This is a genomic window from Nitrobacter sp. CN101, assembly GCF_055390255.1.
The window spans coordinates 790,001-1,241,700 of sequence record NZ_AP038833.1; the positions used below are offsets into that span (position 1 = coordinate 790,001).

Here is a 451,700-nt window from a genome sequence, read left to right on the forward strand (position 1 = left end):
GCTCGCCGGCTTTGACCCGGCCACGAAGAAATACATTGGTGCCGAGGCAGTGCTGAAACAGCAGATTGCCACAGTGCAGGCCAACACCAAGATGCCGGCCAAGGAGAAGAAGCAGACGCTTGCTGACATGAATGCGGCGTTGAAGGCGCCGGCGCCAGTGATCGAGAACAAGGGGAACATCGATCTCGTTGGCAAGTACTATGACAAGCTCATCGGGGCATTGTCCGAGGATGAGGACGATTGAGTCCGGACGTCCTGAGTTCGCTGCAAGGTGTGACGCACATTCGTATGGCGTCGGCGGATAAGTCCACAACGATTCTGGAGTATGATCCAGATCCGCGGAGCGGCCCCCCAAAGTGACAAGCCGTTTTCATGCGGCTCGATCGAAAAGTTAACCTGGAATTTGGGTGCCGCCGCGAATTCCAGCCGGCTGGGTACGGTGATCGACCGACCCGTCATGTGCGAGCATTCCGGCGTGGAACCTTTCCCTTTTCATTCCCTCTAAAAGAGGGTGAACTTGCCGGACTACCGCCGGTGTGAAACCGTGCGGCGGGAGAACGCGATTGTGTCTCGCGCATCCGGCGCCGCGCAACCATGGAGGGTCAGTCGATGGCCGAGGAGCAGGCTCAACCGAGTGGACCAGACCTGACGCAGGGTGTTGATCCCGGCGATTTCAGGGATGGAAAGCTGGTCGGCCATGTCGGTGACCAGGAGATTCTGCTGGTCCGCGAAGGTGCCGAGATTTTCGCGATCGATGCCCACTGCAGCCATTACCACGGACCGCTCGCTGAAGGACTCGTTGTCGACGGCACTGTCCGGTGTCCATGGCATCATGCCTGCTTCGACCTGCGCACTGGTGAGGCGACCTGCGCTCCCGCTTTCAATGCGCTCGACGTCTGGGAGGTCGAGCAGCGCGACAGCCGGGTTTTTGTTGGCAAGAAACGCGAGCGGCCGGCGGTCAAGGTCGCGAAGCCGGATCACCCAAAGAAAATCGTGATTGTCGGCGGCGGGGCTGCGGGTTTTGCGGCCGCCGAGATGCTGCGCCGCCAGGATTACAAGGGCGGCATCGTCATGCTGAGCAGCGACGATGCGCCACCGGTCGACCGGCCGAATCTGTCGAAAGACTATCTCGCCGGATCCGCACCGGAGGACTGGCTGCCGCTGCGCCCCGATGATTTTTATCAGCAGGCCGACATCGATCTGCGGCTAGGTACGACCGTTACCGCCATCGATCCGGCTGCGCGCCAGCTTTTGATCGACGGCGACGTCATTAGTTACGATCGGCTGTTGCTGGCAACCGGCGCCGAGCCGGTCAGGCTACCGATTGCGGGGGCAAACCTGCCGCACGTCCATACGTTGCGGTCACTCAAAGATTGCCGTGCCATCATCGATGCGGCGAAATCGGCGAGCCGGGTAGTTGTCATTGGGGCGAGTTTCATCGGTCTTGAGGTCGCGGCCTCGTTGCGTGCCCGCGGGATCGAGGTGCATGTCGTCGCGCCTGAATCTCGTCCGATGGAGCGCATTCTCGGTGCGGAGATGGGCGATTTCGTCCGTTCGCTGCATGAAGAGCACGGCGTCATCTTCCATCTGGAGGATACGGTCACGGCGATTGGCGAGAAGAAAGTGACGCTCAGGAGTGGTGACGCACTGGAGGCCGATTTCGTCGTCTTCGGTGTTGGCGTGAAGCCGCGCCTGGAGCTTGCGGAGAAGGCGGGACTGAAGATCGACCGCGGCGTACTCGTCAACGAGTTTCTGGAAACGAGCGCGCCCGGCATCTACGCGGCCGGCGACATCGCGCGCTGGCCCGATTCGCGTTTCGGGGAGAACATCCGCGTCGAGCACTGGGTGGTAGCACAACGTCAGGGCCAGGTTGCCGCGCGCAATATGCTGGGACACAACGAAAAGTATGACGCTGTGCCGTTTTTCTGGAGCCAGCATTATGATGTGCCAATCAATTATCTCGGACATGCGTTAAAGTGGGATCAGATCGAGGTCGACGGAAACGTCGCTGATCGGGACTGCCTGCTGCGCTACAAGCATCAGGGGCGCGTGCTGGCGGTATCCTCGATCTATCGGGACATTGAGCACCTCAAGGAGGAAGTGGCGATGGAGCGCGTCGTCGTCTCCTGAAGTTCGGCTCCGCGGGTATAGGAGCTGAACACTATTCCATTGCGGGGGCGGGAGTCGGCGTGATCGTGAGTTTTTGTGAGACGTAGTCCCTTAACTCATGAATACGCCAGTTTGCGACGGAGCGATCCGTGAGTGAACAGCTAGATGATCGTAAATTCGCGCTGTTCGATACCGCGATTGGAATTTGCGGTATCGTTTGGACGATGCGTGGCGTCGAAGCCGTGCAACTGCCGCTGCCGGATAAGGACAAAACCCGGATGCGCATTCTCCAGCGTTTCGGGAGCGTTACAGAGGCGGTTCCGCCGGACGCTGTACAGGCTGCGATTGATGGCATGTACGCGTTGCTTGAAGGTAAGCCGACCGATTTATCCAATGTGGTGCTCGATCTCGACGGCGTAGGCGAATTTGATCGCCGCGTTTATGACATCGCACGCACCATTCCTCCGGGCAGGACGATGACCTATGGCGACGTCGCCAAACGTCTCGGCGGCGTTGAACTGTCGCGCGATGTCGGTCAGGCGCTCGGCCGTAACCCGTGTCCGATCGTGGTGCCGTGCCATCGCGTGCTTGCAGCCGGCGACAAACCGGGAGGCTTCTCGGCGAACGGCGGCGTTGCGACCAAGCTGAAAATGCTTGCCATCGAGGGCGCGATCATCAATCACACGCCAAGCTTGTTCGATTGACCTGTTTCCCGCAACTACCGCTCCTTTTGTTGCGGAAAGCCTGGACCGGTTTGGCCTGACTGGACCGACCGGCGCATCACGCCGTCAGGCTGGGCCCGAGCGGTTAAGTCGTTTCCGATGCCTCATTGCCGCCGCCGTGGTAAGGTGCTGTTTATCTCGTTTCGAGTGGCGATGCGCGGGTTTGACCCGGATCAGGCGCCGCGCCGTCTGAAGAAACACAGATCAAAATCACGTCACGCTTCTCATTCTGTCGGAAGCGGAAAGGCTCCAAGGCCGGAATGGCTCCAGTAGCCCGGAGACACAGTTGAGCGGTGTTCCCTTCGATCCATCCAGTCAGGACGGCGACCAGCGCGAGTTGGCGGGACTTGAACTGACGCGAGCTCTGCAGCGCGCAAGGTGGGTGATCGCATGGGAAAGGGCATGGCCGCATGTTGCGCGGCTGCTTTGCGTCGGCGGGCTTTTTCTGGCGGTTTCCTGGGCTGGCGTTTGGCTTGTTCTACCAGTGATGGGACGCGCCGTTGCCCTTGCTGCATTCGTTCTGCTCGCCATTGCGGCGATGGCGCCTGCCATCAGGTTCCGCTGGCCCAGCCGCGAGGAAGGATTGGGCCGGCTCGACCGCAGTGCTGGTCTTCGCCATCGTCCCGTCACCGCGCTCGCCGACACGCTGGCGACCCGGGATCCGGTCGCGCATGCTTTGTGGCAGGCACAGCGCGCGCGCACGTTGACGGCGATCAAGCGTCTTCGCGCCGGGTTGCCGTCGCCGAGGCTACCGCTGCACGACCGCTGGGCGCTGCGATCGCTGGTGATGGTGCTGATGGTCGCGACCTATATCGCGGCGGACGGTGAACGGACCGAGCGCGTGGCTGCTGCGTTCGACTGGAATGGAATGCTGACATCGACCAATGTCAGGGTCGATGCGTGGGTGGCTCCGCCGCCTTATACCGGCAAGCCCCCGATCATCCTGTCCAAGACCAACACGGATCCAGCGTCCTTCGACGGCGGGGCGGTTCCGGTGCCTGCGGGCAGCACGCTGACCGTGCGTTCGAGCGGAGGCAGCTTCGACGTCGCGCTCGGCGGCGGCGTGACTGAAAAGGTTCCTGCCGACAAGCCCCCGGAAGGTACGAACGAGCGGCATTTCACCATTGCCGCGGATGGTACGGCTCGTGTGCGAGACCCGGCGGGGCTACCGCAATGGGCATTTAGCGCAATTGCCGATCGTGCCCCGGCCATATCGCTGGCCAAGCGGCCGGAGCGCCAGGCGCGCGGATCGTTGCTGATGTCCTATCGCCTGGAGGACGATTACGGTGTGACCGAAGCCCATGCGGAATTTTCGACCCGGCCCGGACCCGCTGCAAAGGACGGTGCGGTCGCGCGCCCATTGTTCGATCCGCCGCAATTCGCGCTGGTATTGCCGAATGCCCGACCCCGCAGCGGAATCGGGCAGACGGTCAAGGATCTGAGCGAAAGTCCCTACGCTGGCGCCGAAGTGACCTTGACGTTGACCGCACGCGACGATGCCGGAAACGAGGGGCGCAGCGAACCGCTCGACCTGCGCCTGCCGGAACGCGTGTTCACCAAACCGCTTGCGCGCGCGCTGATCGAGCAGCGTCGCATCCTGGCGCTGGATGCTAATCAGAACAGTCAGGTCCACACAGCACTCGATGCTCTCCTGATTGCGCCCGAGGTGTTCACTCCCAAGGTGGGGGAGTATCTCGGTCTTTACAACGTAACGAAGCAGCTCGAGGAAGCGCGCATCGATGCCCAGTTACGTGAGGTCGTCGCCAGCCTCTGGGGGCTCGCCGTAAGCATCGAGGACGGCAATATCACCGATGTCGAGAAAGCGCTGCGTGCCGCGCAGGATGCACTGAAGGAAGCATTGGAGCGCGGCGCGAGCGATGAGGAGATCAAGAAGCTCACCGAGAATCTGCGCGCGGCGCTGGATAATTACCTGCGCCAGTTGGCCGAACAGATGCGCGACAATCCGGAGCAACTGGCGCGTCCGCTCGATCCCAACAGCAAGGTCATGCGCCCGCAGGACCTCGACAACATGATCGAGCGCATGGAGCGTCTGTCCCGCTCGGGCGACAAGGACGCCGCCAGGCAATTGCTCGATCAGTTGCAGCAGATGCTCGAGAATCTGCAAATGGCGCAGCCGGGACAGGGTGAGGGAGGAGATCTGCAACAGTCGCTGAATGAGCTCGGTGACATGATCCGAAAGCAGCAGCAGTTGCGCGATAAGACCTACAGGCAGGGTTTGGATTCGCGTCGCGATCACAGCCAAGAGCGCAACGACCAGAATGCCATGAGCGGCCTGCAGCGGGATCAGCAGGCCCTGCGTGACAGGCTTCAGACATTGCAGCAGGAACTTGCCAAACGTGGAATGGGGCCGAGCCAGCACGGCATGCAAGGGCAGTCGGCCGGGCCGGGTGACGATCTCGGCCAGGCCGATTCCGCAATGGGCCAAGCCGACGGCCGGCTTGGCGAAGGCCGTGCCGATAGCGCCGTCGACGCGCAAGGTCGGGCCCTCGATGCGCTGCGCAAGGGCGCTCGAAGCCTTGCCGAAGCGTTGCAGCAGGGTGAAGATGGGCCGGATAGCCGAGTGGGCCGGCAGAACGGCGGTCAGACCGACCCGTTGGGGCGCCCGCTGCACGGCCGCGAGTTCGGCAACGATACGACAGTCAAAATTCCTGGCGAAATCGACGTGCAGCGAGTGCGCCGCATTCTTGAAGAGTTGCGCCGCCGCATCGCCGATCCCTCACGGCCGAAAATCGAACTCGACTACATCGAACGATTGCTCAAGGATTACTGACCGTTCCGTCAATCCGCGCCCTCAACGCGCCGTCGACGGCAGAGCGGATATCGGCCACCGAGAACGGCTTCGTAACGACGTCGTGCACAATAGCGTTGAGACCCGAGGCGCGCTCGCGCTGATCGGCGAAACCTGTCATCAGCAGGATGGTCAGGTCAGGGAAATCGCGTGCGACGGCAAGGGCCAGCGCGATGCCGTCCATGATCGGCATCTTGATGTCAGTGAGCAGAAGGTCGAAAGCGCGCGCGTCATCTGTGAGAATATCCAGCGCTTCGGCGCCGTCGGCCGCGGTCACTGTCTCGTGGCCGTCCATGGCGATGGCGCGGGCGACCAGATACCGCATCGAGTCCTCGTCGTCGGCGATTAGAACCCGCGCCATGACTCAGGCTCCGTTCCCGGCTGCAAGGTCCTGCCGGTTGAAGAAACGAACACCGATCCTGCGGCCTTCAGGTGGCGGGGCCGCCAGCCGTGTCCGGAACCAGACGTTTTCGCCGGGCTTGAGCGCTGCCTGCTCGAGCACTGCGTTCCACGCGTAGATTTCGGTTTCATGCGCGTCACGGACACTGAAGCGCAGGCGCGGCAATTCGACCGGCTTGCGGCTTTGCGCGACGATCATGCCTTCGATCACCAGCACCGGCTTGCCGTCGACGGTTTCGGTCGACGTCTTGACGTCCTTGAAGGCCAACCCGCGCAGGTTTACCTCCAGTCCGGCCAGCCGATAGAACGTTGCGGTTTGCGGCAGCAGGCGCACGATCTCGACGCGCCAGATGACAAGAGCCAGCACCATCGCCGCCATCGCGACGCAGTAGGTGTTCAGAGTGATCGCTGGTGGGCGAAGCGCGAATAAGGGCTTGAGCCGGTCGCGGAACCGCGAAGCAATGGAGAGCGGACGCTTGTCATCGCGCGCCGTATTGTTGTGGGGCGTATTGTCTTGTCGGGCCGGCGAAGTCCAGACACCGGCGAGATCCTGTGGCGGCCCCCCGAGTTCGGGGGATTTCGGCAAATCGCTAGCGATCGACGGACTGTCGACGGACGGCATGTCGCCGGTCTTCGGAGGATCGGTCCATCCCGCCATCTCGTCCGCTCCCGCCATCGTGGGGATGCGAACGTTGGCGATATTGTCAGGCGCCGCCCGCCATGTTTTCTTGCAGCGCGAACAGCGGACGGTGCGGCCCGTTCCGCCGAAACTTGCGAGATCGACCGCATAGGATGTCGTGCAGTGTGGGCATACGATGTGCATGGACGAATCGCCAGGAGTGACTGCTGGAAGTCTACGCGCTGACCGTTAACGAATCGGAAACCATAACCGACGCACAAGGGGACGAGGGTGAGCTTTGTTCCTGAGGTTACAGATGTGGTTGGGGCCGCGCCCGGCGTCAGCCTCCCTCGACCGAACGTTCGAGTGGTGATGATCCATTTTCTTCATTCAGCGAGGTGATCAAGGGACCTTTCGGTCCAACCACACCAGGATCATTGGGTTGTTGCATGGAGGGCGAACTTCGGAAACCGGCACACTAGTGTCCTTTCGAATCCCAGGTTCGCGAAAGGAAACGCTGGAATATTGCGAACTTGGAAATCGGGACACAAGGCTTGATCCGGTTCGAAAATGTCGGCTTGCGTTACGGGCTCGGCCCGGAGATTTTGCGCGACCTCAGCTTTAATCTTCCCGCCCGTTCCTTTCAGTTCCTCACCGGCCCGTCGGGCGCGGGTAAATCCTCCCTGCTGCGGCTGCTTTTTCTTTCGCTGCGGCCGACGAGGGGTCTTGTCAACCTGTTCGGTCAGGACGTCTCGCTGCTGAGCAAGGATGCGATCGCCGACTTGCGCAAGCGTATCGGGATCGTGTGGCAAGACTTTCGCCTGCTCGACCACATGACAACTTACGAAAACGTCGCATTGCCATTCCGGGTTATGGGCCGCGATGAGTCGACCTACCGCCGCGAAGTCATCGATCTTCTGAAGTGGGTGGGTCTAGGCGAGCGCATGGATGCGCTGCCGCCGGTCCTGTCCGGAGGGGAGAAGCAGCGCGCGGCGATCGCTCGCGCGGTGATAGCGCGACCGCAGCTTCTGCTGGCAGACGAGCCGACCGGGAACGTCGATCCGACACTTGGGCAACGTTTGCTGCGGCTGTTCATCGAGCTGAACAAGTCCGGCACGGCGGTCATCATTGCCACCCACGATATCGCTCTGATGGATCAGTACGACGCGCGGCGGCTGGTGCTGCATCAGGGACGGCTGCACATCTATGAGTAAGGCAGGGGACGGACAGGATGTGCTGATGGACCTCGGGCGCGAACGCCCGCAGGTGCCGGTCCGCGCACGCAATATGTCGCCGATCGTACCGCGTGCATCGATCGCAGGCCGTGCTCTGGTGGCCGTTGTTGCCATCATGACGTTTCTGGCGTCGATCACGACTGGGGCGGTGCTTCTGATCAACGCTTCGGCTGCCGAATGGCAGTCGGAGGTCGCGAGCGAAATCACCATTCAGGTGCGTCCCGTCGCCGGCCGCGACCTCGAGCGCGATGTAACCGCGGTCGCCGCCGCGGCTCGGGAGCATCCGGGAATCCTCGATGTCCGGCCATACACCAAGGAGGAGTCGGGCAAGCTGCTGGAGCCTTGGCTCGGCAGCGGTCTGTCGCTCGACGATCTGCCGATACCGCGCATGATTGTGGCGCGCGCCGCGCCGGGGACCAGGCTCGATCTGGAAGGGCTTCGTAGCCGCGTGACGCAACTGGCGCCATCGACCAGCGTGGACGACCATCGCGCCTGGATCGACCGGATGCGATCGATGACCAACGCGACCGTGTTCGCCGGAATCGGTGTTCTTGCGCTGGTCATTATTGCGACCATTATCTCGGTATCGTTCGCGACCCGGGGGGCCATGGCGGCCAATCGTCCGATCGTCGAGGTGCTGCATTTCGTCGGGGCCAGCGACCGTTACATCGCCAATCACTTCCTGCGTCATTTCCTGCGGCTCGGGCTGAGGGGCGGCGTGATCGGTTGCGTCGCCGCGATGCTGATGTTCGGGTTCTCCGAATCGATCGCCAATTGGTTTTCCGGAACGCCGGTGGGAGATCAGTTTGCTGCGCTGCTGGGCACGTTCTCGCTGCGCCCGTCCGGCTATCTCGTGCTGGCTGGCCAGACGGTCCTGATTGCGGCGGTCACCGCCTGGGCTTCCCGCCGCACATTGTTCGCGACGCTTGATGAGATCGATTGAGCAGTCGCTCAGGGCCAGCGCGACATTCCGGCGCGGCCGAATTCCACTTCGCCCCAAAACGCACTAAAGTCGAGGGGACCAGGACATCGAACGGATGAGTGAACAAACCCGCCATGACAAACCGGAAGCCTCGGGTCGGGTGCCGGCGCGGCGGCGCCACACGTTGCTCGCGGCCGCGGTTGCCGCCGTCGGGATTGCCTTTGTCGGGGCAGGGGTGGGCTTCGTCGGATTTCTGTCGCAACTGCGAGGGGTGGAGACAAAGCCCGCCGGTAACGCGGACGGCATTGTCGTGCTCACCGGCGGCTCGTCGCGGATTTCCGATGCTGTCGAGTTGCTGGCCGGCGGCTACGGCAAGCGGCTGCTGATTTCGGGTGTTCATCCGACCAACGGGGTCAGCGATATTTCGCGCTCGTTGCCGGACAACCAGCGACTGCTGACATGCTGCGTCGATCTCGATCGCTCCGCGGTTAATACCCGGAGCAACGCAAGCGAGACGCGGCGCTGGGTCGACGAGCAGGGCTTCCGTTCGCTAATTGTGGTGACGTCGAATTATCATATGCCTCGCGCCATCGTCGAACTGTCGCACGCGATGCCGAACGTTACCTTGATTCCGTTCGCGGTCATCGGCGACAAGTGGCGCGAAGAGCCATGGTGGACCAGCGCCGCTACCCTGCGGCTCTTGTTATCGGAGTATGTCAAATACATCGCTGCGGAGGCGCGGGTTCGTCTGGCCCATCTTGGCCTCGAACTTCCCCCCGAAAACGGCGATTAGCCGACCGGGGCGTTCGACCACGTCGTCCGGCTTCGGGCTTTTGCAAGTGGACTACGCGCCAACTAACACCACGGAATTGGATGCTTGATGATTTCGATCTTTGTGCGCTCGCTGGTCTTTAACGTTCTGCTCTATTTGACGATGGCAGTCTGGATCGTTGCCGCGCTCCCGACATTCGTGATGCCGCGCGCGGTGCTTGTCAGGATGGCGAAGGCTTGGGGACGCTGGAATATCTGGCTGATGCGCGTCATCTGCGGCACGCGCGTCAAAATTCTCGGTACCGGGAGGATTCCAAAAGGTCCCTTGATCTTCGCCTCGAAACATCAGTCGATGTGGGAGACCTTCGCCCTCTTTAGTCTCATTGATCAGCCGGTCGTCATCCTCAAGCGCGAGCTGACATGGATTCCGTTCTTTGGCTGGTATCTGATGAAGACGGGCATGATCGGCATCGACCGCAAAGCTGGCATACGCTCGCTCAAGATGCTGATCCGGACGACGCGGGAGGAGATTCGTCTCGGGCGTCAGCTCGTCATCTTCCCGGAAGGCACGCGACGTCCGATCGGAGCCCCGCCAGCCTACAAGAGCGGCGTCGCCATGATCTATGCCGAAGGCGACGTGCCGTGTATTCCGGTGGCCCTCAACTCCGGTCTGTGCTGGCCACGCCGGACGTTCCTGCGTTATCCGGGAACGATTACGGTTGAATTCCTTGATCCGCTGCCACCGGGATTGCGGCGCGATGAATTCATGTCGCGGTTGATGGCGTCGATCGAAGGGTCGACCGCTTCCCTGGTCGAGTTGGGACTGCGTGAGCAGGGGCGGTTGTTGGGTCGGGCGGCGGAGGATTAGAGCATGATCTCGAAACGCCAAGAGTCCTATTCAGAACTGCTTGCATCGCACCTACCTGGGCAACCGCGCATCATTGTGCAGCAGCTCCGCCAGCTGATGAAGTTTAGGGTCGCGAAAGCCCTGTGACTCGATCGACTTCACGGTCGACAATACATAGTCCCGATTGTGTCCGGATCGGCCGTGCCCCTGGCGGACATAATGGACCTGTTCCGCCAGCGTCAGCCGTCCGGCATACTGGACATGTCCGCGATCGACCACGTAAGCGAGCGCGCTGACCCGCCGGCGCGCGTCGTCCTCGAGCCAGACGGAGCGCGTCACCTCCCGATAGACGTGGGTGGTCTGCTCGCGCTCCCGCAAATACGCAATTGTGGTCTCGCGCCGGTTGGCGACAACGCGGAATGCGATGCCCCGGCAAGCTCCCCCCCGGTCGAGCCCGAGAACCAGCCCCGGTCTCTCCGGCGTCCCGCGATGGTCGAAAGAGTAGACGCAGAGCGCCCGGTGCTCGCCGATCAGCCGCGCCGGAATCTGCTCGGCAAAATCGAATCCCGGTCGCCACATCAGCGAACCATAGGCAAATACCCAGAGATCGCTGTCGGACCTACCAATAGCCGGGTCAACTAGTTCCTGCACACTCATCCACGCTCCAACCAGAGCGTATCCCGCAAAGTGGATACCGAATACGCACAAGCTATTATAATTGAGAGCATTTTCTTAGGGCTAGCCGAGATTTGCCTGGCCGACAGATGCTTTAACAGAGCCGCACCGCCAGGCGAAGCGGAACGAAAGGGGCTGGTTTTGCCGAGGTTGCGCGACTATGGTCGGAGGCCCCCGCCACCTGACAAATTCACGAGCCAGCCCCCCGCATGAACGCTGCCAACGCCTCTCGCAAGCACCGTCTTTGGCCCGTCTTCGTCATGCCCGTGCTGGTGGTCATCGCCGCCGCGGCTTGGAGCGCGTTCTGGTTTTATGCCGCCTCCCAGGTCGACCAGACGGTCGATGCCTGGCGCGCGCGCGAGGCCGCGTCCGGGCGTAACTATGATTGCGCCAAGCGGACTGTCGCCGGATTCCCCTTCCGTCTCGAGGTTCACTGCAAGGATGCGACCGTCGAGCTAAAGTCGCAAACGGCCGATCAGGCGGCGATAGCGCCACTGACCGCGCGCCTCGGGGATATCCTGGTGGTCGCGCAGATCTATAATCCGAAACTGCTGATCGCAGAGTTCAAGGCCCCGGCAACGCTATCCCAACATGGAGAGCCGGTGATGGTCGTCAACTGGAGCATCGCGCGCAGCAGCATTGTCGGATTGCCAGGCACTCCGCAGAGCGCGGATATCGTTTTCCAAGATCCAGCGATCGACCGTGTCGCAGCCTCGGTGCAGACCCCGGTTGCGCGCGCCAAGCAAGCAGAGCTTCACGGCCGCATCGCGGAGAACTCCAGACCAGATCGCCCCGCGATCGAGAGCGTCCTTGAATTGACCGGGGCGACCATTCAGGATGTTCATCCGGTGCTGACTGCGCCATTCGATGCCGATATCCGTGCGATCGTACACGGGCTGAAGGACTTCACGCCGAAACCCTGGCCGGTGCGGTTTCGCGAATTGCAGGCGGCGGACGGCCGCATCGAGATCAAGCAGTCGCGTATCCAGCAGGGTGATCTGATCGCGATAGCCGCAGGGTCGCTAGGGCTTACCGCCGATGGGCACCTCGACGGCGAGTTGCACATGACAGCAACCGGTTTTGAGAAGGTGATCCCGGCGCTCGGAATCGAGAAAATGCTGGAGCAGGGCGTGCCGCAGGATACTCTCGATAAGGTCGCGCCTGGCGTGAAGACAAAGGATATCGACAATCTATTCGGTGCGCTGGACCGGGCGATTCCGGGGTTGGGCAAGGCCGTGCGCGAGAACGCCAATGTCGGTGTTGTGGCAGGCCTCGCCGCGATCGGTCAGGAGGCAACGCTGGAAGGCAAAAAGGCGCGCTCTTTTCCGTTGCGGTTCGTTAACGGCGCAGTCTTCGTCGGGCAGCTGAAGGTCGCGCAGACGCCGCCGCTGTTCTGAATGCGCCGCTCAGGACAGCTTACTCAGGGTTTTTCTGTGCGCCCGTTTGCAGTCGTCCGAAATCGGGAGCCGCGGAATCCTGGCCGATCTCGACGATGCCGCGGCGGATCGCGCGGGTGCGGGTGAAGTGCTCAAAAAGCGCTTCGCCATCGCCGCGGCGCATGGCGCGCGTCAGCTTGGACAGATCTTCGTTGAAGGTGCCGAGCATTTCCAGCACCGCATCCTTGTTGGCCAGAAATACGTCGCGCCACATCGTGGGATCGGAGGCGGCGATGCGTGTGAAGTCGCGAAAGCCGCCGGCGGAAAATTTCATCACTTCGGAGGATGTGACCTCGCCGAGTTCGTCCGCAGTGCCAACAATGGTGTAAGCGATCAGGTGCGGCAGATGGCTGGTGATCGCGAGCACCAGATCATGATGCTGAGGGGTCATGATCTCGACCCTGGCGCCGATCGCGGTCCAGAACGCGCGCAACTTGTCGACGGCCGCGATATCCGTTTTGTCCGGCGGCGTCAGTATGCACCAGCGATTGATAAACAGTTCGGCGAAGCCGGAATCCGGGCCCGAGTGCTCAGTGCCGGCCACCGGATGTGCTGGCACGAAATGCACGCTGGTGGGCAGATATGGGGCCATCTCGCGGACGACGGCGCCTTTCACCGATCCGACGTCGGAGACAATGGCGTCCGGCCGGAGGTGAGATGCGATCTCTTGCGCCACCGCGCCGCACGCTCCGACCGGAATACAGAGGATCACGAGGTCGGCGTCGCTTGCGGCCTCTGCGTTGGTGTCTACCACGCGATCGACGATGCCGAGTTCCGTCACCCGCGCACGCGTCTTAGTGGAGCGTGCGGTGACGACGATTTCGCCAGCGAGGCCTTGTGCGCGCGCGGCGCGCGCGATCGAACCGCCAATCAAGCCGAATCCGATCAGCGCGATCCGCCGGAATAAGGGCGGTGCGGTCATGCCTGCGCCATGAAGTCGCGCAAGCCATCCGCCACCAGGCGATTGGCTTCCTCGGTGCCGATGGTCATGCGCAAGGCATTCGGCAGGCCGTAGTTGTCGAGCGCACGAAGCACGAGGCCGCGTTTGGTCAGAAACGCGTCGGCCTCAGACGCCGTCTTGCCCTTGGTGTCCGGGAAGTGGATCAGGATGAAGTTCGTCACGCTGGGCGTGACCTTGAGGCCGAGCTTTGTCACTTCGTCCGTTAGCCAGTTGCGCCACTCTTCCGTGTGAACCTTCGACATCTGGACGTGCGCGGTGTCCTCGATCGCGGCCACGGCCGCAAGCATTGCCGGCGTCGAGACGTTGAAGGGGCCGCGGATCCGGTTCACGGCATCGACGATATGCGCTGGGCCGAACATCCAGCCGATCCGCAGCGAGGCCAAGCCGTGGATCTTGGAGAAGGTATGGGTCAGCACGGTATTTTCCGTCGTCGCCACCAGTTCGATACCGAATTCGTAGTCGTTGCGCGACACATAATCCGAATAGGCGCCGTCGAGCACCAGCAATACGTGGGATGGCAAGCCCGCGCGCAACCGCCTGATCTCGTCGAACGGCAGGTAGGTGCCGGTCGGATTGTTTGGATTAGCGAGCCAGACCATCTTGGTCTTCGGCGTGACCCGCTTGAGGATCGCGTCGATGTCGGCGGTGTAGTCGGTCTCCGGTGCGACGACGTTTGTCGCGCCGTTTGCCAAGGTCGCAATCGGGTACACCAGAAAGCCGTGCGTGGTCGAAATCGCTTCGTCGCCGTGGCCGAGAAAGGTATGCGCCAGCAGGTTGAGGATCTCGTCGGATCCCGCGCCGCAGATAATGCGGTCTGGGTCGAGCCCGTAGGCGCGCCCGATGGCTGCGCGCAACACGCGCGAGGTGCCTTCCGGATAGCCTTCGAGGTGAGCCACGGCATCGCGATAAGCGTCCATCGCCTTCGGCGAAGGGCCGAACGGCGTTTCATTGGCCGACAGCTTGAATACTTTGCGGCCCGCCTCCGGTACCGGACTCTTGCCGGGCGTATAGGGCGCAATATCGAGAATGCCGGGATTCGGCACCGGTCGAGACATCATTTGCTCCGGACTAGAGCCGTTCGCTTCTGACGGAATCAGAAGCGGGCTCTAAGATTTTGATTTGACGCGTTTTCTTCACGCGAACCGGTATCCGCTTCGCTCGAAAACGCTGTAGCGGGACGTTACGGACGAGCCGCCCTGCTGGAAGGCATCGTATAGCGCGTTGCGTGACTGCCGACGAGAGCCATTGAACGGACCGACGCGCCGGTTTCGATTAGCGCCGATTTGATGGTGTCGAGGCTGGTGCCGCCCGTGATGGACACCAGCAGCGCGGCGCCGTCGAAGGCGCCATCGGGCACTGCAACGATCTCGGCGAGCGGCGACAGTGTGCGGGCGGTATTGGCATTCCAGCCGGAGACGCGCACGCTCCAGGTCTCCACTTCCGTGACCCGCGCATCGTCGGCGACTCGTGAGATCACGAACACCGGCAGCGCGGCCGGATGATCGGCGCGCTCGATGAAGGGCAGGCGGGCGATGATCTTTGGCGCGCCGTCGGCTTCCAGTGCAAGCCACCATGGCGAGCGGCTCGAGGTCGCCGAGACGAGTGCGAGGTCGCCTTTCGCATTCGCCACGGTTTCCACAGCGGCTTGCGCATTGAAGTGCGGCACGAAAGGTATGGTGAAGCCGAAATGGAAGCGCGCGGAATCCCGCATCGCGGATTCGCCGAGCGACAGATCGGCGTGCAGCGAGAAGGGCGCCTGAACGTAGGTGAAGGTTGCGATGATGACGCGCCAGATGCTTTCGACGGTGTCGAGCGGCAGGATGCCGCGATGGCGCTGCGCCAGACGCCGCATCATGTCAGCCTCGCGCGCCGGCCGGAATGCGGAGCCGACCTCCTGGGTCTGCTTCACCGATATCAGGCGGTCAATGATGTCGCCGCGCTGCATCAGCAGGTTGTGAACTTGCTCGTCGATGGCGTCGATCTCTTTGCGCAATACTTGCAGAGATGGAGGCGCGGGAGAGATTTTCGTCATGGATGCAACCTGTCGGCCGCAAGGGAAGAGCGTCGGCCGCGGTCCGCTTTTAACATTCGCATCCCGTTTCAGCGAGCCTTCTTGCGAATGTGGGAAGCGACCATAGCCACGCTTCTTACAGAAACAGAAGCTTGGCTCTATGGTTTGGATCTCACGCGTTTTCTTTACGCGAACCGGTATTCACTTCGCCCGAAAACGCTCTCGCCTCGGTCGTGATCGTGGGCCGGCAGCAGCCGATCTGCTTGCCTTGACGAAAAGCATGCAGCGGACTATTTTTCGTCCGTTCCGTGGTCATTTGAGCCGGCCGGCTTGCAGCCACGTTAAACAACTCGCTAAACAGGCCGGGGACAGCGAAATCCTGATCCCGGCCGAACCCAAGTTCGGGCCGGGTTTTTTATGGCCTGCGGTCCGGTGGTTTCCCGAAGCCCCGGCGGGGGCAGTGCAGGATGGTAAACGTGCAATCGATACCGGGTCCGGCTCAAGCCGAGTATCGAGCCCAGGAAGCAGATCATCCCACGTCGCAGGTCGCGATCTTCGGAAGCGATCAACCGCTTCCGCTCGATTGCGGCATCGATCTCGCGCCGTTCCAGATTGCCTATCAGACCTATGGTGAACTCAATACTGCAAAATCCAATGCCATCCTGATTTGCCATGCCCTCACAGGGGACCAGCATGTGGCCAACCTTCATCCGCTCACCGGAAAACCAGGCTGGTGGGTGACCCTGGTGGGACCCGGCAAACCGCTCGACACCGAGAAGTATTTCATTATCTGCTCCAACGTGATCGGGGGCTGTATGGGCTCGACGGGTCCCGCTTCGATCAATCCCGCGACCGGCAAGGTGTGGGGCCTGGACTTCCCGGTCATCACTATCCCTGACATGGCGCGCGCGCAGGCCATGCTGATCGACCGCCTCGAAATCGACACGCTGTTTTCGGTGGTCGGTGGCTCCATGGGCGGCATGCAGGTGCTGCAGTGGTGCGCGGCCTATCCGAAGCGCGTGTTCTCAGCGCTGCCGATCGCCTGCAGCACGCGTCACTCCGCGCAGAACATCGCGTTTCACGAACTGGGACGGCAAGCGGTGATGGCCGATCCCGACTGGCGCGAAGGCCGCTATGTCGAGCAGGGCACCCATCCCCACCGCGGCCTGGGCGTGGCACGGATGGCCGCACACATTACTTATCTGTCGGACGCGGCGCTGCATCGCAAGTTCGGACGGCGGATGCAAGATCGCGAGTTGCCGACATTTTCGTTCGACGCGGATTTCCAGGTCGAAAGCTATCTGCGCCACCAGGGATCGTCATTCGTCGAGCGCTTTGATGCCAACAGCTATCTCTATCTCACGCGGGCGATGGACTATTTCGATGTGGCGGCCGATCATGACGGCGTGTTGGCCGCCGCGTTTCGCGATACCCACACCCGGTTCTGCGTGGTCTCGTTCACCAGCGACTGGTTGTTTCCGACCTCCGAATCGCGGGCGACCGTGCATGCCCTCAATGCCGGCGGTGCGCGGGTCTCGTTCGCGGAGATCGAGACCGATCGCGGCCATGATGCCTTCCTGCTCGACGTTCCCGAGTTCTTCGATATCGCGCGTGCGTTCCTGGAATCTGCGGGAAAGACCCGAGGCCTGGCCGATGCGGGGCAATGAGATGAGTGTGGAGCAGGCGGCCCTGCCGTTGGATGAGGTCGCTCCGTGGGCGGGCGACCGTTATCGCAGCGATCATCTCCTGTTGGCGGAGATGATCAAGCCAGGTTCAAAGGTTCTGGACGTCGGTTGTGGCGACGGCGACCTTTTGCAGCTGCTCGAGACGCGGGGCATCGATGGCCGCGGCATCGAGCTGTCGCGGGAGGGCGTCAATCGTTGCGTGGCCAAGGGTCTTGCAGTGGTGCAGGGCGACGCCGATACCGACCTTATCAACTATCCCGACGACGCCTTCGACTACGTCATCCTGTCGCAGACCTTGCAGGCCACACGGCAACCGAAAACAGTGCTGGAAAATCTGCTACGGATCGGCCGGCATGCCGTCGTTTCGTTTCCGAATTTCGGCTATTGGAAGATGCGTGTTCAGCTTCTGATCGGCGGCCACATGCCGCGCACGGACAACCTGCCGGCGACATGGTACGACACCCCGAATATCCATTTCTGTACCATCAAGGATTTCGTCCAGCTCTGCGACGAGATCAACGTCAAGATCGAGCGTGCGGTCGCGCTCAATCTTTACGGCCGGCCGCTGCGGTTCAACGCGCCCTGGTGGTTTTGGAATATGTTCGGGGAGCAGGGAGTGTTTCTGCTTAGCCGGCTGGAGAAGATCGCTCAGGCTTCGACAAAGGACGAGTAAAGGTATTTTTCGTCCACTCCGCTCAAAATTTGGGTCGATCGCGTTCGTGATTATGGATCGATCGAGCTTCCTGAATGGATCGAGTTCCACGCTCCAGGGCTCGAGGAACCGGTTTGCGGCGCAACGTGGCCAGTACCCGGGCGTCTTATAAATGGGCTTGGTAACTTACGCCTATCGCAAAATACCTTTTTAAAACATCAATTTGGAAAAACACCGCACTCTACCAAAGGCGTGTTGCACCGCAGATATGCGCTACGCGCAATGCAGGTATGACTTCAAAAAGGCTGGCCCCCGTGATTTTAAGGCCCGCGTTTTCTCGGCACGACATAAGAGCGGAGTTCACCGTGACGCGTGTGGGGAAGTGGGAGGTGTCACAGGGGAGCAAGTATGTTCCAGTTAGTTGCGTTGCGCTCGTTGCCGCGTATTTTGGCACTGGCGGTGTGTTTCTTGGCCGTGGTCGCTTTTGCGATACCCGCCTCGGCTAGACCTTATCATCGTGCGGGACATTACGCGCACGTTCACTATAAACACCATCATTACGTTCACCGGCATTATCGTCATCACAGATACCGCTACACGCGGCGATCTCACGAGTGGAGGGACGCCAACGCCGCCTTGACTCCGGGAACGGGATTTTCAGGCGGAGGCTTGGTCTCGAATGTTGTTGCGGAAGCCCGGCGCTACATCGGAGGTAACCCCACCGGTCGTAGTCGGCTCTGGTGCGCGCGATTCATGAACATGGTTCTGAAGCGCGCTGGACACCAGGGGACGGGCTCCGACATGGCGCGTTCATTCGCGCATTACGGGCGGCGAGTCTCCGGCCCACAGGTCGGTGCCATCGCCGTCATGGGCCGACGCGGCGGTGGCCATGTCGGCGTCGTCAGCGGTATCGATCGGCGTGGTAATCCCATCATCGTCTCGGGCAATCACGGCCATCGCGTCGCGGAGTCGGTCTATCCGCGCGGCCGCATCTACGCCTACGTCGTACCGAACTGAGGCATATGATGCCGTTTCGCCCTCTCCTGCAAAGGAGAGGGTTTCGCAGTGAACGAGGACGGGCGGGGGCACGTTTCGACGGGCTCCCGCGCTCCGCACGGACGTCGTCCCTGCGGCGGAGCAGGAGTGGAAGGAAGAACCGCGGTCTCTCGTTTACGCGAGCGATTCCGGAAGCGTTTCGACTTTATCGTCGATCCTGATCGTGCCGCCGGTGACGACTTCCGCATAAACCCCACAATCGCAATGCCCCAGCGTTCGCATCAACGTGCGCGGAATGTCGAGATCGCGTGCCGCGGTTTCCGGGTCGACGTTGGTGGCGGTGCATCGGACGATGCGCTTGACCACCTTGAGCCGGATGTCGCCGATCGCGAGTGTGCGCTCCAGCAAGTCGAGCTCGCTCCAGGCCGGCCAGCCTCGGACGTACAGGTTGGCGCGGAAGCGTAGCGGGTGAACCGGCTGCTCCACCATTTTTTCGATCGCGGCGACACTCTCGAGATTGATGATCGAAACCACTTTCCTTGCGACGTCCGAAAAGCTGTGTCCGTTGCCAACGAGAACCTGAGGCGGTCCCCTCAGTTCCTGCGAGAAGTTGGCGGCGAAGAACCGTTCGACCGCGGCGCGGCCCTCGGCTGTTCCGAGGTCGGCGCGCACCACCTCCTCGCCGCCAGTCCGGATTGTCAAAACTCGGCTGGTGTCGTCATAACGGCTGTGGAGTGTAGCGAGCCGCTCGTCGCGCATCAGCATCAGAAACCTGGATTTTGGGAAATACCGAGGCACGGCGGGGTCGAATCCGGTCGGACCGTTCTCGATCGCATAGCTGCGGTCGCCAGAAACGGTCTCGCCGGGGGTAAGCATCGCGTGTTGCAAAGGTTCGGCGGACAGACCTTTGACGGGATAGCGGTAAAGGGCGGTAACGGCTGCATTGGAAATTTCGGACATGGTGTTCTTTAAGAGATTCCTGCGAGCCTTGCCATCGCTTCGAATCTCCGAACCATGCCCCTTCATTTCCTGGGAGCGTATTCCTACATTTGTCACCGCCGGAACGATCCGGCGTCGACCGCTGCCGGTTGAGGAACGTCAATGCGGTGGCGGAACCCCAATGAGGATGCTGCTTTCGTGCCTTCGGGGCGAAGGCGGTAGGCCGAGGGAGATTTCCATGAACGTTGAAAAATATACCGAGCGGGTGCGCGGGTTCATCCAGTCGGCCCAGTCGTTGGCGATGCGCGAAGGCCACCAGCAGTTTACGCCGCTGCACATTTTGAAGGTGCTGCTCGACGACACCGAAGGCTTGGCGGGAAGCCTGATCGATCGCGCCGGCGGAAATTCGCGCGCGATCCTGAAAGCCACCGAAGCCGAGCTCAACAGAATGCCGAAGGTGTCGGGCGCCGGAGCGGGCCAGATCTATCTGGCGCCGGCCACGGCGCGCGCGCTCGATGCCGCGGAACAGGCGGCCGAGAAGGCCGGCGATAGCTTTGTCACGGTGGAACGGCTGTTGCAGGCGCTGTCGCTCGACAAGGACAGCGACACGTTCAAATTGCTGAAGGACGGCGGCGTCACGCCGCAGAACCTCAACGCGGTGATCAATGCGCTGCGCAAGGGGCGGACTGCGGATAGCGCCACGGCGGAAAATGCCTATGACGCCCTGAAGAAATACGCCCGCGACCTGACCCAGGCGGCGCGCGATGGCAAGCTCGATCCGGTGATCGGCCGTGACGAGGAAATCCGCCGCACCATCCAGGTGTTGTCACGGCGCACCAAGAACAATCCGGTGCTGATCGGCGAGCCGGGCGTCGGCAAGACCGCGATTGCGGAAGGCCTGGCGCTGCGCATCGTCAACGGCGACGTGCCGGAAAGCCTCAAGGACAAGAAGCTGCTCGCGCTCGACCTCGGATCGCTGATCGCGGGCGCGAAATACCGCGGCGAGTTCGAGGAACGGCTCAAGGCGGTGTTGCAGGAAGTCACGTCGGCGGACGGCGGTATCGTTTTGTTCATCGACGAAATGCACACGCTGATCGGCGCCGGCAAGGCCGATGGCGCCATGGATGCGTCGAACCTGTTGAAACCCGCACTGGCGCGCGGCGAATTGCATTGCGTCGGTGCGACCACGCTGGACGAGTACCGCAAGCATGTCGAAAAGGATGCGGCGCTGGCGCGGCGTTTTCAGCCGATCTTCGTGTCCGAGCCGACGGTCGAGGACACCGTCTCGATCCTGCGCGGACTCAAGGACAAGTATGAGCAGCATCACGGCGTCCGTATCGCCGACAGCGCGCTCGTTGCTGCCGCCACGCTGTCCAACCGTTATATCACCGACCGCTTCCTGCCCGACAAGGCGATCGACCTCGTCGACGAAGCGGCAGCGCGGCTGAAGATGCAGGTCGACTCGAAGCCGGAAGAACTCGATTCGCTCGACCGCGAGATCGTGCGGCGGAAAATCGAGCAGGAAGCGTTGAAGAAGGAGAACGATCTCGGCTCCAGGACGCGCCTCGCGAATCTCGAGAAAGAGCTGGTTGGTTTGGAAAAGCAATCGGTGGATCTGACCTCGCGTTGGAACACCGAGAAGAACAAGCTGTCTGACGCCGCGAAGCTCAAGAGCGAACTCGATCAGGCGCGAATTGAACTCGCCAACGCGCAACGACGCGGCGAATACCAGAAAGCCGGCGAACTGGCCTATGGGCGGATTCCGGAGCTCGAAAAACGTCTCACGACCATCGAGGCCGGCGAAGACAGTACGATGATGAACGAGACGGTGACGCCGGACAGTATCGCTCAGGTGGTGTCGCGCTGGACCGGCGTTCCCGTCGACAAGATGCTCGAGGGCGAGAAGGAAAAGCTGCTGCGCATGGAAGAAAGTCTTGCGGCGCGGGTCGTCGGGCAGTCCGAGGCCGTGCACGCGGTCGCAACTGCGGTTCGTCGTGCTCGCGCGGGCCTGCAGGATCCCCACCGGCCGATGGGCTCGTTCATGTTCTTGGGGCCCACCGGCGTCGGCAAGACCGAACTGACCAAGGCGCTTGCCGCATACCTGTTCGACAACGAGACCGCGATGGTTCGCATCGACATGTCCGAATACATGGAGAAGCACTCGGTGGCGCGGTTGATCGGTGCGCCTCCCGGCTATGTGGGTTATGACGAGGGCGGCGCGCTCACTGAAGCGGTGCGGCGGCGTCCATATCAGGTCGTGCTGTTCGACGAAATCGAGAAGGCGCACCCGGACGTATTCAACGTGCTGCTGCAGGTGCTCGACGACGGTCGCCTGACCGACGGACAGGGCCGCACGGTGGATTTCCGCAACACGCTGATCATCATGACATCGAACCTTGGTTCGGAATTCCTGGTCAATCAGCCGGAAGGCGAAGACTCCGGTGCGGTGCGCGAGCAGGTGATGGAGATGGTGCGCGCGCATTTCCGTCCTGAATTCCTCAATCGCGTCGACGAGATCATTCTGTTCCATCGATTGCAGAAGAGCGAGATGGGCCGGATCGTCGAAATTCAGTTCTCAAGGTTGCAAAAGCTGCTGGAAGATCGCAAGATCGTGCTCGATCTCGACGCCGCGGCACGCGACCGACTGGCCGAGAAAGGCTGGGATCCTGCCTACGGCGCGCGGCCGCTCAAGCGCGTGATCCAGCGCAGCGTGCAAGATCCGCTGGCTGAAATGATCCTGGCGGGCACCATACACGACGGTGACCATGTCGCGATTTCGGTCAATGACGGTGTACTTACCTTCAATGGCGAGGCGCCGCTGGCTGCCAATATCGAGCAGTTCGCGCGGCCGATGCCCAGGCGCAAGCTGCACTGAGACACGTGTCAATCCTCCCTGCATCGCAGGGAGGATTGGACATTGCTGTCGGCCGGTGACGCTAACGCGAGCGGGATCGACCCGGTCCTGCATCGGTTTTCATTCCGGCGAAGATCGCTCACGCTGACGCTGGTAATGCACGCTTCCGGAGTACTCGCCCGAGTTATCGCTCGAAACGCCTTGCACGTGTAGGACCGGCTAGGACCGGTGTGATCCACATGATGCCGGTGCGAATCCCATAAATGCTCCCCCATGCAATGCTAAAAAAGGCCGAGGGGATGAAATAATCGTTTCGCTGCCGCCGCTCGCCGAAGGGTATTATTCTTTTTTTCAATAACGCATTGTTTTCTCTGTCAAACTAACCCTATTCAAGGGTCCGAATTGTCGAAACTGACGCGAAAATGTATCCGTTTCGCGCAGCGTCTCGATCCGACCTGTGAAGCCTCAATTGCGGCGGCCGGCAGTTCGCTCCCGAGGTTAGCTTGCGATGACAAAATTGGAATTTCCAGGTTCAGCACTCACGACGGATCAGTGGACGCAGGTCAACCAGCTCGCGACGTCTCTCAGTCATGAACAGGCGATCTGGATCAGCGGCTATTTTGCGGGCCTCAGCCATCGGGCGCGAACTGGCGATGCGGCAGCGGAAGTCGCGGAGCTTGCACCTCCGTCGCAGAGCGGCCCCACCGCCACCTTCGCGACGCGGCTCCTGACGGTCCTGTTCGCAAGCGAGACTGGAAACTGCAAGACGCTCGCCAAAGCGCTCGTCGACAAGGCCACGGCCAAAGGAATCCAGGCGCGTCTTGCCGACATGGCGGATTACAAGACACGCGGTCTCAAGGACGAACAGGATCTGCTCGTCATCACCAGTACTCACGGCGAGGGCGATGCGCCGCAGACCGCCGTCGGTTTCTTCGAATTTCTGGAAAGCCGCAAGGCGCCGAAGTTGCCGCAGCTGCGCTATGCGGTGCTGGCGCTGGGCGATTCGACCTACGAAAAATACTGCGAGGCAGGCAAACGGGTCGACCGGCGGCTCGAGGAGCTGGGTGCGCAGCGCCTGGCCGATCGCGTCGATTGCGATGTCGATTACGAGGATGCTGCAGACGCCTGGATTGCATCGGCCGTCGCCAATCTCGCACCGGCAGCGCAAGCGCCAGTCTCTGCGTCGGCGGCTACGACGCGGAGCGATGCGCCGTCGTCAGCGGCATTCGACAAGAAGCATCCGTTTCAGGCCGCCGTTATCGACAACATCGTGCTGACCGGGCGCGGATCGTCCAAGGAGACCCGCCATATCGAATTGTCGCTTGCGGACTCCGGTTTGACCTATCAGCCGGGCGATGCGCTGGGTGTCGTGCCGCGTAACGATCCGGCGCTCGTAGAGGCCACACTTGAGAAATTATCGCTGTCTGCCGATACCCCTGTCACGGTGAAGCAAGGCACGATAAGCCTCGGCGAGGCGCTGAGCGGAACGTTCGAGATCACGGCGCTCACTCCGCGCTTTCTCGATCATTGGGCCGACCTCACGGGCTCCGATGAACTGCAGGCATTGCGCGCGCCCGATCAAAAGGAGGCGCGCGCCGCCTTCCAGCACAACCATCACATTTTCGATGTCGTTAACCGGTTTCCGGCGCCAGGCATCGATGCCGCACAATTTGTCGCAGGCCTTCGGCCGTTGCAGCCGCGCCTCTACTCGATCGCCTCGAGCCTTGCCGCCGCTCCGGACGAGGCGCATCTTACCGTCAGCGCGGTGCGATACATGCTGCACGACGTTCCGCGCACTGGCGTTGCATCCGGTTATCTCGCCGCGCGCACCGAGGCGGATGCCACGGTTCCAGTCTATATTCAGTCCAACGATCACTTCCATCTGCCGGATGACGATGTGCCGATCCTGATGATCGGTGCCGGCACCGGCGTCGCGCCGTACCGGGCCTTCATGCAGGAGCGTGAAGCCCGCGGCGCGTCCGGCCGCTCATGGCTGTTTTTCGGCGAGCGCAATTTCCGCAGCGACTTCCTCTATCAGGTCGAGTGGCAGGACCTGATCAAGAACGGCGTGCTCAGTCGTCTCGATCTGGCGTTCTCGCGGGACGCCGCGCCAAAAACCTATGTGCAGGATCGTCTGCGCCGCCAGGGCCGTGATGTTTACGCGTGGCTCGAGGAAGGCGCATACCTCTACGTCTGCGGCGATAGCGCCCACATGGCGCCTGATGTCCATGCGGCGCTGACCGATATCGTTGCCGAGCATGGCGGCCTCGATCGTGACGAGGCGGGCGCCTATCTCTCGGCGCTGCAACGTGATCGCCGTTATCGGCTCGACGTTTATTGAGGCCAATTTGGTGGACGCAAAAACACAACCCGATCGCAGCCGCGATGTCTCGCAGCCGCTCGACAAGCTTGGGCCGGATGAAACGCTGAAAGCCAATAGCGATTATCTGCGGGGCACGATCAAGCAGAGTCTCGCCGACGAGATCACCTCGGCGGTGACGGCGAACGACGCCAAGCTGATGAAGTTCTTCGGCATCTATCAGCAGGATGACCGCGACATTCGTGACGAGCGCCGGCGTCAGAAATTGGAATCGGCGTTCTCGTTCATGGCGCGTGTGCGTCTGCCGGGCGGGGTCTGCACGCCAGGTCAATGGCTGAAGCTCGACGATCTTGCGCGCAACTACGCCGGCGACACGCTACGGCTGACCACGCGCCAGACGTTCCAGTTTCATCGTGTGATGAAACACGACCTGCGCACCCTTATGCAGGGACTACGTGACGTCCTTCTCGACACCAAGGCGGCCTGCGGAGACGATACCCGCGGCGTCATGAGCACGGTCAATCCTGATCTCTCGAAACTACACGCCGAAATTTATGCGCTTGCCAAGCAGGCCAGCGACCATGCGGTTCACAGGACGGGTGCCTACAAGGAAATCTGGTACGGTGCCGAGCGCGAGGAAACGGACGCTCCCGAGGAGCCGTTCTACGGGCGCACCTACATGCCCCGGAAGTTCAAGATCGGATTTGCGATCCCGCCCAGCAACGATATCGACGTCTACGGCCAGGACCTTGGCTTCATCGCCATCGCGCACCGCGGCAAGCTGAAGGGCTTCAACGTCGCCATCGGAGGTGGCCTTGGCCGGACCGATCAATCGCCAAAGACCTATCCGCGCCTTGCCAGCGTGATCGGCTATATCGACGCGGACAAGCTGTTTCCCACGATCGATGCGGTGATGTCGGTCCAGCGCGATTACGGTGACCGTCTCGACCGCTTGCATGCTCGTTTCAAATATACCATCGACGAAAAGGGCCTCGACTGGATCAAGGCGGAAGCCGAGCGTCGTCTCGGCTTCGCCTTCAAGCCTGAGCAGCCCTACACCTTTACCTCGAACGGTGATCCGCTCGGCTGGGTCAAAGGCGAGGACGGTCGCGAGCATTGCGTCCTCTACATCCAGAACGGCCGCGTCATCAACACGCCGAACTATCCGATGATGGATGGCTTGCGCGCTATTGCGCAGGTCCACAAGGGTATGTTTCGCGTCACGCCGAACCAGAATCTCATCATTGCCGATATCGCTCCTGAGGATCGGGCCGAGATCGAAGCGCTGATGAAGGAATATGGTCTCGATCAGTTCGAGACCCGTAGCGGCTTGCGCCTCAACTCGATGGCCTGCGTCGCGCTGCCGACATGCGGTCTGGCGATGGCCGAAAGCGAGCGTTACCTGCCGGATCTCGTGACCAAGATCGAGGCTATCCTTGGCGCTTATGGGCTCAAGGACGATCCGATCACCATCCGAATGACCGGGTGCCCGAATGGCTGCGCACGCCCCTATATCGCCGAGATCGGCCTCACCGGACGCGCGCCAGGCAAGTACAATCTCTATCTCGGCGGCGGCTTCCATGGCGAGCGGCTCAACAAGATGTATCTGGAGAATGTCGGCGAACCCGCGATCCTCGAAGCGCTCGACAAGACGCTCGGTCACTATTCCCGCGACCGCAAACCCGGCGAACACTTCGGCGACTTCGCCATTCGCGCCGGCTATGTCGTAGAGGTGAAGGAAGGGCGTTTTTTCAACGATTAGGCCGATTGCGCCTGAGTTTTTGTTCAAAGCGAGAACAGAACGCGTCGCGTTCCATGCGGCGCAAGCTCCTTGTGACCGCGCAACGCGAATTGCGTTGGCCTCCCAGGATCGTTGTGTTTCGAAGGAAGTCCCTTAAATTTGCAAACGGCTGACCGGCGCGATATCCCGGATGGGATCGTGCCGGCCCTCGCATTTTTATTGAAAGTTCACGAACGTCATGTCCGAATCTATGAATCCGAGAACGGTCGCGGCTGCAAACGGCATCGCGGCGGAAGATACTTTCGGAGCGGTGACGCCGCCGATCTGTCTGTCGAGCACTTTCACTTGGCCCGGATTTGGGCGCAAAGGTACGCACGATTACACCCGTACCAGTAACCCCACCCGGACGCTGCTGGCCGACACTCTTGCCAAACTCGAGGGCGGCGCGGGAGCGGTGGTGGTGTCGTCGGGCATGGCCGCGATCGATCTGGTGCTGTCGCAACTCTCACGCGACGACATTGTGGTTGTGCCGCATGATTGTTACGGCGGTACGCATCGCCTGCTTCTGAACCGCCGCGACCGCGGCCATTTCAAGGTGGCCTTTGTTGATCAGAACGACCAGGCGGCGCTGACATCTGCTTTGAAGGACAAACCCAAGCTCATCTTGATCGAGACCCCGAGCAACCCCTTGATGCGCATCGTCGACATCCGGGCGATCGTCGCGCAGGCAAGGACGGTCGGTGCCAAGGTGGCTGTTGACAATACCTTCCTGTCGCCGGCGCTGCAGCGACCGATCGCGCTGGGCGCCGATTTCGCCGTTCACTCGACGACGAAATATCTCAATGGCCACTCGGACATGGTCGGCGGCGCAGTGATCGCAGCCGATCCCGGCGATGCCGAAGCCTTGACGACCTGGGCCAATATCGTTGGCACGACGGGGGCGCCGTTTGATTCTTATCTGGCGCTTCGCGGGGTCCGTACGCTGTTTCCGCGCGTGGAGTGTCAGCAACGCAACGCGCAAGCGGTTGCTGAGTTTCTTGTCTCACACCCCCTTGTCGCGGCATGCCACTATCCGGGATTACCCTCGCATCCGGGTCATGCTGTCGCTAAAGCGCAGCAATCCGGCTTTGGCGCGATGCTCAGCTTCGAGTTGAGAGGAGACGAGGTGGAGGTTGGCCGCTTCGTCGAGGCCGTGCGGCTTTTCAGCTTTGCGGAGTCGCTCGGTGGCACCGAGAGCCTGGTGGCTCATCCAGCCACGATGACCCATGCCGGAATGTCGGAGGAAGCGCGCGAGGCCGCCGGCATCACCAGCGGTCTCATACGGCTTTCGATCGGCCTGGAGGATGCCGCCGACTTGATCGCCGATCTGGACCGGGCTCTTGCTGCGACCGATCGACCGGTTCGATCGAGTGCGAACGTCTGAGCCACGACGCCAGAGTTATCCGCACGGCAAAACGCGGAGCCAACTGGCTCCGCGGCAAATGATTTGAAAACGCTAGCGTCGTGCCGATCGAATCCCGGCCGTTACGGACAGGGATGACGGTATCCATCGGTGCCAAGATATGTTCCGGATGCCGGATCGTAGGAACGGAAGCGCTGCGCGCAATAGGCCACATTCTGTTGCGCAGCCGCGGCCGCATTGGCCTGACCGGCAGCAATCGCGCCGCCGACAATGGCGCCAGCCGCCAGGCCGCCGATCAACGCTGCTCCATTGCCGTAGCCGTAGCCGTAGCCAGGACCATAATATCCGCGACGATAATAATACTGAACGGTCTCGATTGAGGACGGGGCAGCCTTGCTCATGTTGGACTGAGCCATGAGCGGTGCTGAGGTCGCCGGAACGGAAAATGTGAGTGCAAAGGAACCAGCAAACAGCGCCGTCAACAGGATTTTCGATCGCATCATTTAAGCTCCTCAACGGTAGGAATATTGGCCAAAGACATTTGTTCTATTTATTTCAAAGTGTCAGACATTTAAGGCGTCACAAATCAGCGCGGCATCAGATTGCCGCGAGCGGCCGTAATTCATGTGACGATCATCGTACGTTAGTGCTCGATGGCCGCTTCATGGTTCATTTTTTAGTTCGATGACGAATATAATCGCAAGCTGGCCTGTTTGTGTGGATTTGCTCATATCAAGGTAAATCTCATTGGTGACGCTTCGCGGTGAAGCTATCCTGCTTCGTGTCCCGGATTTGATCGTTACACCACGACGCTCAGCCGCTTTGCAGCGCGGGTGATGCCCGTGTAGAGCCATCGCGCGCGGCTGTCCTGAAATGCGAAGCTCTCGTCAAACAGGACCACGTCGTCCCACTGCGAACCCTGCGACTTATGCACCGTCAGGACATAGCCATAGTCGAACTCGTCGTAAGGTTTACGCTGTTCCCACGGAATATCCTCGACGCCTCCGGCGAAACAGTCCTGTCGCACCGAGACTTTTGTCACCTTGTGTGCAAATTCCTCGTCGGGTGACAGACGCATCGTGATGATCTTTGACTTTGAGGTGGCGCGCGATTTCACACGCCACAGTCCGCCGTTAAAGAGCGCCTTCTTGCGGTTGTTGCGCAGGCAGACCAGCTTGTCGCCCGCCACTGGCAGCGGATCCTCGATGTTCTGCCGTTGCCGAAATCGCATGTTGTAGGAACGGCGGGTGTTGTTGCGCCCGACCAGCACCTGGCCGGCAGCCATCACGCGTGCCGGATCGAGATCGCCGCGCGACACCACCTCGCTTTCGCCGTAGCGGCCGATGTCGAGTTCGCGACCCTCGCGCACGTCCATCGACATCCGTACGATCGGGTCGTCCTGGGCCTGACGATGAACCTCGGTCAGCATCGCATCCGGCGCGGCATTGGTGAAGAAGCCGGCGCCCTGAATCGGCGGCAATTGCGCGGGATCGCCCAGCACCAGCAGCGGACAGTCGAACGACATTAGATCGCGGCCGAGTTCCGCGTCGACCATGGAGCATTCATCGATCACGATGAGCTTGGCCTTGGAGGCGGGCGCATCGTCCCATAGCTCGAAGCTCGGCTGCTCCTCGCCGGATTCGCGGGCGCGGTAGATCAGCGAATGAATCGTTGATGCGCCGTCGCAGCCCTTATTGCGCATCACCAGCGCGGCCTTGCCGGTGAAGGCCGCGAACTTGACCTCTCCATCGACGCCGTCAGCGATGTGACGCGCCAGCGTGGTCTTGCCGGTTCCGGCAAAGCCGAACAGGCGAAATACCGGAGGCGTTCCGTTCTTGCCGGGTTTGGCTTTGAGCCAATCGGCGACGGCTTTCAGCGCTGTATCCTGATGCGGTGTGAAGGAGGCCATGATTTCGAAGACAAAGGAAGCCGGCGAACGATGCCGCGATTCGATCTTCGAAAGCTAACCATTCGCGGGGCGAGCGCAAGACGCATTACCCTCGCGGTGAATCGGGTTGTCAGGCCGTTGCGACGAATGCGCGATGATCGCCGTTGCCGGGGGGCGTGATTGCGACGCCATCGTCGGCGTATTCATTCAGCTTGTTGCGCAGGGTGCGGATCGAGATGCCAAGGATGTTGGCGGCATGGGTCCGGTTGCCGAGGCAGTGCTTCAGCGTTTCAAGGATCAGGTCGCGCTCGACGTTGGCCACGGTACGACCGACCAGCGCGCGTGTCACCTGCTCGGCGGCGAGTGTGGCATGGGCCACGGCCGGCGCCGTCTTGGCGAGATCAAGACGGTCGCCTTCCGGCGTCAGGATCGCGTCGGCGCCGATTTCGTCGCCACTGGCCATCAGCACCGCGCGGTGGATGGTGTTTTCCAGCTCGCGGACATTGCCCTGCCAACGGTTGGCGGTCAGCACGCGCTGCGCGTCCGCCGAAATCGGACGTACCGGCACGCCGTTGGCCGCAGCATATTTTTTGGCGAAGTGCTGCGCCAGTTCGAGAATGTCGGCGGGACGCTCGCGCAGGGACGGTATCTTCAGGTTTACGACATTGAGGCGGAACAGCAGATCCTCGCGGAAGGTGCCCTGCCGCACCGAGTCCGCCAGGTTGCGGTTGGAGGTGGCGATGATGCGGATATCCACCGGCACCGGCCGGGTGCCGCCGACCCGGTCAATCACGCGTTCCTGGATGGCGCGCAGCAGCTTGGACTGCAGCCGGACGTCCATTTCGGATATTTCGTCGAGCAACAGCGTGCCGCCGCTGGCCTCCTCAAATTTGCCGATCCGGCGCGCGATAGCCCCGGTGAACGCGCCTTTCTCATGGCCGAACAGCTCGGATTCCAGAAGGTGCTCCGGAATCGCTGCGCAGTTGATCGAGATGAATGGCCGTTTGGCTCGGTTCGAGCGCGCGTGCACATAACGCGCCAATACCTCTTTGCCGGTCCCGGACTCGCCGGTGATCATGACCGAGGCGTCGGAGCCTGCGATCTGCTGCGCCAGCTTGATGATCCTGGCCATCGCCTCGTCGCGGTAGACGAGATCGCGGGAATCGTTTGCCACCGCGGCGATTACCGCCGCGATGAGTTCCGGGTCCGGCGGCAGCGGGATGTATTCCTTGGCCCCGGCGTGGATCGCCGCGACCGCCGCGCGAGCGTCGCTGATGATGCCGCAGGCCACGATCGGGACGTGAATGTGTTCCGCCTCGAGTCGAATCACGAGGTCGCGGATATCGAGACCGACATCCATCAGCAGGAGATCGGCGCCCTTGCCGCCGCGAAGCACGGCCATTGCCTGTTCGTTGCCGGCCGCGTGGGTGACGGAGGCGCCATTATCCATGGCGATCTTGGTGGCGGTTGTGAGCTGGCCCTTCAATGTGCCAACAATGAGAAGCCGCATGGATCTGCTCCTGTTATGTATCCAGCGCTCGCAGCGCTGGCGGTCAGGCTTTCTCGGCCTTGATGATTTCGGTCATGGTCACGCCGAGCTTGTCCTCCACGAGAACCACCTCGCCCCGCGCCACGAGCCGGTTATTGACGTAGATATCGATGGCCTCACCGACACGACGATCGAGTTCCAGAACGCTGCCGGGCCCGAGCTTGAGCAGCGCGCCGACGTCCATCTTGGAGCGGCCGAGCACGGCGGACACCTGCACCGGAACGTCGAACACAGCCTCGAGGTCGGAGGCGACCCGCGAGACCTGCTCGTCCTCGCTGTATCCAACGTCGTCGATTGTCGGCGCATCGGCGGCGTTGAGGTCGGGAAGCGGAACCTGGGTGTCGTTATCGCTCATTGTTCGCTACCATCTCAGGGAGTGCCGTTCGATTTACGTGTCGTCATGTAGCCGCGCACCAGTTCGTCGATCTTGGCGTCGATGGCCGCCCGTTCCAGCACGATCCCTCCGTCGGCCCATTCGATCTTGCAGTCGCCGGTTGCGACATCGGGCTCGGCGAGAATGACGAGTTGTCCGGCGAACCCGCTCTGTTTTGCCATACACTCGATCTGACTGCGTACTGCGTCGTAGAGTTGATCGTTGATCCGGACCACGAGATGCGGCGTGGCCACCAGGTGCCGGAAACAGTCGCGGACTAGCGCGATGATTTCCGCCGGTCGCTCGGCCGCGATCAATTCGCTGCACAATTTGCGCGCGACCGCGATGGCGACATCGACCGCTTCGGTCTCCATTCGCATTTCGACGCCCGCGAAACGTTGGGCGATTTCCTTGATACCCGCGGCGCTGCCCTCGATCGCCAGCGCCACGCGGTGATCGCACTGCACCTTGGCTTCACGCTGCGCGGCCTCGAAGCCCTTTTTATAGGCCGTGGCTTCCGCGGCCGCGATCTGCTGTGCGATTTCCAAAGCCGTAGGCGCCCGCTCCCGGGATTTATGCGGAGCCGAGAAGTCCGTATCGAACAGAAATTTTGCCGGACCGTTCATCAGTACACCAGCTCGTCGTCGGCGCGGTTTTTCGACAGCATGATTTCGCCCTTGGCTGCGAGGTCCTTGGCGAGATTGACCAGCAGCGCCTGCGCTTCGTCGACGTCGCGCAGCCGGACCGGCCCAAGCGCCGCCATGTCGTCCATCAGCATCTTCGCGGCACGGGATGACATGTTGCCCATGAAGAAGGCGCGCACCTCTTCGTTGGCGCTCTTCAGCGCAATACCGAGCTTGTCCTTGTCGACGTGGCGCATCAGGGTCTGTGCCGAACCCGCATCGAGCTTCACGAGATCGTCGAACGTGAACATCAGCGCCTTGATGCGTTCGGCGGACTCGCGGTTCTCCTCTTCCAGCGAGGTGATAAAGCGGGTCTCTGTCTGACGGTCGAAATTGTTAAAGATTTCCGCCATCACCTCGTGGGCGTCGCGGCGGTGGGTCTGCGACAGGTTGGACATGAATTCGCTGCGGAGCGTTTGCTCGACGCGCTCGATCACTTCCTTCTGCACCGCTTCCATCTTGAGCATGCGGCCGACCACATCGAACGCCATGTCCTCGGGGAGGATGGCCAGCACCCGCGCGGCATGTTCGGGCTTCAGCTTCGACAGCACCACTGCGATGGTTTGCGGATATTCGTTCTTGAGATAGTTCGCGAGAACTTCCTCCTGAACGTTTGACAGTTTTTCCCACATGTTGCGACCGGCAGGGCCCCGGATTTCATCCATGATTCCGGTCACGCGTTCGACGGGGAGATATTGAGTCAGAAGCCGCTCGGTTGCATCGAAATTGCCCATCAGCGCGCCCGACGCCGACATCCGCGAGACGAATTCGAGTAGCAGATCTTCAACCACATCGGCCTCGACCGTGCCGAGGGTCGACATTGCCAGCGACAGGTCACGCACCTCGTCATCGTCCAGCATGGCCCAGACCTTGCCGCCGTACTGTTCGCCCAGCGCCAACATCATCACCGCCGCCCGTTTTGGCCCACTCATCGGCTTGGACTTGGGACGGGCGCTTTGCCGGCTCGCAAGCGTGGCAACGACGCTGTTGATGTCGTTGGCGTTTGGGTTGGTGGTGGTTTGCGGTACGGACATGTCAGATTATGCTGGTTCGGCAAGCCATTGACGGATGATGGATGCAGTCTCGGCCGGGTTGCGCTCGGCCAGTTCGCCGACCCGGTGCACCGACTGGGCGTGGACTTGTCCCTGCACCTGGGCAACGTCGATCAATTGTGCGGTGGCGTTGCTGCCGGGAATGAGATTCTGTCCTGGTTCTGCTGGGTGAGCGCTGGCGTCGGCCGGGACCGGGAGCGCGGCCGGTTGCGCGCTGGCCGGGGCCGGCTCCGAGGCCAGGATTCGCTTGACCAGCGGGCGGATCACCATGAACACCACCACGAGACCAAGCAGCGCCATGACAGCAAGTTCGACGACGTACATCACGTCGTCCTTCGTCAATGCGATCATTCCGAGCAATCCTGCCGGCTCACTGAGCGGCACGACAGCGGGCGGCTCGGCGAATTTGAGGTTGACGACCTCGACCTGATCGCCGCGCTTCTGGTCGAAACCGATAGCCGAGCGCACCAACGTGGCGATGCGGTCTAGCTGCTCCTTGCTGCGTTCCGCGTAGACCGTCTGACCCTGCTCATTCTTGGCATAGGTGCCGTCGACAAGGACAGCGACCGAAATGCGGTTAACGCGGCCCACCTCGGTCACCTCGGTCTTGGTGGTGCGGGAAATCTCGTAATTGTTGGTTTCTTCGCTCTTCTTGCTCTGGTCGCGCGCCGGGTTCGGATTGTCCGATGGCTGATTGCCGGGCAGTTCGTTGTTGACCGTGACCTGGCCGTTGTTCTCCGCGGTGGTGGAGGACTCCTCGCGGGTCTGGCTGGATCGCAGCACCCGGCCTTCCGGGTCGAACTTGTCCGAGGTCTGGGTGATCTTGTTGAAATCGAAGTCGGCGGAGAGCTCGACGCGGGCACGGCCACTTCCAACCACTGACGATACGATTGCCTCGACCTGATGGCGCATCCGGTTTTCGAATGCGTTGCGTCGCTCGTCTCCGGTCACGCCGTCGGCATCGGTCGCCGATCCGTCGGCAAGTAACTGGCCGGATTCGTCCACGATGGAGACCCGCTGCGGCTTCAGTCCGTTGACGGCCGAAGCGACAAGATGGCGGATAGCACGTATCTGTTGCGGTTCGAGGCCGCCGCGGACACGCACCACGATCGAAGCCGAGGGCTGAGGCGCTTCGCGCGTAAAGAGCGGCCGCTCGGGCAGCACCAGATGGACGCGGGCGTCCTGAATGCGGTCGATGGCGCGGATGGTGCGTGCGAGTTCGCCTTCCAGTGCGCGCAGACGATTGATGTTCTGGACGAAGCTGGTCGTCCCGAGCGCATCCGATTTGTCGAAAATCTCATAGCCGACGCCGCCACCCTTGGGCAGCCCCGCCTCGGCGAGCTTCATTCGCAGCCGCGTGACCTTGTCCTTCGGCACCATGATCACGGCGCCGTCGTTACGAAGCTCGTAGGGAATCGCCTGACGTTCGAGATCCTTGATGATGCCGGAGGAGTCCTCAACGCTGAGATCGGTGAAGAGGGTCGTCATCTGCGGCGTCGTGACGCGTACGATGACGAACCCGAAGAAACCGATCAGCACGGCGGTGACCGCGACCATCGCCATCAGCCGGGATGCTCCCAGGCCTTTCAGAAATGCCAGCAGACCTTGCAACGAACCAGCCCCTCGGACTCGGCCTGGAAGGCCGACTCGGCAAATATTGCCTATGGTATGGTTTCGATATGGTTAATGGCGGTTAAGACCCGTGACGAAATTGCAAACAGTAAAAAACCGGCATCCGAATGAATGCCGGTTTGGGTTCGAACTATCCTGAAAGAAGCTCTTTTATTGGCGATATTGTTGAATACGAGTGGTGCGCAACCCGGCCAAGCCGTGCTGGTCGATCGAAAACTGCCACGACAGGAATTCATCGACAGTCAGCGTGTAGCGGCTGCAAGCTTCCTCAAGCGAGAGAAGTCCGCCACGTACCGCGGCGACGACTTCGGCCTTTCGGCGAATGACCCAGCGCTTGGTTCCTGGTGCCGGCAAATCCGCAATCGTTAGTGGACTGCCGTCGGGTCCTATGACGTATTTCACCCTCGGGCGGTGCGGTTCTGTCATGGCGTACTCACAAACTCTAAACCATTGAACTCACCGACAAACCTACGCCCTGCGGCTTAAAATTTGCCTAAGCTCTAGGCTTCAATACGATTCTCCTTTGAAATGGCGTTCCGGATAGGGCTTGGCCGAGCGTTGGGTCGCTTGGTGTGGCGGAAGAATTCCTGCTACCGGCCAACCGCCGTCAGTTCAGGATGCGCTTGATCTGGCTGATGGTGTAGGTCTGGCCGCCGATCGATAGCAAAGGGGGTGACTGGGTCAGATCGACAGAATTGACCTGCCCCTGAATCTGCGTCGAGACCGCGACCGGATTCCCGGATGCATCGGCAGCTGTCGCGGTCAGCGTATATTTGCCGTCTGGCCATTGCGTGCCGTCATTACCGAGGCCGTTCCAGGAGAAGACCTGATTGTCGCCGCCATTGACGCCGTAAGAGCCGGAGAAGACATTCTGGCCAGTGCTGTTTGCGATGTTGACGGTGAGGGTGGAGGCCGTCGGAATACCGAGCTGCCACGTCGCCGCATTGTTGGTCATGGTGGCGGTGCTGCCGTCAACCACGGCGTTCTTGCCGACGAAGTCCAGAGCCTGCGTTGCCTGCGTGGTCTGCTGCATGGAGACGAGGTTCGAAAGCTGGTCGTTGGTTCTCAATTGCTGCTCGACGCCCGCGAACTGGACGAGCTGTTGGGTGAACTGGTTTGTATCCAGCGGATCGAGCGGATTCTGGTTCTGCAATTGCGTCGTCAGCAGCGTGAGAAAGGTCTGGAAGTTGCCGGCCAGCGTAGCGTTGTTGGGTGTTGCTTGCGAACCCGGAGAGGAGGCAGGCAGCGCCGTCGTGCCCGATACCACCTGCTGAACCGCAGAACCCACTGACGTCGTCATTTTCGTCTCCTTCAAACCCTGATGTCGAGACCGCGATTCGATTCGAAAACCCGGCTATAATTTCGTCCGGCCGTTGCTACCGGAAGATCCTCCTCCGTCACGATCAGGCGCTGGTTGTGACGGCCGCCGGTGCCATCGCGCGCGTTCTGTTCCTGGGAGGATTGATCCCGCAGGCTGAATTGGAGACCGCCATCGCCGGTCTTCAGGCCGGCATCTTGTAGCGCGCGCTGGAGCTGCGGCGCATCTTGTCGAAGCATTGCAAGCGTTTCCGGCTTCTCGACCGTCAGATGCGACGTAACCCGGCCCTGGCGATCGACGTCGAGACGGACATCAATGCGGCCAAGATCGGCGGGGTCGAGCCGGATTTCGAAGCGACTCTTGCCGCTAAGGGCCGTGACTGCGATCTGGACCGCAAGCCCGTTCAGTGGCACGGCCGCGTCGGTAACCACCGCGACATTGTACTGTGGCGTCGCCGGGGTTGCAGTGTTGGATTGGATCTGCGGCTGCGCATTGGCGTTATTGATGCTCTGACCTTCGACCTGACCGGCTTGCGGAGCGACGGGGGTGGCGTCGGCCGCCTGGGCGGGATGCTGCGGCATTGCTGCTCCCGGTTGCGTTTCGGGCGTTCCGGTGTCGGATGAGGCGGTCTTCGCACCGGCGGTGGCGGCGGCATCATGCTTGTGATCGGGGAGCTTGGCCTCGGACGACGAGGGATTGCCGCTTGCTGCCGACGGCGTTGTTAAGTCCGACGCTTCCGGTCCGGGCTGGATCCCAGTGGAGAGCGATGCTGCGGTTCTGTCCGACCGCGCATTGTCGAGCGTCCTTACAGTCGCCTTCGTGGCGCCAGGTGCTGTCTTGGCCACTGCCGCCGCTAAGGCACTCCCGGTCTGCATCGCAGCTGTCTGCGCAGCCTGTTCAGTGTTCGGTGTCTGTTGAAGGATGGGGGCTGTGACCGCGACTGTATCGGTTGCGAGGGCCGGATTGAAACCCGCATTCGCAGGCGATGTCATTGCACCAGTTTGCTGCGCCAACGGTAGTTCCGTGGCGCTGCGAACCGGCTGGGTTGTTAATTCAGCGGGGGCTCCCACGAGAGGCACCGTAACCGGGATGGCTGCGGCAGGCGGCGTTGCGACAGGATCCGGTGAGGCGCCGGGGATGGTCGTGTCCGAAAACGCCTGCACGGTTTCAGAAGCGTTTCCGGTCGACGCGATTTCGGGATCATCGTGTTGGGTCCCGTGGCGGTGTGCGACGCTCGATACTTTTGCGCCAGGGGGGGATTGCCCAATATCTCTGTCGGCCCCCACCGAATCGGCCTGTGGTGACCGGGCGGACGTTGCCCGAGAGTCGCCCGATTCCGGCTTAACGCGGTCCGGATGGGGAATATTGGGACGTATATTGAACGGATCACGCGAATTCGACGCCTGCGCGACCGCGGTATGCGAGCCTTGCGCGCTGGCATCGACCAGGGTTTCGAAAGCATCCTCGGACGATCGGCCGCTGCGCTGAGAACTCGGCTGCGCGCTTTGGAAAGACACATTGGCGGCGGTTTCCGTCGGTACGCTAAGCACAGGCAACCTCTTGCGGATAGAGTCGTTGAGGTAAGCAGCAAGGACCGGGCCATCGTCCAGGCCGGAAAATGATGATGATAGCCAATGAGTTATAGAAGTGCTTGGTGGCGGAACCCGCCGATTCGGGCCGCTCTTTTTTGCCCAGCGGCAAGATTTGCCGTCCGTTGTCGTCGTCCGGCCGTGATTGCTTCGCGGGAATACGGACTATATTAAAGGCTGGTCTTTTGGTTGGCTCAACGGGCGGAATGCCGCTCGTGAACACCGAGAAAGTTTCCGATTCGCAAGGCGGATGTGATCTTGCACGGTCTCATGAATTGACGGGATCAATGCTCAACAGTCTGGATTTGGAAGGCCGTCCTCAGGACACCCGGGTCGTGGTCGCCATGTCGGGCGGCGTCGACTCGTCGGTGACGGCCGCGCTGTTGAAGTCCGAGGGATACGATGTCGTCGGAATAACCCTGCAGCTTTACGATCATGGCGCTGCGACCCATCGCAAGGGCGCCTGCTGCGCCGGTCAGGACATTCATGACGCGCGAAACGTTGCGGAGCGGCTCGGCGTTCCGCATTACGTGCTGGACTATGAGAGCCGCTTCCGCGAAACCGTGATTGAGAATTTTGCTGACAGCTATGCGTCGGGCGAGACGCCGGTGCCTTGCATCGAGTGCAACCGCTTAGTCAAATTCCGTGATCTGTTGACGACTGCGCGCGAGCTTGGCGCTGCGGCACTGGCGACAGGCCATTACGTCGCCTCGCGCCGTTTGCCCGGTGGATCGCGCGCGCTGCTCTGTGCGGCGGACGCGGACCGCGACCAAAGCTACTTCCTGTTCGCCACCACGAGGGAGCAGCTCGATTTTCTACGTTTTCCGCTGGGTGATATGACAAAGTCGCAGACCCGCGAATTGGCGCGGCGCTTTGGTCTATCGGTTGCCGACAAACATGACAGCCAGGATATCTGTTTCGTGCCGACGGGCCGCTACACTGATATCATCAGTCAGTTGAAGCCGAACGCGATGGAGCCCGGTGATATCGTCGATCTCGGCGGGCATGTCATCGGCCATCATGAGGGTATCGTGCATTTCACGGTGGGCCAGCGCCGCGGCCTTGGCATCGCCTCCGGCGCGCCGCTTTACGTCCTGAGTCTTGATGCAGCGAACCGGCGCGTGGTGGTGGGACCGCGCGAGGCGCTGAAAATGCATCGCATCGTGCTGCGCGACGTCAACTGGATCGGCGATGGCGCGCTCGACCGCGCCATCGGTGGCGGACTTGAACTCTTCGTGCGGGTGCGCTCGACGCGTAAACCTCAGCCGGCGTGGCTGCGCGTTGTCGATGGTTGCTATGAGGTCGAACTCGTCGCCGGCGAGGAGGGCGTGTCGCCTGGTCAGGCCTGTGTGTTTTACGACGGGCCGGAAGGGCAGGCGCGCGTGCTCGGCGGGGGATTCATCGCACGGGCCATGGCGCAGCGTGCAAACGAAGTCGCCGCGCAGAACAGTGCGCCAGCACAACCCTTTGCCGCCGAATTGCGCGGGTAGAGTCCGGGACGCGCGGGAAGCATGGGCAACGACATCGACCGCGCGGGCGTCGCCAGGGCCTATGGCCTCTGGGCACCGGTTTATGATCTGGTGTTCGGCAAGGTGTTCGATCCCGGCCGTCAATCCACGATCGAAATTGCCAACGCAATCGGTGGACGTATTCTTGATGTCGGCGTCGGCACCGGACTGTCGCTGTCGGATTATGCATCCACGACGAAACTGTATGGCGTGGACCTTTCTGAACCGATGCTGCGCAAGGCGCAGCAGCGGGTGCGGTCTCTTAACCTCACCAACGTCGAAACGCTGGCGGTGATGGACGCTAAGAACCTCGCTTTTTCCGATTCGTTTTTTGACGCGGTGGTGGCGCAGTTTGTCATCACGGCGGTGCCGGACCCCGAAGCGACGCTCGATGATTTTGTTCGGGTGCTTAAGCCAGGCGGCGAACTGATTCTGGTCAACCATATTGGTGCGGAGCGCGGGCCGCGCCGCTTGTTCGAACTGGGCTTTTCGCCCTTGGCCCGGCGGCTCGGCTGGCGCCCCGAGTTCCCGTGGGCGCGCCTCGTTAATTGGGCCGCCAAGCATGGCGGCGTGACGCTCTTCGAGCGTCGCCCGATGCGGCCGATGGGACATTTTTCGCTGATCCGCTATCGAAAATCCTGATCGTGCCGCGGAACATCCGCTGCGGCCGTTCGTTGCCGTTTCATGCGAATGAAGATCGCCTCCCTGTTGATCGCCCTTTTTGCATTCGCCGATATTGCCGCTGCGCAGGCGCCACCGACGGCATCCTCCCCGCCCACTCCGACGGCAACGCCGCCCCCGTCTCCCAATTCCCCCACTTGCTCCCCTCACGACATACCCGCGCAGAACGGAACGGCGACAGGCGAGCAAAAGCAGCCACTGGGCGAGAAGCTTGCGAAATCCGATGGCGTGCTATGTCCGCCTGCGGGGGTCGATCCAGAAATTCGCGCGCCGACCCCGGAAGGCGGCAATACGCCGGTGATTCCGCCGCCCGGCGGCCCTGGCGGCGATCCGACCTTGCGGCCCAAATAAGCACCATTCATCGATAAGTCGGGGCGCCTGTTGCGGCTTTGCTTGACAGGCCCTCGACCGGCTTTTTATATGCCGCGCGTTCACGGCATCGTTGATGGACACTGCGGCGAGGTAGCTCAGCTGGTTAGAGCACGGGAATCATAATCCTGGGGTCGGGGGTTCGAGTCCCTCCCTCGCTACCACTCTCTTTCACATATATCCCGGATCAAGCGATCAAGCGTTCCCCGTTGTAAAACGAAAAGCTGATCTGATGCCGAGTTGCGAGCGGGCAAGCGGATGTCGGCAAAGTCTCTCCCGGATTGCGCGAGGGGCGAGCGCGTCGAGCATCGACGGAGTCGGCGGCAACTGCCCACCTTGCTTGAGCGTTTGAAATATGTGACCGGCTGAGGGGAATGCACGAACTTATTGGCGACATCACGCTTTGCATCTTGTTTGCCTGGGGTCTTGGGTTGGCCGCTCATTTTTCCCGGCAACCGTTGATTCTGGCTTATCTGCTGGCCGGATTCTTCATTGGTCCATTCGGGATGGAATGGGTCAAATCGCAGGAGTCGATCCGGACCATTTCCGAACTCGGCCTGATCTTCATGCTTTTCATGATCGGCCTGGAAATCGATCTGAAGAAGATCATGCGCGCCGGGCCGGTGATCCTGATCGCCGGCGGCGGACAGCTCCTCGGCGGCTGCATTCTGGGCGTATTGTTTTTCATGGCAATCGGTCTGCCCATCAATGTCGGCGGGTTCGATGCGCTTTATCTCTGTGTCGCATGCGCGCTCTCGAGTACAGTCATCATCGTCAAAGTGCTCTACGAAAAACACGAGCTCGACACACTGCCGGGCCGCATCACGCTTGGTGTGCTGGTGCTTCAGGACGTCTTCGCGATCCTGTTCCTGGCGGTCCAGCCTAGTCTCGACGATCTTCACATTACCATCGTGCTGCTGTCGATCGCACGGGCCGGCACATTGGTCGCGACTGCGCTGATCCTTAGCCGCTATGTATTGCCTTACCTGTTTCATCAGATCGCGCGCCGCCCCGAGCTGGTGCTGCTCGGCGCGCTCGCGTGGTGCTTTCTGATCGGCGAAATCGCTGAACGACTGCATCTTTCGCGCGAGATGGGCTCGCTGGTGGCCGGGGTCTCGCTCTCAACTTTTCCCTACGCGCTCGACGTCACCGCAAAGGTGACGACGTTGCGTGATTTCTTCATCACGCTGTTCTTCGTCGCGCTGGGCATGACCATTCCGATTCCGAACGGATCCGTGATTGGGCTCGCGCTGGTGATCGCGGCCTTCACCGTGGTAAGTCGTCTCAGCACGACTTTCCTGCCACTGTATCTGATGAAGCAGGGATTGCGAGCCAGCCTTCTGCCGGCCATCAATCTGGCGCAGATCAGCGAGTTCTCGCTCGTCGTAATTCAAACCGGGCTGATTGCGGGACATATCCAAAGCGAGACCGCGAGCGCAGCGTCGTTCGCGTTCGTGGTGCTGGCGGTGTTGAGTACGTTCGCTATCGGTCGAAGCGACCAGCTCTCTCGGCACGGCATCATGTTCCTGAAACGGATCGGCCTTCGCGATCTCGACCGCCTCCAGGCGGGGGAGGGTGGGCATGGCGCAGGACACGGTGAGCCGCGGCGCATTGTCATTCTCGGATTCTTCCGTGCCGCCAGCGCGCTGCTGAGCGAGATCGAATGCCGGGACGAGTCGATGCTGGACCAGATCGGAGTGGTCGACTTTAATCCGGTGGTGTTCAGTACCCTCTCGGCTCGTGGCCTGCACGTCACTTATGGTGACATCAGCAACGTGGATACGCTCGTCCATGCCGGGGTCGGCAGCGCCGAGATCATCATTCTGAGCGTGCCGGATTCGCTGCTCAAGGGTGCCAATAATGAAAAGCTTGTCCGCCACGTTCGTTCGCTGAACCCGACCGCAAAGATCATCTCGACGGCGGACCGGTTGTCGGACGTCGAGGATCAATATGCCGCCGGCGCGGATTACGTGACGGTGACTCGTCTGACCGACGCGCGAGAGTTGTTTGCGGCGATTGAAGCTGCCGAAAACGGGTTGCTGGCCGACAAGCGCGCCGAGACCGACGCGATTCTGGAAGGGCGTCGGGAGGTGCTGCCGTAGTTGATCCGGTACCGAACTCACCATGCCGGATCATATATGATGGCATGATCGTGTGAGCGCTTTTCCGGACGCCGTCGGTTGCACCGTCGCCCGCTCTGCGTCATACGAACTTCCGTCAAACGGGAACGCGCAGACCATGCCCCATCGGATACCGGAAGTCCTCCAGGCTTTTGCCAATGGCGAAATCGTCGTCGTCACTGACGATGAGGACCGTGAGGGGGAGGGCGATCTGATCGTCGCAGCCTCGCTCTGCACCGCGGAGAAAATGGCGTTTATTATACGGCACACGTCCGGCATCGTTTGCGCGCCGATCACCACGGAGGATGCGCAACGGCTGCGGCTCGATCCGATGGTCGCGCATAACGAGTCCAATCATACAACGGCTTTTACCGTCTCGATTGATTACAAGCCGGACGGCGGCACCGGCATTTCGGCCGAGGCGCGCGCCTCCTGTTGCCGGGCGCTTGCCAATCCGAACGCTGGCGCCAGCGACTTTGCCCGGCCCGGCCACGTCTTCCCTCTGATCGCACGCAACGGCGGCGTCCTGCTGCGCGCCGGCCATACCGAGGCGGCGGTCGATCTTTGCAAGTTGGCGGGCCTGCCCCCGGTCGGGGTCATCAGCGAACTGATGAACGACGACGGCACGGTGATGAAAGGCGAGCAGGTGGCGCAGTTTGCTGCTGCGAACGGCCTCAGGCATGTGACCATCGCCGATATCATCGCGTATCGTCAGGCGCGAGAGAAACTGATTGAGCGGGTTTCGGAATTTGCGATCGACAGCCCGATCGGGCTGCTGCAAGGCTACGCTTACCGCTCGCCGTTCGATACGATAGCCCATGTCGCGTTTGTCTATAACGGCGTCGGCGACGGCCAGAACGTCCTGACCCGTTTCCACAAATCCAATATTGTACGCGACATTTTCGCTGGGCCGAAACGCATGGAGGCGGTGCTCGAACACTTCAGGAAGGCCGGCCGCGGCGTGCTAGTCTATCTGCGAGACGGCGCCGCGGGGGTGCCGGTGGCGCCGCTCCCTGAAGACAGGTCAGCGGAAGCTGATCGCAACAGACAGTGGCGAGAGGTCGGCGTCGGCGCACAGATTCTGCGCGATCTCGGCGTGACGTCGATCCGGCATCTGACCTCGTCGGCCTATGACTATAAGGGGCTCTCCGGTTTCGGCATCGAGATCGTTTCGAACGAGCATCTGGAAAGCTGACTGTGGTTGCAGCGTCGAATTAGGATATACTCATGATCGCGGCTTTGCCGGCAGCGGTATCCGGAACGACGTGAAAGGATTGTCATGAGTGTTCGTCCGCAAGGCAAGGACAAACCCGTGCCGGTCAGTTTCCAGTGGGACGATCCGTTCAGGCTGGACGATCAGTTGACCGAAGACGAACGCATGATCCGCGACACCGCGCGCGCCTATGCGCAGGACAAGCTGCAGCCGCGTATCGTCAAGGCCTATCAGGAGGAGAAGACCGACCGCGAGATCTTCAATGAGATGGGCGAGCTTGGCCTGAACGGGATCACACTTCCGCAAGAGTATGGTTGTGCCAATGCCAGCTACGTCGCCTATGGCCTCGTCGCGCGGGAGATCGAGCGTGTGGACTCGGGTTACCGCTCGATGAACTCGGTGCAGTCATCATTGGTGATGTATCCGATCTATGCTTATGGCGACGAGAATCAGCGCAAGAAATATTTGCCGAAGCTTGCGACCGGCGAATGGGTCGGTTGTTTCGGCCTGACCGAACCGGATGCCGGTTCCGATCCCGGCGGCATGAAAACCCGCGCCGAGAAAGTGTCGGACGGCTATCGGCTGACCGGTTCGAAGACGTGGATTTCCAACGCACCGATCGCGGACTTGTTCGTTGTTTGGGCCAAGTCGTCGGCGCATGACAACCAGGTCCGCGGCTTCGTGCTCGAAAAGGGCGCGAAGGGCCTATCCGCCCCGAAGATCGACGGCAAGCTCAGTTTGCGGGCGTCGGCTACCGGCGAGATCGTGATGGATGGCGTGGTCGTGCCGGAAGAGAACCTGTTGCCGAATGTGTCCGGACTGAAAGGTCCATTCGGCTGCCTGAACCGCGCGCGCTACGGCATATCATGGGGCGTTATGGGCGCGGCGGAAGACTGTATGGATCGCGCGCGAAAATACGTGCTTGAGCGAAAGCAGTTCGGCCGTCCGCTGGCGGCTGCACAATTGGTGCAGAAGAAGCTCGCGGATATGCAGACCGACATTGCGCTCGGGCTTCAGGGCAGCCTGCGCGTCGGCCGTTTGATGGACGAGGGCAAGATGGCGCCGGAGATGATCTCTATCGTCAAACGCAACAATTGCGGCAAGGCCCTCGATATCGCGCGGATGGCGCGCGATATGCACGGCGCCAACGGAGTTCAGATCGAATATCACGTGATGCGCCACGCCGCCAACCTTGAAACCGTCAATACTTATGAAGGCACCCACGACGTCCATGCGCTGGTCCTTGGCCGCGCCATCACCGGAATCCCGGCGTTTTCTTAGGGTCGTATCGTCGCGCAACTCCGAATCCCTCATGCCTGGGCAAAAGCGCGAAGCGCGTCTCCGCGCAGGTGGCCCGGGTATCCATCTTTGAAGAAGGTTGGATTGCCGGATTCATAGCGTTTTCGGAGCGGAGAGGGTTCGCGTGAAGAAACGTGTCAAAACAACAATCTAGAGCTTCGCTTCTGATGCCATCAGGGGAAAGGCTCCAGTCCGGCAATGACGGCTTGGGTTAGTTCATGTCAGACACCGAAGACATTCCCTTCAACCGTGACTTTCCGCTGAAGCCGGGCGTCGCCGAGGAAGTTGTGCCCGGGGTCCGTCGCTTGCTGTGCAATAATCCGAGTCCTTTCACCTTCACAGGAACGGTGAGCTACATCGTCGGCCGCGGCAAGGTTGCGATCATCGATCCCGGACCGGATAGCGAGGCTCATGCGAAAGCGTTGCTCGACGCGGTGAGAGGCGAGACTGTGACGCACATCTTCGTCACCCACACTCACAAGGATCATTCATCGAATGCCGCCCGCGTCAGGGCGGCTACCGGCGCGGCAGTTTATGCGGAGGGACCGCATCGTGCTTCGCGGCCACGGTTTGAAAACGAAAAACACAATCCGGAGTTCGGCGCCGATCGCGACTTTAGTCCGGACGTTCGGCTTCGCGATGGCGATGCCGCGACCAGCGATGAATGGGCGCTGGAAGCGGTGAGCGCGCCCGGACACACCGCGAACCATATGGCGTTTGCGTGGAAGGAACGCGGAATCCTTTTCGTTGGTGACCATGTCATGGGCTGGTCCACCTCGATCGTCGCGCCGCCGGACGGGTCGATGATCGACTATATGGCCTCGCTCGAGAAGTTCTCGCAGCGCGACGAGCAATTGTATTTCTCCGGTCATGGCCCCGAGATTCGGGATGGGCCGCGTTTCGTGCGGCATCTGGCGCGGCATCGCCGGGCGCGCGAAGCTTCGATCCTGCATCGGCTGGCGAAAGGCGAGGCCGATATTCCGACCCTGGTCCGCGCCATCTATATCGGCCTTGATTCCAGGCTGTCCGGCGCCGCCGGCTATTCGGTGCTGGCGCATCTGGAAGATCTGGTGGCGCGGGGCCTTGTTCTCACGGATGGTGATCCCGTCATCGATGGACGCTACCGGCTGGCGTGAGCCTTATCGCTTGACCGCTCCCTTTGCGGGAGGCTTGACCGGCACGGGCGGCTCCTTCACCGGCTTCTCGATAATGTTTTCGGCAGCGGTGTTGATGTCGTCGATCAGACTGCTGACACGCGCGGCGTTGCTGCCGAGATCGTGCTCGAAATAACGCGACGAGGATCGGATATCGACGCGCGATCCGTCCTCGGTCGGCATGATGCGGATCACCACGTCTTCGCGGAACCCCATGACTGGCGTTTTTGCCACCGCCTCGATATGGCCGGGCTGCCGCGGCAGCTGCGGCGGGCGTTCATCGATCACCAGCCATTTGCGCCGCGCGACGAGCCGCCGGACGATGTCGAAGGCATGCTGGGCCGTCAGATCCAGCTCCACCGGCTCGATCGCGGGATAGGCCACGCGCTGCTGCTCGGCAGAATAAAGACCGGTGTAGACTGCGGAGTTGGCGCCGTCGGTGCCGCGCAGCCGCGCCAGCGCGTCGAAGTGAGGCGGGTTGATCGGATCGGTGGTGATATCGTGGATTGGCGGCAGGTTGCGGTATTTCACGGCGAGGTATGCCGGATAGGCAAGAATGAGCACGTTCAGTAGCAGCGCTGTCAGGATACGGCCTATGCCGCGTGAGCCATCCCGCCACAGCGCCACAAGGCCTGCGAACGCCACCAGGATCGACAGCCCGGCGCAGGCCAGAGCGCCTAACAATGTCGCGAGTGCGGGCTTGCTCTCGAGGATACCGACCCTCACAGCCACAATGGACACTATCGTCGCGACCGCTGAGAACACCGCAAGTCGCCGCGCCCAGGTAGCCAGCGCGGAGAACGGTTCGGATTGATAGCGTGCGGAAAACCTGCGGGCCATCGGAGCGTCCGGTTTCGGCGGGGACGGGTTGCGTGGATCACCTACCTTATTTGCTTCCTTGAAGAAACGCTGCTGTTCGCTTCCGTCAAAGCGGCGAACTCTGCGGCTAGAAAGTCCAGCAGCGCTCGTACCGAGGGCAACAATCCGCGTCGCGACGAGAACACCGCATGGACGATGCCGGCGCGCGGGCGCCATTGCGGCAGCACGTCGACCAGCGTGCCATTGTCGAGGTCGGCTTCCACAACCATGGCCGGAAATTGTCCGACGCCGATGCCGCGCAGGGCCGCGAAACGCAGTGCCACCATGTCCTCGGTGATGAGGCGTGGTGTGTAGGGGATCAGCGCAGTGGCTTCGTCAGGGCCGTCGAGGCACCATTCATGATGCTGGTGAGGCGGCCCCCAGCCGATGCTTGGAAGCTTGACAAGATCGGCGGGAACTAGCGGGTGGCTCAGCCCCTTTAACAGTATCGGCGCTGCCACCAGCCGCTGCGTGCTCTCGGCCAATACCCGCATCACCAAATCGTTGTTTTCGAGTGGCGGAAAACGCACCCGCAGTGCGATGTCGATGCCATCGGCGATCACGTCGACCCGGCGCGGCGTGCTTTCGAGATGCACCGCAACGTCCGGACACTCGGCCATGAAGCGGGCGATCATCTCGCCGACCTGGAAATACAGAAGCGGCGGCGGACAACTCACGCGAACGATACCTTGCGGTTTGCTGCGCGAGCGCTCGATCAGTTCCTGCGCCGCATCGGCTTCCACCAGCATAGCGACGCAATGCCGGTAGTAGTCCTGTCCGATCTCGGTCACGCTGAAGCGCCGGGTCGAACGCTGGATCAACCGCACCCCGAGCCTGTCCTCCAGCATTGCGATGCGGCGGCTCAACCGCGAACGCGGCATCCCCAGCGCGCGGGCGGCGGCGGCAAAACCGCCATGATCGACCACCTGAACGAAGAAATACAGATCGTTGAGATCCTGCATCATCGTCTCATTAATAGGACAGTGATGGACGATATTGCCAGCTACCGGGGTATTTGTCCCACCTATATCCTTCGTTGCAACAGCGGTCGAACAAGGCCGCCTCACGGAGGTTCATCATGCGAAAGGTACTTGGTGTCTTTAGCGGTCCCCGGCAGCATTGGGTGGGCGACGGTTTTCCGGTTCGCTCGCTATTCTCGCACGCCAGCCACGGCGACCATGTCAGCCCGTTCCTGCTGCTCGACTATGCCGGGCCGGCCGACTTTACCCCGGTGGAGCAGCCGCGCGGTGTGGGCGTGCATCCGCATCGCGGCTTCGAGACCGTCACCATTGTCTATCAGGGTGAGGTCGAGCACCGCGATTCCACGGGCAACGGCGGCTTGATCGGGCCGGGCGACGTGCAGTGGATGACGGCAGCCTCAGGCATCCTGCATGAGGAGTTCCACTCCCGCGCCTTCACCAAGAAGGGTGGCACGCTGGAGATGGTGCAACTCTGGGTCAATCTGCCGGCCAAGGCGAAGAACGCCGATCCCGGATACCAGACCTTGCTCGACGCCGACATTCCGGCGGTGGATCTACCGGACGGCGCCGGCAAGCTGCGGGTGATCGCCGGTGGGTTCGAGGGCCGAAAAGGGCCGGCGAAGACCTTTACGCCGATCGACATCTACGACGTGAAGCTCAACCGCAACGGCGTTGCCACGTTCAAGCCGGCGGAAGGGCACACCGTCGCGGTGGTGGTGCTAAAGGGCACGGTGCTTGTCAACGGCAGCGAGATCGCCCGCGAGGCGCAGTTCGCATTGCTCGACCGCAACGGCGGAGAGATGACTATCGAGGCAAATGGTGAGGCTTCAGTACTGATCCTCTCCGGTGAGCCAATCGACGAGCCGGTGGTGATGCATGGCCCGTTCGTCATGAACACGGAAGGCGAAATCCGCCAGGCCATGATCGATTTCCAGAGCGGCCGCTTCGGCACTCTGGAGCCGGTCGCGGCCAGCGGCTGACGACGGTTGAGATGGACGCGATTCGGTTAGCCGGATCGCGCCTCATCCTTCAACATTCAGCGGCGGTGCACTCGTCCCGCCGTTGGTGCACCCGCGTCAATGTCAGCGAGCCCTTCAATGAAAGGAAATGACCCGTGGTCAGCGAAGCAATCCGTGATCCGGCAAAGGATGATCTTCTGACGCCGCAAAATTCCGCGTTCATCATCATCGACTATCAACCGGTGCAGGTGAACTCCATTGCATCGATGGATCGGCAGATCCTCGAACAGGCCGGCGCAAAGCTCATCAGTGTGCCGCAGCTCTTCTGCGAACTGCAACGTGACTGGAAGCGTGCCGAGACCGTTCCGGCCTTCATTAATTTGTTCATCGAGACGGGTGGAACGGCCGGTATTCAGTTCTCTTATGACAAACAGGGTTGAACCATCGCGATGCCTCAGTCCGTTGCTTGAAAATGCTTGGCCTCACGGCCCAGGCATTTCGTTGGTTCAGCGCCGAGATGTCACGTCGCGGCGTTAGGAAAGCTGTACCCCCTGAACTGTTCGCGCAGCGCCGTTTTCAGAATCTTTCCGGTGGCGGTGTGGGGAATGCTGTCGACGAATGCGACGTCGTCGGGCATCCACCACTTGGCTATCTTGCCATCCATGAAGCCGAGAATCTCTTCGCGCGTCGCGCTCTCGCCTTCCCTGACTTGGAGAATTAAAAGCGGGCGTTCGCCCCATTTGGGGTGGTGTATCCCGATTACGGCGGCTTCCGCTACCTTGGGATGTTCAACGGCGAGATTTTCCAGATCGATCGACGAGATCCATTCGCCCCCTGATTTGATCACGTCCTTTGATCGGTCCGTGATCCGGACGTAGCCGTACTCGTCGATGGTGGCAACGTCGCCGGTATCGAAGAAGCCCTCTCCGTCGAGGATATTGTCATTGACGCGGTAGTAGGCGCCGGAGATCGCGGGGCCTCGCACCTTGAGCCGGCCGGGGGTCGTGCCATCCCACGGCAGTTCGTTGCTGGCGTCGTCGGTGATCTTCATCTCGACCATGAATGGCGCGTATCCCTGCATCTGCAGCCGATCGAGCTTGGCGTCTCCCTTGAGGTGGCTGAACCTGCCTTGCAATGCACCGGCAGTGCCGCGTGACGACATCTCCGTCATGCCCCAGGAGTGGCGAACCTCGATGCCCATGTCGTCGAAAGCCTTGATCACCGAGCGTGGCGCCGCCGAGCCGCCGCAGATCACCACCTTGAGGTCCGGCAGCCTGAGGTTGTTTGTTTCCATATGCTGCAGCAGCATCAGCCACACGGTCGGGACGCCCGCTGTGAAGGTGACTTTCTCGCTCGACAGCAGTTCGTAAACCGATGCGCCGTCGAGCTTGGCGCCGGGCATCACGAGCTTTGTGCCCATGGATGGCGCAGAGAACGCTATTCCCCAACTATTGGCATGGAACAGCGGGACCATCGGCAGCATTGTATCCTTCGATGCCGCACCCAGCGCGTCAGCGCTGTTGACAATCATCGAATGCAACACATTGGAACGATGCGAGTACACCACGCCTTTCGGATTGCCCGTGGTTCCCGACGTGTAGCACATCGCCGCTGCGGTGTTCTCGTCAAAGGTTTTCCAGGTGAAGTCGCCGTCGGCTTCCGCGATCCAGTCTTCGTATGGGACCGCATTTTTCAGCGCGGTCTGCGGCATATGCACCTTATCGGTGAGGATGATGTAGCGTTCCACGCTTGGCAGCCTGTCGGCGATCTTCTCCAGAATCGGGATGAAGGTGATATCGGTCATCACGATGCGATCTTTCGCATGGTTGATGATCCAGGCGATCTGATCCGGAAACAGGCGAGGGTTTACGGTATGGCAGACCGCGCCGATGCCCATGATGCCATACCAGGCCTCGAGATGACGCCAGGTGTTCCAGGCGATGGTAGCGATGCGGTCTCCCAGCTTGATGCCTTGGCGATCGAGCCGCTGCGTCAGTTTCAGCGCGCGGCCGCGAATTTCGCCGTAGTTGGTTCGATGAATCGGACCTTCGACCGATCGCGTGACCACCTCGCGCCCGCTATGAACCTTCGCCGCGTGATCGATGATCCGATGACACAGCAGAGGCCAGTCTTGCATCAAGCCGAGCATTCGAACCTTCCTGTTGATCCTTGCTCTCTTTATCGGTCTCCTGGCGGGGATTTGCCATGAAGAAGTCTGGCGCGGGGATTTCAGGCGGCCAACTGCTGTGCGGTGCTTTAGCCCGCGACCCATGGGCCATGGTAGCGCTCGCAGTCCTTTTAATGCCGGGAACGGCATTGGCTGGGAGCAGGACGCCGTTGCCACAACCTCGTCCGGCCGCCGCGCCGGCGCCCGATGGCAAGGGTAGCACGCAGATGGCGGAGGATCGCCCCACGACGCCCGAGATTGCGCCGGAGCCTTCTCCCTGCCGCCTGGCGTTGACCGATTCGGTCGCCATCGCCCCGAGCATTCCTGCGATCGCGGGGCCGGGCGAGTGCGGCGGTGACGATCTGGTCCGGCTTGAAGCCGTGGTGCTGCCCGACGGTGGCCGGGCAGCGGTCAAGCCTGCTGCCACCCTCCGTTGCAAAATGGCGTCCGCGATTGCGGACTGGATTCGAAGCGACATGGCGCCGCTGGCTGAGGGGCTCGGTAGCCGGGTCAGCGAACTCGACAATCTCGACTCGTTTGAATGCCGAGGGCGCAACCGGGTCGCCGGATCAAAGCTGTCCGAACACGGGCGCGCCAATGCGCTCGACGTGGGTGCCCTCAAGCTCGCAAACGGGCGGACAATCGATTTGACGGATCGGGCGGTGGAGCGGGATTTGCGGGAAAAGGTGCTGGGCTCGGTTTGCGCGCGCTTCACCACGGTGCTGGGGCCTGGATCGGATGGCTATCACGAGAACCATATTCACCTCGACCTGATTCAGCGCCGCAACGGCTACCGGATCTGTCACTGGGAAATCTATGACCCTGTGCCGGCGGTCGCGCCGTTGCTGCCAACCGAACGTCCGGCGGAAGCGCCGCAGCGCGAAATGGCGGACGAAAAAGGCAAGGCGTCTGAAACGGTGCCGGAGCGCCGCGTGGTATCTCGCGCTGCCCCGCAAGCTGGATCTGCAGCGGCTATCTCGGCGGAAGTGGTGCCCGTGCCCCGGAAGCGGCCTACGACCGCCGACGCTGCGGGTAAGGTTGCAAAGTGGCCGCCGCCATCGGCTTCAAAATCGCCAACGCGGCGCTCAGCCGCTAACTCTGTGAAACGCAAAGGGAGGCTCCACAGCAATCTCCCGCCATTCCTCCGACCGCTATTCGACTGATTGACGGCTATAGGCGAAGCATATTCGCGAGTTTGCCCCGAGATGCGCACCAGTTCGCATGAAGAAGCGCCCCAAAACAAAGCTGAAGCGGCTTTGGTTCCATCAATGCTGGTATGGCCCGACACGCCGGGGGAAACAGACGGCAATAAAAAAAGCGCCGGAAAACCGGCGCTTTGCAGATTGAGAAATCGTTCGATCAGTTAAAGTTGCCGCCGCCATTCCACGAGGCCATCTTCGCGCCGTGCTTCGGCTCAAGCACAACCACTACCGTTCCCACCTTGACGCGATCATAAAGATCGATGGCGTCCTCATTGGTCATGCGAATGCAGCCCGAGGAAATCGAGGCACCGATATATTCCGGTTGGTTGGTTCCGTGGATCCGGAACAACGTATCCTTGTTGCCCTGATAAAGATACAGAGCTCGCGCGCCGAGGGGGTTATCCGGTCCGCCCGCCACGCGGGACGGCAGTCCCTCGATGCGCTTGTGAATATCGGCGGTCGGAATCCAGTCCGGCCACTCGCGCATGTTGCCGACCCTCGCCACGCCGGAGAACGCCAGCGCTTCCTCACCGACGGTGACGCCATAGCGGATCGCCTTGCCGTTATCGAGCACGTAATAGAGATAGTGGTTGTCGGAATCGACCATAATCGAGCCCGGCGCTTCCTTACGGTGATAATCGACGATCGCGCGGCGGAACGGCGCAGCCACCGGCGTTCGCGTGTAGGAGACCTTGGACAGCAACTCCTTGTCGCGCGGCTTGAAGTTGTTGGCGTTGGTGGCTTCGTAATGCGTGGCCTGCATGCAGCCCGACAGCATTAGCCCCGCGGCCAGAATCCCAAGTTTAATCCGAAGAGACGACATCGTTGTTTTCCAAATGCCCACTGAAATCCTGGCGACTTGCACCCCAGAGGCCAAGAATCTTCTAAACTCATTATTGTCGGAATTCCCTCGAATTCCAGCACTTAGAAGCCTCTGTCGCTACGCAAACTCGCGCCTGTGGTATTTTTGCCGCAAATGCCGATCCGCAAATCAGCGGCGCAGTATTTTAAGACGGTAGCAAGAAGCGTGTAATTGCTGGTTCCCAGCGTATCGGAATAACTGCATCCGCTGCAGCGGCGGCTGCCTTGCCTGCTTTTCAATGCTGCGATTGGTTCCTATTCCAATATTTGCATTCCGTTGCGGGCGGAGCCCTTGCAAAGGTCGGGATCAATCGGCCACTAGACTTTCAAGTTCGTTTGTCGGTTCGCAACAAAGTAGCTGGCGAATGTCAAATTCACTCCAGTAGCGTACTTCAGATTGTCCGTGCCCACGCCTTGAGTCCGTGCCGGCATCCTCGGAGGAGCCATGCTCTCGATCTTCGCGCCGGATGGCATGGCGCTACGAAAGACAGATTCGGTCGATCCCGCCGCGCTGCCCGACAGCGCCGTGTGGATCGATCTCGAGAATCCGACGCCGGGCGAGGATCGCGCTGTGGAGGGGCTCGCAGGGGTCGCGGTGCCGACCCGGGAGGACATGCAGGAGATCGAGATTTCCAGCCGCCTTTATGTCGAGAACGGCGCGCGCTACATGACTGCCAGTCTGATGTGCGGCAGCGAAACCGACCGCCCGCGCATCACCCCTGTCACGTTCATCCTGTCCGGCCATCGTCTCGTCACCGTGCGCTACGACGCGCTAAAGCCGTTTGCGCTGGTGGAGAACAAGCTTGCGCGCGCGGCTGCACAGGGTTTGTCCGGCGAGGGGGTGTTGCTCGAATTGCTCGACGCCGTGATCGATCGCTGCGCCGACATTCTGGAGCGCGCCGGTGCCGACGTCGATCAAGTCAGCCACGACATTTTCGAGCCGAATGAGTCCGCGCGCGCCGGCCGCGCCAAACGCTATTCCGAAATCCTCATCGTAATCGGCCGCAAGGGCGATCTCACCTCGAAAGTTCGCGAGAGCCTGGTCTCGATAGGTCGTCTCGTCACCTTCGTCGCGACCGAATCCAACAGCACCAAATGGTCTAAGGACATGCGCGCTCAGCTCAAGACGATGCAGCGTGACGTCGCTTCGCTCTCCGATCACGCCTCTTATTTGTCGAACAAGATCACCTTCGTGCTCGATGCAATGCTTGGAGTTGTTAATCTCGAGCAGAACAACATCATTAAACTGTTTTCGGTCATGGCTGTGGTGCTGATGCCGCCGACGCTGATCGCCTCGATCTACGGTATGAATTTCAAGATGATGCCAGAGCTGGACTGGTCGCACGGCTATCCATTCGCGCTCACCATGATGGTGATTGCTGCGGTGCTGCCCTACATGATCTTTAAATGGAAGAAGTGGTTGTAGGACCAACTCTCGAGCACCGGCCTTGCGACAGGGCTTGCCACAATTTTCCCCGTAAAATTTGAATGTTCGCCTGAACGCTTTTCAAGAAAAATTGCTGCCATAACCCGTGCATGACATCGCGGGAGTTACAATGGTTGAGAAAGTCGTAACAAGGGATCGCAACGTCCTCGATTTTCGCAGCTATCAACGGTTGCGCAGATTCAGTGCGGACAATGCTGCGGTCGCTCCCATACGCACATGCCGGCATTGCGGTGCAGCGTTGCTCGACGGTGAGAATGACGACGATTGTTCCAGCGCGGGTCTCGCTGCGCCGATATTGCGCGCGCCGTCACGAAGATCTTGCGCGGATTGAATTTAGCGTCCTCATCCCGGATACGCGATTTCACGTGAGCTCGGATTTCCATGGCGGGAGCTATGGAGTCCGACGGCGACTGCGGTTCCGGAAATGATACGTGCCAATGGTGCTTGTCCGCGTCCGGTCTATACGTGTTGGCCGCCGTTGATGTGGATCTCCGCGCCGTTGACATATGAACTCGTCTCCGTGCAGAGCACGTAGACGATTTTTGAGACTTCGTCCGGGGTGCCGAGGCGACGCAGCGGAATCTGGCGCTGGACGATCTTCTCGGTTCCAGGCGATAGGATCGAAGTGTCGATCTCGCCCGGCGCGATTGCATTAACGCGTACGCCGAGGCGGCCGAAGTCCGCCGCCATCTCGCGGGTCAGTGAGGCCAGCGCCGCTTTTGAAGTTGAATAGGCCGCGCCCGCGAACGGATGTACGCGCGAGCCGGCGATCGATGTGACGTTCACAACAGAGCCTTTCGCAGCCTTCAGTTCGCCGATCAGTCCGCGCGCCAGCATGATCGGCGCCATGAAGTTGACGCGGAATACCTTCTCCCAGGTCTCCATGTCGGTGTTCAGTGAGCCAAGCCGCGCGCCGCCCTCGCCCTTCGGCGAGATCGCGGCATTGTTGACCAGCGCGTGCAGCTTACCGCCTTCGAGCCGCGATCGGATCTCCTGGATGGCCAGCATCGTGTTTTCGGGGTCGGACAGGTCGACCTGAATGTGGTCTTCGGGGCCGGCATCCCAGGGGCACTGTTCCGGAAACGGATGCCGCGAGCAGGTGATGACCCGCCATCCCGCGCTGGAAAACCGGATTACGGTCGCGTGGCCGATGCCGCGGCTCGCGCCGGTCAGCAGCAATGTGCGGCGCGGGGCGTTGGGGTCGACCGCCGTTGCCATCTCGGTTCGAGGATTTGCCTTGTCGGGGGTCATGGGTACAGCCTTGTCTTGGTCCACGGCGCATCAGGCGCCGTGCGGCGGAATTCGATGCGGTCGTGCAGCCGGAATGGGCGGTCGTGCCAGAATTCGAATTGCGTCGGTGCGATCCGCCAGCCGCTCCAGCCCGCCGGTCGCGGCACACCGCCGATGATGTATTTTGCGGCTTCCTTCTCGATCGCCTGCTCGAACGCGAAACGGCTTTCCAGCGGCTGCGACTGCTTGCTGGCCGAGGCGCCGATCTGCGCCTGCTTCGGGCGCGTGGCGAAATAGGCATCGGCCTCCGCATCGGTGACGGGCGTCACGGGGCCGCGCACACGGACCTGCCGGCGTAGCGACTTCCAGTGAAACAACAATGCCGCTTTGGGATTTGCGGCGAGTTCGCGGCCCTTGGCGCTGGCGATGTGGCTGTAGAACACGAAGCCCCCGGCATCGAAGCCCTTCATCAGCACCATGCGCACATCAGGCAGGCCGTCGGCGTCTGTGGTAGCGAGCGCCATGGCATCGGGGTCGTTTGGTTCTGACACGACGGCTTCCGCGAGCCACGCCGCGAAGAGGGCAAAAGGATCCTGAGCTTCCGTGAAATCACCGGACGTTAACTGGCTTGTGTTCTTGATGTCCGTGGTGTCGTTCATACGGGGTCCACAGGTTGCGCCGGTCTATCGTCGAAAGTCCGTTGCGGTCCTTATACAGGGCAAACCTGTATAGGGCACGTCTGCGCGTTGGCCTATCCGCGATCGGACCTTTCGCCGCTATCGTGGCGGCGATTATGATCGGGGCGACGACCGGAGGCTGCAGTATGGCACGGAATCAAGCGGCGTTCGCGCAGATGGGAGACGATGAGGCTACCGGATCGATCGCAGCGCTCTCCCATGCGCGTCCGACGGACACCGATCTTGCTTTCGCGCGCACAGCCGCCTCCGACGTGCTGACTAAAGGGAATAAGGATGCGAGCCAGCCATGGGAAAATCCCTCGACCGGCGCGCGGGGCTCGGTGACGCCGCTGGCACAGGCCTATAGCGCCGAGGGGCGCACTTGCCGTGATTTTTTGGCGAGTTACGTTAACGGAAAGTCCGAAAGTTGGTTGCAGGGGGCGGCGTGCAGAGCCCGCGGCGGTCAGTGGGAAATCCAATCCCTCAAACCCTGGCGAAGCTGATGCAGAACGGCAGCTGCGAATAGCTGAACCACCTCGTTGCAAAAATGCCACGGATACCCCAAATGATAGGCACGGTGGGTCCGGGGGCTCATTGTCCAGATTCCTGAAGGAGACGGTACGGATGCGCGACCCCTATGAGGTCTTGGGGGTGCAGCGGGGCGCCAGCGCCGCGGCGATTAAGAGTGCCTTTCGCAAGCTCGCGAAGAAGCACCACCCCGACGCCAACACGAACGATCCCAAGGCCGCCGAACGGTTCGCGGAGGTGAATTCCGCCAACGAGATCCTAGGCGACGAGGTCAGACGCAAGCAGTTTGACCGGGGCGAGATCGACGCAGACGGCAAGCCGCGCTTTCAGGGTTTCCCAGGCGGTGGAGGTCGCGCTGGCGCGCGGCCGGGCGGCGGTTTCGAGCAGTACGGCTTCCGCGGTGGCGGTGGCCCCGGGGGTGATGGTGGCGGGTTTGAGGACATTATCAACAGCATGTTCGGCGGCGCGCGGGGTGGACGCCGGCCGGGCGCGCAGGCGTTTGACTTTGAGTCCAGCACGTTTGGTTCGCCTGATCTCGATCTCAATATCGCCATGACAGTCACGCTCGAGGAGTCGGTCAAAGGTGGCGAGAAACGCATTCGCCTGCCCAGCGGCAAGGAACTCAATGTCAGAATTCCGGCCGCCGTAACGTCGGGCCAGCAGATTCGGCTGAGAGGGCAGGGCGAAACCGTGCCCGGACATCGCCCCGGTGATCTCCTGATCACGGTAACGGTCGCCCCGCATCCGTTCTTCAAGATCGACGGGGGCGATTTGCGCGCCGAGCTGCCTATCACGCTCTATGAGGCGGTGCTGGGCAGCAAGGTGCGGGTGCCGACGCTCGGCGGCGCAGTTGAACTGTCTATCCCGAAGAACACTTCGGGCGGCCGCACCTTTCGCCTCAAGGGCAAGGGCATCCCGAAGGGGGGGGCCTCCGGCGATCTGTTCGTTACGACACGAATCGTCCTGCCCGACGGCAATGACGCCGAGCTTGAGGCGCTCATGGAGAAGTGGCGCGACGCGCGCTCCTACAGCCCCCGTCGCGATCTCGGTTAGCGCGTGTGCGGCGGGGAACCTGATCACGCGATGCGTTGGCCGGGATGTCCATCCCGGCTGTCGCGCTAGGCTCTATTGCAGTTGTCGACGAGCCCCCGTTCGCCTTTCTGAACGCTTAATCTCGTTTGAACCGATCGCGGCCTGCATCTCCTCATAGAGTTCAAGTTTCGCCATTTCCAGGAGGAGTTTCACCAAGCCGAGATCGAGTTGGCAGGACATTTCCCAAGCGTCATCGATCAACTGCTCAACCGCTGCATATCTTTCGAGACGTAACATTGTCGTGCCGCTCCAACGGGTATGGCCATGAAAAGATGATTGCTAGTGATCGAATCCGCCGAACATCCGGCACCGAAACGGGCCTGAGTTTTTTTGGCTAAGCACGAAGCCGCTGATCCGCTTCAGGTTGGGCAACAATGGCTTGGGCGACATTGCCCCTCATTTCCTGAAGTTTCTGCAGCGTGCGTCGATCGAACGCCGCGGTAACGGCGATAATTGAATCTTTCCCGATCTGCTGCGGCAATCCGAGGGGGGTTACGCGAAAGTTCAATTGCACCAAGCGAAGAAGCCATAACGGATTCATCTCGATGATGATCTTTCCGACGCCGCTCGCTAGGCCCCATTCGACGATAGACGACAAAAGCAGGTTTCCGGCCGGGCTCAAAATGCGTCCGCGATCGCGATGTTCTCGCGTCACGCAATAGCGCGTCCATTCCCAAATATGTGGTCCTACAGGGAAGTCGCCTTCGCACAAGTGCGGAAGCACCTCCGTGAGGAGGTGTGGGCGCATCGATGGCAGCATCCGTTGATATCCAAGGACGCGATCGTCTTCGATGTAGAGCATGTGGAGTGCGCGCCCATCGTCGAACTGGTCGATCTCTCGGCCGTCAGGCTTGCGCAGATCTTCCCACCCCATTTCGTCGACAAAGACATTGTGACGCAACCGATAGGCCTGTTCCATCTCGCACTGATAGGCACCGATATTCTCAGCCGTTACGATGTGAATCATTGAAGTTCTCCGCCATGTCTACGCCGAGTTAGGGCGAAGGAAGGGCGGCGAACAAGTACGGGAATCCGTACCTTGACCTATCGGATAAGGTTATGTCTGAGCGCGGTCGCGACGGTCTGGGTGCGGTTCGTGGCGTTCAGTTTGGCGCGAAGCTGACGTGCGATCTTGTCGACGAGGTGTTCTGAGACCTTCAGAATAACACCGATCTCCCAATCACTTTTTCCTTCCGCCATCCACTGTAGGATGTCCATTTCTCGCGGAGTCAGATTCACTGGGGCTGAGTTATATTTTTGCGCGAGGGCTCGCGCGAAAGCGTGCATGGCGATGAGTTGTAGCTGTCGCCGCACCTTGGGAGGGACTTCAGCACGCTCACTTGCCAGGGAGAAACCGGCCGTTTGACCATCGAGGGTGATCATCGGAACAGTGAATCCGCACCCGAGATTGAACTCGCGCGCTTCCCCCATGATGCGCGTCGGCGCTGGTGTGTTGCGATACGTTGGTTCAAGCTCGGACCATAGAAATGGTTCCGTGGAGGTGTTGACCCTATGGATGGTGGGATCGTCGAAAAGATAACCTTGCGTGAAATAGCGCTCGCTCCACGCTTGCGGCCATTGATGCAAAACGACATTTGAGATTTGCTGCTCTGCAGTCATCCCTGGAACGGGAATGATGCCTGCGAGCACATGCGAAAAGCCGAACGGGCGCGCGACGTCAACAACGACGTCGGCTATCTGTGCCAGGGTCGAAGCCTTATCAAGTCTCGCAATGCAAGTTAGGGTATCGTCCAGCGTCTGTCGCGACATTCCGGCCCCCGAACTGCCTATATAGGCGGCTGAGTACACTATCGAGCGACATTTGGATTAATTGCAACTGTTGTATGATGCGGCGTGTCGCTACGGCCGCTACAGCTAGGGCTTGGCTGCCCGGGTAACTTGGCGATTTCCTCAAAGTTCCCTAGATTCATCAGCTTCGCGATCCGTTCGCCTTGATCGTTGTCCAAATCTAGCGGTTCTGATTCGCTGCGCAGGTCAACCGTGTTGTCCGACCTTAGTTGAATTTGGAAGCGATGTTTTGAGCCAGTCGACGACGGTTTGCAGTTCCTCGATTCGGTAGGGACAATATTGGAGCATTTTTCGAAACTCACGGAATTTATTTTAGTACGGGGAGTTACGAATGGGTAGTGCTATCGCGGTGGGCCGATGACCTGAAAACGCCCCCTGCGGTCCGGGATGCGATATTGGCAAGCTAGCGGCTTCATAGCCCCTGTATTTCCGCTGAACCAATAGTGTATATGCGGTCATCAACCATCACCGCCTGTCCGACCTCGGGTCGGGCGTCAACGGCCCTCACGGCCTTGCAAGTGAAAACGTGGAATGACTTCGTTGATTCTAATCGGTCGTCAGTCCAGCCGCCCTTGATATGCCCACCATCTATTACATCCGTCACGGCAAGACCGAATGGAATGCCCTCGGCCGTTTCCAGGGCCTCCAGGACATTCCGCTCAATGATCTCGGCCGCGCCGAGGCGACGAAAGCGGGGGACATTCTGCGCAAGCTACTTGCGCGTGAGGATCGCGATCCCGTCGGATTGGGTTTCGTCACCAGCCCGCTTGTCCGCGCGCGCGCTACCATGGAACTGACGCGCGGCGTATTGAACCTGCCGCTTCATGACTATTCCGTCGACGATCGGTTGCGCGAGGTCGGTTACGGGCATTGGGAAGGTCTGACCCTGGCGGAGATGAGGGTCGCCAATCCCGATGTCTATGCCGCCCGTGAGGCTGATAAATGGGGCGTGGCGCCGCCGGGAGGCGAAAGCTACGCCTCAGCCACCTCGCGGTTGCGCGACTGGTATCATTCGCTGAGGTCCGCCACCGTCGCGGTCGCGCATAGCGGCACGGCGCGGGCGCTGATGGTCGTGATGGGGCTTCAGACTGCGAAAGCAGCTGCCAGTCTGCGCATCGAGCAGGGTGCGGTGTATGTGCTCGGCGAGGATGGGCTGGCCAAGCATAGTTAAGCAAGAAACCGCGCTCCCCCGGCGGTTCCTGAGGTGACAGAGCGGCCGAACCGCAAGCCGGAAAGTTGCGATTTGCGCAACATGCCGCTACGAGAAGTAGCGGTTTCGCGCTTTGGATTGTCGATGTCTCACAATACCTTCGGTCATCTGTTCCGGGTCACGACCTTTGGCGAGAGCCACGGGGTAGCAATCGGCTGCGTGGTCGACGGTTGCCCGCCGCAGATCGCCCTAACGGTCGAGGAGATCCAGCGCGATCTCGACCGCCGCCGTCCTGGCCAGTCGCGTTTTACGACGCAGCGGCAGGAGCCGGATGCGGTGAAGATTCTGTCGGGTGTTATGGCGGATCCCGAGACCGGCGAGCAGGTGACGACGGGTACGCCGATCGGACTTTTGATCGAGAACGCCGACCAGCGCTCGAAAGATTATTCCGACATCAAGGACAAGTTTCGCCCCGGCCATGCCGACTTCACCTATGAGGCAAAGTACGGTCTGCGCGACTATCGAGGGGGCGGGCGCTCCTCGGCGCGCGAGACCGCGATGCGGGTCGCGGCCGGAGCGATCGCGCGCAAGATCGTCCCCAATATGATCGTGCGCGGCGCGCTGGTACAGATGGGTCCGCACAAGATCGATCGTGAGAAATGGGATTGGGACGAGATCGCGCGGAATCCGTTCTTCTGTCCCGATAAGGACAAGGCCGCTTTCTTCGAGAGCTATCTCGATGGTATCCGCAAGAGTGGTTCATCCATCGGCGCCGTGGTTGAGGTGGTGGCCGAAGGGGTGCCGGCAGGACTCGGCGCGCCGATCTATGCCAAGCTCGACGGCGACCTTGCCGCGGCGCTGATGAGCATCAACGCGGTCAAGGGCGTCGAGATCGGCGCTGGCTTTGGTGCCGCCGCGCTGACCGGTGAAGAGAATGCCGACGAGATGCGCAGTTCTTCGTCCAATATGGGCAACTACGGTCCGGTGTTCACCTCGAACCATGCCGGCGGCATTCTCGGCGGCATATCCACCGGCCAACCCGTTGTGGCGCGGTTCGCGGTGAAGCCGACCTCGTCCATCCTGTCGCCGCGCAAGACCATCGATCGCAACGGCACCGATACCGATATCCTTACCAAGGGCCGCCATGATCCTTGCGTCGGCATCCGCGCCGTACCGGTGGGAGAGGCCATGGTGGCCTGCGTTCTGGCGGATCATTTCCTGCGTCACCGAGGGCAGGTCGGCGCGCGCTAGAGCTTTTCCGTTTCTGATTGAATCAGAAGCGAAGCTCCAGATTGTTGTTCTGACGCGTTTTCTTCACGCGAACCGGTATCCACTTCGCTCAAAATCGCTACAGGACGTGGCCCGCAGGACGAGAGCCGATCTATCGGCTCAGACTCGCGCCTCCAGCACCAGGTTAAACGGTGTTTCCGCCGCGCGGCGTAACTGAGAGAAGCCGGCAGCCTTGGCGACCTCGCGGAGCCTGGCCTCGCCGGCTTGTGCGCCAAGCGCGAGGCCGACCTCTTGGGCGATCGACGCTGGCGTGCAGACCATGGTGGACGCCGCGTAGAACAGCCGGCCAACCGGATTGAGGTTGTCTTCCAGTTTGTCCTGGGCGAACGGCTCGACCAGCATGCAGGTGCCATTCTTCGCCAGCGTCGCCCGGACGTGACTGAGCGCGCCGACAGGGTCGCCCATGTCGTGCAGGCAATCGAAGAAGCATACCAGATCGTAGTCGTTGGCCGGATACGCCTTGGCGGGCGCGACTGCGAAGGTGACACGCTGGTTCAAGCCCTCGCTGGTTGCGGCGGCTTGCGCGGCGGCGATCGAGCCCGGATGGGCATCGAAGCCGAAGAAATGCGAATTTGGATAGGCTTTGGCCATCAGCAGCGTCGAGATGCCGTGGCCGCAGCCGATATCAGCCACCTTGGCGCCGCGTTCGAGTCTGGCCACGACGCCGTCGAGCGCGGGCAACCATTCCTGCACCAGATGGTGCTTGTAGGTCGTACGGAAGAAGCGCGCGGTGCCGCAGAACAGGCATTCGGCGCGGTCGTTCCAGCCGACACCTTTGCCGCTCTTGAAGGCTTCCGAGACCTTCGGCTCATCGAGCATGATCGCGGCCATCATGTCGCCGATCGCGCCCATGAATACCGGGCTGTCGTCGTCGGCGAACACCATCGCCTGTTCCGGCAGCATCGAGAATTTCTTCGTCGTTGCGTCATACTCGACGTAACCCGATGCAGCCTGCGCCGACAGCCATTCGCGCACGTAACGCTCAGTAGTGCCGGTGGCTTGCGCCAGTTCGGCGGGCGTCATCGGGCCTTTACTTGCCAGCGCCTTGTAGAGCCCGAGGCGGTCGCCGGTGCGGATCAGGGCTGCATTGGCGGCCGCGCCGATATCGGTGACCATCTTGCCCATGAATTGATTCAGACGATCCATATTCATGTCCATGGAAGCCTCCTGTGAAGGGTCATCCCGGGTCCGATCGACCTGCTGTGATACGCGTGAGCCATGGCGTTGGAGGAAGCGATACCTCCGGATGATAAACGGAGCCCCTCGGTCGTGGGTCATTGTACGCCGCGAACGGTTCACCGCCGGCGTGAAAATTTCGCGACCAGTTCGATGTGCGGCGAATGCCGGAATTGATCGACAGGCGTTACAGTCTCCAGGTTGTAGCCCCCATCGATGAGGATGCGCGCGTCACGTGCAAATGTCGCTGTGTTGCACGACACCGCGACAACGACGGGAATCCTGCTGGCTGCGAGTTGTTTGCTTTGCGCCTCTGCGCCCTTCCGGGGTGGATCGAAGACCGCCGCATCGAGGTCACGCAGTTCCTGGGCCATCAACGGGCGGCGGAATAGATCGCGAATCTCGGCCTTGATCGGTTTCAGCCCGGGGACTGCTGTCGCCTTCTGTAACGCCGCCACTGCGGCTGCGTCGCTGTCGAAGGCCGCGATCCGCGCTCGGGCCGCCAGACGCAGCGCGAATGGGCCGACGCCGCAGAACAGATCGGCGATATGCCTGGCCTTGCCGCAATGTGCGGCGACCCGGGCCGCCAGCGTTTCTTCGCCGGCGACCGTCGCCTGTAGGAATGAGCCTGGCGGAAGGACAAGTCGGGACGCGCCGATCTCGATCACAGGCTGCGCGCGCATGAGTACCAGTTCGCCGTGACGGGTCAGCCGCGCCAGCCGGTGTGCCTCTGCGATACGCGATAGTGTTGCGACCAACGCGGCGGGCAGTTGTCCGGAGCCGCGGACGTCGACATCGAGACCATTGCAGGTCGCGGTCACCTGGATATCGAGCGGCTTGTTCGCAGGCTTCAGCGCTTCAGCTAGCTCGCGCGCTGCATCAATCGCGCCGTGGAGGGCAGGGTCGAGCACCGGGCACGCATCGATCGGCACGATGGCATGGCTGTTCGGCGCGGCGAAGCCCACGCGCAGCTTGCCGTCGTCGCTCCGGGCATGGAGGGTGATCCGCCGCCGGCCGGCGCCATGCGCGTCGATGAGTTCGTCCACCGCACAGTCGATGCGGGCCTGTGCCAGCGTGTCGATCACGATCTGCCGCTTCCAGGCGCGGTAGGCCTCCGGCCGCCAGTGCTGGATCGCACAGCCCCCGCATGCGCCAAAGTGAGTACAGAACGGGGCGATCCGGTCCGGGCTCGCTGTTGCGATGCGGAGGAGGCGTGCGCGGTCGGCACGGCCAGTGAGCGGTTCGATCTCGACGGCTTCTCCGCCCAGTGTGTAAGGGACATAGACGTTGCCGCCATCGGTCTGGGCGACGCCGTCGCCGCGATGACCGACGTGATCGATGGTCAGGTGCGTGTTGTCGATTTGAGGTTCCTGCCTAACCACGGCGGGCACCCAGGAAGAATTCGATGTTGCCGTCGCCCCCTGGAATCGAAGACGGGAAAATCTCTACCTCGATGCATCCCAGCGTTGCCGCGAAGTTAGCGATATCGTTGCACACCGCCCGATGCACCGCTGCGTCGCGGACGATGCCTTTTTTGATCGCGACACGCGGCGCCTCGAACTGTGGCTTGATCAACGCGAGCAGATGCATCGGAGCTGCCGCCAGCGACAATGCGACCGGAAGGATGGCTTTCAACGAGATAAAGCTCGCATCCATCACCACCACGTCCGGCCGTTGCGGTAGCCGCGTGCCCTCCAGCGAGCGGATGTCAGTGGACTCCATTGACACCACCCGGGGATGACCGCGCAGGCTCGGATGCAGTTGATCGCGGCCGACATCGACGGCGAACACCAGCGACGCACCCTCGCTCAGCAGCACTTCGGTGAAGCCGCCGGTCGAGGCGCCGACATCAAGACAGATATGGTTCTCGATTTCGATCGGATACTTCGCGAGTGCGCCGGCAAGCTTCACGCCGCCGCGCGATACGTAAGGGTGCGCGGGTCGCGCCTCGATCGCGGCATTGACGTCAATCGTCTCGGAAACTTTTGTCACCGCCTTTCCGTTGGCGGTAACGAACCCGGCCTCGATCGCGGCTTGAGCCCGCGCCCTGCTTTCGAACAAGCCGCGCTCGACCAGCAGAACGTCGGCTCGCTTGCGAGCGTGAGGTCCGGTATTGTCGCGCTTCGCCATGGTGAGCTCAAAGCCTTGAGACCGGCCGGAAACCGATCCGATGCGCGCGACGACTATACTGTCTTCATTGCGAAGAGCACTTGCGACGAAGCAAAAGCAATCGAGTCTTCGCCTGCAACGCTGGATTGCTTGACCCAGCGCAAAATTGGCAAGGGCCAATTTTGTCGCGTGCGTGCAATAACGGCGCGCGCATCATGTGATGCTCAGGCCAGCTTGACGGTCTCGGCGCTGACGTCTTTGCCGAGTGCCTCGAATACCTTGGTGACGATGCCTTTGGCATCAAGCCCGGCGTGAGCGTACATCGCGGTCGGGGTATCGTGGTCAAGAAACTCGTCCGGCAGGATCATCGAGCGTACCCGCACCAAGCCGTTGTCCAACGCGCCGTTATCCGTCAGCGTCTGCAACACGTGGGAGCCGAAGCCTCCAACCGAGCCTTCCTCGATCGTGACAAGCACATCGTGGTCCCGCGCGAGTTTCAGCACCAGGTCAACGTCGAGCGGCTTCATGAAACGGGCGTCGGCGATGGTGGTGGACAGGCCATGCGCGGCAAGTTCGTCGGCCGCCTTTTCGCATTCGGCAAGACGGGTGCCGAAAGACAACAGCGCGACCTTGCTGCCGTAGCGGACGATGCGGCCCTTGCCGATCGGAAGCGGAACGCCGACCTCCGGCATTTCGACGCCGCGGCCTTCGCCGCGCGGATAGCGTACCGCGCTGGGGCGGTCGTTGATCGCGACCTGCGTCGCCACCATATGCACCAGCTCGGCCTCATCGGACGCCGCCATGATGACCATGTTCGGCAGGCAGCCGAGAAAAGCGTTGTCGAACGAGCCGGCGTGTGTCGCGCCGTCAGCGCCGACGAGGCCGGCGCGGTCGATGGCGAAGCGCACCGGGAGCGACTGGATCGCCACGTCGTGCACCACCTGATCGTATCCGCGTTGCAGGAATGTCGAATAGATAGCACAGAACGGCTTGAAACCCTCGGTAGCGAGACCGGCGGCGAACGTCACAGCATGCTGCTCGGCAATGCCGACATCGAAGGTGCGTTTCGGGAAAGCCTTGTTGAAGATGTCGACGCCGGTGCCGGACGGCATCGCCGCGGTGATGGCGACGATCTTGTCGTCCTTCTCGGCTTCCTTGACGAGACTCTGGCCGAATACATTCTGATAGGCGGGTGCGTTCGGTTTCGATTTGGACTGCGCGCCGGTGGAGATGTCGAACTTGACCACGGCGTGATACTTGTCGGCGGCGGCCTCCGCTGGCGGATAGCCCTTGCCCTTCTGGGTCACGACGTGAACCAGGATCGGGCCGTTCTCCATGTCGCGGACGTTCTTCAGCACCGGCAACAGGTGATCGAGGTTGTGACCGTCGATCGGGCCGACATAGTAGAAGCCGAGTTCCTCGAACAGCGTGCCGCTGTTGGTCATGAAGCCGCGCGAATATTCCTCGACGCGCTCGGCGCGGTCGGCGATCATTTTAGGCAGGTGCTTGCCGAGCTGCTTGGCCGCCTCGCGCAGCGAGCGATAGGTCTTGCCGGAGTATAGCCGTGACAGATAAGCGGACATTGCGCCAACCGGCGGCGCGATCGACATGTCGTTGTCGTTGAGAATGACAATTAGCCGCGAGTTCATTGCGCCGGCATTGTTCATCGCCTCATACGCCATGCCTGCAGACATCGCGCCGTCGCCGATCACGGCGATGACGTTGTTCTTGCCGCCCGAAAGGTCGCGCGCCACCGCCATGCCGAGGCTGGCCGAGATTGAGGTCGAGGAATGCGCGGCGCCGAACGGGTCGTAGTCGCTTTCGGTGCGCTTGGTGAATCCAGATAGGCCGCCACCGGTGCGTAGCGTGCGAATGCGGTCGCGACGGCCGGTCAGGATCTTGTGCGGATAGGCCTGATGGCCGACATCCCAAATGAGCCGGTCGCGCGGGGTATCGAAGACGTAGTGGATGGCCGTGGTGAGCTCGACCACGCCGAGACCGGCACCGAAATGCCCCCCCGTCACAGAAACCGCGTCGATCGTCTCCAGACGCAACTCGTCCGCAATCTGCTGGACCTGCTCTACCTTGAGCTTGCGCAGGTCGGCGGGGGTGCGGATGGTGTCGAGAAGCGGGGTCTTATTGAAAGCGGTCACTGCGACATTTCCAATCTTGCATGTCCGGGAGCGGCAAACGGACGCTGGCGTGGTCACGCAAAAAGCGTCCAAGAGCCACGAAACCTCCCGCGCTGAGAAACGTGAGTCCGAAGTTTACCTGATGCTCCGGCCGGGAATTATGATAGGCGTCACTATGTGTCGGATCGCGTAGTCCAATCATTTTTGCAAGCTGCTTGAAGCACTTACTCCACTTGAGCGCCAGCGGCGGAGCCGGTTCGCATCGTTCCAGAAGCATTTACACCAAACCCGCCGTTAAAGCCAACGGTCCCCCCTTTCACTCGAGTAGAGGTGACTCTGCCGCAGGTTCAAGAGTTCCTGAACCGGGCTACTGAAATGTTAACGTGGTCGAGGAGCGTAGGTTGCAGCCTTGGAAGCCCTCGCGGGACCACAATAAAATGACAATTCATTCAAGGGTTTTTAATACCTCTTAATAACGTTGACCTTTTGACAGACCATATGAAGAGCACGCCATAGCGATCCGCCCACCTTTCCGCAACGCGCGGTGCTTCACTGTACGTCGAGCGGCTCGGTGCCTGTGACCTGGCCGGAAGCATCCGTGGTAATTTTCTCCACCCTTGCTTCTGCCCGGCGCAACAACTCCTCGCAGCGCCGTTTCAGCGCTTCTCCGCGCTCATAGATCGCAACCGATTCCTCGAGCGCGACCTTGCCGTCCTCCAGGCGCTTGACGATCGATTCGAGTTCCTCGATGGCATGCTCGAAGGAAAGCGTCTTCACGTCAGCAGGGGCATTTTCGGCCATCTGGGTTTTTCCGACTCGATTGTTTGGGCGGATTATGACGTTTTTCGGGAATATCGCGGCACATTGTCACGCACCCATGAGTGCGGCGACATGCGCGGCCACCGAATCCTGCAATCCTTTTAGATCATAGCCGCCCTCGAGCACCGAAACAATTCGGCCGCCTGCCGTTGCGTCAGCGATATCCATCAATTTGCGGGTCACCCATCCGAAATCGCTCGCGGACAGATTGAGATTAGCCAATGGATCGCGACTGTGCGCGTCAAAGCCCGCGGAGATTACCAAGAGTTCCGGCGCGAATTTCTCCAGCCGAGGAAGGATCAGGTTGTCGAACGCGGAACGAAATTTGGCCCCACCGTCGCCGGACGCCAACGGCGCATTGACGATGGTGTCGTGATCGCCGCGTTCGCTGATGGCGCCGCTGCCCGGGAACAGCGGCATCTGGTGCGTCGAGCAGTACGTGACCGATCGGTCGGCCCAGAAAATATCCTGCGTGCCGTTACCGTGATGCACGTCGAAGTCGACCACCGCCACGCGGTCGATCCCGTGCTTGCGCTGGGCATGCCTCGCCGCGATGGCTGCCTGGTCGAATAAGCAGAAGCCCATCGCTCTACCGGTCTCGGCATGATGTCCGGGAGGACGCGTGGCGACGAACGCATTGCTCGCATCGCCGGCGATGACGGCTTCTGTCGCCGCGATCGCGCCGCCGACGCCGCGCATCGCCGCCTCCCATGTCCCCGGCGACATTGAGGTGTCGCTGTCGAGATAAACCAGACCATCTGTCGGCGAGAGATGCCGGAGCTCTCCGATATAATGCTCGTTGTGGCAGAGAGCGACTGAATCCAGCGATCCTTCGGGGGCCTCGCCGCGCGTCAGATTCCTGAAGCGATCGCCGGTCAGCACCTCCTCGATGGCACGAATCCGATCCGGCCGCTCCGGGTGACCGGGCGGCGTCAGATGACCGAAACTGGCAGCATGCGTGAGAACCAGCGTTGTCATGCAGTATCCTGGCAGCCACGTCGGCATCGCGGGGCAGCGAAAGTCAATGGTATCGGGTTGGGCGAGGTTCCGAAAGTGCGCGTTGGCGCCTCATGGTACCATGGCTGGCGCGGCAAGAGCGAGGGCGAACCGCGGCTTGCGCTTTGGTCCTCCATGCAGGCGGGAGCCTCGTGGATCTCGCTATCGCTCGTCATCGCTTCTTGCGGGCGAAGAACGCCTGGAATGCAGCGATCGCTTCCTCCGAGCGCAACCGCTCCCCAAAAAGACGGCTTTCCAGGTCGATCCGGCGCGTCAACTCCTCCGGCGGCGGTTTCAGAAGCTTGCGCGAAAGCGCGACGGCTTCCGCCGGCAGTGCGCAGATTTCGCGGGCGATCTTTTCTGCCTCGGCCGCGGCTTCACCCGGCGCGACCACGGTATTGATGAATCCCGCCTCGCGAGCCTCATTCGCGTTGAGTGTGCGCCCCATCACCAGCATGGCGAAGGCGCGCTGATGACCGATCGACTGTGGCGCGAGCAGGCTGGACGCGCCTTCCGGAACCAGACCGAGATGGATGAAAGGAGTCGAGAACGTCGCCGAGCTTCCGGCGAGAACGTAGTCGCAATGGAACAGCATGGTGGTGCCGATGCCGACGGCGATACCTTCCACCGCTGCGATCAGCGGCTTGGTATTCTGCACCAGCGAGTAGAGGAATTTCACCGCATCGGAAGCGCGTTCATCGCCGCCGCCAGAAGTGCCGTCCTTCAGGAAATCGTCGAGGTCGTTGCCTGCCGTGAACACGCCGGAGTTGCCGGTGATGACGATGCAGCGGATCACCGGATCGTTCTGCGCGCTGTCGATGGCACCGCTCATCGCGCGATACATGTCCCGGGTGATCGCGTTCTTCTTCTCGGGGCGTTGCAGAGTGATGACGCGGATGGCGTCATTGTCGCTGACCAGGAGATGTCCCATGGGTTCGAGCCTGTCGGTGTCGCAGGAATTCAGTCCAGCAAGACTGCCTCGGCGCTGTTGATGGCTTCCGCACCGTCGATCACCGTGCGCTCCAGCGCTGGAGCCTGCACAGCGACATTCTCGGCGAAGAAGCGCGCCAGTGTAACGTAACGCAAAGGGTCGCCGAACCCCTCGCTGGAATCGAGCGCTGCGAGAGCTTCTTCCGCGAGTTTGCATCCGCCGAGCGTCGAGCCGAACAGCCGCAGATACGGCGTCGCGCCGGCCAGCGCATCGTTTGACGAGGAGGCCAGCCGTTCCAGAATCCAATTGCTCGCGCGTTCGAGCGACCCAAGCGCATCGCGCAGTCTCGCACCGGTCGTGCCGAACGCGGGATCGTTCGAGGCTTCGACGCGCGCGACGATCTTGGACAGTTCGTCGAGAAGAGCGCGCACCGCAGCGCCGCCGTCCGCTCCCAGCTTGCGTGTCACCAGATCGATCGCCTGGATGCCGTTGGTGCCTTCGTAGATCGAGGTGATGCGCGCGTCGCGATAATGCTGCGCTGCGCCGGTCTCCTCGATGAACCCCATGCCGCCGTGAACTTGAATGCCGAGCGATGCCACCTCGTTGCCGATGTCCGTCGAAAAGGCCTTTGCGATCGGCGTCAAAAGTGCGCCGCGGGCGACGGCGGCCGCGTGCACCTCGGGATCGGTCGCGCGCGCCGCGACATCCAGTGCGACGGCGGTGGCGTAGCAGATGGAGCGGGCGGCGGCGGTGAGGGCGCGCATCTGCATCAGCATACGTCTGACGTCGGGATGTACGATAATGGTGTCCATGCCGTCGCCGGATACGCCGACGGCGCGTCCCTGTCTGCGCTCCCGCGCATAAGCGAGCGCCTGCTGGTAAGCACGTTCCGCAATGCCGACGCCCTCGAGTCCGACGGCGAGCCGGGCCTGATTCATCATCGTGAACATGCACCGCATGCCGCGATTTTCCTCGCCGATCAGATAGCCGACGGCGCCGCCGTCATCGCCCATGGTCATGGTGCAGGTCGGTGAGGCGTGGATACCGAGCTTGTGCTCGAGGCCGCTAACGTGGATGTCGTTTCGCGCGCCGAGCGAGCCGTCGGCGTTGACGAGGAATTTCGGAATCAGGAACAGCGAGATTCCCTTGGTCCCGGCGGGCGCATCGGGCAGTCGCGCAAGCACGAAATGCACGATGTTCTCGGTCATGTCGTGGTCGCCATAGGTGATGAAGATCTTGGTGCCGAAGATGCGGTAGCTATCGTCGGGGGCGCGTTCGGCACGGCTGCGCAGGGCGCCGACATCCGAGCCCGCCTGCGGCTCGGTCAGTTGCATCGTGCCGGTCCAGTCGCCGGACACTAGTTTTTCGAGATAGATCGCCTTCAGCGCGTCGCTGCCATGGGTGTGGAGCGCTTCGATCGCGCTGAGTGTCAGCAGCGGACACAGGCCGAAGGCGATATTCGCCGCGCTCCAAATTTCGGTGCAGGCGGCGTTGATGGCAAGCGGGAGCCCCTGTCCGCCGAAATCCTCCGGCCCCGAGACGGCGTTCCAGCCCGCCGCCGTCCAGCGCCGGTAGGCGTCGGCCCAGCCGGGCGCGGTTGTCACGTGCCCATCGTTCAGCCTCGCGCCATGCTGGTCTCCGGCGCGGTTGAGCGGCGCCAAAACCTCGCTCGCGAACCGGCCCGCTTCCTCCAGTATCGCGGCTGTGATCTCAATATCGAAGTTTCCGTAGTAACCAGCCCCGACCGCGTCCTTCAGCCCGGCGCCGTGGTTGAGGGCAAGGAGCATGTCGCTGATCGGAGCGCGATAGGTCATGACGGTGCCTCGGGAGCTAGGGCCTGACAGGGGACGGCCTCCTGTCATATTATGAGTCGAGAGCAGTCTTTCCACCAAAACGCGCGGCTCTCAACCTTTCCAGGAAGGCGGGATGCGGTCCCGCATTGACGGGAAGGGGTTTGAAATGGGTCCAGCCTTTTCAGGCGTCGCCGGCCGGTTGAAAAGACAGGGCACTGTCTGTAGACCGGCGGGGCTCGAGAAAGTCTGCGAGACTATGTTCCGTGCATTTTCGGGCCGTTGGGGCGTAGCCAAGCGGTAAGGCAGGGGATTTTGATTCCCCCATTCGGAGGTTCGATCCCTCCCGCCCCAGCCATCCAGTCTGATATTTTCTAGAATCTCCAAAGGATTAGCGAAAAGCCCCGCCAATGGCGGGATTTGTGCGTTCAGCTTTCGCCTCCGTGCGCCCCCTTTCATGGTCGGAGGCGCTTGAAATGCCAAAAGTCTCCGGCTGTCGCCCCGAATATTCCCGTTTTTGGGAATCCAAGACTGGAGACATAGTTCGATCCGGACTGCCGCCCGACGGTAGCGGTCCATTCTTTCGCGTTTGAAGCCAAACATAATCAGCGAAAGCTTCCCCGACCGTCTCGCTTCACTATAGCGACACGTCCAAGCACCGCATTCTGATCTAAAGAGTAAAGCATCCCTGCATGCTGCGTTCGCAATCCAAGCATGGATTTGATCTCCGCTGCTAAGGCAAGTTTGCTGTGATCTGGTGATAATTGCGCAGCCTCAATTCGGCATTTTTTTGTTTTAAGAACATCCGCTAGATGTGGGTGGATTCCATCCCAATATTCACGTGCATCTGTTGTTCGGCGCGTACCGGCCAGTAGATCTTCGACTGGCTGTAAGTGGCCAGATGATTCCGCAATGTACTGAAAATGCACGGCGAGGCCGAGTAGCGCGCAGGTTCGAATGTCGTCGGGATGTGTCGCCGCGCCGCTCCATTCGCACCGCTTGGCCTCAACGGGCATACAGAATTTTCCGTAAGAGGACCGCACACCTTCTTCTTCCAAGAATACCGCATTTGATACACTGCTCGTGACCAGGTGTTCGGGCAGTACACGCTTGCTGCTGACCGAAGAAGCTGCGAGCTCACCGGGGAGCACGCGCTTGCCCGTGACAGCGCAGGGCTGAAGAACATCCGGAGCGACCATCTTGCCGGTCTTTGCGCAGCGCTCGGCTTCACGGGCGGCCAGCATACGCTTTGTTTCCTGGCACCGTACGAATTCCTGGGTGTGCCCGCGCGTGCCGGAGACTGCGGAGCTAGCCTCCTGGTCCAGCCGGTAGGGTTTGCCTGAAACCTCACTTTCCCTAAGCTGCTCCTTGAGCACATCTGTTTTCGTAAAGGCGCACTGGCCAAAGTATGTGGGTTCTCCTTTTCGTCCGCTGACGGCGCATGTTCTCAGCAGCGTTCGGTCAACCACCGCGTTCGTGATATCGGACATGCTCGCTTCGTCAACCAGCAGGAATTTTCCGGAAAGGGCGCAGTGGAGAAGATGTTCCGGCAGGGCGTATCGGCCGCTCACCTCCGAACGTGCGAGCCGGTGTTTCATGGCGCGGGTGCCTGATAATGCGCAGGTGGCAATACAGTCGGTTGGCACCGTCAGATCCGTAAGCGCGCATCGTTCCAGCGCAGGCGCGGTCTCAATGCGACCATCGGACGGTGCAATGGCGAGATCGCTCTCATAGGATGCTCCATCGAGCTGGTAGCGTACCTTGAGGTTCACGCGCCGGCTCATTTGTCCATCCAGAGCCACGAGTGTCGCATCGATCTGTGGCGTGAAGTCGTCTTCAAGTTTCTTGCGTTTGCGAGCGTCGTTTCCTGCCGCGCGCAATTCGTTCTCACGCCGTTCAAGATAAAAGCGATTGAATTCCACCACATTCGGATCGCGATGCGCCTCCTCCAGAATGCGGGCCGTATTGATGCCGGTTGCTTCGGGCTTCTGCAACAGATCCGGCAAGGCATCGAGGGCAGTGGTTGCTTGAACATGATCGGAAGGTTTGCAGGCGATGGTTACGAGGCGCTCGTAACTGTCATGACCAGTTGTCGCGCGTACGCGTGCGACGGCGTTACCTTCGAAGCGCCGTTGCACGCGCAGTACCGCGATGTCGCTGGGGGTCCCGCCGAAGTCAGATATCCAGCCCTGTGCGAGTTCCTCCACCATCTGCTGTGGGTCGTCGTCGGTATCGTGTACCTGATGGAGGCCTGAGGTGGTTACCCGATCAACGAGACGGAGGAATGCCGCGCTGCCAGGGCGATAAAGAGGTATCTTGGCATGATCGTCTGCAGGGTTATCGTTCAGCCGTGCATATTCGGGCGCACCCTTAATCGTGATGCGGAGGATCCCCGGTGCTACGTCCGTGATCGTGCCGCCAAGGCTGACAAAGGCCGCGCGGACGAACGGCTCGAATTCCATGGTGGGATGGACCTTTTCGAGCGTCGGCGTTTGCGGGCCCACATATTCGTAGCCATCCATGGCTCCAAGGGTAGTGTCGATATTCGCCTTTTCCTCTTCAAGGGTTTTCTTGGCAGCATCGATACTACGCGTAATCTTTTCGGCCGCCGCCGCCATGTCGCGTCCAGCAAGAGCCGCGACGACGAGTTCACGAATCTTTTCGTCGAAACCGGCACCTTCCTCGCCATCGCCGACACCCGATGCCTCAAGGAGCGATTCAATGTCGCCAATGGCGTCGGTCGCCATTTGCAGTTTGGTTATGAGTCGGCCGACGATGTATTCCTCAAACGTGCCGGCAAGCATCACATTGTAGATGACGACGTTCTTGTGCTGGGAGCCCAGGCGTTGAACGCGGCCGATGCGTTGCTCGACGATCATCGGATTCCACGGCAAATCGAAATTGATAAGTACGTTGGCAATCTGGAGATTGACGCCCTCTGATCCGGCTTCGGTCGAGACGATAGCCCGTATTTCAGGAGGATTAGCGCGAAAGCGCGCGATTGTATCCTGGTTGCGTTGCCCGGACGAACCGTTGATGATGCCGACCTTGAGGCCGAGCTCTTCGAGGAAGGCTTGGATGGTTGTCTGCGTTTCGCGCCGCCCGGTGAAGACGACCATGCGCCAGCCGGTGGGGTTTTGGTGCTGGAGCATGTCGACGAGCTGCCGAAGTCCCTCTAGCTTTGCGCTAGCACGCATCGGCGTAACGATGGCCTGGACGGTTGCGGCCAACTCCATCGGCACCGTTCCGTTCCGTGCCATGGTCTGCAGCTGTACCATAAGAGCGTGCGGGCTGCTGGTCAGAGCCTGGAGAATGCTTATTTGCGCAAGGCGATTGAGCTTCTGAATCGGTTTGGCAATGGCCTTGATAAGGACAAGCTCCTCCGATGAGGGCGCTACCTTATGCAGTTGGATCTTGCGCTCAGGAAAATCTAAGTTGGCGTCGCCGCGCCGCACGCGTGACATATAACCATAGACAATTTTGCGGAAATCCTCTCGTGCATCGGGTTTTAAGATGCGTGCCGTCTCGCGCTTGTCGGCGATAAAGCGGCGCGCGAACATGCCTTCGCTTCCGAAGGGGTTTTCATGGCCGCGTGCGGCGGTGAGCAGATCGATTAGGGAATAGAGGTCCCATAACCGATTCTGTATGGGTGTTGCTGTCAGCATCAGCACGTAGCGAAAGCGGCGCTGTTGCAGCGTCCGGTGAAAAACCTTTGCCACCTGCGGCGTCGGATCGACGCCGTAGAGATTTCGGAGCTTGTGCGCTTCATCTAGAACCAGCATATCGAAGCGGTCATCTGGTATTTTGTCGAGATGAGCGCGGGCCGAATGGTAGGTCGTGATGACAGCGCCGACCTCGTCGGGCTCGGCCGAAGCGAGTTTGCTGCCGGTGACGACCTCGCCCGGGATATCGAACTTGGCCTGCAACTCATCTTTCCATTGGGGACCGAGCAGCTTGGGCGCCACAATGAGAATCTTGGCAACGCGATTACGCGCAATCAATTCGCTTGCGACGAGCCCTGCGGAAATGGTCTTGCCGAGGCCCACATCGTCCGCAAGCAGGGTTACGGGCAAGCGGCGGCAGAATGTGATGAGGTTTTGAACCTGATGGTGAAAGGGCTCTAGCCGGTCCTTCCAGCGGAATTCGGATTTGAAATCGTCCCGGCTATCAATCACGATAGGATCGGTGAGACCCCATTCCAGCGCCGCGCGATAAACCATATATTCGCCGGGTGCCTTGGCTCGACGAAGAATCTTTGTCTGTAACTTTTGTCCTAACCCCATGGCACGCAGATCCTGCCTTTGGGAACAAGAGTGCCGCCAGGGACGGACCTCCGCAAGTCCAACTTTCGCTAGCCACGGAAGGGACGAAGACGTTTGCGCGGACACCCGCCGGGCGCGGATGTGGCTTTATCCTTCCCTGATAATCGGCTTAGCTGGGCTTTACCGGGGCCTTGTCGCTGCTTCGAGTTGATTCTGATGTGACGCAGATGGGTTGCGGAGGGCGGTATGGGAGAGCTGCCATGTCTGTTTGGAATCGTAGTCACATTGTCCGTCCGAAACCGCCCCAAGAAAGTCTGGAGAATCCGGACGCGTCTGCAGGTGTCAGGCTTAGCCAGAGATTTCGCGCCCTTTAATCGTGCGATCGATAGTAAGTTGCGGGGCTGCGATCTGACATCGCGCACTCGGCATAGTACGTGACCGCGGCGTCATCATCCAAATGAAGACCGATAGACCGGTTCAATCCGAGCTCTTTGTGGGTGTAAACGACTCGAGGGATGAGTGGGGGCTGGCATTTCTATCAACGTCGCTCCGGCGTTAGCACAGAATATTGCCTCCTTCAGGGTGCGAAGCTGTACTCGACAGCATCGGTTCACTGGAGATACGTTTGAACAAGCACGGAACGAGCGAATACGAACGGCCATGACGCAGTTGGGGGGAATTGCCGGTACAGGGCAAAAGGCAAACGTATCCGGCTCGGGCGAGGGGATCGTGACCCCGCTGCGTAACCGACGTCTCACCGGCGAACTTTACGAACGCGATCCAAAAATAGTGGCGCTCATCGGCAAATTGGAGGTTCTGCCACGTGATAAGTTGATTGCCAGGGCGGAAATCACCAAGCGCTCCGACCCGGGCTACATCCCTAGCGAATGTCTTGTCTATTTCATTCGCGCGAGCCGTCGCGACAACAACGAGGCGTGGTTCGAACGCCTCTATCGGATCCTGATCGGACGGGTGCTCCGTAGCTTGCCCAAGGCGGAAAGCTCTGATGGCAAGACGGAATCGCTGACGCGCGGGGTCGTGCGCGACAAGGTGTTCGGCCGGTTCATCGAGCTCCTTTCGGCGGATCGTGCCGACTATGTCGACAAGCTCGACTATTTCGAGGTGCGCTTCGATGGCGCGCTGGCAAGCCTGCGGCGCGATGCGCAGGAAAAGGCCTGGCGCGACGAAAACCGTTCCCAGCCCCTCCAATATGACGAGGAGAGTGGTGAACTGGCACCAGAGGTCGAGCCGGCCGCGGGGGCCCACGATCCCTTCGCCGCGTCGGATTTCGACGATCCGGCTTACCGGTCGCGGCTGGATGCGGCGATTGAGGCTCTACCGATGGAACAAAGCAGGATCGTTCACATGCTCAGACAAGGCTTCCCTATCGATTCCAAGGAACCGGACGTCATGACCATCGCCAAAGCCTTGGCTCGCTCCGAAAAGACCGTCCGAACCTACCGCGACAAGGCCTTCGCCGTCCTGCGAGCAGCCATGGCCGACGGAGACGAGCAGTGAGCCCCGGCGGCGAACGTCCATCCCGCGAGGCCGTGCTCGACGCGTTCGCGGTCGAGAGCGAGCCCGGCCGGTCGACTTTGCAACGCTATCTGTGGCTTTACCCAGAATATGCTGGGGAGCTCATCGACCTCTCGCGCGAACTCAGCCGCGAGACTTATGAAGATGCCGCGCCCCTCTCTGCTGCCGATCGGGCGCTGATCGATGCGGCCTGGTCGCAACACGCGAAGGCCGTGCCGGCGACAGCAGCCGACCCTTTCGCGGCACTGACGGTCGATGACTGGCGTGCCGTCGCTCAGCGTCTGGACGTGCCCCGGCAGGTCGTGACCGCGCTGCGCGAACGGCGGGTCTCTCTCGTCAGTATCCCGCGACGCTTCCTGGCGATGTTGGCTGAGGCGATGCGCAGCTCTATCGCGCAGTTGGAGTCGTCTTGGGGCTCGACCCAGTTGGCTGGGGCGCGCAGCTATAAGGCCGACAGCAAGCCGGTGGCCGGCGAACAGGTCACCTTCGAGCAAGTGCTGATCGATGCTGGCGTCCCGGCCGAGAGGCGCGCCCGGCTGTTGGCGGAGGCGGACTGATATGGACGGCGTGGAGCTCGCCAGGCAAATCGCCGCCGAGCTTCACGCTCGCCTCGTCGCATCCGGCGCTGATCCCTGGTCGCCCTATGAGTTTGCTGTCTCCGAGGCCAAGCGGCGATGGATCGACGTCGAGCCGACGGCGGCGGGGGCAGCTGTGCTCAACGGCGGCCGTGCGACCTTTGTCGCCGCCGACGATCTGATCCTCCATGAGAATATCGGATCTCGGTTTGAACAAGCCTTCCTCGTGGCGCACGAGATCGGCCATATCGAGCTTGGCGACGATCCTGATGGCGAACCGGCGCCGACGATTGATCCGGCCCGCGCGGCCGAGCCCTCGCCGGTCGGGATCGATCGGGTGATCGACTATGGGCGCAAGCAACGTCGCGAAGTTCAGATGGATCTGTTCGCGCGCGAGCTGCTGCTTCCACGCAACGTCGCGCGGGCGCTCCATGTTGACGACGGGCTCGCCGCGTCCACCATCGCCGCGAAGCTCGGCGCGCCGTTCGAGGTCGTTGCACAGCAGTTGTTCGATGCTTTGCTGCTGCCGCCGGTGCCTCCTGCCGCGACCGCGGCGCATGTCGAACGGCCGCTCAATCCGCTGCAAGCGGCGGCGGCGGCGCATCGCGGCGAAGCCTATCTGCTCGAAGCGGGTCCTGGCACCGGCAAGACACAGACACTGATCGCGCGTGTCGAAGGCCTTCTGGAGGAGGACGTCGATCCGAGGCGTATCTTGCTGTTGACCTTCTCGAACAAGGCGGCGGGCGAGATGGCAGAGCGGATCGCGCGCAAGCGGCCCGAGGCGGCGGCCGCGATGTGGATCGGCACGTTCCATGCCTTCGGCCTCGATATCATCCGTCGCTTCCACGCGGAGCTTGGCCTGCCAAAAGACCCGCGGATGATGGACCGGACCGAAGCGGTCGAACTTCTCGAGGAGGAGTTCCCGCGGCTGAGGCTCGCGCACTACCGTAATCTTTACGATCCGACCCAGATCATCGACGACATGTTGGCCGCTGTCTCGCGGGCAAAGGATGAGGTGGTCGACGCCGAAACCTACGCCGCGCTCGCCGGCGCCATGCTGGCGAAAGCACAGGATCCTGATGCGCGCGAAGCGGCAGAGCGTGCCGGCGAAGTGGTCCGCGTCTACGCGGTCTATGAACAGCTCAAGCGCAACGCGCATTGCATCGACTTCGGTGACCTTGTCGCTTTGCCGGTGCAATTGCTCGAAAAGGACGCGGCCATCTGTGCGGCATTCCAGGCGCAATATGATCATGTCCTGGTCGATGAGTATCAGGACGTGAACCGCAGCAGCGTCCGTTTGTTGAGCGCGCTACGGCCTGACGGCCGGAATCTCTGGATGGTCGGTGACGCCAAGCAGTCGATCTATCGGTTTCGCGGCGCCTCATCCTTCAACATGACCCGGTTCGGCAAGGAGGACTTCGCCGGCGGCAAGCGCGGTCGATTGAAGCGCAACTACCGCTCGGTGCCGGAGATCGTAGCGAGCTTCTCCGGCTTCGCGATCACGATGCGCGCGGGCGACCCAGACAGCGGGCTCGAAGCGGAGCGCAACGGCAATGGTCTAAAGCCCGAGCTCCGCACGGTGCAGCGTGCCGAGCAGCAGCAAGTGGCGCTGGCCGAGGCGATCGAAGCGCTTCGCCGTGATGGCTACGCCTATCGTGACCAGGCGGTCCTCTGCACCGGAAATGAGAAGCTGTCGACCATCGGGCAGGACCTGGAACGGCTCGGCGTGCCGGTCCTGTTTCTGGGCAGCCTGTTCGAGCGGGCCGAGGTCAAGGATCTGCTGGCCTTGCTCTCCGTCCTTGTCGATCGGCGCGCAATGGGTCTGGTGCGGATCGCCTGCTGGTCCGACTTCACCATGTCCTTCGCGGACGTGGCGGCGGTCTTCGAGCATCTGCGGGCGACCGAGCACAGCCCGGGCAGTTGGCTTCCGCACGCCGATACGATTCCGGGTGTCAGCGATGCCGGTCGCGAGGCGCTCGCCAGTCTCGCGGTCGTGCTCGACGGCTTCGACCAAACGGCCTCGCCTTGGACCGTCCTTGCGACGCTACTGCTCGATCGCACCCGCAGCGCCGCGCGCCTGGGCGCGTCCGAAGATCTCGCCGATCGCACGCGCGGAATCGCGATCTGGCAGTTCCTCAACTTCCTGCGGGTCCAGCCAGCGGGCCGCGGACTGCCGATCACGCGCGTGCTCGATCGCGTGCGCAGGCTTGTCCGGCTCGGCGACGACCGCGACTTGCGTCAGTTGCCGGCGGCGGCCCAGCATCTCGACGCCGTGCGGCTGATGACCATTCATGGCGCCAAGGGCCTGGAGTTCGGCGGCGTCCATATTCCAGGGCTCAACAGCGACACCATCCCGCGCACGCCACCGGCGCCACCCTGTCCGGCGCCCGATGGCATGATCGCAGGCGCCGAAGGCAGCGCGCTAGAGGCGTTCCGCGCGGGTCAGGCCGAGGAGCAAGAGTGTCTATTCTACGTGGCGCAGTCGCGCGCCCGCGACCGCCTGTTCCTTTATGCGCCGACCGAGAAGAGCAACGGCCACAATCGACCGTTATCGCCATTCCTCGACCGTCTCGGAGCCACCTTGACGCGCCGCTCAGTCTTGCCGGCGCAGCCGCTTCCCGTGGCCGCGGAAGCTCGGGATATCGATTTGGTCGTCGATGGGCGGTTGCGGTTCGATGCCCCGCAGATCGCTCTTTATGAATCTTGCCCGCGCCGCTTCTTCTACACGCACATCCTGCAGGTCGGTGGCCGGCGGACCGCGACCGCCTTCATGCATCTGCACGAGGCGGTTCGCGTGGTGGTCGAGGTGGTGATCGCGGCGGACCAGCCCGTGACAAAGCAGGACCTGGAGGATCGCACCGACGCGGCGCTGGACGGCCAGAGGCTCGGCGAGCACGGCTATCGCGCGGAATTCCGCGATCTGGCGCTGGCGATGCTGCGCTTCTTCCTGACGAACCGCGCCGAAGCAGTCGCCGAAGCGCCGATTGCGCTCAGCCTCAATTTCGGCGGCGAGGAGATCATCGTTCGGCCGGACGAGGTGCTGGTGCGGCCGGACGGTGTCCGCACTGTGCGCCGGATCCGCACGGGTCACATGCGGTCTGCCGAGAGCAAGGATGTCGGCGCGGCGGCGCTGATGCTGGCGGTCAAGCAGGCCTTTCCCGGCGCGGTCGCAGAGCTCGTCCATCTTTCCGACGGCGAGACGCATGCGCTTGCCTTGTCCGATCGGGAGCTGAAGGGGCGCAAGGACAAGCTCGGAAAATTTCTCGGCGACATCCGCGCTGGACGGTTTCCGGCCGAGGTTTCGTCGCGCACCTGTCCGAACTGCCCGGCCTTCTTCATTTGCGGGCAGACCCCCGACGGGCCTTTGCAAAAAAAGTTCGCCTGACCTTACCGGTCGGCGGATCTCGCTCCGATTGGACCCTTAGAGCCGCGGCCCTGCCTCGGCCGAACCTAAGGACCCAATCTTATGAACACCGAAGAACTTCCTGATTACGACGATCTCGGCGACGCCCTGCGCGAAGGCCGGGCGTTGCGTCCGGCGCGGGGGTATCGCTTTCTCCTCGCGCAGGGCGATCTCAACTTCCAGTCCCGCGTAGTGAGCGATCCGGTGCCGCTCGGCCGCCAGTTGCTTGAGGCCACGGCACTCGACCCGCGGGACGGTTACAGCCTCGTCGCGATCCTGCCCTCGGGCGATTTCGAGGAGGTGAGGCTCAACGAGCCTTTCGACCTGCGAGAGCGCGGCGCCGAGCGGTTCATCGCCTTCCTGACCGACCGCGACTTCAAGCTGACCCTCAACGACCACGAACTGCTCTGGGGCAAGCCGGTCATCAGCGGCACGATCCTCTACGGCCTCGCCAAGCCGGCAGATGGCGAAGGGGTTTTCCTTGAAGTCCCCGGCGGTGAAGACCGGCTGGTCGAGCCTGGCGAACTGATTGATCTGACCCAGCCCGGCATCGAGCGGTTCATCACGGCGCGGCTGACCTTCGAGATCATCGTCAATTCGCGGCCGCGCACGGTGAACGCCCGCACGGTCACGTTCGAACAGATCGTCCAGATCGCCTTCCCGGGCCAGCACGAGCCCAACGTCGTCTTCTCGATGACCTATCGGCACGCGGCGTCGACGCCGCACGCCGGTGAACTCGGGGCTGGCGGCTCTGTCGATGTCAAGACGAAGGGCACGGTGTTTAATGTCACGCGCACTGTTCAGTCGTAATCCGGACCTCAAGCGGCTATTGGAAGAGGGCTACTTCGTCCAGCAGCGGGGCGGGTATCTCATCATGCGCGAGGTGCCGTATGTCGATGCGCGCCGGGAGGTGCGCATCGGTACCCTGATCTCCAGCCTTACGTTGGCTGGAGATCAGACGCGCACGCCCGACACCCATGTCGTCCACTGGGACGGCGACTTCCCGTGTCACGCCGATGGTTCGCGCATCAACGGCATCTCGCACGCGGCCGGCGCCTTCGATCTCGGCCACGGCCTGAAGGCGACGCACAGCTTCTCCAGCAAGCCGGATGGAGGGTACACCGACTACCATCACAAGATGACGAGCTACGCGAACATCATCGCGGGTCCAGCCGCGGTGTTGAAGCCCGGCACGACGGCGCGCACTTTCCGTGAGCCGGAACAGGAGGAAGAAAGCGTCTTCAACTACGTCGAGACCGCCTCCGATCGTGTCGGGATTGGCGTTCTAACCGAGCGGCTCATCAACGAGCGGGTCGCCATCATCGGCGGCGGCGGCACCGGCGGCTACATTCTGGACTTTGTCGCCAAGACGCCAGTTCGCGAAATCCGGCTCTTCGACAGCGACGAGTTCTTGACTCACAATGCGTTTCGCGCGCCGGGGGCCCCGAGTCTGGAGGAGCTGCGAGAAGCGCCGAAGAAGGTCGACAATCTGAAGCGTATCTACAGCCGGATGCATCGGAACATCGTGGCGCACGACGTCGCGCTCGGCGTCGACAACATCCACCTCCTTGACGGCGTCACCTTCGCCTTCCTGTCCCTCGATGCGGGTCACGCAAAGCGGTTGATCGTGGAGAAGCTCGAGGAGATCGGTGCCACGTTCGTTGATGTCGGCATGGGGCTCGAGCTCGACGAAGGGTCGCTCGGTGGTATCCTGCGGGTGACCGCCAGCACGCCGGAGAAACGGTATCACGTCCGGCAGCGCGTCTCCTTCGTCGGCGGTGGCGCGAAGGACATCTACGCCTCCAATATTCAGATCGCGGAGCTCAACGCCCTGAATGCCGTCCTCGCAGTAGTGAAGTGGAAGAAGATCCGCGGGTTCTACCGCGATCTCGAGAGCGAGCATCACTGCACCTACACCACCGATGGCAATATGCTGATCAACGGAGACCTGGCGTGATGCGACACGAGCGACTCGGTCATCGTTTCGTCGAACACATTCCCGAGCGCCTGGAGCCAGGCGTTCTCTATGTCTCGATGGAATATGCGACATCGGCCCACAGCTGCTGCTGCGGTTGCGGTGAGGAGGTCGTGACACCTTTCACGCCAACAGACTGGAAGATGACGTTCGATGGCCAGACTATTTCGATTCGCCCGTCGATCGGCAATTGGACGCTGAGGTGCCGGTCACACTATGTGATCGACCGCGGCAAGGTGGTCGAAGCCGGTCCTTGGAGTGACGAGCGGGTCGAAGCCGAGCGACGTCGGCATCGCGCCGCTAGGGCGCGTTTCTACGATCACTCCACGGATTGAACCCTCCGTTTAGCCGCGTGGTCGAGGTCGATCAGGTAGGCCGTGGCATACGCGAAGAAGGCGTATCCATTGTGGGCGTCGGTCCATTGCGCGGCCGGGTCCGACGGCGTGATGAACTTCGGGTCTGTCTCGCTCGCGGCGCCTAAGGTGGCATCGCCGAGCGTGGTCAGATATTCGCGTGATGATCGTCAGGGACATGATCTTCGAGGCAGAAGTCGTAGACAACTGCCGCGTGCCACGACCTGCCTGCCCATCATTAACTCAGTCTTTCTCTCCCCGAAGAACTGAATCGGCCCAGCACCGCCCTCACAAGCACGCATTTTTACCAACACAATCGGTGCAAAGAAGACGTCGATCCCAGGCTCACAGATACTTTTCTGTCGCTTCCCGCTGCTTGGACCACGAGAGCGGCAAGGTTTTAGGGATCGCCACCAAAGTTGGCGTGTTTCCCGCTCCTCCTGTAATTGCCGCTTCTGTGATTGTCGGCGCCAGGAACGCGAGCCGAATCTGCTGGCGAATTATTTTAGGATGAAGTTTGACGTCTTCAGCGAGCGCCTCGATTGAGTCGTAGCGCCCTGAGGTGAGATCGTTGAGCCAAGCGTGGGCGCGGACAATAGCCTGGAGAAGCTTTGGGTCGGATTTACTCTGGTCCGTGGTCTCGATGACTGTGACTGAATTGGCTTTCGCTGCTTTCCAGGGGATCTCGATGGGCCGTTCGGCGTAAGCCGGCTTCATTGTGATCCGGATGTGTTTGGCGTTGATGACGGCGCGGTCGACGCCGTCAAAGATGTCAGATGGTGCGGCATGGGCGAGGTTGAGCTGCTTCCGAATGGCCTGCTCGATCAGTTGCTCGATCTCGGTGGCCGTCACCCGCTTGACCGATCCGGCAAGGTGCTGTCGCCCCCGCAGCGCCGTGCTGACGTAGAAGCGGTATCGGACGCCGTTCTTCCGGGTGAAGCTCGGGCCCATCCGGTTGCCGCGATCGTCGAACAGTTTACCGGTTAGGGGAGCATCGTTGGCTGACTGACCTTTTGGTCGGTCGATGGTGTTGGATTTGAGCTGGTCCTGGACGCGATTGAAGGTGCTTTGATCCAGGATCGGCGGATGCTCGCCCTTGAACCATTTGCCACCATGATGGATTTCGCCGAGGTAGATGCGGTTCTTCAGAAGGTAGGCGAGAGGACCATAGGTGAAGGGGATACCGCCCTGGTATTTCTTGATCTCGGTGTTGCGGCGCTTGGTGACAATCTTTCGCTTGTCGAGTTCGGGGATCAGTTTGTTGAGTGACGCAGTCTGCAGATAAAGCTTGAAGATAGTCCGGACGGTTTGTGCCTCCGCCCTATTAATGGCGAGCTTCCTGTCCTTGAGCTCATAACCAAGCGGCACCGTGCCGCCGGTCCATTTGCCCTTCTTGCGGGAGGCGGCGATCTTGTCCTTGACTCGTTCGGATGCGAGCTCCCGTTCGAATTGGGCAAAAGACAACAGCACATTCAGGGTCAGGCGGCCCATCGAGGTGGTGGTATTGAACTGCTGGGTGACCGCGACAAACGAGATCGAACGGGCGTCAAAAGTTTCGACGAGCTTGGCAAAATCAGCCAGCGACCGGGTCAGGCGGTCGATCTTGTAGACCACGATCACGTCGACCTTGCCGGCCTCGATATCGGCAAGGAGGCGTTTCAGGGCAGGACGATCGAGATTGCCTCCGGAATAGGCAGGATCGTCATAGCGAGCGGGAAGGGCTCGCCAGCCCTGCGAGGCCTGACTCTTTATATATGACTCGCAGGCTTCCCGCTGGGCATCGAGCGAGTTGAACTCCTGCTCAAGCCCATGCTCGGTGGATTTGCGGGTGTAGATGGCGCAACGCAAAATGCCCCGGCGTTCACTCGGCACTCGGCTCATCCTCCGAACCCGATGGCGCCATCGACGACCGCAATCCAAAGAAGCGCGGTCCATTCCATCTGGTGCCCGCAATCTTCGTGGCGATCTCGGACAGGCTGGCGTAGGTCTCGCCTTCAAAAGCAAAGCCATCCGCCACGACTTTTACCCGGTAGGTGGTGCCCCGCCATGTCCGCACCAGCTCCGAGCCGGCCTTGATCCGGCGGGGCAGCTCCAGCTTGCCGTTCGGTTTGCCCTTCACCGCCCTTATCAACTGCCGCAACAATCGAGCAGTCTCTGGGGACAATCCGCCATAGGCACGCTCTTGAATCCGCTGCGCGATGCTGCGACGGAGCAGGTCCGGACCGAAGGCTTTGGGCGGATCGGCCCGGAACAGCTCGCGATACCGCATTCTCAAGTTCGCAATCGGCATCACTGGGAGTTTAGCCAGTTCGGCTTCGACAATCCGATCGCTACCGACAGGGCGTACCGGGCGGATCATGACGACGTGCGACCCTTGATGCGATAGGTCCGATCACGGCCGTCCTTCCGTGACTCGACCCTGAGTTTGAGCTTCTTCTTGACAACGCCGGACAGAAAGCCGCGCACCGAGTGCGGCTGCCAACCGGTGGCCTCGGTGATCTCAGAAAGCGTGGTGCCGTTGGGACGCTTGAGCAAGGCCAGCACCGCGTCCTGCTTTGATGAAAACGGGGAGGAGCGATTTCGGCTGGCGGTCACAGACGTTTTTACCGATTTGGACTTCGAGCTCCCTTTTCGCTTTCCCAGATTGGCGCGGCTCGAACGAGCCTTGGTCGCGTTCATCACTTTCGGCTTGCGTTTACGAGCGGACATTTGATCCCCCTGTGTCATCGCACCATCAGGTGGTGCCACTGACCCAAGCCCCGCAATGTGCGAGGCCCAGAGGAAACGATTGCGGAGCCAAACTAGCTTTGCTCTCGGCTCAGGCGGTTCAAAAGTGATGCAGCATCCTGAAGTCGTCCGGCCTCGTAGATCAGCTGCTCGATATCCATGGAGACCTCGATGCCTTCAGCGATTGCACCGTTTTGGACACAGGCCTCCGCGGCCTTGGCAATGCGTGTCGCTTCGCTCAGGCGGGTATGAATCTCGGCAATGATGAGTTTGATCGCCGGTTCGATGCTGGCGCGCTCCATCGGGCTCTCCGTCAAAGTTCGACCCACTACCGCTCTGCCGCCGCACGAAGTCGAGCGGAACCTGGATAATCTTGTGACGAAGATCGGGGGCGCCGGATCACGATGTGATCGCAGGCGCCTGAATGTGGGGGAGGGTGAGCTATTTCGCCGATGCGCGCCGAGGCTTGGCCGGCGGCTTGCCGGCCATCAGATCCCGCAGCAGTTTGACGGGATCGGCTCCAATAGCACGTATGATCGCAACGAACTCGATGACGTCGATTCGGCGCTCGCCGCCCTCGTATTTGGCGACAAAGGATTGGGGACGCTTGAGGCGGCGTGCCAGCTCATGCTGGGTCAAGCCGGCCTGCTTGCGGGCGGCCACCATCAGGGCGCAGAAGGTGGCCTGGTCTGAGGAGTGGACGGTCTTGCCGATCCCGCGGGCGGAAATGGTCATCGCCCGGGCAAGCTGATCCCGAGACGGGATTATCCCAAAAAAGGATAATATTAACTCTGACCTGCTGTTCTGGGTCGGGACGCCCCTGATCTGCTGGCTATCTGAGCGTCACAGAGCGATGGCTTTGACAAGATCAACCATCGGAAAGGTACACAGAAGATGGCTCACCAGCAGAAAACGCCCTCTGATCGGGAAGAGGGGCGGTATGCGTCGCACTCAGGACCGGCTGCCGAAATAGCCGAAGGCGGAGCTGACAAGCGCCGTAAAAGAGAGAAGGCTGACGCGGCCGAACTACATGCATTGCTGTCGCGTCGCTTGACGGGCTATTCCGTCGAATGCGGACAAAATCTCCTCTATAAGATCGAGATTAACGTCGCCGGAAAACCGACGCATGAGGCAGAAAGCCTGCCGATGCGCGGCCAGCTTGCATTCCAGACCGATATTTTGGTCACGAAGGGGCCGACGCCGCTTGTGGCGATCGAATTGAAGTCGGGATCATTTTCGACCCACGACGTCATCACCTATTCGGCAAAGGCCCAGCGCCATAAACGGATCTATCCTTACCTGCGCTATGGTTTCATCGTGACGAGGTCGGCAGGGCTCGGTCGGCGCTTTGTCACGCATAATGAAGACTTCGACTTTGCGATGGCTTTGCGGGACGATGACCTCGATGAGGCTGCGCTTCTGGCTGTCATTCAACGACAGATTGAAAGCGCGGAACGTCTGATTTCCCTGACAAGCTCGCGTCGACTGAACCTTTGGTCTTATGAACAGGTGGTCGCCGTTGACCTCAAAGGAAGTTAAAGGACCCACTCGAGGCTCGCGTCATAGCCAAAGGCTTTGAATGCAAGCGCTTGGGTCATGCTGTCGACCTGATCGTCGTGCTTGCCTTGCGGAAACGAAAGAAGTTCTGCCTCGAGGTCAAGTAGAAATGGTGCATTTCGAGGAAAGTAGACGTTCCCCGCCTCGAATTTGGCCGCTTGAACGTAAAGCCGGGTGACTTTGTCGCGTTCGACCTGAATCGAATTCACCCGATATCGGCCGAGTTGTCGAAGCTCCTGTCCAAGCGCAATACCAGCTGACGTATCTTCGATGAGGATGGTCGTCGGATCGTATCGTTCGGCAAGGGCAAGTGCTGTCTGACGGAGCTTCGGGTATTCGAACCGGCCTCGTGTCACGTCCAGAAGATAATAGTCTCGTTTATCGACGACAAGCCACGTCGTGCAAACAGACCAGCTGTTTGCCGCGCCCTCCTTGCCGGCACAATCCCAGCTTTGGATTATCCGCATTCGGCTCGTTCGTTCAGGCGGCGTATCGTAGTAGCGCAGCCATTGCCGGCGAATCATAGCTCCTCCGCTGGGTACGGGGGCTTGCTGATACTGCGCCTGAAACAGCTCTGAGCCCATCTCTCGACGAAGCCTATTGAGAGTTCTGAGAGACTCATATTCGGGATGGAGCGCTTCGCCGACTTTACGAATATGGAATTTGTCGTTTCCGATCTGAATACGCTCGTCGGTCTCTGCAATGGCAGGAAGGCTGAGAACGGTCCAGTCGTCGGAATTCTCAAGAACATAGCCGGTGAGATCATTCAGATGGACGCGTTGCATGACGACAATGATCGCTCCACGTTCTTTATTGTCCAACCGGGACAACAAGCTGTTGGAAAACCATTGGTTGGCCTGATCGCGGAGTGCTTGTGACTGCGCATCTGTTGCCTTCTGGGGATCGTCGATGATGATGAGATCGCCGCCCAATCCTGTCAGCGTGCCACCAACAGAAGTGGTCTTGCGGAATCCGCGGAGCGTCGTGTGGATATCTGAATCGGAAACGCGCGAAATCTGAGTTCCAGAAAAGGCCCAACGATACCAATTCGATTGCATCACCGCCCGGCAATCGCCGGCATGCTTTGCAGCCAACTCCGCACCATAGCTGAGGCAAATAATGCGTCGCCTCGGATCCTGCCCCAACAGAAAAGCGGAGAACGCAACCGATGCCATGATCGATTTGAGATACCGAGGCGGAAGATTGATGATAAGGCGATTGATCTCGCCGCGCCTGATGCGCTCTAACTGGTAAACAATTGCATCAATATGCCAGTTCGGCACAAATTGGGCCCCAGGATTCACCACCAACACACAGCGATGCAAAAAGCTCTTGAGATCACTGCGGAGCAGGGCGTTGAAAATATCCCGCTCGTTCATGACGGCTCGCCCTCCTCATCCGACTTCTTGGGCATGAATTGCTTGAGAAAGCTGGTCAGGACAATCTGGTCGTCTTCATGCAGATCCTTATCTGCCGGTGAGTGTTGTGAGCTGAGCGCAGATTGCCGATTGAACAAAAGCGTTGCCGCTTTGTAATCGCCTTTGAGCGAATTTTCAGCGAGGCGATGATAAATCGCTTCTCTGACCGTGATTGTGCGCCGAAGACCGTTCTGCCGAGCGGGTATTTTGCGCGACATGATTTCATTTAGGATGGTTGCATCATTTTTACTGCCTTTGGGGCGTCCCTTGGGATTCCCGCTTTGGCCGGGCTGGAATTGATGGCTTCGGGGAGGTTTGCCAAACCCGACATCGTTAGAAGGAGACGAATTCAGCCTGACGCGCTTGATTTTTCGTGATTCATCCGACATCGTTTTGTTCTCCTCTAGCGACCATCGATACGATCGACGGCGACTTCACCGAATGTCTGTCCGGTGCCATCGAGGATCGCGTCTTGCCCTGTAAAATCCTGCCAACGACGAATGGTAACGTCGACGTAGGTGGGATCAATCTCAAGGCCAAAGCCCCGTCGGCCCACGCGCTCAGCCGCGAGGATCGTCGTGCCGGAACCCATAAAGGGATCAAGAATAATGTCGCCACGTCGTGAGCAGTCGCGCATCGCATCGGCCACCAGTGCAACAGGTTTGACCGTCGGATGAAGTAAGGATTCATTGCGACGGCCCGTCCCAAAAGTATTGACGCTTGGATAAGTCCAAACATTTGACCGGTTACGGCCGTGGCGCCCGAGTTCGATATTGTTCTGGTGAGCTGCGTCTCCATTGATGAAAGGAAAGATCAATTCGTGCTGCGAGCGATAAAAGCTGCCTTGGCCGGCGTTGGTCTTCGCCCAGACAATGAGATTCTTGAGCTGATGGTAGGCCGCTTTGCCGGCGGCATTTACTTCTTCCATGTGACGCCAATCCATGCATATGAAGTGTACCGAGCCATTGGTTGAGAACCGAGCACAATGATGCATCCAGCGCTTTAGGAAGGTTTCGAACTGTTCTGAAGACATCTCTCCTGACGCGAAGGAGAACTCACGGTATTTGGTTTTGCCGCGTCCCACCGTCTCACCAATTCGAACGTTATACGGCGGATCGGTGAAGACCATTGCTGCGTATGACGACGGTAGAAGTCTCCGGTAGCTCGCCTTGATGCGGGCATCAGCGCACATTATTCGATGCTCGCCTAAGCGCCACAAGTCGTTCAACCTACTTGTGGCCTTCGGAAGCGGGGGCGGACAGGCATCAGCGGGATCACTCTCCTGATCGATGAAATCATTAAAAAGCGCATCGATCACTGGCGTTGAGAAGCCGGTGATCTCAAGATCGAGATTCATTTCGGGGAGAAGACCCGAAAGTTCGCTCATTTCATGAGCAAGGGCCTTCCGGTCCCAACCGGCGTTCTCTGCAATTTTATTCTCAGCCAACATCAACACGCGCTTCTGAACTTCGTTGAGTCCGCTAAGGACAATGACAGGAATTTTCTTCAGCCCAAGTTCTTGGGCTGCAAGGCAACGACCGTGTCCTGCAAGGAGAACAAAGTTTTCGTCGACCAGTACTGGAGAGGTCCAACCGTGCAGCGAAATGCTGCGTGCGATCTGTTTAACTTGTTTTTTCGAATGCGTACGCGCGTTGCGCGGGTTCGGCTTCACAGCGCAAACCCTAACCCATTGAATCTCAGGCATGGCTTCTCTCCCATCGGCGCTCTGCGACAGACACAGAAAATCGCCGGCGTTAGCCGTTAGAAATTTCAGAGAGAATGGCTCCCAGAGCCTGTCCAGCTATTCAGCTAAGGCCATTATTCCATGAATGGCCAACCTCGCTGCTCTACCGACGCTATTCCTGCGCGGCCAGGAATCGCCCAGCTAGGTCCGGCGATTCTAGTGAGAGCATATGCAAGATTAGTCTTGAGCCGTAGGGTCGTCAACTTGGTAAAAGCAGATGATCGAGTGTCCGATATTCATCGATCGAAGCATAAGCGGCGGTATCGGCGATTCCTTGGAAAGGCGACGACAAGCCGACATCTGAATTTTTCTCAGTGCGGACATTTAGCTTTGCTGCTGCATACTTAGTTCGCAAATTAGGCGTTATGGAATGCGCGCCGTCATCGCGGTTGAACTTGAGGTTTCGACGATCTGGTTTTCGAGGTTTTGCCCAAATTTTCCCAAGGGCAAAGCGGAGGTGGTGCGTTTGGTTGTAGCTCATTCGCGGCGTGGTGATTAGGCATATCGCCAATGGCAAGCACCCGCGATTGACTTACGCGGCTCAACGTCGTCATCGGCCGGTCCTGCCGCTTTATCGTTACGAAAGGCGTCTCAAAATCGGCTGTTCCGAGCTTCGAGGGTTTTGACGGAGTTTTCAAACGCTCTTTTCAGAATGTGCCTGCCGATCGTCCCGAGGACAAAACCGAGTACCCATCCCCTTAAATTCTTGCCCTCGCGAACAACGGCTAAGTCGATGTCAGTCTTGCCATCAGTCCGGCGTGTGAAGGTATAGGTATGGCCCGACGCACCGCCCCATACATTGGAATCGGTCGTCGTGAGAACGACACGGCTGGGATCGGACCAATCGTAGTGCAGGCGTTCCCAGATGCCGCCCGAGCCTTCCGTGACATCTGCATGGGATCCGCTCCTGTGATGAACCTTGAGATACTCGTCGGCGCTGTTACCAAACAGCTTCGAGCGGCCCGGTCCGAAGTCAATGAGACCGCTAACGTACTGTTCGGGTGTTAAGGTGGTTGTCTGATGGAGATAGATCGTGGACATGCTGAACTCCTGGATAACCTGCCGTTCAAAGCCGGCAGCGGGATTGAACTTTCATGATGTCGAAGGCTCTCAGCTTCGTCCCTCAACGCAGTGGCGGACTGTCGATGGTACGGACTGCGGTTGGATCGATGGGCTCAATTTAGCAACCATTGGATTGCTCCTTTTGGTTGGCGGTTGTGCGATGATTCTTGGCGCTCAGTGAGCCCCGCCCACTGCCGTACTTTTCGGCTTGCCGGTCAGGAGCAGGGCAACGCCGGCGATCACCAGCACGATTCCGATCACGGCGAACGTATCGCTGAAGCCCATCACGAGCGCCTGTTGTTTGACGGTTCTGTCCAGAGCGACGATGGCTTGGTGGCGAGCGCCAGCCGGATCGGTCATGCCATGTGCCATGAAGTAGTCCGTTATCGCTGAAATCCGCTCGCGCACTTCTTCGCGACCGAGGTGGACGCTCTGGCCTATGATATTGGAATGGAATTGCTCGCGCTTGGTCACGATGGTAGCCAGTACGGCCGTCCCGACGGCACCACCGAGATTGCGCATCATGTTGGAGATGCCGGAGGCAGCCGGTGCATCCTGCGGGGCCACGCTTCCGAGTGAAATCGAGCTCAGCGGCGTCAGCAACAAAGCCTGGCCGATAGCGCGGACGATGTTGGGGATCAGGAACTGGTCGCCGGAATAATTCAGCGACATCGTTGTGTTCATGAAGGAACTCGCGGCAAAGAGGGCTGTTCCGGCGAAAGCGATCAGCCGGATGTCGAGGCGCTGCATGAGTTTTGGCACCAGTGGAATGAGCAACAGCTGCGGCAGCCCTGTCCAGGCTAGCACGGTGCCGATCTGCTCGGCGTTGTAATGCTGCACTTGGCCGAGATAGGCCGGCAGCAGATAGATCGAGCCGAACAACGCAAAGCCGATACAGACGCCTGCGATGGTGCCAAGGCCGAAGCTGCGCTGGGTCAGGAGGCGCAGGCGCAGCAACGGCTTTTCGATCAGCAACTCGTTCGCCACGAAGAGTGTCAGGCTGGCGGCAGCAATGATCGACAGCTTCATGATGAAAGGGGAGCCGAACCAGTCGTTCTTGTTGCCTTCCTCCAACACTGCCTGCAGGGCGGATAGACCGACTGCCATGGTCGCGATTCCGAACCAGTCGCCTTCACGAAGAAGGCCGAGGTTCAGCGGCTGCCGTTCAAGAGTGAAATAGAGCGCAGTAACCATCATCGCTGTCGGCACGACGTTGACAAAAAAGATGGTCTGCCAGCCGTAGTTCTCGGTGAGATAGCCACCGATGGTAGGGCCGATCGCGGGTGCGAACGTCACTGCCAGCGAGAACATCGCAAGGCCGATCGGTTGCTTTGTTTTCGGCAGTTTGGTGAACACCAGCGTGAACGCCATCGGGATCAACACACCCCCGAAAAACCCCTGAAAGGCGCGGAATGTAATCATTGTCGGCAGGTTGGTGGCGAAGGCACAGGCAACCGAGAACACAGCGAACAGGCTCGCGAAGCTCAGCATGATGTTGCGAAAGGAAAATACCCGGCTGAGATAATCGGTGAGCGGGATCACCACGATCTCGCCGATCAAGTAGGAGGTCGATATCCAGGAGCCGTTATCGACGCCGGTACCAATGCCGCCCTCGATATTGAGCAGCGAGGCATTGGTGATCTGGATGTTGAGGATGGCCATGAATGCGCCGATCATGGCGGCGAGGATGGTGATCCATATAGCCGGGCTGACGTGGTCGTGGAGAGCAGTTGTCAGGACCGGTGTGGCCGCGTTGCGGGATGAGAACGTGGGGTTGGTGAGGACGAGGTTTGACATGGCATCACTCTGTTCACCTTTGCGACGCGAGCACGGAGCGAGCTTGGTGAGAAGCTTCCGCGGTGACGACTCTGGTTTGAATGCGCGGAATGACTGACATTCCTGGCCGTAGGTCTGTGGCTTCGCTGTCGAGGACAATTCTCACAGGGATGCGCTGCACGATCTTGGTGAAGTTGCCAGTGGCGTTGTCCGGCGGCAGCAGTGCAAATTCCTGACCGCTGGCCGGCGCGATACTGTCAACATGGCCGTGCACGACCCGGCCGGGAAACATGTCGACCTCGATTTCGACCGGCTGGCCGGCGCGCACCTGGCCGAGCTGGGTCTCCTTGAAGTTCGCAATGACATAGGCGCCTTTTGACGGTACCAGCGCCATCAACTGTGTTCCGGCCTGGACAAATTGGCCGACACGCAGAGTGCGATTGCCGATAACGCCATCAATCGGCGCGATGATGGTCGTATAGGAGAGATTGAGCTCGGCCTGACGCTGCAGCGCCTTGGCCCGCGCGTTGGCTGCGACGGCTTGCGCCAGCTCGGCGTTCAGCAGTTCGACCTGCTTTTGCGCGGATGCAAGGTTCGCCTTGTCGCGCTCGATCAGCGCAAGAGCTGTGTTGTCTCGCGCCTGTGCGTTCTGCGCATTCTGTACACTGCCAGAACCCGTAGCGGCGAGATCGGTGTAGCGTTTATTTTCCTGAGCGCTGAAAACGCGCGCCGCGATGTCGACACGAAGAGTTGCCTGAGCAGCATCGATGATAGCTTGCTGCACGTCGAGCTGCGCGTGTTTGCTGGCAACCGCGGCATCGGCCGCGGCGACATCGGCTTTGGCCTGGTCGAGCGCGACTCTGAAGTCCCGATCATCGATGTGCGCCAGCACCTGGCCGACCTTCACCTGCTGGTTGTCTCCGACGAGGACCTGGCTGAGATAACCCGAGACTTTCGGGGCGATCGCGGTGTTGTCGGCCTTCACATATGCGTCATCGGTTGAGACCTGGAAGCGGCTAACTGTCCAATAGTCCCAGCCATACCAGGAGGCAGCTGCCAGCAAAGCAACGGCGGCGCCGGCCAGAAGAGAGCGTTTCAAGCCGCCCTTTTGCAGCAGGCTGGGTGCCGGCTCTATGGCGTCGTTCGCCGGAGCGCGGAAAAGCACCCGGGACTCTCCGGCTTCAGCCGGAAGCTTGGGCTGGAGTAAGGGGACTTCTGCCGTTGCTGCCTGAGTGCCCATGGCGGGTCTCCATATTTTGGAAACTTGATATTTTCCAAAATAGACCACATACTCGGACAGTCAATAGAATGACAGACATTTTTCGAAAGCACGGCTGGTCGATGGTCATCACGAAAGCGAGAGCACCTACATCGAAAGCATTACGTGGTCGTGGGCGACCGCCGATACGGTCGGAGGAAGAGACGCGCGCAATCATTTTGCACGCGGCGCGGCGCGAATTCGCCCTAACTGGCTATTCAGCGACTGCTATGGAAAGTGTGGCGCGCAGCGCGGGGATATCCACGAAGACGCTGTATCGGCTAATCCCAAACAAGGCGGCGCTGTTCGAGGCCACGATCGCTGATCGCCTCGACCGGTTTGCCTCTATCGTGCGACTGAAGGCCTGCGAAGGCAATGACATTGAGGCTGCGTTGCGCGAGGCACTCGTGGTATGCGGCGAACTGATTCTGGACAAGGACGTGATCGCGCTTCAGCGCATGATCCTCGGCGAAAGCGAGAAATTCCCCGAGCTTGCGGAGACGTTCTACCGCGAAGCGATCAGGCGCACCGAGAGCACGCTGGCGAACTGGCTAAGGACGCAGGCAAATCGTGGCCTTATTGCAATCGATGATGCTGATATTGCCTCTGGAATGCTGCTTGGCATGCTCGCGTTCCAACCACAGCGGGCTGCACTGTTCGGTCGCGCCGAAGTGCCGGGCCGCAAGGAATTAGAGCGGCGTGCGCGCCTTTCTGCCGAATTGTTCGTGAAGGGCATTAGGCAAGGCCGTCAATAGTTTCCACTGCTGCTCGATCTACTTACAAGCGACAGCGGAATGCGGTTCAGGCCGCCACGGGTCTGGATAGCGTCTGTCAGTAGTGGAATCACCGTCGTTCTCCCAGCCGTGCTCAAGGCCGCGATACCGCGGCCTGAGTTGCCGAACTTCGCTCCAGCGAACGGCCGATTGCTCCGCACCGGCCTGTTCATGTCGCTTGTTTTAGCAAGGTGCTGTCGATTGGCATCTTGCGCAGCCGTTTGCCGGTTGCCGCAAAGACGGCGTTGGCGATAGCCGGAACGATTGCGGATGTTCCGTTCTCACCAAGCCCGCCCGGTGGTTCGGTACTCTTCACGAGATGCACCTCGATCACGGGCGCCTCATTCATGCGCATGATTTGATAGGTATCGAAGTTCGTCTGCTCAATGCGCCCATTTTTGAGCGTGATCTCGCCGTAGAGCGCGGCGGTCGCACCGAAGATGATCCCACCTTGGATCTGCGCTTGCGCGGTATCAGGATTGATGACGGTGCCGATATCGGCTGCACAGACCACGCGCCGGACGCGGATAGCTCCGGCGTTCGAGACTTCGACTTCAGCGATCTGCGCCATGCAACTGCCGAATACGTTTTGCAGAGAGACGCCACGCCCGACACGTTCCGGCAGCTTCTGTCCCCAGCCGGCCTTCTCAGCCGCCAGGTCGAGAACCGCTTTGGCGCGGGGCGATTTGTCGAGCAATGCCCGGCGAAATTCAACGGCGTCCTGCTTAGCGGCGACAGCCATTTCATCGATGAAACTTTCGGTGACGAACACGTTGTGCGACGGGCCGACGCTGCGCCAGAACGCGGTTGGTATACCCGGAGGCTCGATCCGCACAAATTCGACGTGGAAGTTGGGGAAGTCATAGACCAGATCGATCGCGCCTTCGGTCGAGTCGGGATCGAGACCGTCTTTGAAGGCCGGCGGCAACCATCGTGCGATCACCGAAGACCCGGCGAAGCGGTTGTTCCAGGCGATCGGCTTGCCATTGGCATCCAGCCCGGCGGAGAGGCGGTCAAACCAATAGGGCCGATACATATCGTGCTGGATATCTTCCTCGCGCGTCCACACGACCTTCACCGGACCATCGACATGCTTTGCGATCTCGACAGCGCGGACGGCGCCGTCTGCTTCCAGTCGCCGGCCGAAGCCGCCGCCAATCAGATGGTTGTGGACGATCACCTTCTCAGGTGGCAAGCCTGCAACTTGCGCAGCCATCGCTTGGACGCGCGCCACCGCCTGGCTGCCGATCCAGATCTCGCATGCGTCCTTGCGCAGGTGCACTGTGCAGTTCATCGGCTCCATTGTGGCGTGGGCGAGGAACGGGACCTGATAGGTCGCCTCGACCTTGGTGACGGCATCGGCCATCGCCTTCTCGGCGTTGCCAAGGTTTTGCGCCACGGCTCCTGAATGAAGCGTCGCCTGCTTCAGTTCGTGGGCGACGTCCTGTGTAGAGAGCCGCGCATGGGGGCCTTCATCCCATTCGATCTTGAGGGCTGCGAGTCCCTTTTTGGCCGCTCCCATGTGATCGGCGACGACGGCGACGGTATCGTCGAGTTTGACGATCTGGCGCACGCCTTTGACTGCTTTGGCGGCCGTATCGTCGAGGCTTTTCACGCGACCGCCGAAGACGGGCGATTGCGCAAGGGCTGCGATCTTGACCCCCGGCGGGCGAGCATCGATGCCGTAGAGCGCGGTCCCATTGACCTTGCCGGGAGCATCAAGCCGTTTGGCCGACGTCCCAATCAGCTTGAAATCGGCTGGCGCCTTGAGTGTTATGCTTTGCGGGACAGGAATCTCCGCCGCTTCTGCGGCAAGCTCTCCGTATTTTAGATGTCGGCCGGTGGACGGGTGGCTCACCACGCCATCTTGTGTGTCGCAAGACTCGGGATCGACGCCCCAGCGCTTGGCTGCCGCCGCGACCAGCATCGCTCTTGCGGTTGCTCCGGCCTCCCGCAGCGGCTTCCACGCGCCGCGCATCGCATTCGAGTTACCGGTCGCTTGCACACCCAACAGCGGGTTGGCATAGAGCTTTTCGTTCGGGGGCGCGTGCTCAAGGTGCACCTGCTTCAAGCTCACCTCGAGCTCTTCGGCAATCAGCATCGGAACCGAGGTGTAGGTGCCTTGACCCATTTCGACATACGGCATCGTCAGGACGATCCGATCGTCGCTCCCAATGCGGATGAAGGCGTTCGGTGCAAAACTGTTCGAATTCGCGGCGTTGCTGCGATCCATCGGCAGAGTAAGACTCAATATTAGTCCACCGCCGAGGGCAGCGCCGGCAGTCAAGAAAGTGCGTCGCGTCAGGTCGGTGTTGTCAGAGCGAGAAACGTTGCGATCGAGAATCATGATGGGCTCCCCCTCACTTGTTGCCCTGTGCGGCAAGCTTGATTGCTTCGCGAATCCGGACATACGTCCCGCAACGGCAAATGTTGCCGCTCATCGCCTCATCGATGTCGGCGTCGGTTGGATGAGGTTTTCTGGCGAGCAACGCCGAGGCCGACATGATCTGTCCGGACTGGCAATAGCCGCACTGCACGACCTCACGGTCGAGCCATGCCTTTTGGATCTTCGCGCCGGCCGCTGTCGCGCCGATTGCCTCGATGGTCGTCACCTCCGACTTGCCGATGCTCTCGATTGCTGTCTGGCACGAACGCGTGGCGACGCCGTCGATATGCACCGTGCACGCGCCGCAGAGCGCCATGCCGCAACCGAATTTTGTGCCGGTCATACCGAGTACGTCGCGCAGAACCCAGAGCAACGGCGTATCACCGTCGACATCGAGATTGTGGGTCTTTCCATTGACTTTAATGGTAAAGGCCATGATGCCTCCTCCCTTGGTTTAGCCCCGCACGACGGGCAGCCGCGCGTGAGAAATTTGGTCGTCAGGTTGGTGCGACGAGCTGGCGCCGGCCATCAAGGCCGATGTCGCCTGGATGAATTTGCATGCCTCCGGCGGCTGGAAGTTGTAGCAATCGCTTCAGCGACGATCCTCCTTCGGCGCGAGCTGGTACTTGGGTGCTCTGGCCAATTTTCTGCTGTGCCGCCCGCTGGCGAAGCTGTGAAGCGGCGACCGCACCAATCCCATAGCACGCGCCGTGCCAGCAAACACGACGCGCCGTACTGGCGACCGCTGCTGCTGTTTTTCATGGTCCACTCAATTTAGCGTCGCTGTCCCCGCCTGCAAGCGTTACCGCCGCGCTCATCGCTTGCCATAGTCTGTGAAGACGGAATCCTTCGCCGCGACGATCGTGTGCCACGCATGGCCGCAATCGGTGCCGGTGAAGCCCGGCCTGAATGTGTCGGAAGCGGTGTCTTGGTCGGTCGCCGCACGGGCTGCCACCGCCACCGCAGAACGATCATTTGTCAGCATAGGTCGGGGTCGTTTACGGAGCAACAGCACGCAAACGCATGTTTCTCGGCCGTCGGGCCAACGAAGTGTAACAACGTCTAATGGGCATTTTCGGGAGCTTTGAGGAAGTATTGCTACGCCCCAACGCTAAATGGTGTACCCGTTTGTCATGGGCCATAACGATTCAAGCTCAGAAGGTGATCCCGGCCATGAAGTTTGACGCGGTCACTATCCCCATTCCGATGTCTATCGTGCCAAGGAGCAAAATGGCGGCCAATTGTCGTCGTAGGTTCGCTGCAACTTCATTCCCCTCGGGACCGTTTGACGCCGCCGCGTTGCAACTATGTACTGGTGACCGTGATGAGCAATCGCATTCTCGTCTTTTACGGGTCCTATCGGTCCGATCGGATGGGCATCCGACTCGCGCATTTTGTGGTTGAGCGGCTGCGGCTTCGGGGCGACGATGTTGAATTGATCGATGCAAAAGCAGTCGATCTTCCGATGCTCGACAGGATGTACAAGGAATACCCAAAGGGCAAAGCGCCTAAGCGCCTCGAGCAGTTGGCCGACAAGATCCGTGATGCCGACGGGTTCGTATTCGTCACCGGCGAATATAACTGGGGCATTCAACCTGGGCTAAAAAATCTCACGGATCATTTTCTGGAGGAGTGGTTTTGGCGGCCTGCTGCCATCGTGAGTTACTCGGCCGGCCGCTTATCCGGTGCGCGCGCTGCCACTGCCTGGCATGGTACGCTTTCCGAGATGGGGATGGTGGTAATCTCCAGCACGATCGCTGTTGGTTCCATTGGACAAGCTTTGTCAGCAGAAGGTGGTCCGATCGGTGAGAGCGGCAAGGCGCTCGAGCACGTGTTTCCGCGTTTTGCCGACGATCTCTTGTGGTGGATCGAGGCCGCCAAGATGCAGAGACAGCGTAAGGCGCCGCCTTATTGATAGGAATCGAACATTTTGTTCGTGCGCCGCAATCGTTCTGAAGCGCACGGACCGTCAGTAGATGATGATGGCGCCACTGCATTCTTCCGCTAGCAGGAAGAATGTCTGCCGACGAACGCGCATTCAATCTCTCCCAAATATCGCTAATCGTTGAGGGCATTCGAGTTGATTGATCAACTCACCATCTCTGAGCGCTGTCGCGCCAAGATCGTAGGGAGCTAAGACAATGGGAACGAATTCCAAGGGCACGGCCCTCATCACCGGCGCATCCGCTGGCATCGGCGCTATCTATGCCGACCGCCTGGCCCGCCGGGGGTACGATTTGGTTCTGGTTGCCCGCAACCAGTCGCGTCTGTCCGGTTTGGCCAGGCGGCTGGAAAGCTCGACTGGTCGATCCGTCGACACTGTCGCGGCCGACCTCAACGACAAGACGGATCTGGCGAAGGTCGAAGCCATTCTGCGCCAGAATGCTGATGTCACGCTGCTGGTCAACAATGCGGGTGTTGGGGCTACGGCGCTGCTGCTCAACGCCGACGTCGAGAAGATGGACGACATGATCCAACTCAATGTCGGCGCCCTGACCCGACTGACCTATGCGGCAGCTCCAGGCTTCGTCGCGCGCGGCGCGGGCACAATCATCAACATCTCGTCGATCGCTGCGATCTCTCCCGAAACGCTCAATGGTGTCTATGGCGGAAGCAAAGCGTTCGTGCTGGCTTTCTCGCTCTCGCTGCATTACGAACTCGCCGAAAAGGGCGTGCGCATCCAGGCCGTCCTGCCCGGCGCAACCGCGACGGACTTCTGGGACGTCGCCGGCCTGCCGGTCCACCATCTGCCGGCTGCGATCGTGATGTCCGCTGACGATATGGTCGACGCTGCGTTGTCTGGTCTCGACCAGGGCGAAGTCGTCACGATCCCGTCGCTCGCCGACAAGGCCGACTGGGATCGGTACGAATCCGCGCGCCGCGCCATGTCCAGCAAACTTTCCAGCGCTATTCCAGCTTCCCGGTACAACATCTCGACGTCAAGGGTTGCGGCAATGTCAACGTAACGGACCGCCTGCATTAAGGCTTGTTCGGAGCAAGCCGGCGACAGGACGTCAAGGCGGCGCATTGGACCCCATCCAATGCGCCGACAATCAAGGGTCGGAAGAGCTGTGCAGTTTGTTTCCGAGAAATGGCAGCGCTCGAGCGGTGCAGACTTATTCTGGCGGCTGACTTGCCGCTTGGAGGCAAAAGCCATGAACGAGTTGCTGACGAAGGTCCTTGCTGCTCATGGTAGTCTGGAGCGCTGGCGCTCATACAATAAGGTTGAGGCCACCATTGTCAGTGGCGGCGGTTTCTTTGGCCTGAAGGGCGTCCTACAGGACGCAAATCCGCGCCGCATGGCCGTGTGGCTGCACGAGCAGCGATCCTCCGTCACGCCCTATGGCGCCTCAGATCAGTGCACTATGTTCACTCCGGACCGGATTGCCATCGAGAAGCTCGACGGCACTGTCGTCGCGGAGCGACTTGCGCCCAGGGATTCGTTTGCCGGGCACCAGATGCATACACCCTGGGACCCTCTGCACCGCGCCTATTTCAATGGCGAAGCTCTGTGGACCTATCTCACGACGCCTTTCGCTTTTGCAATGGACGGCTTCCACATCGAGGAGACCGCGCCATGGCAGGAAGGAAAAGAAACTTGGCGGGTGTTGCGTGTATATTTCCCCGGTTCGATCGAGACACATTGCCAGATTCAGGATTTCTTCTTCGACGAGCGGTTCGAGCTCCGCCGCCATGACTACAGCGTCAATATCGCTGGTGGTTTCCTCGCGGCGCAACTGATGCTGGAGTATACCGAGGCAAACGGCATCCGCTTGCCAGGCAAGCGGCGGGCTTATGCGCGCGGTCCAGACCGGCGTCCGATCATGGACATGCTCATGGTATCGATCGACATCAGCGACGTTGCATTCACTTAGACGACGGGGTGGGGAGACCGGGCTCAGGGGCATGACTAGCCCGGGTTTACCAATCGTCGATGTCGCCACGAGCAGCGGCCTTTTCTAAGGTCACCGAAAGTCTCTAGTCTGAGTTTGTCATGTGCGGATTGCACTTGACAGGCTGTTGAAATCGCAGAGGTTGGACGCGATGAGGGCTGTGGGTGCTGTTTGGAATGGATCGCATCGACGCGATGAAAGTGTTTATCGCTGCCTTGGACGAGGGAAGCCTCGCCGGGGCTGGGCGTCAACTCGGCCGTTCGCCTGCCGCCGTCAGCCGGGCGATTGCGTTTCTTGAACAACAGGTCGGTGCAGCATTGCTGCATCGGACGACCCGCACGATCAAACTAAGCGAGATCGGCGAGCGTTATGCCGTGGCGTGCCGTCGTGTTCTGGTCGATTTGCAGGAAGCGGAGGCGGTCGCGGCCGGCGAGCATACCGCCCCGCGCGGCACCCTGACGATTACGGCGCCGCCCGTCAGCGGCGAGGAGATTTTGCGCCCGATCGTCGATGCGTATATCGGGGCTTTCCCGGCCGTTTCAGTCAATCTTGTTCTGCTTGTGCGCAGCGCAAACCTGATCGAAGAGGGAATCGACATCGGCTTACGGATCGCTGAACTTCCGGATTCCTCGATGACGGTCGTTCGGATCGGCGGCGACGTGAAGCCGGTTATCGTTGCCTCTCCACGCTATCTCGCCCGGCACCCTCGCATCGACGAACCTGGTGATCTCACGAAGCATAGTATCGTCGCCTGCACCGATTTTGGCAGCGACGCTTGGGTCTTCCCTCCGGCAAGAAACGGCTCCGTGCCGCGCTCCGTTCAGTTTAAACCGCGACTGGTCGTCAACAGTGTACGTGCCGCGCTCGGTGCCGCTGTCGGCGGGCTGGGCGTCACGCGTCTGCTGACGTATCACGTGGCCGAACGTGTCCAGGATGGTTCGCTGCAACTCCTGCTGAGAGACGCGGAGCCTCCTGCGAGGCCGGTTAATCTGGTGCTGCCGCAGGGGCGTAACGCAGTCCCGAAGGTCAGGGCATTCCTGGACTTCGCCGTGCCGCGGCTGCGTGCTGATTTCGCGCGTCTGTCTGCCGAAGCAGTCGCGATGCACATCTGACGGCTGTCATTCTTCCGGCGAAGGGAAGAATGTCTGCCGGACAACGGGCATTCAGACATTTCGCGAAATCCTCAAAATGATCCTCACCGAGCCAGACGGGCCGGACAGCAGCAATCCCGCTCGCTGGCAGGATCTGAGGGGCATCATGAGCAACGAACGTAAGGTCGCAATTGTCACTGGCGCGTCGCAGGGTATCGGCGCCGGGCTTGTCAAGGGATTTCGTGATCGCAATTATCGCGTCGTAGCGACGTCGCGCTCGATCAAGCAGACCAGCGACCGGGACATTTTGGCGATTCCCGGTGACATCGCTGATCCGAAGACGGCCGAGGTTGTGACCCGCGAGGCATTGGCTCGATTCGGTCGCGTCGACACGCTGGTCAACAATGCCGGTATCTTCATCGCCAAGCCTTTCACCGACTACACCGCCGAGGATTTTGCGGCCATGATCGCCACCAATCTTGCCGGATTCTTCCATATTACCCAACAGGTCGTGGCCGCAATGGTGAAGCAGGGCTCGGGCCACATCGTCAGCATCACCACCAGCCTCACTGACCATGCGGTCAGCAGCGTGCCTACCGTTCTCGCCAACCTGACCAAAGGCGGCATCAACTCGGCGACAAAGGCACTGGCCATCGAATATGCCACCAAGGGCATCCGTGTGAACGCGGTCTCGCCGGGCATCATCAAGACGCCTTTGCATGCACCGCAGACCCATGAGTTCCTGGCTGACCTGCATCCGGTAAAGAGCATGGGTGAGATTCACGACATCGTCGAAGCCATACTGTTCCTCGAGAGTGCAGGTTTCGTCACTGGCGAGATCCTGCATGTCGATGGCGGACAGAGTGCAGGTCACTGATCGAAGCTGAACAGAGGAGGCGTGTCATGCCGTTCGTTACCGTTCAAACGACTCGCGAGGGGACCGAACCAGGGATCGATCATGTCACCGCCGAACAGAAGGCCGCAATCTACAAGGGTATCAGCCAGGTTCTGTTCGACGTGCTTGGAAAACCACCAGAGTGGACTTGGGTCGTGGTCCAGGAAGTGGAGATGGAGGATTGGGGTTGGGGAGGCTTGCCCGTTGCCGAGTATCGGAAGCGATTGGCTGCCAAACCAGCGTGAGACTTCAAGACTCCAGAGCAGACGGGCGATGATGCTGTCTGAAATGATCTTTCCGGTTGGTCCTTTGCCACCACCGAGCCGATTGTCGCGGGACGTGTTGTCGATCGAAGTTGGCTTGGCTCCGCGCTTCGGCTGGCCTTCATGCTCGAAATCGTTGCGGTTGGTATTCCTGCTTTCAGTCTCGGGCACACATGGCTGATTGCGTCGAGTCTTGTGGTCGGTGCGTTCGTCACAGTCACTGTTTCGTTGGTGCTTGCGCGCATCGGCGAGCTCTTGCCGCTTTATCCGGCTAAGCAGAAGGTTTCCTAGAGTGTAGCGACCGCCTTCTTCGCTTTGTTTCAAGCCGCATCCGCTATGCGCTATCCTTTGTCTTTTTCTCAGAGCGGTGAAGATTACCGGATCCTGTTCCCGATTGGTGCGACGACCGTGGTCGTGGCGCTAGTAATTGATTTCGCCGCAGCCGTCACGGATCACGCGCCGGCTGGTATTCGCAGTAGGCACGAAACGTCGCCGAGGCGCGGCCCATGGGAACGATGATCGATGGACGCAAAACGGAGTGCAGATGGTCAGAACAGTGGCTTTGCTGCTGGTCGATCTCGTGATCGAGGAGGGGAGACCGGCAGAGCCTATGTCTTCTGCTATCGTCCTTCAGGTGGCGATGCATGAGCGAAGACGACTTCGACTGTCTGAACGCACCTTTATCATTCATACCACAAGGCAGAAGACCAACATGTCGCAGACTGAACTCCCCAAGCCCCTTTTCCTGGACGAACTCAGTGTCGGCCAGAAATTCACCAGCGCGAGTTATGATGTTCCCGAAGCGGAAATCAAGGAGTTCGCCTCTCGATTCGATCCGCAACCCTTCCATCTTGATGACGAGGCCGCCAAGTCGACTCTGTTCAGAGGAATCGCTGCGAGCGGCTGGCACACGGCCGCGATTACCATGCGGCTTCTCGTTCAGGGCGGCGCACCGCTCGCTGGCGGCATCGTTGGCGCGGGCAGCGAAATCGAATGGCCGTATCCCACGCGACCAGGGGATGTTCTTCACGTTGAGAGTGAGGTGGTAGAGATCATCCCGTCCCGTTCGAAGCCCAATCAGGGAATTGTCCGGATGCGCAGCGAGACGAAGAATCAAAACGGAAAAGTCGTTCAGGTGTTGACTGCTAAACTTATCGTCCCTCGCCGGTCGTAGGCACGATAGTTGATATATCATCTGAACCGAAGATCGGGCGTAACCGTGCCTTCAACGGCACTTGAACCATCCTTCACATAACGGATCATGAGGGTTAGCCGATGGCGAAGAGCATTCTTATCTTTGCGGACGGGACTGGCAACGAAGGCGGCTTGCTCCCTGACGAAAGCAGAACCAACGTCTACAAACTCTACTGCGCGACACGGACCGGGCCCGACAGCATCATCGACCCGAACAAGCAGTTGGCCTTTTACGTCCCTGGGATCGGGACGCCCACGCCGCGCCATAACTCATTGTGGGCTCGGACCAAAGAATATGTCCAGCAGGCGTTTGGGTTTGGCATCACAAAGAAAGTCATCGATTGCTACGTCGCCATTCTCGGCTCATGGGAGCCGGGCGATCGCATTTACCTGTTCGGCTTCAGTCGAGGGGCTTATACCGCCCGATGCGTTGCGCACGTCCTTGAAGTTTGTGGCGTTCCGACCCAGCAGCCTGATGGGTCCGCTCTCAACCTTGACCCCAAGTCGCTGCGCGCCATCGCCAAGGAGGCGGCGTCCCGCCTCTACATCGGCGGCATGCCGCGGAGCATCAACAGCGCCAACAGCCACATTGATGAGTTCCGCAAGAAATACTTGCCCGCGCTTGGCCTCGCGAAGGGCGCGTCAACTTATCTGATCGGCATCTGGGACACCGTTGCCGCCATAGGCTGGCAACGGGTGTTTCCCGACTGGACCTATGACCGGCATTTTTGCCGCGATATTCAGTATGCGCGGCATCTTCAGTCGATCGACGAATGTCGCAAAGACTTCAAACGGGTCGCCTGGGGCGGAAGCGGCACGGTCACCTGGCCCGACCGCAAGGATGAACCCGAGCAATTCGACCAGATCTGGTTTGCGGGAAACCATGCCGACATTGGCGGCAGCTACCCCGAGAATGAGTCTCGCCTGTCGGACATTACGCTCGCTTGGATGGTGAAGTTCATCAGCGAGGACATCCGGGAGGATGGCCGCGTTCTGGTGGATCGATCACAGCTGAACTTGTATCCTGCCTGCGATGGCATGATGCATGACGAGTGCATGGTCGGCATCGGCGGCACCCGCCTTCACTGGGACAAGGCACCTCGGGTGGTTCCGGATACGGCGACGCTGCACCAATCCGTATACGACCGTCTGGCGCTGCCTCGGGTACGAAACTTCACAAGCTTCGGACCATACCGTCCGATTGCGCTCCAAAATCACAAGAAGGCCAAGGCATTTTTCGAGGAGCGGGTCATTGAAAAATTTGGCGAGCTTGCTCCGAGTGTGGCCTCTCCAAACAGTTGAGGGAAACCTAGACGGTGCTATCTGACGATCGGCACAGTCAGCCGTTCCTCCCTAATCGAGGTCGACATTGTCGAACTCAGTGGACCGCACTAGACGCTCACCGCTTTTTACCCGTGGGCAAGTACGGGATGTGATGGAACATCAGGGCGCGACGGCAGCGGCGATACGTGCATACCTCAAACCCGGAGCGGCAGGAGGAGAAGGGATCGGGTTGCGCGCCCCCAGGAGCCACCTGCCGACGCGGACGCTCTGGCAAGCCGATGTTGCTACGCTTCCGGTCGGACTGGGTCGAGATCGACCATCTCGTAATGTGCCTCGTCGTAATCGAAGACCACTTCGAACATCCCGCCATGGTGACAGGCACGCGATTGCGTGTGGGCGAAACAAGATCGCCCGTCCGCCCGCTATAGAGCCGCACCTCGGCGCCGGGTTCGCGACGAATGGGCAGTGTGCTCAGCGGCAGGATCTGTAGGTCAGCGCTGTCGTCCGCGTCTCGGTCGGGAGCGCGATCCAGATTTGCAGAATGCGCGCCCAGCCGGTCGCGGTGAGATTCTCGCTATGGATGACGCCACGGCCGGCGGTCATCCACTCCACGTCGCCGGGCTCAAGTACACCGAACACTGGATCGTTAAGCGACCCCTCCAGCATCAGTGTCACCGTCTCGATACCTGCCTCAGCGCGCTTGAGTCAGATTGAAGGGAAGATACGGGCTCGAAGATGATGCAGAAATCCGGGCCGGACAAAGTGCCGGCAGACCAGTTTGAAGGACATCCGCCGACAGCCCCGTGGACACTACTCAACCGAAGAAAAGATCCACAAAAGCCAAAGGGAGGACAGAGGGCAGCCCCGGTGCACGTATTCTCCGGGCGGCTGCACGGCGAGTTTTGAAAACCTGCGGGTGTTGATCTCTGCCCACTGGTCACGGATGGAGGGTTTAAGTCGCGGTGCCGGTTCGATCTTCCACGATCGCGCAACCCTCATCGATCGCAAGTATGAAAATGTTTTTCAAACCAACGTCACGCATTATCTCGGCGGCGGCGTTGAACGACGACACCGATTTCCACTCCAGGTTTTCGCCCGGTGGCGGCAACTTTTCCGGTCCGAAGGCATATGCGGCGCGTTTCGACTTTTCGCCGGTCACACTCTGCTCAATAAACTTTTGTAGCCGACTCATTTGGTGACTCTAGATATGCGTGAAGCCCCCGCTAGACTTCAATGGGTGCGGCATTGGCGAGCGGAACTTCCTCGCGGCATTTGTTGCTAGCCGAAAGGTCGTTTACCCATGGTTTGTGACGGGCATAATACGGGAGGAACCGCCATGAGACAGACCGATGTCTCTTGCACTAAGTGCGGAGCCGGTTTTCGACGACTGGAGCTTGTGTCGTTGCTGCCCAATCAAGGCGGCGAATTCCGCTGCCCGATCTGTGGTGAGGTCTTAGAAGTTTTCAATGGTGACGAAGGGTTCGTCGGCTATCGTCTCACGGTCCCGCCCCGAAAGAAAAGGCCCGGCGCAATTACAGCGCCGGGCAAGTAGGAGCGGCTGGCCCAAAGGGGTTGGAGGACCTAGCGCCAAGCGATGATCTATTGATGATTCGTGACGGCCAGATTTCACGCAGGGGTTGTTGCCTTACAACTGTCTTTCCGGCCCGACCGGGACGGGGCCCGAGTTCTCCCGTGCCGAAGCCCGCCAGTGGCCTTCTGGCGGCGGCTTCGCAGTTTCAGACTTCGTTGTCCGGAAAGCCCTCACCCGCTCGAGGGCGGGATCGCGCAGGGATGATCGGGCAGCTTTTCTAAGAGTCAGTAATTCCACTGGACCTGGAATCTCACGACATCAGCTCTGAATTGGTTGTAAGGGGCATTCAGGACGTCGGTACGATTCATCATGTGATACTCAGCTGTAAGCTCAATTGCTTTGGTGACTTGCCATTCGACGCCAAACTCCCAATCATTGACGAGGTTTCTCGGGGCGTTGCGCTCGAATTTCTGACCGCCCTCGTAGTATTGCCATTTGACGAACGGGAACAGGATTCCCCAAGGTCCACTATCGTATTTGTATGTGGCCTGGACATACCCACCGTTCAGCGGGGAGTCCGTAATCAACCTCTGGGGTCGTTTAACTGAGGTCCCCGTCCCCAATTCCATTCTGCCTGCAATCCGAAGGGCTGCGGATAAAGGACAGCATGCACCGCGACACGCTCATCTACAAATCCTTTCGCGGGCGCGACCATGACCGGGGTAATACCGTTCACAGGACCGTTTGATGTAACGAAGCGTCCGTGTAAGGCCTCTACGCCTGCTTCAAAAATTTGACCGTTGTTGAATCGATAGGGGTAGGTGACGCGGGCCACCATATGCATGTCATTATTTAATTCGACGCGGTTGGCGCCCTGTCCATTGTAGACGCCGAAGGCGAACACGCCGTAATCGCCCGATCCTTTCAGATTGTTCGCCACCAGCTCTCTGAACCGCTCGCGTATTTCTGCTGGAGCCCAGTAGAAGAATGCGCCGATGTCACGCTCATCCCGACAGCACGTGTTGATTCCGTCAGCACGGTCAAGTGCAAGACGGTTTTGGCTGGATTGCATGTTTTCAAAACTGAACGGGATTTTTGATTGCCCGAGCCTGACACGGAATTCTTTCTTGTCGTCGAAGGAGATGTCGGCGTAGGCATCTCTTAACTGCCCGAAATTGCCTGTGGTGGAGCCAGACGGCGTACTGGCAAAATCAGGCTGGAAATACAGATAGAGATTATCAGTGATATCACCGTACAAAATCAGATGTGCCCGCCTGATCAAGGATGAGGTATCTTCGCCGACCGATCTATCAGGCCAATAAACAACCGCATCCTTGTCGCCACTCACAGTGGTACTATTGCGAAATTGCGTATACCCTCGAATGTGCATTCTGTCGTACCAGTGCTCTTCCTGGGGTTCACAGGCAGTGGTTCGTGTACGAAGCTTGGCCCTGGTTCGTTCTGGGCCTGCTGACTTGAATCTTTCCGTGCCTGCTGAACCGAATCTTTTTGTGCCTGCTGATCTGATTTTTTCTGTGCCTGGCGATCGGAGCTTTTCTTGTCCTGCCGATTGGCACCTTTTTGTACCTGCTGAAAAGAAGCTGCAGGGCGGCCTCGGCAATCTCAACGACATGCGTGTGCATCTGGAGCAGGCACGCGACTTCGCGCGGGCCAGCACAGCAGCACAAAAGGCGTTTGCGATCGGCTGTCTGATCGGCTGCGAGGAGAGTTCCGCAACCGACATATTCGCCGAGACGATTGCGGCGGGGAAGCGCTTGCGGAAGGCTGCCTAACTTCCTCTCTGCACGTACCGACTGCTTTCTCGATCCGGAAACCTTCGAGTAGGTACATCATACATCCGTCAGTGGTTGGTTGTAAAAATGACCTACCCGCGCACTCACCTTCTCGCTCGGGCGTCGGTCCGTGCACCGAAGCCGGTGATGAACCAGGCCTTCATGGCTTTGTCGTTTCGCTTCAATTGGCCGGCGCCGGCAGGACGCGCGACCAGAGATCGTTGAACTCGATGGCGTCGAAGAAGGCCGACGCGCGGATGACCCGCCCACCACGCATGCCGAAGAACCAGGCGTATGTGTTGACATAGGGTCTGTCGTCGAGCGCCATGGCGCGGGCGTCGAAGAAGATGACGACGGTGTCGCCGTCGGCACAGAGCGCGCGGACGGTCGGCTTGAGCGAGGACTTCATCCGCGCATTGAACGGCCAGATGACCTCGCGCATGAGCGCTTCTTTGGTCGGATAGGTTTTCGAGGCGACCGAATTGCCCTCGATCGTCCAGCGCGCATCGTCGGCGAGCAGATCGAACGGGCTGCCCGCTCCTGCGCGCCAGGCATCGAAGCTGGCGCTGACGGCAGCTCTGTTTTGATCCTCGACTTCGGAGGGCGTGCGGGCGCTGGTAGCCGGCCGCAGTTCCAGGAGAGCCGCCGCCGTCGCACTGACACCGAGCGCGGCCTTGTAGATATCGGTGACGCTGGATTGGAGATAGATCGACATTGGAAACTCCTATCGGGTGAGAGGAGGCGACGTTAGTTTAAGCGCGCCACCTTTCCGCGCGTGAGGTCAGATCCTGTTTTCCCAGGCTTGGAGCTGATGTTGCTTGAGCATGTCCTCGATCCCCTTCGGCACGACGTTGCGGAACTTTCCCTCGTCGGCCGGCACGACCTCGATCATGCGATCAATCATTTCCTTGGGGTCCATCTTGCCCTCGGGCGTCGCGAAGAAATTGTCGAAGCCCTTGCGCAGATCGGCGCGCTTGGTGAAGTTCACCTCGTCGTCGAGCCAGCGGAACGGATTGTCTGCCATCGTCTCGTTGTAGCCGGTGTAATAGGCGCCCGGATTGATCGTCTGGACCTTGATTCCGTAGGAGGCCAGTTCCTGCTGCATCGCCTCGGCGAAAGCCTCCAGCGCATGCTTGGTCGAAACGTAGGTGCCCCAGTTGGCCGGCGTGAACAGGCCACCCATGGAGGAGGTAAAGACCACCTTCTTGCCCTGAGCTTTGCCTTCACGCACCCAGCGCTGAACGACGCCCTGTGTCAGTTGCAGCGGCAGGAAGACATTGATCTCGTAGTTCTTGCGGACAAGATCGACGGGAATTTCCCAGACCGGTCCGGCTTCGCCCATGCCGGCGTTATTCCAGAGAACGTCGAAATCCCACTTTCGAGCCTGGCGGAGGTCGTAGGGGTCGGAGAGGTCGAGACGCTCGATGCGGATCTTGTTCGAGAGGCCAAGCGTCGCGACTTCCTCGCGCAGCGGCGTTACTTGCGAGGAGACATGCACGGTCGCGATGATGTTGTGACCGTTCTTGGCCATGCCGATGGCCGCGCCCTTGCCAAAGCCAGAACCTGCGCCAGTGATGAGGATCGTCTTGGTGGTCATGATCATGTCCTTCCGTTGTGCGTGAGCCGAGATGTGAGAGTGGGGGCGGCTGGTCAGTTGCCGAGGGCCGCGGCGGCGGCTTCGGCGATTTCGAGGTCCTGGGCGACCGCGCTGCCGGACACGCCGACCGCGCCGATCAATGCGCCGTTGGTATCCAGGATCGGCAGCCCGCCGCCGAATACGACGAGGCCGCCATTGGTCTGCTCCAGGCCGGGCGAGGTGCCACCCGGCTTGGAGAAGTCGCCGATGGATTCGGTGCGCATGCCGAATAGGGCGGCGGTGCGGGCCTTGCCGATGGCGATGTCGATGGAGCCGAGAAGGGCCTTGTCCATCCGGCTGAACGCCTTCAGGTGAACGCCCGCGTCGAGGACCGCGATGTTCACGGGAACGCCGATCCGAGCGGCCCTGTCCTCGCCGGCGGCGATGATCTTGCGGGCCTGGTCTATGGTTATCATGCCGTGTCTCCTGTCTCCGGGACCGCGCGGGAGCAGCAGTTCCGTCGCGATGAAGCAGGTTTAGACGGCGGGCGTTCGGGGGTATTTCCACATCCTGCGCGGTGATGCGCAAATCTTGCGGTCGTTGCGGATAGGGCCGGGCGGACTCAGGGAACGGGCATCAGCGCAGATGCAGATCGCGGTACTGACCGGGCGTCAGGCCGGTGGCCTTGCGGAAAACGCGGATGAAATTGGCTTGCGAGCCAAAGCCGGTGTCGAGCGCGATTTCGACCAATGAGGAATGGTTGATCGCTAGCTTGTCGCGCGCCGCCTGGATGCGGCGGTCGGTGACGTAGCGATGCGGCGTCTGCCCAATAGCGTCACGGAAGAGACGGGAGAAATGAAATGGGCTGAGGCAGGCTTCCGTCGCCAGTTCGTCCAGCGAAAGATCGGATGCCAACCGGGCTTCGATGAAATCGAGCACGCGCTTGAGTCTTTTTTGATCGAGCGACGGGCCTTTGGCACGCGGCTGCCACCGGTCGATCGTAAAATGGCCGAACAGGTGCGCGGCGAACGCGGTCTGCATGCCGTCGATGAACAGCCTGTCGGTCGGCTGCATGGGCCGGTTCAGCATGCCACGGAACGCCGTGCCAATCTGGAGAAGCATCGGGTCGGTGAAGCCGCCCGCATAGGCAAGCTCGGCTTTGGCCGGGTCGATATCGTAATCGGCCAGCGCGCTCCGTTCGATCAGCGTCGATGGCAGATAGATATGGAGGCACTCCATTGCCGCGCCGAGCTCGATCCGGCGTTCCTGCGTGCCGACTGGAACGACAAATCCCATACCTGGTTGAGCCAGCATTTCCTGAGCCTGCCCGTTGCCCGCGCGGTTGACGATGCCGCGGCCGGCGAGCATCAAAACGACCTCGGTGCACTCGTGCGTCACCGCGTTCTGCGGTCCCGCTTCGTGCAGGCGGTGTTCGACATGCAACATCGGCCATTCGGCGGCTGCGCCAAGCCGTCGGCTCAGACTATATTTGCGATCTCCATGCACCGGCAATGACATGCCGCTATAATCCATGGTGGGGATAAGATTCTCAACCAATTCGCTCTCACGTATTCAGAAGCGAAACTAATCGGCATCATCTGCCATGATGGAAGAGCTGAAAGAACTCGATCGACAGAAATGTCAGAGTTCTTGTTGGTCGCAATGCATGCACCGATCCTCTAGCTGCAGCCTTCTCCTCCCTCACGCCACCAAGGCCACCCGTCAAAGTTGATTTCACCGAAAGGCGCTGTGATAAATCGCAGGGCGCATACCGTTGTGCGTAGCGAGCAGAATTTAGTGAGCCGCGTCGGTCAATTCGGACGGGAGCAACTTCCTATCTCGACAGCCAAGGCATCGATCAGCATGCGGACCTTGGCAGGTACATAGGCGCCTGGCGGGCGAAGCGCATAGATGCCGTATTCGGGCTGCTCGAAATCGGGCAGTACCTCCTCCAGCAGGCCCGCCGCCAAAGCCTCCTCCGCAAGGAAGTTCGGCACATTGCCGATGCCCAGTCCCATGGTGGCCCAGTGTAGGATGGCCTTGCCGCTGTCTGTGCGCAGTCGCCCGGAGGGATGCACCGCAACCCAGCGGCGCCCCTGCCGGAACCGCCAATCGCCGCCGTCGGCATAGACAAGACACTCGTGGTCGCCCAGGTTCGCAAGGGTTGCAGGTCGGCCGTTGAGATCGAGATAAGCCGGCGACGCCACGAGCATCGCCCGGACGGGTGCTATCTTGCGCGCGATAAGGCTTGCCTCACGCGGCTCGCCGATGCGGACGGCCAAGTCGAAGCCCTCGCCCACCATGTCCACGACCCGGTCGCTGAATGCCACGTCTATTTGCAGGCGGGGATATTCGCGCGCCAGGTGGGCCAGCAACGGCATGACATATCGTTCACCTAGCGCCTGCGGCGCGGCCACCCGCAACCGTCCGCTAAAGTCGCCGCCCTTGCCGGAAACCACCTCTCGTGCCTCCGCCACCTCCGCCAGGATGAGGTCGCAACGACGGCGGAATTCAAGCCCGGCCTCGGTCGGAACGATGCCACGGGTGGTGCGGGTAAGTAGCTGCACGCCCAGATCTTCTTCGATCGCAGCGATACGACGGCTGACGATCGACTTCGACAGGCCAAGCCGCAATGCCGCGCGATTCAACCCACCCGTATCGATGACTTCGACAAGGCAGCGCATGTCGTCCAATCCGGTCGTCAAGTGTTCTTCCAGATGCAACAGTGTGGTCGATTTTTGCAATCTAGTGATGCAAATTACGAAACGATAGTTGGAGAGGGCAAAATAACCCTGCCTCCAAGGAGTTCCTACCATGACAACGGTACTCGCGATCCGCAGCAGCATATTGGGTGAGGCTTCAGCCTCGAACCAACTCGTCTACAGCGCCCTGTCGAACTTGCAGGTGGCCAATCCCGCGATCCGTATCGTCGAACGCGATCTCGGCACGGACCCTGTTCCTCATCTCGATGCCGACGCAGCTATCGCCTTGAAGTCTGACCCCATCAATTCGGTGCAGGAAAAAGCGCGTGCACTGTCAGATCGGCTGATTGACGAGGTCAAAAATGCCGACATCCTTCTGCTCGGGGCGCCGATGTACAATTTCGGCATCCCGTCGGGGCTGAAGAGCTGGTTCGACTACATCCTGCGCGCCGGCATTACGTTTCGCTACAGTGAGGCCGGTCCCGAAGGGCTGCTTTCCGACAAACGCGCGATCGTCGTCCTAACGCGTGGCGGGTTCTACAGCGAAGGTCCGGCCAGCGTCATGGATGCGCAGGAGCCGCATCTTCGCGCGCTTCTAAATTTCATCGGCATCTCCGACGTGACGTTTGTGCGCGCTGAGAAACTGGCCTTCGGCCCCGCGCACCGTGAAGCCGCAATGGCAAAGGCGCTGGCCGAGATCGTCGCGGAGCTTCCTGCCGCATTGGCTACGGCTGCCTGATCCCACTCCAAACAGGGTCCAGGAGATCAATACCGTGGAGCCTCCCGCGCCAAGACCGGAGAGCGTTACGAGGCTTTCGTTACGGCCCTTGGCCGCTTGGTCAAGGGACCGAAACTTCGACATGAAATTTCCGAGGATGTAAACGGCAACAATGATCAGCGCAGCAGTTAGCCGACGCTGCCTTGCGCCAGCGCCACGGCATCAGGACCGGCAGGAAAGCGAAGCTGTCCGGAAGCGTCGTTGGCCGCTCGCCAGACGGCCTCGGCGACATCCGCCTCAGTCGTCACCAATGCGGGCTGCGCGAATGCCGCGAAGATCGGCGCGGCGAATTCGGCATAGGCTTCGGGAATCAAATCTTCGACGCGCACCTTGGTGTTTGCAGTGAACCGCGTGGTCGGAGCGTAGCCCGGCTCCACCAGCTTGGCGCGTATGTTGAAGGCGCCCAGTTCATGCGCCAGCGAGCTGGTGAACCCCTCGATCGCCATCTTGCTGGCGGTATAGGCAGCCGCGAGCGGCATCGGTGTGAGCGTCACGCTGGATGTGACATTGACGATAACGCCGGACCTGCGAGCGCGGAATTGCGGGATGGCCGCCTGGGTCATCGCCATCACGCCGAATGTGTTGGTCTCGAATACCTTGCGGACATGCGACATGGGCGTGGCCTCGAAAGCGCCAACCACGCCGATCCCGGCATTATTGACCAGGGCGTCGATCGGGCCGGCGGCTTGAAGGCAGGCGGCGATACTGTCGGGCCGGGTGACGTCAAGCGCCAGAACGCGCAGGCGGTCGGACTTCGGCAGAATGTCCTCGCGCGGGGTCCGCATGGTGGCGATGACGGTCCAGCCCTCGTCGTGGAAATGGCGGGCGGTTTCCAGGCCGTAGCCTGACGAACTGCCAGTGATAAGCACGGTGGTCATGGGAATGCTCCTCTTTCGTGTTGACGAAAGAGGGATAGCGGGCAATATCAGTACTATCATCAATCTTAGATCCATATTTAGTTTGCGATAGTCCGAATGTCCGATCCGCTCACTCAGGTCATCGAACTGCTGCGCCCGCGCGCGATCTTCTCGAAAGGTATCAGCGGTGCAGGCCCATGGGCTGTGCGCTACCCCGCGTTCGGCCACCCCGGCTTTTGCGCGGTCCTGGAAGGACGGTGCCAGCTGATGGTCGATGGCGAGCAGCCCGCCACCTTGGAACAGGGTGATTTCGTGCTGCTGCCGGCGACGCCCGCCTTCACCATGTCGGGGTTTGAGCAGGCGACCCCGACGCATATCGATCCGAACAGCGTGTCATCGACGGCGGGGGAAACCCGGCACGGCCGCGCCGATGGCCCAGCCGACGTCAGATTGCTCGGCGGTTACTTCGCATTCGACACGCCGGACGCGGCGCTGCTAGTGTCCCTACTGCCGGGCATGATCCATATCCGCGGCGTCGAGCGGCTGACGACGCTGGTGCGGTTGGTAGCCGAGGAAGCGCAAGCGGAGAGCGTTGGTCGTGAACTCGTGCTGATGCGCCTGGCGGAGATCCTGCTGATCGAGGCGCTGCGAACGTCGGGGAGTAAAGACACGCCGCCTGGCCTGTTGCATGGCCTTTCGGACGCGCGTGTAGCGAAGGCCCTGCGCGGCATGCACAGAGATCCACAACGCACATGGACCGTGATCGAACTCGCGGATGCTGCTGGCATGTCTCGCTCGGCATTCTTCGACCGTTTCACCCGCGCGGTGGGCCTGCGTCCGATGGAATATCTGATGGCCTGGCGGATGGCCGTAGCCAAGGACATACTCCGGCACGACGATTTGCCTCTTGACGAGGTCGCAAGGCGCGTCGGCTACGGTTCGGCGAGCACGTTCAGCACGGCCTTCAGCCGCTATGTCGGACAGCCGCCAGGCCGCTACGCGAGAACGCGGCCCAACTAACGATCCATGAGTGTGCGAAGTCGCCGTATTCCGGTGTGCGGTGCTGCGCACCGGCAGGCCTGCCTGACCTCACAGCGTCCCCATGCCGCCATCGATCATGATTTCGCTACCGACAGTATAGGCCGCCTCGTCGGAGGCTAGGAAAACCACGGCCTTAGCGATCTCGGACGGCTCGCCGAAACGACCGGCAGGGACTTGACCTTTGATGCTCTCGGCAACGCTTTTCAGATCGGTCTCGCTGAAACCCAGCTTGCCGTAGAGCGGCGTTGCAATAGGCCCAGGGCTGACCGCATTGAGGCGGATGCCGCGGCCGATCAGTTCGCCAGACAACGTGCGGATGAACGATTGCAGAGCAGCCTTTGAGGCAGCGTAGACGCTCGAGTTCGGCATTCCGATATGGGCGTTGACCGAAGTGTTCAGCACGATCGAAGCCGGATTGGCCAGGATCGGCAATAGCGCCTGCAACAGGAAGTATGGGCCTTTGACGTTGATATCGAAGACACGGTTGAAGGCGGTCTCATCCCATTGTTCGACGGGTTTGAGCAGGGCAACGCCCGCATTGACGAAGACGATATCGAGGCCGCCGAAAGCTTGCTTGATGGCGTCCGCCACCGCTTTCTGGCCAGCGACGTCCGCTGCGTCGGCCTGGATGACCAGAACCTCCGGGCCGAGCGCCTTGCGTGCTGTTTCCAGCGTCTCGGGATTGGTGCCGGTCACCGCGACGCGGGCGCCTTCGTCAATGAATTGACGCGCCGTCTCCAGCCCGATGCCGCTGGTTCCGCCGGTGATGAGCGCACGCTTGCCTGTCAGCCTGTCCATGACCTCGGTTCCTTTTCTTCGGTGTTGGTCTTCGCTGCGGCTTTATGGAACTAACCATTTAATCCTCCTCTTAGTCCGACTTCGATGCGGTTAGGCAACGCGAAGTACGATCTTGCCATGTGACATGCGTCTTGCCGGTCCCTGTTCGCTGGGCGGAATTCCATGAACCCTTGGCAGGATCCCGACGATTTCCTCCCAGGTGTGGGCCACGTCTTCGAGCGCGTATACCGTAGCGACGTCCGCTTTTATCGTCCTCTCTTCTAGCAATCGCCCGATCCTGCCGAGCATCTCTCCTGACGGGGCTACCCTCATCATCATGCCGGACACACCCTACGCTGCGTCAGCGATTTTAGGTCTTTGAGGTGCTTGCTGTATCTCTCGTAAGCAATCTTGATCAGTCGCTTGTAGAGCTTGGTTTGGTTAGCGTTTTCCTTGTCCTCGCTACCCGAGCACAATGGCGAACTGCCGAGGGTTGAAGACGAAAGCAAAGCGCCAAACTCCATCGAGCCTGTACAGCGATGCCAAGATGACGACCGCGTTGCAAAAGCGATCAGCCTGTAGTGATCGTCCAGATGTGCTTGGGTTGCAAAGGCGGCTTTGCCTCCGTCAACTTCTGTTCCAGGACACTCGCCGGGTGGAATCTAGTTGATCTTGCAGGGCCATACTCCTCGGCTCAGTTACAGAGCAACAAACATGTCCAAATGACGTATTAGATCGGCTCTCCAGCGAAGGCGGCCCTCGCCTCTGGTCTGGCGGCAAGAGACCGGTTGCTTTTTGACCCACAAGAGCCCGCGCCTGAAGGCCACGGATGTCCGTCCCTCGGCAAATGTGAATATCGCGTGTTCGCGCGATGTGCTATGGTCCTATTCACTAGGCAGCCCGCGACCGCGGAGAGGGCGCGTGCCGATTGTTCTTACACTGCGCGAAATGATAACCGAGCGCGGTGGAGCACGGCAGTGTTTCCAATGTTCCGCGTGCGGCGTACTGAACAAACCACGACGATCGGATCGCTCGGTGGTACATCACTTGCACCACTTGCAAAACCGATTGTAGGGGTAACGCGAAGGTTGAGGACGATCGGTTCATACCGGAGGAGCCTCATGAGTCAGCTTGAGCCTGTCACACAAGCCTTCATCGACGGCCTTTTCGGCGCTGCACCCATCTACACGCTCTCGCCTGGGGTAGCTCGCGACGTGCTCGCCGGTGTCCAGAAGTCGGCGTCGGTAAAGCTCGCGCCCGCGCGCAGCGAGGACCGTATCCTCAATGTCGGCCCCAAGGGTCGCACCGACATCCGGATCTATCGGCCGGAGAGTGCCAAAGGTCGGCTGCCGGTGGTGATCTATACCCACGGCGGCGGCTGGGTACTGGGCGACCGCGAGACACATGATCGGCTGATCCGCGAACTGACCATTGGAGCGAACGCCGTTGTGGTGTTCGTCGACTATGATCGCTCGCCCGAGAGTCGCTATCCCGTCGCGGTCGAAGAAAGTTATGCCGTGCTCAAGTATGTGGCGGAGCATCCCGACGAGTTCGGCGCGGATGCCAGCCGTATTGGGATCGCAGGCGATAGTGTTGGCGGTAACATGACAACCGTGGTCGCGCTGCTCGCTAAAGAGCGTAAGGGTCCTGACGTCAAGGCACAGGTTCTTTTCTATCCGGTCACTGACGCCTCGATGTCAACCGACTCCTACAAAGAGTTTGCCGAGGGTCCGTGGCTGACCCAAAAAGGGATGGAGTGGTTCTGGGATCAATATCTGCCCGATCACTCGAAGCGCGCCGATATTCATGTCTCGCCGATCAACGCCAGTTCGGAGCAGCTCAAGGGCTTGCCGCAAACGCTTCTCTTGGTCGACGAGAACGACGTGCTGCGGGATGAGGGTGAGGCCTATGGCCGCAAGCTCGCGGCAGCCGGCGTTCCGGTCAGGTCGGTCCGCTACAATGGCACGATCCACGACTTCATGCTGCTCAATCCGATTGCGAACACGCCCGCGGTGCGTGGTGCCATCGATCAGGCGTCGGAATATCTGCGTGAGGTCTTCGCGGACTGATGGCTGCGAGGCCCCAACCAGTCGTGCCGCATGCTCCTGAGCGGTTGGCACTTTCAGAGGAGACAATTCCATGGACCTACGGTCGTCGACAAGGGAGGGGAAACCATGAAGATCGTCGTCATCGGCGGCACCGGCTTGATCGGCTCGAAGACCGTTGCCATTCTGCGTCAGGGCGGCCACGATGTCCTCGCTGCCTCACCCAACAGCGGCGTCAACACCGTCACCGGCGACGGACTCAAGGAGGCCCTGGCCGGCGCGCAGGTGGTGATCGACCTCGCCAATTCGCCGTCATTCGAAGACAAGGCGGCGCTGGAATTTTTCGAGACCTCTGGCCGCAACCTTCTCGCGGCGGAGGCCGCAGAGAACGTCCGACACCATGTCGCATTATCAATCGTGGCAATCGACCGGACAGATAATGGCTATTTCCGCGCCAAGGTTGCCCAAGAGAAACTGATCACGACTTCCGGCATCCCGTACACCATCGTCCGCTCGACCCAGTTCCTAGAATTTCTCCGCGGTATCGCCGATTCAAGCGCGGATGGAAACATAGTCAGGCTCCCGCCCGTCTTGTTTCAGCCCATCGCGGCGGATGACGTCGCTGCCAACGTTGCCGATGTGGCGCTCGCGCCTCCACGCAATGGCATCGTCGAGATCGCCGGCCCGGAACGAGCACCGTTCAACGAAATCGTCGCGCGCTATTTGAAGGCAGTCGGCGGCCCGCGTGAGGTCGTGAGCGACCCCGAGGCCCGGTACTACGGCGGCCGGGTCGAGGAGTACTCGCTCGTGCCGTTGGGCGAGGCGCGCCTCGGCCGCATCGGTTTCGACGAATGGCTCCGCCGCTCACAGGCAGCAGCCTGATCCCGCATCGGAGGTACGCCCAGTTTATCACGAGCGAGTCCCGGGTAACGAACGAAAGGGGCGACTATGACGATCAAACTCGTTGCGTTGGTTTCCATGCTGTGCCTCATGATCGGCACGGCGGCGGCTCAGGAGCCTAAGGTCACGTCACTCATGTCTAAGGATCTTCCAGAGAATCCTGACAGGGAAGCTCTGATGATCACAGTCGAGCACGCGCCTGGCGGGTCGAGCACTATCCACCGACACAATGCACATTCGTTTGTTTACGTGCTGGAGGGCTCCGTCGTGATGCAGCTGAAGGGTGGACAACAGGTGACACTGACACCAGGACAGACCTTCTATGAAGGCCCTGATGATGTTCACGTCGTCGACCGGAACGCAAGCGCCACCCAGCCGGCGAAATTCCTGGTGCTCTTGATAAAGGACAAGGGTGCCCCGGCGCTCGTGCCCGCACAGTAACTGTTACGCAATCCAAGTAGAAAAGGAACGATCAGCAGGAGGCAGACATGAGCTTGGACAACACCTCACACCCGGAGGAGGCGACTCCGCGTCCGGGTCCGTCTCTTGCGGGAGCTGGCGGCGAACCGCGGGTCGCTGGTGGCCTCACCTGTCGTTTCCGTCCGTGTGCCATGTGGCGGTCGCCTGGCGGTCGCCGGCGACGTCTTTCGTTGGGTACCGGGTCCCTGGGAGTACTGACCGCTTTTTCGGTTAGGGCCAAACAGACGACCTCATGCGTTTGAATAACTGATCAACAACGGGGACCTTCCATGATCCTAGGGATGTCGGCGGACGTCTTCACAATCTTGCACGTCATTATCACCCTTGTCGCAATCGGAAGCGGACTGATCGTTGTAGGCGGGATGTTTGCCTCGAACACATTGCCGGTCACAACTGCACTTTTTCTCTTCACGACGGCACTCACCAGCTTGACTGGATTTCTTTTTCCCATCAACGGCTTCACGCCGGCTTTGGGTGTCGGAATTGTGGCTTGTGTGATCCTAGCCGTCGCGCTGTTTGCTTTGTACAAAGAGCACTTGGCAGGCGCATGGCGCTGGATCTATGCAATCACCGCTGTTGTATCGCTTTATCTTAACGTCTTCGTTTTGGTCGTGCAGAGCTTCGTGAAGGTTTCGGCTCTCAATGCGTTGGCTCCGATGCAGACCGAACCACCTTTCGCGGTCACGCAGGCCGCTGTGCTGGCCATCTTCATTCTGATTGCTGTGATCGTCGTCATTAAATTCCGTCCCCCTCTTCAAGCGCAGATGTAGCAGTTTGCGATATCCGTTGTTTTTTGCGGATATTGTTGATTTAGTCGCCGACTTGCATCGGACTTGTCACTTCGCGGGGTCTCTATTTTCCGACCCGAAGTTTCGGAGCTGCCCTGCGCATGGAAGCATCGATCTCGGAGAGCATGCGCATTGTCATACTCCCACAGGACCGAGGACCGGCATTGGTCGAAGCTTTGCGAGCTTTCTCAGGTTCTGAGCGCTGGCAGTGAGAAGGAATTCATCTCGTGTGCCGCAGGGGCCGCGCAATCTCAGGCGGCTGAGCCTGAGGATAAGCTTGAGATGAGCGAGCAGCATCTCAAGCTTCTTGCGCCGATGCCGCGAACGTTCGTAAGCTGGAGTATTCACCAATGCTCGGGCTACATCGCGGGCATCTTCATCAATACAGCGCGGCACTTTGCGCTGCGGCGTGCTCGGACAGCGCCGTTTCTTGGATGTGCAGCCCTGGCAATCGGACTTGCTCGCGCGGTTAGAGTCGCATCCCGTCCCGTCCTTGGTGATGCCTGAGCGCGGTGTTGCGTAGGTCCGTCTGAACTGTACCAGCAACTTGCCCTGCGGGCAGGTGTAATGGTTGCGACCCGCGACGAAGTCAGATCGCGAAAATGTGCCGTCGGTCCGGTCAACTTGTCGAACATCGGATTGCGACTCGATCGATCTGCTGCTCCTTGACTAGCCAGGCGGGGTTCGCTGCCGAGCCATAAGCACTGTCGGCGGCAAGATGCCGGGGCTTGAAGATATCAATTTCGTTGCGCGGTCCAGTAGCCCGAGCATCGCTCATTCCCCTCGTGGCCGTTCCATGTCCCGCGGCCAGAAACACTGGAGAGTCGGCCGGAGCCGGAGGCGTATTTATCCTGAACGGTCACCGAAGCGCGAACCGCGCCAGATTTCGTGACATATCCTCTGAACCTTACGAGATTAGGATGCGTCACAACTCCGTTAGAAATATTGACGGTGAAGTTGTAGGTAGGATCGCACGCGCCTCGTTGCGTCACGAAGACGAGGTCCCAAGAACCATCGTAAGCCGATCGCGCGTTTGCGGTATGCGATAGGACAACAAAACAGATTATTGCCATCGCGCAGAGCGAAAGCATCTTCATAATGATTTCTCCCAACGTTAGCGTACTTCTTTAATGAAACTAGGTTCCTTGAACGGTTTTCAAAAGGCCTGAATGGCGATGCAGCCGCGGGAAGTTAGAGCAGGGTTATTCGTCGAAATTGCTTTGATCGCCCGGCTGAACCGCCCCGAAGGCGACAACGTAGGTCATGTTTGCCATGCTGTTCGCTGCGCCGCTGATAGCCATGTCGCCATGCGAGTGTCCGACCAAGACGACAGGTGTGGTGATGGTGGCGAGAAGGTTGCGCACGCTGTTGGCGTCGCGCTTGACACTTCGCGGCGGGTTGGCGGCTGCGACGACGGGGTAACGGTCCCCTTCCAGAACTTCGATGACGCCGTTCCAACTCGAGGAATCGGCGAAGGCTCCGGAAAGGCGGGTGACAGCGAGATCAGCTCATTGCGTCCGGCTCCCCTTTAATGTCAGCTTCCGCAAGATTTTCTGCCCCGCAATGCGCCCGGATTCCCAAGCCCCGGTCATTTGACTGGGGCACTTCTTCAGGCTTTGCACGAACGCTTCGCCTGCGAACACCAAATTGCCGACGACCAGCGGGTTACGGCGTTTGAAGCCGGGCAACATGGCCGAATAGGCGCCAAGGAAATTCGGATTGGTTGTCCAGTCGGTGATATGGATGCGGCCTTCCAGATTGTCGCGCGCACCGCTAAGATCCGGTTCGCCGACGCGATCGAGCAAATCGAGCATCTGGCTTTCCATGCCGGCATAGCGCGCCCCTTCCACCAGGTCCGACATTGCGCCCGAGGCAAAAATCGTGACAATCGGTTTGCCATCTGTGTGTAGATGCAAGAGCCAGGCATGGAGCTGATCGTAGATCGTGACGAATGTGTCCTGTGCGATCTTGCGCTCGGCAAAGAACTCAGGCCGTAGCGGCACAAAGATCTTGGTCAATCTGGCTGCCGTTATGCCCGCAAGAACCGGATCCAGCTGCGAGTGCACGTTCTTGTCGAATCGCACGGTGTTTGATTTCAGCACTCCAACAGAAAGTGTACTGAGGATGTAGTCAGCCTCTATCGCTTCCTGCTCGGTCACGATTTCAAAGTGCTTTCGAGTTTTCTTGACAGCTTGCACAACACGGCGGCGCCTTATGTCGGCCTTATAGAACTTAGCTTCGTTGGTCATGGCGGCGATGAGCTTTTCAATGCCATCCTGCAACTGCATGCCACCGGAGCCCGCATCATCGCCCCAAAATTCATCGCTCGAAACCTTCGCGGCGCTGTCGACCGCCATCCAGTTGTTGGCGCGTTCCTCGGCCACGGCGACGATCACGCGTGACCTAGACATTTCGGCCAATCGCCGTAGAGAAATATCTTCATCAGGATGCTGCGCCTTCCAGATCACGTACATCTCATAGAGCCGGTCCATCGCCCATTCGCGCTGCTCCGGCGCCATCCCACCATCGACAGAAGCACTGAAGCGGCGCGTAGCCGTATCGATGCTGATCGGCCCCAGATCGTAGTGCCGATCGCATGCCCACTTGTAGAACGGGTTTTTGGCACCGCCATGAAACCAGTGGGGACCGGCATCGACCGCCACGCCTGAGGACAATACATCAGTACGCGCCCGTCCGCCGATCCAGTCCGTGGCTTCAAGAATGGTCATCCGAGGTCGTGCGATTTTCTTGCCGGTCGCAATGAGTTTGTCGACACCTTCCCCGATAGTGATCGCGGCGGTGAGGCCGGAAATGCCGGCGCCGATGATAACGACATGTGCACGCATGGGCGGGAAGCTTGGAGTAAAGGAAGCCTTCCCTCAAGCTCCATCGCGTGGAACTGGCTTGCGGGAATTGGATTGTGAGTGCGGGCGTCCGGGGTGTGGCGCGTGTGATCGTCGCAAAGACGGTGCGGTTAGCTACTCTCACCGATGCCGTACTGGTAGCGATCGACGTGTCCCAGGAGGTGCTGATAGAGCGGCCTGAAGGCGGGCGTCGCCGACGGCTGACCGTGATGGCGACAAAGCCGGCTGAGACCATTGCGCCTGAGAATGCGATAGACCCCGACATCGCCAGTCAGTGTGCTGAAGCACCCGCAGCTTGTGGTCCACATCTCGCCGAAACTTGTGCATCCCAATCATCCTTCCTGCCTATAAGGCTCAAGAGAAAGGATGACTCGCAAGTCTGTACGTTCCTACAGGGGATCAAATCTATGGCGCGGTGGTCACGCGTTGATTGCGCGCCATGGGCATCCGGGACAAGCCCACCGCACCAGCTTCACCTTGGCAAATGGCTTTGCCGAACGGCTGATCGGATCGATCCGCAGGAATGCATTGATCATATCGTCATATTTGGTGAACGCCATCTGCGCCACGTGCTGCGCTCGCACATGAGCTACTACAACAGCACGCGCACTCACTTATCATTGATAAAGGACGCGCCGGTGTCACGTGCCGTCGAGACAGCCGGACGCATTCTCTGTCGACCGATTCTGGGCGGACTGCACCATCAATATGCTCGGATTTGATTTGCGGTAGATCCGGCTTCGAAACTGATTGTGATAGCGATTCGAAGGATGGCCTTATTTAACTGCACGCGTTCGGCACAATCGCCGCTCCGCCATAGCTTACGCGCCATTGTAACAATGCTGTCGTATAGCAACACTAAACGGGAACAATGGCCAAAGACCGAACTGCTGCTGAGGTGCGCCGCAAATTAAACCAAATTTTAACCAAGGGCGAGCACGCTTAGGCAGAAGACGTCTACTTCGAAGATGCGGCCGCACCGGGTCGGTGCGATCAAAGAACCAGGGCTGCCAGGTTCACTTTCAAACCGGAGTGGAGACGTTTGATGGGAAAAAGACAGTTCGCCGCTTTGCCGTTTCAACTGGATAACTCCGAACTCCGGGTGATGCTGATCACCACAAGGCGCAAGCGAAGGTGGAGTGTCCCGAAAGGATCACCGATGCGCAAGAAGAAGCCGCATTGTACGGCGGCCGCGGAGGCTTATGAGGAGGCAGGCCTGGTCGGCATCATAGAAAACCGCCCGGTTGGCAACTTCAAGCATCGTAAAGGAAAGGGTGAGCGCAAGCGGACCATAAATGTTGACGTCTTCCCCATGAAGGTACATGGGCAGGAGCGCTGGTGGCCAGAAAAGGGTGAGCGGGAAGCGATCTGGGTTTCGGCGAAAACGGCAGCGCGTCTGGTGCGCAAGGCGCAGCTCCGACGTCTGATCACTCGCTTCGCGGCCACGAGGGGAAATGCGTCCTCTGCCGTTGGTGAGGGAAGCCGGTCCTAAGAACCCCAGTCCAGCACCCCGGCGGATTGCGTCGCCCGCGTTCGCTTCGCAACCAGCTTCGCTCGCCGCGCGATTAGACCGCTCGGATTAGTTCTCGGCCTTAGGACGGCTCAGCCTTTGGAGGTCGCTGTCCTGAAGACGTCTTCCCGCATTACCTCTTCGGCCGCGTTGAATGAGGGCACCGCTCTCCACTCCAGATTTTCGCCATTGTCCCTACCGCAAACCATATCCGGCTGGTAGTCGATTGAGAATCGGGTGATGCTGTTGCGTGATGTTGGACCTGTGCAGACTGATCTGGCGGATGTTCACGGATCTTTTCCGGTCAAGAGCTACGCTTGAGGCCGAGATTTGGTATTGAGGCAACAATCAATGTGCTTCGACGAGGGGCGCCTCGCAAGCTTGCTTTCAACCTAATTGACCGACTGATTTTTATTGGTCTTTACCGGTTGTTCCCTCAGACCTGTAGTGCGCTTGCGATCGTTAAACCGGACACTGTTATAAGATGGCACCGCGCGGGCTTCCGATCGTATTGGCGCTGGAAATCGCGACGCCGCTGCGGCCGACCAACGGTGCCGTTGAAAATTCGTCCGCTGATCGGCGAGATGAGCCTTGCCTACCCGTTGTGGGGAGCGCCGAGAATCCATGGAGAGTCGCTCAAGCTTGGTATCGAGATCGGCCAGATCAGTGTCGCCAAGTATATGGCGCGGAGGAGGGCCCCTCCGTCACAAGGATGGAAGACGTTCCTTCGTAACCATGCAGATGGGATCGCGGCGATGGACCTGTTCGTGGTGCCGACAATCTCGTTCCGACTGCTCTATGGGTTGCTGATCATGGGCCACGGCCGACGGCAGATCCTGTGGTTTGGGGTGATCGCATCCATCGGCATTCGAGATCGTCCGACGTCTCCTCGCTCACCGTGGCAAAATGCGTATGCTGAACGGCTGATCGGATCGATCCGCAGGGAATGCGTTGATCATATCGTGGTATTCGGCGAACGCCATCTGCGCCACGTGCTGCTCTCGTACATGAGCTACTACAACGGCACACGCACCCATCTGTCATTTTGCGGTAGGCACAGGTGCCACAGCGGAGGAGAGCGGGTGTTCCGCCACCGGCGCTGCCACGGGCGCCGTGCTGATCGGGCCGGGCAACTTCCAGAACGGTTTGGCGCTCTCGAAGCGAGAATACGCCCTACGCGCGCGATCGAGCGCATTGCTGAGCTGCGCTTGTTGATCACCAATGATAAGTCCCGCAGCAAATGCGCAGTGGCGGCTTTTCTCCTCCGTCAAACCTCTTATTCGGCCGGCGATGATATCTTCGAAAAGCGCCTTGTGCGTGACGATGTCATTGGCCTTGCCCAGGCAATTCTGTAATTGCGTCAACGATACCCTGATTTTCTTGTGTTGCTTCGCGGGTTTCTTGCGATGGTACAGGCCGGCAAAGAACTCGATTGCATATCGGACTTTCTTGACCTGAATCCGCAGCCTGTGCAATTGCTCCGCATTGAGCTCGTCGATTCTTGCGCCTCGTCGCTTGATCCGTTTGCAACGGCGCGAAAGTTGTTCGGCGGCATAAAGCTCGATTGGCATGTCGCGCCGCGTGCGCATCGCCGCGTCTTCCGAAGTGCTCCATAAACCAGCCTCCACCCACTCCATGGTATTGAGAACGAGTGTACGGAATCGAGCGGACTGGACCGCCTCGTGCGCCTGCCGATAGCTCTTCAGGCGCTTGCGCGCGAACATGTTGCCGATGCTGGCAAGGCCGGGCTCATTGGCATGGCGCTTCCGTAGCGGCTTAATGACTTCGAAGAGAAGCGTATCCAACTCGCGTGCGGGGCCTAGTTCCTGTGCCAGCCATCTTAATTCGGTCCTTATCGCGCCGGCGCGGTCGTCGCCCACCAGCACGGAAAACAGCGAAATGGCGGCGCGCAGCCGGCGCAGTGCGACGCGCATCTGATGCAGCGCAGTCACGTCTCGGCCCAGCATGGCGGGTACATTCGCGACCAAGTGGCGTAAGCAGGCCCGTCCAATCAGGGTGAATGCGCGGCCCGTACTCGTTCCCGCGCTTAACTCTGGACTGCTTGCCGTCTCGGCCGCGACCGCCGTCGTCTCGACGAGTTCATAACCGCGGTCAGGTTTGCTCTTAAATTCGAGATGGGCTGGTACAATATCGACAATGTCACGCGCGACCTTGAAAAGGTCCGCAGTCTTGCCGTGCTTGAGCTCTAGTTCAATCTCTGAAACCGGGCGCGAGGAGCCGGTTGCGAGAATCTGGCCCTCGTCGATCGCCATGACGATATCGGCCCCATTTCCGTTCAGATGATAGGTCGTGCGCTCAACCCGGGTCTCAAAGATCGGTTTCAAGGGTTGGTGCGCTTCATCGACGAGAATTCGGCCAAGAGCCGTGTCGTTCACTCGGGAGAGGTCTGGTTGATCACCCTCGATCGTCTGTTCCCACGCGGATCGCTCGAAAAAGCCGGCGCCGCGATCGGTTGACTTTATGGTCTGGAGGTACTTGTCGCCGACACGGCACACCCGCAAGATCAATCCATGGTCACGCAGAAACAGATCGTCGGAATCAAAATAGGTCGAATCCAGCATTTCATGGGTCGGACTATCAAGAGAACCTATAAAACGAGGGTGGTTGCGAAGCGCGATGATATCTTCGGGTGTGACCCAAAGCTTTAGTTCGACTTCGGTTGGATTGCCGACCATGACCATTTGCCGATCGAGAGGGATACGAGCCGTCAACGAATCTGAGGGCAGGCATAGAACTATCACATGACAGCCGGCTGCGGCATGTGACTTTGCTGTCCCATTCAAATTCTGTTCGCGGGTTTGATTTGGCGGCGGAACTTGGGGCGACTGTTTTGCACCTTGGAGGTGAGTAATTATACTGTCGCTCGCGATTCCATAGAGCGAGCATCTTCGCTGCGATCTAAGCTTTGTGGGCATCGCGGTGGCTGGTATGGCGTTTGACCTTCTGGCATAGGCTTGATTGAAATTTTGCAGTGCATGTCCACAAAGCAACCGACTTGGCGTGCACTCTTCGGTCGCAATCGGGGTAAGCCGAGATGTTGCGGACAGCTCAATTCGCCAGAGAATGACCCCAACTCGACCTATCAGCCGTTCTAGAAACAGCTACCGTCCGTGTGAAGTGTCATAAAAATCATAAGAACGGCGCTTAAATCATTGGGGCTTTTCGCCGGCCTGTTCCGGGCATTGTGACAATTTCCACCTTAAAACGTTGCGGCTGGAATGCTGTAGATTGTCCATGAAAATATCAGGTCTCACCTGCACCTGCTCATCGGCTTACGAAGTCGCGGAATTAAGCTTGCTGGTTGGACGGTCGGGTGGGCTGGTTATGCGCTCTGCGGCCAACTTCTCGAGTCCTGGCAGGATGACAAGTTGCGAACCTACCGACTAGTTTTGTTGCCAGAACACAAGTAACGATCCGTCACTCCGCCGCCATCTCCGCGCAACGACCGCTTGACCTGACGACCGTCAGCGCAACGCGCTGTGTTATCGGCTGCAAGTACGGCGGACGGCATTATTCGATACGCCAACAGCTTGTCCGACCGCCTCCGGGGGCACCGATGGACTATTTCCGCCGCTTCACCTTCCTGTTCGCTGCCCCCGTCTTCGATACCGATGATCTCGAGGGTCTCCGTTTTAACCAAATCGTCGCGGAGATCGAGCGCTCCGGATTCGAGGTCGTAAGGGCACGAAAGCTCGAGGATGCGGAGATCGCTGTGCAGACCGATGCAGCGATCGGCTGCATGGTGGTCGACTGGGGCAAGAAGGGGCTGGAGGGCAAGACCGCTGCGCTGATCAATCTGATGCGGCGGCGGGGCCTCGACTTTCCGATCATCCTTCTGATCCGCCGCAAGCGGTTCGAGGATTTGCCGGTCGAGGTGCTCGACTTCATCGATGGCTACGTGTTCCTGTCGGAGGAGACGCCGCCGTTCATTGCAAAGAACCTGATCAGCCGCCTTAAGCAACATGCCGAGACGCTGAAGACGCCTTTCTTCGGCGCACTTGTCGACTATGCCGAGGAGGGCAACCAATTGTGGACCTGCCCGGGCCATAATGGCGGGGTGTTCTACAGCCGCAGCCCGATCGGGCGGGTGTTTGTGGAACATCTGGGCGAAGCGGTGTTCCGCGACGACCTCGACAATTCCGTGCTCGACCTTGGTGACCTCCTGACCCATGAAGGCCCGGCGCTCAAAGCGCAGAAAGAAGCGGCGCAGATCTTTGGCGCCGAAAAGACCTATTTCGTACTCAACGGCACCTCGACGTCCAACAAGGTGGCGCTCGGCGCGCTCGTCACCGACGGCGACCTCGTGCTGTTCGACCGCAACAACCACAAGGCCGCCCATCACGGCGCGCTGATGATCGCCGGCGGCATTCCAGTCTATATCCCGACGGTGCGCAACGCCTGGGGATTGATCGGCCCGATGCGCTGGGACGCGCTCGACGAGACCGCGTTGCGCGAGCGCATCCGCAGCCATCCACTGGTCAAGGACGCGGATGCCTGGCGCAAGCCGCGCCCGTTCCGCGTCGCCATGGTCGAAGCGTGCACCTATGACGGCATCATCCACAGCGCCGAGATGATCCTCGAGCGGATCGGCCATCTCTGCGACTACATCCTGTTCGACGAGGCCTGGGCCGGCTTCATGAAATTCCACCCGCTTTATGCCGGCCGCTTCGCCATGGGCCTTTCGGGCCTCGATGGCGAGGCGCCGGGCATCATTGCGACCCAATCGACCCACAAACAGCTCGCGAGCTTTTCGCAGGCCTCTCAGATCCACTTCAAGGACCGACACATCAAGGGGCAGAAGCGGCGGATCGAGCACCGCCGCTTCAATGAAAGCTTTATGCAGCACGCCTCAACGTCGCCATTCTATCCACTGTTTGCATCGCTCGACGTGGGCGCGCAGATGATGAAGGGCCGTTCCGGTGAGGTGTTGTGGGACGATACCATCCGGCTCGGCATCGAACTGCGCAAGAAGATGCGCGCGGTACGGCGCGAATTCGAAGAGAAGGAGCTGCGTCCGGAACGGCGCTGGTTCTTCGAGCCGTTCGTGCCGGACCGCGTGGCGATCCCCGATGTCTCCCGCGAGGGCGCGGTGCATAACGTCGCATGGGAGACCATCAGCACCGACCTGCTCGCCACCAACCCGTCCTATTGGCAGCTGCGGCCAGGCGCTGCCTGGCACGGATTCCCGGAGCTGGCGACGGGCCTTGCGATGACCGATCCCAACAAGCTCACGATCCTGACCCCGGGCTTCGACCACGCGACCGGGGACTACACCGACCATGGCATCCCCGCTCCGATCGTCGCGCAATATCTTCGCGAGAACCGCATCGTGGCGGAAAAGAATGATCTCAACTCGCTACTGTTTCTGCTCTCGCCCGGCGTCGAGGCCAGTAAGGCCGGCACCTTGATCAGCGGCCTCGTCGCGTTCAAGAAATTGCATGACGACAACGCGTTGCTGGAAGAGGTGATTCCCGAGTTCCATCGGCGCCGATCGGCTCGCTATGCCGGCGTGCGCCTGCGCGATCTCTGCCTCGAGATGCACGGCTTCTTCCGTGGCGCCAATGTCAGCGCGCTCCAGGGGAAACAATTCCTTCCCGAGCATCTGCCCGAGATCGCGATGTCGCCACGTGATGCGACGCGCTATCTCGTTCGCAATGATGTCGAATATTTACCGATCGATGCCATCGGTGGCCGCATCGCCACCACCCCGTTCGTGGTCTATCCGCCGGGCATCGCCACCATCGTGCCGGGCGAACGGCTCACCGAACGGGCGCAACCGATGATCGACTATCTCAAGATGTTCGAGACCTGCTTCAATATGTTTCCGGGCTTCGAGGTCGAGATTCAAGGCGTCTACAAGGAAGTCGATGCATCCGGTCGCACCCGGTTGCATACTTACGTGGCCTCGGAATGAATCGGCCGATGCAAACCAGGAACCCGGGCATGACGAACGAACTGCCGGTACTGGTCCGCCCTTCGCGCGACGGCGATGTCGACGCGATGCTTTCGATCTACCGCCGCCATATCCGCCGCGGGATCGAGGACAGTATCGACGACAGCATGCCGGAGCCGGAGGATTTGCACGACCGGCGCAAAAACCTGCGCAATCACCGCCTGCCGAGTCTGGTCGCGATCTCAGGCGGTGAAGTCGTGGGCTACGCCTATGCGGTACCGTTCCGCAAGCGGCCGGCGTACCGCTTCACCGTCAAGCATTCGATCTACGTCCGTCACGAGCATCAGGGTCGCGGCGTCGGGCAGCTATTGCTACAGCAACTGATCGACACCTGCGCGGCCTCTGGTTTTCGGCAGATGATTGGCTATATCGACGCCGACAATACGGCGTCGCTCGCCCTTCACGTGAAGTTCGGCTTTAGTGAGGCTGGCCTGCTGCCTGGCGTCGCCTATCGCTACGGCCGCTGGGCCGACACCATCATGGTGCAGCGGTCGCTGGGGGTCGGTGTAACCGAGCCGCCACTCCTTTCCAACTTCGGTCGCTGAATTTCTGCTGGTGGCGCTGGTTATGTCGCGCGCCACCCTGGTCTAGAAATACGTTGCAGATCCAGAAATTGCAGGATGAATTTACTATAATACGTGTCCCAAGCCTCCCAAACCTACCTGCGGTAGTCGAGCGCTCGTAATACCAAGGCTCGCTAATCAAAACCGGTGCGCCAATCACGCATTTCGACGATCGATTAGCCTGTTCCAAGCGTAGCAGCAGCAGTGGTTGACGATATCTTCGTAGGACTTGAACACGCGGTTCGACAACCAGTTGTCGCGCATGAACTGCCAGACGTTTTTCTGCGGATTAAGTTCCTGGCACTTCGCTGGCAGCGGCAGGATCGTGATGTTGGGTGGAACCATCACGAGGGCGGCGCCCTTGCCGTCCTTCGGGCAGATCGCACCAAAGATGTAAAGTGGAGGCGGTTCGCTGGTCGCGCGAGGGGTGGCATGGCGAACTCCCTCGTTCGCCATGTGGAATCAGCCCGCCGCTGATTTGAAAAGCTCCACAGAGTCACGCTCTCCGAGATTTAGTATAAATCCGATCTCGAGCGGGCGCGAGCCAAGCTTGAGATCGCCACGGCCGACGTAGAGCGGGGGACCCCGCTGATCAGCCCTCATAGCCGGGCGTATTTCCGATCGGCGCCTCGACGCCGGAAATCTGATCACGGGCGGCCAGAACGGGGCGACCTTGCTGACCGTGATTGTTTCCATCGATCCCATTCACCTCATATTCGACGGTAATGAGTCTGCACTACCTGTGTCTCGCCGCAGCTGGAGGGCGACGATCGTCGCGCGACGTGCCGAACCCGGTTTCCGTTCGACTCGCGGACGAGATCGATTTCAAGCGCATGGGCCGAGCGGCGAGCGAGTGCTGGCAATCAAACTTGGACGCTGACTGAAAGAGCCGCCATGGAAGTGGGCGCGCTCAAGCACAGGCTGCGCCTTAGTGTCGTTCATTGCACGTCGGGAGCCCTGTCCTCTTCCTTCATAGCAACCCGACAACGCAGACGAATGGCAGCTGGTTATGACAGGGCTCGCTGAGCGGCACCGGTGCATTGCGCCGGCTTCTGCACGAGAAATGATCTCGAGGTTAGGTGGATGCCCGATTCGTCTGCATATCCGATCGGCAGGGAGGCTACCGCAGCAATTACACTTGGCTGGTCGAGCGGGACGGGGCCAAAACGAACGCCACGATGCTTACAGCGCCTTGGTCCGCCGGAGCAGCCACCAAGTCAGTGCTCCCGCGGCGATCACCAGCAGCAGCGCGTACCAGGTGCCCCCGTCGCCGGTCTGGAACGGCATGTCCTTGGTGTTCATGCCGAAGAAACCGGTGACTAGCGTGGAGGGCAGCATGCAGGCGGTCAGGACCGACAGCGTGAACAGGCGCCGGTTGGTGATCTCCGTCATGCGGCCGGCGATTTCGTCCTGCAGCAGTCGCGCGCGCTCGTAGACCGCGCTCAACTCGTAGTCAAGCGCGTCGAACTTCTGCGCAAGCTTGCGCATCGCCGACAGCAGGACTTCGGATTCGACGTCGTCGCGGGTCTCCATGCGATGAAACAGCGCACGGACCTGCGAAAGCTGTCGTCGCGTGCGGATCGCCTTCAGGCGCACGCGGCCGAGCCGCAATCGCTCATCGTCGATCTCGTCGTGCAGCACGTGATTCTCCGCGACATCGAGTTCGTCACCTAGGCTCGCCGAATAGCGTCCGATCACGTCGGCGAACTGGTCGATGATCGCATCGAACAGTGACACTGGAGTGGGAAACTTGCGGCCGCCGTCGATCGCACGCCGCGTCAGCTCGATCGCGCGCAGCGGTTTGCGCCGGGCGGTTATTATTAGCTTCGACGAGATCGCAAAGTGCACCCGTAGGAGCTCGTCGCCCTCCTGCAAGAACTCCTGATGCAGGTCAGGCAAGACGCCAGCGATCTCCTCGTCGAAGATATCAAGGCGGATATGCTCGTCGGTATCGAGCAGGGTTTCGCGCGCAACATCGGACAGCTGCGCGCTCCTAGCGAACCAGTCGTAGCAGCGACGGTTGGACAGATTGAAATGTAGCCACAGCCAGCCGTGCGGATCAGCGAGTTCCGCATCGAGGTTGGCGATGTCGAGCTTCGTCGCGGAGCCGTCTCGCGCGAAGCGATAGGCCGAGATGATGCCGATTTCGGCGAGGGCCTGGTCCATCCGCCAACCCGTTGCTTGTGCGAGGCAGGCAATACGTCAATGCAGTGACGGTTAATGACAACTATCTAAACCCCATCGAGCGTCTTTGCCAACTTAAACGCTTCTAGCCGCCTGTCCCTACCGCAAACCATATCCGGCTGGTAGTTGATTGAGAATCGGGTGATGCCGTCGCGTGATGTTGGACCTGTGCAGACTGATCTGGCTGATGTTCACGGATCTTTTCCGGTCGCGAGCTACGCTTGAGGCCGAGATTTTGGTATTGAGGCAACAAATCAATGTGCTTCGGCGAGGGGCGCCTCGCAAGCTTGCTTTCAACCTAATTGACCGATTGATTTTCATTGGTCTTTACCGGTTGTTCCCTCAGACCTGTCGTGCGCTTGCGATCGTTAAGCCGGACACTGTTATAAGATGGTACCGCGCGGGCTCGTACATGAGCTACTACAACAGAACGCGCACTCACTTATGATTGAAAAAGAACGCGCCAATGTCACGTGCCGCCGAGACAGCCGGACGCATTCTCTGTCGACCGATTCTGGGCGGACTGCACCATCAATATGTCCGGATTTAAATCGCGATAAGCCAGGTAGGAGCGTGTCAGCGAGGCGTATTGCAAGAGCGAGGCGCGTTTAGATGTTGGTCTGCTCGGGCGGCACGCCTTTGGGGAGCTGCGCGGCTCCGTTTGCTTCTTCGCACGCCACCTCCTTCATGCCCACGCCGTAACAGGTCATCGACAACGATCCCATGGCATACCCGCGGAGCAGAGCCTGGGCATCCCTGTCCGCCGCGGCCAATCCCGCTGTATAGAGAAGAGGGATAAAATGGTCAGGTGTGGGGACAGCCATGTGAAAGTCGGGATGCTCGACCGCTGTCAGAATATCGGCAGGGGCTTCGGTCATCTGGCGAGCCACCATGTCATCGAAGCGGTGTGCCCAGTCGAAGCCGATGTCCGGGCGGCTCCGCTCAATGAGGCGAAGATTATGCACGACGTTGCCGCTGGAGATGATCAACACGTCTTGCTTGCGCAAAGCACTCAGCTTGACGGCGAGGTCAAGGTGATAGTCCAGCGGCTTTAGAGCGTTGATCGATAACTGGACGACAGGGACATCGGCTTTCGGAAAGAGATGGGCGAGCACGCTCCAGGTGCCATGATCGAGGCCCCATTGATCGCGGTCGGCACCAACCCAGTGCGGCTTGACAACCTCCGCCACCTCGCCAGCTAATTCCGGCAGGCCTGGTGCGGGATAATCGAAAGCAAACAGTTCATTGGGGAAGCCGTAGAAGTCGTGAATGGTGCGCGGGTGGGACATGGCGGTCACCGCGGTCGCCCCGATGAACCAATGCGCCGACACGACCAGCACTGCGCGCGGTCGTGGCAGCGTTTGTCCGAGCTTCCGCCACGCCTGTGTGTAGCCGTTATCCTCCAGGGTGTTCATCGGACTACCGTGACCGATGAAGAGGGCGGGCATGATGGCCACTTCAAAACTCCCGTTCAAATACTCTACAGGTTCAAAAGCGCCCGCGATGCCAGCATCGCCGTTCTAATTCAGGCGTCCCGGGGAAGGACCGACAGCACGCGCGCAATGAAGGCCGCGTACTCTTCCATGAAGCTACGCAGGAATTGCTCGGTTGATGGGGCGGTGACCTCCCCATCATCGGTAATGAGGTCGGGCGTGAATTGAATGTACGCTTCCGGGGCATTCATCTGCGGAGAATTGCAGAAACTCAGAACGCTGCGGAGACTTTGCTGGGCGACCGCGGTGCCGATCGCACCGGGGGAGGTCCCGATGACGGCCGAGGGTTTGCGCGTAAAGGAGTTCTTGCCGTAGGGCCGACTTGCCCAGTCGATAGCGTTCTTCAGGCCGCCGGGGATCGATCGGTTGTATTCGGGAGTGACGAACAGAACAGCATCAACAGCGGCGATGGCGTCCTTGAAGGCGCGCGCGGCCGGCGGAAAATCCGCATCGTAGTCGTAGCTGTAAAGCGGTAGTTCGTTGAAGGAGATCTCCGTCATTTCGAGGTGCGACGGCGCCAGCTTGACTAGAGCCAGAGCGAGTTTTCGATTGATGGAGTTCTTAGCAAGGCTACCGATCAGATATCCAACAGGATGCTTTTGCATGCTAACTCCTCGCTGTTCTGACGAGCCCGCTCGGCGCCTCTCGCGACTTCGTGGCCATGGCCGAAAGTGAAGCCCGTCGCGATGGGAGTCCAGCCGCTACAGCTTGGGACCGACTCCAGACTGCTTCAATATATTGGCAATTTCTTAATGGTTCCCGGGGTCCGTCGTCGGATAACCCGACTCCCCAATTTCCGGGCGGAGCATTACATTTCCCGCATGGCAAGTGGAGTATCGCGATGTCCAGTATGTGTTTCGTGTGTGGACGTCCCGTGGAATGCAAGAGTTTTTTCTTCGGGCTCGCGCATGTGGTCAAGCTCTTTCGTGTGTCCGGCCTCATGAAGCGGCTGTTCACACACCGCGGGCCTGTATGGAGATGCGCGGATCGGGTCCAAATCGGCGTGGCGCGCTCGAAGCGCTCCGAAACACACTGGTTTTCCCGACCCCGTCTCATTGACCGTTTGCCCTTACCCTTGATCGACCTGCTCACATTCTCGACGACCCCCAAACGCGATCAACGCCTCGCGCGCGGATCGCGTCCGAAGCTCTGTAAACCTTGCCCTTCGTCATCAAGGCCCAAGCGATCCGCGCTGTGCGGTTCGCGAGCGCCGCCGCAACGACCAAGCGAGGCTTTTTCTTCATCATGCGCCCGAGCCAGGATCCCTCGAGCGCTCCCTTGCGCGAAGCCCATCGAACGACCGTCATCGCGCCCCTGACAAGGAGCCGGCGCAGATCGCGCTGGCCCATTTTCGAGGTTCCGCCCAAGCGAGTCTTGCCGCCAGAAAAGTTTTGCCGTGGCGTGAGACCGAGCCAGGCCGCGAAGTCGCGCCCCCTTGCAAAGCTTTCCAGCGGCGGCGCAAGGGCCTCCATAGCGGTTGCGCAGATGACACCGATGCCTGGGATCGTCATCAATCGCTTGGCGGTTTCGTCTCGGCGTGCCCGCTCGCGAAGCTCGTTTTCGAGCAGCCCGATCTGTTCGGAGCCCAAACAAGCGTGCAAGAATGCAACGCTTACCAACTGTGCAAGTTCGCTCCCTGCTTCGAGGTTTCCTTTCCCTGTTCTTCGAACTAATTTCCCTGATAAGATTTGCAGGGAATTCTTCTAGAAGTGACTGCATCACGGACGTTTCTCGCATTGATTTTCGTCTCTGGCGCGCGAAACGGCCGAAATTCCCTGTAAAATTCCCTGTTAGCAGCGAATTTCAATGGAGATTTGGTTGCGCGTCACTGCGTCGCCAGCCATCCAGTCTGATATTTTCTAGAATCTCCAAAGGATTAGCGAAAAGCCCCGCCAATGGCGGGTTTTGTGCGTTCAGCTTTCGCCTCCGTGCGCCCCCTTTCATGGTCGGAGGCGCTTGAAATGCCAAAAGTCTCCGGCTGTCGCCCCGAATATTCCCGTTTTTGGGAATCCAAGACTGGAGACATAGTTCGATCCAGACTGCCGCCCGACGGAGGCAGTCCATTCCGATTAGTGATAATGGAATTCGGTTTGTTTGGGGCGTGGATTTCATCAATTCACAGCCACAGCCGGGGGGCGCAACTGGACGAATGAGCGACGCACTTGTCGTGACGTCGGTGCCCGACGGCATTGCTTGAGTTGGGCTAAAGAACCACTCGATCGGGGGCGCTGTAAAGAAAAGAGCTGAAAGGATATCGGATCGCTGCGATTGTGGGGTCTAATCCGGAGAGGTCACTCTCGAGTAGTACTCGTGGCGTCGTCGCGTCGATGAAAAGCTGGCTAAGTAATTTGCTGGAGGAAAACGTCAGTTATTAACCCCATAGCGGACGTTCTAGCCGAGCCTGCGCTTGAAGAACGAATGCTGGCTTGGATCGCAGCTGATGGCCATCGCGGCGAATTTGAATTCCTGTATCTATAGACGTCACGGGCGATCTTCACGCGCCCACGCTTCAGTTATCCACGAAAGAACTCAAAAAAATAAGAAAATAGTTCGCGCGAGACCGCTCTAGCGCAATCCATGGTAGAATGTGGCTTTCATTCTCAATGGATCCCATGGCATTCACAGCAGCAACGAAAAATCCAGTAAACGCGCCGAAGGGTATGCCAACTTCTCAAAAGGTGATTGCGGAAAGTGTCGCTAACGAACTCATTTTTGGAATCGTCGGTCACGTCGGATCCGGAAACACGACCGTCGCAGAGACGCTAAAGAAAACGCTCGAGGGAGTTGTCTCCGGTGGGAGCAATTACAAAGTCGCCGTCATTAAGGCGCGGACTGTCATTGAAGAAGGCATGAAAAGATTGGGGCGAACGATCGCCACGACCAAAGACAAAAAGTTCATTGCCGATGTGATCAAATACCAAGACGCGGGAGATGAGCTTCGGCAGAAAGATCATGCGGCCGTTGCTAGAGGAGCAGTCGCGCTTATCCGACGCGAACGCGCTATAATGCAAGGGTCGCAAGCTGAGCCAGAGAAGCCCGTCGTTCCTGACGGAAAGCCGCGCGCGTTCATTATCGACTCCGTCAGACATCCCGCTGAGGTCGGGCTGCTAAGGCGCATTTACGGTGACGCCTTTGTTTTGATTGGCGTTGTGTCTGAATACGAGGAGCGGCTCAAAAGGATCTCCAGCAAGTATGAAGATGCGGGCGAGGCGGCCGCGAAGAAGTTCATGCAACGGGATGCTAAAGCGCCGGAAAAGCATGGGCAGCGAGTTTCGGACGCATTTCATTTGTCTGATTTCTTCGTCGATAACACCGAGAAGCGAATTCTCCGGGATGGGAAAGGGAACCCAAAGTGGGAGGTAAGCCAGGATTTGGAGCGCTTGACCATGCTGGTCTCGCATGCCTCAGTTGCTCGTCCAACAACCGCAGAAACCGCAATGCACGCTGCAGCGGGTGCTGCAATGAGAAGCGCTTGTATGTCGCGGCAGGTTGGTGCGGCTCTTATCGACCGGGTTGGCAACTTGGTGGCAACAGGAACGAACGAGGCGCCAAAGGCGGGTGGAGGTGTTTACGGATCGGGCTTTGTACACGGAACGGAAGATCATCGTTGCGCCTATACGAACAAATACTGCAGCAATACCTCTAACCAAAAGGCAATCGCAGAAGAATTGCTCCAGGAGGTGCTTGGGGATGACGCGCGCCTGAAGGACGCGAGTTTTCGCGATGCTGCTTTGAAGCGAATTCGCGGGGGAAGGATCGGTGATCTCTTAGAGTTCAGTCGGGCTGTTCACGCCGAAATGGACGCGCTGCTAAGTGCCGGTAGAATGGGAGTAACTACCGTCGGTACCCGGTTGTTTGTCACAACTTTCCCATGTCATTATTGCGCCCGGCATATTGTTTCAGCGGGAATCGATGAGGTTCAGTTCATTGAGCCTTATCCCAAGAGTCAGGCGCTCACGCTACATAAAGACTCTATTCAGTTCGAAATGGGTCGGGAAGGCTGGAAGCCTCCAAGCGAACAGGTGGATGGTAATAAAGAGACTATCGAGCGCCGCGTTTTGTTTCGGCCGTTTACTGGCGTTGCGCCTAGAATGTATCGCCGCGCATTCGAGAAAGACCGCGAGCTGAAAAACTCCTTCACGGGGCAACTAGATATTCAAGATCCTGACTGGGAACTCCCTATGACTTATCGACGAAGAGTTATGCCGAGTTAGAGACCGCGCTCACAAAGGATATCTTGTTATGAGCGAGGGTCGTTCACGGCCTCACTTGCGCATTGTCAGAGTGCATGACGGCGTTAATCACTCACAGCCCCAATCCGCGACGATGCCCACGAGACAGCCGATGCTGTTTTCGGAATCGTCATCCTACACGCTAGGCTTCATAAAAGCAGGTGAGCTCGACGCAGAGCGCTTGGTGAGTTTGATCCAAGATGCAAAGCCGCGGATTATTTTTGATTTGAGGCCAGCTCCAAGTTTTGCTCGCGGCACAATACAACGGCGCACTCTATTCTCCCTATTTGCGAAAAACAGAGTCGATTATTATGACGTTGCGGGGGTCCTGGGAGTAACTGCTGCGCGAGACGGGCTTCTTAATCCCTCGCTTCTAATAGACGCTATCCAAGTCAATATTCTTCGCAAGAAAAAAGGTCTTTTTGGACCGATTTTCTTTTTTATCGACCACGATCTCTTCAGTGAAAATTATTTTACGGCAATCGCAAATCGCTTGCCGCACCAAGATGGAAGAGGTTGGGATATTGCATGCTGGCCTAACCAGGGAAGCCCGGATGAACATGCCGAGCGTGATCTCGTTTTTATAAGTCACGCAAATCCGGAAGACAATGATATGGCGACGTGGCTTTCTTCGCGTATTGCCGCGCACGGATATCAGGTCTGGTCGGACGTCACTCGCATTGTGGGCGGCGAGCTCATTTGGGACACTATCGAACACGCCATTCGCCAGCGCGCAGCGAAGGTAATCGTCCTGCTATCGAAGCGGGGGCATCAGAAGCCTGGGGTGCTTGATGAGGTTAATGTTGCTATCGCCACCGAACGCGCTGAGGCGCTTGAGCGTTTCGTTGTCCCAGTTCGTATTGATGATCTTCCTTTCACCGCGGTGCGCGCCAATCTCGCTCGAAAGAATATCATTGATGGCTCACTCAACTTGGCGGACGCGCTTCATAAACTTTTGAAGGTTCTTGATCAGGACCGGGTGCCCCGCACGAAAGGAACGGTAGATCTTGGTGATTGGACGCGCAATCCTTCGTCATCTTCAAGCGACCCTCAATGGGATTGGCTGTTCGAGAATAAAATCGCAATAACATGCTGGCCTACCGTCATCAGGAGGTTCAAAAGTAGTGTTGCCGCCTCTGAGCTGCCCTTTATTAATCATTCTATTCAGGGCGGAAATGTCACCTTTGAAACTTATGCAAACGCAGCTCAATCGTTCGGGGGGCAGATTCAGAAATCCGGTGAAACGGTGCTGTCAGTTAACGAGTGGCCCGGTTCGAATGATTTGGTGTTCTCAGATCGCGGAGAAATGTCGCGGAGTCTATCCAGCCTCGCCCGACAGTCCTGGGATCGCTATTGTGCTTCGATTGGGATGTCGAGCCATCAACTTGCCAATCGCTCAATTTGCTGGTTTGTAAAGCACACTGACAGGAATGGAAATCGCGTTCGGTTTAAGGATCATCAAGGCGTCGAGCGCACAAAAGCGATCGTCGGCCAAAGCCCGAGGCGTGGTGTTTATTGGCACTTCGCAGTCGAAGCGAGGCCAAGCATCGTTGATGGCTCCATAAGAGTTATCCCACATGTGCTTTTCTCTAGCGATGGTATCAGCCCCATACCAGACGCTGATAAGCAGCATTCTTTGAGGCGTGGCTTCTGCCGGAGCTGGTGGAATGCGAGATGGCGCGATCTGCTTGTTGCAATTCTTACCTACATTGCAAAAGGTCAGGATACCATACAGCTTCCAGTCTCAGACACGGAATACATTCGTATTTCGGCTCGGCTATCTGTTCACAATATATCGATTAATAGCGCTGTTGAACGACACGGGCTCCAGGTCCAGGGACCTCGTTTGCTCACGCTATCCGAGCCAGCAGTAGCGGTGGGCTACGGTCAAACGACGGATTATCCGAAGGAAGGGTTGATGCAGTTTGGCCCTGTCGAGTTTTCTCGGAATCCGACGGCGATTAGAGTGGGTGTCGTTGGAACGCGGGAGGGGGTCGAGCTCTTTCAACGTTGGAGCAACCAGTTTAATTCATTTAGGCGAGCACCTTCTGATGTAAGAAATTCGCCACCATTTCCGGGATTTGAAGCGGTGTTTGGTGCAGCGTGGCCACTTAGCCCGGCTCGAACGATTGTGCTTTCAAGAACCGATGTGATCAACTCGATCTTGCTTAAAGATCGTCATCAGGCGCTCTATCGCACAACGGGACTTTTTTCTGATGCGATCGAAAGTGCACTGAAGAATGACGACGTGAATGTAGATATTTGGTACGTCATAATCCCGGATGAAGTCTACATATATGGCCGACCAGAGTCGCGCGTTCCTCGTGCTATTGCTATAGCAACGCCAGGTGCACTAGGACGTCAAGCGGCGAAGAGATTTACAGAAGAGTCTGGCCTGCCCCTATGAGGTGGTCCGGTTTCAGTCTTAATGCATAATCGGCTTTTCGGCCATTGCTTGCGCTGCTGGCGGAAGCGATCCGGCTGGCTTTGAAGGCCAGGCGATGGCCTCTGGCGCCGGCGGTTTATATCCGAGCGATGAGTGTGGTCGCTCGGTGTTGTAGTAGCGCCGCCATGCCTCGATGATGACCTTGGCCTCGGCGAGGCTGTAGAAGATCTCACTGTTGAGCAGTTCGTCGCGAAGCTTCGAGTTGAAGCTCTCGCAGTAGCCGTTCTCCCAAGGGCTTCCGGGCTCGATGAACGCGGTCTTGGCGCCGACAGCTGCAATCCACTCTCGCACTGCCTTGGCGATGAACTCCGGCCCGTTATCAGAACGAACGTGGCCGGGCACGCCGCGTAGGATGAACAGGTCCGACAAGACGTCGATGACGTCGGTCGAGTTGAGCTTGCGATCAATCCGGATCGCCAGACATTCTCTGGTGAACTCGTCGATGATGTTGAGCATGCGGAACTTCCTGCCATTGTGGGTCCGGCCCTCGACGAAGTCATAGGACCAAACATGGTTTGGATGCTCGGGCCGAAGCCGGACGCACGATCCGTCATTCAGCCAGAGTCTGCCTCTCTTCGGTTGTTTCTGAGGAACCTTCAGCCCCTCCCGCCGCCAGATACGCTCGACACGCTTGGCATTCACCGTCCAACCCTCGGACCGCAGCATCGCCGTGATCCTGCGATAGCCATAGCGGCCGTAGCGTAAGGCCAGACTGATGATGTCGGTCGTCAATGCCTCTTCATCCGGTCGGCTTTGCGGCTTCTTGCGCTGGGTCGAGCGATGCTGGCCCAGAACCTTGCAGGCAAAGCGCTCCGAGACGGAGAACTTCACCATGACATGGTCGACGCAGCGGCGACGGCGGGAAGGGCTCAGAAGTTTCCCGAGGCAGCCTCTTTCAGGATCAGCTTCTCGAGCGTCAGGTCCGACACTGCCTTGCGCAGCCGGTCGTTCTCTTTCTCAAGCTCTTTCAAGCGCTTTACCTGATCGCCCTTCAGGCCACCAAACTCCTTGCGCCACCGGTAATACGTGAACTGCGTCACGCCGATCGAACGAACCGCTTCGCCAACCGATCTGCCTTGTGAAAGCAAAACATCGACCTGGCGCAGCTTCGCGACGATCTCTTCCGCCTTGTGCTTCTTCTGGGGCATTCCAATGTCCTCTCTAACGGCTAATAGCCTAATTCAGGGAGGACCACTTTTCAGGGGGCAGACCACTGAGCCGCAGGAGGATGAAGGCTCCAAGCCGCCGGAGCCACAACCACAGATCTCCGCGCCGCAACAACCTGCTCCTCCTCAGGTGCGCCGTGTGCAGGACACCGACGAACAGCAGAAGGCGCAGATTCTTAAAGCCGAGCGGGATCTCGAGGCGGATCGCCTACGCAAATACGTCAAGCGCCTGACCAAGAAGGTCCAGGCCCATCTGGTATACCCAGATGAAGGCCGCGGAGTCGGTCTGCATGGCAATGCGAGAGTGTCCTTCACGCTCGCTCCTAGCGGGCAGATCAAGCCCGGCACGCTGGCGATCGCGGAAAGCAGCGGCCAGTCGAAACTCGATGCCAGCGCGCTCGCGACCGTCCGCGCCAGCGCACCCTTCGAACCGCCGCCAAGTGAGATGAATGTTGCCTTCGTCGTCGGTTATGGGAAGAAGAATTAAGACAGGCTGTCAGCGCTCGATCGCATGACCAAAGAGGAGATACTTCCTTATTTCGAGGCGCTCCATGCTTCGCTCGCGATTCCGGTGCTTTATGTTAGCCATGACCTCTCCGAAATTGAGCGGCTGGCTGACCGCATGGTATTCTTGCAGTCCGGACGGGTTGTCGCCGCCGGCCCACTCAATGAACTGCTGACCGATAGCCACTTACCGCTCATGCGCGGCTCCGAGGCTTCGTCGGTTCTCGAAACACACGTTAGCGCCAATAATCCGGGAGATGGCTTGTCGGCGCTGGTCATTGATGGCGCGACGCTGCTGGTGCGGAGCCGAGTCGGAAAGGCGGCAACCTTGCAGCGTGTTCGGATCGCCGCGAACGACATCAGCCTTGCTGTCGAGGCTCCTTCGCCGACAACAATCTTGAACGTCGTGCCGGTGCGGGTGCAGGACCTGTACCCGCTCGACGACGCGCAGATCAATGTCATGCTCACGATCGGTCATCGTGAAAACGGCCCCAAGCTGCTCGCCCGTATCACGCGACGGTCGCAGCATGCGCTTGGCTTCATGCGCGGTCAGGATGTCTATGCGCAAATCAAGGCCATTACGATGGTTGGCCCGGTGCCCGCCACCACGATCAAAGCCGATCAATAAGTATGTATGGCAGTCGTCCCGGCGGAAGATACTCGCCTCACTGCCACATCGTGGCTGATGAGAGTCGAATCCGCAGCGTGTTCGCGACCACTATTCGCCGAGCCTCACTGCCGTCGGATTGTCCTGTTTTCGTGTTGGCGAAATCGTGGAGATCGGCGCTGCGACCTCGCCAGTCGTTTCATCGTTTCATTTCAAGGCGGCGAGCCCTTCTCGAGAAATACGCTCGCCGTATCTCCGAGCCTCACGAGAAAATCGCGATCGCCCCACCATTGGCCGACCAATAACATAAAGCTATGACCCACCTCGCGGCGAACCGAAGGGTTGGCGTCGAGGTACAGCGCAAGCTTTTCCTTCGGCGAGCACTTCTCGTCTGATTGACAAGCTACACCGCCCGCCTGAGACCGGACTACAGATTGGTGCCGGCCCACAGCGGTATCTGCTGTTGGGCCGGCATGATCTTTAGACGAAGAAACTTGTTTTAGAAGAAGAAGCTGGTCTGGAGATAGCCGTAGAAGGTGTCGGCTGTGGCAGGCGCGTTGGGGGCGGTTTGCAGAAATCTGCCTTTGATCAGGTAGGTGACCCCGGTATCCATCAGCCAGGCGTCCGGGATGAGCCAGTACCGCAGGCGAGTCTCGATCTGCTGGCCGGCGAAGTTGCCGGATCGGCCGGTACGGTCCCGTACCCCTGTGGTGGCGAAGGAGTCGGTCGCGTCCGCCAGGAAGAGCGGGCGGTAGGTGACGAAGGCATCCCAGATCGGGCTCGGCGTGACCTCCAAGCGTATGCCCGGCGAGATCAGGTTGGACCGCTGCACCGCGCCGTAAAGGCTGGTCGGACCGTATTCCCAGCGCCGGGCGCCGAACAACGTGTCGAAACGGGTGAAGGTGGCAGGGTTGGCGCTGTCGCCGCTGGCTTGATCGTATTGAAACGAGACCCGCGGCAGCCACGCCGTATTGAAGGTGTAGCCCGCCCACGCATGGAAGAAGTAGGCCGAGACATGGAGGTCGCGCCTGTCGGTGATGGCGGCCGTCTCCCGGGCGCGACCCGTCTGGTAAGTCGTTTCGACCTCCCAGTCGAACTGCGCAGGCTTCGGCGCCTTCCATAGCCGGAAACCGGGGGTGAACAGGCGGCGGTTGCGGGTCTGCAACGATCGCAGGCCTGACCCGGTATCATCCTCGTACAGGCCGTAGCCATAGAGCTCGAGGGTTCCGCCGAATACGTTCGCGAAGGTATAGGAACCGCCGTAAAATTGCAGATCCAGGTTCTCCTCATCCAACACGATCGCATTGTCGAGGATGCCCGGCACGTCGTTGGGCAACCGGTTGTGCGGCATGGTCCAGAACACGGTCATCTGATCCTTGTTCGCGCCCTGCCAGTCGAAGGACGCGCCGGTGAAGGCATTGATGGTGTTTCGGTAGTCGTTACGCGCCATGAGGCGGCGTGAGCCGACGTCCTTCGTGAACCGGCCGGTGGTGAGGCTGCTATTCGAACCATTGCCCGTTTGCTCGGAAAGATCGAACTTGAGATAGGCCTGGGTGAGCTCGAGGGCGTTCACCTCCGTGGTGGAGGCTGACGAGTTCGGTTTCTGCAAGTAGCCGCGGCTGTCGAACACTTCGCCGCCGATCTTGATCTTGTGGCCGGTATCGTACTCGGCATAAATGTTGGTGCGGAGTGCGAGTAACACGTCGTCCTGCGGAGCAGGTGACGGACGGAACTGGTTGTTGATCCCTTCGATGCGGGAGCGGAAACTGCCCCCGATCTTGAGATTCTCGGGTCGTCCCAGTGCGTCGTAGAGCGTGAACACCGGCTTCGTCGTGTTCGCCTTGAAGTAAGGAAACGTCAGCGCCTGGACCTGGGCTTCCGACCAACCCTGAGCATAGGTATCCGCCCAGCTCGGGGCGGCGAGTGGGGCATAGTCCTGCCTTCCCTGCGCCTGCCGCTCGGCCTGCGTTTTTGAACATACGTCAGGTTCGCTGCATCCGCCTTCATCGTGTAGTGAACGCGCCTGCGCAGGATTCGATGGGATGGCGACAAGCAGGACGGTGGACAGGAATGCCAGCCCCGCTGTCGAGCCGAGGAAAGAACTCTTCAAACTATTCATATCACCCCCCCCCCATGCTGCTCTGTCATGCGGGCTCGGATCCCCGCTGAGCTGCAACATTCGAAAAACGTTTCGCGCAGTCGTTGGCTGACCGCAGCCGTCCGCGCATGCCGGGGCGCTCCTCATTAACGAGGAACGCGCGCGACCACCCAGAACAGCGATCATCTAAAAACAGAACGACTCGGGATGCTCCCCGGCCGATAGCCTATCGATATAGTTTTCACTATACAGCCTATCGATATAGTTTTCGCTATACACCGAATCTCGTGTTGTCAACGACCAAGCAGCTATTTCAGGTGAATGAAAGGTCCGGGTGGGACTGAAAGGCAACACCAACGCCGGATCATGCAACCGATGATTGCCGTTCTGCGATCAACCATACTGCTTTTATTTGCGCATATATCTTTTGACCAGCCGCGAAATCCAACATGTTGACCGCTCCGCGCGTGATGCGAGCAAGCAGCTTCGGTCCTTCATCTCCGTGTCTGATCGTCACGACAACATTTGTCTACTGGTTATCCGGTCCAGTGCGGAAAGCGGCTTCATCAGCAACAGGCGCAGCTATGACAACAAGGCGCGGCCAAGAATCACGCGCTGCCGCTCACCGCCCGATATGGCGCCGTAGACCGATCAAGAAACGCGGCAATGCCCAGCAGCTCGATGACTTGATCCTGCCGGATTTTCTCTTTCGCACCGGACTTCAATGCGCATCGTGGCCCATAACTCGCCGACGGTGTGAGCAAAGCCCAAGCGTCACGGGTCATAAATCCTGGTCGCGCCAAGCTATGGTCGTGGGACCTCGCTTTTTGAGGTGCTTGGCGAGGCTGATTATACGCGTGCCTTTGCGTGCGTCCGATACGGAAGCGCGGACTTGCGCCGCCTGATTCTGCCACGCTGCTCGCGGACGGCTAATTGATGCAGTCAAAGGGGAGGGCTGAGACTATCTCGCCGGCGCCGCTAGCCTTTACGCCCGCAAATAGTCGTTGTATGATATTAACAGTAACGTGTGAGTATCCGTTGATTTTCTTCACGGTCGAGCGCGCACTCCCCGGAGGTTAGCTCAAATACGGACAGAACCGTTTGACATAGGCAAGAAAGCGTTCCGCCATAGATGGTACGCGGTCATTGCCTGGAAGGTGTCCGTAATGATTGTCGTATGCGGAGTTCATTAAAACTCTCCGAATGATGTAGAGTTTTCAGTGGGCGCTTGTATCTCTCAGATGCCAGTAGAATGTCCAAGGCGTCACGGTGCGTTTGGCAAGTTTCTATTTTGGCTTCGATATCTCGCTACAGACGACCAGTGCTTCCATCCGAGCGGCCTTAACAGCGATGTCGGTCAGTTCCTTTCGGCAATAAACCCCATTTGCTGCTGGCCTGCCCCTATGAGGTGGTCCGGTTTCAGTCTTAATGCATAATCGGCTTTTCGGCCATTGCTTGCGCTGCTGGCGGAAGCGATCCGGCTGGCTTTGAAGGCCAGGCGATGGCCTCTGGCGCCGGCGGTTTATATCCGAGCGATGAGTGTGGTCGCTCGGTGTTGTAGTAGCGCCGCCATGCCTCGATGATGACCTTGGCCTCGGCGAGGCTGTAGAAGATCTCACTGTTGAGCAGTTCGTCGCGAAGCTTCGAGTTGAAGCTCTCGCAGTAGCCGTTCTCCCAAGGGCTTCCGGGCTCGATGAACGCGGTCTTGGCGCCGACAGCTGCAATCCACTCTCGCACTGCCTTGGCGATGAACTCCGGCCCGTTATCAGAACGAACGTGGCCGGGCACGCCGCGTAGGATGAACAGGTCCGACAAGACGTCGATGACGTCGGTCGAGTTGAGCTTGCGATCAATCCGGATCGCCAGACATTCTCTGGTGAACTCGTCGATGATGTTGAGCATGCGGAACTTCCTGCCATTGTGGGTCCGGCCCTCGACGAAGTCATAGGACCAAACATGGTTTGGATGCTCGGGCCGAAGCCGGACGCACGATCCGTCATTCAGCCAGAGTCTGCCTCTCTTCGGTTGTTTCTGAGGAACCTTCAGCCCCTCCCGCCGCCAGATACGCGCGACACGCTTGGCATTCACCGTCCAACCCTCGGACCGCAGCATCGCCGTGATCCTGCGATAGCCATAGCGGCCGTAGCGTGAGGCCAGACTGATGATGTCGGTCGTCAATGCCTCTTCATCCGGTCGGCTTTGCGGTTTCTTGCGCTGGGTCGAGCGATGCTGGCCCAGAACCTTGCAGGCAAAGCGCTCCGAGACGGAGAACTTCACCATGACATGGTCGACGCAGCGGCGACGGCGGGAAGGGCTCAGAAGTTTCCCGAGGCAGCCTCTTTCAGGATCAGCTTCTCGAGCGTCAGGTCCGACACTGCCTTGCGCAGCCGGTCGTTCTCTTTCTCAAGCTCTTTCAAGCGCTTTACCTGATCGCCCTTCAGGCCACCAAACTCCTTGCGCCACCGGTAATACGTGAACTGCGTCACGCCGATCGAACGAACCGCTTCGCCAACCGATCTGCCTTGTGAAAGCAAAACATCGACCTGGCGCAGCTTCGCGACGATCTCTTCCGCCTTGTGCTTCTTCTGGGGCATTCCAATGTCCTCTCTAACGGCTAATAGCCTAATTCAGGGAGGACCACTTTTCAGGGGGCAGACCAGTTTGGGCTGGGGCAGGAGGAAGATCCGCTGGATCAGCTTCCGGATCGATCAGTTCGCCCAAGAGCATGTCGATCTCGGGTGCGGAGAAACCCGTGATTTCGATGTCGAGATCGATTTCGGGGAGCAGAGTGGAAAGCTCACCAAGCTCTCGAGCCAGAATCTGTCGATCCCAACCTGCATTGGCAGCAATTTTGTTGTCAGCTAGGATTAAAGCACGTTTTTCGATATCGCTTAGATGGCTGAGCAGCATCACAGGGACTTTCGTCAGTCCCATTTTCTGCGCCGCGAGCCAGCGACCAACACCACAAAGGATGTTTCCGCACTCATCGATCAGGATGGGATAAGTCCATCCAAATCGCTTAACGCTCGTTATAATCTGCTCGATCTGCCTTTTTGAGTGAATGCGTATATTGTTTTTGCCAGCGCGCAATTTGCCAACCGGCATTTCGAAGATTTGATGCAAGTCCATGATAGCCCCATTCGCTTGGGAATGAAGCCAGCTACATCCAACATTTTCTCGTGCCTTGCACCAATCTCGATTTCACTGGAATCATGTCAGGAAAGTGTCCTCAATCTCGAGTCGACTGATTGGTTCGAATGCCTATCTTTCGCAGCGTATCCGATATTTTTGCCAGCGAAGGCGTCGCTCCAAAACGCTTCAAAATCTGGTATTCGATCGCTTTTAATAATGGAATTGTGATTTTCTGGTCAGTGGCTAAAGCCCTAAATGCGGAGAAATCAACGAACCTATGATCAGGCACCATCTCCTGATACTCAAGGGGTATTCCTTGACGTAAAGATCGGTATATCCGGTCCTTTCCGCCAACCATTTTGATAAACGTATCAATGATACGACAGTCTTGCTCGCTCAAATTCGAAGGTAAGTTTACGGGTTGAGTTTCAACTGCGCGGAGGAAGGAACCATCAGCCAGTTGCACTTCGCCATCCGCGTTCACGGCAGCAGCGTGTAGATCGCAGACATTGATCATTCTCCGGTCTAATTCACCGTCGCGTATAGCTTGTACGGTTGCGCAGCTGGGCAACATGACCGCGAAATGCTTGTCGTAAAAGTTGCTTTCATAGATTAAGGCAAACGACCAAGCCGGTTTCGATCTTGGAGAAATCCGGACAACCGAAATCCTGGCCGTGTCAAGCTCCGAAAACCCAACTTCGACGCGAAGTAGCTCTAGGGCGTGCGCAATCGTTCTCGGCCTTCCAGCAGCAGGTACAGGGATAAAGCGAAGTCCGATCGTCATCATTCCCTCCATGTATGGGTCGATGACTATACCCCGGATCTAGAATTGAAGATGGGGCGCGCAGATCTTTTTCGCGCAATAGTCGTTATGGAATGCGGCCGAGCAGCGACGTGGCGAAGAGGCCGAGCGTATTGCGCGGTTCGACAAAATACTTGGCCGCTGCCAACGCCGTCGGGCGCCCGGTCGAGGTCCAGGCTTATGCCGACCGCATCGTGATCCGTCAGGATGGACGGATCGTCGCCGAACATCTGAGATCCTTCGGACGCGGCGTGATCCAGCGCTTCATTTGAAATCGACGCGCGTCAGGACGCCGTCCGAAGCTCGCGCTGGTCGTCCTTCGTGGCCGCGAGAGTGGCGTGTAGCGCTGCGACGACCTGTGCGCCTTCGCCAACGGCAGCGGCGACTCGTTTTACCGAGCCCGATCGAACATCACCGATCGCATAGACGCCGCGGCGATTGGTTTCGAGGGCGTGTCGGTTGGTACCATCCGCTGCGCCAGTCAGCACGAAGCCCTTTGCATCCAGCGCAATTCCGGTGCCGGCGAGCCAACCCGTATTCGGATCGGCGCCGATGAACAGGAATATGTGCTGGAGCGGCTGCCGCGTTTCGTTCTCCGTTCCCCGTCGACGCCAGCGGACCGCTTCCAAAACGCCGTCGTGTCCTTCGAGACCTGTTACATTGGTGTGCGCAAGCACTTCGATATTCGGCAGACCGGTGATCCGATCTACGAGGTAGCGTGACATGCTGTCGGCGAGATTCGCGCCGCGCACGAGCATCCAGACCTTTCTGACGCTGCTTGCCAGATAGACTGCGGCTTGGCCCGCAGAATTGCCCGCACCGACCAGCGCGACTTCCTCGCCCGTGCACAGCTTAGCCTCAAGCGGCGAGGCCCAATAGTGTACGCTTGTACCTTCGAAGGACTCGAGGTCTTCCACCGCGAGCCGCCGATAGCGGGCGCCGGTCGCCAGCATGATCGACCGGGTCCTGGCGTATTCGTTGTTGGCCAGTTTGAGCGTCAGCGGCCCGTGGCCGGAATCGCATCCGTCCAAGCGGACGGCCTCGTCCGGAATCGCCATCTCGACGCCGAACTTCTGCGCCTGGTTGTAGGCCCGGGCCATCAGCGCCATGCCGCTGATGCCGGTCGGAAAGCCGAGATAATTTTCGATCCGGGCCGAAGCGCCGGCTTGTCCACCAAAGGCCCGGCAGTCGATCACCAGCGTCGAAAGACCTTCCGAGCCGGCATAGACCGCCGCCGCGAGACCGGCCGGTCCGGCGCCTACGATGACGACATCGTAGAGCCGGTCGGGGTCGATCGGGTTCAGCAGGCCGATGCAGCGGGCAAGCTCCGCCTCGGTCGGATTATGCAGCATCTGTCCGCCCGGACACAGCACAATCGGCAGTTGGCTGGCGTCCACCTGAAAGCGATCGATCAGCGCCTTGGCGCACGGATCGCTCTCGGGATCGAGCTGCTGTTGCGGATGGCCGTTGCGCCGGAGAAACCCCTGAAGCCGGAGTACGTCGCCATTCCCGGCGCGCCCGATGATGATCGGTCCACCGGCCCCCGTTTCCAGCAGGCCGACACGACGCAGGATGAGCGCGCGCATGATACGCTCGCCCAGCTCCGCCTCGGCGATCAGCAAGGCGCGAAGCTGGTCGGACGGGATGATCAGCGCCTCGACTGCGTCCTCCGCGCGAGCATCGACGAGAGACGGGCGGCCGGTAAGCTGCGCTAGTTCGCCCATGAACGAGCCGGGCTCGTGGGTCACAATCGGTCGGCCATGCTCCGATTGGTCGTGCTGGGTGACATTCACCTGGCCGGTCAGGATGATGGTGAAGCCCGGAGCGACCTTGCCGACGTCCAGCAGGGCTTCGCCCGCCCGATAATGGCGTATTTTGCCAAAGCGGCGCATCCGCTCGATCTCTGCCGGCTCCAAAACCGGAAACATCTGGTGTCGGCGCGTTTCGATGACTGATTGCGGTGCTGGGGGCATGGCAAACAATCATAGCACATTCGGCCAGACCCTGCATGCGGCAACCGGGCTGCGCTTTCACGACAGGCGCGGGTTGAATGGGCTTCATTCTTTACTAAACTTTACTTTTCGTGCTCCGGTCGCGTAATGCGTTGGCAGGTAGCAGCACACTAATGCGGAAGCCGCGACTACTGCATTCGTCATCGAGATTCAGGAACATGCGTGGCTGCGACATCGCCTGCTCAGAACAGGGTGCTCGTGCTGCAACTTTCGATGCGGACGAGATGTTCGGCGACAATTACTACCTCGTGCAGGGTTGCAATCCAGCCGGCGAATGGACGATTGCAGGCGGGATCGGTGAGGTCGGTTTCGCATCCTGTTCGACGTGGTGACGGAGCTCCAGACTAACGAGCTGCTAATCGCCGACTTCGGGCAGCTCTACAACCAGGCGCGAACAAAGGACGAGGCCACGCTCAAGCGGGTGTCGAACTTCGTAACGAACAACCGCATCCGCGTTGAGGCCCATACGGCCATGACGCCGATGCGCGGGCGCCTCTACCAGCAGCATCGCCCTGACTTTATCCTGAGGGACGACCTTGAAAACGCCGTCACGGCGGACAGTCCAGCTATTACCGAGAAGATCATCAGGCTTCTCGACGAAGCAAAAGGCGGCATGGCCGGGCACGGCGTGTCGCTTACTCTCGGAAATTTCATACTCGAAGCGGGAGTCATGGGCTACGTGCGCAAAGCCGTGGACGGATCGGGAGGACGGGCGCGCTTCATCCCCGTCGTGAACCGGCAGGGAGAGCCGGCCTGGCCCGACAAATACGTCAAAACCGACGCTGACGCTGCAGTTTTCAATAACGATATCGCGGACCCGGGCAAACGCAAGATATCGCTTGAAAGCAAGCGGCGCGAGCTCAACGCCGGAGGCCGGCGCGTCTACGAGGTGGAGATGCTCCTCGATCCAGTCGCGGCCGGTTCCCCGTTCTTCGACCGCGCGGCGATTGAGCGCCTTATCGCGCAGTGCAAGGAGACGGCGGGCGAGAAAGCGGGCCTTCTCCTTTGGCAGGAACACAACCCCGCGCATCGCTACGCGATCGGGGCTGATACAGGCAAAGGCAACGGCAACGACCATAGCGCGTCGGTCCTCATAGACTTCTCGACGCTGCCCGCGCGGCAGGCCGCCTCCTACGCGAACAACCGCATCCTCGCGGACCAGTTCGCCTACGAGCTCAAACGGCAGGCCGACTTGTTCGGTTCCTGCCTCATCGCTCCCGAGAAGAACAGCGGGAGCGGCGGCTCGTGCCTCACGACGCTGAAGATGATATATGACGCGAACCTCATATACCGCCAGGTGCCGCTCGACCGGCTCAGCGACCAGCCTTTGGGAAGCGGCGAACTCGGCTGGGAGACAAACGGCGCGACGAAATACTCCATCCTCAACGACCTGCGCACGGCGGTGGAAGACGGTCACCTGCTCATCCAGGACGAGCGCATCCTGCTTGAGATGAAGAGCTTCACCTTCACGGACGCCACTCGCGCGTCGGCCACTTCACCAACCATTTCGATCTGCTCATGGCGACGGCTAGGGTCGGACCCATAAAATGATTTCGGCGCTGAGTCGCGATTGCTTTTGGCTAACGAAGGATCAGTTCGCCTTGCTCAAGCCGCTTCTGCCCAACGGTACGCGCGGCAAGCCACGGGTCGATGATCGGCGGGTCATCAGCGGCATCATCCAGGTGCTGAAGCTGGAAGAATTGTTTCTTGCCCGTCCTCTATCAAAGCCGTAACGCCATCGAGCGCATGTTCTGTCGTCTGAAGGACTTCCGTCGCATCACCACGATATGATCGCAACCAATTTTCCTGCAGCCGTCGTCTGCATCGCCGCGTAAACGAACTGTGACGAAGGAACCACTGTTCCGTCGGAACGTGCTCCAAGCGCGCTGGTTGTCCTAACCCCTCCCAGCGAAATGGAGATGAACATGAGTGATAGCCCCAACATGAGTGGGAGCCACACCGAGTTCCCCCCTGCGGGAGAACCGAAGGACGACCCAATGAAGACGCTCGGCAAGACTATGCAAGAGCTGACCGACGAGGCGGAAAGAGAGCTTGAGGAGAAGAAAAGGAAGGGTGGTGGATCCATCAGGTATGCCTAGACTGGAGCGAATGACATTAGTTGGTGACGTGTGAGATTGCGCTGTTTTGTCCCAGATCAAGACCATAAAAGCGTTGGCGTGATCGGTGTGTTGTGATTCACGTCCTCCGAAGGGATCGGGATAAATCGCGGTCAGTTCTTGGGGGGCTGAAGGACATGCAGTTTGAACTCCACCTGCCGACCACCATCAAGCAAGTGCTGAAGTCGCGGCCGCTGGGTCGATGCATCCGTCCAACCACGGGTCGAGGAATACACTCTGCAATCAATCAAAGGGTGTATGGACCAACGTTTTCCACGCGCTGACGCTCATGTCGCCCGCTCGCCTTTATGCTCACTGGCGGAAAGGCGCAGATTGCTCCACGGGCGCAGTACTGCTCGAAAGTCTTCTGATTCTGCTGGATTGCAACCCGATCCACCACACCGACTGCGACCGCTGGCGTCGTTCGCAGTGCTTGGTGAACGCGGCACCAAAAGCGGCACGATAACGGCTCCGACGATTTTTCGGAGATTTCCGACCGCCGTTGAGTAATACCCGGCACACGAGGTGTCCGGGTGAACTGCTATTTTGTCCGAATTATTGGCAGCCGAGACCTCGTCGGCATTTTCTTTGCCTGGGATATTGTCGAACTTGTCATGCTGATCGACGAATGTCTGGACCCTTCGATCTGTGAGTTCACGGAATAGCCACCGGGTTCGCTCTATTGGTCCGAACCCTCAACGCCGTCGGCGCGATCGACACCGAAACCTGTCTCAGGCTCAGCGCTATGTTCGCGTCAACGGCACAGGCAACGCTGCGAGTGCGTCGGGCCAAAATGCCATAGCCATCGGAGCCAATACCACTTCTTCCGGAATTGACGCGATTGCCATGGGCACCAATTCGACTGCCAGTCAGGACGGTGCCATTGCGATCGGAGCGACGTCACAGGCCACGGGCCGAAATGCCATCGCAATTGGTTCGAATGCCGTTGCCACCGGCTCGGTGGCGGTGGGCGTCAATGCGAGAGCGTCGAACGGCGGGGCGGCATTCGGTGGCAACGCAGTCGCGACCGGCGAAAACAGTTCGGCGCTTGGTCCCGGGGCAACTGCGACGGCGCCAAATTCCGTCGCAATCGGATCAGGTTCTGTGAACACAGCGGCCAACACAGTGACAGGCGTAAAGTTCGACAATCCGTCGAAGGTTGACATGAGTGAGTATTCGCGCTCGTGCGCGGGAAATCGCAACATCGCCGCGGCGCTTGTCGTCGCCCAGGCAAGCTTTAGCGATCCGGCAATCACGGTGATGCTGCTTGTGGCATCGGTGGTTGGACTAATCATACTGATCGGGCTTGCTAGATTGGCGCGGCAAATGGCGGCCAAGAGTCCGACGGTAGGCGACCAAAGCCAATAAAAAGAAGGGCGCGATCGGCAATACCACGATCTTGAGTCCGTTGTGCAGCACCAGCGGACTCTTCCGACTACTAAGCTTGCTATCTCAGTCGCTCGACAACCCTCGTTGTTCAGCCTCCAAATCGCGCATGTAAGGCCTATGACACGGAGGACTTCGTCAACGAGTTGCGCGCGATGAAGGTGACGCCGCACGTGGCGCAGAACACAAGCGGCCGAAGCTCGGCGATCGACGGGCGCACGACGCGGCACCGCGGCTATGCCATCAGCCAGCGTCTCCGCAAGCGCATTGAGGAAGCGTTCGGCTGGATCAAGATGGTTGCCCGCCAGGACAAGACCCGCTTCCGTGGCCGCGACCGCGTCGGATGGGCCTTCACCTTCGCAGCCGCCGCTTACAATCTGGTGCGATTGCCGAAGCTCATGGCGGTGCCAGCATGACCGCGCCGTCTCACGGCCACGCCAAACTGCTCAACGGCTCAATCCAGATCGCATTCGCCTATCACAACGGCGATCAAGCCATCCTCAAAGCCAGACAGAACACTTCTTCAACAGCCTGCTAGGACAGCGCCACCAACCCGCAATGGCCGGTCGCGGTCCTACTAATGCTCTAAATTCCCTTCCGCTTCCGGCGGCATAGCGGACATCGCCGGACTTGCTGCTGGCCCGGCCCCGTCGCGAATGACCCAAAGGTGACATTCGGTTGGGCCACTTGTCCAAATCGAGGCGGGAAATCCGCACGTTGTCGCGGGCTCCTGGCAGGAGTATCCTTAAGTCGAACCGCAATCGCCCTGCATCGTGAGCGATGGCGCGAGCTCCTCCCGATGTACGGATTGCTCATTGCAATGGAGGAACCGCCATGACCGTCGCCCCGACCTTGCAGAAATACCTGGATCAGACCGTCACATACGAAATGATCTCACACGACCCCACCATGTCGTCGACGCGCACGGCCGAAGCCTGCCATGTGCCGGGCGACTGTCTCGCAAAAGGCGTCGTGCTACGCCACGACGACGGCTACCTGTTGGCGATCCTTCCCGCCTCCCACCACATAGACATGTCAGACTTGAAAATGCAGCTCGGCCACCAGGTCTGCCTGGCGAGTGAACACGAGATAGCGCAATTGTTCTGCGACTGCGCTCGTGGGGCCGTTCCGCCGGTTGGCGAGTGCTACGGGCTCGACGTCATCGTCGACGATAGTATCGAGGCACAACGCGAGATCTACATCGAGGGTGGCGATCACACCACACTCCTCCATCTGGGCCGCGAGCAGTTCGCGCGGTTGACCGCGGAGGCTTGGCACGGCCGCTTCACCACACACGATTGAGGCAGCTTGATCCAGGACTGGATCGATCACGGTGTATGCCGCCTTTGAAAAAGTCTGGTTGCTGGCGACAGTAAGTTTCACATCTTAATGAAAGGTCGCCTTTCGTTCACGACTGGCGCGACTTGACCAGAGCGCAAGCGAGTTGCGCAACAAGCGCAGGTTCGCCGCCCTGCGATGCATGAGTCGCGCCTGATGGGTCACACAGTTGAGAAATATTTCCGGCGCGAGCGGGAGAAGGCAGTCCAGTCCTGGCGTCCCGAGCGGCCCAACGCGATCGAGCGCGACATCGGCCTCGAGGTCCATGTACAGCGAGAGATGCCGTTTTTCCTCACGCTCCGCGACAGGGAGGGCAATGCACTGACTACAGCGATGCTGCCACCCAGTGGCAAGGATCGCGGCGGGTTCCGGATCATCATCGTAGCCGCATCCAATGCCGATCCGTATCCTCAGCAGGACGCGGCCATCGCTGCACTGGGAGCGCATTTCGGTCTCACACTCGATCGCAACCGCTGTTTCCCCTACGGCCGCTAAGGAGCCTGACAAGTATCGCCGCTTGATTGGGAGCGATGTCGGCTTATGACCTTTTAGCGGCCGCTTATGATGGCACTGCGGCTCACATGGAGCAAGAATACGATAAAAGAGGTCGCCTTAGTAGGCGACCTCTTTCAGTACCAAATTGCTAAGTGCCGACTAGTTCGCTTTTTGCACTGCGGGCGGTTTCCACGATCCGTTGAGGATCGAAGGCGAACTCTCCTTGGGCCAATACATTCTCAGCATCGGCAGGAAAGCACCCTTCGGGGCCGGCAGCCAGTTGGCTTCCTTATCCGCTCCCGGCGAGTTGCTCTGAAAGTAGAGCGTCAGAGAGCCATCGGGGTTGAATTTCGGATTGTTGCGCATGCTGACAGTGAACTTGTTCAGCGGATTGGGCACGAACCACCAGCCGCCGTCGATCATGTACATGGTGATCGACCAGAAGCCATCGGCTGGAGGTGTTTCGCCTTTGGGGAAGGTCACGGTGTATTTGTTGGCTCCCGTCAACTTCTGGCCGGCCGAGTCGACCTCGGCATAAGGATAGACCGCGTCCTTCTCCTGGTTTGCCGGCCAACCGAAGGCCGCCACAGTGGCGCGTTTGAGGTAATCCGAAGGGCCATAGGTGCCAAGACCCTTTGACACTATCCAACCATTGACGACCTCGCCCATTCTATCCTTGTTGGCCTCGATCTTCTTCAGAGCGGTTTGTGGAATATCCTTCAGCGCCGCCTGCACGGACGGATCTAGCTTGCTCATTTCAAAGGGCTTGCCGGGTACAATACCGATCTTCGCCATGCTTGCGAGCATCGGCGCATCACCGGCCGCGGGCGGTGCGTCGCCGCCCAACAGCTTTGCCATGAGATTGAAGTATCCTTCGGTGCCCATGTCGAGAATGACCTTCTGCGGCTTGTCGGTCATGCTGAAGCCCGGGTTTGGATTCACCGGCGGCGCCACGGGCGTGTACGACTTGCCCCAGCTTGAAAGAGGCGTAATCCTGTACTGCGCCTGCAGCGCATTGACGGCCTTGTAATCCTCCTCAGTGCCATCGGCGTAGGTACGGCCCAGAATGACCATGTAGCGCGTCGCCATCGGGAAATGCTTCATTCCGGCAGGAACATCGCCTTTCCAGCCGGGACCGGTGAACAGGTAATGCGCAGCCTTTCCGTCAGCGGTGCGTTTACCGGGGGAGGATTGGGAATCCGACATCCAGAGATCGACGACCTCGAATAGATAGAACCGGTCGCCCATGTCGGAATGGCTAAATACCTGCGGTTCCGAGAGATCGAGCCAAGTCACCGAATAGAGTGTGTCGGCATTAGGCGCGGAGACGCCGCGATAGTCGGCGGGCGGATAGCGCGGAACGTTGACGAATTGACCCAGCGGACTGTTGAATCCCTCAACCTTCGGCACGTTGCTCATCTGAACGCGAGTCACATGGGTAGTGATCAGCGAATAGCCGTAAACATAGGCGTCGGTAGCGATCTGTTGAGCTTCGGCGGGCGCTATCGACTGAGCGTTTGTAGGCTGGCTCGTCCCGAAGCTTGCAATGAGACTTGCGGCAAGCGTCGCACCAACAAGCGATCTTCGAGTCCATTTCATGAGCGGCTTCCCTTTTGGGCTGGTTATCGAGGATTTGCTTTGTTGCGCCGAGAAATCCGTGTTGCGCCGAGAAATCCGTTAGTCGCTGCTCTCAATAAAAGGTTCAACACGATCAGGCGGATGTCACTATTGGCCCAAATCGGCGGTGGGCAGAGCACGTCCGCTCTGCCCTGGTGTTTCAGACATCAACTTGTTCCGCTATTGCCAATGCGTCATCGACCTCGATGCCGAGGTACCGGACTGTACTTTCTATCTTGGTATGTCCGAGCAGGAGTTGGACAGCCCTCAGATTGCCGGTCCGCCGATAGATCAAGGTCGCTTTTGTTCGTCGCAGTGAGTGCGTCCCAAAAAGCCTCGGGTCTAGCCCCACGCTTCCGATCCACTCAGACACGAGCCTGGCATATTGGCGCGTTGTCATACTGCGATCGTGACCGCGACGACCGGTGAACAAGAACTCGCCTGGCCGTTTTCTGGTGACCCTCAGATAGTCATCGACCGCCTGGCGGGTCTATTCGCTCAATTCAAATCTGACAGGCCGCCCGGTTTTCTTTTGCCGGACTGTTGCGCGATCCGCTGTGTATCCGCCGGCAGCGACATCCTCGACTCGTATGGCTACGACGTCACAGCCGCGAAGCTTGCTGTCGATCGCCAAATTGAACATCGCAAGATCGCGTGCGCGACCTTCGATCTGGAGTTTCGTCCGGATCGACCAGACGTGCTTGGGTTGCAGCGGTGGCTTTGCTCCCGTCAGCTTTCCCTTATTCCAGGGCACTCGCTGGGCTGCATTTACTTGATCGTGCATGGGGCCATCTCCTCGGCTCGGTTACAGAGCCGACAAACATGAGCCACAAATCTTCGCTTCGAAATCAGGTCGGTTCTCGGACGAAGGCGGACTTCGTCGCTGGCCCGGCGAAAAACGACCTGCAGCGATTGACCCGAAGCGGGCATCGTTGAATGGGTGTTGATATAGATCAAACCGCCCTCCGTATCGTGCGGCAAAACCATAGCGGTGAACTAGGGAGCGTTTTCACCGTAAGGGAACGTCGAAATGATTGCAGGAGCAACCTTTCGTCGCCCGACTATCGTGGCTGCGTCTTTTCTCACGATTGCCGCGATACCATCGGTGGTGCTCGCGCAAAAAAGTGCTGACGTCCTTGCAGCCTGGGTTCGCGACCTAAAGTCTCAGTGCGGAGCCGATCGCGATGCGCGTCAGGCGTGCATCAAGGTTCGCTTCAAGGAGTTTTCTTTGCGTTGCCAACTTGCGCTGGTGAAACTGTCTGCTGTCAAAAAGGCTTGTAACCCGGACGCAAAAAAGTATTGCGCGGATATTGTGCCGGGGAGTGGCCGTATAGAGACTTGCATGAAAGACCATTTTGCGGATTTGAGCGAAATCTGCAAAGGGACGATTTCGCAAGCGGGAGGCAAAAGCTAGTCCAGATATTTGTGGGCACGCAGATGTCGCGTTTGACCCCCGGTGCGGGCGGGATGTCGTCGTAATTTATTGGTCCAAGCGAGATACGGCACCGAAAAACCCTCGCCCGACACCGGCGACTTCTTCTAGCAGGCCGACCAAACACGAGCTGGGTGAGGCTAACCCGCCAGATAAACTGGTCACAACAATAATGATAGGAAATAATGATAGGAGATGACTGCAATGGGCTGGGTTCTGGTCTTTCTCATCGGTAGCACAACAGTGGCGAGTCCGATTGTTATCCCGATGGCGACGGAGCAACTATGCGTTGCGGCAAAAACCAAGCTATTGGAAGCCAACAAACAACACGGAACTATCAATTTTGCCGCCTACAGCGAGTGCCTGAGGGTTAAGTGAGGCGCACAGCGCCGACCAACACAAATCGCTTTGCGGTACTTCGAGCTTCGCCCTACGCAATGGCTTTGTTCATTTCGGATTTATTTTCAAAACGGACGATAAGCCGACCGATCTTCCGATCCAACAAGCAACAAAGGGCGAACCGATCGTCAACCTCAAGGCGTCAATCGGTCGCGCCGAATCATCGAATAAACGGCGGCGCATGTCGCTTATTGGCCCATCGCGTCATTTAGCTGCACTACAAGCTTTGGTCGCTATCGGCGCAGAGCGGACTCTGGCAAGTCGTCCGCCCGACTGATTTATGGGGTTACGGCCTAGCACTACTTTGGCAGATTTATTAGATGGATCGTCTCAACAGGATTCTCGAATCACGTTTTCAATGATTCATGGGTGGTCGGCTTTTTGGAGAGCTGACCATGGTTGAGACGACGTCGAGGTGGGAAGACGAGCTTGGACACTGGCTTAAGCCATTTCTGGATCGTTTAGGTCACAAGGCCCGGCGGCGGATGTGTCCGCTGTATGTTTCGGGGCTAATTGGACCGGGCGATCGAAAGAGCGTCCAACCGATGGCGGCGCGGCTGGCGCCGGGCGACTACGACCGGTTGCATCATTTTATCGCTGATGGTGTCTGGGATGCGGCACCATTGGAATCGGAATTGCTGGTTCAGGCCGATCGCCTCGTCGGTGGCAAAGATGCGGTGCTGGTTATCGACGACACGGCGATGCCGAAGAAGGGCGATCGTTCGGTTGGTGTCGCTCCGCAATATGCCCCTTCTCTCGGCAAGACGGCCAATTGCCAAACATTGGTGTCGCTGACGCTTGCGCGGGGTGAAGTGCCGGTCGTGGTGGCATTGCGTCTCTTCGTTCCCGAGAGTTGGACGAGCAATCCGGTGCGTTTGAAGCGTGCGGGCGTTCCAGTCGAGCATCGCGCGGCGCGGACCAAGCCGGAGATCGCGCTGGCTGAGATCGATCGCGTGATCGCCGCCGGTGTTCGCTTCGGCTGTGTGCTGGCGGACGCGGGATACGGATCGAGCGCGCCGTTCCGTCATGCTCTGAGCGAACGTGGCCTCTTGTGGGCAGTTGGTATGTCGCGGCGCCAGAAAGTCTATCCGAGCGATGTCACCATGATCTTTCCGACGGAGAAAGCCCGTAAGCCGCGCAAACACCATATCCCGGATATGTCGCCAGTTTCTGCCGAGACGATGTTGGTCGGCGAAAAGTGGCAGAAGATCAGTTGGCGCCGGGGCACGAAAGGCCCACTGACATGCCTCTTCACTGCACGGCGTGTCCGCATCGCGGACGGCCCAAAGCACCGCGTGTTCGATAAAGGTGTCGAAGCGTATGCCTGGCGATGAAGTGTGGATCCTGGGCGAACGACGATCGAGCGGAGAGCAGAAGTACTACGTCTCGAACCTGCCCGCTGACGTTTCGCTCAAGACGCTGGCAACCGCCGTCAAGGCGCGGTGGATCTGTGAACAGGCGCATCAGCAATTGAAGGAAGAGCTGGGGCTCGACCATTTTGAAGGCAGGTCGTGGGCTGGATTACACCGACACGCCTTGATGACGATGATCGCCTACGCTTTCCTTCAATCCCGCCGCCTCACCGCAGCAGGACGGAAAAAAAGAGTCTCAGGCCCTCCGCCACAGCCGAGCATGCCAGCCATCAGACAAGCCATCCTCGACCTATTCGTGCGGCCTCCACCGTTACGATGCACGCACTGTGAAATGCTGCTCGCAGGCCGCCTTCAGCAAAATCTGCCAAAGTAGTGCTAGTTCCAAGCGCTGTCACGTCGCTGAGGCCGCCCGCTAAGCTTTCGAGCTTAGGATAAAGGCGGTCGTTCGCCTGGTTCAGAGTTTAGGGGAGGGCGCGGAACGTATGTCCCGCGCCCTTTTTGTTGATAATCCCGCCAGTGATGCAATTCATCAACCATGGTCGGTGGTGAGGTTTGGTTCACCATCGCCGTTAAGCCCTTCTGGCAGGTCGTGTGCGAATAATACGCCACGATCGAAGATCAACTTCGACAGGGAGCGCGTCGGTCAGATCGTCCTGGCCATTGGTGATCAGCATGGCAGCGAAGAAATCTCAAAAGAAAATCAGCGGTCGGACAACGACCGCGGCTGCCGCTGCTAATTCGATCTCTGCCACATTGTTCGGCAGTATGATCAATATGGGCGTCATGGCGATAAGCTCAGGTTCAATCCTTCTGTTCCTTATCGCGGCCAAGCGGTTGATTTGAAGATTCGCGGAATCGCAGTTCCAGATCTAACCCGATTCCGAGACATCAAGCTTAATACCTGAGTTTCGTTGCGCGGGTGGTCAAGAACGAAAGCTTCGTGAAATCGGACATTGCCCTTCGTCCGGATCCGCCCTGGCGAAGCCGTCGGTCGATCATATTCCGCTCGGCGGCTTCGTTCTCGTAATGGAGGGTCTCATTTCAACAACGCCCAATTCGACGCTGAAGCCAAGTTACCCCCTCGGGCGCCGCACCAAGGGGCGGACCGCCATCAATCATGGGGCGGTAGTATTCTTTGAGGGGGACGCCGGCGTTCACTCTTGCCGTGTCTGTGATGTCACGAACGACGGAGCGTGCATACAGTTGAGCGGGCTCAATATCGTGCCTCCACTCTTCGATCTTTCTTTCGATAATTTTCGCACGACACGTCGATGCCGGCTGATTTGGCGAAACCGAGATCTCGTTGGCGTTGCCTTCGAAAGCTGACGACCATCCTGGCGCTTCCTCGCCATTTGCGAGTCCACCCAGTCGGGGGGCGGCGTTACGCGTGGCGGAATATCGCCCGCGTACGCCGACCGCGAGCAATCCTCGCATCTCTGGCTCGGGTTGTGATTGGTGCTATTTACTTTCGTCTTGGAATTAGAATGTCTTCGCGAGTAGGGGAGTCCTGAAAGCGGGCGAGCGCTGGTCCCGGAAAAATCTTCCCAACGCCAACTTGCAATCCGCAAAACACGTCATGCATCACGCTGGCTCCTTGCGGACATCACTTGACGACCTGACAGGTGTTGAGGCATAGATTCGCACAGGGAAGATTGTGTCCGCCGCTCTGGAGAAATCCGCGGGCGGTTTTTTAATGCTACGAAGGTTCAGGTGCAGCTCCAAGCTGGTGGGCTGACTCTGCGGAGAGATCACAGTTACTTCTTGCGTGACTTGGTCGCTTCCGATTGCATAAGGCCCTTCATGCTTGGCGCCGCTGCGCTCACTTTGGATTTTTCCTTTTTCGGCTTCTTTGCTTCGCGGTTCCCGCGTTGCTCACGTTTAGCCATGGCTTAGTCCTCCGGCCCGAACAGGCCATAGATCAAGACTAGCACGGCAGGGATAGGGCCGGTGTGGCATTCGGTATCAGTAAACTGAATATGAGCATCCAACTGCGAACCAACTACCCGACGTCCTGATTGGCAGTGCTACGGTATGCGGCTGCAAAGAACGCGCCGACGCCATCATGCGCGGCGTGGGGTCTGCCGCCAAGGGCGATCTGAGCCAGACCAAAACAGAGCTGAAATTCATCGCCAAGTCGGCGGCGCAGGATGCGGCGGTCGCGCTCCGACAAAAGACCGCTCAGATCAAGTCGAGGTTGATGCGCCGATGACTGAAGGTGTCTCGATAAATGTCGATGCCTCGTCGCTGACCCGGGTCAGTAACCTGCTTCACTCCGCCGGCAAGAACGCACCGTTAGCGATGATCAGCGGATATCGTCCGAAGCCGGCTTCGGTCGCGGAGTTTCCGACGTCATGCAGCGGTCACAAATTGACCCGGCTCCATTGGCACGAGCGAGTGCCGTCTTAAAAGCCGATCACCGGTCCTTTGGCGTGAAAAGGCAAGATGCACTCTTCCGAATTGAGATATTTGCCCCAATATCGTCGCCCGCTCTTTGAGGATGCAGTGAACATCTTGGTGAAGAAATCAATCGCGATAATCCTAGTTGCTTTCATATCGTGGAGCGGCAGCCCGGCGGGCGCGCAGGATGCAGGGGCCAAGCCGGACTGGAGAGAACAGTACGCCTACACGTTAGGCATGCAGGCATATGTCTTTGGCTTTCCCTACGTCTATTTGCCAAGTCTTCGGTGGAACTGGGTGACGCAGCCAAAGCCCGCGGATAGCATCACGCCTTACGCACCGTTGAACCACTTTTACAATGTGCGCAATCTTGCCACGCCCGCCTATCACGACGGCGGCTCGCCAAACAACGATACGCTCTATTCCATCGCATGGGTCGATGTGAGCAAAGAGCCTCTCATCCTTTCCCATCCGGACATGGGCGACCGGTATTTTACATTTGAACTTGCCGGGATTGATTCGGACAATTTCGCCTATGTCGGGACACGTACGACCGGTGGCAAAGCTGGAAGTTTCGCGCTTGTGGGACCGAACTGGAAAGGAACGCTGCCCGACGGGATGACAGCTCTTCCTCAGTCACGAAGCAACAGCATCTTGATATTGGGACGCACGCTCGTTGACGGTCCGACGGACTTACCCGCCGTCCACAAGCTTCAGGATCAGTACACGCTCATCCCGTTTAGTCTGTGGGGGAAGAAGGGCGCCGTGCTGTCAGTCCGCCGCGACGTTTGGGAGCCCTTCAACGTGAAAACCGATCCACTGGCTCAATGGAAGACTATGAACCGGGCCATGACTGAAAACCCGCCGCAGGCCCGGCTGGCGAAACTGACCGAATTGTTCGGCAAAGTCGGCATCGGCCCGGGGCAGGATATCGAAAAGTTGGACGCATCGACCAAGCGCGGTCTTGCACGGGCAGCCGTCGATGGGCATGCGCTGTTGAACGAGGTGATACGTTCAGGCGATCTCGGCAAACGGGTCAACGGCTGGAACATTCCACCGTCGCAGATGGGCCGTGCCGGTCTCAGCGACGATTTTTTGCTGCGTGCGTCCTTGCAATGTCTTGGCGGCATCATCTCCAACGACCCGGCGGAAGCAATTTACTTCAACACCACAATTGACGCCAATGGCAAAGCTTTCGAAGGAGGCAGGCGATACACCATGCGCTTCGCGCCAGGCCAGCTTCCTGACGTCAAGGCCTTTTGGTCGATCACAATGTATGATCCGACGTACAACCTGGTCGACAATCCGATCAACCGCTATGCGCTCGGCAATCGCACGCCGGACCTGAAGAAGGACGCGGACGGCGGCCTTACGCTCTACATCCAGAGCGACTCGCCTGGGAAGGATAAGGAACCAATTGGCTGCCAAGCACAAAGACCGGGTCGTTTCTCGTGATCATGCGGACATATATGCCAGGACCTGAAATTGTGGAGCAGAAGTGGGCGCCCCCGGCGGTCACTCCGGCGTTGTAGAGAAAGATTCCGTATGCGTTTTGTTGCGCCTCTTTCAAAGGAAAATGTCATGAAAAGATTTCTTATGAACGCAGCTTTTGTTGCCTTGCTTGTTGGCGTAGCCGGCTTTAGCGCGCCATTGCGGGCCGAAACTGGTCAGGTTTCCGTCGTATTCACGAAAGGGGGCTTCATCGTCGGGGTTGGCGGTGGCGAAGGCGTGCTTATCTTCAAAGGCAAGCGTTATCCTTTCGCCGTTTCGGGCATGAATATCGGATTTACGATCGGAGCCTCGACGACCAAGCTGGTTGGACGAGCTCTCAATCTGAATAGCCTGGCTGCGTTTGAGGGTAACTACAGTGCAATCGGAGCTGGTGGTGCAGTTGTGGCGGGAGCGGCAGGCGTTCAATTGCAAAATGCCAATGGCGTCATCCTACAGCTTAGTGGCCCTAAGGTCGGCGCTGAAGTGTCGGCTGCAGTAGGCGGGGTAACGGTCAGGTTTAAATAGGTATGATGCGGATCAGGTCGCATGGTGCGCTTGATGCTCACACGTGCGACTGGTCTGCTTCGTGTAGATGCAACAACAGGCTTTGCGGAACTTGGAGTTAAAACGTGTGCGATGCTAAATAGTCGCGGGTCGCGAGCAAATCGTTAGGATACTTTACAAGCCACTGTTCGTCTCGGAGAATTTAAGAACAGCAGCATCGGTGCTACTCGGTGGTGGGGAGTCAGTTGTCATGTCGACTTGGAGTGGCGGTCGTACGCTAGGCACAGTCGCCATTCTATTCTCATTCCTTTTGGTTGGTTGTGCTGCCAGACTTGGTTCGGAGGCTCTGACGCCGGTGGCGGCCTCGGTTGGCGGAAAGACTATGCAAATTTACGTGGCAACTACGCGCGAACGCGATTTGTCACAAAACGCGTTCACCGCGAACCTCGCCAATGCACTCAATTTTGCGAGGTTTTCCGTCTCAGTTCCCCCTAACCACAAGTCCGGCAACATTGAAATGCCGACCGCAACTCCAGATCCAGAAAGAGACTTTGCTGTCGTTGATAGGGCCGCACTTAGCGAACCCGAGTTTCGTCAAGCTGTTACTCATCAAAACAATATCCAGCGTAAAAAGCACAAAGTTTTTGTTTTTGTGCACGGGTTCAACAACACCTTTCAAGAGTCACTGTTCCGAATCACGCAATTACAAGCGGACATGAAGATCGACGGAATTCCGATACTGTTCGCGTGGCCATCGCAAGGTCGGGTAGGGGCTTATGAAATAGACAAGCAATCGGCAAACTATTCTCGCGACTATCTGATGGCTCTCCTAACGATGCTTAGCAGTAATTCCGAGGTCAGCGACATTATGGTCGTAGCCCACAGCATGGGTGCCATGTTGACCGTTGAAGCTCTGCGCCAGCTTCGTATTGAAGGCAAAGACCGGGTGATCGCCAGGCTAAGCCGGGTGGTGCTCGCGGCACCCGACATCAATGCAAGAACGTTTCGTACCAACGTACAAGCTATCGGTCCGCTAAAGCCACCTTTGCTTGTTCTGGTTTCCAAGGATGATGGTGCGCTTCGAGCCTCTAGTTTTCTTGATGGTGGTATTGCTCGTGCGGGAGACATCGATGTCGACAATCCCATTGTGCGCGAGGCTGCTCTGAAAGAGAGGGTTCAAGTCGTCGATATTTCGAGGCTCGCAAAACACGATGACCTCGGGCATGATCGGTTTGTAAGTGTTGCCGTGCTTTATTCAAGGTCGCACGAGAAAGCCTTGCGATACCGCAACACTGCTGGCACGTTCATCTTTACCGATGATGACACGTTCATACGGCCAGTCGACATTGGAGATCAGGTGGCTCAATGAACGGCTTGCGGTATTAAAAAGACCGTTCCTAATGGCGAAAGATGATCCCGCTGACCAGCCGCCGATCATCAACTCGCAAGACGCCGTTCGACAAAGAAAAATACGATTCGATCCGGCCCATCTGCGCCTTGGGTGAGCAGAAACAAATCGGACATCGGCGTCTCCCAGCAACGCTATTGAATCAGTCCAAACGCCTCTCGCAAGAAAATTACTAGGTCCTGAACCTAGCTTCAGATTCGTGTATCATCTGCAACTGAGCGATCGGAGAAGGCATCGCCTCAAGCCATCGGGCATACGAGCTTGCGCGTCACCCAGCGATACATGGACGCTGGCCAGGATGCTCAACGGAAGATCGTTGGATATGACTTCAGCGTCTGGCGATCAATCGGGCTGTTTTCGAGCAGGAGCGAACTGAGTTTCCGGAGGATTGATGGAATGATCCGAATCCCGCTTGGCCAACTCGGCTCGGCCGAAAGCACCGTTCGGGCTTGGGCAGTAGAGGATAGCCGGTGGCACAAGCGTGACTGACGAATAAGTCGACTCCCGATCTTCTATGGGTATGAACCCACCAGATCGAGGGATGTCCGTCCATGTGCACGTACCGGGCTTAAGTCCGACATCGGTGTCAGGTCTGCCAAGGCTACATCCGGACTTATGGCGTGCCGCATCATTCGTTAAGATCGGAGACGCTGTTACCGGGGATCGAAAAGTCGGGCAGAAAAAGGCACGGAAGTCATCCCGGTCCTAACCCCGTACAAGAGTATCGGGTGCAGTCCTGATAAACACCCCGACACTCGAACGACGGTAGCTGCTTCAGACGAAGACAGTCGCGATAGCGTGCACGACAGATGCTTATGCATTGCGGCTTGGCGGTCAGTCCGCGTGCTAATGTGCTAGTGGCGTCATCGGCATCGCGCGCATTGAGTCTTCCAATACTTGGGAACAGAGGCGATGCAAAGGACGGTAAACGACCGCTTGCTACACATTGGATCTGCTCCCATTGAGTCGAAAGTGGTACAACGACCGTCAGCGGATTCCCACGACTGCTTGTGACATAGCGACAATGCCTAACTTGGGTCAATCGCCATTTACCACTAACCTCGCCAACATGACCTCGTCATCAGTAATGTAGCGGTTGACGCGTTCGGTGGAGGATTTTGGCCGGCCAGATACACTTGCTCCGCATAGATATCGATTTTTTCTCAATTCACCGATGATGTAGTTGCACTCTGCATTCGTATCCGAGTCCGCGGCGAGGTGAATCCGAAATCTAGAGCGAGTTAGGGACAAGCCGGTGTCCCTCGTGCCGGCTCCCACCCACAGAGCGCGTTCATTGTCTGACGGGCCTTTGGTATTCAGCCAGAAGTCTGCTGCTCCCTAGGTGTCCCGGGCTCGGGTTAGGATGCCAACTGGTTCCGCCGGGCTCTCGTCAAACGTGGCATCACGGCCTCTATCCCATCAAAGTCAAACCGCAACAACCCGATTGAACATGACCGCGAACTCCATCGTCACCGCATTCACACCCGCTACGACAGTGTGCCCACACGTTCATGTCCGCATCTGCATTGCTGCCAGCGTTATCTTCTGGCTCTGATGAGTCCTATGCCTAGTGCATCAGGGAACGGTGGATACGCCGTTACCATTATTGAACGTCCGACATACCTCCGTCTTCGCTCTTCATCGCGAAAAGGATGCAGACAATGGGCGGGGCAGTTTTCAGAACGAGCGTGCGAATGGAGCGTTACCAAGTGACGTTGAGCCGGAACTGGCTTTTAAAGTTGTAGACGGGGTAGTCCCTGACGATGGGGACGCCGACCTCGATGGAGGCGGCGACTTGATCGGAGAACTTCTTTCCGACCCTCACGTCGAACGGCAGGAACAGGCGGCCGGTCTGACCGGCGACAGGATCGCCGAAATTGTAGCGGATGTCCTGGCTCGGGAAGAAGGTGACAAACCAGCGGTCCGGAAGCCCTATATTAAATGCGGGACCGAATTGCAGGTTGTTGATGTTCCGTCTGGTCGGATCGCCGGCCACGCTGACGTCGTAGCGAAAGATCGGCTCGAAATAGCTCGATTTGCTGATCTCAGGCAGCGCCACGCGAAAGCCTCCAATCGGCATTGTCCGCCACTTCCCCGACCCGAGAGGATCCGCTCCCGTCGGCGTGATCAGTCGCATCCCGAAACCGACCGCCCAGCGCGTGTCGAGGTCGTGGATCACCGCCGCCTGGATGTCGGCATCACCGATGCCGTACAGGTAGTCGCCATTGGGATTAGCTGAATTGATCGTGTTCCTGGCGAGCAGCGGTAGGTCGTTGCGTGTCACCACCGTCCATGTCGGCGACAGGTAGAACGCGTGGTCGTAGCGGAGATTGAGCGTGTCGGTCGTGACGTCGCGCGTGCTTCCGGGCGCAGTCCGGATTCCATACTGCAACTGGAACAGGTTAGGGGGTGGGCGGAAGAAATCGAGACCGATGTTGTCGGCTGTCGATGGCGACTGACCATAGGCAATTAACGGATACAGCATCGTGGCGAGCACTCCGAGAGCTAATGCGTAACCTGCCCTTGCCTGGGATGCAGCCATTTCAATACGACACGACCACTGATGTTTACGTCGCGCTTCTAATTTTACGGCGCCCGCTGACCTGATGGATATTTTGGCCAGCGGGATAGAGACTACTGCATGATAGCGCACTGATCTAGTTGAAGCAGTTGGGTCTCCGATCATCCAGAGATCAGTGTCGTACCGCGCGACCGATTGCTCGACTTCCAACCCAAGCATGTGAACCGTCCGCTTCCGCGGGTCGGTATGGCGTAAAATGGCAAGACGTGCCGTCGCCTTCGGTGCCGAATACGCCAAATGTGCGCTAGTTGTGGCGGGTGCCAGTGACGCACCGTGAGCCGTCGCTTCCAAAGCGACGTCGTGCGCAAATTCTGATTGTAGTTTCTGTCTGGGACCGGCGATCTCGCCTGAAACCGAGCGTGGGTGCTTCCTGATCTTTGAGGCAACTGTAGAAGGAAATATGAAGCGGATGAAACAACTTTCATTTCTATGGCTGGTGGGCGTTCTCACCATGGTTTTCATCCCGACGCTGTCCCACGCGCAGGATCCTGACAGGATTGTGAGGGCGATGTCGGATTATCTCGTCAAAGCGAAGACGATGTCGCTGACATACGATGCCGACATCGAGGTGATTACCCCCGATATTCAAAAACTTCAGTTCGCAAGCTCCGGCCATGTGCTCCTGAGCCGGCCGAATAAAGTACGAGCAACGCGCGTCGGCGGTTATGCCAATGTCGAACTGGTATTTGACGGAAACACCCTGACCGTGTTGGGCAAGAACATCAACACGATGGCTCAGGTCCAGGCACCTGGCTCCGTCGATCAACTCGTTCATAGGCTGCGCGACGAGTTTTCGGTCGCCATGCCGGGGGCGGATTTCCTACTGTCGAGTTCATACGACGAGCTCATGATGGGTGTACTCAATGTCAAGCATATTGGGCGCGGTGTGATCGACGGGGTAGAGTGCGAGCATCTTGCGTTCCGCAGCGAGGATGCAGATTGGCAGCTCTGGGTTGAAGTCGGCGACAAGCCTATTCCGCGAAAATATGTAATCACTAGCAAAGGTGTTGCGGCTGCGCCCCAGTACACGCTGCGCATCAAGGACTTCCGCGCGGATGTCGAGACCGGCGCCGACGCCTTTGCGTTCAAGGTGCCGGAGTCGGCGAAGAAAGTCGATATCACGGCGTTGTCCGATCTTGATGAAGTACCGCACGGTATCGTCACGGGAGGTAGAAAATGAAACGTGCTGCATATCGGGTTTTTCAACTTGGCGCGGCGATCGTAGTCGGCGGGGCCGTCCTATTCCTGAACGAGGGTGCCCCTCTTAACAATTCTGTATCGCTCATGAGCAGCGCACACGCGATCATCGGTCGTCCGCTGACGCCGCTTAGTTACGCCGGTGTCGCGCGGCGCACGACCCGTCGGGCCGTCGTGGCGGGTGCTGCGGTCGGCGCCGTGGCCGCCGCGCCAGTGGTGGTCGCTCCCGCCTCTGCGTGCGTTCAAGCCGTGGACGCCTATGGACGCATCTACCTTCGCTGCCGATGAGATGAAGGTTTTGGCACTGGTCGCCCGGTTCACCCTGAACCGGGCCACCAGGCCCGCTAATTCAGCAAGCTCTCTATCCGCGGCGGTGCGTCCAGGGTCGCCCGCCTTACCCGGCAGCAACGGCGAAATCCTCGCCCATTGCGCATCGGTCAACCGCTCCGAGCGGATCGAGTAGAACGCCTGCAACAGCATCGCCCTGAGCAACTTCTCGGGTGGGATCGACGGCCGCCCGAGTGGCGAATACAGCGCCGCGAACTCCCGCTCCAAAGCGACAAGCGCTTCATTCACAATTACCCGGATGGCGCGAAGCGGGTGATCGCGCCGAACCCGCGCCTCCAGATCAACGTAGCTGAACAACTCGCCAGTCAGATTGTCACCACCGCGCACCCATCAGATCCAAATCGCTTCAAAGCCAATGAATCATGCTCACAGCTCGGCCGCGACTGGCCTTTTTCAACAGCCTGCTAGAGCCTTTTCCGACCGGAATGAATCGTTGGGGATTCCCAAAACGGCGCGAGTCAGCTTAAGCTGCGTGCTGGCGAAGGAGGTCAGCATGTATGGCCAAGGCGCTTTCGGTTGATCTTCGTCGAAGGATGATCGCCGCGATTGATGGTGGCTTGTCCTGTCGACAGGCCGCCGAGCATTTCGGTGTCAGCGCGGCCAGCGCGATCCGCTGGCGCGGTCGCCTCAAAGAAGCTGGCAACATCGTTCCTAAACGCCAGGGCGGGGACCGCAGATCGCAGCGCATCGAAACATACTCACAATTGATTTTGGACGCAGTGGCAGTGAAGCCGGATATCACGCTCGCCGAGTTGCGAGACCTGTTGAAGCGTCGTGGGATATCGGCCGGCATTGCTTCGCTCTGGCGTTTCTTCCAGCGCAGAAAGATCACACTTAAAAAAGACAGCGCACGCTGCCGAGCAACGGCGCGGCATTAGATGCGGCGATGAAGCGGCTGCGTAGCGCGGATCAGTCGACAAAAAGGCCTGCCGGAGTTGGAGCCACAGCGGGCCAATTCGGGACGGAAATCTTAGGTTGGGCACCTATTCCGGCCGATCCAATTTTTGGCCCGGAAAGGAGTTCATATCAAGCCTTCTCTATAGTAGACGTTTGAGCCCTCGGTTTTTATACCCCTAGTTGCAAAATTTTTTACGTTCCAACTCGGAGAGCATGCGCATTGTCATACTCCCACAGGACCGAGGACCGGCATTGGCCGAAGCTTTGCGAGCTTTCTCAGGTTCTGAGCGGTGGCAGCGAGGAGGAATTCATCTCGTGCGCCGCAGGGGCCGCGCAATCTCAGGCGGCTGAGCCTGAGGATAAGCTTGAAATGAGCGAACAGCATCTCGACCGTCTTGCGGCGATGCCGCGAACGTTCGTAAGGTGGCGTATTCCCAATGCTCGGGCTACATCGCGGGCATCTTCATCAATATAGCGCGGCACTTTGCGCTGCGGCGTGTTCGAGCAGTGCCGTTCCTTGGATGTGCAGCCTTGGCAATCGGACTTTTTCCCGCGCGGTAGAGTCGCGTCCCGTCCCGTCCTTGGTGATGCCTGAGCGCGGTGTTGCGTAGGCCCGTCTGAACTGTACCAGCAACTTGCCCTGCGGGCAGGTGTAATGGTTGCGATCCGCGTCGAGGACGAAGTCAGATCGCGAGAATGTGCCGTCGGTCCGGTTCGACTTGTCGAACACCGGGATATGCGGCTCGATTTCCCGCTCCTTGACTAGCCAGGCGAGGTTCACTGCCGAGCCATAGGCACTGGTCGGCGGCAAGTGCCGGGGCTTGAAGATATCAATTTCGTTGCGCGGTCCAGTAGCCCGAGCATCGCGCATTCCCTGCGTGGCCGTTCCATGTCCCGCGGCCAGAAACACTGGAGAGTCGGCCGGAGCCGGAGGCGTATTTATCCTGAACGGTTACCGAAGCGCGAACCGCGCCAGATTTCGCGACGTATCCTCTGAACCTTACGAGATTAGGATGCGTCACAACTCCGTTAGAAATATTGACGGTGAAATTGTAGGTAGGATCGCACGCGCCTCGTTGCGTCACGAAGACGAGGCGCTCAACGGCGAGAGCTTCCTGGCTTATGGTCTGCCCCCTGAAAAGTGGTCCTCCCTGACTTAGGCTATTCGCCGTTAGTTGAGCTGCCCCGTTTTGTGGTCCAGATGTCAGGCAATTTCTCGAGCTGTTTGAGTTTGTCGTGCGAACTCGTTCGGCGTCAAGTTGCCGAGCGAGGTGTGGGGCCGATCATTGTTATAGTGGCACCTCCATTCCTCGATCCGTTCGATAGCGTCGGCCATCGACAGGAACCATGAGGCATTCAGGCACTCCGCCCGGACGCGACCGTTGAAGGCCTCGCAAAACGCATTGTCCGTTGGCTTTCCGGGTCTCGAGAAGTCGATCTCGACGCCATTGTGATAGGCCCACTGGTCGAGCATCTTGCCGGCGAACTCGGGGCCATTGTCGCAGCGAAGGGTCTTTGGCTTGCCGCGCTCCCTTGCCAGCCGCTCAAGAACCTCGACGACCTGGAAGGCCCTGAAGTTCGTTCTCGGAACGATCGCAAGTGATTCTCGGGTGTGGCAATCGACAACGGTCAAAAGCCGGAACGGGCGGCCGTTGAACAACGCATCCGACATGAAGTCCATCGCCCAGCAGTGGTTCACGGCGGCGATCTTTGGCCGATCGGAACGATAGCGCCAGGCCCGTTTGCGCTTCGGCGTTTTTATCCTGATCGACAGGCCTTCTTCGCGATACAGCCGGTAAGTGCGTTTGTGGTTCAAGCGATAGCCCCGCCCCGCTGCAAGCGTAACCGGTTCGTGCGCTGGAGCCGGCTCGGCGTGTTCAACAATATCTTTGCCGAGCTGGCACGCAAAGGTGGCAAGCCCTCTCTCCTGATGATCGATGCGACGCATCTGAAGGCGCATCGCACCGCCGCCAGCCTTTTAAAAAAGGACCTGTTCCCCGATGTATCGGGCGCACGAAGGGCGGCTTGAACTCCAAGCCGCACGCCGTCTGCGACGGTCAGGGACGCCCTGTCATCATGCTGCTCAGCGAAGGCCAGATGAGCGATTATAAGGGGGCGGCCTTGATGATCGATGCGCTGCCGCCCGGGAAGCAGTTGCTTGGCGACAAGGGCTACGACGCCAACTGGTTCCGCCAGCCGCTCGCGGCCCGCGGCATCACGGCCTGCATCCCATCGAAGGCCAGCCGCGCAAAGCCGATCGAACATGACCGCATGCTCTATCGCCAACGACACAAGATCGAAAATGCGTTCGGCAGGCTCAAGGACTGGCGCCGCATCCACACCCGCTACGATCGATGCTCACATACCTTCATGTCTGCCATCTGCATCGCTGCAGCCGTCATCTTTTGGCTCTGATCAATGAGTCCTGAGCCTAGATCAATGGGAATTTCGGTGAAGCGCTGAGGCGATGAGTAGGTCAGTAGAAACATTGGCGCGCGGGATGGTATTCACCGCCCAACCCTCGGACCACAGCATCGCCGTGATCCTGCGATATCCATAGCGGCCGTAGCGTGAGACCAGACATATGGTGTCGGTCGTCAACACCTCTTCATCCGGTCGGCTCTGCAGCTTCTTGCGCTGGGTCGAGCGATGCTGGTCCAGAACCTTGCAGGCAATGCGCTCCGAGACGGAGAGACGCCGATGTACGCTACTGCAATCGCACGGGAGAGACCACGAGGCAGCAATAAGTCGGGCAGCACCGTAGGCCCGCCAGCCCTGATGTGCGCATGATGTTTTGACTATGAGGGAGGTGGAATGTATCGCTAAGGCGTCACCGCTTCATGATCGCGGGGCAAACGCTTCAAGGGCTGATGACGATCGGCGTAGACATTTTCTCAATCGACTTTGTTTGTGCCGGTCTGTGATGCATCCCTCAGGCTCTCCAGCTTGCCGACAAGCATATCAATCACGGCATTACGCGTCCGATTTGGTGCGCCCGCGAAGTGCTCGAAGTAATGGACCACGTCGTCGATTGCATGCTGCGCGGCTTCCCTAAGGAACGCATCAGTCGTATCGTCCAGCTCTGTTGCAGCCATGGCCCTATAACTCCTGTCATCACCACGTATAGCAAAAAACGCGACCGCACCGTTCCCTGCGCCATGATTCATCCTGAGGCATCCATCCGACCCGTCAGGCGCTAGGTATTACATACTCAAATGATATCATGGACTACATTCCAGTCCAAGGCTTCTACTATCCGGGATCAGCGCCTATGGCACAGAATTGAGGGTATGATTTAAGAAGTGTTCAGTTCTCGTCGTCGACGAAGGAAGGAACATGAATGCGAAGTTGACTGGCGGCAAGCGCTCCGCCGAACATGTGGTCAAGGACATCCGCGGGGCGACGCGGCGTCACTTTTCATCGGAAGACAATTGAGATCGCATGAGGAAAAAACAGATTGCCTATGAAAACAGATTACCTATGATTGGCATGCAATGCACATCTTCATTCGGAGAAGTTAGCTCGTCTCCCGACAGCCCTATCAGGGTACGCGTCAGATCAATCTGCTGGTTAGGCGTGTGGAGAGCTTCGCCTACATCCAAATTCGTGGATATTTCTGTTTGGTGCGCTATTCGAGGGCGGCCTGCGCGTTCGTCATTCCACCAACCTACCGGATTGTGTGATGCCGTTTCCGGTGCCCTCACGGGTACCTGAGGGGGCGTGTCCCGCTTTCTCGTTTGCCTGCATCGGATTTGATAGCTCCAGAAAAGAATATCCGGGAATAACGATGCGAAGCGAGAATTCATCGCGGAATCGTTGGCAGATTGACCCGGATGAGCTCAGAAAAATCTGATTTCCCGTCGGCGGCCTGCGCGGCCTCATTGATGAGAGAACGTCGCCTCAGTTCTTCGAACGGCAACGTCGTGTCCACTCGGCCAGAGTGGTAAAGATAGCTATCGATCAAGCCGTTGAGCAGGTGGCGGATATCAAACCGCCCCTGTCTACCTGCCGCATTGGCGTAGCGGATAATATTGATGGTGCAGCTATTGGTCAGCAGGTGATAGAATTCAGGCGTATCGGCAAGTTCGTTGATCCGGTTCAAATAGACAAGAAATAGTCGGCGCGCACTCTCCGCAGAGGTATTCAGGCGATAAAGATATACTGGCTCGTGCCGGTGATTGGTACGCACGCCCACCAAGTCACGTTCGCTGCCGACTATGTAGATCAATTCAAATTGCTTGAAGAGGGAGGCGACGGGCGCAAAGCCTTCGCCAACCTCCGGCCGTGTTTCGATGGAGATGCTCACCGGCTCGGCATTGTCGAATATGAAGCTCACGAAGGTGTGCCCGACCGGCCCCTCAGCAAAGTAGGCTACGTAGAAGTCGAGACCGGTCAGATGAGATAGCTGAACATCCCGCTCCAGGTAACGGACCGTGAAGTCGCTCCGGCTGCGATAGTCGAAGTCGCGGACGCCAGTGAAGTGTACATTGTCGCCGTCGATGATGGCTCGTGGCATCACCGCGACTTCCTGTCGCCAGGGACGATCATGCGAAGGGGGAATGGCTATCCACCATGCGACCACGCCGACGAACAGCAGAGCTGCCATCACGGACATGCGTCGCCGATGGGAAAACCAGATGGCCCAAATCGTGAACGCTGCAAAGACTATCGCGAGCGCGATGCGCAGTCCGGGCCATGGGAGGTTTGAATAGTAGATGGCCAGAGTCGCCCATGTCAGGGCCAGAGCGAGACAGAAAGAGCCAAAAGCCTTCATCAGCCAGCGCAAAGATGAAGTCAGAAATCTCAAAAGCACACTCATGGCTTCTTCCACCAGCGTCGTCGAACTATCACGGATGCCGAACGCAAGATTGCATCAGATATCATGATTGAGGGCAAGGCAGAAGACGGACATCGGCCATGCCTTGCTCGCTAAGCGCGGTCTGCCGGATCGCTATTGCTTGACGCTTCAGCTTTTGCTGCCGGCTGCCATTGCGATTTTCGCCTTCGAGCGCTACATCGTCGCGGGCGTTCCGACACTATTTCTAAAGGCGTATAGCTGATGGAAGTTAGCAAGATAGTTCGAGATCGGCCGATACCGTTTCTGTATGGTTTGATGGTCGTTACCCTTGTGGCGTTGCTGCCGCTTCCTCCTTTGCTGCAGGATCAAAATTATCATCAGTTTGCCGACCAGCGCGAATGGTTCGGCATACCTAATTTCTGGAATGTCGCGTCTAATCTTCCTTTTATTGTTGTTGGCGTAATTGGTCTTGCGCAATTTTGGCGTAATGCAACGACCTTTGTGTTATTTGGCGGAATTTTTCTGACCGGATTCGGGTCTTCCTATTATCATCTCAATCCGAATGATCAGACGTTGTTCTGGGATCGATTGCCGATGACACTCTGCTTCGCGGCAATACTTTCTGCAGTGGTCGAGGAGCGTGTCGATGTGAAGGCCGGCGCGGCGTTGCTGCGCCCGCTGCTTGCAGCCGGCATTTTCAGTCTTCTTCTATGGCGCTGGACCGATGATTTGCGACTCTATGCGTGGGCGCAGTTTTTTCCGTTCACTGCATTGGTTTTGATCTTGAGTCTTTTTACACCGAAATATACAGGTGCTCCATATTGGGGTGTCGCCGCAGTGCTTTACGCATTTGCGAAATTGCTGGAGCGTTTTGATCACCAGGTCTATTCGTTTGGTGGGTTTTTGAGCGGGCATACGCTGAAGCACTTTGCCGCAGCGGCCGCTTGCTTCGCGATCCTGAGGCTATTCCAGGTAAGACGACCGCTGCAAACCATTGCTGGTCGCGTTTAGCTCCACTGCGTATCTCTCCGTTACTATCGCCTGGCGTCGATTCTGGTTAATTGCGGTGGACGATTGTTGCAGTGAAATCCTGTGCGCGGCCAATGCCGTAAGGTACAGCATTTTGCCAGCCACATTGACGTGCTCCCCTGAATTCAGGCCAAGGATTAAGTTGGGCCCCGGCTTCAGGTGAAGTGCTTTCCGAGTCTAAGCCAGCGAGCGCTGGAATTTTCCGGGGGTAGGGCTCATGTCGGCGTGGGCGTCGATGAGCCGTTCAACAGCTATATCGGCGCCTAGCAGGCTGTTGAAAAAGGCCAGTCGCGGCCGAGCTGTGAGCATGATTCATTGGCTTTGAAGCGATTTGGATCTGATGGGTGCGCGGTGGTGACAATCTGACTGGCGAGTTGTTCAGCTACGTTGATCTGGAGGCGCGGGTTCGGCGCGATCACCCGCTTCGCGCCATCCGGGTAATTGTGAATGAAGCGCTTGTCGCTTTGGAGCGGGAGTTCGCGGCGCTGTATTCGCCACTCGGGCGGCCGTCGATCCCACCCGAGAAGTTGCTCAGGGCGATGCTGTTGCAGGCGTTCTACTCGATCCGCTCGGAGCGGTTGCCTATGGAGCGGCTGGAATACGACCTTCTGTTCCGCTGGTTCGTGGGCATCGGCGTCGACGATCCAGCCTGGGACCATTCGGTGTTCTCGAAGAACCGCGACCGGCTGCTTGAGGGCGACATCGCGGCCAAGTTCCTGAGTGCGGTGCTGGCCCAGCCCAAGGTGGAGAAGCTGCTGTCGAGCGATCACTTCTCGGTCGACGGCACGCTGATCGAGGCCTGGGCTTCGACGAAGAGCGTCAAACCGAAGGACGGCTCTGGCGAGCCGCCGGCCGGCGGCGTCGGGCGCAATGCCGAAGCCGACTTCCACGGCGAGAAGCGGACTAACGACACGCATGCTTCGACCACCGATCCGGACGCAAGGCTCTACAAGAAGGGCAAGGGCAAGGAGGCGAAGCTATGCTTCATGGGTCATGGGCTGATGGAGAACCGCCATGGCCTGTTGGTCGACGCCTGCCTGACGCTGGCCGGCGGACATGCCGAGCGGGTGGCGGCGTTGCACATGATCGAACCTCGCGCCGACCGGCCCCTGGCCATCACACTTGGCGCTGATAAGGCCTATGACACGGAGGACTTCGTCAACGAGTTGCGCGCGATGAAGGTGACGCCGCACGTGGCGCAGAACACAAGCAGCCGAAGCTCGGCGATCGACGGGCGCACGACGCGGCACCGCGGCTATGCCATCAGCCAGCGTCTCCGCAAGCGCATTGAGGAAGCGTTCGGCTGGATCAAGATGGTTGCCCGCCAGGACAAGACCCGCTTCCGTGGCCGCGACCGCGTCGGATGGGCCTTCACCTTCGCAGCCGCCGCTTACAATCTGGTGCGATTGCCGAAGCTCATGGCGGTGCCAGCATGACCGCGCCGTCTCACGGCCACGCCAAACTGCTCAACGGCTCAATCCAGATCGCATTCGCCTATCACAACGGCGATCAAGCCATCCCCAAAGCCAGACAGAACACTTCTTCAACAGCCTGCTAGACCGGCGCGGCATTTGAGATCGGAGATTTAGGACGGTCTGCACGTTGCAGAGATTCTTTGCCTAACGGGATTCTCCGTAATCGTTTATACTGATGGCGGCTGGCGGAAGGCCTGTAGCCCAATGGTGGGCTCTACTATTTAAATGTTTGTCTAAATGCGCCTGAGAACCAGCAGCCCGATTGGTGCTGGAGAAAAGCGAGGGTGCCATGTCCTTTCAGAATTCATTGCTCAGTCCGAATCTTGGAAAGGCCTCTGGAGAGTCGAGGCGGATAGGTAAACTGAGGTCGGAGCTCGCTGCATTCCAGGAACAGCTTCATCGGCAGATTGCGTCGGAGCTGCATGATTCGACGTGCCAACATCTGGTAGCGGCGAGCCTGAGCCTGATGCAGGTGATGTACGCGCTCAAAGATCCACGGAAGGCTGAGGGACATTGCGAACAAGTCGACCTCTCCATTAATCTCGCTCTAAAGGAGCTGCGTTCTCTCGCATATTTGCTGCAACCCCTTTGCCTGTTCGAGGGAGGACTCAAGGCGACGATCGAGCAATACGCCGAAGGGTTTTCAGCTCGATCGTCGTTGATTGTCGAGGTCTCGATATCGCCCGAAGTAGACAGTCTGTCGTGTGAGCAGCAGCGATCGCTGATGAGGATCGTTCAGGAAGGCCTGACGAACGTTTACCGTCATGCCGACGCGACGAGGGTCGACATAACGATCGGAACGCGAGCACGGAAATTCAAGTTAGAGATTCGCGACGACGGCCGAGGCATGACCGCCAGGGATGGCGTCCATCGTGCGCCCTCACCGGCGCTTGGGACGGGCTGCGCATCATGCAAGCCAGACTGCAGGAGATGGGGGTAAGCTGGAGATATTGTCTGCGCTGACGACGGGACATCGAGGAACCGCTCTGCGCGCGACTTTTCCATACGTTTCTGCGATCGACCGGAACGACCGGTGAACTTAAAGGCTGTCAGGCGACAGCGCCCATCGTCAGTTTGGCTCTTCTCGACAACAGAATGCGGGGCTAGGTCCTCTCGTGAAGCGAATCCTCATAGCTGACGATCATCATGCTGTGCGCTCCGGACTGCGAGCGGTGCTGGAGCAGCGCCCAGGTTGGAAGATAGTTGCCGAAGCGTCCGACGGAAGAACGGCATTCGAGGCGGCTCTCGAGGAGCGGCCGGATGTTGCGATTGTCGACTTTTTCATGCCGCGCATGACGGGAGTGGAAGTCGCAAGAAGGATCAAGAAGCATCTTCCGGAGACGGAGGTCTTGATTTTTACCGTGCATGAATCCGAAGTGCTGGCGCAAGAGGCGTTTCAAGCCGGCGCTTGCGCATTCCTGGCTAAGTCCGACGCGAACAAACTGCTGTTGGCGGCCGTCGAGGCCGTCATGGCACGCAAGCCCTTCGTTGACGGACGATTTTGCGTTGAATCGCGCCGAAAGTCGGTGGACGTGGGCGAAGGACATGCGAAGCTTTCGCCACGCGAGCGGCTCGTCGTCAAGCTCGTGGCCGAAGGGTATAGCAACAAGGGTATCAGCGCGATTCTGAATTCGAGCGTGAAGACCACGGAGACGCACCGGGCATCGGCGATGGGTAAGTTGGGCGTCAATTCAATCGCTGGGCTGGTGCGCTACGCGATCAGGGCCAATCTGATCGAAAACTGAACGACCAGTGACGGCCCTTACTCGACAAGTTTGTCGAGGAGAAGCTGTAAAAGGCCAAGAGGAGCCTCGGAAGAACTCACACCTTGCCCTCTTTGCGGCGTGGGAATTCGCCGGCTAGGGTAAACGCATCCTCATTTTCTCCACCCAGGCCAGCTGGGTCCGCCCGGGGATTCTCTGTAGAGGCCGGGGGCAGGAAATCGGCATCTCGAGTTCGCTGCCGGGCCGTCTAGCAGGCTGTTGAAAAAGGCCAGTCGCGGCCGAGCTGTGAGCATGATTCATTGGCTTTGAAGCGATTTGGATCTGATGGGTGCGCGGTGGTGACAATCTGACTGGCGAGTTGTTCAGCTACGTTGATCTGGAGGCGCGGGTTCGGCGCGATCACCCGCTTCGCGCCATCCGGGTAATTGTGAATGAAGCGCTTGTCGCTTTGGAGCGGGAGTTCGCGGCGCTGTATTCGCCACTCGGGCGGCCGTCGATCCCACCCGAGAAGTTGCTCAGGGCGATGCTGTTGCAGGCGTTCTACTCGATCCGCTCGGAGCGGTTGCCTATGGAGCGGCTGGAATACGACCTTCTGTTCCGCTGGTTCGTGGGCATCGGCGTCGACGATCCAGCCTGGGACCATTCGGTGTTCTCGAAGAACCGCGACCGGCTGCTTGAGGGCGACATCGCGGCCAAGTTCCTGAGTGCGGTGCTGGCCCAGCCCAAGGTGGAGAAGCTGCTGTCGAGCGATCACTTCTCGGTCGACGGCACGCTGATCGAGGCCTGGGCTTCGACGAAGAGCGTCAAACCGAAGGACGGCTCTGGCGAGCCGCCGGCCGGCGGCGTCGGGCGCAATGCCGAAGCCGACTTCCACGGCGAGAAGCGGACTAACGACACGCATGCTTCGACCACCGATCCGGACGCAAGGCTCTACAAGAAGGGCAAGGGCAAGGAGGCGAAGCTATGCTTCATGGGTCATGGGCTGATGGAGAACCGCCATGGCCTGTTGGTCGACGCCTGCCTGACGCTGGCCGGCGGACATGCCGAGCGGGTGGCGGCGTTGCACATGATCGAACCTCGCGCCGACCGGCCCCTGGCCATCACACTTGGCGCTGATAAGGCCTATGACACGGAGGACTTCGTCAACGAGTTGCGCGCGATGAAGGTGACGCCGCACGTGGCGCAGAACACAAGCAGCCGAAGCTCGGCGATCGACGGGCGCACGACGCGGCACCGCGGCTATGCCATCAGCCAGCGTCTCCGCAAGCGCATTGAGGAAGCGTTCGGCTGGATCAAGATGGTTGCCCGCCAGGACAAGACCCGCTTCCGTGGCCGCGACCGCGTCGGATGGGCCTTCACCTTCGCAGCCGCCGCTTACAATCTGGTGCGATTGCCGAAGCTCATGGCGGTGCCAGCATGACCCGCCGTCTCACGGCCACGCCAAACTGCTCGACGGCGGCTCAATCCAGATCGCATTCGCCTATCACAACGGCGATCAAGCCATCCCCAAAGCCAGACCGAACACTTCTTCAACAGCCTGCTAATAGTTTGGCAAACGATTAAATGATGCCTTAGCTATCTGGTGTTGCCTCTACTCGCCGCGATGCGTGAGAAGAGAACTTCCTCTGTCAAAATCTGGACAGCGCCGAGTGTGAATCTCAGCGCGCAGGTCTCGTCTCAGTTTCTGAAGAGTCGTCGACGACGCTTACAGGGCTTCTACAGATTGCAAGCCCGGTGAGCAGGGTCGGACGACCTGATGGTCTTCACAGCAACATTTTCGAGTAGGTTCAAGATGGCGATGTGACCCGCGAGCGGATCGGCGCGGTACAAACCGCATGACGTCTTCGTATTTGGAATTATACTAATTCAAATCTGCGCGCAGAAACCCCTGTGCGGCAGGCATAAATGCAACATTTTGGATTTAAGCTGCATGTTTATAGATACTCTAATCGTCGATCGGTCGACAGTGCAGAACGCGGTGTTTAGGGAGACCCCTGCAGGTCCGGATAAGCGGGCGAAATGTTGGGCTGGTCACAATGCTGTTAGCGAATTTGATGTTGAGAGCGAATTTAAGATCCGTATGTCTGGGAACGGTCAGTATCGTCGCACTGTCGATAGGTTTGCCGGATGAGGGCTTTGCGCAGTCCGAGCTGCCGCCGGTCACGGTCGTCGCGCCGCAGCAGCGGCCGGTACGCCGGGCAAAACCCGCTCGGGCTACGGCACGTTCGCAGCAGACGAGCCGCGCGGCCGCGGCGTCTACGCAACGTCAGGTGGTTGTCCCGCAAGACAATGCCGGCGCCGGTGTCGAACGAGCAAGGGGGCATGTGAACGGTTACCTTGCGAATTTCAGCGCGACAGCGACCAAGACCGATACGCCGATCCTGGAGACACCGCAGTCGATCTCGGTGGTCACGCAGGACCAGATCACCGCACAGGGCGTGCAGAGCGTCAACGATGCCTTGCGCTACACGCCCGGTATCTCGCTTCTGAGTTTTGGCGCCAACACCTTCTTTGACTCCCTGAGGCTGAGAGGGTTCGATGCCCCGCGTTTTCTCGACGGGTTGCGATTGCCGAACGATGCCACGACATTTGCGGTGCCGCGCATTGAGCCTTATGGCCTCGAGCGACTAGAGGTGCTGAAAGGGCCGTCGTCCGGGCTTTACGGTCAATCCAATCCCGGCGGTCTCATCAACATGGTCAGCAAAAGGCCGACGGAAACGCCGCATTACGATGTCTTAGGCACTTTCGGTTCGTTCGGACGCTTGCAAGGGGCGTTCGACGTCGGCGGTCCCGTCGATAAAAACGGTGAGTTCCTCTATCGGCTCGTCGGCCTCGGTCGCGATTCCAACACGCAAACCGACTTCATGACCGACAACAAGATATTCTTTGCGCCTAGCCTGACTTGGCGGCCGACCGCCGACACCAGCTTCACGATCCTGTCGCAGTACTCGAAGATCGACAACAAGGGTTATCAACAATACGTGCCGGGGCAGGTGTCGTTCCTGCCGAACCCCAACGGTCACGTTCCCTACAGCCGCTATATCGGCGAGCCGGGCCCTGACCGCTTCAAGCTGGAACAATGGGCGGTCGGATACGAATTCGAACACCATTTCGACAACAACCTGCAATTCAGGCAGAACTTCCGGTACACCAACGTCGATAACAACCTTGCTTCGACCCGGAGCGAAGGAATGCTGGGCAACCGACTCGTCACGCGCACCTATAACTATGTCCTCGCCAACGCCAGCAACTACACGCTCGACAACCATCTGCAGGCGGATTTCAGAACCGGGCCTCTCGTACACAAGGTCCTGGCCGGGTTCGACTACTTCAATCTGTCGGCAGGCACTGACTACCGTAGCGCGGGAATTGCGCCGATCGACGCCTTTGCCCCGGTCTATGGCGCGGCAGTTCCGTCGTTTGCCTCACTGTCGCCGTTCATCCTGCGCTCCGATAGCCAGAGTCAGGCCGGTCTCTATTTGCAGGACCAGATCAAGTGGGATCGCCTTGGCCTGCCCCTATGAGGTGGTCCGGTTTCAGTCTTAATGCATAATCGGCTTTTCGGCCATTGCTTGCGCTGCTGGCGGAAGCGATCCGGCTGGCTTTGAAGGCCAGGCGATGGCCTCTGGCGCCGGCGGTTTATATCCGAGCGATGAGTGTGGTCGCTCGGTGTTGTAGTAGCGCCGCCATGCCTCGATGATGACCTTGGCCTCGGCGAGGCTGTAGAAGATCTCACTGTTGAGCAGTTCGTCGCGAAGCTTCGAGTTGAAGCTCTCGCAGTAGCCGTTCTCCCAAGGGCTTCCGGGCTCGATGAACGCGGTCTTGGCGCCGACAGCTGCAATCCACTCTCGCACTGCCTTGGCGATGAACTCCGGCCCGTTATCAGAACGAACGTGGCCGGGCACGCCGCGTAGGATGAACAGGTCCGACAAGACGTCGATGACGTCGGTCGAGTTGAGCTTGCGATCAATCCGGATCGCCAGACATTCTCTGGTGAACTCGTCGATGATGTTGAGCATGCGGAACTTCCTGCCATTGTGGGTCCGGCCCTCGACGAAGTCATAGGACCAAACATGGTTTGGATGCTCGGGCCGAAGCCGGACGCACGATCCGTCATTCAGCCAGAGTCTGCCTCTCTTCGGTTGTTTCTGAGGAACCTTCAGCCCCTCCCGCCGCCAGATACGCGCGACACGCTTGGCATTCACCGTCCAACCCTCGGACCGCAGCATCGCCGTGATCCTGCGATAGCCATAGCGGCCGTAGCGTAAGGCCAGACTGATGATGTCGGTCGTCAATGCCTCTTCATCCGGTCGGCTTTGCGGTTTCTTGCGCTGGGTCGAGCGATGCTGGCCCAGAACCTTGCAGGCAAAGCGCTCCGAGACGGAGAACTTCACCATGACATGGTCGACGCAGCGGCGACGGCGGGAAGGGCTCAGAAGTTTCCCGAGGCAGCCTCTTTCAGGATCAGCTTCTCGAGCGTCAGGTCCGACACTGCCTTGCGCAGCCGGTCGTTCTCTTTCTCAAGCTCTTTCAAGCGCTTTACCTGATCGCCCTTCAGGCCACCAAACTCCTTGCGCCACCGGTAATACGTGAACTGCGTCACGCCGATCGAACGAACCGCTTCGCCAACCGATCTGCCTTGTGAAAGCAAAACATCGACCTGGCGCAGCTTCGCGACGATCTCTTCCGCCTTGTGCTTCTTCTGGGGCATTCCAATGTCCTCTCTAACGGCTAATAGCCTAATTCAGGGAGGACCACTTTTCAGGGGGCAGACCAGCCTGTCCCTCCAGCTTGGCGGCCGGCAGGACTGGGTCAGCTCCGGGTTCACCAGCGCCGCGTTCTTTCCGCCGGCGGGGACCTACAGGACCCTCGATTCCGCGCAGACCGGACGCGTCGGCTTGAACTATCTGTTCGATTTCGGGCTGGCCCCCTACATCAATTACTCGACCTCGTTCACGCCGAACCTCGGCGCCGATCGCTTCGGCAATGTATTCAGGCCGACCACAGGCGAGGGCAAGGAGATCGGCGTCAAATACAAGCCGAACGGCATGAACCTCATGCTGAGTGCAGCCCTGTTCGATGTCAATCAGGACAACATCCTTACCGCCGACCCGGTCAATCCCTTCCTCAACACCCAGACCGATGCGGCGCGGGTGCGCGGATTCGAGTTCGAGGCGCGGGGCAACGTGACCCGCGAGTTTGAGGTGATCGCGGGGTACAGTCACCTGGATCCTCGGATAACCAGGAGCATTGCAGGCAATGCCGGCAAGTATTTGCAGAACACGGCGCTCGATCAGGCATCGCTCTGGGCCAAATACACTTGGTACAACGGGCCGCTGGCCGGATTTGGCGTCGGCGCGGGCGTGCGCTATGTTGGCGACAGCTATGGCGATGCCAGAAATACCTTCGTGGTTCCGCCCTACACCCTGTTCGACGCAACCATGAGCTACGATTTCGCTTATCTGCGGCCGGATTTGAAGGGCTGGAAAATGCAGGTCAACGCAACCAATCTCGCGGATCGTTTCTATGTCCAGTCCTGCCTGACTGGATTGGCATACTGCGCGATGGGCACGAGCCGCACCGTGCTCGGCACCCTGAGATATAGCTGGAATGCGGATGACCCGCATCCCGCGCTGATCTCGAAGTGAGTTAGTGAGCTAAAAGGATGACACCAAAAGCCTTGCGCAAATGGAGCTGGACCCACAAGTGGTCCAGCATCATCTGCACCTTGTTCATGCTGATGCTGTGCATCACCGGCCTGCCGTTGATCTTCCACGAACAGATTGACGAGCTGCTGCACGGCCAGGTCGAGGCGGCCGTCGTCCCCCAAGGCACGCCGCCGGCGAGTCTCGATCGCGTGGTGGCAGGCGCCGTGGCGGCGATGCCCGGGCAGGTGCCGCATTTCTTGATCTGGGATCGCGACGACCCGAACGCAATGCTGGTCAGTGTCGGCAAGAGCATCGATGCCGATCCGGCCGACAACCGTATCGTCCGGGTCGATGCCCACACCGGCGCCTATCTCGACGCGCCTGACGTCACCGGGCGCTTTACGTTCATCATGCTCAAGCTGCATACCGATATGTTCACCGGCCTGCCCGGGAAGCTGTTTCTCGGGCTAATGGGCATTCTGTTCTGCGTTGCAATCATATCAGGTGTCGTCGTCTACGCGCCGTCGATGCGCAAGCAGAGCTTCGGGGTCTATCGTTCTGAGCGTCCGCGCGTGGTGCGCTGGCTCGATCTGCATAACCTTGCCGGCATCCTGCTGGTGATGTGGACGCTGGTTGTGGGATTCACCGGCGTCATCAACACCTGGGCCGACCTCGTGCTCAAGGCGTGGCAGTACGGCCAGCTCGCCGAGATGACAGCGCAATATCGCGACCGCACCTTGCCCGCGCACCCGACCCCGGTTCAGGCGGCGACGGATGTGGCCGCGCAGGCCGTGCCCGGCATGACGCCGTCGTTCATCGCGTTTCCCGGCACGATCTTCTCAAGCAAGAGCCACTATACGGTCTTCATGCGCGGCGATACGCCGCTGACCTCACGGCTGCTTAAGCCGGCGCTGATCGATGCAGAGACCGGCAAGCTCACCGACAGCCGCGATATGCCCTGGTACGTCACTGCACTGTTCATCTCGCAGCCGCTGCATTTCGGCGACTATGGCGGGATGCCGCTAAAGATCATCTGGGCGCTGCTCGATGCCATGACCATTATCGTCCTCGGAACGGGCGTCTATCTGTGGCTGCGCCGGCGCAAGCCAGGCGAGAGCAGCGTGTGCGAACCCGCAGGCGCCGCCTTCAAGCGGCCGATGTTGTCGCCATGATGCTAGCACGTACTCGACATCGGACTGGCCTGTCCCTATGAGGTGGTCCGGTTTCAGTCTTAATGCATAATCGGCTTTTCGGCCATTGCTTGCGCTGCTGGCGGAAGCGATCCGGCTGGCTTTGAAGGCCAGGCGATGGCCTCTGGCGCCGGCGGTTTATATCCGAGCGATGAGTGTGGTCGCTCGGTGTTGTAGTAGCGCCGCCATGCCTCGATGATGACCTTGGCCTCGGCGAGGCTGTAGAAGATCTCACTGTTGAGCAGTTCGTCGCGAAGCTTCGAGTTGAAGCTCTCGCAGTAGCCGTTCTCCCAAGGGCTTCCGGGCTCGATGAACGCGGTCTTGGCGCCGACAGCTGCAATCCACTCTCGCACTGCCTTGGCGATGAACTCCGGCCCGTTATCAGAACGAACGTGGCCGGGCACGCCGCGTAGGATGAACAGGTCCGACAAGACGTCGATGACGTCGGTCGAGTTGAGCTTGCGATCAATCCGGATCGCCAGACATTCTCTGGTGAACTCGTCGATGATGTTGAGCATGCGGAACTTCCTGCCATTGTGGGTCCGGCCCTCGACGAAGTCATAGGACCAAACATGGTTTGGATGCTCGGGCCGAAGCCGGACGCACGATCCGTCATTCAGCCAGAGTCTGCCTCTCTTCGGTTGTTTCTGAGGAACCTTCAGCCCCTCCCGCCGCCAGATACGCTCGACACGCTTGGCATTCACCGTCCAACCCTCGGACCGCAGCATCGCCGTGATCCTGCGATAGCCATAGCGGCCGTAGCGTAAGGCCAGACTGATGATGTCGGTCGTCAATGCCTCTTCATCCGGTCGGCTTTGCGGCTTCTTGCGCTGGGTCGAGCGATGCTGGCCCAGAACCTTGCAGGCAAAGCGCTCCGAGACGGAGAACTTCACCATGACATGGTCGACGCAGCGGCGACGGCGGGAAGGGCTCAGAAGTTTCCCGAGGCAGCCTCTTTCAGGATCAGCTTCTCGAGCGTCAGGTCCGACACTGCCTTGCGCAGCCGGTCGTTCTCTTTCTCAAGCTCTTTCAAGCGCTTTACCTGATCGCCCTTCAGGCCACCAAACTCCTTGCGCCACCGGTAATACGTGAACTGCGTCACGCCGATCGAACGAACCGCTTCGCCAACCGATCTGCCTTGTGAAAGCAAAACATCGACCTGGCGCAGCTTCGCGACGATCTCTTCCGCCTTGTGCTTCTTCTGGGGCATTCCAATGTCCTCTCTAACGGCTAATAGCCTAATTCAGGGAGGACCACTTTTCAGGGGGCAGACCAGGACCCTGCGCGAGATTTTTGCATGGCCGGCCATCATCGCCGTCCTGAGTACGGTCGGATTGATGTCAGCGTTACTCGGCGATGGCATCTGGGACGGCGTTTCGTGGATCGTTCTGGCCGTTCCTGTGGCGCTGTATTGCGGCTTCTTCCAGCGCGGAACGTAGGCGGTCGCGCGGCGTGGGTAATAGGAGGACGGCCCAGGCGCATCTTCAGCCGGCCGCACTTGGCGCTCGGCTTCACGCCTCGACTGCGGCCGGGCTTCCCCTTGCCGCCCGCATGGACTAAGAGACCGCGATACTTCTTTTGCGCAAAAAGATCGCATGATCCGCCTCGACAACGTCAGCAAGCAAGCTGGCCACCAGATCCTTTTCATCGAAGCCTCGGCGGCGCTCAACAAGGGCGAGAAAATCGGCCTCGTCGGTCCGAACGGGGCCGGCAAGACCACGCTGTTCCGGATGATCACAGGCCAGGAACTGCCCGACGAAGGGCAGGTCTCGATCGATCGCGGCATCAGCATCGGTTATTTCAGCCAAGACGTTGGCGAGATGTCCGGCCGCAGTGCCGTAACGGAGGTGATGGACGGAGCGGGACCCGTCAGCGCGGTCGCCGCCGAACTCCGCAAACTCGAGGCCGCGATGGCCGCCCCGGATAGCGCCGACGAGATGGAGACGATCATTGCGCGCTATGGAGAGGTGCAGCATCGTTTCGAGGAGCTCGACGGCTATGCACTTGATGGCCGAGCGCGCGAGGCGCTGTCAGGCCTGGGGTTTAGCCAGGAGATGATGGAGGGCGATGTCGGTGCGCTCTCTGGAGGCTGGAAAATGCGCGTGGCGCTGGCGCGTATCCTTCTAATGCGCCCCGATGTCATGCTGCTGGACGAGCCGAGCAACCATCTCGATCTCGAAAGCCTGATCTGGCTTGAACGCTTCCTCCGAGATTATGAAGGCACGCTGTTGATGACGTCGCACGATCGCGAGTTTCTCAACCGCGTGATCGCCAAGGTCGTTGAGATCGACTCTGGTTCGCTGACGACCTATTCCGGCAACTACGAGTTCTATGAGCAGCAGCGCGCACTGAACCAGAAGCAGCAGCAGGCCCAGTTCGAGCGCCAGCAGGCCATGCTCGCCAAGGAGATTAAGTTCATCGAGCGATTCAAGGCGCGTGCCTCGCACGCTGCGCAGGTCCAAAGCCGGGTGAAGAAGCTCGACAAGATCGAGCGGGTGGAGCCGCCTCGGCGCCGTCAGACGATCGCATTCGATTTTCCGCCAGCGCCGCGCTCCGGCGAGGATGTTGTCGCCTTGAAGAACATCCACAAGGGGTATGGCGGCAAGCGGATCTATGGCGGGTTCGATTTCATGATCCGCCGGCGCGAGCGCTGGTGCGTGATGGGCGTCAACGGAGTCGGCAAGTCGACGCTGCTCAAGTTGGTAGCCGGCGCGAGCGAGCCCGACGCCGGCACGGTAGCCGTAGGGGGAAGCGTCAAGATGGGCTATTTTGCCCAGCACGCCATGGAATTGCTCAATGGCGACCGCACGGTATTCCAGTCACTGGAAGATGCGTTTCCGACCGCCGGGCAGGGTAGCCTTCGCGCGCTCGCCGGATGCTTCGGCTTTTCCGGCGACGACGTTGAGAAACGGTGCCGGGTTTTGTCGGGCGGAGAGAAAGCACGGCTAGGGATGGCGAAGATGCTGTTCGATCCGCCGAATTTTCTGGTTCTAGATGAGCCGACCAACCATCTCGATCTTGCGACCAAGGAGATGCTGATCTCAGCACTGTCGGATTTCGAGGGCACTATGCTGTTCGTCTCGCACGACCGACATTTCCTCAGCGTCCTCTCCAATCGCGTGCTGGAACTGACGCCCGAGGGCATCCACCAGTATGGCGGTGGCTACACCGAATACGTCGCACGCACGGGCCAGGAAGCGCCGGGGCTGCGCAGCTAAACGCGGCGGCCGCTTCTTGACGCAAACCTGCCGCTCGACAGCATGATGCCCCGGACTCTCCTTCAGTCAACGCCGAGGAGTGTTTTGCAACGGCCTACGTTTCCTGCGGCGTCGGGCAAGTGCCGGACGGTCTCGATCCGACAAAAGCCACGCGGCTTCGTTTCTTCACCCTGGAGCGGAGAGACACGCTTCATTCTCGGGCTTGCTTTGCCTAACGGAAGCCTCGACCCCTGCACGGCCAGTCTCGACCATGCACACGGCCAAGACCCAAATCATTCGCCAGCCACACGGGAATAGTTGTCTCCTGAGCCCCATATCGCATGACCGGCACGACCGGTCCGCCACATGGATCTACTCGATCGTCCTCGGGTCGATATCGATATCGCGGAACGATATAGGAGTCCCAGTAGGGTTGCGGAGTTGGAGGCGTGACGATGATAACCCGCCTGGGCTTCGCATCGGCTGCGGTAATGAATGCCCCCGAGCAACACAGCAACAAAGCCGATACGAGAGCGAACGCGACGGTCAGTATCTTCATCCTCGATCTCCTTGCCGAGCAGTGCCTCCAATCCGGCGAGCATATGCCTATGGTATCATTTGGCAATGACAGCAGCACCGGCCCCGGCGGGGAAAGCCGGAATTTTGACACCCCAGTCGCGGGTTTCGGGAAATTTGTCATTGGACGATAGCTACGGGAGCGGCAGCCATGACTTTTGAGAAGCCATGACTTTTGAAGAGGCAATGGACTATGCGCTCACTCTCCCCTGCACCGAGCGTTCGGCCAGCTATGGTCGACCTTGCGTCAAGGCGAATGGCAGCGGCTTTCTTTTTGTCGGGCACGAGCCACAGGAAGCCTTTGCGCTGCTGCATATGGAGATGACCACCAAGCAGATTGTTTTGGAAACTCATCCCGAGACTTTTTTCCAGACGGCACATTATGCCGGCCATCCGACCGTGTTGGTTCGTTACGACGTATCGGATGACGATCTCATCCGTGAGGATGATCCGGCGGGCCGCAAATTGGGCGCGAGCTAAAGCGCCGCCCCGGCCCCGTAAGAAGCGGCGATTGTCGCGGAAGCTATAAACCTGCTGCCGCAAGTTTTGGGAGCGAAAGCTCAATCGAGGGTCGCGAGGCGCCGTCACAGCGCCCTTCCATCCGGCCGGAAGCGCATCGTGAATTTGGCGCCATGGCCGGGCGCGTCCTCGACGGAGACACTCCCCTCGTGCGCTTCTACAATTTTTTCGACGATCGATAATCCCAGGCCTGCGCCTCCGGCAGTGCGCGGGGATCGCCGCCAGAATCGCTGGAAAATTGATTGGCGATCCGCCAACGGCACGCCATCGCCATTGTCGATGACGCTGATCGAGCCGTCCGCGGTAACGATGATCTCGATGGTCGTTTCCTGGGGAGTGTGATGAAGAGCGTTCTCGACGAGATTTCGTGTTGCGCGCCGGATCATCTCCGCGTTTCCTTTGACGAGAACGGGCTCATCGGCGCACATCAATTCAATGCTCTTTCCTTGCTTCAGGGCCAATGGCGCGATGAATTCCGCAACTTCGACGCAAACCTCGTGAATATCCGCGACCGCATCCGGATCGACCACGGCTGTCTCGAGCTCCGTCGCGTCAAGCAACTGGCCAACAACACGGCTCATGTTGTCAACGTCCCGTCCTAAGGCATGGCTTGCCTCTCCATGCGGGAGGGTCTCGATCCTCGTGCGAAGGATGGCAAGTGGCGTTCGTATCTCATGTGCTGCATTGGCGGCAAACTCGCGCTGAGCGAGGAAGCCATGCTCAAGCCGATCGAGGGCCTGATTGACGGCTTCCACGAGCGGCAGAATTTCGGGAGGCATGTCGTCGGTCGGTAAACGGACGTCAAGACGCGTGGGACTGATATGTCTCGCTCGGCTGGACGCGCGATGTAGCGGTCTAATCGCCAGACGGAAGATGATGATGTCAGCAGCAAGCAGGAGAAGAAGAACTGGAACGATGATCCAGACAACCTGCCGGAGGAAGTTGACCAGGATATCGTCGACGACCACGTCGTTATGCGACAGCTCTTCTGCAACTTGTATCCAGACTGGATGGTCGCCAATATCCTTGCGCGCGCTGGCACCGGCGATCGTTTTGGCTTCGCCCCGGGTCAGGGCGTTGTGCGGAACAATGCCGTTCGCGTTCAAATCGATGGCAAACAACGGATTCTTGCTGGGACTCGATGAGAAGATCACCGAACCCGTATCGTCAATGATTGCATATTTGTAGCGGCCATAGGCTTCCGAATACTGATCGCGTGCGCCATCAGGAAGGCTAAGCGACCATCCTCCCGCCGACGAAGGCTTTAGATTTCGGGCAAACATCTCGATTTGGGCCGTCATCTTGTTCAGCTGGAATTTGGCGACGTCCGTTGCCAGCGACCAGTGCAAGATGGACCGCAATACAAGCGCTGCAATGATGATCGCGACAACATGAAGGACGACAATGCGGGACAGGATTGATCTTCGCAGCGGCATCTAGGTCCCGATTCCGAAGTTCGCATACCCTTGCAGCAACCTTTGATGCGAACTTCGGAATCAAAGGGACACTAGCAACCTTATAATTCTAGTGTGGGTTTAGGTTCAGAAGTTCGCCTGGCAGACTCGTTGGACGCTGAAAGCGAACTTCCGAACCACCACACTAGTCGCTCTCCATCATCACATAGCCGACGCCGCGAATGGTGCTGATCTTGACCTTTGCACCAATGTCCAGGAGCTGTTTGCGCAGACGATGGACATAAACCTCGACGGCATTGGATGCGACATCTCCGGTCAGGCCGAAGATCTGATCTTCGAGAAGCTTCTTGGAAACGACGTTGCCCTTGCGGCGCAAAAGCAACTCAAGCACCGCGATCTCTCGGGCGGATAGGTTTTGAGGCTTCATGTCGACAAAAGCTTGCCGGCCTTCGCTGTCGAAGGTCACGTTAGCAAGCCGCAATGAGCTGCCGAGCAACTGCCCCGGCCGCCTGAGCAGCGCTTCGAGCCGTGCCACCAGCTCGTCAAAAGAAAAAGGTTTGACAAGATAGTCGTCTGCTCCGCTTCGGAGCCCGCTCACTCGATCCTCCACGCCCCCACGTGCCGTGAGTATAAGGACAGGGATCGGATCCTTGCGGTGCCGCAGTTCACGCAGGATCGAAAGTCCATCGCCATCGGGCAGACCGAGATCCAGGATCAATGCCGCGTAACGATTGGTTTCCAGTGCGCTGGAGGCATCGGCGACATTGGTGAGAAGATCGACCCCGTACCCGGCCGCCTGCATTCCCTTCGCCAGAAGGTCGGCCAGTTCTTCGCTGTCCTCGACGACCAAGATTCTCATGGGCGCGAACGCTCCCTTCCCCCTTCTGCTGCCGTGACTTGCAGGGGGCGAGCGGGTACTGGTGTCTTTCCGGCCGCGCCGAAGCCTGACTGTAAGCTCTGTGTAAGCGTCATCATATTGCCGTTGTAAGGCTGCCGTAAGATGTTAAATCTATATTATTATATACGGTCGCGTGATGAGGATTCATCGCCCTCATCGGCGACAAGCGCTGGGACAGGCAAGGCCTTGAGCCAGCATAAAAATCATTGGTTTTTGAGGGGACAGGCTTGCCTCACCAATCGGCGGGGCAAGGGGATACGGGATCATGCGTAGTTTGGCGTCACTCTGGCGTGTGATGACAATCCCTCGGATTGTCATCGGTCTCACGATCGCATTGGCCCTTGTCGGGACGGCTGCAACCGTCCTGAGAGTCGATCGCGGCAGCGCCGCCCGCAATGCAGTGCTGGACAGCGAAATCAAAGGGGCTGACGGAAAGCTGCGTTTGACGGCATCGCAATGGGACACCGTGGCGGTGCAGCCGGTCGAGGAGCACGTGTTCCGTTCCGAATTCCGTACCGAGGGGAAGATCGCACTGGATCAGAACCTGTCGACCCGCATCTTCGCACCCTATGCGGGCCGGGTAACAGAATTGATGGTCGCGTCCGGCGATCATGTTGAGAAAGGCCAGCTTCTTTTTGTGATCGCGGCGGCCGATTCCGTGGATGCTCAAAAAGATTTCGTCGTCGCTCTGACCACCCGGAACAAGGCAGTTTCCCAGGTTAACCTCGCGCAGATCGTCGAGCGAAGAATGTCGAGCCTGGCAAAGGATAAGGCCGCGTCGCAGAGAGAATGGCAGGAAGCTCAGGCCAATCTCACTTCTTCGGAGAACGATTCCCGATCAGCAGAAGTTGCGCTTGAGGCCGCGCGCAACCGGTTGCGGCTCGTTGGGAAAACCGACGCGGAGATTGAAGCATTCGAGAAGACGGGCGCGCTCACGCCCGACGCTCCCGTATACGCGCCGCTGGCCGGAACCGTCCTGCAACGCAAGGTTGGGATGGGACAGTATGTCAATGCCGGGGCAAGTGAGAGCGATCCGGTGTTCCTGATCGGAGACACGTCGAAAGTCTGGATCGTGGCCTATGTCCGCGAGACCGATGTTGCCAAGGTGCAGATCGGCGAACGTCTGATGTTCAAGGTCCTGACGCAGCCCGACCGTGTGTTTGAGACCCGGATCGACTACGTCGCACCGGGAATCGACCCAGACAATCGGCGGCTTCTGGTACGCGCCACCGTCGATAACGCGGACGGCCTGCTCAAACCCGAGATGTTTGCGAGCGTCACGATCGTTGACAGCGACGGAGAGCTAATGCCGGCGGTGCCTCTTGAGTCAGTGATCTATGAAGGAAGCAATGCGCATGTCTGGGTCGTTGGTGACGATCAAGGCGTCGAATTGCGTCAGATCAAGTTAGGTCAATCAAGCGCTCGGCTGATCCAGGTGCTGGATGGGCTCCGTCCGGGCGAAAAAATCGTCACCCGCGGCAGTCTGTTCATCGACCGGATGGCAGTCGCCAAACAGACCTGACGAACGGTAGCTCGCCATGATCAATCCGATCATCGCGTTTGCATTGAAGCAGCGCGTTCTGATCCTGGTCCTCTTCATTATGACCCTGGCCGGCGGGATCGCCGCGTTCAGGGTCCTGAATATCGAAGCCTATCCCGATCCCGTTCCGCCTATGGTGGACGTCATCACTCAGAGCGCCGGACTTTCGGCCGAAGAGATCGAACGCTACATCACGATTCCGATCGAGACGCAGCTGTCCGGTGTGCCGAACCTCCGGGTAATGAGAACCATTTCTCTTTACGGACTGTCGGACGTCAAACTGCAGTTCACCTATGCCTATACCTACGATGAGGCGCTCCAGCAGGTTCTCAACCGTTTGGCGCAGCTCAACGGATTGCCGGATGGCGCTCAGCCCACCATCAGTCCCGTCAGTCCCGTCGGCGAAATTTATCGTTACAGACTAGTCGGCCCGCCCGGCTATAGCGTGCTCGATCTGAAGACTCTTCAGGATTGGGTTCTGCAACGCCGCTTTCGCGCCGTGCCCGGGATCGTGGACGTCATTGGCTGGGGGGGGAAAACCAAGACATTTGAACTGCAGGTCGACCTCGATAAGCTTGTCGCCTACAGGCTGACCCTGCCGCAATTGCTGCAGACGCTGCGCGGAAGCAACCTGAATGTCGGCGGAAATATCGTCAATCTGGGCACGCAGTCGGCAGTCGTGCGGGGTGTCGGGCTGATACGGTCGAGCGATGACATCAACAATACCATGTTGACGCAAGCCGAAGGCAATCCTGTTCTGGTTCGAGACGTTGCGACGGTTATCATCGGGCATCAGCCTCGCCTCGGCATTGCCGGCCAGGACAACGACGACGATATCGTCGAAGGCATCGTTCTGATGCGCCGCGGTCAGCAAAGCACTCCGACCATCGAGCGGTTGAAGGCCGAAGTCGAGCGTATCAATGTCTCCGGGATTTTGCCGCCCGGCGTACGAATTGAGCGCATTTACGATCGTCAAGATCTCATCGACACCACGACGCATACTGTCTTGCACAACATGACGGTCGGCATTCTGCTGATCTTTGTATTGCAGTGGGTGTTTCTCGGGAATCTTCGCAGCGCGTTGATCGTGGGCGCGACGATTCCGTTCGCGTTGTGCTTCGCCATCGGGATTATGATTCTGCGCGGCGAATCCGCCAACCTGCTATCGGTCGGCGCAATCGATTTCGGTTTGATCGTCGATGCCACTGTGATCATGGTCGAACGAATATTCCGGGAGCTTGGGCATAGCGGCGAAAAGACTTTGCCTGAGGACGACAACGCGTCCGGATTGCGTGGAAAGCTTCTCGCGATTTATATTGCGGGCATCAGCGTCAACCGCTCAATCCTGTTCGCGACCGGCATTATTATTGCGGGGTTCATTCCGCTTTTCACCATGAGCGGCGTCGAAGGGCACATCTTTGGCCCCATGGCCAAGACCTACGCCTACGCCATCGCGGGAGGCCTGCTCGCAACCTTTACCGTGACACCGGCGCTCAGCGCACTTCTGCTGCCGGAGCATGTTCGGGAGACGGAAACATGGCTGGTGCGCACCCTTCACCGTTTCTACAGTCCGGCTTTGCGAGTCACTGTCGCGAACAGAAGGGTGACGGTCGCCGTGACGCTGGCGGTGTTCATTCTGGCGGGGATTGCGATACGATTTCTGGGGTTGGAGTTTCTTCCCAAGCTGGAGGAAGGCAATCTGTGGATACGCGCCACCATGCCGGCAACGATCTCCCTTCAGGAGGGGAATGGCTATGCCAACCGGATGCGCAAGCTGATCCGCAGCTTTCCCGAGGTAGAGACAGTCGTGACGCAGCATGGCCGTCCCGACGACGGCACGGACGCCGCCGGTTTTTTCAATGTCGAGTTCTTCACTCCGCTAAAGCCGATCAGTCAGTGGCGCCATGGCGTGGATAAGGAAAAGCTGACCGAAGAAATCCAGGGACGGCTTAAGATAGAATTTCCGGGAATCGAATTCAATTTCTCGCAGTATCTGCAGGACAATGTGGCCGAGCAGGTGTCGGGTGTTAAGGGCGAGAACTCGATCAAGGTATTCGGCAATGATTTGCAGGAACTCACGGACACAGCCGACAAGATCAAGGCCGTGCTCGAGAAGGTTCCGGGTGTGACAGACCTTGGCGTTTTCACGTCGCTTGGCCAGCCGACAATACAGATCGATATCGATCGTGAGCGTGCCGCACGCTATGGACTTTCGCCGGGTGATATCAATTCGATGATCCGGACGGCTGTCGGCGGAGAGTCAGCGGGCGATGTTTACGAGCACGGAAGTGATCGCCATTTTCCGATCGTCGTGCGGCTGGCTCCCGAGTATCGGCAGAGCGCGGAAGCTATCAGCAAGCTGACGATCGGCGTATCAGGGGCTAAAGGAATAACCCAGATCCCGTTGGGCGAGGTCGCGCACATCCGACTCGTCACCGGACCTTCGTATATTTACCGGGAACAACAGCAGCGATACCTGCCGATCAAGTTCAGTGTTCGTGATCGCGATCTCGGTAGCACCATCAAGGAAGCCGAACAGCGAATTGCGCAGGACGTGCAGTTGCCTCCCGGAAACCAGCTTCAATGGGTCGGCGAATTCCGCAATCTGCAGGAAGCGATCGCGCGTCTGGAGATTGTCGTGCCGCTCAGCCTTGCCGTTATCGGGCTGCTGCTATGGATCAATTTCACATCTATACGGGACACGTTGCTGGCGTTGAGCGTCATTCCGATGGCGGTGATCGGTGGTGTCTTCGCGTTGTTCGTGACGGGCATTCCTTTCAGCGTCTCGGCCGCCATCGGCTTTATCGCACTGTTCGGCATCTCGGTGATGAACGGGATTCTGATCCTGTCGCAATACAATCAGCTTATCGAGTCGGGCCTGCAGCGGATCGATGCGATCATAAGAGCCGGAGAGGCTCAAATGCGCCCTGTCCTGATGACGTGCGTAATTGCGGGAATCGGCTTGTTGCCCGCCGCCATGTCGACCGGAATCGGATCGCAGGTGCAGAAGCCGCTGGCTGTCGTCGTGGTCGGTGGAATGATGGTGGCTCCACTTGTGATCCTCGTCGCGCTGCCAGCTCTCATCGCGCTGTTTTCTCAACGAAAAACGTTGGCGGCTGCTCCCGAATCGGCGTTCGATCCGGCAGAATAGAAAGTCGGTTCGTGTGAAACCGTGGTTGAAGGGGCATCTCGTGCGGTCAAGCCAACAGAATGGATCGGTGGTTCATTCACCGAGAATAGGATGGGGGTTGGCGTTTTCCCGTGTGCGATGTTTCATCGTAGCGTTTTTGGCTGCCGCGTCGCCTGCGCTGTCAGGCTGTGCGGTTGGACCTGACTACAAACCTCAGGCGCCTCCGGAAACTTCCAGGTACTTATCCGATCCCGCCGGAGATCGTGTGCCTGGACATCCGATCGTGCGCACCGCAGAGGTTCCTCCCCAATGGTGGGAGTTGTTTCGTTCGCCTGCGCTGAACCAACTGGTGGAGGATGGTATCACGCACAATGCGGACCTCGCCGCTGCGGAGGCTGCGGTCAGGATGGCAGAAGCCAACGCGCTCGCCCAGCGCGGTTTGCTGTTCCCTAACGTGACGGGAGGCTTCAATTCGTCGCGCCAGCAGGTGCCGGTCGATCTGCAGTCTCCTCTTGAGTCCAACGCCCACCTTTTGAGTCTGCACACTGGCCAAGTGACCGTGTCGTACCTTGCCGATGTGTGGGGAGGGACGCGGCGTTTGGTCGAGTCCACGGATTCGCAGGCCGAGATGCGCGCATTCCAGCGCGAAGGAGTCTACCTGACATTGGCCAGCAACATCGCACTTGCGGCGATCGAGGAAGGTCGGGTTCGGGGACAGATCGCGGCGACCCGTCGCGTTCTTGGTTTGCAGACCGAGGTTTTGAAGTTGCTGCGACGGCAACAGGAGCAGGGGCAGATTGCCCAGACGGATGTCGCGGCGCAAGAGACTTCGGTTGCGCAGACCCGGCTGTTGTTGCCGAATCTCGAGAAACAGCTCGCGCAACAGCGTCATTTGTTGTCATTCCTGACCGGTCGTTTGGCGAGTGACGCTCCAAAGGAAACATTCGATCTCGGGTCATTTCGAATGCCCCGCCGTCTGCCACTCAGTCTTCCGGCCGATCTCGTAAGACAGCGCCCTGATATTCAGGCTGCCGAAGCGAACCTTCATTCGACCAATGCAATGATCGGAGTGGCGATCGCCAATCGCCTTCCGCAGATAACCTTGATGGCAAGTGGTGGTGCCGCGGCTGCCAAATTTTCGCAATTGGCCACTCCAGGAGCGGCCCTCGGGATGATCGCTGGCAATGCTGCGCAGACCATTTTTGACGCAGGGACGTTGGCAAACAAGCAGCGTGCGGCGGAAGAGGAAACGAATCAGTCACTCGCTCAATATAGGAGCGTTGTTCTCGCGGCTTTTCAGAACGTTGCGGATGTCTTGCGAGCCCTTCAGGCGGGCACGCGTGCGATCAGTGCGGCGACGGACGCGGAACGATCGGCGACAGAGAGCATCACGTTAGTGCGTAAACAGGTCGATCAAGGACAAATCAGCGTGCCGCTCCTCCTTGCCGCGCAGCAGGCGTATCTGCAGACCTCCCTTGCGCGCCTCGATGCGCAGGCCGCGCAACTGGCAAATACGGTCGCGCTGTTTCAGGCGCTTGGCGGTGGGTGGTGGAACCGAGACGGTCATAAGCAGGCAGACCTGGGTCATGGACCTGTAAAACGGGATTCCGTTTGAAGTCATTGTCGGGGATCTATACGCTCGTAAACGCCCTACCATCCCGTGCGGACACGATTTTGTCCTTCGACGAAGCCGCACGTCCTGCGCATACCAAGCGGGCAGTTTGCCGCGCCATGTCGATTCGAATCTGATTGGGTCCGGGTTGGTTCGAAAATTGAAGCCGGTGCCGGGGCGTTTCCTGTAAAATCTTACGCTTTCCGGTGGGCGCCGCGCGATCGCTTGCCATTGCGCCGCCGCTCGGATTTTATGCCATATGTGATTGACGGGAACGCAAGCGGAAATTATTGCCGTGCAATAAAGGAGACAAGCGATGACCGCGTTTCGGCACCTGACCCTGGCGGTTGCTGCTATGGGCAGCCTGATGCTCTCGGCCACGCTCGGCTTTGCGCAGCAGGCTACGCAGCAGGTCGATGGCGATCAGCCCGGTCTCGTTGCCGATGATTCGTTCCAACTCGACCCGGAATTTCGCAAGCAGGTGGTGCTCTATCGCACGACCGAGCCGCCTGGCACCATCATTATCCAGACCGCAGAACGTCACCTTTATCTCATTCAGGGCAACGGCCGCGCGATTCGCTACGGCATCGGCGTTGGTCGCGCGGGTTTTCAGTGGCAGGGTATTCTCAATATTTCGCGAAAGGCGGAATGGCCGGATTGGACCCCGCCTCCGGAAATGATCGCGCGCCAGCCCTACCTGCCGCGCTTCATGGCGGGCGGCCCCGGCAATCCGCTCGGAGCACGCGCGATGTATCTCGGCACGACAGTATATCGCATCCATGGCACCAACCGGCCCGATACCATCGGAACTGCGATTTCCTCGGGCTGCTTCCGTCTGGTCAACGCCGACGTTGTCGATCTCTATGGTCGCATTCCGGTCGGTACCCGTGTGATCGTGCGGCAGAAACCCAGTCTCTAATCATCGTCACGTCATTTGCGCCGATACTTTCCGATATTGCGAGAGGGGCTATCCATGCGGACATTTCGAGGCGGCCTCCTGATAGGCCTCGCCATCGCCACCGCTATCGCGGTGATGGCGATCACCTATGAGCGCTACGATACCAAGACCCTGAAACGAACGCTTCGGCGCGACGCCGTGCTGTGCGGCGTCAACGCCGGCCTTCCCGGGTTTTCGAATTCGGACGAGAAGGGCAACTGGTCGGGCTTCGATGTGGATTTTTGTCGCGCCGTCGCGGCCGCCGTCTTTGACGATCCGGCGAAGGTGAAGTTCGTTTCGCTCGAGCCCGACGAGCGTTTCAAGGAATTGCAAAGCCGCAAGGTCGACATCCTTGCGCGCAACTCGACCTGGAGCATGTCGCGCGAAACCAATTACAACCTCTACTTTCCGGCGGTCGCTTACTATGACGGCGAGGGCTTCATGGTCCGTACCTCGCGTAAGGCTGATTCTGCCCTTGACCTTGGTGATACGAAAATCTGCGTGCAGGACAACACGACCACGAAACTCAACCTCGCCGACTATTTCAAGGCTAACAACCTAAAATATGAAGAGATCAAGTTCGGTAAGCTGGAAGACATGTTAAGGGCCTATGACGAGGCCAAGTGCGATGTTCTGACCACCGATGTCTCTCATCTCTATGCGCTGCGGCTGCGGTTGACCAAGCCGAACGAGAGCTTCATCCTGCCTGACGTGATCTCGAAGGAGCCGTTGGCGCCTGTTGTTCGCCAGCGCGACGACGACTGGATGATGATCATCAAATGGACGCTCTATGCGATGATCAATGCCGAAGAACTCGGCATCACTTCGAAGAACATCGACGAGGCGATGAAGTCGAAGAAGCCAGATGTGATGCGGTTGGTTGGTACCGACGGTCAGTATGGTGAGGGCCTCGGATTGACGAAGGACTGGGCGGCACGCATCATCCGCCGCGTCGGCAACTACGGCGAAATCTACGACCGCAATATCGGCAGTGATTCAAAGCTGAAGATTCCACGCGGCTTGAACCAACTCTGGAACGCGGGCGGCATCATGTATGCTCCGCCGCTGCGGTAATCCCGCGGGCCGGGGAGGCGGCTACGACGCTCATCCCTGATTTCGTTCGAACGCAAGGATCAGATTATTGGCGGGCATTTCGGTGATGTCCGTCAGCGTCAGGCCATTTTGCTGCGCCAGCGTCGCCACCTCGTCAACGTCGCGTACGCCCCACTCTGGATTGTTATTGCGAAGGCTGGCATCGAACGCCTCGTTGCTCGGCGCGGTGTGTCGCCCGTTTCGCTTGAACGGTCCATAGAGAAACAGCCGCCCATCAGGACGCAGACAGTGTGAGGCGCCCGCGATCAGGCCCTCGGCGACGCGCCACGGCGCGATATGGATCACATTGGCGCAGAACACCGCGAGCAACGCGTCGTGGCCATCGTTCATTTCCGCCAATTGGCATGAATTCGATAGGTCGATCCGCTGGGGCGGCCGGACATTGGCTAGGTTCTCGTGAGCGGTCCACGCTGCGATGCTCCGAAGATGATGGTCGTTAAGATCGGTCGGCCACCAGGTAATGCCGGGCGAGTGCCGCGCGAAGAAAACGATATGCTGTCCGGTGCCGCTGCCGGCCTCGATCACGTTGCCTGTCTTGCCGCGCAGGAATTTTTCGAGAACCGTCCAGATCGCGACATGGTTGCGGTGAAACGCAGCCGCGTCGAGCCGTTCATCGGGGGCTCCACGCCGGCTGTCGTTGCGGAATTCACCGTAGTCGGGCATGGGCGGATACCTTCATTCCAAGGGAATCCTGCAGGATCGCTGGTCCGGGCATCATTCCAGCTTGCCGGACATCCAGTATTCTGCCGACGGAATCGTGGATGCACTAAGCGATCCAGATCTAACATGTGGGCCGTGAAGACGGAGATCAAGTCGGGGATTATGCCGAAGCTACTCGGCCCCGTTCCGCTGTAATTTGGCAGGCTTCTGCACGGCGGTTCGCGCAAGCTGGCTTTTCGCAAAGGCTGGACTGCTGGAGATGCCGGCAGGGCCGATGCCATCACTCGCGCGCGGCGGCATAGATGCCGCTCTCAAGCTTTGGGGCTAGCTCAGAGTGGCGCGACGCCGTCATCGATCGGGCCGATTGGAGAAATTGCTCGGGTGTTCAACCTTGAGCTTGCCAAAGGCAATGTGCGCGACGTACGCTACTGTTACCGGCGTTCTCCGTGCTGCTCGAGCCTGATCCCGCGAGGATTTGTTCGAGAACACGCAGGCGCCGACACAGCGACCGTGCCCAGAAGATCGCGACGGCTACAGGAGGTATCTATGCGCCGATTTATGCGTCCTATCATCGCCGCAGCAGGGCTGTTGATCGCATTCACCTCGCATGGTTTCGCCGCCGAGCCGCAGCATCGTCTTGTGATCCAGGTCGACCAGAACGATCGGCGCACCATGGACTTCGCGCTGAACAACGTCACAGACGTGATCGAGCACTATCGCGGACTGGACCAGACGGTGGCCGTCGAGATTATGGCGTGCGGCCCGGGTCTCCACATGCTGCGCATCGATACGTCGCCTGTGAAGGAGCGCATCAAGCAGATCCGGGAAACGGCATCCCCCAGCAGGATCCAGTTCTCGGCCTGCAACAACACCAAGCAGAGTATGGAGAAGAAGGAAGGCCATCCGCTTGAGATGCTGCCGGGAACAACGATTGTGCCCTTGGGCGTGGTGCGGCTATTGGAGTTGCAGGAACAGGGCTGGAGCTATCTGCGGCCGTGATCAACGGCTGACGGCGACGCTCTGAAGCACCGCATTCGCGGCTGTTGTTGATCGCTTCGGCCTGCTGGAGGTGCTGCGTAACTGTTATGCTCGCCGCCGCGCTGTGATCGAAACCAGTTGACTCCGTAACGATAGAGGCCAGCGCCAGAGCGGCGGTCGAGTGATCAGCGAGCTGGACTTGTGACCGGTTGCAATCGCCCGCCGGCAGCATAAGTTTGCTGGAATACCTCACGGTAAGAAAATCTGCACAGGAGGAGGGTCGTACGATTATGATCTTTCGCCAGTTGTTCGACAGCGTTTCCGGCACCTACAGCTACCTGATGGCGAGCCGTGCTGGCGGCGAGGCGTTGATTCTTGATCCGGTGCTGGAAAAGGTCGGCCGTTACTGCCAGTTGCTGCGTGAGCTCGATCTCAAGCTTGTAAAGGCCATCGACACGCATCTTCATGCCGATCATGTCACCGGACTAGGTGAGCTGCGTGATCGCACCCAATGCGTCACCGTGATGGGCGAGCAGACCAAAGCCGACGTGGTTTCGATGCGGGTCAGCGACGGCGATAAGATCCAGATCGAGGGCATCGGCCTCGACGTGATGTACACGCCGGGCCACACCGACGATTCCTACAGTTACCTGATGGGCGATCGTGTCTTCACCGGCGACACGTTGCTGATCCGAGGCACCGGCCGCACCGATTTCCAGAACGGCAGTGCGCGTGCACAGTACGATTCGATCTTCAATCGGCTCCTGAAGCTGCCCGACGAAACCATGGTGTTTCCCGCGCACGACTACAAGGGCGATATGGTCTCCACCATCGGAGAGGAGAGGCGCTACAATCCGCGGCTTCAGGTGCGCTCGATAGACGAATATATTGAACTGATGAACAATCTGAAATTGCCGAATCCGAAGCTCATGGACGTGGTGATTCCTGCCAACATGCATGTCGGCCTCAGGCAGGACGATCTGGCGAAGCAGGGACTGGCGCTGACGCCGCGCGAGGCGATTGCCCGACTCGGTCAGCCCGATATCCTGCTGGTCGATCTTCGCGAAGCCCATGAGCGCGCCAAGCACGGCACACTGACTGGCGCGCTGCATGCGCCCTATCCTGATATCGCCGACAGCCTGAAACCAGGCGGAATGCTACGCGAGGTAGCCGCCGCGACCGGGCGCCGCATCGTGTTCTTCTGCGCCTTCGGCGAGCGTTCGGCCATGGCCGTTACCGCAGCGAAGGACGCCGGCCTGACCAACGCGGTGCATATCGAGGGCGGGATCGATGCCTGGAAGAAAGCTGGCGGACCGGTGGTCGCGGGCTGACCGGTCACGGTGGGCGTGCGTACCAAGACCATGACGAGCGTTGACCGTCAAAATTTCTCAGCAAGGAAGGTCATCGCCCGTGTCGAACAGTCGACGACTGTCCCAGCGTTCATTCGGCCTCTATTGCTTTCTGAAGGTCCGAGCAAGCGTCGTCCGCGTCGCGATTGAGAATGAAGAGGCTGTCTGCCGGTCCGAAAGCAATGTACTCGCCCGGCCCCTCCGTTACCCGCGCCTCTGTTCGCATGTTGATGTCGTCATCGATGTAGACCTTCAGTCCGTTGTCGATGGTTTCAATTATGAAGATGCCGCCTTCCGCATCGAGATTCTCGCCAGTCATGTGGCAAGCGATGCCGTCCGCATGCGGGTAGCCTGAGACGATGGCGTGCTCGTCGGCGCGGTTCGCTTGCTGGTCAAACGCGCATTGCCCGATAGCTCGCCACGGACGGGCGTCGTTACGCCGCATGATTTCCAGCCGGGCGAATGTTTGGAGCGGAGTGTCAACACTGTCGGGATAAGTTTCGCGCCGCAGCGCGAACCGCATGGAAGTCGTCTTCTGAGTTGGTTTTTTTGCCAGATGAGCAGCATCGTAACTGCGGGTGAAGCAGGCTTGAGAGCCGGCTGCGTCGTCAATAAGATCGGGCGCGGCGTGGACGTCAGGGGCTGCAACCAAAATGGCGATTAAAACGAAAAGTGCTTGTTTCTCCATGCTCGTCTGCATTTTCATCCCTGCTTACCAACTCCATTCAGGGGACGGAATATAACGAAGAGAAGTTAGCGGGGCAGCCGTTATTTATAGCGCTTCGAGCGAAGACCGGTTCGCGTGAAGAAACACGTCAGATCAAAATCATGAGCCCCGCTTCTGATTCCGTCAGAGCCAAAGCCCTAATAGAAAGTGGTTCTAGCTAGAATGTCTTTTGCGTCAGCCGGCGACGCTGCCGCGATTGTCAAATGTCGACAAAGTGTTGAGTTCGGTGCGCAGACGATCCGGGTCGGAGAGCTCTTTTTCGATTTCCGCATGAAGATGTTGCCAGATCGGCACCGCCACAGTCAGAACGGCCCGGCCATGAGGCGTCAGCTGCAACAGTCGGGCACGCCCGTCCTTTGGGTCGGCCATTGTTTTGACAAGACGCCGGCGCTCCAGCGGCTTGAGATTGGCAGTCAAGGTTGTCCTGTCCATCGCCAGCAGCGCCGCTACGCTGCTGAGGTTCGGTGGCTGCGGCCGGTTGAGCGACATGAGCAGGGAGAACTGTCCGCTGGTGAGGCCAACCGGCTTCAACACGATATCGAAGCGGCGTGCGATCGCTCGCGCTGCTCTTTGGGCATGGAGGCATAAGCAGGTGTCGCGCACCAGAATCGTGGTTTCAAAAGCAGGATCAGAAAGCGTACGCATCAGGGAGCTTGACTCCGCGGCTACATTACGTTGATATCAACTTATGTAGGAGGTCGTCAATCGACGTTGGCGGCGTGTCCTGGCAGCTCAATCTTTCATAATGTGAGTCAACACCCCTGTCAGAAAGGAGCCAGCATGAAGATCGTGACCAGCCTCAGCTTCCGGGGCCAGTGCCGCGAGGCATTCGAGTTCTACGCCAAAGTTCTCGGCGGGACGATCAAGGCGGCCATACCCTATGGCGATGCGCCTCCGGGCATGCCGATCACGGACGAGAAGTACAAAACCTGGCTGATGCATTGCTGGCTCGATGTCGGCGATCAGGCGCTGATGGGCGCCGACATGGACGTCGGATGGGCATCTAACATCGACAAACCCAAGAACGGCTTCGACGTTACCCTGCACACAAATGACATGGCCGAGGCCCGGCGCTGGTTCGATCAACTTTCTCAAGGCGGCAAAGCAGGCATGTCGTTCGCCGAAACCTTCTGGTCGCCCGGCTTCGGCACGCTGACCGACAAGTTCGGCATCCCCTGGATGATCAACGTCATTCCATCGGCTGACTGGAAACCGCCGCAAGGCTGATCGCATGCCTATAGCGTTTCGAGCGAAGCACGCCCTCGGGCTTGACCCGAGGATAGGTAACGGTTCGCGTAAAGAAACGCGTCAAACAAATCATAGAATCCCGCGTCTGATTCCATCAGGCGCGGGTTCTAAACACCAGGAATAAAAAGCAGGCGGCTGTCGGCACCGACCGTGCTGATGCGTCCTTGGGACATCGGGCGGGCAGGCCGCCCGATGGAGCAGGGGCGTCGGGCAAGGACCATGAATCATTACTATCGCTGGGTGATCGTTGCGGCGGGCGGCCTCTTGGGCTGCGTCGCGATCGGCGCCATGTTTTCGTTGCCTGTCTTCCTGCGGCCGATGTCGCAGGACACCGGCTGGTCCGTCACCGGCATATCCACGGCGATGACGATCGGTTTCCTCGCCATGGCCGCGGCCAGCATGGTGTGGGGCAACCTCTCCGACAGGTTCGGCCCACGCCCGGTGGTGCTCACGGGGGCGGTCGCGCTGGCGGCGAGCCTGGCGCTCGCCAGCCGGGCGGAATCGCTAATCGCTTTTCAATTTCAATTTGGTCTTTTGATCGGTGCGTCAACCGCCGCCATCCTTGCGCCGATGATGGCTTGCGTGACCGGTTGGTTCGATACGCAGCGCGGTCTTGCCGTCTCGCTGGTCTCCGCAGGCATGGGCATGGCGCCGATGACCATGGCACCGCTTGCAGCCTGGCTGATCACGATCCACGACTGGCGGACATCGATGCTGATCATCGCTGCTCTCACCGCGGTTCTGATGATTCCCGCCGCACTGCTCGTGCGTCGGCCGCCGGCGTTGGAGGGTGGACCGGCCGGGATGACGATGAGCGAGCCGCAATCGGACATGACCGTCCGGCAAGCGGTGAGTTCACCGCAGTTCATCATTTTGATGCTGGCGAACTTCTTCTGCTGCGCCACTCACTCAGGCCCGATCTTTCATACGGTGAGCTATGCGGTGACGTGCGGCATACCGATGATTGCTGCGGTGTCGATCTACAGCATCGAGGGGTTAGCCGGCATGTTCGGTCGTATCGGGTTCGGCCTTGCGGGAGACCGGTTCGGTGCGCAACGCGTTCTGGTGGTCGGACTGATGGCGCAGGCCTTCGGCGTACTCGCCTATGCTTTCGTCAACCAGCTCGGCGGCTTCTACGCCGTGGCAGTGGTCGTCGGCCTCCTTTACGCCGGAACGATGCCGCTCTATGCCGTGATCATCCGGGAGAATTTCCCGTTGAAGATGATGGGCACAATCATCGGCGGCACCGCGATGGCCGGCAGCCTTGGCATGTCGACCGGCCCGGTGCTGGGCGGGCTGATTTACGACCATTTCGGCAGCTACGCGCTGATGTATGTCGGCTCGTGGGGCATGGGCCTGATGGCTATGCTGATTCTGATGAGCTTTCGGCCGTTTCCTAGGAGGGAGGCCATGGCGGCGGCTTAAGCCAGGCGCGGGTGCTTCCGGTTTATCCGGTCGGCGTTCTGCGGTCCCGTCAATCCCACGCAAGTGCGCCGCCATTCTGGTATTCGATGACGCGGGTCTCAAAAAAGTTTTTCTCCTTCTTGAGATCCATCGCCTCGCTCATCCACGGAAAGGGATTGTCGGCCTCGGGAAACACCGGCGCGAGTCCGAGCTGAGCGCAGCGGCGGTTGGCGATGACGTGCATGTAGGTCTCGCACAGCGCGGCATTCAGGCCAAGGAACCCGCGTGGCATGGTGTCCCGCCCATACGCGGCCTCGAGCTCGGCGGCATTCTTCAACATGGCGCGCACCTCTTCCTGGAAATGCTTGCTCCAGAGATGCGGGTTCTCGATCTTGATCTGGTTGATGATGTCGATGCCAAAGTTCAGGTGGATCGACTCGTCGCGCAGGATGTATTGATACTGCTCGGCGATGCCCACCATCTTGTTGCGTCGGCCGAGCGAGAGGATCTGCACGAAGCCCGTATAGAACCACATCCCTTCGAACACGACGTAGAACGCGACGAGGTCGCGCAGGAACGCCTGATCCGCTTCCGGCGTGCCGGTCTTGAAGCCGGGGTCATCGATATGCTGCGTGTGTTTGAGCGCCCAGGCCGCCTTGTCGGTGATAGAGGGCACCTCGCGATACATGTTGAACAATTCGCCCTCGTCGAGACCAAGGCTTTCGACGATGTACTGGAAGGTGTGAGTGTGGACGGCTTCCTCGAAGGCTTGACGAAGAAGATATTGCCGGCATTCGGGATTGGTGAGGTGGCGGTAGATCGCCAGCACGATGTTATTGGCGACCAGCGACTCAGACGCCGCGAAGAATCCCAGGTTGCGTTTGATCATGCGCCGCTCGTCATCGGTGAGGCCATCCTTCGATTTCCACAACGCGATGTCGGCCTGCATGGAGACTTCGGTCGGCATCCAATGGTTATTGCAGCCGGAGAGGTACTTCTCCCAGGCCCAGCGGTACTTGAGCGGCAGGAGCTGGTTGACGTCGGCGCGGGCGTTGATCATCCGCTTGTCGTCGACGCGCACCCGCGCAGCGCCGCGATCGATTTCGCCGAGACCGGTGGCATCGACGGAGGTATCGGTCATTGTCACGCAAGGCGATGAATCAGACGCCACGTCGTTAGGCGCGAGCGTCTGCGGCGGAGCGGATCGTGCCGGTGCGGAAGAAGATGTGTCGGACCAATCGAGCATGGGGATGTTCCTGATTATGTCTTCTTTGTGCAAGCGACGCGCGCGAGCACGAAATGAGGCTACTGACACGCCTCGCAGGTGGGATCCTCGATACGGCAGGCTTTCCAGCCCTCAGTGTCGGCGGAACGATTGACATGTCCATTCGCATCGAGCGCTGCGGCGGACACGACCGCGGACACGGCGTTGAGCTTGCCGTCGGTGCCCTTGAGCGTGGATTTTTCGACATGCGTTGCCGATCGCGATCGCAGGTAATAAGTCGTTTTCAGGCCGCGTTTCCAGGCATGGCGATAGAGCGCGTCGAGCTTCTTGCCACTTGGATTGGCAATGTAGAGATTGAGCGACTGCGCCTGGTCGATCCACTTCTGCCGGCACGACGCGGCGTCGATCAGCCAGCCTGAGTCAATCTCGAAGGCGGTAGCATAGAGTGCCTTGAGATCATCGGGAACGCGGTCGATCTGACCGACGCTGCCGTCGAAATATTTGAGATCCGAGATCATCACCTCGTCCCATAGGCCGCGTGCCTTGAGATCACGCACAAGGTGTGCGTTCACCACCGTGAAGTCGCCGGACATGTTGGATTTGACGTAGAGGTTCTGATAGGCGGGCTCGATCGACTGCGACACACCGCAGATGTTGGAGATCGTCGCGGTCGGCGCGATCGCCATGCAGTTCGAATTGCGCATGCCGACGGTCATGACATTCTGGCGCAGCGAGTCCCAGTCGAGACGGCTGGAACGGTCGATCTCGACCGCCGCGCCGCGCGCTTCATCGAGCAGCGTGAGGGAATCGAGCGGCAGGATACCCTTCGACCACAGCGATCCTTGATAGGAGGGATAGCGGCCGCGCTCGGCCGCGAGATCGACCGAGCCGGAGATCGCGTAGTAGGCGATTGCTTCCATGCTTTCGTCGGCGAAGGCGACGGCGTCGTCCGACGCATAGGGTATGCGCAGGATGTTGAGCGTATCCTGAAAGCCCATGACGCCGAGCCCGACCGGCCTGTGCCGCAGGTTCGAGGTTCGTGCCTCTGGAATGGTGTAGAAATTCACGTCCAGTACGTTGTCGAGCATGCGCATCGCAATCTTGACCGTGCGCGCGAGGTGCTCGTGGTCGAGCTTGTCGTTGTGCAAGTGGTTGACGAGATTGACCGAGCCGAGATTGCAAACCGCGATCTCCGTTTTTGAGGTGTTGAGCGTGATCTCGGTGCAGAGGTTTGAGGAATGCACGACGCCGCAATGCTGCTGAGGCGAGCGCAGGTTGCAGGGGTCTTTGAAGGTGATCCAGGGATGCCCGGTCTCGAACAGCATGGTCAGCATACGCCGCCACAGGTCGACGGCGCGGACCTGCTTCGTCACCCGTAGCTCGCCGTCCGCAGCCTTCTTTTCGTAGTGAGCGTAGCGTTCAGCGAAAGCCTTGCCGGCGAGATCGTGCAGGTCCGGCGTTTCGTCGGGTGAGAACAGCGTCCAGACGCCATCTTCTTCGACGCGCTGCATGAAGAGGTCCGGCACCCAGTTCGCCGTGTTCATGTCATGGGTGCGGCGACGGTCGTCGCCGGTGTTCTTTCGCAGGTCGAGAAATTCCTCGATATCGATATGCCAGGTTTCGAGATAGGCGCACACCGCGCCCTTGCGCTTGCCGCCCTGGTTGACGGCGATCGCGGTATCGTTCGCGACCTTCAGGAACGGCACCACCCCCTGGCTTTCGCCGTTGGTGCCCTTGATATGGGCGCCGAGCCCGCGCACGCGCGTCCAATCGTTGCCGAGCCCGCCCGCATACTTGGAAAGCAACGCATTGTCCTTAATCGCCTTGAAGATGCCGTCAAGGTCGTCGGCAACAGTCGTGAGAAAGCAGGACGAGAGCTGCGGGCGCAGCGTGCCGGCATTGAATAGCGTCGGCGTCGAGGCCATGAAGTCGAACGAGGAGAGCAGGTCGTAGAACGCGATCGCCTTCTCTTCACGATCGATCTCGCGCAGCGCGAGGCCGCAGGCGACGCGCATGAAGAACGCCTGCGGCAGCTCGAAACGCACACCGCGGACGTGCAGGAAGTAACGATCGTAGAGCGTCTGGAGTCCGAGATAGTCGAATCGCAGATCGCGTTCCGGCTTCATCGCAGCCGCAAGCCGGTCGAGGTCGAAACGGCCGATCTCCGGATCGAGCAGTTCGTTGTCGATGCCCGTTCGCACATAAGCGCGGAAGTAATCCGCGTAGCGCTCTGCCATCTCGGCTTGCGTGGCCTGCTCGGACCGTCCCGAGACAAAGCTCAAAGCCTCGCGGCGCAGTTTGTCGAGCAGCAACCGGGCGCTGGCCTTGGCGTAATCGGGATCGGTTTCGACCAGCGTGCGGGCGGCAAGGATCGTCGCCAGCGCCAGTTCGTCCACGCTGATGCCGTCATAAAGGTTGCGATGAGTTTCAGTCAGAATCGCGGAGGGGGAGACATCCTCAAGCCCCGCGCACGCCTCCTCCACCACGGCGGCGAGGCGTTTGGTATCGATAGGTACCATCGATCCGTCAGCCAACTTCATCCGCAGCACTGGCGTCACCACTGCCTGGATGCCCTTCTTTGCCTTCGACCCTTGCGCCTTCGCCCGTTCGCGAGCGCGCTCCTCGCGATAGAGCACATAGGCGCGCGCGACCTTGTGATGCTCGCTCCGCATCAGCGCGAGTTCGACCTGATCCTGGATGTCCTCGATGTGGAAGGTGCGCCCCGCATCCGAGCGCCGCGACAGGCTGGCGACGATCTGGCCGGTCAACTCAGTGACGATGTCATGGACCCTGCGCGAGGCGGCGGCGCTGGTCCCCTCGACCGCAAGAAACGCCTTGGTCAACGCGACGGCGATCTTCGAGGAATCGAACGGCGAGACCGACCCGTTGCGCCGAATGACCTGATACGCGGGTTCGCTGGGCGGCATCGCAGCCGCAGCAGGCAAAGACGGACGCACAGCACGCGCGGCAGCTTCGGTTGCGAGAGACATCGGCTTAAGACCCCGGTTTTGTTGCGAGCCGGGGTCAGGCGGAGACGCGCGCAGGAAATCTCACGGCGGACGCCGCGATTCCCGTCAAGCGACCCGCTGGGACACCCCGCCCAGGGAACGTTTCGGCTGTCACGGCAGGTTTCCTGGCTTGCGGGGTCTCAGCGTCCGTCCGGTCTTCCCAGGGCCTTGCGGTCCCAGTGACACTCAATGGACTTCGGCTCGCCGCTTAACAGTTGCGGGGGCAGCGCCGGCATTACCGGCTTCCCTCTTTCGCTCTCGGTATTGCGACTCGAGAGACCGTGACCGCCATATCTAGTAGCCGCGCCAAATTCCGAGTCAACAGATCGTTTCGACTCCGGGCTTCACAATTCTCGTAATTCACAGTTCGGCGAAAAACGCTGTGCAACCATCGCTCTGTCCAACTCTTGACGCTTCGATCATACAGACCATTATCCAGAGAGATTTGCCGCGGCGTTTGTCTCGCGGCTCAACCGCCGAGTCCGCCGTGATCGAATTCGTCCGACCGAACCTGACGCCCCCGAACGGGCAAAAGAAGGTATTGCTGCATTCCTGTTGCGCGCCCTGCTCGGGCGAAGTGATGGAGGCCATGCTTGCATCGGGGATCGATTACACGATCTTTTTTTACAATCCGAACATCCATCCTCTGAAGGAATACCTGCTGCGCAAGGACGAAAACGTCCGCTTCGCGGAGAAGCACGGCGTGCCGTTCGTCGATGCCGATTACGACAAGGACAACTGGTTTGCTCGCGCCAAAGGGATGGAGTGGGAACCTGAACGCGGGGCGCGCTGCACCATGTGCTTCGACATGCGCTTCGAGCGCACCGCGCTTCATGCGCATGAGCATGGTTTCCCGGTGATGACGTCGTCGCTCGGTATCTCCCGCTGGAAGAACATGGCGCAGATCAATGACTGCGGCCATCGCGCGGCCGGACGTTATGACGGTCTGTCATATTGGGATTTCAACTGGCGCAAGGGCGGCGGCGCGCAGCGAATGATCGATATCAGCAAGCGCGAGCAATTCTATCAACAGGAGTATTGCGGCTGCGTCTATTCGCTGCGCGATACCAATCAGCACCGCCGGGATCAGGGCCGGTCGCCGATCGTGATCGGGACGCAATTCTACCGGCACGGCGAGGATTCGGACCCGACATAAGAGCGCGGTGCCGGTTGACGGCCCGTGGACGGTGGCCCATAGGGTTGGCGTCGAGGTTCTCCGGGACAATTCAAGCCCGGAGCTAAGAGGGAAGCCGGTGCGTCTTCGGACAAAGCCGGCGCTGCCCCCGCAACTGTAAGCGGTGAGCCGTGGTCCATCAGTGTCACTGGGAGCAATCCCGGGAAGGCCGGACCAAAGCTGAGACCCGCGAGCCAGGAGACCTGCCCCGACAACATAGTCGTCCTCGGGCGGGGTGTCCCGGTGGTGCGCTTGCGGTTTTCATGGCGAGCACGCCATGAATCCCATGCCGCGTCGCTAAGGCCCAGCCCCCAACATATGGGGTAAGCCGTGTCAGTTTCCTCTCTTCCTGTTGCTACGCTCGGCACGCCGCGCATCGGTCCGCGCCGTGAACTGAAAATTGCGCTTGAAAGCTACTGGTCGGGCAAGTCCGACGAATCCGCGTTGCTTGAATCGGCAGCCGGGTTGCGGGCCGCGAGCTGGGCGCGACAGAAGTCGCTCGGCGTCACCGTCATTCCGTCGAACGATTTCACACTCTACGATCATGTGCTCGACACCAGCGTGATGGTCGGCGCGATCCCGGACATCTACGGATGGAAAAGCGGGCCGGTGCCGCTTGCAACCTACTTCGCGATGGCGCGCGGTGCGCAAGGCGAAGATCACGCTTCGAGCTGCGCGCATGGTCATCATGGCGACGGTCACGCGCATGGTGCGCCGGCGCAGGAGATGACCAAGTGGTTCGACACCAATTACCACTACATGGTCCCTGAATTCACCAGCGGCCAACGGTTTGAACTCTCTTCGCTCAAGGCCGTCGACGAATTTCGCGAGGCCAAGGCGCTCGGCTATCAGACAAGGCCGGTGCTGCTCGGTCCCGTCACTTATCTGAAGCTCGGCAAGAGCAAGGACGCGAATCTCGATCCGCTGTCGCTGCTCTCCGGCCTGCTGCCGGTTTATATCGATCTGCTCAAGCGGCTTGCCGCAGAGGGCGCCGCATGGGTGCAACTCGACGAACCCTGCCTCGTTCTCGATCTCGACGATGCGACCCGCAAGGCATTGCGCGCGACATACGAACAGCTCGCGAGCGCGCTGCCGAAGCTGAAGATCATGCTGACGACCTATTTTGGCGGTCTCGGCGATAACCTCGATACCGCATTGTCGCTGCCGGTCGCGGGCCTCCACCTCGACCTCGTTCGCGCCCCGGAACAACTCGACATCGTGGTGGCAAAGGCGAGGCAGGATCTGGTCTTGTCCCTCGGCGTGATCGACGGCCGCAATATCTGGCGCGCTAATCTCCCCGCATTGCTCGACCGTCTGGAATCCGTGGTCGCCAAACGTGACATCGATCGCGTACAGATCGCGCCGTCCTGCTCGCTCCTGCATGTGCCGATCGACGTGGCGTCGGAAGCCGATCTCGATGCCGAGTTGAAGAGCTGGCTCGCGTTTTCGGTGCAAAAGATGGGTGAACTGGCGACGCTGGGTGAAGCCCTGGCCGGAGGCCGCGCGTCGGTTGCCGATGCGGTGGACGCATCCGCGAAGGCCGCGGCGGTCCGCAAAATGTCGCCGAAGGTCCACGATGCGAAAGTCTCGGCGCGGATCGCAGCCGTCACCTCGGACATGGCACGGCGCAAGCGCGTATTTGCAGATCGCGCGAAGTTGCAGCGCGAACGCTTCGGCCTGCCGTCGTTCCCGACCACCACGATCGGTTCGTTCCCGCAGACTGCCGAGGTTCGAAAGGCGCGTTCGGCGCACGCCAAGGGGGCATTGAGCGACGCCGACTACGAGACGTTCCTGCGGGAGGAGACGGCACGAACCATCCGCTGGCAGGAAGACATCGGCCTTGACGTGCTCGTGCACGGCGAGTTCGAGCGCAACGACATGGTGCAGTATTTCGGCGAGCAGCTGTCCGGATTCGCTTTCACCAGGCACGGCTGGGTGCAGAGCTACGGCTCGCGCTGCGTTCGTCCGCCGATTTTGTTCGGCGACGTGTCCCGGCCCAAGCCGATGACCGTCGGCTGGTGGAAATACGCGCAGTCCCTGACGTCGAAGCCGATGAAGGGCATGCTCACCGGTCCCGTCACCATTCTCAACTGGTCGTTCGTACGCGATGACGTGCCGCGTCGTCTCGCCTGCCGGCAGATTGCGCTTGCTATCCGCGACGAGGTCGCGGACCTGGAGGCAGCCGGAGCGTCGATGATCCAGATCGACGAGGCCGCGCTGCGCGAAGGATTGCCGCTGCGCCAGTCCGAATGGAAGACGTATCTCGACTGGGCGGTCGAATGTTTCCGTCTGTGTGCGAGCGGCGTCGCCGACGCAACGCAGGTTCACACGCACATGTGCTACTCGGAGTTCAACGACATCATCGACGCGATCGCGGCGATGGATGCTGATGTCATCTCGATCGAGACGTCGCGCTCCAAGATGGAATTGCTCGACGCCTTCAAGACCTACAAATACCCGAACGAGATCGGCCCCGGCGTCTACGACATCCACTCACCGCGGGTGCCTGCGGTTGATGAGATGACCGGCCTGCTCAAACTTGCACGCCAGCGCCTTTCCGACAGGCAGATCTGGATCAATCCGGATTGCGGGTTGAAGACCCGCAAGTGGGAAGAGGTCAGGCCGGCGCTCGTCAACATGGTGGAGGCGGCGAGGCTGATGCGTTAACGCGCTGGCCGCGGACGATCGGCTGCGCCGAACGCGCATATATAGGGAGAGAGATGGGCACGGCCGTCTCTCTCCCGGCGATTGCGACGTGCGCGCTCCGTGTGCAGGGAGCGATCGAAAATGCGGGAAACCTCGTATGAAGACGAAGAATCGAGCGCACGCGGCGAGACCTGACGATCTGAATGCACAAGACAATGCAACGAGACGCACGCTGTCTTCAGCGACGTCTTTTTTGTTGCACAGGCACCACATCCCCCGATTTCTTTAGACCTCTAAGTGGACTCTGCGTTGCAGCGTGTATTAGGTGGAACCAGTCTTTTTGAATGACCTGGTGCTTTTCCATGACTAACCCGTTGATCGCGGCCAAGTGGTCCGCGTTTGCAGTCCAGCAGCTTTGCTTCCCGCGTAATTGCCCGGACCGGAAGCGTCGTTGGCATCTGTTCACAACCTCATCCCTTTCCTCGGCCTCGGTTGCCGTGGCTTTGCTGACGCTTCAGTTTGCTGGACCGGCGCTGGCGGATGGTGGCGCCGGCGGCCAAGGTTCAACGCTTAGCTCGCACGGCGCTGGCGGCGCGCCGGCGGCACCGGCTTCGGGGGCGCCGCGGGCAGCGATGGTGGCGGTGCTGGCGCGTTCTATGGCGGCGGTGGCGGCGGCGGCGGAGCAGGCGGCGGAGCAGGCGGCGCTGGCGGGCTCGGCGGCTTGCCCGTTTCAAATGGCGGTGCTGGTGGCGCTGGTGGAGCGCATGGTTTTTCAGGCGTGACCATCAACAATATGGCGCCGCTCACTGGCGGCAATGGTGGCGATGGCGGGGCCACCGGCAGCAGCGGAGGTGGTGCGGGCGGAGGTGGCGGCGGCGGTGGCGCCGGCGGTTATGGCGCCGTCATCACCGGGACTGGCGTCAACAATAACAGCAGCTCGCTCGCTGGAGGCAATGGCGGAAACGGCGGAACCAGCGGCTTCGGCACCGACGGCAGCGGCGGCGATGGCGGAGTTGGATTGGCTTTCAGCAATACCGGCGGCGTCACCTTGAACAATAGCGGGAGTATATCGGGCGGCAATGGCGGCGCGGCGGGCGCGAACAACGGTGTTGGCGCTCCAGGTCAGTCCGGCCTCGGGGGCGCAGGCGTTGTTGGCTCCAATCTCACCATCAACAATAACGGCACCATCGCGGGCGGCACCGGATTCGGTGGCCAGGCCAACGCGATCACGTTCACAGGCGGGACCAACGTGATCAATTTCGGGGCGGCCACTTCCGGCCTCACCGGCAACGTTGAGGTGACGGCTGGGACCGTTCAGATGAATGCGATCGCGATCGGCACGACGGTTGCGAATGTTATCACGGGCGGCGGCGGATTGATCCAGAACAGCGCCAACACGCTGACCCTGTCCGGGGTCAACACTTACACCGGCGCAACGACGGTGAACGCCGGAATGCTCTCGGTCAGCGGTTCGATCGCATCGTCGTCGCTGACGACGGTGAACCCGGGCGGCACGCTGGGCGGCAACGGCATCGTTGGCAACACCACAATCAATGGCGGCACGCTGTCGCCGGGCAATTCGATCGGCACGCTGACGGTGGCGGGCAATCTGGTGCTGACAGCGGCGTCGACCTACATGGTCGAAGTGTCGCCAACCGCGTCTGACTTCACTCATGTGACCGGCTCGGCTGCGCTGGGTGGCGCGACGGTGGCGGCCAGCTTCGCGCCCGGCAGCTATGTCGAGAAGCGCTACACCATTCTCACCGCCGACGGCGGCGTCAGCGGCACGTTCTCAGGCCCGGTGAACACCAACCTGCCGACCAACTTCAAGAGCTCGCTGGCTCATGACGGCAACAACGCCTATCTCGATCTGACTTTGGATTTTGTCCTGCCCAGCGGTCTCAATCGCAATCAACAAGCGGTTGCAACCACGCTGACCAACTTCTTTAACAGCACCGGTGGGATTCCGTTGGCGTTCGGCGCGCTGTCGCCGCAGGGGCTGACGCAGGTTTCCGGCGAACTGGGCACCGGCACTCAGCAGGCGACATTCAACGCGATGAACCTGTTCATGGGCGTGATGACCGACCCGTTCATGGCCGACCGTGGCGGCGATGGCGCATCAGTCATTCCGACGGCCTATGCGGACGATACCACCGCACTCGGCTATGCCGCCAACGGGAAGACGCGCAGCGCTTCGGAGCGCGATGCCTATGCCGCGATTTACCGCAAGGCGCCTCCCTTGGTGCCGACCTTCGGTCAACGCTGGAGCGTTTGGTCGGCAGGCTTCGGAGGTTCGCAGACCACGACCGGCAACAGCGTTGTCGGCTCTAACACCGCGACCAGCAGTGTTTATGGTGGCGCCGTCGGCGCCGATTACCGGGTGTCGCCGGATACGATGTTTGGCTTTGCAATGGCTGGCGGCGGAACCCAATTCCGCGTCGACAACGGGTTCGGTACGGGGCGCTCCGATCTGTTCCAGGTCGGTGTCGACGCGCGTCACCGTCTCGGCAATGCCTATTTCAGCGGCGCGCTGGCCTATGGTTGGCAGAACGTCACCACGGATCGCATCGTGACGGCGAATGGCATCGAGCGGCTGCGTGCGAATTTTAACGCCAATGCTTTCTCAGGGCGGCTCGAAGGCGGCTACCGCATTGCCACCCCATTGGCGGGCATCACGCCCTATGCCGCGGGGCAGTTAACCAGCTACGATCTGCCGGCCTATGCCGAGCAGGGCGGCGCCGGCGGCAATCTGTTCGCGCTCAACTACGCGTCAAAAAATGTTACCGCATCACGCTCCGAACTGGGCTTGCGCACCGACCGGTCGTTCGCGCTCACCGATGCTATCTTCACATTGCGTAGCCGAGCGGCCTGGGCTCATAATTTCGGCACCAATCGCTCGATCTCAGCGACGTTCCAGTCGCTGCCCGGCGCGTCGTTTGTCGTCAACGGCGCGGCACAACCCGCCAACGTTGCACTGGTCACGGCTGCCGCTGAAATGAGCTGGGTCAACGGCTTCTCGGTCGCCGGCACCTTTGAAGGCGAGTTCGCCAACACGGTTGAGAGTTATGCCGGAAAAGGGGTGCTAAGGTACTCTTGGTAAGCGGCATCGTTCAGAAGCCGCATCTGAAGAGGGGGCGCTTTCCAAACACCCTCGAACTCCGATCGCGCCAAGGCCAGGGTAGCCAGAAGCAATCGGCTCATGGGAACGATGATCGATCAGGCCGTGCGGTTGCGGAATACGACAACCACAAACAGCGCCATAGCCAACACCATGACCAGCGAACCAACGATGGGTGCCGCTTTATAGGCTGTGCCTCCCACAATCACGAGGGCTATTCCGGCTGGAAGCAGAATGCCGCCGAGAATGTGAAGCCAGCCCTGAATCCGGGCCAGCGTTGTTCTGCCTGCGGCCGGAATCAGCCGGTAGTAAAGGCCGAACAGAAACAGCAGGACGCCGCCGACTAGGTTGAGGTGAGCATGAGCCGGCGCAAGGACGAAGTTCTGCTGGATCCCCATTGCGATGCCAGCAATCATGCCCACAAGCAAAATCACCACGCTCACGCACATCATCAATGATCCGATCATTGTCCTTTTTCCTATTGATGCCAGTCTAAATGGATAAACTTAGCGCGGTCCGCTTAGCGTGATCGTTCGCTCATTCACAAACTAACTTATCTCTTCATAAGGCGTCGTCCAAACCGATCTATATCGACCGACTCACGACGCACCGGCAAGCCTTCGGCCGATTCTTGTTAGATAGACTTTCGCTGCGAGCCACCGCCCGTCGAGACGGTCCCTAAAGCTGAATCGTGTCTGGCGGTAGCGCGATTTCATAGACGCGCCACGATCCGTCGCCTTGTACTTGCCTGCTAAGTGTATGAAAAACCTAGATTCTGATGCAAAATATTGCATCTCGTGAATTTTTGGTAGCGTCATTCGTTGGCATTTTTCCGTGGAGATTGAGAAATGGACTTTGAAATGGTTTTCGCAGCCGCATTGCTCACTGATGACATACTCGCTGCAATTCATGACCTGCATGCCTACGCAAACGGCGGCGGAACGTCCATTAGCCGTAACAGACTTCGCGAAATCGTCGATAAATACGTGACTTATGACGAGAAGGATTTTGCAGAACTTCGCAGGGACGTGGATTGGAGCGCTGTTGTATCGTATTGGCGCGAAGCGGTCGCGCACATGGAAGAGGCGATCAAGGGAGAAGTTCCCGTGTACAAATAAGTCTCGGGACAAATTCGAAAGTGCGCGCGCGAAGCAGTCGATTGCGCCGGCGCAAATGCTACGAGACGAGATGCCGAGCAATGGCGTGGGCTAAGGGCATCTCGATGTAGTGGAAGCAGTACTGACAGCGGTGAGTTCGCGAGTGCGGTCGTGCTAAAAGTATGGTGAACCGCCAAGGGATCATCGGCACTTTAAACGGTGCGCGACGTACTGCTCTCTGCTCGCGCCGTTCACGTGCTATCAGGGTAGGCGCCGTGAATCATCCTACCTATACCGCAGCGCCTCACAACGTAATCTGCTTGCCAGCGTCCCAACTTCGTTGAAGGGCGATTCCCGTGAACACGGTGAGGCCGATACGGCAGTTAACCCATTCACTCTTTAGTGCCCTGGTTCGTCCGTGCTGCCAACTCGCGAACATGTTCGCGGTCCGCTTCACCCGATCTCAGATGACTGACTCGGGCTATCGATGCGTTCGGCAAGTTCGTGCAGGCATTCCACCGCGTGGCTACGTTCCACACCTTGCAAAGTGGTCAACCAATCTTCAACGGCGCACATCACACCGAATGAAACTTCGTGGTCCGAGAACTTCTCGAAGCTCTGCAATTTGCTCAGAAATAGCTTCGTTTGATCTTCAACGATCTCTGAGTTCCAAACGATATCTGAGTTCCGCATAGCATTCTTCCTTTTGGATCGACTCAATTGTTACTTCAAAAGGCAAACGTGGCAGAACAATAGCGATGACGTCGATGAATGACTCACGAAATATTACCCGAGCACCCTTTTTGAGTAGCAGAGTTGTGCAACGATTTGGTTAAGCGCTCGTTCCATCTGGATCTGGAATCTCTTTAGCGTTTCAAGCACGCCGTCCGGCGTTTCTAAACCAATGCTCGTGGCCACCGGAACCGTTCCTGGCGTCTTTATCCGTGGCAGGATTATTGGCGCCGCTCATGATGACGTTAGTCGGATTGGAAAAAAGTAAGGAGCGGGTGACGCTTTCGGATATGGTCAGAGTACCGAATGCGGTACGACCTTCACTGGGCTGCCGGTCTGATGGAGCCGCATCCTCCACGGATCGGCAGTCGTTGCTCAGCGAATATGAGGGCTTGATGAACGAACACCACGCACTGGTCTCTATCAAAAAAATGATAAAGGCAGCGAGCGGCCTCGATGATATCGAAGCCGTTCGGGATCAGCTCCATACAATGCTCCTAGTCGCGAATTATGCGCTTCCTCCTGTTCAGCGCAAGCCGACGAAGAAATAGAAAACCTGTGCCGGGAGCGTTGTGGCGGTGAGCGCTCGTTTCGCCGCCTTCGTCGTTTAGATGGCGTTTGGCGCCTGTTGGATCATTGCTCAGAGAGAGAGCCTGTTTGATCGGGACTGCCGGCCCGGTACCAACACTGGGGGGATGGACCGGCAGCCCCTAGCCGGACGCCTCCCGGCTCTCCGATCATATTCGAAAGGTCACCGGAGAATCCATGCGACGATCCGTCATCTTGGCGGCGATGGTTCGTGGTGACGGCCGCGCAACTGCGCGGCGCTACATACTTCAAGGCGATGTCTGCGGCGACCTGTCAGTGTCACGATGGCTCCGCGATGCAACATCCGTACGGATGTTGCGATGATGTCGGTGCAATCCATGTTCGCAGTGCGGTAGGTCTTGATCGACCGCAGCACCTGAGTTTTCATTTTGCCGATTTCCTTCCGCGACATGGCGATGTACTTGTCGATCGCATCGCCCAGTGCGGAGTGTGTTCAGTCCACAGCGCCTCTTCATCCGCGCTGTAAGATATTGGTTAGAATGAAAAAAACCGCGAAGAAATATGAATCCATATTTAGTGTCGCTCCGATGATGGATGGGAAACGGGCATGTTTCAATAATTGAAGTTAGCCGTATTTCATCGGCATTTCTTGCATTTTTTCGGTGTTTTCGGAAAATAGCGAGTCGTACTGATTTTCGTGGTGCGGCGCTTGGTCGCTCCCATCAAAAAATCGCCGTGCGAGACTCTAGCCGTTTAGCTGCCGATATTCTCTCAGCGCCGCCTCGCGACGCGCATCAAGATAGTCGGCCAAGTCTTGCAGGTGGATTCCCTTGGCACACTTTTGGCTGTTCTCCATTCGCACCATGGGAATCTCGATCTCGCCAGCGCCAACCTTGCGAATGAACTTGGCCGGGTCGAGATGCGAGAAATAATCGCGGCACACTTCCTCAACCGGAATGATGGCTTTGCCGCCGTACTGCGCCATGAGCAGGAAAGCGGTGTTTAGGGTAGGGGAGTTGGCGGCGCTCTTCATCATGGGAAGATGCTAGCGCGGCGTGCGGGTGACTCAAGCGGTTCTGGTAGCCTCAATGACACGCCGCATGGTGAGTAAGGGCCCCGAAATTGAAGTTTTGCCGCTGGGCGGCCCGGTAGCTTGCGACGGCATGACGGTTCACGTCGAAATTTTTCGACCCGTTGAAGGAGACGAAAGATGGACGCTTGATGGAAGGGCCTGCGATCGGATTCTCCACCGGGTGGTAACCCGCCGCCTTCGCGAACACCGGCTCAACCCAACGGAAGATAATGGGCAGCAATGTCAGGCCTGCTACTCGACCGGCTTCACCGCGCGCGGGCCTGAATGCGAAGGGTAGGAACACTCGTTGACGGCGAGCATTGAATCGCCCGGAACGGGCTCGATTTCCTCACCTGTTCCGGAACCCGAGACTGGCCCGCTGTGAGCTGCACCTCCGGCGAGCCTTTTCATTGGCAGCCTAACGACAGTGCAGATCATCTCGAACGATGGCTATGTCCGATGCAAACGCTTGTGGCCATTCTCTCGTTTTTCTTTTTTGGAACGGTCGTTACGACGGCCGGTTTGATCAGCGTCGCTAAGGGACTGCGCCCGAGACGTCGCTTTCGACGTCGCCGAGACGCTGCAGCCGCCCGCCAGAAATAGAAGACCCCGCCGGGGCGGAGCTATTATCCTTCCTAGCTAGCTGCCTTTGCGGCGACGGACCATTCGATAAACGCCGTAGGCAACAAGAAGAGGAAGCCCAGCCGCCGCCCCTATTAAGGGGCCTGGAGCTCCATGAACGCCGCCAGGCTTCCACCCCGATGAAGAGCCGAACAGATCGGTTGGCAAACCACCATTGTAATAAACAAAACCAGTGCCGGCTGAAACAATCAGGGCCAAAATAATTCCCCAAAAAGGTTTAGTGCCAAGAAACGCTGCAGAGAACATCTGAACCTCCCACAAAGTTCGAATCTCAACGTAACAACTACAGTTTGTATCTTATACGACTGCTCAACCGGTTCCTCGATAACATTTAAGCGAGAATCTTTGCTAACAGCGTCAGAGGCTGTCCTCGACATGGAACGAAGCGAAGGCGCTGGAGCGACCCATGCCAGACGGATCGCTTCTCTTTCAAGGTCCGATCATGATGCCGGACCGGCAGCGGAGTACGCCACCGGCCTGCCTAAACAATCACCAATGCCTAGCGTTGGCTGCGCGCCGCCATTGCGCCGGCCTTTATTGAACCGATTAAGAATCCGTAAACCATTAATGCTTTCTATTTGGCCGGACTCAAATCTTCGGCTGTTGGCGCTTCCTTGCCTGCCACAAACGCGACGAAATGGAATTGGCACGATGCAACATTGTTCGACTCCCAAAACAGAAAGTCTTAGCGGGCTACGAGATGCGCATTCAGCGGGGGTGGCTGCTGAGTTGCCTCCTCGCGGCAATCCCAATTTGCTCGCGGATATCAAGCTCATATTGCACATCGAGACGGCGCTCGTCGAAGGACTCAACTTAATAGAGCCATAAGAACGACGACCGGTTCACGATCGGGTACTGACCCTATCCAATCTATCCCGCCGGAGCGGGGTTGAGTTTGCAAGTTGGCGCGCCGGGCGGAAAAGCAAATGACCCGAAGCAGCATTGCCCGGGCCATCCACATCGCGAGCAAGCGTACATCCGGCTCAGCTCACCTAAATCAAATCATCAACCGACACGTAGGTTCTCCGCGCTAGTCTTGCCTCGCATGCTGTCCGTCTTGGCTTCGAACGAAACCTTCTGACCCTCGTTGAGAGAGCTCAAGCCAGCGCGTTCGACCGCGCTGATATGAACGAAGATATCCTGCCCGCCATCGTCGGGCTGAATAAAGCCGAAGCCCTTTGTCGCATTGAACCACTTCACAGTACCTGTAGCCACGTATAAATCTCCCCAATCATTCAGGAAGGCAGATCACAGACCAAGCGGTGATCCGATGCAAGGAAAACCCGCCGGTGGGGAGCCGGCGGAAGCGTCCTCTTAGCTAAGGCTCAGCTTGCCCTGTGGCGGCAATCCTTTGGCAGTACGATCTTGATGATCCACTTCTTGGGCTCGCTCAGCGCATCTTCTCGGATGGAGTGGACCAGGCCAGTCACGGACACACCCGACAGGCTCATTCGCGTTGGTATTCCCCTGAACTGGGCAGCCCGACAACGTCTTGCTTCAGAGGGTTGGGTCGTTTCGAACGTCTGCATATCCGACTCCCTTCGCGCGCATGTCCGATCGGAATCGAAAAAGGCCGGCGGGCGTGACGCCGCCGACCTTTCGATGCGATTGCCGGCTCAAGAATCCGGTGCCGTCGCGGCCTGTGATAATCGTGGCCGCGTATGCTTAATAAAAGATTATCACCTGCCTCGGTGGCAGAATCCGACATCGCCCTAATAGCAGCCGACTCGGCGTAACCCAGCGCGTGCAAGCTTCTGTTCCGCCGCACGGAAAGAAACCGCACATGACCTGATGGCAGCCGTCGATCATTGAGTTGGCAGCCTTCTTGCCAAGTCGTGCTCAAGGCCCGGGTTGGGCCTTCGAGTTGCATCAAAGCGGTGCAGTCAGGAGTACTCAAATGGCACAAAGCTTCGGTTCTAAGACGGACGGCATTTCCGACGATGCCAAGGTAGCCTCGTTGATTAGCGACCTCGACGGGACGGCCCGACAACTCGATTGCGACATTCTGGCGGAAGAGAAGAGAACGCTCGTTTCCGATCCCAACGACATCAAGTACCCGCCGCTGGCGCGTTCACTGCGGACGAGACGCGACAATCTCAGGGCAACGATTGCCACACTCGAACTGAAAGCGGGTGTCCCCGCGATCCGATCGGCGGCTTAATAACTAAATTGCTTTTGATTGTTCCGGTTAAGGCGGCGAAAACCATCAATGATCTCTAAATGTATAGCGTCAAATCACTGCCTGATGTCGCGCCTTATTTTGCCTACAACAAAAAGAAAACGAGGCCGACACGATGCAGCAATATTCGATCCAAAAGACGGGAAAGCAGTATGTCGGGGCCGAAGGTAGCCGAGTTGCTGTTAAAGGACCGCCTTGCTCCAATGCCGATGTGCTCGCCAAAGCAATTTTGGATATCAAGCTCATTTTGGACATTGAGAAAGCGCTTGCGGACGATCTCAATTTCGGAAAGCCTCGAAATTCGCAACCGGTTCAAGATCAAATATTGACCATTATCGACGAGGCGGATGCAGTCGACGCCGCCAAGCGAATACAGGCGGGCTTTCGCGATCTCAAGGTGGTGAGGTAGCGAGGGATCGCGCGCGGCGCACTGTGGCGTCAAACTTCGCGATGGCGTCCAGCAATGCCAGCGCCAACCATGCTCACGCACCCCGCCGATTTTCGACGGGGTGCGCAGGTTCGCTCACGACCGGGGCCAGTGAGCCTTGCCCCCAGCAAAAGCGGGGGGCAGATGAATGCCGGACAGTGGTGCTTCGTAGTGGCCGGCACGAAAGGAAACGCTCCCAGCCGCTTCCCGGTCAGGGTGCTTGCGGTGAAGCAAGGTCGCTGGCCACATCATGGACACCTATGGCAGCGGAAGATTGAGAAAATCATACGATGAGATCGTGAAACGCTTGCGCGATCAGTTCGAAAAATGATCCTCTTTCCTGATAGGCAGAATCTACGCTTATCGAGCATTCGCATCATCCGAACACCCGCTAGGCCGTCCGCCGTTCCTGATGCACGCACGGTACGCCCACGGCACAACATACGATCCGGCCCAAACACCACGGCCCCTGCGCTCCGCCTCCTTCTGAGCGCCTGCATACTTTCCGTTTGAGTACCTGGGCCAATCGAACGCGAGCCCATTACGTACAAGCCAGCCCGCAACGTCTTCGCCATCAATCGAGCATATCGCGACCGTGCGTCCATACTGATCCATGCCGACGCTCTCGCAGCTTACGGGCCTGCCCGCGATATGCTCGTCAAGTTCATTCGCCGCCTTGGCCCCGCAGCGATATTGCAAGCTGTCGTCACCGCGACAAAACTGATCGGACTCAGGTGCGTCGATACCTGACAGGCGGATTCGCTGCCCGTGAATTTCGAGCGTGTCGCCGTCGATAACGGATGCGTGGCCTGTGATTGTCTCTGCGAGTGCAGGCGATACAACAAGCGTGGCAAGCGCTGCGATCAAGAGACGACGCTTAAGTCCTGAGGTCACTTCGCCTGTTCCTTGGGCCAAGTCAACGAAGACTCGGGTCACGTAAGCAAGCTGATAAAGCATTTCACTGCGCCCATCGATCTGTCACATAGGTGACGATCAACCTGTGCGTCATCGCCGCGATGCATAATATCGTTTCGTATGGCAACCAGTTGCTTTATGTCCTTGAGGCACTGCCCTGCTGTTGGAAATCCGGAACGATCCCAATTTTCGAGAATTTTGGAAAATCGCGGCTGCCTCTTTTTATTCTGTAGGAGCGGAAACCGTCTAACTACCGCTTCGGCAGTGATGGCTAAGTCGATTATGCATTCCCTGAAATCAGCTACTTCGAGACGGCGTTGAGCGCTGGCAAAATATTCATTCCAAACCGGGGGCGTGTCTCCGAAAATTAAGGCGTCACTAATCGCCTGCCAGGTCTCTGGAGTTAGGACGGTTCGCGGTGGCACAACAGCTGTTCGGCCGATCCTTGGAGAATAAAAAGCTCCGCCGTGCTGCAAGTTGTACAACCTCCCTCCATTGTACGACGAGCCGTCTGGCCGGTAATCGACATCAAGCAATCCCATTCCGGTTTTCCATCTCGCTATCCGAATCCAAACATCGACCGCTCGCCTCGCCATAAAGTAAAGTGCATCAGATCGATGGTCGAGTTCCTTCGCTTCTGCACTGCTGAACAGACCAGTGTTGACATGTTTGTGTTTGGCGGCGACCATGGGAATGGTGAATGAAAGCTCTGCAATAACGACAAGTAGGGCGTAGATATAGACGGCATGGATGTTGCCGTGTTTGTCCCAAGTATCCGCTTCCGCTTCCGTATCTTCAAAGCACTTCGGTTCGGCCTCTGGTAACACCGGCAGGCGAATTTTGACGGCATGATCGTCGAGACAAAAGGACATCACCTTTCCTTGAAGCGATGGCTCCATGGCCAAGTGTTTGACCCTTAGCTTCTCTCGATACTCCGCTTTGACAGTAGCGTGGGTCATTTCGCCGGTCGCCGTCCAAACCGATCCCTATCAACCGACTCCCGTAACTGCGGTAACCCCTTCGGCCGATCTGGATAAATAAACTCTTCGCCGCGAAGCCATCGCCCGTCGAAGCGGTACCAAAACTGAATGGCGTCTAGCTGAACAGCGAACTCGTAGACGCGCCATGAGCCGTCGCGTTCGATGCTCTCGCCTGTCCCGTCAAATGGGATGCTATTCATTCTACAAACCGCGTCGATGAATCCCCAATGCGCGCGAATGTATTGATTGATCGTGCTGACAACAATTATGATAATACTTTTCCGACCTAAATTCTGTTGACGGGGCAGGGCGCGCACAAATGAGATTCCGAGACAAGGCTGCCATATCTTCAATTTCGTCCGCCGTGATTTCGATTCTGAATCTTCCGGTAAACTCGGACGATATGGAACGCTACCGTAAGAAGGTTCTCGTCTGCATGTGCAGAGAATTAGAAAATTTTGTCGTCCTTCGAAAGTCGGTTGCCGCTCAGGCTGAAGCTGACCGCCTGGGAATTGGAGACCTTGCGCGGTTTCGATACTCGGACCGAAAGAGCAAGAAGATGGGCGGCGACAATAGTATTTTCTACTTCGAACACGTCGTTCCTGTCTCATCATTGGTCGATGAACTTATGGCGCTGGAGTCTCCTACGTTGGAAGCGGTTGCCGCGATAATCGGAAAAGCTGACGTTGCGTGGATAACGCGGGACGAGAATGTCGCCCTCGACAGTAACAAAACACGTTCAAACCGACCGAACCCATTAGAAGCATACGAAAAGGCAAGAATAGAATTGTGCCTGGATTAGGCCATTGCCGATGCAACGTACTACGTAGCGCTCCCATTTGGTACTGCCTCCGATGGCCCCGAGCCTCGCGAAGCTGTCGAATGCACAAGCGCGAATGCGGCGATACGAAGCGCTGAGCGAATGGCGCGGTCTGATCGGCGCTGTGGCGTTCAGCCGAACAAGCGATCCGGGCAACGGTGAGTTTGCTGATGCGGTTTTGATAAATGAATTTGACGATGTGCCGAGTGATTTGAGCGCGCTCTAGCAGGCAGATATTCTGAACTTCGCAAGCAAACCGGACAATTAAGGTGGATTTCGCACCTCGTCCCACATTGAAAGAGCTTTTCCTCGAACCTTGCTTCAGCGTATCATTTCAATGGCGGATGAATATCACCGCTATTTTCGAGGCACACTCTATGCTCAATGTGAGCCCGGAAGCGGGCGGGAATCAGAATGAAGCATTCCCTTTTCGCGGCGGCGAGATCGGTTCGCTTATTCGTGCGTTCGACTTTTCCAAAACCGGCTTGGGGCCGATTTCCGGATGGCCCGCGCATCTGAGGAACACCGTTGGGTTAATGTTACCTACCAAGGCGCAGATCGTGCTGTTTTGGGGCCCGGAGTTCTTAGCGTTGTATAACGACGCCTATGCTCCGACCATTGGCAACAAACACCCAACGGCGTTTGCTCGACCAGCACGAGAGAGCTGGACGGAGTTGTGGAGCGACCTTGAACCGCTGCTAACCCGCGTTCTTCTTACAGGCGAAGCGGTGTCCGCCAAGGATCGACCGTTCGAGATCGAACGACACGGTTATCTCGAAACCGTCTACTTCAACATTTCATATTCTCCAATCTCCGACGAGGCAGGCCGCATCGACGGCGTTCTGTGTATCGTCGAGGAGACGACGCAGCGCGTCGTCACCGACCGGGTGTTGGTGAAAGCGGAAGAACGGCTCTCCTGCGCGCTGCAGGCGGCCGGCATGATCGGGACCTTTGATACCGACTTCCGAACGGATACCGTCTATTCGGATGCCCGCTTTGCGACGATGTTCTCGGTACCGCCCGAGAAGGGTGCCGCTGGTGCTCCGCTCGCCGATTACCTTGCGGGAATCCATCCGGATGACGTCGGACGAGTCAGCGATGCCATACAGCAAGCGATTGTGAGCGGGGAGAAATGCGTTTTGGAATACCGCGTCCAGAAAACGGATGGGACGGTTCACTGGCTTGAGGTGCATGGCCAATGTCTCTATGACGAAACTGGCAAGCCTTTGCGGATGCCCGGTGTTGCAGTGGACATCAGCGACCGAAAGCGAGCCGAGTTAGCGAGCGGGCATCTTGCCGCAATCGTCGAGTCTTCTTGCGACGCGATCATCAGCAAAAATCTCGATGGCATCATCACGAGCTGGAATACCGGCGCAGAGCGATTGTTCGGCTATTCAGCCGAAGAAGTCGTAGGCAAACCCGTCACCATCCTAATTCCGGATGATCGGCAGAAAGAGGAACCCGACATCCTGGCGCGGCTTCGCAGGGGCGAACGTGTCGAACATTTTGAGACGGTCCGTCGGCGAAAGGACGACAGTCTAGTCGATCTATCGCTGACGATTTCACCGATCCGAAGCAGTGACAATCATATCATCGGTGCTTCCAAGATTGCTCGCGATATCACCGATCGCAAGGTGGCCGAACGTCTAAATTTTACTTTGCTTCGTGAGATGAAGCATCGACTCAAGAACAATCTGTCGACCGTGCTCGCGATCGCACGGCAAAGCTTCGGCGGTCATGAGAGTGAAAGCGAGGACTTTCGCAAATTCGAGGCACGTTTGCTGGCCTTGTCGAAAGGTCATGATCTGATCACTCGCGAGGAATGGGACAGCGCAGAACTGCGGGATATCGTTGCGCAGATCGTCACTGTGCATGGACGCCGGCGATTCCAGATCGAAGGGTCCGATCTGCGGCTCTCTCCAAAATCCGCACTGGCATAGACGTTGGCACTGCACGAGTTAGCGACGAACGCCGCCAAATATGGTGCACTGTCCGTCCCGACTGGCAGAGTCACGATAGGGTGGGGGATCGAGCAGCGCGACGTCCCATGGTTTACCTTTCGTTGGCAGGAGCAGGATGGCCCGGCTGTCTCAGAACCCACTCGAAAGGGATTCGGTTCGCGATTGATTGAACGTGTGCTCGCGCTAGAACTCAGCGGCGATGTTCGGATCACTTATGAAACATCCGGCGTCGTCTGTGAAATCGTCGCTCCCCTTGCTGCCGACTGGGAAGAAAAATCGCAAACCTAGAGAAAGATTCGCGATCTGTCGGCGCGGCCCCCGTGGTAAAATCAGCCGGACATGGTTGGGAACACATTGAACCGAAATGGAAATTTGGCGCGCGCCGAGGATAGTTTCGATTTAATTAGCGTCGAACATTAAATACCGCTAAAATTCAATTCGTGCGTTTGAGCGAACCTGGAAATTTGGAGCAATCGAATGAAAGCCGCACTTCAAACTTTATCGGCAGCAGCCTTCGTCGCCGTCATTGCTTCACCTGCTCTGGCCTGCAACGGCGGGGGCAATTGCGAAAACGCACCAGGCCAACTTAAAAAAAATGGGGTGCATGGAGCGCCTGGACCGCTCGTCGGCGCTGCCGGCCTTCCAGTTCTAGCCGTCGGTTACGGAGTCTATTGGTTGGTAAGGCGTCGACGCAAATCCGCCTGACATTTGGGCGCTGTCGGATAGCCTGTCCAATCGGCGGGGCTTGATTTCCAGGCTGCAAACTTTTGTGACTGCCAATCCAAGGAACGAACGCGGGCTCTAAGCATTGGTGTGGCGACGGGAACAGCCCCCAATGTTACCCGTTTCAGGACCCAGAGCCCGTCGGCGCCCCCTCGTCGGCGGGCTCGCGCTTTGTTTTGAGGCGAGTGGGCGAGCGGGGTTGAAGGCGAGGCAACTGGACGCCAGTGGCACCTCGCCTAACGGCAACAAGGTGCCAGACGAGAGCCGACACATGCTCTTGCCTTCGCCGGCATTTGGACGAACTGGATAATCTGCGTCCGCAAAGCCAAGGAAGGTGCGCTGTCAGCGAACCCCGAGGTCGGCAAGGTGCATCCGAAGGCTATACCAGTGATTGTAACCACTGCTAAGGAGCACGACGTGTGGATACGGGCCCCGTGGAATGAAGCCAAATCGATACAATGACCTTTACCCAGACGAATCCCTCCGGATCGTCACAACCGGTGATAAGCAGGATGGTATGACGGGGGTGAACTGGTCCCGCCGCTTCGACAATTCTGTCCCGGTGCCAGACGGCAGCACCATTCGCACGCTTGGCGAAGCGGCCGAATATGCGATCAGGCGGCCAAAGAAGGCCCGCAACACCGAGCCCTGGCAGCGGGCCGCCAAGGGGCTGCAGTTGGCAGCGCAATACGGCGGTCCATTTATATTTAGAGCACAGATCTACTTTTGCCGGGCCGTGCACGGCGCAATCTCGCGCGACCGATTCTTGCCAGGAACAACTTCCGAGTACTGAAGTTATATGCGTCCCGCATTCGTGTCCTGAGCAATCCAAATGAACAGCTTCTCGATCGATCAAGCTAGACAGGCATCGCTTGCTTGTTCCCTTACGCATCTCGCCAGTCAACAGCACAATCTCGAGCTTGAAATGGCCGCTATCCAACAGATGAGGCTTAAACTCCGCGAAGCATTCAATGCAGTTCCGCAAAAGAAGATGGTTGCAGGTCAGAGGGTTGGAGTTCACAGTTTCGAATGAGGAACAAACTCAAAGCCAAGCGTGTTTTGGCTCTCCGTTGAACAACGGAGAAACGCATCAATGAAGAAAGTTATTCTGAGCGCGGTCATTGCATTCGCAGCCACGTCGGCGCTGGCGCAGACGGCGACGGTTCACGAGGAATATTACGTGGTGCGCGATCCGGTGACCAAGCATTGCACCATCGTGGACCAGAAGCCCACCGTTACGACGACCATCGTCGACAACGACATCTTCGGCACCCGGACCGAAGCCGAAGCCGGAATGAAAACGATGAAGGTCTGCACGGACGTACACGACGACTGATCCAATCGCGCCATGCTCGCCCTGCCGGTTCGCTCCGGCGGGGCTTTTTTATGCATTCAATTCCTAAGGCGACCCGCTCGGTGAGCGGCGAGGCGCACGGCACGGAGGACCGATCGGCATTACAACCGCGTGCGCTTTTGATCTCGCGAAATCCGAGGCGAACGTGAACAAGCTGGCCCAATGCGCGTTCGCATGCGGAGCCACGCACCCTTTGCGCAGCTGCCCATTACTATGTCGTTTCCACCACGGACAAATGCTCGATCGTCGAGCAGTCAGTTTATCCGGCTGGCCCGCACCAGCCCGGCAGGTAGATCGCGTCCTTGCTCTTGGCCAGGCCCAACCCTTGCTCGATCGCGCTCTCGAAATCGGCCTCGACCGTTTTTCTTGACATCCTACGACGCAAAAAATCGGCCCAGAGAAATTCGCTGAATGGCGTCGTATCCTTGGCGAAGCCACCCACGCGCCGTAATTCGCCGGCGAGACTGCGGAACGGGTCGTCCTTGAGATCGGCCACCGATTTGGGAATGTCCTTGAAGTGACAGCGCTCGCCTTTGGAATTGTACGGATAAACCCAGCGCCGGTTGTCCATCACCACCCAGAAGGCATCTCGATCAACCATGGAGAGATCGGCGATGACGGTAACAAGGACGTCCTTCACACCTTCGTCGTGCAGCGCCCGTGCCAGATGATGGTGATCGACAACGTAATGGTGTTGGTTGGGGCCGAGCACCACCGGGATCATACGCTGACCAAGCGACTCGGCGCGCTTCTTGTCGAACTCCTGCGCGCGCCAGCCATGACACGACAGCCCACCGGTACATCCGAGCTTGATCGATTGGGTAGCTCTTTGCTCAGTCCGGCAATCACGCGCGGATCATTGCGCGCCCATGATGTTGATAGCCGGACTGAGGGGGCCGGCCGAGTTCGCGCTTGCTGGCTATTGCCAACACCGGTTTCGCATTGACACGCGACCTATATTTCGATAATCGTTGAATTATGGAAAAGACGGATGCTGTGGCTGCTCTGGCAGCGCTCGCTCAAGATAATCGACTCGACGTGTTTCGTTTACTCGTACAGGCGGGGCCGGAGGGTTTGAATGCAGGGGCTGTGGCGACCACGCTCGATCTCCCGCCAAACACCCTCACGTTTCATTTTGACCGACTCCGCATGGCGGGCCTTGTCACCTCGCGGCGCGACGGGCGTTCTGTGATCTATACGGCGCAATTCGACAAGATGAACGCGCTCTTGGGTTTCCTTACGGAGAACTGCTGTGGAGGAGCATCTTGCGCCCCCGCTACCCAATGCAAACCATCTCGCCGTCGCACGAAAATGTCAGCCTGAAAGGAAAAGCTATGAAGCGCCTTCACGTTCATGTGGCCGTCAGCGACCTCCAACAGTCGGTTGGCTTTTATTCTGCTCTATTCGCCGCTCAACCTACCGTCCTGAAATCCGACTACGCGAAGTGGATGTTGGACGATCCTCGCGTCAACTTCGCGATCTCAACGCGCAGCAAGCAAGCGGGGCTGGACCATCTCGGCATTCAGGTCGAGGACCAGAACGAGCTGCAGGAAGTGTATGCGAGGCTCCGCAACGCGGGCGGGGAGATCATTGCACAGGGAGAGACAGCGTGTTGCTACGCCAAGTCGGAGAAGTCGTGGGTCGATGACCCGGCGGGCATCTCATGGGAAGCCTTCCTGACCACTGGTGAGAGCACCGATTATGGTGACGGCACAGGGGAGCGCGCCGCGCGCGTTGCGCACGGAAAGGAAAGTGCCTGCTGCGCTGCTCCGGCACCCGCAGCGACACCTTGTTGCTGATCCGGAGAGGCTCTGCTGATGTCCATCTTCGAGCGGTTCCTGACGGTCTGGGTTGGGCTTTGTATCATCGTTGGCGTTGCCCTCGGCCACCTGATGCCGGGCACATTCGCTGCGATCTCGGGTTGGGAGGTGGCGAAGGTTAACCTGCCGGTGGCAGTGCTGATCTGGTTGATGATCATCCCCATGCTACTGAAAATCGACTTCAGCGCACTCGGGCGGGTGGCCGAGCATGCGCGAGGGGTTGGCGTGACGCTCTTCGTGAACTGGGCCGTGAAGCCGTTCTCTATGGCGTTGCTGGGCACGTTCTTCATCGGCCATGTCTTCGCGCCCATGCTGCCATCGGAGCAGGTCTCGTCCTACATCGCAGGGCTGATCCTGCTTGCTGCCGCGCCATGCACCGCGATGGTGTTCGTCTGGTCCAACCTTGTGGACGGCGAACCTCACTATACGCTGAGTCAAGTCGCATTGAATGATCTGCTGATGGTGGTCCTATTCGCTCCGCTAGTCGGCCTGCTGCTCGGGGTTGCGTCCATCTCGGTACCATGGGCGACGCTGGCACTGTCTGTGCTGCTCTACATCGTGGTGCCCGTAGTCCTTGCGCAAGTCTGGCGTCGGTCGCTCCTAGCTCGTGGTGGTGATGCGCTCGGTCGTACCCTCGGTCACCTCCAGCCGCTCTCCCTGGTGGCTCTGCTGGCGACACTGGTGCTGCTCTTCGGCTTTCAAGGCGAGCAACTTCTGGCGCAGCCCATCGTGATTGCGATCCTTGCTGTTCCCATCCTCATTCAGGTCTACCTGAACGCCGGTCTGGCCTACGTGCTGAGCCGTCAGCTTGGTGTGGCTTGGTGTGTCGCAGGCCCGGCTGCTCTCATCGGTGCGAGCAACTTCTTCGAGCTGGCGGTTGCTGCAGCCATAAGCATCTTCGGCCTGAACTCGGGGGCTGCTCTGGCGACGGTGGTAGGCGTCCTCGTCGAGGCGCCGGTGATGCTTTCGGTCGTCAAGATCGTGAAGGCTTCTCGCGGCTGGTATGAGGCCGGAGCCAATCAACCTGCTGCCGATGTGTTGAAGGTGAACTGATGACGATCACGATCTACCACAACCCCGACTGTGGCACGTCCCGCAACACACTGGCGATGATCCGACAGAGCGGCGAGGAGCCGGAGATCATAGAATACGTGAAGAACCCGCCGTCGCGAGCCAAGCTCATGGAACTGCTCGCGGCCATGGCGATGTCGCCGAGGAATCTGCTCCGGGAGAAGGGGACGCCATACCGCGATCTGGGCTTGGACCGCTCTACGTGGAGCGACGACGAACTGATCGACCAAATGCTGACGCACCCTATCCTTATCAATCGGCCAATCGTCGTGACGGACAAAGGAGTGGCGCTCTGTCGTCCTTCCGAAGTCGTCCTCGATCTTCTGCCGAACCCGCACATAGGCCGCTTCGTCAAGGAAGACGGCGAGATCGTCGAGGCTCGCTGAGGCGCTGGAAGCCAAACGGCTGCTTCGGGCAAACTTCGCGAAGGTGTCGGCATTGCCGACGCCACCGCCAACCGTTCCTACACCACCCCGCCGATTTTCGACGGGGTGCGCAGGTTCGCTCACGACCGGGGCCAGTGACTGACAGCCCCAGGTTCCTCGGTGGTGTTGTTCCTCAATGGAGCGCAGCATGGTAATCTAAATTGCAGTCTCTCTAGGATGAGGAACACTAATGAGTAGCGTCAAAACAGGGTGGATTATCGGAGGTGCGATCCTCGTGCTGCTAGTCAGCGTTTCCACCGTCTACACCGGGCGCGGCACGCATTCGGCGAGCACCGCAGCGCAGACGCAGAGATGAGCTTGAGCTTGATGCGCCACCACGTTGTCGCGGCGATCATCGTAATAGTTGGACTTTGCATTGCGTGGCTTGGCTTGGTTTGGTCTCTCGGCGTTCCTCCATATGTTTATATAGCGAAGTTTCTCTATAACGATGTTCCAAGAATAGAAGTGCCGGTTAGGCTGCGAGCTAACGAGCCGTTCGCATTTCAACTTCGAATACTTGAGAAGAGAAATTATCTGCTCAATCTTTCCGCTCATTTCGATAGTGACGCCGAGCGATCTGCTGCGCGAGCCTTCATTGGAGGTCCTCTTAGTGCGCCGCATAACTTGGCGCATCCTCCCGGTACGCTCACGGTATTTAATATTACTGTCTGCGATTCAAAAGGACGCGTTCTTCACGAGAGCCATATCAGTTCCGATGGTCGAAATTATATTACTGCAAAGAGTGTAGGTCGGAAGATCGGTGAGTTTGTACTTGATCCGGGAATTTACGATATCAGCGTGACTCTCCTAAACGATATTCCAGAGCTCACGAAACTAGAGACATCATTAGAAGTCACTTATAGCCCAAAGTCATTCGCAATTCGTTGAAGGATACGTTTAGGGGGAACCATTGGAAAAAGCTGAACCTCACGTGGTTGATCTACGGTCACATTGACTTGCCGACGCTCGCACACCCCGCCGATTTCTCGACGGGGTGCTTCAACGATCTCACTGGCGCGGCCAATGCCACTTGCCGCTTTTCGCGAAGCCGGGCGGCAACCTCACACCTTCAAGCGAGTCCTCGTAACGAGGGGCCTTCGGTCGGGTTCGAGAAACTACCATTTCGCGCTTTTCCAACGTCGGCGTGATGATGATCTCTCGGCCGTAGTAATTGTGAATCTCGGTAGCGCCGCGCACTGGCTCGCCATCCGGGCCAATGGCTGCGCGTCGCACTTCCTCGCGCGGTGCTTCATACTGATACTTCGTCTCCTTCGTGTCGGGGGGGCTACCCGGATAGCGGTAAATCCAGCATGGCACCTTCGCGCGCTGTTCCGTGCCTTCGGTGCCGGGGGTGGTGCGGTGAATGTCTACGTAGCTTCGCACCGGCTCGCAGACGGCGTTGGTGCGCAGCTCTTTGTTGATAGCCTCGCGTTCAGCGTCCATCGCTTTCAGCTTGGCGATGATTTCGCAGATCGCGTTGGCGTGCTCGTCATAGGCGGCCAAAAGCTTCGCGGCTTCCTTTTCGTTCGCCTTCCGGCACTCGTTGGTGCGCTCGATCAACACGGCGTCGGCGGTTGCTTTTGCGGCCGCTTCTTCCGCAGCGAGCACGGCGGGGAGTTCTGACTGCAGGTGTGCAATGCGCGCGTCGAGTCGCTTGATCGCTCTCTTGGTGACGGCGATATCCGCCTCAGCCCTTACATGCTCCGCGTCGGTCATCGTCGCGATGGCCGCAAGCTTCGGACTGATCTCTGCGTTGAGCCGGATGATTTCAGACTCGCTGTAATCGATTTCCGCCTTGATGGTTGCCGACGTGATGGCGGTCTTGGCGGGGAAGAATTTTTCGAGGATACCCATAGTTTGTCTTCTTTCTGTCAGGTGTTGAGCGCGGCGAGTGTGCGCTGATGGTGGGTGCGGGCCATGTATTCGGCGGCAGAGAGTTCGAGCGTGTCAGGTGAGTGAAGCGCTCTAGCGGTGGTCAGGCGGCGCAGAGACGCGGCATAAGCTTGCGATGCTGCACGTGCCTCACGGATAGTGTTCTTGCGGGCCATGCCTTTAGTCCCGGCAGGCCTGGAATGCTTCGCTCGCTTTGAGCCAGGCATTGAACGCTTCGGCCTCGATATGTAACGCAAGCACGACAGGTCCGTCGCCGGTCATGCAGGTGCGCGCGCGGAGTCGTGCACCCTCAAGAGATTGCCGCGCGGCGGTAAGCCGTGCCGTGGTCGTCGCGACCGACTGAAACAGAAGTTTCTGGTTTGCAGTCATGACCGGGATTTCCTTTGGAACATGCCGCGCGGCTGGCGCTGGCGCGGTGATTTGCTGTGTCGGCTTCGCTGGGGAACGCTCGGCTGCGCGGCGTTCGGCGGCTGCTGCCCTCTGTTCGGCGGCGATGGCGCGACGTTCAGCCGCTTCTGCACGTTGCAAGGCCGCATCCGCACGACGCGTCTGATCAGCTTCGGCTGCCGGCATTGATGCGCCGGCCCGCTTTTGGCGAGCAATGAACTGGCTCAACGGTTCGTCGAGGTAAGCACTCAGGCCCATTGCGAGTCTCCATGCATATTGTCTGCTAACCACCGATCGAGCGCGCCCTCCGGGTAGGCCGGGCGATTTCCGATCAGCAAAAACGGTGGGCCTTCGCCACGCTTGGCCAGGTTGCGCATGGTGCGGTGGCAGCGCCCGCAGCGCCTGGCCGCTTGGGTGCGAGAAAGAAAGCGAGTCATCGTGTCCATTCCAAAAAATGGCCGGTGCATTGCATATGAAACGCACCGGCCCAGTCTTCACTGGCGTTACTTGGTGAGGAAATGAACCAAGCAACGGTCGGAGTATGGGAAAAGCTGAGACGCTTGTCGGGGCGGTTCGAGATACCCTTAAGCGGCGCTCTTGCGGCGGCGGCGCTTTACATTGTCGTTCGCGGCGTGGCGTGCCGCGCGTTCAGCATCAAGCGCGGCAAGGATACGCTCGCCCTCGGCGGTTGAAGCAAGTTGAAGCGCGGCGATCTGTACGGCAGCGCTCCAAACCTCGCCCAATTCCATCTTCGCGAACGCTGCGAGTTCGGCGGCCTTTGCGGCAACGGCCGGCGGGAGCATTTCCACATGAGCAGGCACAGCGACAAAGTGGAATCCAAGGCTGTTCAGCACCGCTTCGAGAGACTCAAGGCTAGGTGCGTTCTTACGACGCCATTGCTTGACGGTTGGCCTTCGCACCCCACTGGCGGCTTCTAGTTCGTCATAGGTCCGCTGTTGCCGAGCTAGCTCTGCGAAGACCAGCTTCACATGAGGGCTGACACGCTCCGGCATAGTGACCGCGCGCCGGTAGCCGGGCCGAAGGTTCTTGTAACGGTGTAGCGGCCCATCTTCGCGAGGGTCATATGGGCGGTAGCGACGGCGCATTTTTAAAAACCTGCGTCAGTGAATCTGCACGCAGGATGCGCCCTGGGACTATCTCGCCACAGCCCAAAGGAATATCCCTTCAAACGCACCAGCCACCGCCGCCAAACCTCATATCGAGAACAACAACCTACTTTTATTTTTTTTCACCTGGACGGACGTCGGGGTTGTCCGTCACCCGCACCCCCACCCCCGTCTGGAAGTACCTTTTACCTTTGTGCATCGCAATAATAGAATAAATGTCTCTCAATAAAGTGTTTGAGAGAATTATATTCAGATGCGTTCAGGTTGATGAAGGCTACGCACGACCGTCACCGCGTGGTCGCGGATCATGGCTGCGGGCATGGTCCGGTCGCTCCGCATCGCGCGGTCGGCTGAAATCGAGCGATTTAAAACGCTTCGCTTTCAATTGCCTTCGATCCGCGCTGCTTCCGATCTTGATCGGCTTCAATCCTTCGCCGTGCGAGCATTCGTTCGTTGCGCTCGCGTTGACTTTGCGCACCTTGGCAGCGTTGCCTTTCGCACTATTTTAAGTGGGCGGGGCCCCCACGCATATGGAGTCTGCCGATGGCCACTTGTACCGAAAAACACCATGAGAGCCATCCTCATCGCCATGGCCCCAATTGCGGACACACCGCGGTTCGCCATGACGGCCATGTGGACTATCTTCACGATGGTCATCTTCACCATATGCACGAGGATCATGTGGACGAACATGTCATCGCGATCGATGCCGCAAATCCCGTGAACTGCACCCCTCAGGTCCACTGCTCGCATTCTCACGGCCCAGGCTGCGGACATGTAAAGGTGCCGCATGGTGATCATGTCGATTACCTCGTAGACGGCCGGCTGCACCATCCGCACGGTGATCATTGCGATGATCATGGGCCTCTGCAGTTAGCCTGAGGGCGCCTACCCATCGAGCCGAATGAGGGAATCAGCGATCCGCCCCCAGACTTATTTCTTTAGGTGCGCGGTAAAGAATTTGTCAGCTTCGGCCTTCGATTCCTGATCCGCCTTGGCGTCGTACCTGAGCGGCAGGTTGAATTTATTGCCAAGCTCGGTCGCTTCAGGGTTTGTGAACGCGTGCACCGCGCCGGGATACTGGATGACCCGATAATCGACCTTTGCTGCGTCGAAGTCCTTCTTCAGCGCATCGTACTGCTCACGCTTGAGGAGCGGGTCGTCCGCGCCGTTAAGTATGAGAATTTTCGCTTTAACGGCTCCCGGCCTGGGCGCGGGCGTATTGAGACCAAGTGATGCGTGAAAGCCCGCGACAGCGGCGAGGTCCGCGCCGGCGCGTGCCATGTTCAGCACGACCGTGCCACCGAAGCAATAACCAACGGCGCCGATCCGCTGGGAATTGACCGACGGTTGCTTGGCGAGTTCATCCCGAGCTGCATTGAAGCGCGACTCCATCACCGTCGGGTTTTTCATCACCGACGACGAGAGCGCGCCGGCGTCCTTCGGGTTGTCGGCGGTCTTGGCGTCTCCGTACATATCAGAAATCAAGACCGTGTAGCCCTGCTTTGCGAAGTTTCGTGCCTCGTTATGGATGTGCTTGGTGATGCCCCACCATTCATGCACCATCACGATCCCGGGCCGCTTGGCTTGGGTTGTATCGTCGTATACGACGAACCCCTTCATGGTCGTCACGCCGTCCATATAGGTGACCGGCTCCTCCTTGATCGCAGCGTTTGCGCTCCCGGCCATCGCGACGGCGCAAAGTGCTCCCACTATGTTCGTCATATTCATTCGCATACTGACCTCCGTCGGTTTTGTGCAACTACGATGGCATCGCCGCGATTTTACGCCAGCCCGCGAAAGCGGTACAGGCGCTCTCGCAGGCTGCGAGTAATGCTTCAGGTGCTCGGACGTGAAGAGGCCGGGTGTGTCAATATTGCTTGGCTCCTGTTGCGTTAGCGATGAACTGGCTAAAAGCATTTAACGATCCTGCTGTACCAACTCGACGGTGATGCCGTCGCGACCCACGAAGAGCCGCAGCTTTCGGTTGATGTAGTCCATCTCGTCGCTGAGCACTGTCACGCCATTAGCCACGAGGTGTGCAGTGGTTGCCTCAAGGTCGTCGACGCAGAAGGCGAGATGATTGAAGTCTCGTCGTCGCAGGTTCGTTGGGTGGGGATCTCGACCAACTTTACGAGCATCGCGCTTGCGGCGACCACCGACGCCCCTTCGGCCATGACGGTGATCGCGAGCGTGACCCGGCGTAGTTCTTATGTGACTGTTCCCTATGAGGCGACATCTTCTTGAAGCGTCATGGTCGCGATCACCGATAGGGGCGGGTTGTAATTGCTCACGGGAAATATTCTCTCCGCACCCTTGCGCGCGATCGGCGAAACCCGAGCTCCGGACTGTAGTGCGAACGTCGCTGAGTTCGGCGGTTCTGGCAATTGTAGGTCCTATGAGGGTGACTAAGCGCCGCATGGCCCTCGCTTATCGTGCCTGCTGCCCTTGCGGGGGCTTTTCTCTTAGGCGCCGAGGTGTAATCTCTCACTACCCACAGGCAATACAACCGACAAGCTTACGGCCAACCCTACGTTGCGGTAGGAGGTCAGCATCTGAGTTTAGACAATGAACCGTCATGATCTCGATTTTATGTCCGTAGATGAGCTTTGGTCGCTTCACGAGCTAGTCGTTTCGATACTTACGCGGAAGATATCTTCCGAACGATCAGAGCTAGAGAAGAAATTGCGCGCGCTCGGTCAAAATATACCCGCCATCATTGCAAAGGCGAGCCACCAATCGCGACGCCCATACCCGCGGGTTTTTCCAAAGTACAGAAATCCTGCTCGGCCGTTGGAAACTTGGTCCGGTCGCGGAAAACGACCACGCTGGCTGACTGCAGAACTCAGGTCCGGGAAAAAGCTCGATGACTTCCGGATCATCGACCGGTGTCAATCGGACACTGCGCCGCTCGCAAGATAGTGGCTACTACCAAAGCCAAAGATCGCCCACAAGGCTGGCTTGATGCTGGGCAAAGCTTTCGGCGGAAGGGTGAGATTGCTGTGGCCGCGCACGGGTAGGGCGCGGTGGCTGGGGTGGCGGCGGCCCTTATGGGTATGGGAATTATGGTTGTGGGGGTGGGGCGGGTACGGCTGCTACCAGCCCTATGGTTGGTATTGATGCGGAGCGTGAGAGCCGGCGGGTTAGAAGTTGAGCATGCAAAGCTCAACGGACCTGCCGGGTCGCGCTCGTTAACTAGGCCAAAATCTTAGCTGAACCGATAGTACAGTTTACACCCGACCGGCTTCGCGATCTTCATGACATAGAGCATGTCGACGGCTTGCGATCATGCCGGTGTTAGCGAGCGACCAATCACCACGAAGGGGTGAGGCTTGCCCTCCTGATTTGACCCGATCCGGGTTTTTTCCAAAATCCGACCCCTATATACTCTCGCCCATCGAGATAGGGTGGAAACACACCTACCTGGAAAATACTGTAAAAACTCTCTCTTTGTATCGTAAGTACATGATTTACTTTTAGTTTTTGTCTCTGAGTTTTTACAAAAGCCGTCTGGAAAAAACTGGAAAAAACTCCGAAAGAACTCCTCCGGTGGACGCCTTGAAGAGTTCTTTCCGAGTTTCTTCTGAGTTCTTTCGGAGTTTTTTCCAGACGGTTTTTGTAAAAACTCCCCGCGAATAACGGTCGCCTGCGCTGACAAAAAAGGGCGGTTATGAACCGCCCTGAACCACCTTTCCACCGGCCCGATTATTGTCGTTTGCGTGGACGAACTCACGGGCAATGTACCGCTTGCTGGGCCGACCCCCACCAGGCGGCTTGATCTCGTGCAACTGAACGCGCCCGGTCAAGCAAAGCTCTTCGCTAATTTCTCTCCAGTCCGCTCTCCGGATCGCGCCACGGAATCGATCTAGCACCCGGCTTGGTTGAATCCCCTCGGGCCCAGCCTTGCGGATGTGATCGTAGATCAGATTGTAGACTCGCTGCCGATCGTTATCGGCAATCTTGGATTCGGCTTCCCCGATCATGGTGCACGTTGAGAGCCACGCCATGTCGATTGCCCACCGCATGTGCACCGGGTCGATCACGGTGGTTTCTGGCCTGTCACCGACTGCGATGACCAACGAGAGTTTGATAGCGTGCTCAAGAGCGCGACTAAGGAATGGATTGCGCCTGGCCTCGTCCTGCTCCAATGCGTCCTTGATGCGGCGTTCAAAGTCGTCAAGCATAGCGCGAGCCTCGTCGGTGCAGCCGACATATCTCGGCCGAACCTTGGATGCGCTCGCCGCGTGGATGCCGGTAAGATTCCCGTCGCCATGCACGGCGTGATAGAGAGCTTGCACCCGCTCAATCAATCGAGGTGGGGGCTTCCCTTTCGACGCCGTTGGCGTCACCCGAGCGGGCTTGGGACTATCGATACTGAAAAGCATGAACCGTGGCAAAAACCCGTCGGCTCCGCGCGCCGAAGTTACTGCCGACCAAAAATCGGAAGGCGTGCTCATGCCAAGAATAGAAAGATTAGGATTGTGAATCTTCTCAGTTAAGCCGAGCGCGTAAGCGGTGCCGGTATAGACGCTCTCCGCGGTCGAAAAAAATTCAAGCATGTCCGTCCGGATCGTCGCGTTGTGAACGCCGACATTTGGCCCGTCAATCTGTCGGAGGAAGCCGCCGTACTCATCCTGAATGCAAAAAACAGACGGTTGTTCAGCGACAGTCTTTCGCAAACCGGATGCGCTCGCGAACCGCGACGGGCCAAGGAATTGATCCAACCCAGCCTCCGTCAAAAGGTTTTTCGCGCATGTCCCAGGATGATTCTTTCCGTATCCGCTCTCCGCTAGCAGGATCATGTAAAAGTTCGTTCGCGCCTCACTTGGTGAGGCCGCAATCCGGCGACCAATGATCGTTGCGACGATACCGATTGCAGCGCCAAGGGCCGCTTCCCGCGAGGGATATTCCGCCGAGGCCTCAATCCAATCGATGATTTCACCCACCAGGCCGGGAGGATGCGTCAGATCTGCGAGCGTGAGTTCGGACTTCGGTGCGGCAACGGGCGGCTCGATATCATCGGGGTCCGTAACGACCGGAGGCCCGTTGAAGGCAAGCTCCAGCACTGCGGCATCACGCGCTCTAATCCGCTCAAGCGTCTTCGGTCCATTGACGAGTTCAGCTTCGGAGAAGTCATAGCCGAGCTTTCCGCCCAGCCATTCAACGGCAGTGTCAAGCGATGACTCGGGGATTTCGAGCGCCTTCATGACGAGGTTGAGCGGCGTGAACCGCTCGCCGCTCCCGAAGTCCTCGATACCGCCAGGTGAGATCGAAAGATTGGTGCTGCGCCGTGCCATCGGCCGGCCCGAGCTTGACCCTCGCCACGGCGCGACGGCGCGGTACACGCGGCCTTGGAACCTACCCTTCGGCAGCTTCAGTTCCGGCACCCATACATGCAGGTTTGCGAGCGCATCTTCGTTGAGCTTGCGATAGAACTGACCAACGCCGGCCGGCCTCTCGTCGATGTCGAGCGCCACCGCCATCTCGGCGCGGTCACGATCATACCCGAACGGCTTCAGGACTTCGGCGATGCGGTCTGCGATGTCATCCGGCAGTTCAGGAAGCTCAGACAAGGGCGTGTCGCAGAGCGTCGCATCCGTCCACCAGAAGTATGGCTCGTTGGTGTCGGGATGGATTGATGGCGGCAAGATGGTTTGCTTGCCCTCGGCGAGCAGATCGAGCAGGCCGATGCGCTCTTCGGTGCGATAATTGCGAGACCTAATCTTCTCGGTGTCACCACGATAGAACAGTGAGACGCCCTTGCGCCCCTTCTTCTGCACCGGGCTCGACGGGAGGATCGCAAGGATCGGATCAAGAAGGAACTCCTGATCGATGTCGATGCAGATCAAGCCTTGCCCGCAAGCGACGCCGACCGCCGCCTCGGGCCAGGATGACCACTGACTGATGTGCCACTGCGTCGGCCGCTCAAGGCACCAAGTATTCCATCCCTTGTAGAGACGCCACGAGCCTTCAATGAACTGCCCTGGCATCTTCGACGCCGGCATGATCGGGATCGGCGAATATCCACGCGCAAAGAGAGCGGGGCCAGCTTCAGCAAAGGGAGTCATTGGTGCGTGCCCTGACTTGCGAGCCAGCGTTCCGAGTCGCTACAGCGGTGCGGGTCAGCGAGCATCCGCTCGCACTCTGCAAACATCCAATCGCGCGGCGTGCCCTGATTCGAGTCGTAGTATCCCATGTCCGGCGCGTCGCCCTCGGCATAGACATCGGGGTCCCGCGTGGTGATCGTGAAAGTGAAATAACCCTGGTAGAAATTTCTCGGTCGTACCATCAATCGGAACTTCGCATCCGGATGTGAGGCAAAGTACTTTGCGTCACTCTCAGCTCGCGAGAACACGACTCGCCACAGGCCCGCGATACATCACTGCAAACGTGCCGGGCGACACGTCAACCGGCCGCCAGCGGCCGTTCTTCAGGTAGATCAAATATTGAGGGCTATCGGAGCGAGTTGCGTCGTTCGTATTTTCGATATACATGTTGCGTGTTCCTTACTACTTTATGTCTTCGCGTCACCTGCACACCGGCCAGTGTGCGGGTTTTGCATTTGTGGGTTATGCGGCGTTAGACTCGACTCTTCCGGCGTTGATGAACGCTACAATATCGTCAAGGTCGAACATTACCCGGCCACCGATCCGGTGATACGCGGGGCCGGTCTTCTTAGTCCTCCAAGCCTCAAGACACTTCACGCTGCAGCAAAGAATTTGCGCGCACTCGGGCTGTCCGATGTACGTCTTTCCGTCGATAACCATTCGCATTTGAATGCTCCGCTGAGTTGATAGAATCAGATTACCCGGTGCTGCCAAATATTCTGCCACATATTCGGAGAACTTAGGAGGCGTTTCGATAGCCCATGAAACACCTGCGCCGCAGCGGTTTCTCGTGCTCTCGTTGATAAGTTTGTTACTTCTGTCTCAAAAATGTTTCTAAGAAAAAACCCCGCCGAGGCGGCGGGGTTTGGGGTTGATCACTCTGCTTTAGCCAGCAGATCAGACACTCGATGCGAGTCGGCGTAGAGCCATAACCGCAAGCCTGCTGTCTGTCGGACCAAGAACGTTTTCATCGCGTGATTCCAAGTCATCCGCGAGCGCGGCGGCGTAAGCAGCGAGTGTTGCTCCGGGGTCGAAATCTTTAATGATGCTGAAGTCAATGTCGTCTTTCATATCGTTCTCACCTTGGTTCCGGCCATAGGCCATCGTTCACGCCGAACCATTCGGCGCGTTGGTAATGCTCGATTGTTGGGATTGCCCGCTGGGGCGGGCTGGCGGGCTAGGAAGTGTCAGTGATCAGCACGTCGGCATCGTCCACCTTCTGAGTGACAACCGCGAGCCACTTCCATCCCGCGTACTTGTCGCCCGACGCGCGAATGTGCGAGTAGCGTTGAAGGCTCTGCCAACTTCGATGTCCTGAGACAGTCGCGACCTGCGGTATCGAGCGACCCATCTCAAAGAGGCGCGAAATGCCTTCATGCCGCAGGTCATGAAAGTGTAGGCGCTTTTCATCTGGCATCCTGTCGGTGGTAATGCCTAGCAGCAAGCAAGCGCGCGTGAACGCTGCGCCGATTGCGTCCGTCGAATACGGAAAAATGCGAGCATCGATGCGGGGCATGGTTTTGACGATGGCCAAAGCTTCAGGAGGTAAATCGACCCATACATCGTTGCCGATCTTCTGGCCGGGGTTCTTCATATCGCGGACAAGGACACGGGAATGCTCTTCATCTAGGTCTGCCCAAGAGATGCGCGTGATCTCTTCCTGCCGACGGGTCGAAAACAGCGCAAACGGAACGATCATGTGCATCGGAGTTGAGCGCGGAGCCCGCGCCTGCATCTCGACAAAGTGCCGCATGATCGAGTCAAGCTCAGCAAGGGTAGGGCGGCGGTCGCGCTTGGCGCTCTTGGACGTGATGCCCATGCTGCTCAAAACGGCATGGGCATCCTTCATGGCCTGGTAGTCGAGAGGAAACCGCCACGCCGGCCGCGCGAGTCGAAAGATTGCGCTCAAGTGCGAGATATAATTGCCGACCGTCTGTGGCTTGCGCCCGGCCGACAATTCCTCAGCAAGTGCGATGATGTCGGTGCTTCTGATGTCGGCGCAGTCCATATCGGCAATGCTGTAGGTCTTGATCGACCGCAGCACCTGAGTTTTCGTTTTACCGATTTCCTTCCGCGACATGGCGATGTACTTGTCGATCGCATCGCCCAGCGTGCCCTTTGGAGTCTGTGCGCGCTCAAGTCCACCGGGAGCGGCGATATCGGCCTCGCGCTTCTCGATCCACGCCTTTGCCACCGCCTTTCGGTCGAACGTTCGCGACTCGCGGTGTACGATCCGGCCATCTTGTTTCTTCAAAATCTGTGCAAGATAGGCGGTCGAGCCATCAGCTCGGCGACGCGGTATTATGGTGCCCATCTTCGGTACAACACAGTCTCTGTTTCGGTACGACATGTTGTACTAATGTGGGAAAATAGTCAAGATCGGTCAAAAATGATCTATATATAGTATGTACGATCGGTCGACATAGAAGCAGTGATACGAAACATGATATTGAAAATAAAAGATAATTCAGTAAAAAATTACGAATCCATATTTAGTGTCGCTCCGATGATGGAGTGGACCGATCGGCATTGCCGCGTGTTCCATCGCCTGCTCGCGCGCAACGCGCGGCTCTACACCGAAATGCTCACGACCGGCGCGGTGATTCATGGCGCGCGCGATCGGTTGCTTGGGTTCAGCGACGTCGAACACCCGGTCGCGCTCCAGCTTGGCGGATCGAATCCGGTTGATCTCGCTACTTCAGCAAAGATCGGCGAGGATTTCGGTTACGACGAAATCAATCTGAATGTCGGCTGCCCGTCAGACCGGGTGAAGGACGGCCGGTTCGGAGCTTGTTTGATGGCTGAGCCGGACGTCGTTGCCGAGACTGTCAACGCCATGAAACGCGCAGTGTCTATTCCAGTCACCGTGAAGTGCCGAATCGGAATCGACAACCAGGATCCGGAAACAGGCCTTGACACATTCGCGCGCAAGGTCAACGACGCCGGCGTCGATGCGCTGATCGTCCACGCGCGGAAAGCCTGGCTCCAGGGATTATCTCCGAAGGAAAACCGAGATATCCCGCCGCTGGATTATGACAGGGTTTACCGGTTGAAGGCCTCGCTTCCCGACCTGCCTATCATCGTCAACGGTGGCATCGGCGGGATCTCGGAAGCGAAACAACATCTGGCGCATGCCGAGGGCGTTATGCTAGGTCGCGCCGCCTATCACGAGCCGTGGCTTCTGCTGAAAGTCGATACCGAGCTCTTCGGCGAGGCAGCTCCACATGCGACGATGAAGCGTGCGCTGGAGGCCATGATACCCTACATCGAAGATCAACTGGCAGGCGGCGCGCGGTTGCATTCCATCACCCGGCATCTTGTCGGCGCGTTTCATGGCGTGCCGGGGGGACGGGCGTTTCGGCGCTATCTTGCCGAGAACGCTGTGAAGGCCGATGCCGGTGTCGATATTCTGCGGGAGGCGATTGCGCTGGTGGACGAGCTTCCGGCGTATTCCGTAAGAGTGGATAGCTCGGGGTCGGAACGCGCTGCTCAAAGCGCGCGCGTGATCAGGACCATCACCAGCACGCCGAAGCTCGTCACGTCGGCATAGCTGGCCGACATAAAGCGGAAGGAATACATCTTCGGGCGACTGCGAGGCATTCGGCCTGCCGAACGAAATTCAGAATCGGAATCCTTATCCGCGCGACATGCCACTACGTCGCGTTCGTGAAGCATGACCACGTTTTATATTACGCTTCGTTCAGCAAAGGTGGCAATCTGACGATTACGTCAGCATGGCATCGAGAGCCGGTGTGGTCAGTTCAGTGATGGCATCGCCGTGCCTAAAGAGGACAAGCGCCGCAAGCTGGTGCTTGACGGCAAAATCGACACCGGCGTCTGGTCCCAGCACCATCAGCGCCGTGGCGTAGCCATCCGCTTCCATGCACGAGCGATGCAGGACCGTCGCAGTCATCATGCCGTTAGCGATCGGCCGTCCGGTTCGCGGATCCAGGGTGTGGGAGAAGTGGTCCGCGCCGCGTGTGAAACCGCGTTCGCATCCGGACGTCGCGATCGCAAGCTGGTGCAATGCGACCAGAATCGGTTCGGCAGCGACATCGGTCGTCGACCGCTCCGGTCGGTCGATCTCGACCCACCACGGGCTGCCGTCCGGTTTGACGCCGTTGCCCCGCAATTCGCCGCCGATCTCTACCAATGCGTTGTGAATCCCAAGCTCGCCCAACGTTTCCACCACCAGATCGACCGCAAATCCTTTGGCGATGCCACATAGATCAAGCGGTCCGCAATTGGATCGCCGTAGGCGTCGGGCGCTGGTATCGAGGTCAAGCTGTTGCCATCCGCATTCTCGGTGGCGTCGAGCAACCTCATCCGGCGGTGGCGGCGAGACGCGCGAGCCGCTCGGGCCAAAACCCCAGAGATCGACCAGCGCTCCCATGGTGGGATCGTAGGCGCCGCCGGATTCTGCCGCGATGCGCAGCGCGCTCGCCATGACGCGGCTGAATTCCAGTGGCAGATCCTGCCATTGGTTCAGCGCCAAGCGGTTAAACCGGCTGATGTCGGATTGGCTTTCCCACGGGCTCATCTGCGCGATCACGCGCTCGAGGGCCAGCGGAATCATCCGATGCACCGTTTGCACGCTGGTCGACGAGCCAACAAACTTGACCGACCAGGTGGTGCCCATGGTCGAGCCGGCCAGCTCTCGGATGCGCTGGCCCGTAGGTGCAGCGTGCGGCATCTCCGGGATTGTCGGGATAGCCACACGCCGCGTGATCGACGCCGTCATTGGCGTGGTTACTGCGGCAGCACTTCGACCGTGGTGATGTAAGTGCTGCGGCGCTGGGCGTCCTTGATCTTGCTCTTGTCGTCTTGCACTGATGCTTTCATCCAGTAGAAACCGGGATCCGGGAAGGTGATGCTGAAGGTACCGGTTTCGTCGGTCGTTGCCTTGCTCTCGTTCAGCGTATCGCGATAGCGGATTCCGCCGGGAACGATTTCCACCGCGACACCAGTGGCGGGCTGGCCGTCCATTACGAGGCGGAACGTCGCCTTCTCTCCCACCATCAGACTGTTCGGATGCGTCACCGGGATCATTTCGAGTCCGACGCCGGTTGGTTTCAGTGTGTCAACTGAGGGCTTCCCCGATGTAACGAAGGATTCGATTCGGCTGCGGTTTTCCGTGACCTTCACGTCGGTCGCCTTGGCGGGAATGGCCTTGGCCAGTTCGTCAGGCTTGCCGCGCCAGCGCTTGCTCTCTCCGTCCAGTTTATAGCTGGCGAACAGACCCTGGTTGGTCAGGATCATTTTGTAGGTGCCGGGTTGTGCCAGTTTGAAATCGAAGGTGTTGCGGAAGTGGCCTTTAGTTAGATTCTCCGGCGCGACGGCTTTGCCGTCGGGGCCCTCGATCGTGAGGTTGTCGAGTGGCAATGGGTTATGCTCAAAATAGAAGAGGTCGTTGGAGATGGCGCCATCGACCGTGACCCAGAGGTCAGGGCCGGACAGTACGGTTGCCGATGGTAGCAGCCAGGGGCGGTGAGCCTGCGCGGGCGGGGCAAGCAGCGAAACCGCCGCAGCGATCAATGCGAGCTTGAGGTGGTTGGTCATGGCGAAATCCTTTCCATGAAAGCTGTGAAAGCGATAAATGCACGGCGTCTTCGTGGGCGCGGATCAAAGCGTTTTCGAACGACGTGAATACCGGTTCTCGTGAAGAAAACGCGTCAGATCGAATTGAGAAATTTCGTTTCTGATTTCATCAGAAGCGAAAGCTCTATGGGGTCAATTTCAATGTGACCGTGCCAAGCTCACGTTCACCCTTGGCTTCGCTGGTTGCCGGGGCTTTCGGCGGCCATTCGAATGGGATTTTCAGCAGCTCACGGCCGCCGACTTCGCGAGCGGCCTCGATGACGAGCTGGTATTTGCCGGGGGTCAGTCCTTCGAGCGGCTTGCCGGCGCTATCAAACTTGATCTGATGGGTACCGGGCGCGCGGGTTGGACTGGACAATCCATCGACGGGCATCGTCAGTTCGCGGCCCGAGCGGCGCCACCACTGCCGCATGTCCTTGAGGTACTTCGTACCTTCGTTTTTTTTGTGGTTGACCTCGTACCACACAGCAAGATTGGTGATCTTGCCGCCGTCGGCCTGTTCCACCCACATGGCGACGTAAGGCTTGTGGTACTCGGTGACGGCGAGCTGGGGAATATCTATGCTGATCGTCGCCTCGGAAGCCAGCGACGAACCTGCGGCAAGGGTCGAGAGTGCGGCGGAAATCAGGAGACGCATTGTTTACCTTCTAGCCATGAATGAGAAGAACAACGAGCAGGGTCGGAATAATCAGTCCCATGGTCACGACGGGCCAGGTGGCCGGGCGCCGTTTTGCATGAAGCTGCAGAAGCAACAGGCCGGTGAGGCAAAAAATGATTGCGGCGGCGGCAAACACGTCGATAAACCAGCTCCACGCCTTGCCGGTGTGGCGACCCTTGTGCAAATCATTGAGATAGGCGATCCAGCCGCGGCTGGTGACCTCATACGACACCGCGCCACTGTCGCGCTGGATGCTGAGCCATGCGTCGCCGCCAGGCTGAGGCAGGGCGACATAAACCTCATCGGGCGACCATTCAGTGTCGCGTCCGGCGGTGTTGACGTTGACCTCGCGCCGCAACCACTCGCTGATACTCGGCGGCAGAGCCGCCTTGGTTTGGCCTGGATCAGACGTCAGGTCGGCGATCAGCGCTTGTGGCAGTTGTGCCTGACGCATCGTAACCGCGGGCTTGGATTCGATTTGACCGGCATTGTTTAGCGTAATTCCGGTCAGGGCGAACAGCAACATACCGATCAAACAGAGGCCTGAGCTGATCCAATGCCACTGATAGAGCTGATTAATAAAGAAAGCGCGACGCTTCTTTCGCTGCCAGAGCTCGTTGCCCTCGACAGTCAATCGATCCGGATTGTCCATTTATCTCGTCGCCGGGCCAGAATTCCGCAAATCCAAGAGGTGCGGGCGGCACCCCTCAGGTAGGCGAAAATTGTTTAGCGAAGCCGACCTCGCTTTACTACAGAACAAAATTAGGTTTGTTCTAAACTGGTGCTCCAAGGCGGCGGTAGTCACGAATTTCCCCGAACATGGGCTGGCATAGTTTTGTTTCGGTTTGACGATCGAAGAGTGGTTCGATCGAGCTCCTCACCCTTCCCGTTCGGCTGACCGGTCGGGCTAAGGGCAGGCGCGAAGCACTGGAATGGCACCCACATTTTTTCTATATCATCCCCGGTTCCGGTTCCAGAATTCGCGTATCCTTTGCAAACCTATGATGTGAACTCATTGTCAAACAGATACAGCATCTTATCGTGTGAAAGATTCAGAATCTTCGCTTGACCGGATCCGCGGAAACAACAATTTCAAGTTCTGAATCACGCTGATTTTTGCGTCAAGTTGATCGAGGGTAAACAATATGACTTCGACAATCGACAAGGATGGTGCGGCCGAAAGCCGGGTGTTTGAAGCGGATGTGGCCAAGCTGCTCCAGATGATGGTGCACTCGGTTTATTCCGACAAAGACGTGTTCTTGCGGGAGTTGATTTCGAACGCGGCCGACGCTTGCGAGCGTCTGCGTTATGAAGCGATCAGCGATCCCACATTGCTGGCAGACGAGACTAGGCCGCAGATTTGCATAACCATTGATGCGGAACGGCGGCAACTGACGGTCGAGGACAACGGTATCGGCATGAGCCGGGACGAGATGGTCGACGCCCTCGGAACGATCGCCCGGTCAGGCACTAAGGCTTTCATTGAGCAAGCTCAGGCCGCAGAGTCGGGCGACGGCGTCACTCTGATCGGTCAGTTCGGGGTCGGCTTCTACTCGGCCTTCATGGTGGCGGATCAGGTCGATGTGATCTCACGGCGTGCGGGCGCCAAAGAGGCATGGCGCTGGTCATCGGATGGAAAGGGCACATTCACGGTTACGCCTGTGGATGAAAGCGAAGCCCCTGCGAGAGGAACCCGTGTGACGCTTCATCTTACCGAAGACGCCACGGGATATACTGATCGGTTGAAGCTTGAACAAATGATCAGGGAGCAATCGGGTCATGTGCCGGTCCCGATCGCACTTGTCGAGAAGCCCGGCGCCGCTCCGACCGAGATTGCTGATGGCGCGGCGCTTTGGACCAAGCCGCGTGGCGAGATTAACGCTTCCGAATACGCCGATTTCTATCGCAGCGTCGCAGGCCAATTCGATGAACCCGCGCTGACGGTGCATTTCCGCGCCGAGGGACGACAGGAGTTCACGGCGCTCCTGTTCGTACCGCAAACCCGACCTTTCGATCTGTTCGAGCCGGATAAGAAGCACCAGGTCAAACTTTATGTGAGGCGCGTCTTTATCACCGAGGATGCCGATCTGCTGCCCCGCTATCTGCGGTTCGTGCGCGGTGTCGTCGACTCGGCGGACCTTCCGCTCAATATCTCGCGCGAAATGATTCAGGAAAGCCCGATCCTGGCCGCAATCAAGAAAAGCATCACCGGCCGTATCCTCAGCGAACTGGAGAAGCTTGCCGACAAAGACGCGCAGGCTTACGGGAAGATCTGGGAGGCCTTCGGTCCGATGTTCAAGGAGGGCATCTACGATGCCGCGGACCGGCGCGACACCATCCTGGGGCTCTCACGCTTCAAGACCACGACCGGATCGTTGCGAAGCCTCAAAGACTATGCCGGCGCGCTGAAGGAAAATCAGACCTCGATCTACTATCTCGCCGGGCAGGATGCCGCGCGTCTCGAAGGCTCGCCCCATCTGGAGGGCTTTCGCGCTCGCGGCGTGGAGGTCCTGCTGCTGTCCGATCCGGTCGACAGCTTTTGGGTCACGTCTGGAGCGAGCTTCGAGGGCAAGCCGTTCAAATCCGTGACGCAGGGAGCGGCGGATCTGGCGGCGATCCCGCGCCTCGACGCGAGCACCGAGCCTTCGCAGGAGGTCAGCGCTGGTGTCGCGGAGTTTCTCTCCTTCCTCAAGACGACACTCGCGGACCTGGTTTCGGACGTTCGCTCGTCCGAGCGTCTCACCGACAGCCCGGTCTGCCTTGTCGCGTCCGAGTCAGGTTATGATCGGCAACTGGAAAAAATTCTCGTCGGTGTTGGACAATTGGCCGGCGTATCCAAGCCGGTGCTCGAGGTGAATCCGCGTCATCCGCTGATCGCTTCGCTGGCAGCGCTCGGGGAAAGTGATAGCGAGTTCAAGAAGGACGCCGCGCGAATGCTGCTCGACGACGCGCGCGTTCTCGATGGAGATCGCCCCAGTGATGCACTTGAGTTTTCCAAGCGCCTTGCCCGCATTGTCGAGCGGGGACTGCGTCGTTCGACGGCGGAGGGTAGCGATTGATGGTGCCCGATGTGAGCGATCAAACCTGTGAATGATTGTGCGGTGGCATGGCTATGGCGTTTTCGAGCGAAGCATGTCCGTAGGGCTTGACCCGAGGATGGAACAGTTCGCGTAAAGACGCGTCAGATTGCATCAAGAGGGAAGGCTTGAACTGATGCGGCCGAGAAGAACGTCTCTCAAGACCACCGCATTGTTGCGTGTTTCATCGTGGGCCGCAAATACAAGCGTTATCCGGCCGGCCCGCGCGCAGGTGCGCAGTTCGCCGAGCTCTTCCGGGTGTCTCTGTATCTCATCCGCGTATCGCTGCCGAAATTCCTGCCAGCGGGCGGGATCATGTCCGAACCATTTGCGCAGATCGGTGCTGGGCGCGATGCCTTTTACCCACCGATCGATAGCGGCGTCCGTCTTTCGGAGGCCCCTGGGCCATAAACGATCAACCAGTATCCGCGTGCCATCATCCGTATCGGGAGCCTCATAGGCTCGCTTCACGTTGATGTTCTTGACCGCAAGCACCTTCGCTCAGTCGCCCTGACCGGGATTTGCCGAAAAATACTGTTCCAGCTTGTCCGCAACGCCGTCGAAAGATTTCGCGTCGGCGGGAGCATCGCGTTTGATCGTAATGTTCGGCCAGACCGCGGCATATTCGGCGTTCAGCTTGAGCCAGTTTTCAAGGTCCGGCTCGGAGTCAGGCTTGATGGCTTCGGCCGGACATTCAGGCTCGCACACGCCGCAGTCGATGCACTCATCAGGATTGATGACGAGCATATTGTCGCCTTCGTAGAAGCAGTCGACCGGACATACCTCTACACAATCCATGTATTTGCATTTGATACAATTTTCGGTGACAACGAAGGTCATCTCCAAGACTCCGCGAAGGCAGGATAGAAGCGCGATGGGCATTCGCGGAACCTGACGTAAGCGCGATTCCGCGAATACCCATGCCTGATATAGGTCGTATACCTAAATAAAGACCGCAGCCAAGATGATCATGTCACCCTGCCAGCAGGAACGCTGGCCGACCCGGTACGGGACGACGACGATATAGGACCGGATCCTATGCCTTCCGGTCGTTCCAAGGCGAGATTTCCCGGCGAGGCCGAAATCCAGAACGCTCTTCTATAAGATACATTGTGAATAACTCTTATATGCTCGATTCAGCCAGGAAGCAACATTTCATGTAGTTTTTGCGGTGGCAGATACCGCTTCGCCCGAAAAACGGATCAATGTGAAGCGAGCGAATGTTCCAATCGCAAAAAGGAGACAAAAATGGCCAAGCGGCTGTCGGAGGAAGAACAAAGAACAGCGCTCAATGAGCTGTCGGGTTGGTCGCGGGTCGCGGGCCGCGAGGCCATTACGCGTACCTTCACGTTCCGGGATTTCAACGAGGCTTTCGGTTTCATGACGCGTGTCGCGCTGGTTGCCGAAAAGAGCGATCACCATCCGGACTGGCGTAATGTCTACAAGACGGTGGAGGTCGTGCTCGCGACCCACGACGCCGGCGGCATCACCGAGCGCGACATCAAGCTCGCCGAGGCGATGAACGCGATCGCAAAACAGCCCCAGGGGGCCTGAACGGGCCAATGCCGATCTTGTAACGGAGAAACAAAGTTCCCACGTGGTAAAGACGATTTTAGCGAACCGCGCCATGACGTTTCAGGAACCCGGATGATGGCATCGAAACATAGTGTGGGATTTGAGCCAGCCGACCGGCTGGCGCAGGATCGCGACAGCGTGCGCCGGCGGTTCTGGAGCAAGCTGAAGCGCGTCGTGGCTCATGTGCCGTTCGCCGAAGACCTGTTGGCCGCCTACTATTGCGCGTTCGACAAGCAGACGCCGCGTCATGTGCAGGCGTCCCTGCTCGGCGCCATCGCTTACTTCGTCCTGCCGTTCGATTTTGTTCCCGACATGTTGCCGGTGCTCGGCTTCACCGACGATGCCGCGGTACTTGCGACGGCGATCAGGATTGTGGCTGCGCATATCACGCCAGAGCATCGTGAGGCCGCGCGCGCGGCATTGAAGCGCGGAATAAAGAACGAAGTGGCGTAACCGCCTTGAACAATGCTGCGCTTCATTGCGAAGGCGACGCTTTCGTCGCGGTCGCTATGGATGCCTGATTCCCTCACGCGACCGTGCTCGACTTTATTGTTGCAGCCCAACGAGGCGAGGCGGAGAGCTTGCGAATCGTGACGCAAGCCGCAAGGATGGACCGCCTTCACAAATCAGGCGTTTCCAGTTATTCCCGATGATGTGTGATCCGCGCACGTCAAGCCATCTTCCAGTCACAAATGATGAAGGACGAGATTTGATGATGTCTATGCGGCAATTGCTGACAGTTCTGGTGGGAAGTCTGCTCGCAGGTGGGCTCGGCCTTGCTCCCGCATTCAGCGCACCGACAGCCGGCAGTTCGGAGCCAACGCTGCTCGGACAGTTCGGCGCGTGGGGTGCGTATACCGCGTCGTCTAGTGGCAAGAAGGTGTGCTTCGCTCTCGCCAAACCGACATCCTCAAAGACCAATCCGCCCAATCGGCCGCGCGATCCGGCCTACGCCTTCGTTTCGACCCGGCCGGCCGAGAAAGTGACGAACGAAGTGTCGGTCACGATGGGCTATACACTCAAGCCGGGTTCCGAAGCCACGCTCGAGGTCGCCGGTGCGAGCTACGCAATGTACGCCCAGGGCGATGGCATTTGGATCAAGAACGCCGCCGATGAAGACCGGCTGATCGATGCCATGCGCAAGGGCACGGACGCGACTGTCAAAGGCGTGTCTTCCAAGGGGACGCAAACCACGGACGTCTTTTCGCTCAAGGGGCTGTCTCAGGCGCTGGACAAGATCGCGCAGGATTGCAAGCACTAGCGCTGTTACCATTGTAGCATTTGTCGGCTTTTCAGCGAGGCCTGGAAAGCTTATGTCATGTGCATGAATGAGACGCCCGGCAACCTGAGCGCTGTTTCGACTGAGATCGCCATCGCCGCGAGCAAACCGGTTGCGCCCGAAACGGCGACCGGTGGCGCTCCTTTGGAGAAAGTCGCACTTGAAACCTACGTGCCGCCCGCGAAGCCGTCACTGATCGGCCTTACGCGCGCGGAGATTTCCGAACGGCTCGCCACCATCGGCATTCCGCGGGAGCAACAAAGGATGCGGGTGCAGCAGCTCTGGCACTGGATGTATGTCCGCGGCGTCCAAACTTTCGCCGAAATGACCAGTGTGTCGAAAGACCTGCGCGCCGAACTTGAAAAACACGTCACGGTCGATCGGCCCGAAGTGGTTGCCGAACAGATTTCGAGCGATGGAACGCGCAAATGGCTGCTGCGGCTGCCGAGCGGTCATGATCTCGAGAAGCCGCATGAAGTCGAATGCGTCTATATTCCTGAGACCGACCGCGGCACGCTGTGCGTATCGTCGCAGGTCGGCTGCACGCTGAACTGTTCCTTTTGCCACACCGGAACCCAGCGCCTGGTGCGCAATCTGACGGCGGGCGAGATCGTTGGCCAGATCATGGTTGCACGCGATCGTTTGAACGACTGGGCCGACCGCGAGACGCCGCACGGCAATCGTCTTGTCACCAACATCGTTATGATGGGAATGGGCGAACCGCTTTATAATTTCGACGCGGTTCGCGATGGGCTTTTGATTGTCGCCGACAATGAAGGCATTGGCATCTCGAAGCGTCGTATCACTTTGTCGACGTCCGGCGTGGTGCCGAACATCGTTCGCGCCGGCGAGGAGATCGGCGTCATGCTGGCGATCTCGCTGCATGCGGTGCGCGACGAGCTGCGCAATGAACTGGTGCCGTTGAACCGCAAATATCCGATCGCCGAACTGATGCAGGCGTGCCGTGATTATCCGGCGGCCTCCAACGCCAAGCGGATCACGTTCGAATACGTGATGCTGAAGGGTGTCAACGATTCGCTCGATGACGCCAAGCGGCTGGTGAAGCTGCTCAAGGGTATCCACGCCAAGATCAACCTGATTCCCTTCAATCCGTGGCCCGGCACGCGTTACGAATGCTCGGACTGGGATCAGATCGAGAAATTTTCTGAATACGTGTTCAATGCCGGGTATTCCTCCCCGGTACGTACGCCGCGTGGCCGCGACATTCTGGCCGCCTGCGGGCAACTCAAGTCCGAAACCGAGAAGCTGTCGGCTCGTGAGCGTCAGGCGCTTCGTGCCATGGCGATGACGGATTGAGGTATGATCCCGAAAAGTGGGAACCGGTTTTCGGATAAGATCATGCCCAAAAACCGATTGAGTTTCTCTTGTCCCTGATAGGCCGGCTATTCGCGATTCTGTTCGGACTCCTCGCGGCGTGCCTCGTTGCGGGCACCATCATTGTGGTCGCGTTGCTGTATCCCGAGTTCAGCAGTCTCGACGTCGCACCGCCCAACCCGGATACGCTGGACATCGTTCTCGGATTCGGATTCATCTTCGCTAGCGGTTTTGCGTTGCTGCCGGCGATGATCGTGGTCCTCCTTACCGAAGCCTTTTCTATCCGGAGCGTACTGGCCTACGCCGCTGGCGGCGCGATTTGCGGTGCGGCCTGTTACCTTGGCTTGATTCCGTTCGACCCTGGGACGATGCATTTTGAGGGCATCGTGCGCCGCCATCTCGAAATCATGGCCGGGGCCGGGGTCGTCGCTGGCTTTGTTTATTGGCTGATCGCGGGGCGGAATGCCGGCGTGTGGCGGAAAGCTCCACGCGATCCGCGGCCTCCGGATTTGCCGTTGCGGACCTGAGCCGCCTTGGCCTTTTCATGCCTGTTGCCGTCGGCTAAACCGCGCTCATGAACCGCGCCGGATTAATCATTGCGCTTGGACTTGCGCTCGTGATCGGGGTCGCGTTCGGGATCCATCCCGAATACGACCTCCGCCTCGCGGCGCTGTTTTATGATTCCGCGACCAGGACTTTTCCGCTCAAGTCAGATGGGCTCGCCTCGTTCGCGCGCAATGCCGCGATGTGGGTGGCTTGGGGGTTCGCGGTCCCTGCGATCATCGCGCTGGTCGTCAAGATGTTCCGCCCGGATCGTCCGCTGATGATGTCTGGTCGGGCCGTTGCGTTTTTACTCATCACGATGCTGCTCAGCGCAGGAATCCTGACCAACCTGACGTTCAAGAGCTATTGGGGTCGGCCGCGGCCGGTGATGGTGACGGAATTCAATGGCCCCTGGAAATTCATGCCGTGGTGGGACCCACGCGGCGAATGCGGCAGAAACTGTTCCTTCTTTTCCGGCGAGGGTGCGACCGCGTTCTGGACCTTGGCGCCGGCGGCGCTGACGCCACCCGTTTGGCGACCGCTGGCCTATGCGGGTGCGATCACGTTCGGCGCAGTTACCAGTGTGCTGCGGATGGCCTTCGGCGGTCATTTCTTCACCGACGTGGCGACGGCGGGTCTGGTGGCATTTTTGGTGGTCTGGCTGGTTCACGGCTACATCTACCGCTGGCCATCAACTCGCAAGAGCGACGCAGAGATCGATGCCGCGTTGACCCGCTTCGCCTGGCCCGGCTATCGGGCGCGGCAGCGATGGCGAGGCCGTGATGTCGGCCCCGTACCCGCGCCGGAGAAGCCGGTATGAGCCTTCGGACCTTGCACGGGGTCCGGTTCCGCCTATAGTCCCGCCGAATTTTGTAGTTACAGAAATCCATAGGGTTTTCATGAATAAGAATGTGAAGAAGGTGGTGCTCGCCTATTCGGGCGGGCTCGACACCTCGATTATCCTGAAATGGTTGCAGACCACCTACGGCGCCGAGGTTGTGACCTTCACTGCCGATCTCGGTCAGGGCGAGGAACTGGAGCCCGCTCGCAAGAAGGCGCAGTTGCTCGGAATCAAGGACGAGAACATCTTCATTGAGGATCTGCGTGAGGAATTCGTTCGCGATTATGTATTCCCGATGTTCCGCGCCAATGCGGTCTATGAGGGCCAATATCTGCTCGGCACCTCGATCGCGCGGCCACTGATTGCGAAGAAGCAGATCGAAATCGCCGAGAAGGTCGGCGCTGACGCAGTGTCTCATGGCGCGACCGGCAAGGGCAACGATCAGGTCCGATTCGAACTCGGCTACTATGCGCTAAAGCCTGACATCACCATCATCGCGCCGTGGCGCGAGTGGGACTTGCGCTCGCGCGAGCAACTAATCGCATTCGCCGAACAGCATCAAATTCCGATCGCCAAGGACAAGCGCGGCGAAGCGCCTTTTTCCGTCGATGCCAATCTTCTGCACGCTTCCAGCGAGGGCAAGGTGCTGGAAGATCCGGCGCAGGAGGTGCCGGACTATGTGTATTCACGCACCATCGACCCGGAGGCAGCGCCGAATCAGCCGACCTACATCACGATCGATTTCGAAAAGGGGGATGCTGTTGCCATCGACGGCACGAAGATGTCTCCCGCCACCTTGCTCGCGAAGCTGAACGAACTCGGTCGCGCCAACGGCATTGGCCGACTCGACCTGGTCGAGAACCGTTTCGTCGGAATGAAATCGCGCGGCATGTACGAGACGCCGGGCGGAACCATCCTTCTCGTCGCCCACCGCGGCATCGAGCAGATCACGCTGGATCGCGGCGCGGCGCATCTGAAGGATGAGCTGATGCCGAAATACGCCGAGCTGATCTACAACGGATTCTGGTTCTCGCCGGAGCGCGAGATGCTGCAGGCCGCGATCGACCAGAGTCAGCGATACGTCACCGGTCAGGTTCGGCTGAAGCTCTACAAAGGCAATGTCATTCTTGTCGGCCGCGACAGCGAATATTCGCTGTACGATCAGGACCTTGTCACCTTCGAGGAAGGTGCTGTGGCCTACGATCACCGCGACGCGGCCGGTTTCATCAAGCTCAACGCGCTACGGCTACGCACGCTTGGCCAGCGCAGGAAGAAGCTGGGTTTGTAGCAACGAGGCTTGCCCGCCAACTGTATAGCTGAGCCAGCTGGCGGGTTGGATCATGAAAAAATGGCCGGGGTTATTCCCGGCCATTTTCATTTTCTTCTGATCTCGATCAGTCGCGCGGCGGCGGGGATGCCGAGGCCTGCCCGCCGTTTAACAGCGGCGTGATGCGACGCGCCGTGACGCGCCGGTTCTCCCGCGAGGGACCGTCAGTCTGCACCTTCAGGTTCTGCTCGCCATAGCCCTGCGTGACCAGGTTCTCCGCCGGCACCTGGAATTGCTGCGTCAACAATTCCGCAGCAGATTGCGCCCGGCGATCCGATAGCGACAGGTTGTCCACGTCGTTGCCCACCGCATCGGTGTGGCCTTCGATCAGGAACACCTCGCTCGGATTGCGCGAGATCGCACGGTTGATGCCGTCGGCGATCACTTGCAGTTTCGCGGCCTGATCGTCCGGGATATCCCACGATCCAGTCTCGAAATTGATGGTGTCGAGATCGATGCTCGGCATCCGCGCGCGCACCATCGGGCTGTAGCGGATTTCGTCGAGCGTATAAGGACGCTCGATCGACTCCACGGGCGGCGCCATCAAGGTGTCGTAGATCACCTCGGGCGGGGCACCTTCCGCCTCGACAATGTAACGATCCTGCGGAATTCCAATTTGAGGCGGAGGCAACGATACGAAGTAGCCGCCGATCGCACCTGCCACCATGCCGGCGGCGACGCCTGCAGCGAGCGCACCGCCTCCGCCGCCGTAACCGCGACGTCCATTGTCGATGATAACGACTTCCTGGCCGCGCTGGTCACGGCGGATTCGTCGCAGCATCCGCCCATCGCGATCGTTGACGGTGATGATCTGCGTGCCGTCTGGTCGCACCACAATGTTACGGGTGTCGTTGCCGATACGCTCCTGTCGGAAATCCCGCGCGCCGCGACGGAAACGATCACTTTCGTTGTGCTGGATGAACGAACGCCCGCTCGGATCGCGCACGATGACGCGGCCCGGCTCGGTGATGATGGTGCGGCCATCCTGCTGGGTCTCCCGCCGCGCAGCGCGGAAATCCTCGATGCGGCGGGGCCCCTGTGACGACGCTCCGGGTGCGACGACCTTGTCGGCGACCGGCGGCGGCGGCGGCAAGGGCGCTGCGACGGTTGGCGGTGCCTGACGGGAGACTGGCGCGCCTGCTGGCCCCGCGGTCTGGCCGCCAGCGGTGGAAGGCGCAGTTCCAGCCTTGGTCCCGTTCTGGCTGGTGGAGGGGCTGGTGGCAGGGGCTGCCGGAGCGGCCACGGGTGGAATCGCCGGCGCGGATGGTGGCGAGGCTGGCGCCGCGCGGGGTGACGTTGGGGCAGTGCTTGGCGCGACCGGAGTCGTGCCGGGTGCCGGAGTCGTCTGCGTGGGCGCTACGCCCTTTTGGCGGTCACCGGAAGCTCCAGGTCCGCCGGGATCGCGGCCGGACCTACCACGGCCTCGTTCGTCGCGACGCATTGTATTCGGCTCCGCGCTGGCAGGCGGCATCGAGGGTTGCGCGGTCGGAGCAGGGGGTGTCGGTGCCGATTTTGTCGCGGCCGGAGGCGGCGCGCTCTTTAACTGAGATGGCGGTGCGGCGGCTGGGGGCACGGGCGGCTTCGGAGCGGCCGGAGGTGTAGTCGGCGGCGCCGTTGGCGCAGCTTTCGGCGCGGGTGGTGGAGCGGGAGGCGTTGCGTGTTGAGGTGGTGCCGCCGGCCGTGACGGCACAGCCGTCGGCGGTGTCACATGCGGTGGTGGCGGCGCGGTCGGCCGTACGGGAGCTGGAGGTGGTGGCGCTGGGGGCGGCGGCGCTGCATGGGGCGGGGGAGCCGCGGGTCGCGCAGGTGCGCCGGGCGGCGGGATCGGATGAGCAGGTGCAGTTTTCGGCGGCAGTTCTTTCCGCTTTGTCTCTTGCCCGCTTTCAGTGGGTGGCGCAGCCTGCGCAAACTGGACCGGCGCAGATTGAGCGTGCGATGGCGTCATCATCAGCGAGGAGACAGTGAGAGCCGACGTGGCGAGCAGGACCAAGCGAAAATTCGTCATGACAACTTTTTTCCAAGAGAAAAATTTCGGCAACAGACTCAAGCCTGCTGCCAGTGGCAGGAACGCGATCAACCGATAGCGATAAGGCTGCAATGTGGCAGCCATCATGAGCGACGCTCGATTTATTTCGTGCCTACGGATCAAGCGCACGCGACATCATCAGCCGATATGGGCCGCATTTCCATCGCATTCACGTTCGCTCGGCGACTACATCGTGGCGGGAGGTTGCGCTGGTGGCGTCGGAGGACTCCGCGGCGGCAATTCATCCGGCTGCTGACCGGGTAATTCCTACGGAGGCGCGGGCATGTCCGGTTCTTGCCTCTGCGGCGGAATGTCTGGACCTGGCTGGGGACTTCCGGGCGGGTCTTCGCGGGGCGGCTCCGTCGGGCGGCCTGGTTTCGGGTGCGGCACTTCCGTCGGTTCATCACCCATCAAGCTCTCCATTCGCGCTCTTTGTTCAAGTAGCTAACAACTTCCGCGGTGTGATGTTCCGAGGGCCGCGTATTGCAATCGCAAGTGCTGGTCATGAAACTTACAGGGAGCGTTGGTATGAAGGATTCTTGGCCATGGCTTTACCGTCGGCGATGATTGCGAACATGCTATCGCTTAAGGTTGAGATCAGGCGCTTACCGCTGCACGCGTGGGCTGTCAGTCGTACTTGATGAGGATCGCGCAACAGCAGCAGGCCGCGGCGATTGGCGCGGGGCTGGCAGTCGCAGGGTGAATGGCGATGCCTTCATTCGGATCGCCCGCGTTCGTGTGGCCGACCGCGGATTTTCTGACCTGCACTGAAACGGTCCAGACAACGTGTGGGCGTCGCCTCGGCGGCGAATCCGCTATCGTGCTATGAGCACTTTTGGCTCATGGAGATCGCTGCTCGTGGGGACCGCATCGAGCGGGAATCAAACCTGGCGCTCGACCAGCTTCAGCTTCAGCATGGCGATGGCTTCCGACGGATTCAGATTCTTCGGACACGCCTTGGTGCAGTTCAGAATGGTGTGGCAACGATAGAGCCGGAATGGATCCTCAAGATAGTCCAGCCGCTGGCCGGTGGCCTCGTCGCGCGAATCGGTGATCCATCGTGCCGCCTGCAGCAGCGCGGCAGGACCGAGAAAGCGATCACTATTCCACCAATAACTCGGACATGATGTCGAGCAGCAGGCGCACAGAATACATTCGTAAAGACCGTCGAGCTTTTCGCGGTCCTCGCGGCTCTGCCGCCATTCCTTCTGCGGCGTCGGCGTCGCGGTCTTCAGCCACGGCTCGATCGAGGCATACTGCGCGTAAAAATTTGTCAGGTCAGGGACGAGGTCCTTCACAACCGGCTGATGTGGCAGCGGATTGATCTTCACCGCGTCGCCGGAAACGTCGTGGATCGACTTGGTGCATGCCAGCGTATTCTGGCCGTTGATGTTCATGGCGCAGGAACCGCACACGCCCTCACGGCAGGAACGGCGAAAGGTCAATGTCGGGTCGATGTGGTCCTTGATCCAAATCAGACCGTCGAGCACCCTCGGGCCGCACTCATGGACATCGATATGGAAGATATCGACTCTTGGATTTTCGTCGTCGTCCGGGTTCCAGCGATAGACCCTGAATTCGCGCGTTTCGGTCGCGCCTTCCGGCTTCGGCCAGGTCTTGCCGCTGGTGGGCTTTGAATTTCTCGGAAGCGCGAATTTAACCATCGGTGCGTCCTTGCTGTCTGTCCGTCATTGCCAACTTGATCCGGCAATCCCTCTGCTCGCGAAGGTTATGGATGCGCGGGTCAGCGCGGATGACATTTGGTTTCGGATCAATACACCCGCGCCTTCGGCGGAATGTATTGAACGTCGTTGCTCATCGTGTAGTCGTGTACCGGTCGGTAGTCGATCGTGGTAAGGCCGTGATCGCTGAGCCGGACCAGCGTATGTTTCATCCAGTTTTGATCGTCGCGATCCGGGTAGTCCTCGCGCGCGTGGGCGCCGCGGCTTTCGGTCCGGTTAGCGGCGGAATCCATTGTCACCACCGCTTGAGAGATCAGGTTGTCGTATTCCATCGTCTCCATCAGGTCCGTGTTCCATACCAGCGAGCGATCGAACACGGCGATGTCGGCACTTCCCTCGTAGACTTCGTGAATCAGCTTCTGGCCTTCCGTCAGGATATCGCGGGTGCGGAAGACTGCGCAGTTGGCCTGCATCACGCGCTGCATATTCTCGCGCAGCCTGGCGGTCGGCGTGCCCCCGGAGGCGTAACGAAATTTGTCGAGGCGGCCGAGCGCCATCTCGCTGGAATTCGCAGGCAGATCGGGTTGCTTGTCCTTGGCCGTGAGCTTTTCGGCGCAACGCTGGGCGGCGGCGCGGCCGAACACCACGAGGTCGATCAGCGAGTTGGAGCCGAGGCGGTTAGCGCCGTGCACGGAGACGCAAGCGGCTTCGCCCACCGCCATCAGGCCCGGCACGACCGCATTGTCGTCGCCGTTCTTTTTGGTGACCACCTCGCCGTGGAAGTTGGTTGGGATGCCGCCCATGTTGTAGTGAACGGTCGGCAGGATCGGTATCGGCTCGCGGGTCACGTCAACGCCGGCGAAGATCTTCACCGACTCTGAGATGCCCGGTAGCCGCTCGTGCAGCACTTTCGGGTCGAGATGATCGAGGTGCAGGAAGATGTGGTCTTTTTTCTTGCCGACGCCCCGGCCTTCGCGGATTTCGATCGTCATCGCGCGCGACACGACGTCACGCGAGGCGAGGTCCTTGGCGGAGGGCGCATAGCGTTCCATGAAGCGTTCGCCCTCGGCGTTGACAAGGTAGCCGCCTTCGCCGCGCGCACCCTCGGTGACGAGACAGCCCGAACCGTAGATGCCGGTCGGGTGGAATTGGACGAACTCCATGTCCTGCAACGGCAGGCCGGCGCGCAGCGCCATGCCGCCGCCGTCGCCGGTGCAGATGTGCGCCGAGGTGCAGGAAGCATAGGCGCGTCCATAGCCGCCGGTTGCGAGAATGGTGGTCTGGGCGCGGAAGCGATGTAGTGTGCCATCGTCGAGCTTCAGCGCGATCACGCCGCGACAGGCGCCCTGATCGTCCATTATCAGGTCGATGGCGAAGAACTCGATGAAAAATTCGGCATCGCGGCGCAGCGCCTGGCCATACATTGTGTGCAACATGGCGTGGCCGGTACGGTCGGCGGCGGCGCAGGTCCGCTGGGCCTGGCTCTTGCCGTAATCGACGGTCATGCCGCCGAATGGGCGCTGGTAGATCTTGCCGTCTTCGGTGCGGGAGAACGGAACGCCCCAATGCTCGAGTTCGTAGACCGCCTCCGGAGCGTTACGCACCATGTACTCGATGCTATCCTGATCGCCGAGCCAGTCCGATCCCTTCACGGTATCGTACATGTGCCAGCGCCAGTCATCCTTGTGCATGTTGCCGAGCGAGGCGGAAATACCGCCCTGTGCCGCTACCGTGTGTGAACGGGTGGGAAAAACCTTGGTGATGCAGGCGGTGCGCAGGCCGGCCTGACCGCAACCCACAACGGCCCGCAGGCCCGCCCCGCCGGCCCCGACGACGACGACATCATAAGTATGGTCCTCGATGGGATAGGCCTTGCCGTTGACGGCCGCCGCCGCGTTGCCGTTTCCGGCCATGAACTAAACTCCGGATGACAGTTTGAAGATGGCATAAGCGGCGGTCAGCGCCAGGGTGGCGGAGAAAAAGTTGTTCGCCATGATCGACGCCAGTTTCAGCTTCTCGTCGTGTACGTAGTCCTCGATAATCACCTGCATCCCGATCTTCATATGCCAGATGCTGGCGACTGCGAATAGCAGCATGATGATGGCAATCGGCGGCGAGCCAAGAATCTGCGCTGCGCCTGCCTGGTTGCGGCCGAGCAATATCATCATGACCACGACCATCGGTACGATGAGCAAGATCATGGCGACCGACGTGAGCCTCTGGCGCCAAAAATCCGTTGTGCCGGAATGGGCCGAGCCAAGGTTACGAACCCGCCCCAGCGGCGTCCGCATGGACTTCGCGCCGGGTGGCGGCGGTGCGGTCATCGTCCTCCGCCTCCGATCGCATAAGCGGCGATCCAGAGCAGTACCGTGAGTAGAATGCCGCCGATCAACGCTGCCCGGGTCAGCCACTCACGCTCGGTCGGCTTGAATCCGTAACCGAGATCCCAAACGAGGTGACGAACGCCGCTCAGCATGTGATGCATCAGCGCCCATGTGTACCCGAATGCGATCAGACGTCCCGCCCAACTCGACGTAAAGGACTGGACCGCGGCGTACGCGCCCGGCCCGGATGACACGGCCATCAACCACCAGACCAGCAGCAACGTTCCGAAATAGAGCGCCACACCGGTGGCGCGATGAACGATGGACAATGCCATCGTCAGGGTCCAGCGGTAAATCTGAAGGTGCGGTGAAAGCGGGCGTTCGATCCTGACGGTCATCGATGGCTTCGCTGGTTGCGGGCAAGCGGCGCAAGCCCGGTTGGGATCCGCGACAAGCAATTCTGTTCATATATTTATGGAGTTAAGCCAGCCTGTGCAACGCTCAAAATCGCCATTTGCGAATAGTCGTTCAGAACTATGCCTTCACATTTCATTAACATCATGCGGCCGAAAGCTGCCAGAGTCTTTGCCAAGCGACGGTCTAGCTTTGCTTGTATAGACCGGCATAGGCGTCACGCAGGATGTTCTTCTGCACCTTCCCCATGGCGTTGCGCGGCAGTTCATCGACAAAGATCACGCGCTTCGGCATCTTAAACTTCGCCAGCCGTCCATTCAACGCTTCCAGCACCTGTCCCTCCGCGAGACCTCCGTCCTTGCTGCGAACGACGACCGCCGTAACGCCCTCCCCGAAATCCGGGTGAGGTACACCGATGACGGCGCTCTCGATCACGCCCGCTAGCGCATCGATTTCGCTTTCGATTTCCTTCGGATAGACATTGAGGCCTCCGGTGATCACGAGGTCCGTGCCGCGGCCGAGAATATGCACGTAATCCCTCTGATCGATTTTGCCGATGTCGCCCGTTATGAAGAAGCCGTCGCCGCGGAATTCGGTCCTTGTCTTCTCCGGCATCCGCCAGTAGCCCTTGAACACGTTCGGACCCTTGACCTCGATCATGCCGACGCTCTCGCGCGGCAGTTCCTTTCCGGTCTCCCGATCGGTGACGCGGACCGAAACTCCTCGCAGCGCAGGGCCGACGGCACCGGGAACGCGCTCGCCGTCATAGGGGTTTGATGTGTTCATGCCGGTCTCGGTCATGCCGTAACGTTCGAGCACGGCATGACCGGTGCGGGCCGACCACTCGCGGTGAGTGTCGGCGAGTAGCGGAGCCGAGCCGGAAATAAACAGTCGCATGTGCCGAGTGGAATCTTTCGTCACTGCCGGATATTGCAGCAGGCGAGTGTAGAAAGTTGGAACGCCCATCAGTACGGTGGCTTTAGTCATCATCCTGATGACAGCATCCGGATCGAACTTCGGAAGAAAAATCATCGAAGCGCGGGCAAACAACGTGACGTTGCTGGCAACGAACAATCCGTGAGTGTGATAGATCGGCAGCGCGTGGATCAGCACGTCCTTCTCGGTGAAGCGCCACGCATCTGCCAGGCTTAAAGCGTTCGATGTCAGATTATCGTGCGTCAGCATCGCCCCTTTGGATCGCCCGGTTGTGCCTGACGTATAGAGGATCGCTGCAAGGTCGTCGCCCCCGCACACAACCGTGATGAAGTCCGGCTTTGTTGCCGTGGCGGCGTCGGTCAGTGATCCCTTGCCCTTGGCGTCCAGCGTCTCGACCTTGGCATTTACCTTCGATGCGATCGCCTGGATACCCTCCGCCTCCGAAGGGTCGCAGACCACCAGCGACGGCTCGGCGTCGATGATGAAGAAGTCGAGTTCGTTGAGCGTGTAGCCCGGGTTGAGCGGCAGGTAGATCGCGCCGGCACGAACGGTCGCGAGATAGAGTGCAAGATTTGGCACCGACTTTTCGACTTGTACCGCCACGCGATCACCCGGACTGACGCCACGGGCCACCAGGACGTTAGCCAGCCGTCCCGAGAATGCGATCAGATCGCTATAGCTAATGCGGCGTCCTTCTAGGGTTTCGATCGCGAGTCGGTCCGCGTCGTCGAGATCGTCGAACAGGCGCGAAAACAGATTGGCGTTCATGACGGTTTCCCGTTAGCGATCATACATCTGCGGCGCGATCACGGTGGCGGCGGCAGGTTTGGATAACAAGGTTGTTCTTTGCAAGACAGGGCGGTGAGCGGGCAGGCGGCCGGCTCCCGTTTTTGTGAAGCGGATATCTCGCACGCCGGAGATGATGTGCGGGAATGCTGTCGAGTTCTATCGTAGAATATCTACAGGCTTCCTTACCCGACGGGGCAAGTGAATATCTGGATGGAGCCATGACGAGAATTTCAGCCGATGATCGCCTGGCCGTATCTCAACCCGCCAAGGCGATTCAGCCGGCGTGGGTGCGTATTTTTCACTGGATCAATGCCGCGGCGATGATCGTGATGATCCTATCCGGCTGGCAGATCTACAACGCCTCGCCGCTGTTCGATTTCACCTTCTCGCCTTTTGTCACCCTTGGCGGATGGCTCGCGGGCGGACTGTTGTGGCATTTCGCGGCGATGTGGCTGTTGATGGTCAACGGCCTGATCTACCTCGTGCTTGGTCTCGCCACCGGACGCTTTCGTCGCAAGCTGCTGCCGATTACGCCCTCGGGCGTGGCCGCGGATGCCAGGGCCGCGCTGACCGGCAAGCTGCGGCACGACGATCTATCGCGGTATAACCAGGTGCAGAAGCTCTTGTACGTGCTCGTCATCGTCGTCGGGATCGTGGTGGTGCTGTCGGGTCTTGCGATTTGGAAGCCGGTCCAGTTTCAATGGCTGACCGCCGTGTTCGGCGGTTATGACCTCGCGCGCTATGTGCATTTCATCTGCATGGCGCTGATTGTGGCCTTTCTCGTCGTACATGTCGCGCTCGCGCTGCTGGTGCCAAAGAGCCTGCGCGCCATGATCGTCGGGCGTTAGTGGAGCATTGAGCTATGCGCCGTTTCCGTTCGCTTCTGATCCCGGGCGTCGACAAGCAGCTTCTGGTGAAGGACGCCGCGAAATTGCTACCAGATCCGGCGCGCCGCCGCTTCATCTCGGGCGGGGCGAGCCTCGGCGCACTGACCTTGCTGACCGGATGCGAGGTATCCGACAGTTTCTCGGCGGAACGCCTGCTGATTCAGATTTCGAAATTCAACGACAAGGTGCAAGCTGCAATTTTCAACCCGAACACGCTGGCGCCGACCTATACGAAGGCCGACATCACGCGGCCGTTTCCTTTCAACGGTTACTATCCCGAGGCAGAGGCGCCTGATATCGACGGCCAGGACTACAAATTTGAAGTGCGCGGCCTTGTCGACAACAAGAAACCATGGGCGCTCGATGAACTTTATCAGCTGCCGGAAGTCACCCAGATTACGCGGCACGTCTGCGTCGAGGGCTGGAGCGCGATCGGAAGCTGGAGCGGGACGCCGCTGCGCGATTTTCTCAAATTGATCGGCGCTGATACGAGCGCGAAATATTGCTGGTTTCAGTGCGCGGATGTCGACGGCTATAACAGTCCGCTGGACATGGCGACAGCATTGCATCCGCAGACCCAAATGACATTCAAGTTCGACGGAGAAATCCTGCCGCGCAAGTACGGCTATCCGATGAAGATCAGGGTCCCGACCAAGCTCGGATTTAAGAATCCGAAGTATGTGATCGCGATGGAAGTCACCAACGACTACAAGGGCGGCTATTGGGAAGATCAGGGTTACAATTCCTTCAGCGGTCTTTGATGTGACTGGCCGCCGTCGGTGGCTGCTGCTATATAAGGGCGACAACATCGACGTTTTCCCGAAGTCCTGATTCCGCAGCGGAGATTTCCCATGATCGCTCGTGCCCTGTTCGCGACGACGGCTTTTCTTGCCTTGAGCGTGACCGCGGTTTCTGCCAATTCGGCCAAGGCTCTGCTGAAAAACGCCGAAGGCGCCGACGTCGGGAAGGTTGAACTGATGCAGGTCAATGACGGTGTTCTGCTCAAGGCCACTCTGAAAGGCCTGCCGCCCGGCGATCACGCATTCCACATTCACGCGGCCGGCAAATGCGAGGCGCCATTCACGTCGGCAGGGGGGCACTTCAATCCGGATAGCAAGAAGCACGGCATGATGGCGGCGGATGGCCATCACGCCGGAGACCTGCCGAACATCGTCATACCTGCCTCCGGCGAATTAAAGCTCGAAGTGGTCAGTACCGCCATCACACTGGATAAGGACAAGCCGAATTCGGTTCTGAAGCCGGACGGCACGGCCATCGTCGTTCACGCGGCACCCGACGACTACAAGACCGATCCGACTGGCGAGGCCGGGGGCCGCATCGCCTGCGGCGTCATCGAGTAGAACTGCCAAAGATTGCGACTCGCTGTTGGCCGTGGGCGTTTCGCCGCGACGGCTCCGATTCTTGCCGGCCACATCGATGTTGCGTGCATTGTGACGGCGAACAATACGGCGCAAAGGCGTCTTGCCAACGGCGCAGCACCGTCCTAGCAATCGGCACAACATGCGATGTCATCATCGGCCTTGCGTCGGGCATCCAGGCGGTCCTGCCTTGCAGGCAGGTGGTTAGCCTGGGTTCGGCGGCAATCCACGCTCGCTTTCCCGGTCATGCCGAAGTTCTGAGGATTTGTGATGGCGACCTACAAGCTGCTTCTCCTGGCCGGCGACGGCATCGGCCCCGAGGTCATGGGGGAGGTGAAACGGCTGATCGGCTGGCTTGACGCGCAGGGGATCGCCAGGTTCGAGACCGAGGAAGGATTGGTGGGCGGCGCATCCTACGATGCCGACAAGGTCAGCATCACCGACGCCACCATGGCGAAGGCGCTCGCCGCCGACGCCGTGTTGTTCGGCGCGGTCGGCGGCCCGAAGTGGGATCCGGTGCCCTACGAGGTGCGCCCGGAGGCCGGCCTGTTGCGGCTGCGCAAGGACCTCGCGCTCTATGCCAATCTTCGTCCGGCGATCTGCTATCCGGCGCTCGCGGAGTCTTCGAGCCTGAAGCCCGAGGTGGTCGAAGGTCTCGACATCATGATCGTGCGCGAACTGACCGGCGGCGTCTATTTTGGTGAGCCGAAGACCATTACCGATCTCGGCAACGGTCAGAAGCGTGCCGTTGATACGCAAGTCTACGACACCTATGAAATCGAACGTATCGCGCGCGTTGCCTTCGATCTCGCGCGCAAGCGCCGCAATAAGCTGACCTCGATGGAAAAGCGCAACGTCATGAAATCCGGCGTGCTATGGCACGAGGTCGTGACGCAGGTTCACCAGCGCGACTACAAGGACGTCGCGCTGGAGCATCAGCTCGCGGATTCCGGCGGTATGCAACTCGTGCGTTGGCCGAAGCAGTTCGACGTGATCGTCACCGACAACCTGTTCGGCGATATGCTCTCGGACATCGCGGCGATGCTCACCGGCTCGCTCGGCATGTTGCCGTCCGCGTCGCTCGGCGACATCGACCCGACAACCAAAAAGCGCCGCGCACTCTATGAGCCGGTGCACGGTTCCGCGCCCGATATCGCCGGTCAGGGTGCCGCGAATCCGATCGCGATGCTGGCCTCGTTCGGCATGGCGCTGCGTTATTCCTTCGACATGGGGGAACTGGCTGACAAGCTAGACGCCGCGATTGCTGCGGTGCTGGCGAAGGGTCTGCGCACGGCCGATTTGAAGTCCGAAGGTTTGACCGTGGTCAGCACATCGCAGATGGGTGAAGCGGTTGTGAAGGAGCTTCAAGCGCTGCACGCATGAACGCAAACCCGGAGTCATCCCTCGCAGCCAGACATCTCGATTGGGCGAGTTCGTCCGGGCGGTGCCCGCGAAGGATATGATCAGTAGAGCGGGAATCTGGTCGGATATCCGCCGAGATCGGCCGGCGAACTGAGTGGCTGCCGGTCGATCGGCCGGTTCAGGTTCTCGCGGGCGAACGAGGGATAGCCGACGGCAGGCGGAAAGGCATAGTCGGTGTATTTGCGCTCGCCCGGCAACACCTCGGTGCCCGCATCCAGCCATGAGCGTTTGGAAATGTAGATACGAGTGCGAGGGCCGGACTGGTACGACACGTTGGGGCCGCTCGGACCGTAGGCGTCGCCGCGGTCGTGCCTTGGCTGGGCACTCGCGCCGGAGGCGCTGAAACCGATGAGGGCGGCCGCCGCAAGCAACAGCGCGATGGTTTTCGCAGCCCCGGTCGCGGTGAAGTATTTCAAGGTCATCACGCCCTCATGAATCCGTGTGATCGCCTTTTTACCGTCCAGCGGCCTCGCGCCACAAGCCCAATCGGGCCACACATAGCGAGAATAATGCCGATCAGGACGAAATGTTGCTTCGAATCCGGAGCGGTCCTGGTTCAACAGTTTCGGAAGTCCGCGTTGAGAACTCGCCGCCGCCTTGAAGTGGATCGCCACCCGATCGGTTGATATGGTTTAAGTAGCTGTTTTCAATGAACTATCGAGCTTCGATGCGGGCGTGTGTCCGTGCGCTCGCCCATCGCCCACAAGATGCGTCCTGTATTGGTGAGCTGATGCCCCGGGACCGTGCCCCCCGGATGGAGAAGCCGCGCTAACCGGGTGGACTTTGTCAGATGCGCGGTTGAATCGGTTACGTCGGAACGACGGCCGGCGTTGTCTTAATGACGTTTCTCGCTTAGAAGCGCAGCGTCTTCCCTTGTCTCGCGCCGAGGCGACAAGGGAGCGATTTTCTTCGGAGAGTGAACGATGGGTTACAAAGTCGCGCTGGTCGGAGCGACCGGCAATGTCGGGCGTGAAATGCTCAACATTCTGGACGAGCGAAAATTCCCCGCGGACGAGGTGGTGGCGCTGGCCTCGCGCCGTAGCGTCGGCACCGAAGTCTCCTACGGCGAAAAAACCCTGAAAGTCAAAGCGCTGGAAAATCACGATTTCGGCGACACCGATATTTGCCTGATGTCGGCTGGCGGCGCCGTGTCGAAGGAATGGTCGCCCAAGATCGCGGCGGCCGGCGCGGTCGTCATCGACAACTCGTCGACCTGGCGGATGGACCCCGATGTGCCGCTGATCGTGCCCGAGGTCAACGCGGACGCGGTCGCGAGCTTTGCCAAGAAAAACATCATCGCCAATCCGAACTGCTCGACGGCGCAGCTTGTAGTGGCGCTGAAGCCTTTGCACGACAAGGCCGTCATCAGGCGCGTCGTGGTCGCGACCTATCAGTCGGTTTCAGGCGCCGGGAAGGACGGGATGGACGAGCTGTTCGCGCAGACCAAGGCGGTCTACACCGCGAGCGAGCTCGTCGCCAAGAAATTCCCGAAGCGTATCGCCTTCAACGTCATCCCCGAGATCGACGTGTTCATGGAGGACGGCTACACCAAGGAAGAGTGGAAGATGATGGCGGAGACCAAGAAGATTCTTGATCCCAAAATCAGGCTGACCGCGACCTGCGTGCGCGTGCCGGTGTTCATCGGCCACTCGGAAGCGGTCAGCATCGAGTTCGAGAATCCGATCACCGCGGACGAGGCGCGCCGCATCCTGCGCAATGCGCCAGGTTGCCTCGTCATCGACAAGCACGAGCCCGGTGGCTACGTCACGCCGTATGAATCGGCGGGAGAAGATGCCACCTACATCAGCCGCATCCGCGAGGATGCGACGGTGGAGAACGGTCTGTCGATGTGGGTCGTGTCAGACAACCTGCGCAAGGGCGCGGCGCTCAACGCCATCCAGATCGCCGAGTGCCTGATCAACCGCAAGCTGATCAGCGCCAAGCAGAAAGCCGCCTGAGGTCTGGAGTCTTTCGCCGTATGGAAACGGTGAAAGACTCTGTCTTTTGATTTGACGCGTTTTCTTCACGCGAACCGGATTCCACTTCGCTCGGAAACGCTAATAGGAGCGTTTTCGGGCCGAAGCGTTTGTTTCGACTGTCGAACGGACATTTCTCGCTTCTGATTCAATCTGACGCGAGGCCGTGTCGTGGAGCCGGGTGATCGACTCCGTGTCGGCGGAAGCGGTCAGGCCCAGGCGCGCTCGCGCTTCGCCTTCTCCTCGTAGGCGTCGATCGCCGGCTTCTTTTCCATCGTCAGGCCGATGTCGTCGAGACCGTTCAGTAGGCAATGCTTGCGGAACGGGTCGATTTCGAATGTCGCAGTGCCGCCGTCCGGCCCCCGGATTTCCTGCTTGACCAGATCGATGGTCAGCGTCGCGTTGGCGCCGCGTTCGGCGTCATCGAACAGCTTGTCGAGGACGGCTTGCGTCACACGGATCGGCAGGATGCCGTTCTTGAAGCAGTTGTTGTAGAAGATGTCGCCGAACGAGGTGGAGATCACGCAGCGGATGCCGAAGTCGAGCAGCGCCCACGGCGCGTGCTCGCGCGATGAGCCGCAGCCGAAATTGTCGCCGGCGACGAGGATTTTGGCGTTGCGATAGGCTGCCTTGTTGAGAACGAAATCCGGATTCTCGGAGCCGTCCTCCTTGTAGCGCTGTTCCGAGAAAAGTCCCTTGCCCAGGCCGGTGCGCTTGATGGTCTTCAGGTACTGCTTCGGAATGATCATGTCGGTATCGACATTGATGATCTTCAGCGGCGCCGCGACGCCTTCCAGCGTTGTGAACTTGTCCATGACCGGAGTCCTCGTGAGCAGCCCGTTCTAGCCCGATCCCGGCCTCGATCCAAGGTCCAATCATGCAGGGCTAGAGCATGATCCCGACCCGAAGGGCCGCGCCAGCGCAAAGTGGAAACCGGTTTTCGGTTAAGATCATCCTCAATCAAAAGGATGAGGCCAGAGTCTTGCTCAACCGAGTTGGACCAGATCCTAGCCTGCCGCCTGCGCCTCGATCGCTTCCATGTCGGCATCGGACAGCCCGAAGTGATGGCCGATTTCGTGAATCAGCACATGGGTGATGATATGGTCGAGCGTTTCATCGTGCTCGGCCCAGTAGTCGATGATGGGACGGCGGTAGAGCCAGATCAGATTGGGCAGCCTGGCAACGTCATCCTGGCTCTGGAACGGCAGGCCCGTGCCCTGGAACAATCCCAGCAGATCATATTCGCTGTCGGCTTTCATCTCGTCCAGCACCTCGTCGGTCGGGAAATCCTCGACGCGGATGATGAGGCCTTCGCACAGGCGCCGGAAACGCCCGGGCAGGCGCGCAAACACCTCGTGCGCCCTGGTTTCCATGTCGGCCAGCGAGGGGGCTTTGGCGGAGGTCCACATGGCACTTTGTTTAACTCGCGTTTCACCGTGAGAGCAGGGTTTTTTGCGGTCCGGGCCGTCTTGCGGTTGACGCGGTCGCGGCAATCGGAGACCGTTCGCGGGGAGCAAGGGTGATCGGGGCGCAGCCATGGATGTCAGGATGACAGGGGGGGGGCTTGTGACGGGAGCTGCGACGCTGCTGTTGCTGCTGGTGCCGGGGGCGTTGCTGTTTATGTACAGCGCTCAGGCTCAAACCACCGCGCGGAGCGCGGATCGTGCCGTATCGTCTGACGCGTCGGCCCCCGCCCGCAAGCGGCGACCGCGCGTCCGGATCTATCGCGAGGATGAGCGCGGGGTTTATCCGAGCTATAATCCGGGTTCCGACGCGGTACGCGACTGCACCGCGCATTACGTGCAGGAATTCCGACCGAGCGGGACAGTGATCGTTCCGAGAATGAACTGTTACTGGCGCCACGGCTGACTCTTCGATCCAAGCGTGGTTTTGCCGGATGGCCGTGAATCGCGGGAATTCGGTAACGCTAACCGCACATACAGTGCATGTTTGCCGCGGGTATATTCACGTCGCGTTCACTTCCCCGCTCATAGCCTGTCACTCGCGTCTCGCTCGCGCGTCGCGGCGGCGATGGAATGATCTGCTGACGTCGCGGTTACTTGTTCCACCCACGGAGGTCTAAATGTTTTTGAAGAAAATTTTAGGATTGGCCGCTCTCGGCGCGCTTCTGATTGCCGCGGCTCCCGTGCAGCAGGCGCAGGCGGCGACTCCGGTCAGCCCAGGCATCGCCGTCGGACAAAGCGACGCTGGCAAGCTGACAACCAAGGTGCACCACGTCAACGGGCAGCCCCACCATCACCACCATCAGAACCACCATGGGCGGAACCTAAGCCATCGTCAGCAGCATTGGCGGAACCATCACCATCACCATCATCAGTATAATCACCATCATAACCACCATAACCACCACCATCATCACCAGCATAACGGTCACTGGCAGTGATGATACCGGTTGGAGCTCATGGCAAAGCCAGCTCCGTACATGGTCGAACAGGCCCGCTATGCGGGCCTGTTTTTTTGAAGCGGCGCGGATCTCCTGAGAAAGAGTGTCATAACGACAGTACGCGTCGACCCACGGAGAAATCGCCATGAAAAGATATCTGGGCGTGAGTCTCGCTGCAGCGATCGTTGCGTTGTCTGGCATCGCATTAGTTAAAAGCGCGAAGGCCGCCCCTCGCTTGGGCGCTGTCGCCACGCAGCCGGTGACACCGACCGAGATTGGCTCGGTTCGGAGTACCCATCGTCCGCACCAAGAAAGTCGCCACAGGCATCATCGCGCGCGCGTGTACGTACGTGGCCCTTATCGACCTTACTATGGACGGCCAGATTACTACGCGCCGCGACCGGCTCCGTTCTTTCCGTTCGGCTTCGGCTACGGCCTCGATCCGTCCTGGTGAGGTGAGGGCTGCTGTCGCGACTCATCCAAATCGCGACCGCATATTTTCTCTGTAGGCTGGAAAATCCGACGCCAAGTGGTCGGAGCCGGTGTCAATGCCGATCAGATCGGTAGCCGCGCTTTCTTCGCCGCATCGTAGATTTCGATACGCAGGATCGGGAAACGTGACTTTAAGTCGGTCGCGGCCTGCTTCGCCTGGGCCAGCGTCTCGAACTGGTTTTTGAAATGCCCATCCACCTGCAGCGTAAAGCCGGCTTCGGGCGGTACGTCGGCACGCAGGGCCGGACGGGATACCGGTTTGGTCGTCGTAGCGGCAGGCGTTGGCGGCACAGCCGTGGGCGCCGGAATCGGCGCGGTGATTGTGGGAGCCGGTTTCAGCGGCAAGGTCAGAGCATCGCGCGGCGTGGTCACAATCGGCTTCTCAGCCGCACGCGGGGCGGCCTTGCTGCTGCGCTTCACGACCTCCACCGGCCTCGCGACTTTGACTTTTGCGGACGCCAGCTTGGCAGGCGTCCTTGTGGACGTCTTTGCCGATGCCTTCGTATTGCCGGATGGGCGCGACATTTTTTCTGCCTTGCGGGCAGGGGTTTTGGTCTTGGCTGTTTTCATGACGTCGTTACGACTGACGGAATTTCCCGGCGAAGGCAACCCACCAGTTGAGGCAAGCTTGATTCGCCGTCGCATCCTCGTTGATAGCTTGTTCGATCGGTGATCGAGCGGAACTGATCGGAAGGCTCGCCTTGCCAGACGAATGTGCACGGGGTTTCCGGACACCTGTTTCGTTCGACAGAAAGCGACGCGGCACGCTCGCCTCGATCACACGGCTGTGTTGTGCTTCATTGCGGTGTCGAGTGCAAGACCATCGCGCAAACTGCGGCAATAACTTTCTTTCGAGTTATCGATCCCTCCGTCGTCCGGAGCCGGCTTAACACCACTGAGCGAAAGAACGCTCAATGCCATTCGCGGATATCGACGAAATGTCCTGCGATTGCGGCCGCTGCCGCCATTGAGGGCGATACGAGATGCGTGCGGCCCTTGAAACCTTGCCGACCCTCGAAATTGCGATTCGAGGTCGAAGCGCAGCGTTCATCCGGCTTCAGCTTGTCGGGATTCATCGCAAGGCACATCGAGCAGCCAGGCTCGCGCCATTCGAAACCAGCCTTGATGAAGATCTTGTCGAGGCCTTCTGCCTCCGCCTGTTCCTTCACCAGCCCTGAACCTGGTACGACCATGGCATTGACGTTGCCGTTGACCGTCCGGCCATCTGCGATCTTCGCAGCGGCGCGCAAGTCTTCGATGCGACCGTTGGTGCAGGAGCCGATGAAGACGCGGTCAAGCTTGATGTCGGTAATTCTCGTGCCAGGGCTTAAGCCCATGTAGTGCAGCGCACGTTCCTTCGACAGCCGCTTGGCCTCGTCCGCGATGTCGGCGGGGTTCGGCACCTTGCCCGTCACCGCGATCACGTCTTCAGGGCTTGTGCCCCAGGTCACGATCGGCGGTAGCCTGCCGGCGTCGAGCCGGATCTCGTGATCGAAATGCGCACCGTCGTCGCTGCGCAGCGTCTCCCAGTATCGCATCGCCGCATCCCAACTGGCGCCCTTCGGCGCTTTCGGCCGGCCTTTCAGGAATTCGTATGCCTTCTCGTCCGGCGCTATGAGGCCGGCGCGCGCACCGCCCTCAATCGACATGTTGCACACCGTCATGCGGCCTTCCATCGACAGCGCGCGCACCGCCTCGCCGGCATACTCCAGTACGTAGCCGGTTCCGCCCGCGGTGCCGATCTCGCCGATGATGGCGAGGATGATGTCCTTGGCGGTGACGCCGTCCGGCAGCTTGCCGTCGACCACTGCGCGCATGTTCTTCGCTTTTTTCTGGATCAGCGTCTGGGTCGCCAGCACATGCTCGACCTCGGAAGTACCGATGCCGTGTGCCAGTGCACCGAATGCGCCGTGGGTCGAAGTGTGGCTGTCCCCGCAGACGATGGTGGTGCCGGGCAGGGTGAAGCCCTGCTCAGGGCCGATCACGTGAACGATGCCCTGTCGCTTGTCGAACTCGTTGTAGTACTCGATGCCGAAATCGCTGGCGTTCTGCGCCAGCGTGGCGATCTGCTCGGCACTCTCAGGATCGGGATTGGGCTTTGAGCGATCGGTGGTCGGTACGTTGTGATCAACCACCGCGAGCGTCTTCTCCGGCGCATGAACCTTGCGTCCGGCGACGCGCAGGCCTTCAAATGCCTGAGGTGACGTCACTTCATGGACGAGATGACGGTCGATGTAGATCAAACAGGTGCCGTCCTCGGCCTCATGCACCAGATGATCGTTCCAGATCTTGTCGTACAGGGTTGTCGGTTTGGACATGGACGTAAACCTATTGGAATTCTTTGAGCAGGTCGCGCGAGGAGGCGCGCGGGACAATCGCCGACGCGAGTGAGCGGCCTCAGGTCGCCGAAGTCGCGAACCGTCCGAAGAAGCGTCCGGGCAAACGGCTGCGGTCGTCGAGCACGATGCGGGCTGTGAACCGGCCGATGTCGCTGCTGATCTGATCCGTAACCATTGTGTCTTTTACCATGGTGGTAGCCGCCGCGACAATCAAACGACCGACAGCGTTCCGGATAGATAGTCGTGCTCGCGGCAATAAAAAAGCGCGGCCGGCGCCGCGCTTTCGGAAACCTTGGAAGCGAGTCGGCCTGCGCTCAGCTCGTCGCGGCCGCGCGGTCCGTCTTCTTTTCAACAATGCGGGCCGACTTGCCGCGCAGTTGGCGCAGATAGTACAGCTTGGCGCGACGCACCTTTCCGCGGCGCACCACCTTGATCGAGTCGATCATCGGCGACATCACCGGAAACACGCGCTCGACGCCCTCGCCGTAGGAAATCTTGCGGACCGTGAAGCTCTCATTGAGTCCGCCGCCGGAGCGGCCGATGCAGACGCCTTCATAGGCCTGCACGCGGGTCCGCTCGCCTTCTACGACCTTGACGTTGACGATCACGGTGTCGCCGGGGCCGAACTCCGGAATGGTCTTGGTCGCCGACAGCTTGTCGAACTGCTCTTTTTCGAGCTGCTGAATGATGTTCATCGAAATCTCCATCGGCGGCGCGCCCCTCCGGCCGAGGGGGCTGCGCGGAATTCGTCTGTCCAGTGGCGCGCATTTCGCAAAAGTGGATACCCGGTTTTGCGAAAAGAATACGCACAGCTCAACGAGCTAGAGCATTTTCTAAAGGCAAACCGGATTCCACTTTGCCTGAAAGTGCTCGCTGCGCGGATTTGGGCTCCTATACGGCAAAGCGGACGCGTTGTCACCCGTCTGTCTTGCTTTTTGGCGGATTTTGCCTGTTCCTTGCCGCCCAGAGGTCCGGACGGCGCGCCTCCGTCAAAGCTTCGGCCTTGGCCCTGCGCCAACCGGCCACCTTGGCGTGGTCGCCGGACAGTAGAATGTCCGGAATCGGCCGGCCCTCGAACTCCTGCGGACGAGTGTACTGGGGATATTCGAGAAGCCCGTGCGAAAAACTTTCATCCTCACTCGATTCCGCCTTGCCCATCACCCCCGGCAAAAGCCGGACGCAAGCGTCGATCAGCGCCATCGCCGCGAGTTCCCCTCCCGACAGCACATAATCTCCGATCGACACCTCCTCGAGCCCGCGGGCTTCAATGACCCGCTGGTCCACCCCTTCGAAGCGTCCGCAGACGATCAGGGGCCCGGGACCGGCCGCGAGTTCCACCACCCGCGACTGGGTCAATGGCCGACCGCGCGGACTCATCAGAAGGCGCGGTCGGTCCGGCGAGGTCTCCACTGAGTCGATGGCCTTGGCTAGCACGTCGGCACGCAGCACCATACCAGGGCCGCCGCCGGCTGGGGTATCATCGACGCTGCGGTGGCGGTCGGTGGCGGAACTGCGGATGTCGTGGATGTCGAGCGCCCATAAGCGGGTCGTCAGCGCTTTTCCGGCAAGGCTGATGCCGAGCGGCCCCGGAAACATCTCGGGAAACAGGGTCAAGACGGTCGCGCGCCACATGGACTAGCACCAGGAGACAATCACGTAACGGCGTCATACGTGGGCTTGACCCGCGTATCCATCAAACGATGGATCGCCGGATTAAGTCCGGCGATGACGGCAGAATACGAAGCACCCGCCGGGTATGTCACGCCTGATCTGGCTCCTCGCCATCAATTTCGCCGGGCATCTCGATCACTACGCGTCCGCCGGCGATGTCCACGGTCGGCACCACGGCATCGGTGAACGGCAGCATCAGGGTCGGACCGTGCGCACGCGCCATCTCGATGATGTCGCCTGCGCCGAAGTTGTGAACGGCGGCGACCGTTCCGATCATCGCGCCCGCCGCATCAAAGGCGGCGAGACCGATGAGATCGGCGTGGTAAAATTCGCCTTCGTCCGTCGCGGGCAGTCTGTCGCGCGCGACGTAGAGTTCAACGCCGTTGAGCCGCTCGGCCTCCTCGCGCGTGGTCACGTCCGTGAGCGTTGCAACGAGGTGATCCTTGGCCGCGCGCGCGTGCGTTACTTCAAGCTGCCGCGCGCCATCTTTCGTCGAGAGCGGGCCGTATTGCGTCACCGACATCGGGTCTTCCGTGAACGTCCACAGCCGCACCTCTCCCCGCAGGCCATGCGCGGCGCCGATCCGGGCGACGCACACGCGCGCCGTCATGCCGCTTCAGCCTCAGGACTTCGCGGCGGCTTCGGCCTGCGCCTTGCGCTCCTTGCGCGGCACGGCCTTCTCGGGGTTGTTGCGCGGCGTGCGCTTCTTGACGCCGGCGGCATCGAGGAAACGGGCGACGCGATCCGACGGCTGCGCGCCCTTGGCGAGCCAGGCCTTGACCTTGTCGAGGTCGAGCTTGAGCCGGTCGGCATTGTCCTTCGGCATTAACGGATTGAAGTGGCCAAGCCGCTCGATGAAACGGCCGTCGCGCGGATAACGCGAATCCGCGGCGACGACATGATAAACCGGCCGCTTTTTGGTGCCGGCACGGGCGAGGCGGATCACGACGGGCATAAGGTTCTCCTTTTGAAGTCTGTCTGGTGAGTTCGTTGTGTCGTTATAGCGTTGGCGAAATGTGTGAGGCCGTTCGTCTCATTTCTTCTTCCGGGGGAAGCCGAGACCGGGCAGTGTCGGCTTGCCGGTCAGTCCGGTGAGGCCGGGAAGATTTGGCAGGCCACCGCGCAATCCGGCCGGCAGATCCTTCGGCAATTGCGGCAGACCATCCGCGCCTTTCGGCATTTTCTCCGCAAGCGCTTTCATCTGCTCGGGACTCGGCATGCCGCCGCCGAAGCCCATGGCCTGCGCGATGCCGGCGAGGGGGCCGCGCTTGCCGGTCCCCATCATCTTCATCATGTCGGCCATGCCGCGATGCATCTTGAGGAGCTTGTTGATCTCCTCGACCTTCTGGCCGGCGCCGGCGGCGATGCGCCGTTTGCGGCTGGCTTTGAGGATTTCGGGATGCTTGCGTTCCTGCCGTGTCATCGAGTCGATCACGGCGACCTGACGCTTGATGATCCTGTCGTCGAGACCGGCCGCGGCCATCTGGTTCTTCATCTTTGAGACGCCGGGCATCATGCCCATCAGGCCGGAGATGCCGCCCATTTTGGACATCTGCAGCAACTGCTCGCGCATGTCGTTGAGGTCGAACTGGCCCTTGCGCATCCTTTCGGTGGTGCGCGCGGCTTTTTCGGCATCGATGTTGGCGGAAGCCTTTTCGACCAGCGAGACCACGTCGCCCATGCCGAGGATGCGGCCGGCGATACGGGAGGGATGGAAATCCTCCAGTGCGTCGGTCTTTTCGCCGGTGCCGATCAGCTTGATCGGCTTGCCGGTGACCTGACGCATCGACAGCGCGGCACCGCCGCGGCCGTCGCCGTCGACGCGGGTCAGCACGATGCCGGTGAGGCCGACGCGCTCATCGAACGACCGCGCGAGATTGACCGCATCCTGTCCGGTCAGCGAATCCGCGACTAGCAGTACTTCGTGGGGGTGGGCGGCGGTTTTGATGTTCGCCGCCTCCGACATCATCTCGTCATCGAGCGTGGTGCGGCCGGCGGTGTCGAGCAGCACCACGTCGTAGCCGCCGAGCTTGCCGGCCTCCAGCGCGCGGCGAGCGATCTGTTCAGGTTTTTGCCCCGCGACGATCGGCAGCGTCTTGATGTCGAGATCGCGTCCGAGCACCGCGAGCTGCTCCATCGCCGCCGGACGATAGATGTCAAGCGAGGCCATCAGGACTTTGCGTTTATCCCGCTCGGTCAGCCGCCGCGCCAGTTTCGCGGTCGTGGTGGTCTTGCCCGAGCCTTGCAGGCCGACCATCATGATGATGATCGGCGGCACGGCATTGAGATCGATGGTCTGGCCGTCGGAACCGAGCGTGGCGATCAGTTCGTCATGAACGATCTTCACCACCATCTGGCCCGGCGTCACCGATTTAACGACGGTGGCGCCGACCGCCTGTTCGCGGACCTTGTCGGTAAAACTGCGCACCACGTCGAGCGAGACGTCGGCCTCCAGCAGTGCCCGGCGCACCTCGCGCATGGCGGCATCGACATCGGCTTCCGTCAGCGCGCCGCGCCGCGTCAGCCGATCGAGAATGCCGCCGAGCCGTTCCGACAGATTGTCGAACATGCCTGCTTTTCCTTTTTACCTCGCCCTGCTCTTTTGCGGGGAGAGGTCGCCGCGTCTTCGCGGCGGGTAGGGGACCCAGGTACCGCGCTCAACTCGTCCGCGGGATTCGCGGGAGAAAACGCTCACCCCAGAGCTATCGCGTGTTGATTTTGGGCGATCGTTAAAATCAACAGTCATTCCAAAACACATTCACGCCCGAGGGCGCACAGCGCTGTCGGACGTTGACCTCCGGCCCCTGCGGCCGGTCGGCGGGTCGAAAAGAAACTCTTTTCGAGAATTCAGGCGGATTTACAGGCACCCGCCTGCCCGAGTCAAGCTGATCAGCGGGCCAACCTTATGGCGCCCCCTTGATCTCCCAGGAGACGCCGACCGTCACGCGGAGCGTTTCTTCGCCGGGCGCGATGGCGGCCTCCGCGGCCATCGGTGCCGCAGCACGGCGGTACATCACCGGCACCGCGCTCCCGTGCTCCGCAATGCTGATCGGCCCGCCGAGCGAGACGCCCGCAGCCTTGGCATAGATCTCCGCCTTGCGCCGGGCGTCGACGATCGCCTCGGCCCGCGCGTCGTCGAGCAGCTTCGATGCGTTGGAGACCATGAAATTGATACTGCCAATGTCGTTGGCGCCGGCCGCGGTGACCGCATCGATCACCCCGGCCATTTTGCTGATGTCACGCAGCTTGACGGTAACGCGGTTGGTGGCGCGGTAGCCGGAGAGGACGTTGGATCCCGAGCGATTTTGATTGGTAAATTGTGGCTGCAGCGACAGCTGCGAGGTCTGATAGTCTTTTTCGGCGATGCCCGCGCTTTTCAGCGCCGCGAGCACCTTGCCCATGGCGGCATTGTTGGCTTCGAAAGCGTCGCGCGCATTCTTGGCGTCGGTCGTGACCCCTGCCTCGATCTGAGCAAGATCGGGCGGCGCGGAGATTGTGGCCTCGCCGGTTACCGAGATTGCTGGTGGTGGCGCATCGGCTTGCGCGGGCACCGAGATCAAAACGGCGATAGTAGCAGCGGCGATGGCGAGCTGGATCCGGTTCTGCATGACGGTTCTCATTTCAGCGGGACATAGACATCAATGATCAGATTGTCTTCCTCGGTCTTCAGTGGATCGGTCTTGTACTCCTCGATGAAGGTGTCCTTGGCCTCAAGCTTCTTGTCGTCGAGGGTATTCGTAATCGCCTCATAGGTGTTGTCCATGTTGTCGTAGGAGCCGCGATGTACGAACTTCAGCGCCTTGCCCTCCGGTGATTTGCCCATGCTGACGTTCTTGGGCAGATCCTTGATCTCTTGATCGACGGGGATTTCCGCCAGAAACGAGAAGCCGTTATCGTCCGTTGAGGTATAGACGATCATCATGTTGCCGGCAGGCTTGACGCCCTGCTTGTCGAGAACGGCGGCCAGCGACTTGAACGAATCAATGAGCGTCTCGAATGCGTTTTCCCAGGTGGCGTTGTTGCGCAATGTCAGGACGGTCTTCGGGACCAGCGTATGCTCTTCACCGAAAGGGTCGGCCGTCTGCACCGGCGCGGTAACCGGCGGCTTCGGGGCTTCGGCGGTCGGATTTTTCGGCGTCTGCACTTCGGCAGGGGGCGGGACCGGCGTAGCCGGTGTCGTCGTTCCGGGTGGGGTAGGTGTGGCTGGTGGAGCCTCTGCGGCGGGCGCCGTCGCGCCGGGAGGTGTCGCGGGCGGCGTCTCGGCCATCACGGCAGAGAGCCCGAACATCAAGGTCGCTGGGATCATTGCGATCGCGAATCGGCAAAAAGGGCGGGGACGATTCATTGGTAGGGTCTCCCTGGTCGTGTTGGCCGATGTCCGCGAGACCCGGTCCTGAGCCGCTGTTACGGGCTGACTTATTACGATGCTTAACACGCGACGCTGACGTTCATCCCATGACAGAACAAAACAGATATGTCATGCCGCATCGTGGCGGGTGTGGGGCGCTGACACGGATTTGCGTTAGCGATGGCGGTCGTGAGTGACACTGGTCAACTGGCGCGCATTCGCCATATAAAGTCGCGGAAGGCGGATGCCGGAAAAGGAACGCCGGAAACTGGAAAACCAATGGGCGCGCTCGCAAATCATGCTTTCAGCAAGATGAATGGGATCGGCAACGAGATCGTCGTTGTCGATCTTCGCGACAGCTCCGCCGCGGTCACGGCCGAGGAGGCGCGTGCTGTCGCATCACCGGCGGGCGTTCCCTATGATCAATTGATGGTTCTGCAACCCCCGCGGACATCAGGCACCGAGGCCTTCGTTCGCATCTACAATAATGATGGCTCGGAAGCCAATGCGTGCGGCAACGGCATGCGCTGCGTGGCGCGCCAGATCTTCGAGGCGACAGGTAAGGCCGCGCTGACCTTCGAAACGCGCGCCGGTCTTTTGAACTGCTGGCGAGACTCCGCGCCTGGTCTCTACACCGTCGACATGGGATCGCCAAAATTCGACTGGAGGGACATTCCGCTCGCCGAGGAATTCCGCGATACCCGCTATATCGAGTTACAAATCGGGCCGATCGACGCGCCGGTGCTGCATTCGCCGTCCGTGGTTAGCATGGGTAATCCCCACGCGATCTTCTGGGTCGACGACATCGATGTCTACGATCTCGCCCGTTTCGGGCCGCTGCTGGAAAACCATCCGGTCTTTCCCGAGCGCGCCAACATCACGCTGGCGCATATCGTAGATCGCGATCACATCACGATGCGGACCTGGGAGCGGGGCGCGGGCCTGACGAAGGCTTGCGGTTCAGCTGCCTGCGCGACGGCGGTGGCGGCGGTGCGGCTCAAGCGGACCAATCGCATCGTCCATGTCACGCTTCCCGGCGGCAGCCTGACCGTCGAATGGCGCGAGCGCGATGAGCATGTGCTGATGACCGGTCCGGCCGTATTCGAATATGAAGGTACCTTCGATCCGGCGCTGTTCACGTCGGTGGCCTAATGTCAGTCGACGTCATTACCTTCGGTTGCCGGCTCAACGCCTTCGAATCCGAAGTCATCCGTCGCAACGCGGAAGATGCCGGCCTTGACGAGGTCGTCATCATCAACAGTTGCGCCGTGACCAACGAGGCAGTGGCGCAAACACGGCAATCGATCCGCCGCTTAAGGCGCGAGCGACCCTCGGCGCGCATCGTCGTTACCGGATGTGCCGCGCAGATAGAGCCGGCGATGTTCGCGCAGATGGCCGAGGTCGATCGCGTGATTGGCAACGATGACAAAATGCGGAGTGAGGCGTGGCGTGCCGCACAGGTCGCATTAGCCGCGCCTGATGTGGAAATCACGGCCGAGAAGAAAATCGCGGTGGCCGATATCATGGCGGTGACCGAGATGGCGCCGCATCTCGTCGATGGCTTTCAAGGCGGACTGCCACGCGCTTTTGTGCAGGTACAAAACGGCTGCGATCATCGCTGCACCTTCTGCATCATTCCTTTCGGACGCGGCAATTCCCGCTCGGTGCCGATGGACGCGGTCGTCGATCAGGTCCGCGCGCTCGTCGAGGCCGGTCACGCCGAGATCGTGTTGACCGGTGTCGATCTCACAAGTTATGGCGCCGATCTTCCGAGCGGAACGCGGCTGGGCGGACTGGTAAAGCAGATCCTGCGGCATGTGCCGGAGATGAGGCGGCTCCGAATCTCGTCGATCGATTCGATCGAGGCGGATCGCGATTTGCTGGATGCGATCGCGAACGAGGAGCGGTTGATGCCGCATTTGCATCTCTCGCTGCAATCCGGAGACGACATGATCCTGAAGCGGATGAAGCGGCGGCATTCGCGCCGCGATGCCATCGATTTCTGCGCGCAGGTGCGGCGGCTGAGGCCGGACGTGGCCTTCGGTGCCGACATCATCGCCGGCTTTCCGACTGAGACCGACGACATGTTCGCGCGGTCGCTGGACCTCGTTGCCGAATGTGATCTCACCTTCCTGCATGTGTTTCCATATTCGTCGCGGCCGGGGACGCCTGCGGCACGGATGCCGCCGGTCGCGGCCGAGGTGATCAGGGATCGCGCCAGGCAGTTGCGGGCGGCGGCGAGCGCGGCGCTGCGGCGGCGGCTCGCGGCGGAGGTCGGCGCGACGCGCCGAGTGCTGATCGAAAGCGCCATCCAAGGCCGTACCGAGCATTTTCTGCCGGTCGCAATTGTAGGAGCCGAGCCCGGCACCGTGCAAATGATGAGATTTTCAGGGCACGATGGTACTCGGCTGCTGCCTTGATCTTGTTTCCCCGAAAACGATTTGGATGACTGAGCCTCGCGCCTCGCGGAGAGGCGCATTGCCACAGACGAATGAGGGCGAGCGGACCTTTCATCATAGTGAACGATCGGCGGGCCGGACTCCGTTAACGATCGTCTCCGGCTTTTGCAACTGGAGGCGGAACCATGCTGGCGCGGCACGATTGATGTGATGCATCGTCAGGGCGGGACGCTGCTGTTAATGGTGAGACCGGCCAATGTTGCGAATGGTTATTTTCCTGATTTCCGGGTAGGCGCGTGGTTCGGCTGGGTTTCGTCATTGGGTTCGTCGCCGTCATCGGAATTTTTCTTTCCGGTCTTGCGGCATGGCGGGCTCATGATCAGGAGTTGGCAATCGACAACATTGCGCTGTCGCGCGCCATCGACGTCCACGCCAGCCTGGTTCAGGAGCGTCTCATCGAGCGAGAGCTTTTGGCGCGCGTCGCCTCGGGGCTGTTCCGGTCGCCATCCGCGGTGCAGGCCAACATGCTCCACCCATTGCGTGCTTCGATCTATGCCTTCAAGACTGATTTTGTCATTGCCGGGTGGGTCGCATGTCTTGAGCCGAGCGAATTTCCGCAGGCCCATGCTGTTCTGGCAGCGGCTGGATTTCCAGATTCCCAAATCCGGAGTTTTGACGACACCCCGCGCGATCTGCGGTCGATCGACAAACCGATCGACGTGATAATGGATGTCGAACCGCAAGATGCGCAAACCGCCGCCTTCTTGGGTCGCTCGCTCGATCAGCACCCGATCTTGGGGCCGATGTTCGCCCGAGCAATGCAAGCCAAGACTTCCGTCGTATCGGATCCGCTCAATCTGATGGGGCGGGATGGGCCGATCGGGCTGGTCATCGCAACACCGGTTTTCCAGGAGGACAGCGAGACAGCCGCCGGCTTTGTTACTTTCTCCTATAAACTGGCATCCTTGATGCTGACGAATGATGAACTGTCGCTATTTTCCGTCGTCCTGAAAGATCCGCGCAAGCCGGGCTCGGAATTGATTGCCGACGACAGCGGCAATGTCACCTCGCGTCTCGGTTGGGGGGCTAGTCCCGTTCCGATGGTGCTCCGGACGGTGATCTTCGGCGGCAGGGACTGGTCGCTTGGCTATTACCCGAAAGTGAATGCCATGCACCGCGCGCAAAAACTGGCCGCGGTGGTGGCCGCGATCGGTCTTGCGTTGACAAGTATCATTTGCGGACTGTTCGGATATGTCGCCTATAATAATTTGCGGTTGAGCCGGGAGATTCAGGTTCGGATCGGCTTCGAGCGGCGATTGACCGCCGTCATCGATGAACTCAATCACCGTGTCAAAAACATTCTCGCGGTGATTCAATCGATCGTCACGCGTACGATGCGGCACGGGTCCGACATCGAAGTCGCCCGAGAATTGCTGATTGGCCGGATCCATGCCATGTCCAATGTGGTTTCGCTGCTCAGCGAGAGTCAGTGGCAGGGCGTCAAACTGAGGGGATTGTTCGAGGCTCGCGCCATCCCTCACGTCGACCGCATCGCGATCCATGGTCCTGATATCACGGTCAGCGCGCGGGCGGCTCAGAGTCTCTCATTGCTGTTCTTCGAGCTGGCATCGCATTCCGACGAGGGACTCTCGCTGGTCGGCAAGCATCCGAATATTGTGGTGCATTGGGGGATCGAGGGCGAGGCCGACGAGGCGTTGTTTCATTTTCGGTGGGAAGAATTCAACACCAGTGCGGCGACAAGACGCGAGGATAGCGATTTTGGCATCATTCTGCTGGATCGCGTTGCGCCGGAGGCGCTGGGCGGCGTCTCCAAGCGGTACTTTACCGAGGTGAGCTATGTCTATGAACTCGCCGCTCCCATGGACACCGTCGTGGATTTGACCGAGCGAGATCGTACGATGCAGATTTCGAATCCAGTAGTTTGATTCAACCGCGTTCATCTCAGATTTAGGTTTTATCCCAAAGCCTGTTCGACAAGCTCCGCGGTTCGACAAGCTCCGAATGAGCGGCGATCGTCACCACTACCGCTCTCGGCCATTTGGATGCGCGGCGAGAATTATCGGCCGTTGCCGATTACAGCCCTGACGGTGTCGTCGGGTCCAAAATCCTCCGTGCCCTCGACATAAAGCAGGGCGCTCAGCTTCGATCGCGCGCGGTTGACGCGACTCTTGATGGTGCCGACTGCGCATCCGCAGATCTTCGCGGCATCCTCGTAGGAAAATCCTGAAGCCCCCACGAGGATCAAAGCCTCCCGCTGGTCCTGCGGCAATTTATCGAGCGCCGCCCGAAATTCTTCGAACTCCAGGTGAGCATTCTGGCTCGGCTGCGATTTCAGCGTTTTCGCATAGTTGCCATCTGAGTCCTCGACCTCCCGCCGCCGCTTGCGGTAGTCGGAGCGGAACAGGTTGCGAAGGATCGTGAACAGCCATGCCGGAAGGTTCGATCCTGGCTGAAATGAATCGATATTAGCAAGCGCGCGGAGCAGAGTTTCCTGCACGAGGTCGTCGGCTCGATCGCCATTTCCGCTTAACGAAATCGCAAAAGCGCGCAAGTTCGGCACCGATGCCAGAATTTCCTCGCGTAATGAATCTGTGAGAGGCATTAGTCCCTCCCGTCATTTTTTGCATCGAGATCGCCCGTTGGGGTTATGTGTGGTTTCCCGGGCTCAGATGCATCGAGCTTTCGAATTAATTCGGCAAACCGGTCGGGAACACCCTGCCTCACGACGTCGTCATACATGGCGCGAAGCTGATGGCCGATTCGGGATTGAATCTCGGCGTTGAGGCCGTCTTTGGCGGATGATGGCTTTGAATCTTTCATGACTTCGCGCCCGAGTTTCAAGATATTGAAAATACTGGAAATCCCTGTATTTCGCGCCGCTTCCACGGAACTCGTATGAAAGCCTAATTCAATGATGATGCGAAAGTTCCGGGTCCGGGGAACTTTTGTGATGCTCGGGAGTAGATAGGCGAGGGGGGCCGGGATGCGGCGTTTGCAGTGCTTACGCCAGACGGTTTGTGGTCCCGAGCATGAGTTATCTCGAAAAGGATGGACGGGAATGTTTCGATCACAGGTCGTTGCTGAACATTTGCCGCTTTTGCGCCGTTATGCACGCGCCCTGACAGGAAGCCAGGCGTCTGGTGACGCCTATGTCGGTGCCATGTTAGAGGCGCTGCTTCAGGATCCGACGCTGCTTGACGAACAGCACGGGCCGCGCGCCGGTCTGTTCCGACTGTTCACACGAATCTGGAATTCAGTCTCGATCAACGGAGGCGCCGACGAGGTGCCGACGCTCGCGCCGACAGAGCGCCGGTTGACGAATATCACCCCGCTTCCCCGTCAGGCTTTCCTGCTGCTGTCGCTGGAAGGTTTTTCGGAGGAGGAGGCCGCGTTTGTTCTGGAGGTCAACGTCGCTGAAGTCCGCAAGCTAAGCGGTATCGCCGGCCGCGAAATGGCGGCGGAAATCGCAACGGACGTCCTCATTATCGAGGACGAGACGTTTATTGCGATGGATCTGGAAAGTCTCGTCAAAAATCTAGGGCACCGTGTGATCGGTGTTGCACGTACCCACGCCGACGCGATCGCCCTCGCCAAGACCAAGGAGCCGGGCCTCATTCTGGCCGATATCCAACTCGCTGACGGCAGTTCGGGATTGGACGCTGTCAACGAACTTTTGCGCGTGGTCGAGGTGCCCGTTGTCTTCATAACAGCCTATCCCGAACGCTTTCTGACCGGCGAGCGGCCCGAGCCGGCGTTCCTCATCTCGAAACCGTTCCAACCCGCCATGGTTTCGGCAGTAGCCAGTCAGGCGCTGTTCTTCCAACGGAATTCGCGCAATCGCGAGCCTCGTGCCGCTGCGTCGTGACGTGATAACCTCCACGGAAGGACGCGGCTGACTTTATCAACGACATCGTCATCGCCGCTCAATCCGGAAAGGACCGGCGGTCAAGGCAATGCGGGTGCTGACAAGCGGTCCGCTCCTGTTTTTTCTCAAAACATCAGTGAACGAAGTCTGCCGAACGGCGTTGTTGCTGGCGGTTCAGATCCGCGAGCGCGATAGCTTGAGGAAAGAGGCGACAATGATGTTTCAGACATCCGCAGGATTCCTCGCCGGTCTGGCGGCGACCCTGTCATTGGGCGCGGTGCATCTTGAGTCAGGCCATCAGGCGGCCAGCCCTGACGCGACTTCCGCGGTCTATCGAGCCGTTAAGTCCGATCTCGGCATTGTCCCATCTCCACACGCCATCGGCCGCACCATTTCCATTAGGATGGAAAGCCTGCCGCATATGTCAATCGTATTCCGGATTCCGAGAAGCTCCGGTCAGGAAGTGAACGATCACATGACGAAGCGAGATTCGCATCACGCGCCCGCGATGCGGGTCAAGCGAACGATCGCATGCGAACCGGTGGTGAGTACGCTCACGGACGTTGCAGAACACCTTCAGCCTGGTCGCTGCGTGACATGAGGGTTGCCGTCGTCTCCGTTATCAGTCCCGTCATCGCGGTTACGTCCCCGAGCGAACAGTCCGAGCGCCAGGCCGCCGACGGCCAGGATCGGAATCAGCTTCTTCACGCCGACTGCGCGCGCCAGCTGAAGTCCCGCCGCCACGACCATCGGATCGGCGAGAAAGTTCTGCGTCGCGGCTTTAGCGTGCTGTGCCGCTCGTTTCTTAGCGGCCTTTCGTCGAATCACTAACGTTACGACTGCGATCAAAGTGATCAGCAAGAAAATCGCTGCCCCGCTCAGACACGCTTCGATCAAGCCGTAGTTTTGATAAACGAAGACGAACGCGGCTGCGCAAAGGAACACGATCGTGACAAAGGCCGCAAACGCAGCCACCAGGGCCAGGCACGTCAGCCGCATAGCACTGCCTGCGCTTTCCTTGAAGTCATCGATTGTCCGCTGAAACATTCAATGCCTCATCTGAAACGAAATCATTTGTTGAAACCATTGGCGCGATCGGCCGGGTGCGGGCCGATCGGCAGAATTTAGTGGATTCGTCTAGACGGTCATCGACGCCACGTGACGCCGATCAGAAATCCTAGACCCACTGCGAGGCACACTGTCGCGAGGGGGCGCTGCTGGATGGCCTCTTCCAGGGTGTCCTCGATGGTCGTGACGGCGCTTTGCGCAGCGTCAAGGGCTGCATTGCTGCGATCGGAGACATCGGAGAGAACGGAATCGACATTCGCCCTCGCCTGCCTGTACCCGCGGCGGGCCTGCTTCTTGGCGGAGCCGGTCAGCGTATTGAGCGCGTCCGAGACTTGATCGGCTAATGCGGTGATTTCGTTCTTTACGGCTGATAAATCTTTCTCGAGCCTGTCGTAGGTCGCTTTGTCGGTCAGGTTTTTTATCGCATCGCCATCGCTCGCCATCCAACGCTCCTGAAAACTGAGGGATATGACCCCCAACGTGCTGTTGCGGCTAAAGTTCCGCGACGAGGCTAGCGGGTCATGTGCCACACGGATCGAGCGAGGTATTGTTAGGAAAGTCTGACCTTAACGGCGTTCCGACTCCAGCCGACTCGTTTGATCGGAGCAGACGGTCGCGTCGAGAGGCATAGACTGTGCGCCATATCGGCGTGCAACTGACGCGACGAGTGATCTGCCCCGGGAGACCCGCCAGGTCATTCGCGGGATCGTACCGTCAATCCAACGCGCTCCGTCTTGGCCTCGCGCCGTCGTTCGGTCAGGATGTATTCGGTATATCCGTTTGGCTGCTCGCGGCCCTTGAACACCAGATCGCAGGCCGCCTTGAAAGCCACGCTGTCGAAATTCGGAGCCATTGGCTTGTAGAGAGGATCGCCTGCGTTTTGTTCGTCAACGATGACGGCCATGCGCTTGAGCGAGTCCATCGTCTGATCGCTGGTGACGACCCCATGATGCAGCCAGTTCGCCAAATGCTGACTGGAAATCCGCAGCGTAGCACGATCTTCCATCAGGCCGACGTCGTGGATGTCCGGTACCTTCGAGCAGCCCACGCCCTGATCGATCCAGCGCACCACATAGCCGAGAATGCCCTGACAGTTGTTGTCGATTTCCTGCTTCACGTCTTCGGGCGTCCAGTTCGAATGAGACACCGGGATGGTGAGGAGATCGGACAGTGTGGCGCGCCGCCCGCTCGCCTCCAGTTCCTGCTGGCGCCTTGGCACGTCAATCTGATGGTAGTGCAAGGCGTGCAGCGTCGCCGCGGTCGGCGACGGCACCCATGCGGTGGTGGCGCCCGCTTGCGGGTGACTGATTTTCTGCGCGAGCATGTCCGCCATCCTGTCGGGCGCGGCCCACATGCCCTTGCCGATCTGGGCACGACCGGGCAAGCCATCGATCAGGCCGATGTCGACGTTCCAGTCCTCATAGGCCTTGATCCATGGCTGCGCCTTCATCTCGCCTTTGCGGATCATCGGGCCCGCTTGCATCGAGGTGTGAATCTCGTCCCCGGTGCGGTCGAGAAAGCCTGTATTGATGAAGCAGATGCGTTTCGATGCGACCTGGATGCAGGCTTTGAGGTTGACCGTGGTGCGGCGTTCCTCGTCCATAATGCCGATCTTGAGCGTGTTCTCCCGCAATCCGAGCATCGTCTCGACGCGGGCGAACAATTCGCAAGTCAGCGCTGCCTCGTCGGGGCCGTGCATCTTCGGCTTGACCAGGTAGACCGAGCCGCTACGGGTGTTCCGCGTCTGCGAAACTCCATTGAGATCATGAATTGCGAGCAGGCCTGATACGGCTGCGTCAAGCAGGCCTTCCGGAATCTCTGCGCCGCTCTGATCGAGCACCGCGTCGATGAACATGTGGTGACCGACATTGCGGATCAAAAGCAGGCTGCGTCCGTGCAGCGTGAGTTGTCCGCCGTCCGGCGCGGTGTAGAGGCGGTCGGGGTTGAGGGCGCGGGTGACGGTCTTGCGGCCCTTTTCAAAAGTGTCAGTGAGGGTGCCGTTCATCAGGCCGAGCGTATTACGATACACCTGAACCTTGTCGTCGGCATCGACAGCGGCGACGCTATCCTCCATGTCGAGAATGGTGCTGATGGCAGCCTCGATGATCACGTCGGCGACGCCGGCGGGATCATCCTTGCCGATGAGGTGGGCGCGGTCGATCTGGATATCGATGTGCAGGCCGTGATTGACGAGCAGGATCGCGGATGGAGTACGCGCATCGCCCTGGTAGCCCGCGAACTGCGACTCCCTCATCAGACCAGTCGTGTCGCCGTTTTTGAGTTTGACCGACAGCTGCCCGTTGAACACGCTGTAGCCTGCGACGTCAGCATGAGCACCATTCGAAAGCGGTGCTGCCGAATCGAGGAAAGCCTTTGCCTTCGCAATGACCTTATTGCCGCGCGCCCTGTCATAGCCTTTGGCCTCGTCGGCCTCGTGCGCAATGGCGTCGGTGCCATACAGCGCATCGTAGAGGCTGCCCCAGCGCGCATTTGCGGCGTTTAGCGCGTAGCGCGCATTGGTCAGCGGCACCACCAGTTGCGGGCCGCAGATTTTTCCGATCTCGTCATCGACATTGGCGGTCTCGACCCGCCGCGTCTCCGGCTCTGGTTGCAGATAGCCGATCTCCGTCAGGAACGCCGTGTAGGCGCCCATGTCGAACGGCGTACCTTTATTGGCGCGATGCCAGTCGTCGATCTTCGCCTGTAGTGAATCGCGCACCGCGAGCAACTCGCGGTTTCTCGGTCCGAGATCGTGGACGATGGCGGCAAGTCCCGCCCAGAACGCATCGGGCGTAACGCCGGTCCGCGGCGTCGCTTCCTCGGCGACAAAATCGAACAGGACGGGTGCGATCTTCAGTCCGTGGGCTTCAATTCGGGTCATGTCGGCGGGCTTCTCGCGAGAAACGGCTGCGCTGTTTCAAGGCCGGTCGGTCGCCCAAATACGGGCGCTCGACTGTCATTTAGCGCCAAAGCCGACGCCGTGAGAAGCCCTTCACACGAGTTGAATGATCTTAGAGCCTTTCCGCTTCTGATGGAGCCAGAAGCGGAACTCTACGATTTTGATCTGACACATTTTCTTCACGCGAACGGGTATCCACTTCGCTCGAAAACGCTATAGACCGAGACAAGCCGCTACATAGCCGCGCAGGGTCCGCGGCTATGGCCCAGTATTCGCAGCCTCAGATGTTGGCGGCGACGTCGGTCAGTTCGTCGAACAGAACGCCGGTTCTGATCAGCATCTGCTCGATCTCATCGGCGGCATCACTTACCGTGCGGGACGAGGTATCGATCGTCAGCTCCACCGTCTCCGGGGGCTGATAGTCGTTTCCGATGCCGGTGAAGCCATGCAGCACACCCGCGCGTGCCTTCGCATAGTGCCCCTTGGGATCGCGGCGCTCGCAAACATCAGCCGGTGTTGCAACATAGACTTCGCGGAAGGTGTCGTCGGCGATGCGCCGCGCCGCGGCGCGATCCTCCCGCGACGGAGAGACCGCAGCGACGATCGCGAGGTGACCATTGCGCGCGAGATGCGTGGCGACTTCCGCTAGCCGGCGGATGTTCTCAGTGCGATCCTGCGGCGAGAAACCGAGGTCGCCGTTCAGCCCGGCGCGCAACGTGTCGCCGTCGAGCAGGATCGGCGAGCCGCCGTCGCTGAACAGCTTTCGCTCCAGCGCGCGGGCCAGCGTGGATTTACCGGAGCCCGGTAATCCCGTCAGCCAGACGACGGCGCCGTTGTGGCGATAGCGGGCGGAGCGCTCGTCGGTCCGCAGCGCGGATTCCACCGGTACGATATCGACCGGAGCCGCGCGCTGTCCTGCATCGACGCTGAGCACCAGCCCGCCGCCGGCGATGCGGCCGTTGACCTCGAGCACGAGGCGGCCGGTGCGGGGGTTGTCGACATACGGGTCGGCGGCGAGAGGCTGCGATAGCGAAATGTCGATTTCACCGACATGATTGCGCGCGATCGCCTTGGTTTCTTCGCTCGAGAGTTCGCCGGGATCGACGGCTTTCTCGATGGCCACGACGACGGCGCGCGTTTCCTTGTTGCCGAGCCGCAGCAGAATGGATGCGCCAGCTGCGAGCGGTTGCTCGTGCAGCCAGAAGATGCGTGCCCGTATCCTTCGGGTATCGCGCGGGGCCGACCCCACATGGGCAATGACATCCCCGCGCTCGACGAACAATTCGCGGTCGAGCGTGATGCCGACCGAGCGGCCGGCCCCCTGCGCACTTTCCGGACTCGAGGGCCAGCCTTCGACGCTGCGGATCTTTGCGATCTTTCCGGCCGGCATGATCACGATCTCGTCGCCCGCGGTCAGGCCGCCCGACTCGATACGCCCGGCCACGATGCGGCGATCATCGAATTTGTAGATCGCCTGAACGGGGAGGCGCAGCGCCAGTTCATCGAGCGGTCGCGCCGGGTGCAGTGCATCGATGGCCTCGACCACGGTGGGACCGCTGTACCAGCCGATCTTCGCAGTCCGCTCGGACACGCCGTCGCCGTCGCGGGCCGATATTGGAATCACGGCCGTCGGCGCGAGGCCGAGGCCGGTCAGGTGTGCCGAAATTTCGTCTCGAATGGCGCCAAAGCGTTCGGCGCTGAAATCGACGCGGTCCATCTTGTTGACGACGACAGCGACCTGTTTGACGCCGAGCAGATGCAGCAAATAGCCGTGCCGCCGCGTTTGGTCGCGCACGCCTTCCAGCGCGTCGATGATGAGCACTGCGCCGTCGGCCTGTGCCGCGCCGGTGATCATGTTACGCAAAAATTCTGCATGGCCGGGAGCGTCGATCAGCACCACGTCGCGCGAGCGCGTACGGAAACGGATCTGCGTGGTATCGATGGTGATGCCCTGATCCCGCTCGGTTTGCAGGGCGTCCAGCAGGAACGACCATTCGAACGGCATACCGCGTCGGGTGCTGACCGCTTTCAGCATCTCAAGTTTGCCGTCGGGCAGGCTGCCGGTCTCGTGCAGCAGCCGCCCGACCAGCGTTGACTTGCCGTGATCGACGTGGCCGACAATGACGATGCGGACCTGGGGGCGGGTCGTGCCGTTGGGCGTCGAGAGGGCAGCGTTCGACGCGAGGTTAGGTGCGATCATGTTCATTGGAAAAGCGCTCGATTCGATTCAGATCAGAGATAGCCGGCGACACGAAGCCGTTCGAAAGCGTCTTCGGTCTCGTGGTCAAGCGCGCGCCCGGCGCGTTCGGGAATCTTGGTGCCCTCGAGTTCGATCAGAATCTCGTCGATGCTCGATGCGGTCGAAGGGACGGGGAAGGTGATGTCGGCGTCGCCGAGCGAACGATAGCGTTTGCCCTCCTTCGCCAGATAGAGCGGAATGATCGGGATGTTCTCGCGTTTGGTGTAGGCCCAGATATCCGCCTCGGTCCAGTGCAGGATCGGATGGATCCGCAAATGCGCGCCGGGAGGCGGCGAGGCATTGAACTGATCCCAGAATTCGGGCGGTTGGTCGCGCACATCCCATCCGCCTTCGGTGCCGCGTGGCGAAAACACCCGTTCCTTGGCGCGGGTCGCTTCCTCATCGCGGCGGATGCCGGCGATCAGTCCGTCGAAGCCATATTTGTTGAGGGCGAGTTTCAGCCCCTCGGTCTTGCGCGCCGCGGAGCGTGCGGCGGGCGGCAAGGTCGGGTCGATCGCTTCGACCGGCGGGCAGTAATCAACCTTGAGGTCGAGATCCCACTCCTTCGAGTAGCGATCACGAAATGCGTACATCTCAGGGAATTTCTTCTCAGTGTCCACGTGCAACGCCGGGAACGGCACCCGGCCGAAGAAGGCCTTGCGCGCCAGCCAGATCATCACGTTGGAATCCTTGCCCAACGACCACAGCAGCGCGAGCTTTTTCAGGCGGGCAAACGCTTCCCGGAAAATGTAGATACTCTGCGCTTCAAGCGCATCAAGATGGTCCATTCCAGGCTGCATGGCCTGCTCCTTAACTTCGTTTTTCGTCGTTCACAGTCGACGGCTGTGCCGCTGATCGTCAAAGTCAGCGGCTGCCAGAATTGCGGATTCCGGAGGCTGAGAAGATGCATCTCGTCCGGGTGGTGTTTTGAAGTAGGAAATTCTATACCTAGGTCTTCGCATAGAAGAAATAATTTTCTGTTTTGTCATCTTGTCAGATACATAAATAGAAAATAATTTCAGTCAACCCTATCCAGGGGAGTAGAGAACACCAGATGAAGTTCCTCCCGATCTTTCTCGATCCCAGTGCCGGTCCGATCCTTTTGGTCGGAGCTGGCGACCCGGTTCGGGCCAGGTTGCGCCTGTTGCTTGCGGCGGGAGCGCATGTACGCTGGCATGCCACCGACGGTGACTTCGCGGTTCCCGGTCTTGAGGCGGCTACCGCTTCGCGGATCGAGAGAGTGGAAGCCAATCCGCGCGCGGTTGATCTTAGCGGCATCGTCGCGGTGTTCTGCGCGAGCGCCGGGGAGATCGGCGAGCACGTGGCGGCGCGTGCGCGGTCGGCCGGTGTGCCCGTCAATGTGATGGACGATCCCGCGCATTCGAGTTTCATCGTTCCTGCGATCGTGGATCGCGGCGACGTGGTGGCGGCGATCGGCACCGGCGGCGCATCACCCGTGGTGGCGCGGCGCGTGCGCGAACGTATCGAAGCGGCTTTGCCAGCGCGTATAGGCGACCTCGCGGCTATGATCGGGCGCTGGCGCAGGTCAATTCATGACCACATTCCCGACCTCCCGTTGCGGCGTCGCTTTTGGGAGCGCGTGATCGACGGCCCGATCGGTGAAGCGGTTCTTGCCGGCCGTTCCGATGAGGCCGAAGGCTCACTGAAGGCGATTGTCGATCCGTCTATTTATGCGGGTGCATCTATTCCGGGCGAGATCGAAGGGCGCATCACGCTGGTCGGCGCTGGGCCGGGCGATCCGGATCTGCTCACCATCAAGGCGCTGCGAGCGCTACAGGATGCCGACATCGTATTCTACGATGAACTCGTCACGCCTGAGATTCTCGATCGCGCGCGCCGCGACGCGGTGCGTGTGCCGGTGGGTCGCCGTGTCGGCAAACCCGGCATCGGGCAGGACGCCATCAACCGGCTACTGATCGATGCCGCCAAATCCGGTCAGCGGGCCGTCCGCCTCAAGGGCGGCGATCCCTTCATTTTCGGCCGCGGCGGCGAAGAAATAGAGGCGCTACGAGAGGCCGGTGTCGCCTGTTCGGTTATTCCTGGAATTACGGCCGGGCTCGGCGCGGCTGCGGAATTCGAAGTGCCGCTCACCTACCGCCATGAGGCGCTGCGCATCACCTTTCTTACCGCGCATAAGGCTCACGACGCTTCGAACGTCGACTGGTCGGCACTGACCGACCGTAAGATGACCGTCGTGGTCTATATGGGAATCACGGCGGCGGCGGCGATCCGTAGCGGGCTGCTGGAGGCCGGGCGTTCGCCCGAAACGCCGGTCGGCGTGTTCGCCCGCGCCACCCGTCCCGATGCCAAATCCGTCATCGGTATACTTGATCACCTTCCGGCGCTGGTTCGCGATGTCGAGGGTGGCCCCGCTATCCTTGTGATCGGTGACGTCGTTTCGCACTCTGCGCCGTGGCGCAATGCGAGCCAGAATTCCTCCCTCCAGACATTTCAGATGGCTGCAGAATGACCTCTCTGCTTGAACGAAAGGGCGCCGCGACCGGTGCGACGGCGCAATCTGCTCCAGCGGCAGAGGTCTCCGCATTGCCTGCTGCGGCCGCGCTAAACGAGTCCTTGCGCAACGCTTCCCCCGCGGATGTGATCAGTGCGGCGCTTCGCACGGTTGGTCGAGACAGGCTGGCGCTGGTCTCGTCGTTCGGCACCGAGTCAGCTGCGCTGCTCAAGGTGATGGCTGACGTCGATCCTGCCATTCCCGTGATCTTTCTCGATACCGGATGGCTGTTTGAAGAGACGCTGGCCTATCGCGATACATTGATCGCCGCGCTCGGCCTGAAGGATGTTCGCTCTATTCAACCATCCGAGGATGCGTTGAAAAGCGAGGATCCTGATCGCGAGTTATGGTTCTCCGATCCTGATGCCTGCTGCCGCATCCGGAAAGTGGAGCCGCTCGCACGCGCGCTTCAGCCGTTCGACGCCTGGATCAACGGCCGCAAGCGGTTTCAGGGCGGCCTTCGCGCCGACATCCCATTCGTGGAAGATGACGGCGCGCGGCTGAAGTTCAATCCGTTCGCGAACGCCTCGCGCGCCGACATCGAGGCGATCTATGCATCGGCGAAACTGCCGCCGCACCCGCTTATCGCATCGGGATTCCTCTCCGTCGGCTGCATGCCATGCACCTCGCGCGCGACCGCGAATGAAGACGCACGCGCCGGCCGCTGGCGCGGCAGAGCCAAGACGGAATGCGGCATCCACACGATGAAGACTTCGTAGAGGAATAACTCTGCACCGCTGCAAACATTGAAATGTCGTTTCGTTGACTTGAAGCTGCCCTTTGACGAGTTTCTTCATGGGTTCTGACGCTAATGGTCGTCGCGTGAGCGGGCCTTATGGAGATGGGAATGCTTCGTCGAAGCTTTATGGTTTTGGCTGGATTGATATGGGCTGGTTCTGCCTACGCGGCCGACGTGTCGTTGCTGAATGTCTCATACGATCCGACTCGAGAGCTTTATGCTGATTTCAACAAGGCGTTTGCGGCGCATTATCAAAAGGAAACCGGCAAGAGCGTCGAGATCAAGCAGTCTCATGGCGGCTCCGGAAAGCAGGCGCGTGGGGTGATCGATGGTTTGCAGGCCGATGTGGTGACCCTTGCGCTCGCCTATGACATCGATGTGGCGGCGGAGCACGGTCTGTTGGCAAAGGACTGGCAGAAGCGGTTGCCGGAGAACTCATCTCCCTATACGTCAACGATCGTTTTTCTGGTGCGTACCGGCAATCCCAAAGCTATCAAGGATTGGGGCGATCTGACCAAGCCCGGTGTCAAAGTCATTACGCCGAATCCCAAAACCTCCGGCGGCGCGCGCTGGAATTATCTCGCGGCATGGGGTTTTGCGCTGAAAAAGCTGGGCGGCGAAGACAAGGCTAAACAGTTTGTGGCCGACATTTACAAACACGTTCCGGTGCTCGATACCGGCGCGCGCGGTTCTACCGTCACCTTCGTCGAACGCGGCGTCGGCGACGTGCTGCTGGCATGGGAGAACGAAGCCTTTCTCGCGCTGAAGGAGTTCGGAAAAGATAAATTCGAGATCGTGGTGCCGTCGATCTCCATTCTGGCGGAACCGCCGGTTGCTGTCGTGGATAAAGTGGTAGACAAGAAGGGTACGCGCGCCGTTGCCGAGGCGTATCTGAAATATTGGTATACCAAGGACGCTCAGGATATCGCTGGGCGAAACTACTACCGTCCGACTGACCCGGAAATAATCCAGAAATATGCCGATGCATTCCCCAAGGTTGAACTGTTCAAGATCGACGACGTGTTCGGCGGTTGGGCCAAGGCGCAGAAGGTGCACTTCAGCGAAGGCGGCATCTTCGATCAGATCTACCAGGACTGATTCAACGGGGCGGAGCGGGACGACGTGAAAGGAGGATTGGGACGACGTCGGACGCTGCCGGGATTCGGCCTCACCATGGGGCTGACATTGACCTGGCTTTCGATCATCGTTCTGATCCCTCTTGCGGGATTGTTTCTAAAGTCATTTGAACTGAACGTTGCCCAGTTTCTCGATATCATCACCAGCCGGCGAACATTGAACGCGCTCAAGGTTTCATTCGGACTCGCGTTTCTTGCCGCATTGCTCAATCTGGTGATGGGCAGCGTCATCGTCTGGGCGCTGGTGCGCTACCGGTTTCGGGGTCGCCGAATTCTCGACGCGATCGTCGACATTCCCTTTGCGTTGCCGACCGCGGTGGCCGGCATTGCGCTGACGACGCTATTCGCGCAAAATGGCTGGCTCGGCGCACCGCTGGCCGAGCTGGGCGTCCAGGTGTCGTTTACACCGCTCGGTATTTTTGTCGCGATGGTGTTTATCGGGATTCCTTTCGTGGTGCGCACCGTGCAGCCCGTACTGATCGATCTCGATCCGGAGATCGAGGAAGCCGCTGCCAGTCTTGGTGCCAGTCGATGGCAGACAGTGTGGCGTGTTGTTCTTCCAAGCCTTATGCCGGCACTGCTCACGGGGTTTGCGCTCGCATTCGCACGCGCGGTCGGTGAATACGGCTCAGTGATTTTCATCGCCGGTAACCTGCCGAACGTGTCGGAGATCGCGCCGCTTCTGATCGTAATCCGCCTGTCGGAATTCCGCTACGCCGACGCGACCGCGATCGCCGTGGTCATGCTGGTGGTGTCTTTCCTGGTGATCTTCGTCATCAATCGCTTGCAGCGCTGGGCTCGGTCGCAAGAGCAGGCGTACTAGAGGTGGCGTTGATGTCTGAAGCCGCGATCGCGTTTCCGCTTGACCGGACCGATGCCCGCTCCGAGCCGCGCTGGGTGCGTGGACTGTTGATCGGCCTTTGTATTCTGTTTCTCACGCTGTTCATCTTGCTGCCGCTGGCGATTGTGTTCGCCGAAGCGTTGGCCAAGGGCGGGCGGGTGTATCTCGCGGCGCTTGCCGAGCCGGAAGCGTTATCGGCGATCAGGTTGACGTTGACGGTTGCGGCGATCTCGGTGGGTCTCAATCTGGTGTTCGGATTGATTACCGCATGGGCCGTCGCCAAGTTCGAGTTTCCCGGAAAGACGCTGCTCATCACTTTGATCGATCTGCCGTTCTCGGTCAGCCCGGTCGTTTCCGGTCTGGTGTTCGTGCTGTTGTTCGGCGGACAGGGTTTTCTCGGGCCTTGGCTACAGGATAACAACATCGAGATTCTGTTTGCGTTGCCGGGCATCGCATTGGCGACAACGTTCGTGACTTTTCCGTTCGTGTCGCGGGCGCTAATTCCGTTGATGCAGGAGCAGGGGACGGCGGAAGAAGAAGCCGCGCTGTCGCTCGGCGCCTCCGGACTGCAGACTTTCTTTCGCGTTACGCTTCCGAATATCAAGTGGGGCTTGCTCTATGGCGTGTTGCTCTGCAACGCGCGCGCCATGGGCGAGTTCGGTGCGGTATCCGTGGTTTCCGGTCACATCCGGGGTGAAACCAATACGATGCCGCTGCTAGTTGAAATCCTGTATAACGAGTATCAATTCGTGGCGGCGTTCGCGGTGGCATCGTTATTGGCGTTGCTCGCATTGATCACGCTGGTTGCCAAAACGATTCTCGAAGGGCAACTCGACGAGGGACGGCAGGCGCGTGAGCATTGAGCTAAAAAATATCGTCAAGAGATTTGGCGCATTTTCTGCGCTTGGTGGTGTCGACCTGACGATCGCCGATGGGGAATTACTAGCGCTGCTTGGCCCGTCGGGTTCGGGCAAGACGACGCTGCTGCGAATTATCGCCGGGCTCGACTGGCCGGACGGTGGCTCGGTGTCATTTGACGGCGAGAACGCTCTGGCGCGCGGGGCAGGTGAGCGTGAGGTGGGCTTCGTATTTCAACACTACGCTCTGTTCCGCCACATGACGGTATTCGAAAACGTCGCGTTTGGGCTGCGGGTGCAGCCGCGTGCCATTCGCAAGGACGAAGCCAGCATCCGCGCGCGTGTCAGGGAATTGCTCGATCTGGTGCAACTCGACTGGCTCGCTGACCGCTACCCGAGTCAACTCTCCGGCGGCCAGCGTCAACGCATCGCACTCGCCCGAGCGCTGGCCATCCAGCCCCGCATCCTGCTGCTGGACGAGCCGTTCGGCGCGCTCGATGCCAAGGTGCGGAAGGAGTTGCGTCGCTGGCTGCGCTCGTTGCATGAGGAGATTCATGTCACGTCGGTGTTCGTGACTCACGATCAGGAGGAAGCGCTCGAAGTCGCAAACCGCGTCGTGGTGATGGACAAGGGCAGGATCGAGCAGATCGGCAGACCGGGTGAGGTTTATGACAGCCCGGCGACCGCGTTCGTCCATGGCTTTATCGGCGAATCGATTGTCCTGCCCGTCGATGTCCAGGACGGTGTGATTCGGCTCGGCGGCACACCGCTGAATATCGCCGCGGAGTGCGGTGTGTCCGGGCCGTCGAAGCTGTTCGTTCGCCGCCACGATATGCAGATCAGTCCGCCCGGCTGGGGCGGCCTCGAAGGCACCGTGCGGCGGGTGCGGACCTTCGGTCCGATCCAGCGCGCCGACATCGCATTGTCCGACGGCCAGGGTGAAACCATCATCGAGATCGATGCGCCGCGTGATCGCGAGCTTCGGGATGGCGAGGTCGTCGGATTGCGGCCCCGGCGTTATCGCATTTTCGCGGATCCGGCCTAGTGTGGTTTTGGTTCAGACCCTCGCTTCATTGTCTCAGCGAGTCCGTCAACCGAACCAATCTAGAATCATAGGATCGCTTGTGTCCCTTGATCCGGCATTCATATCAAAGATTGCCGCAAAACAGGCGAAAGCCGGTGTCGGGCGCTAGGGGTTTATTCACCTTTCAGCCACCATTGATGTGCAACACCTGCAACTGATTGGGGACTAGTGGCCCGATTCCGACATCGCATGCCGTTTTCAACGCGCCTTTGGCGAATGTTAAGATCGATGGACCTCTAGCAAGTATAAGTTGCTCGCGCCCTTTCGAATCCGAAGTTCGAAGGGCGCAGTGCAGAACTTCGGATTCGGGATACGAGGATGATCCGCACCTTTGCCATGCTTCTTGGCCTGCTGACCGTGGCCGGATGCGTTACGGATAAACCGCCGTCTGACGAGCAGCCGGCGTTCTATCTCGACATGGCCCATGGCGGAGCCAAGCTGGATGCCGCGGTGGCGGCCTCCATGATTTCCGGCTATCGCGCTAATAACAGCCTTGGTCCTGTGACGGTCGATCCCGAACTCATGAAGGTCGCCGAAACCCAATCGATGGTGATGGCCAAACGCAACAAAATGGATCACGACATTGCCGGCACGCTGCCCAAGCGGCTGGCGGCGGCCAGTTATCCGGCAACGTTGGCGGTCGAGAATATCGGTGCCGGTTACCACACCCTCGCCGAGGCCTTCTCTGGCTGGCGCGATTCGCCCCCGCATCGGGCTAACATGCTCAAGAACGGCGTCACGAAATTGGGCATCGCGGCGACCTATGCTCCGGATACCAAATACAAGGTGTTCTGGACGCTGGTATTGGCTTCCACCGACGCGCGATAACGACTGCGTGGAGCAGGTGTCGCCGTGCGACCTGGGCGCGACCGACGTCACGGGGCGGCCTCAGATGGCGGACTAGCGTGGATCCGGCTTGATCGGCAACACTGTGTGCCCGTGCTTTGAGAGAAACACCGCGCCGTCGATGATCCGCGGTTCCGACAGGAGAAGGCGATGACGAATTTGAAAGGCAAGACCGCGGTCGTGACCGGATCAACCAGCGGCATAGGGCTGGCCTATGCCCGCGCCTTCGCCGGCGTCGGCGCAGATATCGTGATCAATGGGTTTGGCACTGCGGCAGAAATCGAGAAGGAGCGCTCCGGCATAGAGACGGAGTTCAAGGTCAAGGCGGTCTACTCGCCTGCCGACATGACAAAGCCCGCCGATCTCGCGGGCATGATCGAACTGGGCGAAACAACCTTCGGCTCGGTCGATATACTCGTTAACAACGCGGGCATCCAGTTCGTTGCGCCGATCGAGGACTTTCCCATCGAGAAGTGGGACGCGATCATCGCCATCAATCTGTCGTCGGCCTTCCATGCCATCCGCGCCGCCGTGCCTGGCATGAAGAAACGCGGTTGGGGCCGCATCATCAATACCGCATCGGCGCATTCGACGGTGGCTTCGCCCTTCAAGTCGGCCTATGTGGCCGCCAAGCACGGAATTGCTGGCCTTACCAAGACGGTGGCGCTTGAGCTCGCGCCGCACAGGATCACCTGCAACTGTATCAGCCCCGGCTATGTCTGGACGCCGCTGGTCGAGAAGCAAATCCCCGACACCATGAAGGCGCGCAACATGACCAGGGAGCAGGTCGTGGACGACGTGCTGCTCGCGGCGCAACCGACCAAGCAGTTCGTCACCGTGGAGCAAGTCGCCGCGCTGGCGCTCTATCTCTGCGGCGACGATGCCGCTCAGATCACCGGAAGCAACCTGTCGATCGATGGCGGCTGGACGGCAGCGTAAGCGATCTTCTTCGCTGAACGATGGATTTGTTTCGTCCATGTCCCGGAATAAATCCGGCCACGACGGGTGACGTTTTTATATAGAGGCCCGCTTTCCAAACGCCAGCACATGCAATCCGAGTCTTCGGCGGACGATCCAAAACAGCAGTACCGTTTCGAACGCGAGCGAGATTGAAGTGGCGGCGGCGGCGCCATGGCCGCCGTAGCGCGGGACGAATGCGAAGCACAGCGCGACGTTCATGCCGAAGGCCAACGCATATGCGGATGCACAGGCGTGCTGATGGCCAAGCATGTTGAGCAGCCGCTCGACCGGGCCGATGGCGGAACGGACCACGAGCCCGATCGCGGCGACGAACATAATGCTGTAGCCGGTGACGAATTGCGGACCGAATAGCCACAGCATCGGTTTGCCGAGTGCGAGCAGCAGCAGCGTTGCCGCAAGCGAGGGCCAGAACGTCCATTTAATCGCATGGGCGAGGTAGGCCGCCAATCGCTCGCGGTCGCCCGCGGCATGGTATTCAGTGAAGCGGTGCGCGGTTGTCGCCGACATGGCGTAGTGAATGAACGACACCAGCGCCAAAGTTTTAACGACGGCGAAATATACGCCGACCTCCTCCGACGAGCGAAACTGCTGCAGCACGAGTACATCGGTGTAGGACAACAGAAGATAAAAGCTCTCGACCAGCAAAATGGGCAACGAGACCGAGAGCCAGCCGCGAAAATCGTGAACCTTCGGCCCGGATGCTACGATCGTGCCCAATCTGCGATTGAGTACGATCATCTGGCCGATCATGGCAATCCAGACCGCCGCTACGCTGGCCAGCATGGCGACGGTGGCGCTGAGGTGAAATCCCAGCGCGAAAGCGCCGGCAGTGAAGCCGATAATCAGCGATTGCCGCACGATGAATTGCGGCATCAGTCCGAGCCGCATCCAATCGTGGGAGCGCGCAATGCCGTCCTGGGTGTTGGCGACCACGAATGCCGGTAGCGTCAGGCAGCCGACATAAAGCGGCACGACCGTCGCCGCATCGATCCACGGCGACAGTACTCTGACCAAGGCCGCGAGCGATATCGAGATCAGCGAGGCAACGATGAATGTCATCCAGCGGCTGCCGCTCAGGAATCCGCGCAGCCGTGCGTCGTCGCCGCTCGCGCGATATTCCGGAATGATCTTCTGCGCCGAGGCCGAGATGCCGAAATCCATCATGCTGCCGAGCAGCAGAACCCAGGTCCAGACATACACGTAGACGCCGTAGTCGGAACCGCCCATCCAGCGCGCGAGAAGGATTTGCGCTAGGTATGCAAGGCCGGCGCTTATGACCCGGATGATGAAGATCGTGCCGGCGAGCCGCTTGGTCAGCGAAGCCTCGCTCGAACCTCCCATTATTGCGCGCAATCGTCCGGTCAGTAAGGGCGATCGCTTCGCAGGGGCGGGTTGGGCGTCCGTCATGGCCACGGCGAAATCCTCGGCGCGGGAAGCGCGCCATGATCCGGACTTAAGCAACGATTCCTTAAGATTCTGTTGGGTGAAACAGATAGGCTTGCATCGCCTCTGACGGTTCGCCATCAATTCAGATTGATATTGAATTCATAGGCGCTTTTGTCGCCGACCAGGGTCAGCTTCAACGCGGCGCCTTCAGCATTCGCGTTCGCCGGTAGGCCGTCGAGCTTGAATGAAAATCGTTTCACCCCGCGCGGCGCGTGCTCGTGCCGGGTCGGGATCGGCAGCGACCAGTCCGGCGTCGGGCCTTCGACGAACAGGTTGACCTCGTCCTTGGGATTCGAGGTTGCGACATCGACGATCACCGTGGATTTTTCGTCGCGCCTGACGTCGCGAATCGTCAAGGGATTAGGGTCCCCGATCCGGGCCGGCTTTGGCACCATATCGAGCGCCGCGGCAAGCGCGCTGTCTTCTGCGCTGGCGACGCTGGCGAAAGCAAGCTCCATAGTGGCTTCGGCGGGAATGCACAGCTTGGCGCATATCGCGAAATTGACGGTTGCGCGCAGCGTGATCGGTTTCTCAGCATTGGTAGCTGCGATCCGCAGCGGCAGCACGATCTGCTCCTTGTAGCCGAGCGCATGGCCGCCCGCGCCGTCGGGAAATTTCGATGGCGCGGGCCACAGCACAGTCACAGCATCGACGTTGTCCGACCGTGAGAAGTCAAACCGCGGCGGCACGCCCGAGTCGCCCGGTGTCCGCCAGAAGGTTTTCCAACCCGGTTCGAGCTGAAACGCGATGCCACCGAGCAGTACCGCTCCGCTGCGCGAGCCCGCGAGCAGGCGGACGGCGGCGTGGCTGCCTTGCTGCCATGGCGAGGAATCTTGGGCCGTCGCAGGAGTTGAAAGCGCACAACCCAGCAATGCGACCGCAACGCAGGGCACCGCGTAAAGAGGAACTTTGATGATCATGCAGCGTCTTTTTACAGGTTGCTCCAAAGCCAAACTATTGAATTGCTTGTGATGTGCTGTTTAGCCGTGGCGGGATGGTTGATTGACAGAATGGGCGCCCAATATCAGGATGGAAGGGCAACATGAGGGTCATTTGCTGATGAATCCAGCGCGTAAAGGGCCTGGCAGGGACCGTCGTCACGCCGACGATGCAGACACGGAGACTGATGACCGCAACTATCTCGACGGCCAGCTGCTGATTGCTATGCCGGTGATGGAAGATGAGCGGTTCGCACGATCCGTGATCTATGTTTGCGCGCACTCGTCCGAGGGAGCGATGGGTATTATCCTCAATCGCCCTGCCGGAAGCGTCGACTTCACCGATTTGCTGGTGCAACTCGACATCATCAAGCGAACCGACCAGATCAAGCTGCCGGAAACCGCCGAGACGATGAAAGTGATGAAAGGCGGCCCGGTCGAAACCGGCCGCGGCTTCGTTCTGCACTCGAGCGATTTCTTCATCGAAGATGCGACGCTGCCCATTGACGAGGGCATCTGCCTGACCGCGACGCTCGATATTTTGGAGGCTATTGCCAAAGGCACCGGGCCAAAACACGCGATCCTGGCGCTTGGTTATGCCGGCTGGGCGCCGGGTCAGCTGGAGACGGAAATCCAGGACAACGGATGGTTGCACTGCCCGGCTGATCAGGACCTGATCTTCGGCCACGATATCGAGGATAAATATACTCGCGCGCTGCACAAGATCGGCATCGATCCGGGCATGTTGTCGAACGAAGCCGGTCACGCCTGAGCGAGCCGAGGTTTTGCCTTTCGGGCGTTGTGCACTGGCCGGTCTCAGCTTGCCGCCTCAAGCCGCTCCTGGGCCAGGAGTCGCATCGTTGCATCGGCGTCCATCGGCTCGCCGAATGCGAAGCCTTGCGCGTACTCGCAGCCCATTTGATAGAGTTCTACCGCATCAGAGTCAGTTTCGGCGCCTTCGGCGACAACGTCCATGCTGAGATCGTGCGCCATTGCGATGATCGACTTGAGAATGACAGGCCGCGTACCCTGGGTTGTGGTGCGCACGAACGATTGGTCGATCTTGATGGTGTCGAGCGGGAAACGCTGCAGGTACGATAGCGAGGAATAGCCCGTACCGAAATCGTCAAGCGAGAGCCCAACGCCAAGTTCGCGAATTCGTTGCAGCATCTGCGCCGCATGTTCGGGATTTTCCATGACCAGCGATTCTGTCAGCTCAAGCTTCAGTGTGCCGCGCGCGATTGATGAGCGCGACAGCACCGAGCGGATGTCGTGGATCAGATCATGCCGCAGCAATTGGCGCGAAGAGACGTTGACGCTGGCGAAAATCGGTGGTTGCGACCGGATGGTGCGCTGCCAGACCGCAAGTTGGCGTGTGGTCTGGTCCATCACGAACGTCCCGAGATCGACAATCAGGCCGGCTTCCTCGGCGATGGTGATGAATTCGTCCGGCGCCATCCGCCCGAGCTTGGGGTGATCCCACCGTGCCAGCGCTTCGAAACCCGCGATCGAGCGGTCCTCCAGCCGGACGATAGGCTGGTACAGGACGGCGATCTCACGCCGCTCGATGGCGCGCCGCAACTCCGCCTCGAGCGTTAGCCGATCGTTTTTCCGGGCGCGCATCGCGGGCTTGTAAACGTCGATCCGATCGCCGCCGATCCGTTTGGAATGGTACATCGCAAGTTCAGCGTCCTTGATGATCTCCTCCGTCAATTGCGTCTGAGGGTCGCTCAGCGCCAGACCGATCGACGCGGTCAGGAAGATTTCGCGGTCATTGAAGGTGATCGGAGCGCGGATGGTCTTGCGGATGGTTTCGGCGAACGCGGTGATGCGGGGCGGATCTTGCTCCGACAACAAGATGAGGCCAAATTGATCGCCGGCAAGTCGCGCCAGCGTATCCTGTGGCTTGAGGATGCGCGTCAACCGCCGTGCCAACGTCAGCAGGATCGAATCCCCGACCGCGATACCAACGGAATCGTTGACCTGCTTGAAACGGTCGAGGTCGATTACCATCAAGGTCGGCCGCAGGCTCGGCATGGTCTTGGCGAAGGTCGCGACCGCGTTGAGACGGTCGATGAAAAGCTTGCGATTTGGAAGGCCGGTCAGGTTGTCGTGCACCGAATCGTGGAGCATCCGCTCCTCGGCTTTCCTGGTCTCGGTGACATCGGTGAGAGTTCCGACCACGCGTGAAACCTCGCCGTCGGACCCGACCACCGGGCGCGCTTTCAGTGCGAACCACATGAAGTGGCCGTCGGACATGCGCAGCCGGAAGTCCTGCACAAGCCGTCCCCGACGCTGTTCGAGTACACTGTCTAGCGCCGCGCGGAACCGGTCCTGATCGAGCGGATGCAGCACCTCCAGCCAGGTAGCCGCCGGACCCTCGAGCGCACCGCGTTTCAGGCCGAGCAGGCTTTCGGTCTCGGGACTGGTGAAGACCTTGTCGGCGGAGACGTCCCAGTCCCAAACCAGATCGCCCGCGCCGGTCAACGCGAGAGCGCGGCGCTCGACGTCGGATACGACGCCCGAGGTGCTGCCTCCGCCAGCGAAAGCATGCTGCATGACCGTGAATCCGATCAGCATTACGATCAGCACGAGGCCGCCGAGCAAGGCGGGGCCGACGATGTCGTTGACGACTTTGCCTTCGATCGCCATTCCGGCTGCGCTGACCCACACCACCAACAGGAACCAGGTCGGGATCAGCAATACGGCGCGATCGAAACCGTGAACCGCGAGATAGACGATCAGCCCGAAGCCGAATATGGCGATCAGGGCGAGCGACATCCGCGCGATGCCGGAGGCCACCGCCGGATCGAACAGGGCAAGCGCCACCAGAGAGCCGAGGAAAGCCAGCCAGCCAAGGGTGATATGCGAATAGCGGACGTGCCAGCGATTGAGATTGAGATAGGCGAATAGGAATACGAGCAGCGTTGCCGCGAGAATCGCCTCGCCCGAGGCGCGCCAGACCCGTTCAGCACCGGCCGACATGTCCAGCACCTTGCCCCAGAAGCCGAAATCGACGCCGATATAGACCAGCACTGCCCAGGCAAGCGCTGCGGCGGCAGGAAACATGATGCTTCCCTTGACCACGAACAGGATGGTCAGCACCAGCGCCAGCAACCCGGAGATGCCGATGACGATGCCCTGATACAAGGTGAAGGAATTGACCTTGTCCTTGTAGGCGTCGGGCTCCCAGAGATAAAGCTGCGGCAGCTTGTCGGTACGCAGTTCCATAACGAAAGTAATGACTGCGCCCGGATCGAGCGTGATGCGGAAGACGTCGGCGGTGGCGCTCTCCTGCCGCTCCGGACGATCACCGGTCGAGGGCGTGATGGTCGCGATGCGCGATTGTCCGAGATCCGGCCAGAGCAGTCCCGAAGACACGAGGCGGTAATGCGGTGCGACGATCAGGCGATCCAGTTGATCGTCGGTGTTGTTGGCGAGCGCGAAAACGACCCAGTGCTGGCCGCCTTCCCGCGCGCGCACCTCGATGCGGCGAATGATACCGTCGGTGCCGGGCGCGGTCGAGACTTGAATGCGGTCTGAGTCGCTATGCTGATGATCGAGGATGGCGGTGAGGTCGATGGCGGGCGCGTCGCTGCGGACGCTGACGGCGTCGACTGCGCGTGCCGGCGATGCCGCGACGAAAATCATGAGGGCCAGCGAAAGACACGCAAGCCACCTGATCGCACGCAATGTCATTTCCCCATGTTCAACATACAGTCCCGCCTTTTTGCGCGGGAGGAGATCGAGACCCGCGCGGAGACGATCCTGGATGTCACAGACCTGGACGTCACAGACCTGGACGTCACGGACCTGGACGTCACAGAAATGAAAGCGAACCCGTGCAAACCCGTCACCTGCTCTCGCCGAACCAGCCGACCGCGCGAGATAGATGACATAATTTCAAAAGGAATTATAGGCTCCCGCAGGTTCGCAGGAATCTAAACTGTCAACACAATTTTGCCCACATGCGCGCTGGTTTCCATCCGCCGATGAGCTTCCGCTGCCTTGTCGAGCGGGAAGCTGCTGTCGATCAGCGGCTTGATTCGTCCCTCGTGCATCAAGGGCAGCACTTTGGCTTCGATGGCGCCGACCATCAAGGCCTTGTCTGCAACCGACTGCGGCCGCAGCGTCGAACCGGTATGGTGCAGCCGCTTCACCATCAGCCTGGCGAAATTAACGGTTGCCTTCGCACCATTGAGAAATGCGATCTGCACGATGCGGCCCTCGAGCGCGGCGGCATCATAGTTCTTCTCGATGTAGTCGCCGCCGACCATATCGAGGATGAGATTGGCGCCTGCGCCGGCCGTCATCGCCTTCACCTCCGCGACGAAATCCTGGAGTTTGTAGTTGATGGCGTGGTCGGCACCAAGGCTAAGACAGGCGTCGGCCTTCTCCTTTGATCCGACGGTCACGATCGTCCTTGCACCGAACGCCTTGGCGAGTTGAATCGCCATAGTGCCGATGCCCGATGAACCGCCGTGTATCAGCAACGTCTCGCCTGCTTTCAATGCGCCGCGTTCGAACACATTGTGCCACACCGTCATCAGGGTTTCCGGTGTAGCGCCGGCTTCAATCATGGAGAACCCGAGAGGGATAGGCATCGCGATCGATTCATGCGCGACGCAGTATTGTGCGTATCCGCCGCCCGAGACCAGCGACATCACTTTCTCGCCGAGTTGATACTTGCTCGCGCCTTCGCCAAGCGCAGCTATCTCGCCGGCGACTTCCAGGCCGGGCAGATCGCTGGCGCCGGGTGGTGGGGGATAGCTGCCGGAGCGCTGTAGGATATCCGGCCGGTTGACGCCGGCCACCGCGACCTTGATCAGGATTTCGTTTGTGCCGGGTGAGGGAACCGGGCGAATCTCCGGCAGAAGAACCTCCGGGCCACCGGGCTTGCTGATGCCGATGGCGGTCATTTGCGCTGGTGGCTTATCCATGGGTCGTCACCGGAGAAACCGCGGGAAAGACGGTCCGATGCTGACTATAGCGTTTTCAAGCGACGTGCGTACCAATTCGTGTGAGAAGCCCGTCACCAAACAAACTCGTCACGGTCAGGCTTCGGATTGCATGAGAAGCGAATAAGCTCTGGACAGCCGGCCGCGAACTGGAAAAATCTGTGACGACGGGCTCTTGAGCTGCAGCGGGACGGGCGCATGACCATCGACGACGACGAACCCAGGAAAAGGATCACGCATGACATCGGGCAGGATCTCTCGCTGCTTTCGGTGAACGAACTCGAGGAGCGCATCGCGCTGCTGACGGCCGAGATCCAGCGCCTGCGGGCGGCTGAAGTGAAGAAGCGTGCCTCGAAGGATGCGGCTGACCGTTTTTTCAAGTCTTGAGAGATGTCTTCTGTCCGGACTGGTCCAACCGGTTCCCCGGTGCCTGCACGGCCGGGGAGCGCCATGCCCAAACTGCAAACAAAAGCTGAAGAAATTCGTTCGTTTACGATTAATTAAGCTTTCCCGACTATGACTGAAATGTCCTTCATTGGACACCGAGTGGCTTCCTGTCCACTCTGTTTGACGCCTCCCTGTTATCAACTTCAGGCCGCCGGAAACGGCGGCTGTTTTTTTGCCTGCGGCATCTTACTGCGTCATTTTGCTGGGCGTTATCCTCGTAATGTCGCCTTGAACATTAACCCTTATTAATCCTTGCCGATATCTGGCGCTGGACTCCCGCTCCGCGGCGCGCAATGATTTGTTCATCATAAGTCGGCGCGAAGAAGCCGGCGGGCGGCCAAAGTGTATTCGCAAAATGGATACCGGCCGTCGCGATCAGGGTGTACGTAAGTTATTGATTTGATGAATTTTCTTGCGGTAACCGGGTTTCACTTGCGGAAACTGCGTGAGGCGTGAACCATGTTCGATCCATCGGCAGGCGACAGCGGTCTTGTCCAGTTCAGCGAACATCTCGCCGGCTCTTCCGTATTCACCGCCTTGTTCCGGGAAGGCATGGATCTGGTCGAGGAAACCGCTGCCTATCTCGATGGTGATGGCCGCACCGAGGCGAAATCGCTCGAACGTTCAGTCAGCCTGACCTACGCCACCGAAAGCATGAGGCTGACCACTCGGTTGATGCAACTTGCTTCGTGGCTCTTGCTGCATCGCGCTGTGAAGGAAGGCGAGATGACGCTGGCACAGGCCAATCGCGAAAAGACCAGGGTCAAGCTGTCGGCGGCGGATCCCGGTGCGCAGGACATGATCGCAAAATTGCCGTGGCAGTTGCAGGATCTGATCGAGCGGTCGATGAATTTGCAGGCGCGGGTACGGCGCCTCGATACCACCATCCATGCGCCACCTGTAGAGCATGGGACGGCCGGTAATCCGCTGGTGTCGCAACTCGACCGTCTCAGGGAAGCATTCGAGCGCCAGACCGGCTGACCCTACCGAGAAAGTCGCAACGGGACGGTCTCGGCTGTCGCTTTGATGCCGCATGTTTTTTGAAGGCGTAGCGCAACGAGAGCGCTTCGCCTCTTGATGGAACGCTCATTTCCGATGTCATGCGAGCCGGCTGGCCGGCCAGCCGATACAAAGACCCGCTAAGCAGTCTCCTCAGAACTTCCGGATTGTTCCGGCGTGATGCGCCTCGCAATGACGCGATCTCTGATTGAGTTTTAAACTCAGTCCTTCTTGAGGAAGCCCGAGAATTTTTTCTGGAACCGGGAGACGCGGCCGCCGCGGTCGAGAATCTGTTGGGAGCCGCCGGTCCATGCTGGATGCGACTTGGAATCGATGTCCAGGTTCAGCGTATCGCCGTCCTTGCCCCAGGTGGAACGGGTCAGATATTCTGTTCCGTCGGTCATCACGACCTTAATTGTATGATAATCCGGGTGAATTTCGGCTTTCATGACGTGTCCTTGCAGGGCGGATGGTTTTAGGCGGATTTAGTCCGCTCTATATCGCACCAAGGTTTGACGGACAAGCGCGCCTGTGCATTTGCCAGCGTGCGCGGGGGGGCATATTAGGTTGCCTTATCAGCAATAGCGTGGTCAGGCGATGAGTCCGGTAGAAGTGCGTGAGAATACCTCGAAATCCGCGGCCGTCACCCTGCCGCTCGATGGTCCCTCAAAGGCCGGACCCCAGCCGGCCGGACCTGTCATGGCGGATCAGGCCTCGCCGCCGGATGCCGGCGCCCGCGGCGGCACCCGGTTGCGCCCGCTTCTCGCGCTCTTGCCTTATATCGCCCGCTACCGCGGCCGGGCGCTGCTTGCGCTTGTCGCCCTGGTCGTCGCTGCGCTGACGACGCTGGTCGTACCGCTCGCAGTGCGCCGGATCATCGACTTCGGCTTCACGTCCGAAGGCGTCGCGATGATCAACAGCTACTTCACCATGATGATCGGCGTTGTCGCCGTTCTCGCTGGCGCCAGCGCGGCGCGTTATTTTCTGGTGACCACCACCGGCGAGCGCATCGTCTCCGATCTGAGGCGCGACGTTTTCGCCCACCTGATCTCGCTGTCGCCGGTGTTTTTCGACACCGCCCGCAGCGGCGAACTGGTCTCGCGGCTGACGGCCGATACAACCCAGATCAAGTCCGCGGTCGGTTCCTCGATATCGGTTGCGCTACGCAACGTCGTGCTGTTCCTCGGCGCGGCCTCGATGATGGTTATCACCAGCCCGCGTCTGTCCGGCCTGGTGCTGGCGGCTATCCCGCTGATCGTCCTGCCGCTGGTCGCATTCGGACGCTGGGTGCGCCGCCTGTCGCGGAGCGCGCAGGATAATCTTGCGGAAGCCACGGCCTATGCCTCCGAACTGGTCGGCGGGATCAGGACGGTGCAGGCCTATACCAACGAGCGGCTCGCCGATGTCCGTTTCGGCGGCGAAGTCGAGCAGGCCTATCTGGCGGCGCGCAATTCGGCGCGCGCCCGTGCCGTGCTGACCGCGATCATCATCTTCATCGTTTTCACCAGCGTGGTCCTGATCCTCTGGATCGGTTCGCGCGACGTGCTGAGTGGCGACATGACACCGGGCCGTCTCGGCCAGTTTGTGCTGTATGCCGCGTTCGCCGCGACCGGTCTCGGCCAGCTCAGTGAAGTCTGGGGCGAGGTCGCCGCCGCATCCGGTGCGGCCGAGCGCCTCTTCGAGTTGCTTCGCGTCAAGCCAGTGATCGCGGCGCCGCCATCACCGCGCGCTCTACCGGCGCCAGCGCGGGGCGATGTCACGCTGGACAACGTCAGCTTCGCCTATCCGTCGCGTCCGCAGGTCAAGGTGCTGGACGGTGTCTCGCTTGCCGTGAAAGCAGGTGAGAAGGTTGCCATCGTCGGCCCGTCAGGTGCGGGAAAAAGTACAATATTTCACCTGCTGCTGCGGTTCTACGATCCCGCCGCCGGCACCATCTCGTTCGACGGCGTTCCGCTGCGCACCGCCGATCCACGCGAGGTTCGCGCCCGCATCGCGCTGGTGCCGCAAGAATCGGTGATCTTTGCCGCGTCCGCCCGCGAAAATATCCGCTTCGGTCGGCCGGATGCGTCCGATGCCGAGGTCGAGCGTGCCGCCGAGCTGGCCCATGCCACGGAGTTCATCTGCCGGTTGCCCGGTGGCTTCGAGGCGCTGCTCGGCGAACGCGGCGTGACGCTGTCCGGCGGACAGCGTCAGCGCATCGCCATCGCCCGCGCAATCCTGCGGGACGCGCCTCTCTTGCTGCTGGATGAGGCGACGTCGTCGCTCGACGCCGAATCTGAGACTTTGGTGCAGACCGCGCTGGAAGAACTGATGAAGCACCGCACCACGCTGGTGATCGCGCATCGTCTCGCCACGGTACTTTCCTGCGACCGAATCATGGTCATGGATCAGGGGCGGATCGTGGAGCAGGGCACGCACGCCTCGCTGGTCGCCGCTAACGGACTGTATGCGCGCCTAGCGCGGCTGCAGTTCGAGGGTGTGTGACGCATATGCTGCGTCATGCCCCGCCACGACGATTCAATACGGGCTTCACGGTTTCCATTCCATACGGTTGACCAGCCGCCCCGACGTCGGATTCACCTCCTCGCCTGCGTGGACGAATCCGTTGCGCGCGTAGAAGCGGATGGCGCGCATGTTGTCAGCGTTGACCAGCAGCGTAATTCCCGCCGGCGACAGCCGTTTCGCCTCATTCATCAGTGTATCGGCGATGGCGCCGCCCCAATGCGCGGGGTCGACCACGAGCTGATCGAGATAACCGCCCGCATCGATGGTGATGAAACCTGCCAGCTTTCCGGATTGTTCGGCAATAATGATTTCGGCGTTGGGTACAAGCTCGTTGCGCCAGCGTTCGCGCCACCACGGCACGCGCGCCGCGAAATCGATCGCGGGGTAGGTTTGTTGCCACGTCGCCTGCCACAAAGCGATCGTGGCGTCTTCGTCGGCTGGCGCGTAGGGTCTGAGTTTGAACGTCTCGGTTTCTAGTTTGGGCATGATTTCCCCGACAACCGGAGTTCCACCTTTCGGGATCACCGCTCGGTGAGCTTCAGTTCGATACGGCGGTTGCGCTTGAAGGCGTCTTCCGTCGCGCCGGGATCGAGCGGCTGGAACTCGCCGAAGCCCGCAGCGACCAGACGTTGCGGCGGCACGCCGAGCGACACCAGATACTGCACCACCGAGATCGCGCGCGCCGCCGACAAGTCCCAGTTCGACTTGAAGACCGGGCTGTTGATGGGCCTGACGTCGGTGTGGCCGTCCACGCGCAGCACCCAGGCGATCTCGCTCGGGATCTGTTTGTCGAGATCGGTCAGCGCGCCGGCAACCTTATCGAGTTCGGATTTTCCTTCCGGCAGAAGCGTCGCCTGCGCAGTATCGAAAAAGACCTCTGACTGGAAAACAAAACGGTCGCCCACAATTCGAATATACGGCCGGTTGCCGAGAATGGCGCGCAAGCGTCCGAAGAATTCCGAACGGTAGCGAGACAGCTCCTGCACTCGCTTTGCCAGCGCGACGTTCAGCCGCTGGCCGAGATCGGCGATGCGGTTCTGCGACTCTTTGTCTTTTTTCTCGGAGACGTCGAGTGCGTTCTCCAGCGCCGCCAGTTGTCGGCGCAGCGCGCTGATCTGTTGTGTCAGCACCTCGACCTGCGCCAGCGCGCGAGCCGAAAGCTGCTTTTCGGAATCCAGCGCCTTGTTCAATTGGCTGTTGCGGCCCGCGGCATCGTTACCCGCGCCAGCGAGGCCCTCATAAAGTCCCTTGATCCGATCGCGCTCGGCTTCGGCCGATACGAGACCCGCACGCAACTGGCTGACCTCGTCGCCGAGGCTGACCTTGCCGAGCTTTTCCAGCGACAGCAGATCGGTCAATTGAGCGATCCTGGCATTGAGTTGCTCCAGCGCCTTGTCCTTGCCCGAGACTTCCTGCGACAGGAAGAACTGCACCACCAGAAACACAGACAGCAGGAAAACGATCGCGAGCACCAGCGTCGAGAGGGCATCAACGAATCCCGGCCAGTAGTTGAATCCGCTCTCGTTCCGGCGCCCGCGTGCTAGGGCCATGATGTTTCTCTTAAGATTGTGCCCCTCCCTCTGCGGAGGAAGGCGCCGGCCGCGAAGCGGCGGTCGGGGTAAACGGGACGGTCAGATGGTCGTCATCCGGCGGTTGTGCAAGGTACTGAAGCAGCTTTTTGATCTCGCGGTTTTGTTCGCCCTGTTCGTCCGCCCATTCGCGAACCAACTGCTGTTCGGTCCGCATATGGCTGACGAGCCCCTGAATGGCTTCTGCAAGGCTCGCCATTGCGGAGGTAGTCTCATGGCCGGATCCCGTCTTCTCGACGGTGACGCGAAGCCGCTCAATCGCAGCTTTTATTTCGGCGGTGGGGTCGGCCCGGGTCTCGCCGCTATATTCGCGAACGGTGGTAGCGAGCCAGTCCTCAAGGTCGGTATAAAAGCGGTTCTGCGCTTGACTGGATTGCAGATCGAGAAAGCCGAGAATTAGCGATCCGGCGAGACCGAACAGCGACGACGAAAACGAAATGCCCATGCCGCCGAGCGGCGCAGCGAGACCTTCTTTCAGCGTCTCGAACATGGACCCGGTGTCGCCGCCGATCTTCAGGCCGTCTATCACCTTGCCGACGGAGCCGACAGTTTCGATCAAGCCCCAGAACGTGCCGAGCAGGCCCAGGAAGACCAACAGACCCATCATGTAGCGGGAGATGTCGCGAGCTTCGTCGAGCCGGGTGGCGATGGAATCGAGCAGGTGCCGCATCGTCTGCTGGGAGATCGACACTCGCCCGGTGCGTTCGCCGCCGAGAATCGCGGCCATCGGAGCCAGCAGTCGCGGCCTCCGGTCAGTGGTCCGGCCCGGATTGGCGACGCGGAAATTGTTGACCCACGCGATTTCCGGATAAAGTCGGATCACTTGCCGGAATGCAAAAACGATTCCGATCGTCAGCACGCCTACGATCAGCGCGTTGAGACTGGGGTTGGCGAAGAAGGCGGAAACGGTCTGCTTGTAAAGAACGATCAGTACCAGCGCGCACAGCACAATGAAAACGACCATGCGGACCAGAAATATCCGGGGCGGCGCCAGCTTGGTCGGTTCGATCTCCGGTGCGGAGCGGGGAGCGGTGCCTTGCGCCATGAGCGAACTTGCTTAACCCATCAAGGAGAGGCGAGGAAGTCGAGACAAGCCGCATTATGGCACGGTGTCGCCGGCAAAAAATAGCTCTTCCAACTATTTTGTCGTCGCTGTTTTGCAGCACCAAGAGCTTTCAATCGTTGCGTTTCTTTTGTGTCGAAAACTTCGTGCTGACTACTGTGAGGCTTAGAGGCAGGTCGCGGTTTCACCTGTGCGGACCGACCCGACTCGATGAGATGGCCTTCGTTACCTCGCGGCTCGTCGGTCTCGTGCCGAAAGGCGCGTTACCATTTTCGTTCAATTCGAATGGAACCTGATCACGACTGTTTGAATCCGAGAAATCGGAGCGATCTCAAATCGATAGTGTCATGTGACATTGCGCCGCCAACGAATCGTATTGCGTCGCAGTCGTTCTCGTCTAACCTGCTTCAGGGGATATTGATACGGATTCGCGCATTAGGCTGCGAAGCATAGCGCTTCGCGGACAGCGGATTCGTATTTCATTTTGCGGATATGAGGTTTCCAAGTTCCAATGCCAAGATTCAATTTACGTCTGACGTTGGTGGCTATTGTGCTCGCCGGATTGTCGCCGCTCCTTGGCGGCTGTGATGAGCCCGCTACGGCCGAAGCTTCGGTGAAAGCGGTTATCCCCGAAGTCAGCGTGGTCACGGTGGTTCCGAAACCGCATGCGATCGTTCGCGAACTGCCGGGCCGCATCTCGCCGTTACGGGTTGCAGAAGTGCGCCCACGGGTTTCCGGCATTATTACCAAGCGGCTGTTCCAGCAGGGCAGCGAAGTGAAGGCGGGCGCCTCGCTGTATCAGATCGATCCGGAGCCTTTCGCGGTCGAAGTACAAGCCGCGGAGGCGTCGTTGGCAAAGGCTAATGCCGTATTCGAACAGGCATCGCATCATGCGAGGCGTATCGAGAAACTGACCGCCCGCCATGCCACCTCGGAGGCTGAAAACGAGAGGGCGATTGCCAACATGCGTCAGGCAGCGGCGGATGTCGCTGGGCGCAAGGCTGACTTGGCGCGAGCTCGGCTCCATCTTGACTACACCACCATTCGCGCGCCGATCGACGGCGTGGTCGGCGCGGCTCAGGTGACCGAGGGCGCGCTTGTTATTCAGAATGATGCGGCGAGCCTTGCGACTGTGCAGCAACTCGACACGATTTATGCCGACTTCACGCAGTCAGTGTCGGAGCTAAATATTCTGCGTCGTGCATTCGAGACAGGTGAACTGGAGCGCATCGCACCGGGCGCTGCAAAGGTCCGCCTCGTGCTGGACGATGGAACGCTCTACCCGGTGCCCGGAAAGTTCCTGTTTTCTGAAGCTAAGGTCGATGCCTCGACCGGCCAGGTGACGCTGCGCGGCGAATTTACGAATCCGAAGCGCGAGTTGCTGCCAGGCATGTACGTTCGCGTGCTTTTGGAGCAGGGCGTCGACAGCGACGCCATCGCCGTTCCTCAGCAAGCGGTGCAGCGCGATGCCAGCGGCGGCAGCGAGGTCTATATCGTCAGAGACGACGGTCGCGTCATCGTGCGTCCGATCCGGACGGCTGCCGTCCAACATGGCCACTCCATGGTGAGCCACGGGCTGAAGGCGGGCGACCGTGTTGTGGTGGAGGGCTTCCAGAAGTTCACGGTGGGCGACAAGGTCAGCGCCGTGACGTGGGCGGAAGCCGATGCTTCGCGGGAGACCGGAGCGCTGGCGGGCGAGACAGCGTCCGCGCGGCGGTAACGCATGCCGGCTTTCTTCATCGACCGGCCGATCTTCGCGTGGGTCGTCGCGCTGTTCATCTGTTTGATCGGTACGATTTCGATTCCATTCCTGGGCATCGCGCAGTATCCGATCATCGCGCCGCCTTCGATCTCGGTCGCGACCGTGTATCCCGGCGCCTCGCCGGAGAACCTTTATAACAGCGTCACGCGCCTGATCGAGGAACAGCTCAACGGCGCGACGGGCATCCTCAATTTCGAATCCACCAGTGATTCTCTGGGGCAGGTTGAGATCACCGCGTTCTTTGTTCCCGGCACCTCCACGGCTCTCGCGTCGGTGGACGTGCAGAATCGCATCAAGCGCATCGAGGCTCGCCTGCCCGCGGCCGTGCTGAAGGAAGGCATCCTGGTCCAGGAAGCCTCGAGCGCGGTGTTACAGATCATCACGCTGCGTTCGACAGACGGCAGTCTGGATGAGGTCGGCCTCGGCGACTTCATGACCCGTAACATCATCGGGGAAATCCGGCGTATTCCCGGCGTCGGCCGGGCCACACTGTTCTCCACCGAACGCTCGTTGCGCGTCTGGCTCGATCCAGAAAAGCTCGTTGGCTACGATCTGACGTCGGAAGACGTCACCAAGGCGATTGCGGCGCAGAACGCGCAGGTGGCTTCGGGCAGTGTCGGTGGACCGCCGAGCCGCGATGGGCAGAAAACTGCGGCGCTGGTGCTGGTAAAGGGGCAACTCACCACGCCCGAGGAATTCGGTTCTATTTTGCTGCGCGCCAACCGCGACGGCTCCACGGTGCGCCTGCGCGACGTGGCGCGGGTCGAGGTCGGCGGCATGGATTACCGATTCACCACCCGCCTCAACGGCAAGCCGACCGCGGGTCTTTCGGTGCTGCTCGCGCCGGGCGCTAACGCGCTTGCCACCGCGAGCGCGGTGGAAGCCAAGATGAAGGAACTTTCGAAGTTCTTTCCGGCGAATATCGCCTACGGTATCCCTTACGACATCACGCCCGTGGTGGAAGCCTCGATCGAAAAGGTCGTGCATACGCTGATCGAGGCGGTGGTGCTGGTGTTTCTCGTGATGTTTCTGTTCCTGCAGAACATCCGTTACACGATCATCCCGACCATCGTGGTGCCGGTAGCGCTGCTCGGCACCTGTTCGGTGCTGCTAATCGCCGGCTATTCCATCAACATGCTGACAATGTTCGGCATGGTGCTGGCGATCGGCATTCTGGTCGACGACGCCATCGTCGTGGTGGAGAATGTCGAGCGCATCATGGCGGAGGAGGGACTGCCGCCCAAGGAAGCAACGCGCAAGGCGATGTCGCAGATCACGAGCGCTATCATCGGCATCACGCTGGTGCTGATGGCGGTATTCGTGCCGATGGCGTTCTTTCCGGGCTCTGTCGGCATCATCTACAGGCAGTTCTCCGTCACGGTGGTTTCCGCGATCGCTTTCTCTGCTCTGATGGCGCTGTCGCTGTCGCCGGCGCTGTGCGCCACGCTGCTCAAGCCCGTAGAGGCCGGACACGCCCACGCCCGCGAAGGCTTGTTCGGCTGGTTCAATCGCACGCTGGAGGGCGTGCGTGGCCGCTATGTCTCGACCGTCGGCTGGTCGGTGAGGCGAACCGGACGCCTGATGTTGATTTACGCCGTTCTGGTCGGTGCTCTCGTCTGGGCTTTCGTTCGATTGCCTGCCGGCTTTCTGCCGGTGGACGATCAGGGCTTCATCACGACCGACGTGCAGACGCCGGCGGATTCGTCCCACGGGCGCACCGAAACGGCTGTGGAAGCGGTCGAGAGATACCTGGCCAAACGGCCGGGGATTCAAGATGTCACGTTCCTGACCGGGTTTGCCTATTCGGGGCAGGGTATGAACACGGCGCAGGCGTTTATCACCTTGAAGGACTGGTCGGAGCGTCCTGAGAAAGATTCAGCCGCCAATATCGTCGCTGACGCCAATCGCGATCTGTTATCGCTGCGCGACGCCAAGATCACCGCGCTGCAGCCGCCGCCGATCGACAACCTGGGCAATTCCTCGGGTTTCAGCTTCCGTTTGCAGGATCGCGGCCAAAAAGGCTACCCGGCGTTGTTGCAGGCGACCGCTCAGCTGATCGCCGAGGCCAATGCCAGTCCGATCCTGCAGAATGTCTATGTCGAGGGTTTGCCGTCCGCGGGACAGGTCAATCTCACGATCGATCGCGAGAAGGCCAGCGCCCTGGGAGTTACGTTCGAGGACATCAACGATACCATGTCGACCAATCTCGGCTCGACCTATGTCAACGACTTCCCCAATCGCGGGCGAATGCAGCGCGTGATCGTGCAATCGGATCGCGACGGTCGCACCACGGCGCACGACATCCTCAACTACAACGTCAAGAACAGCAGTGGGGGGCTGGTTCCGTTTTCGTCGTTCGCCTCGATCGAATGGTCGAAGGGGCCGACACAGGTCGTCGGCTTCAACTACTATCCGTCAATGCGCATCACCGGAGAGGCGAGGGCTGGCTTCACTTCCGGCGATGCGATCGCCGAGATGGAACGGCTGGCCGATCGCCTGCCGCGCGGCTTCGGCTATGAATGGACCGGTCAGTCGTTGCAGGAAAAGTTGTCGGGGTCACAGGCGCCGTTCCTGCTCGCGCTCTCGGCGCTAGTGGTGTTCCTCTGCCTGGCTGCGCTTTATGAAAGCTGGACCATTCCGCTGGCAGTGTTGCTGACTGTGCCGCTCGGGATCTGCGGCGCGGTGCTGGCGGCAACGACGCGCGGGCTTGCCAACGACGTCTATTTCACCGTCGGACTCGTCACCATCATCGGCCTGGCGGCCAAGGACGCTATCCTCATCGTCGAATTCGCCAAGGATTTGCGCGCGCAGGGCAAGCCGCTCATCGAAGCCACGATGGAGGCGTGCGCGCTGCGCTTTCGCCCGATTTTGATGACCGGCCTTGCATTCGTCTCCGGCGTGCTGCCGATGGTCGTTGCAAGCGGTGCAGGCGGAGCGAGCCAGCAGGCGCTAGGCACCAGCGTGATGGGCGGCATGATCGCGGTGGTAGTGCTGGCGCTCTCGATGGTGCCGGTGTTTTTCGTCGTTGTGATGCGCGTAATCGGGCGGGACAAGAGCGGATTGGAACCGGTGGGCGAGCCGGAAATCCACGGGCCGCCGGCACCGCTGCATCCAGCGGAATAACCGGCGGAGTTTCCGTGCGTCGCGGCAGCGGTTAACGATCCTGGGCCGGTGCGGTATGCGTGAGATATTTCCGTCGTCGCGCTAACAATCGTCAGTCATGACCATTGTCCTCGCTGACTTCAGTTTTCGCAGCGTGGGTGTCAGAATCGCTTTGCGTCGAGCAAACGCCTTCATTGGCCTGGGCCGCTATCCCAGCGGCTTGAGGATTTTCACCAGTTCGGCGTGGACGAACTCGTTGCCGCAGATCACATCGCCGGTCGCGAGCGGATCGTCATCGCCCTGGATGCCGCTGACGATGCCGCCGGCCTCGCGCACGATGATCTGTCCGCCCGCAATATCCCACGGCTGCAGGTTGCGTTCCCAGTAGCCGTCGATGCGTCCCGCCGCGACAAAGACGAGATCGAGCGAGGCCGCGCCGAAGCGCCGCAGGCCCGCCACCTTCGGCTGCAGGGCGGCCATCTCCCGTCGCGACAATTCATGGTCACCGCGTCCGATATGCGGCAGGCCGCAGGCGATAACGCAGTCGTTCATCTGGCGGCGCCCCGACACGCGCAGCCGCTGATCGTTGAGAAAGGCACCCTTGCCGCGCTCCGCTGTGTAGAGCTCGTCATTGGCGGGATTGTAAACGAGGCCGGCAATCAGCACGCCGTCACGCTGCAGGCCGATCGAGACCCCGAAATGCGGAATGCCATGCAGGAAGTTGGTGGTGCCGTCGAGCGGATCGACGATCCAGGTGTGGCTCTTGTCCGTGCCCTCGCGGTTGCCGCCTTCTTCGCCGAAAAAGCCGTAGCCGGGACGTGCCTTGCTGAGCTCCTCATACAGGATGTCCTCCGCGCGCTTGTCCGCAAGACTCACGAAGTTCGCAGGTCCCTTCAGTGACACCTGAAGATTCTCGATCTCGCCGAGATCGCGTTTCAGGCTCCGGCCGGCGCGGCGCGCAGCCTTGACCATGACGTTCATGAGAGCGGATTGCAGCATGATTGAGCTCGGGTGGATGATGAGGTCTGGGTGCCCTGCGGGAAGGTTCCCGTCAAGCGGTTCATTGGACTCCGAGCCATTTGCGGGCGGCGCTCTCCGCCTTGGCGCGTTCTTCGGGCGTTGCCTGCGCCATCGCTTCGTCGAGCATCAGATCGCCCTTGCCGGCGGTCTTCGCCACGATGTGCCATTTCAGGCCTTCGATCTTGTTTGTTGGCACGCCCATGTCCGTGACGAGAACCCGGGCTAGGCGATTTTGAGCGATCGCGCTGTTTTGCCTAGCGGCTTTGCGCAGCAGCGATACCGCGGCGGCCTCGTTCTTCTCGGTGCCGCTGCCGTTGAACAGCGCGATCGCATACTCGACTTCGGCATCGACGTTGCCTGCGAGCGAGGCCGCCTGCAACAGCCGCACTGACTTGTAGAGATTCTTTTCGAGGCCGTTGCCCTCCTTGTAGAAGGTCGCCAGCGCATATTGCGCCTCCGGGGTGCCGGCGTCGGCCGCGGATCGCAGCAGTTCGGCGGCGCGCTTGAAATCCTGCGGCAGCGTTTGTCCGTCCATGTAGAGAAGCGCAAGGTTATAGGCGGCCTTGGGCTGGCCTAGCTTGGCGGACGAAGCCAGCCATTTCACGGCGCTCGCCCTGTCGGGTGGTCCGCCGCGTCCGCTGATGCGAAGCATCGCGAGCGCGAACATTGCTTCGCGATCCCCCAGATCGGCCGCGCGCTGGTGCCACTCGATTGCCTTGCCGTAGTCGCGCTTGACCCCGAGCCCATTGGCGTAGAGCTCGCCGAGCATGGTCATGGCGGCGGGAGCCTTGTTTTCCTGTGCCTGTTTCAATGCGAGATCAAACGCGGTCTTGTAGAGGCCGCGCTGATAGGCACCGTAGACCAGATCCGCATTCGGGTCGTCAGGGGCTTGCGCGCTCGCCTTGTTGTCCGGTTCGGGTCTGGCGGGTGGCATTGGCGGGACCGATTTGATGGTCTTCGTCTTCACGTTCTTGCTGGCGGATGGCGGGTCGGCCGCCGGCGCTGACTGGAGCTGCGCCAGGGCGCTTTCCCCGAGCATGAGAATGCTGGCGACGATGGCAGCAGGACGCAGGAAGGTCATCCGGCGTCCCCACTAGGATGGTCCGCACGTTGCGCGGTTCCTTGCGATCCGTAACCTTGGCAGATTGCGGTTGCGACATCCGTGAGCGCCAGCGCCGCGCCGCGGGGGTCGTTCCAGACGATGTCGTCGACCAGCACGAAATCCGCACCCGATGCTGCGAAAATCTGTGCTCCATTGAGGTTCGCGGCGTGGGCGACGCAGGGCGGCTCGAACAGTTCGGCCCACCATGCCAGCCGATCAGCAATCGCTTCCGCGGACGGCCGATCACCGGTCTTATCCGGCTCGCCGAACAGCACGTAGTCGGCGCCGGTCTCGCCAGCGACCATGGCGTCATGGCGTGTCGACAGGCCGCCAACGCCGACGATGCGGTCGGGCTTCAGTGGCGGCATTGCCTCCTGCAGCGCCTCGATACCGGTAAGATGTGCGCCGTCGGCGCCGGACCGCGCGACCAGATCGGCGTGACCATCGAGCAAAAGCGCAGCGCCGCTATTCTGGATCAACGGCGCGAGAACCTTGATGCGCGACATCATTGTGCGTGGATCGGAGGGCGCGAGCCGCATCAGCACTGCGGCGACATCCGCGGACGCCAGCGCATCGGCCAGTGGCGTCATGATCCTTGCCGGATCGTCGATCTCCGGCGTTGCCAGATAAAGACGCGGCGCGGGCCGGAGGGGGGCTGATTTCGCGAGCATCGGAGGGCCTCGGGTAGCCGGACAGGTGAAAGTGAGGGGCTCAATGTCAGGACATTTTCGTCGAGTTTAGCGTGAGCAGCAGGGGAAAGTTTTAGCGGCGTTCGACCTGCTGGTAGATCACGTTCATCATTCGGATCGATCTGATCCAAAATCATCGCGATATCAGGGCGCAGCACCTTCTCCGCGCCCGTGATCCAGGCATCGACCCTCAAAAACAGTTGCGGCGTCGCATCGCAAGGGCAAATCATGGACAGGCGGTTGGGCGGCAATCCCTCACGCAGCTTTCTCCTCGAGGTCGGCTCTCCACTCTCCTTTGCTTGCGAGCGAATTCATCCGCGCCCGGTGAATGAGCGCCCGTTGCCCGGCTGCGACGTTCTCGGACTTGCCGGACCACGCCTTCTGCGGCGCCGCCTGTAACGCACGGCCGTAGGAGAAGGTGAGCCTCCACGGCAGGTTGTCTATCCGATTCATGGCATCGAGATGGGCTGTGGCCTCCTCGTCGGACTGTCCGCCGGACAGGAACGCGATACCGGGGACGGCGGCCGGCACGCAGGCCTTCAGCATGCGCACCGTCCTTTCCGCGACCTCTTCGACCGATACATTTTTCCCGCTCTTTTTGCCCGGGACCGCCATATTTGGCTTCAAAATCATACCTTCCAGCGCGACGCGCTGCTTGCGCAATTCCTGGAATGTCACGTTAAGTACGCGCGTCGTGACCTCAAAGCAGCGATCGATGTCGTGATCGCCGTCCATCAACACTTCCGGTTCGACGATAGGTACGATTTGGGCAGCTTGGCACAGCGCGGCGTAGCGCCCCAAGGCATGAGCATTGACGCCGATCGCCGTCATACTCGGGATACGATCTGCCGTGTTGATGTCGATCACCGCGCGCCATTTCGCGAAGCGTGCGCCCTGAGCGTAGTATTTTCTCAGCCGCTCCGCGAGCCGGTCCAGTCCGACGGTCACGAGTTCGCCGGGACATGCGGGTAAGGGTTGCGTTCCTTCGTCGACCTTGATGCCGGGAATGGCGCCGGCCTGCTCGATCAGCTTGATCAGCGGCGTGCCGTCCTTCGCGTTCTGCCAGATCGTTTCGTCATAAAGGATAACGCCGGAGATGTATTTCGTCATGGCGTCGGTGGCGCGGAACATCATCTCGCGATAGTCGCGCCGGTTTTCATCGGTGGATGCCACGCCGATGGCGTTGAACCGTTTGGTGATGGTGGGAGACGATTCGTCGGCGGCGAGAATGCCCTTGCCCGGCGCGACCATGGCCTGCGCCACTTCGTTGAGGTCAGCGAGATTCATCAGCGGCTCCTCCTGCATACCTCATCCGACCTCCGATAGGGTCGGAACTTGAGGATCATGCAGGCATGAGAGTTGCGGTTTTCTGACACCGCAACTCATTTTGCCGCGAGGAGCAGCGTCATTTTGCCCTTAGCACCTCAACGCCGGGCAGCGGCTTGCCTTCCATCCACTCCAGGAATGCGCCGCCGGCCGTTGAAACATAGGTGAAGTCACCGGCTACACCAGCCTGGTTCAACGCCGCGACCGTATCGCCGCCCCCGGCGACCGACACCAGCTTTCCAGTCTTGGTGCGGGCTGCCGCGTGTTTTGCCGCGACGACGGTGCCGTGATCGAAAGGGGTCAGTTCGAACGCGCCGAGCGGGCCGTTCCAGACCAGCGTTGCGGCGTCGTCGATGGCCGAATGAACGCGCTCCACCGACTGCGGTCCAACATCGAGAATCATCCCCTCCGCAGGAATAGCGTCGAGCCCGTAGGCTTGGGACGGCGCGTTGGCGGCGAAATGGAATGCCACGGTCGCATCCACCGGCAGGATGATGGCGCAGTTGGCGGCTTCGGCCTTTTCCATAATGCGAAGCGCGGTCGCCGCGAGATCTTTTTCCGCCAGCGATTTGCCGATGTTGATGCCCTGCGCGTGCAGGAAGGTGTTGGCCATGCCGCCGCCGATCACCAGCGCATCGACCTTGCTGACGAGGTTTTCCAGGAGGTCGATTTTGGTCGAGACCTTTGCGCCGCCGATCACGGCGATGACGGGTTTGGTCGGTGCTTCGAGCGCTTTGTTGAGCGCTTCAAGCTCGGCCTGCATGGTGCGTCCGGCATAACCCGGCAGCTTATGGCCGAGACCCTCGGTCGAGACGTGGGCGCGATGCGCGGCTGAGAAGGCGTCGTTGACCCAGATATCGCCGAGCTTGGCGAGTTCGGCGACGAACGCCGGATCGTTCTTTTCCTCTTCCTTGTGGAATCGGGTATTTTCCAGGCAAAGGATGTCGCCATCCTTCATCGCGGCGATCGCCTGTTGCGCCGGCTCGCCGACGCAGTCATCGGCGAACGCGACCGGTTTGCTGAGTACTTTGGCAAGTTCCGCCGCGACCGGCCGCAACGAGTTTTTGGGATCGGGACCCTTGGGCCGGCCGAAATGCGCCAGCAGGATCGCTTTGCCGCCCTTGTCCGCTATTTCCGTGATCGTCGGCGCCACCCGTTCCAACCGCGTGGTGTCGGTAACGCGCCCCTGCTCCATGGGGACGTTGAGGTCGACGCGCAGCAGGACGCGCTTTCCTCTAACGTCAACGTCATCAAGAGTGCGGAAGGAATTTGTCATGGTCTGGATGTCCCGAACACGGTGCCGCGTCAACGGTGCGCCGCAAACCGGGACCGCCACGCAGGAAAAGTTGCGGTATTGAATGGCGCCGGGCGCATCGCGGCGCGTGCGCCGCGATGCGCCCGGACACGTGGTCTCAGATCAGCTTCGCCATTGCTACGGCGGTGTCGGTCATGCGGTTGGAGAAGCCCCATTCGTTGTCGTACCACGACAACACGCGCACCAGCGTGCCGTTCTGCACTTTGGTCTGGTCGATATGGAGCGTCGAGGAGTGCGAATCGTGGTTGAAGTCGCTCGAGACATTGGGCTGGTCCGTGGTGCCGAGGATGCCCTTCAGCTCCTGTGATGCAGCCCGCTTCATCGCCTCGTTGATGTCCTTCGCTGTGGTCTCCTTCTTGGCGATCACCTTGAGATCGACCACCGAGACGTTTGGCGTCGGCACGCGGATCGCGACGCCGTCGAGCTTGCCCTTCAACTCGGGCAACACCAGGCCGATCGCCTTGGCGGCGCCGGTCGAGGTCGGGACCATCGAGAGAGCTGCGGCGCGGCCGCGATAGAGGTCCTTGTGCATGGTGTCGAGCGTCGGCTGGTCGCCGGTGTAGGCGTGGATCGTGGTCATGAACCCGGTTTCGATGCCGACCAGATCGTTGAGGACCTTCGCCACGGGAGCGAGACAGTTGGTGGTGCAGGAACCGTTCGAAACGACCAGATGGTCCTTCGTCAGCTTGTCGTGGTTGACGCCGTAGACCACGGTCATGTCGGCGCCTTCGGCCGGAGCCGATACCAACACGCGCTTGGCGCCGGCAGTGAGATGTGCGGAGGCTTTTTCTTTCGCGGTGAAGAGGCCTGTGCACTCCATCGCGATGTCGATGCCGAGTTCCTTCCAGGGCAGTTTCGATGGGTCACGCTCGGCGATCACCTTGATCTTTTTCTTGCCGATCACGATGCTGTCGCCTTCGACCTTCACCTCGAAAGGGAAGCGGCCGTGCACCGAGTCGAAGCGCAACAGGTGCGCGTTGGTTTCCACCGGGCCGAGATCGTTGATGGCGACGATCTCGATTTCGTCGCGGCCGGCCTCGTAGACGGCGCGCAAAACATTGCGGCCAATGCGGCCAAACCCGTTGATTGCGACCCGGACTGCCATATCTTCATTCTCCTTCAAATGGGTGACGTTCCCTGCGCGCAACCACAATTTGCGCGCGCAGCGTCAACGCCTTTTCGCCCGGTTCTGCCAGGCCACGACCATTGGTAATGTCTAGCGGTCCGATTTTAACATTCGAATGCCCATTTCAGCGAGCATCTTTCCGAATGTTGAAATCACAGGGACCGCCAGCAAATGCAAGTTGCCAGCGGAACTTTGGATTCTCCATTCGCATCCAGGGCCCATAATTGGCCGAGCAGCGAATGGCCAAATCCATTCCACGGTTTTTAGCTAGCGCCTTTTTGATATTGAGGCAATCTCAACCTCAACCAAGGCGCGTTTCCACCGCCTTGACCACAGCTTCGGCGGTAATGCCGAAATGCTTGTAGAGGTCCTTGGCTGGAGCGCTGTGACCGAAACCGTGCATGCCGACGAAAAGGCCGTCAGCCCCGATTACAGCGTCCCACCCGAAGCGCACAGCCGCTTCCACGGCAATCTTGACAGGCGCCTTGCCAATAATGGCTTGCCGGCGATCCTCGGGCTGCTCGAGCAATAGCTCCAGCGAGGGCACCGAAACCACCCGCGACGCGATGCCGCGCTGGGACAGTTGCTGTTGTGCGGCGACGGCGATCTCAACTTCGGATCCGGTCGCGAAAATCGACACCTTCGCCTCGCCATTGGCCGCGACCAGTTCATAGGCACCGTGCGCGCAGCGATTGTCCGCATGCGCGGTCTTGCGCACCGGCGTGAGGTTCTGACGGGACAGCGCCAGAACCGTCGGTCCCTTCGGTCGCTCCAGAGCGAGCTGCCAACACTCGGCGGTCTCGACCGCATCAGCGGGGCGGAACACGCGCATGTTTGGCATCGCGCGCAAGCTTGCCAGATGCTCGACTGGCTGATGGGTCGGGCCATCCTCGCCAAGTCCGATCGAGTCGTGGGTCATGATGTAGATTGTGGGAATATGCGCCAGCGCCGAAACACGCATCGCCGGGCGAGCATAGTCGGTGAAGCACATGAAGGTGCCGCCGGCCGGCGCGTATCCGCCATGCAGTGCGATGCCGTTCATGGCCGCGGCCATGCCGAGCTCGCGGATGCCGTAGTGGATATAGCGGCCATCGTAGTGGCCAGGCTGCACTTCCTTTAGACCCTTGGTGCGGGTGTTGTTGGACGGCGTGAGATCGGCGGAGCCGAGCAGCAGTTCCGGAACCGCCGGAACCAGCACCTCGAGCGCCAATTCGCTGGCCTTGCGGGTGGCGACCGTCGGCGGCTCGGCGACCAGTTTGTCCTTGAGCTTGCGAATCACTTCGTCGAGATTTTGAGACGGCTTGCGGTCAATGACGCGACGCTTGAATTCGCTTCGCTCCGCCTCTGGCCGGGCTGCGAACCGCGCGCGCCACTCCTTGTTGTGCCGCTTGCCCTTGCGTCCAGCGCTTCGCCAGACCTTGAGGACATCGTCGGGAATTTCGAAGGGACCGTAATCCCAGTCGAGGGCTTTCTTCGCGCCTGCGAGTTCTTCCGCGCCGAGCGCTTCGCCGTGCGCCTTGGACGTGCCGGCCCTGGTGGGGGCGCCGAAACCGATAATGGTCTTGCAGGCGATCAGCGACGGTTTGTCGGATTTTTGCGCCCGGCGGATTGCGGCGGCGATTGCCTTCTGATCGTGGCCGTCGATCCGTTTTGCGTCCCAGCCGCACGCCTTGAAACGCGCCACCTGATCGACGTCGTCGGCCAGCGAGATCGGGCCGTCAATGGTGATGCCGTTATCATCATAAAGGAAAATCAGCTTGTTGAGCTTGAGGTGACCAGCCAGCGCGATCGCCTCATGGCTGATGCCTTCCATCAGATCGCCGTCGGAGCACAGCACATAGGTGTAGTGGTCGACCACTTCACTGCTGAACTCCGCGGCCAGCAGGCGCTCCGCCAGCGCGAAGCCGACCGAGGTGGCGACGCCCTGGCCGAGCGGGCCGGTGGTGGTTTCGACGCCGTCGGTGATGAAGTTCTCGGGATGGCCCGGCGTCTTGGAGTTGAGCTGCCGGAAATTCTTGAGCTGATCAAGCGTCATGTCCTTGTTGCCCGTCAGGTACAACAACGCATAAAGCAGCATCGAACCGTGGCCGGCGGAGAGGATGAAGCGGTCGCGGTCCGGCCAGTGCGGATCGGCGGCGTCGTATTTCAGGAACTTGGTGAACAGCACCGTGGCGACGTCGGCCATGCCCATCGGCAGGCCGGGATGGCCCGATTTTGCTTTTTCTACACCATCCATCGCGAGCGCGCGGATTGCATTTGCCATACGGGAGGAATCGACGGTCGGCATGGGAGATATCCGATCCTGATAGGGAGGTGGGCTGACGGTTTGCATGGGAATCCGATGGTGTCCAAGGGGGTAAAAACTAGCTTGCCGGGGGCATAGCACCTGCGTCGGCGGAGTCCAAGGGGCGGGAGGCCCTCCTTAGGGCGAGAATGTTTTGCGGTGCATAGTTTTGCAGCGACGTTGCGTTGGCCTCGTCCGCCACGTAAATTTCGGTCTCTAAGGGCTTGCCGAGCCGCACCTTTGTAGTCTGGCCGGCAGTTGGCCCAAAGGCGCGCAGGACGAACATGAACGACCAACCGGCCAATCGTTCCGGCAGTGCTGAACCGGCCAATAGTGGCGGAACCGATGTCGACGCTGCAACTCGGCGGCTGACGGCCGCGCTTGATGCGCTGGAGAGAGCGGTGGAGCGACGGCGCGATGCCGACCGCAATGAGGACGAGCTAGCGAGCCGTATTCAGGCTTTGGGTGCAGATCGTTCGCGCCTTGCGGATGAGCTCGACGGATCGCTGGTGCGCACCCGCAAGCTCGAGCGCACCAATCGCGAGATCGCCGAAAAGCTCGACGCGGCGATCGGCACTATCAAGTCCGTGCTCGAGGCGGCGGGAGAGAAGCCATGAGCCACGTCAACGTAACCATCAATAGCCGCCAGTACCGGATGGCCTGCGAGGATGGCCAGGAAGACCGGCTGCTGAAGCTTGCAGACGATCTGGAAAGCCGTATCGGCCAATTGCGCGGCAAGTTCGGCGAGATCGGCGACCAGCGGCTCGAGGTCATGGCAGCGCTGGTAACCTCCGACGAACTGCTGGATGCGCAACAGCGCATCCGGGCGCTGGAGGAAGAGCTCAAGGCATTGCGCGATGTGCGCGCTGCGGCCGCCGAGCGCGCACGCGCTACGCAGACAGCGGTTGTCGCCGCGTTGAACATGGCGGCCCACCGCATCGAGAAGACCACGCAGATGTTAAACCGCACCGTCGGCGGCGGCATCGCCATCGGGTAAGCAATCGAATGACAGGCCTTTACTGATGGCAATCATGAGATGCCTGCCCAATGGAACGCGCACGCACATATGCAGTGGGCGGAGCCTGAGTTATCCTGAATCTGGATCGGTTTGCGATATTGGAAGTGTCTCGCTTCAACACTGATCTGGTCGAGGTGCGCGCGTTTCTAGACAGCAACCATGAAAGTTCGTGCCCGATAGCGTGTCGCACTGGCGCTCGCTGCTCATCGTAGATACATTCCGCAATGCGAGGCTGCATCGCGCGTCAGGAGCCACACATCCCCGGGGCCTTATCGATCCTTAAGGGAACTGTCCCTGGCCGGGTCCGTGGACCCGGACATATGGTGCCCACCTACTTTCGTAGGGAACTCCGGGATCGAGCGCTCCAACGGCGATTGCGGCTTCGCACTTTACCCTTTGCGCTATTCGATTGTTTTGCCCGCCACGGCAGTCGCAGACTGTGTAAAATGGCAGTCGCAGACTGTGTAAACTTGTCTGCATTGCCGGGTTTCTAGTTTCATGTCGCTCGCTTTGAACTGTTACTGGATTGATGATGACGATGAGCGACTCTGCTTCTGACGGGATCAGAAGCTAGGCTCCGTGATTTTTGGTTTGACGCTTTCGTCGAACGAACCGGTCCTCCCTATGCTAAAAAAAGCTATAAACATTCTGCATGTCGATTTCCTCTGACGCTCCACCCAAGGACGAATTGCGCACCGCCGCACTTGCCCGTCGCGATGCGTTGGACCCGGAGCAGCGCGCCGGTGCGGCGGTCGCGATTGCGGCACGGATGCCGCCCCTCGATATAAACTCATCAACAGTCGTCGCCGGCTACGCGCCGATTCGCAGCGAGATTGATCCCGTGCCGCTGATGCAGAGCCTTGCCAGGCAGGGCGCGGCGCTTGCGATGCCGGCGATCTCACGGCCTGACGCAGCGCTGGCGTTCCGTGCGTGGAAGCAAGGTGAGACGCTGGTGCCCGGCGCGTTCGGGATTTTCGAGCCGTCCGCCACTGCGGCCGAGGTCGTCCCGGATATCGTGCTGGTTCCGCTCGTCGCGTTCGACCGCGCCGGCCATCGTATCGGCTATGGCGCCGGCTATTACGACCGTACGCTTGAGGCTCTGCGGCGACATAAGACCCTTGTCGCGATCGGTCTTGCTTTTACGGTGCAGGAGATACCGCAGGTGCCGGCACTGCCCCACGACGTCCGGCTCGATTATGTGCTAACCGAAACCGATCTGTTCGATTTCCGGAGTTTATAAGGTTGCGGATTCTTTTTATCGGCGACGTCGTCGGCAAGACCGGGCGCACCGCGGTCAACGAACACCTGCCAGCGATCATTGCTGCATGGAAGCTCGATCTTGTCGTCGTCAACGGCGAGAATGCGGCCGGCGGTTTCGGTATCACGGAGACGATCTACCAGGAATTTCTCGACGCCGGTGCCGACGCTGTCACCCTCGGCAATCACGCATGGAATCAGAAAGAGGCGCTGGTATTCATCGAGCGGGCGCCGCGGCTCATTCGTCCGCTGAATTTCCCGCGTCATACGCCGGGACGCGGCGCAATGCTGATCGACACCAAGGATGGCCGCCGCGCGCTTGTCATCAATGCCATGGCGCGCATCTTCATGGAGCCGTACAACGATCCCTTCCGCGCTATCGATCGTGAGTTAGATGCCTGTCCGCTGCGCGAGGCGGCGGACGCGATCGTCGTGGATTTCCACGGCGAAGCGACCAGCGAAAAGCAAAGCATGGGTTTCTTCTGCGACGGCCGCGTCAGTCTTGTGGTGGGAACGCATACCCATGTGCCGACGGCGGATCATCGCATCCTTTCCGGCGGCACCGCCTATATGAGCGATGCCGGCATGACCGGCGATTATGACTCCGTGATCGGAATGCAGAGGGATGAGCCGCTGCGCCGCTTCACCACGGGCATTTCGAGCGCCCGGTTCGAGCCGGCCAATGGCGTCGCCACCTTGAGCGGCGTTGCGGTCGAGACCGACGACGCGACGGGGCTCGCGCTCCGAATCGCGCCGGTGCGGCTCGGCGGACGGCTCGAGCCGGCGGAGCCGTCGTTCTGGACGGCATGAATGCCCGGAGATGTCGAGACGCCCGCGGATGTAGTCGTTATTGTGTCTCCGCTCCGGTTCGATAGTTGCGATGATCCGTGGTTCGCGTTGCGCCGTCAGCGGAGGGATTGTTGAATGAAAGAATCGCTGGGCGGCCTGTACCACTACGACTCCGTCGCCAGGTCGTTGACGCAAGTGGTGACGGGGCAGTCGATTCGATGCCTGGATGTCACGGAAGAAGGCGATTTCTGGTTCGAGTATGCGGACGATGAGACGACATTGGATTTTGTCGTCGAGAAACACGCGGTAAATGGCACGGCAACTGTCGCGCTCCTGAATTTTGGCCGGCCGGAAAGCGCTCCGGTTGTGCATGGCTATGGACTCTGGCGGCGGGTCACATTCTTTCTGCTGGACAGTCTGCCGGTCTGGTTCTTTCACACCGCGGCATCGGGCGAGCGCTTTTTGCGCGTGGACGTTTTGGGGGCGTGGGTCAACGCGACATGGGATGCTTCTGCCAGAATTCGGGCGCAGATCGTGAATTCCAACAGTGCGAACCTCGGAGCCTCGGCGTCGACCTTTAAGGTCATAAATCCCTATCGGCTGGTTCCGCTGAACCTCATCCCCGTTTCCTGGCAATACAACGCACATGATGCGCCACAGCTGGAATTCTCGCTTTTGACGGAGAATTCGGGTTTGAAGGGCGTGCCTCTTTTGTCGCGCGCGGTGCCGGTTCAGGAGCAGCTGAAGGCGGTGCCGCACTTCTCGCGTCGCGACGAGTCCGCTTTTCTTTTCCATCGATATGTCGAGGCCAATTTTCACAGGGGCGAGGATTATGATCCGATTCCCTATTACGGGTATGTCAATTCGCGTTGTGCCGTTACATTTCGCGCGATGTCTTCGTACGGGGTCGATTCATTTTTGGAGCCGGTCCTGGCTGATTCCAGCGTTTCTTTCGGCGAGTGCTTTCATGCGTGGCCATCAGGCTACCTTGCAACGGTGGAGCTGACGGCTCCACTGCGGGAGGAATTGTTATTCGCCTTATTTGGTATTTTCGCGCTACGAAAAGCAATGCTTGCTAGAGGTCCCACCATCCCCGAATGGGACAGCGAGGACCTTCGATGTTACTTGAAACGCCAACCGCAGTATTTTCGAAGTCCGCGGGGGATTCCGTTTGGATTCCATCTCGGTCAACTGGATGGGCTTCCACTAACCACGGCGCTGGGCATGACGCGGATATGTTTCCCGCATCGTTCGGACCAGACGCCTGCGCCGCGTAAAGTGACATTTAGCTGAGCGGACTTCCCGCTCGTGTTCTCGCTCATTCCACCTTTAATTCCGCCCGGTCCCGTCTTATAACGCCGCGCCGCTTCCACTTTTGCAGAGGCCGCCCGATGCGCCGCCGCCGGGCCTGCCCCGGATTTGAGAGAGACCCTGCCGATGGCCGGACATTCCCAATTCAAGAACATCATGCACCGCAAGGGCAGGCAGGATGCCCAGAAGTCAAAGCTGTTCAGCAAGCTCGCGCGCGAAATCACGGTGGCGGCCAAGCTCGGCGCGCCCGATCCGGGGATGAATGCGCGGCTGCGCGCCGCCATGATCGCGGCGCGGGCGGAAAATATGCCCAAGGACAATATCGAGCGCGCGATCAAGAAGGCCAGCGGCAACGACGCCGAGAGCTATGATGAGCTGCGTTACGAAGGCTACGGCCCCGGTGGCGTCGCCGTCATCATGGAAGTGCTGACCGACAATCGCAACCGCGCCGCCTCCGACATCCGCTCGTATTTCACCAAGTCCGGCGGCAATCTCGGTGAAACCGGCTCGGTCTCGTTTATGTTCGACCGGCTTGGCGTCATTGAATACGACGCGGGCAAGGCTTCGGCCGACGACATGCTGGAAGCTGCCATTGAAGCCGGCGCCGACGACGTGGTGTCGGGCGAGGGCGGCCACGAAATCTATGCCTCGCAGGACACCTTCCGCGAGGCCGCCAAGGCGCTGGAAGCCAGGTTCGGCGAGGCGCGCAAGGTCGCCCTGATCTGGAAGCCGCAGAACACCGTTGCGGTCGATGACGATACCGGTGAGAAATTGCTCAAGCTGATCGACCTCCTGAACGAGCACGACGACGTGCAGAACGTCTATGCCAATTTCGAGGTGTCGGACGCTCTGATGGCGAAGCTGGGGGGCTAGGACAGCAGCCGAAGGCAGCGGGACTCTGTAAAAAAGCCATTGCAGACCTTTCGGTTCACAAAGGGAGAACCGAAATTGAGCCGTTTCGGCTCTGGTCGGAGGAATAGGGAGTGTAATGGCAAGGCTCATCGCACTGGCAGGTTTGCCCGGCGTCGGCAAATCAAGCATTGCGCGGCATCTGGCCCGGTGTTTCGGCTCGATCTGGTTACGAATCGACTCGATGGATCAAGCAAGTTGGTCATCGGGCACGGCGCCGAGCGATCTTTTCGACTGGACCTATCGAGCAGCCCAAGCCGTTGCTGAGGACAATTTAGCGCTTGGGTTGGATGTCATCGCGGACTGTGTGAACGATTGCCAAGAGGTACGGGAAGGCTGGGAAACTACCGCCCAGCGTACCGGAGCCGAAGTTCGATGGCTTGAGGTGGTGTGCAGCGATCCTGTCGAGCACCGTCGGAGAATTGAGACGAGATCAAGCGACATCGTGGGACTGGCTTTGCCAGACTGGGATGCGGTTGTCGCCCGCGTCCACGATAAGTGGAATTGCGACCACCTTGTTATCGATACGGCACACCGCAGTCTCGAGATGTGCCGAGAAGAGGCGTTCAATCTCCTGCGCAAATCATAGCTGCTCTCTTTTTTCTTGACGCCGTCCGGCTGAAGGATCATGTCAGCCAAGCGGGATGCTTGCGGCCTCGGTCGCACGCCCATCACTGGAAACCACGACATTATGCCAAGCGACAGTCCAGGTACTTTGCCAGGTACCTCGCCGACAGCGGCGCCGGTCTGAGAGCTTGATGAGCTCGCCAGGCCTGCCGTTGCCGGCAGACCACGAAGGTGAGCTATGACGGATACCTACACCGCCACAACGGACGGCGACCTTGATGTGTACGCGCTGGCCTCGCGCCTGAGCGGCGGCCATGTCGCCGATAACGTCGAAATTCTCAACCAACTCGAACCGCAGGACGCCGCGGCGGTGCTGGTGCTTCTGCCGGTCGATACTTCGGTCGAGATTCTCGACAAGCCGGAATTATATCACGGGGCGGAGGTCATCGCCTCGCTACCCCGGCGCACCGCCATCATCCTATTGACTGAAATGTCGGCGGACGTCGCCGCCGATATCGTCCAGCAGCTCGATGAGCCGGCGCGCAGCGAACTGATGCAGGGGCTCGACCGAAACACGCGGGCCACTATCGAAAATCTGCTCACTTACCCGGAAAACACCGCGGGCGCGATGATGACAACCGAATTCGTCAGCGTCACCGCGACCTGGACAGTGGAGCAGACCCTACAGCATATCCGCCAGGTCGAACGGACCCGCGAGACGGTCTACGCCATCTATGTACTGGACGCCTTCACGCGAAGGCTGGTGGGCGCGGTGTCGTTGCGGCGGCTGATCGCCGGTGAGCCCTCGGCCCAGATCGCCGATCTGGCGCGCGCCCCGATCACCACCTCCCCGCTAACGGATCGCGAAGAGGTCGCGCGGCTGATCTCGCGGCACGACATGCTGGCGGTGCCTGTCGTGGACAAGGCCGGGCATGTCCTCGGCATCGTCACGGTCGACGACATCATCGACGCCATCATCGAAGAAAACACCGAGGACGCCCAGAAATTCGGCGGCATGGCGGCGACTGACGAACCGTATCTGCAGGTTGGGCTGCCGGGTATGATCCGCAAGCGCGGCGGTTGGCTCTGCGTGCTGTTTATCGGCGAGCTATTGACCGCGAGCGCCATGCAGCACTTCGAGGGCGAGCTGGAAAAGGCCATCGTGCTGACGCTGTTCATCCCACTGATCATGAGCTCGGGCGGCAACTCCGGCTCGCAGGCGACCTCGCTCCTGATCCGCGCGCTGGCGCTGCGCGAGGTCAAGCTCGGCGACTGGTGGCGCGTGGCCTTGCGCGAACTGCCGACGGGATTGATCCTCGGGGCCATGTTGGGCGTCATCGGATTGATCCGCGTGGTGGCTTGGCAGAAGCTCGGCATTTACGACTATGGCGAACACTGGATGCTGATCGGGCTGACCGTCGCGGCCGCGCTGATCGGCGTCGTTGTTTTCGGCTCGGTGTCCGGATCGATGCTCCCGTTCATGCTGCAACGCGCCGGCTTCGATCCCGCGAGCGCTTCGGCGCCGCTGGTGGCGACGTTGGTCGATGTCACCGGGCTGATGATCTACTTCAGCGTGGCGGTGCTGATCCTGAGTGGGACGCTGCTGTAGAGCCTTGGCGCTACGCGTTCGTTGAGGGCGCATGCCTAATCATTTACGCCAACCTCCGTCAGAAGGAATCCGGTTGGCGTTCTGGTGAAGGTAAAAATGCTCTCGCCGCAGATGACAAAGTAGTTGTCGTTGTTCTCGCCATCTCGACCGTATTCCGCTTTCTTCCGCTGGATGCACGCGCGATCTTTCGCGGAGAAGAATTCCGGATAGGCCTTCGCCCGAAACTGTGCGGCATCCGCGTACGCCTTGTCACCCATGAAAGGCAGCTTGGTCATGCTGGCGACGGCCGTCGGATCGTTCGCTTTCAAAGCCGCCCGGAACTTGGCGATAAAGGCATTGAATTCCGCCTCCAAGACAGGAGACGCGACGGGTTTTTTTCGGCGCTTGCGCGAGTGCAAGCGCAGGGCTCGTGAGGACGGACGCAAGGACGATTCTGAACAGTATATTCATTGTGGTGAAAACCCCGGCAGAATGCGGTTGAAGGGTTAGCTCGACGCGCGACCTGACTGGCCGCCTCAATTCTTTTGCTAATATTCTTTTCGTCCGTGCTCCAGCACCGGCGGCTTACGCTTGCCGGCCTGTTGGCTTGATCTGCCGGTTCATCATTCGGCGATGCCCCGCGCGATTTCTTCCGCGGCCTTGGTACTCACGCCGCCGATCGTCGGTTTGTCCTTGCCGCATGCGAACGATGGCGCCGCATCGGCAAGCGCATGCGCAGCCTCATTGGCGTTAGGGTTTGCTCCCGCATCGACGGCGCCCATGACGCAGGCGGTATCCTGTGTGATCCGGATCACGCCGAGTACCTGGTCGCCCGCAACCGGCAAACCCTGTTTCTGGAATTTCATCCTGACGATGGCGGCATAAGGCTCGAATTCCTTGCCCTTGCCAGATCCGCGCCAGTCGACGGTTAATCCGGCGGACCATGCTTCCACCGCCCAGATGATCGTTTGCGGGTGAGTTCCCTTCGGCCAGCGAAAGCCTATCCGCAGACGAGTTCCCAGGGCGTTGACCAGCACCTGCGCGCCACCGACGCCAGGACATGTCTTGAGCTGGTCTTCCTCGTCGCCCGGCTCGTCGCCGATCGGAGCGAAAGTGCAGTCCTTGTTGGCAATGGACGTGAACCGGTTTTGCGCGGCGGTTGACGAATCGGCCGAAACAGCGGTGCTGACGATCGTCATGAAGAGGAAGAAAACGGCAACTGCTATCCGCATGACGCTTGATATTCCTCTTCGGTCCGTCTCGGAGACGGATCTGCCGCCCCTTATGACGTGGCCATCCCGTCTCGGAGCGGACCATGCTCAGCCGAACATGGATCGATCGGTCGGACGGCGGATACGGCTTTGTCGTTACCGGAACGGGCAAGGTTCGACAAACCAGGCCGCAACGTTGCTCATCATGGGTCTGCCTCGGGAGACTGTCTTGGCCCGTGATCGCGTTGAAACGAATAGAGCCGGAGCCTGCTTGGGGGACGCAGCGGGAAGCTTTGCGCTAACATGGGCCATGACCTCCTCACCGATTCGCATTCTGGGCATTGATCCGGGCCTCCGCCGCACCGGCTGGGGCGTGCTCGACATCGAGGGCAATCGGCTGATCTTCGTCGGCTGCGGCTCGGTCGAGACGCGCGAACACATGGCGCTGGCCAGCCGGCTGCTGGCGATCCATGCCGGGCTCGGCGCGGTGCTCGACCGATTCCGTCCCAATGAGGCTGCGATCGAGCAGACCTTCGTCAACAAGGACGGCGTGGCGACGCTGAAGCTCGGGCAGGCGCGGGGCGTTGCGATGTTGGCGCCGGCGATGTTCGGCATCGCGGTGGCGGAATACGCGCCCAATCAGGTAAAGAAGACCGTGGTTGGCGCGGGCCACGCCGACAAAACCCAGATCCAGGCGATGCTGAAAATCCTGCTGCCGAAAGCCGATCCGAAAAGCGCCGATGCCGCCGACGCGCTCGCTATTGCCATTACCCACGCGCACCATCGTGGAAGCGCGATGCTCGCATCGCGAATGAAGGCGGCGGGCGCATGATCGGCAAGTTAAAAGGCATCATCGACTCCTACGGCGAGGATTACGTGATCCTCGATGTCGGCGGCGTCGGCTATCAGGTGCATTGCGCCTCGCGCACGCTGCAGGCGCTGCCGTCGCCGGGCGAGGCGGCGGTGTTGTCGATCGAGACCTATGTGCGCGAGGACCAGATCAAGCTGTTCGGGTTTCGCACCGACCACGAGCGCGAATGGTTCCGTCTGTTGCAGACGGTGCAGGGCGTCGGCGCGCGGGTGGCGCTCGCGGTGTTGGGCACGCTGTCGCCGGCCGATCTCGCTAACGCCATTGCGCTCCGCGACAAGGCCGCGGTGGCGCGCACGCCGGGGGTCGGACCGAAGGTGGCCGAACGCATCGTCACCGAACTGAAGGACAAGGCGCCGTCGTTCGCCAATGTCGATCCCGCTGTTGTGCATCTCGCAGGCGCCATCGATGACCAGCACGCGCCGCGCCCGGTGCGGGATGCGATCTCCGCGCTGGTCAATCTCGGTTATGGTCAGCCGCAGGCGACCGCGGCGATCGCGGCCGCCTCGCGCGGTGCTGGCGAAAATGCGGAGACCGCGCAACTGATCCGGCTCGGCTTGAAGGAGCTGTCGAAGTGACCACGCCCTCCCGCATCGTCACGCCCGAGCGCCGCGCCGACGATGTCGGCGACACCGCGCTGCGGCCGCAAAAGCTGGCCGAGTTCGTCGGACAGGCGCAGGCGCGCGCCAACCTCCAGATCTTCATCGATGCTGCCCGTAAACGAAAAGAGGCGCTCGATCACGTGCTGTTCGTCGGCCCTCCGGGCCTTGGCAAGACCACGCTGGCGCAGATCGTCGCCCGCGAGCTCGGCGTCGGCTTTCGCGCCACCTCGGGCCCCGTGATCGCCAAGGCCGGAGATCTCGCGGCACTTCTGACTAACCTCGAAGAGCGCGATGTGTTGTTCATCGACGAGATTCATCGTCTTTCGCCGGCGGTGGAGGAGGTGCTGTATCCCGCGATGGAGGATTTTCAGCTCGATCTCATCATCGGCGAGGGGCCGGCGGCTCGCTCGGTCAAGATCGAACTGGCGAAGTTCACGCTGGTCGGCGCGACGACGCGCGCGGGGCTTTTGACCAATCCGCTGCGCGACCGCTTCGGGATTCCAGTGCGGTTGAACTTCTATACCGAGGATGAGCTGGAGAGGATCGTCAGCCGTGGTGCCCGTGTTCTCAATGTCGGCATGACGGCGGACGGCGCCAACGAGATCGCCCGCCGCGCCCGCGGCACTCCGCGCATTGCCGGCCGCCTGCTGCGCCGGGTGCGCGATTTCGCGTCCGCCGCGGATGCGGCGTCGATCGACCGGAAAATCGCCGATCACGCGCTCGGCGCGCTGGAAGTCGATGTCGCCGGCCTCGATGCGATGGATCGCCGCTACCTCACGACCATTGCGCTGAACTATGGTGGCGGACCTGTGGGTGTGGAAACCATGGCGGCGGCGCTGTCGGAGCCGCGCGATGCCATCGAGGACATCATCGAACCGTTCCTGATCCAGTGCGGCTATCTGCAGCGCACACCGCGCGGACGGCTGCTCACCTCGCACGCGTTCCGCCATCTCGGCCTGACTGAGCCCACGCGTGATCCGCAGTTCGGCCTGTTCGGGCAGGACGAAGATCAATGAATGTGTCGCCGCAGACCCGCCATCTCGACGGCGAGATTCGCGACGGCAGGCATCACATGCAAGTCCGCGTCTATTATGAGGACACGGATTTTACCGGCCTCGTCTATCACGCCAATTATCTGCGCTTCATGGAGCGTGGACGTAGCAACTATCTGCGGCTGCTCGGCGCCGACCAGCGCGCGCTGTTCGCGGAGGCCGAAAGCGAAGCGCCCGGTTTTGCCTTCGTAGTGCGCGCGATGCAGCTCGAGTTTCTAAAGCCCGCGCGGATGGACGATGTGCTCGACATCGTGACGCGGCCACTGGAAGTCCGGGGCGCCTCGATCACCTTGCATCAGGAGGTGCGGTGTGGCGACGTGCTGCTGCTGGACGCGAGGGTGAAGGTGGCGTTCATATCCGGAGGGCGGGCGAAGCCGATACCCAAGGCGCTTCGTGTGGCAATGAAGGCAGATCAGGTTTGATCGCCGGGGATCAAGATTTAAGCGCGCCTCACGCCGATATTCCAGACCGCCACGTCCCGACGGTCACGATGATTTGCATAGCCGACAATGGCGGGACGTCGCCGAATCCAGGCGGAAAATGTCTGATGTGAAAATCCCTTAGTGATATCGATCGCGGCCGTGCCGTTCGTCCTTGGGCCACGGCCTTGCGGAACCCGACGTTTGCTGGCGGGTTGCCTCGCATCAACCGGGGCACGCAATAATGGAGCCCACGATGCCCAACATCACCCCGTTCCTTTGGTTCGATACGCAGGCCGAGGAAGCAGCGAAATTCTACACCACCGTGTTCAGCAATTCGAAGATCGTCGAAACGACCTATTATGGCGAAGGCGGCTCGAAGCCGCCCGGAACGGTGCTGACCGTCGCTTTTGATCTCGAGGGAAGGCGGTTCATCGCGTTGAACGGCGGCCCGCATTTCCAGTTCAGTGAAGCTGTCTCGTTCAGCATCGACTGTAAGTCGCAGGACGAGGTTGACTACTACTGGAACAAGCTCACCGCCGATGGCGGCGGACCGCTTAAGTGTGGGTGGCTCAAGGACAGGTTTGGCGTGTCGTGGCAGGTGGTACCCGATATGATGCCGCGCCTGTTGCAGGATCCGGATCGCGCCAAAGCCGGTCGTGCCATGAAGGCGATGTTGAAGATGAAGAAGATCGTCATCGCCGATATCGAGGCGGCGGCGAACGGGTAGCTTCTTTATCTCAAACCCGAACCCGTATCCTGGTTGTGGGCCGGGACGTCAAAAGGCACGTTTCCATAACTCAATGGTCGCGTCGGCTATGCAAGGGCGTTTGGACCTTGCGCTTACTGTCGCCCAAAAATCCCCCCGGAAATTTTGTTGGGTCATGTGTCGGCTATCGGCATACTGGTTCGTCCTGAGAGGAAGAAGGACCATTGCGCATGCTCTATGCCCTACTTTGCTACCATAACGAGGATGTCGTCTGTTCCTGGAGCAAGGAGCAGGACGCCGCCGTCATGCAAAAGCTCGCGGTCGTACAAGACAAGTTGAAGAAGCAGGGCCGGCTCGGACCGGTGGCACGGCTGCTGCCGACCACCGCGGCGACCACCTTGCGCAAGGAAAACCCGCCGTTGATCGTCGATGGTCCGTTCGCTGAAACCAAGGAGCAGTTGCTCGGGTTCTACCTGATCGACTGCAAGAACCTTGAGGAGGCGCTGGAGGCGGCGCAGGAACTCGGCGAGGCGAATCCGGGTGGCTCCTATGAAATCCGTCCTGTCGGCCTGTTCGATGCCGGAGGGGCTCTGACATGACCGACGTCGCCTGGATCGATGCGGCCCTGACGGCGGCGCGTCCCCAGGCGCTCGGCGCGCTTTTGCGCTATTTCCGCAATCTCGACACAGCCGAGGAGGCGTACCAGAACGCCTGCTTGCGGGCGTTGAGGAACTGGCCGGAAAATGGGCCGCCGCGCGATCCGGCGGCGTGGCTGATCATGGTCGGGCGCAACGCCGCGCTTGACGAGGTGCGGCGGCGCGGCAGGCAGCAGGAACTACCGGACGACGATGTGATCTCCGACCTCGGCGACGCCGAGAGTGAAATCGCCGAGCGGCTCGACGGCTCCCACTACCGCGACGATATTTTGCGTTTGCTGTTCATTTGCTGCCACCCCGATCTGCCTGCGACGCAGCAGATCGCGCTGGCGCTGCGTATCGTCTCGGGTCTGACGGTGAAGCAGATCGCGCGTGCATTTCTCGTCAGCGAAGCTGCGATGGAGCAGCGCATCACTCGTGCCAAGGCGGCGGTTGCGAAAGCCGGCGTCGCGTTCGAGACGCCTGGCGCGGTCGAGCGAAGCGAGCGGCTCGGCGTCGTTGCCGCCATGATCTATCTCGTCTTCAACGAGGGTTATTCGGCGAACGGCGACACTTTCGGGGTCCGTGCGCCGCTATGCGAGGAGGCGATTCGCCTGGCGCGGCTGCTGCTTCGGCTGTTTCAGAACGAGCCGGAGATCATGGGACTGACGGCACTGTTGCTGTTGCAGCATGCCCGCGCCGCCGCACGCTTTGATTCCGACGGCGAAGTGATCCTGCTTGAGGATCAGGACCGCAGTCTGTGGAACAGAAAGATGATCACGGAAGGCACGGCGCTGATCGACAAGGCGATGCGCCATCGTCGCGCCGGCCCCTATCAGGTACAGGCGGCAATCGCGGCGCTTCATGCAAGCGCGCCAAAGCCGGAGGAGACCGACTGGCGCCAGATCGATCTTCTTTACGCGACGCTAGAGCAATTGCAGCCGTCGCCGGTGGTGACGCTCAATCGCAGCGTGGCCCTCTCTAAGGTGAAGGGGCCGGAAGCGGCGCTCGCGCTGATCTCGCCGCTGGAGCAGCGCCTGTCAGGCTATTTTCACTTCTTCGGCGTGAAGGGCGCATACCTGATGCAACTCGGCCGCGACGAGGAAGCCCGCGTTGCATTCGACCGCGCCATCGCGCTCGCCAATACCTCGGCGGAGGCGGCGCATATCCGCATGCATCTGGATCGGCTGATGAAAGACGGCTCGCCTCGCACCAGGGCGGCGGAGTAGGGTTCTGGGGGCTGATTCAAAAAAGTGTTCGGCCGCTGTCTGGATGTCGCCTCGCCGTTCGTCCTTGGGCTGTCCTGTTTTATTCAGACTTGAGGGATTGCCATGTTGAAAGTCCTTGCCGCCGTCATTGCCGTCATCGTCATTGCCGTCATCGTCATTGCTCTCGCCGTTGTTCTAATACTGGCTTCGACCAAGCCCGATACGTTCCGCGTTGAGCGGTCCGCCGTCATCAAGGCGTCGCCGGAGAATATCTTCCCGCTGATTGCCGACTTCCATCAGTGGGGACGGTGGTCGCCTTATGAGACCCGCGATCCCGCGATGAAGCGGACCTACGGCGGCGCCGAACGCGGCAAAGGTGCGACCTACGCCTGGGAAGGTGACAGCAACGTCGGTACGGGCCACATGGAAATCCTCGATGCGCTTGCTTCCCAGAATGTCGTCATCAAGCTCGACTTCCTGAAACCCTTCGAAGCGCACAACACCGCCGAATTTACATTGCAGCCTCAGGGCGATGGCACCCGTGTCACATGGACGATGCAAGGGCCGACGCCGTTCATCGGCAAGATCATGCACGTGTTCATCAACATGGATCGCATGGTCGGTACTGATTTCGAGGCGGGTCTCGCCAATCTGCGCAAGGCAGTGGAAAGCTGAATTAACCGCTCATGGCTGGGGGAGCAGGATGAAAATCAATTCCTATGTCCCCTTCGAGGACACATGCGAGAGATTCGCTTATTTTTCCTCTCGCGCAGCCGTGTTCGCGGTGTCGTGACGGCGGCCGAAGAGCTATTTCACGTAGAAGACGCAGGCTGCGATCACCAGCAGCGCCGTCACCGCCATGATATGCGCGAACATATCGGCGAGCGTGCCGGAAGCCGTCCGCTTTGTGGCATCGGTCATGATGTCCTCCCCCATTTGGTTTTGGCCAGTGTGGTTCGGGCATGACTCATCACGGCTTGCGCGCGAGCCAAAATTGAATCGATGTTTACGCGGAACGCCCCTTGGAATTGCTGCGCCCGCATCTTGTCCCCGCGGCCGAAGCAATGACGCAAGCGTGATCAAGCAATGCGGCAGGAATTTGTTGCGACGGAAAACGCGCGATACGCGCTCATGTGCGCTTGACGGCGCGTGATAGTTTCGTCTTGCGTCATCACATGCAGTGCTGCAAAGCGCTCGCTGACCGGGAGAACATCATGCCGCTGACGCTGTACATGCATCCGCTGTCGTCCTATTGCCACAAGGCGCTAATCGCGTTCCATGAGAACGCGACGCCGTTCACGGCTATGTCGGTCGATCTCGGCGATCCGGACGAGCGCGCGGTGCTGCTGAAGCTGTGGGGTGTCGGCAAATTTCCGGTGTTGCAGGATGCCGCTCGCGGCGAGGTGGTGCCGGAATCCAGCATCATCATTGAGTATATCGACAGGTATTATCCGGGCGGGACGCGGTTCATCCCGCAGGATCGCGACGCGGAGCGCGAGGTGCGGCTGAAGGACCGCTTTTACGATCTGCACATTCACAACCATATGCAAAAGGTGGTCGGCGACCGGCTACGGCCTGCCGGTAGCAAGGACCCGCACGGCGTTGAGGATGCGAAAACGCGGATGCGCGCGGCTTATGACATCGCCGAGCGCGAGATGGCATCGCGCAGCTGGGCAGCCGGCGACGATTTCTCGATGGCGGATTGCGCCGCCGCGCCGGCGTTGTTCTATGCCGCTAGGGTGCTGCCATATGCTGATAGCCATCCGCATCTTGCCGCCTATCTGGAACGTCTCAAGGCGCGACCGTCCTATGCCCGCGTGCTGAAGGACGCCGAGCCGTATTTCCACATGTTCCCGCAGGGTGACTGAGGAATCAGCGCACGCGTCGAAAAATTTCTATTGGACATGTCGGAGAGGCCGCAGTCCGCCCGTCTTCATTGCGGGGCCGCCAAGAAACGGCCTGGATCACTGGATCGAAGGAGAATCGCGATGCGTTTCATGGTGATTGTGAAGGCGACGAAGGAAACCGAAGCGGGCGAGATGCCGAGCACCGAAATGCTGACCGCGATGGGTCGGTTCAACGAAGAGATGGTGAAGGCCGGTGTGATGCAGGCGGGCGAGGGGTTGCATCCGACCTCCAAAGGCGCGCGCATCAAATATTCAGGCGCTGCACCTGTGGTGACAGAGGGCCCATTCCCGGTGACCAGTGATCTCGTCTGCGGATTCTGGCTGATCGAGGTCGGTTCAAAAGACGAGGCGATCCAATGGATGAAACGCGCGCCTTTCGCACCCGGAGATGAACTCGAACTGCGTCAGGTGTTCGACGCGGAGGATTTCGGCGAGGCGTTCACGCCGGAACTGCGCGAGCAGGAAGAACGGCTGCGCGCAGAGGTCGCGCGCCGATAGGCTCCGTATCAGGCCGCCACGGCCATTGGCCGACTCCCGACGAACTGGCCTCGTTTGACCGGAGGTCGAGATTGCCGACGGTTTGCGGTTCTTCGTGTTGGATTTCGTCCTGCTTCTCGAATGGAAGCAGGACGAAACGAGTGGCGTTTCCCTCGTGCTCATGTAAAAACTCTTCACATGAGTTGGCGCAAGGACCATCGCCGCCCCGAGCGGGGCTACCATCACGGCAATCTGAAGGAGGCCCTGCTGGAGGCGGCACTCGGCCTGATCGCCGAGAAAGGCGCGGCGGGTTTCACTTTCGCCGATGCGGCGCGTTCCGCAGGCGTCAGTCCGGCGGCGCCGTACCGGCACTTCCGCGATCGCGATGAACTGCTGGCGAGCATCGCGCAACGCGGCTTCGAGCAGTTCGAGGCGGTGTTGACTAAGGCATGGGATGACGGACGCCCGGATACCGTCCGCGCGTTCGAGCGCGTCGGCCGCGCCTATCTCGCCTTCGCCCGCAACGAACCGGCTTATTACTCGGCGATGTTCGAATCCGGGCTGCCGACCGATGTCAATCCGATGCTGTCAGCCGCGAGCGAGCGCGCCTTCAGCATCATTCGTGCTGCGGCGGAACGGCTTGCAGCGCTGACACCGCCGGGCGTCGCGCGACCACCGGCTTTGATGATGGCGCTGCATATCTGGTCGTTGGCGCACGGCATAGCCTCCCTGTTCGGCCGCGGCGACGCGGCGCGGCGCAAGCTGCCGATGTCCGCCGAAGATCTGCTCGAAGCCGGCGTGCTGATTTATCTGCGAGGGCTCGGCTTTCCGACCGAACGCAGGCCGCCTGAGGATCCGAACGCTCCGGCCAAGCCGCCGCGAGGGCCGTGGGATCAAAAGTCCGCGACCTGACCAACCGATTCATCTGTGCGTATACCAGGACTGGATTTTATCCTGCGCTCGCGGCAATCGGCCAAGAGCTTCTCATGGATAGGCTTTTTGGTTTGCTCGCCAATATTTGCCGCTTTCAATGTGACGAGACCTTACAACGGCGGGAAACGGTAGCACCGCCAAAACCCGGCATTTCCAGGCAAAGTCACGCTTGACAAAAGCCTTTAGTGGGCTACCTATGTAAATGTTATTTACATTCACGCGGCATGACGCCGTTCATGGAGAAGGCCTATGGCCCACACCGCTGACTATGATCGCTGGAATGGCCCCAACAATGCGCGGGGCCAAGGTCAGCCCCCGTATTCCCGCTGTTTCACGGACGCGCCCTGGCATCCATTCCGGATTGTCCTGATCGTGCTGGGCTTCATGGTGTGGTGGCCGATCGGTCTCGCGATTCTCTTCTTCACTCTAGGGAGCAGGAAAATGGGCTGCTGGAGCAACGACCGGTTTGAGAACAAAATGCAACGGATGCAGTACAAGATGGACCGGATGCGGGACCATATGGAGCGCCGCGGTTTTGGCTTCCGCGGTTTTGGCGCGCCGTCCAGCGGTAACCGCGCCTTCGACGAGTATCGCATGGAGACGCTGCGGCGGCTTGAGGACGAGCAGAAGGAGTTCAAGGACTTTCTCGAACGGCTTCGTCACGCCAAGGACAAGGAAGAGTTCGATGCCTTCATGGCCCAGCACCGCACCCATCCCACGCCGCCGAACGATAGGCCGCAAGACCAGTAGTCACTAATCGGACGCTGCGACCGGCGCTGGTTTTGATGCTGCCCGGCTTCCACCAACCGATAGGAAAGCCCGCCTGTCCCGACAGGTGGGCTTTTTCTCATCTGCGGGTCTGAAGCCTCTCTCGATTCAGGCGTCGGATCATCGCCACACGCCCACTGAGCCGGAACTCCCATCCTGGGGAATAATCGACGGTCGGTCACCTCCCACCCGCTCCCGCCGGGCACGGCTCACGGTGAACAAGGATTGGAATATAAGGCGGATTTCAGAGCCTCTTTGGTAACCTGGTCTTAACCATGATTAGCGTTTGGTTACAGCCGTAAAGGCGCGCCGTTAGCCCTCGTTTTGACACGTTGGCAGGGGATGCAAGCTCCGGCATTGGACGGACCCCCCAAGTGACTCAACCGGCTTGTTACGTGGCGCTTTTACGCCGCGTGAGCTTCGTGGCCGCGAAACTGGCGGCTTGAGGTCGCGCTCCGCGTCGATAGGGATACTTGCGTTGAGAGGAAACTGCTCATGAATCCGGCCGACGTGGCGCAGTCAGCCTTGCCCCTAGCTTCGGCCGACGTGTCGCTGATTACGCTTTTTTTTCACGCTCACTGGATCGTGAAAGCAGTCATGTTGGGCCTGTTGGCCTGCTCGGTGTGGGTGTGGGCGATCGCGATCGACAAGATCTTTCTTTACGCCCGCACCAAGCGAGCGATGGACCGTTTCGAGCAGGCCTTCTGGTCAGGGGAGTCGATTGAGGACCTGTACCGGGCGTTGTCGGCCAAGCCGACACAATCGATGGCGGCCTGTTTCGTCGCAGCGATGCGCGAGTGGAAACGTTCTTTCGAAAGTCAGGCGCGCTCGATTGCTGGGCTTCAGATGCGGATCGAGAAAGTGATGAACGTTTCCATCGCGCGGGAGATCGAGCGGCTGGAACGGCGGTTGCTGGTGTTAGCGACCGTGGGCTCTGCCGGTCCTTTCGTCGGCCTGTTTGGGACCGTATGGGGCATTATGTCGAGCTTCCAGTCGATCGCCGCATCAAAGAATACCTCGCTCGCGGTGGTGGCGCCGGGCATCGCAGAAGCGCTGTTCGCAACGGCAATCGGCCTTATCGCCGCCATCCCCGCGACTATTTTCTACAATAAGTTCACTGCGGAAGTGAATCGTCAGGCCCAGCGCCTTGAGGGTTTCGCCGACGAGTTTTCCGCGATCCTCTCACGTCAGATCGACGAGCGGGCGTGAGGTCAAGCGGCATGGAAACGGGCGGTCCATCATGGCAATGAATCCGGCAGCGGCTTCCTCCAGCGGTGGTGGACGAAGAGGACGGCGGCGGTCACAGCCGATGGCCGAGATCAACGTCACGCCCATGGTCGACGTCATGCTGGTGCTTCTCATCATCTTCATGGTGTCGGCGCCGCTTTTGACGGTGGGCGTTCCGCTCGATTTGCCGCAGACCCAGGCCAAAAGCCTCGAGCAGGACAAGACGCCCTTGCAGTTGTCGGTTGATGCTCAGGGACGGATCTTTATCAACGACACCGAAGTCACGATGGAGGAGTTGGTTCCGAAATTGACGGCGATCACCGATGCACGCGGCGGTCTTGACGAACGCATCTTCATGCGCGCGGACAAGAAGGCCGACTACGGCACGGTGGCGCGAGTGATGGGTCGGCTGTCGGGCGCCGGGTTCAAGCGTCTGGCGCTGGTCACCGAAGTGGAGCAGGGATCTTAAGGTTGAAGATCAAGGTCGATAAGACACTGGCAGCATCGGTTGCCCTGCACGTCCTTGTGATCGGGTGGGGGCTGGTGTCGTTTTCGTCGAAGGCTTTCGAATCGGTGCCAGAGGAATCTTTGCCGGTCGACATCATCTCCGCCGATCAACTTGCCCACGTCACGGCGGGCATGAAGACCGGCAAGAAGGAAAAACCGAAACCCCTGGTCGAGAAGGTCGCCGAGGCCACACCTCCGCCGGAGGACACTGTCGGCAAAATCGACGACAAGAAGCCGCCGGTCATGACCGACGTGGCACCCAAAGAACAACCAAAACCAGATGACAAGGCCGCTGCCGAGGTTGCTGCAGCAGCAGCGAAGGCCGAGGCGGCAGCCAAAGCAGCCGACGCAAAGGCCAAGGCGGATGCGAAAGCCAAAGCAGAGGCCGCGAAGGCCGAGGCGGAAGCCTTAGCTGAGGCAAAGGCGGAGGCTCAAGCCAAGGCCAAGGCGAAGGCCGAAGCGCAGGCGAAAGCAAAAGCCGAAGCGAAAGCGAAGGCGGAAGCCAAAGCCAAAGCCAAAGCCGAGGCAAAGGCCAAGGCAGAAGCCGAGGCGAAAGCCCAGGCAGAGGCGAAGAAGGCTGAGCGCGTGTTCGACCAATCGAAGATTGCGGCGCTGCTTGACAAGCGCGAGCCCACCCGCCGCTCGGTCACCGGAGACACGCTGAATCCGAATGCCGCGCTCGGCCTCGCCCATGGCAAGGCCGCGGACAATTCCGCGACCTGGGGGTCGATGTTCAAGTCCCAGGTCGAGCGCTGCTGGAAAAAGCCCTATGGCGGGCTCGAAGCTCAGATGACCGAAGCGGTGTTCAGCATCAAGCTGAAGCGCGACGGCACGCTGGAGACAACGCCGACCGCGATCAGCAACCCGTCGACACCCTACTTCCGCGTTTATCAGGAAAGCGCGCTGCGCGCGATCATTGAATGCCAGCCGTACAATCTGCCTGCGGCTTATTTCGACGAATGGAAGTTTTTCGAGCCCGTATTCACAGAACGAAAGTCGTAAGCAACGAACGTTGCGGATGAAAAGTCTGACCGATGATCGAGAGAAATGGATTGCAGAGAATGCCGTTCCGCCTGAACCGCCGACACATGATTTCCGGGATGGCATCGGCTGCCGTGTTGCTGGGCGGCCGGCAAGCCTTCGCCCAGGCGCGGGTCCAGATCACCGAGGGCAACGTCGCGCCGCTCCCGATCGCCATTCCGAATTTCATTGCCGGTTCGCCGTCGGATAGCGAGGTCGGTGCCGGCGTCGCCAAGGTCATCACCAACAATCTCAAGCGCAGCGGGTTGTTCGCGCCAATCGACCAGGCCGCGTATATCCAGAAGATCACCAATATCGACGTGCCGCCGCAGTTCGCCGACTGGAAGACCATCAATGCACAGGCGCTGGTGACCGGACGCATGACGCGTCAGGGCGACGGGCGGCTCAAGGCCGAGTTTCGTTTGTGGGATGTCGCGACCGGCCAGCAGCTTGCAGGCCAGCAATATTTTACATCGCCGGAATATTGGCGGCGGATCGCGCACATCATCTCGGATCAGATTTACGAGCGTTTGACCGGCGAGAAAGGCTATTTCGACAGCCGCGTGGTGTTCGTCGATGAGTCGGGAACAGCGCAGCATCGCGTCAAGCGGCTGGCCCTGATGGATCAGGACGGCGCCAACGTGCGCTACCTCACGCGCGGCGCTGACCTCGTGATCACGCCGCGCTTTTCGCCGTCGACCCAGGAAATCACCTATATGGAATTCGGGCAGGGCGATCCCCGGGTCTATCTGTTCAACATCGAAACCGGACAGCGCGAAATCGTCGGCAACTTCCCCGGTATGTCGTTTGCGCCGCGGTTCGCGCCCGATGGCCAACGCATCATCATGAGCCTGCAGCAGGGTGGAAACTCGAATCTGTTCGTGATGGACATTCGCTCGAAGTCGACGACACGTCTGACGGACACGCCAGCGATCGACACGTCGCCCTCGTATTCGCCGGACGGCGCCCGCATCTGTTTTGAGTCGGATCGCGGCGGTAAACCGCAAATTTATGTGATGGGAGCGACCGGCGGCGGGGCCCAACGCATCTCGTTCGGGGAGGGCTCCTACTCGACTCCGGTCTGGTCACCCCGCGGTGACTACATCGCCTTCACGAAGCAAGGCGGTGGTCAGTTTTCCATCGGCATTATCAAGCCGGACGGTTCCGGCGAACGAATTCTGACGTCGGGATTTCACAACGAGGGTCCGACCTTCGCGCCTAACGGGCGGGTCCTGATGTTCTTCCGCGACCCCGGCGGCAACGCTGGACCATCGCTTTATACGATCGACGTCTCCGGCCGCAACGAATTGAAAGTTCCCACGCCTGGTTTTGCGTCCGATCCGGCATGGTCGCCCCTGCTCTCATAAAGCTGGATGTGCGAGCCAAAACCGGATCGGCGTCGGTTGGATCTTGATCCTGTAACATTCTGTTTTACAGGATAAATTCGGCCTTCAGGTGGCCGGGTCAAACGTCTCGCTAACGATGTTCGCTCAGAAAGGCTTCACTAGCGGCCGGTAACACTGCGCGCGCGGAAAGGAAGCGCGCGCAGCCGATGCAGTTGGCCGACCACCATCGCGATACCGATACGATGTCGCCAGCGATATATGCGGCGCTTGTGGGTTCGCTATTCCAGAATCCGGCGCCGATGTTGGCTGGCGCGGTCTGCGCTGCGATCGCGGCGGTCATGACCGCATTGAAGACCGGCAACCATCTGCTGTGGCCATGCGCGGTGCTTCTGGTCCTGATTGGCATGCTCCGCACTTTCGACATGGCGAAATACAAGAATCGCCGTTCGGATCTGACCGTAGACGAAGCCGCGCGCTGGGAGGCCCGCTATCAGATCGGAGCGGTGCTCTACGCAATTGTCCTTGGCGCATGGTGCGCCATCGCGCTTCTGATGACCGACGACGCCGTCGCGCACATGATCTGCATCTCGGTCACCACGGGATATGTGGCGGCCGGCGCCGGCCGCGCCTACGGACGCCCATGGATTTTCCACCTGCAGATTCTGCTGACCTGCGGGCCGATGGCTGGGGCGATGGCGCTGAAAGGCAGTCCTTACTACCTTGGGATGGCGCTTCTCACCCTGCTGTATTTCCTTGGTCTCGAGAGGATCACGACCAGACTACAGCAGATTTTTCTCCGCGCCTTGATCGCGCGCGAACGCGAAGCCGCGCTCGCCGCCCAGTTCGACACCGCGCTGAACAACATGCCGCATGGCCTGTGCATGTTCGGCGCAGACGGTCGCCTTGGCGTGATGAACTATCGTTTCAGTGAAATGATGCATCTCGCCGACGACTTCGTGCATCGCAGCGTCGGCGCAGCGGATGTCATCGCCGCATGCGTGGCCGCCGGAACGATGTCGTCCGAAAACGGGCGGACGATTATCTCGGAGATCGAGAATTCGCAAGCCGGCGCAATCGTGACCACCGACGTGGATATGGAGCAGGGGCGGGCGCTGTCGTGGACGTTCCAGCCGATGGCCGTCGGCGGCACGGTCGTGCTGGTCGAGGACATCACGGAGCGGCGGAAGGCGGAAGCGAGAATCAACCATCTCGCTCGCTTCGATCTGCTTACCGAATTGCCCAACAGGCTCAGCTTTCGCGACGAAATCGAACGCCTGCTGACGATCTCCAATAGTGCGCCGAGGCTATCGGCGCTGCTGTTCATCGATCTCGATCAGTTCAAGCAGATCAATGATACGCTGGGTCATCCCTGCGGGGATCGCCTGTTATGCATTGTCGCCGACCGACTCCGGGGAATGCTTCGCCCGGAGGACTTCGTTGCGCGATTCGGCGGCGACGAATTCGTGGTGTTTCAGCAAAACATCCAGTCGGCGGAGGAGGCGGCCGCGCTATCCCGCCGCATCGTCGAACGGCTCACCGAGCGATATGAAATTGATCGCCATCTTGTCGAGATCGGCGCGAGCATCGGTATCGCAATGACATCGCCTGGCATCACGGCCGACAACATTCTGAAGCACGCCGACATGGCGCTCTATCGTGCCAAGGCCGATGGCCGCGGAACCTTCTGCTTCTTCCGCAACGAGATGGCTGAAACGGTCGAATCGCGCCGCGCCCTCGAACTCGATCTACGCAACGCACTGGCCAAGGAAGAGTTCGAACTGTTCTATCAGCCGCTGGTCAATCTGAAATCGGGCCGGATCACCGCTTGCGAGGCACTGCTGCGCTGGAATCATCCCTCGCGCGGTACGGTGTCGCCGATGGCCATCATTCCGGTGGCGGAGGAGATGGGGATCATCATCGATCTCGGCCGCTGGATTTTGCGCAAGGCCTGCATGGAATGCATGACGTGGCCGGAGGCTGTCAGCGTCGCCGTCAACTTCTCGTCGGAGCAATTCCATCAGCGCGATATCCTGAGCGAAGTCCGCTATGCCTTGGAGGTTTCCGGTCTTCCGGCGCACCGCCTCGAAATCGAGATTACAGAATCGTCGTTGCTGCGTAACACGCAGTGGACTCACGACGCGCTGAGCCAATTGCGCTCTGCGGGCGTGAGGATTTCACTCGATGATTTTGGCACAGGGTATTCGAGCCTTAGTTATTTGCACAATTTCCCGCTCCAGAAGGTCAAGATCGATCGCTCGTTTCTGGAGGGAATCGATACGGACCGGCCCCTGATGCTATTGCGTGGTGTGGCTCGGCTGAGCGCCGATCTCGGCATGGCCGTCGTCGTCGAAGGCATTGAAACCAACGAGCAGCTCGAGCTCGTCAGCGTCGACGGCACGGTGACGGAAGCGCAAGGCTATCTGTTCAGCCGACCGGTATCGGCGGCGAGCATTCGTCAGCAGCTCGACGCCTCTCATGGACGTCGTCTGTGTGATGGCAATGTGAAGGGTGTCCGGTCGATCGCTTAGATTTCTCCTTGAGGACGCCACCACCTTCGAGTCGAGCGTCCCCGTTGAAAGAATGTGAGGACACACTAACATTAATGTTTTGTTATCTTTTCATTTCATTAACGAATCGTTAACTTTCGATTGTTTGCTGGAATCAGGCGGCGAGGGTGCTCCCAATGAGTTCGGCTCTAACAGTCGCTAAGCCTGTAGACCGAAGTATCGAACTTCTGGATCGGGTTGATTATCGCCTGGTGGAAACGCCGGCAGATAGGGATATCATCTACCGCCTTCGATATCGCGCCTACCTGAATGAGGGCGCGATCGAGACCAACCGCGACCATAAAATCTTTGATCGTTTCGACGAAATGCCGAATTCCTGGATTTTTGCCGTCTATCTGGACGGCGCGCTGGCCAGTTCCATTCGTCTCAGCATTTCGTCGCCGGAGCATCCGCTCAGTCCTTCGGTGGATGTGTTTAAGGATTATCTCCAGCCGGAGGTCGATCGGCGCAAGGTTATGGTCGACCCGACCCGCTTCGTGGCGGATCCGGAGCTTGCGGGTCGATTTCCTGAATTGCCCTACATCACGCTCCGTCTATGCTTCGTCGCCTGCAGTTTCTTCAATGCGGACCTCGGTCTGGCCACCGTTCGCGCCGAACACCGGTCGTTCTACCGGCGTTTATTTGATCACCAGCCGTTGAGTCCGCCGCGCCGGTATCCTGGTCTCGTCAAGCCGATCTGTCTGATGGCGGTCGATTTTCCGGCCTCGCGCGAAAAGGTCTTCGCCCGCTATCCGTATCTCCGTTCGAGCTATTTCGAACGTCGAATGTTATTCGAGCGCAAAGCTGGCACCGCAACTCTGGTGCCCACCGATTCTCCGTTTTCGTTCGCGCGACCCTCGATCGTCCCGAGGTCCTGATATCCGACCTAATTGTTGTGATGTGGGTTCAGGGGCGGACTCCGCGGACCGCGCGGTTGTGAAATCGCTGTCGGTTCACCCTCGCGCCACATTTGCGGCTTATTAACCATCGCGGGCGCTTCTTTCGCAAACATGGCATTTGATGCAATCGAGCAACCTCTCATCAAGGTTGACGGAACGTTCGCTTAACCATCACCCTGTAGAGCGGATAACAGTGGAAAACGCGAGCGTGGAGGCTCCGGAATGTTAAATCAGAAGCGATTCCTCCGGGGATTGAAGCTCGCTGCCGTGGTTGCGGCGGCGCTGTCGATGGGTGCTTGCGCCAATAAAAATCCGATGGACGGGAGGGGCGGCGGGATGGCCGGCGCTGCGACCCCGGGCAGCCAGCAGGATTTCGTGGTCAATGTCGGCGACCGCGTTTTCTTCGAGAGCGACCAGACCAGCCTGTCGCCACAGGCGATAACGACGCTGGAGAAACAGGCGCGTTGGCTGCAGACCTACAATCGCTATTCCTTCACCGTCGAAGGCCATGCGGATGAACGAGGCACCCGCGAGTACAACATCGCGCTCGGCGCCCGCCGCGCGCAGACGGTTCGTTCTTTCCTTGCGTCGCGCGGTATCGATCCGGGCCGGATGCGGACCATTTCCTATGGCAAAGAGCGCCCGGTCGCGGTCTGCAACGACATTTCCTGCTGGTCCCAGAACCGCCGCGCTGTCACGGTGCTCAACGCCAGTTCCTGAGGCGTCCCTTATCTTATTTTGTTTTCAGCCGGCGCTCTTGGGGCGCCGGTTTTTTTGCGCCAGGACGATCGATGAAATAAAAGCCGGCTTCTGCCTTCTGTCTTGACGATGCAAACCGGCTGTTATCTGCAGCTCAAGCCAGAGGGCGCTGTTTTTTTCACGCTTAACGCCACGAAAATATTTAAGGAGAAGACTGACCGGCAAGATCGTCGTAAAGTGATTGTTGTTGTTAGACCAAGTCACATTTTCGGCGTACTCAAGTTTTCAATGGGTGCGCTTTCGATGTGACGTTTATTCAGTCGACAGGCCAAAATGTCATCCATACCTCCGAGGCTTGCACGCGCAATGGCCGTTGCCACGATGCTCGTGCTTTCGTCACATGTCTCCGCGCAATACGACGTCGATCCTGAACTCCGCATCCAGCAACTGGAACAGCAGCTGCGAACCCTGACCGGGCAGAACGAAGAGTTGCAGCACCGGAATCGGATGCTCGAACAACAGCTGCAGCAGTTGCAGCCTGGAACGGCATCACCTGGCGTCGCGGCGACTGCGCCGGCAAATCCAAACGCCGGTTCGCCTCAACCGAATTACGATCAGCGAGGAAGCCAGCCACCCCTCGTGCAGGAGCAGGTCGTACCCGTGCCTGCGCAAGGTCACCGGGGTGATGCCTTCAACCCCAGCCAGAACCCTAACGCCCCCGGTGCGCCGCGCGCGCTCGGCGGCGGACAGATGCCGATCCCGACGACGGCCATAGGCTCGCCCGGCGGCCGCGAAGCCGGCGCTCCGCTCGATCTCGCCAACGTCGGTCCACGCTCTTCGGGGAACTATCCGGCGACCGGCAACGCTCCGCTCAATTCGGGTGGCCTGACAACACTGCCGCCATCGGCGACGCCGCGGGACGAATTCGATCTTGGCATTGGCTACATGCAGCGCAAGGACTATGCGCTTGCCGAGGAAACCATGCGCAATTTCACCCAGAAATACCCTTCCGATGCTCTGACGGGTGACGCGCAGTACTGGCTCGGAGAAAGCCTGTTTCAGCGCCAGAAATATCGCGAGGCTGCTGAGTCTTTCCTGGGCGTGACCACAAAGTACGACAGTTCGGCAAAGGCGGCCGATGCGTTGCTTCGGCTCGGACAATCGCTGGCCGCGCTGAAAGAAAAAGAGGCCGCCTGCGCCGCGCTTGGTGAGGTCACGCGCAAATATCCCCGCGCCTCCGCCGGAGTGAAACAGGCCGTGGACCGTGAGCAGAGGCGGGTAAAGTGCTAGCGCATGATCCGCCAAGTGTGAGCGGTTTGGCGAAAGATCATGCGTATTCTCAATATTTAGAGTGCGATCGGACGCAAAGCCGGAATCCACTTTTGTGGATCGCGCTCTAGAGAACATGCGCCGGATCGCGTAAATTCGGGCGGGTCTCCGACTATAAGGAGCGTGTCCGATGAGCCTTCATGCCCCGCAATTTTGTTCGGCCGCGACCCTGTTCGTGGTCCAGGACGTCCCCAAAGCCGTTGCCCATTATCGCGACGTCCTTGGCTTCAAGGTCGGCTTCACCTACGGTGATCCGGTTTTCTACGGCGGCGTCGAGCGGGGCGACGTTACGATTCATTTCCAGGCCGCGAACAAGGCGCCACGCGAATCCGGCCAAGGCGCCGTCAACGTGTTTGTGACCGAGGTCGACGCGCTGCACGATGAGCTGAAGTCACGCGGGGCGACCATAGTGCATCCGCCGGGCGATCGTCCCTACGGCATGCGTGATTTCGATATCGACGATCTGGACGGCAACCGCCTGACGTTTGGGATGGGCATCGGTGGTTCGGACTAGATCGACCGCACAAGCGATGAAGCCACCGAAAACGGGCTCCGCTTTGCCGATTTCGGCAACGGAAGCGAAAACGCTGTTCGCGGACTGGAAAGCGGCCCACGCACTCGTCCTCGCCGTATCCGGCGGCCCCGATTCCATGGCGCTGATGTGGCTCGCGGCACGTTGGCGGCGCGCCATGACAGGCGGTCCCGACCTCATTGCCGTCACCATCGATCATGGCCTGCGGCGTGGCTCCGCGCGCGAGGCGCGACACGTCAAGCTGCTCGCAACCTCGCTCGGCGTGACACACCGCATCGTGCGCTGGAGCGGCGCCAAACCGGAATCCGGATTACCGGCGGCCGCGCGAGACGCCCGCTACCGCCTGCTGGCGCGAACAGCCCGTGTCCACGGCGCATTGCATATCCTCACCGCTCACACCTGTGATGATCAGGCGGAAACCGTTCTGATGCGATTATCGCGTGGCAGCGGCATTGCGGGCCTCTCCGCAATGGCACGTGAAACGATGCGTGACGGGTTCATCCTTGCCCGGCCGTTTCTGAATGTTCCGAAGGCGAGGCTGATTGCGACGCTGAAGAAGGCAAAAATCGACTACGTGGAGGATCCGACCAATCGCAACCTCAATTTCACGCGTCCGCGTTTGCGTGCTCTGATGCCGGCACTGGCGGAGGAAGGATGCGATGCCCATAACCTGACGCGGCTCGCATCGCGTCTGGCGCGAGCTAATACAGCGCTGGAACTCCTCGTCGACGGCGCGGAGCGTTATCTGGCCTTGCAGGATGACGACGCGCAGCATCCGGGCTTTCGAACGGAGGCGTTTGCGGTCCTCTCGGAGGAGATCAAGGTTCGATTGTTGTTGCGGGTGATCGATCGTATCGGCTGCGAGGGACGGGCTGAATTGGGTAAGGTTGAGGCTCTGCTCTTGGCACTCGAAAGCGCCGCAAATCATGCGGATTTCGGTCGACGCGTTTTGCTCAGAAGGACGTTGGCGGGGGCGCTGGTGACGCTTACCTCCGAGCGGATCAGCGTCGAGCCGGCACCGCCCCGGCGTCGGACCAACTAATGCGGCTTGGTTAATCGCCGCGCAGAGGACCCTAGGCTGCAATCCAAAGCGGGTCTCACTTCCGCCTCGCGTCAAGTTCCGTCAAGCGCCACCATGCTTCAAAATATGAAGCGACCGCAGACCTCCGCCGGGCGCAAGCTTGAAAAATGAAGCGGATCAAAGAGGTGATAAGCAGAAATATTGGAAATGCGAAACCTTGTGTCAACTGCCAGGGCCGAATAGGTTTTATTTAATAAGAGTTTCACCCGGTTCCCTTGGCAGGGGCAACCTCCGTGCCTAGATTGTATACGTCTCGGCAACCCCCATCTATTAAGTCGATGCAGGGATATCCGGCTGCGATCCGCGCGGCCTCGAAGGAAGATCGATGAACGCCAATATGCGCAACTTCGCCCTCTGGGTCATCATTGTCTTGCTCCTGTTGGCATTGTTCACATTGTTCCAGAGTCCTGGTCACCACACGACCGCGCAGGATATTTCGTTCTCGCAGTTGCTGACGGAAGTCGATCAGAACAATGTTCGCGATGTCGTGATCCAAGGGCAGGAGATTCACGGCACCTTCACCAACGGTTCCAACTTCCAGACCTATGCGCCAACCGATCCGGGGCTGGTGAAAAAGCTCTATGACGCCAAGGTGCAGATCACAGCCAAGCCCCCCGGCGACAGCGTTCCATGGTTCGTTTCGCTGCTGGTGTCGTGGCTGCCGTTCATCGCGCTCATCGGCGTGTGGATTTTTCTGTCGCGCCAGATGCAGGGCGGCGCCGGCAAGGCGATGGGTTTCGGTAAGTCTCGCGCCAAGATGCTGACGGAGGCCCACGGCCGCGTTACCTTCGAGGACGTCGCAGGCGTCGATGAGGCCAAGCAGGACCTGCAGGAGATCGTCGAGTTCCTGCGCGACCCCGGCAAATTCCAACGCCTCGGCGGGCGTATTCCGCGCGGCGTGCTCCTGGTCGGCCCGCCCGGCACCGGCAAGACGCTGATCGCGCGCGCTGTCGCGGGCGAGGCCAACGTGCCGTTCTTCACCATTTCGGGCTCGGACTTCGTTGAGATGTTCGTCGGCGTCGGCGCCAGCCGCGTCCGCGACATGTTCGAGCAGGCCAAGAAGAATGCGCCCTGCATCATCTTCATCGACGAAATCGATGCGGTCGGCCGTCACCGCGGCGCGGGTCTCGGCGGCGGCAACGATGAGCGAGAGCAGACGCTGAACCAGTTGCTGGTCGAAATGGACGGCTTCGAGGCCAATGAGGGCGTCATCCTCATCGCGGCGACCAACCGCCCCGACGTGCTTGACCCCGCGCTACTGCGCCCGGGCCGCTTCGACCGTCAGGTCGTGGTGCCGAACCCGGACGTCGTCGGCCGCGAACAGATTCTCAAGGTTCACGTTCGCAAGGTGCCGCTGGCACCCGATGTCAACCTCAAGACCGTCGCCCGCGGTACGCCCGGTTTCTCTGGCGCGGATCTGATGAATCTCGTCAACGAGGCGGCGCTGACGGCCGCCCGCCGCAACAAGCGCATGGTGACGCAGGCCGAGTTCGAGGAAGCCAAGGACAAGGTGATGATGGGCGCCGAGCGCAAGTCGCTCGTCATGACTGAGGAAGAAAAAATGCTGACGGCCTATCACGAGGGCGGTCACGCCATCGTCGGCCTAAATGTCATCGCTACCGATCCGATTCACAAGGCGACCATTATTCCGCGGGGCCGGGCGTTGGGCATGGTGATGCAACTTCCCGAACGCGACAAGCTGTCGATGTCGCTGGAGCAGATGACCTCGCGACTTGCGATCATGATGGGCGGCCGCGTGGCGGAGGAGATGATTTTCGGCCACGAGAAGGTGACCTCCGGTGCTGCGTCCGACATCGATCAGGCGACGCGTCTTGCGCGCATGATGGTGACGCGCTGGGGCCTCTCGAAAGAACTCGGCACCGTGTCCTATGGCGAGAACAATGACGAGGTGTTTCTCGGCATGCAGGTCAACCGCCAGCAGAATGTGTCCGAGGCGACCGCCCAGAAGATCGACTCCGAAGTCAGGCGTCTGGTCGAGACTGGTTACAAGGACGCGACCCGCATTCTTGGCGAGAAGCGGGCCGATCTTGAGACGCTGGCCAAGGGCCTGCTTGAGTTCGAAACCTTGACCGGCGATGAGATCACCGATCTGCTCAACGGCAAGAAGCCGAACCGGGAATCGGTGCTGGAGCCTGCGACACCGCGCACGTCGGCGGTGCCGCCTGCCGGCAAAACACGTCCGCGCCCAGAGCCCGATCCAGGTCTCGAACCACAGCCACAGGCCTGAGCACCGAACGTTCGGTGCTGCCCATCGGCGTCTAAAATCAAAACAGCCCGGCGCAAGCCGGGCTGTTTTTGCGTCGTGCTCCGAACTTGAATTGTACGTCGATATCACTTCAGGACAAGGCAGTTCGCGCAGCTTGCGCGGCGTTGTCGAAACGTGGTGTAAGGCCCGCACGATTTCCCTTACGAGGAATGGTTTCAAACCATGGCCAAAGCTGCCTCGAAGTCGAAAAAGCCTGCAACGAAATCAAAACCATCTACAAAATCCCGGGCGAAAAAGCGAAATTCCGCCGGCAAGGGGAAGGCGACGAATAACGCAACAAGAACGCCGCCAGCGAGGAGCAAGTGGGTCTATACGTTTGGAGACGGCAAGGCGGAGGGCAAAGCAGAACTGAAGGAGCTGCTCGGCGGCAAGGGTGCCAATCTCGCCGAGATGGCCAACCTCGGTTTGCCAGTGCCTCCCGGCTTCACGATTACCACCTCGGTATGCGCGGTTTTCTATGCGCGTGACGAATCCTATCCGAAGGAGCTGAAGCCGCAGGTCGAAAAAGCACTGAAGCACGTCGCAAAAATAACCGGCAAGGTGTTCGGTGATGCGACCAATCCGCTTTTGGTCTCGGTGCGATCGGGAGCGCGCGCCTCGATGCCCGGCATGATGGACACGGTGCTCAATCTCGGTCTCAATGACAAGACCGTCGAAGCTATGGCCGCGCTCTCTGGCGATCGGCGATTTGCTTATGATAGCTATCGCCGCTTCATCACTATGTATTCGGATGTCGTGCTTGGCTTCGCGCATCATCACTTCGAAGACATCCTGGATACGTTCAAGGATGGCAGGGGCTATTCGCTTGACACGGACCTGACCGGCGACGACTGGGTCGAGGTGGTGGGCAAGTACAAGGCGGCTGTTGCACGCGAGACCGGCAAGAATTTTCCGCAAGATCCTTATGAGCAGCTGTGGGGTGCGATCGGCGCAGTGTTCTCGTCCTGGATGAATGCGCGGGCGGTCACTTATCGCAGCCTGCACAATATTCCGGAGTCGTGGGGCACCGCCGTCAACGTGCAGGCCATGGTATTTGGCAATCTGGGTGAGACATCGGCAACCGGCGTGGCGTTCACGCGCAATCCGTCCACCGGCGAAAGCCGGCTCTATGGTGAGTTTCTCATCAACGCTCAGGGCGAGGACGTGGTGGCAGGCATCCGCACGCCGCAGGACCTCACCGAGGCGGCGCGCAAGGAGTCCGGGTCCGACAAGCCGTCGATGGAAACGGCAATGCCCGAATCTTTCAAGGAGTTGACGCGCATCTACAGGTTGCTCGAAAAGCACTATCGCGACATGCAGGACATGGAGTTCACGGTCGAGGATGGCAAGCTGTGGATGCTCCAGACCCGAAGCGGTAAACGTACCGCGCGCGCCGCGTTGCGCATCGCGGTCGAACTTGCCAATGAGGGCCTGATCTCCAGGAAGGATGCGGTGGTCCGTATCGATCCGGCCTCGCTTGATCAGTTGCTGCATCCGACCATCGATCCCAGCGCACAGCGCGACGTGGTTGCCACCGGCTTGCCGGCGTCGCCCGGCGCGGCTGCGGGTGAGATCGTGTTTTCTTCGGAGGAGGCAACCAAGCTGCAGGCCGGCGGCCGCAAGGTTATCTTGGTACGGATCGAGACCAGTCCGGAAGACATCCACGGTATGCATGCCGCCGAGGGCATTTTGACGACGCGCGGTGGCATGACCTCGCACGCGGCGGTGGTCGCGCGCGGCATGGGCAAGCCCTGCGTTTCCGGCTGCGGCAGCATCCGCGTCGATTATGGACGTGGCACCATGGCAGTCGGAGATCGCACCTTCAAGGGCGGTGACGTCATCACCATCGACGGTTCGCTCGGCGAGGTGCTGGCGGGACAGATGTCGATGATCGAGCCGGAGCTGTCCGGTGAGTTCGGTACGCTGATGGGCTGGGCCGACGAGATTCGCAAGCTCGGCATCCGGGTCAACGGCGACACGTCAGCCGACGCGCGAACGGCGGTGAGGTTTGGTGCCGAGGGAATCGGCTTGTGCCGCACCGAGCACATGTTCTTCGAGGAGACTCGCATCCGTACGGTGCGAGAAATGATTCTGGCCGAAGACGGGCAAGCGCGCCGCGCCGCGCTGTCGAAGCTGTTACCAATGCAGCGCGCCGATTTCGTCGAGTTGTTCGAGATCATGAAGGGCCTGCCGGTCACGATCCGGTTGCTTGATCCTCCGCTCCATGAATTTTTGCCGCATACACAGGCCGAGATCGAGGAAGTCGCGCGTGCGATGAACACCGATCCGCGCAAGCTGGCTGACCGTGCCCGCAATCTCGCCGAATTCAATCCAATGCTTGGCTTTCGTGGGTGCCGCCTTGCCATCGTTTATCCCGAGATCGCCGAAATGCAGGCGCGGGCGATCTTCGAGGCGGCGATCGAGGCCGAAAAGCGCACCGGCAAGGCCGTCGCCGTTGAAGTCATGGTACCGCTCATCGCGACCAAGGCGGAGTTCGATCTGGTCAAGACGCGGATCGATATGACCGCGCAATCGGTGACACGCGAAACCGGCGGCAAGCCGGCCTACCAGGTCGGCACCATGATCGAATTGCCGCGCGCCTGTCTGGCGGCAGGAGAGATCGCCAAAACGGCGGAGTTCTTTTCGTTCGGTACCAACGACCTCACGCAGACCACGTTTGGCATCAGCCGCGACGACGCGGCGAGCTTCCTTGGCGCCTATATCGCGAAGGGAGTTTTGGAGATCGATCCATTCATCTCGGTGGATCGCGGCGGTGTCGGAGAACTGGTGAAGATTGGCGTCGCGCGTGGCCGCAAGACCCGCCCAAATCTCAAGGTGGGCATCTGCGGCGAACACGGCGGCGATCCCGTTTCGGTGGCATTCTGTCACGAGATCGGATTGAACTATGTGTCATGCTCACCATACCGCGTGCCGATCGCGCGTCTGGCCGCCGCTCATGCGGCGCTCGGCAAGATCGTCGCGAGCCGAGTGGATGATGAACGGTCATGATCGGAAGGCCTGCCGGCCGCCTAAATCAGATCCCGAAAGCAGAAGCAGGTTTTCAGATAAGATCATGCTCTGTCGGTGAACCGCCTGCGCGTCATCCGCGGCGAATTAAGCGTTGACCGTATCTTTACTATTTCGCTCGAGGCGTTGTTTACCAACGCTCCCGATATTCGCGCGCGCTTTCGGATGCCTCTTGCCTGTTGTGCACTTGCATCGCCGATTAACGCCCTCGCAACTTTAATTGGATATTACCGAGATCGATCGAAATGGACTAAACGTGCAAATCGATCACGTGTGTGGCGTTGCGTGAGCGTGTCGATGTCTGTGTTGCGTAACCAACCGAAGAGCGCGCGTCTTGCGCTCTTCGGTTTCGGTCTCTGCGTTTTCGCATTGATCCCGAACGAAATCGGATATCAGGATATTGCGTCCTTGCTTGCGAGGCAGCCGGGTGTCGCCGAACGCTGGCAAAGGCGTGTTTCCGCTAACGCGGTCAGTTCCATTCAGGTCGCGACCTTCAACTTCGGACGTCCGGTCGGCACATCGGTGCCACGCGCGGCCACACTCCTGCTTGCGAGTCTCGATGAGGGCGTTGGTGCTGCCGCGCGCAGTCGGCTGACGCGGCCGCCGCCACGCTATAGCGCCTCGGATTTCCCCAAGGTCAATCGAACGCTGAAGGGCGACCGTTTAACCCTCGTTGCGCCGGAGCCGCCGTCCATTGCGCCGACGGATGCTGCACCGCAGGACCCCTCAACGTCCAATGCGTCGGTGTTCGGGGCAAAGACGGCGACGACCCGTCACGACGGGGAACCCTCGGGGCTCGATCCCGAACTGGCGGAAGCCCTGAACGCACCTCCTTTGCCACAATATGATAGTCCGCTCGATGGGCAGCCGTCAGACGAAGCGGCGGAGAGGTCGGAACCTTCCACCGACGAGTTCTCGATCAAGACGGCAAGCCTGTACTTCGGCAGTTCGGCGCTGGGTGTCGCAAGTGAAGGTTTGGAACACTGGCGCCCCGGCGAAGAACCGATGATCGTGATGCCGGCGCTGGCAGCGGATCCCGACATGAAGGCATCCCGGCCGCCGCAGCGGGATTCTGCAAAAGCCGGCGAAACCGTGGTTGGCAAGGGCGAGGTCAAAACGCCGGCCGAGCGGCTCGGTCTTCTGGATGACAAGAAGCGCGCCAAGCAGGAAAAATGCCTCGCGGAGGCGGTTTATTTCGAAGCGCGCGGCGAAGCGGTTCGCGGCCAGATCGCGGTTGCTCAGGTGGTTATGAACCGCGTGTTCTCGGGTTACTATCCGACTACAGTGTGCGGCGCAGTCTACCAGAACGCAAAGCGTCGTTTGGCCTGCCAATTCACGTTTGCCTGCGACGGCATTCGCGACGTCGTCACCGAGCCGGACATGTGGGATCGCGCCCGGAGGATAGCGAAGGCCACTCTTGACGGACGGCTGTGGCTGTCGGAAGTCGGCAAGTCGACGCACTATCACGCCTATTGGGTGCATCCTTCCTGGGTGCGCGAAATGAAGAAAATGTACCGCACCGGTGTTCATACCTTCTACCGTCCGCGCGCGTGGGGCGACGGCAGGGATGCGCCGAGTTGGGGCACAACGGCTCAGACCGCCGAAATCTCCGCCAGACTCGCCGAAGCAGCTCACAGTTCGGCTGAATTTGGTGGCTCCGCCCGGCGGTAGAGTCGCTGGCGCAATTGCCAACAGACGGGCACTGTCATTTTGGATCCTAGGCGGAGTAAGGCGCGGATCAAGGACGGTTGGCTGGCGGTTTGCGAATGATCTCTATTGTTATAAATATATGAAATAACTAATGAAATTTGTCTGGAAGCGTTGATCCAGCCGTCACCAGGATTTCTCGCTGGCGAAGTTCGCGGGTGCCTCGTGGTGAAAGTTTCCTAGGATATTCAGACTTTACCAACCAAGCTGCTCCAATGTTGCCACGGTTAGTATGGTAAGGAGCGGGTAAAGGTCAGCCATCGGCGCCATCCCGCGATCAAGTTGTCGGAGTTGCAGTATGCTCGCGCGTTTCGTGTCAGGAGTCCTGGTTGCAGGTGCGATTGCCGCACCGGCAATGGCCGGTCACCTCATGAATGCCAACGAGGCTAAACGGTTTGTAGCCGGCAAGGTTTTCGCGTTCACCTGCTTCGACGGTACGCGTGGCGCCGGCCGGGTGTTCGAGGACGGGGGCGCGGCCGGCGCGGTGCAGTTCAGCGGCGAAGGTCCGGTTCGCCACATGAGGCTGCCGGGCAATACGCTACAAGTGCGCGGTCAGGCGGTTTGCGCGTCGATCAAGGGTCTTCCGTTCGAACCGTGCTTCAACCTCGACAAGAAGAGCGAAGCCAGCTTCCGCGGTTCGGTATCGGGCATGGGCTTTGCGTATTGCGACTTCGACCATCAGGGGGGTAGGCAGATGCTGCTGGCGCGCGCCGCTGCACACCCGTATGCCCGTCGCAGGGTTTCGCGCACGGCCGATGCGTCGAACACGGAAGTGCCCGCGCGTGTCGAAACCCCGAGGGTCGAGAGTGCCAGGCTTGAGCCCGTCAAGCCCGAAGCCAGGCCGGCCAAGGTCGAAGGCCCTTTGGAACTGCGCCGTTCCACCGATTAAGTTCTAGACACACCGGTTGCGCTGGGTCGCGAACCGTTTTTCCGCGAAAAGCGTAATATGGATTATTCCAGATCGATGCGGAACGGTCGCCCTTCGATCGTCATGTCGCCGGGACCCATTTCGTCGACCGCGCGAAGCATCCGTCCTCCACGTCCAAGAGCTTTGTCGGCCAGTGCCACGATCAGGCGATTGGGCTGCGCGATTGGCGAGGCCGCGCGAATCTGACGTGCGATGGAGATCTCGTCGCGATGCGGGTTGAGCGCGCAGGCGGCGGTGAAAGCGCTCGCGGTCGACCGGCTGATCCCGGCGTAGCAATGCACCACCAGCGGCGCCTTGCGATCCCAGCTACGGATGAACGTCAGAACCTGCATGATATGATCGTCGTTCGGCGCGACGAAACCATCCACGGGCTCGTTGATGTCGTCCATCGACACCTTCAGATGATTGGCCTCGAGAATCGAGTGCGGCCGCCGCACCTGATCGACGTTTGCCATGACGGTGAGGACATGGCTGGCACCGCTGGTTTTCACGGTTTGCGCAAGCGCGGCAAGCGAGCAGACGTGGATCATGGCGTTCCCGAGTTTTCGGGAGATTATAGGCCGGAGCGCCTTGGGACAAAAGGCGGTCCGCGAAGGTGATGCGGTTCCGATATTTTTGGGCGGGACGCAGGCGGAAAACCGCCAAATACTTATCCTGATCCCACTCTAACCGCACAGGCTCTGGAATCGCGCTAGGAACCGGTTCTCGGCCTCGCTCGCCGGCCACGGCGTCAGATAATCGTCGATCATCGCCTCCCGAAGGCCCGGATCGCTGCCGAACAGCCGCTTCGCCTCGGGCTCCGAGAAGCCCGCGAGATGGGTCGCTTCGAGATAGGCCGCGCCCATGTCGGCATCCTTGATCTGCTGCTCGATGTCGGCGGGCAATGCTGGTTGCAGTCCGAAGCGGATGTGGATCGCCGACAGCAGCCGCTTCTCCACCGCCTTGTAGGAACCGCCGATCACCGCCTTGAATGGCGAGATCATGTCGCCGATGACATATTCGGGCGCGTCATGCAGCAGCGCCGCCAGCCGCACGCGGATATCGACGCGTGGCGTGTGCTCGCGCATCACGGCCTCGACCAGCAGCGTGTGCTGCGCGACCGAGAAAATATGCGCGCCGTGGGTCTGGCCGTTCCATCGCGCGACGCGGGCGAGGCCATGCGCAATATCGGCGATCTCGATGTCGAGCGGCGAGGGATCGAGCAGGTCGAGCCGCCGCCCGGACAGCATCCGCTGCCACGCGCGCGTGGCGGTTTTCGGAACCCGCGCCGTCATGGCGTTGCGGGACGTGGCTTGCGCGTCTGCTTGCCGCATGTCTCACGGCAATGGCATGTCACCAGATGGTCGTTGACCATGCCTGTTGCCTGCATGAAGGCATACACGATTGTCGGCCCAACGAATTTGAATCCGCGCGAAGCCAGTTCCTTAGATATCCTGACCGAGAGTGGTGTCGAGGCCGGTACGGTCGCGGTGGTCTTGAACCGATTGACCTTCGGTTGGCCGTCCATGAAATTCCACAGTAGCGCGGAAAAGCCCGGACCCTGCTCCATGATCGTCAGGTAGGATTTCGCGCTGGTGATGGCGCCCTCGATTTTAGCCCGATTGCGTACGATGCCGGCGTCGTCCATCAGCGCGTGGACCTTCTTCTCGTCGTAGCGGACGATTGCCTCAGGGTTGAAACCCTCGAAGGCGCGGCGGAAGTTGTCGCGCTTGCGCAAAATCGTGATCCACGACAGACCGGCTTGAAAGCCGTCGAGGATCAGCTTTTCAAACAGCGCGCGGTCGTCATATTCGGGTATGCCCCATTCAGTATCGTGATAGGCGAGATAGAGCGGGTCGTCGCCGGGCCACGGACAGCGGGCGAGGCCGTCGGCATGCATACGCGCGGATTGCGTCATGCGACGGTATTCTTCGCCGATAGCTTCAGGTCGTCCGGTTCGGCGACATGGATCGGAACGCCGCCTGCCGTCAACGGAATCCCGGCCTCGATCGCGTCGGCGGCGCGATCCAGCCGCAGCAGCGCAAGACCCTGGTCCGCTGCCGACGAGCCCATGGTGCCTACGGACTTCTCCCCCGCGACCACGGCCGCCCCTGGCTCGGGGGCGCTATTGTCCAGGCGCACTCGCACAATCCGGCTGCGCGCAGTGCCGCGATGCTCCATACGTGAAACCACTTCCTGACCGACATAGCAGCCTTTGTCGAAATCGACGCCGTGTAGCCGGTCCATATTGGCTTCATGCGGAAAGGCATCGCCGAACGTGAAATCTAGTCCGCCGCTCGGCACGCCCACGGCGATCCGGTGAGCCTCATAGTCGGCGCTTTCGACCAGTTCGGCACCGATCACATTGGCTGCTCGGGTCGCGAGTTCTTCCGGTGCGAGAATGCGCCAGCCGAGCTTGTCGCTGCGCGGGTCCGCAAAGGTCAAGTCGGGGTGCATGGCGGGTTCGCCGTCCCAGGCCGCCAGCACGCCGAGCTTGCCCGAAAGGTTTTCGACCGTGACCTTGGCGCGCAGCTTGTAAAAACCCAGCTTGGTCGCGAGCGGCTGCGCTAGCGGCAACGGGCAATCGATAAGAAAGCCGCCGCCGTGACCGGCCTGCGCTTCCGTAATGAGGAAATCGAAGGTGATCTTGCCTTGCGGCGTCAGCAGCGCGCCGAACCGCCCAAGGCCCGGCTCAACCTTGGTCACGTCCGTAGTCACCAGACCGTTGAGAAAATTGCGGGCGTCGTCGCCGCTGACCTTCACTACGCCCCGGTCGGGAAGAAACGCTGCTTTCATGACACTTCTCTTGGTTCGGGCGTTGCTCTCTTGGCGATTCCGGCACAGTAACCGCCGGGGAAACCTGCGTGCCGGATTTCGCTTTCGGAACGTAAGCCGCTAAGGTGCGGGCAACAAGGTCCGCGCGGCCGCGCGGAAAGCTTTTGGGAACAATGACCAAGACATTTGACGTGATTCTGAGATCGGGCACCATCGTCAATCAGGACGGCGAGGGGGTCGGTGACATCGCCGTTTCAAACGGCCGCATCGCGGCGATCGGCGGACTTGGCCAGGCCGACGCGGGCGAGGTCATCGACTGCCGGGGGCTGCATATCCTGCCCGGCGTGATCGACACCCAGGTGCATTTCCGCGAGCCGGGACTGACGCACAAGGAAGACCTCGAAACCGGCTCGCGCAGTGCGGTGATGGGCGGCGTGACTGCGGTGTTCGAGATGCCGAACACCAATCCTCTGACAGTCACAGCGGAGACCTTCGCCGCGAAGATGAAGGCGGCGCATCATCGGATGCATTGCGATTTCGCATTCTTCATAGGCGGCACCCGCGAGAATGTGCAGGATCTGCCCGAACTGGAACGCGCTCCCGGCTGCGCCGGCGTCAAGGTGTTCGTCGGATCGTCCACCGGTGCGTTGCTGGTCGAGGATGACGACAGTCTGCGAAAAATCTTTAACGTGATCCGCCGCCGTGCCGCGTTTCACGCCGAGGACGAATACCGTCTGAACGAGCGCAAGAATTTGCGCGTCGACGGTGATCCGTGCTCGCATCCGGTGTGGCGCGACGAGACCGCCGCGCTACTGGCGACGCAGCGGCTCGTCACTCTCGCCCGCGAGACTGGAAAGCGCATTCATGTGCTGCATATCTCGACCAAGGAAGAGATCGAGTATCTGCGCGACCACAAGGATGTGGCCTCCTGCGAGGCGACACCACATCACCTGACCATGGCCGCCCCCGGATGCTATGAGCAACTTGGCACGCTGGCGCAGATGAATCCGCCGGTGCGCGATGCGGCTCATCGCTCGGGGATATGGAAGGGCATCGAGCAGGGCATCATCGATGTGCTCGGCTCCGATCACGCACCGCATACGCTGGAGGAGAAGCAGAAGACCTATCCTGCGTCGCCGTCGGGCATGACCGGCGTGCAAACGCTGGTGCCTTTGATGCTGGATCACGTCAATGCGGGCCGCCTGTCGCTGGCGCGCTTTGTCGATCTCACCAGCGCCGGTCCGGCGCGGCTGTTCAACATCGCTTGCAAGGGACGGATTGCGGCTGGCTACGATGCCGACTTCACTGTGGTCGATCTCGGCCGGACCGAGACCATTACGAACAAATGGGTGGCGTCGCGCGTAGGCTGGACGCCCTATGATGGTGTCGACGTGACGGGCTGGCCGGTCGGCACTTTCGTGCGCGGCCGCCGCGTGATGTGGCAGGGGGAACTGGCGACCGCATCCACGGGCGAGCCGGTGCGTTTTCTGGAGACGCTGAAGCCCTAGAGCATGATTCCGAAAAGTGGATACCGATTTTCGGATAAGATCATCTCAATCAAAAGGATGGCCGGAACTGGGCTTATTGCTTCGCCAGCGCGATCGAGAACTCGCCGTTGCGAACGCGGCCCGCAAGACCTTCGACGAACGTCGCCACGGCATCCTCGCCATAGGTGCCGACGAGTTCGGCGAAGGCGGCAAACAGGCTGGCCTGCGCCAGACAATCGCCATCGACACCGTCGTGCCGCGCCTCGGCCCATGCTTCATTGAGGTAGCTCAGCGCAGCCTGCTTCTGCTCATGGTCGGGCAGTGAATCGCGGGCCGGGCTGAATGCAAATGGCGGGCGCATGAAAATTCCGAATACGTCTGACGAGGCGAACGCTCAACGGCCGTGGTTTAGCACGCGATTCGGGGCCGGACAGCCAGTTCTTTAGGAAAGGTTAACGCGCCTTGGCGCATTTGACGTGCAATCCCGGCGGCAGGATCAGTTTGCGTATCTGGCGGTCAGGTCACGGGAAATTTTCGCGCCTTCTTGGACATACCGACGGATGGCGACATTCGCGGCTGGCGTGCATACCCGGTAAGTCTGCTGGAACCAGTTATAGCCGCGGTTGAAGGCAGCGATCATCCTGGAGCGGCGTTCGCCCGAGGGCGTTTCGGCATCGATCAGGGCCTGCATTTCGCTGCGCCATTTCGCACCGTCGTTGGCGGCGCAGATGTCGCGAAGATAATGCAGCGTGCCGAGGATTTCGGCCAGACGTTGTAGATCGGCGTCAAAGGGCGCGGCCCCGTCTTGCGCGCGCGCGGGCATCGCGCCACAGATCGCAGCCACCAGAACAACCGCTAAAACCGATTTACGCATGAAGAGGCCCGGATCCGCCGTGATATGCCCCTTCAATGCGCTGGAAGCAAGGCGGGGACGATCTGCACAGGGCTTTCAACCCCGGTTCAAACCCCGACGAGCCGCCGTGCGGAATCGATGATGGTTTGCAGACCTTCGGTGAGCCGCAATTCGCCCGGCAACTCGGGGGCAACCCAACTGAAGGCGTCGAGTTCGTCGTTCAAGATGGGGTCGCCTGCGATCCAACGGGCCGCGAACGACATCACGATGTAATGCCCGTCGCCGGGCCGGGTCGGCATCACCTCCCGCCAGCCCACGAGACCGATAATCTCGATCGTGAGCCCGGTTTCCTCCGCCACCTCGCGATGTAGCGCGCCAGCGACGGTCTCGCCGAATTCGATTCGTCCGCCGGGTAGAGAGTGCAAGCCTTTGCCGGGCGGCCGGGCGCGGCGCACCAGCAGAATTTTGCCGTCGCGGAAGATCGCGGCGCTGACGGCGAGCTGCGGAAACTGACGCGCGGGAGGCATCAGTGGCTCATAATGTAATCGACATCGGTTTCGCCACCCTGACCATTGATGATGCCGCCGGCCCGCATGACCATCGGCTTGATCCAGCCGACCGCCTGGGTCGCAAGCGCGGCGCGTGTCTCGTGCTGGCGAACCTCCTTCATCGCGGTAGCCACCGCGGTCAGGATTGAGGTCATGGTGGCAGTCAACTTATCGAATTTGGCGCGAATGTCGGGGTTGGCGTTTTCATAAGCCTGGATCGCCTGCTCGCGTGCCTTGAAATTCGAGGCCATGAAATGCTCCCGGTAGGTCAAGGGTCGCCAATTTAGGAAATCTTCCACGCAATCGGGCATGTCTGGTATCATTTCCAGCAGCATGATGGCTTCGTTGAAGTGATTGAGATAGTCAGTCGCAAGGCCGCTTTGCGGGTTGATATTGGCGGCCGCCAGCGCGGCCGCGCTGCCCGCCCCGTTCTGGTCGGTTTGCGTCGCGATCGCTGGAGAGAAGGGTGATTCGTTGGCCGTCGATGTCATTCGTCCCAGTGTTGGACTCCGATATTAAAACGGATTGAATGTCGCATCTGTTGGGACGATGAAATGTGCGGGCGCTATGTGATCTTGTCGCCGCCGGAGGCGATGCGTCAGGTTTTTGGGTACGCCGAACAGCCGAATTTCCCGCCGCGGTACAATATTGCGCCGACCCAGCCGGTTCCTGTCGTCATCCTTGAGAATGACGCCCGGCGTTTTCGTCTCATGCGGTGGGGTCTGATTCCGGCCTGGGTCAAGGACCCCCGGCAGTTCGCGCTTCTCATTAATGCCCGCTCCGAGACGGTCCTGGACAAGCCCTCTTTTAAGAACGCGATGAAACGGCGTCGCTGCCTGCTTCCGGCCGACGGCTACTACGAATGGCATCAATCGGAAGAGCGAAAGCGGCCGTTCTTCATCCGGCCGGGCAATGGCAGGCTGATCGCGTTTGCGGGCCTTGCAGAGACCTGGGTCGGGCCGAATGGCGAAGAGCTTGATACGGTCGCCATCGTCACCGTGGCGGCGCGCGGCAATCTCGCGACCTTGCATCCGCGCGCGCCGGTGACGCTCGCGCCTGCGGATCACGCGCGCTGGCTCGACGGCGCGGCTATCGAATCCGAAGAGGCTGCGCTGTTGCTGCGCGCGCCGGAAAACGGCGAATTCGTCTGGCATGAGGTGTCGGCGCGCGTGAACCATGTCGTCCACGACGATGAGCAACTGATTCTGCCAATCTCAGCAGAGCAACTGGAAAGCGAGGCGAAGCAGGCCGCAAAGAAGCCGGCGGCTCGCGAGGCTGCGTCCGCAGCCTTAAGGGACGATGGTCAGGGCTCGCTGTTCTGACGTGGAAAGCAACATTTCGTGGCCATTGCGCCATTTCAAAAAGCTGCCGTTTGCCAACCCCTCACAGCACCTTGCCCGGATTCATGATGCCGAGAGGGTCGAATAGCGCCTTGATGCCGCGCATCACTTCGATTGCCGTCTTGTCCTTCACGCCGGGCAGATCATCGCGCTTCAGCACGCCGATCCCGTGTTCAGCGGAAATCGAGCCGCCCATCCCTAGCGCGATCTTGAAGACGACGGCATTGACCTCCTGCCACCGGGCGAGAAATTCCTGTGTCGTCATCCCGCTCACGGGTTGGCTGACATTGTAGTGGATGTTGCCATCTCCGAGATGGCCGAACGGGACCGGGCGCGCGTCCGGAATGAGTTTTGCCACGGCGATATTGGCCTCGGCGATGAAGGCAGGTACGGCGGCGACGGGCACAGAGATATCGTGCTTGATTGAGCCGCCCTCCCGTTTCTGTGCCGGCGGGATCGTCTCGCGCAGCTTCCAGAGCGCCGCGCGCTGCTGAAGGCTGGCCGCAAGAACCGCATCGCCGACGAAGCCGTTCCTTATGCCCCGCTCGAGAACGGCCTCAACGGTCGCAGCCGCATCGTCACGCGACGATGAGATTTCCATCAGCACATACCAGGGATGGCGGTAAGCGAGCGGATCGCGGATGTCGGTGCCGTGCTTGAGGCAGATGTCGACGCAGATCTCTGCAAGCAGTTCGAAACTTGTCAGGCTCCCGGCCGCTTCGGCCTGAGAGATAGCCAGCAGTTTCAGAGCGTCGGCCGGCGATTTCAGGCCAACAAAGGCGGTTTGCACCGAGCGCGGTTTCGAGAACAGCTTCACGACCGCGGCGGTGATGATACCGAGGGTGCCTTCGGCGCCGATGAACAGGTTGCGCAGATCGTAGCCGGTATTGTCCTTTTTCAGCTTGGACAAACCGTTGAGGATGCGCCCGTCGGCCAGCACCACCTCGAGCCCGAGCGCCATGTCGCGAGCCACGCCATACGCCAGCGCGCCGGTGCCGCCGGCATTGGTCGAGAGATTGCCGCCAATGGTGCAGCTTCCTTCGGCGCCGAGCGACAAGGGGAAGAAACGATCGGCCTCGTCCGCGCGCCGCTGGATTGTCTGCAGGATAACGCCGGCCTCGACCGTCATTGTGTTGGAGGCGGTATCGACTTCGCGGATTCGGTCCATCCGCCGCATCGACACCACGACCTCGCCGCTGTGCGGGGTCTGTCCGCCGACGAGACCGGTGTTGCCGCCCTGCGGGACCAGCGCGATTCGATGTTCACTCGCGAGCTTGCAGATCGCCGATACCTCTGCCGTCGATGCGGGACGCAGCACCAGCGGGGAGCGGCCATGAAACAGGTTGCGCGCCTCCGTGAGGTATTGCGCCAGTTCCTCGGCGTCGGTCACGGCATATTTGTCGCCGACGATGGCCGTGAGGCGCGCAATCAGATCGGGCGACAACGGCGGCTGCGAGAATTCTGGCCTGACGATCGGCACGTCCATCAGCCTTTCGGGGCGGCGGCGCGGCGCAACCGGTCGTTGATGGCTTCCCCGAGCCCCTCGTCGGGAATCGGCATCACCGCGATGGTCCGCGCACCGCTGGTATCTAAGGCGCGAAGACAGCCGAAAAGATTGGCCGCAGCCTCCTTAAGATCACCGCGTTCGGACAAATTTATCACAGCGGCCGCGGTGTCGACACCCAACAGATCGACCCGACCGAAAGCCAGCAGCGCCTCGCCGCGCGTAGCGCTCGCAGCGTTGAGCCGCATCCGGGCGCGTGGCGCGTAGTGTGAGTCCAGCATCCCTGACGCCAGCGGCCGTCCAGCGGCCGCGCCGGGATCTGCCGAGGTCAAAGTGTGGCCCAGCACGCGCTCGATATCAGCGCGCGGAATTCCGCCGGGCCGCAGTAACGTCGGCCGATCGAAACAGCCGATGATAGATGACTCAATGCCGACCTCCACCGGTCCGCCGTCGACGATGAGGTCGATCCGTCCCGCGAGATCGCTTTGTACATGCGCCGCCGTCGTCGGTGAGACGTGGCCCGACAGGTTGGCGGAGGGTGCGACAACCGCGCCGCCGAAATCACGCAGGATAGCGCGCGCCACTGGATGGGCGGGAACCCGCAGGGCGACGGTGTCGAGGCCCGCGGTGGCAAGATCGGCCACCGGGCAGCGAGCGCCCTTCGGCAGCACCAGCGTCAGCGGACCCGGCCAGAACGCATCGGCGAGCGCGAGGGCGGTGGCATTGAACCGGGCGGTTCGTTTCGCGGCCGCAAGGTCTCCGACATGGACGATCAGCGGATTGAATGCGGGCCTGCCCTTGGCCTGGTAGAGCCGTGCGATCGCTTCCGCGTTGACGGCGTCAGCGCCGAGCCCGTAGACCGTCTCAGTGGGGAACGCGACAAGCCCGCCATTTTGAAGGACCCGGGTAGCCGCTGCCGCCGCCACTTCGCCGGCCGGTTGAATCTGCGTTATGAGGTCCACAGTCATAGAATTTCAGTTCTCGATTTCAGCTTCTTGCGGCGCGCGAAACCCAAGGCTATAAGCCGCGTCTTGTCGGAGTGTGGCTCAGCCCGGTAGAGCACTGCGTTCGGGACGCAGGGGTCGCAGGTTCAAATCCTGCCACTCCGACCATCATTTCAATGACTTATAATTTCGATGCGCCAGCCGCGCAATGCGGCGCGCGACGAATTGACCCCTCATGCGTGCGGTGGCCGTATGCTAGGCGCTAGTGCTTGTTTACGTCGGACCGCTTGTTACGCGGCCGCGAGATCGTCTGGCATGAATTTTCCGGTTTCAGTGTCCCGTTTTGCGTCGACTTCGGTCTTTCGACGCGGAAGATCAGAAGCGTTGACACGACGCATTTTGCGTCAAGATCGCGCGGTGGTTGCTCACGCGCGAACCTGCCGGGGCGATTCACCTGGCCGGCGCAGGCCCCGGATCAGGGCAGCCGCTGCTGAGCGGCGCCTGTGGCAGGAACTGCCTGCCGTTCTCGACCAGGAAATCGAGCATTTCTTGCGCCGGAGGAAGCAACACCTTGTCTTTCCTCCTGACGACGAACCATTGCCGAATAATAGGAAGACCGGTGATGTCGAGCGTGATCATCCGGCCTTCCTTAAGTTCCACGGCCACGGTGTGCGCCGAGATGAAAGCGATCCCGAGACCGGCGATGACCGCCTGCTTGATGGTCTCGTTGCTGCTCATCTCCATGCCGATCTGCGGCTCGAGATTGCTGTTCTCAAAAAACTGTTCCATGAGGAATCGTGTACCCGAGCCCGGCTTGCGGGAAACGAACCTTTCATGTGCCAAATCGACCGCCGAAAGCCCGGACGCGTTTGCAAGCCGGTGTCCTGTCGGCGCGATGACGACATGCGGATGGTCGCCGATCAAATGCCTGTCCAGTTCGATATCGGGAGGCGGGTGGCCCATGATTGCAAAATCGAGCGCATAGCTGCGCAGAGCCTGACGTATGTCCTGGCGATTGACGATCGTCAGACTGATGTCCATCCCCGGATGAAGCTTCGAAAACGCGGAAATCGCAAATGGGACAAAATATTTTGCCGTACTGACAGCGCCAATCGATATGCGCCCGCCGGTTCGACCGGTGATCATGTCGAGCGACGTTGCGCAACTTTCGATCGCAGCTTCGATGCGCTCGAAAAGCGTGTACAACTCCTGTCCAGCAGGCGTGAGAACCATGCCGTCGCTGGTTCGCTGGAGCAGAGGCAGTCCGCAGAGTTGCTGAAGATTCCGCAGTTGCAGCGTGACCGCAGGTTGAGTCAAATGCAATTTGTTGGCGGCGGCAGTGACGCTACCTCCTACCGCAACCGATGCCAAAGCACGAAGCTGCCGAATTGTAACGTCGCGAAGCTTCGTGATCATATAAGAAAATTTTTGCCTCTATGAAGGATATTGAAATTGTACTTATTACATGCAACGAGTCAATTCTCGCGATGCTCTGGAAAGCGGCAAATCGGCTGTTTGGAGATTGCGGCCGAGGGGGAGTCTGAATGAGCCAAGAGCTGACACTGCAGCAAAGGATGGATGGCGAGGCGGGTTCGGATCCGCTCCGCCAGGCAGTGAAGGAAGCAGTAGCTGCGCTTGCGCGGGCTGCGGTCGATATTTCCGATCTGACCTGCCGCGGAGCGTTGGCCGGGATCACCGGACAGGCACAAGGTCGCAACACCGACGGGGACATTCAAAAGGATCTTGATGTTCGCGCCGATCAAATTATTCGCGACGCTCTCGGCAAGCTGCCGATCGCAGCGCTCGCCTCCGAGGAAATGGCGGATCTGGATATTTTGAATCCGGGCGCGCCGATCTGCGTTGCATTCGATCCGTTGGACGGTTCGTCGAACATCAACACGAACATGTCGGTAGGTACGATTTTTTCAATCATGCCGACGCCTTCCGATGTCAATGCGGCCTTCAGGCAAGCAGGAAGTGCGCAGCTTGCGGCCGGTTTCGTTGTCTATGGTCCGCAGACCTCTCTCGTTCTCACGCTCGGGCGGGGCGTCGATATCTTCACGCTTGACCGAGCCGACAGGGTGTTCAAGCTCACCGGATCGTCAGTGCAAATTCCGACGGACGCAAACGAGTTCGCGATCAATGCATCGAACAGGCGGCACTGGGACCTGCCGGTTCGCGCCTATATCGATGAGTGCCTTGCGGGAGCCGATGGCCCCTGCGGCAAGAATTTCAACATGCGCTGGATCGGCTCGCTCGTCGCGGAGGCTTTCCGCATTCTTATTCGCGGCGGTATTTTCCTCTATCCCGGAGACGCTCGGGACGGCTATGAGGAAGGGCGCCTGCGCCTGGTTTACGAGGCGCACCCGATGGCTTTCATCGTCGAGCAGGCAGGCGGTGGCGCGTCGACTGGACGAAAGCGGGTTCTCGATATCGTACCCGACAGCCTTCATCAGCGAGTGCCGCTGATTATGGGTTCGATCAAGAACGTCCAGCGGCTCGAACATATGCATACGGTCCCCGACGTCGCTCTGGAAGCGAATGCGCCGTTGTTCGGGAACCGCGGTTTGTTTCGCGTTTGAGGGGCTGATATCGTGTCAAGGAAGCATCCCATCATATCAATTACGGGTTCGTCGGGCGCCGGTACGACGTCCGTCAAGCGAACCTTCGAGCAGATTTTCCGCCGCGAGAATGTCGTTGCGGCCTACATCGAAGGCGACGCTTTCCACCGTTACAATCGCGCTGAAATGCGCACCCGCATGGCCGAGGAATCGGACAAGGGCAACAAGCACTTCAGTCATTTCAGTCCTGAAACGAACTTGTTCGCCGAACTTGAGGGTGTGTTCCGTAGCTATGGCGAGACCGGAACGGGCAATACGCGATACTATGTTCACGACGATGCGGAATCGGCGCTGCACGGTGTTCCTCCTGGAACGTTTACCGACTGGCAGCCTCTGCCCGACGCTTCGGATTTGTTGTTCTACGAGGGTCTTCACGGGGCCGTTGTGACCGACAAGGTGAATGTCGCTCAGTACGCGGATCTCAAGATCGGTGTCGTTCCCGTCATCAATCTCGAATGGATCCAGAAGCTGCACCGCGACCGGAATGCGCGTGGCTATTCCACCGAGGCGGTCACCGACACCATCCTCCGGCGTATGCCGGATTACGTCAATTATATCTGTCCTCAATTCGCTGAGACGGACATCAATTTCCAACGCGTGCCGACGGTGGATACTTCGAACCCGTTCATCTCCCGGTGGATACCGACGCCCGACGAGTCGATGGTCGTCATCCGCCTTAAGAATCCGCGCGGGATCGATTTTCCGTATCTGCTGTCGATGATTCCGAGCAGCTTCATGTCGCGCGCCAACTCGATCGTCATCCACGGCTCCAAGCTGGATCTCGCGATGCAGTTGATCCTGACGCCGCTGATCCTTCAGCTCATCGAGCGAAAGAAGCGCGCATGATTGGAATCGTATATCCGAAATCGTCAGCCCCTGCGGCGTCGAGACGGGGCGTGGCCAACAATACGATCGCGCTAAACGCGACATCTTTTCACGATAGCCAGATGGGGAGGGAACCGACATGGCACGCATAACTTTGAGACAGTTGCTGGATCACGCTGCAGAGCATGGCTACGGCGTGCCAGCGTTCAACATCAACAATATGGAGCAGGGGCTTGCCATCATGGAGGCTGCGGCCGCCGTCGATGCGCCGGTCATCATGCAGGCTTCGCGGGGCGCGCGCTCTTACGCCAACGACATCATGCTGGCGAACATGATCGACGCGCTGGACCAGATGTATCCGCACATTCCACTGTGCATGCATCAGGATCACGGCAACGAGGAATCGACCTGCGCCACCGCGATCAAGTACGGCTTCACCTCGGTCATGATGGACGGCTCGCTCAAGGCCGACGCCAAGACCGCAGCGGACTACGAATATAACGTCGACATCACCCGCCGCGTCGTTGACTTGGCGCACTGGGTCGGCGCCTCGGTGGAAGGCGAACTGGGCGTGCTCGGCTCGCTCGAGCACGGCGGCGGCGAGCAGGAGGACGGGCACGGCATCGAAGGGCCGGTCAGCCACGATCAATTGCTGACCGATCCGGATCAGGCCGTCGATTTCGTCCGCGCGACCAAGGTCGACGCTCTGGCGATCGCGATGGGCACTTCGCACGGCGCCTACAAATTCTCGCGCAAGCCGGACGGCGACATTCTCGCCATGAAGGTGGTCGAGGAAATCCATCGCCGCCTTCCCAATACCCATCTGGTGATGCATGGCTCGTCTTCGGTGCCGCAGCATCTGCAGGATGAGTTCAACAAGTTCGGCGGCGAGATGCCGCAGACCTGGGGCGTGCCAGTCGAGGAAATCGTTCGCGGCATCAAGCATGGCGTTCGCAAGGTCAATATCGACACCGACTGCCGTCTGGCCATGACTGCGGTATTCCGGAAAGTCGCGGCCAGTAACAAGAGCGAATTCGATCCACGCAAGTTCCTGAAACCCGCGATGGATGCAATGCGCGACCTCTGCCGCGAGCGTTTCGAGCAGTTCGGCACTGCCGGGAATGCCTCGAAGATCAAGGTGATCCCATTGGCTGAAATGGCCAAGCTTTACCGCACCGGTAAACTTGATCCGCGTATCGGTGAAACAGCCGTCGCGGCCGAGTGATACGATCCTGGCTGGCGCGGCCCGGCCTCCGGCTTGACCGCCGGAAGGCCGATTGCCGCAACATCGCTACACCACCGTCTCCCATGCGGTGACCGCACGTCCCGAGGGCCCGTCTGGCATCTCGTGACATGCCTCCATCCGGTTCCAACTAGGACGATTCATCCTCCCGATCGTCCAGCCCCGGATGTACTGCTCCGTCGTCTTGCATGGCGACGGAGCCTTTCTCCCGGAAATGCCTTGAACATCCAGGAGAAAATACGAGGGTAAGCCGATCGGCACGCCCCATGCTGCCGTATCTGACGCGTGATCTCACAGCACAATGCGGTGGCGTTCTTTCACTGTGCCGATCGGGCTTCGCGCCATCGAAAAGGAGTACGAGCGGTCTGGTTCCGAGATTCAGGGAGCGCTGAAAAACAGGATGTGATCGCTGCCGAAATATTCGATGGACTTACAATCCCCGCAATCGGGTTCAAACAGTCGCTTCAGTCTCATTCAATCGCATTGTATCAGGCTGAAGCGTTCCTTTCATTTGACCATGATCTCATCGATCTTATCGAAAGTAGTTCTCACCTTTCGGGATCATGCTCCAAGCTCTGGCAGTCGGGGGGACGATCATGGGAGGACGAATGACATCCACGCGCCACGCGGCCATCGTTCTGGCCGCACTGTCACTGGGCGGATGCGCTAATCTTGAGCGCCACAATTCGAACGCGCTGTCCCAGACCGATGACGATGGCTATTGCCAGGCGCAGGGCGGACCCCAGGGATCCGCAGCCTACACTGCCTGCCGCAAAAATCGTGACGTTGCCGCCACGCGATCGGATCGGATGGAGCGCACCCACCGCGATCTCGCCGAGCGGATGCTGAACGGGCAGTAATGGCCATTCAGCGACGCGCCTGTCCGTTGGCCGTCTCAGCCATGGAAGCGATATCCGGTAGGTTGCAGTGTTCGGATTGCTGACATTTCCCGCGTACGGAACTCGCGTGCGCCGAGAAACGGCAAAGTCTTGAGCGTCTTTATTCTTTTTCCTCCTCCTCGGCCTTCTTGCCGCCGATCGTCTTCAGCTTGGCGAATACGGCATCGACGTTGAGATCGTCCTGCTGCTTTTCGGTAGGTTCGAATTCGCCGTCCTGACGGGTGGTCTCGGACGCTGGTAGCAAGGTAGCGCCGCCATACTGCTGATCGGTCGGCTTCTCCTTGGCCGCGCGTTGCACCTCGAAATCGAGCTCGATCTGCGAGCAAAGCCCCAGCGTCACCGGATCCATCGGAGTCAGAGTCGAGGCGTTCCAGTGGGTGCGGTCGCGCACCGCGGCAATCGTGGTTTTGGTCGTGCCTACCAGACGCATGATTTGAGCGTCCTTCAATTCCGGATGATTGCGCACGAGCCAGAGGATCGCGCTTGGCCGCTCGTGGCGGCGTGACACCGGGGTGTAGCGGGGTCCCTTTTTCTTGGCTGCCGGGGGCAGCACCACCCGGCTTTCGCTCAGCCTCAGCCGGTAGTCCGGGTCCCTTTCGCCCTTCTCGATCTCGTCGCGGGTGAGTTGGCCGGTGGAGATCGGGTCCATGCCCTTGATGCCCTGGGCGGCATCGCCGTCGGCGATGGCGCGGACCTCCAGGGGATGCATCTTGGTGAAGTCGGCGACCTGATCGAACGACAGCGCGGTATTGTCGACGAGCCACACGGCAGTCGCTTTCGGCATCAGCGGCGCATTGCTCATGGCAAATCTCCTTTGCGCTTTGCCCACCCCTCAGAGCAAAGCCTTTTGGTCATCGACGATGACGGGAATTGGAGTCTATATATGCTGTCGGAGGTCGGCCGCGCAATGGTTTGCTCTGTCGATCCCTGGTTTGCGGAACCTGCCTTGACAGCGCCCGAAAGCCGTCCAAAGTCATCACCTAAGTATTGGCCGTTCCCGCCCTGCCGGTGTGGGGTGATTCGGCACGGATCCCCTCATGAATGCTAAACCAAAACTTAAAATCGTGCTTTGCTCGCCCCGCGGCTTCTGCGCCGGGGTGGTCAGGGCGATCGATACCGTGGAACGTGCGCTGACGCTGTATGGCGCGCCGGTCTATGTGCGTCACGAAATCGTCCATAATCGCTATGTTGTCGATAGCCTTCGCGCCAAGGGAGCGATCTTCGTCGAGGAACTGGCGGAGATCCCCGACGACACCAAGGCGCCGGTGGTTTTTTCTGCCCATGGCGTGCCGAAGTCGGTTCCTGCAGACGCTCAGAGGCGCAATTTCTTTTCGCTCGATGCCACCTGTCCTCTCGTGACCAAGGTTCATCGTGAGGCGGCGATCCATTTCAAGCGCGGTCACGAGATTCTGCTGATCGGGCATTCCCATCACCCGGAAGTCGTCGGCACCGTCGGGCAATTGCCGGCGGGTGCGGTGACTCTGATCGAAACCGCCGAGGATGCCGAGAAATTCACGCCGAAAGATGCCAGTAATCTTGCTTTCGTGACTCAAACCACGCTGTCCATCGACGACACCGCCGAGATCGTGGCGGTGCTGAAGCAACGCTTCCCGGACATTCATGGTCCGCACAAGGAAGACATCTGCTACGCCACCACCAACCGCCAGTTGGCCGTCAAGAAGGTCGCGCCGGTGGTCGACGCGCTGATTGTGGTCGGAGCGCCGAACTCCTCCAATTCGCAACGGCTGCGCGAGGTTGCCGAGCGCGAGGGTTGCAAAGTATCCGTGCTTGCGCAGCGCGCCAGCGATCTCGACTGGAACATGTTCGAGGGGATCAGAAGTCTTGGCATCACCGCGGGCGCGTCGGCACCCGAAGTCATCGTCGAGGAAATCATGGACGCATTCGCTGCGTGCTATGAACTCGAGGTGGAAACAGTTTCGGCTGCGGAAGAAAACGAGTTTTTCCCGCTGCCCCGCTCGCTGCGGCCTGACGCCGCCTAGGGCCTTTCCGCTTCTGATGGAATCAGAAGCGAGGCTCTATGATTCTGATTTGATGCGTTTTCTTCACGCCAACCGGTACCCACCTCGTTTGAAAACGCTATAGCACGACCGGGACCGGAACGGGGATACGAGATGGCGGTCTACACCGACGTCGCCGCCGAGGAGCTTGCGGATTTTCTGAAAGCCTACGATATCGGCGAGGTACTGTCCTACAAGGGTATCGCCGAAGGCGTCGAGAACTCCAACTATCTGCTGCACACCACCTCCGGATCGTTTTTCCTGACGCTCTATGAAAAGCGCGTCGCCATCGACGACCTGCCGTTCTTTCTCGGTTTGATGGGTCATCTTGCGACCCACGGTATTGTGTGTCCGCAGCCGGTCAAGGCGCGCGGCGGCGAAACGCTTGGCCGCCTCGCGGGGCGTCCTGCCGCCATCATCGATTTTCTCGAGGGCGTGTGGCCGCGGAAGCCAAACGTCGCTCATTGCGCCGCGACCGGTGCTGCGCTGGCGAAGCTGCATCTCGCCGGCCGCGATTTCCCCATGAGCCGCGCTAATGCGCTGTCGGTGTCCAGTTGGCGGCCGCTGTTCGAACAGGCCGGTGCTTGCATCGATACCGTGCAACAGGGTTTGCACGATTTTCTCAAGGCTGAACTCGACCACCTTGAAGCACACTGGCCGGAGAAGCTGCCGGCTGGCGTGATCCATGCCGACCTGTTTCCTGATAACGTGCTGTTTCTCGGCGAGAGGTTGTCGGGGCTGATCGATTTCTATTTCGCTTGCAATGATTTCTTGGCCTATGACGTCGCGATCTGCCTCAACGCCTGGTGTTTCGAGCCGGATCATTCCTTCAACGTCACCAAGGCTCGGGCGTTGCTTGCCGCCTACAATTGCGAGCGCACGCTGTCGGAGGCCGAACAGGCGGCGTTGCCTTTGCTCGCAAGGGGCGCCGCGTTGCGGTTTCTGCTGACGCGGCTGGTCGATTTTCTCAACGTGCCCGCCGGCGCGCTGGTGAAACCGAAAGACCCGCTCGAATACGTCCGCAAGCTGCGTTTCCAGCAGCGTGTCGGCAGCGTCCGCGACTACGGCGTCGCGCTCTCGGGGCTGGTGGCGTGAATTCGCCCGCGCTTCCGCATGTCACGATTTTCACGGACGGCGCCTGCTCAGGCAACCCGGGCCCCGGCGGCTGGGGCGCGATCCTGCGGTTCGGTGAAATCGAGAAAGAACTGAAAGGTGGCGAACCGCATACCACCAACAACCGGATGGAGTTGCTGGCGGCGATCTCGGCGCTGGAGGCGCTGAAGCGTCCGGCGCTTGTCGATCTCACCACCGACAGCCAGTACGTACGGCAAGGCATCACCGGCTGGATTCACAACTGGAAGCGGAACGGCTGGCGTACCGCCGATAAGAAGCCAGTGAAGAACGCCGACCTCTGGCAGCGGCTCGACGATGCGTTGAAGCCTCATGACGTGCGCTGGCACTGGATCAAGGGTCACGCCGGCCATGACGAAAACGAGCGCGCCGATCAGCTTGCGCGCGAAGGCGTGGCGATGGCGCGGCTGAAGTAGGTCACTCATCATTGCCGGACTTGATCGGCAATCTATTTCAAAAATCCTACGAAGAAGATGGATGCGCGGGTCATAGCGAGCGGGAGCGACCCCGTTCTTCGAACGGCTATGCCCGCGCATGACATCAATTTTTACAACTGCCCGACCAACGTATCTCCGCCGGAGACCTCGACCTTGCCGGGCGAGTCCTCGACGTTCAGTTTCTTCACCACCCCGTCCTCGACCAGCATGGAATAGCGCTTTGAGCGGATGCCGAGACCCTTCTCGGAGCCGTCGAACTCCAGGCCGATCGCCTTCGCGAACTCGGCGTTGCCGTCCGCAAGGAACACCGCCTCGTTACGCTGGTCGGTATCGCGCTTCCAGGCGCTCAGGACGAACACGTCGTTGACCGAGACAATGGCGATCTCGTTCACGCCCTTGTCCTTGATGGCGCGAGCGCTGGCGAAAATACTCGGCAGATGCTGTTTATGACAGGTACCTGTGTAGGCGCCGGGCACGGCGAACAACGCTACTTTCCTTCCTTTGAAGATGTCGCCGGTGCTTTTGGTCTGGACCCCGTCCTCGGTCATGATACGAAACGTCGCATCGGGCAGGCGGTCGCCAACTTTGATGGTCATCGTCAAATCTCCATGGAATGGCAGCGTGAGAAGGAGGAATGGAGGTACAATATTCCAACAGCGAAACAGCAGCGGCTACCCGTTCACCGTACCTCCATAACGCGCTTTCGGGTCTACATCGCGAAAACGTCTCAAGCATAACGCTAACGTCCAGGCCTTGATCCATCAAAGTCAAAACAGCGCTAGCCTGCAAACCCGCCCGCGTCGAGAAACGTCTGCTCTTCGGCGCTCGTCGTGCGCCCGAGCACAAGATTGCGATGCGGAAAACGGCCGAACCGGCGAATGATGTCGGCATGGGTTTCCGCGAATTTGAGGTTGTCCGGTCGGCCGCGGGCGCGAAACAGCTCAATGCAGCGGTCTTGATCCGCGAGCCGCTCGGAATGCATGAGGGGCATATAAAGGAACTCGACAAGATCGTGCTCTATGCGCGTGTCGGCGCCGCCTGCAATGGCACGAACGGCGACAGCTAGCGCCTGATCGTCGGTCGAGAAGGTCTGGGCGTCGCCGCGGAACATGTTGCGCGGAAACTGGTCGAGCACGATGACGAGCGCCAGCGCGCCGTCGTCGGTCTCCTCCCATCCCATGAGTTCGCCATCCTGAGCAGCTTCCCAAAGCCTTTGAAAGCGACGGCGCACCTCGGCGTCGAACGCGTCGTTCTTGATATACCATTTGGACATGCCGGCCTCTCGCCAGAAGGCGAGGATATCGGCGGGAGAGGGGAGATTTGTGTCATTCATGATCGAACAGGCGTTTTCCTGAACCCTGTGCTCCAGGAGAGGGGATTTCTAAGCGGGGTCTTTGGCTTCGTCGCGCAATGCGCGGCGGAGAATCTTGCCGACATTGGTTTTCGGCAGAGTGTCGCGGAATTCGATTCGCCTCGGCACCTTGTAGCTCGTCAGCTGTGTCCGCGCGAACTTGATGAGATCCTCGGATGTGAGATTCCGATCTTTCCTCACCACGAAAGCCTTCACCGCCTCACCCGATTTCTCGTCCTTGACGCCGACCACAGCGCATTCCAGCACGCCCGGATGACTCGCGATCACGTCCTCAATCTCGTTCGGATAGACATTGAACCCGGAGACCAGGATCATGTCCTTCTTGCGGTCGACGATCCGGGTGTAACCGTCCGCGGACATGATGCCGATGTCGCCGGTACGGAAGAAGCCGTCCGCCGTCATCACCTTTGCGGTCTCGTCCGGCCTATTCCAGTAGCCTGGCATCAGTTGTGGGCCACTGACGCAGATTTCGCCCGGCTCGCCGAGCGGCGTTTCCTGGCCGTTATCGTCCCGGATGGAGACGTATGTCGAGGGCATGGGAAGCCCGATCGAGCCGGAGAATTTGGTGCTGTCGGCGGGATTGCAGGTCAGCGTCGGCGAGGTTTCCGAAAGGCCGTAGCCTTCCAGCAACGGGCATGCCGTCGTTTTCAGCCACCTCTCCGCCACGACCTTCTGGACGGCCATGCCGCCGCCAATCGACACCTTGAGTTTCGAGAAGTCGACACGGTCGAGGCCGGGTGCGTTGAGAAGGGCGTTGTAGAGCGTATTCACCGCCGGGAAGACGTTGATCTGATACTTCATCAACTCCTTGACGAGGCCCGGCATGTCGCGCGGATTCGGGATCAGGAGATTGACGCCGCCCGCGCGCATCCCCAGCATGAAGCACGCCGTCAGCGCGAAGATATGATAAAGCGGCAGAGCACAGACGATGAAGACCTGGTCGATCATCGGCGGCTTCGTCAGCGCCGGCTGCAGCCAGGCATCGTTCTGCAGCACGTTGGCGAGAATGTTTTGATGGAGCAGCGTCGCGCCCTTCGAGACGCCGGTTGTGCCACCGGTATATTGCAGGAAGGCCACATCGTCAGCCGCGAGTTCGGGCCGGGCAAGCGTCATGTTGCGCCCCGCGGCAAGGGCGTCGTTGAACTTGACCGCGTGCGGGATTGATGATGGTGGCACCATCTTTCTGACGTGACGAACCACGAAGTTGACGATCACGCCCTTGAAACCGAGCAGATCGCCCATGCTGCCGACAATGACGTGCCTGACGTCGGTTTTACCGATCACCTGCTGCACCGTCGACGCGAAGTTCTCCAGCACGATGATCGCTTCCGCGCCGGAGTCCTTAAGCTGATGTTCAAGCTCGTGCGGCGTGTAGAGCGGGTTGACGTTGACCACGACATAGCCGGCGCGCAGCACGGCTACTGTCGAAATCGGATATTGCAGGACGTTCGGCATCATCAGCGCGACGCGAGCGCCCTTTTTCAGTCCCCGGCCTTGCAGGTAAGCGCCGAGGGCAAGCGACGTCTCGTCGAGCTCGCGATAGGTTATCGCCTTGTCCATGCAGATGAAGGCCTTGCGGTCGCTGAACCTGGCGAAGCTCTCCTCCAGCAACTTGATCAACGAAGCGTACGGCGACGCGTCGATGTCAGCGGGCACGCCTGCGGGATATTGCCCAAGCCAGATGCGATCCATGTGACGCCCCCGGTGATCCTTGTTCAAAGGGAGAGAAAATGTCGTGGTCAGGGAATATCGGGCAAGGCGCCTGTCCAAGGCAAGCAGTTGCGCAATAACGACGCATGGTGCCGTCGCCGCAGGCTCGAGGGGCTTATCTTGGCGTGGTTGGCCCGCGATGGTTTGATGGCCAGCGCCTACGGCTTGGACTTGTCTTCGGCTGTTTTCGGCTTGGCGGAAGCTGGCCGGGCACCGGTGCGCTTCGCATCAGGCTTTTTGCTGGCGGCCGGCTTGGTATTGGCTGGAGGTTTTGTGGAATTGGGGTTGATGGTTACCGAGACCTGGTTTTTCGATTTTTCACTAGCTTTGGCTTCCGACGTGGCGTCGCCGCGTTTGCCGTGGGCAGTCTTGCTGCGCTTACCGGCTTTTGGCGGAGCATCGCGTGCAGCATCGGCTTCTGCTGCTGCGGCGATGGCAGCACCGGTTCGCGTCGGCCCGGTATAGACAACGACCGGATCCGAGGGCGCGGGGGCGGCTGCGATCATGTCCACCGGCCGCAACGTCGGTGGTTGAACGCCAGTCGAAAGGAACGACATCACGGCGTTGCCGGTGGCTGTCGAATTGGCGACGACATCGTCGTCCTCGTCGCTGGCAGGATGCTTGCGTTTGGGTCCGCACATTTCATCGCGCAGATTGGGAGGTGTGGCCGCGATCGGCGCCAGATTGTCAACCGTGCCGAGCGCCGGACGCAGCCACGACAGCGTGTTGTTGGCGAAGCCGCGCTCCAGCATTTGCGCGACGCGCACCGCGCGCATCGTGCCTGACGAGGCGCCGAGCACCACTGCGATCAGGCGTTTGCCATTCTGCGTGGCCGAGCCGACGAGATTGTAGCCGGACGCGCAGATGAATCCGGTCTTGAAGCCGTCGGCGCCGGGAAAGCGTCCGATCAGCTTGTTGAAGTTATGTGTCACCCTGCGGCCGTAGCGGATCGAAGGGATGTGCATGAAATATTCGTATTCAGGCAAATCGTGAATGATCGCGCGTGCGAGAATGGCGAGATCGCGCGCCGAGGTGATCTGGCCGTCGGCGGGTAGCCCATTAGGGTTGACGTAGCTCGTCTGCGTCATGCCGAGCCGCTGCGCGGTCGCATTCATTTCGGCGGAGAAGCCGTCGATCGAGCCACCGACGCCTTCCGCCAGCACCACGGCCATGTCGTTCGCCGACTTCACCAGCATCATCTTCAGCGCGTTGTCGACGGTGACCTGCGTGCCCGGCCGGAATCCCATTTTCGAAGGCGACTGCGCGGCCGCGGTCGGCGATACCGCGAACAGCGTGTCGAGTGTGATGCGTCGCTGCTTGACCGCGGTCAGTGTGACATAAGCGGTCATCAGCTTGGTGACCGAGGCCGGATACCAGGGATAGGTGGCGTTCTCGGCCTCCAGCACCTTGCCGCTGTCGGCTTCAATCAGCAGATGCGCTTCGGTAGCGTGGGCCGCGCGCAGCGGCGCGACCGCAACCAGCAATCCGGCCGCGAGGATCATCCAGATCGGCAATGATTTACGAAACAGGGCGATGGCAGGATGCACGGTCGTTCCGGTCCTTTGAGACCTCACTTTTGGCAAGGAGGCCTGCTTCTCGAGTTAAGGGGAGTCCGACTTAACCGTAAGAAATGCTCTCAATGAGTAACTGCGCGTATTCTGATCGCAAAACCGGTATCCACTTTTGCGGAATGCGCGCTAGGTTTCAAGCGTGTCCGGGCGCCGGCGACGCGGCGGCCCCAATCTATACCGGCCTGGCAAGCCAGAACAGATGGCTCGCAGCCTAATTCCCCAACGAAAGGGGCCGAATTTCGACGGTCGGGCTGGTTCGCGACGATGGCTAGCCTGCTGGGGTACTTTCCTGCGTCATGAATTGCGCTTTCGCAAGTTGAGCGAAGTGGCCACCGTTTGCCACCAGTTCGTCAAAGGTTCCGTTTTCGATCACACGCCCGTTCTCGAAAACCAGAATACGCGTGGCGTTGCGGATGGTGGACAGCCGGTGCGCGATGACGAATGTCGTGCGTCCTTTCATCACCTCGTCGAGCGCGGCATTGACCCTGGCCTCGGTCACGGCGTCGAGCGCGCTGGTTGCCTCGTCGAGGATCAGGATCGGCGGGTCCTTCAGCAACGCGCGGGCAATCGATAGCCGCTGCCGCTCGCCGCCGGACAGCATTCGCCCGCGCTCGCCGGCATGGGTGTCGAATTTCTTCTCGCCGCGTTCGATGAAGTCGAGCGCCTGGGCCCGCTCGGCGGCGAACCGCATCTCCTCCTCGGTGGCGTCAGGCTTGCCGACGCGCAGGTTCTCCGCGATCGAGCGGTCGAACAGCAGCGCCTCCTGGAACACCACGCCGATGTTTCGCCGCAACGAGGTCAGCGTCAGGCCGCGGATGTCCATGCCATCGATCTTGATGCTGCCGGACTGCGGATCGAACGCGCGATGCAGCAGCGCGGCGGCGGTGGACTTGCCGGCGCCGGTCGGGCCGACCAATGCGATGGTCTCGCCGGGCAACGCGACGAACGACAGATCCTCCACCGCGGGCCGCTTGCCGTCATAGGAGAACGACACGTCATGGAATTCGATGAGTCCCTGCAATCGCCCGGCGTCGACGGCGTCGCGACGGTCGCGCACCGCCGGAACGGCGTCGAGCACGTTGAAGAACTCCTTGAGCCGCGGCGCCTCCATGAACACGCTGTTGATGAAGGCTACCACTTGCTCGAGCCTCTGGATCAGCATGGTGGCGAAGCTCACGAACATCACGATCTCGCCGACCGATGTCATCCCCCGCTGGTTCAACACGATGCCAACGGCGAAGATCGCCAGGATGGTGATCGTGGTCGAGGCGCGCGTCATCACGGTGACGACGGCCCACCACGACAGCACCGGCATCTGCGCCGCCAGCAGCTTGTCGACGACGAACCGCAGACCCTGAACCTCGGCATCGACGCGCACAAAGCTCTGCACCAGTGCGACGTTACCGAGGGCGTCCGAGGCGCGCGCAGAGAGGTCGCTGAAATGCGCCTCCACCTCGTTCTGCATATCGAAGGTTCTGCGAACCACCAGCGTCGTCAGCATCGTGAATACGATGCAAAGCGCGAACAACAGGATCGCCAGCCGCCAGTTGATATAGAGCGATAGCGGCAGCAGCACCACGAGCGACATCATTGCCGCGAAATGCTCGCGGAAGAATCCGAGCCACAGCCGCCACAGCGCGTCGGTGCCTTGCAGCATCACCTTCATCAGCCGTCCCGAATGGGTGCCGGCATGGTAGGTGAGCGGCAACTGCATGATGTGCTCGAAATAGCCCGTCAGCACGGCCTGGCGCTGGCGATGCGAAAGACGGTCGGCCTGCAAGGCCACGATCACGCCGCACAGGATCGTGAAGAGGCCGAAGGCCACCCAAACCGCCAGCAGCGGCCACGGCGAGGTCGAAGTTGTCCCGAAAGGACCCGCGGCGGGATTGCCGGAGAGCACGTCGACGATGCGGCCGAACAGCACCGGCTCGGCGAACTGCGCGCCGGCCAGCAGCAGATTGGCGCCGGCTAAAATCCAGCCAAGCCGCGCTTCTCTGCCAAGCAATTCAAGAACGCGCGTATAAAGGCGGACCATCGACATTGGAGAAGAGGCTCTTGCGGATCGCGACACTATAGCGGTTTCGAGCGAAGTGGATACCGGTTCGCTTGAAAACGCTATAGCCGGGCTGGCTGCGGAATACAGCTTCCTCGTGCCACTTACTCGGCCTGCGTGATCTTGCGGTCGCTGGCCGGTGGTAAAAAACTGCTGTCAAAAATATCCGTGGCCACCGGACGATTGCGGAACTTGAAATTTTCGGCGATCTGGTCGAGCAACGTCTCGAACCGGACCGGGTCGATACCGCCGATGCCCCTGTGTCTGACCTCGCTAGTCAGAATGTTGTCGCTCAGGACCGCATGCAGGCGTTCCAGTTCGACGGCCCGTGATCCGCTAGCCATTTGACCCAGCACGTCATCGACAGCCTGCGCGGGCTCCCTGATGGTAAGTCGCAGACCAGCGATCACCGCGCGCACAAATGCCTTCACCGCTTCCGGCTTGTCGGCTGCGAATTCCGGGTTGACGATCAGGGCCTTGCCATAGGCTACGCAGCCGTAGTCGGAAAATCGCAGCACGGCGATATCGTCGGCCGGAATACCGCGATTGCGCAGGTCGATCGCCGACAGGTACGACAGGCCGGATATGGCGTCGAGCTGGCCCGCCGACAGCATCGGTTCACGAACAGCGGGACCGATCTGCTGCAGCTTCACGGCCTTGAGTTTTAATCCGTTCCGCCGCGCGAGCGCTGGCCATAGTCTGATGGAAAGATCGCCATCGGTGACGCCGACCGTTTTGCCCTCGATGTCGGCAAGCGTGTTGATGCCCCGGCTCTTGCGCGCAATGAAGGCGTAGGCCGTTTTATCGAACAGCACGAACACCGCCTTGATTGGCCGCACGCCTGGCTGATCCCGAAAGCGGATCAGGGCGTTGAGGTCGGCGAGCGCCAGTTCGCTCGTGCCGACCGCGACGCGTGCGATGGCGTCCGCCGTGTCGGTGGCGGCCATCGTCGTGACATTCAGGCCTTCCGCGCTGAATAGCCCCCTGGTCGATGCCAGAACGACCGGAGCCACGGCGGCATCGATCGGGCGGTCGAGCGAGAATTTGATCTCGGTTGGCGCGCCGGCGTCGGCCCGGCCGCCCGCAACGCCGAGGTATGCAACGCCGACCGCGCTCACGAGCACAAGGAGGGCGTACCAGAGACGGATAGAACGCACTTGCATGGAAGATACTGCGGCGGATCAATTGTGGCGGCCGCAACGCGCGACCGTAACTCGGTTGCAGTCTATCAGAGGCAATTTAAAAGCGCGATGACCGCTGCAATATGTCGCGCTTCCAGGTTGCCTTTTATACTCCGTCGGGAACCGATGGGTGAGTCGACCGGCGGCTCCAGTTCGCTGTGCAAGCACCGCTGAATCTTCGCATCAGCCATGGACAAATCGGCTCTGCGATGGTTGATCGCGCCATGCTGAGACGGACCTACAACTGGTGCATCGCCGCCGCTGACAAGCCCTATGCGCTCTGGATTTTGGCCGCAGTGGCTTTCGCTGAAAGCTCATTCTTTCCAGTGCCGCCCGATGTCATGTTGCTGCCGATGGCGCTGGCGCGGCCACAACGGGCCTGGCTGTTCGCGACCGTATGCACGATCGCCTCGGTTGCCGGCGGCGTGCTTGGCTATGCGATCGGCGCATTGCTCTACGACTCGGTCGGCCAATGGCTCATTCATCTGTATGGACTTGGCGACAAGGTCGAAGCGTTTCGCGCGTCGTATGCGCATTGGGGCGCGTGGATCATCATCGGCAAGGGCCTGACGCCGATTCCCTACAAGCTCGTCACCATCACATCGGGTTTCGCCGGATACGATGTCTGGCTCTTCATCCTGTGCTCGATCATCGCCCGGGGGGGCCGCTTCTTCATCGTCGCGATCCTGCTCGATCGCTTCGGCGACGCCATTCGCCACGAAATCGAAAAGCGGCTCGGTCTTTGGGTGTCCATCGGTGCTGCCGTTATCGTCCTGGGATTTGTGATCGCATTCCGCTTGATCTGAAGAATCCTCCCGGCCCAGCGGGCAGCAAAGCGCATGCGCGCGAAGCGTTTGCATTGATGAACAGGGCAGAGTTGGAATAGATGGAGCCGCAATTTCGGGCGAGATCGCCTTTTAACGGTGGAGGAGGGAGGGCAATAAAATGACGGTCAATGATGACCTGGAAAAATTCAGGCAGGCGAGGGCGATGGCCTTCAAACGTGGCTTTGTTGTTCGAAGGGCGGACGATCCGGATGATCCCAAGCCCTACACGCTGGTTCGCCTAGCCGTGGAAACGCATCTTGCGACTATCGATGAGGTGCTGGAGGAACTCAAACGGACCAAGTAATTGTGCCGGACGGCATCGCCAGCCTCGTGAACTCGTCGTGGGGAGTGTTCCACCGGCGGTTCGTTCCAAGTCCGCTCTGAGCGGAACCAGAGGACTCCTTTGGGGGCGGTTCCGTTGTTAAGACCTCATTAACCACGATCAGACACCTTGTCCGAGACCGGTATGTATCTGCCGAAAGAGGCCAGATACCGTTCGGGCGGGCATAAGGCCGATGGAACGCGACATCGCGTCGGTAAGAACACCGGCGACCATCCAGGAATTGCAGGCGCGAGTGACCGCGGCGTTCGGCAGGCATCCATTGTGCCGCGAGGTGCAGTTCGACATCGTCAGCACGCCGAAGACCCGCAGAGGCGCCAACTGGACGGTCAGCATGAACGCCATCCCGCCAAATGCAATCTGGGAAGTATCCGAACTCGTCGCCGACATCCAGGACGCCTATATTCTGGCGGCCTGACTGCCGGCCACCGCGTCCCGAGATTCGGATTGCGTGTGAATATCGGCCGCCCAGCCCGGTCCTGCGCAGGCAAGCCTTGATTCATATCGAGTTGTGAGGATCAATCGGCTGCGCTCGTGAATTGAACCGGAGGCCTTTTTGACGCGGACGATGACGATCCTGGCGCTTGCGTGCTGCGTTGTCACGGGGGTGGCGCTGGCGGCGATATTCGGCCGCGGCAACGTTCTGATGGTCCGGTTTGTTGCAACGCCGTCTCCAGTGTCCGTGGAATCAGAACCGACGGAGCTGGCAGCCAATCGCGAGAGCAAGGCAGACAGACTTCCGGTCCAGGCCGCGGTGCCTGACGCTGGCGCCGATCTGACGTTGTCAGGATCGCTGCGGCCGGCTGTTGCAACCGAGCTTCCCCTCGACACCGAGATTACGCCGTCGATGCCACCGATCGAGGACCCGCCGCTGCCACGTCCCCGACCTAAACTCGCAAACCAGTCCGTTCAGAAGGACTACTCGCTGCTTAGCGATATGCAGATCGCTGCGTTGAAAGGAAGGCTGCGACTGACGCCCGGGCAAGAGCCCTACTGGCCAGCCGTGGAAAGCGCATTGCGCGATGCCGCCCATAAAATCCACGAGCGGCGTTCGGCGCCGGGCAAGAACGCTTCGCTCGGAGCCGGTGAGATCGAGCAGATCAAGGTCGCGGCCCAGCCGTTGTTGACCAGGCTGCGAGAGGACCAGAAGCAGGAGGTGCGTGCGCTGGCGCGCATCATCGGGCTGGAGGCGGTGGCTTCGCTGATCTGAGGCTGTTCGCCATTTGGCGTCCGGTTATGTCCAGTTGCGGAAGCTGGACGTCTGACGGACAAAGCCGCCCTTTTCGTCCTTGGACTGGACCGGTTGCCAGTCCGATGTCCATTTTCCATTCACCAACATATTGGAGCCTCCAAAAATGCTCGACAAACAAGCAGAGAGGCTGAGATCATGGCCGCCGTTCGCGTACCGTTGCAAGCGCGCGGGTTTCGGCGCGAATGCGGATACTGAGCACCAGCGCGTTCAGGACAGTGAAGACAAGCGCCAGCAGATACAGATGAAGCGCGAGCGGTAACACTGCGATTTCCGCGACAACGATCGCATAGTTCGGATGCGACATGTATCTGTAAGGTCCCGATGTCACCATCGGCGCATCAGGTAAGACGATGATGCGCGTGGTCCATCGTGGTCCGAGGGTTGCGAGCACCCAAAAGCGAAACACTTGGAGCAGAATGAAAACCGCAAGGGCGACGAAATTGACATCCTGATCGCGGCCCCACGCCCACAATGCGATCAGCCAGGCGGCATGGGTCGCGACGATCAGCGGATAATGACCAGGCGCAATCTCGATTGCGCCCTGCGCCAATAGTCTCGCGGTATTGTAACGGGACAGGATGAGTTCGCCTAGCCGCTGCACTGTAACCAGCGCGAGAATGAGAGCGGCGAGAGTCACGCGGCGTGACGCAGCGTGACGCAGCTAGCGGTAAAGCCCGGGCCCAGCGAGGTCACAAGCGACCGCGAGGGCAGGCCCTGCGCGCGGGCGCGTTCGAGCACAAACAGGACGGTGGCCGCTGACATGTTGCCGTAATCGGCGATAACGCTTCGTTCGTGATCGAGGGTTCCCTGATCCAGGGAGAAAGCGCGCTCGATCGCGACGATGACCTTTGCACCCCCGGGATGGCAGATGAAGCGGTCGATGTCTCCGATCGAGAGACCCAGCCCGGACAGAACTGCGGTGACGCCCGGCTTCATGTGCGCGAGCACAAAGTTTGGAATCGTGCGCTGGAAGATCACGCCGAATCCTTCGGGGTCTACGCGCCATCCCATAATATCGAGGGTGTTCGGCCAGAGGTACTCGCCGGTCGCCTCGATACGTGTTGCACCTCCATCTCCGGCGCGCAGCACGACGGCCGCAGCCCCATCGCCGAACAGGCTGGCGGCAACGATATTGGCCTTTGTCAGTTCGTCGTGGCGAACGGCGAGCGTGCAAAGTTCGAGGACCACGAGGAGTACGTTGGTGCCTGGCCGGGCTTGCGCCAATCGCGATGCAATGGATAGTCCCGCGACGCCGCCGGCGCAGCCAAGCCCAAACACCGGCACGCGCGACACATCCGTTCGGAAGCCAAGCCTGCCGGCGACGCGGGCCTCTAGCGTCGGGGTGGCGATGCCGGTCGAACACACCGTAACGACGGTGTCGATGTCAGTTGCGCCAAGATCGGCCCGCTCCATGGCCTTTTGCGCGACGTCGACGAATAGTGCTTCCGCGCCGTCCAGAAAGGCTTGAGTTCGCTCCGGCCAGCCCCGCGGCTCGCAATACCATTCAATCGGCTTCACGCCGTAGCGGTGCTGGATGCCAGTGTTGGCGAAGAGAGAGGATAACGTTTCGAACTGCGGGTATCGCGAGCCTAAGATGAAACGCGCCGCGTCGAGAATTTGCGACTGATGAAACACATTGGGCGGAACCCCGGTCGCCATTGAAAGCAAAGCGGCCGTGTGTTTCATATCATCGCTCCTGCTCCTATTGTCTGCTGATACGCGCAGCCGCCGCGAAAAGCTTTCGCAGCTGACGTCTCTATGCGCGCGCGGATGGGTTCAAGTTTCAATTCAGGTCTCAGTCCGCCTAGGCCAACGAACCGGGTTGAAGTGGGAAAGCTGTTCTGGGGTGTTGATCATGGAGCAGAACGGCCAGACGGCGCCGGACGTCAGGATCATTTGATGCAGCTTCGAAGATCTGCTCCTGAACATCCCGAGTAAGTTCAGGCCAGAGCTGCAAAACCGCACGACCAAGCAATTGTTCGAACTCGTTCATTCATATCGCCCTCGGGCCGTGGATGAGATGGACGGTCATAGAAGCTGCAGGGGCCTAACTCCTCCGATCAATGTGTTTCTCTAAAAACCGGCGGCATAGTAGTCGTCGACCGCCTTAGTTCGAGCCGGCTCTGACCAATTCCAGTTGCTTTCGACCCGATATTTCGGGGCACTTTGGAGTTGTTCGATGGTCACGCCGGTCCGATAACCGCCGAGTAGAATGGCATATTTCAAGGTATGCCAAGGCAAAGGATAATGGTCGTCGCCGCTTCCAAGGAATCCGCCAAAACTCAAGACGGCATACGAAGCACGACCGCTTGCCTTTTCGATCATAACCCGCTCGATCGAACCGATCTTTTCGTTGTCGGGGCCAAAGACGGCCGTCCCTTCGACTTTGTCGCTGCCGATCAAGTTGCTGGTTTCGTTTTCTTCCAAGGCATCCTCCCAGGATAGAAAACAGAAGCGTCGAACGCACCAAAAGTTCCCGAGCGGTCTGTTCCGGAAAGCCGGTAGCTCGACAGAGAGCTGCTTTCGGCATCAGGGCCAGAGGCATTTGAGAAGTCTCCGCCCTGCGGGCTACAGCGTTTTCAAGCGAAGCGGATGCGGTTCGCGGGAGCAAGGCCCCGGCGACCATTCCATCGGTCGTTATCGGTTGCGCGAGCGTCCGACCGAACTGCCTGATCGGCCATTCGCCATCGCGATCCGGCGATGAGCTTGACCCTTGATTGGGCCTTTTCGGGAAATCGATAGACGCGAAGCTTGCCGCGAGTTACTATGTCAATCAGTTGACATAACGACGCCAAGAGTCCCCATTTGGTGTCGCCCGGTAAGTTGGCGTCGCGCCGGCGATACAGAAGTTATGATGAGGAGCGACCGTGGAAAATACAAATGTCGGGGCTAACCAGGCGGCAGAGCCGTCCGGTAACCCAAGGGTGTTGTGGATATCGACCGCGGCATTCTCCCTCGGTTTTGCAATTTGGGGAATGTTTTCCGCGCTCGCGCCATTTTTGATCGAGTGGTATCATTTTACAAGCACCCAGGTGCTGATCCTCGCTGCGATGGAGCCGCTTTTTGCGGCCGCTATCAGCATCCCGCTCGGCATCTGGGCTGACAAATACGGTGGCCGGACGGTTTTCACGCTTTTGCTTGTGGCTCTCTCTGTTGTCCTGATTTTGGGGACCTTCGCCGAGAGCTATTACGGCTTCCTGTTTCTGGGAACGATGCTCGGACTTGGCGGCGCGAGTTTCGTGGTCGGCAATGCCCATGTGTCGTCCTGGTACCCTAAATCCAAACAGGGAACCGCGCTCGGCCTTTTTGCTATGGGCAATGTCGGGATTACGGTCGGCATGATGGCCGTCACGTTCCTGATTACGAACGTTTTTGACAAAAATGATCCGGACGGATGGCGGATGATATTCCCGATATTCGCCATTCCCACGTTGTTCATGGCGGCGGTCTACATGTTCTTTACGTCTGATCCGCCGAACCGGGTGCTCAAGAATACGTCGATGAGCGAGATCTTCGCCGTCTACCGCTCGGGCATCGTCGTGTGGCTCGTTCCCGGTCTTTACTGGGTTGCGTTTGGCACGTTGGTTTTCTTCGCGTCAACGATGCCGACTTATCTGGTTGATCATTGGCGCGTGGATCCAACGACTGCGGTCGCGGTCTATACGCCGATTCTGGTGGTCTGCGTTGCCATTACTCGACCATTGGGGGGCTGGCTCGCCGACCGTTACGATGTTCTCAGCATCTTGAGCATAATGTTCGGATTGATGTCGGCGCTGGCGGTGCTCTTGGCCTTGCAGATCTCGCTGAACATCGAGCTGTTCGCCATTTACGGGCTTGCGCTACTGTCCGGTGCAGCCGCGGCGGCAGTCATCAAACTGATCCCGATGTACTTCGTGCACGTCGGTGCGGTTAGCGGACTGGCCAAGGCGGCCGGCGCAGCATGCGGGTTCACCATGACCACGATCCTCGCCGGCAGCAAATTTCTCATGGGCGGTTACACTTTGGGTTTCTTCATCTGGGCGCTCATGAATATCGCCGCGTTCTATGTCTCCTTCTCGCGCGTGGGTTTCAAGAACGTCAAACCTATTCACGCGATTGCGGAATCCGCGCCCGCTCACTGAGGTGAGGTTCGGAAAGGATGAAACGCGATTAGGCCCGGCTCTGTCCTTTGGACACGCCGGGCCTTCAACTTGAATACGGACAGAATCGTTTGACATAGGAGAGGAAGCGCTCAGCCATCGTTGATTTGCGACCGCTTCCCAACCTGGACCCGCGATCGTTGCGTTGTGCGTCGGCCATCGGTATCTCCAGATGCGAGATGAATGGCATAGAACGCTAAGGCAGAGCGTCTGTTCCTAAGGTTTTTGGCACATCCGCCGCTCCGCATGCCGACGGGTCAGGTATTTTTGTGCGATCGGTGTGAAATTCCTCACTTGCTCTGGAAAATCCGCGGGCGCCTTTTAAGGTTCGACTCTGCGGCCACACGGCCACCTTCGATACAGGGCTATTCAGCAGCGAACAGATTGCGCGCGCCTCGCCTCAGAGGAATTCCGCCGCTGATTATGTGCTTCAGCGACATCATTTCGTACAAATCCCAAATGATTCAGTTGTCTAAGGTTGCGGTGCTTTGCAGATCACACGAATACCTTGAAACGACCTAGCTTGCATAAGGTAACCATCTCGATCATATTTCGGCGTGATTTTTAGTCCACGCACGGTCCACGCTGAACCCGCTCTTTGTGTCTGTCGTACTGTGTCTCTGTCGTACTATGTCTCTGTCGTGCGTTCACGCCGCCGAGACAAGGTAAAGCCGTTCGGCTCATTTTCGAATTATCCTTTAGCAGGGGGCCAGATCATGGACATCAAGCGTAGAGATTTTGTCAAAGGGTGCGCAACTGTCTCTGTCCTGTTGCTGCCGGGGATCGCCAGCGCTGCGAGCGGGGAAAACACGAATCGGGCGCCGGCTTTGGCATCCCGCTCGCAGGTCGAAAAATCGATCAAGGCCAACTTCGGTGGTGGTTTCTCTGTACGGGATTACTCGCGATCAAACGGACGGACTTACGCCAACATCGAACATTTCGGTAACCGGTATGCAGTCGCCTCCGCAGACCTGCTGGATTGGAAAATCGTTAAGGCATCGCTCTAAGCAATCCAAATTTCTTCCGTCAAAAGTATTATTTGATCCTCCTTTAGGTGAGGATGCGTGGATATTGATGTTTCCGGTGCTCTTTCCGACAATAGGGAGTTCTGGAGACAATGAGCTGTGGCCGAGAAGATCAAGAGCATTCGCATTCATCCCGGTATCGGCATCGCTCGTCTGGGCACCAGTGACGAGTTTTACATCGGGCCAGAAACACCGGGCGTTGTCGTCGATCCCGGCGGGAGCAATGGTCCCGGACCAAACGGTGGAACCTACCGCGATAGTAACGCGCGACTGAAACGCCAAGCGCAGCGATATCGAATCTATGCTTACGACGCCAACGAGAAGGTCGTCGCAGAACTGACGTCCCATTCCGACGTCGTGCAATCCGTTCGCTGGCGGGTTCATGTCAGAAACATGAAAGCGGCGAATTATGCATTTCAGGGCGCATATCTGTTCGATCCGGACAAGTTGCGAAACCCTTCCATCCAGCCCGGTATGAAGCCGATCGAACGCGACAAGCTGATCATCGACCCGGGGGTGCATACGATCGGCTCCGGGCAAACCGGACCGGTGATCATGAAAGGTGATGTTTTCAGGGACATCGAGAAGGGGACGTTGCCGGGCGAATTGCGGTTTGAGGGTTTCACCCCAAAGGATCCTTCGAAAGAAGTTGATGTCACTTACAAAGCCGCCAGGGATATCGAACTCGGGCAGCTTCGTTTGGATTCGAAGGACCGGCTGCTGTTCGTTCCCGCGCCCGGAAAGGGCGAATGTGTCACCACGCCCAAGGTCGTGTTGTCGAACCCAAGCGAAACAATGAGCCCTCCGAACGGTCCGGAGGACGGTAAGAATCCGCTGACGAACCAGTTCGCCTACTTCAACATTCCGGGTTGGTGGGACGACACGTGCTGTGGCGAAATCGACGTCACCGTCACGCTGAAGGACGGAACTGTACTGAGCACGCGCGACAACGTGAAATCAGCGACGGACGAAGGAACGCGGAATCCGCGTGCAGGAGCCTGGATCGTTACCGCGCCACCGAAGTTTGCACCTCACATGTATCATGTGGTCTCTATCCTGGATCGCGTTTACGAGGCTTTTCCTGAGTCTTACCCCCACGTATGGAAGAAGACGAACTTCTACCGAGATGTCTTCCCGATCTTCGCCAAGGCAGTTAGCTACAGCTGGGTGAACGCGGCGGCAGGGGGCGTTTCACCTGACACCAAGGACGCTGCTCACGGTCCGGGGCAGCCGGGCAACCTGCTCAGTGCCGAGCACATGACTGCTTTCACGGATCCGAGCGAGGACAGCAAGCCGACGCGGCAGATGATCTATGCATTGATGCGGCATGCGCCCGGAAAGCGCGGACGGCTGGTTGATTCCCTGATGCCGCCGCCGCCAGCGCGTCCAACCAGCTGGCAGAACGACGAATTTAAGGGCGACGCAGGACCCCTCAAGATGCCCAGGCTGTGGGGCACCGGAGGCAAGCCGTTACAGAATGAGCAATTGGGACTCAGCTTGCCCGATCAGTTTCTCAGCCTGACCGATCGGCAACTCTATCACCTGAAAGAATGGGCCGAAGGAGACTTCGAGGTTGGCACTCCACCAAAACCCGTTGCGCTTGAGACCTTGCCGCTGGCCGAGCAGCCGCATGCACTTGACAGCTCGGCGCTCGAACCCACGATCGGCGGCGGTTTCCACCCCGGAATCGAATTCCCGTATCTGATCCTCTATCGGGAAAATTTTGCTGAGGCGTTTCGCGTCGACAAGGGCATCGAGCCTGGATCGCTCTCCGCCTACATGTCGAGCCCCTGGCAAGGCGACTTCTGGTCGTGCAACGTGGCGTGGTGGCCGACGCAGCGGCCGGATATCGTTTTCGAATACGACAAGACAAACCAGACCCGAACCTACAAGGAATGGTTCCGCGGATACGATGAGCACGGTGAACCGCTCTCGTCTGCCGATGGTTACCATCAGATGGCTTATGCCTGGTCAAGATTGGGGATGGTGCTGCCGGTCAAGAATGAGGATGGTAGCTTCCTGAGAGCTAACGGTCAGATCGTGTTCGCCGAACAAGAGCGTGATCCGGCATTGAACCGGCCGCCCGCCAAGAGCAAATGATCAGTGGCGTCGGCGCCGTTGCTCGACCCGACCGGGACAACATGGGACGTCGTGATTGTTGGCTCCGGACCTGCGGGGGCCGCAATCGCCATCACGCTGGCGAAGTACGGGCAGCGCGTCCTGCTGGTGGAGAAGCGTGCGTCGCCCAGCTTCAAGCTTGGCGAGTCCCTGCCGCCCGCGTCGATGGGTCTGGTCAGACACTTCCTGGGAGATCCTGAAAGTCCCGAGCAGCAACTTCCTGGTCTTTTCAGAACTGCCGGCAACATCTCGCTATGGGGGACCGAACAGGCCGAGATCGCGGATTTTTTCTTCGCGTCGGCGGGCCATGGCCTCTGCGTCGACCGGCTAGCGTTCGATGAAGCGCTGCGTACGAAAGCGGTCGCGGCTGGTGCAACCTTGCTCAAGGATGTCTGTTTCCAGTCCTGCACGCGGATTGAAGGCGGCAATTTCAATTGGCAACTGACGCTTACCGCGCGCAACGGCAGTCGGCACGATCGCGCCCGTTATCTCGTCGATTGTTCGGGTCGCCAAGCGGTCGTGGCCCGCATACTTGGTGTCCCGACACTGAGTCATGGCGATCGGCTGTTCGCCTATGCGCAATGGTTTTCCTGCTCGGGCGGTGATGATGACCGTTATACCCGCATCGAGGCCGTGCCATACGGCTGGTGGTACAGCAACCGCTTGCCCGGCTTCGATGACAATGAAACCCGGCGGCTGGTGGTTTTGCACACCGATAAGGATTTGCCGGCGGCGAGGCTGGCGGCGTCGCGGCAAGGCTTCGATCAACTGCTGGACGGTTCGACACATATTGCGCCTTTGCTCAAAGCCGGAGGGGTATCACCCTTGCGGGATCATCCGGGGAGCGCCGGCCAACGGCCAGCGACTACGAGACTTTTGCGGCGACGCCTGGATGGCGGTGGGTGATGCGGCACAAGCCTATGATCCGCTGTCGTCGCAAGGCATCGACAAGGCGCTCAGGACGGCGAGCCATGCCGGGCATATGATTCACTACGCGTTGACGGACGCTCCGCAGGGTGCTGCGGGATTGGACGGCCGCAATAGCTATATCCATCGATACGATCAACAGCAGCGCCAACTCTGGCAGACGTACGTGTCGCAACGAGATTTCTACTATGGCATCCAGTCCCGCTGGTTCGATCAGCTGTTCTGGCAACGTCGGCGGCAGCTGGCGAATGAAGCCGGTCGCTAGATCTCGTGCCTAGGCGACTTTTTTCTTTTGGAATCGACCTTAAAATCTTGCAACGGCGGCGCACATCAGAAGGAGCAATGCGCAGTGGTCGCATCTGGGCCAAAAGGTTGAGTGATATGAAAAGCGAGATGAAAATTGAGGTGCTATTGGCCGCAATTCTAGTCGCTGCAGCTTTGGTTAGCGTCAACGCGCTGGTTTCGGCGGTTCAGAAGGCGGAGCGCGGGGCGGTTGATCCGGCGGCGATAGATAGCACCAGCCACAGAAATTGACGTCGCTGTAGATCTGCCGTCTTTACTGTAGGTCATGCTCATTGGCGCAAGTCAGGACGCGTTTGATCAGTCCGATGTGCTGGCGTGCCCCTTGCCTTTCCGGAACGGAGCGCTAGTGGCGGCGTTGATGTTCCGCAGCTTCTCAATTCAGAGGCCACGATGGCAGATTGAGAAACTCTTATCGGCAGCGACAAGGTGGAAGGCACCGCCGTCTACGGCCGTGACGGGCAAAAAATCGGCAGCGTCGAGCGCGTGAGAGCTTGTAGCTATATAAGAGGTGTCTCCATGAGCAGGAACAACGACATCGAACGGATCTGGGACATCATTGAAAAAGTTTGCGTTTGCATGCTGACGACACGGCGATGACATTCCAAGAGCACCGATGCTGGATATCCAGAACCTGACCAAAACCTATCGTTCGGCGCAGGAACAGATCGCCGTTCTTCGCGGGGTCTGCGTGCACGTTAGCGCCGGTGAAAGCGTCGCGCTGACAGGGGAATCGGGAAGCGGCAAGAGTACCTTGCTGCACCTGATTGCGGGTCTCGATGAGGCGGACGGTGGCTCAATCCGGCTTGATGCCACCGAGGTAACTGCACTGGCGGACGGGGGCCGTGCGGCGATCCGCCGGGACCGGCTCGGATTGATTTTTCAGCAGTTCAACCTGATTCCTTCTCTAACCGTCGCCGATAACCTAGCTTTTCAGTCGCGCCTCGCCGGTCGCCATGACAGCCAATGGCGAAACGAACTTGTCGATCGGTTGGGCCTCGGCAATCTGCTGAAACGATATCCCGAACAACTCTCAGGCGGCCAACAACAGCGGGTTGCAATCGGGCGCGCGCTTGCGGTCAGGCCGCCTCTGCTTCTTGCTGACGAACCGACCGGAAACCTTGATGAGGCGACGGCCGACGATGTCACAGATATCGCGCTTGATCTCGTCAAACGGACCGGATGCGCTTTTCTCATGGCGACGCACAGCACACGGCTTGCCGCGAAGCTGGACCGGACAGTTCGACTGAGCGCTGGACTGATTTCGTGAAGCAAGGGTATTGGATCCTTGCGGTTCTGCTCAGCCATTGGCGTCGGCATCCGCTGCAACTGACGACACTCATGGTAGGTCTGATCTCCGCGACGGCATTGTGGAGTGGCGTGGAGGCATTGAACCAGCAGGCTCGCACCAGCTACGATCGGGCCGCGGCGGTCTTTGGCGGTTCTCGACCTGCGATGCTGGTCGGGCAGCGTGATTCCACATTTTCTCAGCAGCTTTTCGTCGATCTCCGGCGGGCGGGATGGCAAGTCTCACCTGTCGTCGAAGGACGAATTCGCATTCAGGGAAGGCCATTGCGTCTGTTGGGAATCGAGCCGGTAACGTTTCCAGCGCAGGCAGGGTCGATCCCGGCGATCGGCGCGGCGGATCTGAAATCGTTCATCGGGCCTCCTGGCGAGACTTTAGTCGCGCCGGAGACATTGATCGCGCTGGCCCGGACGGAAGGAACGGTCCTTCTCACGGATGACGGGGCGCTACTGCCGCCGCTCAACGTTCACGCGCAGCTCGCACCGGGTGTCGTGATCGTCGATATCGGATTGGCGCAAAGCATTCTTCACCTGCAAGGTCGGCTCTCGCGTCTGTTGATTGGCAACACGCGCAGCCAGCCACCGCCGCTTGAGGCTGTCACTGGCGACATGCTCAGGTATGTCGCGGCGGACGCCGAAACCGATCTTGAACGTCTGACAGATAGCTTTCATCTCAATCTGTCGGCCTTCGGGCTGCTATCGTTTCTTGTTGGACTCTTTATCGTCTATTCGGCGGTCGGCTTGGCCTTCGAGCAGCGCATGCCGATCCTCCGCACCCTGCGCGCTTGCGGCGTATCGTCCCGGAAGTTGAACGGTGTGGTGCTGATCGAGCTGATGATCCTGGCCAGCGCCGGCGGCCTGGTCGGATTGGTCTGCGGATATCTGATCGCCGCGGCGTTACTGCCCAATGTCGCTGCGAGCCTGAACGGGCTGTATGGCGCGCGGGTTTCCGGGGCCCTGGCTCTCAGACCCGAATGGTGGATCGCGGGCCTGGCAATGAGTGCCGCCGGTACATTGGCGGCGTCGGCGATAAGCCTCTTGAAAGTCATCCGTCTTTCGGTTCTCGCGATGGCGCAACCGTATGCATGGCAGCAATCACAGCGGCGATGGCTGGGCTATCAAGGCGTCATGGCCGTTGCGATGCTTGTCGCGGCAATCACCGTTCTGTTAGTCGGCGGCTCGCTGATCTCGGGATTCGCGGTGCTGGCGGCGCTGCTGCTGGGTGCGGCGCTTGCGCTCCCTGTGCTGCTCGAAGTCGTGCTGCGCATCGGCGAGCGAAGCTCGCGGCAGCCGCTTGTGATGTGGTTCTGGGCGGACAGCCGCCAGCAACTTCCCGGACTGTCGCTGGCACTGATGGCCTTGCTGCTCGCGCTCGCGGTTAACGTCGGCGTCGGAACCATGGTGGAGAGTTTCAGTAAGACCTTCGCCGCATGGCTGGACGGCCGGCTCGCTGCGGACGTCTATGTGAACGCCTTCAGTGATGCCCAAGCTCGCGATATCGAAGCAAGGCTGCGCTCGCGACCGGAGGTCACTGCCATCCTGCCGAGCGGCCGCGCCGAGATCGAGATCGGGGGCTGGCCGGTGGAGGTTCTTGGCCTCGCCGATCACGCCACCTATCGCGACCGTTGGCCATTGTTGGAGTCGCGGTCGAATGCGTGGGATGACGTCAAGTCAGGCGAGGGCGCCCTCGTGAGTGAGCAGTTGGCACGGAGACTGAAACTACGGCTTGGTGGCCGACTCGACCTCAGTACTCCCAGTGGCATCTGGTCCCTGCGTATCGCAGCCATCTACGCTGATTACGGTAATGCTAAAGGGCAGATCGCCGTCAATATCGACGCCTTCACAGACCGATTTCCAGATCTGCCGCGGACTCGGTTTGGCTTGCGCGTGACTCCCGGTAAGATCGGGCCGCTGATTGATGACATGCGCAAGGCATTTCATCTCGACGAAAGCCGCCTCTCCGATCAATCGACGCTGAAGATGGAATCGACAGGGATTTTCGACCGCACCTTTGCGGTGACCGCTGCACTGAACACGTTTACGCTCGGTGTCGCCGGGGTTGCGTTGCTCACTAGCCTGCTGACTCTCGGCAGTTCCCGTCTTCCGCAACTGGCGCCGTTGTGGGCGCTTGGGGTGACAAGACGGCAGCTGGCCGGCATTGAGCTTCTCAAGACGATGTCCATTGCGTTCATCACCGCGATGCTGGCGCTGCCGCTCGGCTTGCTGGTGGCGTGGTGCCTGATCGCGGTGGTCAACGTCAGAGCATTTGGCTGGCGTCTTCCGTTCCATGTCTTTCCGCTGCATCTCGCCGAACTTCTCGGCGTGGCGATGCTTGCGTCGCTGCTGGCGACGCTGATTCCGGTCGTCCGGCTGATGCGCATACCTCCAGCGGTGCTGATCAAGATCTTTGCCAATGAGCGCTAGTGCAAAAATTTCGCGCCGTGCGTTTGCGACGGGGCTTGCCGTTCTCGGTTTCGGACGAGGAACCTCGCTGGCTCAGAACTTCGCTGGACTTGGTGGTGATGCTTCCGGATTTGCTTCGGTGGTACCCGGCAAGAGTTTCGAATTTCCACACGATCACGGTCCGCATCCGGACTACCGCATCGAATGGTGGTATCTCACCGCCAATCTCAAAGACAGCGCAGGCCATGCGCTCGGTGTGCAGTGGACGTTGTTTCGTCAGGCGATTCAGCCAGGACCGCAACGCGAAGGTTGGGCGAACCAGCAAGTCTGGATGGGCCATGCTGCCGTAACCCGCGCCGATACGCATCGCTATAGCGAAGCGTTTGCACGCGGCGGCGTGGGCCAGGCCGGCGTGGAAGCGGCTCCCTTTCACGGCTGGATCGATTCATGGCAAATGCGCGGGATCGATCGTATGTCGGCGATGAACGTCGCGCCGCTTGAGGTCAACGCATCGAGTGCAGAGTTCAGTTATACGCTGAGGCTTGAGGCAGACAGAGCTCTCGTGCTCCAGGGCGAGGCCGGCTACAGCGTGAAATCCGAACGCGGGCAGGCGTCCTACTATTACAGTCAGCCGCATTTCACGGCGGCGGGGACCGTCACGATCGACGGCAAGCCCGTCAATGTTACCGGACAGGCCTGGATGGATCGCGAATGGAGCAGCCAGCCGCTGACCTCCGATCAGACAGGATGGGACTGGTTCTCGCTGCACCTTGAGACCGGCGAAAAGCTGATGCTGTATCGCCTGCGACAAGCCCAAGGTCAGCCCTACCTTACGGGTAACTGGATCGGATTGGATGGGCAGTCGGTTGCGCTCGCTTCCAGGTCCATTGAAATGATCCCGACCGCCACGACGGAAGTCGCGGATCGCATGCTGCCGACAAGCTGGCGTATCGTCGTTCGCGATCGGGCACTGACGATCGAAACGGTCCCGCTGAATCCAAAGAGCTGGATGGGGACGCGTTTTTCCTATTGGGAAGGCCCGGTGAGCTTCACGGGCACCCACCATGGTGTCGGGTATCTCGAAATGACAGGTTATTGATCGAAGGTGCCTCCTTGATTCCCTCGACCATGCCGGAGGAGGTCGTGACCGACTTTGGCAAGCAGGTTCCGATGAGGCGCTCCGGGCAGCCCGCCGAACTGGCAACTGCCTATGTCATGCTGGCTGATCCGCTCTCGAGCTATACGTCCGGCACCACCGTGGCGGTGACCGGGGGTAGACCCCTTCATCTGAAAGTGAATGAGGCGGCGCCGGTGCGAGGAGACGATTTTCCTTCTTCAACGTTGTTAGTTCGCAGGAGAGAGGGAAAGAACAATGGTATACGCTTTATTCTATCAGGATCAACGCATCGGTGCAGCCGCGCCCACCGAGCTTGAGGCATGGAGGCGAGCGCTGCACTCAGGTCTGATTACGAATATCCCCGTCTCGGATCACCGGAAAGTTCAAGTGTTGCAGCGTGGTCTTTACGTCAAGCAGGTGAACGAAGACCTCGAGCACCGGTCCGACCGGGAACTTTCGACCGAAATCTCCTAGGCTGCCGACGCGGGAATGCCCTGCATCCTTTTATATGCTCACTTCGCGCGGGGCTCTTGCGGCGCCCCCTTGTCCAACAACGGACTAGCGATGCCGTCTTTTGCATTTCGCTGAAGCGCTCCGTCGTTTTCGAATTTATCCCGAAAAAGTGCAGCATTGACCAGAATCATCAGGCCGATCGGGGTCGTTGCGATGACGAGAACAATGATAAGGAGCTCATGCAGGACCGGACCCGTTCCTAGCGCGGAGAAGTAGATCATCGACGCGATGGCGATGAAGGCTGTTCCCAAAGTGGTCCCCAGGGTAGGCGCGTGGACCCGTTCGTAAAAGGTCCGGAGGCGTAGCAGGCCGAGCGAGCCGACCAACGTGACCGCCGCTCCGCTGACCAGGAAAACCGACGTCAGGACGGCTGGCAGCGCAGAAAGTTCGCCTGCTGCACTCACTCGATGACCTCCCCGCGAAGTAGGAATTTGGCAAGGACCACAGTACTCACGAAACCAAGCAGGGCGATGATCAAGGCTGCTTCGAAGTAAAGCGTGCTGCCTGTTCTTATGCCGAAGGTGAGAAGCAGCAGCATCGCATTCACATACAGGCTGTCGAAGCCGACGACGCGATCCTGCGCCCTCGGCCCCCGGAGGATGCGGAAGGTGGCGCATGCCATCGCGCAGCCGAGCAGGATCTGTGCCGCGGTGACTGACCAGGCGAGCATCATGCTCATGTGAAGATCTCCATCAGCCGCCGTTCGTAACGCTCCTTGATAAGGCCGACCCATTCGGATTCATTGACCAGATCAAGGACATGGATGGTCAAGATGCCGCTTGCTTCGTTGAAGTCCACCCATAGCGTCCCCGGCGTCGATGTGATGATGCAAGCGAGCGCCGCCAGCCCATAAGGATCGCGAAGTTCAAGCGGGATTTCCACAAAGCCCGCAGTTCTTTCTTTTCGTTTCGTCCCGAGGATGATGCGGGCGACGGCGATATTGGACTTCACGATGTCGACGAAGACGAGAGCAGCGAAAAGGAGAATCCGATCCGGCCGCCGTGGATGCGCTTTCGGCGGCTGCAATGCTGCGAGCCCCCATCCGCCGATAAGAGCCACGGCGCTGCCTAAAAGAATGTGCCCCGGCGAAAGCGTCTGATTGAGCAGCAGCCAGAAAGCAAGGAGACCGACGCTAACTATGGGGAACGGCAGCAGGCGGGTCATGTCGGCCCCCTTGAGTGGTCGGGCTTGATCGGAGAATCCAGAACTCCCCGGACATAGTGGTGAGGAGCATGCAGCGATTGCGCCGTCGCCTGCATGAATCGCATAACCGGACCCGCCTTAACCGTCTGAACTGCGCAAAGCAGCAAGAGGGCCGCAACAGGCGCCATCTCGATAAGGCGGACGCGTGGTATGGTGCGTTCCGGCGAAACCCAGAACGAACGGATGCCGGCGCGCGTCATGGCGATCAGCGCCGCAAGTCCTGAAACGATCAACAGGAAAAGAAAAATCCATGTGGCCGGGGAGAGGACGCCGATCGGAGAGTGGAGGGTGGCCGTCAGGATTGCGAATTTAGCGACGAAGCCGGAGAGGGGCGGCAAGCCCGAAATGACGACGGCGCAGCCGATGAAAGCCACACCAAGGATGCCGATCGTCGCCGGGATCGCAATTCCGGTTTCCGGCAAAATCTCGGAATCATCCTCATCGCCATAGAGTTCCCGGGTTACCGCAAGCACATCAGCACCCGGTTCGCGGCCACGCTCCACCAGTTCGATCAGGAGAAAAAAAGCACCCAGGCCGAGTGTCGAGCTGATGAGGTAGAACAGGGCGGCGCCGGTCACGCTCACTTGTTCCAAACCGATGGCGGCCAGTATTGTGCCCGACGATACCAGCACCGAGAAGGCGGCGAGTCGCGCCATGTCCTGCGACGCGAGGCTCCCGATCGCACCGAACGTCACGGTCGCCATGCCACCCAGCAGCAGCAACTGATCGCCGAATTGCGCCGACGCTCCCGCATCATCACTGAACAGCAGCAGCGATAGCCGCAGCACGAGGTAGGCGCCGACCTTCGTCAGGACGGCGAAAATCGCAGCCACCGGCGGCGGCGCGGCCGCATAGGTGCTTGGGAGCCAAAAGCACAGCGGCCACATTCCGGCCTTGACGAGAAACGCAATGCCAAGGATGCCCGCTCCTGCCTCCAGCAGTCCGCGGTTCGCCGCGCTGACCGCCGGAATGCGCGTGGCCAGATCCGCCATGTTGAGCGTGCCGGTCACGCCGTAGATCAGGCTGACGCCGATCAGAAACAGCAGCGACGCCGCGAGGTTGACAACGACATAATGTAACCCGGCCTTGACCCTGGCCGTTCCCGAGCCGTGCAACGCCAGACCGTAGGAAGCCGCAAGCAGAACCTCGACGAAAACGAACAGGTTGAAGAGATCGCCAGTGAGGAAAGCACCGTCGATTCCCATCAGCAGGAGCTGAAACAAGGGATGGAACAGCACCCCCGCGCGATGCCAGCGCGCCAGAGAGAATACAGCCGCCGCCGCTGCGAGGAGACTGGTTAGCAGCAGCATGAGCGTGGCCAGCCGATCCACAACGAGTACGATGGCGAAGGGAGCGGGCCAGCCGCCCAGGCGATAGACGCCCGCGACGCCCGTCGGAGCAACATCGGCGGCGCGCAGCAATATGATGGAAATCGCCACCAGCGCGAACGTCGTCACGATACTAAGTGCGGCGCTGACGTTGCGGCGCTGCTCTCCTCCAAGAGCCAACATGATCGCGGCGGCGAACAACGGCAGCACGATCGGTGCGATCATCAGATGGTTCACGACTAGGGCTCCCGTCCGTCGACGTGGTCGGTCCCCGTCAGGCCGCGGGATGCGAGCAGCACGACCAGAAATAACGCAGTGGTCGCGAAGCTGATGACGATAGCCGTGAGAACGAGGGCTTGTGGTAACGGATCCGGAAGGGTGGTGATGTCATCAGATGCGTGCGTCCCCAGGATCGGAGCGGCGCCGATTTTAAGCCGTCCCATCGCGATAATGAAAAGATTGACCGCATAAGAGAGCAAAGACAGGCCGATGATCACCTGAAACGTGCGCGGTCGAAGCAGCAACCAAACGCCGGAACCCGCAAGCACGCCGATGCCAATAGCAAGTACGATCTCCACTACCCCACCTCAGCCGTTGGAGAGGCGGCGGACGCACGGCTGGACGGCGTCCGATGACTGCGCACGGTCTGATGCGCGATCGCGATCAACATCAGGACGGTGGCGCCGACGACCAATGCAAATACGCCGATGTCGAACAGCAGCGCGCTCGCCACAGGAATCGAGCCGATCCAGGGAACTTCGAGGTATGAGAACGACGAACTCAGAAAAGGCCGTTCGAACAACCAGGCGACCGCTCCCACGCAGGCCGTTATGAGTAGGCCCGCGCCTATCCAGTGCACAGGCAGAATGCGTAGATGTGCCTCCGTCCAGGTGGTTCCGCGAGCGACGTACTGGAGAATGAATGCCACGGCCATCGTGATGCCCGCGACAAATCCCCCCCCGGGCAGGTCGTGCCCCCGCAGAAGGAGGAAAATCGCGGTCGTGCAAGTCACTGGGAAAAGCATGGCCATCATGAGCCGAGGAATGGTCATCGCGCTCTTAAGCGTGTCACCCTTCTCACGACTGGGTTGAGCCTCATCGTAGAGATCTTGACTGTGCTGCTGCTCCGGCACGGAAATGCTTTCGGCAGCAGGCCGAAATCGTCGCAGCAGCGCATAGACGGTCAACGCGACGATGCCGAGAACGGTGATCTCGCCGAAGGTGTCGAATGCGCGAAAATCTACGAGGATGACATTTACAATGTTGGTCCCGCCGCCTAGCGCGTATGCGTTCTCGACAAAGAATCGCGCGATGCTGTCAGGCTCCGCTCGTGTCATGACCGCGTAGGCTAGCGCCCCCAACCCGGCTCCGAACGCGGTCGCGATGCCGATGTCGCGGAAGCGGCGCCAACTTGAATCGCGTTCCGGCGCGTCGGCCGCGGAAAATTTCTCGATGCGTTTCGGCAGCCAACGCAGCCCGAGAAGGAGCAATACAGTGGTGACGGTCTCGACCACCAGCTGGGTCAGTGCGAGATCAGGCGCGGCCAGCCAAACGAAGCTGACACACGTCACCAGACCCGCGCCGCCTACGAAAATGAGAGCTGCAAAGCGATGGAATTTGCCCTGGTAAGCCGCGGCCAGCGCGCAGGCGCATCCGATAACCCAGATCAGCGCGAATGCGACATCGAATGACGTTCGCGCCTCTCCTCCAAACTCGATGCCGTGAGCGAACATCGGCACCAGGCCAACCAGCAAAGCCGCGCAGAACAGCAGCCGCAACTGTGGCTGCAAGCGGCGCGTGCCAAGCAACTCCTCTAACCGTCTTGCGAACTGCCACGAGACGGCGACGAGCACGCGGTCGAAAATGCGCTGACCTTGGATATACCGCAGCAGTGGCGGTCCTTCCGCAACGAGCAGATATGACCTGAACGTCAAATAGATGGCCACGCCGCCGGAAATCGCGACCAGGCTCATCAGGAACTCGGGAGTAAAGCCGTGCCAGATTGCAAGGCTGTAAGTGGGAATGGCGTCGCCGAGGACAGCGTGGAGCGCGGTTCGGAGCAGGGGGCCGATTGTAAGGCTTGGCACAATGCCAACGAGGAGACAGGCAAGGACGAGGAGCCCGACGGGAAAGCGCATCAGGAACGGCGGCTCATGCGGTGTGCGTGACAACTCCCGCGGTGGGGGACCGAAAAATACTTCGGCTATGAACCGCAGCGAGTAAGCGACCGTGAACATGCTTGCCATGGTGACGATGTAGGGCAACGCCTGATCCAGCAACGAGTTGTCGTGAGTCTCGATTGTCTCGGCGAAAAACATCTCCTTGGACAAGAAGCCGTTCAGCAACGGGACGCCAGCCATGGCGGCGGCAGCGACCATCGCGAGCGTTGCCGTGATCGGCATGAAGCGCCGCAGGCCGCTCAGGCGGCGCAGGTCGCGGGTGCCGGTTTCGTGATCGATGATCCCGGCCGCCATGAACAACGACGCCTTGAATGTCGCATGATTCATGAGGTGAAAGATGGCGGCGACCTGTGCGAGCGGTGAATCGAGACCGATGAGAAGAGTGATGAGCCCGAGGTGACTGATGGTCGAGTAGGCGAGCAGCCCTTTCATATCCTGCTGGAAAAGAGCAATGAACGCTCCAAGTATGAAACTGATAAGTCCCGCCGAACCCACGAGCCACAGCCACTCGTTTGTGCCGCCCAGCGCAGGCCAGAGTCGCACCAGAAGAAATACCCCGCCTTTGACCATCGTGGCGGAGTGAAGATAGGCTGAAACGGGTGTCGGTGCCGCCATCGCCTGTGGCAGCCAGAAATGGAACGGGAACTGTGCGCTTTTCGTCAAGGCTCCGAGAAGAATGAGGACAAGCGCCGGGATGTAAAGCGAATGCGCCCGGATCCTGTCGCCGGACGCGAGAACGCGATCGAGGTCGTAACTGCCGACGATATGTCCGAGGATCAGTATGCCGGCGAACAGGCAAAATCCGCCGGCCGATGTCACAATCAGAGCCATGCGCGCGCCATCCCGTGCCTGCGCTGTCTGGTACCAATAGCCGATCAGCAGAAAGGAAAAGAGGCTGGTCAGCTCCCAGAAGAAAACCAGTTGGATCAGGTTGCCAGAGAGGACGATTCCGAGCATCGCTCCCATGAAGGCGAGCAGGAACGAAAAAAAACGCGGCACGGGATCTTGGGGGGACAAGTAGTAGCGGGCGTAAATTACCACCAGGAACCCGATGCTGGCGATCAGCGCGGCGAGCACCCAGGCGAAACCGTCCATCCTCAGATAGAAATTGAGACCGAGTTCGGGCACCCATTCAACGGTATGTCGGATGACTCCTCCGTTGACGATATGGGGGTAGCTCACGACCAGAAGCATCAGACAGATCAGCGAAATCGCACCGGCCAGCCACGCTTCGGCGTTGCGCGCGTTGCTCTGAAGGAGCGCTGCAAGACAGCTTCCGGCGAAAGGGAGCGCGAGAACGACGATGAGGATCGTTTCATATAGCATCGTCATTCGTGACCTTTTCGGGACGAGAACTCCAGACAGTGATGTCGGCCGTGGACAAGATATGGTCGATTTGCAGGTGCGAAGGCAAGCTGGCGTCGAGTCGCGGGGCTCCAAGGGCGGTGAGACGCTCCGTCCTGCCGCTCTCATGCAACGTATCGACACTTGCGAAAGGCGTCGGACAGGTTCATCTTTTTTCGCTGAATCACGCGATGTGCCGCCGGCGAGACCCCGATGAGATTGACAAGCTTTTTCGACTACACTCTCCGACTGCTGATGTATGCGGCCACCCATGGTGATCGGCTGGTCACGATTGAAGAGACCGCAAGCGTTTACGGAATCTCCCGCACCCATCTCATGAAAGTGGCAAATCAGCTCACGCGCGCGGGCTATCTCAAAGCCGTACGTGGCAGATCTGGCGGGCTTATGCTTGCCAAACGGCCGAACCGGATCAAGCTCGGCGACGTTTTATGCGCCACCGAACCGGATTTCGCGCTTGTGGAATGCTTTTCCTCAAATAACCGCTGTCCAATCACGTCGAGCTGCCGGTTGCGAGCACCGTTGAGGGAAGCGCTGACAGCGTTCACCACGACGCTCGATCGCTATACGCTCGCCGATCTCATTCTCAACCCGAAAGATTTCGGGGTCCCACCGGCTGCCTGAGCGGCGCGCGATCCATCATTGCTCTGGGGATATCGACAACAGCCCGCCGCATGACGGCTCAGTGCCGCGCCTGAGTGCTGAAGCGAGATCACCTCATTTGAAGCAAGGTCGGACACCGCCGATCGCCGTGCATCGGCCTGCTACCGTCTGTCGCTGTTGCCCATGAATTTTGGGACTATACAAACATACATTATATGTGCATGTTTATTCCACATTGCACGTGAGTCAGAAGATTTGGATCTATCCGCGGCCTGGGGCATGAGGAAAGCACCTGCAATTCAAACGCAGAATTCCAGGGGCTGGTTAAAGCTGTGCATTGGGTCCTCGGCTGCGGGAGCTGCGGTTGGCATAGCTGCCGCGGTCTGGCTCACGCATCAATCACCTCTCACCACACACCACATAACCGTTCCGCTGAACAGTGCGGCCACGACGTTGCCGATGCCGCTTGAAGGCTTGCTCGACTTGCCGAAGCTGCTAGCTGCGGAGCATGCGAGCCAACCCTGGGCGATCATGGGTGGTGCATTGCTGCAGCTAGGTCTTTCTCGTTTCAGCATTCCGGTGATCGAGCGCGCGATCGAAAGTGATCCCGATAACAGCGTGCTTCATGTTGCATTGGGGGAAGCGCTCGCGCTGGCGGATGGTGGCGTAATTTCAGATCGAGCCAAGTCGGAATTCGAACTCGTGCTGAAAAGCGACCCAAACGATCTGATCGCGCGATTCTATATGGGACGGTGGTTGCTGCAAAACGGCAAGGCAAAGCCGGCATTGGTTAAATGGGTAGGCTTGATGCGGACGGTGGGAAACGATCAGACCTGGAACGATCGACTGTGGACCGTGATGCCGATAGCGGCGCAGGAGGTCGGCATCAGCCAACTTACGCTGCAAGCTCTTTGCACCTCGGGGATGTAGTCGTTGTGCAGTGTAATCGGCCTCGTCGCGCATTCTGTGAAATGTACACAACGCGGATGCGATCGTCGTGTATTCCACACTCCTCACGAGTTGTTAAAAGATGAATTTTAAATATTGCTTTATGGCGCTGAAGATGGCATTGATCGATTGTAGTCAGTTCGAGGTTGGGGTTCGCGCGTCATGATCATGAGCACTGTTCAGCTTCGGCGGCTCCAGCATGAGCGAACGCCTGACGGATAAGCGTTTCGCGTCGCCTATGCCTTGGTAGTGGCTTATCGAAAAACATCAATATGAAATGCATGATATCCCCATGATCCTGCAACGCTGTGCGCTGCGCGCGCATCTCGTGAAAGTCATTTTCGCTGCAAGTGCCTCGTTGTGCATCGTGAGTCCGTGCACGGCGCTTGCTGAGACAAGGCAATTCTCGATGGTCATCGAGGATACGATCCTTAAGCTCGTCGACAAGCAGACCTTCTACGCCTTCTCGTTCAACGGCCAGAGCCCCGGGCCGCTTTTGCATGTGAAGGAAGGCGACGATGTCGAGATCGAGATCGAAAACCAGACGACGTTGCCCCATACGATTCACTGGCACGGCCTGTATCAGCGCGGCACCTGGAAGAACGACGGCGTGCCCGACGTTACGCAACCGGCAATTCCTCCGGGCGAGACTTTCACCTATCGCTTCAAGGCCGAACCGTCCGGCACCATGTGGTACCACTGTCACGTCAACGTCAACGAGCACGTTGCCATGCGCGGCATGTGGGGTCCTTTTATCATCGATCCGAAAGATCCGCCGCCGGTCGAGAAAGAAGTCACCAAAGATTACATCATGATGTTTTCCAGTTGGGCGTCAGCCTGGGCGAAAAAGCCCGGCTATGGCGGCGTTCCTGGTGATGTGCCGGATTTCTTCACCATCAACGGCAAGGCTTACCCGGATACTCAACCGTTGCGGATCAAGGAGGGCGATGTCGTTCGCATCCGCCTGATCGGCGCCGGCGACGAACTGCATTCCATTCACATCCACGGTCATCTCTTCGAGGTTTACGCCAAGGATGGCCGGCCCCTCCCCAATCCCTACCTCGCCGACACGATCCTGTTCGGTCCGGGTGAGCGCTATGACCTGATTCTGCGCGCCGACAATCCCGGCATCTGGATGGTGCACGATCACATCGACAAGCACACTACGAATGGCAGCTCTCCGATGGGCGGCATGATGACCACTATCGAGTATGAGGAAATCCCGTTGAAGGATCAGTCTTTCTACAAATGGAAGAACAAGGAGTTTGTGCCCGATTTTTACTACGAGGAATCGATGAAGAAGCCGCTCGATATGCACGAGAGCCCTGCCTTCAAAGGCGATCCCGCGCCCTGAGTTCAATCGAAAGGAGAGTCGACATGAAAGGGCTTTTGCTCGCCGTCGCGGGCTTGACCGCGGCATTACTGAGCAGCGCAAGCGCCGCCGACAAGGTTGATCAGAGCTGTTCCGGTTGTCATGCGCTGGTTAAACCGAGCGATGCTTCGCTTGACAGGTTGCTGACGCGCAAAGGTCCCGACCTTTGGTTTGCGGGTAGCAAGTTCAAGAAGGAATGGCTGGTTTCCTGGTTGCAGGATCCCAAGCCGATACGTCCCGCCGGTTACCCGTATTTCAACATGGTCAAGAAGGGCGACAAGAACGATGTGCCCGATCCGTCCAAGATCATTGCTCACCCGAAGCTAAAGAAGGCCGATGCCGAGGCTACCGCGGAAGCTCTGATGGCTTTGAAGGCTCCCGCAGATCTCGTTCCGGCAGGCATTTTCAAGGGTGAGATGAAAGGCGCACGGATGGGTGCGCTTGCGTTCGTCAAATTTCGCGGCTGCGTCGCCTGCCACCAGGGCGAAAAAGGAGAAGGGGGCCTCTCCGGGCCGCGATTGACCGATGCCGGCGCACGGCTGCAAGCGGATTTCATTGCCGCCTATACCGCAGATCCGCAGCGTTTCGATCCGCATATCTGGATGCCGACGTCGAATCTGAAGGATCAGGATATCCAGCGACTGACCGCGTTCCTGGTTCAATTGAGCCAAGGAGACAAGTGATGAAAACGCAAACGTTGGCGGCTTTCGCCGGTCTGGTCCTGCTGCTCGTGTCATCGACAAGCCATGCCGATCAGTCGATCGAGCAGATTTATGGGATCTATTGTGTGCAATGTCACGGCCTCCAGCGCAACGGGACGGGAATCAACGTGCCCGCTCTTTCCGTGAAGCCGCGGGATCACACCGACGCGAAAAGTATGGGCGACACACCAGATGATGAACTGTTCAAAGCCATCAAGGAAGGCGGGCTTGCCGTCAACAAGTCGGTGCTGATGCCAACCTGGGGTCACGTCCTGTCCGAAGAGCAGATCACAGGCTTGGTCAAATATCTGCGGCAGGTCTGCAAATGCGGCAAATAGATTCAACAAGAAAGCCATACCAAATCATGAAGGGGAGAACGATTTCAATGACCACCGCACATTTGAAGAACAGCGCCATCGTGGGGAGCATGGCAGCAGTCATGGTTCTTTTCGGCGCCGCGATTGCCACGGCGCAGGCCAAGACCGTCAAGATCGAATTGATAGCCAAGGAAACGACGGTCCCGCTTGATAACCAGGGCAACACCGTGGCCGCCTGGACCTTCAACGGTCAGGTTCCCGGTCCGGTGATCCGGGCGACGGAAGGCGACACCATCGAGTTCACCTTGAAGAACGATGCCGCGAACAAGAAATCGCATTCGATCGACATGCATTCCGCGCGCTCGGATGTTCTGACGGATTTTGCGTCGATCAAACCCGGCGAGACCAAGACCTTTTCGTATGTTCCGGAACATCCAGGTGTGTTCTTCTATCATTGCGGATCTGATCCGATGATCCAGCACATCGCCCGGGGCATGTTCGGGGTGGTCATCATCGATCCGAAAGACCCTAATGCGATGCCCAAAGCGGACCGTGAATATGTCCTGATCGAGCATCAGATGTTCGAGAATCCCGAAGATGTCGACAGCATGATGGCGAACAAGTGGAAGCGTAACGCCTTCAACGCCGTGCCCTTTCAGTATGACCCAGTGCATGATGAACACGCGACGCAAACTCTCGAGGCCAAGCCGGGTGAGCGCGTGCGCGTCTATATGGTCAATGCCGGTCCCAACGAGTTTTCCGGATTTCATCCGATCGCTGGCATTTGGGACAGGGTCTATCCCTCGGGCAACCCGAAGAACTTGATGGTTGGGATGCAGAATTATACCTTAGCGCCGGGTGACGCGGCGACCTTCGACCTCATTTCACCGAAGGAAGGCGCGTATGCGCTGGTGGATCACTCTATGCGCGCCGCGCTTACTGGCGGTATCGCGGTCCTCATGATCAGCAATAAGGCTGATCCCTCAATGGGCCGGGGAGACAAGATCCTCGTGCGCTGATGTTTGGCTTTGGCGTGGAGCGTCATCGGCGCTCCACGTCAAAGGTTTTTCTGAACGCAAAATCAGGCGAAACTGGATTATTTGTTTGAGCCGCATCTGTTCAATAGCTCAGTATATCCAGCCCGTGGCGCCAATTCTTCTCTGATTATCGCGAGCGCAGCTAGGTCTTCGGAACGGAGAATTTCGTACCCCGGTTCATGCATTGGTAACAATATACGAAGCTGATGTGAGCGGCGCTGCATTTGGTGTGGAAAGTGTGGCCGTGTTTATGCGTCGGATTTAACTAAACCTACAACGTGGCGGAGTATTCCTTCTTGTGAAGGCAGAAGGTGACGCGCGGTATTGACCGCGACCACCGTTCCTGCCCGCAAGAGCCTGAAAGTCCGGTAGTTTCCCCTTTCAGACGCGGTGAAGGTTGGGAAGTTCATGTCCGGTGCGCCTGAGCGAAACGAATTTTCTGTTGTCGCCAGTGAGAGTGAACCGAGACCTCCCGATGGGCCGGAGACCAGCCGAAATGACTTCCCGCTCGAGATAAGGGATTCCTCGCGACTAAATTTCCTGAATGAAGTTGTCGGATCGCTTCCGACAGCCGTGACGGTTCAGGACGAGCAGGGAAACTTCGTGTTCGTGAACGCGGCCGCCGTGGCCCAGTTCAATGTGCCGGCGCGGGACATCGTCGGAACGGTGTCAGGTACGCGGCTCCCTTCAAAAGAGTTGAATGATCGCATAAATCTCGCTCGCGGGGTTCTGCAGTCGGGCGGGAGCAGGATATCCGAAGAGTACATTCGAACGGATCATGCGACGAAGATCTTTCTGACGACGCATGAGCCTGTGGTGATTTCGAACAGAAAGCTTGTTTTGTCGAGCTCGGTTGATATCAGCCGTCAAAAGGCCGTTGAGGAAGAGCTTTTTCGTTGTGCGTACTATGACGAGCTGACGGGCTTGCCGACCCGGCGCGTCATCGAACAGCACGCCAACAGCCTCATCCGCGAGGGTGAACATTCCGTTAGATTTGCGGTGGCGTTTCTCGATATCGACAACTTCAAACACATCAACGACTACTACGGCCACGCATCCGGTGACGGGCTTCTGATCGAAGTTGCCAGACGCTTAGACCTCGGCCTACGTGCCACCGATATGCTCTCCCGGATCAGCGGCGACGAGTTTCTGCTCCTGCTCAACCCGGTCCAAAGCGACGTCGAGCTCGCCGAATACATTGAGTTTCTATTGCAGCGGCTTAAGGCGCCATTTTTCATCGACGGATCGGAACTGTTCGCGTCCGCATCGATCGGAGTGAGCATCTATCCGGATCACGGCGACACCTATGAGGTTCTGCGGCAGAACGCCGACACCGCGATGTATCAGATCAAGAACGACACAAAGGGCGGAGCTGCCATCTTTGATTCCGGAATGCAGCACGAGGCATTGACCCGAATGAAAATCGAGCAATCGCTGCGGCTCGCGATTCTCGACAAGCGGTTCTGTTGCGCGTTCCAGCCCAAGGTGGACATCAGAACCGAACAGATCAAAGGCATTGAGGCGCTGGTTCGGCTGCGCAATGATGACGGTATCATTCAGGCGCCTGGAACGTTCGTTGATCTCGCGATTGAACTCGGCTTGATCGATGAGTTAACGCATCTGGTTCTGGCCGAAATCATGAGGTCAATCGATCTCATCGACGATGCGTTCGGCACCGACGTTAGCATTAGCATCAACGTCGCCGCCAAGCAGGCTGGCAACGTGGTATTCATGACGTCCTTCGCGCGAGCGCTGGAGAAGACCGGTTGCGCAACGCGATTCATCGTCGAGGTCACCGAAGATGCGTTCGTGGCGAAAACCCGTTTCCAGACGGAGATTTTGCCAGTCCTGCGAAGGCTAGGCGTCAAAATCTCCATCGATGATTTCGGGATCGGATATTCGTCTCTGTCGGCCCTCGCCGATATCACCGCTGATGAAATCAAGATTGACCGGTCGTTCATCGTCGATATCCACAAGCGTCCGCGCAGCCAGGGTATCCTTAAGGCGATTGAATCTCTCGGCGATGCCTTGGGAATGGCGGTGATCGCAGAAGGCGTCGAGAAATTCGAGGAGCTCGCTTATTTGCAGGCAGCGACGCGGATAAAATATGCGCAGGGCTTCTATTTTTCCGAGCCCGTCTTTCTCGAGGATATCGAACCGGGAAAACCCGCGGTGAGTAAACGAGGCACCAGCTCAGGCAGTCGGTCCGTGCAGGAAACCCGTCCGGCTTATTCTCGCGCCAACGGCTATAGCCGCTAGGCTCAGGACCCATTAAATCTGTTGCGAGAGGACTGGCGGGTTGATTCAATGGCGATGTTTGGGGGACATCGCCATGGCCGATTTGTTGTTGCTGTCGGAGGCTCAGATGCGCCGGATTGAGCCGTATTTTCCGCTGTCGCACGGGATTGCGAGGGTTGACGATCGACGGGTGATCAGCGGCATCGTCTTCGTCATCAGAAACGGTCTGCGCTGGCGCGATGCGCCGCCCGGCTATGGTCCGCATAAGACGATCTATAACCGGTTCGTGCGCTGGAGCCGGCTCGGCGTGTTCAACAATATCTTTGCCGAGCTGGCACGCAAAGGTGGCAAGCCCTCTCTCCTGATGATCGATGCGACGCATCTGAAGGCGCATCGCACCGCCGCCAGCCTTTTAAAAAAGGACCTGTTCCCCGATGTATCGGGCGCACGAAGGGCGGCTTGAACTCCAAGCTGCACGCCGTCTGCGACGGTCAGGGACGCCCTGTCATCATGCTGCTCAGCGAAGGCCAGATGAGCGATTATAAGGGGGCGGCCTTGATGATCGATGCGCTGCCGCCCGGGAAGCAGTTGCTTGGCGACAAGGGCTACGACGCCAACTGGTTCCGCCAGCCGCTCGCGGCCCGCGGCATCACGGCCTGCATCCCATCGAAGGCCAGCCGCGCAAAGCCGATCGAACATGACCGCATGCTCTATCGCCAACGACACAAGATCGAAAATGCGTTCGGCAGGCTCAAGGACTGGCGCCGCATCCACACCCGCTACGATCGATGCTCACATACCTTCATGTCTGCCATCTGCATCGCTGCAGCCGTCATCTTTTGGCTCTGATCAATGAGTCCTGAGCCTAGGTTCTGATTCAACGCGGTAGACGCGAGCAGCTGCCCTAAGCGGTGGATCGCAATGGGTACCCGCGCGTTCGCATCCAGTCGCTCGTTCTCCATTCACATGACATTCTTTTCCAGAAAGTTCACCAGGCGGGATGGCCAACCACCCGGCGATGAATAATATTGGCGTTTCGTCAGTTTGTTTTCAGCTCACCTGCCGAGTTCTGCAAATTGCCCAGCAACATCGAAGACTATGGAATCATCGGCGACGGCGAGACCGTCGCGCTCGTCGACCGGACGGGGTCGCTCGACTGGCTTTGCTGGCCGTGCTTCGATTCCGACGCCTGCTTTGCCGCCCTCCTGGGCGATGAGCGTAACGGCCATTGGCGGATCGCTCCTTCGGAAAAAATCGAGCGATCGAGTCATCAATATCGCGGAGACGGCCTTATCCTCGAAACCCGGTTTGAAACCACCGGCGGCGCTGTGACCTTGATCGATTTCATGCCGCCGCGCGGCACGGTGTCCGACATCGTTCGCCTCGTGCGGGGGGACCGCGGCCGCGTGAAGATGCACATGGATCTGGTGATCCGGTTTGGTTTCGGGAAGAACGCGCCATGGGTCCGCCGCACGGAGGACAGGGCGCTGCTCGCCATTTGCGGACCGGACATGCTGGTGTTGCGCACGCCGGTCGAGACGCACGGCGAGAACATGACCACCGTCGCGGACTTCGAGGTCAGCGCCGGGCAGACGATTCCGTTTGTCATGGCGTACGGCGCGTCGCATCTTGCCGTTCCACCCCCGATCGATCCTGCGAAAGCGCTGCGGGACACGGAGGCGTTCTGGAGCGAGTGGTGCGGAAAGTTTGACTATGACGGTCCGTATCGTGATCTCGCAATGCGCTCGCTGGTTGTCCTGAAAGCCATGATCTATGCGCCTTCCGGCGGCATCGTCGCGGCTCCGACAACCTCACTTCCCGAAAAGCTTGGCGGCGCACGTAACTGGGATTACCGGTTCTGCTGGCTGCGCGACGCGACCTTTACGCTGCTCGCGCTGATGAACAGCGGCTATTACGATGAGGCGTCGGAGTGGCACGACTGGCTGCTGAGATCGGTCGCAGGCTCGCCCTCCGACATGCAGATCATGTATGGCATCCTAGGACAACGTCGCCTGACGGAATGGGAGGCAGACTGGCTGCCTGGTTATGAGGGCGCGCGACCGGTCAGGATCGGAAATGCGGCGCATGCCCAGCTCCAGCTTGATGTCTACGGCGAGCTGATGGACGTGTTTCACCAGTCGAGGGAGGCCAACCTTAAGCTGAGCGAGCCAACCTGGGCGCTGGAATGCGAGCTACTTGAGCATCTCGGCCGGATTTGGAATGAAACAGATTCAGGTATCTGGGAGCTAAGAGGACCTGGCAAGCATTACGTCTCGTCGAAGGTGCTTGTCTGGGTGGCGTTCGACCGCGGCGTCAAGAGCGTGGAGCATTTCGGCTTCGAAGCGCCGGTCGAGCGTTGGCGTGAACTGCGCGATACGATCCATCGAGACGTCTGCGAAAAGGGTTTTGATCGCGAACAGAATACCTTCGTCGTATCCTACGGCTCGAAGCTGCTTGATGCCAGCACGCTTCTCATCCCGTCGGTCGGCTTCCTACCGGCGTCTGATCCGCGTGTTGTGGGAACGCTCGCAGCAGTGGAGAAGTATCTGATGCCGGATGGCTTCGTGCTCAGGCACGATCCGCGCGCGGTGTCAGACGAACAGCCGCCGATCGAGGGAGCCTTTCTGGCCTGCACGCTCTGGCTCGCCGATGCCTATGTCCTGAGCGGCGATATCGAGCGGGCCGAGATGTTGCTGAAACGGGTTGCGGGAGTGGCGAACGACCTTGGCCTGCTGTCGGAGGAGTACGATACGGTTGCCCGCCGCATGACAGGAAATTTTCCGCAGGCACTGACCCACATTGCCCTGCTCAACACCATCCACAATCTCAACGCGGCACGCAAACCGGCGATGCAGCGGGCGAGGGCTTAGCGGCTAGTCGAGGGCGATGATCTGATCGATCGCCTTGGCGAAACCGTCGTTTTCATTGCTGTCGGTGACACGAGTGGCTTGCGCCTTCACGTTGTCTTCGGCATTTCCCATGGCAAATGACAGGCGGCTTTTGGCAAACATGGCCAGATCGTTCTGCATGTCTCCGATGGTCGCGATGTTACGCGTTGAAATGTTGAGGCGCTTCGCTAACGCCTCCACGAATGTGCCCTTGTCCTCTCCGGCAGGTGTGATGTCGAGATAATAGCTCTGCGACCGGACAACCTTCGCCTGGCCGGCGAGGGCCACCTGCATCGCCATCTCGCAACGGGCGAGCTTCTCGGGATCGGCGCTGACGCCAACGATCTTGGAGGCGTCGTCTGTGAATTCCTCAAAATCGGAAACCATAACCGGAGCCATTCGGATTGTGTGCTGCTCATGCGGAACGTAGCGGCCATCGTCGCGCGTGATAAGCCAACGGTCCGCGGTGAACAGCCAAATGTCGGTTTCGGAAGTTTTCAGCGCGTCGATCGCTTGTCGTGCGGCCGACGCTGAAATGGCAGTCCTTCGAAGTATCTTGAGGGCGGGATCGATCATCAGACTGCCGTTGAATGCGCCGAGCGGCAGTTGGATATTGAGCGGCTCGATCAGCATTCGCATACCCAAGGGAGGGCGGCTGCTGGTGATCGTGAAGCCGATATCTCTTTCGGCAAGTCGTTTCACCGCCTGGATTGCAGCTTCCGTCAGACGTTTGTCGGGCGTTAGCAGACTTCCGTCAACGTCCGAAATCACGAGGGAAATGCTGTTCATGAGAGTATCCAGCCCGCGTCGAGCATGGTGACGATTCGATCGGTAATTTCGTCCACGCTCGCATCGATGTCGACAACGATCGGCCGCTCATCCTCGGTAGGCTCCTCCAGTGTTGCGAGCTGGCTCTCGAGCAACGCGTGCGGCATGAAATGATCGCCTCTCGCCTTGAGACGGCTCATGATCAGGCTTCTGTCGCCGCGCAGGTAGACGATGCGGGTGTCGCTATGACCTTGCACGAGAATGTCGCGATAGGCGCGCTTGAGTGCGGAGCAGGCCATGATCACGCTGGTGCCGTTTGCACGCCTGCGGCCGAGCTCCACGGCGATGGCGCGTAGCCACGGCTGCCTGTCGTCATCGTTCAATGCGATGCTGGCGCGCATTTTATCGATATTGCTTTCCGGATGAAAACGGTCGGCATCCTCAACTATCCATCCCAGTCGTTGTCCCAGCGCAACCGCAATGGTGCTTTTGCCAGATCCCGACACGCCCATGACAATCAACGTGCAAAAGGCGGCATCTCCGCCCGCATTCATGCCGGCGATCCTGCGGCCGCAGCATCGGTCAGCCATATCGTGATGCCGCTGGAATGTGCGCGTGTACCGGGCAGATCGGCGCCCGCCATGACTTTCGAGAGGATGCCTTGCTTGGCTTCACCGCTGACGAGAAACAGCATCTCGCGTGAGGAGGCCAGTGCTGGGAGCGTCAGGGTGACGCGGGGAACAAAAGGCTCGACGTGCGCGTGGTCCACGCCGACGACCCATCGTTCGGTCTCGTCGAGCGCTCGATCTCCCGGAAATAACGAGGCGGTGTGACCGTCTGGTCCAAGCCCCATCAACACAAGATCGAAAAGCGGTTTGGCTGCATCGAGACGACGCGCGTTGTAAAAGATTTGGAGTTCGCGCTCGTAAAGCCGCGCTGCCGTATCCGGATCGCGAGCGTCCGTCGGCATGGGATGGATATTTCCCGGCGGGGCGCAACGGTCCAGAAAAAGGTCCCTGGCCATCGCCATATTGTTGCGCTTGTCGTCCGCGCTCACGAAACGCTCGTCCCCAATGAACCAGTGAACGCGATCCCACGCGATCCGCGAACGATAGTCTGGGCTTCCCAGCAGCGCGTAGAGCGCTCTCGGGCCGGAGCCGCCGGTCAGGCAAATCGCCAGCCGCGTTGCATTTTCCGTAATCCGGAAGATCATTCGTTCCGCTGCTTCGGTCGCGACTGCTTCCGCATCTGGGAGCACCTGAAACCTGCGGTCCGCCGCGTCAGCGGATGTCATGTCAGCTCGCGCCACTGGTTGCCGTCCCGCGCCAGCAGCTCGTCGGCCTCATGGGGGCCTTCGCTGCCCGCCTTATAGCCCACCAGCCCGTTGGCGCCGGCCTTCTTCCAGGCGTCGAGGAACGGCTGCACCGCCTGCCAGCCGGCCTCCACGCCGTCAGCGCGCTGAAACAGGATGTTGTCGCCGGTCATGCAATCGTAGATCAGGGTTTCGTAACCGGTACTCGGCGCAGCGTGGAAGTAATCCTTGTAGCGGAATTTCATCTCGACGCCGTCGATCGAGATCGTGGGGCCAGGTACTTTGGTATTGAATTGCATCGTGATGCCTTCGGCAGGCTCGATGCCGATGACCAAATAGTTGTGCGACAGCTGGTCCACCGGCGTGCAGCGAAACATCGCGAACGGCGCCTGTTTGAACTTGATGGCCACCTCGGTGCGCTTGAGGCCGAGAGCCTTGCCGGTCCGCAAGTAGAATGGAACGCCGGCCCATCGCCAGTTGTCGATGGTCAGCTTGAGCGCCGCGTAGGTCTCGGTGGTGCTGTTGGGCTCGACGTTGGGGGTGTTGCGATAATCGACGATCGCCTCATCGCCGACCTGCCCGGCGCAATATTGTCCGCGCACAGAATTTCTCAGCGCCTCCTCCGGCGTTTGCGTCTGGATTGCGGCCAGAACTTCCGCCTTCTCTGAACGCACTGCGTGAGCTTCGAAGCGTCTCGGCGGCTCCATCGTCACCAGCGACAGCAACTGGAACAGATGGTTCGGCACCATGTCTCTCAGTGCTCCGGTCGCGTCGTAGAAGCTGCCGCGATGTCCGACCGACAGCTTTTCATCGACGGTGATCTGAATATGATCGATGTGGTTGCGATTCCAGATCGGCTCGAACATGCCGTTGGCGAAACGAAGAACAAGGATGTTCTGGACGGTCTCCTTGCCGAGATAGTGGTCAATCCGATAGATCTGATGTTCGTTGGCGATCTTTAGCAGTCTGGCGTTGAGCGCTCTGGCAGACGCAAGGTCGGTGCCGAAAGGCTTTTCGACCACCAGGCGGCGCCACGTGCCGTTTGTCTCTCGCAGGAGACCGACGCGGCCGAGTTGTTCTGCGATCGGTGCAAATGCTGTCGGCGGCACGGCGAGATAGAACAGGCGATTGCCGCATGTCCCCGTTCTTGTCTCAAGCCTTTCACAGGCATTGCTCAGCGTATCGAATGAGGACGGATCGGAGGGGTCGGCTTCGACGCACGTCAGGCAATTAAGCACCTTGTCGGCAATTTCGGTTTTGACCGGCCGCGTGGCATGCCTTTTCAAACCCTCCATCAGGCTTTGCCGAAGATCGTCTTCCGACATCTGCTTGCGGACGATACCGACGAGGCAAAACTGCTCCGGCAGCAAGCCGGATTCGGCAAGATTGTAGAGTGCCGGAATAACCAGGCGATGGGTGAGGTCTCCGGTGACACCAAAAATGACGAAGCAGCATGGCTCCGGGTTGCGCGGCTTGTTGCTTGCGACCGTCATCAACTCGCGGTCCTCCCCTTTGTGGATGGATCGGTCTCTCCTGGCTCCTTGTGCCCCCCGAATCCTTCTCTCATCGCCGAGAGGATTTTCTCTGCGAACGTATGTTGCTGACGCGAGCGAAAACGCGCGAACAGTGCGGCCGTTAGAACTTCGGCCGGAACGGCTTCATCAATTGCGGCGTTAACCGTCCAGCGACCCTCGCCGGAATCTGCGACAAATCCCGAGTAAGCCTCGAGAGTCTCGCTGCGGGCCAACGCAGAAGCGGTGAGATCGAGCAGCCAGGATGAAATCACACTGCCGCGGCGCCACACCTCGGCAATATCTGCGAGGTCAAGCTTGAACCGATGATGCTCTGGCAGCGCATTGGTGTTTGCGTTTTTAAGAATGTCGAAGCCTTCGGCAAAGGCCTGCATCAGGCCGTATTCGATCCCGTTATGAACCATCTTGACGAAATGGCCGGAGCCAACGGGTCCCGTGTGAAGGTAGCCTTGCTCGACGCGCGGATCGCGGCCGTCGCGGCTCGGCGTTCCCGGAATGCCGCCGCGTCCGGGCGCCAGCGACGCGAAAATCGGGTCGAGACGATCAACCACGGCCTTGTCGCCGCCGATCATCATGCAATAGCCGCGTTCCAGGCCCCAAACTCCGCCGCTGGTGCCTACATCGACATAGTAGATGCCCTTGTCGCGCAGCGTTCTCGCGCGCCGGATATCGTCCTGCCAGAAGGTATTGCCGCCATCGATGATGACATCATCTTTATCGAGCAGCCCGGCGATCGTCGCGATGGTGGACTCCGTAATCGCTCCGGCGGGCAGCATGATCCAAATGGCGCGCGGCTTTTCGAGCTTGCGGACGAAGTCTTGGAGATCAATCGCGCCTAAGGCTCCCTCCGCGGCAATCGCGGCGACGGCCTGGTCGCTGATGTCATAGACGACGGCCTGATGGCCTCCCTTTTTCATCAGACGGCGAACGATGTTGGCCCCCATTCGCCCCAGCCCGATCATACCTATCTGCATTGGTCCGATCCCTCCTCCGGGAGCAGGCTCGTGGTCTGGACATTCCACGGGCGGTCCGATGGTTCAATGATGCGTGCGGTTCACGGTATGGCCCAACACCTCGGGTGTTTCAGGAAGATTGAAGAACGTGGATCGAGATGAACGACGGCGAGGGGTAAGATCCCAGCATTACGCGGCTGGCGAACGTTTGTTGTCTGACGCAGTGTCATAACCTGACGCGTCATCGCCATGGTCACATGAGAGCTCGGCTGATCGCCTCGTCGAGCCGCGACAAGCCGGATTGAAGATCTCCCTTGAGATGCACGCGAAGCGCTCGCCGTCCCCGCCGGGTGAGCACATCGAAATCGCCGCGCGCCTGCGCAGCCTTGATAATACTGAAGCTCGTTTTCCGGCCGGGGATCTTCAAATCCCGTGGGTCGTCGGCGGTGATCTGAAGAAAAACGCCGCTGTCGGGACCGCCTTTGTAGGCCTGACCAGTCGAATGCAGGAAACGTGGGCCGAACTCGGCACAGGTGGCGACTTTCTTCCGGTCGCGAACGGCAAGGCGCATCCGCTGTAGGGTACCGATGTGTTCGTCATCGCGCGCGACGTAAGCCAGAAAGGCGACATAATCGCCGGGCTCTGCGCGCGCGAGGTGTGCCTTGAGCCACGAGGATAGCGCGCCGTCGCCGCCCTTCTCGCGTAACGCGCGCGCATTCTCAGCATTGGTGTAAAGATCGAAGCCGGCGGCGGAAATCGCCGGTTCTTCCTTGGGAAGCCTGCCCGTTTTCTCGAAGGCTGACGTCAATTCGCGAGTCCTGACCTTCGCAGCTTCGACGTCAGGCTGATCGAACGGATTGATGCCGAGAACCGAGCCGGCGGCCGCGACGGCTATTTCGAACCGGAAAAATTCCTGACCGATCTGATCGACCGAGTTCATCACGATCCGAACCACCGGATGTCCGGCGCTCTCGAGCGCGCGTAATTTCTCATCATGAGCGGCATCCTTTTCGTCTGCCGTGCGGATATCGATGAAGAAGCGGTCATTACCGTAAAGGTTCGCATCGGCGAGCGGTTCGCCGTCGATCGGGATCAGGCCCTTGCTCTCCTTGCCGGTCGATTCGGCGATCAGTTGCTCGGCCCATGCGCCAAAATCAGCGATTTTCGGAGACGCCAGAATAGTGACCTTGTCACGGCCTTCGCGCCCCGCGAGACCCATGGCTAATCCGAGCTGGACACCAGGATTGTCATGCGGTGGGACCTGGGCGCCACAGGATCGTACCATGACGAGTGCATTCTCGAGCAATCCTGTCACATCGATTCCCGCCGTGGCCGCCGGGACCAGGCCGAAAGGAGACAGGATCGAATAGCGGCCGCCGATTGCGGGATCGCCGTGGAAGGTGCGCGCGTAGCCGAGCTTCGCCGCTTCCTCGTCAAGCGAGGACCCCGGATCGGTGATCGCGATGAAGCGGTGGCCGGCTTTGTCGGCGCCGATGGCCTTGGCCACCCGCGCATGAAAATAGTCTTTCAGTGCATTGGGCTCTGTCGTTCCACCCGACTTGCTGGACACGATGAAGACAGTCCTGGCGACGTCGATCGCGGTTTCAAGCGAGCGAATCTGGGCGGGATCGGTTGAGTCCAGCACATGTAGTTTCGGGAAACCTGCTGCCTTCGGAAAGGTCTTCGCCAGCACCTCCGGACCCAGGCTTGATCCGCCCATGCCGAGGACGACCGCGTCGGTGAATTTTTGCTTCTTCACTCGCCGCGCGTAGTCCTCGTAGTCAGCCGCCCGATTAAACTCGGCGGCAGGACTCGTCAGCCAGGCCAGCCATTTGTCTTCGTCCGCACCGGTCCACACCGACTTATCCTGCTGCCATAGCTTGCGGACGGTGCCGGCGGCTCGCCAGTCATCCGCCTCTGCTTCGACGGATTTCGCCATGGCGGGGTCCAGCGACAAGGTCTGTCGGTCGATGGCAGAACCGAGAATCTTTTCCCGCTTCCGGGCGACGGCGCCGAGCAATTTGTCGGCCGCGTCCGCGAACAGCCGCACGCCCTCTGTCACGAGGTCCCGGGTGATCGCATCGAGCGAGATTCCGGCTTCCGCGAGCGCGGTGAGCACTTGCCGTGCGTCATCCAAACTTTCCTCGAGGCTATCGCGCGGCTTGCCGTGATCGCGGAAGGCCTCAAGGGTCGCCGGCGGCACGGTATTGACAGTGTCTGGACCGATCAACTCCTCAACGTAGAGGACGTCACGGTAGTCCTTGTTCTTGGTCCCGGTCGACGCCCATAGCAGCCGCTGCGGTCTGGCGCCTTCGGCTTCCAGCTTTTGCCAGTCTTCGCCGGCAAACAGCCGCTTGTAATCCTGATAGGCGAGCTTGGCATTGGCAATCGCGACCTGGCCCTTGAGCGCGGCAAGACGCGCTTTCTCCGCAGGATCGTTGGCTTGCGCGATCTTTTCGTCGAGCTGCTTGTCGGCGGCGCTATCGATCCGACTGACGAAGAAGCTGGCGACGCTTGCAACATGCGCGGGATCCCCGCCATTTCGGACATATTCTCGAAGTCCGGCCTGATACGCCTCAGCCACCTCGACGTAGACCTTTTGGGAGAACAGCAACGTGATGTTGATGCTGATGCCCTCGGAAATCAGGTGACGGATCGCGGGCAAGCCGTTCGGCGTCGCCGGCACCTTGATCATCAAGTTTTTGCGGTCGACGGCCTTCCACAGTCTCTTAGCTTCGGCAATCGTCGCCTTGGTATCGTTCGCAAGATACGGCGAAACCTCAAGACTGACGAAACCATCCGCGCCATGGAGCCGATCGTAGACCGGCCGCAATACGTCGGCTGCGTGCTGGATGTCCTCTACGGCGAGCTGTTCGTAGAGATCGGCGACCGATCGGTCGCCGTTTTTCAGCAGGCTGACTATAGCGCTGTCATATTCGTCCGAACTCCCGATTGCCTTCTCGAAAATTGAGGGATTGGAGGTAACCCCGCGTATTCCGTCGTTCTCGACAAGATGCTTCAAATCACCCTTGTTTATGAAACCGCGCGCAAGGAAATCGAGCCAGATGGCCTGGCCGTGGTTCTGGAGTTCACTGACAGGGTTCATGACGTTCTTCTTTGTTCGAGGACGCGCGCCGTTTAGGAAAATTCCCATAACCCGCTGCAAGCCAGGTTATGTCGACATGACGAAGAAAAGATGGCCTGATCAAGAGCGGGACTCGGTGCTAACGTTTGAGGCGGAATATTGATCCGCGTATGGATTACTAGGAGCTTGAAACGGGACGGACGCAATTTTGCGACAAATAAAGCCTATTGTAGTGCAGGCTTGTCGTTCGATAAAAAACTTGTGAGAACGGCGGACTCAAGGCCCACCCCGTTATGGATTGTTCATGCCCCGATATTTTTTTAACACCCGCATCGGAAGCGACCTGATTCTGGATCCGGAAGGCGAGGATTTGCGCGATCCCGACCAAGCCTGGCGTGCCGCCCGAACGACGATCCGCGAAATTCTCAAGTCGGACGGCGAACAGAAGGCGATCCTCAATGCAGTGCTGGAAGTGACCGACGCCACCGGTGAAATCGTTCTCGAATTTCCGTTCACCGAAGCCATCCTGGACCAGGTCAGCCGGTCCTCCACGCGGCATTGACCGGCACGGAACGGTCGCCCGATCGTAACTTGATCGAAAGGTTGTTGAATGGCCAGCGTCTTTGATTTCTGCGCGAGCACGCTGGCCGGCGAGCCCTGCGCGTTGAGACAGTTCGAAGGCCGGGTCCTTTTGATCGTGAACACAGCGAGCGCCTGCGGCTTCACGCCGCAATACAAGGACCTAGAAGAACTATATCGCGCGATGAACCCGCGCGGATTTTCCGTTCTTGGCTTCCCCTGCAATCAGTTTGGCAAGCAGGAGCCGGGGGCATCGACTGACATCCAGCAGTTCTGTGACAGCAAGTACGGCGTGACTTTTCCGATGTTTGAAAAGATAAATGTCAACGGGGCGGACGCGCATCCGTTGTTCAAGCATCTGAAGAACGAGAAGCCGGGTCTGCTGGGTGAGTCAATCAAGTGGAATTTCACGAAGTTTCTCGTGGACCGGCAGGGGAGGGTGGTTGCCCGCCACGCTCCGACCACCAACCCCAAAAAACTAACGGAAGAAATCGAGGCCCTGCTTTGACCGACCAGACCGCAAATGACCGGCTGCCCGACCGTTTGTCGACCGATCCGCGCAGCGCCTATTACAATGCTGAGATTCTGTCGCGCGATATCGGTATCCGTTTCAAGGGTGTCGAAAAAACCAACGTCGAGGAGTATTGTGTCAGCGAAGGCTGGATACGTGTTGCCGCCGGCAGTGCCAAGGATCGCCACGGCAATCCGCTGACCATCAAGCTTAGCGGCACGGTTGAACCCTACTTCCGGACTGGGGGGTAGGATTTGTTCCTATCGGTACGGCTTTGGGCATACGTGCAGCACAGTTCCTCCTCGCTTGCTGTGGGTTCACGCTGTAAGCAGGCCTAGAGTCTTTCACCGCTTCATGGAAACAGTGAAAGACTCCAGCTTTTTGATTTGACGCGTTTTCTTCACGCGAACCGGATTCCACTTCGCTCGAAAACGCTAGCTTTACTCCGGTCGTTTCCGAAAGTTCAGCCATGCCCATCGCGATTCCGTCGTGGCTCCTGCCGATCCTGATGCTGTTCTGCTCGAACGTTTTCATGACTTTCGCCTGGTATGGGCATCTGAAATTCAAGGAAAGCCCGCTTTCTCTGGTCATTCTGGCCAGCTGGGGTATCGCGTTTTTCGAGTACTGGCTCGCGGTACCAGCCAATCGCTGGGGCAGCTCGGTCTATTCGGCGGCCGAGCTCAAAACCATTCAGGAAGTAATTACACTTGTCGTTTTCGCCGGCTTCTCCGTGCTGTATCTGAAACAGCCGTTGAGCTGGAATCACGGTCTGGGCTTTGCGTTCGTTGCCCTCGGCGCATTTTTCATTTTTCACAAGTGGTGATTGCGCACTGTGGCGCGGCTAGATTAGCTGTATCCGCTGCAATTCATTGATTTCCTGACGCTCGATCGCTGCTTGGTCGGCAAAGCCGCGCACTCGCTGCTCGCAGCGCCAGGCGTTTCCGTCGCGTGTGATCGAAAACAGGTTGTAGGCGGCAGGTGGATAATGGCGATGCGGCATCGCGGATGCCGACGGCACACCGATGGCGGGGATCCGGCCGTGCGGTCCCTCGAACCACATCGTCGAATGGATATGATCATGGCCATGCAGGATGAGATCCACGCCGCGCCGCTTCAGAAGAGCCAGAAGTGCGTCGGCATCCGTCAGTCGTTTGTACGAATCTTTCGAAGACAGCGGATGGTGGATCAGCAGCACGCGAAAGTTCGGATCGCTCTCAAGCTGTGAGAGACCGCGGTCCAGCGCATCGAGCTGGTCGGACCCCAGCCGCCCGGTGGCCATGAAGGGACCGGTCGGTACCGACGAAGACACGCCGATCAGCGTCAGCGGCCCTCTGCGTCGCAGGAACGGAAAGGAAAGCGGCGTCCCTTCGCGGACGCTATCGCCACGCATATATTCTTTCCATTCGGAAATCTGTTTTTTCGTCGGGCGAACGTAGGCATCGTGATTGCCGGGCACGAGGGTGACGTCGTGCGGAGTGCCGACGTCGCCCAGCCATGCGCGCGCTTGCGTGAATTCATCCGGAAGTGCGAGATTGATGAGATCGCCGGTGACCGCGATGTGGTCGGGCGATTGCGCCTTGATATCGGCGACCAGAGCGTCCAGCACATCGCGCCGATGGATGGCGTGCCGGCCGCGCTTCCAGTTCAGATAGCCAAGCGCGCGCTTGCCTATGAGTTGATGCAGGCGCGGCGGAGGCAGCGGCCCAAGGTGCGGATCGGACAGGTGCGCGAGCGTGATGGTCGTCATCAGGGGCTACCGATCAAAGCGCCGGCGAGGTGTGTCATCGCGCCGCCGCCTGCGATCTTGAATGTTGCCCGCCGCGATGGCGAGCCTCTGTCCCTGTCATGAAGCTGCTTCACTTTTACCTCGTACCCGGTATCTCGTACCCGGGAATATTCTGAAGTTTTGGCAAGAGCACCGCTAGGATGCAAGCGATCATGCAAGAGCGAGTCGTCGCGTTGCGGATTCGGGGGCTAAGCGTCATGAATTTCCACCGTCTGCGGTGCTTTTGCGAGCCCGCGTTACGCCGGCTATTTCACCTGTACTTCCGGTTCGCCCGCGGCATGACGCTCGGCGTGCGCGGCGTGGTGCTCGACGCCGACAACAGGGTCTTTCTGGTCAAGCATGGCTATGTGGCGGGCTGGCATCTGCCCGGCGGCGGCGTCGAGGTCGGCGAGACGTCGCGTATGGCGCTGCAACGCGAACTCATTGAAGAAGGACGAATCGAAATACACGGCGAACCGGCGTTGCACGGCATTTTTTTCAACAGCCACGTTTCGCGGCGCGATCACGTCGCTGTCTATGTCGTCAGGGACTTCCGGCAGGATCGCAAGCCCGAACCAAATCGGGAGATCATCGATTGCGGTTTTTTCGCCGTCGATGCCCTGCCGGCCGAGACCACGGCCGGCACGCGGCTCCGAATCGCGGAAGTCCTTCATCATGAGCCGCCGGTACTCACCTGGCGCAGGTGATCGGCCCGGCCGCAATCGGCGGCAGGCGATGGACCGCGCCCGTGACAGATGCTATCCGCCTCCTCATGTCCGATCTCTCCCTCACTCTCCTGACCGAAACCGCCAATGACGCGCAGGCTATCGAGCGCCTGCACGAACGCACCTTCGGTCCCGGTCGTTTCGTGCTCAGCGCTTACCGCCTGCGCGAGCATGTCGATCATTTGCTAGACCTCTCCCTAACCGCCCACATCGGCACTCTGCTGGTCGGCTCGGTTCGATTGTTGCCGGTCTGCATCGGCGACACGCCGGCGCTGCTCCTCGGTCCGCTGACGGTCGAGCCGCCGTTCCGTGGCCGCGGCATTGGCCGCGCGATGCTCGAGCGCGTTCTCGGCGACGCGAAAGCGAAAGGGCACCGTCTCATCGTGCTTGTCGGCGACGAATCGTATTACGGTCGCGTCGGTTTCAAGATGATCCCGAAAGGAGAGGTCGACATGCCAGGTCCGGTTGACCGGGCACGTCTGTTGGTATGCGAGCTGGCTCCTGATGCGTTTGACGGAGTTTCGGGCATGATCCGGCCTGACTGGAGGTTCGCGCGGGAGGGGACGGACCAGAGCAAATAGATTTGAAATCAGTATTTCACGTTTGCGAATATCCGTACGTTCAGTCCCGGCAGCAACACCTGGTCCTTGTTGAAGGCGACGGCATTGCGAATTTGCTCGTTCAGCAGATTGTCGCCGACCAGACCGACGGTCACCGGCTGCCCGCCCAACCAGTTGTTCACGGGCAGCTTGGTCGTATAGCTGACCTCGGCTCGCAGCCGGTTGTAGCCGGGGGTAGGCGTCTCGACGCCGCTCACGTCGTTCTGTGCGAAGGCATGGAGCAGGTTGATGCGAGCCAGCCAGTTAGCGTCGCGGTAGTAGATGCCTCCTCCCAGACGCTGCGGCGGAATCCGCGGTACGTTGGAGCCGTCCGTGAAGGTCGCGCGGACAATGTCATACTGTCCCTCGATGCCGAAGAGGCCGTTCCACACCGGCAGAACGTCGTATTGAAACTGGAATTCGCCGCCGCGGAAAACGGCATCGGTCTGGGAGTAGATGGCCTGCTTCAATTCCAGACCCGGTCCGGCCACGCATGCCGTTTCGTCGCAGGTGTTGCCGGTCAGGCGCCGGTAGATGAAGCCGTTGAACCGTGTGTAATAGCCGGCCAATTCGAACCGCAGAGGCCCCGTCGCTCGGCGTAATCCGGCCTCTATCGACTTCGCGGTCTCGATGCCGAGATTCGGATTGCCGATGTCATAGGTTATCGTTGCATCATGCACGCCGCGGGAGAATAGCTCCGCTGGCTTCGGGGCGCGTTCGACGTATTGTCCGGTCAGGCTCGCCACGAGATTCCAGGGCAGGTTCTGAATCAGACCGACACTGGTGCTTTTTGGCGTGAAGTTCAGGGCCCGCGGCGTTGCGGCACCGATCACGCTCGGATCGACGGTGAGGTCGAACAGTTCGGGCATGGTGCTCGGAGTTGAGCCGTTGAGGTTCACGTGTTCGATCCGACCGGCGACCTGTGCCTTGGTCGTGTCGCTGAACGTGAACTCGTTGAAGATATAGCCAGCGAACCTTCCATTGCTGTTCGGATCCCACAGGCCGTTGAGCGGGCTTAACGGATCGTCGGGACTCGGCGCGGTCAGTTCCTGGTGCGACCCCTGAACGCCGATCGCGGTTGTCAGAGCAGCGAAGCGCAGGTTGGTCTGAGCGAACTGCACTTCCATCCGGCCTTCTTGCTCCTTGTTGGTGAACGTCTGGCGAACGCCGTCGCTGGCCGGATCAGCTGCGTCGGCAAGGGCGAGTTCGTTGTGCTTGTAGTCGATCGCGCCGACCCAGAACCGTATGGCATCGATTGCCGCCGCATCGGGCCGATATTCACCTTTTGCGGTGAATTTGGTCTGATGCGCGTCGATCCGGGTGCCGAGCTCTTCGCCCTCTTGGCCTGGAATGTGGTACAGGCTGTTGTTCTGCGTGATCGCGGCTCCGACGAATCCGCCGTCGAACAAATACGAGCCGCCGACTGAAGCTCCATTGGAGTCGGTCGCGGTGTTTTTCTGCACGCCGCCGGGGATCGCATAGTCCTCGGTTCGCCGCGCGAAGGCGTCGGCGTGAATCGCCACGTTGTTGCCGCCGGCATCGAGCAGAACCGCGCCTTCACGACCGTTGTTCACGCTCGAGACCGCTCCTCGTGTCTCTACGTTCACGCAGCCAGGGGGAGTCGGCAGTTGTGGCGCCTTGACGGCATAACCGTAGGTTTGCGTTGTCAACGGTGTCGCGCATGGCGTGGTTTCGGGAATGCGATTGTTACTGGCGCTGACCATTCCGCCGATGGCCGTCGAACCGTAACGCAGCGCCGCCGGGCCGCGAATGACCTCGACCTGATTGGTCGAAAGCGGGTCAATCGGCACGAAATGGTCCTCGCCGAGATCGGACGCACCGTTGCTTCCGATACCGTTCTCCACGATGCCGACGCGATTGTTGTCGAGGCCGCGGATGATGGGCCGGCTCGATGCGCCGGGGGCGAAGGATGAGCCGGTGATGCCCGGCTTGTTGTTGAGCAGGTCGCCCAGCGTTGTGGCCCCGTTGCGCCGAATCTCTTCGTTGGTGACGACGGTTACGGTCGCGAACTGATCGGTCACGATGGGCAACGTGCCCTGCAGATTGGCGGGAGTCGCCGGCGCCGCAGTGCGGGCTACCTCGGGTTGCCGGGGCTTAGAAGTCCTGGTCGTGCCGCGGCGAGCCGTACGCGCGGGTGTTGTCCGAGTCGGCCGTGCATGGCGCACGATCGGACTGGGCGCGTTGACCACGATTCCAGGCAGAGCTGTCTGGGCGGAAACGTCATCGGAGAACACCACGGCAAAGGCCGGAAGCGACACTGCGCTGAGGCGCGCCAGTGTGAGAAAACGACTGGGAAAAAAGGACATCCTGCGGATCCTGATACGGCCGACTTCCGCTCATCGGCGTTCGTATGGCCGTCAAAGTCGATAAACTTGCGAAGTTCGTCGGCAATGGGTTGCGCAGCGCGCTATTGCCGGATCGACATCAGGACGAAGGAGGAGCGCGTGGCTGGAAGGCGA

At 59.7% G+C, this 451,700-nt stretch carries 434 protein-coding genes, 3 tRNA genes, 1 other RNA gene, 23 pseudogenes and 3 riboswitches (2 of these 464 running past the window's edge); of the genes and pseudogenes, 251 read left to right on the plus strand and 210 right to left on the minus strand.

Going from position 1 to position 451,700, the window contains the following annotated elements; translation table 11 throughout:
- From ACZ5IL_RS03745 to ACZ5IL_RS03760, 4 genes are all read left to right on the plus strand, one after another.
- Positions 1-244 carry the end of a hypothetical protein gene (locus ACZ5IL_RS03745; protein ID WP_464595244.1) on the plus strand. 356 nt of this gene lie to the left of the window's left edge, so only the last 244 of its 600 coding nucleotides appear in the window; its start codon lies beyond the left edge, outside the window; it ends in the stop codon at positions 242-244.
- Between the two features lie 365 nt (positions 245-609).
- Positions 610-2,130, plus strand: coding sequence for an FAD-dependent oxidoreductase (locus tag ACZ5IL_RS03750; protein WP_464595246.1), 1,521 nt, complete (start codon positions 610-612; stop codon positions 2,128-2,130).
- A gap of 128 nt (positions 2,131-2,258) precedes the next feature.
- A complete protein-coding gene (locus ACZ5IL_RS03755; protein ID WP_464595247.1) occupies positions 2,259-2,813 on the plus strand; it encodes a methylated-DNA--[protein]-cysteine S-methyltransferase in 555 nt (184 codons plus the stop codon).
- Between the two features lie 304 nt (positions 2,814-3,117).
- Positions 3,118-5,622 (plus strand): TIGR02302 family protein, encoded by a 2,505-nt coding sequence (locus ACZ5IL_RS03760; RefSeq protein ID WP_464595249.1) that lies wholly within the window; start codon positions 3,118-3,120, stop codon positions 5,620-5,622.
- Here the strand turns inward: ACZ5IL_RS03760 and ACZ5IL_RS03765 are convergent.
- On the minus strand, positions 5,609-6,001 hold the full coding sequence (locus ACZ5IL_RS03765; RefSeq protein ID WP_464595250.1) for a response regulator: 393 nt from the start codon (positions 5,999-6,001) through the stop codon (positions 5,609-5,611). The two genes, ACZ5IL_RS03760 and ACZ5IL_RS03765, sit on opposite strands and share 14 nt — an antisense overlap.
- A gap of 3 nt (positions 6,002-6,004) precedes the next feature.
- Positions 6,005-6,862, minus strand: a complete 858-nt coding sequence (locus ACZ5IL_RS03770; RefSeq protein WP_464595251.1) for an MJ0042-type zinc finger domain-containing protein — start codon at positions 6,860-6,862, stop codon at positions 6,005-6,007.
- Positions 6,863-7,212: 350 nt separating this feature from the next.
- Here ACZ5IL_RS03770 and ftsE point away from each other — a divergent pair, with 350 nt between their 5' ends.
- The 4 genes from ftsE to ACZ5IL_RS03790 all read left to right on the plus strand — a co-directional run bounded on the left by ftsE (position 7,213) and on the right by ACZ5IL_RS03790 (position 10,454).
- The gene (gene ftsE / locus ACZ5IL_RS03775; protein ID WP_079445725.1) at positions 7,213-7,872 is read left to right on the plus strand and encodes a cell division ATP-binding protein FtsE; all 660 of its coding nucleotides are present in this window, start codon (positions 7,213-7,215) and stop codon (positions 7,870-7,872) included.
- A complete protein-coding gene (locus ACZ5IL_RS03780; RefSeq protein ID WP_464595253.1) occupies positions 7,865-8,836 on the plus strand; it encodes a cell division protein FtsX in 972 nt (323 codons plus the stop codon). Before ftsE ends, ACZ5IL_RS03780 begins: the two co-directional genes overlap by 8 nt.
- A 94-nt stretch (positions 8,837-8,930) precedes the next feature.
- The gene (locus ACZ5IL_RS03785) at positions 8,931-9,608 is read left to right on the plus strand and encodes a YdcF family protein (RefSeq protein WP_464595254.1); all 678 of its coding nucleotides are present in this window, start codon (positions 8,931-8,933) and stop codon (positions 9,606-9,608) included.
- Between the two features lie 87 nt (positions 9,609-9,695).
- Positions 9,696-10,454: a lysophospholipid acyltransferase family protein gene (locus tag ACZ5IL_RS03790; RefSeq protein WP_464595255.1), complete on the plus strand. Its 759-nt coding sequence runs from the start codon at positions 9,696-9,698 to the stop codon at positions 10,452-10,454.
- A 51-nt stretch (positions 10,455-10,505) separates the two neighbouring features.
- On the opposite strand, the gene ACZ5IL_RS03795 is transcribed toward ACZ5IL_RS03790, so the two are convergent.
- Positions 10,506-11,090, minus strand: coding sequence for a gamma-glutamylcyclotransferase (locus ACZ5IL_RS03795; RefSeq protein WP_464595257.1), 585 nt, complete (start codon positions 11,088-11,090; stop codon positions 10,506-10,508).
- 227 nt (positions 11,091-11,317) lie between these two features.
- Between ACZ5IL_RS03795 and ACZ5IL_RS03800 the strand changes: the two genes are divergently transcribed.
- A complete protein-coding gene (locus ACZ5IL_RS03800) occupies positions 11,318-12,505 on the plus strand; it encodes a DUF2125 domain-containing protein (RefSeq protein ID WP_464595258.1) in 1,188 nt (395 codons plus the stop codon).
- 19 nt (positions 12,506-12,524) lie between these two features.
- On the opposite strand, the gene ACZ5IL_RS03805 is transcribed toward ACZ5IL_RS03800, so the two are convergent.
- The 3 genes from ACZ5IL_RS03805 to ACZ5IL_RS03815 all read right to left on the minus strand — a co-directional run bounded on the left by ACZ5IL_RS03805 (position 12,525) and on the right by ACZ5IL_RS03815 (position 15,537).
- The gene (locus tag ACZ5IL_RS03805; RefSeq protein ID WP_464595259.1) at positions 12,525-13,466 is read right to left on the minus strand and encodes a prephenate/arogenate dehydrogenase family protein; all 942 of its coding nucleotides are present in this window, start codon (positions 13,464-13,466) and stop codon (positions 12,525-12,527) included.
- The gene (locus ACZ5IL_RS03810; protein ID WP_425908042.1) at positions 13,463-14,560 is read right to left on the minus strand and encodes a pyridoxal phosphate-dependent aminotransferase; all 1,098 of its coding nucleotides are present in this window, start codon (positions 14,558-14,560) and stop codon (positions 13,463-13,465) included. Before ACZ5IL_RS03810 ends, ACZ5IL_RS03805 begins: the two co-directional genes overlap by 4 nt.
- Before the next feature lie 125 nt (positions 14,561-14,685).
- Positions 14,686-15,537 carry a chorismate mutase gene (locus ACZ5IL_RS03815; protein WP_464595260.1) on the minus strand — a complete coding sequence of 284 codons (852 nt, stop codon included), beginning with the start codon at positions 15,535-15,537 and terminating at the stop codon, positions 14,686-14,688.
- 277 nt (positions 15,538-15,814) lie between these two features.
- A riboswitch (SAM riboswitch) is annotated at positions 15,815-15,894 on the plus strand.
- A gap of 89 nt (positions 15,895-15,983) precedes the next feature.
- Between ACZ5IL_RS03815 and metX the strand changes: the two genes are divergently transcribed.
- From metX to ACZ5IL_RS03830, 3 genes are all read left to right on the plus strand, one after another.
- Complete coding sequence (gene metX, locus ACZ5IL_RS03820; RefSeq protein WP_464595261.1) at positions 15,984-17,183, plus strand: homoserine O-acetyltransferase MetX; 1,200 nt, start codon at positions 15,984-15,986, stop codon at positions 17,181-17,183.
- Between the two features lies 1 nt (position 17,184).
- Positions 17,185-17,874 carry a methionine biosynthesis protein MetW gene (metW, locus tag ACZ5IL_RS03825; RefSeq protein ID WP_464595262.1) on the plus strand — a complete coding sequence of 230 codons (690 nt, stop codon included), beginning with the start codon at positions 17,185-17,187 and terminating at the stop codon, positions 17,872-17,874.
- A 387-nt stretch (positions 17,875-18,261) separates the two neighbouring features.
- The gene (locus tag ACZ5IL_RS03830; protein ID WP_464595263.1) at positions 18,262-18,870 is read left to right on the plus strand and encodes a TIGR02594 family protein; all 609 of its coding nucleotides are present in this window, start codon (positions 18,262-18,264) and stop codon (positions 18,868-18,870) included.
- A 153-nt stretch (positions 18,871-19,023) separates the two neighbouring features.
- On the opposite strand, the gene ACZ5IL_RS03835 is transcribed toward ACZ5IL_RS03830, so the two are convergent.
- Entirely contained in the window at positions 19,024-19,809 is a 786-nt protein-coding gene (locus ACZ5IL_RS03835) for an MOSC domain-containing protein (protein WP_464595265.1), read from the minus strand.
- Between the two features lie 217 nt (positions 19,810-20,026).
- Between ACZ5IL_RS03835 and clpB the strand changes: the two genes are divergently transcribed.
- The 4 genes from clpB (at position 20,027) to metB (ending at position 28,126) form a co-directional block, all read left to right on the plus strand.
- A complete protein-coding gene (gene clpB, locus ACZ5IL_RS03840; protein ID WP_464595266.1) occupies positions 20,027-22,663 on the plus strand; it encodes an ATP-dependent chaperone ClpB in 2,637 nt (878 codons plus the stop codon).
- A gap of 487 nt (positions 22,664-23,150) precedes the next feature.
- Positions 23,151-24,983 carry an assimilatory sulfite reductase (NADPH) flavoprotein subunit gene (locus tag ACZ5IL_RS03845; RefSeq protein WP_464595267.1) on the plus strand — a complete coding sequence of 611 codons (1,833 nt, stop codon included), beginning with the start codon at positions 23,151-23,153 and terminating at the stop codon, positions 24,981-24,983.
- A 10-nt stretch (positions 24,984-24,993) separates the two neighbouring features.
- On the plus strand, positions 24,994-26,724 hold the full coding sequence (locus ACZ5IL_RS03850) for an NADPH-dependent assimilatory sulfite reductase hemoprotein subunit (protein WP_464596803.1): 1,731 nt from the start codon (positions 24,994-24,996) through the stop codon (positions 26,722-26,724).
- 217 nt (positions 26,725-26,941) lie between these two features.
- On the plus strand, positions 26,942-28,126 hold the full coding sequence (gene metB, locus ACZ5IL_RS03855) for a cystathionine gamma-synthase (protein WP_464595268.1): 1,185 nt from the start codon (positions 26,942-26,944) through the stop codon (positions 28,124-28,126).
- A 101-nt stretch (positions 28,127-28,227) separates the two neighbouring features.
- Here metB and ACZ5IL_RS03860 read toward each other — a convergent pair whose 3' ends face one another.
- The 10 genes from ACZ5IL_RS03860 to ACZ5IL_RS03905 form a co-directional block, all read right to left on the minus strand.
- Positions 28,228-28,608, minus strand: a complete 381-nt coding sequence (locus ACZ5IL_RS03860) for a BA14K family protein (RefSeq protein WP_464595270.1) — start codon at positions 28,606-28,608, stop codon at positions 28,228-28,230.
- Between the two features lie 296 nt (positions 28,609-28,904).
- Positions 28,905-30,014, minus strand: coding sequence for an ATP-dependent DNA helicase (locus ACZ5IL_RS03865; RefSeq protein WP_464595271.1), 1,110 nt, complete (start codon positions 30,012-30,014; stop codon positions 28,905-28,907).
- Positions 30,015-30,123: 109 nt separating this feature from the next.
- Entirely contained in the window at positions 30,124-31,503 is a 1,380-nt protein-coding gene (flbD, locus tag ACZ5IL_RS03870) for a sigma-54-dependent transcriptional regulator FlbD (RefSeq protein ID WP_464595273.1), read from the minus strand.
- A gap of 43 nt (positions 31,504-31,546) precedes the next feature.
- Complete coding sequence (gene fliN / locus ACZ5IL_RS03875) at positions 31,547-31,897, minus strand: flagellar motor switch protein FliN (protein ID WP_079445741.1); 351 nt, start codon at positions 31,895-31,897, stop codon at positions 31,547-31,549.
- Between the two features lie 14 nt (positions 31,898-31,911).
- Positions 31,912-32,541: a FliH/SctL family protein gene (locus ACZ5IL_RS03880; RefSeq protein WP_464595275.1), complete on the minus strand. Its 630-nt coding sequence runs from the start codon at positions 32,539-32,541 to the stop codon at positions 31,912-31,914.
- Positions 32,541-33,632 (minus strand): flagellar motor switch protein FliG, encoded by a 1,092-nt coding sequence (gene fliG, locus ACZ5IL_RS03885; RefSeq protein ID WP_464595277.1) that lies wholly within the window; start codon positions 33,630-33,632, stop codon positions 32,541-32,543. The genes ACZ5IL_RS03880 and fliG overlap by 1 nt, the downstream gene beginning before the upstream one ends.
- Before the next feature lie 6 nt (positions 33,633-33,638).
- A complete protein-coding gene (fliF, locus tag ACZ5IL_RS03890; RefSeq protein ID WP_464595278.1) occupies positions 33,639-35,261 on the minus strand; it encodes a flagellar basal-body MS-ring/collar protein FliF in 1,623 nt (540 codons plus the stop codon).
- 171 nt (positions 35,262-35,432) lie between these two features.
- Positions 35,433-35,708, minus strand: a complete 276-nt coding sequence (gene sciP, locus ACZ5IL_RS03895; protein ID WP_002714638.1) for a CtrA inhibitor SciP — start codon at positions 35,706-35,708, stop codon at positions 35,433-35,435.
- A 181-nt stretch (positions 35,709-35,889) separates the two neighbouring features.
- The gene (locus ACZ5IL_RS03900; RefSeq protein ID WP_464595279.1) at positions 35,890-36,582 is read right to left on the minus strand and encodes a flagellar hook assembly protein FlgD; all 693 of its coding nucleotides are present in this window, start codon (positions 36,580-36,582) and stop codon (positions 35,890-35,892) included.
- An 11-nt stretch (positions 36,583-36,593) separates the two neighbouring features.
- Positions 36,594-38,150, minus strand: a complete 1,557-nt coding sequence (locus ACZ5IL_RS03905) for a flagellar hook-length control protein FliK (protein ID WP_464595281.1) — start codon at positions 38,148-38,150, stop codon at positions 36,594-36,596.
- Positions 38,151-38,476: 326 nt separating this feature from the next.
- Here ACZ5IL_RS03905 and mnmA point away from each other — a divergent pair, with 326 nt between their 5' ends.
- From mnmA to ACZ5IL_RS03945, 8 genes are all read left to right on the plus strand, one after another.
- Positions 38,477-39,679: a tRNA 2-thiouridine(34) synthase MnmA gene (mnmA, locus tag ACZ5IL_RS03910; protein ID WP_464595282.1), complete on the plus strand. Its 1,203-nt coding sequence runs from the start codon at positions 38,477-38,479 to the stop codon at positions 39,677-39,679.
- Between the two features lie 21 nt (positions 39,680-39,700).
- Positions 39,701-40,339, plus strand: a complete 639-nt coding sequence (locus ACZ5IL_RS03915) for a class I SAM-dependent methyltransferase (RefSeq protein WP_079445748.1) — start codon at positions 39,701-39,703, stop codon at positions 40,337-40,339.
- 48 nt (positions 40,340-40,387) lie between these two features.
- Entirely contained in the window at positions 40,388-40,729 is a 342-nt protein-coding gene (locus ACZ5IL_RS03920) for a hypothetical protein (RefSeq protein WP_464595284.1), read from the plus strand.
- 105 nt (positions 40,730-40,834) lie between these two features.
- A tRNA-Met gene (locus tag ACZ5IL_RS03925) sits at positions 40,835-40,911 on the plus strand.
- A 210-nt stretch (positions 40,912-41,121) separates the two neighbouring features.
- Entirely contained in the window at positions 41,122-42,849 is a 1,728-nt protein-coding gene (locus ACZ5IL_RS03930) for a cation:proton antiporter (protein WP_464595286.1), read from the plus strand.
- Between the two features lie 136 nt (positions 42,850-42,985).
- Complete coding sequence (gene ribB / locus ACZ5IL_RS03935) at positions 42,986-44,062, plus strand: 3,4-dihydroxy-2-butanone-4-phosphate synthase (RefSeq protein WP_464595288.1); 1,077 nt, start codon at positions 42,986-42,988, stop codon at positions 44,060-44,062.
- Between the two features lie 84 nt (positions 44,063-44,146).
- A complete protein-coding gene (locus tag ACZ5IL_RS03940) occupies positions 44,147-45,361 on the plus strand; it encodes an acyl-CoA dehydrogenase (RefSeq protein ID WP_464595290.1) in 1,215 nt (404 codons plus the stop codon).
- 236 nt (positions 45,362-45,597) lie between these two features.
- Complete coding sequence (locus ACZ5IL_RS03945; RefSeq protein WP_464595291.1) at positions 45,598-46,515, plus strand: MBL fold metallo-hydrolase; 918 nt, start codon at positions 45,598-45,600, stop codon at positions 46,513-46,515.
- A gap of 3 nt (positions 46,516-46,518) precedes the next feature.
- Here ACZ5IL_RS03945 and ACZ5IL_RS03950 read toward each other — a convergent pair whose 3' ends face one another.
- Together ACZ5IL_RS03950 and ACZ5IL_RS03955 are read right to left on the minus strand one after the other, a co-directional pair.
- Positions 46,519-47,373 (minus strand): DUF1499 domain-containing protein, encoded by an 855-nt coding sequence (locus tag ACZ5IL_RS03950; RefSeq protein WP_464595292.1) that lies wholly within the window; start codon positions 47,371-47,373, stop codon positions 46,519-46,521.
- A 41-nt stretch (positions 47,374-47,414) separates the two neighbouring features.
- Positions 47,415-48,353: a LysR family transcriptional regulator gene (locus tag ACZ5IL_RS03955; RefSeq protein WP_464595293.1), complete on the minus strand. Its 939-nt coding sequence runs from the start codon at positions 48,351-48,353 to the stop codon at positions 47,415-47,417.
- A gap of 116 nt (positions 48,354-48,469) precedes the next feature.
- Between ACZ5IL_RS03955 and ACZ5IL_RS03960 the strand changes: the two genes are divergently transcribed.
- Complete coding sequence (locus ACZ5IL_RS03960; protein ID WP_464595294.1) at positions 48,470-49,351, plus strand: pirin family protein; 882 nt, start codon at positions 48,470-48,472, stop codon at positions 49,349-49,351.
- A 134-nt stretch (positions 49,352-49,485) separates the two neighbouring features.
- Positions 49,486-49,770, plus strand: coding sequence for a hypothetical protein (locus tag ACZ5IL_RS03965; RefSeq protein ID WP_464595295.1), 285 nt, complete (start codon positions 49,486-49,488; stop codon positions 49,768-49,770).
- Between the two features lie 80 nt (positions 49,771-49,850).
- Here ACZ5IL_RS03965 and ACZ5IL_RS03970 read toward each other — a convergent pair whose 3' ends face one another.
- Positions 49,851-51,479, minus strand: coding sequence for a fatty-acid--CoA ligase (locus tag ACZ5IL_RS03970; RefSeq protein WP_464595296.1), 1,629 nt, complete (start codon positions 51,477-51,479; stop codon positions 49,851-49,853).
- 56 nt (positions 51,480-51,535) lie between these two features.
- Here ACZ5IL_RS03970 and ACZ5IL_RS03975 point away from each other — a divergent pair, with 56 nt between their 5' ends.
- On the plus strand, positions 51,536-52,660 hold the full coding sequence (locus tag ACZ5IL_RS03975) for an extensin family protein (protein ID WP_464595297.1): 1,125 nt from the start codon (positions 51,536-51,538) through the stop codon (positions 52,658-52,660).
- A 196-nt stretch (positions 52,661-52,856) separates the two neighbouring features.
- On the opposite strand, the gene ACZ5IL_RS03980 is transcribed toward ACZ5IL_RS03975, so the two are convergent.
- Positions 52,857-53,522: a L,D-transpeptidase gene (locus tag ACZ5IL_RS03980; protein ID WP_079445758.1), complete on the minus strand. Its 666-nt coding sequence runs from the start codon at positions 53,520-53,522 to the stop codon at positions 52,857-52,859.
- 483 nt (positions 53,523-54,005) lie between these two features.
- Here ACZ5IL_RS03980 and ACZ5IL_RS03985 point away from each other — a divergent pair, with 483 nt between their 5' ends.
- Positions 54,006-54,986 (plus strand): magnesium transporter CorA family protein, encoded by a 981-nt coding sequence (locus ACZ5IL_RS03985; protein WP_464595299.1) that lies wholly within the window; start codon positions 54,006-54,008, stop codon positions 54,984-54,986.
- A gap of 480 nt (positions 54,987-55,466) precedes the next feature.
- Here ACZ5IL_RS03985 and ACZ5IL_RS03990 read toward each other — a convergent pair whose 3' ends face one another.
- Together ACZ5IL_RS03990 and pdxH are read right to left on the minus strand one after the other, a co-directional pair.
- Positions 55,467-56,258, minus strand: coding sequence for an SDR family NAD(P)-dependent oxidoreductase (locus tag ACZ5IL_RS03990; RefSeq protein ID WP_309773550.1), 792 nt, complete (start codon positions 56,256-56,258; stop codon positions 55,467-55,469).
- Positions 56,255-56,896 (minus strand): pyridoxamine 5'-phosphate oxidase, encoded by a 642-nt coding sequence (gene pdxH / locus ACZ5IL_RS03995; protein ID WP_464595300.1) that lies wholly within the window; start codon positions 56,894-56,896, stop codon positions 56,255-56,257. Before pdxH ends, ACZ5IL_RS03990 begins: the two co-directional genes overlap by 4 nt.
- A 41-nt stretch (positions 56,897-56,937) precedes the next feature.
- Between pdxH and ACZ5IL_RS04000 the strand changes: the two genes are divergently transcribed.
- A complete protein-coding gene (locus tag ACZ5IL_RS04000; RefSeq protein ID WP_244553408.1) occupies positions 56,938-57,417 on the plus strand; it encodes an RT0821/Lpp0805 family surface protein in 480 nt (159 codons plus the stop codon).
- A gap of 121 nt (positions 57,418-57,538) precedes the next feature.
- Positions 57,539-58,495, plus strand: a complete 957-nt coding sequence (locus ACZ5IL_RS04005) for a DnaJ C-terminal domain-containing protein (protein WP_464595302.1) — start codon at positions 57,539-57,541, stop codon at positions 58,493-58,495.
- A 72-nt stretch (positions 58,496-58,567) separates the two neighbouring features.
- On the opposite strand, the gene ACZ5IL_RS04010 is transcribed toward ACZ5IL_RS04005, so the two are convergent.
- From ACZ5IL_RS04010 to ACZ5IL_RS04020, 3 genes are all read right to left on the minus strand, one after another.
- The gene (locus ACZ5IL_RS04010) at positions 58,568-58,771 is read right to left on the minus strand and encodes a hypothetical protein (RefSeq protein WP_464595303.1); all 204 of its coding nucleotides are present in this window, start codon (positions 58,769-58,771) and stop codon (positions 58,568-58,570) included.
- 97 nt (positions 58,772-58,868) lie between these two features.
- Positions 58,869-59,501, minus strand: a complete 633-nt coding sequence (locus tag ACZ5IL_RS04015) for an acyl-homoserine-lactone synthase (RefSeq protein ID WP_079445764.1) — start codon at positions 59,499-59,501, stop codon at positions 58,869-58,871.
- Positions 59,502-59,578: 77 nt separating this feature from the next.
- Positions 59,579-60,184, minus strand: a complete 606-nt coding sequence (locus ACZ5IL_RS04020; protein ID WP_464595305.1) for a helix-turn-helix transcriptional regulator — start codon at positions 60,182-60,184, stop codon at positions 59,579-59,581.
- Between the two features lie 736 nt (positions 60,185-60,920).
- On the opposite strand from ACZ5IL_RS04020, the gene ACZ5IL_RS04025 reads away from it, so the two are divergent.
- Together ACZ5IL_RS04025 and aroC are read left to right on the plus strand one after the other, a co-directional pair.
- Positions 60,921-61,514, plus strand: coding sequence for a histidine phosphatase family protein (locus tag ACZ5IL_RS04025; RefSeq protein ID WP_464595306.1), 594 nt, complete (start codon positions 60,921-60,923; stop codon positions 61,512-61,514).
- A 123-nt stretch (positions 61,515-61,637) separates the two neighbouring features.
- Positions 61,638-62,744 carry a chorismate synthase gene (gene aroC / locus ACZ5IL_RS04030; RefSeq protein WP_464595308.1) on the plus strand — a complete coding sequence of 369 codons (1,107 nt, stop codon included), beginning with the start codon at positions 61,638-61,640 and terminating at the stop codon, positions 62,742-62,744.
- A gap of 138 nt (positions 62,745-62,882) precedes the next feature.
- Here aroC and ACZ5IL_RS04035 read toward each other — a convergent pair whose 3' ends face one another.
- The 8 genes from ACZ5IL_RS04035 to ACZ5IL_RS04070 form a co-directional block, all read right to left on the minus strand.
- On the minus strand, positions 62,883-63,941 hold the full coding sequence (locus ACZ5IL_RS04035; RefSeq protein ID WP_464595309.1) for a class I SAM-dependent methyltransferase: 1,059 nt from the start codon (positions 63,939-63,941) through the stop codon (positions 62,883-62,885).
- Positions 63,942-64,078: 137 nt separating this feature from the next.
- Positions 64,079-65,350 (minus strand): class I SAM-dependent RNA methyltransferase, encoded by a 1,272-nt coding sequence (locus tag ACZ5IL_RS04040; RefSeq protein ID WP_464595311.1) that lies wholly within the window; start codon positions 65,348-65,350, stop codon positions 64,079-64,081.
- Positions 65,334-66,089 carry a TlyA family RNA methyltransferase gene (locus tag ACZ5IL_RS04045; protein ID WP_464595313.1) on the minus strand — a complete coding sequence of 252 codons (756 nt, stop codon included), beginning with the start codon at positions 66,087-66,089 and terminating at the stop codon, positions 65,334-65,336. Before ACZ5IL_RS04045 ends, ACZ5IL_RS04040 begins: the two co-directional genes overlap by 17 nt.
- 203 nt (positions 66,090-66,292) lie before the next feature.
- On the minus strand, positions 66,293-68,221 hold the full coding sequence (dxs, locus tag ACZ5IL_RS04050) for a 1-deoxy-D-xylulose-5-phosphate synthase (protein WP_464595314.1): 1,929 nt from the start codon (positions 68,219-68,221) through the stop codon (positions 66,293-66,295).
- A gap of 528 nt (positions 68,222-68,749) precedes the next feature.
- Complete coding sequence (locus tag ACZ5IL_RS04055) at positions 68,750-69,001, minus strand: exodeoxyribonuclease VII small subunit (RefSeq protein WP_425908121.1); 252 nt, start codon at positions 68,999-69,001, stop codon at positions 68,750-68,752.
- A gap of 66 nt (positions 69,002-69,067) precedes the next feature.
- Positions 69,068-69,997: a histone deacetylase family protein gene (locus ACZ5IL_RS04060; RefSeq protein WP_464595315.1), complete on the minus strand. Its 930-nt coding sequence runs from the start codon at positions 69,995-69,997 to the stop codon at positions 69,068-69,070.
- Positions 69,998-70,187: 190 nt separating this feature from the next.
- Positions 70,188-70,946 (minus strand): crotonase/enoyl-CoA hydratase family protein, encoded by a 759-nt coding sequence (locus tag ACZ5IL_RS04065; RefSeq protein WP_464595316.1) that lies wholly within the window; start codon positions 70,944-70,946, stop codon positions 70,188-70,190.
- A gap of 29 nt (positions 70,947-70,975) precedes the next feature.
- On the minus strand, positions 70,976-72,760 hold the full coding sequence (locus ACZ5IL_RS04070) for an acyl-CoA dehydrogenase (protein WP_464595318.1): 1,785 nt from the start codon (positions 72,758-72,760) through the stop codon (positions 70,976-70,978).
- Positions 72,761-73,019: 259 nt separating this feature from the next.
- Between ACZ5IL_RS04070 and ACZ5IL_RS04075 the strand changes: the two genes are divergently transcribed.
- Positions 73,020-73,094, plus strand: a tRNA-Gln gene (locus tag ACZ5IL_RS04075).
- Positions 73,095-73,341: 247 nt separating this feature from the next.
- Here the strand turns inward: ACZ5IL_RS04075 and ACZ5IL_RS04080 are convergent.
- A complete protein-coding gene (locus ACZ5IL_RS04080; protein ID WP_464595320.1) occupies positions 73,342-77,019 on the minus strand; it encodes a DEAD/DEAH box helicase in 3,678 nt (1,225 codons plus the stop codon).
- Positions 77,020-77,517: 498 nt separating this feature from the next.
- Between ACZ5IL_RS04080 and ACZ5IL_RS04085 the strand changes: the two genes are divergently transcribed.
- The 6 genes from ACZ5IL_RS04085 to ACZ5IL_RS04110 all read left to right on the plus strand — a co-directional run bounded on the left by ACZ5IL_RS04085 (position 77,518) and on the right by ACZ5IL_RS04110 (position 84,822).
- Entirely contained in the window at positions 77,518-78,516 is a 999-nt protein-coding gene (locus ACZ5IL_RS04085) for an RNA polymerase sigma factor (RefSeq protein WP_464595321.1), read from the plus strand.
- Between the two features lie 32 nt (positions 78,517-78,548).
- The gene (locus ACZ5IL_RS04090; protein WP_464595322.1) at positions 78,549-79,091 is read left to right on the plus strand and encodes a hypothetical protein; all 543 of its coding nucleotides are present in this window, start codon (positions 78,549-78,551) and stop codon (positions 79,089-79,091) included.
- Between the two features lies 1 nt (position 79,092).
- Complete coding sequence (locus ACZ5IL_RS04095) at positions 79,093-82,494, plus strand: UvrD-helicase domain-containing protein (protein ID WP_464595323.1); 3,402 nt, start codon at positions 79,093-79,095, stop codon at positions 82,492-82,494.
- Positions 82,495-82,575: 81 nt separating this feature from the next.
- Positions 82,576-83,322, plus strand: coding sequence for a multiubiquitin domain-containing protein (locus ACZ5IL_RS04100; RefSeq protein ID WP_464595324.1), 747 nt, complete (start codon positions 82,576-82,578; stop codon positions 83,320-83,322).
- Positions 83,297-84,469: a ThiF family adenylyltransferase gene (locus ACZ5IL_RS04105; RefSeq protein WP_464595325.1), complete on the plus strand. Its 1,173-nt coding sequence runs from the start codon at positions 83,297-83,299 to the stop codon at positions 84,467-84,469. Before ACZ5IL_RS04100 ends, ACZ5IL_RS04105 begins: the two co-directional genes overlap by 26 nt.
- The gene (locus tag ACZ5IL_RS04110) at positions 84,469-84,822 is read left to right on the plus strand and encodes a ubiquitination-like system serine protease family protein (protein WP_464595326.1); all 354 of its coding nucleotides are present in this window, start codon (positions 84,469-84,471) and stop codon (positions 84,820-84,822) included. The genes ACZ5IL_RS04105 and ACZ5IL_RS04110 overlap by 1 nt, the downstream gene beginning before the upstream one ends.
- Positions 84,823-84,836: 14 nt before the next feature.
- Here the strand turns inward: ACZ5IL_RS04110 and ACZ5IL_RS04115 are convergent.
- From ACZ5IL_RS04115 to ACZ5IL_RS04140, 6 genes and pseudogenes are all read right to left on the minus strand, one after another.
- Positions 84,837-85,010 (minus strand): annotated as a pseudogene (locus tag ACZ5IL_RS04115) (IS5/IS1182 family transposase); the annotation flags it as partial.
- A gap of 175 nt (positions 85,011-85,185) precedes the next feature.
- A complete protein-coding gene (locus ACZ5IL_RS04120; protein WP_464595327.1) occupies positions 85,186-86,721 on the minus strand; it encodes a recombinase family protein in 1,536 nt (511 codons plus the stop codon).
- Positions 86,702-87,109, minus strand: coding sequence for a DUF2924 domain-containing protein (locus tag ACZ5IL_RS04125; protein ID WP_464595329.1), 408 nt, complete (start codon positions 87,107-87,109; stop codon positions 86,702-86,704). Before ACZ5IL_RS04125 ends, ACZ5IL_RS04120 begins: the two co-directional genes overlap by 20 nt.
- An 86-nt stretch (positions 87,110-87,195) precedes the next feature.
- The gene (locus tag ACZ5IL_RS04130) at positions 87,196-87,549 is read right to left on the minus strand and encodes a DUF3489 domain-containing protein (RefSeq protein ID WP_464595330.1); all 354 of its coding nucleotides are present in this window, start codon (positions 87,547-87,549) and stop codon (positions 87,196-87,198) included.
- A gap of 92 nt (positions 87,550-87,641) precedes the next feature.
- Positions 87,642-87,869, minus strand: a complete 228-nt coding sequence (locus ACZ5IL_RS04135; protein ID WP_464595332.1) for a hypothetical protein — start codon at positions 87,867-87,869, stop codon at positions 87,642-87,644.
- Positions 87,870-88,008: 139 nt separating this feature from the next.
- Complete coding sequence (locus ACZ5IL_RS04140) at positions 88,009-88,302, minus strand: helix-turn-helix domain-containing protein (RefSeq protein ID WP_464595333.1); 294 nt, start codon at positions 88,300-88,302, stop codon at positions 88,009-88,011.
- Between the two features lie 159 nt (positions 88,303-88,461).
- Here ACZ5IL_RS04140 and ACZ5IL_RS04145 point away from each other — a divergent pair, with 159 nt between their 5' ends.
- Positions 88,462-89,106, plus strand: coding sequence for a hypothetical protein (locus ACZ5IL_RS04145; protein WP_464595335.1), 645 nt, complete (start codon positions 88,462-88,464; stop codon positions 89,104-89,106).
- On the opposite strand, the gene terL is transcribed toward ACZ5IL_RS04145, so the two are convergent.
- The 7 genes from terL to ACZ5IL_RS04180 form a co-directional block, all read right to left on the minus strand.
- Entirely contained in the window at positions 89,103-90,503 is a 1,401-nt protein-coding gene (terL, locus tag ACZ5IL_RS04150; RefSeq protein ID WP_464595336.1) for a phage terminase large subunit, read from the minus strand. The two genes, ACZ5IL_RS04145 and terL, sit on opposite strands and share 4 nt — an antisense overlap.
- Positions 90,500-90,931, minus strand: a complete 432-nt coding sequence (locus tag ACZ5IL_RS04155) for a DUF5681 domain-containing protein (RefSeq protein ID WP_464595338.1) — start codon at positions 90,929-90,931, stop codon at positions 90,500-90,502. The genes terL and ACZ5IL_RS04155 overlap by 4 nt, the downstream gene beginning before the upstream one ends.
- A gap of 14 nt (positions 90,932-90,945) precedes the next feature.
- Positions 90,946-92,247, minus strand: coding sequence for a site-specific DNA-methyltransferase (locus ACZ5IL_RS04160; protein ID WP_464595340.1), 1,302 nt, complete (start codon positions 92,245-92,247; stop codon positions 90,946-90,948).
- A 238-nt stretch (positions 92,248-92,485) separates the two neighbouring features.
- Positions 92,486-92,767, minus strand: coding sequence for a hypothetical protein (locus tag ACZ5IL_RS04165; RefSeq protein ID WP_464595342.1), 282 nt, complete (start codon positions 92,765-92,767; stop codon positions 92,486-92,488).
- Positions 92,768-92,877: 110 nt separating this feature from the next.
- The gene (locus ACZ5IL_RS04170; protein WP_464595343.1) at positions 92,878-93,327 is read right to left on the minus strand and encodes a hypothetical protein; all 450 of its coding nucleotides are present in this window, start codon (positions 93,325-93,327) and stop codon (positions 92,878-92,880) included.
- Between the two features lie 195 nt (positions 93,328-93,522).
- Positions 93,523-95,145 (minus strand): MDR family MFS transporter, encoded by a 1,623-nt coding sequence (locus ACZ5IL_RS04175; protein WP_464595345.1) that lies wholly within the window; start codon positions 95,143-95,145, stop codon positions 93,523-93,525.
- A 13-nt stretch (positions 95,146-95,158) separates the two neighbouring features.
- Positions 95,159-96,364: an HlyD family secretion protein gene (locus ACZ5IL_RS04180; protein ID WP_464595346.1), complete on the minus strand. Its 1,206-nt coding sequence runs from the start codon at positions 96,362-96,364 to the stop codon at positions 95,159-95,161.
- A 68-nt stretch (positions 96,365-96,432) separates the two neighbouring features.
- Here ACZ5IL_RS04180 and ACZ5IL_RS04185 point away from each other — a divergent pair, with 68 nt between their 5' ends.
- Positions 96,433-97,137: a TetR/AcrR family transcriptional regulator gene (locus tag ACZ5IL_RS04185; protein ID WP_464595347.1), complete on the plus strand. Its 705-nt coding sequence runs from the start codon at positions 96,433-96,435 to the stop codon at positions 97,135-97,137.
- A gap of 187 nt (positions 97,138-97,324) precedes the next feature.
- Here ACZ5IL_RS04185 and ACZ5IL_RS04190 read toward each other — a convergent pair whose 3' ends face one another.
- From ACZ5IL_RS04190 to ACZ5IL_RS04200, 3 genes are all read right to left on the minus strand, one after another.
- The gene (locus ACZ5IL_RS04190) at positions 97,325-99,502 is read right to left on the minus strand and encodes a xanthine dehydrogenase family protein molybdopterin-binding subunit (protein WP_464595348.1); all 2,178 of its coding nucleotides are present in this window, start codon (positions 99,500-99,502) and stop codon (positions 97,325-97,327) included.
- A gap of 13 nt (positions 99,503-99,515) precedes the next feature.
- Positions 99,516-99,977 (minus strand): (2Fe-2S)-binding protein, encoded by a 462-nt coding sequence (locus tag ACZ5IL_RS04195; protein WP_464595350.1) that lies wholly within the window; start codon positions 99,975-99,977, stop codon positions 99,516-99,518.
- Between the two features lie 378 nt (positions 99,978-100,355).
- The gene (locus ACZ5IL_RS04200; protein WP_464595351.1) at positions 100,356-100,526 is read right to left on the minus strand and encodes a hypothetical protein; all 171 of its coding nucleotides are present in this window, start codon (positions 100,524-100,526) and stop codon (positions 100,356-100,358) included.
- 339 nt (positions 100,527-100,865) lie between these two features.
- On the opposite strand from ACZ5IL_RS04200, the gene ACZ5IL_RS04205 reads away from it, so the two are divergent.
- The 9 genes from ACZ5IL_RS04205 (at position 100,866) to ACZ5IL_RS04245 (ending at position 108,179) form a co-directional block, all read left to right on the plus strand.
- On the plus strand, positions 100,866-101,456 hold the full coding sequence (locus ACZ5IL_RS04205) for an NADPH-dependent FMN reductase (RefSeq protein ID WP_464595352.1): 591 nt from the start codon (positions 100,866-100,868) through the stop codon (positions 101,454-101,456).
- A 226-nt stretch (positions 101,457-101,682) separates the two neighbouring features.
- Entirely contained in the window at positions 101,683-102,507 is an 825-nt protein-coding gene (locus ACZ5IL_RS04210) for an SDR family NAD(P)-dependent oxidoreductase (protein ID WP_464595353.1), read from the plus strand.
- A gap of 189 nt (positions 102,508-102,696) precedes the next feature.
- Positions 102,697-103,416 (plus strand): hypothetical protein, encoded by a 720-nt coding sequence (locus ACZ5IL_RS04215; protein ID WP_464595355.1) that lies wholly within the window; start codon positions 102,697-102,699, stop codon positions 103,414-103,416.
- Between the two features lie 194 nt (positions 103,417-103,610).
- Positions 103,611-104,546: a LysR family transcriptional regulator gene (locus ACZ5IL_RS04220; RefSeq protein WP_464596805.1), complete on the plus strand. Its 936-nt coding sequence runs from the start codon at positions 103,611-103,613 to the stop codon at positions 104,544-104,546.
- Positions 104,547-104,691: 145 nt separating this feature from the next.
- The gene (locus ACZ5IL_RS04225) at positions 104,692-105,402 is read left to right on the plus strand and encodes an SDR family NAD(P)-dependent oxidoreductase (protein ID WP_464595356.1); all 711 of its coding nucleotides are present in this window, start codon (positions 104,692-104,694) and stop codon (positions 105,400-105,402) included.
- Between the two features lie 26 nt (positions 105,403-105,428).
- Complete coding sequence (locus ACZ5IL_RS04230) at positions 105,429-105,665, plus strand: tautomerase family protein (protein ID WP_425908158.1); 237 nt, start codon at positions 105,429-105,431, stop codon at positions 105,663-105,665.
- 81 nt (positions 105,666-105,746) lie between these two features.
- A complete protein-coding gene (locus tag ACZ5IL_RS04235) occupies positions 105,747-105,974 on the plus strand; it encodes a YbfB/YjiJ family MFS transporter (RefSeq protein ID WP_464596806.1) in 228 nt (75 codons plus the stop codon).
- Between the two features lie 421 nt (positions 105,975-106,395).
- Positions 106,396-106,857, plus strand: coding sequence for a MaoC family dehydratase (locus ACZ5IL_RS04240; RefSeq protein WP_464596807.1), 462 nt, complete (start codon positions 106,396-106,398; stop codon positions 106,855-106,857).
- Between the two features lie 101 nt (positions 106,858-106,958).
- A complete protein-coding gene (locus ACZ5IL_RS04245) occupies positions 106,959-108,179 on the plus strand; it encodes a phospholipase effector Tle1 domain-containing protein (protein ID WP_464595358.1) in 1,221 nt (406 codons plus the stop codon).
- Between the two features lie 97 nt (positions 108,180-108,276).
- Here ACZ5IL_RS04245 and ACZ5IL_RS04250 read toward each other — a convergent pair whose 3' ends face one another.
- The 3 genes from ACZ5IL_RS04250 to ACZ5IL_RS04260 all read right to left on the minus strand — a co-directional run bounded on the left by ACZ5IL_RS04250 (position 108,277) and on the right by ACZ5IL_RS04260 (position 109,353).
- The gene (locus ACZ5IL_RS04250) at positions 108,277-108,531 is read right to left on the minus strand and encodes a SpvB/TcaC N-terminal domain-containing protein (RefSeq protein WP_464596809.1); all 255 of its coding nucleotides are present in this window, start codon (positions 108,529-108,531) and stop codon (positions 108,277-108,279) included.
- A 101-nt stretch (positions 108,532-108,632) separates the two neighbouring features.
- The gene (locus ACZ5IL_RS04255; protein WP_464596810.1) at positions 108,633-108,827 is read right to left on the minus strand and encodes a pirin family protein; all 195 of its coding nucleotides are present in this window, start codon (positions 108,825-108,827) and stop codon (positions 108,633-108,635) included.
- A 286-nt stretch (positions 108,828-109,113) separates the two neighbouring features.
- Positions 109,114-109,353: a hypothetical protein gene (locus ACZ5IL_RS04260; RefSeq protein ID WP_464595359.1), complete on the minus strand. Its 240-nt coding sequence runs from the start codon at positions 109,351-109,353 to the stop codon at positions 109,114-109,116.
- Between the two features lie 144 nt (positions 109,354-109,497).
- On the opposite strand from ACZ5IL_RS04260, the gene ACZ5IL_RS04265 reads away from it, so the two are divergent.
- Positions 109,498-109,713, plus strand: a complete 216-nt coding sequence (locus tag ACZ5IL_RS04265; RefSeq protein WP_464595360.1) for a hypothetical protein — start codon at positions 109,498-109,500, stop codon at positions 109,711-109,713.
- Between the two features lie 263 nt (positions 109,714-109,976).
- Here the strand turns inward: ACZ5IL_RS04265 and ACZ5IL_RS04270 are convergent, their stop codons facing one another.
- Positions 109,977-110,279: a porin gene (locus ACZ5IL_RS04270; protein ID WP_464595361.1), complete on the minus strand. Its 303-nt coding sequence runs from the start codon at positions 110,277-110,279 to the stop codon at positions 109,977-109,979.
- Positions 110,276-111,040 (minus strand): porin, encoded by a 765-nt coding sequence (locus tag ACZ5IL_RS04275; protein WP_464595363.1) that lies wholly within the window; start codon positions 111,038-111,040, stop codon positions 110,276-110,278. The genes ACZ5IL_RS04270 and ACZ5IL_RS04275 overlap by 4 nt, the downstream gene beginning before the upstream one ends.
- 127 nt (positions 111,041-111,167) lie before the next feature.
- On the opposite strand from ACZ5IL_RS04275, the gene ACZ5IL_RS04280 reads away from it, so the two are divergent.
- On the plus strand, positions 111,168-111,485 hold the full coding sequence (locus tag ACZ5IL_RS04280; protein ID WP_464595364.1) for a hypothetical protein: 318 nt from the start codon (positions 111,168-111,170) through the stop codon (positions 111,483-111,485).
- A gap of 181 nt (positions 111,486-111,666) precedes the next feature.
- Here ACZ5IL_RS04280 and ACZ5IL_RS04285 read toward each other — a convergent pair whose 3' ends face one another.
- From ACZ5IL_RS04285 to ACZ5IL_RS04305, 5 genes are all read right to left on the minus strand, one after another.
- Positions 111,667-112,200 (minus strand): nuclear transport factor 2 family protein, encoded by a 534-nt coding sequence (locus tag ACZ5IL_RS04285; RefSeq protein ID WP_464595366.1) that lies wholly within the window; start codon positions 112,198-112,200, stop codon positions 111,667-111,669.
- A gap of 66 nt (positions 112,201-112,266) precedes the next feature.
- Positions 112,267-113,082 carry an SDR family oxidoreductase gene (locus ACZ5IL_RS04290; protein WP_464595367.1) on the minus strand — a complete coding sequence of 272 codons (816 nt, stop codon included), beginning with the start codon at positions 113,080-113,082 and terminating at the stop codon, positions 112,267-112,269.
- Positions 113,083-113,135: 53 nt separating this feature from the next.
- The gene (locus ACZ5IL_RS04295; protein ID WP_464595368.1) at positions 113,136-113,537 is read right to left on the minus strand and encodes a GlcG/HbpS family heme-binding protein; all 402 of its coding nucleotides are present in this window, start codon (positions 113,535-113,537) and stop codon (positions 113,136-113,138) included.
- Between the two features lie 160 nt (positions 113,538-113,697).
- Complete coding sequence (locus ACZ5IL_RS04300) at positions 113,698-114,579, minus strand: helix-turn-helix domain-containing protein (RefSeq protein ID WP_464596812.1); 882 nt, start codon at positions 114,577-114,579, stop codon at positions 113,698-113,700.
- 293 nt (positions 114,580-114,872) lie between these two features.
- Positions 114,873-115,907: a LysR family transcriptional regulator gene (locus ACZ5IL_RS04305; RefSeq protein WP_464595369.1), complete on the minus strand. Its 1,035-nt coding sequence runs from the start codon at positions 115,905-115,907 to the stop codon at positions 114,873-114,875.
- Between ACZ5IL_RS04305 and ACZ5IL_RS04310 the strand changes: the two genes are divergently transcribed.
- The gene (locus ACZ5IL_RS04310; RefSeq protein ID WP_464595371.1) at positions 115,876-116,502 is read left to right on the plus strand and encodes an FMN-dependent NADH-azoreductase; all 627 of its coding nucleotides are present in this window, start codon (positions 115,876-115,878) and stop codon (positions 116,500-116,502) included. The genes ACZ5IL_RS04305 and ACZ5IL_RS04310 overlap by 32 nt on opposite strands.
- Before the next feature lie 39 nt (positions 116,503-116,541).
- Positions 116,542-116,673, plus strand: a pseudogene (locus tag ACZ5IL_RS04315) (CopG family transcriptional regulator); the annotation flags it as partial.
- On the opposite strand, the gene ACZ5IL_RS04320 reads toward ACZ5IL_RS04315, so the two are convergent.
- Positions 116,670-117,419, minus strand: coding sequence for an SDR family oxidoreductase (locus tag ACZ5IL_RS04320; protein WP_464595372.1), 750 nt, complete (start codon positions 117,417-117,419; stop codon positions 116,670-116,672). The pseudogene ACZ5IL_RS04315 and the gene ACZ5IL_RS04320 overlap by 4 nt on opposite strands.
- Positions 117,420-117,515: 96 nt before the next feature.
- Here ACZ5IL_RS04320 and ACZ5IL_RS04325 point away from each other — a divergent pair, with 96 nt between their 5' ends.
- The gene (locus ACZ5IL_RS04325; protein ID WP_464595374.1) at positions 117,516-118,418 is read left to right on the plus strand and encodes an AraC family transcriptional regulator; all 903 of its coding nucleotides are present in this window, start codon (positions 117,516-117,518) and stop codon (positions 118,416-118,418) included.
- A gap of 69 nt (positions 118,419-118,487) precedes the next feature.
- Here the strand turns inward: ACZ5IL_RS04325 and ACZ5IL_RS04330 are convergent, their stop codons facing one another.
- Positions 118,488-119,237 carry an SDR family oxidoreductase gene (locus ACZ5IL_RS04330; protein ID WP_464595376.1) on the minus strand — a complete coding sequence of 250 codons (750 nt, stop codon included), beginning with the start codon at positions 119,235-119,237 and terminating at the stop codon, positions 118,488-118,490.
- 1,100 nt (positions 119,238-120,337) lie between these two features.
- Here ACZ5IL_RS04330 and ACZ5IL_RS04335 point away from each other — a divergent pair.
- From ACZ5IL_RS04335 to ACZ5IL_RS04350, 4 genes are all read left to right on the plus strand, one after another.
- A complete protein-coding gene (locus ACZ5IL_RS04335; protein ID WP_464595378.1) occupies positions 120,338-121,285 on the plus strand; it encodes an alpha/beta hydrolase in 948 nt (315 codons plus the stop codon).
- A gap of 105 nt (positions 121,286-121,390) precedes the next feature.
- On the plus strand, positions 121,391-122,143 hold the full coding sequence (locus ACZ5IL_RS04340; RefSeq protein ID WP_425908196.1) for an SDR family oxidoreductase: 753 nt from the start codon (positions 121,391-121,393) through the stop codon (positions 122,141-122,143).
- Between the two features lie 66 nt (positions 122,144-122,209).
- Positions 122,210-122,602: a cupin domain-containing protein gene (locus ACZ5IL_RS04345; protein WP_464595379.1), complete on the plus strand. Its 393-nt coding sequence runs from the start codon at positions 122,210-122,212 to the stop codon at positions 122,600-122,602.
- A 320-nt stretch (positions 122,603-122,922) separates the two neighbouring features.
- Complete coding sequence (locus ACZ5IL_RS04350; RefSeq protein ID WP_464595381.1) at positions 122,923-123,411, plus strand: hypothetical protein; 489 nt, start codon at positions 122,923-122,925, stop codon at positions 123,409-123,411.
- A 153-nt stretch (positions 123,412-123,564) separates the two neighbouring features.
- On the opposite strand, the pseudogene ACZ5IL_RS04355 reads toward ACZ5IL_RS04350, so the two are convergent.
- The 3 genes and pseudogenes from ACZ5IL_RS04355 to ACZ5IL_RS04365 all read right to left on the minus strand — a co-directional run.
- Positions 123,565-124,219, minus strand: a pseudogene (locus ACZ5IL_RS04355) (transposase); the annotation flags it as partial.
- Positions 124,220-124,631: 412 nt separating this feature from the next.
- The gene (locus tag ACZ5IL_RS04360; protein WP_464595383.1) at positions 124,632-124,793 is read right to left on the minus strand and encodes a hypothetical protein; all 162 of its coding nucleotides are present in this window, start codon (positions 124,791-124,793) and stop codon (positions 124,632-124,634) included.
- 144 nt (positions 124,794-124,937) lie between these two features.
- A complete protein-coding gene (locus ACZ5IL_RS04365; protein WP_464595384.1) occupies positions 124,938-126,275 on the minus strand; it encodes a flavin monoamine oxidase family protein in 1,338 nt (445 codons plus the stop codon).
- Positions 126,276-126,379: 104 nt separating this feature from the next.
- On the opposite strand from ACZ5IL_RS04365, the gene ACZ5IL_RS04370 reads away from it, so the two are divergent.
- The 3 genes and pseudogenes from ACZ5IL_RS04370 to ACZ5IL_RS04380 all read left to right on the plus strand — a co-directional run.
- Positions 126,380-127,015 (plus strand): hypothetical protein, encoded by a 636-nt coding sequence (locus ACZ5IL_RS04370; protein ID WP_464595385.1) that lies wholly within the window; start codon positions 126,380-126,382, stop codon positions 127,013-127,015.
- A gap of 437 nt (positions 127,016-127,452) precedes the next feature.
- The gene (locus ACZ5IL_RS04375; protein WP_464595386.1) at positions 127,453-127,785 is read left to right on the plus strand and encodes an NUDIX hydrolase; all 333 of its coding nucleotides are present in this window, start codon (positions 127,453-127,455) and stop codon (positions 127,783-127,785) included.
- Positions 127,786-128,615: 830 nt separating this feature from the next.
- Positions 128,616-128,786, plus strand: a pseudogene (locus ACZ5IL_RS04380) (integrase core domain-containing protein); the annotation flags it as partial.
- A gap of 57 nt (positions 128,787-128,843) precedes the next feature.
- Here the strand turns inward: ACZ5IL_RS04380 and ACZ5IL_RS04385 are convergent.
- Entirely contained in the window at positions 128,844-130,499 is a 1,656-nt protein-coding gene (locus ACZ5IL_RS04385) for a CYTH and CHAD domain-containing protein (protein ID WP_464595387.1), read from the minus strand.
- Positions 130,500-131,380: 881 nt separating this feature from the next.
- On the opposite strand from ACZ5IL_RS04385, the gene ACZ5IL_RS04390 reads away from it, so the two are divergent.
- Both ACZ5IL_RS04390 and ACZ5IL_RS04395 read left to right on the plus strand, forming a co-directional pair.
- Complete coding sequence (locus ACZ5IL_RS04390; protein ID WP_464595388.1) at positions 131,381-133,738, plus strand: Orn/Lys/Arg family decarboxylase; 2,358 nt, start codon at positions 131,381-131,383, stop codon at positions 133,736-133,738.
- 29 nt (positions 133,739-133,767) lie between these two features.
- Entirely contained in the window at positions 133,768-134,322 is a 555-nt protein-coding gene (locus ACZ5IL_RS04395) for an N-acetyltransferase family protein (protein WP_464595389.1), read from the plus strand.
- Positions 134,323-134,496: 174 nt separating this feature from the next.
- Here ACZ5IL_RS04395 and ACZ5IL_RS04400 read toward each other — a convergent pair.
- The 5 genes and pseudogenes from ACZ5IL_RS04400 to ACZ5IL_RS04420 all read right to left on the minus strand — a co-directional run.
- Positions 134,497-134,788: pseudogene (locus tag ACZ5IL_RS04400) on the minus strand (IS630 family transposase); the annotation flags it as partial.
- A 734-nt stretch (positions 134,789-135,522) separates the two neighbouring features.
- On the minus strand, positions 135,523-136,506 hold the full coding sequence (locus ACZ5IL_RS04405; protein ID WP_464595390.1) for a CorA family divalent cation transporter: 984 nt from the start codon (positions 136,504-136,506) through the stop codon (positions 135,523-135,525).
- Between the two features lie 626 nt (positions 136,507-137,132).
- The gene (gene ygiD / locus ACZ5IL_RS04410; protein WP_464596813.1) at positions 137,133-137,972 is read right to left on the minus strand and encodes a 4,5-DOPA-extradiol-dioxygenase; all 840 of its coding nucleotides are present in this window, start codon (positions 137,970-137,972) and stop codon (positions 137,133-137,135) included.
- 77 nt (positions 137,973-138,049) lie between these two features.
- Positions 138,050-138,622, minus strand: a complete 573-nt coding sequence (locus tag ACZ5IL_RS04415; RefSeq protein WP_464595392.1) for an NADPH-dependent FMN reductase — start codon at positions 138,620-138,622, stop codon at positions 138,050-138,052.
- 483 nt (positions 138,623-139,105) lie between these two features.
- Positions 139,106-139,528, minus strand: a complete 423-nt coding sequence (locus ACZ5IL_RS04420) for a transposase (protein ID WP_464595394.1) — start codon at positions 139,526-139,528, stop codon at positions 139,106-139,108.
- A gap of 1,101 nt (positions 139,529-140,629) precedes the next feature.
- Between ACZ5IL_RS04420 and ACZ5IL_RS04425 the strand changes: the two genes are divergently transcribed.
- Both ACZ5IL_RS04425 and ACZ5IL_RS04430 read left to right on the plus strand, forming a co-directional pair.
- The gene (locus ACZ5IL_RS04425; protein ID WP_464595395.1) at positions 140,630-142,231 is read left to right on the plus strand and encodes an anti-phage dCTP deaminase; all 1,602 of its coding nucleotides are present in this window, start codon (positions 140,630-140,632) and stop codon (positions 142,229-142,231) included.
- A 130-nt stretch (positions 142,232-142,361) separates the two neighbouring features.
- Positions 142,362-144,656 (plus strand): toll/interleukin-1 receptor domain-containing protein, encoded by a 2,295-nt coding sequence (locus ACZ5IL_RS04430; protein ID WP_464595397.1) that lies wholly within the window; start codon positions 142,362-142,364, stop codon positions 144,654-144,656.
- 18 nt (positions 144,657-144,674) lie between these two features.
- Here ACZ5IL_RS04430 and ACZ5IL_RS04435 read toward each other — a convergent pair.
- Positions 144,675-145,843, minus strand: a protein-coding gene (locus tag ACZ5IL_RS04435; RefSeq protein ID WP_464592339.1) for an IS3 family transposase whose coding sequence is annotated in 2 segments (ribosomal slippage) — positions 144,675-145,579 and positions 145,579-145,843 — 1,170 coding nt in all. Because the reading frame shifts where the segments join, the coding sequence is not laid out codon by codon here.
- Positions 145,844-145,847: 4 nt separating this feature from the next.
- Between ACZ5IL_RS04435 and ACZ5IL_RS04440 the strand changes: the two genes are divergently transcribed.
- Together ACZ5IL_RS04440 and ACZ5IL_RS04445 are read left to right on the plus strand one after the other, a co-directional pair.
- The gene (locus ACZ5IL_RS04440) at positions 145,848-146,348 is read left to right on the plus strand and encodes an energy transducer TonB (protein WP_464595398.1); all 501 of its coding nucleotides are present in this window, start codon (positions 145,848-145,850) and stop codon (positions 146,346-146,348) included.
- Between the two features lie 24 nt (positions 146,349-146,372).
- Entirely contained in the window at positions 146,373-146,993 is a 621-nt protein-coding gene (locus tag ACZ5IL_RS04445; protein ID WP_464595399.1) for a TOBE domain-containing protein, read from the plus strand.
- Between the two features lie 478 nt (positions 146,994-147,471).
- On the opposite strand, the gene ACZ5IL_RS04450 is transcribed toward ACZ5IL_RS04445, so the two are convergent.
- The 5 genes from ACZ5IL_RS04450 to ACZ5IL_RS04470 form a co-directional block, all read right to left on the minus strand.
- Positions 147,472-149,091 (minus strand): alginate export family protein, encoded by a 1,620-nt coding sequence (locus ACZ5IL_RS04450; protein WP_464595400.1) that lies wholly within the window; start codon positions 149,089-149,091, stop codon positions 147,472-147,474.
- 343 nt (positions 149,092-149,434) lie between these two features.
- Positions 149,435-149,587 (minus strand): TOBE domain-containing protein, encoded by a 153-nt coding sequence (locus tag ACZ5IL_RS04455; protein WP_464595402.1) that lies wholly within the window; start codon positions 149,585-149,587, stop codon positions 149,435-149,437.
- 908 nt (positions 149,588-150,495) lie between these two features.
- A protein-coding gene (locus tag ACZ5IL_RS04460; RefSeq protein WP_464593342.1) for an IS3 family transposase occupies positions 150,496-151,664 on the minus strand; the annotation gives its coding sequence in 2 pieces (ribosomal slippage) (positions 150,496-151,400 and positions 151,400-151,664; 1,170 coding nt in all).
- A gap of 28 nt (positions 151,665-151,692) precedes the next feature.
- On the minus strand, positions 151,693-152,199 hold the full coding sequence (locus tag ACZ5IL_RS04465) for a ParB/Srx family N-terminal domain-containing protein (protein WP_464595404.1): 507 nt from the start codon (positions 152,197-152,199) through the stop codon (positions 151,693-151,695).
- A gap of 100 nt (positions 152,200-152,299) precedes the next feature.
- Positions 152,300-152,986, minus strand: a complete 687-nt coding sequence (locus tag ACZ5IL_RS04470) for a hypothetical protein (RefSeq protein WP_464595405.1) — start codon at positions 152,984-152,986, stop codon at positions 152,300-152,302.
- Between the two features lie 140 nt (positions 152,987-153,126).
- Here ACZ5IL_RS04470 and ACZ5IL_RS04475 point away from each other — a divergent pair.
- Positions 153,127-153,255, plus strand: a pseudogene (locus tag ACZ5IL_RS04475) (Mu transposase domain-containing protein); the annotation flags it as partial.
- A gap of 33 nt (positions 153,256-153,288) precedes the next feature.
- Here ACZ5IL_RS04475 and ACZ5IL_RS04480 read toward each other — a convergent pair.
- On the minus strand, positions 153,289-154,977 hold the full coding sequence (locus ACZ5IL_RS04480; RefSeq protein WP_464595407.1) for an FAD-dependent oxidoreductase: 1,689 nt from the start codon (positions 154,975-154,977) through the stop codon (positions 153,289-153,291).
- Between the two features lie 197 nt (positions 154,978-155,174).
- Here ACZ5IL_RS04480 and ACZ5IL_RS04485 point away from each other — a divergent pair, with 197 nt between their 5' ends.
- From ACZ5IL_RS04485 to ACZ5IL_RS04535, 11 genes and pseudogenes are all read left to right on the plus strand, one after another.
- A complete protein-coding gene (locus ACZ5IL_RS04485) occupies positions 155,175-155,348 on the plus strand; it encodes a hypothetical protein (protein ID WP_464595409.1) in 174 nt (57 codons plus the stop codon).
- Between the two features lie 140 nt (positions 155,349-155,488).
- Complete coding sequence (locus tag ACZ5IL_RS04490; RefSeq protein WP_464595411.1) at positions 155,489-156,562, plus strand: hypothetical protein; 1,074 nt, start codon at positions 155,489-155,491, stop codon at positions 156,560-156,562.
- 1 nt (position 156,563) lies between these two features.
- Positions 156,564-156,707 (plus strand): annotated as a pseudogene (locus ACZ5IL_RS04495) (transposase); the annotation flags it as partial.
- A 1-nt stretch (position 156,708) separates the two neighbouring features.
- Positions 156,709-156,801, plus strand: a pseudogene (locus ACZ5IL_RS04500) (IS5/IS1182 family transposase); the annotation flags it as partial.
- A 140-nt stretch (positions 156,802-156,941) separates the two neighbouring features.
- A complete protein-coding gene (locus tag ACZ5IL_RS04505; RefSeq protein ID WP_464595413.1) occupies positions 156,942-157,115 on the plus strand; it encodes a hypothetical protein in 174 nt (57 codons plus the stop codon).
- 551 nt (positions 157,116-157,666) lie between these two features.
- Complete coding sequence (locus tag ACZ5IL_RS04510; protein ID WP_464595414.1) at positions 157,667-157,798, plus strand: hypothetical protein; 132 nt, start codon at positions 157,667-157,669, stop codon at positions 157,796-157,798.
- Positions 157,799-157,979: 181 nt separating this feature from the next.
- A complete protein-coding gene (locus ACZ5IL_RS04515; RefSeq protein WP_464595416.1) occupies positions 157,980-158,501 on the plus strand; it encodes a hypothetical protein in 522 nt (173 codons plus the stop codon).
- Positions 158,502-158,626: 125 nt separating this feature from the next.
- Positions 158,627-158,935: pseudogene (locus tag ACZ5IL_RS04520) on the plus strand (transposase); the annotation flags it as partial.
- Positions 158,932-159,057: a hypothetical protein gene (locus ACZ5IL_RS04525; protein WP_464594369.1), complete on the plus strand. Its 126-nt coding sequence runs from the start codon at positions 158,932-158,934 to the stop codon at positions 159,055-159,057. The pseudogene ACZ5IL_RS04520 and the gene ACZ5IL_RS04525, both read left to right, overlap by 4 nt.
- A gap of 296 nt (positions 159,058-159,353) precedes the next feature.
- Positions 159,354-159,821 carry an aminoacyl-tRNA deacylase gene (locus tag ACZ5IL_RS04530; RefSeq protein WP_464595418.1) on the plus strand — a complete coding sequence of 156 codons (468 nt, stop codon included), beginning with the start codon at positions 159,354-159,356 and terminating at the stop codon, positions 159,819-159,821.
- Between the two features lie 192 nt (positions 159,822-160,013).
- Positions 160,014-160,352, plus strand: a complete 339-nt coding sequence (locus tag ACZ5IL_RS04535; protein ID WP_464595420.1) for a hypothetical protein — start codon at positions 160,014-160,016, stop codon at positions 160,350-160,352.
- Positions 160,353-160,511: 159 nt separating this feature from the next.
- On the opposite strand, the gene ACZ5IL_RS04540 is transcribed toward ACZ5IL_RS04535, so the two are convergent.
- Together ACZ5IL_RS04540 and ACZ5IL_RS04545 are read right to left on the minus strand one after the other, a co-directional pair.
- Positions 160,512-161,951, minus strand: a complete 1,440-nt coding sequence (locus tag ACZ5IL_RS04540) for a DUF1254 domain-containing protein (RefSeq protein WP_464595421.1) — start codon at positions 161,949-161,951, stop codon at positions 160,512-160,514.
- 178 nt (positions 161,952-162,129) lie between these two features.
- A pseudogene (locus tag ACZ5IL_RS04545) lies at positions 162,130-162,753 on the minus strand (tyrosine-type recombinase/integrase).
- 246 nt (positions 162,754-162,999) lie between these two features.
- Between ACZ5IL_RS04545 and ACZ5IL_RS04550 the strand changes: the two are divergent.
- The 4 genes and pseudogenes from ACZ5IL_RS04550 to ACZ5IL_RS04565 all read left to right on the plus strand — a co-directional run bounded on the left by ACZ5IL_RS04550 (position 163,000) and on the right by ACZ5IL_RS04565 (position 166,016).
- Positions 163,000-163,383, plus strand: coding sequence for a cysteine rich repeat-containing protein (locus ACZ5IL_RS04550; protein ID WP_464595423.1), 384 nt, complete (start codon positions 163,000-163,002; stop codon positions 163,381-163,383).
- Between the two features lie 222 nt (positions 163,384-163,605).
- Complete coding sequence (locus ACZ5IL_RS04555; protein ID WP_464595425.1) at positions 163,606-163,779, plus strand: hypothetical protein; 174 nt, start codon at positions 163,606-163,608, stop codon at positions 163,777-163,779.
- Between the two features lie 416 nt (positions 163,780-164,195).
- Positions 164,196-165,503: pseudogene (locus ACZ5IL_RS04560) on the plus strand (IS701 family transposase).
- A 342-nt stretch (positions 165,504-165,845) separates the two neighbouring features.
- Positions 165,846-166,016, plus strand: a complete 171-nt coding sequence (locus ACZ5IL_RS04565; protein WP_464595426.1) for a hypothetical protein — start codon at positions 165,846-165,848, stop codon at positions 166,014-166,016.
- A gap of 911 nt (positions 166,017-166,927) precedes the next feature.
- On the opposite strand, the gene ACZ5IL_RS04570 is transcribed toward ACZ5IL_RS04565, so the two are convergent.
- Positions 166,928-167,059 (minus strand): hypothetical protein, encoded by a 132-nt coding sequence (locus ACZ5IL_RS04570; RefSeq protein ID WP_464595428.1) that lies wholly within the window; start codon positions 167,057-167,059, stop codon positions 166,928-166,930.
- Positions 167,060-167,235: 176 nt separating this feature from the next.
- Between ACZ5IL_RS04570 and ACZ5IL_RS04575 the strand changes: the two genes are divergently transcribed.
- The 4 genes from ACZ5IL_RS04575 (at position 167,236) to ACZ5IL_RS04590 (ending at position 170,934) form a co-directional block, all read left to right on the plus strand.
- Entirely contained in the window at positions 167,236-167,382 is a 147-nt protein-coding gene (locus tag ACZ5IL_RS04575) for a hypothetical protein (protein WP_464595430.1), read from the plus strand.
- 305 nt (positions 167,383-167,687) lie between these two features.
- Positions 167,688-169,025 carry a DUF1254 domain-containing protein gene (locus ACZ5IL_RS04580; RefSeq protein ID WP_464596815.1) on the plus strand — a complete coding sequence of 446 codons (1,338 nt, stop codon included), beginning with the start codon at positions 167,688-167,690 and terminating at the stop codon, positions 169,023-169,025.
- A 126-nt stretch (positions 169,026-169,151) separates the two neighbouring features.
- The gene (locus ACZ5IL_RS04585) at positions 169,152-169,586 is read left to right on the plus strand and encodes a hypothetical protein (protein WP_464596817.1); all 435 of its coding nucleotides are present in this window, start codon (positions 169,152-169,154) and stop codon (positions 169,584-169,586) included.
- Positions 169,587-169,815: 229 nt separating this feature from the next.
- Positions 169,816-170,934 carry an alpha/beta hydrolase gene (locus ACZ5IL_RS04590; protein ID WP_464595432.1) on the plus strand — a complete coding sequence of 373 codons (1,119 nt, stop codon included), beginning with the start codon at positions 169,816-169,818 and terminating at the stop codon, positions 170,932-170,934.
- Positions 170,935-170,971: 37 nt separating this feature from the next.
- On the opposite strand, the pseudogene ACZ5IL_RS04595 reads toward ACZ5IL_RS04590, so the two are convergent.
- The 3 genes and pseudogenes from ACZ5IL_RS04595 to ACZ5IL_RS04605 all read right to left on the minus strand — a co-directional run.
- Positions 170,972-171,089 (minus strand): annotated as a pseudogene (locus ACZ5IL_RS04595) (IS5/IS1182 family transposase); the annotation flags it as partial.
- Between the two features lie 922 nt (positions 171,090-172,011).
- Positions 172,012-172,251, minus strand: coding sequence for a hypothetical protein (locus ACZ5IL_RS04600; RefSeq protein ID WP_464595434.1), 240 nt, complete (start codon positions 172,249-172,251; stop codon positions 172,012-172,014).
- Between the two features lie 424 nt (positions 172,252-172,675).
- Positions 172,676-173,515: a hypothetical protein gene (locus ACZ5IL_RS04605; protein ID WP_464595436.1), complete on the minus strand. Its 840-nt coding sequence runs from the start codon at positions 173,513-173,515 to the stop codon at positions 172,676-172,678.
- 448 nt (positions 173,516-173,963) lie between these two features.
- Between ACZ5IL_RS04605 and ACZ5IL_RS04610 the strand changes: the two genes are divergently transcribed.
- Together ACZ5IL_RS04610 and ACZ5IL_RS04615 are read left to right on the plus strand one after the other, a co-directional pair.
- Complete coding sequence (locus tag ACZ5IL_RS04610) at positions 173,964-174,734, plus strand: DUF2092 domain-containing protein (RefSeq protein ID WP_464595437.1); 771 nt, start codon at positions 173,964-173,966, stop codon at positions 174,732-174,734.
- Complete coding sequence (locus tag ACZ5IL_RS04615; protein ID WP_464596819.1) at positions 174,731-175,039, plus strand: hypothetical protein; 309 nt, start codon at positions 174,731-174,733, stop codon at positions 175,037-175,039. Before ACZ5IL_RS04610 ends, ACZ5IL_RS04615 begins: the two co-directional genes overlap by 4 nt.
- 153 nt (positions 175,040-175,192) lie before the next feature.
- Here ACZ5IL_RS04615 and ACZ5IL_RS04620 read toward each other — a convergent pair.
- Positions 175,193-175,426: pseudogene (locus ACZ5IL_RS04620) on the minus strand (transposase); the annotation flags it as partial.
- A 170-nt stretch (positions 175,427-175,596) separates the two neighbouring features.
- On the opposite strand from ACZ5IL_RS04620, the pseudogene ACZ5IL_RS04625 reads away from it, so the two are divergent.
- Positions 175,597-175,969, plus strand: a pseudogene (locus ACZ5IL_RS04625) (IS630 transposase-related protein); the annotation flags it as partial.
- 250 nt (positions 175,970-176,219) lie between these two features.
- Here the strand turns inward: ACZ5IL_RS04625 and ACZ5IL_RS04630 are convergent.
- Both ACZ5IL_RS04630 and ACZ5IL_RS04635 read right to left on the minus strand, forming a co-directional pair.
- Positions 176,220-176,819 (minus strand): annotated as a pseudogene (locus tag ACZ5IL_RS04630) (transposase); the annotation flags it as partial.
- A gap of 381 nt (positions 176,820-177,200) precedes the next feature.
- A pseudogene (locus ACZ5IL_RS04635) lies at positions 177,201-177,821 on the minus strand (IS3 family transposase); the annotation flags it as partial.
- On the opposite strand from ACZ5IL_RS04635, the pseudogene ACZ5IL_RS04640 reads away from it, so the two are divergent.
- Positions 177,822-178,411 (plus strand): annotated as a pseudogene (locus ACZ5IL_RS04640) (IS5 family transposase); the annotation flags it as partial.
- 90 nt (positions 178,412-178,501) lie between these two features.
- Here the strand turns inward: ACZ5IL_RS04640 and ACZ5IL_RS04645 are convergent.
- The 3 genes and pseudogenes from ACZ5IL_RS04645 to ACZ5IL_RS04655 form a co-directional block, all read right to left on the minus strand.
- Positions 178,502-178,684, minus strand: a pseudogene (locus tag ACZ5IL_RS04645) (IS3 family transposase); the annotation flags it as partial.
- 206 nt (positions 178,685-178,890) lie between these two features.
- A complete protein-coding gene (locus ACZ5IL_RS04650; protein WP_464595438.1) occupies positions 178,891-179,091 on the minus strand; it encodes a hypothetical protein in 201 nt (66 codons plus the stop codon).
- 707 nt (positions 179,092-179,798) lie between these two features.
- Positions 179,799-180,815 carry an Lnb N-terminal periplasmic domain-containing protein gene (locus ACZ5IL_RS04655; RefSeq protein ID WP_464595440.1) on the minus strand — a complete coding sequence of 339 codons (1,017 nt, stop codon included), beginning with the start codon at positions 180,813-180,815 and terminating at the stop codon, positions 179,799-179,801.
- A 103-nt stretch (positions 180,816-180,918) separates the two neighbouring features.
- Here ACZ5IL_RS04655 and ACZ5IL_RS04660 point away from each other — a divergent pair, with 103 nt between their 5' ends.
- From ACZ5IL_RS04660 to ACZ5IL_RS04695, 8 genes are all read left to right on the plus strand, one after another.
- Positions 180,919-181,056: a hypothetical protein gene (locus ACZ5IL_RS04660; RefSeq protein WP_464595442.1), complete on the plus strand. Its 138-nt coding sequence runs from the start codon at positions 180,919-180,921 to the stop codon at positions 181,054-181,056.
- Complete coding sequence (locus ACZ5IL_RS04665) at positions 181,056-181,805, plus strand: ceramidase domain-containing protein (protein ID WP_464595443.1); 750 nt, start codon at positions 181,056-181,058, stop codon at positions 181,803-181,805. Before ACZ5IL_RS04660 ends, ACZ5IL_RS04665 begins: the two co-directional genes overlap by 1 nt.
- Before the next feature lie 362 nt (positions 181,806-182,167).
- Positions 182,168-183,259, plus strand: coding sequence for an IS5 family transposase (locus ACZ5IL_RS04670; RefSeq protein ID WP_464595444.1), 1,092 nt, complete (start codon positions 182,168-182,170; stop codon positions 183,257-183,259).
- Positions 183,256-183,381: a hypothetical protein gene (locus ACZ5IL_RS04675; RefSeq protein ID WP_464595446.1), complete on the plus strand. Its 126-nt coding sequence runs from the start codon at positions 183,256-183,258 to the stop codon at positions 183,379-183,381. Before ACZ5IL_RS04670 ends, ACZ5IL_RS04675 begins: the two co-directional genes overlap by 4 nt.
- Positions 183,382-183,587: 206 nt before the next feature.
- Positions 183,588-184,238 (plus strand): sensor histidine kinase, encoded by a 651-nt coding sequence (locus tag ACZ5IL_RS04680; protein ID WP_464595448.1) that lies wholly within the window; start codon positions 183,588-183,590, stop codon positions 184,236-184,238.
- A gap of 175 nt (positions 184,239-184,413) precedes the next feature.
- Positions 184,414-185,043, plus strand: a complete 630-nt coding sequence (locus ACZ5IL_RS04685; RefSeq protein ID WP_464595449.1) for a response regulator — start codon at positions 184,414-184,416, stop codon at positions 185,041-185,043.
- A gap of 307 nt (positions 185,044-185,350) precedes the next feature.
- A complete protein-coding gene (locus tag ACZ5IL_RS04690) occupies positions 185,351-186,442 on the plus strand; it encodes an IS5 family transposase (protein ID WP_464595444.1) in 1,092 nt (363 codons plus the stop codon).
- A 616-nt stretch (positions 186,443-187,058) separates the two neighbouring features.
- On the plus strand, positions 187,059-188,546 hold the full coding sequence (locus ACZ5IL_RS04695) for a TonB-dependent siderophore receptor (RefSeq protein WP_464595450.1): 1,488 nt from the start codon (positions 187,059-187,061) through the stop codon (positions 188,544-188,546).
- Between the two features lie 18 nt (positions 188,547-188,564).
- On the opposite strand, the gene ACZ5IL_RS04700 is transcribed toward ACZ5IL_RS04695, so the two are convergent.
- A protein-coding gene (locus tag ACZ5IL_RS04700) for an IS3 family transposase (protein ID WP_464593319.1) occupies positions 188,565-189,733 on the minus strand; the annotation gives its coding sequence in 2 pieces (ribosomal slippage) (positions 188,565-189,469 and positions 189,469-189,733; 1,170 coding nt in all).
- Between the two features lie 4 nt (positions 189,734-189,737).
- Here ACZ5IL_RS04700 and ACZ5IL_RS04705 point away from each other — a divergent pair.
- On the plus strand, positions 189,738-190,670 hold the full coding sequence (locus ACZ5IL_RS04705) for a TonB-dependent siderophore receptor (protein WP_464595451.1): 933 nt from the start codon (positions 189,738-189,740) through the stop codon (positions 190,668-190,670).
- 86 nt (positions 190,671-190,756) lie between these two features.
- Positions 190,757-191,842, plus strand: a complete 1,086-nt coding sequence (locus ACZ5IL_RS04710; protein ID WP_464596820.1) for a PepSY-associated TM helix domain-containing protein — start codon at positions 190,757-190,759, stop codon at positions 191,840-191,842.
- A gap of 59 nt (positions 191,843-191,901) precedes the next feature.
- Here the strand turns inward: ACZ5IL_RS04710 and ACZ5IL_RS04715 are convergent.
- Positions 191,902-193,070 (minus strand): IS3 family transposase gene (locus ACZ5IL_RS04715; RefSeq protein ID WP_464592339.1). Its coding sequence is split into 2 segments (ribosomal slippage): positions 191,902-192,806 and positions 192,806-193,070, totalling 1,170 coding nucleotides; the frame shifts between segments, so codons are not numbered across the junction.
- Positions 193,071-193,074: 4 nt separating this feature from the next.
- Here ACZ5IL_RS04715 and ACZ5IL_RS04720 point away from each other — a divergent pair.
- The 4 genes from ACZ5IL_RS04720 (at position 193,075) to ACZ5IL_RS04735 (ending at position 196,113) form a co-directional block, all read left to right on the plus strand.
- Complete coding sequence (locus tag ACZ5IL_RS04720; protein WP_464595452.1) at positions 193,075-193,299, plus strand: hypothetical protein; 225 nt, start codon at positions 193,075-193,077, stop codon at positions 193,297-193,299.
- A gap of 156 nt (positions 193,300-193,455) precedes the next feature.
- Positions 193,456-195,078, plus strand: coding sequence for an ABC-F family ATP-binding cassette domain-containing protein (locus ACZ5IL_RS04725; RefSeq protein WP_464595453.1), 1,623 nt, complete (start codon positions 193,456-193,458; stop codon positions 195,076-195,078).
- Positions 195,079-195,506: 428 nt separating this feature from the next.
- A complete protein-coding gene (locus ACZ5IL_RS04730) occupies positions 195,507-195,767 on the plus strand; it encodes a hypothetical protein (RefSeq protein ID WP_464595454.1) in 261 nt (86 codons plus the stop codon).
- Positions 195,768-195,801: 34 nt separating this feature from the next.
- Positions 195,802-196,113 (plus strand): hypothetical protein, encoded by a 312-nt coding sequence (locus ACZ5IL_RS04735; protein WP_464595455.1) that lies wholly within the window; start codon positions 195,802-195,804, stop codon positions 196,111-196,113.
- A 104-nt stretch (positions 196,114-196,217) separates the two neighbouring features.
- Here the strand turns inward: ACZ5IL_RS04735 and ACZ5IL_RS04740 are convergent, their stop codons facing one another.
- The gene (locus ACZ5IL_RS04740; protein ID WP_464595457.1) at positions 196,218-197,588 is read right to left on the minus strand and encodes a sensor histidine kinase; all 1,371 of its coding nucleotides are present in this window, start codon (positions 197,586-197,588) and stop codon (positions 196,218-196,220) included.
- Between the two features lie 163 nt (positions 197,589-197,751).
- Positions 197,752-198,426, minus strand: coding sequence for a response regulator transcription factor (locus ACZ5IL_RS04745; RefSeq protein WP_464595459.1), 675 nt, complete (start codon positions 198,424-198,426; stop codon positions 197,752-197,754).
- A gap of 304 nt (positions 198,427-198,730) precedes the next feature.
- Between ACZ5IL_RS04745 and ACZ5IL_RS04750 the strand changes: the two genes are divergently transcribed.
- From ACZ5IL_RS04750 to ACZ5IL_RS04770, 5 genes are all read left to right on the plus strand, one after another.
- Positions 198,731-199,987: an efflux RND transporter periplasmic adaptor subunit gene (locus ACZ5IL_RS04750; RefSeq protein ID WP_464595461.1), complete on the plus strand. Its 1,257-nt coding sequence runs from the start codon at positions 198,731-198,733 to the stop codon at positions 199,985-199,987.
- A gap of 16 nt (positions 199,988-200,003) precedes the next feature.
- Positions 200,004-203,156: an efflux RND transporter permease subunit gene (locus ACZ5IL_RS04755; protein ID WP_464595463.1), complete on the plus strand. Its 3,153-nt coding sequence runs from the start codon at positions 200,004-200,006 to the stop codon at positions 203,154-203,156.
- 112 nt (positions 203,157-203,268) lie between these two features.
- On the plus strand, positions 203,269-204,750 hold the full coding sequence (locus tag ACZ5IL_RS04760) for an efflux transporter outer membrane subunit (RefSeq protein ID WP_464596821.1): 1,482 nt from the start codon (positions 203,269-203,271) through the stop codon (positions 204,748-204,750).
- Positions 204,751-205,063: 313 nt separating this feature from the next.
- Complete coding sequence (locus ACZ5IL_RS04765) at positions 205,064-205,666, plus strand: L,D-transpeptidase (protein ID WP_464595464.1); 603 nt, start codon at positions 205,064-205,066, stop codon at positions 205,664-205,666.
- 54 nt (positions 205,667-205,720) lie between these two features.
- Entirely contained in the window at positions 205,721-206,758 is a 1,038-nt protein-coding gene (locus ACZ5IL_RS04770) for an amino acid ABC transporter substrate-binding protein (RefSeq protein ID WP_464595466.1), read from the plus strand.
- Positions 206,759-206,788: 30 nt separating this feature from the next.
- Here ACZ5IL_RS04770 and ACZ5IL_RS04775 read toward each other — a convergent pair whose 3' ends face one another.
- Positions 206,789-207,460, minus strand: coding sequence for a DUF938 domain-containing protein (locus ACZ5IL_RS04775; RefSeq protein WP_464595467.1), 672 nt, complete (start codon positions 207,458-207,460; stop codon positions 206,789-206,791).
- A gap of 543 nt (positions 207,461-208,003) precedes the next feature.
- Here ACZ5IL_RS04775 and ACZ5IL_RS04780 point away from each other — a divergent pair.
- Complete coding sequence (locus tag ACZ5IL_RS04780; RefSeq protein ID WP_464595468.1) at positions 208,004-208,456, plus strand: DsrE family protein; 453 nt, start codon at positions 208,004-208,006, stop codon at positions 208,454-208,456.
- A gap of 269 nt (positions 208,457-208,725) precedes the next feature.
- Entirely contained in the window at positions 208,726-209,766 is a 1,041-nt protein-coding gene (locus ACZ5IL_RS04785; RefSeq protein WP_464595470.1) for an MBL fold metallo-hydrolase, read from the plus strand.
- A 109-nt stretch (positions 209,767-209,875) separates the two neighbouring features.
- Here the strand turns inward: ACZ5IL_RS04785 and ACZ5IL_RS04790 are convergent, their stop codons facing one another.
- Together ACZ5IL_RS04790 and ACZ5IL_RS04795 are read right to left on the minus strand one after the other, a co-directional pair.
- Entirely contained in the window at positions 209,876-210,484 is a 609-nt protein-coding gene (locus ACZ5IL_RS04790) for a hypothetical protein (RefSeq protein WP_464595472.1), read from the minus strand.
- Positions 210,485-210,685: 201 nt separating this feature from the next.
- Positions 210,686-211,156, minus strand: coding sequence for a MarR family winged helix-turn-helix transcriptional regulator (locus ACZ5IL_RS04795; protein WP_464595474.1), 471 nt, complete (start codon positions 211,154-211,156; stop codon positions 210,686-210,688).
- Positions 211,157-211,291: 135 nt separating this feature from the next.
- Here ACZ5IL_RS04795 and ACZ5IL_RS04800 point away from each other — a divergent pair, with 135 nt between their 5' ends.
- Together ACZ5IL_RS04800 and ACZ5IL_RS04805 are read left to right on the plus strand one after the other, a co-directional pair.
- Positions 211,292-211,738 (plus strand): VOC family protein, encoded by a 447-nt coding sequence (locus tag ACZ5IL_RS04800; protein WP_464595476.1) that lies wholly within the window; start codon positions 211,292-211,294, stop codon positions 211,736-211,738.
- 240 nt (positions 211,739-211,978) lie between these two features.
- Complete coding sequence (locus ACZ5IL_RS04805) at positions 211,979-213,184, plus strand: MFS transporter (RefSeq protein WP_464595478.1); 1,206 nt, start codon at positions 211,979-211,981, stop codon at positions 213,182-213,184.
- Positions 213,185-213,233: 49 nt separating this feature from the next.
- Here the strand turns inward: ACZ5IL_RS04805 and ACZ5IL_RS04810 are convergent, their stop codons facing one another.
- Both ACZ5IL_RS04810 and ACZ5IL_RS04815 read right to left on the minus strand, forming a co-directional pair.
- Complete coding sequence (locus ACZ5IL_RS04810; protein WP_464595479.1) at positions 213,234-214,409, minus strand: ribonucleotide-diphosphate reductase subunit beta; 1,176 nt, start codon at positions 214,407-214,409, stop codon at positions 213,234-213,236.
- Positions 214,410-214,468: 59 nt separating this feature from the next.
- The gene (locus tag ACZ5IL_RS04815; protein WP_464595481.1) at positions 214,469-217,378 is read right to left on the minus strand and encodes a ribonucleoside-diphosphate reductase subunit alpha; all 2,910 of its coding nucleotides are present in this window, start codon (positions 217,376-217,378) and stop codon (positions 214,469-214,471) included.
- Positions 217,379-217,494: 116 nt separating this feature from the next.
- Positions 217,495-217,695: riboswitch (cobalamin riboswitch) on the minus strand.
- Between the two features lie 188 nt (positions 217,696-217,883).
- Between ACZ5IL_RS04815 and ACZ5IL_RS04820 the strand changes: the two genes are divergently transcribed.
- From ACZ5IL_RS04820 to ACZ5IL_RS04835, 4 genes are all read left to right on the plus strand, one after another.
- Complete coding sequence (locus ACZ5IL_RS04820) at positions 217,884-218,552, plus strand: epoxyqueuosine reductase QueH (RefSeq protein WP_464595482.1); 669 nt, start codon at positions 217,884-217,886, stop codon at positions 218,550-218,552.
- 36 nt (positions 218,553-218,588) lie between these two features.
- Positions 218,589-218,795, plus strand: a riboswitch (cobalamin riboswitch).
- Positions 218,796-218,900: 105 nt separating this feature from the next.
- Positions 218,901-221,237: a 5-methyltetrahydropteroyltriglutamate--homocysteine S-methyltransferase gene (metE, locus tag ACZ5IL_RS04825; protein ID WP_464595483.1), complete on the plus strand. Its 2,337-nt coding sequence runs from the start codon at positions 218,901-218,903 to the stop codon at positions 221,235-221,237.
- A 341-nt stretch (positions 221,238-221,578) separates the two neighbouring features.
- A complete protein-coding gene (locus tag ACZ5IL_RS04830) occupies positions 221,579-221,998 on the plus strand; it encodes a hypothetical protein (protein ID WP_464595485.1) in 420 nt (139 codons plus the stop codon).
- Complete coding sequence (locus tag ACZ5IL_RS04835) at positions 221,995-224,316, plus strand: autotransporter family protein (protein WP_464595487.1); 2,322 nt, start codon at positions 221,995-221,997, stop codon at positions 224,314-224,316. Before ACZ5IL_RS04830 ends, ACZ5IL_RS04835 begins: the two co-directional genes overlap by 4 nt.
- Positions 224,317-224,432: 116 nt before the next feature.
- Here ACZ5IL_RS04835 and ACZ5IL_RS04840 read toward each other — a convergent pair whose 3' ends face one another.
- Positions 224,433-224,801: a hypothetical protein gene (locus tag ACZ5IL_RS04840; protein ID WP_464595489.1), complete on the minus strand. Its 369-nt coding sequence runs from the start codon at positions 224,799-224,801 to the stop codon at positions 224,433-224,435.
- Between the two features lie 381 nt (positions 224,802-225,182).
- On the opposite strand from ACZ5IL_RS04840, the gene ACZ5IL_RS04845 reads away from it, so the two are divergent.
- Positions 225,183-225,452, plus strand: a complete 270-nt coding sequence (locus tag ACZ5IL_RS04845) for a hypothetical protein (RefSeq protein WP_079448081.1) — start codon at positions 225,183-225,185, stop codon at positions 225,450-225,452.
- Positions 225,453-225,884: 432 nt separating this feature from the next.
- On the opposite strand, the gene ACZ5IL_RS04850 is transcribed toward ACZ5IL_RS04845, so the two are convergent.
- On the minus strand, positions 225,885-226,124 hold the full coding sequence (locus ACZ5IL_RS04850; protein ID WP_464595491.1) for a hypothetical protein: 240 nt from the start codon (positions 226,122-226,124) through the stop codon (positions 225,885-225,887).
- 275 nt (positions 226,125-226,399) lie between these two features.
- On the opposite strand from ACZ5IL_RS04850, the gene ACZ5IL_RS04855 reads away from it, so the two are divergent.
- Positions 226,400-226,714: a hypothetical protein gene (locus ACZ5IL_RS04855; protein ID WP_464595492.1), complete on the plus strand. Its 315-nt coding sequence runs from the start codon at positions 226,400-226,402 to the stop codon at positions 226,712-226,714.
- Between the two features lie 227 nt (positions 226,715-226,941).
- Here ACZ5IL_RS04855 and ACZ5IL_RS04860 read toward each other — a convergent pair whose 3' ends face one another.
- The 4 genes from ACZ5IL_RS04860 to ACZ5IL_RS04875 all read right to left on the minus strand — a co-directional run bounded on the left by ACZ5IL_RS04860 (position 226,942) and on the right by ACZ5IL_RS04875 (position 229,641).
- Positions 226,942-227,163, minus strand: coding sequence for a hypothetical protein (locus ACZ5IL_RS04860; RefSeq protein WP_464595494.1), 222 nt, complete (start codon positions 227,161-227,163; stop codon positions 226,942-226,944).
- A gap of 294 nt (positions 227,164-227,457) precedes the next feature.
- Positions 227,458-227,748, minus strand: a complete 291-nt coding sequence (locus ACZ5IL_RS04865; RefSeq protein ID WP_464595495.1) for a pyocin activator PrtN family protein — start codon at positions 227,746-227,748, stop codon at positions 227,458-227,460.
- Positions 227,749-228,423: 675 nt separating this feature from the next.
- Positions 228,424-228,672 (minus strand): hypothetical protein, encoded by a 249-nt coding sequence (locus ACZ5IL_RS04870; protein WP_464595496.1) that lies wholly within the window; start codon positions 228,670-228,672, stop codon positions 228,424-228,426.
- 759 nt (positions 228,673-229,431) lie between these two features.
- Entirely contained in the window at positions 229,432-229,641 is a 210-nt protein-coding gene (locus tag ACZ5IL_RS04875) for a cold-shock protein (protein ID WP_464595498.1), read from the minus strand.
- Positions 229,642-230,323: 682 nt separating this feature from the next.
- On the opposite strand from ACZ5IL_RS04875, the gene ACZ5IL_RS04880 reads away from it, so the two are divergent.
- On the plus strand, positions 230,324-230,587 hold the full coding sequence (locus ACZ5IL_RS04880; protein ID WP_464595500.1) for a hypothetical protein: 264 nt from the start codon (positions 230,324-230,326) through the stop codon (positions 230,585-230,587).
- A gap of 133 nt (positions 230,588-230,720) precedes the next feature.
- Entirely contained in the window at positions 230,721-231,014 is a 294-nt protein-coding gene (locus ACZ5IL_RS04885) for a hypothetical protein (protein WP_464595501.1), read from the plus strand.
- Between the two features lie 378 nt (positions 231,015-231,392).
- On the opposite strand, the gene ACZ5IL_RS04890 is transcribed toward ACZ5IL_RS04885, so the two are convergent.
- Positions 231,393-231,989 (minus strand): thermonuclease family protein, encoded by a 597-nt coding sequence (locus tag ACZ5IL_RS04890; protein WP_464595502.1) that lies wholly within the window; start codon positions 231,987-231,989, stop codon positions 231,393-231,395.
- Positions 231,965-232,906, minus strand: coding sequence for a hypothetical protein (locus ACZ5IL_RS04895; RefSeq protein WP_464595503.1), 942 nt, complete (start codon positions 232,904-232,906; stop codon positions 231,965-231,967). Before ACZ5IL_RS04895 ends, ACZ5IL_RS04890 begins: the two co-directional genes overlap by 25 nt.
- Before the next feature lie 340 nt (positions 232,907-233,246).
- On the opposite strand from ACZ5IL_RS04895, the gene ACZ5IL_RS04900 reads away from it, so the two are divergent.
- The 7 genes and pseudogenes from ACZ5IL_RS04900 to ACZ5IL_RS04930 all read left to right on the plus strand — a co-directional run bounded on the left by ACZ5IL_RS04900 (position 233,247) and on the right by ACZ5IL_RS04930 (position 237,767).
- Positions 233,247-233,729, plus strand: a complete 483-nt coding sequence (locus ACZ5IL_RS04900; RefSeq protein WP_464595504.1) for a hypothetical protein — start codon at positions 233,247-233,249, stop codon at positions 233,727-233,729.
- Between the two features lie 3 nt (positions 233,730-233,732).
- Positions 233,733-233,973 (plus strand): annotated as a pseudogene (locus ACZ5IL_RS04905) (hypothetical protein).
- A 151-nt stretch (positions 233,974-234,124) separates the two neighbouring features.
- On the plus strand, positions 234,125-235,687 hold the full coding sequence (locus ACZ5IL_RS04910) for a PAS domain S-box protein (protein ID WP_464595505.1): 1,563 nt from the start codon (positions 234,125-234,127) through the stop codon (positions 235,685-235,687).
- Positions 235,688-235,690: 3 nt separating this feature from the next.
- Positions 235,691-235,996, plus strand: a complete 306-nt coding sequence (locus ACZ5IL_RS04915; protein WP_464595506.1) for a hypothetical protein — start codon at positions 235,691-235,693, stop codon at positions 235,994-235,996.
- An 874-nt stretch (positions 235,997-236,870) separates the two neighbouring features.
- On the plus strand, positions 236,871-237,224 hold the full coding sequence (locus ACZ5IL_RS04920) for a hypothetical protein (protein WP_464595507.1): 354 nt from the start codon (positions 236,871-236,873) through the stop codon (positions 237,222-237,224).
- A 39-nt stretch (positions 237,225-237,263) separates the two neighbouring features.
- Positions 237,264-237,464, plus strand: coding sequence for a hypothetical protein (locus ACZ5IL_RS04925; protein WP_464595509.1), 201 nt, complete (start codon positions 237,264-237,266; stop codon positions 237,462-237,464).
- A gap of 60 nt (positions 237,465-237,524) precedes the next feature.
- Positions 237,525-237,767: a hypothetical protein gene (locus ACZ5IL_RS04930; protein ID WP_464595510.1), complete on the plus strand. Its 243-nt coding sequence runs from the start codon at positions 237,525-237,527 to the stop codon at positions 237,765-237,767.
- Positions 237,768-238,044: 277 nt separating this feature from the next.
- Here the strand turns inward: ACZ5IL_RS04930 and ACZ5IL_RS04935 are convergent.
- Positions 238,045-238,539 (minus strand): annotated as a pseudogene (locus ACZ5IL_RS04935) (ParB-like protein); the annotation flags it as partial.
- Positions 238,540-238,763: 224 nt separating this feature from the next.
- Between ACZ5IL_RS04935 and ACZ5IL_RS04940 the strand changes: the two are divergent.
- From ACZ5IL_RS04940 to ACZ5IL_RS04965, 6 genes are all read left to right on the plus strand, one after another.
- Positions 238,764-239,108, plus strand: coding sequence for an ArsR/SmtB family transcription factor (locus ACZ5IL_RS04940; protein ID WP_464595511.1), 345 nt, complete (start codon positions 238,764-238,766; stop codon positions 239,106-239,108).
- 11 nt (positions 239,109-239,119) lie between these two features.
- Positions 239,120-239,584, plus strand: a complete 465-nt coding sequence (locus ACZ5IL_RS04945; protein ID WP_464595513.1) for an ArsI/CadI family heavy metal resistance metalloenzyme — start codon at positions 239,120-239,122, stop codon at positions 239,582-239,584.
- An 18-nt stretch (positions 239,585-239,602) separates the two neighbouring features.
- A complete protein-coding gene (gene arsB, locus ACZ5IL_RS04950) occupies positions 239,603-240,658 on the plus strand; it encodes an ACR3 family arsenite efflux transporter (protein ID WP_464595515.1) in 1,056 nt (351 codons plus the stop codon).
- Positions 240,658-241,062: an arsenate reductase (glutaredoxin) gene (gene arsC, locus ACZ5IL_RS04955; RefSeq protein ID WP_464595517.1), complete on the plus strand. Its 405-nt coding sequence runs from the start codon at positions 240,658-240,660 to the stop codon at positions 241,060-241,062. Before arsB ends, arsC begins: the two co-directional genes overlap by 1 nt.
- Positions 241,063-241,291: 229 nt before the next feature.
- Complete coding sequence (locus ACZ5IL_RS04960) at positions 241,292-241,417, plus strand: hypothetical protein (protein ID WP_464595518.1); 126 nt, start codon at positions 241,292-241,294, stop codon at positions 241,415-241,417.
- Positions 241,414-241,989 (plus strand): DUF5625 family protein, encoded by a 576-nt coding sequence (locus ACZ5IL_RS04965; protein ID WP_464595520.1) that lies wholly within the window; start codon positions 241,414-241,416, stop codon positions 241,987-241,989. The genes ACZ5IL_RS04960 and ACZ5IL_RS04965 overlap by 4 nt, the downstream gene beginning before the upstream one ends.
- A gap of 120 nt (positions 241,990-242,109) precedes the next feature.
- Here the strand turns inward: ACZ5IL_RS04965 and ACZ5IL_RS04970 are convergent, their stop codons facing one another.
- From ACZ5IL_RS04970 to ACZ5IL_RS05005, 8 genes are all read right to left on the minus strand, one after another.
- Positions 242,110-242,955: a hypothetical protein gene (locus ACZ5IL_RS04970; RefSeq protein WP_464595521.1), complete on the minus strand. Its 846-nt coding sequence runs from the start codon at positions 242,953-242,955 to the stop codon at positions 242,110-242,112.
- Between the two features lie 17 nt (positions 242,956-242,972).
- Complete coding sequence (locus tag ACZ5IL_RS04975) at positions 242,973-243,149, minus strand: hypothetical protein (protein ID WP_464595522.1); 177 nt, start codon at positions 243,147-243,149, stop codon at positions 242,973-242,975.
- A 4-nt stretch (positions 243,150-243,153) separates the two neighbouring features.
- On the minus strand, positions 243,154-243,639 hold the full coding sequence (locus tag ACZ5IL_RS04980; RefSeq protein WP_464595523.1) for a hypothetical protein: 486 nt from the start codon (positions 243,637-243,639) through the stop codon (positions 243,154-243,156).
- On the minus strand, positions 243,630-243,848 hold the full coding sequence (locus ACZ5IL_RS04985; protein ID WP_464595525.1) for a helix-turn-helix transcriptional regulator: 219 nt from the start codon (positions 243,846-243,848) through the stop codon (positions 243,630-243,632). Before ACZ5IL_RS04985 ends, ACZ5IL_RS04980 begins: the two co-directional genes overlap by 10 nt.
- A gap of 117 nt (positions 243,849-243,965) precedes the next feature.
- A complete protein-coding gene (locus tag ACZ5IL_RS04990; RefSeq protein ID WP_464595526.1) occupies positions 243,966-244,487 on the minus strand; it encodes a hypothetical protein in 522 nt (173 codons plus the stop codon).
- Positions 244,488-244,931: 444 nt separating this feature from the next.
- Entirely contained in the window at positions 244,932-245,369 is a 438-nt protein-coding gene (locus tag ACZ5IL_RS04995; RefSeq protein WP_464595527.1) for a hypothetical protein, read from the minus strand.
- Between the two features lie 72 nt (positions 245,370-245,441).
- Positions 245,442-246,233, minus strand: a complete 792-nt coding sequence (locus tag ACZ5IL_RS05000; protein WP_464595528.1) for a dienelactone hydrolase family protein — start codon at positions 246,231-246,233, stop codon at positions 245,442-245,444.
- 195 nt (positions 246,234-246,428) lie between these two features.
- Positions 246,429-246,611 (minus strand): VOC family protein, encoded by a 183-nt coding sequence (locus ACZ5IL_RS05005; protein ID WP_464596822.1) that lies wholly within the window; start codon positions 246,609-246,611, stop codon positions 246,429-246,431.
- Between ACZ5IL_RS05005 and ACZ5IL_RS05010 the strand changes: the two genes are divergently transcribed.
- The gene (locus ACZ5IL_RS05010) at positions 246,588-246,755 is read left to right on the plus strand and encodes a hypothetical protein (protein WP_464596995.1); all 168 of its coding nucleotides are present in this window, start codon (positions 246,588-246,590) and stop codon (positions 246,753-246,755) included. The genes ACZ5IL_RS05005 and ACZ5IL_RS05010 overlap by 24 nt on opposite strands.
- 345 nt (positions 246,756-247,100) lie before the next feature.
- Positions 247,101-247,430 (plus strand): H-NS histone family protein, encoded by a 330-nt coding sequence (locus ACZ5IL_RS05015; RefSeq protein ID WP_464596824.1) that lies wholly within the window; start codon positions 247,101-247,103, stop codon positions 247,428-247,430.
- A gap of 746 nt (positions 247,431-248,176) precedes the next feature.
- On the opposite strand, the gene ACZ5IL_RS05020 is transcribed toward ACZ5IL_RS05015, so the two are convergent.
- The 5 genes from ACZ5IL_RS05020 to ACZ5IL_RS05040 form a co-directional block, all read right to left on the minus strand.
- Entirely contained in the window at positions 248,177-250,576 is a 2,400-nt protein-coding gene (locus ACZ5IL_RS05020) for a bifunctional DNA primase/polymerase (RefSeq protein ID WP_464595529.1), read from the minus strand.
- Complete coding sequence (locus ACZ5IL_RS05025; protein WP_464595530.1) at positions 250,573-250,797, minus strand: hypothetical protein; 225 nt, start codon at positions 250,795-250,797, stop codon at positions 250,573-250,575. The genes ACZ5IL_RS05020 and ACZ5IL_RS05025 overlap by 4 nt, the downstream gene beginning before the upstream one ends.
- 49 nt (positions 250,798-250,846) lie before the next feature.
- A complete protein-coding gene (locus ACZ5IL_RS05030) occupies positions 250,847-251,002 on the minus strand; it encodes a hypothetical protein (protein WP_464595531.1) in 156 nt (51 codons plus the stop codon).
- A 510-nt stretch (positions 251,003-251,512) separates the two neighbouring features.
- Positions 251,513-251,686 carry a hypothetical protein gene (locus tag ACZ5IL_RS05035; RefSeq protein ID WP_464595532.1) on the minus strand — a complete coding sequence of 58 codons (174 nt, stop codon included), beginning with the start codon at positions 251,684-251,686 and terminating at the stop codon, positions 251,513-251,515.
- Between the two features lie 106 nt (positions 251,687-251,792).
- Positions 251,793-252,929 carry a tyrosine-type recombinase/integrase gene (locus ACZ5IL_RS05040; RefSeq protein ID WP_464595534.1) on the minus strand — a complete coding sequence of 379 codons (1,137 nt, stop codon included), beginning with the start codon at positions 252,927-252,929 and terminating at the stop codon, positions 251,793-251,795.
- A gap of 192 nt (positions 252,930-253,121) precedes the next feature.
- Here ACZ5IL_RS05040 and dusA point away from each other — a divergent pair, with 192 nt between their 5' ends.
- Positions 253,122-254,165, plus strand: a complete 1,044-nt coding sequence (gene dusA, locus ACZ5IL_RS05045) for a tRNA dihydrouridine(20/20a) synthase DusA (RefSeq protein ID WP_464595536.1) — start codon at positions 253,122-253,124, stop codon at positions 254,163-254,165.
- A gap of 174 nt (positions 254,166-254,339) precedes the next feature.
- Here dusA and ACZ5IL_RS05050 read toward each other — a convergent pair whose 3' ends face one another.
- The 4 genes from ACZ5IL_RS05050 to ACZ5IL_RS05065 form a co-directional block, all read right to left on the minus strand.
- Positions 254,340-255,356, minus strand: a complete 1,017-nt coding sequence (locus ACZ5IL_RS05050; protein ID WP_464595538.1) for an FAD:protein FMN transferase — start codon at positions 255,354-255,356, stop codon at positions 254,340-254,342.
- A gap of 8 nt (positions 255,357-255,364) precedes the next feature.
- Positions 255,365-256,174 carry a DUF4198 domain-containing protein gene (locus ACZ5IL_RS05055; RefSeq protein ID WP_464595539.1) on the minus strand — a complete coding sequence of 270 codons (810 nt, stop codon included), beginning with the start codon at positions 256,172-256,174 and terminating at the stop codon, positions 255,365-255,367.
- 163 nt (positions 256,175-256,337) lie between these two features.
- Positions 256,338-256,850, minus strand: a complete 513-nt coding sequence (locus ACZ5IL_RS05060; protein ID WP_464595540.1) for a DUF2271 domain-containing protein — start codon at positions 256,848-256,850, stop codon at positions 256,338-256,340.
- 10 nt (positions 256,851-256,860) lie between these two features.
- Positions 256,861-257,523 (minus strand): PepSY-associated TM helix domain-containing protein, encoded by a 663-nt coding sequence (locus ACZ5IL_RS05065; protein WP_464595541.1) that lies wholly within the window; start codon positions 257,521-257,523, stop codon positions 256,861-256,863.
- 493 nt (positions 257,524-258,016) lie between these two features.
- On the opposite strand from ACZ5IL_RS05065, the gene htpG reads away from it, so the two are divergent.
- Positions 258,017-259,930: a molecular chaperone HtpG gene (htpG, locus tag ACZ5IL_RS05070; RefSeq protein ID WP_464595542.1), complete on the plus strand. Its 1,914-nt coding sequence runs from the start codon at positions 258,017-258,019 to the stop codon at positions 259,928-259,930.
- Between the two features lie 132 nt (positions 259,931-260,062).
- Here the strand turns inward: htpG and ACZ5IL_RS05075 are convergent, their stop codons facing one another.
- Positions 260,063-260,443 carry a DUF488 domain-containing protein gene (locus ACZ5IL_RS05075; protein WP_464595544.1) on the minus strand — a complete coding sequence of 127 codons (381 nt, stop codon included), beginning with the start codon at positions 260,441-260,443 and terminating at the stop codon, positions 260,063-260,065.
- A gap of 6 nt (positions 260,444-260,449) precedes the next feature.
- Positions 260,450-260,788 carry a ferredoxin FdxA gene (gene fdxA / locus ACZ5IL_RS05080; protein ID WP_079448139.1) on the minus strand — a complete coding sequence of 113 codons (339 nt, stop codon included), beginning with the start codon at positions 260,786-260,788 and terminating at the stop codon, positions 260,450-260,452.
- A gap of 408 nt (positions 260,789-261,196) precedes the next feature.
- On the opposite strand from fdxA, the gene ACZ5IL_RS05085 reads away from it, so the two are divergent.
- The 7 genes from ACZ5IL_RS05085 to ACZ5IL_RS05115 all read left to right on the plus strand — a co-directional run bounded on the left by ACZ5IL_RS05085 (position 261,197) and on the right by ACZ5IL_RS05115 (position 266,809).
- Positions 261,197-261,502, plus strand: coding sequence for a 4a-hydroxytetrahydrobiopterin dehydratase (locus ACZ5IL_RS05085; protein WP_464595545.1), 306 nt, complete (start codon positions 261,197-261,199; stop codon positions 261,500-261,502).
- Between the two features lie 96 nt (positions 261,503-261,598).
- Complete coding sequence (locus ACZ5IL_RS05090; RefSeq protein ID WP_464595546.1) at positions 261,599-261,976, plus strand: YkvA family protein; 378 nt, start codon at positions 261,599-261,601, stop codon at positions 261,974-261,976.
- A 259-nt stretch (positions 261,977-262,235) separates the two neighbouring features.
- Positions 262,236-262,784 carry an invasion associated locus B family protein gene (locus tag ACZ5IL_RS05095; protein WP_464595548.1) on the plus strand — a complete coding sequence of 183 codons (549 nt, stop codon included), beginning with the start codon at positions 262,236-262,238 and terminating at the stop codon, positions 262,782-262,784.
- Between the two features lie 63 nt (positions 262,785-262,847).
- Positions 262,848-264,119 carry a dual-specificity RNA methyltransferase RlmN gene (gene rlmN / locus ACZ5IL_RS05100; RefSeq protein ID WP_464595549.1) on the plus strand — a complete coding sequence of 424 codons (1,272 nt, stop codon included), beginning with the start codon at positions 262,848-262,850 and terminating at the stop codon, positions 264,117-264,119.
- A 68-nt stretch (positions 264,120-264,187) separates the two neighbouring features.
- Positions 264,188-264,664, plus strand: coding sequence for a hypothetical protein (locus ACZ5IL_RS05105; RefSeq protein ID WP_464595550.1), 477 nt, complete (start codon positions 264,188-264,190; stop codon positions 264,662-264,664).
- A gap of 47 nt (positions 264,665-264,711) precedes the next feature.
- Positions 264,712-265,500 carry a phosphatase PAP2 family protein gene (locus ACZ5IL_RS05110; RefSeq protein ID WP_464595552.1) on the plus strand — a complete coding sequence of 263 codons (789 nt, stop codon included), beginning with the start codon at positions 264,712-264,714 and terminating at the stop codon, positions 265,498-265,500.
- 79 nt (positions 265,501-265,579) lie between these two features.
- A complete protein-coding gene (locus ACZ5IL_RS05115) occupies positions 265,580-266,809 on the plus strand; it encodes an argininosuccinate synthase (RefSeq protein WP_464595554.1) in 1,230 nt (409 codons plus the stop codon).
- Positions 266,810-266,915: 106 nt separating this feature from the next.
- On the opposite strand, the gene ACZ5IL_RS05120 is transcribed toward ACZ5IL_RS05115, so the two are convergent.
- From ACZ5IL_RS05120 to ACZ5IL_RS05145, 6 genes are all read right to left on the minus strand, one after another.
- Positions 266,916-268,853: an OmpA family protein gene (locus tag ACZ5IL_RS05120; protein ID WP_464595556.1), complete on the minus strand. Its 1,938-nt coding sequence runs from the start codon at positions 268,851-268,853 to the stop codon at positions 266,916-266,918.
- Positions 268,854-269,755: 902 nt separating this feature from the next.
- Positions 269,756-270,538: a succinate dehydrogenase iron-sulfur subunit gene (locus tag ACZ5IL_RS05125; protein ID WP_079448066.1), complete on the minus strand. Its 783-nt coding sequence runs from the start codon at positions 270,536-270,538 to the stop codon at positions 269,756-269,758.
- Positions 270,539-270,645: 107 nt separating this feature from the next.
- Complete coding sequence (sdhA, locus tag ACZ5IL_RS05130; RefSeq protein WP_464595557.1) at positions 270,646-272,469, minus strand: succinate dehydrogenase flavoprotein subunit; 1,824 nt, start codon at positions 272,467-272,469, stop codon at positions 270,646-270,648.
- 3 nt (positions 272,470-272,472) lie between these two features.
- A complete protein-coding gene (gene sdhD / locus ACZ5IL_RS05135; protein ID WP_464595559.1) occupies positions 272,473-272,880 on the minus strand; it encodes a succinate dehydrogenase, hydrophobic membrane anchor protein in 408 nt (135 codons plus the stop codon).
- Positions 272,877-273,278 (minus strand): succinate dehydrogenase, cytochrome b556 subunit, encoded by a 402-nt coding sequence (sdhC, locus tag ACZ5IL_RS05140; protein ID WP_079448063.1) that lies wholly within the window; start codon positions 273,276-273,278, stop codon positions 272,877-272,879. The genes sdhD and sdhC overlap by 4 nt, the downstream gene beginning before the upstream one ends.
- A gap of 202 nt (positions 273,279-273,480) precedes the next feature.
- A complete protein-coding gene (locus ACZ5IL_RS05145; protein ID WP_464595561.1) occupies positions 273,481-274,998 on the minus strand; it encodes a malonate--CoA ligase in 1,518 nt (505 codons plus the stop codon).
- Positions 274,999-275,237: 239 nt separating this feature from the next.
- On the opposite strand from ACZ5IL_RS05145, the gene ACZ5IL_RS05150 reads away from it, so the two are divergent.
- The 4 genes from ACZ5IL_RS05150 to leuB all read left to right on the plus strand — a co-directional run bounded on the left by ACZ5IL_RS05150 (position 275,238) and on the right by leuB (position 278,668).
- Positions 275,238-275,867 carry a cytochrome b/b6 domain-containing protein gene (locus ACZ5IL_RS05150; protein ID WP_464595562.1) on the plus strand — a complete coding sequence of 210 codons (630 nt, stop codon included), beginning with the start codon at positions 275,238-275,240 and terminating at the stop codon, positions 275,865-275,867.
- A gap of 14 nt (positions 275,868-275,881) precedes the next feature.
- Positions 275,882-276,667 carry a molybdopterin-dependent oxidoreductase gene (locus ACZ5IL_RS05155; protein WP_464595563.1) on the plus strand — a complete coding sequence of 262 codons (786 nt, stop codon included), beginning with the start codon at positions 275,882-275,884 and terminating at the stop codon, positions 276,665-276,667.
- A gap of 90 nt (positions 276,668-276,757) precedes the next feature.
- Positions 276,758-277,267 carry a superoxide dismutase family protein gene (locus ACZ5IL_RS05160; RefSeq protein ID WP_079448059.1) on the plus strand — a complete coding sequence of 170 codons (510 nt, stop codon included), beginning with the start codon at positions 276,758-276,760 and terminating at the stop codon, positions 277,265-277,267.
- Positions 277,268-277,555: 288 nt separating this feature from the next.
- On the plus strand, positions 277,556-278,668 hold the full coding sequence (gene leuB / locus ACZ5IL_RS05165; protein WP_464595565.1) for a 3-isopropylmalate dehydrogenase: 1,113 nt from the start codon (positions 277,556-277,558) through the stop codon (positions 278,666-278,668).
- Between the two features lie 80 nt (positions 278,669-278,748).
- Here leuB and ACZ5IL_RS05170 read toward each other — a convergent pair whose 3' ends face one another.
- Positions 278,749-279,129 carry a hypothetical protein gene (locus tag ACZ5IL_RS05170; protein ID WP_464595566.1) on the minus strand — a complete coding sequence of 127 codons (381 nt, stop codon included), beginning with the start codon at positions 279,127-279,129 and terminating at the stop codon, positions 278,749-278,751.
- Between the two features lie 501 nt (positions 279,130-279,630).
- Here ACZ5IL_RS05170 and ACZ5IL_RS05175 point away from each other — a divergent pair.
- Positions 279,631-280,665 (plus strand): aspartate-semialdehyde dehydrogenase, encoded by a 1,035-nt coding sequence (locus ACZ5IL_RS05175; RefSeq protein ID WP_464595568.1) that lies wholly within the window; start codon positions 279,631-279,633, stop codon positions 280,663-280,665.
- A gap of 227 nt (positions 280,666-280,892) precedes the next feature.
- On the opposite strand, the gene leuD is transcribed toward ACZ5IL_RS05175, so the two are convergent.
- Positions 280,893-281,498, minus strand: a complete 606-nt coding sequence (gene leuD, locus ACZ5IL_RS05180; protein ID WP_464595570.1) for a 3-isopropylmalate dehydratase small subunit — start codon at positions 281,496-281,498, stop codon at positions 280,893-280,895.
- A 192-nt stretch (positions 281,499-281,690) separates the two neighbouring features.
- A complete protein-coding gene (locus ACZ5IL_RS05185; protein ID WP_464595571.1) occupies positions 281,691-282,092 on the minus strand; it encodes a metallopeptidase family protein in 402 nt (133 codons plus the stop codon).
- A 127-nt stretch (positions 282,093-282,219) separates the two neighbouring features.
- Between ACZ5IL_RS05185 and ACZ5IL_RS05190 the strand changes: the two genes are divergently transcribed.
- Complete coding sequence (locus ACZ5IL_RS05190; protein WP_464595573.1) at positions 282,220-282,552, plus strand: hypothetical protein; 333 nt, start codon at positions 282,220-282,222, stop codon at positions 282,550-282,552.
- Positions 282,553-282,784: 232 nt separating this feature from the next.
- Here ACZ5IL_RS05190 and ACZ5IL_RS05195 read toward each other — a convergent pair whose 3' ends face one another.
- Together ACZ5IL_RS05195 and ACZ5IL_RS05200 are read right to left on the minus strand one after the other, a co-directional pair.
- A complete protein-coding gene (locus tag ACZ5IL_RS05195; RefSeq protein WP_464595574.1) occupies positions 282,785-282,961 on the minus strand; it encodes a hypothetical protein in 177 nt (58 codons plus the stop codon).
- A gap of 9 nt (positions 282,962-282,970) precedes the next feature.
- Positions 282,971-283,234 (minus strand): hypothetical protein, encoded by a 264-nt coding sequence (locus ACZ5IL_RS05200; RefSeq protein ID WP_464595576.1) that lies wholly within the window; start codon positions 283,232-283,234, stop codon positions 282,971-282,973.
- On the opposite strand from ACZ5IL_RS05200, the gene ACZ5IL_RS05205 reads away from it, so the two are divergent.
- Positions 283,233-283,541, plus strand: a complete 309-nt coding sequence (locus tag ACZ5IL_RS05205) for a hypothetical protein (RefSeq protein WP_464595577.1) — start codon at positions 283,233-283,235, stop codon at positions 283,539-283,541. The genes ACZ5IL_RS05200 and ACZ5IL_RS05205 overlap by 2 nt on opposite strands.
- Positions 283,542-283,642: 101 nt before the next feature.
- On the opposite strand, the gene ACZ5IL_RS05210 is transcribed toward ACZ5IL_RS05205, so the two are convergent.
- Positions 283,643-283,870, minus strand: a complete 228-nt coding sequence (locus ACZ5IL_RS05210) for a hypothetical protein (RefSeq protein ID WP_464595579.1) — start codon at positions 283,868-283,870, stop codon at positions 283,643-283,645.
- Between the two features lie 4 nt (positions 283,871-283,874).
- Between ACZ5IL_RS05210 and ACZ5IL_RS05215 the strand changes: the two genes are divergently transcribed.
- Entirely contained in the window at positions 283,875-284,252 is a 378-nt protein-coding gene (locus tag ACZ5IL_RS05215; RefSeq protein WP_464595581.1) for a hypothetical protein, read from the plus strand.
- Positions 284,253-284,490: 238 nt separating this feature from the next.
- Here the strand turns inward: ACZ5IL_RS05215 and leuC are convergent, their stop codons facing one another.
- Positions 284,491-285,897 carry a 3-isopropylmalate dehydratase large subunit gene (gene leuC / locus ACZ5IL_RS05220; protein WP_464595583.1) on the minus strand — a complete coding sequence of 469 codons (1,407 nt, stop codon included), beginning with the start codon at positions 285,895-285,897 and terminating at the stop codon, positions 284,491-284,493.
- Between the two features lie 23 nt (positions 285,898-285,920).
- Between leuC and ACZ5IL_RS05225 the strand changes: the two genes are divergently transcribed.
- The gene (locus ACZ5IL_RS05225) at positions 285,921-286,082 is read left to right on the plus strand and encodes a hypothetical protein (protein WP_464595585.1); all 162 of its coding nucleotides are present in this window, start codon (positions 285,921-285,923) and stop codon (positions 286,080-286,082) included.
- Positions 286,083-286,232: 150 nt separating this feature from the next.
- On the opposite strand, the gene rplS is transcribed toward ACZ5IL_RS05225, so the two are convergent.
- From rplS to ACZ5IL_RS05260, 7 genes are all read right to left on the minus strand, one after another.
- Entirely contained in the window at positions 286,233-286,613 is a 381-nt protein-coding gene (gene rplS / locus ACZ5IL_RS05230) for a 50S ribosomal protein L19 (protein WP_464595586.1), read from the minus strand.
- Between the two features lie 220 nt (positions 286,614-286,833).
- Positions 286,834-287,550, minus strand: a complete 717-nt coding sequence (gene trmD / locus ACZ5IL_RS05235) for a tRNA (guanosine(37)-N1)-methyltransferase TrmD (RefSeq protein WP_464595588.1) — start codon at positions 287,548-287,550, stop codon at positions 286,834-286,836.
- A 127-nt stretch (positions 287,551-287,677) separates the two neighbouring features.
- Positions 287,678-288,199 (minus strand): ribosome maturation factor RimM, encoded by a 522-nt coding sequence (gene rimM, locus ACZ5IL_RS05240; protein ID WP_464595590.1) that lies wholly within the window; start codon positions 288,197-288,199, stop codon positions 287,678-287,680.
- 12 nt (positions 288,200-288,211) lie between these two features.
- A complete protein-coding gene (gene rpsP, locus ACZ5IL_RS05245) occupies positions 288,212-288,544 on the minus strand; it encodes a 30S ribosomal protein S16 (protein ID WP_425906425.1) in 333 nt (110 codons plus the stop codon).
- 78 nt (positions 288,545-288,622) lie between these two features.
- The gene (gene ffh / locus ACZ5IL_RS05250) at positions 288,623-290,158 is read right to left on the minus strand and encodes a signal recognition particle protein (RefSeq protein WP_079448044.1); all 1,536 of its coding nucleotides are present in this window, start codon (positions 290,156-290,158) and stop codon (positions 288,623-288,625) included.
- A gap of 334 nt (positions 290,159-290,492) precedes the next feature.
- Positions 290,493-291,197 (minus strand): SIMPL domain-containing protein, encoded by a 705-nt coding sequence (locus ACZ5IL_RS05255; protein WP_464595592.1) that lies wholly within the window; start codon positions 291,195-291,197, stop codon positions 290,493-290,495.
- Positions 291,198-291,205: 8 nt separating this feature from the next.
- Positions 291,206-291,934 carry a GyrI-like domain-containing protein gene (locus ACZ5IL_RS05260; RefSeq protein ID WP_464595593.1) on the minus strand — a complete coding sequence of 243 codons (729 nt, stop codon included), beginning with the start codon at positions 291,932-291,934 and terminating at the stop codon, positions 291,206-291,208.
- Positions 291,935-292,216: 282 nt separating this feature from the next.
- Between ACZ5IL_RS05260 and dapF the strand changes: the two genes are divergently transcribed.
- The 3 genes from dapF to ACZ5IL_RS05275 all read left to right on the plus strand — a co-directional run bounded on the left by dapF (position 292,217) and on the right by ACZ5IL_RS05275 (position 296,282).
- Complete coding sequence (dapF, locus tag ACZ5IL_RS05265; RefSeq protein ID WP_464595595.1) at positions 292,217-293,089, plus strand: diaminopimelate epimerase; 873 nt, start codon at positions 292,217-292,219, stop codon at positions 293,087-293,089.
- Positions 293,089-294,357, plus strand: coding sequence for a tRNA (N(6)-L-threonylcarbamoyladenosine(37)-C(2))-methylthiotransferase MtaB (gene mtaB / locus ACZ5IL_RS05270; protein ID WP_464595597.1), 1,269 nt, complete (start codon positions 293,089-293,091; stop codon positions 294,355-294,357). Before dapF ends, mtaB begins: the two co-directional genes overlap by 1 nt.
- Before the next feature lie 275 nt (positions 294,358-294,632).
- Positions 294,633-296,282, plus strand: a complete 1,650-nt coding sequence (locus tag ACZ5IL_RS05275) for a CHASE domain-containing protein (protein ID WP_464595599.1) — start codon at positions 294,633-294,635, stop codon at positions 296,280-296,282.
- A 131-nt stretch (positions 296,283-296,413) separates the two neighbouring features.
- On the opposite strand, the gene ACZ5IL_RS05280 is transcribed toward ACZ5IL_RS05275, so the two are convergent.
- Positions 296,414-296,959: a sigma-70 family RNA polymerase sigma factor gene (locus ACZ5IL_RS05280; protein WP_079448039.1), complete on the minus strand. Its 546-nt coding sequence runs from the start codon at positions 296,957-296,959 to the stop codon at positions 296,414-296,416.
- Complete coding sequence (locus ACZ5IL_RS05285) at positions 296,959-297,177, minus strand: NepR family anti-sigma factor (RefSeq protein ID WP_464596826.1); 219 nt, start codon at positions 297,175-297,177, stop codon at positions 296,959-296,961. Before ACZ5IL_RS05285 ends, ACZ5IL_RS05280 begins: the two co-directional genes overlap by 1 nt.
- Positions 297,178-297,415: 238 nt before the next feature.
- Here ACZ5IL_RS05285 and ACZ5IL_RS05290 point away from each other — a divergent pair, with 238 nt between their 5' ends.
- Together ACZ5IL_RS05290 and ACZ5IL_RS05295 are read left to right on the plus strand one after the other, a co-directional pair.
- A complete protein-coding gene (locus ACZ5IL_RS05290; protein ID WP_464595600.1) occupies positions 297,416-298,222 on the plus strand; it encodes a response regulator in 807 nt (268 codons plus the stop codon).
- 217 nt (positions 298,223-298,439) lie between these two features.
- Positions 298,440-298,823, plus strand: a complete 384-nt coding sequence (locus ACZ5IL_RS05295) for a hypothetical protein (RefSeq protein WP_464595601.1) — start codon at positions 298,440-298,442, stop codon at positions 298,821-298,823.
- Here the strand turns inward: ACZ5IL_RS05295 and ACZ5IL_RS05300 are convergent.
- The 5 genes from ACZ5IL_RS05300 to cysD all read right to left on the minus strand — a co-directional run bounded on the left by ACZ5IL_RS05300 (position 298,799) and on the right by cysD (position 305,228).
- Positions 298,799-299,269 carry a hypothetical protein gene (locus ACZ5IL_RS05300; RefSeq protein WP_464595602.1) on the minus strand — a complete coding sequence of 157 codons (471 nt, stop codon included), beginning with the start codon at positions 299,267-299,269 and terminating at the stop codon, positions 298,799-298,801. The two genes, ACZ5IL_RS05295 and ACZ5IL_RS05300, sit on opposite strands and share 25 nt — an antisense overlap.
- Positions 299,270-299,367: 98 nt before the next feature.
- A complete protein-coding gene (locus ACZ5IL_RS05305) occupies positions 299,368-299,733 on the minus strand; it encodes an ElaB/YgaM/YqjD family protein (protein WP_464595604.1) in 366 nt (121 codons plus the stop codon).
- A gap of 251 nt (positions 299,734-299,984) precedes the next feature.
- Positions 299,985-302,171: a malate synthase G gene (locus ACZ5IL_RS05310; protein ID WP_464595606.1), complete on the minus strand. Its 2,187-nt coding sequence runs from the start codon at positions 302,169-302,171 to the stop codon at positions 299,985-299,987.
- A gap of 298 nt (positions 302,172-302,469) precedes the next feature.
- Positions 302,470-304,395, minus strand: a complete 1,926-nt coding sequence (gene cysC, locus ACZ5IL_RS05315) for an adenylyl-sulfate kinase (RefSeq protein WP_464595607.1) — start codon at positions 304,393-304,395, stop codon at positions 302,470-302,472.
- A 26-nt stretch (positions 304,396-304,421) separates the two neighbouring features.
- Positions 304,422-305,228 carry a sulfate adenylyltransferase subunit CysD gene (gene cysD, locus ACZ5IL_RS05320; protein WP_079448033.1) on the minus strand — a complete coding sequence of 269 codons (807 nt, stop codon included), beginning with the start codon at positions 305,226-305,228 and terminating at the stop codon, positions 304,422-304,424.
- A gap of 254 nt (positions 305,229-305,482) precedes the next feature.
- Here cysD and cysG point away from each other — a divergent pair, with 254 nt between their 5' ends.
- From cysG to ACZ5IL_RS05360, 8 genes are all read left to right on the plus strand, one after another.
- Complete coding sequence (cysG, locus tag ACZ5IL_RS05325) at positions 305,483-306,919, plus strand: siroheme synthase CysG (RefSeq protein ID WP_464595608.1); 1,437 nt, start codon at positions 305,483-305,485, stop codon at positions 306,917-306,919.
- On the plus strand, positions 306,916-307,680 hold the full coding sequence (locus tag ACZ5IL_RS05330) for a phosphoadenylyl-sulfate reductase (protein WP_464595609.1): 765 nt from the start codon (positions 306,916-306,918) through the stop codon (positions 307,678-307,680). The genes cysG and ACZ5IL_RS05330 overlap by 4 nt, the downstream gene beginning before the upstream one ends.
- Positions 307,681-307,808: 128 nt before the next feature.
- A complete protein-coding gene (locus ACZ5IL_RS05335; protein ID WP_464595610.1) occupies positions 307,809-308,798 on the plus strand; it encodes a sulfate ABC transporter substrate-binding protein in 990 nt (329 codons plus the stop codon).
- A 75-nt stretch (positions 308,799-308,873) separates the two neighbouring features.
- Entirely contained in the window at positions 308,874-309,659 is a 786-nt protein-coding gene (gene cysT, locus ACZ5IL_RS05340; RefSeq protein WP_464596828.1) for a sulfate ABC transporter permease subunit CysT, read from the plus strand.
- An 11-nt stretch (positions 309,660-309,670) separates the two neighbouring features.
- Positions 309,671-310,540, plus strand: a complete 870-nt coding sequence (gene cysW / locus ACZ5IL_RS05345; RefSeq protein ID WP_464595611.1) for a sulfate ABC transporter permease subunit CysW — start codon at positions 309,671-309,673, stop codon at positions 310,538-310,540.
- On the plus strand, positions 310,530-311,579 hold the full coding sequence (locus tag ACZ5IL_RS05350) for a sulfate/molybdate ABC transporter ATP-binding protein (RefSeq protein WP_464595612.1): 1,050 nt from the start codon (positions 310,530-310,532) through the stop codon (positions 311,577-311,579). The genes cysW and ACZ5IL_RS05350 overlap by 11 nt, the downstream gene beginning before the upstream one ends.
- Positions 311,580-311,936: 357 nt before the next feature.
- Entirely contained in the window at positions 311,937-312,446 is a 510-nt protein-coding gene (locus ACZ5IL_RS05355) for a CAP domain-containing protein (protein WP_425906395.1), read from the plus strand.
- A gap of 168 nt (positions 312,447-312,614) precedes the next feature.
- Positions 312,615-313,403, plus strand: coding sequence for a 3-hydroxybutyrate dehydrogenase (locus ACZ5IL_RS05360; protein WP_464595613.1), 789 nt, complete (start codon positions 312,615-312,617; stop codon positions 313,401-313,403).
- 75 nt (positions 313,404-313,478) lie between these two features.
- Here the strand turns inward: ACZ5IL_RS05360 and ACZ5IL_RS05365 are convergent, their stop codons facing one another.
- Together ACZ5IL_RS05365 and ACZ5IL_RS05370 are read right to left on the minus strand one after the other, a co-directional pair.
- Complete coding sequence (locus ACZ5IL_RS05365) at positions 313,479-314,858, minus strand: flippase (RefSeq protein ID WP_464595614.1); 1,380 nt, start codon at positions 314,856-314,858, stop codon at positions 313,479-313,481.
- A gap of 110 nt (positions 314,859-314,968) precedes the next feature.
- Positions 314,969-315,811: a protein-disulfide reductase DsbD domain-containing protein gene (locus ACZ5IL_RS05370; RefSeq protein WP_464595615.1), complete on the minus strand. Its 843-nt coding sequence runs from the start codon at positions 315,809-315,811 to the stop codon at positions 314,969-314,971.
- 139 nt (positions 315,812-315,950) lie between these two features.
- On the opposite strand from ACZ5IL_RS05370, the gene ACZ5IL_RS05375 reads away from it, so the two are divergent.
- Entirely contained in the window at positions 315,951-316,601 is a 651-nt protein-coding gene (locus ACZ5IL_RS05375) for a YqgE/AlgH family protein (protein WP_309774931.1), read from the plus strand.
- A 44-nt stretch (positions 316,602-316,645) separates the two neighbouring features.
- Here the strand turns inward: ACZ5IL_RS05375 and ACZ5IL_RS05380 are convergent, their stop codons facing one another.
- A complete protein-coding gene (locus ACZ5IL_RS05380; RefSeq protein ID WP_464596830.1) occupies positions 316,646-319,522 on the minus strand; it encodes an EAL domain-containing protein in 2,877 nt (958 codons plus the stop codon).
- Between the two features lie 248 nt (positions 319,523-319,770).
- Positions 319,771-320,769, minus strand: coding sequence for an NAD(P)H-quinone oxidoreductase (locus ACZ5IL_RS05385; RefSeq protein ID WP_464595617.1), 999 nt, complete (start codon positions 320,767-320,769; stop codon positions 319,771-319,773).
- 216 nt (positions 320,770-320,985) lie between these two features.
- Between ACZ5IL_RS05385 and ACZ5IL_RS05390 the strand changes: the two genes are divergently transcribed.
- Positions 320,986-321,174 carry a DUF1192 domain-containing protein gene (locus ACZ5IL_RS05390; protein WP_464595618.1) on the plus strand — a complete coding sequence of 63 codons (189 nt, stop codon included), beginning with the start codon at positions 320,986-320,988 and terminating at the stop codon, positions 321,172-321,174.
- 519 nt (positions 321,175-321,693) lie between these two features.
- Positions 321,694-322,215: a protease adaptor protein RcdA gene (gene rcdA / locus ACZ5IL_RS05395; RefSeq protein WP_079448022.1), complete on the plus strand. Its 522-nt coding sequence runs from the start codon at positions 321,694-321,696 to the stop codon at positions 322,213-322,215.
- Positions 322,216-322,454: 239 nt separating this feature from the next.
- On the opposite strand, the gene rpmE is transcribed toward rcdA, so the two are convergent.
- The gene (gene rpmE, locus ACZ5IL_RS05400) at positions 322,455-322,682 is read right to left on the minus strand and encodes a 50S ribosomal protein L31 (RefSeq protein ID WP_079448021.1); all 228 of its coding nucleotides are present in this window, start codon (positions 322,680-322,682) and stop codon (positions 322,455-322,457) included.
- Between the two features lie 250 nt (positions 322,683-322,932).
- Between rpmE and ACZ5IL_RS05405 the strand changes: the two genes are divergently transcribed.
- On the plus strand, positions 322,933-324,717 hold the full coding sequence (locus ACZ5IL_RS05405) for an ABC transporter transmembrane domain-containing protein (RefSeq protein ID WP_079448126.1): 1,785 nt from the start codon (positions 322,933-322,935) through the stop codon (positions 324,715-324,717).
- A 45-nt stretch (positions 324,718-324,762) separates the two neighbouring features.
- Here ACZ5IL_RS05405 and ACZ5IL_RS05410 read toward each other — a convergent pair whose 3' ends face one another.
- Genes ACZ5IL_RS05410 through ACZ5IL_RS05420 form a run of 3 tightly spaced genes read right to left on the minus strand, consistent with a single transcriptional unit; the run spans position 324,763 to position 327,372 of the window.
- Positions 324,763-325,224: a GNAT family N-acetyltransferase gene (locus ACZ5IL_RS05410; RefSeq protein WP_464595619.1), complete on the minus strand. Its 462-nt coding sequence runs from the start codon at positions 325,222-325,224 to the stop codon at positions 324,763-324,765.
- A gap of 35 nt (positions 325,225-325,259) precedes the next feature.
- Positions 325,260-326,288 carry a peptidoglycan -binding protein gene (locus tag ACZ5IL_RS05415; protein ID WP_464595620.1) on the minus strand — a complete coding sequence of 343 codons (1,029 nt, stop codon included), beginning with the start codon at positions 326,286-326,288 and terminating at the stop codon, positions 325,260-325,262.
- Positions 326,289-326,298: 10 nt separating this feature from the next.
- Complete coding sequence (locus ACZ5IL_RS05420; protein ID WP_464595621.1) at positions 326,299-327,372, minus strand: flagellar motor protein MotA; 1,074 nt, start codon at positions 327,370-327,372, stop codon at positions 326,299-326,301.
- A 529-nt stretch (positions 327,373-327,901) separates the two neighbouring features.
- On the opposite strand from ACZ5IL_RS05420, the gene ACZ5IL_RS05425 reads away from it, so the two are divergent.
- The gene (locus ACZ5IL_RS05425; RefSeq protein WP_464595623.1) at positions 327,902-329,110 is read left to right on the plus strand and encodes an efflux RND transporter periplasmic adaptor subunit; all 1,209 of its coding nucleotides are present in this window, start codon (positions 327,902-327,904) and stop codon (positions 329,108-329,110) included.
- Between the two features lie 3 nt (positions 329,111-329,113).
- Positions 329,114-332,275, plus strand: a complete 3,162-nt coding sequence (locus tag ACZ5IL_RS05430) for a multidrug efflux RND transporter permease subunit (protein ID WP_464595625.1) — start codon at positions 329,114-329,116, stop codon at positions 332,273-332,275.
- A gap of 186 nt (positions 332,276-332,461) precedes the next feature.
- On the opposite strand, the gene ACZ5IL_RS05435 is transcribed toward ACZ5IL_RS05430, so the two are convergent.
- The 7 genes from ACZ5IL_RS05435 to tkt all read right to left on the minus strand — a co-directional run bounded on the left by ACZ5IL_RS05435 (position 332,462) and on the right by tkt (position 341,119).
- On the minus strand, positions 332,462-333,253 hold the full coding sequence (locus ACZ5IL_RS05435) for an inositol monophosphatase family protein (protein WP_079448123.1): 792 nt from the start codon (positions 333,251-333,253) through the stop codon (positions 332,462-332,464).
- A 61-nt stretch (positions 333,254-333,314) separates the two neighbouring features.
- Positions 333,315-334,355 (minus strand): tetratricopeptide repeat protein, encoded by a 1,041-nt coding sequence (locus ACZ5IL_RS05440; protein ID WP_464595627.1) that lies wholly within the window; start codon positions 334,353-334,355, stop codon positions 333,315-333,317.
- A complete protein-coding gene (locus tag ACZ5IL_RS05445; RefSeq protein WP_464595628.1) occupies positions 334,352-335,047 on the minus strand; it encodes a thiamine phosphate synthase in 696 nt (231 codons plus the stop codon). The genes ACZ5IL_RS05440 and ACZ5IL_RS05445 overlap by 4 nt, the downstream gene beginning before the upstream one ends.
- Before the next feature lie 273 nt (positions 335,048-335,320).
- A complete protein-coding gene (locus tag ACZ5IL_RS05450; RefSeq protein ID WP_464595629.1) occupies positions 335,321-336,352 on the minus strand; it encodes a class I fructose-bisphosphate aldolase in 1,032 nt (343 codons plus the stop codon).
- Positions 336,353-336,470: 118 nt separating this feature from the next.
- Positions 336,471-337,667 carry a phosphoglycerate kinase gene (locus ACZ5IL_RS05455; RefSeq protein ID WP_464595631.1) on the minus strand — a complete coding sequence of 399 codons (1,197 nt, stop codon included), beginning with the start codon at positions 337,665-337,667 and terminating at the stop codon, positions 336,471-336,473.
- A gap of 136 nt (positions 337,668-337,803) precedes the next feature.
- Complete coding sequence (gene gap, locus ACZ5IL_RS05460) at positions 337,804-338,811, minus strand: type I glyceraldehyde-3-phosphate dehydrogenase (RefSeq protein WP_464595633.1); 1,008 nt, start codon at positions 338,809-338,811, stop codon at positions 337,804-337,806.
- A 322-nt stretch (positions 338,812-339,133) separates the two neighbouring features.
- A complete protein-coding gene (tkt, locus tag ACZ5IL_RS05465; protein ID WP_464595634.1) occupies positions 339,134-341,119 on the minus strand; it encodes a transketolase in 1,986 nt (661 codons plus the stop codon).
- Between the two features lie 281 nt (positions 341,120-341,400).
- On the opposite strand from tkt, the gene ACZ5IL_RS05470 reads away from it, so the two are divergent.
- The 9 genes from ACZ5IL_RS05470 (at position 341,401) to mgtE (ending at position 348,576) form a co-directional block, all read left to right on the plus strand.
- Positions 341,401-341,733: a DUF4164 domain-containing protein gene (locus ACZ5IL_RS05470; RefSeq protein ID WP_464595636.1), complete on the plus strand. Its 333-nt coding sequence runs from the start codon at positions 341,401-341,403 to the stop codon at positions 341,731-341,733.
- A complete protein-coding gene (locus ACZ5IL_RS05475) occupies positions 341,730-342,113 on the plus strand; it encodes a cell division protein ZapA (protein WP_425906352.1) in 384 nt (127 codons plus the stop codon). The genes ACZ5IL_RS05470 and ACZ5IL_RS05475 overlap by 4 nt, the downstream gene beginning before the upstream one ends.
- Before the next feature lie 247 nt (positions 342,114-342,360).
- Positions 342,361-342,521: non-coding RNA, 6S RNA (gene ssrS, locus ACZ5IL_RS05480), on the plus strand.
- A 265-nt stretch (positions 342,522-342,786) separates the two neighbouring features.
- On the plus strand, positions 342,787-343,374 hold the full coding sequence (locus tag ACZ5IL_RS05485) for a 5-formyltetrahydrofolate cyclo-ligase (RefSeq protein WP_464595637.1): 588 nt from the start codon (positions 342,787-342,789) through the stop codon (positions 343,372-343,374).
- A gap of 2 nt (positions 343,375-343,376) precedes the next feature.
- A complete protein-coding gene (locus ACZ5IL_RS05490; RefSeq protein WP_464595639.1) occupies positions 343,377-344,201 on the plus strand; it encodes a TIGR00282 family metallophosphoesterase in 825 nt (274 codons plus the stop codon).
- 114 nt (positions 344,202-344,315) lie between these two features.
- Entirely contained in the window at positions 344,316-345,473 is a 1,158-nt protein-coding gene (locus tag ACZ5IL_RS05495; RefSeq protein ID WP_464595640.1) for a hypothetical protein, read from the plus strand.
- A gap of 144 nt (positions 345,474-345,617) precedes the next feature.
- Positions 345,618-346,364, plus strand: a complete 747-nt coding sequence (locus ACZ5IL_RS05500; RefSeq protein WP_464595641.1) for a YebC/PmpR family DNA-binding transcriptional regulator — start codon at positions 345,618-345,620, stop codon at positions 346,362-346,364.
- 115 nt (positions 346,365-346,479) lie between these two features.
- Entirely contained in the window at positions 346,480-346,989 is a 510-nt protein-coding gene (locus ACZ5IL_RS05505; protein WP_464595643.1) for a P-loop nucleotide/nucleoside kinase family protein, read from the plus strand.
- A 216-nt stretch (positions 346,990-347,205) separates the two neighbouring features.
- Positions 347,206-348,576, plus strand: a complete 1,371-nt coding sequence (gene mgtE / locus ACZ5IL_RS05510) for a magnesium transporter (protein WP_464595644.1) — start codon at positions 347,206-347,208, stop codon at positions 348,574-348,576.
- Positions 348,577-348,611: 35 nt separating this feature from the next.
- Here mgtE and ACZ5IL_RS05515 read toward each other — a convergent pair whose 3' ends face one another.
- The gene (locus ACZ5IL_RS05515; RefSeq protein ID WP_464595645.1) at positions 348,612-348,974 is read right to left on the minus strand and encodes a hypothetical protein; all 363 of its coding nucleotides are present in this window, start codon (positions 348,972-348,974) and stop codon (positions 348,612-348,614) included.
- 204 nt (positions 348,975-349,178) lie between these two features.
- Positions 349,179-349,787, minus strand: coding sequence for a hypothetical protein (locus ACZ5IL_RS05520; protein ID WP_464595646.1), 609 nt, complete (start codon positions 349,785-349,787; stop codon positions 349,179-349,181).
- A gap of 289 nt (positions 349,788-350,076) precedes the next feature.
- Between ACZ5IL_RS05520 and ruvC the strand changes: the two genes are divergently transcribed.
- The 26 genes from ruvC (at position 350,077) to ACZ5IL_RS05650 (ending at position 378,419) form a co-directional block, all read left to right on the plus strand.
- The gene (gene ruvC / locus ACZ5IL_RS05525; protein WP_464595647.1) at positions 350,077-350,598 is read left to right on the plus strand and encodes a crossover junction endodeoxyribonuclease RuvC; all 522 of its coding nucleotides are present in this window, start codon (positions 350,077-350,079) and stop codon (positions 350,596-350,598) included.
- The gene (gene ruvA / locus ACZ5IL_RS05530) at positions 350,595-351,212 is read left to right on the plus strand and encodes a Holliday junction branch migration protein RuvA (RefSeq protein ID WP_464595648.1); all 618 of its coding nucleotides are present in this window, start codon (positions 350,595-350,597) and stop codon (positions 351,210-351,212) included. Before ruvC ends, ruvA begins: the two co-directional genes overlap by 4 nt.
- Positions 351,209-352,252, plus strand: a complete 1,044-nt coding sequence (ruvB, locus tag ACZ5IL_RS05535; protein ID WP_464595649.1) for a Holliday junction branch migration DNA helicase RuvB — start codon at positions 351,209-351,211, stop codon at positions 352,250-352,252. Before ruvA ends, ruvB begins: the two co-directional genes overlap by 4 nt.
- On the plus strand, positions 352,249-352,710 hold the full coding sequence (ybgC, locus tag ACZ5IL_RS05540) for a tol-pal system-associated acyl-CoA thioesterase (protein ID WP_464595650.1): 462 nt from the start codon (positions 352,249-352,251) through the stop codon (positions 352,708-352,710). The genes ruvB and ybgC overlap by 4 nt, the downstream gene beginning before the upstream one ends.
- A 253-nt stretch (positions 352,711-352,963) precedes the next feature.
- Positions 352,964-353,437 (plus strand): VOC family protein, encoded by a 474-nt coding sequence (locus tag ACZ5IL_RS05545; RefSeq protein WP_309774909.1) that lies wholly within the window; start codon positions 352,964-352,966, stop codon positions 353,435-353,437.
- A 209-nt stretch (positions 353,438-353,646) separates the two neighbouring features.
- The gene (locus ACZ5IL_RS05550; protein WP_464595651.1) at positions 353,647-354,015 is read left to right on the plus strand and encodes a YciI family protein; all 369 of its coding nucleotides are present in this window, start codon (positions 353,647-353,649) and stop codon (positions 354,013-354,015) included.
- Entirely contained in the window at positions 354,012-355,280 is a 1,269-nt protein-coding gene (locus ACZ5IL_RS05555; protein WP_464595652.1) for an RNA polymerase sigma factor, read from the plus strand. Before ACZ5IL_RS05550 ends, ACZ5IL_RS05555 begins: the two co-directional genes overlap by 4 nt.
- 102 nt (positions 355,281-355,382) lie before the next feature.
- Entirely contained in the window at positions 355,383-355,934 is a 552-nt protein-coding gene (locus ACZ5IL_RS05560; RefSeq protein WP_464595654.1) for an SRPBCC family protein, read from the plus strand.
- Positions 355,935-356,473: 539 nt separating this feature from the next.
- Positions 356,474-357,127, plus strand: coding sequence for a glutathione S-transferase family protein (locus ACZ5IL_RS05565; protein WP_079448119.1), 654 nt, complete (start codon positions 356,474-356,476; stop codon positions 357,125-357,127).
- Positions 357,128-357,247: 120 nt separating this feature from the next.
- Positions 357,248-357,664, plus strand: a complete 417-nt coding sequence (locus tag ACZ5IL_RS05570) for a YciI family protein (RefSeq protein WP_079447996.1) — start codon at positions 357,248-357,250, stop codon at positions 357,662-357,664.
- Positions 357,665-357,841: 177 nt separating this feature from the next.
- Positions 357,842-358,555, plus strand: coding sequence for a TetR/AcrR family transcriptional regulator (locus ACZ5IL_RS05575; protein WP_464595655.1), 714 nt, complete (start codon positions 357,842-357,844; stop codon positions 358,553-358,555).
- A gap of 270 nt (positions 358,556-358,825) precedes the next feature.
- Positions 358,826-359,326, plus strand: a complete 501-nt coding sequence (locus tag ACZ5IL_RS05580; protein WP_464595656.1) for a DUF2852 domain-containing protein — start codon at positions 358,826-358,828, stop codon at positions 359,324-359,326.
- Positions 359,327-359,839: 513 nt separating this feature from the next.
- Positions 359,840-360,553, plus strand: a complete 714-nt coding sequence (gene tolQ, locus ACZ5IL_RS05585; protein ID WP_079447993.1) for a protein TolQ — start codon at positions 359,840-359,842, stop codon at positions 360,551-360,553.
- 31 nt (positions 360,554-360,584) lie between these two features.
- Positions 360,585-361,040, plus strand: a complete 456-nt coding sequence (tolR, locus tag ACZ5IL_RS05590; RefSeq protein ID WP_079447992.1) for a protein TolR — start codon at positions 360,585-360,587, stop codon at positions 361,038-361,040.
- An 8-nt stretch (positions 361,041-361,048) separates the two neighbouring features.
- Entirely contained in the window at positions 361,049-362,080 is a 1,032-nt protein-coding gene (tolA, locus tag ACZ5IL_RS05595) for a cell envelope integrity protein TolA (RefSeq protein WP_464596832.1), read from the plus strand.
- 59 nt (positions 362,081-362,139) lie between these two features.
- Positions 362,140-363,465 carry a Tol-Pal system beta propeller repeat protein TolB gene (gene tolB, locus ACZ5IL_RS05600; protein ID WP_425909788.1) on the plus strand — a complete coding sequence of 442 codons (1,326 nt, stop codon included), beginning with the start codon at positions 362,140-362,142 and terminating at the stop codon, positions 363,463-363,465.
- A 185-nt stretch (positions 363,466-363,650) separates the two neighbouring features.
- Positions 363,651-365,972 carry a putative bifunctional diguanylate cyclase/phosphodiesterase gene (locus tag ACZ5IL_RS05605; RefSeq protein WP_464595657.1) on the plus strand — a complete coding sequence of 774 codons (2,322 nt, stop codon included), beginning with the start codon at positions 363,651-363,653 and terminating at the stop codon, positions 365,970-365,972.
- Positions 365,973-366,127: 155 nt separating this feature from the next.
- Entirely contained in the window at positions 366,128-366,868 is a 741-nt protein-coding gene (locus ACZ5IL_RS05610) for an N-acyl amino acid synthase FeeM domain-containing protein (RefSeq protein ID WP_464595658.1), read from the plus strand.
- Between the two features lie 243 nt (positions 366,869-367,111).
- Entirely contained in the window at positions 367,112-367,609 is a 498-nt protein-coding gene (pal, locus tag ACZ5IL_RS05615) for a peptidoglycan-associated lipoprotein Pal (RefSeq protein WP_425906319.1), read from the plus strand.
- A 345-nt stretch (positions 367,610-367,954) separates the two neighbouring features.
- Positions 367,955-368,878, plus strand: coding sequence for a tol-pal system protein YbgF (gene ybgF / locus ACZ5IL_RS05620; protein WP_464595659.1), 924 nt, complete (start codon positions 367,955-367,957; stop codon positions 368,876-368,878).
- Positions 368,879-369,047: 169 nt separating this feature from the next.
- A complete protein-coding gene (locus ACZ5IL_RS05625; RefSeq protein WP_464595661.1) occupies positions 369,048-369,431 on the plus strand; it encodes a bleomycin resistance protein in 384 nt (127 codons plus the stop codon).
- 16 nt (positions 369,432-369,447) lie between these two features.
- The gene (gene tilS / locus ACZ5IL_RS05630; RefSeq protein WP_464595662.1) at positions 369,448-370,491 is read left to right on the plus strand and encodes a tRNA lysidine(34) synthetase TilS; all 1,044 of its coding nucleotides are present in this window, start codon (positions 369,448-369,450) and stop codon (positions 370,489-370,491) included.
- A 364-nt stretch (positions 370,492-370,855) separates the two neighbouring features.
- The gene (ftsH, locus tag ACZ5IL_RS05635) at positions 370,856-372,778 is read left to right on the plus strand and encodes an ATP-dependent zinc metalloprotease FtsH (RefSeq protein ID WP_079448277.1); all 1,923 of its coding nucleotides are present in this window, start codon (positions 370,856-370,858) and stop codon (positions 372,776-372,778) included.
- Between the two features lie 201 nt (positions 372,779-372,979).
- On the plus strand, positions 372,980-375,805 hold the full coding sequence (gene ppdK, locus ACZ5IL_RS05640) for a pyruvate, phosphate dikinase (protein WP_464595663.1): 2,826 nt from the start codon (positions 372,980-372,982) through the stop codon (positions 375,803-375,805).
- A 315-nt stretch (positions 375,806-376,120) separates the two neighbouring features.
- The gene (locus ACZ5IL_RS05645; protein WP_464595665.1) at positions 376,121-377,494 is read left to right on the plus strand and encodes a cell wall hydrolase; all 1,374 of its coding nucleotides are present in this window, start codon (positions 376,121-376,123) and stop codon (positions 377,492-377,494) included.
- A gap of 334 nt (positions 377,495-377,828) precedes the next feature.
- A complete protein-coding gene (locus ACZ5IL_RS05650) occupies positions 377,829-378,419 on the plus strand; it encodes a hypothetical protein (RefSeq protein ID WP_464595667.1) in 591 nt (196 codons plus the stop codon).
- A 62-nt stretch (positions 378,420-378,481) separates the two neighbouring features.
- Here ACZ5IL_RS05650 and ACZ5IL_RS05655 read toward each other — a convergent pair whose 3' ends face one another.
- The 4 genes from ACZ5IL_RS05655 to ygfZ form a co-directional block, all read right to left on the minus strand.
- A complete protein-coding gene (locus ACZ5IL_RS05655) occupies positions 378,482-378,988 on the minus strand; it encodes a tyrosine phosphatase family protein (protein ID WP_464595668.1) in 507 nt (168 codons plus the stop codon).
- 135 nt (positions 378,989-379,123) lie between these two features.
- The gene (locus ACZ5IL_RS05660) at positions 379,124-379,732 is read right to left on the minus strand and encodes a YfbR-like 5'-deoxynucleotidase (RefSeq protein ID WP_464595669.1); all 609 of its coding nucleotides are present in this window, start codon (positions 379,730-379,732) and stop codon (positions 379,124-379,126) included.
- The gene (locus ACZ5IL_RS05665; protein ID WP_464595670.1) at positions 379,729-380,355 is read right to left on the minus strand and encodes a DNA-3-methyladenine glycosylase I; all 627 of its coding nucleotides are present in this window, start codon (positions 380,353-380,355) and stop codon (positions 379,729-379,731) included. The genes ACZ5IL_RS05660 and ACZ5IL_RS05665 overlap by 4 nt, the downstream gene beginning before the upstream one ends.
- Positions 380,352-381,233 carry a CAF17-like 4Fe-4S cluster assembly/insertion protein YgfZ gene (ygfZ, locus tag ACZ5IL_RS05670; RefSeq protein ID WP_464595671.1) on the minus strand — a complete coding sequence of 294 codons (882 nt, stop codon included), beginning with the start codon at positions 381,231-381,233 and terminating at the stop codon, positions 380,352-380,354. Before ygfZ ends, ACZ5IL_RS05665 begins: the two co-directional genes overlap by 4 nt.
- Before the next feature lie 152 nt (positions 381,234-381,385).
- Between ygfZ and ACZ5IL_RS05675 the strand changes: the two genes are divergently transcribed.
- A complete protein-coding gene (locus ACZ5IL_RS05675) occupies positions 381,386-382,720 on the plus strand; it encodes a dihydroorotase (RefSeq protein WP_464595672.1) in 1,335 nt (444 codons plus the stop codon).
- Positions 382,721-382,793: 73 nt separating this feature from the next.
- Here the strand turns inward: ACZ5IL_RS05675 and ACZ5IL_RS05680 are convergent, their stop codons facing one another.
- The 4 genes from ACZ5IL_RS05680 to ACZ5IL_RS05695 form a co-directional block, all read right to left on the minus strand.
- Positions 382,794-383,060, minus strand: a complete 267-nt coding sequence (locus ACZ5IL_RS05680; protein WP_425906300.1) for a hypothetical protein — start codon at positions 383,058-383,060, stop codon at positions 382,794-382,796.
- 135 nt (positions 383,061-383,195) lie between these two features.
- Positions 383,196-383,573 carry a TIGR02301 family protein gene (locus ACZ5IL_RS05685; RefSeq protein WP_464596833.1) on the minus strand — a complete coding sequence of 126 codons (378 nt, stop codon included), beginning with the start codon at positions 383,571-383,573 and terminating at the stop codon, positions 383,196-383,198.
- Between the two features lie 86 nt (positions 383,574-383,659).
- The gene (locus ACZ5IL_RS05690; RefSeq protein ID WP_464595674.1) at positions 383,660-384,079 is read right to left on the minus strand and encodes an NUDIX hydrolase; all 420 of its coding nucleotides are present in this window, start codon (positions 384,077-384,079) and stop codon (positions 383,660-383,662) included.
- Positions 384,079-384,591, minus strand: a complete 513-nt coding sequence (locus ACZ5IL_RS05695) for a hypothetical protein (RefSeq protein ID WP_464595676.1) — start codon at positions 384,589-384,591, stop codon at positions 384,079-384,081. Before ACZ5IL_RS05695 ends, ACZ5IL_RS05690 begins: the two co-directional genes overlap by 1 nt.
- A 63-nt stretch (positions 384,592-384,654) precedes the next feature.
- Between ACZ5IL_RS05695 and ACZ5IL_RS05700 the strand changes: the two genes are divergently transcribed.
- Positions 384,655-385,422: an SOS response-associated peptidase gene (locus tag ACZ5IL_RS05700; RefSeq protein ID WP_464595678.1), complete on the plus strand. Its 768-nt coding sequence runs from the start codon at positions 384,655-384,657 to the stop codon at positions 385,420-385,422.
- Positions 385,423-385,483: 61 nt separating this feature from the next.
- On the opposite strand, the gene ACZ5IL_RS05705 is transcribed toward ACZ5IL_RS05700, so the two are convergent.
- Together ACZ5IL_RS05705 and ACZ5IL_RS05710 are read right to left on the minus strand one after the other, a co-directional pair.
- Positions 385,484-386,926 (minus strand): FAD-binding oxidoreductase, encoded by a 1,443-nt coding sequence (locus tag ACZ5IL_RS05705; RefSeq protein ID WP_464595679.1) that lies wholly within the window; start codon positions 386,924-386,926, stop codon positions 385,484-385,486.
- On the minus strand, positions 386,926-387,912 hold the full coding sequence (locus ACZ5IL_RS05710; protein WP_464595680.1) for an L-threonylcarbamoyladenylate synthase: 987 nt from the start codon (positions 387,910-387,912) through the stop codon (positions 386,926-386,928). Before ACZ5IL_RS05710 ends, ACZ5IL_RS05705 begins: the two co-directional genes overlap by 1 nt.
- A 67-nt stretch (positions 387,913-387,979) precedes the next feature.
- Here ACZ5IL_RS05710 and ACZ5IL_RS05715 point away from each other — a divergent pair.
- A tRNA-Pro gene (locus ACZ5IL_RS05715) sits at positions 387,980-388,056 on the plus strand.
- 282 nt (positions 388,057-388,338) lie between these two features.
- On the opposite strand, the gene ACZ5IL_RS05720 is transcribed toward ACZ5IL_RS05715, so the two are convergent.
- Complete coding sequence (locus tag ACZ5IL_RS05720; protein WP_464595682.1) at positions 388,339-389,304, minus strand: LysR family transcriptional regulator; 966 nt, start codon at positions 389,302-389,304, stop codon at positions 388,339-388,341.
- Positions 389,305-389,432: 128 nt separating this feature from the next.
- Between ACZ5IL_RS05720 and ACZ5IL_RS05725 the strand changes: the two genes are divergently transcribed.
- The 4 genes from ACZ5IL_RS05725 to ACZ5IL_RS05740 all read left to right on the plus strand — a co-directional run bounded on the left by ACZ5IL_RS05725 (position 389,433) and on the right by ACZ5IL_RS05740 (position 393,437).
- Entirely contained in the window at positions 389,433-390,470 is a 1,038-nt protein-coding gene (locus ACZ5IL_RS05725) for a class 1 fructose-bisphosphatase (protein ID WP_464595684.1), read from the plus strand.
- Positions 390,471-390,482: 12 nt separating this feature from the next.
- The gene (locus ACZ5IL_RS05730) at positions 390,483-391,355 is read left to right on the plus strand and encodes a phosphoribulokinase (protein ID WP_079448256.1); all 873 of its coding nucleotides are present in this window, start codon (positions 390,483-390,485) and stop codon (positions 391,353-391,355) included.
- A gap of 118 nt (positions 391,356-391,473) precedes the next feature.
- Complete coding sequence (gene fba, locus ACZ5IL_RS05735; protein ID WP_079448255.1) at positions 391,474-392,559, plus strand: class II fructose-bisphosphate aldolase; 1,086 nt, start codon at positions 391,474-391,476, stop codon at positions 392,557-392,559.
- A 626-nt stretch (positions 392,560-393,185) separates the two neighbouring features.
- Positions 393,186-393,437, plus strand: a complete 252-nt coding sequence (locus ACZ5IL_RS05740) for a hypothetical protein (RefSeq protein WP_425906263.1) — start codon at positions 393,186-393,188, stop codon at positions 393,435-393,437.
- A gap of 139 nt (positions 393,438-393,576) precedes the next feature.
- Here ACZ5IL_RS05740 and ACZ5IL_RS05745 read toward each other — a convergent pair whose 3' ends face one another.
- Positions 393,577-394,278, minus strand: coding sequence for a DUF1013 domain-containing protein (locus tag ACZ5IL_RS05745; RefSeq protein ID WP_464595685.1), 702 nt, complete (start codon positions 394,276-394,278; stop codon positions 393,577-393,579).
- A 235-nt stretch (positions 394,279-394,513) separates the two neighbouring features.
- Here ACZ5IL_RS05745 and ispH point away from each other — a divergent pair, with 235 nt between their 5' ends.
- The 3 genes from ispH (at position 394,514) to rnhA (ending at position 397,041) form a co-directional block, all read left to right on the plus strand.
- The gene (gene ispH / locus ACZ5IL_RS05750; RefSeq protein ID WP_464595687.1) at positions 394,514-395,476 is read left to right on the plus strand and encodes a 4-hydroxy-3-methylbut-2-enyl diphosphate reductase; all 963 of its coding nucleotides are present in this window, start codon (positions 394,514-394,516) and stop codon (positions 395,474-395,476) included.
- A 132-nt stretch (positions 395,477-395,608) separates the two neighbouring features.
- Positions 395,609-396,589: a homoserine kinase gene (locus tag ACZ5IL_RS05755; protein WP_464595689.1), complete on the plus strand. Its 981-nt coding sequence runs from the start codon at positions 395,609-395,611 to the stop codon at positions 396,587-396,589.
- Positions 396,586-397,041 carry a ribonuclease HI gene (gene rnhA / locus ACZ5IL_RS05760; protein WP_079448249.1) on the plus strand — a complete coding sequence of 152 codons (456 nt, stop codon included), beginning with the start codon at positions 396,586-396,588 and terminating at the stop codon, positions 397,039-397,041. The genes ACZ5IL_RS05755 and rnhA overlap by 4 nt, the downstream gene beginning before the upstream one ends.
- Before the next feature lie 131 nt (positions 397,042-397,172).
- On the opposite strand, the gene ACZ5IL_RS05765 is transcribed toward rnhA, so the two are convergent.
- The 6 genes from ACZ5IL_RS05765 to ACZ5IL_RS05790 all read right to left on the minus strand — a co-directional run bounded on the left by ACZ5IL_RS05765 (position 397,173) and on the right by ACZ5IL_RS05790 (position 404,931).
- Complete coding sequence (locus ACZ5IL_RS05765; protein ID WP_464596835.1) at positions 397,173-397,658, minus strand: redoxin family protein; 486 nt, start codon at positions 397,656-397,658, stop codon at positions 397,173-397,175.
- A 182-nt stretch (positions 397,659-397,840) separates the two neighbouring features.
- Positions 397,841-398,395, minus strand: a complete 555-nt coding sequence (locus tag ACZ5IL_RS05770) for a DUF924 family protein (protein WP_464595690.1) — start codon at positions 398,393-398,395, stop codon at positions 397,841-397,843.
- 48 nt (positions 398,396-398,443) lie between these two features.
- Positions 398,444-400,126, minus strand: a complete 1,683-nt coding sequence (locus ACZ5IL_RS05775; RefSeq protein ID WP_464595692.1) for a long-chain-fatty-acid--CoA ligase — start codon at positions 400,124-400,126, stop codon at positions 398,444-398,446.
- 176 nt (positions 400,127-400,302) lie between these two features.
- Positions 400,303-401,646, minus strand: coding sequence for a D-alanyl-D-alanine carboxypeptidase family protein (locus ACZ5IL_RS05780; RefSeq protein WP_464596837.1), 1,344 nt, complete (start codon positions 401,644-401,646; stop codon positions 400,303-400,305).
- Positions 401,647-401,983: 337 nt separating this feature from the next.
- Positions 401,984-403,756, minus strand: coding sequence for a glucan ABC transporter ATP-binding protein/ permease (locus ACZ5IL_RS05785; RefSeq protein ID WP_464595694.1), 1,773 nt, complete (start codon positions 403,754-403,756; stop codon positions 401,984-401,986).
- Between the two features lie 116 nt (positions 403,757-403,872).
- Positions 403,873-404,931, minus strand: coding sequence for an ABC transporter substrate-binding protein (locus tag ACZ5IL_RS05790; RefSeq protein ID WP_464595696.1), 1,059 nt, complete (start codon positions 404,929-404,931; stop codon positions 403,873-403,875).
- Positions 404,932-405,173: 242 nt separating this feature from the next.
- Here ACZ5IL_RS05790 and ACZ5IL_RS05795 point away from each other — a divergent pair, with 242 nt between their 5' ends.
- From ACZ5IL_RS05795 to ACZ5IL_RS05810, 4 genes are all read left to right on the plus strand, one after another.
- Positions 405,174-405,755 (plus strand): YqaA family protein, encoded by a 582-nt coding sequence (locus ACZ5IL_RS05795; RefSeq protein ID WP_079448284.1) that lies wholly within the window; start codon positions 405,174-405,176, stop codon positions 405,753-405,755.
- A gap of 139 nt (positions 405,756-405,894) precedes the next feature.
- A complete protein-coding gene (locus tag ACZ5IL_RS05800; protein ID WP_464595698.1) occupies positions 405,895-406,080 on the plus strand; it encodes a hypothetical protein in 186 nt (61 codons plus the stop codon).
- A 211-nt stretch (positions 406,081-406,291) separates the two neighbouring features.
- Positions 406,292-406,534, plus strand: coding sequence for a hypothetical protein (locus tag ACZ5IL_RS05805; protein ID WP_464595700.1), 243 nt, complete (start codon positions 406,292-406,294; stop codon positions 406,532-406,534).
- Between the two features lie 138 nt (positions 406,535-406,672).
- On the plus strand, positions 406,673-407,326 hold the full coding sequence (locus ACZ5IL_RS05810) for a hypothetical protein (RefSeq protein WP_464595702.1): 654 nt from the start codon (positions 406,673-406,675) through the stop codon (positions 407,324-407,326).
- A gap of 27 nt (positions 407,327-407,353) precedes the next feature.
- Here ACZ5IL_RS05810 and ACZ5IL_RS05815 read toward each other — a convergent pair.
- From ACZ5IL_RS05815 to ACZ5IL_RS05835, 5 genes and pseudogenes are all read right to left on the minus strand, one after another.
- Positions 407,354-407,455 (minus strand): annotated as a pseudogene (locus ACZ5IL_RS05815) (glutathione S-transferase family protein); the annotation flags it as partial.
- 46 nt (positions 407,456-407,501) lie between these two features.
- Positions 407,502-408,005: an isoprenylcysteine carboxyl methyltransferase family protein gene (locus tag ACZ5IL_RS05820; RefSeq protein WP_464595704.1), complete on the minus strand. Its 504-nt coding sequence runs from the start codon at positions 408,003-408,005 to the stop codon at positions 407,502-407,504.
- Positions 408,002-409,054: a type III polyketide synthase gene (locus ACZ5IL_RS05825; RefSeq protein ID WP_464595706.1), complete on the minus strand. Its 1,053-nt coding sequence runs from the start codon at positions 409,052-409,054 to the stop codon at positions 408,002-408,004. The genes ACZ5IL_RS05820 and ACZ5IL_RS05825 overlap by 4 nt, the downstream gene beginning before the upstream one ends.
- Positions 409,055-409,172: 118 nt before the next feature.
- Positions 409,173-409,361, minus strand: coding sequence for a hypothetical protein (locus ACZ5IL_RS05830; protein WP_464595708.1), 189 nt, complete (start codon positions 409,359-409,361; stop codon positions 409,173-409,175).
- 80 nt (positions 409,362-409,441) lie between these two features.
- Positions 409,442-409,795, minus strand: coding sequence for a PRC-barrel domain-containing protein (locus ACZ5IL_RS05835; RefSeq protein ID WP_464595710.1), 354 nt, complete (start codon positions 409,793-409,795; stop codon positions 409,442-409,444).
- Between the two features lie 440 nt (positions 409,796-410,235).
- Here ACZ5IL_RS05835 and ACZ5IL_RS05840 point away from each other — a divergent pair, with 440 nt between their 5' ends.
- From ACZ5IL_RS05840 to ACZ5IL_RS05895, 12 genes and pseudogenes are all read left to right on the plus strand, one after another.
- On the plus strand, positions 410,236-411,489 hold the full coding sequence (locus ACZ5IL_RS05840; protein ID WP_464595712.1) for an MFS transporter: 1,254 nt from the start codon (positions 410,236-410,238) through the stop codon (positions 411,487-411,489).
- Positions 411,490-412,223: 734 nt separating this feature from the next.
- Positions 412,224-412,514, plus strand: coding sequence for a twin-arginine translocation signal domain-containing protein (locus tag ACZ5IL_RS05845; protein WP_464595714.1), 291 nt, complete (start codon positions 412,224-412,226; stop codon positions 412,512-412,514).
- 117 nt (positions 412,515-412,631) lie between these two features.
- Positions 412,632-414,632 (plus strand): LodA/GoxA family CTQ-dependent oxidase, encoded by a 2,001-nt coding sequence (locus tag ACZ5IL_RS05850; RefSeq protein ID WP_464595716.1) that lies wholly within the window; start codon positions 412,632-412,634, stop codon positions 414,630-414,632.
- Between the two features lie 3 nt (positions 414,633-414,635).
- Positions 414,636-415,556 carry an NAD(P)/FAD-dependent oxidoreductase gene (locus ACZ5IL_RS05855; RefSeq protein ID WP_464595718.1) on the plus strand — a complete coding sequence of 307 codons (921 nt, stop codon included), beginning with the start codon at positions 414,636-414,638 and terminating at the stop codon, positions 415,554-415,556.
- Positions 415,543-415,842 carry an NAD(P)/FAD-dependent oxidoreductase gene (locus ACZ5IL_RS05860; RefSeq protein ID WP_464595720.1) on the plus strand — a complete coding sequence of 100 codons (300 nt, stop codon included), beginning with the start codon at positions 415,543-415,545 and terminating at the stop codon, positions 415,840-415,842. The genes ACZ5IL_RS05855 and ACZ5IL_RS05860 overlap by 14 nt, the downstream gene beginning before the upstream one ends.
- Before the next feature lie 77 nt (positions 415,843-415,919).
- Entirely contained in the window at positions 415,920-416,111 is a 192-nt protein-coding gene (locus ACZ5IL_RS05865; RefSeq protein WP_464595722.1) for a hypothetical protein, read from the plus strand.
- Between the two features lie 180 nt (positions 416,112-416,291).
- Positions 416,292-416,366, plus strand: a pseudogene (locus ACZ5IL_RS05870) (PRC-barrel domain-containing protein); the annotation flags it as partial.
- Positions 416,367-416,493: 127 nt separating this feature from the next.
- Positions 416,494-417,147, plus strand: coding sequence for an ABC transporter ATP-binding protein (locus tag ACZ5IL_RS05875; protein WP_464595724.1), 654 nt, complete (start codon positions 416,494-416,496; stop codon positions 417,145-417,147).
- Positions 417,144-419,606: an FtsX-like permease family protein gene (locus tag ACZ5IL_RS05880; protein WP_464595725.1), complete on the plus strand. Its 2,463-nt coding sequence runs from the start codon at positions 417,144-417,146 to the stop codon at positions 419,604-419,606. Before ACZ5IL_RS05875 ends, ACZ5IL_RS05880 begins: the two co-directional genes overlap by 4 nt.
- The gene (locus ACZ5IL_RS05885; protein ID WP_464595727.1) at positions 419,596-420,684 is read left to right on the plus strand and encodes a lipocalin-like domain-containing protein; all 1,089 of its coding nucleotides are present in this window, start codon (positions 419,596-419,598) and stop codon (positions 420,682-420,684) included. The genes ACZ5IL_RS05880 and ACZ5IL_RS05885 overlap by 11 nt, the downstream gene beginning before the upstream one ends.
- A gap of 14 nt (positions 420,685-420,698) precedes the next feature.
- Positions 420,699-420,869, plus strand: a pseudogene (locus tag ACZ5IL_RS05890) (SDR family oxidoreductase); the annotation flags it as partial.
- Between the two features lie 88 nt (positions 420,870-420,957).
- On the plus strand, positions 420,958-421,176 hold the full coding sequence (locus ACZ5IL_RS05895) for a hypothetical protein (protein WP_425906220.1): 219 nt from the start codon (positions 420,958-420,960) through the stop codon (positions 421,174-421,176).
- A gap of 38 nt (positions 421,177-421,214) precedes the next feature.
- On the opposite strand, the gene mnhG is transcribed toward ACZ5IL_RS05895, so the two are convergent.
- From mnhG to ACZ5IL_RS05925, 6 genes are read right to left on the minus strand one after another with little or no spacing between them, the layout of a single operon-like run.
- Positions 421,215-421,619, minus strand: coding sequence for a monovalent cation/H(+) antiporter subunit G (gene mnhG / locus ACZ5IL_RS05900; RefSeq protein WP_464595729.1), 405 nt, complete (start codon positions 421,617-421,619; stop codon positions 421,215-421,217).
- Positions 421,616-421,894: a K+/H+ antiporter subunit F gene (locus ACZ5IL_RS05905; protein WP_464595731.1), complete on the minus strand. Its 279-nt coding sequence runs from the start codon at positions 421,892-421,894 to the stop codon at positions 421,616-421,618. The genes mnhG and ACZ5IL_RS05905 overlap by 4 nt, the downstream gene beginning before the upstream one ends.
- A complete protein-coding gene (locus ACZ5IL_RS05910) occupies positions 421,891-422,379 on the minus strand; it encodes a Na+/H+ antiporter subunit E (RefSeq protein WP_464595733.1) in 489 nt (162 codons plus the stop codon). Before ACZ5IL_RS05910 ends, ACZ5IL_RS05905 begins: the two co-directional genes overlap by 4 nt.
- Positions 422,376-423,983, minus strand: a complete 1,608-nt coding sequence (locus ACZ5IL_RS05915) for a monovalent cation/H+ antiporter subunit D (RefSeq protein ID WP_464595735.1) — start codon at positions 423,981-423,983, stop codon at positions 422,376-422,378. Before ACZ5IL_RS05915 ends, ACZ5IL_RS05910 begins: the two co-directional genes overlap by 4 nt.
- Positions 423,984-423,985: 2 nt before the next feature.
- The gene (locus tag ACZ5IL_RS05920; RefSeq protein ID WP_464595737.1) at positions 423,986-424,324 is read right to left on the minus strand and encodes a Na+/H+ antiporter subunit C; all 339 of its coding nucleotides are present in this window, start codon (positions 424,322-424,324) and stop codon (positions 423,986-423,988) included.
- Positions 424,324-427,257 (minus strand): monovalent cation/H+ antiporter subunit A, encoded by a 2,934-nt coding sequence (locus tag ACZ5IL_RS05925; RefSeq protein ID WP_464595738.1) that lies wholly within the window; start codon positions 427,255-427,257, stop codon positions 424,324-424,326. The genes ACZ5IL_RS05920 and ACZ5IL_RS05925 overlap by 1 nt, the downstream gene beginning before the upstream one ends.
- Positions 427,258-427,482: 225 nt before the next feature.
- Between ACZ5IL_RS05925 and ACZ5IL_RS05930 the strand changes: the two genes are divergently transcribed.
- The 9 genes from ACZ5IL_RS05930 (at position 427,483) to ACZ5IL_RS05970 (ending at position 437,373) form a co-directional block, all read left to right on the plus strand.
- Positions 427,483-427,911, plus strand: coding sequence for an RrF2 family transcriptional regulator (locus tag ACZ5IL_RS05930; RefSeq protein ID WP_425906210.1), 429 nt, complete (start codon positions 427,483-427,485; stop codon positions 427,909-427,911).
- A gap of 258 nt (positions 427,912-428,169) precedes the next feature.
- Positions 428,170-428,820: a tetratricopeptide repeat protein gene (locus ACZ5IL_RS05935; RefSeq protein WP_464595740.1), complete on the plus strand. Its 651-nt coding sequence runs from the start codon at positions 428,170-428,172 to the stop codon at positions 428,818-428,820.
- 295 nt (positions 428,821-429,115) lie between these two features.
- The gene (locus ACZ5IL_RS05940) at positions 429,116-430,192 is read left to right on the plus strand and encodes a multicopper oxidase domain-containing protein (RefSeq protein WP_464595742.1); all 1,077 of its coding nucleotides are present in this window, start codon (positions 429,116-429,118) and stop codon (positions 430,190-430,192) included.
- Positions 430,193-430,215: 23 nt separating this feature from the next.
- A complete protein-coding gene (locus tag ACZ5IL_RS05945; protein ID WP_464595744.1) occupies positions 430,216-430,893 on the plus strand; it encodes a c-type cytochrome in 678 nt (225 codons plus the stop codon).
- Complete coding sequence (locus ACZ5IL_RS05950) at positions 430,893-431,249, plus strand: c-type cytochrome (protein WP_309773287.1); 357 nt, start codon at positions 430,893-430,895, stop codon at positions 431,247-431,249. Before ACZ5IL_RS05945 ends, ACZ5IL_RS05950 begins: the two co-directional genes overlap by 1 nt.
- Positions 431,250-431,296: 47 nt before the next feature.
- The gene (locus tag ACZ5IL_RS05955) at positions 431,297-432,247 is read left to right on the plus strand and encodes a multicopper oxidase domain-containing protein (protein ID WP_464595745.1); all 951 of its coding nucleotides are present in this window, start codon (positions 431,297-431,299) and stop codon (positions 432,245-432,247) included.
- A 426-nt stretch (positions 432,248-432,673) separates the two neighbouring features.
- Complete coding sequence (locus ACZ5IL_RS05960) at positions 432,674-434,524, plus strand: putative bifunctional diguanylate cyclase/phosphodiesterase (protein WP_464595747.1); 1,851 nt, start codon at positions 432,674-432,676, stop codon at positions 434,522-434,524.
- A gap of 73 nt (positions 434,525-434,597) precedes the next feature.
- A protein-coding gene (locus ACZ5IL_RS05965) for an IS5 family transposase (RefSeq protein WP_464592345.1) occupies positions 434,598-435,352 on the plus strand; the annotation gives its coding sequence in 2 pieces (ribosomal slippage) (positions 434,598-434,916 and positions 434,916-435,352; 756 coding nt in all).
- Positions 435,353-435,579: 227 nt separating this feature from the next.
- Entirely contained in the window at positions 435,580-437,373 is a 1,794-nt protein-coding gene (locus ACZ5IL_RS05970) for a glycoside hydrolase family 15 protein (RefSeq protein ID WP_464595748.1), read from the plus strand.
- 3 nt (positions 437,374-437,376) lie between these two features.
- Here the strand turns inward: ACZ5IL_RS05970 and ACZ5IL_RS05975 are convergent, their stop codons facing one another.
- The 6 genes from ACZ5IL_RS05975 to ACZ5IL_RS06000 all read right to left on the minus strand — a co-directional run bounded on the left by ACZ5IL_RS05975 (position 437,377) and on the right by ACZ5IL_RS06000 (position 445,062).
- Complete coding sequence (locus ACZ5IL_RS05975) at positions 437,377-438,180, minus strand: HAD family hydrolase (RefSeq protein WP_464595749.1); 804 nt, start codon at positions 438,178-438,180, stop codon at positions 437,377-437,379.
- A complete protein-coding gene (locus tag ACZ5IL_RS05980; protein ID WP_464595750.1) occupies positions 438,177-438,713 on the minus strand; it encodes a gluconokinase in 537 nt (178 codons plus the stop codon). The genes ACZ5IL_RS05975 and ACZ5IL_RS05980 overlap by 4 nt, the downstream gene beginning before the upstream one ends.
- The gene (pgl, locus tag ACZ5IL_RS05985; RefSeq protein WP_464595751.1) at positions 438,710-439,453 is read right to left on the minus strand and encodes a 6-phosphogluconolactonase; all 744 of its coding nucleotides are present in this window, start codon (positions 439,451-439,453) and stop codon (positions 438,710-438,712) included. Before pgl ends, ACZ5IL_RS05980 begins: the two co-directional genes overlap by 4 nt.
- Positions 439,450-440,964 carry a glucose-6-phosphate dehydrogenase gene (zwf, locus tag ACZ5IL_RS05990; RefSeq protein WP_464596838.1) on the minus strand — a complete coding sequence of 505 codons (1,515 nt, stop codon included), beginning with the start codon at positions 440,962-440,964 and terminating at the stop codon, positions 439,450-439,452. The genes pgl and zwf overlap by 4 nt, the downstream gene beginning before the upstream one ends.
- Positions 440,964-441,977, minus strand: coding sequence for a phosphogluconate dehydrogenase (NAD(+)-dependent, decarboxylating) (gnd, locus tag ACZ5IL_RS05995; protein WP_464595752.1), 1,014 nt, complete (start codon positions 441,975-441,977; stop codon positions 440,964-440,966). The genes zwf and gnd overlap by 1 nt, the downstream gene beginning before the upstream one ends.
- 232 nt (positions 441,978-442,209) lie before the next feature.
- The gene (locus tag ACZ5IL_RS06000) at positions 442,210-445,062 is read right to left on the minus strand and encodes a bifunctional transaldolase/phosoglucose isomerase (RefSeq protein WP_464595754.1); all 2,853 of its coding nucleotides are present in this window, start codon (positions 445,060-445,062) and stop codon (positions 442,210-442,212) included.
- Between the two features lie 283 nt (positions 445,063-445,345).
- Between ACZ5IL_RS06000 and ACZ5IL_RS06005 the strand changes: the two genes are divergently transcribed.
- The 4 genes from ACZ5IL_RS06005 (at position 445,346) to ACZ5IL_RS06020 (ending at position 446,954) form a co-directional block, all read left to right on the plus strand.
- The gene (locus ACZ5IL_RS06005) at positions 445,346-445,603 is read left to right on the plus strand and encodes a DUF6894 family protein (protein WP_309773281.1); all 258 of its coding nucleotides are present in this window, start codon (positions 445,346-445,348) and stop codon (positions 445,601-445,603) included.
- 48 nt (positions 445,604-445,651) lie between these two features.
- Positions 445,652-446,128, plus strand: coding sequence for a glutathione peroxidase (locus ACZ5IL_RS06010; RefSeq protein WP_464595756.1), 477 nt, complete (start codon positions 445,652-445,654; stop codon positions 446,126-446,128).
- Positions 446,125-446,382, plus strand: coding sequence for a DUF3297 family protein (locus ACZ5IL_RS06015; protein WP_425906188.1), 258 nt, complete (start codon positions 446,125-446,127; stop codon positions 446,380-446,382). Before ACZ5IL_RS06010 ends, ACZ5IL_RS06015 begins: the two co-directional genes overlap by 4 nt.
- 218 nt (positions 446,383-446,600) lie before the next feature.
- Positions 446,601-446,954 carry a DMT family protein gene (locus ACZ5IL_RS06020; RefSeq protein ID WP_309773278.1) on the plus strand — a complete coding sequence of 118 codons (354 nt, stop codon included), beginning with the start codon at positions 446,601-446,603 and terminating at the stop codon, positions 446,952-446,954.
- Positions 446,955-446,972: 18 nt separating this feature from the next.
- On the opposite strand, the gene ACZ5IL_RS06025 is transcribed toward ACZ5IL_RS06020, so the two are convergent.
- Positions 446,973-447,878 carry a metallophosphoesterase family protein gene (locus tag ACZ5IL_RS06025; protein ID WP_464595758.1) on the minus strand — a complete coding sequence of 302 codons (906 nt, stop codon included), beginning with the start codon at positions 447,876-447,878 and terminating at the stop codon, positions 446,973-446,975.
- Between the two features lie 236 nt (positions 447,879-448,114).
- On the opposite strand from ACZ5IL_RS06025, the gene ACZ5IL_RS06030 reads away from it, so the two are divergent.
- Positions 448,115-448,603: an NUDIX domain-containing protein gene (locus ACZ5IL_RS06030; RefSeq protein WP_464595759.1), complete on the plus strand. Its 489-nt coding sequence runs from the start codon at positions 448,115-448,117 to the stop codon at positions 448,601-448,603.
- Positions 448,604-448,668: 65 nt separating this feature from the next.
- Positions 448,669-449,202: a GNAT family N-acetyltransferase gene (locus ACZ5IL_RS06035; RefSeq protein WP_464595760.1), complete on the plus strand. Its 534-nt coding sequence runs from the start codon at positions 448,669-448,671 to the stop codon at positions 449,200-449,202.
- An 8-nt stretch (positions 449,203-449,210) separates the two neighbouring features.
- Here the strand turns inward: ACZ5IL_RS06035 and ACZ5IL_RS06040 are convergent, their stop codons facing one another.
- Complete coding sequence (locus tag ACZ5IL_RS06040) at positions 449,211-451,547, minus strand: TonB-dependent receptor (protein WP_464595762.1); 2,337 nt, start codon at positions 451,545-451,547, stop codon at positions 449,211-449,213.
- Between the two features lie 118 nt (positions 451,548-451,665).
- A protein-coding gene (locus ACZ5IL_RS06045) for a DUF2946 domain-containing protein (RefSeq protein WP_464595763.1) crosses the window boundary here: on the minus strand, positions 451,666-451,700 show its 3' end. 409 nt of this gene lie beyond the right edge of the window; only the last 35 of its 444 coding nucleotides appear in the window; its start codon lies beyond the right edge, outside the window; its stop codon occupies positions 451,666-451,668.

Bases quoted from the DNA above. Each gene is read 5' to 3' on its own strand.
- ACZ5IL_RS03750 (WP_464595246.1), top strand. From the start codon at position 610: ATGGCCGAGGAGCAGGCTCAACCGAGTGGACCAGACCTGACGCAGGGT.
- ACZ5IL_RS03765 (WP_464595250.1), bottom strand. From the start codon at position 6,001: ATGGCGCGGGTTCTAATCGCCGACGACGAGGACTCGATGCGGTATCTG.
- ACZ5IL_RS03770 (WP_464595251.1), bottom strand. From the start codon at position 6,862: ATGCACATCGTATGCCCACACTGCACGACATCCTATGCGGTCGATCTC.
- ACZ5IL_RS03780 (WP_464595253.1), top strand. From the start codon at position 7,865: ATGAGTAAGGCAGGGGACGGACAGGATGTGCTGATGGACCTCGGGCGC.
- ACZ5IL_RS03785 (WP_464595254.1), top strand. From the start codon at position 8,931: ATGAGTGAACAAACCCGCCATGACAAACCGGAAGCCTCGGGTCGGGTG.
- ACZ5IL_RS03790 (WP_464595255.1), top strand. From the start codon at position 9,696: ATGATTTCGATCTTTGTGCGCTCGCTGGTCTTTAACGTTCTGCTCTAT.
- ACZ5IL_RS03795 (WP_464595257.1), bottom strand. From the start codon at position 11,090: ATGAGTGTGCAGGAACTAGTTGACCCGGCTATTGGTAGGTCCGACAGC.
- ACZ5IL_RS03800 (WP_464595258.1), top strand. From the start codon at position 11,318: ATGAACGCTGCCAACGCCTCTCGCAAGCACCGTCTTTGGCCCGTCTTC.
- ACZ5IL_RS03805 (WP_464595259.1), bottom strand. From the start codon at position 13,466: ATGACCGCACCGCCCTTATTCCGGCGGATCGCGCTGATCGGATTCGGC.
- ACZ5IL_RS03810 (WP_425908042.1), bottom strand. From the start codon at position 14,560: ATGTCTCGACCGGTGCCGAATCCCGGCATTCTCGATATTGCGCCCTAT.
- ACZ5IL_RS03815 (WP_464595260.1), bottom strand. From the start codon at position 15,537: ATGACGAAAATCTCTCCCGCGCCTCCATCTCTGCAAGTATTGCGCAAA.
- metX (WP_464595261.1), top strand. From the start codon at position 15,984: ATGGTAAACGTGCAATCGATACCGGGTCCGGCTCAAGCCGAGTATCGA.
- metW (WP_464595262.1), top strand. From the start codon at position 17,185: ATGAGTGTGGAGCAGGCGGCCCTGCCGTTGGATGAGGTCGCTCCGTGG.
- ACZ5IL_RS03830 (WP_464595263.1), top strand. From the start codon at position 18,262: ATGTTCCAGTTAGTTGCGTTGCGCTCGTTGCCGCGTATTTTGGCACTG.
- ACZ5IL_RS03835 (WP_464595265.1), bottom strand. From the start codon at position 19,809: ATGTCCGAAATTTCCAATGCAGCCGTTACCGCCCTTTACCGCTATCCC.
- clpB (WP_464595266.1), top strand. From the start codon at position 20,027: ATGAACGTTGAAAAATATACCGAGCGGGTGCGCGGGTTCATCCAGTCG.
- ACZ5IL_RS03845 (WP_464595267.1), top strand. From the start codon at position 23,151: ATGACAAAATTGGAATTTCCAGGTTCAGCACTCACGACGGATCAGTGG.
- metB (WP_464595268.1), top strand. From the start codon at position 26,942: ATGTCCGAATCTATGAATCCGAGAACGGTCGCGGCTGCAAACGGCATC.
- ACZ5IL_RS03860 (WP_464595270.1), bottom strand. From the start codon at position 28,608: ATGATGCGATCGAAAATCCTGTTGACGGCGCTGTTTGCTGGTTCCTTT.
- ACZ5IL_RS03865 (WP_464595271.1), bottom strand. From the start codon at position 30,014: ATGGCCTCCTTCACACCGCATCAGGATACAGCGCTGAAAGCCGTCGCC.
- flbD (WP_464595273.1), bottom strand. From the start codon at position 31,503: ATGCGGCTTCTCATTGTTGGCACATTGAAGGGCCAGCTCACAACCGCC.
- fliN (WP_079445741.1), bottom strand. From the start codon at position 31,897: ATGAGCGATAACGACACCCAGGTTCCGCTTCCCGACCTCAACGCCGCC.
- ACZ5IL_RS03880 (WP_464595275.1), bottom strand. From the start codon at position 32,541: ATGAACGGTCCGGCAAAATTTCTGTTCGATACGGACTTCTCGGCTCCG.
- fliG (WP_464595277.1), bottom strand. From the start codon at position 33,632: ATGTCCGTACCGCAAACCACCACCAACCCAAACGCCAACGACATCAAC.
- sciP (WP_002714638.1), bottom strand. From the start codon at position 35,708: ATGACAGAACCGCACCGCCCGAGGGTGAAATACGTCATAGGACCCGAC.
- ACZ5IL_RS03900 (WP_464595279.1), bottom strand. From the start codon at position 36,582: ATGACGACGTCAGTGGGTTCTGCGGTTCAGCAGGTGGTATCGGGCACG.
- mnmA (WP_464595282.1), top strand. From the start codon at position 38,477: ATGCTCAACAGTCTGGATTTGGAAGGCCGTCCTCAGGACACCCGGGTC.
- ACZ5IL_RS03915 (WP_079445748.1), top strand. From the start codon at position 39,701: ATGGGCAACGACATCGACCGCGCGGGCGTCGCCAGGGCCTATGGCCTC.
- ACZ5IL_RS03920 (WP_464595284.1), top strand. From the start codon at position 40,388: ATGAAGATCGCCTCCCTGTTGATCGCCCTTTTTGCATTCGCCGATATT.
- ACZ5IL_RS03930 (WP_464595286.1), top strand. From the start codon at position 41,122: ATGCACGAACTTATTGGCGACATCACGCTTTGCATCTTGTTTGCCTGG.
- ribB (WP_464595288.1), top strand. From the start codon at position 42,986: ATGCCCCATCGGATACCGGAAGTCCTCCAGGCTTTTGCCAATGGCGAA.
- ACZ5IL_RS03940 (WP_464595290.1), top strand. From the start codon at position 44,147: ATGAGTGTTCGTCCGCAAGGCAAGGACAAACCCGTGCCGGTCAGTTTC.
- ACZ5IL_RS03945 (WP_464595291.1), top strand. From the start codon at position 45,598: ATGTCAGACACCGAAGACATTCCCTTCAACCGTGACTTTCCGCTGAAG.
- ACZ5IL_RS03950 (WP_464595292.1), bottom strand. From the start codon at position 47,373: ATGGCCCGCAGGTTTTCCGCACGCTATCAATCCGAACCGTTCTCCGCG.
- ACZ5IL_RS03955 (WP_464595293.1), bottom strand. From the start codon at position 48,353: ATGCAGGATCTCAACGATCTGTATTTCTTCGTTCAGGTGGTCGATCAT.
- ACZ5IL_RS03960 (WP_464595294.1), top strand. From the start codon at position 48,470: ATGCGAAAGGTACTTGGTGTCTTTAGCGGTCCCCGGCAGCATTGGGTG.
- ACZ5IL_RS03970 (WP_464595296.1), bottom strand. From the start codon at position 51,479: ATGCTCGGCTTGATGCAAGACTGGCCTCTGCTGTGTCATCGGATCATC.
- ACZ5IL_RS03975 (WP_464595297.1), top strand. From the start codon at position 51,536: ATGAAGAAGTCTGGCGCGGGGATTTCAGGCGGCCAACTGCTGTGCGGT.
- ACZ5IL_RS03980 (WP_079445758.1), bottom strand. From the start codon at position 53,522: ATGTCGTCTCTTCGGATTAAACTTGGGATTCTGGCCGCGGGGCTAATG.
- ACZ5IL_RS03985 (WP_464595299.1), top strand. From the start codon at position 54,006: ATGCTCTCGATCTTCGCGCCGGATGGCATGGCGCTACGAAAGACAGAT.
- ACZ5IL_RS03990 (WP_309773550.1), bottom strand. From the start codon at position 56,258: ATGACCCCCGACAAGGCAAATCCTCGAACCGAGATGGCAACGGCGGTC.
- pdxH (WP_464595300.1), bottom strand. From the start codon at position 56,896: ATGAACGACACCACGGACATCAAGAACACAAGCCAGTTAACGTCCGGT.
- ACZ5IL_RS04005 (WP_464595302.1), top strand. From the start codon at position 57,539: ATGCGCGACCCCTATGAGGTCTTGGGGGTGCAGCGGGGCGCCAGCGCC.
- ACZ5IL_RS04010 (WP_464595303.1), bottom strand. From the start codon at position 58,771: ATGTTACGTCTCGAAAGATATGCAGCGGTTGAGCAGTTGATCGATGAC.
- ACZ5IL_RS04015 (WP_079445764.1), bottom strand. From the start codon at position 59,501: ATGATTCACATCGTAACGGCTGAGAATATCGGTGCCTATCAGTGCGAG.
- ACZ5IL_RS04025 (WP_464595306.1), top strand. From the start codon at position 60,921: ATGCCCACCATCTATTACATCCGTCACGGCAAGACCGAATGGAATGCC.
- aroC (WP_464595308.1), top strand. From the start codon at position 61,638: ATGTCTCACAATACCTTCGGTCATCTGTTCCGGGTCACGACCTTTGGC.
- ACZ5IL_RS04035 (WP_464595309.1), bottom strand. From the start codon at position 63,941: ATGGACATGAATATGGATCGTCTGAATCAATTCATGGGCAAGATGGTC.
- ACZ5IL_RS04045 (WP_464595313.1), bottom strand. From the start codon at position 66,089: ATGGCGAAGCGCGACAATACCGGACCTCACGCTCGCAAGCGAGCCGAC.
- ACZ5IL_RS04055 (WP_425908121.1), bottom strand. From the start codon at position 69,001: ATGGCCGAAAATGCCCCTGCTGACGTGAAGACGCTTTCCTTCGAGCAT.
- ACZ5IL_RS04060 (WP_464595315.1), bottom strand. From the start codon at position 69,997: ATGACAACGCTGGTTCTCACGCATGCTGCCAGTTTCGGTCATCTGACG.
- ACZ5IL_RS04065 (WP_464595316.1), bottom strand. From the start codon at position 70,946: ATGGGACATCTCCTGGTCAGCGACAATGACGCCATCCGCGTCATCACT.
- ACZ5IL_RS04070 (WP_464595318.1), bottom strand. From the start codon at position 72,760: ATGACCTATCGCGCTCCGATCAGCGACATGCTCCTTGCCCTCAACCAC.
- ACZ5IL_RS04080 (WP_464595320.1), bottom strand. From the start codon at position 77,019: ATGGGGTTAGGACAAAAGTTACAGACAAAGATTCTTCGTCGAGCCAAG.
- ACZ5IL_RS04095 (WP_464595323.1), top strand. From the start codon at position 79,093: ATGGACGGCGTGGAGCTCGCCAGGCAAATCGCCGCCGAGCTTCACGCT.
- ACZ5IL_RS04100 (WP_464595324.1), top strand. From the start codon at position 82,576: ATGAACACCGAAGAACTTCCTGATTACGACGATCTCGGCGACGCCCTG.
- ACZ5IL_RS04105 (WP_464595325.1), top strand. From the start codon at position 83,297: ATGTCACGCGCACTGTTCAGTCGTAATCCGGACCTCAAGCGGCTATTG.
- ACZ5IL_RS04110 (WP_464595326.1), top strand. From the start codon at position 84,469: ATGCGACACGAGCGACTCGGTCATCGTTTCGTCGAACACATTCCCGAG.
- ACZ5IL_RS04120 (WP_464595327.1), bottom strand. From the start codon at position 86,721: ATGAGCCGAGTGCCGAGTGAACGCCGGGGCATTTTGCGTTGCGCCATC.
- ACZ5IL_RS04125 (WP_464595329.1), bottom strand. From the start codon at position 87,109: ATGCGGTATCGCGAGCTGTTCCGGGCCGATCCGCCCAAAGCCTTCGGT.
- ACZ5IL_RS04130 (WP_464595330.1), bottom strand. From the start codon at position 87,549: ATGTCCGCTCGTAAACGCAAGCCGAAAGTGATGAACGCGACCAAGGCT.
- ACZ5IL_RS04135 (WP_464595332.1), bottom strand. From the start codon at position 87,869: ATGGAGCGCGCCAGCATCGAACCGGCGATCAAACTCATCATTGCCGAG.
- ACZ5IL_RS04140 (WP_464595333.1), bottom strand. From the start codon at position 88,302: ATGACCATTTCCGCCCGCGGGATCGGCAAGACCGTCCACTCCTCAGAC.
- ACZ5IL_RS04145 (WP_464595335.1), top strand. From the start codon at position 88,462: ATGGCTCACCAGCAGAAAACGCCCTCTGATCGGGAAGAGGGGCGGTAT.
- terL (WP_464595336.1), bottom strand. From the start codon at position 90,503: ATGAACGAGCGGGATATTTTCAACGCCCTGCTCCGCAGTGATCTCAAG.
- ACZ5IL_RS04155 (WP_464595338.1), bottom strand. From the start codon at position 90,931: ATGTCGGATGAATCACGAAAAATCAAGCGCGTCAGGCTGAATTCGTCT.
- ACZ5IL_RS04160 (WP_464595340.1), bottom strand. From the start codon at position 92,247: ATGCCTGAGATTCAATGGGTTAGGGTTTGCGCTGTGAAGCCGAACCCG.
- ACZ5IL_RS04165 (WP_464595342.1), bottom strand. From the start codon at position 92,767: ATGAGCTACAACCAAACGCACCACCTCCGCTTTGCCCTTGGGAAAATT.
- ACZ5IL_RS04170 (WP_464595343.1), bottom strand. From the start codon at position 93,327: ATGTCCACGATCTATCTCCATCAGACAACCACCTTAACACCCGAACAG.
- ACZ5IL_RS04175 (WP_464595345.1), bottom strand. From the start codon at position 95,145: ATGTCAAACCTCGTCCTCACCAACCCCACGTTCTCATCCCGCAACGCG.
- ACZ5IL_RS04180 (WP_464595346.1), bottom strand. From the start codon at position 96,364: ATGGGCACTCAGGCAGCAACGGCAGAAGTCCCCTTACTCCAGCCCAAG.
- ACZ5IL_RS04185 (WP_464595347.1), top strand. From the start codon at position 96,433: ATGACAGACATTTTTCGAAAGCACGGCTGGTCGATGGTCATCACGAAA.
- ACZ5IL_RS04190 (WP_464595348.1), bottom strand. From the start codon at position 99,502: ATGATTCTCGATCGCAACGTTTCTCGCTCTGACAACACCGACCTGACG.
- ACZ5IL_RS04195 (WP_464595350.1), bottom strand. From the start codon at position 99,977: ATGGCCTTTACCATTAAAGTCAATGGAAAGACCCACAATCTCGATGTC.
- ACZ5IL_RS04200 (WP_464595351.1), bottom strand. From the start codon at position 100,526: ATGCTGACAAATGATCGTTCTGCGGTGGCGGTGGCAGCCCGTGCGGCG.
- ACZ5IL_RS04205 (WP_464595352.1), top strand. From the start codon at position 100,866: ATGAGCAATCGCATTCTCGTCTTTTACGGGTCCTATCGGTCCGATCGG.
- ACZ5IL_RS04210 (WP_464595353.1), top strand. From the start codon at position 101,683: ATGGGAACGAATTCCAAGGGCACGGCCCTCATCACCGGCGCATCCGCT.
- ACZ5IL_RS04215 (WP_464595355.1), top strand. From the start codon at position 102,697: ATGAACGAGTTGCTGACGAAGGTCCTTGCTGCTCATGGTAGTCTGGAG.
- ACZ5IL_RS04220 (WP_464596805.1), top strand. From the start codon at position 103,611: ATGGATCGCATCGACGCGATGAAAGTGTTTATCGCTGCCTTGGACGAG.
- ACZ5IL_RS04225 (WP_464595356.1), top strand. From the start codon at position 104,692: ATGAGCAACGAACGTAAGGTCGCAATTGTCACTGGCGCGTCGCAGGGT.
- ACZ5IL_RS04230 (WP_425908158.1), top strand. From the start codon at position 105,429: ATGCCGTTCGTTACCGTTCAAACGACTCGCGAGGGGACCGAACCAGGG.
- ACZ5IL_RS04240 (WP_464596807.1), top strand. From the start codon at position 106,396: ATGTCGCAGACTGAACTCCCCAAGCCCCTTTTCCTGGACGAACTCAGT.
- ACZ5IL_RS04245 (WP_464595358.1), top strand. From the start codon at position 106,959: ATGGCGAAGAGCATTCTTATCTTTGCGGACGGGACTGGCAACGAAGGC.
- ACZ5IL_RS04250 (WP_464596809.1), bottom strand. From the start codon at position 108,531: ATGGCGGGATGTTCGAAGTGGTCTTCGATTACGACGAGGCACATTACG.
- ACZ5IL_RS04255 (WP_464596810.1), bottom strand. From the start codon at position 108,827: ATGCTGGAGGGGTCGCTTAACGATCCAGTGTTCGGTGTACTTGAGCCC.
- ACZ5IL_RS04260 (WP_464595359.1), bottom strand. From the start codon at position 109,353: ATGAGTCGGCTACAAAAGTTTATTGAGCAGAGTGTGACCGGCGAAAAG.
- ACZ5IL_RS04265 (WP_464595360.1), top strand. From the start codon at position 109,498: ATGAGACAGACCGATGTCTCTTGCACTAAGTGCGGAGCCGGTTTTCGA.
- ACZ5IL_RS04285 (WP_464595366.1), bottom strand. From the start codon at position 112,200: ATGTCGATCTATCTCCAATCCAGCGTCACCGATATCTACAAGGCCGCG.
- ACZ5IL_RS04290 (WP_464595367.1), bottom strand. From the start codon at position 113,082: ATGACCACCAAGACGATCCTCATCACTGGCGCAGGTTCTGGCTTTGGC.
- ACZ5IL_RS04295 (WP_464595368.1), bottom strand. From the start codon at position 113,537: ATGATAACCATAGACCAGGCCCGCAAGATCATCGCCGCCGGCGAGGAC.
- ACZ5IL_RS04300 (WP_464596812.1), bottom strand. From the start codon at position 114,579: ATGTCATTGCCGGTGCATGGAGATCGCAAATATAGTCTGAGCCGACGG.
- ACZ5IL_RS04310 (WP_464595371.1), top strand. From the start codon at position 115,876: ATGACAACGGTACTCGCGATCCGCAGCAGCATATTGGGTGAGGCTTCA.
- ACZ5IL_RS04305 (WP_464595369.1), bottom strand. From the start codon at position 115,907: ATGCTGCTGCGGATCGCGAGTACCGTTGTCATGGTAGGAACTCCTTGG.
- ACZ5IL_RS04320 (WP_464595372.1), bottom strand. From the start codon at position 117,419: ATGACCACCGTGCTTATCACTGGCAGTTCGTCAGGCTACGGCCTGGAA.
- ACZ5IL_RS04325 (WP_464595374.1), top strand. From the start codon at position 117,516: ATGTCCGATCCGCTCACTCAGGTCATCGAACTGCTGCGCCCGCGCGCG.
- ACZ5IL_RS04330 (WP_464595376.1), bottom strand. From the start codon at position 119,237: ATGGACAGGCTGACAGGCAAGCGTGCGCTCATCACCGGCGGAACCAGC.
- ACZ5IL_RS04335 (WP_464595378.1), top strand. From the start codon at position 120,338: ATGAGTCAGCTTGAGCCTGTCACACAAGCCTTCATCGACGGCCTTTTC.
- ACZ5IL_RS04340 (WP_425908196.1), top strand. From the start codon at position 121,391: ATGAAGATCGTCGTCATCGGCGGCACCGGCTTGATCGGCTCGAAGACC.
- ACZ5IL_RS04345 (WP_464595379.1), top strand. From the start codon at position 122,210: ATGACGATCAAACTCGTTGCGTTGGTTTCCATGCTGTGCCTCATGATC.
- ACZ5IL_RS04350 (WP_464595381.1), top strand. From the start codon at position 122,923: ATGTCGGCGGACGTCTTCACAATCTTGCACGTCATTATCACCCTTGTC.
- ACZ5IL_RS04365 (WP_464595384.1), bottom strand. From the start codon at position 126,275: ATGCGTGCACATGTCGTTATCATCGGCGCCGGCATTTCCGGCCTCACC.
- ACZ5IL_RS04375 (WP_464595386.1), top strand. From the start codon at position 127,453: ATGCGCAAGAAGAAGCCGCATTGTACGGCGGCCGCGGAGGCTTATGAG.
- ACZ5IL_RS04385 (WP_464595387.1), bottom strand. From the start codon at position 130,499: ATGGTCGGCAATCCAACCGAAGTCGAACTAAAGCTTTGGGTCACACCC.
- ACZ5IL_RS04390 (WP_464595388.1), top strand. From the start codon at position 131,381: ATGGACTATTTCCGCCGCTTCACCTTCCTGTTCGCTGCCCCCGTCTTC.
- ACZ5IL_RS04395 (WP_464595389.1), top strand. From the start codon at position 133,768: ATGACGAACGAACTGCCGGTACTGGTCCGCCCTTCGCGCGACGGCGAT.
- ACZ5IL_RS04405 (WP_464595390.1), bottom strand. From the start codon at position 136,506: ATGGACCAGGCCCTCGCCGAAATCGGCATCATCTCGGCCTATCGCTTC.
- ygiD (WP_464596813.1), bottom strand. From the start codon at position 137,972: ATGCCCGCCCTCTTCATCGGTCACGGTAGTCCGATGAACACCCTGGAG.
- ACZ5IL_RS04415 (WP_464595392.1), bottom strand. From the start codon at position 138,622: ATGCAAAAGCATCCTGTTGGATATCTGATCGGTAGCCTTGCTAAGAAC.
- ACZ5IL_RS04420 (WP_464595394.1), bottom strand. From the start codon at position 139,528: ATGACGATCCCAGGCATCGGTGTCATCTGCGCAACCGCTATGGAGGCC.
- ACZ5IL_RS04425 (WP_464595395.1), top strand. From the start codon at position 140,630: ATGGCATTCACAGCAGCAACGAAAAATCCAGTAAACGCGCCGAAGGGT.
- ACZ5IL_RS04430 (WP_464595397.1), top strand. From the start codon at position 142,362: ATGCTGTTTTCGGAATCGTCATCCTACACGCTAGGCTTCATAAAAGCA.
- ACZ5IL_RS04440 (WP_464595398.1), top strand. From the start codon at position 145,848: ATGTCCTCTCTAACGGCTAATAGCCTAATTCAGGGAGGACCACTTTTC.
- ACZ5IL_RS04445 (WP_464595399.1), top strand. From the start codon at position 146,373: ATGACCAAAGAGGAGATACTTCCTTATTTCGAGGCGCTCCATGCTTCG.
- ACZ5IL_RS04450 (WP_464595400.1), bottom strand. From the start codon at position 149,091: ATGAATAGTTTGAAGAGTTCTTTCCTCGGCTCGACAGCGGGGCTGGCA.
- ACZ5IL_RS04465 (WP_464595404.1), bottom strand. From the start codon at position 152,199: ATGGACTTGCATCAAATCTTCGAAATGCCGGTTGGCAAATTGCGCGCT.
- ACZ5IL_RS04470 (WP_464595405.1), bottom strand. From the start codon at position 152,986: ATGACGATCGGACTTCGCTTTATCCCTGTACCTGCTGCTGGAAGGCCG.
- ACZ5IL_RS04480 (WP_464595407.1), bottom strand. From the start codon at position 154,977: ATGCCCCCAGCACCGCAATCAGTCATCGAAACGCGCCGACACCAGATG.
- ACZ5IL_RS04485 (WP_464595409.1), top strand. From the start codon at position 155,175: ATGCGTGGCTGCGACATCGCCTGCTCAGAACAGGGTGCTCGTGCTGCA.
- ACZ5IL_RS04490 (WP_464595411.1), top strand. From the start codon at position 155,489: ATGACGCCGATGCGCGGGCGCCTCTACCAGCAGCATCGCCCTGACTTT.
- ACZ5IL_RS04505 (WP_464595413.1), top strand. From the start codon at position 156,942: ATGAGTGATAGCCCCAACATGAGTGGGAGCCACACCGAGTTCCCCCCT.
- ACZ5IL_RS04515 (WP_464595416.1), top strand. From the start codon at position 157,980: ATGGGCACCAATTCGACTGCCAGTCAGGACGGTGCCATTGCGATCGGA.
- ACZ5IL_RS04525 (WP_464594369.1), top strand. From the start codon at position 158,932: ATGACCGCGCCGTCTCACGGCCACGCCAAACTGCTCAACGGCTCAATC.
- ACZ5IL_RS04530 (WP_464595418.1), top strand. From the start codon at position 159,354: ATGACCGTCGCCCCGACCTTGCAGAAATACCTGGATCAGACCGTCACA.
- ACZ5IL_RS04535 (WP_464595420.1), top strand. From the start codon at position 160,014: ATGGGTCACACAGTTGAGAAATATTTCCGGCGCGAGCGGGAGAAGGCA.
- ACZ5IL_RS04540 (WP_464595421.1), bottom strand. From the start codon at position 161,951: ATGAAATGGACTCGAAGATCGCTTGTTGGTGCGACGCTTGCCGCAAGT.
- ACZ5IL_RS04550 (WP_464595423.1), top strand. From the start codon at position 163,000: ATGATTGCAGGAGCAACCTTTCGTCGCCCGACTATCGTGGCTGCGTCT.
- ACZ5IL_RS04555 (WP_464595425.1), top strand. From the start codon at position 163,606: ATGGGCTGGGTTCTGGTCTTTCTCATCGGTAGCACAACAGTGGCGAGT.
- ACZ5IL_RS04565 (WP_464595426.1), top strand. From the start codon at position 165,846: ATGGCAGCGAAGAAATCTCAAAAGAAAATCAGCGGTCGGACAACGACC.
- ACZ5IL_RS04570 (WP_464595428.1), bottom strand. From the start codon at position 167,059: ATGGCTAAACGTGAGCAACGCGGGAACCGCGAAGCAAAGAAGCCGAAA.
- ACZ5IL_RS04575 (WP_464595430.1), top strand. From the start codon at position 167,236: ATGCGCGGCGTGGGGTCTGCCGCCAAGGGCGATCTGAGCCAGACCAAA.
- ACZ5IL_RS04585 (WP_464596817.1), top strand. From the start codon at position 169,152: ATGAAAAGATTTCTTATGAACGCAGCTTTTGTTGCCTTGCTTGTTGGC.
- ACZ5IL_RS04590 (WP_464595432.1), top strand. From the start codon at position 169,816: ATGTCGACTTGGAGTGGCGGTCGTACGCTAGGCACAGTCGCCATTCTA.
- ACZ5IL_RS04605 (WP_464595436.1), bottom strand. From the start codon at position 173,515: ATGGCTGCATCCCAGGCAAGGGCAGGTTACGCATTAGCTCTCGGAGTG.
- ACZ5IL_RS04610 (WP_464595437.1), top strand. From the start codon at position 173,964: ATGAAACAACTTTCATTTCTATGGCTGGTGGGCGTTCTCACCATGGTT.
- ACZ5IL_RS04615 (WP_464596819.1), top strand. From the start codon at position 174,731: ATGAAACGTGCTGCATATCGGGTTTTTCAACTTGGCGCGGCGATCGTA.
- ACZ5IL_RS04650 (WP_464595438.1), bottom strand. From the start codon at position 179,091: ATGGCTGCAACAGAGCTGGACGATACGACTGATGCGTTCCTTAGGGAA.
- ACZ5IL_RS04655 (WP_464595440.1), bottom strand. From the start codon at position 180,815: ATGAGTGTGCTTTTGAGATTTCTGACTTCATCTTTGCGCTGGCTGATG.
- ACZ5IL_RS04665 (WP_464595443.1), top strand. From the start codon at position 181,056: ATGGAAGTTAGCAAGATAGTTCGAGATCGGCCGATACCGTTTCTGTAT.
- ACZ5IL_RS04675 (WP_464595446.1), top strand. From the start codon at position 183,256: ATGACCGCGCCGTCTCACGGCCACGCCAAACTGCTCAACGGCTCAATC.
- ACZ5IL_RS04680 (WP_464595448.1), top strand. From the start codon at position 183,588: ATGTCCTTTCAGAATTCATTGCTCAGTCCGAATCTTGGAAAGGCCTCT.
- ACZ5IL_RS04695 (WP_464595450.1), top strand. From the start codon at position 187,059: ATGCTGTTAGCGAATTTGATGTTGAGAGCGAATTTAAGATCCGTATGT.
- ACZ5IL_RS04705 (WP_464595451.1), top strand. From the start codon at position 189,738: ATGTCCTCTCTAACGGCTAATAGCCTAATTCAGGGAGGACCACTTTTC.
- ACZ5IL_RS04710 (WP_464596820.1), top strand. From the start codon at position 190,757: ATGCTGATGCTGTGCATCACCGGCCTGCCGTTGATCTTCCACGAACAG.
- ACZ5IL_RS04720 (WP_464595452.1), top strand. From the start codon at position 193,075: ATGTCCTCTCTAACGGCTAATAGCCTAATTCAGGGAGGACCACTTTTC.
- ACZ5IL_RS04725 (WP_464595453.1), top strand. From the start codon at position 193,456: ATGATCCGCCTCGACAACGTCAGCAAGCAAGCTGGCCACCAGATCCTT.
- ACZ5IL_RS04735 (WP_464595455.1), top strand. From the start codon at position 195,802: ATGACTTTTGAAGAGGCAATGGACTATGCGCTCACTCTCCCCTGCACC.
- ACZ5IL_RS04740 (WP_464595457.1), bottom strand. From the start codon at position 197,588: ATGCCGCTGCGAAGATCAATCCTGTCCCGCATTGTCGTCCTTCATGTT.
- ACZ5IL_RS04745 (WP_464595459.1), bottom strand. From the start codon at position 198,426: ATGAGAATCTTGGTCGTCGAGGACAGCGAAGAACTGGCCGACCTTCTG.
- ACZ5IL_RS04750 (WP_464595461.1), top strand. From the start codon at position 198,731: ATGCGTAGTTTGGCGTCACTCTGGCGTGTGATGACAATCCCTCGGATT.
- ACZ5IL_RS04755 (WP_464595463.1), top strand. From the start codon at position 200,004: ATGATCAATCCGATCATCGCGTTTGCATTGAAGCAGCGCGTTCTGATC.
- ACZ5IL_RS04765 (WP_464595464.1), top strand. From the start codon at position 205,064: ATGACCGCGTTTCGGCACCTGACCCTGGCGGTTGCTGCTATGGGCAGC.
- ACZ5IL_RS04770 (WP_464595466.1), top strand. From the start codon at position 205,721: ATGCGGACATTTCGAGGCGGCCTCCTGATAGGCCTCGCCATCGCCACC.
- ACZ5IL_RS04775 (WP_464595467.1), bottom strand. From the start codon at position 207,460: ATGCCCGACTACGGTGAATTCCGCAACGACAGCCGGCGTGGAGCCCCC.
- ACZ5IL_RS04780 (WP_464595468.1), top strand. From the start codon at position 208,004: ATGCGCCGATTTATGCGTCCTATCATCGCCGCAGCAGGGCTGTTGATC.
- ACZ5IL_RS04785 (WP_464595470.1), top strand. From the start codon at position 208,726: ATGATCTTTCGCCAGTTGTTCGACAGCGTTTCCGGCACCTACAGCTAC.
- ACZ5IL_RS04790 (WP_464595472.1), bottom strand. From the start codon at position 210,484: ATGCAGACGAGCATGGAGAAACAAGCACTTTTCGTTTTAATCGCCATT.
- ACZ5IL_RS04795 (WP_464595474.1), bottom strand. From the start codon at position 211,156: ATGCGTACGCTTTCTGATCCTGCTTTTGAAACCACGATTCTGGTGCGC.
- ACZ5IL_RS04800 (WP_464595476.1), top strand. From the start codon at position 211,292: ATGAAGATCGTGACCAGCCTCAGCTTCCGGGGCCAGTGCCGCGAGGCA.
- ACZ5IL_RS04805 (WP_464595478.1), top strand. From the start codon at position 211,979: ATGAATCATTACTATCGCTGGGTGATCGTTGCGGCGGGCGGCCTCTTG.
- ACZ5IL_RS04810 (WP_464595479.1), bottom strand. From the start codon at position 214,409: ATGCTCGATTGGTCCGACACATCTTCTTCCGCACCGGCACGATCCGCT.
- ACZ5IL_RS04815 (WP_464595481.1), bottom strand. From the start codon at position 217,378: ATGTCTCTCGCAACCGAAGCTGCCGCGCGTGCTGTGCGTCCGTCTTTG.
- ACZ5IL_RS04830 (WP_464595485.1), top strand. From the start codon at position 221,579: ATGACTAACCCGTTGATCGCGGCCAAGTGGTCCGCGTTTGCAGTCCAG.
- ACZ5IL_RS04840 (WP_464595489.1), bottom strand. From the start codon at position 224,801: ATGATCGGATCATTGATGATGTGCGTGAGCGTGGTGATTTTGCTTGTG.
- ACZ5IL_RS04845 (WP_079448081.1), top strand. From the start codon at position 225,183: ATGGACTTTGAAATGGTTTTCGCAGCCGCATTGCTCACTGATGACATA.
- ACZ5IL_RS04850 (WP_464595491.1), bottom strand. From the start codon at position 226,124: ATGCGGAACTCAGATATCGTTTGGAACTCAGAGATCGTTGAAGATCAA.
- ACZ5IL_RS04855 (WP_464595492.1), top strand. From the start codon at position 226,400: ATGATGACGTTAGTCGGATTGGAAAAAAGTAAGGAGCGGGTGACGCTT.
- ACZ5IL_RS04860 (WP_464595494.1), bottom strand. From the start codon at position 227,163: ATGTCGCGGAAGGAAATCGGCAAAATGAAAACTCAGGTGCTGCGGTCG.
- ACZ5IL_RS04865 (WP_464595495.1), bottom strand. From the start codon at position 227,748: ATGATGAAGAGCGCCGCCAACTCCCCTACCCTAAACACCGCTTTCCTG.
- ACZ5IL_RS04870 (WP_464595496.1), bottom strand. From the start codon at position 228,672: ATGTTCTCTGCAGCGTTTCTTGGCACTAAACCTTTTTGGGGAATTATT.
- ACZ5IL_RS04880 (WP_464595500.1), top strand. From the start codon at position 230,324: ATGGCACAAAGCTTCGGTTCTAAGACGGACGGCATTTCCGACGATGCC.
- ACZ5IL_RS04885 (WP_464595501.1), top strand. From the start codon at position 230,721: ATGCAGCAATATTCGATCCAAAAGACGGGAAAGCAGTATGTCGGGGCC.
- ACZ5IL_RS04890 (WP_464595502.1), bottom strand. From the start codon at position 231,989: ATGCTTTATCAGCTTGCTTACGTGACCCGAGTCTTCGTTGACTTGGCC.
- ACZ5IL_RS04895 (WP_464595503.1), bottom strand. From the start codon at position 232,906: ATGACCCACGCTACTGTCAAAGCGGAGTATCGAGAGAAGCTAAGGGTC.
- ACZ5IL_RS04900 (WP_464595504.1), top strand. From the start codon at position 233,247: ATGAGATTCCGAGACAAGGCTGCCATATCTTCAATTTCGTCCGCCGTG.
- ACZ5IL_RS04910 (WP_464595505.1), top strand. From the start codon at position 234,125: ATGCTCAATGTGAGCCCGGAAGCGGGCGGGAATCAGAATGAAGCATTC.
- ACZ5IL_RS04920 (WP_464595507.1), top strand. From the start codon at position 236,871: ATGAAGCCAAATCGATACAATGACCTTTACCCAGACGAATCCCTCCGG.
- ACZ5IL_RS04925 (WP_464595509.1), top strand. From the start codon at position 237,264: ATGAACAGCTTCTCGATCGATCAAGCTAGACAGGCATCGCTTGCTTGT.
- ACZ5IL_RS04930 (WP_464595510.1), top strand. From the start codon at position 237,525: ATGAAGAAAGTTATTCTGAGCGCGGTCATTGCATTCGCAGCCACGTCG.
- ACZ5IL_RS04940 (WP_464595511.1), top strand. From the start codon at position 238,764: ATGGAAAAGACGGATGCTGTGGCTGCTCTGGCAGCGCTCGCTCAAGAT.
- ACZ5IL_RS04945 (WP_464595513.1), top strand. From the start codon at position 239,120: ATGAAGCGCCTTCACGTTCATGTGGCCGTCAGCGACCTCCAACAGTCG.
- arsB (WP_464595515.1), top strand. From the start codon at position 239,603: ATGTCCATCTTCGAGCGGTTCCTGACGGTCTGGGTTGGGCTTTGTATC.
- arsC (WP_464595517.1), top strand. From the start codon at position 240,658: ATGACGATCACGATCTACCACAACCCCGACTGTGGCACGTCCCGCAAC.
- ACZ5IL_RS04960 (WP_464595518.1), top strand. From the start codon at position 241,292: ATGAGTAGCGTCAAAACAGGGTGGATTATCGGAGGTGCGATCCTCGTG.
- ACZ5IL_RS04965 (WP_464595520.1), top strand. From the start codon at position 241,414: ATGAGCTTGAGCTTGATGCGCCACCACGTTGTCGCGGCGATCATCGTA.
- ACZ5IL_RS04970 (WP_464595521.1), bottom strand. From the start codon at position 242,955: ATGGGTATCCTCGAAAAATTCTTCCCCGCCAAGACCGCCATCACGTCG.
- ACZ5IL_RS04975 (WP_464595522.1), bottom strand. From the start codon at position 243,149: ATGGCCCGCAAGAACACTATCCGTGAGGCACGTGCAGCATCGCAAGCT.
- ACZ5IL_RS04980 (WP_464595523.1), bottom strand. From the start codon at position 243,639: ATGGGCCTGAGTGCTTACCTCGACGAACCGTTGAGCCAGTTCATTGCT.
- ACZ5IL_RS04985 (WP_464595525.1), bottom strand. From the start codon at position 243,848: ATGCACCGGCCATTTTTTGGAATGGACACGATGACTCGCTTTCTTTCT.
- ACZ5IL_RS04990 (WP_464595526.1), bottom strand. From the start codon at position 244,487: ATGCGCCGTCGCTACCGCCCATATGACCCTCGCGAAGATGGGCCGCTA.
- ACZ5IL_RS04995 (WP_464595527.1), bottom strand. From the start codon at position 245,369: ATGATCATCGCAATGATCACCGTGCGGATGGTGCAGCCGGCCGTCTAC.
- ACZ5IL_RS05000 (WP_464595528.1), bottom strand. From the start codon at position 246,233: ATGACGAACATAGTGGGAGCACTTTGCGCCGTCGCGATGGCCGGGAGC.
- ACZ5IL_RS05010 (WP_464596995.1), top strand. From the start codon at position 246,588: ATGATTGAAGTCTCGTCGTCGCAGGTTCGTTGGGTGGGGATCTCGACC.
- ACZ5IL_RS05015 (WP_464596824.1), top strand. From the start codon at position 247,101: ATGTCCGTAGATGAGCTTTGGTCGCTTCACGAGCTAGTCGTTTCGATA.
- ACZ5IL_RS05020 (WP_464595529.1), bottom strand. From the start codon at position 250,576: ATGACTCCCTTTGCTGAAGCTGGCCCCGCTCTCTTTGCGCGTGGATAT.
- ACZ5IL_RS05025 (WP_464595530.1), bottom strand. From the start codon at position 250,797: ATGGTACGACCGAGAAATTTCTACCAGGGTTATTTCACTTTCACGATC.
- ACZ5IL_RS05030 (WP_464595531.1), bottom strand. From the start codon at position 251,002: ATGTATATCGAAAATACGAACGACGCAACTCGCTCCGATAGCCCTCAA.
- ACZ5IL_RS05035 (WP_464595532.1), bottom strand. From the start codon at position 251,686: ATGAAAGACGACATTGACTTCAGCATCATTAAAGATTTCGACCCCGGA.
- ACZ5IL_RS05040 (WP_464595534.1), bottom strand. From the start codon at position 252,929: ATGGGCACCATAATACCGCGTCGCCGAGCTGATGGCTCGACCGCCTAT.
- dusA (WP_464595536.1), top strand. From the start codon at position 253,122: ATGATGGAGTGGACCGATCGGCATTGCCGCGTGTTCCATCGCCTGCTC.
- ACZ5IL_RS05050 (WP_464595538.1), bottom strand. From the start codon at position 255,356: ATGACGGCGTCGATCACGCGGCGTGTGGCTATCCCGACAATCCCGGAG.
- ACZ5IL_RS05055 (WP_464595539.1), bottom strand. From the start codon at position 256,174: ATGACCAACCACCTCAAGCTCGCATTGATCGCTGCGGCGGTTTCGCTG.
- ACZ5IL_RS05060 (WP_464595540.1), bottom strand. From the start codon at position 256,850: ATGCGTCTCCTGATTTCCGCCGCACTCTCGACCCTTGCCGCAGGTTCG.
- ACZ5IL_RS05065 (WP_464595541.1), bottom strand. From the start codon at position 257,523: ATGGACAATCCGGATCGATTGACTGTCGAGGGCAACGAGCTCTGGCAG.
- htpG (WP_464595542.1), top strand. From the start codon at position 258,017: ATGACTTCGACAATCGACAAGGATGGTGCGGCCGAAAGCCGGGTGTTT.
- fdxA (WP_079448139.1), bottom strand. From the start codon at position 260,788: ATGACCTTCGTTGTCACCGAAAATTGTATCAAATGCAAATACATGGAT.
- ACZ5IL_RS05085 (WP_464595545.1), top strand. From the start codon at position 261,197: ATGGCCAAGCGGCTGTCGGAGGAAGAACAAAGAACAGCGCTCAATGAG.
- ACZ5IL_RS05090 (WP_464595546.1), top strand. From the start codon at position 261,599: ATGGCATCGAAACATAGTGTGGGATTTGAGCCAGCCGACCGGCTGGCG.
- ACZ5IL_RS05095 (WP_464595548.1), top strand. From the start codon at position 262,236: ATGATGTCTATGCGGCAATTGCTGACAGTTCTGGTGGGAAGTCTGCTC.
- rlmN (WP_464595549.1), top strand. From the start codon at position 262,848: ATGAATGAGACGCCCGGCAACCTGAGCGCTGTTTCGACTGAGATCGCC.
- ACZ5IL_RS05110 (WP_464595552.1), top strand. From the start codon at position 264,712: ATGAACCGCGCCGGATTAATCATTGCGCTTGGACTTGCGCTCGTGATC.
- ACZ5IL_RS05115 (WP_464595554.1), top strand. From the start codon at position 265,580: ATGAATAAGAATGTGAAGAAGGTGGTGCTCGCCTATTCGGGCGGGCTC.
- ACZ5IL_RS05120 (WP_464595556.1), bottom strand. From the start codon at position 268,853: ATGACGAATTTTCGCTTGGTCCTGCTCGCCACGTCGGCTCTCACTGTC.
- ACZ5IL_RS05125 (WP_079448066.1), bottom strand. From the start codon at position 270,538: ATGGTTAAATTCGCGCTTCCGAGAAATTCAAAGCCCACCAGCGGCAAG.
- sdhA (WP_464595557.1), bottom strand. From the start codon at position 272,469: ATGGCCGGAAACGGCAACGCGGCGGCGGCCGTCAACGGCAAGGCCTAT.
- sdhD (WP_464595559.1), bottom strand. From the start codon at position 272,880: ATGACCGCACCGCCGCCACCCGGCGCGAAGTCCATGCGGACGCCGCTG.
- sdhC (WP_079448063.1), bottom strand. From the start codon at position 273,278: ATGACCGTCAGGATCGAACGCCCGCTTTCACCGCACCTTCAGATTTAC.
- ACZ5IL_RS05145 (WP_464595561.1), bottom strand. From the start codon at position 274,998: ATGAACGCCAATCTGTTTTCGCGCCTGTTCGACGATCTCGACGACGCG.
- ACZ5IL_RS05150 (WP_464595562.1), top strand. From the start codon at position 275,238: ATGACGAGAATTTCAGCCGATGATCGCCTGGCCGTATCTCAACCCGCC.
- ACZ5IL_RS05155 (WP_464595563.1), top strand. From the start codon at position 275,882: ATGCGCCGTTTCCGTTCGCTTCTGATCCCGGGCGTCGACAAGCAGCTT.
- ACZ5IL_RS05160 (WP_079448059.1), top strand. From the start codon at position 276,758: ATGATCGCTCGTGCCCTGTTCGCGACGACGGCTTTTCTTGCCTTGAGC.
- leuB (WP_464595565.1), top strand. From the start codon at position 277,556: ATGGCGACCTACAAGCTGCTTCTCCTGGCCGGCGACGGCATCGGCCCC.
- ACZ5IL_RS05170 (WP_464595566.1), bottom strand. From the start codon at position 279,129: ATGACCTTGAAATACTTCACCGCGACCGGGGCTGCGAAAACCATCGCG.
- ACZ5IL_RS05175 (WP_464595568.1), top strand. From the start codon at position 279,631: ATGGGTTACAAAGTCGCGCTGGTCGGAGCGACCGGCAATGTCGGGCGT.
- leuD (WP_464595570.1), bottom strand. From the start codon at position 281,498: ATGGACAAGTTCACAACGCTGGAAGGCGTCGCGGCGCCGCTGAAGATC.
- ACZ5IL_RS05185 (WP_464595571.1), bottom strand. From the start codon at position 282,092: ATGTGGACCTCCGCCAAAGCCCCCTCGCTGGCCGACATGGAAACCAGG.
- ACZ5IL_RS05190 (WP_464595573.1), top strand. From the start codon at position 282,220: ATGGATGTCAGGATGACAGGGGGGGGGCTTGTGACGGGAGCTGCGACG.
- ACZ5IL_RS05195 (WP_464595574.1), bottom strand. From the start codon at position 282,961: ATGGTGGTTCTGATGGTGGTGATGGTGGGGCTGCCCGTTGACGTGGTG.
- ACZ5IL_RS05205 (WP_464595577.1), top strand. From the start codon at position 283,233: ATGAAAAGATATCTGGGCGTGAGTCTCGCTGCAGCGATCGTTGCGTTG.
- ACZ5IL_RS05200 (WP_464595576.1), bottom strand. From the start codon at position 283,234: ATGGCGATTTCTCCGTGGGTCGACGCGTACTGTCGTTATGACACTCTT.
- leuC (WP_464595583.1), bottom strand. From the start codon at position 285,897: ATGTCCAAACCGACAACCCTGTACGACAAGATCTGGAACGATCATCTG.
- rplS (WP_464595586.1), bottom strand. From the start codon at position 286,613: ATGAACATCATTCAGCAGCTCGAAAAAGAGCAGTTCGACAAGCTGTCG.
- trmD (WP_464595588.1), bottom strand. From the start codon at position 287,550: ATGTGGCGCGCGACCGTCTTGACCCTGTTTCCCGAGATGTTTCCGGGG.
- rimM (WP_464595590.1), bottom strand. From the start codon at position 288,199: ATGACGGCGCGCGTGTGCGTCGCCCGGATCGGCGCCGCGCATGGCCTG.
- rpsP (WP_425906425.1), bottom strand. From the start codon at position 288,544: ATGCCCGTCGTGATCCGCCTCGCCCGTGCCGGCACCAAAAAGCGGCCG.
- ffh (WP_079448044.1), bottom strand. From the start codon at position 290,158: ATGTTCGACAATCTGTCGGAACGGCTCGGCGGCATTCTCGATCGGCTG.
- ACZ5IL_RS05255 (WP_464595592.1), bottom strand. From the start codon at position 291,197: ATGCAGAACCGGATCCAGCTCGCCATCGCCGCTGCTACTATCGCCGTT.
- ACZ5IL_RS05260 (WP_464595593.1), bottom strand. From the start codon at position 291,934: ATGAATCGTCCCCGCCCTTTTTGCCGATTCGCGATCGCAATGATCCCA.
- dapF (WP_464595595.1), top strand. From the start codon at position 292,217: ATGGGCGCGCTCGCAAATCATGCTTTCAGCAAGATGAATGGGATCGGC.
- mtaB (WP_464595597.1), top strand. From the start codon at position 293,089: ATGTCAGTCGACGTCATTACCTTCGGTTGCCGGCTCAACGCCTTCGAA.
- ACZ5IL_RS05280 (WP_079448039.1), bottom strand. From the start codon at position 296,959: ATGCCTCTCACAGATTCATTACGCGAGGAAATTCTGGCATCGGTGCCG.
- ACZ5IL_RS05285 (WP_464596826.1), bottom strand. From the start codon at position 297,177: ATGAAAGATTCAAAGCCATCATCCGCCAAAGACGGCCTCAACGCCGAG.
- ACZ5IL_RS05290 (WP_464595600.1), top strand. From the start codon at position 297,416: ATGTTTCGATCACAGGTCGTTGCTGAACATTTGCCGCTTTTGCGCCGT.
- ACZ5IL_RS05295 (WP_464595601.1), top strand. From the start codon at position 298,440: ATGTTTCAGACATCCGCAGGATTCCTCGCCGGTCTGGCGGCGACCCTG.
- ACZ5IL_RS05300 (WP_464595602.1), bottom strand. From the start codon at position 299,269: ATGTTTCAGCGGACAATCGATGACTTCAAGGAAAGCGCAGGCAGTGCT.
- ACZ5IL_RS05305 (WP_464595604.1), bottom strand. From the start codon at position 299,733: ATGGCGAGCGATGGCGATGCGATAAAAAACCTGACCGACAAAGCGACC.
- ACZ5IL_RS05310 (WP_464595606.1), bottom strand. From the start codon at position 302,171: ATGACCCGAATTGAAGCCCACGGACTGAAGATCGCACCCGTCCTGTTC.
- cysC (WP_464595607.1), bottom strand. From the start codon at position 304,395: ATGAACATGATCGCACCTAACCTCGCGTCGAACGCTGCCCTCTCGACG.
- cysD (WP_079448033.1), bottom strand. From the start codon at position 305,228: ATGCAGCCTGGAATGGACCATCTTGATGCGCTTGAAGCGCAGAGTATC.
- cysG (WP_464595608.1), top strand. From the start codon at position 305,483: ATGAAGTTCCTCCCGATCTTTCTCGATCCCAGTGCCGGTCCGATCCTT.
- ACZ5IL_RS05330 (WP_464595609.1), top strand. From the start codon at position 306,916: ATGACCTCTCTGCTTGAACGAAAGGGCGCCGCGACCGGTGCGACGGCG.
- ACZ5IL_RS05335 (WP_464595610.1), top strand. From the start codon at position 307,809: ATGCTTCGTCGAAGCTTTATGGTTTTGGCTGGATTGATATGGGCTGGT.
- cysT (WP_464596828.1), top strand. From the start codon at position 308,874: ATGGGGCTGACATTGACCTGGCTTTCGATCATCGTTCTGATCCCTCTT.
- cysW (WP_464595611.1), top strand. From the start codon at position 309,671: ATGTCTGAAGCCGCGATCGCGTTTCCGCTTGACCGGACCGATGCCCGC.
- ACZ5IL_RS05355 (WP_425906395.1), top strand. From the start codon at position 311,937: ATGATCCGCACCTTTGCCATGCTTCTTGGCCTGCTGACCGTGGCCGGA.
- ACZ5IL_RS05360 (WP_464595613.1), top strand. From the start codon at position 312,615: ATGACGAATTTGAAAGGCAAGACCGCGGTCGTGACCGGATCAACCAGC.
- ACZ5IL_RS05370 (WP_464595615.1), bottom strand. From the start codon at position 315,811: ATGATCATCAAAGTTCCTCTTTACGCGGTGCCCTGCGTTGCGGTCGCA.
- ACZ5IL_RS05375 (WP_309774931.1), top strand. From the start codon at position 315,951: ATGAATCCAGCGCGTAAAGGGCCTGGCAGGGACCGTCGTCACGCCGAC.
- ACZ5IL_RS05385 (WP_464595617.1), bottom strand. From the start codon at position 320,769: ATGGATAAGCCACCAGCGCAAATGACCGCCATCGGCATCAGCAAGCCC.
- ACZ5IL_RS05390 (WP_464595618.1), top strand. From the start codon at position 320,986: ATGACCATCGACGACGACGAACCCAGGAAAAGGATCACGCATGACATC.
- rcdA (WP_079448022.1), top strand. From the start codon at position 321,694: ATGTTCGATCCATCGGCAGGCGACAGCGGTCTTGTCCAGTTCAGCGAA.
- rpmE (WP_079448021.1), bottom strand. From the start codon at position 322,682: ATGAAAGCCGAAATTCACCCGGATTATCATACAATTAAGGTCGTGATG.
- ACZ5IL_RS05405 (WP_079448126.1), top strand. From the start codon at position 322,933: ATGGCGGATCAGGCCTCGCCGCCGGATGCCGGCGCCCGCGGCGGCACC.
- ACZ5IL_RS05410 (WP_464595619.1), bottom strand. From the start codon at position 325,224: ATGCCCAAACTAGAAACCGAGACGTTCAAACTCAGACCCTACGCGCCA.
- ACZ5IL_RS05415 (WP_464595620.1), bottom strand. From the start codon at position 326,288: ATGGCCCTAGCACGCGGGCGCCGGAACGAGAGCGGATTCAACTACTGG.
- ACZ5IL_RS05420 (WP_464595621.1), bottom strand. From the start codon at position 327,372: ATGGCGCAAGGCACCGCTCCCCGCTCCGCACCGGAGATCGAACCGACC.
- ACZ5IL_RS05425 (WP_464595623.1), top strand. From the start codon at position 327,902: ATGCCAAGATTCAATTTACGTCTGACGTTGGTGGCTATTGTGCTCGCC.
- ACZ5IL_RS05430 (WP_464595625.1), top strand. From the start codon at position 329,114: ATGCCGGCTTTCTTCATCGACCGGCCGATCTTCGCGTGGGTCGTCGCG.
- ACZ5IL_RS05435 (WP_079448123.1), bottom strand. From the start codon at position 333,253: ATGCTGCAATCCGCTCTCATGAACGTCATGGTCAAGGCTGCGCGCCGC.
- ACZ5IL_RS05440 (WP_464595627.1), bottom strand. From the start codon at position 334,355: ATGACCTTCCTGCGTCCTGCTGCCATCGTCGCCAGCATTCTCATGCTC.
- ACZ5IL_RS05445 (WP_464595628.1), bottom strand. From the start codon at position 335,047: ATGCTCGCGAAATCAGCCCCCCTCCGGCCCGCGCCGCGTCTTTATCTG.
- ACZ5IL_RS05450 (WP_464595629.1), bottom strand. From the start codon at position 336,352: ATGAATCTCGCTGACCTCAACGAAGTGGCGCAGGCCATGGTCGCGCCG.
- ACZ5IL_RS05455 (WP_464595631.1), bottom strand. From the start codon at position 337,667: ATGACAAATTCCTTCCGCACTCTTGATGACGTTGACGTTAGAGGAAAG.
- gap (WP_464595633.1), bottom strand. From the start codon at position 338,811: ATGGCAGTCCGGGTCGCAATCAACGGGTTTGGCCGCATTGGCCGCAAT.
- tkt (WP_464595634.1), bottom strand. From the start codon at position 341,119: ATGCCGACCGTCGATTCCTCCCGTATGGCAAATGCAATCCGCGCGCTC.
- ACZ5IL_RS05470 (WP_464595636.1), top strand. From the start codon at position 341,401: ATGAACGACCAACCGGCCAATCGTTCCGGCAGTGCTGAACCGGCCAAT.
- ACZ5IL_RS05475 (WP_425906352.1), top strand. From the start codon at position 341,730: ATGAGCCACGTCAACGTAACCATCAATAGCCGCCAGTACCGGATGGCC.
- ACZ5IL_RS05485 (WP_464595637.1), top strand. From the start codon at position 342,787: ATGTCGATTTCCTCTGACGCTCCACCCAAGGACGAATTGCGCACCGCC.
- ACZ5IL_RS05495 (WP_464595640.1), top strand. From the start codon at position 344,316: ATGAAAGAATCGCTGGGCGGCCTGTACCACTACGACTCCGTCGCCAGG.
- ACZ5IL_RS05500 (WP_464595641.1), top strand. From the start codon at position 345,618: ATGGCCGGACATTCCCAATTCAAGAACATCATGCACCGCAAGGGCAGG.
- ACZ5IL_RS05505 (WP_464595643.1), top strand. From the start codon at position 346,480: ATGGCAAGGCTCATCGCACTGGCAGGTTTGCCCGGCGTCGGCAAATCA.
- mgtE (WP_464595644.1), top strand. From the start codon at position 347,206: ATGACGGATACCTACACCGCCACAACGGACGGCGACCTTGATGTGTAC.
- ACZ5IL_RS05520 (WP_464595646.1), bottom strand. From the start codon at position 349,787: ATGCGGATAGCAGTTGCCGTTTTCTTCCTCTTCATGACGATCGTCAGC.
- ruvC (WP_464595647.1), top strand. From the start codon at position 350,077: ATGACCTCCTCACCGATTCGCATTCTGGGCATTGATCCGGGCCTCCGC.
- ruvA (WP_464595648.1), top strand. From the start codon at position 350,595: ATGATCGGCAAGTTAAAAGGCATCATCGACTCCTACGGCGAGGATTAC.
- ybgC (WP_464595650.1), top strand. From the start codon at position 352,249: ATGAATGTGTCGCCGCAGACCCGCCATCTCGACGGCGAGATTCGCGAC.
- ACZ5IL_RS05545 (WP_309774909.1), top strand. From the start codon at position 352,964: ATGCCCAACATCACCCCGTTCCTTTGGTTCGATACGCAGGCCGAGGAA.
- ACZ5IL_RS05550 (WP_464595651.1), top strand. From the start codon at position 353,647: ATGCTCTATGCCCTACTTTGCTACCATAACGAGGATGTCGTCTGTTCC.
- ACZ5IL_RS05555 (WP_464595652.1), top strand. From the start codon at position 354,012: ATGACCGACGTCGCCTGGATCGATGCGGCCCTGACGGCGGCGCGTCCC.
- ACZ5IL_RS05560 (WP_464595654.1), top strand. From the start codon at position 355,383: ATGTTGAAAGTCCTTGCCGCCGTCATTGCCGTCATCGTCATTGCCGTC.
- ACZ5IL_RS05565 (WP_079448119.1), top strand. From the start codon at position 356,474: ATGCCGCTGACGCTGTACATGCATCCGCTGTCGTCCTATTGCCACAAG.
- ACZ5IL_RS05570 (WP_079447996.1), top strand. From the start codon at position 357,248: ATGCGTTTCATGGTGATTGTGAAGGCGACGAAGGAAACCGAAGCGGGC.
- ACZ5IL_RS05575 (WP_464595655.1), top strand. From the start codon at position 357,842: ATGAGTTGGCGCAAGGACCATCGCCGCCCCGAGCGGGGCTACCATCAC.
- ACZ5IL_RS05580 (WP_464595656.1), top strand. From the start codon at position 358,826: ATGGCCCACACCGCTGACTATGATCGCTGGAATGGCCCCAACAATGCG.
- tolQ (WP_079447993.1), top strand. From the start codon at position 359,840: ATGAATCCGGCCGACGTGGCGCAGTCAGCCTTGCCCCTAGCTTCGGCC.
- tolR (WP_079447992.1), top strand. From the start codon at position 360,585: ATGGCAATGAATCCGGCAGCGGCTTCCTCCAGCGGTGGTGGACGAAGA.
- tolB (WP_425909788.1), top strand. From the start codon at position 362,140: ATGCCGTTCCGCCTGAACCGCCGACACATGATTTCCGGGATGGCATCG.
- ACZ5IL_RS05605 (WP_464595657.1), top strand. From the start codon at position 363,651: ATGCAGTTGGCCGACCACCATCGCGATACCGATACGATGTCGCCAGCG.
- ACZ5IL_RS05610 (WP_464595658.1), top strand. From the start codon at position 366,128: ATGAGTTCGGCTCTAACAGTCGCTAAGCCTGTAGACCGAAGTATCGAA.
- pal (WP_425906319.1), top strand. From the start codon at position 367,112: ATGTTAAATCAGAAGCGATTCCTCCGGGGATTGAAGCTCGCTGCCGTG.
- ybgF (WP_464595659.1), top strand. From the start codon at position 367,955: ATGGCCGTTGCCACGATGCTCGTGCTTTCGTCACATGTCTCCGCGCAA.
- ACZ5IL_RS05625 (WP_464595661.1), top strand. From the start codon at position 369,048: ATGAGCCTTCATGCCCCGCAATTTTGTTCGGCCGCGACCCTGTTCGTG.
- tilS (WP_464595662.1), top strand. From the start codon at position 369,448: ATGAAGCCACCGAAAACGGGCTCCGCTTTGCCGATTTCGGCAACGGAA.
- ftsH (WP_079448277.1), top strand. From the start codon at position 370,856: ATGAACGCCAATATGCGCAACTTCGCCCTCTGGGTCATCATTGTCTTG.
- ppdK (WP_464595663.1), top strand. From the start codon at position 372,980: ATGGCCAAAGCTGCCTCGAAGTCGAAAAAGCCTGCAACGAAATCAAAA.
- ACZ5IL_RS05645 (WP_464595665.1), top strand. From the start codon at position 376,121: ATGTCTGTGTTGCGTAACCAACCGAAGAGCGCGCGTCTTGCGCTCTTC.
- ACZ5IL_RS05650 (WP_464595667.1), top strand. From the start codon at position 377,829: ATGCTCGCGCGTTTCGTGTCAGGAGTCCTGGTTGCAGGTGCGATTGCC.
- ACZ5IL_RS05655 (WP_464595668.1), bottom strand. From the start codon at position 378,988: ATGATCCACGTCTGCTCGCTTGCCGCGCTTGCGCAAACCGTGAAAACC.
- ACZ5IL_RS05660 (WP_464595669.1), bottom strand. From the start codon at position 379,732: ATGACGGCGCGGGTTCCGAAAACCGCCACGCGCGCGTGGCAGCGGATG.
- ACZ5IL_RS05665 (WP_464595670.1), bottom strand. From the start codon at position 380,355: ATGACGCAATCCGCGCGTATGCATGCCGACGGCCTCGCCCGCTGTCCG.
- ygfZ (WP_464595671.1), bottom strand. From the start codon at position 381,233: ATGAAAGCAGCGTTTCTTCCCGACCGGGGCGTAGTGAAGGTCAGCGGC.
- ACZ5IL_RS05675 (WP_464595672.1), top strand. From the start codon at position 381,386: ATGACCAAGACATTTGACGTGATTCTGAGATCGGGCACCATCGTCAAT.
- ACZ5IL_RS05680 (WP_425906300.1), bottom strand. From the start codon at position 383,060: ATGCGCCCGCCATTTGCATTCAGCCCGGCCCGCGATTCACTGCCCGAC.
- ACZ5IL_RS05685 (WP_464596833.1), bottom strand. From the start codon at position 383,573: ATGCGTAAATCGGTTTTAGCGGTTGTTCTGGTGGCTGCGATCTGTGGC.
- ACZ5IL_RS05690 (WP_464595674.1), bottom strand. From the start codon at position 384,079: ATGCCTCCCGCGCGTCAGTTTCCGCAGCTCGCCGTCAGCGCCGCGATC.
- ACZ5IL_RS05695 (WP_464595676.1), bottom strand. From the start codon at position 384,591: ATGACATCGACGGCCAACGAATCACCCTTCTCTCCAGCGATCGCGACG.
- ACZ5IL_RS05700 (WP_464595678.1), top strand. From the start codon at position 384,655: ATGTGCGGGCGCTATGTGATCTTGTCGCCGCCGGAGGCGATGCGTCAG.
- ACZ5IL_RS05705 (WP_464595679.1), bottom strand. From the start codon at position 386,926: ATGGACGTGCCGATCGTCAGGCCAGAATTCTCGCAGCCGCCGTTGTCG.
- ACZ5IL_RS05710 (WP_464595680.1), bottom strand. From the start codon at position 387,912: ATGACTGTGGACCTCATAACGCAGATTCAACCGGCCGGCGAAGTGGCG.
- ACZ5IL_RS05720 (WP_464595682.1), bottom strand. From the start codon at position 389,304: ATGATCACGAAGCTTCGCGACGTTACAATTCGGCAGCTTCGTGCTTTG.
- ACZ5IL_RS05725 (WP_464595684.1), top strand. From the start codon at position 389,433: ATGAGCCAAGAGCTGACACTGCAGCAAAGGATGGATGGCGAGGCGGGT.
- fba (WP_079448255.1), top strand. From the start codon at position 391,474: ATGGCACGCATAACTTTGAGACAGTTGCTGGATCACGCTGCAGAGCAT.
- ACZ5IL_RS05740 (WP_425906263.1), top strand. From the start codon at position 393,186: ATGACATCCACGCGCCACGCGGCCATCGTTCTGGCCGCACTGTCACTG.
- ACZ5IL_RS05745 (WP_464595685.1), bottom strand. From the start codon at position 394,278: ATGAGCAATGCGCCGCTGATGCCGAAAGCGACTGCCGTGTGGCTCGTC.
- ispH (WP_464595687.1), top strand. From the start codon at position 394,514: ATGAATGCTAAACCAAAACTTAAAATCGTGCTTTGCTCGCCCCGCGGC.
- ACZ5IL_RS05755 (WP_464595689.1), top strand. From the start codon at position 395,609: ATGGCGGTCTACACCGACGTCGCCGCCGAGGAGCTTGCGGATTTTCTG.
- ACZ5IL_RS05765 (WP_464596835.1), bottom strand. From the start codon at position 397,658: ATGACCATCAAAGTTGGCGACCGCCTGCCCGATGCGACGTTTCGTATC.
- ACZ5IL_RS05770 (WP_464595690.1), bottom strand. From the start codon at position 398,395: ATGAATGACACAAATCTCCCCTCTCCCGCCGATATCCTCGCCTTCTGG.
- ACZ5IL_RS05775 (WP_464595692.1), bottom strand. From the start codon at position 400,126: ATGGATCGCATCTGGCTTGGGCAATATCCCGCAGGCGTGCCCGCTGAC.
- ACZ5IL_RS05780 (WP_464596837.1), bottom strand. From the start codon at position 401,646: ATGATCCTCGCGGCCGGATTGCTGGTTGCGGTCGCGCCGCTGCGCGCG.
- ACZ5IL_RS05785 (WP_464595694.1), bottom strand. From the start codon at position 403,756: ATGTCGATGGTCCGCCTTTATACGCGCGTTCTTGAATTGCTTGGCAGA.
- ACZ5IL_RS05790 (WP_464595696.1), bottom strand. From the start codon at position 404,931: ATGCAAGTGCGTTCTATCCGTCTCTGGTACGCCCTCCTTGTGCTCGTG.
- ACZ5IL_RS05795 (WP_079448284.1), top strand. From the start codon at position 405,174: ATGCTGAGACGGACCTACAACTGGTGCATCGCCGCCGCTGACAAGCCC.
- ACZ5IL_RS05800 (WP_464595698.1), top strand. From the start codon at position 405,895: ATGACGGTCAATGATGACCTGGAAAAATTCAGGCAGGCGAGGGCGATG.
- ACZ5IL_RS05805 (WP_464595700.1), top strand. From the start codon at position 406,292: ATGGAACGCGACATCGCGTCGGTAAGAACACCGGCGACCATCCAGGAA.
- ACZ5IL_RS05825 (WP_464595706.1), bottom strand. From the start codon at position 409,054: ATGAAACACACGGCCGCTTTGCTTTCAATGGCGACCGGGGTTCCGCCC.
- ACZ5IL_RS05830 (WP_464595708.1), bottom strand. From the start codon at position 409,361: ATGAACGAGTTCGAACAATTGCTTGGTCGTGCGGTTTTGCAGCTCTGG.
- ACZ5IL_RS05845 (WP_464595714.1), top strand. From the start codon at position 412,224: ATGGACATCAAGCGTAGAGATTTTGTCAAAGGGTGCGCAACTGTCTCT.
- ACZ5IL_RS05860 (WP_464595720.1), top strand. From the start codon at position 415,543: ATGGCGGTGGGTGATGCGGCACAAGCCTATGATCCGCTGTCGTCGCAA.
- ACZ5IL_RS05865 (WP_464595722.1), top strand. From the start codon at position 415,920: ATGCGCAGTGGTCGCATCTGGGCCAAAAGGTTGAGTGATATGAAAAGC.
- ACZ5IL_RS05875 (WP_464595724.1), top strand. From the start codon at position 416,494: ATGCTGGATATCCAGAACCTGACCAAAACCTATCGTTCGGCGCAGGAA.
- ACZ5IL_RS05885 (WP_464595727.1), top strand. From the start codon at position 419,596: ATGAGCGCTAGTGCAAAAATTTCGCGCCGTGCGTTTGCGACGGGGCTT.
- ACZ5IL_RS05895 (WP_425906220.1), top strand. From the start codon at position 420,958: ATGGTATACGCTTTATTCTATCAGGATCAACGCATCGGTGCAGCCGCG.
- ACZ5IL_RS05905 (WP_464595731.1), bottom strand. From the start codon at position 421,894: ATGAGCATGATGCTCGCCTGGTCAGTCACCGCGGCACAGATCCTGCTC.
- ACZ5IL_RS05910 (WP_464595733.1), bottom strand. From the start codon at position 422,379: ATGACCCGCCTGCTGCCGTTCCCCATAGTTAGCGTCGGTCTCCTTGCT.
- ACZ5IL_RS05925 (WP_464595738.1), bottom strand. From the start codon at position 427,257: ATGACGATGCTATATGAAACGATCCTCATCGTCGTTCTCGCGCTCCCT.
- ACZ5IL_RS05930 (WP_425906210.1), top strand. From the start codon at position 427,483: ATGAGATTGACAAGCTTTTTCGACTACACTCTCCGACTGCTGATGTAT.
- ACZ5IL_RS05935 (WP_464595740.1), top strand. From the start codon at position 428,170: ATGAGGAAAGCACCTGCAATTCAAACGCAGAATTCCAGGGGCTGGTTA.
- ACZ5IL_RS05940 (WP_464595742.1), top strand. From the start codon at position 429,116: ATGCATGATATCCCCATGATCCTGCAACGCTGTGCGCTGCGCGCGCAT.
- ACZ5IL_RS05945 (WP_464595744.1), top strand. From the start codon at position 430,216: ATGAAAGGGCTTTTGCTCGCCGTCGCGGGCTTGACCGCGGCATTACTG.
- ACZ5IL_RS05950 (WP_309773287.1), top strand. From the start codon at position 430,893: ATGAAAACGCAAACGTTGGCGGCTTTCGCCGGTCTGGTCCTGCTGCTC.
- ACZ5IL_RS05955 (WP_464595745.1), top strand. From the start codon at position 431,297: ATGACCACCGCACATTTGAAGAACAGCGCCATCGTGGGGAGCATGGCA.
- ACZ5IL_RS05960 (WP_464595747.1), top strand. From the start codon at position 432,674: ATGTCCGGTGCGCCTGAGCGAAACGAATTTTCTGTTGTCGCCAGTGAG.
- ACZ5IL_RS05975 (WP_464595749.1), bottom strand. From the start codon at position 438,180: ATGAACAGCATTTCCCTCGTGATTTCGGACGTTGACGGAAGTCTGCTA.
- ACZ5IL_RS05980 (WP_464595750.1), bottom strand. From the start codon at position 438,713: ATGAATGCGGGCGGAGATGCCGCCTTTTGCACGTTGATTGTCATGGGC.
- pgl (WP_464595751.1), bottom strand. From the start codon at position 439,453: ATGACATCCGCTGACGCGGCGGACCGCAGGTTTCAGGTGCTCCCAGAT.
- zwf (WP_464596838.1), bottom strand. From the start codon at position 440,964: ATGACGGTCGCAAGCAACAAGCCGCGCAACCCGGAGCCATGCTGCTTC.
- gnd (WP_464595752.1), bottom strand. From the start codon at position 441,977: ATGCAGATAGGTATGATCGGGCTGGGGCGAATGGGGGCCAACATCGTT.
- ACZ5IL_RS06000 (WP_464595754.1), bottom strand. From the start codon at position 445,062: ATGAACCCTGTCAGTGAACTCCAGAACCACGGCCAGGCCATCTGGCTC.
- ACZ5IL_RS06005 (WP_309773281.1), top strand. From the start codon at position 445,346: ATGCCCCGATATTTTTTTAACACCCGCATCGGAAGCGACCTGATTCTG.
- ACZ5IL_RS06010 (WP_464595756.1), top strand. From the start codon at position 445,652: ATGGCCAGCGTCTTTGATTTCTGCGCGAGCACGCTGGCCGGCGAGCCC.
- ACZ5IL_RS06020 (WP_309773278.1), top strand. From the start codon at position 446,601: ATGCCCATCGCGATTCCGTCGTGGCTCCTGCCGATCCTGATGCTGTTC.
- ACZ5IL_RS06025 (WP_464595758.1), bottom strand. From the start codon at position 447,878: ATGACGACCATCACGCTCGCGCACCTGTCCGATCCGCACCTTGGGCCG.
- ACZ5IL_RS06030 (WP_464595759.1), top strand. From the start codon at position 448,115: ATGAATTTCCACCGTCTGCGGTGCTTTTGCGAGCCCGCGTTACGCCGG.
- ACZ5IL_RS06035 (WP_464595760.1), top strand. From the start codon at position 448,669: ATGTCCGATCTCTCCCTCACTCTCCTGACCGAAACCGCCAATGACGCG.
- ACZ5IL_RS06040 (WP_464595762.1), bottom strand. From the start codon at position 451,547: ATGTCCTTTTTTCCCAGTCGTTTTCTCACACTGGCGCGCCTCAGCGCA.